Origin of the sequence: Hymenobacter lucidus (assembly GCF_020447265.1) — a bacterium.
Lineage (GTDB): Bacteria > Bacteroidota > Bacteroidia > Cytophagales > Hymenobacteraceae > Hymenobacter > Hymenobacter lucidus.
Window position 1 is genome coordinate 111,818 of sequence record NZ_JAJADR010000001.1, and the last position, 461,373, is coordinate 573,190.

Annotated in this window: 377 protein-coding genes, 4 tRNA genes and 2 riboswitches (2 of these 383 only partly in view); of the genes, 188 read left to right on the forward strand and 193 right to left on the reverse strand. The window is 60.4% G+C overall.

Annotated elements, in window-relative coordinates; all coding sequences use genetic code 11:
* Positions 1 to 36, forward strand: partial view of a ribose 5-phosphate isomerase B gene (gene rpiB / locus LGH74_RS00525; protein WP_226170328.1) — the end only. It extends 399 nt beyond the left edge of the window; only the last 36 of its 435 coding nucleotides appear in the window; its start codon lies off the left edge, out of view; it ends in the stop codon at positions 34 to 36.
* A 238-nt stretch (positions 37 to 274) separates the two neighbouring features.
* On the opposite strand, the gene LGH74_RS00530 is transcribed toward rpiB, so the two are convergent.
* A complete protein-coding gene (locus tag LGH74_RS00530; protein ID WP_226170330.1) occupies positions 275 to 1,687 on the reverse strand; it encodes a hypothetical protein in 1,413 nt (470 codons plus the stop codon).
* A gap of 227 nt (positions 1,688 to 1,914) precedes the next feature.
* On the opposite strand from LGH74_RS00530, the gene LGH74_RS00535 reads away from it, so the two are divergent.
* From LGH74_RS00535 to LGH74_RS00575, 10 genes are all read left to right on the forward strand, one after another.
* Positions 1,915 to 2,352: a ribosome-binding factor A gene (locus LGH74_RS00535; RefSeq protein ID WP_226170332.1), complete on the forward strand. Its 438-nt coding sequence runs from the start codon at positions 1,915 to 1,917 to the stop codon at positions 2,350 to 2,352.
* 129 nt (positions 2,353 to 2,481) lie between these two features.
* Complete coding sequence (locus tag LGH74_RS00540; protein WP_226170334.1) at positions 2,482 to 3,291, forward strand: class I SAM-dependent methyltransferase; 810 nt, start codon at positions 2,482 to 2,484, stop codon at positions 3,289 to 3,291.
* A 176-nt stretch (positions 3,292 to 3,467) separates the two neighbouring features.
* Complete coding sequence (locus LGH74_RS00545; protein ID WP_226170336.1) at positions 3,468 to 4,697, forward strand: ABC transporter permease; 1,230 nt, start codon at positions 3,468 to 3,470, stop codon at positions 4,695 to 4,697.
* A 178-nt stretch (positions 4,698 to 4,875) separates the two neighbouring features.
* Positions 4,876 to 7,845 (forward strand): DEAD/DEAH box helicase, encoded by a 2,970-nt coding sequence (locus LGH74_RS00550; protein ID WP_226170338.1) that lies wholly within the window; start codon positions 4,876 to 4,878, stop codon positions 7,843 to 7,845.
* 41 nt (positions 7,846 to 7,886) lie between these two features.
* Positions 7,887 to 8,012 carry a hypothetical protein gene (locus LGH74_RS24780; protein WP_262904519.1) on the forward strand — a complete coding sequence of 42 codons (126 nt, stop codon included), beginning with the start codon at positions 7,887 to 7,889 and terminating at the stop codon, positions 8,010 to 8,012.
* A gap of 66 nt (positions 8,013 to 8,078) precedes the next feature.
* A complete protein-coding gene (locus LGH74_RS00555; protein ID WP_226170340.1) occupies positions 8,079 to 8,603 on the forward strand; it encodes a hypothetical protein in 525 nt (174 codons plus the stop codon).
* A 417-nt stretch (positions 8,604 to 9,020) separates the two neighbouring features.
* A complete protein-coding gene (locus LGH74_RS00560) occupies positions 9,021 to 9,308 on the forward strand; it encodes a hypothetical protein (RefSeq protein ID WP_226170343.1) in 288 nt (95 codons plus the stop codon).
* Between the two features lie 365 nt (positions 9,309 to 9,673).
* Entirely contained in the window at positions 9,674 to 10,075 is a 402-nt protein-coding gene (locus LGH74_RS00565) for a nuclear transport factor 2 family protein (protein ID WP_226170346.1), read from the forward strand.
* Between the two features lie 220 nt (positions 10,076 to 10,295).
* Positions 10,296 to 10,577: a hypothetical protein gene (locus tag LGH74_RS00570; RefSeq protein ID WP_226170349.1), complete on the forward strand. Its 282-nt coding sequence runs from the start codon at positions 10,296 to 10,298 to the stop codon at positions 10,575 to 10,577.
* Between the two features lie 201 nt (positions 10,578 to 10,778).
* Positions 10,779 to 12,440, forward strand: a complete 1,662-nt coding sequence (locus LGH74_RS00575) for an MFS transporter (RefSeq protein WP_226170352.1) — start codon at positions 10,779 to 10,781, stop codon at positions 12,438 to 12,440.
* Positions 12,441 to 12,468: 28 nt separating this feature from the next.
* On the opposite strand, the gene LGH74_RS00580 is transcribed toward LGH74_RS00575, so the two are convergent.
* On the reverse strand, positions 12,469 to 13,023 hold the full coding sequence (locus tag LGH74_RS00580; RefSeq protein ID WP_226170353.1) for a GNAT family N-acetyltransferase: 555 nt from the start codon (positions 13,021 to 13,023) through the stop codon (positions 12,469 to 12,471).
* Positions 13,024 to 13,116: 93 nt separating this feature from the next.
* Positions 13,117 to 13,689, reverse strand: a complete 573-nt coding sequence (locus LGH74_RS00585) for a GNAT family N-acetyltransferase (protein WP_226170355.1) — start codon at positions 13,687 to 13,689, stop codon at positions 13,117 to 13,119.
* A gap of 177 nt (positions 13,690 to 13,866) precedes the next feature.
* Here LGH74_RS00585 and LGH74_RS00590 point away from each other — a divergent pair, with 177 nt between their 5' ends.
* Entirely contained in the window at positions 13,867 to 14,301 is a 435-nt protein-coding gene (locus LGH74_RS00590) for a hypothetical protein (RefSeq protein WP_226170357.1), read from the forward strand.
* Positions 14,302 to 14,313: 12 nt separating this feature from the next.
* Here LGH74_RS00590 and LGH74_RS00595 read toward each other — a convergent pair whose 3' ends face one another.
* The gene (locus LGH74_RS00595; RefSeq protein WP_226170359.1) at positions 14,314 to 15,303 is read right to left on the reverse strand and encodes a pectinesterase family protein; all 990 of its coding nucleotides are present in this window, start codon (positions 15,301 to 15,303) and stop codon (positions 14,314 to 14,316) included.
* A 233-nt stretch (positions 15,304 to 15,536) separates the two neighbouring features.
* On the opposite strand from LGH74_RS00595, the gene LGH74_RS00600 reads away from it, so the two are divergent.
* Positions 15,537 to 15,932 (forward strand): nuclear transport factor 2 family protein, encoded by a 396-nt coding sequence (locus tag LGH74_RS00600; RefSeq protein ID WP_226170361.1) that lies wholly within the window; start codon positions 15,537 to 15,539, stop codon positions 15,930 to 15,932.
* Positions 15,933 to 15,969: 37 nt separating this feature from the next.
* On the opposite strand, the gene LGH74_RS00605 is transcribed toward LGH74_RS00600, so the two are convergent.
* From LGH74_RS00605 to LGH74_RS00615, 3 genes are all read right to left on the reverse strand, one after another.
* A complete protein-coding gene (locus tag LGH74_RS00605; RefSeq protein ID WP_226170363.1) occupies positions 15,970 to 16,854 on the reverse strand; it encodes a DUF5694 domain-containing protein in 885 nt (294 codons plus the stop codon).
* Positions 16,855 to 16,979: 125 nt separating this feature from the next.
* Positions 16,980 to 17,525, reverse strand: a complete 546-nt coding sequence (locus LGH74_RS00610) for a glycosyl-4,4'-diaponeurosporenoate acyltransferase CrtO family protein (protein ID WP_226170366.1) — start codon at positions 17,523 to 17,525, stop codon at positions 16,980 to 16,982.
* Positions 17,526 to 17,563: 38 nt separating this feature from the next.
* A complete protein-coding gene (locus LGH74_RS00615) occupies positions 17,564 to 18,160 on the reverse strand; it encodes a hypothetical protein (protein WP_226170369.1) in 597 nt (198 codons plus the stop codon).
* Positions 18,161 to 18,545: 385 nt separating this feature from the next.
* Here LGH74_RS00615 and LGH74_RS00620 point away from each other — a divergent pair, with 385 nt between their 5' ends.
* Positions 18,546 to 18,989, forward strand: a complete 444-nt coding sequence (locus LGH74_RS00620; protein WP_226170372.1) for a hypothetical protein — start codon at positions 18,546 to 18,548, stop codon at positions 18,987 to 18,989.
* Positions 18,990 to 19,031: 42 nt separating this feature from the next.
* On the opposite strand, the gene LGH74_RS00625 is transcribed toward LGH74_RS00620, so the two are convergent.
* Together LGH74_RS00625 and LGH74_RS00630 are read right to left on the reverse strand one after the other, a co-directional pair.
* On the reverse strand, positions 19,032 to 19,895 hold the full coding sequence (locus LGH74_RS00625; RefSeq protein WP_226170374.1) for an alpha/beta hydrolase family protein: 864 nt from the start codon (positions 19,893 to 19,895) through the stop codon (positions 19,032 to 19,034).
* Between the two features lie 94 nt (positions 19,896 to 19,989).
* A complete protein-coding gene (locus tag LGH74_RS00630) occupies positions 19,990 to 20,253 on the reverse strand; it encodes a hypothetical protein (RefSeq protein WP_226170376.1) in 264 nt (87 codons plus the stop codon).
* A 212-nt stretch (positions 20,254 to 20,465) separates the two neighbouring features.
* Between LGH74_RS00630 and LGH74_RS00635 the strand changes: the two genes are divergently transcribed.
* Positions 20,466 to 21,392: a helix-turn-helix transcriptional regulator gene (locus tag LGH74_RS00635; protein WP_226170378.1), complete on the forward strand. Its 927-nt coding sequence runs from the start codon at positions 20,466 to 20,468 to the stop codon at positions 21,390 to 21,392.
* Between the two features lie 110 nt (positions 21,393 to 21,502).
* Positions 21,503 to 22,384 carry an SDR family oxidoreductase gene (locus tag LGH74_RS00640; protein ID WP_226170380.1) on the forward strand — a complete coding sequence of 294 codons (882 nt, stop codon included), beginning with the start codon at positions 21,503 to 21,505 and terminating at the stop codon, positions 22,382 to 22,384.
* Between the two features lie 194 nt (positions 22,385 to 22,578).
* Here the strand turns inward: LGH74_RS00640 and LGH74_RS00645 are convergent, their stop codons facing one another.
* The 4 genes from LGH74_RS00645 to LGH74_RS00660 all read right to left on the reverse strand — a co-directional run bounded on the left by LGH74_RS00645 (position 22,579) and on the right by LGH74_RS00660 (position 25,896).
* Entirely contained in the window at positions 22,579 to 23,193 is a 615-nt protein-coding gene (locus LGH74_RS00645) for a hypothetical protein (protein ID WP_226170382.1), read from the reverse strand.
* Positions 23,194 to 23,319: 126 nt separating this feature from the next.
* The gene (locus tag LGH74_RS00650) at positions 23,320 to 23,739 is read right to left on the reverse strand and encodes a ferritin (protein WP_226173706.1); all 420 of its coding nucleotides are present in this window, start codon (positions 23,737 to 23,739) and stop codon (positions 23,320 to 23,322) included.
* Positions 23,740 to 23,931: 192 nt separating this feature from the next.
* Positions 23,932 to 24,264, reverse strand: a complete 333-nt coding sequence (locus LGH74_RS00655; RefSeq protein WP_226170384.1) for a hypothetical protein — start codon at positions 24,262 to 24,264, stop codon at positions 23,932 to 23,934.
* An 87-nt stretch (positions 24,265 to 24,351) separates the two neighbouring features.
* Positions 24,352 to 25,896 (reverse strand): T9SS type A sorting domain-containing protein, encoded by a 1,545-nt coding sequence (locus LGH74_RS00660; RefSeq protein ID WP_226170386.1) that lies wholly within the window; start codon positions 25,894 to 25,896, stop codon positions 24,352 to 24,354.
* A 323-nt stretch (positions 25,897 to 26,219) separates the two neighbouring features.
* Here LGH74_RS00660 and LGH74_RS00665 point away from each other — a divergent pair, with 323 nt between their 5' ends.
* Positions 26,220 to 27,002 (forward strand): PKD domain-containing protein, encoded by a 783-nt coding sequence (locus LGH74_RS00665; RefSeq protein ID WP_226170388.1) that lies wholly within the window; start codon positions 26,220 to 26,222, stop codon positions 27,000 to 27,002.
* 233 nt (positions 27,003 to 27,235) lie between these two features.
* Here the strand turns inward: LGH74_RS00665 and LGH74_RS00670 are convergent, their stop codons facing one another.
* The 4 genes from LGH74_RS00670 to LGH74_RS00685 form a co-directional block, all read right to left on the reverse strand.
* A complete protein-coding gene (locus LGH74_RS00670) occupies positions 27,236 to 27,931 on the reverse strand; it encodes a hypothetical protein (RefSeq protein WP_226170390.1) in 696 nt (231 codons plus the stop codon).
* A 420-nt stretch (positions 27,932 to 28,351) separates the two neighbouring features.
* The gene (locus LGH74_RS00675; protein WP_226170393.1) at positions 28,352 to 29,950 is read right to left on the reverse strand and encodes a P-loop NTPase fold protein; all 1,599 of its coding nucleotides are present in this window, start codon (positions 29,948 to 29,950) and stop codon (positions 28,352 to 28,354) included.
* Positions 29,951 to 30,025: 75 nt separating this feature from the next.
* A complete protein-coding gene (locus LGH74_RS00680; RefSeq protein WP_226170396.1) occupies positions 30,026 to 32,404 on the reverse strand; it encodes a ribonucleoside-diphosphate reductase subunit alpha in 2,379 nt (792 codons plus the stop codon).
* Between the two features lie 429 nt (positions 32,405 to 32,833).
* Positions 32,834 to 33,793, reverse strand: a complete 960-nt coding sequence (locus tag LGH74_RS00685; RefSeq protein WP_226170398.1) for a ribonucleoside-diphosphate reductase small subunit — start codon at positions 33,791 to 33,793, stop codon at positions 32,834 to 32,836.
* Positions 33,794 to 34,284: 491 nt separating this feature from the next.
* On the opposite strand from LGH74_RS00685, the gene rplU reads away from it, so the two are divergent.
* Positions 34,285 to 34,590 carry a 50S ribosomal protein L21 gene (gene rplU, locus LGH74_RS00690; protein ID WP_226170400.1) on the forward strand — a complete coding sequence of 102 codons (306 nt, stop codon included), beginning with the start codon at positions 34,285 to 34,287 and terminating at the stop codon, positions 34,588 to 34,590.
* A 102-nt stretch (positions 34,591 to 34,692) separates the two neighbouring features.
* Positions 34,693 to 34,965 (forward strand): 50S ribosomal protein L27, encoded by a 273-nt coding sequence (rpmA, locus tag LGH74_RS00695; RefSeq protein WP_226170402.1) that lies wholly within the window; start codon positions 34,693 to 34,695, stop codon positions 34,963 to 34,965.
* Positions 34,966 to 35,134: 169 nt separating this feature from the next.
* On the opposite strand, the gene LGH74_RS00700 is transcribed toward rpmA, so the two are convergent.
* The 4 genes from LGH74_RS00700 to hemW all read right to left on the reverse strand — a co-directional run bounded on the left by LGH74_RS00700 (position 35,135) and on the right by hemW (position 38,325).
* On the reverse strand, positions 35,135 to 35,893 hold the full coding sequence (locus LGH74_RS00700; RefSeq protein ID WP_226170404.1) for a cyclase family protein: 759 nt from the start codon (positions 35,891 to 35,893) through the stop codon (positions 35,135 to 35,137).
* Between the two features lie 20 nt (positions 35,894 to 35,913).
* Complete coding sequence (locus LGH74_RS00705) at positions 35,914 to 36,588, reverse strand: alpha/beta fold hydrolase (RefSeq protein WP_226170406.1); 675 nt, start codon at positions 36,586 to 36,588, stop codon at positions 35,914 to 35,916.
* A 20-nt stretch (positions 36,589 to 36,608) separates the two neighbouring features.
* A complete protein-coding gene (locus LGH74_RS00710; RefSeq protein WP_226170408.1) occupies positions 36,609 to 37,028 on the reverse strand; it encodes a hypothetical protein in 420 nt (139 codons plus the stop codon).
* Positions 37,029 to 37,182: 154 nt separating this feature from the next.
* Positions 37,183 to 38,325, reverse strand: coding sequence for a radical SAM family heme chaperone HemW (hemW, locus tag LGH74_RS00715; RefSeq protein ID WP_226170410.1), 1,143 nt, complete (start codon positions 38,323 to 38,325; stop codon positions 37,183 to 37,185).
* A 149-nt stretch (positions 38,326 to 38,474) separates the two neighbouring features.
* Here hemW and LGH74_RS00720 point away from each other — a divergent pair, with 149 nt between their 5' ends.
* The gene (locus tag LGH74_RS00720) at positions 38,475 to 40,352 is read left to right on the forward strand and encodes a BamA/TamA family outer membrane protein (RefSeq protein ID WP_226170412.1); all 1,878 of its coding nucleotides are present in this window, start codon (positions 38,475 to 38,477) and stop codon (positions 40,350 to 40,352) included.
* Positions 40,353 to 40,558: 206 nt separating this feature from the next.
* Here LGH74_RS00720 and LGH74_RS00725 read toward each other — a convergent pair whose 3' ends face one another.
* Positions 40,559 to 41,722, reverse strand: coding sequence for an alpha/beta hydrolase (locus LGH74_RS00725; RefSeq protein WP_226170414.1), 1,164 nt, complete (start codon positions 41,720 to 41,722; stop codon positions 40,559 to 40,561).
* Positions 41,723 to 41,960: 238 nt separating this feature from the next.
* On the opposite strand from LGH74_RS00725, the gene LGH74_RS00730 reads away from it, so the two are divergent.
* The 9 genes from LGH74_RS00730 to LGH74_RS25030 all read left to right on the forward strand — a co-directional run bounded on the left by LGH74_RS00730 (position 41,961) and on the right by LGH74_RS25030 (position 50,802).
* A tRNA-Met gene (locus tag LGH74_RS00730) sits at positions 41,961 to 42,033 on the forward strand.
* 203 nt (positions 42,034 to 42,236) lie between these two features.
* The gene (locus LGH74_RS00735; protein ID WP_226170417.1) at positions 42,237 to 42,674 is read left to right on the forward strand and encodes a DUF983 domain-containing protein; all 438 of its coding nucleotides are present in this window, start codon (positions 42,237 to 42,239) and stop codon (positions 42,672 to 42,674) included.
* 92 nt (positions 42,675 to 42,766) lie between these two features.
* Positions 42,767 to 44,104 (forward strand): cytochrome ubiquinol oxidase subunit I, encoded by a 1,338-nt coding sequence (locus LGH74_RS00740; protein WP_226170419.1) that lies wholly within the window; start codon positions 42,767 to 42,769, stop codon positions 44,102 to 44,104.
* A 10-nt stretch (positions 44,105 to 44,114) separates the two neighbouring features.
* Positions 44,115 to 45,146 (forward strand): cytochrome d ubiquinol oxidase subunit II, encoded by a 1,032-nt coding sequence (locus LGH74_RS00745; protein ID WP_226170421.1) that lies wholly within the window; start codon positions 44,115 to 44,117, stop codon positions 45,144 to 45,146.
* Positions 45,147 to 45,278: 132 nt separating this feature from the next.
* Positions 45,279 to 46,151: an AraC family transcriptional regulator gene (locus tag LGH74_RS00750; protein WP_226170423.1), complete on the forward strand. Its 873-nt coding sequence runs from the start codon at positions 45,279 to 45,281 to the stop codon at positions 46,149 to 46,151.
* A gap of 62 nt (positions 46,152 to 46,213) precedes the next feature.
* Positions 46,214 to 46,777 (forward strand): biliverdin-producing heme oxygenase, encoded by a 564-nt coding sequence (locus LGH74_RS00755; protein WP_226170426.1) that lies wholly within the window; start codon positions 46,214 to 46,216, stop codon positions 46,775 to 46,777.
* Complete coding sequence (locus tag LGH74_RS00760; RefSeq protein WP_226170428.1) at positions 46,777 to 49,077, forward strand: ATP-binding protein; 2,301 nt, start codon at positions 46,777 to 46,779, stop codon at positions 49,075 to 49,077. Before LGH74_RS00755 ends, LGH74_RS00760 begins: the two co-directional genes overlap by 1 nt.
* Entirely contained in the window at positions 49,078 to 49,521 is a 444-nt protein-coding gene (locus LGH74_RS00765) for a response regulator (protein ID WP_226170430.1), read from the forward strand. It abuts the gene before it with no gap.
* A gap of 12 nt (positions 49,522 to 49,533) precedes the next feature.
* The gene (locus tag LGH74_RS25030) at positions 49,534 to 50,802 is read left to right on the forward strand and encodes a sensor histidine kinase (RefSeq protein ID WP_226170432.1); all 1,269 of its coding nucleotides are present in this window, start codon (positions 49,534 to 49,536) and stop codon (positions 50,800 to 50,802) included.
* A 542-nt stretch (positions 50,803 to 51,344) separates the two neighbouring features.
* Here the strand turns inward: LGH74_RS25030 and LGH74_RS00775 are convergent.
* Together LGH74_RS00775 and LGH74_RS00780 are read right to left on the reverse strand one after the other, a co-directional pair.
* Positions 51,345 to 52,916: an ABC transporter permease/substrate-binding protein gene (locus LGH74_RS00775; protein WP_226170435.1), complete on the reverse strand. Its 1,572-nt coding sequence runs from the start codon at positions 52,914 to 52,916 to the stop codon at positions 51,345 to 51,347.
* A complete protein-coding gene (locus LGH74_RS00780) occupies positions 52,904 to 53,869 on the reverse strand; it encodes an ABC transporter ATP-binding protein (protein ID WP_348532981.1) in 966 nt (321 codons plus the stop codon). The genes LGH74_RS00775 and LGH74_RS00780 overlap by 13 nt, the downstream gene beginning before the upstream one ends.
* Positions 53,870 to 53,924: 55 nt before the next feature.
* On the opposite strand from LGH74_RS00780, the gene LGH74_RS00785 reads away from it, so the two are divergent.
* Positions 53,925 to 54,458, forward strand: a complete 534-nt coding sequence (locus LGH74_RS00785) for a GNAT family N-acetyltransferase (protein WP_226170438.1) — start codon at positions 53,925 to 53,927, stop codon at positions 54,456 to 54,458.
* Between the two features lie 63 nt (positions 54,459 to 54,521).
* Here LGH74_RS00785 and LGH74_RS00790 read toward each other — a convergent pair whose 3' ends face one another.
* The 3 genes from LGH74_RS00790 to LGH74_RS00800 form a co-directional block, all read right to left on the reverse strand.
* Positions 54,522 to 56,612, reverse strand: coding sequence for a tetratricopeptide repeat-containing sensor histidine kinase (locus LGH74_RS00790; protein WP_226170442.1), 2,091 nt, complete (start codon positions 56,610 to 56,612; stop codon positions 54,522 to 54,524).
* A gap of 158 nt (positions 56,613 to 56,770) precedes the next feature.
* The gene (locus LGH74_RS00795) at positions 56,771 to 59,584 is read right to left on the reverse strand and encodes an outer membrane beta-barrel family protein (RefSeq protein ID WP_226170445.1); all 2,814 of its coding nucleotides are present in this window, start codon (positions 59,582 to 59,584) and stop codon (positions 56,771 to 56,773) included.
* Positions 59,584 to 60,366 carry a GLPGLI family protein gene (locus LGH74_RS00800; protein ID WP_226170448.1) on the reverse strand — a complete coding sequence of 261 codons (783 nt, stop codon included), beginning with the start codon at positions 60,364 to 60,366 and terminating at the stop codon, positions 59,584 to 59,586. The genes LGH74_RS00795 and LGH74_RS00800 overlap by 1 nt, the downstream gene beginning before the upstream one ends.
* A 142-nt stretch (positions 60,367 to 60,508) precedes the next feature.
* On the opposite strand from LGH74_RS00800, the gene LGH74_RS00805 reads away from it, so the two are divergent.
* From LGH74_RS00805 to LGH74_RS00820, 4 genes are all read left to right on the forward strand, one after another.
* A complete protein-coding gene (locus tag LGH74_RS00805; protein ID WP_226170450.1) occupies positions 60,509 to 61,960 on the forward strand; it encodes a sensor histidine kinase in 1,452 nt (483 codons plus the stop codon).
* 69 nt (positions 61,961 to 62,029) lie between these two features.
* Positions 62,030 to 62,707 (forward strand): response regulator transcription factor, encoded by a 678-nt coding sequence (locus LGH74_RS00810; protein ID WP_226170452.1) that lies wholly within the window; start codon positions 62,030 to 62,032, stop codon positions 62,705 to 62,707.
* Positions 62,708 to 63,118: 411 nt separating this feature from the next.
* The gene (locus tag LGH74_RS00815) at positions 63,119 to 63,760 is read left to right on the forward strand and encodes a carboxypeptidase-like regulatory domain-containing protein (RefSeq protein ID WP_226170454.1); all 642 of its coding nucleotides are present in this window, start codon (positions 63,119 to 63,121) and stop codon (positions 63,758 to 63,760) included.
* A 52-nt stretch (positions 63,761 to 63,812) separates the two neighbouring features.
* A complete protein-coding gene (locus LGH74_RS00820) occupies positions 63,813 to 67,163 on the forward strand; it encodes a T9SS type A sorting domain-containing protein (protein ID WP_226170456.1) in 3,351 nt (1,116 codons plus the stop codon).
* Positions 67,164 to 67,243: 80 nt separating this feature from the next.
* Here LGH74_RS00820 and LGH74_RS00825 read toward each other — a convergent pair whose 3' ends face one another.
* The gene (locus tag LGH74_RS00825; RefSeq protein ID WP_226170458.1) at positions 67,244 to 68,134 is read right to left on the reverse strand and encodes an alpha/beta hydrolase; all 891 of its coding nucleotides are present in this window, start codon (positions 68,132 to 68,134) and stop codon (positions 67,244 to 67,246) included.
* A 644-nt stretch (positions 68,135 to 68,778) separates the two neighbouring features.
* Between LGH74_RS00825 and LGH74_RS00830 the strand changes: the two genes are divergently transcribed.
* The 9 genes from LGH74_RS00830 to LGH74_RS00870 all read left to right on the forward strand — a co-directional run bounded on the left by LGH74_RS00830 (position 68,779) and on the right by LGH74_RS00870 (position 88,760).
* Positions 68,779 to 73,065 (forward strand): Ig-like domain-containing protein, encoded by a 4,287-nt coding sequence (locus LGH74_RS00830; protein ID WP_226170460.1) that lies wholly within the window; start codon positions 68,779 to 68,781, stop codon positions 73,063 to 73,065.
* Positions 73,066 to 73,217: 152 nt separating this feature from the next.
* Complete coding sequence (locus LGH74_RS00835; protein WP_226170462.1) at positions 73,218 to 75,092, forward strand: cellulase family glycosylhydrolase; 1,875 nt, start codon at positions 73,218 to 73,220, stop codon at positions 75,090 to 75,092.
* Positions 75,093 to 75,226: 134 nt separating this feature from the next.
* A complete protein-coding gene (locus LGH74_RS00840) occupies positions 75,227 to 77,254 on the forward strand; it encodes a 7TM diverse intracellular signaling domain-containing protein (protein WP_226170464.1) in 2,028 nt (675 codons plus the stop codon).
* Positions 77,255 to 77,654: 400 nt separating this feature from the next.
* Entirely contained in the window at positions 77,655 to 80,036 is a 2,382-nt protein-coding gene (locus LGH74_RS00845; RefSeq protein ID WP_226170467.1) for a glycoside hydrolase family 3 N-terminal domain-containing protein, read from the forward strand.
* Positions 80,037 to 80,113: 77 nt separating this feature from the next.
* Positions 80,114 to 83,290 carry a SusC/RagA family TonB-linked outer membrane protein gene (locus tag LGH74_RS00850; RefSeq protein WP_226170470.1) on the forward strand — a complete coding sequence of 1,059 codons (3,177 nt, stop codon included), beginning with the start codon at positions 80,114 to 80,116 and terminating at the stop codon, positions 83,288 to 83,290.
* A 21-nt stretch (positions 83,291 to 83,311) separates the two neighbouring features.
* Positions 83,312 to 84,790 carry a RagB/SusD family nutrient uptake outer membrane protein gene (locus tag LGH74_RS00855; protein ID WP_226170472.1) on the forward strand — a complete coding sequence of 493 codons (1,479 nt, stop codon included), beginning with the start codon at positions 83,312 to 83,314 and terminating at the stop codon, positions 84,788 to 84,790.
* Between the two features lie 73 nt (positions 84,791 to 84,863).
* Positions 84,864 to 86,120, forward strand: coding sequence for a PKD domain-containing protein (locus tag LGH74_RS00860; RefSeq protein ID WP_226170474.1), 1,257 nt, complete (start codon positions 84,864 to 84,866; stop codon positions 86,118 to 86,120).
* Positions 86,121 to 86,387: 267 nt separating this feature from the next.
* Entirely contained in the window at positions 86,388 to 87,278 is an 891-nt protein-coding gene (locus tag LGH74_RS00865) for a glycoside hydrolase family 16 protein (protein ID WP_226170476.1), read from the forward strand.
* A 195-nt stretch (positions 87,279 to 87,473) separates the two neighbouring features.
* Positions 87,474 to 88,760, forward strand: a complete 1,287-nt coding sequence (locus tag LGH74_RS00870; protein WP_226170478.1) for a sugar MFS transporter — start codon at positions 87,474 to 87,476, stop codon at positions 88,758 to 88,760.
* A gap of 76 nt (positions 88,761 to 88,836) precedes the next feature.
* Here the strand turns inward: LGH74_RS00870 and galK are convergent, their stop codons facing one another.
* Positions 88,837 to 89,988, reverse strand: coding sequence for a galactokinase (gene galK, locus LGH74_RS00875; protein ID WP_226170480.1), 1,152 nt, complete (start codon positions 89,986 to 89,988; stop codon positions 88,837 to 88,839).
* 712 nt (positions 89,989 to 90,700) lie between these two features.
* On the opposite strand from galK, the gene LGH74_RS00880 reads away from it, so the two are divergent.
* The gene (locus tag LGH74_RS00880; protein WP_226170482.1) at positions 90,701 to 92,230 is read left to right on the forward strand and encodes a family 43 glycosylhydrolase; all 1,530 of its coding nucleotides are present in this window, start codon (positions 90,701 to 90,703) and stop codon (positions 92,228 to 92,230) included.
* A gap of 75 nt (positions 92,231 to 92,305) precedes the next feature.
* Here LGH74_RS00880 and LGH74_RS00885 read toward each other — a convergent pair whose 3' ends face one another.
* Positions 92,306 to 94,810: a DUF5686 and carboxypeptidase-like regulatory domain-containing protein gene (locus LGH74_RS00885; protein WP_226170485.1), complete on the reverse strand. Its 2,505-nt coding sequence runs from the start codon at positions 94,808 to 94,810 to the stop codon at positions 92,306 to 92,308.
* A gap of 581 nt (positions 94,811 to 95,391) precedes the next feature.
* Here LGH74_RS00885 and LGH74_RS00890 point away from each other — a divergent pair.
* The 3 genes from LGH74_RS00890 to LGH74_RS00900 all read left to right on the forward strand — a co-directional run bounded on the left by LGH74_RS00890 (position 95,392) and on the right by LGH74_RS00900 (position 97,147).
* Positions 95,392 to 96,015 (forward strand): carboxypeptidase-like regulatory domain-containing protein, encoded by a 624-nt coding sequence (locus LGH74_RS00890; protein ID WP_226170487.1) that lies wholly within the window; start codon positions 95,392 to 95,394, stop codon positions 96,013 to 96,015.
* Between the two features lie 304 nt (positions 96,016 to 96,319).
* Positions 96,320 to 96,742 (forward strand): roadblock/LC7 domain-containing protein, encoded by a 423-nt coding sequence (locus tag LGH74_RS00895; RefSeq protein WP_226170490.1) that lies wholly within the window; start codon positions 96,320 to 96,322, stop codon positions 96,740 to 96,742.
* Positions 96,743 to 96,787: 45 nt separating this feature from the next.
* The gene (locus tag LGH74_RS00900) at positions 96,788 to 97,147 is read left to right on the forward strand and encodes a hypothetical protein (protein WP_226170493.1); all 360 of its coding nucleotides are present in this window, start codon (positions 96,788 to 96,790) and stop codon (positions 97,145 to 97,147) included.
* 87 nt (positions 97,148 to 97,234) lie between these two features.
* On the opposite strand, the gene LGH74_RS00905 is transcribed toward LGH74_RS00900, so the two are convergent.
* From LGH74_RS00905 to LGH74_RS00915, 3 genes are all read right to left on the reverse strand, one after another.
* A complete protein-coding gene (locus LGH74_RS00905; RefSeq protein WP_226170497.1) occupies positions 97,235 to 98,206 on the reverse strand; it encodes an NAD(P)/FAD-dependent oxidoreductase in 972 nt (323 codons plus the stop codon).
* Between the two features lie 136 nt (positions 98,207 to 98,342).
* The gene (locus tag LGH74_RS00910) at positions 98,343 to 102,380 is read right to left on the reverse strand and encodes a DUF6923 family protein (protein ID WP_226170500.1); all 4,038 of its coding nucleotides are present in this window, start codon (positions 102,378 to 102,380) and stop codon (positions 98,343 to 98,345) included.
* Positions 102,381 to 102,854: 474 nt separating this feature from the next.
* A complete protein-coding gene (locus tag LGH74_RS00915) occupies positions 102,855 to 105,593 on the reverse strand; it encodes a 4-alpha-glucanotransferase (protein WP_226170503.1) in 2,739 nt (912 codons plus the stop codon).
* A gap of 292 nt (positions 105,594 to 105,885) precedes the next feature.
* Here LGH74_RS00915 and LGH74_RS00920 point away from each other — a divergent pair, with 292 nt between their 5' ends.
* Complete coding sequence (locus LGH74_RS00920) at positions 105,886 to 111,117, forward strand: translocation/assembly module TamB domain-containing protein (RefSeq protein WP_226170505.1); 5,232 nt, start codon at positions 105,886 to 105,888, stop codon at positions 111,115 to 111,117.
* 38 nt (positions 111,118 to 111,155) lie between these two features.
* Positions 111,156 to 113,522 carry a translocation and assembly module lipoprotein TamL gene (gene tamL, locus LGH74_RS25035; RefSeq protein WP_226170508.1) on the forward strand — a complete coding sequence of 789 codons (2,367 nt, stop codon included), beginning with the start codon at positions 111,156 to 111,158 and terminating at the stop codon, positions 113,520 to 113,522.
* Here tamL and LGH74_RS00930 read toward each other — a convergent pair.
* From LGH74_RS00930 to fdhD, 5 genes are all read right to left on the reverse strand, one after another.
* The gene (locus tag LGH74_RS00930; protein ID WP_226170511.1) at positions 113,519 to 114,112 is read right to left on the reverse strand and encodes a hypothetical protein; all 594 of its coding nucleotides are present in this window, start codon (positions 114,110 to 114,112) and stop codon (positions 113,519 to 113,521) included. The genes tamL and LGH74_RS00930 overlap by 4 nt on opposite strands.
* Before the next feature lie 325 nt (positions 114,113 to 114,437).
* Complete coding sequence (locus tag LGH74_RS00935; RefSeq protein WP_226170514.1) at positions 114,438 to 117,428, reverse strand: PAS domain-containing sensor histidine kinase; 2,991 nt, start codon at positions 117,426 to 117,428, stop codon at positions 114,438 to 114,440.
* Between the two features lie 178 nt (positions 117,429 to 117,606).
* Positions 117,607 to 120,168 (reverse strand): FdhF/YdeP family oxidoreductase, encoded by a 2,562-nt coding sequence (locus tag LGH74_RS00940; RefSeq protein ID WP_226170517.1) that lies wholly within the window; start codon positions 120,166 to 120,168, stop codon positions 117,607 to 117,609.
* A 56-nt stretch (positions 120,169 to 120,224) separates the two neighbouring features.
* Positions 120,225 to 120,548 carry a DUF7009 family protein gene (locus LGH74_RS00945; protein WP_226170520.1) on the reverse strand — a complete coding sequence of 108 codons (324 nt, stop codon included), beginning with the start codon at positions 120,546 to 120,548 and terminating at the stop codon, positions 120,225 to 120,227.
* A 168-nt stretch (positions 120,549 to 120,716) separates the two neighbouring features.
* Complete coding sequence (gene fdhD, locus LGH74_RS00950; protein WP_226170522.1) at positions 120,717 to 121,586, reverse strand: formate dehydrogenase accessory sulfurtransferase FdhD; 870 nt, start codon at positions 121,584 to 121,586, stop codon at positions 120,717 to 120,719.
* A 200-nt stretch (positions 121,587 to 121,786) separates the two neighbouring features.
* Between fdhD and moeB the strand changes: the two genes are divergently transcribed.
* Both moeB and LGH74_RS00960 read left to right on the forward strand, forming a co-directional pair.
* A complete protein-coding gene (gene moeB / locus LGH74_RS00955) occupies positions 121,787 to 122,896 on the forward strand; it encodes a molybdopterin-synthase adenylyltransferase MoeB (protein ID WP_226170525.1) in 1,110 nt (369 codons plus the stop codon).
* Between the two features lie 101 nt (positions 122,897 to 122,997).
* Positions 122,998 to 124,179, forward strand: coding sequence for a putative sulfate/molybdate transporter (locus LGH74_RS00960; protein ID WP_226170527.1), 1,182 nt, complete (start codon positions 122,998 to 123,000; stop codon positions 124,177 to 124,179).
* Between the two features lie 237 nt (positions 124,180 to 124,416).
* On the opposite strand, the gene LGH74_RS00965 is transcribed toward LGH74_RS00960, so the two are convergent.
* The 5 genes from LGH74_RS00965 to moaA all read right to left on the reverse strand — a co-directional run bounded on the left by LGH74_RS00965 (position 124,417) and on the right by moaA (position 128,251).
* Positions 124,417 to 125,115, reverse strand: a complete 699-nt coding sequence (locus tag LGH74_RS00965; protein WP_262904520.1) for a ClpP family protease — start codon at positions 125,113 to 125,115, stop codon at positions 124,417 to 124,419.
* 88 nt (positions 125,116 to 125,203) lie between these two features.
* Positions 125,204 to 125,503, reverse strand: a complete 300-nt coding sequence (locus tag LGH74_RS00970; protein WP_226170529.1) for a hypothetical protein — start codon at positions 125,501 to 125,503, stop codon at positions 125,204 to 125,206.
* 4 nt (positions 125,504 to 125,507) lie between these two features.
* Positions 125,508 to 126,068: an RNA polymerase sigma factor gene (locus tag LGH74_RS00975; RefSeq protein ID WP_226170531.1), complete on the reverse strand. Its 561-nt coding sequence runs from the start codon at positions 126,066 to 126,068 to the stop codon at positions 125,508 to 125,510.
* 91 nt (positions 126,069 to 126,159) lie between these two features.
* Positions 126,160 to 126,966, reverse strand: a complete 807-nt coding sequence (locus tag LGH74_RS00980; RefSeq protein ID WP_226170533.1) for an alpha/beta hydrolase — start codon at positions 126,964 to 126,966, stop codon at positions 126,160 to 126,162.
* A gap of 277 nt (positions 126,967 to 127,243) precedes the next feature.
* Positions 127,244 to 128,251, reverse strand: coding sequence for a GTP 3',8-cyclase MoaA (moaA, locus tag LGH74_RS00985; protein WP_226170535.1), 1,008 nt, complete (start codon positions 128,249 to 128,251; stop codon positions 127,244 to 127,246).
* 135 nt (positions 128,252 to 128,386) lie between these two features.
* Between moaA and LGH74_RS00990 the strand changes: the two genes are divergently transcribed.
* A complete protein-coding gene (locus LGH74_RS00990; protein ID WP_226170537.1) occupies positions 128,387 to 128,629 on the forward strand; it encodes a MoaD/ThiS family protein in 243 nt (80 codons plus the stop codon).
* 17 nt (positions 128,630 to 128,646) lie between these two features.
* On the forward strand, positions 128,647 to 129,063 hold the full coding sequence (locus LGH74_RS00995; protein ID WP_226170540.1) for a molybdenum cofactor biosynthesis protein MoaE: 417 nt from the start codon (positions 128,647 to 128,649) through the stop codon (positions 129,061 to 129,063).
* A 163-nt stretch (positions 129,064 to 129,226) separates the two neighbouring features.
* Here the strand turns inward: LGH74_RS00995 and LGH74_RS01000 are convergent, their stop codons facing one another.
* Together LGH74_RS01000 and moaC are read right to left on the reverse strand one after the other, a co-directional pair.
* Positions 129,227 to 130,426 carry an NTP transferase domain-containing protein gene (locus tag LGH74_RS01000; protein WP_226170543.1) on the reverse strand — a complete coding sequence of 400 codons (1,200 nt, stop codon included), beginning with the start codon at positions 130,424 to 130,426 and terminating at the stop codon, positions 129,227 to 129,229.
* Complete coding sequence (gene moaC / locus LGH74_RS01005) at positions 130,416 to 130,907, reverse strand: cyclic pyranopterin monophosphate synthase MoaC (RefSeq protein ID WP_226170546.1); 492 nt, start codon at positions 130,905 to 130,907, stop codon at positions 130,416 to 130,418. Before moaC ends, LGH74_RS01000 begins: the two co-directional genes overlap by 11 nt.
* A gap of 193 nt (positions 130,908 to 131,100) precedes the next feature.
* Between moaC and LGH74_RS01010 the strand changes: the two genes are divergently transcribed.
* Complete coding sequence (locus LGH74_RS01010) at positions 131,101 to 132,318, forward strand: molybdopterin molybdotransferase MoeA (RefSeq protein ID WP_226170548.1); 1,218 nt, start codon at positions 131,101 to 131,103, stop codon at positions 132,316 to 132,318.
* 254 nt (positions 132,319 to 132,572) lie between these two features.
* Here LGH74_RS01010 and LGH74_RS01015 read toward each other — a convergent pair whose 3' ends face one another.
* The 7 genes from LGH74_RS01015 to metH all read right to left on the reverse strand — a co-directional run bounded on the left by LGH74_RS01015 (position 132,573) and on the right by metH (position 141,527).
* Complete coding sequence (locus LGH74_RS01015; protein ID WP_226170551.1) at positions 132,573 to 133,025, reverse strand: putative signal transducing protein; 453 nt, start codon at positions 133,023 to 133,025, stop codon at positions 132,573 to 132,575.
* 168 nt (positions 133,026 to 133,193) lie between these two features.
* Positions 133,194 to 134,714, reverse strand: coding sequence for an N-acetylmuramoyl-L-alanine amidase (locus tag LGH74_RS01020; protein WP_226170554.1), 1,521 nt, complete (start codon positions 134,712 to 134,714; stop codon positions 133,194 to 133,196).
* 57 nt (positions 134,715 to 134,771) lie between these two features.
* Complete coding sequence (locus tag LGH74_RS01025; protein ID WP_226170557.1) at positions 134,772 to 135,308, reverse strand: hypothetical protein; 537 nt, start codon at positions 135,306 to 135,308, stop codon at positions 134,772 to 134,774.
* A gap of 53 nt (positions 135,309 to 135,361) precedes the next feature.
* Entirely contained in the window at positions 135,362 to 135,943 is a 582-nt protein-coding gene (locus LGH74_RS01030) for an energy transducer TonB (protein ID WP_226170560.1), read from the reverse strand.
* Between the two features lie 251 nt (positions 135,944 to 136,194).
* Complete coding sequence (locus LGH74_RS01035; protein ID WP_226170563.1) at positions 136,195 to 136,671, reverse strand: tetratricopeptide repeat protein; 477 nt, start codon at positions 136,669 to 136,671, stop codon at positions 136,195 to 136,197.
* A gap of 99 nt (positions 136,672 to 136,770) precedes the next feature.
* Positions 136,771 to 137,727 carry a methylenetetrahydrofolate reductase [NAD(P)H] gene (gene metF, locus LGH74_RS01040; protein WP_226170566.1) on the reverse strand — a complete coding sequence of 319 codons (957 nt, stop codon included), beginning with the start codon at positions 137,725 to 137,727 and terminating at the stop codon, positions 136,771 to 136,773.
* An 83-nt stretch (positions 137,728 to 137,810) separates the two neighbouring features.
* A complete protein-coding gene (gene metH / locus LGH74_RS01045; protein WP_226170569.1) occupies positions 137,811 to 141,527 on the reverse strand; it encodes a methionine synthase in 3,717 nt (1,238 codons plus the stop codon).
* Between the two features lie 70 nt (positions 141,528 to 141,597).
* Positions 141,598 to 141,706, reverse strand: a riboswitch (SAM riboswitch).
* 115 nt (positions 141,707 to 141,821) lie between these two features.
* On the opposite strand from metH, the gene LGH74_RS01050 reads away from it, so the two are divergent.
* Positions 141,822 to 142,958, forward strand: coding sequence for a PA14 domain-containing protein (locus LGH74_RS01050; protein WP_226170572.1), 1,137 nt, complete (start codon positions 141,822 to 141,824; stop codon positions 142,956 to 142,958).
* 15 nt (positions 142,959 to 142,973) lie between these two features.
* Here LGH74_RS01050 and LGH74_RS01055 read toward each other — a convergent pair whose 3' ends face one another.
* Positions 142,974 to 143,315: a hypothetical protein gene (locus LGH74_RS01055; protein ID WP_226170574.1), complete on the reverse strand. Its 342-nt coding sequence runs from the start codon at positions 143,313 to 143,315 to the stop codon at positions 142,974 to 142,976.
* Positions 143,316 to 143,518: 203 nt separating this feature from the next.
* Between LGH74_RS01055 and LGH74_RS01060 the strand changes: the two genes are divergently transcribed.
* Complete coding sequence (locus tag LGH74_RS01060; RefSeq protein ID WP_226170577.1) at positions 143,519 to 144,640, forward strand: alkene reductase; 1,122 nt, start codon at positions 143,519 to 143,521, stop codon at positions 144,638 to 144,640.
* A 79-nt stretch (positions 144,641 to 144,719) separates the two neighbouring features.
* Here LGH74_RS01060 and LGH74_RS01065 read toward each other — a convergent pair whose 3' ends face one another.
* Positions 144,720 to 146,432 (reverse strand): hypothetical protein, encoded by a 1,713-nt coding sequence (locus LGH74_RS01065; protein WP_226170580.1) that lies wholly within the window; start codon positions 146,430 to 146,432, stop codon positions 144,720 to 144,722.
* 484 nt (positions 146,433 to 146,916) lie between these two features.
* Here LGH74_RS01065 and LGH74_RS01070 point away from each other — a divergent pair, with 484 nt between their 5' ends.
* Complete coding sequence (locus tag LGH74_RS01070) at positions 146,917 to 147,756, forward strand: SDR family oxidoreductase (RefSeq protein WP_226173709.1); 840 nt, start codon at positions 146,917 to 146,919, stop codon at positions 147,754 to 147,756.
* A 116-nt stretch (positions 147,757 to 147,872) separates the two neighbouring features.
* Here LGH74_RS01070 and uxuA read toward each other — a convergent pair whose 3' ends face one another.
* The 8 genes from uxuA to LGH74_RS01110 form a co-directional block, all read right to left on the reverse strand.
* Positions 147,873 to 149,045, reverse strand: a complete 1,173-nt coding sequence (gene uxuA / locus LGH74_RS01075; RefSeq protein ID WP_226170583.1) for a mannonate dehydratase — start codon at positions 149,043 to 149,045, stop codon at positions 147,873 to 147,875.
* Between the two features lie 125 nt (positions 149,046 to 149,170).
* Positions 149,171 to 150,049 (reverse strand): SDR family oxidoreductase, encoded by an 879-nt coding sequence (locus LGH74_RS01080; protein WP_226170586.1) that lies wholly within the window; start codon positions 150,047 to 150,049, stop codon positions 149,171 to 149,173.
* Positions 150,050 to 150,061: 12 nt separating this feature from the next.
* Positions 150,062 to 152,314 (reverse strand): glycoside hydrolase family 3 N-terminal domain-containing protein, encoded by a 2,253-nt coding sequence (locus LGH74_RS01085; RefSeq protein ID WP_226170589.1) that lies wholly within the window; start codon positions 152,312 to 152,314, stop codon positions 150,062 to 150,064.
* A gap of 356 nt (positions 152,315 to 152,670) precedes the next feature.
* A complete protein-coding gene (locus LGH74_RS01090) occupies positions 152,671 to 153,534 on the reverse strand; it encodes a sialate O-acetylesterase (RefSeq protein ID WP_226170591.1) in 864 nt (287 codons plus the stop codon).
* Positions 153,535 to 153,538: 4 nt separating this feature from the next.
* Positions 153,539 to 155,005 carry a hypothetical protein gene (locus tag LGH74_RS01095; RefSeq protein ID WP_226170594.1) on the reverse strand — a complete coding sequence of 489 codons (1,467 nt, stop codon included), beginning with the start codon at positions 155,003 to 155,005 and terminating at the stop codon, positions 153,539 to 153,541.
* Between the two features lie 67 nt (positions 155,006 to 155,072).
* A complete protein-coding gene (locus LGH74_RS01100; RefSeq protein WP_226170597.1) occupies positions 155,073 to 156,935 on the reverse strand; it encodes a glycoside hydrolase family 2 protein in 1,863 nt (620 codons plus the stop codon).
* 126 nt (positions 156,936 to 157,061) lie between these two features.
* Positions 157,062 to 158,579, reverse strand: coding sequence for a RagB/SusD family nutrient uptake outer membrane protein (locus LGH74_RS01105; protein WP_226170600.1), 1,518 nt, complete (start codon positions 158,577 to 158,579; stop codon positions 157,062 to 157,064).
* A 105-nt stretch (positions 158,580 to 158,684) separates the two neighbouring features.
* Positions 158,685 to 161,894 carry a SusC/RagA family TonB-linked outer membrane protein gene (locus LGH74_RS01110; RefSeq protein WP_226170603.1) on the reverse strand — a complete coding sequence of 1,070 codons (3,210 nt, stop codon included), beginning with the start codon at positions 161,892 to 161,894 and terminating at the stop codon, positions 158,685 to 158,687.
* A gap of 497 nt (positions 161,895 to 162,391) precedes the next feature.
* Here LGH74_RS01110 and LGH74_RS01115 point away from each other — a divergent pair, with 497 nt between their 5' ends.
* Positions 162,392 to 163,390 (forward strand): LacI family DNA-binding transcriptional regulator, encoded by a 999-nt coding sequence (locus tag LGH74_RS01115; protein WP_226170606.1) that lies wholly within the window; start codon positions 162,392 to 162,394, stop codon positions 163,388 to 163,390.
* A gap of 90 nt (positions 163,391 to 163,480) precedes the next feature.
* On the opposite strand, the gene LGH74_RS01120 is transcribed toward LGH74_RS01115, so the two are convergent.
* The 3 genes from LGH74_RS01120 to LGH74_RS01130 all read right to left on the reverse strand — a co-directional run bounded on the left by LGH74_RS01120 (position 163,481) and on the right by LGH74_RS01130 (position 174,659).
* Entirely contained in the window at positions 163,481 to 165,127 is a 1,647-nt protein-coding gene (locus LGH74_RS01120) for a T9SS type A sorting domain-containing protein (RefSeq protein WP_226170608.1), read from the reverse strand.
* A gap of 177 nt (positions 165,128 to 165,304) precedes the next feature.
* Entirely contained in the window at positions 165,305 to 170,197 is a 4,893-nt protein-coding gene (locus LGH74_RS01125) for a carbohydrate-binding protein (RefSeq protein WP_226170617.1), read from the reverse strand.
* Between the two features lie 463 nt (positions 170,198 to 170,660).
* Complete coding sequence (locus tag LGH74_RS01130; protein ID WP_226170620.1) at positions 170,661 to 174,659, reverse strand: T9SS type A sorting domain-containing protein; 3,999 nt, start codon at positions 174,657 to 174,659, stop codon at positions 170,661 to 170,663.
* Positions 174,660 to 174,932: 273 nt separating this feature from the next.
* On the opposite strand from LGH74_RS01130, the gene LGH74_RS01135 reads away from it, so the two are divergent.
* The 3 genes from LGH74_RS01135 (at position 174,933) to LGH74_RS01145 (ending at position 178,886) form a co-directional block, all read left to right on the forward strand.
* Complete coding sequence (locus LGH74_RS01135; RefSeq protein ID WP_226170623.1) at positions 174,933 to 175,559, forward strand: gluconate 2-dehydrogenase subunit 3 family protein; 627 nt, start codon at positions 174,933 to 174,935, stop codon at positions 175,557 to 175,559.
* 105 nt (positions 175,560 to 175,664) lie between these two features.
* Positions 175,665 to 177,341 (forward strand): GMC family oxidoreductase, encoded by a 1,677-nt coding sequence (locus LGH74_RS01140; RefSeq protein WP_226170626.1) that lies wholly within the window; start codon positions 175,665 to 175,667, stop codon positions 177,339 to 177,341.
* A 207-nt stretch (positions 177,342 to 177,548) separates the two neighbouring features.
* Entirely contained in the window at positions 177,549 to 178,886 is a 1,338-nt protein-coding gene (locus LGH74_RS01145; protein ID WP_226170629.1) for a family 1 glycosylhydrolase, read from the forward strand.
* Positions 178,887 to 179,145: 259 nt separating this feature from the next.
* On the opposite strand, the gene LGH74_RS01150 is transcribed toward LGH74_RS01145, so the two are convergent.
* The 5 genes from LGH74_RS01150 to LGH74_RS01170 form a co-directional block, all read right to left on the reverse strand.
* The gene (locus LGH74_RS01150) at positions 179,146 to 180,654 is read right to left on the reverse strand and encodes a catalase (protein WP_226170632.1); all 1,509 of its coding nucleotides are present in this window, start codon (positions 180,652 to 180,654) and stop codon (positions 179,146 to 179,148) included.
* Positions 180,655 to 180,855: 201 nt separating this feature from the next.
* Positions 180,856 to 181,803, reverse strand: a complete 948-nt coding sequence (locus LGH74_RS01155) for an SdiA-regulated domain-containing protein (RefSeq protein ID WP_226170635.1) — start codon at positions 181,801 to 181,803, stop codon at positions 180,856 to 180,858.
* A 48-nt stretch (positions 181,804 to 181,851) separates the two neighbouring features.
* Positions 181,852 to 182,160, reverse strand: a complete 309-nt coding sequence (locus LGH74_RS01160) for a hypothetical protein (protein WP_226170637.1) — start codon at positions 182,158 to 182,160, stop codon at positions 181,852 to 181,854.
* A 114-nt stretch (positions 182,161 to 182,274) separates the two neighbouring features.
* Positions 182,275 to 183,645, reverse strand: coding sequence for a sensor histidine kinase (locus LGH74_RS01165; RefSeq protein WP_226170638.1), 1,371 nt, complete (start codon positions 183,643 to 183,645; stop codon positions 182,275 to 182,277).
* 270 nt (positions 183,646 to 183,915) lie between these two features.
* Positions 183,916 to 184,593, reverse strand: a complete 678-nt coding sequence (locus LGH74_RS01170) for a response regulator transcription factor (protein ID WP_226170640.1) — start codon at positions 184,591 to 184,593, stop codon at positions 183,916 to 183,918.
* Between the two features lie 107 nt (positions 184,594 to 184,700).
* Between LGH74_RS01170 and LGH74_RS01175 the strand changes: the two genes are divergently transcribed.
* The 4 genes from LGH74_RS01175 to LGH74_RS01190 all read left to right on the forward strand — a co-directional run bounded on the left by LGH74_RS01175 (position 184,701) and on the right by LGH74_RS01190 (position 189,617).
* Positions 184,701 to 185,633 (forward strand): hydrogen peroxide-inducible genes activator, encoded by a 933-nt coding sequence (locus tag LGH74_RS01175; RefSeq protein WP_226170642.1) that lies wholly within the window; start codon positions 184,701 to 184,703, stop codon positions 185,631 to 185,633.
* Between the two features lie 60 nt (positions 185,634 to 185,693).
* Entirely contained in the window at positions 185,694 to 186,473 is a 780-nt protein-coding gene (locus tag LGH74_RS01180) for an alpha/beta fold hydrolase (RefSeq protein WP_226170644.1), read from the forward strand.
* 203 nt (positions 186,474 to 186,676) lie between these two features.
* Positions 186,677 to 188,686 carry a type I pullulanase gene (gene pulA / locus LGH74_RS01185; RefSeq protein WP_226170646.1) on the forward strand — a complete coding sequence of 670 codons (2,010 nt, stop codon included), beginning with the start codon at positions 186,677 to 186,679 and terminating at the stop codon, positions 188,684 to 188,686.
* Between the two features lie 94 nt (positions 188,687 to 188,780).
* Positions 188,781 to 189,617 (forward strand): MIP/aquaporin family protein, encoded by an 837-nt coding sequence (locus tag LGH74_RS01190; protein ID WP_226170648.1) that lies wholly within the window; start codon positions 188,781 to 188,783, stop codon positions 189,615 to 189,617.
* A gap of 268 nt (positions 189,618 to 189,885) precedes the next feature.
* Here LGH74_RS01190 and LGH74_RS01195 read toward each other — a convergent pair whose 3' ends face one another.
* On the reverse strand, positions 189,886 to 192,222 hold the full coding sequence (locus LGH74_RS01195; protein ID WP_226170651.1) for a patatin-like phospholipase family protein: 2,337 nt from the start codon (positions 192,220 to 192,222) through the stop codon (positions 189,886 to 189,888).
* A gap of 252 nt (positions 192,223 to 192,474) precedes the next feature.
* Here LGH74_RS01195 and LGH74_RS01200 point away from each other — a divergent pair, with 252 nt between their 5' ends.
* The 3 genes from LGH74_RS01200 (at position 192,475) to LGH74_RS01210 (ending at position 195,242) form a co-directional block, all read left to right on the forward strand.
* Positions 192,475 to 193,419, forward strand: coding sequence for a helix-turn-helix domain-containing protein (locus LGH74_RS01200; RefSeq protein WP_226170653.1), 945 nt, complete (start codon positions 192,475 to 192,477; stop codon positions 193,417 to 193,419).
* A gap of 99 nt (positions 193,420 to 193,518) precedes the next feature.
* The gene (locus tag LGH74_RS01205) at positions 193,519 to 194,256 is read left to right on the forward strand and encodes an SDR family oxidoreductase (protein ID WP_226170655.1); all 738 of its coding nucleotides are present in this window, start codon (positions 193,519 to 193,521) and stop codon (positions 194,254 to 194,256) included.
* A 113-nt stretch (positions 194,257 to 194,369) separates the two neighbouring features.
* Complete coding sequence (locus LGH74_RS01210) at positions 194,370 to 195,242, forward strand: aldo/keto reductase (protein ID WP_226170657.1); 873 nt, start codon at positions 194,370 to 194,372, stop codon at positions 195,240 to 195,242.
* A gap of 111 nt (positions 195,243 to 195,353) precedes the next feature.
* Here LGH74_RS01210 and LGH74_RS01215 read toward each other — a convergent pair whose 3' ends face one another.
* Entirely contained in the window at positions 195,354 to 195,746 is a 393-nt protein-coding gene (locus LGH74_RS01215) for a RidA family protein (protein ID WP_226170660.1), read from the reverse strand.
* Between the two features lie 69 nt (positions 195,747 to 195,815).
* The gene (locus tag LGH74_RS01220) at positions 195,816 to 196,790 is read right to left on the reverse strand and encodes a helix-turn-helix transcriptional regulator (RefSeq protein WP_226170662.1); all 975 of its coding nucleotides are present in this window, start codon (positions 196,788 to 196,790) and stop codon (positions 195,816 to 195,818) included.
* 349 nt (positions 196,791 to 197,139) lie between these two features.
* On the opposite strand from LGH74_RS01220, the gene LGH74_RS01225 reads away from it, so the two are divergent.
* On the forward strand, positions 197,140 to 197,430 hold the full coding sequence (locus tag LGH74_RS01225; protein WP_226170664.1) for a hypothetical protein: 291 nt from the start codon (positions 197,140 to 197,142) through the stop codon (positions 197,428 to 197,430).
* Positions 197,431 to 197,573: 143 nt separating this feature from the next.
* On the opposite strand, the gene LGH74_RS01230 is transcribed toward LGH74_RS01225, so the two are convergent.
* From LGH74_RS01230 to ruvX, 4 genes are all read right to left on the reverse strand, one after another.
* On the reverse strand, positions 197,574 to 197,945 hold the full coding sequence (locus tag LGH74_RS01230) for a DMT family protein (protein WP_226170667.1): 372 nt from the start codon (positions 197,943 to 197,945) through the stop codon (positions 197,574 to 197,576).
* An 89-nt stretch (positions 197,946 to 198,034) separates the two neighbouring features.
* The gene (locus LGH74_RS01235) at positions 198,035 to 199,012 is read right to left on the reverse strand and encodes a zinc dependent phospholipase C family protein (RefSeq protein ID WP_226170670.1); all 978 of its coding nucleotides are present in this window, start codon (positions 199,010 to 199,012) and stop codon (positions 198,035 to 198,037) included.
* Between the two features lie 270 nt (positions 199,013 to 199,282).
* Positions 199,283 to 199,891 carry a peptide deformylase gene (def, locus tag LGH74_RS01240; RefSeq protein WP_226170672.1) on the reverse strand — a complete coding sequence of 203 codons (609 nt, stop codon included), beginning with the start codon at positions 199,889 to 199,891 and terminating at the stop codon, positions 199,283 to 199,285.
* Positions 199,888 to 200,298, reverse strand: coding sequence for a Holliday junction resolvase RuvX (gene ruvX / locus LGH74_RS01245; protein ID WP_226170674.1), 411 nt, complete (start codon positions 200,296 to 200,298; stop codon positions 199,888 to 199,890). Before ruvX ends, def begins: the two co-directional genes overlap by 4 nt.
* A 411-nt stretch (positions 200,299 to 200,709) precedes the next feature.
* On the opposite strand from ruvX, the gene LGH74_RS01250 reads away from it, so the two are divergent.
* Positions 200,710 to 202,404 carry a S41 family peptidase gene (locus LGH74_RS01250; protein WP_226170676.1) on the forward strand — a complete coding sequence of 565 codons (1,695 nt, stop codon included), beginning with the start codon at positions 200,710 to 200,712 and terminating at the stop codon, positions 202,402 to 202,404.
* A gap of 181 nt (positions 202,405 to 202,585) precedes the next feature.
* Positions 202,586 to 203,062: a lipocalin-like domain-containing protein gene (locus LGH74_RS01255; protein WP_226170678.1), complete on the forward strand. Its 477-nt coding sequence runs from the start codon at positions 202,586 to 202,588 to the stop codon at positions 203,060 to 203,062.
* 114 nt (positions 203,063 to 203,176) lie between these two features.
* Here LGH74_RS01255 and LGH74_RS01260 read toward each other — a convergent pair whose 3' ends face one another.
* Positions 203,177 to 204,205 (reverse strand): transglutaminase-like domain-containing protein, encoded by a 1,029-nt coding sequence (locus LGH74_RS01260; protein WP_226170679.1) that lies wholly within the window; start codon positions 204,203 to 204,205, stop codon positions 203,177 to 203,179.
* Positions 204,206 to 204,492: 287 nt separating this feature from the next.
* Between LGH74_RS01260 and LGH74_RS01265 the strand changes: the two genes are divergently transcribed.
* Together LGH74_RS01265 and LGH74_RS01270 are read left to right on the forward strand one after the other, a co-directional pair.
* A complete protein-coding gene (locus LGH74_RS01265; RefSeq protein WP_226170681.1) occupies positions 204,493 to 205,701 on the forward strand; it encodes a homogentisate 1,2-dioxygenase in 1,209 nt (402 codons plus the stop codon).
* Between the two features lie 124 nt (positions 205,702 to 205,825).
* Positions 205,826 to 206,350, forward strand: a complete 525-nt coding sequence (locus LGH74_RS01270; RefSeq protein WP_226170683.1) for a hypothetical protein — start codon at positions 205,826 to 205,828, stop codon at positions 206,348 to 206,350.
* A gap of 96 nt (positions 206,351 to 206,446) precedes the next feature.
* Here the strand turns inward: LGH74_RS01270 and LGH74_RS01275 are convergent, their stop codons facing one another.
* The 5 genes from LGH74_RS01275 to LGH74_RS01295 all read right to left on the reverse strand — a co-directional run bounded on the left by LGH74_RS01275 (position 206,447) and on the right by LGH74_RS01295 (position 212,487).
* A complete protein-coding gene (locus tag LGH74_RS01275) occupies positions 206,447 to 208,006 on the reverse strand; it encodes a T9SS type A sorting domain-containing protein (protein ID WP_226170685.1) in 1,560 nt (519 codons plus the stop codon).
* Positions 208,007 to 208,205: 199 nt separating this feature from the next.
* On the reverse strand, positions 208,206 to 209,762 hold the full coding sequence (locus LGH74_RS01280; RefSeq protein WP_226170687.1) for a hydroxymethylglutaryl-CoA reductase: 1,557 nt from the start codon (positions 209,760 to 209,762) through the stop codon (positions 208,206 to 208,208).
* A 104-nt stretch (positions 209,763 to 209,866) separates the two neighbouring features.
* Positions 209,867 to 210,664, reverse strand: coding sequence for an energy transducer TonB (locus LGH74_RS01285; RefSeq protein ID WP_226170689.1), 798 nt, complete (start codon positions 210,662 to 210,664; stop codon positions 209,867 to 209,869).
* Between the two features lies 1 nt (position 210,665).
* A complete protein-coding gene (locus LGH74_RS01290) occupies positions 210,666 to 211,250 on the reverse strand; it encodes an energy transducer TonB (protein WP_226170691.1) in 585 nt (194 codons plus the stop codon).
* A gap of 436 nt (positions 211,251 to 211,686) precedes the next feature.
* On the reverse strand, positions 211,687 to 212,487 hold the full coding sequence (locus LGH74_RS01295; protein WP_226170695.1) for a WG repeat-containing protein: 801 nt from the start codon (positions 212,485 to 212,487) through the stop codon (positions 211,687 to 211,689).
* 211 nt (positions 212,488 to 212,698) lie between these two features.
* On the opposite strand from LGH74_RS01295, the gene LGH74_RS01300 reads away from it, so the two are divergent.
* Together LGH74_RS01300 and LGH74_RS01305 are read left to right on the forward strand one after the other, a co-directional pair.
* Positions 212,699 to 213,514 carry a phytanoyl-CoA dioxygenase family protein gene (locus LGH74_RS01300; protein ID WP_226170699.1) on the forward strand — a complete coding sequence of 272 codons (816 nt, stop codon included), beginning with the start codon at positions 212,699 to 212,701 and terminating at the stop codon, positions 213,512 to 213,514.
* Between the two features lie 117 nt (positions 213,515 to 213,631).
* The gene (locus LGH74_RS01305; RefSeq protein WP_226170702.1) at positions 213,632 to 214,417 is read left to right on the forward strand and encodes an SDR family NAD(P)-dependent oxidoreductase; all 786 of its coding nucleotides are present in this window, start codon (positions 213,632 to 213,634) and stop codon (positions 214,415 to 214,417) included.
* Here LGH74_RS01305 and LGH74_RS01310 read toward each other — a convergent pair.
* Positions 214,389 to 215,060 carry a phosphatase PAP2-related protein gene (locus LGH74_RS01310; protein WP_226170705.1) on the reverse strand — a complete coding sequence of 224 codons (672 nt, stop codon included), beginning with the start codon at positions 215,058 to 215,060 and terminating at the stop codon, positions 214,389 to 214,391. The two genes, LGH74_RS01305 and LGH74_RS01310, sit on opposite strands and share 29 nt — an antisense overlap.
* A gap of 132 nt (positions 215,061 to 215,192) precedes the next feature.
* Between LGH74_RS01310 and LGH74_RS01315 the strand changes: the two genes are divergently transcribed.
* Positions 215,193 to 216,500, forward strand: a complete 1,308-nt coding sequence (locus LGH74_RS01315; protein WP_226170708.1) for an amidohydrolase — start codon at positions 215,193 to 215,195, stop codon at positions 216,498 to 216,500.
* A gap of 6 nt (positions 216,501 to 216,506) precedes the next feature.
* Positions 216,507 to 217,373, forward strand: a complete 867-nt coding sequence (locus LGH74_RS01320; RefSeq protein ID WP_226170711.1) for an ATP-grasp domain-containing protein — start codon at positions 216,507 to 216,509, stop codon at positions 217,371 to 217,373.
* 183 nt (positions 217,374 to 217,556) lie between these two features.
* Here LGH74_RS01320 and LGH74_RS01325 read toward each other — a convergent pair whose 3' ends face one another.
* Positions 217,557 to 218,321, reverse strand: a complete 765-nt coding sequence (locus LGH74_RS01325; RefSeq protein ID WP_226170714.1) for an SDR family oxidoreductase — start codon at positions 218,319 to 218,321, stop codon at positions 217,557 to 217,559.
* A gap of 294 nt (positions 218,322 to 218,615) precedes the next feature.
* Here LGH74_RS01325 and LGH74_RS01330 point away from each other — a divergent pair, with 294 nt between their 5' ends.
* The gene (locus LGH74_RS01330; RefSeq protein ID WP_226170717.1) at positions 218,616 to 221,045 is read left to right on the forward strand and encodes a M4 family metallopeptidase; all 2,430 of its coding nucleotides are present in this window, start codon (positions 218,616 to 218,618) and stop codon (positions 221,043 to 221,045) included.
* Between the two features lie 73 nt (positions 221,046 to 221,118).
* Here the strand turns inward: LGH74_RS01330 and LGH74_RS01335 are convergent, their stop codons facing one another.
* Together LGH74_RS01335 and LGH74_RS01340 are read right to left on the reverse strand one after the other, a co-directional pair.
* Complete coding sequence (locus LGH74_RS01335; RefSeq protein ID WP_226170720.1) at positions 221,119 to 221,853, reverse strand: outer membrane beta-barrel protein; 735 nt, start codon at positions 221,851 to 221,853, stop codon at positions 221,119 to 221,121.
* 76 nt (positions 221,854 to 221,929) lie between these two features.
* Positions 221,930 to 222,649 carry a tetratricopeptide repeat protein gene (locus LGH74_RS01340; RefSeq protein ID WP_226170723.1) on the reverse strand — a complete coding sequence of 240 codons (720 nt, stop codon included), beginning with the start codon at positions 222,647 to 222,649 and terminating at the stop codon, positions 221,930 to 221,932.
* A 209-nt stretch (positions 222,650 to 222,858) separates the two neighbouring features.
* On the opposite strand from LGH74_RS01340, the gene LGH74_RS01345 reads away from it, so the two are divergent.
* Positions 222,859 to 223,776 (forward strand): alpha/beta hydrolase, encoded by a 918-nt coding sequence (locus tag LGH74_RS01345; RefSeq protein ID WP_226170726.1) that lies wholly within the window; start codon positions 222,859 to 222,861, stop codon positions 223,774 to 223,776.
* Here the strand turns inward: LGH74_RS01345 and LGH74_RS01350 are convergent.
* The 5 genes from LGH74_RS01350 to LGH74_RS01370 all read right to left on the reverse strand — a co-directional run bounded on the left by LGH74_RS01350 (position 223,773) and on the right by LGH74_RS01370 (position 228,845).
* The gene (locus LGH74_RS01350) at positions 223,773 to 224,282 is read right to left on the reverse strand and encodes a methylated-DNA--[protein]-cysteine S-methyltransferase (RefSeq protein ID WP_226170728.1); all 510 of its coding nucleotides are present in this window, start codon (positions 224,280 to 224,282) and stop codon (positions 223,773 to 223,775) included. The two genes, LGH74_RS01345 and LGH74_RS01350, sit on opposite strands and share 4 nt — an antisense overlap.
* 515 nt (positions 224,283 to 224,797) lie before the next feature.
* Positions 224,798 to 225,520, reverse strand: coding sequence for a phospholipase D-like domain-containing protein (locus tag LGH74_RS01355; RefSeq protein ID WP_226170731.1), 723 nt, complete (start codon positions 225,518 to 225,520; stop codon positions 224,798 to 224,800).
* 18 nt (positions 225,521 to 225,538) lie between these two features.
* Complete coding sequence (locus tag LGH74_RS01360) at positions 225,539 to 226,765, reverse strand: glycoside hydrolase family 1 protein (RefSeq protein WP_226170734.1); 1,227 nt, start codon at positions 226,763 to 226,765, stop codon at positions 225,539 to 225,541.
* A 112-nt stretch (positions 226,766 to 226,877) separates the two neighbouring features.
* On the reverse strand, positions 226,878 to 227,840 hold the full coding sequence (locus tag LGH74_RS01365; protein WP_226170738.1) for a cation diffusion facilitator family transporter: 963 nt from the start codon (positions 227,838 to 227,840) through the stop codon (positions 226,878 to 226,880).
* Between the two features lie 63 nt (positions 227,841 to 227,903).
* Positions 227,904 to 228,845 carry a cation diffusion facilitator family transporter gene (locus LGH74_RS01370; protein ID WP_226170741.1) on the reverse strand — a complete coding sequence of 314 codons (942 nt, stop codon included), beginning with the start codon at positions 228,843 to 228,845 and terminating at the stop codon, positions 227,904 to 227,906.
* Between the two features lie 100 nt (positions 228,846 to 228,945).
* On the opposite strand from LGH74_RS01370, the gene LGH74_RS01375 reads away from it, so the two are divergent.
* Together LGH74_RS01375 and LGH74_RS01380 are read left to right on the forward strand one after the other, a co-directional pair.
* Positions 228,946 to 230,322: an APC family permease gene (locus LGH74_RS01375; protein ID WP_226170744.1), complete on the forward strand. Its 1,377-nt coding sequence runs from the start codon at positions 228,946 to 228,948 to the stop codon at positions 230,320 to 230,322.
* A 38-nt stretch (positions 230,323 to 230,360) separates the two neighbouring features.
* Positions 230,361 to 230,942, forward strand: coding sequence for a hypothetical protein (locus LGH74_RS01380; RefSeq protein WP_226170747.1), 582 nt, complete (start codon positions 230,361 to 230,363; stop codon positions 230,940 to 230,942).
* Here the strand turns inward: LGH74_RS01380 and LGH74_RS01385 are convergent, their stop codons facing one another.
* The 10 genes from LGH74_RS01385 to LGH74_RS01430 form a co-directional block, all read right to left on the reverse strand.
* A complete protein-coding gene (locus tag LGH74_RS01385; protein ID WP_226170749.1) occupies positions 230,943 to 231,449 on the reverse strand; it encodes a GNAT family N-acetyltransferase in 507 nt (168 codons plus the stop codon). It lies immediately after the preceding gene.
* A gap of 178 nt (positions 231,450 to 231,627) precedes the next feature.
* Positions 231,628 to 233,469, reverse strand: coding sequence for a vWA domain-containing protein (locus LGH74_RS01390; RefSeq protein WP_226170751.1), 1,842 nt, complete (start codon positions 233,467 to 233,469; stop codon positions 231,628 to 231,630).
* Positions 233,470 to 233,575: 106 nt separating this feature from the next.
* Positions 233,576 to 234,544, reverse strand: a complete 969-nt coding sequence (locus LGH74_RS01395) for a DUF6745 domain-containing protein (RefSeq protein WP_226170753.1) — start codon at positions 234,542 to 234,544, stop codon at positions 233,576 to 233,578.
* Between the two features lie 7 nt (positions 234,545 to 234,551).
* A complete protein-coding gene (locus LGH74_RS01400) occupies positions 234,552 to 234,866 on the reverse strand; it encodes a hypothetical protein (RefSeq protein WP_226170755.1) in 315 nt (104 codons plus the stop codon).
* A gap of 359 nt (positions 234,867 to 235,225) precedes the next feature.
* Complete coding sequence (hemB, locus tag LGH74_RS01405; protein WP_226170759.1) at positions 235,226 to 236,218, reverse strand: porphobilinogen synthase; 993 nt, start codon at positions 236,216 to 236,218, stop codon at positions 235,226 to 235,228.
* 68 nt (positions 236,219 to 236,286) lie between these two features.
* Positions 236,287 to 236,736: a TMEM198/TM7SF3 family protein gene (locus LGH74_RS01410; RefSeq protein WP_226170761.1), complete on the reverse strand. Its 450-nt coding sequence runs from the start codon at positions 236,734 to 236,736 to the stop codon at positions 236,287 to 236,289.
* A 41-nt stretch (positions 236,737 to 236,777) separates the two neighbouring features.
* Positions 236,778 to 237,296, reverse strand: coding sequence for a hypothetical protein (locus LGH74_RS01415; RefSeq protein WP_226170764.1), 519 nt, complete (start codon positions 237,294 to 237,296; stop codon positions 236,778 to 236,780).
* Between the two features lie 65 nt (positions 237,297 to 237,361).
* Positions 237,362 to 238,618 carry an ornithine--oxo-acid transaminase gene (gene rocD, locus LGH74_RS01420; protein WP_226170767.1) on the reverse strand — a complete coding sequence of 419 codons (1,257 nt, stop codon included), beginning with the start codon at positions 238,616 to 238,618 and terminating at the stop codon, positions 237,362 to 237,364.
* A gap of 89 nt (positions 238,619 to 238,707) precedes the next feature.
* The gene (locus tag LGH74_RS01425; RefSeq protein ID WP_226170770.1) at positions 238,708 to 239,223 is read right to left on the reverse strand and encodes a DUF2314 domain-containing protein; all 516 of its coding nucleotides are present in this window, start codon (positions 239,221 to 239,223) and stop codon (positions 238,708 to 238,710) included.
* Between the two features lie 90 nt (positions 239,224 to 239,313).
* Positions 239,314 to 240,462, reverse strand: coding sequence for an acyltransferase family protein (locus tag LGH74_RS01430; RefSeq protein ID WP_226170772.1), 1,149 nt, complete (start codon positions 240,460 to 240,462; stop codon positions 239,314 to 239,316).
* A gap of 167 nt (positions 240,463 to 240,629) precedes the next feature.
* On the opposite strand from LGH74_RS01430, the gene LGH74_RS01435 reads away from it, so the two are divergent.
* The 9 genes from LGH74_RS01435 to rimO all read left to right on the forward strand — a co-directional run bounded on the left by LGH74_RS01435 (position 240,630) and on the right by rimO (position 247,741).
* Complete coding sequence (locus LGH74_RS01435; RefSeq protein WP_226173724.1) at positions 240,630 to 240,812, forward strand: C1orf53 family protein; 183 nt, start codon at positions 240,630 to 240,632, stop codon at positions 240,810 to 240,812.
* Between the two features lie 97 nt (positions 240,813 to 240,909).
* On the forward strand, positions 240,910 to 241,149 hold the full coding sequence (rpmB, locus tag LGH74_RS01440; protein ID WP_022825070.1) for a 50S ribosomal protein L28: 240 nt from the start codon (positions 240,910 to 240,912) through the stop codon (positions 241,147 to 241,149).
* Positions 241,150 to 241,242: 93 nt separating this feature from the next.
* Complete coding sequence (locus LGH74_RS01445) at positions 241,243 to 242,901, forward strand: aminopeptidase P family protein (RefSeq protein WP_226170774.1); 1,659 nt, start codon at positions 241,243 to 241,245, stop codon at positions 242,899 to 242,901.
* A 181-nt stretch (positions 242,902 to 243,082) separates the two neighbouring features.
* A complete protein-coding gene (rpmG, locus tag LGH74_RS01450) occupies positions 243,083 to 243,265 on the forward strand; it encodes a 50S ribosomal protein L33 (RefSeq protein ID WP_135498243.1) in 183 nt (60 codons plus the stop codon).
* A gap of 7 nt (positions 243,266 to 243,272) precedes the next feature.
* On the forward strand, positions 243,273 to 243,434 hold the full coding sequence (locus tag LGH74_RS01455; RefSeq protein WP_135395614.1) for a DUF4295 domain-containing protein: 162 nt from the start codon (positions 243,273 to 243,275) through the stop codon (positions 243,432 to 243,434).
* 202 nt (positions 243,435 to 243,636) lie between these two features.
* Entirely contained in the window at positions 243,637 to 244,617 is a 981-nt protein-coding gene (ftsY, locus tag LGH74_RS01460; RefSeq protein WP_226170784.1) for a signal recognition particle-docking protein FtsY, read from the forward strand.
* A gap of 258 nt (positions 244,618 to 244,875) precedes the next feature.
* Complete coding sequence (locus LGH74_RS01465) at positions 244,876 to 245,025, forward strand: hypothetical protein (protein ID WP_226170786.1); 150 nt, start codon at positions 244,876 to 244,878, stop codon at positions 245,023 to 245,025.
* Positions 245,026 to 245,127: 102 nt separating this feature from the next.
* Entirely contained in the window at positions 245,128 to 246,279 is a 1,152-nt protein-coding gene (locus LGH74_RS01470) for an acyltransferase family protein (protein WP_226170788.1), read from the forward strand.
* A 145-nt stretch (positions 246,280 to 246,424) separates the two neighbouring features.
* Positions 246,425 to 247,741 carry a 30S ribosomal protein S12 methylthiotransferase RimO gene (gene rimO, locus LGH74_RS01475; protein WP_226170790.1) on the forward strand — a complete coding sequence of 439 codons (1,317 nt, stop codon included), beginning with the start codon at positions 246,425 to 246,427 and terminating at the stop codon, positions 247,739 to 247,741.
* Positions 247,742 to 247,777: 36 nt separating this feature from the next.
* Here the strand turns inward: rimO and LGH74_RS01480 are convergent, their stop codons facing one another.
* Positions 247,778 to 247,993 carry a hypothetical protein gene (locus LGH74_RS01480; protein ID WP_226170795.1) on the reverse strand — a complete coding sequence of 72 codons (216 nt, stop codon included), beginning with the start codon at positions 247,991 to 247,993 and terminating at the stop codon, positions 247,778 to 247,780.
* Positions 247,994 to 248,130: 137 nt separating this feature from the next.
* Between LGH74_RS01480 and bshC the strand changes: the two genes are divergently transcribed.
* The 3 genes from bshC to LGH74_RS01495 all read left to right on the forward strand — a co-directional run bounded on the left by bshC (position 248,131) and on the right by LGH74_RS01495 (position 251,079).
* The gene (gene bshC / locus LGH74_RS01485; RefSeq protein ID WP_226170797.1) at positions 248,131 to 249,711 is read left to right on the forward strand and encodes a bacillithiol biosynthesis cysteine-adding enzyme BshC; all 1,581 of its coding nucleotides are present in this window, start codon (positions 248,131 to 248,133) and stop codon (positions 249,709 to 249,711) included.
* 193 nt (positions 249,712 to 249,904) lie between these two features.
* Positions 249,905 to 250,483, forward strand: a complete 579-nt coding sequence (locus LGH74_RS01490) for a 5-formyltetrahydrofolate cyclo-ligase (protein ID WP_226170799.1) — start codon at positions 249,905 to 249,907, stop codon at positions 250,481 to 250,483.
* A 77-nt stretch (positions 250,484 to 250,560) separates the two neighbouring features.
* Positions 250,561 to 251,079, forward strand: coding sequence for an ExbD/TolR family protein (locus LGH74_RS01495; protein ID WP_226170801.1), 519 nt, complete (start codon positions 250,561 to 250,563; stop codon positions 251,077 to 251,079).
* Positions 251,080 to 251,094: 15 nt separating this feature from the next.
* Here the strand turns inward: LGH74_RS01495 and LGH74_RS01500 are convergent, their stop codons facing one another.
* The 4 genes from LGH74_RS01500 to mnmC2 form a co-directional block, all read right to left on the reverse strand.
* Positions 251,095 to 251,631, reverse strand: coding sequence for a GDYXXLXY domain-containing protein (locus LGH74_RS01500; RefSeq protein ID WP_226170804.1), 537 nt, complete (start codon positions 251,629 to 251,631; stop codon positions 251,095 to 251,097).
* Complete coding sequence (locus LGH74_RS01505; RefSeq protein ID WP_226170806.1) at positions 251,631 to 252,872, reverse strand: DUF2157 domain-containing protein; 1,242 nt, start codon at positions 252,870 to 252,872, stop codon at positions 251,631 to 251,633. Before LGH74_RS01505 ends, LGH74_RS01500 begins: the two co-directional genes overlap by 1 nt.
* Positions 252,873 to 252,943: 71 nt before the next feature.
* A complete protein-coding gene (locus tag LGH74_RS01510; protein WP_226170808.1) occupies positions 252,944 to 253,840 on the reverse strand; it encodes an archaemetzincin in 897 nt (298 codons plus the stop codon).
* A gap of 48 nt (positions 253,841 to 253,888) precedes the next feature.
* Positions 253,889 to 254,590 carry a tRNA (5-methylaminomethyl-2-thiouridine)(34)-methyltransferase MnmC2 gene (gene mnmC2 / locus LGH74_RS01515; RefSeq protein ID WP_226170810.1) on the reverse strand — a complete coding sequence of 234 codons (702 nt, stop codon included), beginning with the start codon at positions 254,588 to 254,590 and terminating at the stop codon, positions 253,889 to 253,891.
* 19 nt (positions 254,591 to 254,609) lie between these two features.
* On the opposite strand from mnmC2, the gene LGH74_RS01520 reads away from it, so the two are divergent.
* Complete coding sequence (locus LGH74_RS01520) at positions 254,610 to 255,047, forward strand: thioesterase family protein (RefSeq protein ID WP_226170812.1); 438 nt, start codon at positions 254,610 to 254,612, stop codon at positions 255,045 to 255,047.
* A gap of 2 nt (positions 255,048 to 255,049) precedes the next feature.
* On the forward strand, positions 255,050 to 255,676 hold the full coding sequence (locus LGH74_RS01525) for a thiamine phosphate synthase (RefSeq protein WP_226170816.1): 627 nt from the start codon (positions 255,050 to 255,052) through the stop codon (positions 255,674 to 255,676).
* 17 nt (positions 255,677 to 255,693) lie between these two features.
* Here LGH74_RS01525 and thiH read toward each other — a convergent pair whose 3' ends face one another.
* The 6 genes from thiH to thiS all read right to left on the reverse strand — a co-directional run bounded on the left by thiH (position 255,694) and on the right by thiS (position 261,261).
* Entirely contained in the window at positions 255,694 to 256,818 is a 1,125-nt protein-coding gene (gene thiH / locus LGH74_RS01530; protein WP_226170818.1) for a 2-iminoacetate synthase ThiH, read from the reverse strand.
* Between the two features lie 80 nt (positions 256,819 to 256,898).
* The gene (locus tag LGH74_RS01535; RefSeq protein WP_226170820.1) at positions 256,899 to 257,672 is read right to left on the reverse strand and encodes a thiazole synthase; all 774 of its coding nucleotides are present in this window, start codon (positions 257,670 to 257,672) and stop codon (positions 256,899 to 256,901) included.
* Positions 257,673 to 257,682: 10 nt separating this feature from the next.
* Entirely contained in the window at positions 257,683 to 258,303 is a 621-nt protein-coding gene (locus LGH74_RS01540) for a thiamine phosphate synthase (RefSeq protein ID WP_226170822.1), read from the reverse strand.
* A complete protein-coding gene (gene thiD / locus LGH74_RS01545) occupies positions 258,290 to 259,063 on the reverse strand; it encodes a bifunctional hydroxymethylpyrimidine kinase/phosphomethylpyrimidine kinase (RefSeq protein WP_226170823.1) in 774 nt (257 codons plus the stop codon). Before thiD ends, LGH74_RS01540 begins: the two co-directional genes overlap by 14 nt.
* Positions 259,064 to 259,149: 86 nt before the next feature.
* On the reverse strand, positions 259,150 to 261,024 hold the full coding sequence (gene thiC / locus LGH74_RS01550; RefSeq protein WP_226170825.1) for a phosphomethylpyrimidine synthase ThiC: 1,875 nt from the start codon (positions 261,022 to 261,024) through the stop codon (positions 259,150 to 259,152).
* A gap of 33 nt (positions 261,025 to 261,057) precedes the next feature.
* On the reverse strand, positions 261,058 to 261,261 hold the full coding sequence (gene thiS / locus LGH74_RS01555) for a sulfur carrier protein ThiS (RefSeq protein WP_226170835.1): 204 nt from the start codon (positions 261,259 to 261,261) through the stop codon (positions 261,058 to 261,060).
* A gap of 80 nt (positions 261,262 to 261,341) precedes the next feature.
* Positions 261,342 to 261,437: riboswitch (TPP riboswitch) on the reverse strand.
* Positions 261,438 to 261,814: 377 nt separating this feature from the next.
* On the opposite strand from thiS, the gene rlmN reads away from it, so the two are divergent.
* On the forward strand, positions 261,815 to 262,882 hold the full coding sequence (gene rlmN / locus LGH74_RS01560; RefSeq protein ID WP_431357439.1) for a dual-specificity RNA methyltransferase RlmN: 1,068 nt from the start codon (positions 261,815 to 261,817) through the stop codon (positions 262,880 to 262,882).
* Positions 262,883 to 262,941: 59 nt separating this feature from the next.
* Here rlmN and LGH74_RS01565 read toward each other — a convergent pair whose 3' ends face one another.
* Positions 262,942 to 263,607, reverse strand: a complete 666-nt coding sequence (locus LGH74_RS01565; protein WP_226170851.1) for a spondin domain-containing protein — start codon at positions 263,605 to 263,607, stop codon at positions 262,942 to 262,944.
* A 132-nt stretch (positions 263,608 to 263,739) separates the two neighbouring features.
* Between LGH74_RS01565 and LGH74_RS01570 the strand changes: the two genes are divergently transcribed.
* Positions 263,740 to 264,102: an ankyrin repeat domain-containing protein gene (locus tag LGH74_RS01570; protein WP_226170853.1), complete on the forward strand. Its 363-nt coding sequence runs from the start codon at positions 263,740 to 263,742 to the stop codon at positions 264,100 to 264,102.
* Between the two features lie 89 nt (positions 264,103 to 264,191).
* Here LGH74_RS01570 and LGH74_RS01575 read toward each other — a convergent pair whose 3' ends face one another.
* Positions 264,192 to 265,160: a YihY/virulence factor BrkB family protein gene (locus LGH74_RS01575; protein ID WP_226170857.1), complete on the reverse strand. Its 969-nt coding sequence runs from the start codon at positions 265,158 to 265,160 to the stop codon at positions 264,192 to 264,194.
* 141 nt (positions 265,161 to 265,301) lie between these two features.
* Between LGH74_RS01575 and LGH74_RS01580 the strand changes: the two genes are divergently transcribed.
* Positions 265,302 to 266,138, forward strand: coding sequence for a hypothetical protein (locus tag LGH74_RS01580; protein ID WP_226170860.1), 837 nt, complete (start codon positions 265,302 to 265,304; stop codon positions 266,136 to 266,138).
* A 3-nt stretch (positions 266,139 to 266,141) separates the two neighbouring features.
* Here LGH74_RS01580 and LGH74_RS01585 read toward each other — a convergent pair whose 3' ends face one another.
* Positions 266,142 to 266,870, reverse strand: a complete 729-nt coding sequence (locus tag LGH74_RS01585; RefSeq protein ID WP_226170863.1) for a DUF3891 family protein — start codon at positions 266,868 to 266,870, stop codon at positions 266,142 to 266,144.
* Positions 266,871 to 267,079: 209 nt separating this feature from the next.
* On the opposite strand from LGH74_RS01585, the gene LGH74_RS01590 reads away from it, so the two are divergent.
* On the forward strand, positions 267,080 to 267,895 hold the full coding sequence (locus LGH74_RS01590) for a TerC family protein (protein WP_226170866.1): 816 nt from the start codon (positions 267,080 to 267,082) through the stop codon (positions 267,893 to 267,895).
* 180 nt (positions 267,896 to 268,075) lie between these two features.
* On the opposite strand, the gene LGH74_RS01595 is transcribed toward LGH74_RS01590, so the two are convergent.
* A complete protein-coding gene (locus LGH74_RS01595) occupies positions 268,076 to 269,050 on the reverse strand; it encodes an NAD-dependent epimerase/dehydratase family protein (RefSeq protein WP_226170869.1) in 975 nt (324 codons plus the stop codon).
* Between the two features lie 266 nt (positions 269,051 to 269,316).
* Here LGH74_RS01595 and LGH74_RS01600 point away from each other — a divergent pair, with 266 nt between their 5' ends.
* Together LGH74_RS01600 and kbl are read left to right on the forward strand one after the other, a co-directional pair.
* A complete protein-coding gene (locus tag LGH74_RS01600) occupies positions 269,317 to 270,372 on the forward strand; it encodes a patatin-like phospholipase family protein (RefSeq protein WP_226170871.1) in 1,056 nt (351 codons plus the stop codon).
* 164 nt (positions 270,373 to 270,536) lie between these two features.
* Positions 270,537 to 271,784, forward strand: a complete 1,248-nt coding sequence (gene kbl, locus LGH74_RS01605) for a glycine C-acetyltransferase (RefSeq protein WP_226170873.1) — start codon at positions 270,537 to 270,539, stop codon at positions 271,782 to 271,784.
* 160 nt (positions 271,785 to 271,944) lie between these two features.
* On the opposite strand, the gene LGH74_RS01610 is transcribed toward kbl, so the two are convergent.
* From LGH74_RS01610 to folP, 3 genes are all read right to left on the reverse strand, one after another.
* A complete protein-coding gene (locus LGH74_RS01610) occupies positions 271,945 to 272,304 on the reverse strand; it encodes a hypothetical protein (protein ID WP_226170875.1) in 360 nt (119 codons plus the stop codon).
* Positions 272,305 to 272,388: 84 nt separating this feature from the next.
* Positions 272,389 to 273,228: a diadenylate cyclase CdaA gene (gene cdaA, locus LGH74_RS01615; RefSeq protein WP_226170877.1), complete on the reverse strand. Its 840-nt coding sequence runs from the start codon at positions 273,226 to 273,228 to the stop codon at positions 272,389 to 272,391.
* Positions 273,225 to 274,013: a dihydropteroate synthase gene (gene folP / locus LGH74_RS01620; RefSeq protein WP_262904521.1), complete on the reverse strand. Its 789-nt coding sequence runs from the start codon at positions 274,011 to 274,013 to the stop codon at positions 273,225 to 273,227. Before folP ends, cdaA begins: the two co-directional genes overlap by 4 nt.
* 143 nt (positions 274,014 to 274,156) lie before the next feature.
* On the opposite strand from folP, the gene LGH74_RS01625 reads away from it, so the two are divergent.
* The 5 genes from LGH74_RS01625 (at position 274,157) to LGH74_RS01645 (ending at position 278,549) form a co-directional block, all read left to right on the forward strand.
* Positions 274,157 to 274,726, forward strand: coding sequence for a DUF1599 domain-containing protein (locus LGH74_RS01625; protein WP_226170881.1), 570 nt, complete (start codon positions 274,157 to 274,159; stop codon positions 274,724 to 274,726).
* Between the two features lie 15 nt (positions 274,727 to 274,741).
* Positions 274,742 to 275,851, forward strand: a complete 1,110-nt coding sequence (locus LGH74_RS01630; RefSeq protein WP_226170883.1) for a BT_3928 family protein — start codon at positions 274,742 to 274,744, stop codon at positions 275,849 to 275,851.
* 100 nt (positions 275,852 to 275,951) lie between these two features.
* Entirely contained in the window at positions 275,952 to 277,007 is a 1,056-nt protein-coding gene (locus LGH74_RS01635) for an ABC transporter permease (RefSeq protein WP_226170885.1), read from the forward strand.
* 259 nt (positions 277,008 to 277,266) lie between these two features.
* Positions 277,267 to 277,788 (forward strand): shikimate kinase, encoded by a 522-nt coding sequence (locus LGH74_RS01640; RefSeq protein ID WP_226170888.1) that lies wholly within the window; start codon positions 277,267 to 277,269, stop codon positions 277,786 to 277,788.
* Positions 277,789 to 277,868: 80 nt separating this feature from the next.
* Positions 277,869 to 278,549 carry a sterol desaturase family protein gene (locus LGH74_RS01645; RefSeq protein WP_226170890.1) on the forward strand — a complete coding sequence of 227 codons (681 nt, stop codon included), beginning with the start codon at positions 277,869 to 277,871 and terminating at the stop codon, positions 278,547 to 278,549.
* A 146-nt stretch (positions 278,550 to 278,695) separates the two neighbouring features.
* On the opposite strand, the gene LGH74_RS01650 is transcribed toward LGH74_RS01645, so the two are convergent.
* Both LGH74_RS01650 and LGH74_RS01655 read right to left on the reverse strand, forming a co-directional pair.
* Positions 278,696 to 278,866 carry a hypothetical protein gene (locus LGH74_RS01650; RefSeq protein WP_226170893.1) on the reverse strand — a complete coding sequence of 57 codons (171 nt, stop codon included), beginning with the start codon at positions 278,864 to 278,866 and terminating at the stop codon, positions 278,696 to 278,698.
* A gap of 215 nt (positions 278,867 to 279,081) precedes the next feature.
* On the reverse strand, positions 279,082 to 281,325 hold the full coding sequence (locus LGH74_RS01655; protein WP_226170896.1) for a beta-1,3-glucanase family protein: 2,244 nt from the start codon (positions 281,323 to 281,325) through the stop codon (positions 279,082 to 279,084).
* A 561-nt stretch (positions 281,326 to 281,886) separates the two neighbouring features.
* Between LGH74_RS01655 and LGH74_RS01660 the strand changes: the two genes are divergently transcribed.
* Complete coding sequence (locus tag LGH74_RS01660) at positions 281,887 to 283,689, forward strand: patatin-like phospholipase family protein (protein WP_226170898.1); 1,803 nt, start codon at positions 281,887 to 281,889, stop codon at positions 283,687 to 283,689.
* Between the two features lie 11 nt (positions 283,690 to 283,700).
* Here LGH74_RS01660 and chrA read toward each other — a convergent pair whose 3' ends face one another.
* From chrA to pheS, 7 genes are all read right to left on the reverse strand, one after another.
* Complete coding sequence (chrA, locus tag LGH74_RS01665; protein WP_226170900.1) at positions 283,701 to 285,020, reverse strand: chromate efflux transporter; 1,320 nt, start codon at positions 285,018 to 285,020, stop codon at positions 283,701 to 283,703.
* 120 nt (positions 285,021 to 285,140) lie between these two features.
* Entirely contained in the window at positions 285,141 to 285,986 is an 846-nt protein-coding gene (locus tag LGH74_RS01670; RefSeq protein ID WP_226170912.1) for a chromate resistance protein ChrB domain-containing protein, read from the reverse strand.
* An 88-nt stretch (positions 285,987 to 286,074) separates the two neighbouring features.
* Positions 286,075 to 286,995, reverse strand: coding sequence for a DUF5996 family protein (locus LGH74_RS01675; protein WP_226170915.1), 921 nt, complete (start codon positions 286,993 to 286,995; stop codon positions 286,075 to 286,077).
* 110 nt (positions 286,996 to 287,105) lie between these two features.
* Positions 287,106 to 287,978 (reverse strand): EamA family transporter, encoded by an 873-nt coding sequence (locus LGH74_RS01680; RefSeq protein WP_226170918.1) that lies wholly within the window; start codon positions 287,976 to 287,978, stop codon positions 287,106 to 287,108.
* 254 nt (positions 287,979 to 288,232) lie between these two features.
* A tRNA-Asn gene (locus LGH74_RS01685) sits at positions 288,233 to 288,309 on the reverse strand.
* Positions 288,310 to 288,405: 96 nt separating this feature from the next.
* Positions 288,406 to 288,846 carry a hypothetical protein gene (locus LGH74_RS01690; RefSeq protein WP_226170921.1) on the reverse strand — a complete coding sequence of 147 codons (441 nt, stop codon included), beginning with the start codon at positions 288,844 to 288,846 and terminating at the stop codon, positions 288,406 to 288,408.
* 131 nt (positions 288,847 to 288,977) lie between these two features.
* Entirely contained in the window at positions 288,978 to 290,021 is a 1,044-nt protein-coding gene (gene pheS / locus LGH74_RS01695; RefSeq protein ID WP_226170923.1) for a phenylalanine--tRNA ligase subunit alpha, read from the reverse strand.
* 212 nt (positions 290,022 to 290,233) lie between these two features.
* On the opposite strand from pheS, the gene LGH74_RS01700 reads away from it, so the two are divergent.
* The 3 genes from LGH74_RS01700 to LGH74_RS01710 all read left to right on the forward strand — a co-directional run bounded on the left by LGH74_RS01700 (position 290,234) and on the right by LGH74_RS01710 (position 291,902).
* A complete protein-coding gene (locus LGH74_RS01700) occupies positions 290,234 to 290,761 on the forward strand; it encodes a hypothetical protein (protein WP_226170925.1) in 528 nt (175 codons plus the stop codon).
* A 74-nt stretch (positions 290,762 to 290,835) separates the two neighbouring features.
* Positions 290,836 to 291,183: a hypothetical protein gene (locus LGH74_RS01705; protein WP_226170927.1), complete on the forward strand. Its 348-nt coding sequence runs from the start codon at positions 290,836 to 290,838 to the stop codon at positions 291,181 to 291,183.
* Positions 291,184 to 291,311: 128 nt separating this feature from the next.
* Positions 291,312 to 291,902, forward strand: a complete 591-nt coding sequence (locus tag LGH74_RS01710) for a hypothetical protein (RefSeq protein WP_226170929.1) — start codon at positions 291,312 to 291,314, stop codon at positions 291,900 to 291,902.
* Between the two features lie 87 nt (positions 291,903 to 291,989).
* Here the strand turns inward: LGH74_RS01710 and LGH74_RS01715 are convergent, their stop codons facing one another.
* Together LGH74_RS01715 and LGH74_RS01720 are read right to left on the reverse strand one after the other, a co-directional pair.
* Positions 291,990 to 293,270, reverse strand: coding sequence for a M16 family metallopeptidase (locus tag LGH74_RS01715; RefSeq protein WP_226170938.1), 1,281 nt, complete (start codon positions 293,268 to 293,270; stop codon positions 291,990 to 291,992).
* Between the two features lie 77 nt (positions 293,271 to 293,347).
* A complete protein-coding gene (locus LGH74_RS01720) occupies positions 293,348 to 296,014 on the reverse strand; it encodes a TonB-dependent receptor plug domain-containing protein (protein WP_226170941.1) in 2,667 nt (888 codons plus the stop codon).
* Positions 296,015 to 296,149: 135 nt separating this feature from the next.
* Here LGH74_RS01720 and LGH74_RS01725 point away from each other — a divergent pair, with 135 nt between their 5' ends.
* From LGH74_RS01725 to ytxJ, 4 genes are all read left to right on the forward strand, one after another.
* The gene (locus LGH74_RS01725) at positions 296,150 to 298,129 is read left to right on the forward strand and encodes an alpha-ketoacid dehydrogenase subunit alpha/beta (protein WP_226170944.1); all 1,980 of its coding nucleotides are present in this window, start codon (positions 296,150 to 296,152) and stop codon (positions 298,127 to 298,129) included.
* A 98-nt stretch (positions 298,130 to 298,227) separates the two neighbouring features.
* Positions 298,228 to 298,539: a hypothetical protein gene (locus tag LGH74_RS01730; RefSeq protein ID WP_226170946.1), complete on the forward strand. Its 312-nt coding sequence runs from the start codon at positions 298,228 to 298,230 to the stop codon at positions 298,537 to 298,539.
* 112 nt (positions 298,540 to 298,651) lie between these two features.
* A complete protein-coding gene (locus LGH74_RS01735) occupies positions 298,652 to 298,975 on the forward strand; it encodes a hypothetical protein (RefSeq protein WP_226170948.1) in 324 nt (107 codons plus the stop codon).
* A gap of 4 nt (positions 298,976 to 298,979) precedes the next feature.
* Positions 298,980 to 299,324: a bacillithiol system redox-active protein YtxJ gene (gene ytxJ, locus LGH74_RS01740; RefSeq protein WP_226170951.1), complete on the forward strand. Its 345-nt coding sequence runs from the start codon at positions 298,980 to 298,982 to the stop codon at positions 299,322 to 299,324.
* 100 nt (positions 299,325 to 299,424) lie between these two features.
* On the opposite strand, the gene LGH74_RS01745 is transcribed toward ytxJ, so the two are convergent.
* Entirely contained in the window at positions 299,425 to 299,832 is a 408-nt protein-coding gene (locus LGH74_RS01745; RefSeq protein WP_226170954.1) for an OsmC family protein, read from the reverse strand.
* Positions 299,833 to 299,853: 21 nt separating this feature from the next.
* Here LGH74_RS01745 and LGH74_RS01750 point away from each other — a divergent pair, with 21 nt between their 5' ends.
* Positions 299,854 to 300,723 (forward strand): hypothetical protein, encoded by an 870-nt coding sequence (locus tag LGH74_RS01750; RefSeq protein ID WP_226170957.1) that lies wholly within the window; start codon positions 299,854 to 299,856, stop codon positions 300,721 to 300,723.
* A 158-nt stretch (positions 300,724 to 300,881) separates the two neighbouring features.
* Positions 300,882 to 301,784, forward strand: coding sequence for a lipoyl synthase (gene lipA / locus LGH74_RS01755; RefSeq protein WP_431357440.1), 903 nt, complete (start codon positions 300,882 to 300,884; stop codon positions 301,782 to 301,784).
* A gap of 75 nt (positions 301,785 to 301,859) precedes the next feature.
* On the opposite strand, the gene LGH74_RS01760 is transcribed toward lipA, so the two are convergent.
* Positions 301,860 to 302,468 (reverse strand): DUF4136 domain-containing protein, encoded by a 609-nt coding sequence (locus LGH74_RS01760; protein WP_226170963.1) that lies wholly within the window; start codon positions 302,466 to 302,468, stop codon positions 301,860 to 301,862.
* Between the two features lie 209 nt (positions 302,469 to 302,677).
* Between LGH74_RS01760 and LGH74_RS01765 the strand changes: the two genes are divergently transcribed.
* On the forward strand, positions 302,678 to 302,974 hold the full coding sequence (locus LGH74_RS01765; protein ID WP_226170965.1) for a hypothetical protein: 297 nt from the start codon (positions 302,678 to 302,680) through the stop codon (positions 302,972 to 302,974).
* 141 nt (positions 302,975 to 303,115) lie between these two features.
* Here the strand turns inward: LGH74_RS01765 and gcvP are convergent, their stop codons facing one another.
* The gene (gene gcvP / locus LGH74_RS01770; protein WP_226170968.1) at positions 303,116 to 306,037 is read right to left on the reverse strand and encodes an aminomethyl-transferring glycine dehydrogenase; all 2,922 of its coding nucleotides are present in this window, start codon (positions 306,035 to 306,037) and stop codon (positions 303,116 to 303,118) included.
* A gap of 339 nt (positions 306,038 to 306,376) precedes the next feature.
* On the opposite strand from gcvP, the gene LGH74_RS01775 reads away from it, so the two are divergent.
* Complete coding sequence (locus tag LGH74_RS01775; protein WP_226170970.1) at positions 306,377 to 307,591, forward strand: NAD(P)-dependent oxidoreductase; 1,215 nt, start codon at positions 306,377 to 306,379, stop codon at positions 307,589 to 307,591.
* Between the two features lie 83 nt (positions 307,592 to 307,674).
* On the opposite strand, the gene LGH74_RS01780 is transcribed toward LGH74_RS01775, so the two are convergent.
* The 5 genes from LGH74_RS01780 to LGH74_RS01800 form a co-directional block, all read right to left on the reverse strand.
* Positions 307,675 to 308,511 carry a DUF1206 domain-containing protein gene (locus LGH74_RS01780; RefSeq protein ID WP_226170972.1) on the reverse strand — a complete coding sequence of 279 codons (837 nt, stop codon included), beginning with the start codon at positions 308,509 to 308,511 and terminating at the stop codon, positions 307,675 to 307,677.
* 74 nt (positions 308,512 to 308,585) lie between these two features.
* Entirely contained in the window at positions 308,586 to 309,158 is a 573-nt protein-coding gene (locus tag LGH74_RS01785) for a hypothetical protein (protein ID WP_226170974.1), read from the reverse strand.
* A 146-nt stretch (positions 309,159 to 309,304) separates the two neighbouring features.
* Positions 309,305 to 309,523, reverse strand: coding sequence for a CsbD family protein (locus LGH74_RS01790; RefSeq protein ID WP_226170976.1), 219 nt, complete (start codon positions 309,521 to 309,523; stop codon positions 309,305 to 309,307).
* Between the two features lie 136 nt (positions 309,524 to 309,659).
* Positions 309,660 to 310,250, reverse strand: coding sequence for a hypothetical protein (locus LGH74_RS01795; RefSeq protein WP_226170978.1), 591 nt, complete (start codon positions 310,248 to 310,250; stop codon positions 309,660 to 309,662).
* A gap of 42 nt (positions 310,251 to 310,292) precedes the next feature.
* Positions 310,293 to 311,036 (reverse strand): hypothetical protein, encoded by a 744-nt coding sequence (locus LGH74_RS01800; protein WP_226170981.1) that lies wholly within the window; start codon positions 311,034 to 311,036, stop codon positions 310,293 to 310,295.
* A 188-nt stretch (positions 311,037 to 311,224) separates the two neighbouring features.
* Between LGH74_RS01800 and LGH74_RS01805 the strand changes: the two genes are divergently transcribed.
* Entirely contained in the window at positions 311,225 to 312,757 is a 1,533-nt protein-coding gene (locus LGH74_RS01805) for a hypothetical protein (RefSeq protein WP_226170984.1), read from the forward strand.
* Positions 312,758 to 312,833: 76 nt separating this feature from the next.
* Here the strand turns inward: LGH74_RS01805 and LGH74_RS01810 are convergent, their stop codons facing one another.
* Positions 312,834 to 313,106, reverse strand: coding sequence for a hypothetical protein (locus LGH74_RS01810; RefSeq protein ID WP_226170986.1), 273 nt, complete (start codon positions 313,104 to 313,106; stop codon positions 312,834 to 312,836).
* Between the two features lie 147 nt (positions 313,107 to 313,253).
* Here LGH74_RS01810 and LGH74_RS01815 point away from each other — a divergent pair, with 147 nt between their 5' ends.
* Positions 313,254 to 313,721, forward strand: coding sequence for a DUF6799 domain-containing protein (locus LGH74_RS01815; RefSeq protein WP_226170988.1), 468 nt, complete (start codon positions 313,254 to 313,256; stop codon positions 313,719 to 313,721).
* Positions 313,722 to 313,734: 13 nt separating this feature from the next.
* Here the strand turns inward: LGH74_RS01815 and LGH74_RS01820 are convergent, their stop codons facing one another.
* A complete protein-coding gene (locus LGH74_RS01820) occupies positions 313,735 to 315,639 on the reverse strand; it encodes a WG repeat-containing protein (protein WP_226170990.1) in 1,905 nt (634 codons plus the stop codon).
* A 139-nt stretch (positions 315,640 to 315,778) separates the two neighbouring features.
* Here LGH74_RS01820 and LGH74_RS01825 point away from each other — a divergent pair, with 139 nt between their 5' ends.
* Positions 315,779 to 316,180, forward strand: a complete 402-nt coding sequence (locus tag LGH74_RS01825) for a hypothetical protein (RefSeq protein WP_226170992.1) — start codon at positions 315,779 to 315,781, stop codon at positions 316,178 to 316,180.
* Between the two features lie 151 nt (positions 316,181 to 316,331).
* Positions 316,332 to 317,351 carry a hypothetical protein gene (locus LGH74_RS01830; protein WP_226170994.1) on the forward strand — a complete coding sequence of 340 codons (1,020 nt, stop codon included), beginning with the start codon at positions 316,332 to 316,334 and terminating at the stop codon, positions 317,349 to 317,351.
* 46 nt (positions 317,352 to 317,397) lie between these two features.
* Here the strand turns inward: LGH74_RS01830 and LGH74_RS01835 are convergent, their stop codons facing one another.
* Positions 317,398 to 317,853, reverse strand: coding sequence for an RlpA-like double-psi beta-barrel domain-containing protein (locus LGH74_RS01835; RefSeq protein WP_226170996.1), 456 nt, complete (start codon positions 317,851 to 317,853; stop codon positions 317,398 to 317,400).
* A gap of 366 nt (positions 317,854 to 318,219) precedes the next feature.
* On the opposite strand from LGH74_RS01835, the gene LGH74_RS01840 reads away from it, so the two are divergent.
* The 4 genes from LGH74_RS01840 to proC all read left to right on the forward strand — a co-directional run bounded on the left by LGH74_RS01840 (position 318,220) and on the right by proC (position 325,243).
* Complete coding sequence (locus tag LGH74_RS01840; RefSeq protein ID WP_226170999.1) at positions 318,220 to 319,404, forward strand: major royal jelly family protein; 1,185 nt, start codon at positions 318,220 to 318,222, stop codon at positions 319,402 to 319,404.
* Positions 319,405 to 319,610: 206 nt separating this feature from the next.
* Entirely contained in the window at positions 319,611 to 322,460 is a 2,850-nt protein-coding gene (locus LGH74_RS01845) for a 2-oxoglutarate dehydrogenase E1 component (protein ID WP_226171002.1), read from the forward strand.
* A gap of 150 nt (positions 322,461 to 322,610) precedes the next feature.
* The gene (gene odhB / locus LGH74_RS01850; protein WP_226171005.1) at positions 322,611 to 324,287 is read left to right on the forward strand and encodes a 2-oxoglutarate dehydrogenase complex dihydrolipoyllysine-residue succinyltransferase; all 1,677 of its coding nucleotides are present in this window, start codon (positions 322,611 to 322,613) and stop codon (positions 324,285 to 324,287) included.
* Positions 324,288 to 324,424: 137 nt separating this feature from the next.
* On the forward strand, positions 324,425 to 325,243 hold the full coding sequence (gene proC, locus LGH74_RS01855; protein ID WP_226171021.1) for a pyrroline-5-carboxylate reductase: 819 nt from the start codon (positions 324,425 to 324,427) through the stop codon (positions 325,241 to 325,243).
* 207 nt (positions 325,244 to 325,450) lie between these two features.
* On the opposite strand, the gene LGH74_RS01860 is transcribed toward proC, so the two are convergent.
* Together LGH74_RS01860 and yedA are read right to left on the reverse strand one after the other, a co-directional pair.
* Entirely contained in the window at positions 325,451 to 325,840 is a 390-nt protein-coding gene (locus LGH74_RS01860; protein ID WP_226171024.1) for a group III truncated hemoglobin, read from the reverse strand.
* A gap of 168 nt (positions 325,841 to 326,008) precedes the next feature.
* Positions 326,009 to 326,953 carry a drug/metabolite exporter YedA gene (gene yedA / locus LGH74_RS01865; protein WP_226171027.1) on the reverse strand — a complete coding sequence of 315 codons (945 nt, stop codon included), beginning with the start codon at positions 326,951 to 326,953 and terminating at the stop codon, positions 326,009 to 326,011.
* Positions 326,954 to 327,161: 208 nt separating this feature from the next.
* Between yedA and LGH74_RS01870 the strand changes: the two genes are divergently transcribed.
* Both LGH74_RS01870 and LGH74_RS01875 read left to right on the forward strand, forming a co-directional pair.
* Positions 327,162 to 328,817, forward strand: a complete 1,656-nt coding sequence (locus LGH74_RS01870; protein WP_226171030.1) for a M1 family metallopeptidase — start codon at positions 327,162 to 327,164, stop codon at positions 328,815 to 328,817.
* A 66-nt stretch (positions 328,818 to 328,883) separates the two neighbouring features.
* Positions 328,884 to 330,413, forward strand: a complete 1,530-nt coding sequence (locus LGH74_RS01875) for a dienelactone hydrolase family protein (RefSeq protein WP_226171033.1) — start codon at positions 328,884 to 328,886, stop codon at positions 330,411 to 330,413.
* A gap of 261 nt (positions 330,414 to 330,674) precedes the next feature.
* Here the strand turns inward: LGH74_RS01875 and LGH74_RS01880 are convergent, their stop codons facing one another.
* Positions 330,675 to 330,959: a GIY-YIG nuclease family protein gene (locus LGH74_RS01880; protein ID WP_226171050.1), complete on the reverse strand. Its 285-nt coding sequence runs from the start codon at positions 330,957 to 330,959 to the stop codon at positions 330,675 to 330,677.
* 188 nt (positions 330,960 to 331,147) lie between these two features.
* Here LGH74_RS01880 and lpdA point away from each other — a divergent pair, with 188 nt between their 5' ends.
* Positions 331,148 to 332,554: a dihydrolipoyl dehydrogenase gene (gene lpdA / locus LGH74_RS01885; protein WP_226171053.1), complete on the forward strand. Its 1,407-nt coding sequence runs from the start codon at positions 331,148 to 331,150 to the stop codon at positions 332,552 to 332,554.
* 140 nt (positions 332,555 to 332,694) lie between these two features.
* On the opposite strand, the gene LGH74_RS01890 is transcribed toward lpdA, so the two are convergent.
* Both LGH74_RS01890 and LGH74_RS01895 read right to left on the reverse strand, forming a co-directional pair.
* Entirely contained in the window at positions 332,695 to 333,543 is an 849-nt protein-coding gene (locus tag LGH74_RS01890) for a DUF5694 domain-containing protein (RefSeq protein ID WP_226171056.1), read from the reverse strand.
* Positions 333,544 to 333,944: 401 nt separating this feature from the next.
* On the reverse strand, positions 333,945 to 334,907 hold the full coding sequence (locus LGH74_RS01895; RefSeq protein WP_226171059.1) for a hypothetical protein: 963 nt from the start codon (positions 334,905 to 334,907) through the stop codon (positions 333,945 to 333,947).
* Positions 334,908 to 335,445: 538 nt separating this feature from the next.
* On the opposite strand from LGH74_RS01895, the gene LGH74_RS01900 reads away from it, so the two are divergent.
* Entirely contained in the window at positions 335,446 to 336,138 is a 693-nt protein-coding gene (locus tag LGH74_RS01900; protein WP_226171062.1) for a hypothetical protein, read from the forward strand.
* 132 nt (positions 336,139 to 336,270) lie between these two features.
* Here LGH74_RS01900 and LGH74_RS01905 read toward each other — a convergent pair whose 3' ends face one another.
* Positions 336,271 to 336,933, reverse strand: a complete 663-nt coding sequence (locus tag LGH74_RS01905) for a hypothetical protein (RefSeq protein WP_226171065.1) — start codon at positions 336,931 to 336,933, stop codon at positions 336,271 to 336,273.
* Between the two features lie 215 nt (positions 336,934 to 337,148).
* Here LGH74_RS01905 and lepB point away from each other — a divergent pair, with 215 nt between their 5' ends.
* Positions 337,149 to 338,309 carry a signal peptidase I gene (gene lepB, locus LGH74_RS01910; RefSeq protein WP_226171068.1) on the forward strand — a complete coding sequence of 387 codons (1,161 nt, stop codon included), beginning with the start codon at positions 337,149 to 337,151 and terminating at the stop codon, positions 338,307 to 338,309.
* Between the two features lie 263 nt (positions 338,310 to 338,572).
* On the opposite strand, the gene LGH74_RS01915 is transcribed toward lepB, so the two are convergent.
* The 6 genes from LGH74_RS01915 to LGH74_RS01940 form a co-directional block, all read right to left on the reverse strand.
* The gene (locus LGH74_RS01915; protein ID WP_226171072.1) at positions 338,573 to 339,205 is read right to left on the reverse strand and encodes a hypothetical protein; all 633 of its coding nucleotides are present in this window, start codon (positions 339,203 to 339,205) and stop codon (positions 338,573 to 338,575) included.
* 230 nt (positions 339,206 to 339,435) lie between these two features.
* Entirely contained in the window at positions 339,436 to 340,008 is a 573-nt protein-coding gene (locus LGH74_RS01920) for a dihydrofolate reductase family protein (protein ID WP_226171075.1), read from the reverse strand.
* A gap of 105 nt (positions 340,009 to 340,113) precedes the next feature.
* Positions 340,114 to 340,536, reverse strand: a complete 423-nt coding sequence (locus tag LGH74_RS01925; RefSeq protein ID WP_226171078.1) for a hypothetical protein — start codon at positions 340,534 to 340,536, stop codon at positions 340,114 to 340,116.
* Between the two features lie 113 nt (positions 340,537 to 340,649).
* Positions 340,650 to 342,308 (reverse strand): FAD-binding dehydrogenase, encoded by a 1,659-nt coding sequence (locus LGH74_RS01930; protein WP_226171080.1) that lies wholly within the window; start codon positions 342,306 to 342,308, stop codon positions 340,650 to 340,652.
* Positions 342,309 to 342,416: 108 nt separating this feature from the next.
* Entirely contained in the window at positions 342,417 to 342,962 is a 546-nt protein-coding gene (locus LGH74_RS01935; protein WP_226171083.1) for a hypothetical protein, read from the reverse strand.
* Between the two features lie 81 nt (positions 342,963 to 343,043).
* The gene (locus LGH74_RS01940) at positions 343,044 to 343,610 is read right to left on the reverse strand and encodes a Crp/Fnr family transcriptional regulator (protein ID WP_226171085.1); all 567 of its coding nucleotides are present in this window, start codon (positions 343,608 to 343,610) and stop codon (positions 343,044 to 343,046) included.
* A 110-nt stretch (positions 343,611 to 343,720) separates the two neighbouring features.
* Here LGH74_RS01940 and LGH74_RS01945 point away from each other — a divergent pair, with 110 nt between their 5' ends.
* Together LGH74_RS01945 and LGH74_RS01950 are read left to right on the forward strand one after the other, a co-directional pair.
* Positions 343,721 to 344,308, forward strand: a complete 588-nt coding sequence (locus LGH74_RS01945; protein WP_226171088.1) for a YdeI/OmpD-associated family protein — start codon at positions 343,721 to 343,723, stop codon at positions 344,306 to 344,308.
* 157 nt (positions 344,309 to 344,465) lie between these two features.
* Complete coding sequence (locus LGH74_RS01950) at positions 344,466 to 345,125, forward strand: porin family protein (protein WP_226171092.1); 660 nt, start codon at positions 344,466 to 344,468, stop codon at positions 345,123 to 345,125.
* 24 nt (positions 345,126 to 345,149) lie between these two features.
* Here LGH74_RS01950 and LGH74_RS01955 read toward each other — a convergent pair whose 3' ends face one another.
* The 4 genes from LGH74_RS01955 to LGH74_RS01970 form a co-directional block, all read right to left on the reverse strand.
* On the reverse strand, positions 345,150 to 345,827 hold the full coding sequence (locus tag LGH74_RS01955) for a lysoplasmalogenase (protein WP_226171095.1): 678 nt from the start codon (positions 345,825 to 345,827) through the stop codon (positions 345,150 to 345,152).
* Between the two features lie 21 nt (positions 345,828 to 345,848).
* Positions 345,849 to 347,330, reverse strand: coding sequence for a TPM domain-containing protein (locus LGH74_RS01960; RefSeq protein WP_226171099.1), 1,482 nt, complete (start codon positions 347,328 to 347,330; stop codon positions 345,849 to 345,851).
* Positions 347,331 to 347,392: 62 nt separating this feature from the next.
* Entirely contained in the window at positions 347,393 to 348,427 is a 1,035-nt protein-coding gene (rlmF, locus tag LGH74_RS01965) for a 23S rRNA (adenine(1618)-N(6))-methyltransferase RlmF (protein WP_226171102.1), read from the reverse strand.
* Between the two features lie 393 nt (positions 348,428 to 348,820).
* Entirely contained in the window at positions 348,821 to 349,318 is a 498-nt protein-coding gene (locus LGH74_RS01970; RefSeq protein WP_226171105.1) for a cold-shock protein, read from the reverse strand.
* A 248-nt stretch (positions 349,319 to 349,566) separates the two neighbouring features.
* Between LGH74_RS01970 and LGH74_RS01975 the strand changes: the two genes are divergently transcribed.
* Positions 349,567 to 350,220, forward strand: coding sequence for a T-complex 10 C-terminal domain-containing protein (locus LGH74_RS01975; RefSeq protein WP_226171108.1), 654 nt, complete (start codon positions 349,567 to 349,569; stop codon positions 350,218 to 350,220).
* Positions 350,221 to 350,366: 146 nt separating this feature from the next.
* Positions 350,367 to 352,361, forward strand: a complete 1,995-nt coding sequence (locus LGH74_RS01980; RefSeq protein WP_226171111.1) for an amidohydrolase family protein — start codon at positions 350,367 to 350,369, stop codon at positions 352,359 to 352,361.
* Positions 352,362 to 352,370: 9 nt separating this feature from the next.
* On the opposite strand, the gene LGH74_RS01985 is transcribed toward LGH74_RS01980, so the two are convergent.
* Positions 352,371 to 353,711, reverse strand: coding sequence for an alpha/beta hydrolase family protein (locus LGH74_RS01985; protein ID WP_226171113.1), 1,341 nt, complete (start codon positions 353,709 to 353,711; stop codon positions 352,371 to 352,373).
* A 285-nt stretch (positions 353,712 to 353,996) separates the two neighbouring features.
* On the opposite strand from LGH74_RS01985, the gene LGH74_RS01990 reads away from it, so the two are divergent.
* The 3 genes from LGH74_RS01990 to LGH74_RS02000 all read left to right on the forward strand — a co-directional run bounded on the left by LGH74_RS01990 (position 353,997) and on the right by LGH74_RS02000 (position 358,313).
* Complete coding sequence (locus LGH74_RS01990) at positions 353,997 to 355,493, forward strand: pectate lyase family protein (RefSeq protein WP_226171116.1); 1,497 nt, start codon at positions 353,997 to 353,999, stop codon at positions 355,491 to 355,493.
* Between the two features lie 105 nt (positions 355,494 to 355,598).
* Positions 355,599 to 356,708, forward strand: coding sequence for a M23 family metallopeptidase (locus tag LGH74_RS01995; RefSeq protein ID WP_226171119.1), 1,110 nt, complete (start codon positions 355,599 to 355,601; stop codon positions 356,706 to 356,708).
* Positions 356,709 to 357,068: 360 nt separating this feature from the next.
* Positions 357,069 to 358,313, forward strand: a complete 1,245-nt coding sequence (locus LGH74_RS02000; RefSeq protein WP_226171122.1) for a tol-pal system protein YbgF — start codon at positions 357,069 to 357,071, stop codon at positions 358,311 to 358,313.
* Positions 358,314 to 358,338: 25 nt separating this feature from the next.
* Here LGH74_RS02000 and LGH74_RS02005 read toward each other — a convergent pair whose 3' ends face one another.
* Entirely contained in the window at positions 358,339 to 359,886 is a 1,548-nt protein-coding gene (locus LGH74_RS02005; RefSeq protein WP_226171125.1) for a DUF5723 family protein, read from the reverse strand.
* Between the two features lie 443 nt (positions 359,887 to 360,329).
* On the opposite strand from LGH74_RS02005, the gene LGH74_RS02010 reads away from it, so the two are divergent.
* From LGH74_RS02010 to LGH74_RS02025, 4 genes are all read left to right on the forward strand, one after another.
* A complete protein-coding gene (locus LGH74_RS02010; protein WP_226171128.1) occupies positions 360,330 to 361,193 on the forward strand; it encodes an SDR family oxidoreductase in 864 nt (287 codons plus the stop codon).
* A gap of 141 nt (positions 361,194 to 361,334) precedes the next feature.
* Positions 361,335 to 362,783, forward strand: a complete 1,449-nt coding sequence (locus tag LGH74_RS02015; RefSeq protein WP_226171131.1) for an aldehyde dehydrogenase family protein — start codon at positions 361,335 to 361,337, stop codon at positions 362,781 to 362,783.
* Between the two features lie 202 nt (positions 362,784 to 362,985).
* A complete protein-coding gene (locus tag LGH74_RS02020) occupies positions 362,986 to 365,028 on the forward strand; it encodes an FAD-dependent oxidoreductase (protein WP_226171134.1) in 2,043 nt (680 codons plus the stop codon).
* Between the two features lie 97 nt (positions 365,029 to 365,125).
* Complete coding sequence (locus LGH74_RS02025) at positions 365,126 to 365,545, forward strand: DUF4890 domain-containing protein (protein ID WP_226171136.1); 420 nt, start codon at positions 365,126 to 365,128, stop codon at positions 365,543 to 365,545.
* Between the two features lie 5 nt (positions 365,546 to 365,550).
* Here the strand turns inward: LGH74_RS02025 and LGH74_RS02030 are convergent, their stop codons facing one another.
* Positions 365,551 to 366,339 (reverse strand): SDR family oxidoreductase, encoded by a 789-nt coding sequence (locus tag LGH74_RS02030; protein ID WP_226171138.1) that lies wholly within the window; start codon positions 366,337 to 366,339, stop codon positions 365,551 to 365,553.
* A 267-nt stretch (positions 366,340 to 366,606) separates the two neighbouring features.
* Between LGH74_RS02030 and LGH74_RS02035 the strand changes: the two genes are divergently transcribed.
* From LGH74_RS02035 to LGH74_RS02070, 8 genes are all read left to right on the forward strand, one after another.
* Positions 366,607 to 367,275: an ABC transporter ATP-binding protein gene (locus LGH74_RS02035; RefSeq protein WP_226171140.1), complete on the forward strand. Its 669-nt coding sequence runs from the start codon at positions 366,607 to 366,609 to the stop codon at positions 367,273 to 367,275.
* 49 nt (positions 367,276 to 367,324) lie between these two features.
* A complete protein-coding gene (locus LGH74_RS02040) occupies positions 367,325 to 367,837 on the forward strand; it encodes a hypothetical protein (RefSeq protein WP_226171142.1) in 513 nt (170 codons plus the stop codon).
* Positions 367,838 to 367,942: 105 nt separating this feature from the next.
* A complete protein-coding gene (locus tag LGH74_RS02045; RefSeq protein WP_226171145.1) occupies positions 367,943 to 369,184 on the forward strand; it encodes an ABC transporter permease in 1,242 nt (413 codons plus the stop codon).
* Positions 369,185 to 369,223: 39 nt separating this feature from the next.
* Complete coding sequence (locus tag LGH74_RS02050; RefSeq protein WP_226171148.1) at positions 369,224 to 370,465, forward strand: ABC transporter permease; 1,242 nt, start codon at positions 369,224 to 369,226, stop codon at positions 370,463 to 370,465.
* Positions 370,466 to 370,574: 109 nt separating this feature from the next.
* Positions 370,575 to 371,810 (forward strand): efflux RND transporter periplasmic adaptor subunit, encoded by a 1,236-nt coding sequence (locus tag LGH74_RS02055; RefSeq protein ID WP_226171150.1) that lies wholly within the window; start codon positions 370,575 to 370,577, stop codon positions 371,808 to 371,810.
* Positions 371,811 to 371,894: 84 nt separating this feature from the next.
* Positions 371,895 to 372,995: a DUF3616 domain-containing protein gene (locus LGH74_RS02060; RefSeq protein ID WP_226171152.1), complete on the forward strand. Its 1,101-nt coding sequence runs from the start codon at positions 371,895 to 371,897 to the stop codon at positions 372,993 to 372,995.
* A 61-nt stretch (positions 372,996 to 373,056) separates the two neighbouring features.
* A complete protein-coding gene (locus tag LGH74_RS02065; protein WP_226171154.1) occupies positions 373,057 to 373,581 on the forward strand; it encodes an acyl-CoA thioesterase in 525 nt (174 codons plus the stop codon).
* A 97-nt stretch (positions 373,582 to 373,678) separates the two neighbouring features.
* Positions 373,679 to 374,251 carry a type 1 glutamine amidotransferase domain-containing protein gene (locus LGH74_RS02070; RefSeq protein WP_226171156.1) on the forward strand — a complete coding sequence of 191 codons (573 nt, stop codon included), beginning with the start codon at positions 373,679 to 373,681 and terminating at the stop codon, positions 374,249 to 374,251.
* 81 nt (positions 374,252 to 374,332) lie between these two features.
* Here LGH74_RS02070 and LGH74_RS02075 read toward each other — a convergent pair whose 3' ends face one another.
* The 3 genes from LGH74_RS02075 to LGH74_RS02085 all read right to left on the reverse strand — a co-directional run bounded on the left by LGH74_RS02075 (position 374,333) and on the right by LGH74_RS02085 (position 376,144).
* Entirely contained in the window at positions 374,333 to 374,809 is a 477-nt protein-coding gene (locus tag LGH74_RS02075; protein ID WP_226171159.1) for a GNAT family N-acetyltransferase, read from the reverse strand.
* A gap of 24 nt (positions 374,810 to 374,833) precedes the next feature.
* Positions 374,834 to 375,364, reverse strand: a complete 531-nt coding sequence (locus LGH74_RS02080; RefSeq protein ID WP_226171173.1) for a DUF6992 family protein — start codon at positions 375,362 to 375,364, stop codon at positions 374,834 to 374,836.
* Positions 375,365 to 375,439: 75 nt separating this feature from the next.
* Entirely contained in the window at positions 375,440 to 376,144 is a 705-nt protein-coding gene (locus LGH74_RS02085) for a porin family protein (RefSeq protein WP_226171176.1), read from the reverse strand.
* A gap of 203 nt (positions 376,145 to 376,347) precedes the next feature.
* Here LGH74_RS02085 and LGH74_RS02090 point away from each other — a divergent pair.
* Positions 376,348 to 376,425 (forward strand) — tRNA-Val (locus LGH74_RS02090).
* 211 nt (positions 376,426 to 376,636) lie between these two features.
* Here the strand turns inward: LGH74_RS02090 and LGH74_RS02095 are convergent.
* Complete coding sequence (locus LGH74_RS02095; protein ID WP_226171179.1) at positions 376,637 to 377,926, reverse strand: RICIN domain-containing protein; 1,290 nt, start codon at positions 377,924 to 377,926, stop codon at positions 376,637 to 376,639.
* 629 nt (positions 377,927 to 378,555) lie between these two features.
* On the opposite strand from LGH74_RS02095, the gene LGH74_RS02100 reads away from it, so the two are divergent.
* Positions 378,556 to 379,461, forward strand: coding sequence for a histone deacetylase family protein (locus LGH74_RS02100; protein ID WP_226171181.1), 906 nt, complete (start codon positions 378,556 to 378,558; stop codon positions 379,459 to 379,461).
* Between the two features lie 12 nt (positions 379,462 to 379,473).
* On the opposite strand, the gene LGH74_RS02105 is transcribed toward LGH74_RS02100, so the two are convergent.
* The 3 genes from LGH74_RS02105 to LGH74_RS02115 form a co-directional block, all read right to left on the reverse strand.
* Positions 379,474 to 380,175: a methyltransferase domain-containing protein gene (locus tag LGH74_RS02105; protein ID WP_226171184.1), complete on the reverse strand. Its 702-nt coding sequence runs from the start codon at positions 380,173 to 380,175 to the stop codon at positions 379,474 to 379,476.
* Positions 380,176 to 380,186: 11 nt separating this feature from the next.
* Positions 380,187 to 381,299: a type III polyketide synthase gene (locus LGH74_RS02110; protein WP_226171187.1), complete on the reverse strand. Its 1,113-nt coding sequence runs from the start codon at positions 381,297 to 381,299 to the stop codon at positions 380,187 to 380,189.
* A gap of 72 nt (positions 381,300 to 381,371) precedes the next feature.
* Complete coding sequence (locus LGH74_RS02115; protein ID WP_226171189.1) at positions 381,372 to 382,487, reverse strand: NAD(P)/FAD-dependent oxidoreductase; 1,116 nt, start codon at positions 382,485 to 382,487, stop codon at positions 381,372 to 381,374.
* A 175-nt stretch (positions 382,488 to 382,662) separates the two neighbouring features.
* Here LGH74_RS02115 and LGH74_RS02120 point away from each other — a divergent pair, with 175 nt between their 5' ends.
* Positions 382,663 to 383,037: a T9SS type A sorting domain-containing protein gene (locus tag LGH74_RS02120; RefSeq protein WP_226171192.1), complete on the forward strand. Its 375-nt coding sequence runs from the start codon at positions 382,663 to 382,665 to the stop codon at positions 383,035 to 383,037.
* Positions 383,038 to 383,165: 128 nt separating this feature from the next.
* Here LGH74_RS02120 and LGH74_RS24800 read toward each other — a convergent pair whose 3' ends face one another.
* The 5 genes from LGH74_RS24800 to LGH74_RS02135 all read right to left on the reverse strand — a co-directional run bounded on the left by LGH74_RS24800 (position 383,166) and on the right by LGH74_RS02135 (position 389,631).
* Entirely contained in the window at positions 383,166 to 383,288 is a 123-nt protein-coding gene (locus tag LGH74_RS24800; RefSeq protein WP_262904522.1) for a hypothetical protein, read from the reverse strand.
* Between the two features lie 20 nt (positions 383,289 to 383,308).
* Positions 383,309 to 383,434 carry a hypothetical protein gene (locus LGH74_RS24805; protein WP_262904523.1) on the reverse strand — a complete coding sequence of 42 codons (126 nt, stop codon included), beginning with the start codon at positions 383,432 to 383,434 and terminating at the stop codon, positions 383,309 to 383,311.
* Positions 383,435 to 383,559: 125 nt separating this feature from the next.
* Entirely contained in the window at positions 383,560 to 384,627 is a 1,068-nt protein-coding gene (locus LGH74_RS02125; RefSeq protein WP_226171195.1) for a flavin-containing monooxygenase, read from the reverse strand.
* Positions 384,628 to 384,676: 49 nt separating this feature from the next.
* The gene (locus tag LGH74_RS02130; protein WP_226171199.1) at positions 384,677 to 388,237 is read right to left on the reverse strand and encodes a PAS domain-containing hybrid sensor histidine kinase/response regulator; all 3,561 of its coding nucleotides are present in this window, start codon (positions 388,235 to 388,237) and stop codon (positions 384,677 to 384,679) included.
* A gap of 23 nt (positions 388,238 to 388,260) precedes the next feature.
* The gene (locus LGH74_RS02135) at positions 388,261 to 389,631 is read right to left on the reverse strand and encodes a sigma-54-dependent transcriptional regulator (protein WP_226171202.1); all 1,371 of its coding nucleotides are present in this window, start codon (positions 389,629 to 389,631) and stop codon (positions 388,261 to 388,263) included.
* Positions 389,632 to 389,969: 338 nt separating this feature from the next.
* On the opposite strand from LGH74_RS02135, the gene LGH74_RS02140 reads away from it, so the two are divergent.
* From LGH74_RS02140 to LGH74_RS02155, 4 genes are all read left to right on the forward strand, one after another.
* Positions 389,970 to 391,916, forward strand: coding sequence for a T9SS type A sorting domain-containing protein (locus tag LGH74_RS02140; protein WP_226171206.1), 1,947 nt, complete (start codon positions 389,970 to 389,972; stop codon positions 391,914 to 391,916).
* Between the two features lie 457 nt (positions 391,917 to 392,373).
* The gene (locus tag LGH74_RS02145; RefSeq protein ID WP_226171209.1) at positions 392,374 to 394,515 is read left to right on the forward strand and encodes a T9SS type A sorting domain-containing protein; all 2,142 of its coding nucleotides are present in this window, start codon (positions 392,374 to 392,376) and stop codon (positions 394,513 to 394,515) included.
* A gap of 481 nt (positions 394,516 to 394,996) precedes the next feature.
* Positions 394,997 to 395,881, forward strand: a complete 885-nt coding sequence (locus LGH74_RS02150) for a DNA/RNA non-specific endonuclease (RefSeq protein WP_226171212.1) — start codon at positions 394,997 to 394,999, stop codon at positions 395,879 to 395,881.
* 344 nt (positions 395,882 to 396,225) lie between these two features.
* Positions 396,226 to 397,944: a bifunctional lysophospholipid acyltransferase family protein/GNAT family N-acetyltransferase gene (locus LGH74_RS02155; RefSeq protein ID WP_226171215.1), complete on the forward strand. Its 1,719-nt coding sequence runs from the start codon at positions 396,226 to 396,228 to the stop codon at positions 397,942 to 397,944.
* Between the two features lie 85 nt (positions 397,945 to 398,029).
* Here the strand turns inward: LGH74_RS02155 and LGH74_RS02160 are convergent, their stop codons facing one another.
* Positions 398,030 to 398,602 carry a DUF4468 domain-containing protein gene (locus LGH74_RS02160; protein WP_226171218.1) on the reverse strand — a complete coding sequence of 191 codons (573 nt, stop codon included), beginning with the start codon at positions 398,600 to 398,602 and terminating at the stop codon, positions 398,030 to 398,032.
* An 892-nt stretch (positions 398,603 to 399,494) separates the two neighbouring features.
* Here LGH74_RS02160 and LGH74_RS02165 point away from each other — a divergent pair.
* From LGH74_RS02165 to LGH74_RS02220, 12 genes are all read left to right on the forward strand, one after another.
* Positions 399,495 to 400,340, forward strand: coding sequence for a dihydroorotate dehydrogenase (locus LGH74_RS02165; protein ID WP_226171220.1), 846 nt, complete (start codon positions 399,495 to 399,497; stop codon positions 400,338 to 400,340).
* 71 nt (positions 400,341 to 400,411) lie between these two features.
* Positions 400,412 to 401,173, forward strand: a complete 762-nt coding sequence (pyrF, locus tag LGH74_RS02170; RefSeq protein WP_226171230.1) for an orotidine-5'-phosphate decarboxylase — start codon at positions 400,412 to 400,414, stop codon at positions 401,171 to 401,173.
* A 219-nt stretch (positions 401,174 to 401,392) separates the two neighbouring features.
* Entirely contained in the window at positions 401,393 to 402,013 is a 621-nt protein-coding gene (gene pyrE / locus LGH74_RS02175; protein ID WP_226171233.1) for an orotate phosphoribosyltransferase, read from the forward strand.
* Between the two features lie 124 nt (positions 402,014 to 402,137).
* Complete coding sequence (locus LGH74_RS02180) at positions 402,138 to 405,179, forward strand: phosphoribosylformylglycinamidine synthase subunit PurL (RefSeq protein ID WP_226171236.1); 3,042 nt, start codon at positions 402,138 to 402,140, stop codon at positions 405,177 to 405,179.
* Between the two features lie 7 nt (positions 405,180 to 405,186).
* The gene (locus LGH74_RS02185) at positions 405,187 to 406,224 is read left to right on the forward strand and encodes a phosphoribosylformylglycinamidine synthase subunit PurQ (protein ID WP_226171239.1); all 1,038 of its coding nucleotides are present in this window, start codon (positions 405,187 to 405,189) and stop codon (positions 406,222 to 406,224) included.
* A 45-nt stretch (positions 406,225 to 406,269) separates the two neighbouring features.
* Positions 406,270 to 407,670: a phosphoribosylaminoimidazolesuccinocarboxamide synthase gene (locus tag LGH74_RS02190; protein WP_226171241.1), complete on the forward strand. Its 1,401-nt coding sequence runs from the start codon at positions 406,270 to 406,272 to the stop codon at positions 407,668 to 407,670.
* A 12-nt stretch (positions 407,671 to 407,682) separates the two neighbouring features.
* Entirely contained in the window at positions 407,683 to 408,066 is a 384-nt protein-coding gene (locus LGH74_RS02195) for a nuclear transport factor 2 family protein (protein ID WP_226171244.1), read from the forward strand.
* Positions 408,067 to 408,084: 18 nt separating this feature from the next.
* Positions 408,085 to 408,585, forward strand: a complete 501-nt coding sequence (locus tag LGH74_RS02200; protein ID WP_226171246.1) for a GNAT family N-acetyltransferase — start codon at positions 408,085 to 408,087, stop codon at positions 408,583 to 408,585.
* Complete coding sequence (purD, locus tag LGH74_RS02205; protein WP_226171248.1) at positions 408,578 to 409,864, forward strand: phosphoribosylamine--glycine ligase; 1,287 nt, start codon at positions 408,578 to 408,580, stop codon at positions 409,862 to 409,864. The genes LGH74_RS02200 and purD overlap by 8 nt, the downstream gene beginning before the upstream one ends.
* Entirely contained in the window at positions 409,848 to 410,525 is a 678-nt protein-coding gene (gene purN, locus LGH74_RS02210; RefSeq protein WP_226171251.1) for a phosphoribosylglycinamide formyltransferase, read from the forward strand. The genes purD and purN overlap by 17 nt, the downstream gene beginning before the upstream one ends.
* Before the next feature lie 15 nt (positions 410,526 to 410,540).
* Positions 410,541 to 412,052: an amidophosphoribosyltransferase gene (gene purF / locus LGH74_RS02215; RefSeq protein ID WP_226171254.1), complete on the forward strand. Its 1,512-nt coding sequence runs from the start codon at positions 410,541 to 410,543 to the stop codon at positions 412,050 to 412,052.
* Between the two features lie 67 nt (positions 412,053 to 412,119).
* Positions 412,120 to 413,235 (forward strand): AIR synthase-related protein, encoded by a 1,116-nt coding sequence (locus LGH74_RS02220; protein WP_226171257.1) that lies wholly within the window; start codon positions 412,120 to 412,122, stop codon positions 413,233 to 413,235.
* A 218-nt stretch (positions 413,236 to 413,453) separates the two neighbouring features.
* Here LGH74_RS02220 and LGH74_RS02225 read toward each other — a convergent pair whose 3' ends face one another.
* Positions 413,454 to 413,669, reverse strand: a complete 216-nt coding sequence (locus LGH74_RS02225; protein ID WP_226171266.1) for a heavy-metal-associated domain-containing protein — start codon at positions 413,667 to 413,669, stop codon at positions 413,454 to 413,456.
* Between the two features lie 183 nt (positions 413,670 to 413,852).
* Between LGH74_RS02225 and LGH74_RS02230 the strand changes: the two genes are divergently transcribed.
* Positions 413,853 to 414,383: a DUF4240 domain-containing protein gene (locus LGH74_RS02230; protein ID WP_226171269.1), complete on the forward strand. Its 531-nt coding sequence runs from the start codon at positions 413,853 to 413,855 to the stop codon at positions 414,381 to 414,383.
* A gap of 25 nt (positions 414,384 to 414,408) precedes the next feature.
* Positions 414,409 to 415,110, forward strand: a complete 702-nt coding sequence (locus tag LGH74_RS25040) for a DUF4240 domain-containing protein (protein ID WP_226171272.1) — start codon at positions 414,409 to 414,411, stop codon at positions 415,108 to 415,110.
* A gap of 7 nt (positions 415,111 to 415,117) precedes the next feature.
* Here the strand turns inward: LGH74_RS25040 and LGH74_RS02240 are convergent, their stop codons facing one another.
* On the reverse strand, positions 415,118 to 416,614 hold the full coding sequence (locus LGH74_RS02240; protein ID WP_226171274.1) for a nicotinate phosphoribosyltransferase: 1,497 nt from the start codon (positions 416,612 to 416,614) through the stop codon (positions 415,118 to 415,120).
* A gap of 631 nt (positions 416,615 to 417,245) precedes the next feature.
* Here LGH74_RS02240 and LGH74_RS02245 point away from each other — a divergent pair.
* The 4 genes from LGH74_RS02245 (at position 417,246) to LGH74_RS02260 (ending at position 423,454) form a co-directional block, all read left to right on the forward strand.
* Positions 417,246 to 420,131, forward strand: coding sequence for a DUF8693 domain-containing protein (locus LGH74_RS02245; protein ID WP_226171277.1), 2,886 nt, complete (start codon positions 417,246 to 417,248; stop codon positions 420,129 to 420,131).
* Between the two features lie 36 nt (positions 420,132 to 420,167).
* On the forward strand, positions 420,168 to 420,365 hold the full coding sequence (locus LGH74_RS02250) for a PID-CTERM protein-sorting domain-containing protein (RefSeq protein ID WP_226171280.1): 198 nt from the start codon (positions 420,168 to 420,170) through the stop codon (positions 420,363 to 420,365).
* A gap of 363 nt (positions 420,366 to 420,728) precedes the next feature.
* Positions 420,729 to 421,976, forward strand: coding sequence for an efflux RND transporter periplasmic adaptor subunit (locus LGH74_RS02255; RefSeq protein ID WP_226171290.1), 1,248 nt, complete (start codon positions 420,729 to 420,731; stop codon positions 421,974 to 421,976).
* 11 nt (positions 421,977 to 421,987) lie between these two features.
* On the forward strand, positions 421,988 to 423,454 hold the full coding sequence (locus tag LGH74_RS02260; protein ID WP_226171294.1) for a TolC family protein: 1,467 nt from the start codon (positions 421,988 to 421,990) through the stop codon (positions 423,452 to 423,454).
* Between the two features lie 190 nt (positions 423,455 to 423,644).
* Here LGH74_RS02260 and LGH74_RS02265 read toward each other — a convergent pair whose 3' ends face one another.
* The gene (locus LGH74_RS02265; protein WP_226171296.1) at positions 423,645 to 424,046 is read right to left on the reverse strand and encodes a YybH family protein; all 402 of its coding nucleotides are present in this window, start codon (positions 424,044 to 424,046) and stop codon (positions 423,645 to 423,647) included.
* Positions 424,047 to 424,337: 291 nt separating this feature from the next.
* Between LGH74_RS02265 and LGH74_RS02270 the strand changes: the two genes are divergently transcribed.
* The 9 genes from LGH74_RS02270 to LGH74_RS02310 all read left to right on the forward strand — a co-directional run bounded on the left by LGH74_RS02270 (position 424,338) and on the right by LGH74_RS02310 (position 433,984).
* Positions 424,338 to 425,486, forward strand: coding sequence for a hypothetical protein (locus tag LGH74_RS02270; protein WP_226171301.1), 1,149 nt, complete (start codon positions 424,338 to 424,340; stop codon positions 425,484 to 425,486).
* A 432-nt stretch (positions 425,487 to 425,918) separates the two neighbouring features.
* Complete coding sequence (locus LGH74_RS02275) at positions 425,919 to 426,587, forward strand: ABC transporter ATP-binding protein (protein ID WP_226173726.1); 669 nt, start codon at positions 425,919 to 425,921, stop codon at positions 426,585 to 426,587.
* A 49-nt stretch (positions 426,588 to 426,636) separates the two neighbouring features.
* The gene (locus LGH74_RS02280; RefSeq protein ID WP_226171303.1) at positions 426,637 to 427,224 is read left to right on the forward strand and encodes an RNA polymerase sigma factor; all 588 of its coding nucleotides are present in this window, start codon (positions 426,637 to 426,639) and stop codon (positions 427,222 to 427,224) included.
* Positions 427,214 to 428,467, forward strand: a complete 1,254-nt coding sequence (locus tag LGH74_RS02285) for an ABC transporter permease (RefSeq protein WP_226171314.1) — start codon at positions 427,214 to 427,216, stop codon at positions 428,465 to 428,467. Before LGH74_RS02280 ends, LGH74_RS02285 begins: the two co-directional genes overlap by 11 nt.
* A gap of 47 nt (positions 428,468 to 428,514) precedes the next feature.
* Complete coding sequence (locus tag LGH74_RS02290; protein ID WP_226171316.1) at positions 428,515 to 429,705, forward strand: ABC transporter permease; 1,191 nt, start codon at positions 428,515 to 428,517, stop codon at positions 429,703 to 429,705.
* 199 nt (positions 429,706 to 429,904) lie between these two features.
* Positions 429,905 to 431,287, forward strand: a complete 1,383-nt coding sequence (locus tag LGH74_RS02295; RefSeq protein ID WP_226171318.1) for a sigma-54-dependent transcriptional regulator — start codon at positions 429,905 to 429,907, stop codon at positions 431,285 to 431,287.
* Positions 431,288 to 431,395: 108 nt separating this feature from the next.
* Complete coding sequence (locus tag LGH74_RS02300) at positions 431,396 to 431,791, forward strand: endonuclease domain-containing protein (RefSeq protein ID WP_226171320.1); 396 nt, start codon at positions 431,396 to 431,398, stop codon at positions 431,789 to 431,791.
* A gap of 56 nt (positions 431,792 to 431,847) precedes the next feature.
* Positions 431,848 to 433,167, forward strand: coding sequence for a sensor histidine kinase (locus LGH74_RS02305; protein WP_226171322.1), 1,320 nt, complete (start codon positions 431,848 to 431,850; stop codon positions 433,165 to 433,167).
* Positions 433,168 to 433,309: 142 nt separating this feature from the next.
* Positions 433,310 to 433,984, forward strand: a complete 675-nt coding sequence (locus LGH74_RS02310; protein ID WP_226171324.1) for a DUF1345 domain-containing protein — start codon at positions 433,310 to 433,312, stop codon at positions 433,982 to 433,984.
* 33 nt (positions 433,985 to 434,017) lie between these two features.
* Here LGH74_RS02310 and LGH74_RS02315 read toward each other — a convergent pair whose 3' ends face one another.
* The 4 genes from LGH74_RS02315 to LGH74_RS02330 form a co-directional block, all read right to left on the reverse strand.
* Positions 434,018 to 434,368, reverse strand: a complete 351-nt coding sequence (locus LGH74_RS02315) for an STAS domain-containing protein (RefSeq protein WP_226171327.1) — start codon at positions 434,366 to 434,368, stop codon at positions 434,018 to 434,020.
* A gap of 165 nt (positions 434,369 to 434,533) precedes the next feature.
* Positions 434,534 to 436,096: an FAD-dependent oxidoreductase gene (locus LGH74_RS02320; RefSeq protein WP_226171329.1), complete on the reverse strand. Its 1,563-nt coding sequence runs from the start codon at positions 436,094 to 436,096 to the stop codon at positions 434,534 to 434,536.
* 44 nt (positions 436,097 to 436,140) lie between these two features.
* Positions 436,141 to 437,043 carry a cyanophycinase gene (locus tag LGH74_RS02325; protein ID WP_226171332.1) on the reverse strand — a complete coding sequence of 301 codons (903 nt, stop codon included), beginning with the start codon at positions 437,041 to 437,043 and terminating at the stop codon, positions 436,141 to 436,143.
* Between the two features lie 266 nt (positions 437,044 to 437,309).
* A complete protein-coding gene (locus LGH74_RS02330; RefSeq protein ID WP_226171335.1) occupies positions 437,310 to 437,960 on the reverse strand; it encodes a response regulator in 651 nt (216 codons plus the stop codon).
* A gap of 461 nt (positions 437,961 to 438,421) precedes the next feature.
* Between LGH74_RS02330 and LGH74_RS02335 the strand changes: the two genes are divergently transcribed.
* Complete coding sequence (locus tag LGH74_RS02335; RefSeq protein WP_226171338.1) at positions 438,422 to 439,072, forward strand: response regulator; 651 nt, start codon at positions 438,422 to 438,424, stop codon at positions 439,070 to 439,072.
* Positions 439,073 to 439,164: 92 nt separating this feature from the next.
* Here LGH74_RS02335 and LGH74_RS02340 read toward each other — a convergent pair whose 3' ends face one another.
* From LGH74_RS02340 to LGH74_RS02375, 8 genes are all read right to left on the reverse strand, one after another.
* On the reverse strand, positions 439,165 to 445,329 hold the full coding sequence (locus LGH74_RS02340; RefSeq protein WP_226171341.1) for a LamG-like jellyroll fold domain-containing protein: 6,165 nt from the start codon (positions 445,327 to 445,329) through the stop codon (positions 439,165 to 439,167).
* 30 nt (positions 445,330 to 445,359) lie between these two features.
* Complete coding sequence (locus LGH74_RS02345) at positions 445,360 to 446,340, reverse strand: methionyl-tRNA formyltransferase (RefSeq protein WP_226171344.1); 981 nt, start codon at positions 446,338 to 446,340, stop codon at positions 445,360 to 445,362.
* Positions 446,341 to 446,433: 93 nt separating this feature from the next.
* On the reverse strand, positions 446,434 to 446,967 hold the full coding sequence (locus LGH74_RS02350) for a phage tail protein (RefSeq protein ID WP_226171347.1): 534 nt from the start codon (positions 446,965 to 446,967) through the stop codon (positions 446,434 to 446,436).
* A gap of 48 nt (positions 446,968 to 447,015) precedes the next feature.
* On the reverse strand, positions 447,016 to 447,564 hold the full coding sequence (locus LGH74_RS02355) for a phage tail protein (RefSeq protein WP_226171364.1): 549 nt from the start codon (positions 447,562 to 447,564) through the stop codon (positions 447,016 to 447,018).
* A gap of 30 nt (positions 447,565 to 447,594) precedes the next feature.
* Positions 447,595 to 448,131: a phage tail protein gene (locus tag LGH74_RS02360; protein WP_226171366.1), complete on the reverse strand. Its 537-nt coding sequence runs from the start codon at positions 448,129 to 448,131 to the stop codon at positions 447,595 to 447,597.
* A gap of 508 nt (positions 448,132 to 448,639) precedes the next feature.
* A complete protein-coding gene (locus LGH74_RS02365; RefSeq protein WP_226171368.1) occupies positions 448,640 to 449,173 on the reverse strand; it encodes an RNA polymerase sigma factor in 534 nt (177 codons plus the stop codon).
* A gap of 430 nt (positions 449,174 to 449,603) precedes the next feature.
* Complete coding sequence (locus LGH74_RS25175; protein WP_226171370.1) at positions 449,604 to 449,972, reverse strand: T9SS type A sorting domain-containing protein; 369 nt, start codon at positions 449,970 to 449,972, stop codon at positions 449,604 to 449,606.
* Positions 449,940 to 450,014: transfer RNA gene (locus LGH74_RS02375), tRNA-Arg, on the reverse strand. Before LGH74_RS02375 ends, LGH74_RS25175 begins: the two co-directional genes overlap by 33 nt.
* Before the next feature lie 116 nt (positions 450,015 to 450,130).
* On the opposite strand from LGH74_RS02375, the gene LGH74_RS02380 reads away from it, so the two are divergent.
* Positions 450,131 to 451,333 (forward strand): DUF2652 domain-containing protein, encoded by a 1,203-nt coding sequence (locus LGH74_RS02380; RefSeq protein ID WP_226171372.1) that lies wholly within the window; start codon positions 450,131 to 450,133, stop codon positions 451,331 to 451,333.
* 128 nt (positions 451,334 to 451,461) lie between these two features.
* Here LGH74_RS02380 and LGH74_RS02385 read toward each other — a convergent pair whose 3' ends face one another.
* A complete protein-coding gene (locus LGH74_RS02385; RefSeq protein WP_226171374.1) occupies positions 451,462 to 452,688 on the reverse strand; it encodes a Pycsar system effector family protein in 1,227 nt (408 codons plus the stop codon).
* Positions 452,689 to 452,947: 259 nt separating this feature from the next.
* Here LGH74_RS02385 and LGH74_RS02390 point away from each other — a divergent pair, with 259 nt between their 5' ends.
* A complete protein-coding gene (locus LGH74_RS02390; protein WP_226171391.1) occupies positions 452,948 to 456,847 on the forward strand; it encodes a metallophosphoesterase in 3,900 nt (1,299 codons plus the stop codon).
* Positions 456,848 to 457,030: 183 nt separating this feature from the next.
* Complete coding sequence (locus LGH74_RS02395) at positions 457,031 to 458,146, forward strand: DUF6268 family outer membrane beta-barrel protein (protein WP_226171394.1); 1,116 nt, start codon at positions 457,031 to 457,033, stop codon at positions 458,144 to 458,146.
* Between the two features lie 84 nt (positions 458,147 to 458,230).
* On the opposite strand, the gene ppk1 is transcribed toward LGH74_RS02395, so the two are convergent.
* The 3 genes from ppk1 to LGH74_RS02410 all read right to left on the reverse strand — a co-directional run.
* Positions 458,231 to 460,333, reverse strand: a complete 2,103-nt coding sequence (gene ppk1, locus LGH74_RS02400) for a polyphosphate kinase 1 (RefSeq protein ID WP_226171397.1) — start codon at positions 460,331 to 460,333, stop codon at positions 458,231 to 458,233.
* A 90-nt stretch (positions 460,334 to 460,423) separates the two neighbouring features.
* Positions 460,424 to 460,921 carry a SixA phosphatase family protein gene (locus LGH74_RS02405; protein WP_226171400.1) on the reverse strand — a complete coding sequence of 166 codons (498 nt, stop codon included), beginning with the start codon at positions 460,919 to 460,921 and terminating at the stop codon, positions 460,424 to 460,426.
* 182 nt (positions 460,922 to 461,103) lie between these two features.
* On the reverse strand, positions 461,104 to 461,373 hold the end of the coding sequence (locus tag LGH74_RS02410; protein ID WP_226171404.1) for a GEVED domain-containing protein. The gene runs 1,359 nt beyond the window's last position; 270 of the gene's 1,629 nt are visible here — the last part of the coding sequence; its start codon lies beyond the right edge, outside the window; it ends in the stop codon at positions 461,104 to 461,106.

Here is a 461,373-nt window from a genome sequence, read left to right on the forward strand (position 1 = left end):
CGGCACCAAACCCGCGTCAGCAAGATTGACTGCTGAGCGGTGAAATAGTGAGTTGTCGTTCTGCGTACTTGTCATTGCGAGGAGGCACGACGAAGCCATCCGTCCTTTGCGCAGTACGACCTGACCTTTTACCAGAAAGCCCTTTCCCGTTAGTAACGAGAAAGGGCTTTTCAGTGGAGGAAGCTCGGCACATTTCAGCGGACGCATGGCTTCGCTCCTCGCAATGACACGAGTTTAGCACATTCAACCACATTAGCACCTGAGCACATTGTGCTTATTTCCGCTGATACACTTTCGGAATCCTGGTTAGCTCGTACCGGCTGAATACGGCGGGTACTTTGTACTGCAGCTCGGGCAGCAGACCGGCCTCGTCGATGATATACTCGGGGGGCAGCACGGCGAAATTGTGGGCGAGGCGAAATACGGCGCTGTACTCGTTCAGGTGGCCGAAGTCGACCTGGGCCAGGCGCCAGTCGAGGTAGGGCGTGGCCAGTCGGTTTTGCACGTAGGAGCGCCGGTCGGGGCCCAGCACCAGCAGGCGGTGGCCCTGCAGCGAGGCGTAGGTGGGGTTGGGCTGCACGGCGTAGTTGCGCTCATCCGGAATCTGAATGACGGTTGCCAGCCCCAGCGTGGTGCGGTAGCGCGTGACTATCACCGCCCCGATAATGAGCAGCAGCAGCATTTCCGGCACCCAGTTCCGGGATGCTTTCTGCCACAGATACAGGCAGAAATAGGTGATGGGCGGCAGCACCAGCACCAGCGTGCCGGGCGCCATACCCCGGCCCGCCGCCACCATGGCCACGGCCACCAGCAGCCACACCAACATCAGCTGCTGAAACTTCACCTGAAATACCAGCCCCAGCGACGTGGTAAAGGTTCGAAACAGCGCCAGCGCCAGCACGATGGCCGGCAGAATGAGCAGGCGCAGCTGCACAAACAGCGGCAGGCCGTCGGTGCCGGCTACCAGGCCAGTTAATACGGGCTTGAGGTGAAACTGGGCAAAGTTGGGCAGCGACTCGGTGTAGAGAAAGAACGTGCCGGCCGCCGCGTAGGGGAACAGAAACCCGCACACCAGCAGCAGAAAGCTCCGGAACGAGTTGGCCGCGAAGATGATAACGGCAAACAAGCCCACCAGCAGAAACAGCGCCAGCGGCAGGTAGCACAGCGCGGCCACCCCAATCAGAAACCCGGCCCGAAACAGGCGGCGGTTGTCGTAGCCTTCCCGCGAGGTGGGCAGCAGGGCACTCAGGGCAATAATGATAAAGGTGTGCCCCAGCAGCAGCGGCGACAAAGTGTCGAGGTCGGTGGTAAGGCTGGCCAGCAGCAGGTAGGTGAGGGCCGCCACAAAGCCTCGGTCGGGGTGCACGTCGGCGCGGTTCAGTACCAGGTTTAGGCGCAGCGCCTGGAAGAGCAGCAGCACCAGGGCCAGAATCCGGTAAAGCCATAGCGGCCGGCCCAGCGCCGTATCGAGGGCCCCAAACAGCAGGGCTGCCAGTGGAGCGGTGCTGTCGTACACGTCGCGGTAGAGCAGGGCACCTTCGTGCAGCCTTTCGCCAATGAGCAGCGCCCGTAGCTCGGCGGCCGTGAGCGGCAAACCCAACCAGAGCAGCGGCAGCCGCAGGGCCAGTACCAGCACCAGCAAGGCCACGAGACGGGTAGGGAGCGGACTTTTAAAGAAGCGAAGCAAAGTAAACGGTCGGGGTTTCGTGCGCAGCGAAAGAAGAGTACCGGCAAAGGTAACGCGCCGCCGGGCAAGCCGCGCCGCCTGTTCTCGGCTTTCGGCGGCTCCAGTGGCTGGTCGGTAGTATTGGCCCGGTTTGCGGCCCGAAAACCGGCTAGCTTCCGCGGCCAACTTGGCGGACGGTTAACTTCCTGAGTACCCAAGCCCCTAACTTCCTATCTTTGCTGATTCTTATGGAAAGTAAACGTCAGCAAAAGTTTGCCAGCCTCCTGCAGCAGGATCTGGCCGCCGTCTTTCAACGCGACTTGCCGCATCTGTTTCCGGGCTTGCCGCCGGGTATCAGCACGGTGCGCATCTCGCCCGACCTGGGTGTGGCCCGCATCTACCTGAGCAGCTTGCTGGCCAGCAATGGCAGCACTATGCTGGAGCAAGTGCGCGACAACAGCAAAATTATCCGCCAGGCTTTGGCCAAGCGCATCCGCAAACAGGTGCGCATCATTCCCGAGTTGGTCTTTTTCCTCGACGACAGCGCCGCCTACGCCGCCCACATGGATGCCGTGCTGGGCACCCTGGATATTCCAGCTACTACGCCCGAGGACGCCAACGACCCCAAAACCGAGGATAAAGGCCCCGCCGCCCGGCCCAAGCTGTTCGCCGACGAAGACGAATAAGTGAGATAGTGAAATGGTGAAATAGTGAGTTTGATGTTCGGCTGGCGCCAGACCAGATGCGCGGATTGAACTACTCACCGCTTCACCACTTCACAATTTCACTCTCTCACCATTTCACTATTTCACCTCTTGTACTACGACCCGATTAAAAAGTCTCTGGGCCAGGTTTTCAACCGTACCCCGTGGCTGCGCCGCCTGTTTTATGTGCTGCTCGATTTGCTGCTGCTCCGTACCTGGCACGTACACCGCGAGTTGCGCAAGTGGGCCGCCGGCCGGCAAGGCGAAAACCTGACCATTCTAGACGCCGGCTCGGGCTATGGGCAGTACACCTACTGGCTGTCGGGCCTGAGCAAGAAGTGGAGCATCCTGGCCGTGGATGTGAAAGACGAGCAGATTGCCGATTCCAACCAGTTCTTCCGCCAGATTGGGCGCACCAACGTGCAGTTTGCCGTCCAGGACCTGGTGCTCTACCAGGAGCCCAACTCGTTCGACCTGGCCTTGTCGGTAGACGTAATGGAGCACATTCTGGAAGATGTGGAAGTGTTCCGCAACATCCACGCCTCTCTCAAGGACGGCGGTATGCTGCTCATTTCTACTCCTTCTGACCAGGGCGGCTCCGATGTACACGCCGACGGCGAAACGAGCTTTATTGAGGAACACGTGCGCGACGGCTACAACATCCACGAGATTCAGCAGAAGCTGCGTACCGCTGGTTTCGAGCGGATCGAGGCCCGCTACAGCTACGGCGAGCCAGGCCAAGTGTCGTGGCGGCTCAGCATGAAATACCCCATTCTGATGCTGGGTATGTCGAAGTGGTTTTTCCTGCTGCTGCCCTTCTACTACCTCATCACCTTTCCGTTTTGCCTGCTCCTGAACTGGATTGACTCTACTTCCAGCCACGACTCGGGAACTGGCCTGATTGTGAAAGCCTGGAAATAACGCCCTGGCTGCCGGAAGTAAGCCGGCCAATGTTGAGCTGATTTGCTTTGGCCGCGCTATCTTGCCTGCTGCTTCGCAGCTCGAAGAAGTACAAAGGCGGCTTTCTGCGGCTTCTTTCGTACAAGTGCTTCGTGCTACCGCCCTCACTCCATCCCCAACCCTAAAAAGCGCCCTGCATGAACGTTTCTCTGCTCATCGCCCGGCGCTATTTCTCGTCCAAGAATAAGCGGAACATCATCAGCATTATCTCCAACATTTCGATGGTGGGGGTGGCCGTGGGCACCATGGCGCTGATTATCGTACTGTCGGTATTCAACGGGCTGGAGGATCTGGTGCGTACGCTCTACGGTAAGTCCGACCCCGATCTGCTCATTACGGCCGTAAAAGGCAAGTCCTTTGCAGTCGATGAGGCCCTGATGCGCCGCATCAGGGCCACGGTAGGTGTAGGCTTGCTTACTGAGGTTATCGAGGACAATGCCCTGCTCCAGTACCACGACCGGCAGATGGTGGTGAAAATGAAGGGTGTGAGCGAAAACTACTTTGCCCAGAGCGACATCGACTCGGCCATCGTGGAAGGCGACCATCGCCTGGTGCGCGCCGGCGAAAACTACGCCCTGCTCGGGGCCGGCGTGCAGCACGAGCTCAGCATTGCCCTCGACAACCGCTTTGCGCCCCTGCACCTGCTCTACCCGCGCAATACCGGCAAGAAAACGCTGTCGATGAACCCGGAAACGGCTTTTAGTCAGGAAACCATCATTGCCGGCGGCGTCTTTCTAATCGAGCAGCACATCGACGACAGCTACATCTTCGTGCCCATCGACTTTGCCCAGAAGCTGCTCAACTACGGCAACCGCCGCACGGCCCTAGAAGTGAAAGTAGGCGACACCCACAGCATCGACGACGTGAAAGTAGCCCTGCAGCGCGTGCTGGGCCCGGGCTTTCACATCTATAACTCCGACGAGCAGCACGTGAGCTTGCTCAAGGCTATTAAGGTTGAGAAGATGTTCGTCTTCATCACCTTCGCTTTCATCCTGCTGATTGCCTCGCTCAACATTTTCTTTTCCCTCTCCATGCTTGTGCTGGACAAAAAGAAGGATGTTGCAATTCTGATGGCTATGGGCGCTACGAGCCGTATGGTGCGCAATATTTTCCTGCTCGAAGGTGCCATTGTGGCCCAGGTAGGCGCTATTACGGGCCTCGTTATTGGCGTCACAATCTGCTGGCTGCAGCAAACGTTCCACATCGTCTCAATGGGTATGGCCACCAGCGTTGTCGACTCCTATCCGGTTAAAATGCAGTTATCGGATATTGTCCTAACCGGCATTGCTATTATCGTTATCACGATTACCGTCTCCATTCGGCCCGCGCTGAATGCTTCGCGCCTCGCTTTGCGGGATAACTTGTAACCCTTTCAGGGTCGAGATAGTAGTTCATATACTCGTAAGCCCTGTTGGGCTGGGTATTTATATACATATGTCTTATGATTTTCACTATTTCAATAATTAATTTTACTTTTCTCGAAAGTCACTGGTATTTAGTAATTGTCCTTAATTTCAATGCCTTATTCAGGCCTTTCGTCCGACTATGAAGGTTTCAACTTCACAGCCTTTTCAGATTGTCTATTCGTTACTTGAACACGAGTATCTAGGCTATCTATTTGAATCATACGTGGTTCAGCGCAACGCTCGTGGCCAGCTCACGCTGCAGCACCAAACGGTGTCAGCCAAAAACGCGCCGGAGTTTGCCGATGGCTTGGACGAAATTGACTTTGAGCTGATTGCCCTTACCGACCAGATTCAGCAGGACGTAGTTATAAAAGAGTTCTGGGCGAAGAAAACCACCCCTGCCGACTTCTTCTTCAAGATATACGACCCCGAAAAGGGCGACAAAGCCCTGCAGGACGGTATCTGCCGCTACGTGCAGGACCGCATGGGCCAGATTCTGGAGCGGCTGCAGGGCAAGCAGGTATTTATTATGGGCAAGGACGGGGAGCCCACCTGGCGCGAAATGGGGGTGGCCCCGGAGCCTGCGTCGGTGCTGTTTCACTTTCGCCGCAACGAAGACAGCACCCATTACTTTCCTACCATTCAGTACCAGGGCCAGAAGCTCGACTTCCAGTTCAAGAGCGCTGTTATGGTTTGCTTTCAGCCGGCCTGGATGCTGCTCAACGACGTGCTCTACAATTTCCGCAACGACGTAGACGGCAAAAAGCTGCAGCCCTTTCTGAACAAGAAGTTTATTGTGATTCCCCGGCAGGTCGAAGACAGCTACTTTCAGCGCTTCGTGGCCCCGTTGGTCGAGTCGTTTGACGTGCACGCCCGCGGCTTCGATATTCGCTCGGAACGCTACGTAGCCCGACCCCAGCTTACGTTTTCGGATGTGCCCGGCGCGGTAGTCGTGACGGAAGAGGAGCGGGGCCGGCCCACCGCTATGCGCCGCAACGGCAGCAGCGAATCGGGCGTGGCGGTACTAAATGCGCCGTCGGAGCACATTCATTTCGACCTCTCGTTCCGCTACGGCGACCATACCGTGCACAATAGCTACGACAAGCGGGTATGCGTAAAGCTGGAAAAGAACGAAGATTCCTACATTTTCCACCGCCTGATCCGTAACCTCGACCGGGAGCAGGAAATTATCCGGGAGCTAGCCGACCGGGCCCTGGAAGTGCGCAACGGCCGCGCCGTGCTGGAAAAAGCCACCGCCTTCCGCTGGCTGCACAGCCACGCCGAAGAGTTGGCCCGCATGGGCTTTACGGTGCAGCAGGGTACTTCTTCAAGCAAAGACTACTTCATCGGGGCCGTTACGGTGCAGGTGGGTATTACGGAAGGCAACGACTGGTTTGACGTGCACGGCACGGTCAGCTTCGGGGAGTTCGAAATTCCGTTCATCAAGCTGCGGCCCTACATTCTGGGTCGGCGGCACGAGTTCCGGCTGCCCAACGGCCAAATTGCCATTATCCCGGAAGAGTGGTTTACGCAGTATCTGGAGCTGTTTGCCTTCTCCGAGGAACACCACCACACGCTCACGCTACGCAAGCACCACCTGGCCCTGGTATCGGACCTGCAGAACGGCAACCTGGCTACCGTGACTATGTCGCGCAAGCTGGAGCGGCTGCGCGGCTTCGAGGCCGTGGAAGACCAACCTATGCCGGCCGGCTTCAAAGGCGAGCTGCGGCCCTACCAGAAAGCGGGTTACAACTGGCTGCACTTCGTGAAGGACTACCACTTCGGCGGCTGCTTGGCCGACGATATGGGCTTAGGCAAGACGGTGCAGACGCTGGCATTGCTACTGCAGCGCAAGGAAAGCGGCGAATCAATGGGTGCAGCTTCGCTCTTGGTAATGCCTACTTCGCTGGTGTACAACTGGCTGAGTGAGGCTACCAAGTTTACGCCCGGCCTGCGCATTCTAACATACACCGGCACTTACCGCGACAAAAACGTGGCTCAGTTTGCCGACTACGACGTGGTACTGACCAGCTACGGTATTGTGCGCCTCGATGCGGAGCTGTTGCGCTCCTACGGCTTCGACTACGTGATTCTGGATGAGTCGCAGGCTATTAAGAACCCCAGCTCCACGACTTCCCAAGCCGTGCGGGGGCTCCGCTCACGCCACCGCCTCATTCTGACCGGCACGCCGGTAGAAAACAGCACGATGGACCTTTGGTCGCAGATGTCGTTTATCAACCCCGGCTTGCTGGGCACCCAGACGTTTTTCCGCAAGGAATTCCTAAAGCCTATCGAGAAAGGCAAAGACGAGGTGCGCACCCGCAAGCTGCACGCCCTGATCAAGCCCTTTATTCTGCGCCGACATAAAGCCCAGGTAGCCAAAGAGCTACCGGCCAAGATTGAGCACCTGAGCTACTGCTCCATGACCGAAGAGCAGGCCCAGTGCTACGAGGAAACCAAGAGCTACTACCGCAATAAGATCCTCAAGAACATTGAGGAGCATGGCACGGCCGGCACGCAGTTTATGTTGCTGCAGGGCCTCACCAAGCTGCGTCAGATTGCCAACCACCCGCGCATGGCCCACGAGGACTACGAGCATGAGTCGGGCAAGCTGCGCGAGGTTATCCGCATGATTCGTAGCGTGGTGTCGGAAGGGCACAAGGTGTTGGTGTTTAGCCAATTCGTGAAGCACCTGGACATCGTGCGGGCCTCGCTTGATGAGAAACAGGTGGAATACGCCTACCTCGACGGCAACACCCGGGACCGGCACAAGGAAGTTATCCGCTTCCAGGAAACTGAAGAGCTGCGCGTGTTTCTCATTTCGCTGAAAGCCGGCGGCGTAGGCCTCAACCTCACCGCGGCCGACTACGTGTTTATTCTGGACCCGTGGTGGAACCCCGCCGTGGAAGCCCAGGCCATCGACCGGGCCCACCGCATCGGCCAGCAGCGCACGGTATTCACCTATAAGTTCATCAGCAAGAACACGGTAGAGGAGAAGATCCTGGCTTTGCAGAATAAGAAAATCCAGCTGGTAACCGACCTGATAACCACCGACGAGGCCATCATTAAGAGTCTGACCAAGGAGGATATTGAGGAACTGCTGGGGTAAGCTGGCAATCTGTTCCTCTCACTATTCCTGGCTCCTGGCGCTTGGCTTCAACGACTGTTTATCCTCTTGACTGCGGCAAGCACCGGATTCTCGACCTTGATGCGGACGAGTACGGCAACTTCATTGCCCTGTTGAGTAACCGGGAGGTGTGGACCAATGCCGGGTAGATACCGCTGCATCAGGAGTTTCGGGGAGCATTTATTCGGGAAATCGATGCGAATCGGTTTCTGGTGGTGGAAGATCGGCAGGGAGCCGGAAACAACGGGTATATTTTCGACACTACCGGCCGCCAACTCCTGACGTTTGATGCGGGCAGCTATGTTGCGGAGGTGCTGGTGCAGGCTGGGCAGATTGTTATTTCCTATTTCGACCAAGGCTTGGGCAGCAGTAAACCCAGCAACGACGGAATTGCCGTGTTCAACTTGGCCGGACAGCAGCTTTTCGGCATCAACTCCAGCGGAGCCGCCTCTATTATGGACTGCTATGCCCTGTGTACGCTGGGCAAAGACCGTATCCTCGCCTACACCTACACCAATTTTCCGCTGCTGGAACTGCGCCTTACCGATTACCGCATAGCGCAGCAGCCGACCCCGGCGGACTTTCGCGGCAGCCACGCGCTGACAACAATGCGTGGGGATGTTATTTTTCATGGCTCTTACGAAGACAATACCAGCTTCTTCTGGTGGAACCGCAAGGAAAAAGCTCAATTGCTTCGGTCATTTACCCATCGACGGATTGCGCGGTATCGGCAACGGTAAGTTCGTAACCTTCGACGCCAATAGCTTCACGATAGTGGATGCCCTGGCTATCCTGCACGGTGCATAGTGCCACCTCGAATCCATTTCTGCTCGGGCATTACCATTCCCTGCCGGCATCTGCTGATGGCAGAGCGGCTGTCAGTGGCTGTGGTGGACAGCGTAGGAGCAGAGCAAGGCGTAAGTAAGCAAATCCATGTCGGAACATACAAAACAGGCGGCACAAGGGTAAATTTTTAGTCGTTTGTATACTCCGAAAAGAACAATTTGTGTTTAACTTTGAATCTAAATATTTGTTAAGTTGAATTAGGACATTTTGGAATTATAGTCTTAATTTAGTGGTGTCAACGGTCTTATTTGTAGGACTTAGGCAATGTATTGGGATGGCCGAATAAAACCTTCAACATTTTAATCTTTGCTATGTACAAAATCGTACTCATTCTTCTCTGTGCCTTCATGACCCTGCTTGATCCGCAGGCCGCGCAGGCTACTTCCGCTGACACTTTCGCCGCTACGACGGAAGTAAACGATGCTGCCGCCGGCGCGCCGCGGCCGAACTACAAGGTGTACCGGGGCAATAGCCGGCACAAAGCCAAAAAGCTGGGGGTGTTCCGCCGCTGGAAGCTGCGCCGCAAAGCTATGCGCAAGCGCAAACTGCACAAGGTAACTCCCACCATTAAGGTCGAGAAGCCTACCCGTAACAAGTAGGCTGGTCCGAAGCGGAAGTTTGGCTTGGCCCGTACACTTCCACTTCGTCTGGGGTAAAGCGCCGGAATACTTTTTCGAAATCTGCTGCGGTCTGTGGGCTGCAACAAGTTTCGGAAAAGTGTTCCGGCGCTTTGGCGTTTTCCACCAGCGCGGAATTGTTGAGAACAATATGACACTGCGCCGAAACCGTCGGTTTGCCAAGCCCTGATGCGACTTGCTGACTGCCAAAGAAGTAGCTGGCGGCCGGAAATACGAAAGCTCAACAGTAGCGCGACACCAAGAAATAGGTCGGGCGCAGTAAGTAGCGGCAGAACCCCGCGCTTGTTCTATCTTGGGACTCCACTCTCTCCGTTTTCCACACTCCTATGTCCGAGCAGCTACAAATTATTACCACATTTCTGAGTCTGAGCGAATCGTTGGAGACGGGGGCTGAGGCGTATGCGCAGGTGTTGCACCAGGATGTGGAGCAGATTGAATACCCGAATTTGCTGAACAGGACCGTTCAGCGCCGCTCATTCATGGAAATTCTGGACAACATCCGGGCGGGCCGGGAGTTGCTGGTAAACCCTCATTTCGAGATGCACCGGGCGCATAGCTGCCCCGATGGTACCATTGTGGTGGAAGCACACTGGCACGCTACCTTAACCCATGACATTGGACCATTGGTACGCGGGCAGCAGCTGGCGGCGCAATTTTGTATGGTGTTTGAGTTGAAGGATAATAAAATAATTCAGCAGCGCACCTATAATTGTTTTGACCCCTTTTAGCGGGCTGGTGCGGGCCGGTGCTAGCCGGAGAAGTGAAAATTCTTTCAATCGATTGAATCCTGGTTGAACTTTTCCTCGTTTGATAAAAACACCATTTCCATACTGGTATAGTATTGGCTAGGGGAGGTGGAGGAATTCGCTCAACAAGGTATATGAACGGGCTGTAGCCGTAGTTCAGGTTGTTTGTGCGAAGCGTTACCATCACTTTCACTTCTTCGCTATGTACAAACAACTGCTCGTTCTGCTCCTGGCATTTCTGATTTTGCTGGAGCCCGCCTCGGCCGTGGCTGAGCCTATTATCAGCGCAGCTACCACCGAAGCCTCCGTAGAAGCCCGGCCTATTCCCCGGCCCAACTACAAACGCTACAAAGGCCGCAAAAAGCACCGGAAACCCGGCTTCTTTAAGCGCTGGAAAGCCCGCCGCAATGCCAAACGTAAGCTGCAGGCAAAACCTGCCCCGCGCAAAGGCGTCATCACGGTAGATCCGCCAACGCGCAACTAACCAAGGCCCAGGCAACGCTTCGCCTTCCTCGCAGCCGCATTTTCCCGCCGGGAAGATGCGGCTGACTTGTTTCTAGCCAGCCTCACCAGCGGACCATTTGCTATGAACTGACCAGCCCTGCTCGGACGACCCTAATGCAGTACCAAGATTTTTGCCGGGTTGCGCTGTTTACCTATTGATACCTCTTGCTACTTACGCCTTATGAGCACTTCTGCTGCTACCGCCCCGCCGACCACCGCAGGCACGCTCTGGACGCCGTTTACGTATTCCCTGTTTCGGGCCATCTGGCTGGCTTCCGTCGTGTCGAACATCGGTACCTGGATGCAGAACGTGGCCGGCGTGTGGCTGGTCACAATGCTGACGACCTCGGCTCTGGTGGTAGCCCTGATGCAGACGGCCACCAGCCTGCCGGCCTTTCTGCTGAGTATGCCCGCCGGGGCCATGGCCGACCTTATTGACCGGCGCCGCCTGCTGCTCTTTACCCAAGGCTTTATGGCCGTGGTGGCTTTTCTGCTGGGCACACTCACGCTCATGGACCAGATTTCAGCCTTGGGCGTGCTGGCGTTTACCTTTCTGCTGGGCATTGGGGGCGCTATTAATGCCCCGGTGTGGCAAACCGTGACGACGGAGCTCGTGCCCCGGCCGATTCTGCCCTTTGCCATTACCCTGAACGGAGTAAGCAACAACATCGCCCGAGCCGTCGGGCCGGCCGTGGGCGGCGTTATCATTGCCTATTACTCGCCGGGCTGGGTGTTCGTGCTGAACGGTCTGTCCTTTCTGGGCACCTTTGTGGTGGTATACTCCTGGCGGCGCAGCGAGGAAACCGCCAGCGGCCCGGCCGAGAACTTTACGGGCGCGCTGCGGGCTGGCCTGCGGTACGTACAGTATTCGCCGGCCATTTACGCGGTGTTGTTTCGCACGTTTGCCTTTGCCTTCGGTGCCAGCGCCATGTGGGGGCTGCTCTCGGTGGTGGTGGCGCGTAAGCTGGGGCTGAGCTCGGGTACCTACGGGGTGCTGCTTTCGTGGCTGGGGGCCGGGGCCGTTACGGGGGCGCTGCTCATGGGCCGCGCTGGCCACCTCCTAAACTTCAACCAGCGGGTACTGCTCGGGACGCTGGTTTTTGTGGGCACCAACCTGTGCTTGGGTCTGGTAACGGTGGTGTACTGGCTGTATCCGGTTATGTTCGTGTCGGGTATTGCCTGGCTGATGGTAATGACCAGCTTCAGCACCACCGTGCAGCTGCACGTGCCCAAGTGGGTGCAGGCCCGGGTGGTTAGTATGTATATGCTAGTGTTTCAGGCCGGCCTTTCGCTGGGCAGCATCGTGTGGGGCGAGCTAGCCGACCATACCAGCCTGGAAGTAGCCCTGCTGGCCACGGCGGGCTGGATGCTGCTGAGTATGTTGCTGGCTATTCCGTTTCCGATGCGCTCGGGCGAAGGCCTCGACCTGAGCCCGGCCGAGCACTGGCCCGACCCCACCGTGCAAGGCGGCCCCATCGACCCCGACGACGGTCCGGTGGTAGTGATGATAGAATATGAAGTAGCCGCCGCCGACCTGCAAGCTTTCCGGCAGGCCGCTGCCCGCCTCACGCGTCTGCGCCTGCGCGACGGTTCGTTGCGGGCGGGTGTATACACGGATGTGGCCAACCCCAGCCGGATTACCGAGTTTTTCTATGTAGCCACTTGGGGCGAGCATCAGCGGCAGCACCACCGCTTCACCCGCGAAGACCAGGCTGTAGAAGCGCAGGTGCGGCAGTTTCACACCGGCCCCGCTGGCCCACGCGTGACGCACTTTCTGGCTTTCCCAAAAATGCCCAACGTGGAAGCCCCCACGCCCTTAGAGACGCTGGATGGCCAGCAATAACCCACCCGGAGCCCCGGCGGTTCCGCTGCTACCGTTCCTTGGTCAGCAGGGTGTACACCGCCGTATCCAGAAACTGGCCCTGAAAATAGGAGCTCTCCCGAAAGTAGCCTTCCCGCACGAAGCCCTGCTTTTCCAGCAGCCGGATGGATGCAATATTTTCCGGGTCTACGTGGGCCTCCAGGCTGTGCAGGCGCAGCTGCTCGAAGCTATAGCGCACCACGGCGGCCAGGGCTTCAGCCATCAGGCCCTGCTTTTCATACTGCGGATGCAGGCCATAGCCTACTTCGGCCCGGTGGGCGGCCGGCTGCAGGTTCCACAGGCAGATGGTGCCCAGCAGCGCCTGGTCGGTTTTGGGGCTCAGGCCCCACATGATGCCCTCATTGTTGACCAGCAGCTGTTCCAGTAGGGCCAAGTGGCGGTGAGCCTGCTCAAGGGTGGGCTCTTTCTCCCGGTGAATGTAGCGCAGAAAGGCATCATCGGAGCGGAAAAACCGGATGGTTGGGGCATCGTCGGTGGTAAGGGGCCGGAGCGTGAGTCGTTCCGTTTGTAGTACCGGGAAAGGGGTAAGCTGGATGGAAAGCATCGGACAAATAATGACTGGTTTTTTCGGCCCGGCGCCGGTCGGGTTGCGAAGTGAATAACCACATTTGCCGCCAATAATCAGTTGAAGTGCGCCTTACCATAGCGGGCGGCCCTCGGCATCGGTGGGCACGGCGGGCACCACGGCCCGCTCGAAGCGCAGGAGGCCATCGGCCGCTAAGCCGGCCGGCTCAAACCCATTGTGCACCAATACCTGCTGCGAAGGCAGATTATCGGGCTGGGTGTGGGCGGCCAGCTGCTGAACCATGCCAGTTTGGGCCGCCTGGTGCAGCAGGCCCGCCACCAGCTCGGTGCCCAGGCCCTGCCCGCGCCAGTCGGCGGCAATGGAGTAGCCGATTTCGGCCTGGCCGGCCGCGTTAGGCGGGCCCAGAAAGCCGCCCGCACCCACCAGCGTGGTTGGGGTGGTGTCGGTAGCTTTTAGTAGAGCATACCAGCCGTACCAGCCCGCCGCCGTGCGGCCCCCGGCCGTGAGCTGCTCCAGGAAGTAGCGCATGGCCGCCAAGTCGTACTCGCCGGGCGGCCAGTCGGCGGGCATGGCAGCCCCGAGCAGGATGGGGAAGTAATGGGGTTTGTGCAGCTCGGCCGTAAGCAGGGCCCGGCTGGCGGCAATAAGCGTGAGGCGAGGCGTGTAGGTGATAAGCGGAATCATAGGCAGGCTATACGGCTTTCGAGCGGGAAGAGTAGCAAATATAGCCTGGCGGCCCAGCCTTGTCTTCAAGCTACTTGTGCCTGCTCGTAGTTGGTAGCTTTGCCCAACGAACATCTGCCAGCGCCGCCGGTTTGGCAAGAGAAGGTGGTTGCCTGTCGTTATTGCTGCCTTTGAGATATGAACTCTGAGCTTGCCGTTACCTTGTACTTTGAAAACGCGGCTGGTAGGCTGCTGGAAGACCCGGCGGGCTTTTTGCGGGCCCATTGGAGCACCCAGCCCCGGCAGCCGCAAGATACCCGCGCCCTGTTTACCCATATGCTGGCTGCCCTGCAGCGCCACGGCTGGAGCCGGATTCTGATCAACCAGGTCGGGATGCCGCCTTTTTCGCGGGATGAGCAGCAGTGGGTGGCCCAGCAATGGCTGCCGCGGGCCGTGCTGAAGGGCGGTTACCGGTACGGGGCCGTTGTGGTTTCGCCCGACGTGATGGTGCGCTTGGCCACGGCTTACATCACGACCAACATTCAGGGCTTGCCGCTTCTTTACCGCTCTTTCGAGCGGGTAGCCGAAGCCGAGGCCTGGCTACTACAGCAGCCAGGCACTTCGCAGCGCTAGGTCGATAACTGCTTAAGGTCGGCTGGTGGTTACAGCGGGCATGGTAGCTTCCTCAGCCGTAGGGTTCCAGCCGCGCAGGGCCGTTTCGTAGGTGTAGAATGCAGCCTGGTCGGCATTAAGCTGGCGCGACCAGCTGGTGCGGGCCTTAGGCTTCGCGCCCGGTCCCTTCGATTTGTATTCGGCAAAGAAGGCCTCCTGCTTGTTGTCTTCCTTGCCCCAATGGTCCCAGCCCTTGGGCTTGATGATGTTGCTCAGCTCGCAGTTGAGAAATACGGTTTTAGCGGCCGGTTTCCAGGGGCGGCCCAGGAAATAGGATTCCTCCGGCGCGTCGCCCACTACTTTGCAGCGCTGAAACACGTAGCCAAACCCAATGCTGTCGGGGGTGGAGGCGGCCGTCATGCAGGTGCCTTTGGGCTTGCAAAACAGGGTGCAGTCTTCAAACCAAGCTGTGGCGGCTCCCAGGATAAAATCGGTAGTGCCCTCGATGTAGCAGTTCTTGTAGAACTGGCGGCTGCCGTAGCCGTAGGTGTAGAGCGTGTCGCGGAAACCCAGGAAGCGGCAGTTCAGGAAACGGGCCTTGTCGCCGTATACCCACATGGCTGGGGCCTGGCCCGCTAGGCCCGCCGAGTTCTGAAACGTAATGTTTTCGGCCGTAAAGTTGTTGCCGAACACCCGGAAGCTGGCCGCTTCGGAAGTGCCCAATGGTTCACCGCTTTCGGTTTTGCGGCCGTTATAGTCGTCGTAAACGAGGATAGTCTGCTCTAAATCTTCCCCCAGCAGCTTCACGAAGTTCTGCTTCTTGGCCAGGTTCAGCTTCTCTTTATAGGTGCCCTTCTTAATGAGAATTGTGATGGGCACTTGGTTGTTTTTCGGCACCGCGTCCAGGGCTTCCTGCACGGTGCGGTAGGTGCCGCTGCCATCTTGGGCAACGGTTAGGGGCTTAGTTTGGGCAAAACCAATAATGGACGACAGTAGCAGCCAAATGAGTAGGAGCTTTTTCATGGATAATGGGGGGGCGGGTAGAGAAAATCATGGGGTTTGTGAAAAGTGTTGCGAGATAGGTAAGAGCGTGAGGATGCGCGGCGCGCAGAATCGGTAATGAGCAGGCAAAATATAAGAAAATGAAGTTGGGTCAAAATGCTTTTTTAGAAAGCAGCGCGCAGCGTGTCAAAACGGGCACCGGGCTATAGGTTCTTCCTTTATCTTGGGAGCATCATCCCTCTTCTACCACACCTATGCCCCTCGCTGTTATCAACACCTATTTCGCGCTGGTCGATGCTTTCGAAACCGATGCCGCCGCCTACGCCGCCGTGCTGCACCCCGAGGTAGTGCAGACGGAATACCCCAACACGATTTATAAAACCCTGCAGCACCGCACTTTTTCCGAAATTATCGACAACCTGCGCATCGCCCGGGAGTTGCTGCGCGACCCGCAATTCGACGTCACCCACACCCAGGTTTGTGCCGACGGGGTGGTGCTGGTAGAAGGACTCTGGCAGGCTACGGCCATCAATGACGTAGGGCCACTGCTGCGCGGGCAGCGGCTGGCGGCTCAGCTGTGCCTCATTTTCGAGTTCAAGGACGGTAAGATCTTCCGGCAGCGCCGCTACCCGTGCTACGAGTCGTTTTAGGAAAGTACATTACTGCCGCTTCCGCCCGGGCAGCCGTCTAATTCTGCTTCAGATACGCCGCCGCTTCCACTACCCGGAAGGCCGGATCGGTCTGGAAGATGCCTTGTAGCGAACCGACGTGGCGGGCCCCGAAAATAGCGAGAATGCGGGTGCTGGGCGTGGCCAGCTGCGTAGTCACGATGTTGGAATAGATTTTCAGGTCGCGGTTATAAAGCACCGATACGAATTCGGCCCCCACATAGTGCGGCTTAATGAAAGCGGCGTCTACCATGGGGTCAGGCTTCAGGGTGCCGTCGGTAACGCGGGCGGCCGTGCGGTATACCAGCGTGTGCAGCGTCTGGATGGTAGTGGGGCGGTTGATGAAGCCCACGTATTCACCCAGCGTCAGTTCGCCGCGCTTTAGCTTGTCCGTCACCGGGTTGAAGCCCGCCCGCATTTGGTCGGTAGCCTGCCGGTAGAGCTCGATGTTGGTACCCTCGTGCAAAATGCTCTGGGAGGTGCCGCCGGGTGCATTCACGCAGTAGATGCGCGGCAGCCCCAGCCGCTTGCCCAGCACAAATGCCAACTGATATACCTCCGAGCGGCCATCGGGCAGGCTGTCGAGCACCAGTTGGCCCTGGCGGTAGCGCTGGTAGAGGCTGTCGATGCGGCCCTGGCGCTCGGGCAGCTCCTCCACCATAATGGCATCGGGCCGGAAGCGCTGCACTTGGTCGTTGAGACGGGCCAGCTCGGCCTGCCGCCGGGGCGTGAGCACGTCGGTCAGCGGGTTCGAGCTTTTGTAGAGTTGGGCCAGATGGTCGCAGCCCAGCACCCAGATATCGGCGGGCCGGCCGGCGGCATTGGTAGTGCCGGTGGTAGCCGGGGCTTGCAGGGTAGCGCAGCCCGCCAAACCAGCCAGGGCTAATACGGAAAATCGGAACATAGAATATCTAAAGTAGGGAAGCGGCGAAAGTATGAAGCTGGCCCGGATTGGCGCCCGCCACAATAGGGATGCTGAAACTCATCCCAAGCGTTGCCTACCGAACCTCCTTGCCACGGGCTGCCAACTCACAAGTGCCGGTGTAGCCGCACCCGCAGATACTGCTGCAGCCATATCGGATACAGGTTATACCCTACGTTGGTAGCCAGAATAAGCAGTGCCCAGCCGGTGTAGCCCCGGGTGGCGGCATACAGGCTTATAAAGCCAAAGAACAGCAGCAGCGCCAGATGAAACCGTTCCTGGTGGTAGCTGGTGCCCACCAACGCCCGCACGGATGCCCGGCTATGCACGTGACGGTAGTGTGGGTAGCGCCGCCGCAGCAGGCGGTTTATGAGGCCGCCGTGCTGGGTGAGCTGATTGATGAGTGGCACGCCCAGCCGCCGGTACCGCGCGGGGCCGCTGCTCAGCTGCCAGTACCGAAACCACGCCACCGGCACGGCATACATTAGCAAACTGGCCGCCAGCAGCCCATACAGCCAGAGCCGCGCCACGTGCTGGTAGCAGAAAATGCTGACCGGCAGCAGGCCCGCCACCGACCAGAACACGTTGGGCACCGCGTTGCAGAAAGCCAGCAGCGCGGCGGAAGGAGCCGGATGTCGGGGCGGGTTGGGCATCGGCAGGAGTAGTGCAGTTGCCGGCTGACTCGCAGCGGCTACTTGCTGGTTTGCAGCGGCAGGTTGCTGAAGCGGCCCCTAATGATAACGTCGCAGTGGCGGGGATTGGGGGCTCCATATACTGCCATTGGGTCCTTCACATCAACCAGTGTCACGGTGTAGGTGCCGTCGAGCAGGAGCCGTTGGGTGTCAAACTTCGTAATCGTGAAGTCGCCAGCTACGGTGTGAAAGTTGCTGTTGTATTGATTGGAACCGCCCATCGTATTCGGTATTTCGAAAGAGTAGCTAACTTCCGTATCCAGGGCGTCAAAATTCTCCACCGTTTTGAGGGAATAAGTGCCTTCCAGGGCGGCGGGCATCGAGCCCCGTTCAAGGTTAAAAACCAAGCCTTCCTTACCGGCCCGGGGGTACACCCTCACGTCGAAATAAGGTCCATACTGCCAGGCTTCGCTCACCAGCACCTTAGTCTGGAAAGTAGTATCGCGCCGGGTGGGGCGGGCCTGGTCGTGGTACACGATGGAGCGCGTTAGGGTGGTTTCGGTGGAGGGTACAGTTTCCTCGTTGTCTTTGCTGCAGCCGGTGGCAAAGGCCAGCGCGCAGCTTAGCAGCAGGGATAGGGTAGCAGTGTATTTCATACAATGGATAAAAAAGGGTGTGGGCGGCCAGGCGAAAAATAGTGCCAGTTTAGTTGCCTTACGGCCCACCTGCGTGGTCTGGCCGCTGCCAAAGATATCAGGCATACCCACTTCGGTCACCAGCTTCCCGCTGCGGCCACCGGAATGGGCCGGGCATTGGTCCCGCCGAATGCTTTGCCCGGGACCGGACGCCCTGCCCGGTCCCGGACACTATTTGATTGTCGTTTTCGCTGAATATTGAATGTAAGTATTTGTAAAAGAAATGGTTAGTTAAGTGGCACGGCACTTGGTTACTTACTATCCGGGGCGGGCCGGCACTGTTCGGAAGCGCACAGCCGCCTGGTCCGGCCGCGTAGTTGTTCCACACTCTTTTTTGCTTACCGCTATGAAACTCTACCCTATTGTTGCCCGGCTGGCTTCGGCTGCTCCTTTTTTCTCCCGCTCCCTGGCCTTGGGCGCGGTGCTGTTCGGCCTCGCCGGCACCGGCCAACCAGCCCGCGCCCAACAAGCCTCGCCGGTGTCCGTCACCAGTCCCGATGCCGAAAGTATCCGGGTGCGCATCGACAACGTTGCTCAGCTGCCCGGCCGCGTGCAGGTGCTGAACCTGAGCAGCGGCCAGATGCTGTTCGACGAATCCTACACGGCTCCCGCATACGGCAAACGCTTCAGCTTCCGCAACTTGCCCGCCGGCCGTTATGCTCTGCTGCTGAAGGCAGCCGGCACCCAATACCGCTACGTGATGCAGGTGCAGGCCGGCCCAGTCGGCCCCGTCCTCACGCTGCGCACCATCCGGGTGCAGGGCGAGCAGCTGCTGACGGCGGCGCGCTAACAGTCCGGAAAGCACAATGTGAGGGCAGGGTTGGATAGTGACTCAGTGCCCCGTCACCAGCGCCCCGATTTCCCGGCGCACCGCCTCCGACAGGAATATTTCGTGGCCCTCTTTTGGCAGCTGCACCAGCTTGGCCGGGCTGCGGCGCTGCTGCAGCGCCTGCCAGTAGACGTAGCTGAAACGCGGCGGAGCCACTGAGTCAGCTGTTCCCACAACCAGGGTAATGGGCACGGTCACGTCGACGGTACCAACCAGCGCCTGGGGCGAGAGGCTGCGTACGGGGCGTTGCCAGATGGCCTTGCCGTCTTCGAGTTGATACATGTGCTGGCGCCAGCGCGGCACATCACAGGGGCAGGCAGCCAACAGCGCTGCGTCGATACGGTCGGGGTAACGGGCCAGCACGTTGGCCGTTAGTGCGGCCCCGCCCGAATGGCCGGCTACCACTACCCGGCCCGGGTGATAGCGCTGCCGCAGCTCTCGCAGGGCCGCCGCCACTGCGTCTACGTCTGCGGGCGTATAGTTGTCGCCGGTGGCTTCGCCGCGCTTCCCTGCCGACTGCTTGCCCCGGGCATCGGTATAGCCCGGCCGCAGCAAACCCACGGCTACTACGTTGGGGTAGGCCGTCGCTAGCTGCCGGGCCAATGTGTACTGATGTTCCGGCGGCCGAAAGGGGGCATCGCCGTGCAGCACCACCACCAGCGTAGGCCGGGCCGTGCGCTTGGCGCTAAAGAAAGCCTGCAGGTGGAGGCGCTGCTTTCCCTGGCCTACCCACTCCACCGTGTCGGGGATTAAGCCGGCTGCCCGTTCCGCCGCTTCGGCAGCAGCCCCGGGCTTGCCCTGGCAGCTACTGAGCAACGCCACGGTGCCGAGTAACAGTAGCGGGTAGTAGTTGGGTGAGGATGGCATAACACCGCGTTTGAATTCTGTGCGAAAAAGCCCGGCAATACTCTGGAAACGTGGTCAGTAGTCTTATATCAGGTCCCGACGGCACGGCGCTGGCTCATTCGGAGCGGTGCCGCAACCGACTAATACCGGCCGCCGACTGTACTACCAAGCTGTCCTTATCCAGCTTCAACATCTGCTGCCGGATGATAATGTGCTTACTGAAATGGATAAGTAGACTGTCCTGCTTGAGCTGGTAGCGCACCGGCTCCTGCATATGTCCGAGGAAGTATATTCTTCGGCTCTTAATCAGGAATAAGCCGTTTTCTTCCAGACTTTCGCCCCAGGCACCTTGCAGGAGCGTCAGAGTAGTAGGGGACATGTGCGACTTTGGCTTCTGGCCCCGCACCGGTGCCGCACCAAGTAAAACTAACGATAAGCAACCAAGATAGTGGAGTAGCATGCGAGGAAGATAGCAAAATATGGGGCCCAGTGTATATAGTACAACTGGCGTGGGTGTCATGCCGCGCATTTCGCGCCCCGCCGGGCATCTTCTGCCTAACGTGTTATATTTGGTTTTTACAACTGCCCGCTATGAAGTCCAAGTCCCTGGAAGCGTTTTACACCAAGTTTGCCGACTTGGCTGATGCCGCGCCGAATACGATGCCGTCAGCCGCACTCCGGGAAGTCGGTCATTTCAACATCTTCCGGGTGGCCGACCTGATGCGCAGCTACCCCAACAAGCTGCCGATGACGTTTGACCGCCAGGAGTACTACAAAATATGCCTGATCCGGGGGCATAGCCGGGTAGAGTATGCCGACAAAGTGGTGGAAATAGCGCACAATGCCCTGTGGGTGGCCACCTCGCGGGTGCCCTACCGCTGGGTACCCCATACCCTGGAGCAAACTGGCTATTTCTGCCTCTTCACCGAGGCGTTTCTGCTGCCCGCCAAGACCAGCGTAGCTGCGGAGGATCTGCCGATTTTTCAGCCCGCCGCGTGCCCGGTAGTAGAACTCACGGACGAGCAGTATGCTACTGTTGAAACCGTTTTTGAGAAGATGGCCCAGGAAATTGCTTCCGGCTATACTTACAAGTACGACTTGCTGCGCGCCCACCTCTGGGAGCTGATTCATATGGGACAAAAGCTGCAGCCCACGCCCGCCCCGCTGCCCGGCCACAATGCGTCGGCGCGGGTGGCGGCCCTGTTTGCCGAGCTGCTGGAGCGGCAGTTTCCCCTGGCCACGCCCCAGCAGCAGTTGCGCCTGCGCACGCCCAAGGACTATGCCGACCACCTCGCGGTGCACGTCAACCACCTCAACCGCGTGCTGAAGGAAACTACCGGCCATACCACCTCTGCCCTCATCGGCGACCGGGTAGCGCAGGAAGCCCGGATGCTGCTCCGGCAAACCAGCTGGACCGTCTCAGAAATTGCCGACAGCCTGGGCTTTTCCGATGTGGCCCACTTCTGCAACTTCTTCAAGCGCCAGACCTCCCTCACTCCCGGCGACTTCCGGGGCTGAGCCGCGTTGTTTGAATGATACAGTAGATGGTTTGACTCGCGCAGCTATAGTGCTCCTAGCCTGCCCCACCTTTGAGGAGTAGAAATAACCACTCTCTAAAGGATCAGCATATGCGTGTTTTCGTTACTGGCGCTACGGGCTTTATCGGCTCGGCCATCGTTCAGGAATTACTCGGCGCGGGCCATCAGGTGCTCGGCCTCGCCCGCTCCGAAGCCACGGCTCAGGCGCTGACTGCGGCCGGGGCCGAAGTGCACCGGGGCACCCTCGACGACCTCGACAGCCTGCGCCGCGGTGCCGCCACGGCCGATGGCGTCATCCACACGGCTTTCAACCACGACTTCTCCCAATATGAAGCCGCCGCCCAAACCGACCGGCACGCTATTGAGGCCTTGGGCGCGGCCCTAGCCGGCTCCGGCCGGCCGCTTCTCGTTACCTCGGGGCTGGCGGGCTTTGACTTAGGCCACTTGCCCACCGAAGACGATAGTCCGGCGGCCTCGTTCCGCTTGTCGGAGCCGGCGGCCCTGGCTCTGACGGCGCAGGGCGTGCGCCCGATAGTGATACGCCTGGCTGCCTCCGTGCACGACCAGGGCGACCAGGGCTTCGTGCCGACGCTCATCAACATTGCCCGTGAAAAAGGCGTAGCGGCTTACGTGGGTGAGGGGCTCAACCGCTGGCCCGCCGTGCACCGCCTCGATGCCGCCCACCTCTACCGCCTGGCTCTGGAGCAGGGCACGGCCGGGGCCCGCTACCACGGCGCGGCCGATGAAGGCATTGCCTTGCGCGATATTGCCGCCGTCATCGGCCGCCACCTCAATGTACCGGTTGTATCCAAAACCCTCGAAGAAGCTGCCGACCACTTCGGCTGGATGGCCCGTTTCGTGGGCCTCGACCTGGCCGCTTCCAGCGCCCTCACCCGGCAGCGCCTGGGCTGGCAGCCCACCCACCCCGGCCTGCTCGCCGACCTGGAGCAGGGGCACTATTTCGGGAAGTAAGCGGCCTGTTAAGCCTTAAGGATTGGATTACCGGACAACAAAAAGCCGCGCTGATACCAGACGCGGCTTTTTATTCTCTAGCCATGGCAACTCGCCTTCCAGAGCCCGAATTCCCACAGCTTGGCATCAACCGGTATGAAGGAAGTTGCTTTGAGCTGCTACTGATGTGGCAATGGGGCGTGGGCAACCAGTGCCTATTGATATACTTTTAGATTAGCGAACGTACCTACGACAACCACCGTGCATTCTTTCTGCAGTGCCTGGGGAAGTCCTGCTAGGGCCGCCGGGTCCGATACTTTTTGCTGAATTATATTGAATGAACCAGATATTAGCTGCGTCTTCGAATCGTATTGTGTAATAGTGACTATGCCACGGCTCAAACTACTGTAATTAGTATGGATGAGCGGGCGCAGACCATTTCCTACCGTATAGGTGCCGCCGGCGCTAACAGCCCCGTGCTTGAGAGGGTAGTCCCCAATCCAAGTCGAACTTAGAATTGACGACGGAATGGTAACATGAAGTTGCCCAGGTTCTGCTGGCATTGCCAGGGAAATTATCAGTCTGCTGTAAGTAGATGGAACATTTGGCCCAAGAGCGGAGCCCTGAATGTCTTGCGTTTCATAGCGGGTCCGCACCACCATTGCCGTGTCGCCATTTGGAGCCGGCTGTGGCAGGCCATAGTGCAGCTCACGTTGTAGACTGGTTTCAGCTACCGGGGCCGGGTCGTCTGAAGCGTTGTCGGATGAGTCGGAGCAAGCAGGAAGAGTAGCAGCCCCCGCAGCTAGTAGTAATGCGAAAATCGGTTTCATATATTAAGATAAAGGCGTTAACCAGGGTAGTTCCTACAATAATAGGAAAAGGCTGCTGGAGTTCCGGAAGACCCGCACCAGCCAGAGCCACCTAGATGATGTTCTTAAAAGTCGGGCTGCGCTCGGCTACGGGCGGCCGTTGGAGGTATCGGCGGCGGTGTTGCCGCGGAACAGCAGGATGTCCTTATCGAACATGTAGATGCCGCTTTTATCGTCGCCGAACAGCTCCAGCTTGTCGTTCAGGGTGCGGGCCAGGGCTTCTTCCTCCAGCTGTTCCGCTACGTACCACTGTAGGAAGTTGTGGGTGGCAAAGTCGCGCTCCTGTAGCGTGAGGCCCACCAGCTCGTTGATGCTCTCCGATACGGCTATTTCATGGCGCAGGAAATCGTCGAATACGCGCTTCAGCGACTGAAACGTAATAACCGGCTGGGGCAGGGCCGGCACCAGGGCAAAGCCGCCCCCCTCGTTCACGTAGCGAATGAGCTTGAGCATATGCACCCGCTCCTCGTCGCTCTGCTGGTAGAAAAAGTTGGTTACCCCATCCAGGCCCGGCTAAGTCTCGGCCCACGACGCCATGGCCAAATAGGCCTGCGACGACTGCGCCTCCATAAAAATCTGCTTGTTGAGGGCGTCTTGAACGAGTTGGGGCAGCATAGCGGGAATGGAATGGTGGAGTGAATGAGTAATGTACAGGCTTACGTCCACCAGCGGCACGCATTGCCGGCTTGCGCGAGCCAGCTACATCAGCAGGCTGGCGAGAGACGGAATTTGCCAGAAGGGCATATACTCCGGCCAGCCCAGCAGAAAGGAAAACAGCACGTGAATGAAGGGCGCCGACAGAAAGCTGAGCCCCACATATGCCGCGGTGCGGGCCCGACTCAGTTGCAGCACCAGTGGGGGCAGCAGCACCGTAATCAGCATCGGGATGGGGTAGTAGAGCCACCAGGGTAACCCCAGCAGGGCCCCGTACTTTCCGAACACCATGCCGAACACCACCACGACCAGGGCCAGCAGGGCAATAACCGGCTGCCGGGCCCGGAACTGCTCGGGGGGCAGCAGCAGCCGGAGCATCAGCCAGAAGACTACCAATTAGGCCAGAATCATGAAGGGGAAATGCCAGGCGGTGTTCATACCCAAAAAGACGATGGCGCCCGAAGGCTACTGTTTCACAAGTCGAATGCTTTGCTTCCTATCCGGGCCCGTCCGAAGCAGGTAGATACCAGTGGGCAGATCGGCCACGGAAATGGTAGCGCCCGTGCCCTGGAGTAGCAGCTTGCCCAGCACATCGTAGAGTTGGTAGGGCGCTGGGGCGGGTAGATGAAAAATGCTGCTGACCGGGTTGGGGTAGCCCGCGGCCAGTGCCGGTTGGGCGTCGTCGGTGCCCAGGGCCCGGCAGGCCGTCAGGATGGCCGGGGCGGTGCAGGTAGCGGCGTTGTTCGAGATGGAAGCGCTGCCCCCGCTGGCCAGGTACTGACAAATCCAGGGCTCGGTGCACGTTGCCAGTCGACGGTTGTTGATGATGCTCAGCTGGGTAAGTGCCGAGTAGCTGCTGTACCTAAAAGCTTCGTTCAGAGACGTTAAAGAGTCACTGTCGCCGATGGTTATTCGGCGGGGCGCATTCATATTTAGCCCCCCAAAGCCTCGCACGCGCCCCAGCTTCGGGTTGCTCGTGACTTGGATATAGTTCGTGGATTCCGCATCGTTGAACCCGGAAATAGTCCGTAGCGAGGCGTTGTAGCCAATATCCAGGCTGCCTATCCGGCTGCCGTCAAAACCCGAAATAGTCAGCAGCCGCTCGTTTGAATTAATGTAGGCAGCCGTGGCCCGAACGCCCGCAAAGCCGGAAATAGTAGTTAGTCGGGCGTGGGTGTTGATGCTCAGGTTGCCGTCTATTACCAGCGGGCCATTGAAGCCGGAAATACTGGCCATGGCCGAATCATTGCTGATGTTGAGCGACTTCACCCGGCGCAGGTTATTGAACCCGGCCAGCTCCCGCAAAGACTTGTTGTTATAAATCGAAAACTGATCCGTGGCGGTGAAGGAGGTGAAGCCCAGAATGTTCTCCAGGGCGCGGTTTTCGGCAATAACCAGCTCCGTCGCCGGAAACGTAGCATCCGGTACCAGCGTCGTCACATTGTTGAAGCCGGTGATGGAGCGCAGGGCCGGGCAGCTGGTGATAGACAGCACGGCCGTCGTTTGCAGCACGTTGAACCCCGATATACCAGCTAGCCTGTTGTTGCGGGTGATTTGGATGGTCTTGGAGTTGCGCAGCCGGAAGAAGCCGGATATACTCGTCAGGGACGGATTGTCGGATATGATGACGTAGGAACCCACCGACACCAGGCCCCGGAAGGCCGAAGAAGGCCCGGCATTGATAGACAACTCCGTCAGGCTGGTGGCAGTGGTAATATCCAGCTCGCCGCCGATGGTGGCAATGTTGTCCAAGCCCTGAATATTGGTCAGATCATTCAGAATCAGTACCACACTCCCGGTTACGGTGGTAATGTTCGAGAGGGGCGTCAGGTCGTAAATCCCGTCCGTTGAAGTCGGGGTGCCGCCCCGAATCGACAAGACGGAAACGGTAGTACAGCCAGTGGCGCCAAAGGCATTTACCTCCGCCTGGGTTGTGAGCGTCGCATTGCACTGGGCGCGGGCCCCAAAGGTGACGCCCACGAGCAAGGCCAGGAGTAACAGGTGTTTCATGCGCAAATCGGTGGGTGTTGGTGAGGGAGTTGGCCGAAGTAGGCCAGTGAAGCGGCAAAAGGCCCCGTACTGCTCCGCCAGCGCCGGCCACGACGCTCAGGCTGGGGGCAATAAAGGTAAAAGAAACGGCAACTCGCTGCCCGTATCAGGTGAAAATCAGCGCTTCACGGGGCCGTGAGAACGTGAAAAACCGGGCTCCCAAAACAGCCGTCCCCGTTGGAGAAACAACCTGTTTGCCCTACTTTGGCCCCGTATTCCACTGCCGGGGTAAGTGCCCGGTAGATTGAGTGTATCGTGTTCGTCATCGTTTTATCAGAAACTATATGAAAAAACTGCTCCTGAGTATGGCCCTACTGGGCTCTTTCACCGCTTGCCAGAAAGACGACGCGGCCCCGGCGGCCGTGCCGGGCTTTGCCTTTCGGGCTACTACCGCCGATGCCCTGACGATGGCCACGCACGACACCTGCTCCTTGTTCAACAAGTCGCAGCACGCGCAGTCGGTTGCCTGGGACTTCGGCAACGGCGTCACGTCGGAGGCCCCGCGCCCGGTGCTGTCCTACGACAAGCCCGGCACCTACACCGTTAAACTGACCACCACCAACCGGGAAGGCCTGAAAACCTCGGTATCCAAGACCGTGCAGGTGCTGGATCTGGTGGTGAAGCGCATCGTGCTCAACCGGACCTACTGGTCCTTGACGCCAATTCCGAACTTCAACTCCACCTGGCCCAAAACGGATGAGGCCGACGTGTACGTGCAGATTCAGCACCTAACCCCGGATAGCAGATTCTTGCCCGGCGGCATCGTGGAAAATGCGCCCGTGGTGTTTAAGAGCGCACCGCTGAAAAACGTGTTTCGGGACACCCGCACGCCGCTGGTCATTGAGGTGCCCGGCAAGGTGGTGCTCGACAAGCGTAAGTTCAGACTCAGCACGGACCGTTACGTGACTAGCCTGATGGCAACCAACGCCGACGGTACTTACTGTTTGATGGGCAGCTGGTTTAGCGGGAGCAGTGACATGGCGAGAATCGATGATTTCACCACCCGCCAGTACGTCTACAACGTGTCGCTGCTCAGCTACTTGGATATTGAGTGCCGCTACGAGTAGACAGCAGCGCCGTACTTGGTCGGCTGTCATCCTGCATCTGGCATACGCTTGCGAGGACCTCCCTCACCTGAGTGACAAGCAGTAGTAAACGCGAAAAGCCCTTTGCCGCACCGGTGGCAAAGGGCTTTTTACGTTAGGTACTAGTAGTAGTGGGGTAGGCGAGTAAGGTTCTTCGCAAGCGTACGCCAGATGCAGGATGACAGCTGAAAGATGACCGACGAAGCGGCAAGCCCCTAGTAGCTTTCCTTCTGAAACCCGAACTCCCGCAGCCTGGCCTCAAACGTATCCGGGAACTGGGCCTTGATGTGGTGAATGAGGGCGCGCAGGGTTTTGCGCACCTGCTCCTCGTCCTGGTCTTTGGTGCTCACCTTGCCGCTGCGCTGCCCGCTGGTTTCGGTGGTTTGGGCTACCAGCTCCCGGTACTCGGCTGCCAGGGGCTCCCAGTGGGCGGTGCCATACTTGTTCTTGTCGAACTTATGCGTCTTGAGGGCCGCCAGCAGCTTATCCAGCGCCTTCACCCGCTCGGCGCGGTTGCGGGGCAGTTGGTAGGTCTTGTTTGCTTTTTCAATTCCGAACTCGCCGTAGTACGCCGTCTTGTCGTCCTGGGCTTCGGTCAGGTAGGCTTTCACGTAGGCCAAGCTCTTATTAAACACCTTATCCAATGCCTTCAGGCGCTTGGATTGCGGGGTGCGGGCATCACCGGCGGCATCGGCCTCGTCGCGGCTGGCGGCGAAGGCGGCGGTCTGGGCGGCAAAGTCGGCTTTGGTGAGCCAGAGTAGTGCTGGCAGCTCCGAGTCTTGCCACGCTTTGGCGGCATTCGTCGCTACCTCCGCCAGGGCAATAGCATTGGTAGGTAATTGGCCGGCCCGTTTCACGGACTTGGCAGTTTTGGCCGGCGTAGCCGCCGACTCAGCAGGATTACTGGACATTGATAGAATGGTTAAAGTATATGATTCAGGAATATACCGTTCTGCCTATGCACTAGCAAGCGGCGGCCTCACTGCCCGAAAACAAATGTTTCAGAGCCGTGAGGCCACCTCACTCGACCAAACCAAAAAAATACCAGCAGTGAGGCCGCCTCACTGCCTTCCAACGATTGTTTTCGGGCAGTGAGGCGGCCTCAACGGGCAAAAACGAATGTTTCCAAGCTGTGAGGCTACCTCACTGCTTGGAAACGATTGGAGGGAAGGTGTGAGGAAGTTCTATCGGCAGTCGCTCGGCTATGCCGAGTGACCACTACGCTTTGAGCAGCTCTGCTGCGAACCCACCCGCTTCGTTGGCCTGACCGGCGCGGGACACTCGCGGCATAGCCCAGCGACTGTAGTGAGCCAGCCAGAATGGGAGTAGTTTTAATTACTCCTATTCTTCAAGTGCGTCTTTACTACTTGAAAACTTTGGTGTAACAATTCATAAAGTGAATGCCTCGTCAAAGAAGTAGGACTAGTGATTTTTGCTATATATCCATAATCTTCTTCTCGCCTTCTGTTAAATAAGTCTCCTTCTTTTTTTAGTATATAACTAAACTTTGTTATTGTTTTATCGCCATTGCGTAGTGAAAAATCTGTTCCAGGCTGAGGATCAAGCAAATCATATTCCCGTGGTAAGTTTCCCTCTCTGTATAAAATTATAGGTAGAAAAAAGCAAAAAAACCAGCATTCCAAATTGTGGTCTTGTTCCAGTGCTGATTCATTCTTTTGGTCTGTTTTATAATAATCCTTGCTTGATGACAAGGCTTTTTCAAGGGCGTCTGCTCCACCAAAAATCCAGGATAGTATTTCTAAAGTTATTATTCCGTATGAATCGATATTTGTAATAGGTTGCCTTTGGGGAATGCTGAAACTTTCAGCTTTTATATGATACGTTTTTCCATATAAGTAAGATAAACGTCTAATTCCAAGCTTTCCGGTTTTGACAAAATGATTGACTAGATATGGAAGGATGCCATAAAAATATTTCCCTTTTACGTATAAAGGAGATTCAGTTTTTATGGTATAGTCTAAAGAAGATAATCCTATTTCGTTCTCGTATTTTATTGAATCGAGAATCGTCTTTATACTGTTGCTTATATTGATATTGTTGTTGAAGTAAAATATCTCAGTGCTAAAAAATTTGTCTATATATCCATTGAAATCTACATTTAGTCCGTATCGTGAATAGAATATATTTTTTATGTTTTCTATGTCACAAACAAAAATGACTTTATCAAACCCAAACTTATTTTTTTGTTCGTTTCTATAATTAAGATGAGCACTAAAAATATTGAATAGTCTAAATGCATGTTCTGGATCAATTCTGTCCAAATCATCGATTACAAGAATACTAGTTTTTTTATTATTTATATCTGAGCAGTGCTCGATGAGTTTGTCGCTTATGTAATCAGTTATGAAATCCTCCTCAAATAAGTATGTATTCAAGATGTCTTTCACAAAGCCTTGAACCCGTTCATTTCCATTTAAGTCATTTGCAGTTGCTATGATTTGCGATATTTTTTTGTTGTTCATAGCTTTTTCATACAGGTCGCTTGCTAAGTCTACTGTATTGGCTAAGGTGTCTGTGTCATCATTTCTGTTTGTGATAGAGTGAAATTTTAGCAGTGTTTTTATGGCTAGGAAAAGGTGAGAGCTAATCCCTTCTTCTGCAATCATTCCTAGCTTAATACTTAGGCTTGCTTCTTCCTTGTAGAATTTCGTTCCCTTATTGGTGAACAAATCATATAATACATCAAACTTTATTAATTTAAATATATCCTCATTTGAAGATATTGAATAATTAACTGGTAGCACGCTAACCGAAAAATAGTTTTTATTTTCTGAGAAAAATTTATTTAGAAAATGCGTTTTACCAGTTCCAAAGCTTCCTGAGAATATCATTCGTTCATTTGCAGGATCTTGAATAAATGCTGAGAATCTAGATTCTTCACTTACAGTAGAAATATTAAAATGTTCCATACATGAATGCTGAAAAAAAGCGCTGATATGTATATACCAGCGCTTTTTCGTACGAATTGATTATCTAAAAATACCTTACGATCCACACGCCTCGCAGGCGTCCGGGTTATCCAGGGAGCAGGCCATGTCCGAGGCGTTCTGGGCCATGGCGTTCAGGGGCTCCAGGGTTTCGGCGGCTTGCTTCTGCACCGTGAACTTGATGGCGTCGGCGGCGGCTTTGGTGCGCAGGTAGTACATGCCGGTTTTCAGGCCTTTCTTCCAGCTGTGGAAGTGCATGCTGGTGAGCTTGCCGAAGTTCACGTTCATCACGTGCAGGTTCAGGCTCTGGCTCTGGCAGATGTAAGCGCCCCGGTCGGCCGACATGTCGATGATGCGGCGCTGCGAAATCTCCCACACCGTTTTGTACAGGTCCTTGATGTGCTGGGGAATGGTCGGAATGTCCTGCACCGAGCCGTTGGCGGCAATGATGTCGTTCTTCATCTGCTCGTTCCAGATGCCGAGCTTCACCAGGTCCTTGAGCAGGTGCTTGTTCACTACCATAAACTCGCCGCTGAGCACGCGCCTCACATAAATGTTGGACGTGTAAGGCTCAAACGACTCATTGTTGCCCAGAATCTGAGCGGTCGAAGCGGTAGGCATGGGGGCTACCAGCAACGAGTTGCGCACGCCGTGCTCTACCACCTGGGCGCGCAGCGTTTCCCAGTCCCAGCGGCCACTCTCGGGCTTCACGCCCCAGAGGTCGAACTGGAACTTGCCCTGGCTCAGGGGCGAGCCGGGGAAGGTTTCGTAGGCACCGTCCTTCTTGGCCAGGTCCATCGAAGCCGTCATGGCCGCGAAGTAGATGGTTTCGAAGATGTCCTTGTTCAGGCCCGAGGCTTCGTCGCTCTCGAAGGGCATGCGCAGGGCAATGAAGGTATCGGCCAGGCCCTGCACGCCAAGGCCGATGGGGCGGTGGCGCAGGTTCGAGCGTTCCGCTTCCACCACGGGGTAGTAGTTGATGTCGATAACCTTGTTCAGGTTCTTGGTAGCGTGGTAGGTTACCTCGTAGAGCTTCTGGTGGTCGAACACGAGGTGGCCGCCTTCTTCCTTCAGGAAGCGGGGCAGGGCCAGCGAAGCTAGGTTGCAGACGGCAATTTCGTTTTCGTCCGTGTACTCCATAATCTCGGTGCACAGGTTCGACGACTTAATCGTGCCCAGGTTCTGCTGGTTGGATTTGCTGTTGGCCGCGTCCTTGAAGAGCATGTAGGGCGTACCCGTCTCGGTCTGGCTTTCCAGGATGGCGAACCACAGGTCCTGCGCCTTCACGGTGCGGCGGCCACGGCCTTCCTTCTCGTACTTCATGTAGAGCTTCTCGAACTCGGGGCCCCAGGTGTCGCCGAGACCGGGGCACTCGTTGGGGCACATCAGGGTCCAGTCGCCGTTGGCTTCCACCCGCTTCATGAACAAGTCGGGCGTCCAGAGGGCGTAGAACAAGTCGCGGGCCCGGTTTTCTTCCTTGCCGTGGTTCTTTTTCAGATCCAGAAAGTCGAAGATATCGGCGTGCCAGGGCTCGATGTAGATGGCGAAGGCGCCTTTGCGCTTCCCACCGCCCTGGTCTACGTAGCGGGCCGTGTCGTTGAAGACCTTCAGCATCGGGATGATGCCGTTGCTCGTGCCATTGGTGCCCTTGATGTAGGAGCCCGTGGCGCGCACGTTATGAATGCTCAGGCCAATGCCGCCGGCGCTCTGCGAAATCTGGGCGCAGTTCTTCAGCGTGTCGTAGATGCCCGTGATGGAGTCGTCCTTCATCGTGAGCAGGAAGCACGAGGAAAGCTGGGGCTTGGGCGAGCCGGCGTTGAACAAGGTCGGCGTAGCGTGGGTAAACCAGCGCTCCGACATCAGGTTGTAGGTTTCGATGGCCGACTCCAGGTCGTCCTTGTGAATCCCGATGGCCACGCGCATCAGCATGTGCTGGGGCCGCTCCACCACTTTGCCGTCCATGCGCAGCAGGTAGCTCCGCTCCAGGGTTTTGAAGCCGAAGTAGTCGTAGCTGTAGTCGCGGTCATAGATAATGGCCGAGTCGAGGGTAGCGGCGTGGTTGTGGATGATTTCCCACACGTCCTTGGCAATCAGCGAGGCATTCTCGCCGGTCTTGGGGTCCTCGTAGGTATACAGCCGCTTCATAGTGCTGCTGAACGACTTGCTCGTCACCTTGTGCAGGTTGCTGACGGCAATACGGGCGGCCAGGATGGCGTAGTCGGGGTGCTTGGTGGTGAGCGAAGCGGCGGTTTCGGCAGCCAGGTTATCCAGCTCTACGGTCGTTACGCCGTCGTAAATGCCGTCAATTACCTTCTTGGCGACTTCAATCGGGGAAATAAAGTTCTGATTGAGCCCGTAGCAGAGCTTTTCGATGCGCGCCGTGACTTTGTCGAATTTCACGGATTCGCGGCGGCCGTCGCGTTTGAGTACCAGCATAAGCGAGGGAAGTTGTGTTGGGTTGTAGAAAGGAATACACCACGCCTTGAAAGGGCGGGGCACTACGTTCGAAAGAGGGTGAAACCGGAGCTGATCCGGTGTTCTTGAAGCGGAAGTTATCGGCTTCCGTTGGGTAGGACAAACCTAAAGTTTAGAAGTTTTCCACATATGGCTAAAACGGTACAGTTCAGGCCCTTTTTCGTAATGCGGACTGCTCTGTATCCCGCCCAGAATACCCAGTAAATTGGGTTGGGAATCTGCCGCGAATTTGATAGAGTGGGAGTGGGGCTGAGTTTAGTTCCCCTCCTTGCTTGATGCGAAACTGCATCTGAGCAGGGGAATCAGCTTCTTAGACTTCTTGTGGTTTAGCATAAAAGGAAAAAGCCTGCAACGAACGTCGCAGGCTTTTTCCTTTTGGCAGTCAAATGCTTAAAAGTCCTCGTCGAGCGAAAAGGCGTTTTCGGTCCGGTCGCTCATCACGCCGGCTTTCTGGTACTCGGCCACGCGCTTCTCGAAGAAGTTGGTTTTGCCCTGCAGCGAAATCATCTCCATGAAGTCGAAGGGGTTGGTAGCGTTGTAGATCTTGCTGTAGCCCAGGCTTTGCAAGAGGCGGTCGGCCACAAACTCGATGTACTGGGCCATGCTCTTGGCGTTCATGCCAATCAGGTTCACGGGCAGGGCATCAGTCACGAACTCCTGCTCAATCTGCACCGCGTCGCGGATGATGCTGTGCACGCGCTCCTCGGAGAGCTTGTTTTGCAGGTAGCTGTAGAGCAGGCAGGCGAAGTCGCAGTGCAGGCCTTCGTCGCGGGAAATCAGTTCGTTGGAAAACGTCAGGCCCGGCATCAGGCCGCGTTTCTTGAGCCAGAAGATGGAGCAGAACGAGCCCGAGAAGAAGATGCCTTCCACGGCGGCAAAGGCAATGATGCGCTCGGCAAAATCCTCGGAGTTGATCCACTTCAGGGCCCATTCACCCTTCTTTTTCACGCAGGGCACGGTTTCCAGCGCGTTGAAGAGCCGGTCCTTTTCCTGGGGGTTTTTGATGTAGGTATCAATCAGCAGGGAGTAGGTCTCCGAGTGAATGTTTTCCATCATGATCTGGAAGCCGTAGAAGCAGCGGGCTTCGGGCATCTGCACTTCCTGCATGAAGTTGACGGCCAGGTTTTCGTTCACGATGCCATCGGAGGCGGCGAAGAAAGCCAGTACGTGACTGATGAAGTGCTTCTCGTTATCGTTGAGGTTTTCCCAGTCTTTCTGGTCCTGGGAGAGGTCAATTTCTTCGGCGGTCCAGAAGGAGGCTTCGGCTTTCTTGTACATCTGCCACACATCATCGTTCTGGATGGGGAAGAGCACAAAGCGGTTGGGATTCTCGACGAGCAAAGGTTCCATAGCGGGGAAGTAAGGCGTGGAAAGGACTTCGGACAAAACCTGAAGAAAGCAGGAAGAACAGCTAGCCAACCCGGGGCGGAGCAGAAATGTTCGGCACTTTTTTCGGGCGGTGCGGCCGGGTCGAAGCATCAAATATAAACCCGACCCGTGGGAAGACCTTGCCGCGTTTACGTTTTTTGTCCGCTAATTTTTCTGTATGACTCCGGGTTTTCCACCGGTTGCCGCAAACTCAAAATGGGGCGAAAAGCGGGCAAAAGACCCGTTTTGGGAAAAGTTATCCACATTTTACCTGTGGACAATCCATCTTATCCACAAATTTGCTATGCGCATACCCGCTCAGGCGTTCCTTAAGGGTTGTTTACCCGGCTCATTGCCAGCGCGCAGCCTAGTGCCGAGCACCCGACTGAATGATGATTAGTGAGTTAGGTTTGGTTTTGTGAAATCGTACTTGTACTTTTGCCTTCCAATTTTCAGAAAACGCGAAGACGCCGATGTACGCAATTGTCAACATAGCCGGGAAGCAGACCAAGGTCGAAGCCAATAAATTTGTATACGCTCACCGACTGGCTGGCAACGTCGGCGACACAGTAGAGTTGGGCAAAGCCCTGCTCACCGATAGCGACGGTACCATCACCATTGGTTCGCCCCTGTTGGACGTAACTGTAACGGGCACCATCCTGTCGCACGTAAAAGGCGACAAGGTGCTGGTATTCAAGAAGAAGCGCCGTAAGGGCTACAAGAAGCTGAACGGTCACCGTCAGCAGTTCACCAAAGTAATGATCAACAGCATCGGCTAATTAGGGCTTAGTTGTTAGTGTCTGGTAGCTGGGGTATCCCAGATTCGTTCGGCTCTAACACGATTTCTAAGCACTGATAACCAAGCACTAAGTACTAATACAATGGCACACAAGAAAGGCGTAGGTAGCTCCAACAACGGCCGCGAATCTCATTCTAAGCGCTTGGGCGTGAAGATCTTCGGCGGTCAAGATATCATTGCTGGTAACATCATCGTGCGTCAGCGCGGTACCAAGCACCACCCCGGCCAGAACGTGGGTATCGGCAAGGACCACACGCTGTTCGCCATGGTAGACGGCACGGTACAGTTCCGCAAAGGCCGCAAGGACCGCTCGTTCGTGACGGTTGTTCCGGTTTCGGAAGTAGCTGCTGCCTAGCACCACAGATTTTTCGGATTAGCCGGATTTCACGAATTTCGTGAACGACTGACCTGCATCAGAAAAGCCACCCCAACCGGGTGGCTTTTCTGGTTTGTGGCTACCGCACTTTGGTAACGTGCCGCCGATGAAATCTGTGTAATCCACCTAATCCGGAGGAGTCTGTAGTTCAGGCAAGCTGGTATAATACTGGCTTGCTCGGGCTGGCGTCCAGCTCCAGGCTGGTTACTTGGAGGTTGAGCAGGTAGAGGCCGTCGGCTACTGTATCGGGTACGAAGATGAGCTCCGTGATGGTGCAGGAGGTTCGGGTGGCTGCCGGGTATTGCCAGAAGGCGTGGTGGGCCAGCAGTTCGCCGTTGTCCTCTTCCCGGTCCACGCTGGGTAGGTCGAGCAGCAGGTGCTGAATGTTCTGGGCCACAAGGTAGTGCGCCAGCGCGGGCTCCAGATAGGTGGGGTTGGTGCCCGAATACTGGCGGCGGCGCTTGGCATCGTCGTTGGGCAACGTGCGCAGCACCAAGGCTTCGGGTGCGGCTCCGGCGGCTTCCAGCAAGGGCTGCACATCGGCCAGCAATACCACCAAGTCGCCATTGGGCTGGGGGCGGGGCGCTACCGAAACCAGCTGAGCCACGAACAGGAAGCGGCGCAGGCAGCGGTTGAGCGTCGCGGCTGGTTCGGGGCTGATGTGGCCATAGCACTCGGTGTGGGTGCCGTTGCCGTGGGGCGTGACATGGACGCGCTGGTAGTTGGTGCTGCCGCCCAGCGCCACGCTGCCCACGAAACTGCCCACCCGGATAGTATCGAACTGCACCGGCTCGGCCCAGAAGCAGTTTACCTGGTCGGGGCCAGGGGCCAGCGGTAGGGAAATATCCAGCGGGGCGGCGGGGTCGAAGGAATAGGTGCGGCCCTGGTGGGAGTAGGTAGCAGGCATTTTCGAGGAGCAATCAATAGTTAAAGCGCCGGAGTAACGGGTAGGCTATTCAGGATCCGACCTATTTCCTCGGCCCGACTCAGAATCATAAAGTGGGTGCCGCCCGGAATCAAGTAGTCGACGGGGACGGAGCCGCGCGGCAGCACCCGGTCGTGGGTGCCGTGAATGCGCAGGGCTGGCCCGATGCCATGGCTATTCCAGTGCAGCAGCCGGTCGATGGCCCAGCGTGCATACGTGGGGTCGGTGTCGCGCAGAATCTGCTTGAAGAGCTGATAGTCATTACCACCCTTGACGCCGAAATACCACTGGCCGACCCGGGGAAAGAGATTAAGCAATTGCGGCGGTATCAGCTTGTAAATACCCGTAGCGCGGGCCAGGCGCAGGAGTGCGGGCAGCGCGGCGGCGCTGGGCACGCTCGAAATCAGCACGGGCCGCGCCCGGGGCCGCAGCCGTCCAATTTCCAGGGCTACAATTCCACCAAACGACACGCCGGCCACTAGGCAAGGCTGCTCCGATGGAATCCGTTCGGCTAGGCGGGCGGCGTAATGCGCCAGGGTTTCGTGAGGCTCGGGCAGCAGCCAGGACAATACGTGTGCTTCGCCGTCGAGTAGGGGAAGCAGGTCGCGGAACACCCGCTCATCAGCCCCGAGGCCAGGTAGCAGGTAGATAACACGGGTAGGTACAGTGTTGGACACAGGAACCGAATTATCTGCTGCTACGGCTCCAGGCGCATGAATACACCTTCGAGGTAGAAGATATTGTGGGGCATGCTGTCTTCGTCATCCTCGGGCTCGTCGGCGGGGTAGGTGCAGGAGAGCTTCATAGCCACGCCATCCAGGGGCACCGGCGGGGAGTCTTCCGTAGTGTATTCGAGCAGGCAGGGCCACTCGGTTACGGTAGCCAAGGACTCGGCCACCTGTTCCTGCAGGGCTTCGGCGCGGGGGCCGGCCAGGCGCAGCAACAAATCGAGGGACGGGAACTGCAGGCCCAGGTGGAAAAAGTGGATGTCGTCGTCGAAAAACGTAGTGGCCCACACCGTCACGTCGTCGGTGTTATCAAAGACAATGGCGGTAATCTGGACTTGCTCGACAAAAAAGTCGGTGTCATCCACGAGGGCATCAACGAGGCGTTTCATCTTCTGAACATACGCAAAAGCAGCGCGCGGATTACGCAAATCGGGCATATTTCACCGATTTTGGCCCGGCAATTGGCTTCAGATTCAGCAACCGGCTAGCAATAAAGTGGTTAGATAAAACCGGGGAAACGCGCTGCTGGCCGCTAAAGATGAGCTATTTCTCCGCCTCCAGGAACAGCTCCAGGGTAATCTGGTCGGCCAGCAGCTTGCCTTGGTTGGTGAGTACCAGGCGCGTGCCGTGCAGGGTGGCCCAGCCATTTTGTACCAGCTCACCCAGGTAGGCGGCCCGGTCGGTGCGCAGATCGGTGCCCAACTGGTACTGCAGATAGTCCAGGTCGCAGCCGTGAGCAGTGCGTAGCGAGGTCATCAGATACTCGTTGGCGCGGTCGGTCGGCGAGAGAGTTTCGATGGTAGCCGGCACCTCGTTGCGCTCCAGCACGGCCGTCACGTACTGCGGGTTGTTGGCCACGGCGTATTGGCGGCTGCGGCCGTCGAAGGAATGGGCGCTGGGCCCAAGGCCCAGGTAGGGCACCCCGCGCCAGTAGTTCGAGTTATGGCGCGACTCGCGGCCGGGGCGGCAGAAGTTGGAAATTTCGTACTGCTCGTAACCCTGATCAGGCAACGCCGCCAGCAGCATTTCAAACTGCCGGGCCACGAAGTCGTCGGGCGGCGCCAGGAAAGTGCCTTTGCGCAGCCGGCGGCCAAACACCGTATCGGGCTCGATGGTGAGGGCGTAGCAGGAAAGGTGGGGCACGTTCAGAGCAAAGGCCTGGGCCATATCCTGCTCCCAAAGGCTGTGGTCGGGGGCCGGCACGCCGTAAATCAGGTCTACGGAAATATTCTCGAAGCCTGCATCCTGGGCCGAGAGCACCGCCGTCGTCGATTCGGTGGCCGAGTGGGCGCGGTTCATCAGGCGCAGGTGGGGCTCGTGGAAGCTCTGCAAGCCGATGCTCAGCCGGTTGATGGGCGAGGCGGCCAGCTCCCGCAGCTTGGCGGGCGTGAGGTCGTCGGGGTTGGCCTCCAGGGTGATTTCCACGCCGGGCGCTACCGTGAAGTGCCGGTAAATGGCCTCAAACAGCGCGTCCAGCTCGGCGGCCGTCAGCAACGAGGGGGTGCCGCCGCCGAAGTAGATGGTTTCCAGTATCGGGGCCGGGCCGAGGTAGTCGCGCCGGATTTCCAGCTCCCGCACCAGAGCTTCCACCAGCTGGCCTTTCAGGCCCATCGAGGTGCTGAAGTGGAAGTCACAGTAGTGGCAGGCCTGCTTGCAGAAGGGAATATGGAGGTAGATGCCAGCCATGAAGAAGGGAAAAGCGCGCCCGGAGCCGAGCCGCGCAACGACAGAAAACAGCGCGGGCCCGGCAGTTCGTTCACTGCGGCCGGCGACTAACCGGCCCGACCCCGTATTTTCGGGAAATTAAAAGCGCGTTTTCGCGTTTGTGTTTCCAAATGTACGCCCGCGCCCTCGTTTTCCTGCTGCTCTGCGGCTGGCTCTTAGCCGGTGGGCCCGCCCGCGTATGCGCCCAAACCCCCACGCTGCCGGTACCCAACCAGCCCGCCCTCCAAACGCCGCCGCTGCCGCCCGCCAAGCCCGCTCCCGATACCACCGCCACGCGCCGGGCCCAGCGCACGGCCAGCCGCCGGTTTATCCGCTTCGACACCGAAGCCGCCGACCGGGCCCTGCTGCGCCGCTACCGCTACTCGGCTACCGTCCCCGATTCAGTGGCCGCTTTCCGGGAAGTGCGCGAGCTGGTGCTGGCCCTGCAGGCCGATTCGTACCTGACGGCCTCGGCCGACGGCCTGCGCTGGAGCCACGATACGCTACGGGTGCAGCTCTACGTGGGCGAGAAATTCCGGTGGGCCCGGTTGCGCAACGGCAACCTTGGCGACGCGCTGCTGACCCGGGCCGGTTACCGCGAAAGGTTTTTCACCGGCAAGCCCTTCGAGCCCAATGAGTGGACGAAGCTCCAGCAAGGCATTCTCGGCGAAGCCGAAAACCAGGGCTACCCATTTGCCACCGTGCGCCTCGACTCGCTGGAGCTGCGCGGGGCCGATATTGCCGGCCGCGTGCTGCTCGACCGGGGCCGGGCCGTGGTCTTCGACTCCATCCAGATTGTGGGCAAGACCAAAACCAAAAAGCGGTTTTTGACTAAGTACCTGCAGATTTTCCCCAACCAGCCCTACAGCCAGCAGCGCGTAGATGCCATCAGCCGGCTGCTGCGGCAGCTGCCCTACCTGCAGGTGAAAGCCGAGCCCGAGGTGCGCTTTGCCCAGGGCCGGGCCCGCATCTTTCTGCTGCTCGAAGACCGGCCCTCCAACCAGTTCGACGCCATTGTGGGGGTGCTGCCCAATTCGGCACCGGGGCCGGGCCAGAAGAAGCTGCAAATCACCGGCGACGTGACCATCAACCTGCGCAACCTCAGCGGGGGCGGCAAGCAGATTGGGCTGCAGTGGCGCAAGCTCGACGTGGCCTCCCAACTGCTCGATGCCCATTACGTGCATCCCAACTTCTTCGGCACGCCCCTGGAGCTGGGTGGCACCTTTAACCTCTACAAGCAGTCGAATTCGTTTCTGACGCTGCAGCCGCGCCTGCAGGTAACCTACCCCACGGTGCGAGCCGGGCGCATTTCGTTCTTCACCGAGCGGCGCAGCTCCCGCTTGTTGGCCGACACGGCCGGCACGCTAAAGACCCTGGACAAGCTCCCCGATAATATCGACTCCGAGTACACGTCCTACGGCCTCGACTACAACTGGAACAGCCTCGACGACCTGCTTTTTCCGCGCCGGGGCTTTCTGGCGGCCGGGCAGGCGGCGGTGGGCACCAAGCGCATCACCAAAAACTCCGACCTGAACGACACGCTCTATAACCGCGTACCCCTGCGCTCTACCCAGGTTACGCTGGGCGTACGGCTGGAACGCTACTTTCGTCTCGGACGCAACGGCGTGCTGCTCACGCGGCTGCGGGGCGAGGCGCTGGTGAATGAGCGGCTGTTTCTCAATGATATGTTTCGCATCGGCGGCCTGGCTACATTGCGGGGCTTCAACGAGTACGCCTTTTATGCCAACACCTACGGCGTGGGCACCGTCGAATTCCGGCAGTTTACCGGCGCCGACTCCTACGTGTTCCTCTTCGCCGACCAGGCCTACCTGCGCCGCGACCTGGCCACCGACAAAACCAGCGACGCGCCCACTGGCCTGGGCGCGGGCCTCAGCTTCCGGACCGGTGCCGGCCTGTTTCAGTTCGTGTACTCCGTTGGCCGCTCCGACAACCAGCAGATGTCGTTGAGCAACTCCAAGATTCACTTCGGCATCACCAGCCGCTTCTGATGGGTGCGTGACGTTGTTTGCCCTGTCGTCCTGAGCAGTGCGAAGGAGCTTTCGCGCCTACTCCACTGTAGTTTGTACCAACGCACAAAGCCCTTTACCATGCTGGTGGTAAAGGGCTTTGTGCATTTACTCAGGTTTCTTCACTAAGGTGAGGAAGGTCCTGCGCGCTGTTCAGAACAGCAGACCGGAAAGGCAGAGCTAGTGCTTTATTTCAAGGCGTTTTTCAGCTCGCCGGCGGCTAAGTCTTGGGCCTGTGTGGCTTCGGGCACTACGCCTCCCATGCCGAAGAACTCATGGGTCACGTTGTCGTAATTCTGGTATTTCACCGCAATGCCGGCGCCTTGCAGCTTATCGGCGTAAGCTTTGCCCTCACTCATCAATGGGTCGATGCCAGCCGTAATAACTGTAGCCGGAGCCAATCCTTTTACGTTCGGAGCCTTCACCAGCGAAATCAGAGGGCTGTTGCCATCGGCGGGCGTGCGTAGGTAGTGCTTGAAAAACCAGCCCATGAACGGCTTGCTCAATGGCTTGGCTTGGGCGTTTTTCTGGTACGAGGCCGTGTTCATACTGTAGTCGGCAATAGGGTATACCAGCAGCTGGTGTTTGGGCTGCTGTATGCCTTTGTCGCGGGCCATCATGCACACAGCCGCGGCTAGGTTGCCGCCAGCACTTTCACCAGCTACAGCCACGCGTTTGGGGTCACCTTTAATGGAAGCGGCATTCTTCAGCACCCACTGGTAGGCGGCAAAAGAATCGTTGTGAGCGGTTGGAAACTTGTTTTCCGGGGCTTGGCGGTAGGCCACCGATACAAAAATGGCATTGGTTTTCTCGGCCAGGGCCCGCACCGAGGGGTCGTAGGTATCAAGATTGGCAATAACCCAGCCGCCGCCATGGTAATACACTACTACCGGCAACGGACCCGTGGCACCTTTAGGAGTGTAAATGCGCGCCTTCACGCCCGGGGCCACTTCCTTACTCATCGTATCCAGCGGTGAAGCCGGCGTCTGAATGCCAAAATCCTTCATTACAGCCATAGTCGCATCGGTAGCCGAAGGCGCTTTGCGCACTTGCGCGGGCGTCATGGTTTCGGGCGGGGTAGGGCCCTGCAGACTAGCTAGCTTCTCAATAACGGTCAGCATTTCCGGGCCGATATTCGGAGCCCACGCAGGAGCGGGCCCCGCGGGCTTCACAGCCTTAGCGCCGGCAGTTGCGGGAGTAGTATCGGCCGTGGCTTCCGTAGCCGCCGTGCCTTGCGCCGATTGGTCGGTGGTTTTGGCATTGTCACACGAAGTGAGGCCAAGGCCAGCCAGAAACAGTGTGGTAGCCAGACCAGCCAACCGGGCTGGGATAAGTAAGGGTTGTGGTGTCATGGTGTGGTAAGAATGAATGAGGACGGAATGCGGAATACGTATCGTTGAGCTTGTGGTTGGATAATGTTGAGTTATTATGGTATCAAAAAGCTATATTGAATAAAGCCTATAGTAAGCCTATTCAGCAACATGGAAATTATTCCTGCTGATAGTCAGGTGGAAAGCGGCGTGAATAGGCTTATTTTAGGCCAGTATGGCGCATTTCCAAAAAACACTCTTACATTTGCATCACAAACAGTGCGGGGTGGAGCAGTTGGTAGCTCGTTGGGCTCATAACCCAAAGGTCACAGGTTCGAGTCCTGTCCCCGCTACCTAAAAGGGCGTTTCCAATACGGAGACGCCCTTTTTTTGTGCCTTTTCCGGTCGGCCAGCAACAGTCGTCATGCTTCTGCAAAGACGCGCCAAACCTTGGCGGAATCGTTGATTTGTGCGGTAGAAGCACGCTTTTGTGCCTTCTCCGGCGATAGGGTGGGTGGTACCTTTGAGCTGTTATCAGCATTTTGCTTGCAGCCTTATGAAACCGCTTGATTCTTCCACCTTGGCCCTGCTCGACCTGCGCTGCCCGCGCTGCCACCAAGGGCCGTTGTTTTCGTATCCAGCCTATAAGCTCACCAAATACGCCATGATGCCCGAGCGCTGCCCGGTGTGTAGCGTGGCCTACGAGCCCGAGCCGGGCTTTTACTGGGGCGCTATGTTTGTGAGCTACGCCTTTTCGGTGGCCTGGTTTGCCATTGGCGGCGTGGCGGCCTACTACCTGCTCGGCAATCCGGCGGTGTGGGTGTATGTGCTGCTGGTCACGGTGCTGGTGCTGCTCACGGCCCCGGCCACGCTCCGCTACTCCCGCGCCATTATGCTGTATCTGTTCGGCGGCATCAAATACGACCCCAACCTGCGGCAACTGGCCACTGCGCCTCCCCAACCAAGTAGGAGCAAGTCCCACGCCCACCTGTAATGCCAGCCCCGCCCGCAGAAATACTGCGGGCGGGGCTTACTTTTTCCGCCTGCCGACTACCTTGCCCGGGTATCAGGCCAAGCACCGGTAATATGAACGATTTCCTTGCCGCCCGCTCCCAGATGGCTTTGTCGCTGGGCTTTCACATCATCTTTTCCTGCATCGGCATGGTAATGCCGTTTTTTATGGCCGTGGCCCATTATTACTGGCTCCGGACCCACGACATCACCTACAAAAACGTGACGCGGGCCTGGAGCAAGGGCGTGGCCATCTTCTTTGCCACGGGCGCGGTGTCGGGCACCGTTTTGTCGTTTGAGCTGGGCCTGCTCTGGCCGAAGTTTATGGAGCACGCCGGGCCCATTTTCGGGATGCCGTTTTCATTGGAAGGCACGGCTTTCTTCATCGAGGCCATTGCCCTGGGCTTTTTCCTGTATGGTTGGGACCGGTTCAACCCTTGGTTTCACTGGTTTACGGGCGTGGTAGTGGGCGTGAGCGGGCTGGCCTCGGGCATCTTGGTGGTGGCGGCCAATGCCTGGATGAACAGCCCCGCCGGCTTCGACTATGTGAACGGCCAGTACCTGAACATCGACCCTATTGCGGCCATGTTCAACGATGCCTGGCTCTCGCAGGCCCTGCACATGACGCTGGCCGCCTTTGCCGCCACGGGCTTCGCAGTGGCCGGCGTGCACGCCCTGATGCTGCGTCGGGGCCGCAACGTGGCGTTTCATACCCGCGCCTTCCGGATTGCGGCGGCTTTCGGGGCCGTGGCCGCCCTGCTGCAGCCCCTGAGCGGCGACTTTTCGGCCAAGGACGTAGCTCGTCGGCAGCCGGCCAAGCTGGCGGCCATGGAAGCTCACTTTCACACCGAGAAACATGCGGCCCTGGTGCTGGGCGGCCTGCCCAATGAGGACAAGCAGCGGGTAGACTACGCCATCAAGATTCCGGGGATGCTCAGCTTTCTGGCCCACGGCAACTTTGAGCAGGAAGTAACCGGCCTCGACCGAATTGCGCCCCAAAACCGGCCGCCGGTAGTGGTGCCCCACATTGCCTTTCAGATAATGGTGGGCTTGGGTACGCTCATGATGGGCATTGCGGTGGTGTATTTCTGGGCCTTGTGGCGCAAAAAACAGTGGCTGCACAGCCGCTGGTTGCTAGGCTTGTTCGTGGCTGCCACCCCGGCCGGTTTTATTGCTGTGGAAGCCGGTTGGGCGGTAACTGAAGTGGGCCGCCAGCCCTGGATTATCAACGGGGTGATGCGCACGGCCGACGCGGTGACGCCTATGCCGGGTATTGCCTACTCGTTCTACCTGTTTACGGCGGTGTATCTGTCCTTGAGTCTGGTCGTTGTTTTCCTGCTCTACCGCCAGATCCGGATGGTGCCGGAGCTGTATGATGTGCCGGCCGGTGCGGCCGAAGCCGCTCACGCTTAGCTGCTGCCCTATGAACTACGTCGTTATTGCCTACCTCTACCTGGCCATTCTGCTCTACCTGCTGCTGGGCGGCGCCGACTTTGGCGCGGGCATCATCGAGTTGTTTACGTCCCGCAAAAACCGCCGCGTAACGCAGGAAACGCTGTATCAGGCCATCGGCCCGATCTGGGAAGCCAACCATATGTGGCTCATCATTGCTATTGTCATTCTGTTCGTGGGCTTTCCGCGCATCTACAGCACCATGTCGGTGAGTTTGCACATTCCGCTGCTGCTGCTGTTGCTGGGCATCATTGCCCGGGGCACGGCCTTCGTGTTTCGGCATTATGATGCGGTGCACGACCGGATGCAAACCGTGTACGCCACCATTTTCGTGTATTCGAGCCTGGTCACGCCGCTCTTTATCGGCATTCTGGCCGGCAGCGCCCTGGCCGGCTACGTCGACCCCGCCGCCCCCGACTTTCTGACGGCCTACGTGTGGAGCTGGCTGCACTGGTTTGCGGTAGCCGTGGGCGTGTTTACGGTGGCCCTGTGCGGTTACCTGGCCTCGGTGTATACTATCGGCGAAGCTACCACCGAAGCCGACCGGCTGCGTTTCATCCGCAAAACCCGCCTGCTGATTGTGGTGGCCTTTGCGGCCGGGGCTCTGGTGTTTGGGGCCGCCGCCTATGAAGGTCTGCCGTTGATCAGCTGGATTTTCGGCAACCCGGTGGGCCTCACGGCCATTGCCCTGGCTACCGTTTCGCTGGGCGTGCTGTGGTACGTGCTGGGGGGCAGCCGCACCTGGGTGCCGCGGGTGCTAGCCGGCTTTCAGGTCACGATGATTCTGTTGGCCGTGGGCTACGCGCACTTCCCCGACTTTATCCGGCTGCGCGGCGGGCAGCATTTGTCGCTGCTGGAGCAGTTGGCCCCGGCCAAAACCGTGGCGGCCTTGGGCTGGGCGCTGCTATTGGGCAGCGTGTTTATTCTGCCGGCCTTGGGGTATCTGTACTACAGCTTCCAGCACGCCTCGCGCCCGGCGGGCGAAGCGGCGGTAGAAGTATAGTGCGAAGTTCCACTTCGCGGGGAGTGCGTGTCGTGGCAACGATTATCGTTCAACGACTCGCGCAGGGGAATTTCGCGCTACACCCCGGCGCTACTACCGGGCAAAGGCCGCAGTGCGTAGCTTGCGGCCCGCATGAAAGCCCCCGCCTTACCCATTCTGGCCCTCGATGCCTTTGCCCGCCCCGGCAACAATCAGTGGTACTACATTCAGCCGCTGGAAGCCCACGTGGCGCAGTTTCCGCGCGTGAGTGAGCCCCACGCCCACGATTTTTACCTGCTGCTCTACGTCACCCACGGCCAGGGCACCCACACTATCGACCTGATTACCTACGAGCTGCGGCCGGGTAGCCTGTTTTTTCTGGCCCCGGGGCAGGCCCACGCCTGGTCGTTGTCCGAGGATGCGCGGGGCTTCATCCTGTTCTTCACCGCCGAGTTCTACCTGCAGCACTATCCGGCTCACCGCCTGGCCGAGTACCCGTTTTTCAACCCGGCCAACCAGCCCGTAATCTGCCTGCCAACTTCGGAAACGCAGATTTTGCCGCTGTTCGAAAGCATGTTTCAGGAGGAGCAGACGACCGCGCCCAACCGCGACGAAGTAGTGGCGGCCTACGTGTACCTAGCCCTGGAGCTGGCTGCCCGCGCCTACGCGCCGCCTGCCGAGGCTGCTCAGCTGCCGCCGCACGGCCTGGAGCAGGTGCGCGAATTCGGGCAGCTGCTCAACGCGCATTTTCGGGCCGAGAAAACCGTGCGCTACTACGCCAACAAGCTGGCCCTCACCGCCAACCACCTCAATGCCATTTGCCGCCGTATCCTCAATAAAACTGCCAGTGACTTGATCCATGAGCGGGTGGTGGCCGAGGCTAAGCGCCTGCTGACGCACTCGGCCCAATCGGTGGCGCAGGTGGCCGATGCCGTGGGCTTCGAGGATGCTTCCTACTTCACGCGCTACTTCAAAAAGTACGTGGGGCAGCCTCCGGAGGCCTTCCGGCAGAGCCATAAGCATTGAACTTTCCGGTCGGTCGATCCGCTTTTACTGCGGTATATTTACCTAGTAACTCGTCCGTACCCATGCCGCTTACCTCTTCCCGCCCGGCCATTCTGCAGCAGCTGCGCCTCGAAACCAGGCCCTACCACGACGCCCTGGAGCAAAACGAGTTCAACCAAGCCCTGGGGGCCGGCATCATCACCCCGGCCATTACGCACCACTTTCTGGCCAAGCTCTACGGTTTTCTGGTGCCCTACGAAGCCCGCCTGCGCCAGCACGGCTTCGGGCCCGAGTGGCAGCTGGAGCTCCGGCAGCGCGCCCACCTGATTCCCGCCGACCTGGGCGTGGGCGCCGCCGCGCTGCCCCTGTGCCCGGCCATGCCGCCGTTGGCCACCGAGGCCCAACTGCTGGGCGCGATGTACGTAATGGAGGGCTCCACGCTGGGCGGGCAGGTGCTGGCCCGGCAGTTGGCCAAGGCTGGTATCGAGGCCCGAAGCTACTTTTCTGGCAACGGTGAGCAAACCGGTCCGCTGTGGAAAAGCTTCTGCCAGCTGCTGAGCGAGGCGGCCACGGAAGAAAATCAAGCTGAAATCGTAGCGTCGGCCAGCCAGACGTTCCAAACCCTTTACGCCTGGATAAACGCCTGATGCGCTATACCGACGAAAGCCTGCTCGGGGCTGAAATTACGCTTACCAACTGTGACCGAGAGCCTATCCATATTCCCGGCCTGATTCAGCCTTATGGCTTCCTGCTGTGCCTCCACGAGCAAACCATGCGCGTGGTGCAGGCCAGTGAAAATACGCTGACGTTGCTGGGCATAGCGGCCGAAGAACTGGTGGGCGGTACCCTGGAGCGCCTGCTAAGCGCCGAGCGGCTGGCCGAAATCGAGCAGTTGCGGCCTTTGCTTACCGACCAGGCCCGGCTGCTGGGCTCCCGCCTCGATAAAGTGGCCGGGCAGCCGTTCTACAAGATCATTCTGCACCGCTACGACCAATTGCTGTGGCTGGAGTTTGAGCCCGTGGCTGAAAACGAGGCCCCGGCGCTGGATCTGCCGTTTCTCAACAATGCCCTGGGCCAGATGCTGGGCGCTACCCGCGTGCTGGAGTTTTGCCAGTACGCCGTGGAGCAGGTGCGCGCCCTCACCGGCTTCGATAGGGTGGCCATCTACCGTTTCGCGCCCGATGAGAGCGGCGAAGTCATTGCCGAGGCCCGGCACGCGGAGCTGGACCCCTGGCTGGGCATGCACTACCCGGCCACCGATATTCCAAAGCAGGCCCGGGCCATGTACCTCAAAAATTGGCTCCGCTTTATTCCCGATGCCCACTACGTGCCCGCCAAGCTGGTGCCGGTGCTCAACCCCAGCACCGGCCTGCCACCCGACATGACTTACTCGGTGCTGCGCAGCGTGTCGCCCATCCATTTGCAGTACCTGCACAACATGGGCTCGGCGGCTACCATGACGGTTTCCCTCATTCAGGATGGGCGGCTGTGGGGCATGATAACCTGCCACCACCGCCAGCCCAAGCTGGTAAGCTACGAGCTGCGCGACCTGTGCCAGTTTATCGGCAAGACGTTTTCGGCCCTGATTACGGCCAAGGAGCAGCACGATGCCCAGGAATATCAGCTGCATATTCGTCAGAACCAGGTGCGGCTGCTGGAGCGCGTCACCACCAACGACAACTTCGTGGAGGGCCTCTACCGCCACCAGCCCACCGTGCTCGACGTGTTTGCCTGTGGTGGGGCCGCCATTTGCTTCGATGGCGACATCATCCCGCTGGGCAATGCGCCCACTAAGCCCCAAATTCAGGAAATGCTGGACTGGCTGCAGGACCACGGCAAGCAGGATGTATTTTTCACCGATTCCTACATCCGCCTCAACCCGGCTGGGCTGGCCGTGCGGGGCACGGCCAGCGGCCTGCTGGCTATTTCCCTGGCCGAAGCCCCCGGCAACTATATCCTTTGGTTCCGGCCTGAGCAGGTGCAGACCGTGACCTGGGCCGGGCGGCACGAAAAGGCCGAAGTCATGGCCGATGGCCAGATTTTTCTCTCGCCCCGACAGTCGTTTGAGCAGTGGAAGCAGGTGGTGGAAAACACGGCCGTGCCCTGGCTGCCCGTGGAAATTGAGGCGGCTAAGGAAATTCGCCTGCACATTTCCGACGTCCGGCTCAAGGTTTTCAACGAGCTGCAGGCCCGCGCCACCAGCCTGAGCAAGCTCAATACCGAGCTAGAGCGCAGCAACGACGAGCTGGATTCGTTTGCCTACGTGGCCTCCCACGACTTGAAAGAGCCGTTGCGGGGCATTCACAACTACTCGCTGTTTTTGCTGGAAGACTACGCCGATAAGCTCGATGGCGAAGGCGTGCAGCGCCTCCAGACCCTGGTGCGCCTTAGCCAGCGCATGGAAAACCTGATTGAATCGTTGCTCCAGCTTTCCCGCGTGGGCCGCATGGATCTGGTCGTAGTGCCGGCCGACCTCAACGAGCTGCTGGCCGAAGTACTCGACTTGCTGCACCCCCGCCTCGAACAAACCCAGACCACCGTAACCGTGGCCGGCCCGCTGCCCACCGTGCGCTGCGACGTAGTCCGGATTCGGGAGGTGTTCAACAACCTGCTCACCAACGCTATGCGCTACAACGACAAACCGCAGAAAGCCGTAGAAATAGGCGTGGCGGGCCCGGACGTAGCAGGGCCGAAGGGAGTGGTAAACCAGACGGACTTTCATGTGTTCTACGTGCGCGACAACGGTATCGGCATCGATCCGCGGCACCACGAGAGCATCTTCAAGATCTTCAAGCGCCTGCACGCCCAGGAGAAGTACGGCGGCGGTACCGGCGCGGGTCTGGCCATCGTGAAGAAGATGGTGGAAAAGCACGGCGGTAGCCTGTGGATCGACTCAAGCCGGGGCCAGGGCGCGACCTTTTATTTCACTGTTTCTAAGCATTTGTAAGTGAGTAGTCTACTTAAACCCGTCCTTGTGGTGGACGACAGCGCCGAAGACTTTATGGCTTTGGACCGCGCCTTCCGCCGGCACGCCCTGAAGAACCCGGTGCTGCGCTGCGAAGACGGCGACCAGGCTCTGGACTACCTGCAGGGCTACGGCAAGCGGCCCGGCTGGCCTCAGATGCTGCCCGCCATTATCCTGCTCGACCTCAACATGCCCGGCACCGACGGCCGGGCCGTGCTCGACGTCATCAAGCATGACCCGCTGCTGTTGCCCATTCCGGTCATTATCTTCAGCACTTCTTCCAACATTCGCGACATTGAGGACTGCTACCATCTCGGGGCCAACAGCTACCTCACTAAGCCCATCGACTATGCCGCGCTGGAAGAAAAAGTCCGGCTCACGATGCGCTACTGGCTTGATGCCTCCGAACTGCCCGCCACGAACTAGGAAGCTTACCGCGTGAAAAAAATACTCCTCGTTGACGACAACGAGCATGACCGAATGCTGTACCGGCGCTACCTGGGCAAAAGCCTGGACCACGAGCGGCTGGAAATTCATGAAGCTTCCTCGGGCGAGGATGCGCTGGCCATGTTCATTGCCCAGCAGCCCGACTGCGTGCTGCTCGACTACAACCTGCTCGATACCGACGGCCTGGAAGTGCTGGCCGACCTGAAGCAGGCTGCCCCGCCCGACAGCCTCTGCGTGGTGATGATAACCGGTGGCGGCAACGAAACGCTGGCCGTACGCGCCCTCAACGGCGGTGCTATGGATTACCTGGTTAAACAACAGTTCGACCAGGAGTTGCTGTGCAAAACCGTGCGGCACGCCATTGAGAAAAACGAGTGGCGGCAGTACGTGGCCCGCTACCACGCCGAAATCAAGACCATCAACCAGCAGCTGCGCGAATCGGTGGAGGAGCTGACCGAGGCCCGCCAGCAGATCCGGCACAAAAATACGCTGCTGACCATGGCCAACCAGGAAGCCCAGGCCCGCAACGAGCAGCTGGATAGCGCCAACCAGCACCTGGCCCGCACCAATACCGACCTGGACAACTTCGTGTATGCCGCCTCTCACGACCTGCGTCAGCCCGTGGACAACCTGCGCGGCCTCTTCGACGAATTGCGCCGCTCGGCCACCATCACCGACCCCGATGCCGGGCAGCTCTGGCAGCTGGTCGATTCGTCGCTGAGCGTGCTGCTCACCACCATTACCGATCTGGCCACCGTGGTGCAGGTAGAGCGCAGCCCCGGCGTGGAGCCCACCGAACCCGTGGCCCTGGCCGACGTGGTAGCCGACGTGCTCCAGACGCTCCAGCCCCAGCTCCAAGCCGTCAATGCCGACGTGCAGCTGGATTTGGCCGCCCTGCCCACGCTGATTACCGTGAAAAGCAACCTGCGCACCATTCTGCTGAACCTGCTGGGCAACGCCGTAAAGTACCACCACTCGCAGCGCCGCCCCTGCATTCAGCTGAAAAGCCGCGTGGCCCAGGGCCAGGCCGTGCTGGAAGTGCGCGACAATGGCCTGGGCATGGATCTGGAACGCTACGGCAAAGAGCTGTTTCAGCTGTTTCGCCGCTTCCACCCGCAGGCTGGTACTGGCACCGGCGTGGGTTTGTTCCTCGTCAACAGGCTGGTGCAAAGCCAGGGAGGCCACATTGAGGTGGAAAGCCAGCCCGAAGCAGGCACCATGTTCCGCATCCATTTCGGACCGGGCAGCGCTGGGGCGTAGGGCAGCGCGGCCGGCTTTCGTCGGCTATTATTCGCTCTGTCATCCTGAACGTCGCGAAGCAGAGTCAAGAACCTTGCTCACCTCAGTAACAAGCGCAATTCAACGCGCAAAAGCCCTTTACTACTGACGTGGTAAAGGGCTTTGTTCTATCTAGGAACCGTTGAAAGGATCAGCGAGAAAAGCTCTGCGCTCTACTCCGTGCGCCCATTGCGCCAAATTATGGTCACAACTCCTGCAAACCGTTCAAACTCGGTTCAGGCGCTGGAAACAGCTCTTTTGACTGCTGTCATTGCTCGCGCTGAGGTTCCGTACGCTCGCGCCAAGGATTCGTATGCACTTGCTGACGTGTGGGAAGCTCGCGCTACTATGTAGGCCGCACCTGCCGAGGTGTAGCAGCCAGTTGCCGAAGTATTGGAGGCTCTTGCTGAGGTATCGAACAGCCTTGCCGGGGCTTCGAACCCGGCATTCGGTACGTTGGCAGGAGCTTTAGTGGGGCAGGGGGCAAGTCCGGCGCAGGGAGCAGGATAACAGAACCAATCCTCTCACTTGCTCAAATAGGTGCTGAGCTGGGAAATGGAGACAATACCGAGTTGTCGGGCCTGGCGCTGGCGCATGAGCAGGGCGTAAGTATTGTTGAAACCCAGCGGGGCCAGCCACTCCAGCCCGTAGCGCCGCCGGAACTGCTGGCGCACGTACTGCAGCACGGCCGGGGGCCGCCCGCCCAGTGAATCGAGGACGGCGGGGGAGGGCTGCAGCAGCACCTGCAGGCCCGTGCCGGTGTACTCGGGGTACATGTCGATGGCGCCGGTGCGCAGGGCTTCGAAACAGATGGTGGTGCCGCCCAGCCCGGTTTTGGTTTCCACGGCCAGCCCCGTATTGCCCCGGATGAGGGCCGCGTACATTTCGAGCAGGATGTACTGCTCGGCAAAAATCTTGGAGCCCAGCCGCACTACCGGCGCACCAGGAGCCAGGGGCCGCGCCGCGCGCCACAGGCCGCGCCGGCGCAGAAAGGCTTCGGCAATGGCGCGGGGTTCCTGGTGTAGGTAATCGGCGCGGTAGTTCAGGTTGGTCATCACCGAGTCGGAAATCTGGCCGGCCAGCTGGGCCAGCACCGGGGCCAGCTCGGGGTAGGCAGCCAGCACGGCGGGCCGCACCACCGGGGCCGCGTAGTAGGGCGGAAACACGCGCCGGTCGTCGCGGAGCACGCGCAGGTCGTAGGCCCGGATGCGCCCGTCGGTCGAGTAGCCGTCGATGAGGTCCACATCCTGGTGGCGGGCCGCCTCATACACCAGGGCCGGGGCCAGCACCACGCTGGGCAGCCGGCGCAGGTGGTAGGCGCTTTTCAGGCCCGGCAGCCCATCGGCCCGGCCCACAAACTCGGGGCTAAACCCGGCCAGCAGCTTGCCCGTGGCGCGGGGCAACAGGTAGAGCCCGCCCAGCAGCGGCAGCAGCACCAGCAGCGCGGCCCCCACCTGCACCAGGCGGCGGGTGCTCAGGCGTTGCAGGCCAGCCAGGGCCGCATCGAAGGCCAGGGCCAGCCCCGCCGCCGGCAGCGCCCCGGCCAGAATCATGGCGGGGTTGTTCAGGGCAATGCCGCCGAAGATGAACTCGCCCAGGCCGCCCGCCGCCACGTAGGCCGCCAGCGTAGCCACGCCCACGTTGATAACGGTGGCCGTGCGAATACCGGCAAACAGCACCGGCAATGCCAGCGGCAATTCCACCCGGCGCAGAATCTGCCCATCGGTGAGGCCCAGGCCCCGCGCCGCCTCTACTACGGCCGGACTCACGCCCTGCACGCCGGTGAGCGTGTTGCGGATAATGGGCAGCAGCGAATACAGAAACAGCGCGAAAATGGCCGGCTTGGGCCCAATGCCGAGCAGGGGAATCAGGAAGCCGAGCAGGGCAATACTGGGCACGGTTTGCAGCGCGCCGGCTACGCCCAGGATGGCCGGGGCCCAGCGCGGCCGGCGCGTGAGTAGCAGCCCCAACGGCACGCCCAGCACCACGGCTAGCAGCAGCGAAGCCGCCGTGAGGCCAATGTGCTGCAGGGTTTGCTCGCCCAGCTTGCCGGCCTGGGCTTGCCAGAAAACGAGTAGTTCGGTTAGCGTTTCCATGCGGCCTCCTCTCCTTGTAAAGCCTGCCCAAAAGCGGCCATCAGCTGGGCCAAATCGAAGGGAAAATGGTTGACCACGCCATTCGTCGTCAGTTGTTCCAATACTTCCTGCACGGAGGTTTCAGCTGAAAAACCGGGCTGCTCGTCCAAAGTAAAAGCGGGCAGAAACGGCTGCACGTCGGCCAGCGTGAAGGTGCGCAACTGCAACGCCAGCCGCTCGGCGGCGAAAAAGCGGCGCACGAAGTCGTTGGCGGGGCGCAGCAGCAGCTCGCGCGGGGTGCCCAGCTGCTGCACCTGCCCGGCGTCGAGCAGCAAAATCCGGTCGGCCAGCTCGAAGGCTTCCGTCACGTCGTGGGTCACGAGTACCACGGTTTTCTGGCGCAGCTCCTCCAGTTCCCGAAACTCGCGGCGGATGCTGGCCCGGGTTATCGGGTCGAGGGCGCCGAAGGGCTCATCCATCAGGATAATCGGCGGGTTGGCGGCCAGGGCCCGGGCCAGCCCCACGCGCTGCTGCTGCCCGCCTGAAAGCTGGTGCGGATACTGGCCGGCGTAGCGCGCGGGCGGCAAATGCAAGCGGGTGAGCAGGGCGGCGGTACGGTCGGCAATAGCCACTGGCGGGTGCCCCAGCAGGCGGGGAACTACCGCAATATTCTCGGCCACGGTGTAGTGCGGCAGCAATCCGACCTGCTGAATGACATAGCCAATGCCGCGCCGCAACTGCTCGGGCTGCTGCCGGCGCACATCCTCCCCGTTGATGTCGATAGTGCCCTCGTCGGGCTCCACGAGGCGGTTGAGCATTTTAAGCAGCGTGGTTTTGCCGCAGCCGCTGGGGCCCAGCAGCACCAAGGTTTCGCCGGCGGGCAGCACAAACGACACATCCCGCACCACCGCGTGGGAGCCGTAGCGCTTGTGCAGGTGCGCGGCGCGAATGGCCGGTACAACGGAATCGGTCATGCGGGAAGCAGGGGAAGGGTGCGGCTCAACAACCGCCAAGGTATACTTTTGTGTTATGAACCCGACCCCGCCTTCCGCCCTGACTACCACACCCGCTACCACCGCCGACATTCCCGCCTTGGTTTCGTTCGTGAACAGTGTGTACCGTGGCGACTCCTCGAAACAAGGTTGGACCACCGAAGCCGACCTGCTCGACGGCTCCCGCATCGATGCCGCTTCTCTGGCCGAGATGCTGCAGGCCCAAGGCGCGGTGCTGCTCATGGCCCGCACCGAAGCCGGCGAATTGGTGGGCTCGGTGTACCTGCAGCAGCAAGCCGAGACGATGTACCTGGGCATGCTGTCGGTCAATCCGACGCTGCAGGGCACGGGCATCGGCAAATATCTGCTGCACACGGCTACCGACTACGCCCGGCAGCAAGAGTGCCGCCGCCTGAAAATTACGGTTATATCGGTGCGGCACGAGTTGCTGGCCTGGTATGAGCGCCACGGCTACCGGCGCACCGGCGAGGAGCTGCCCTTCCACGAAAACCCCGCTTTCGGCACGCCCCGCCAGGCCCTGACGCTGCTGGTACTGGAAAAGCCGCTGTAAGTGGAATATGCCTTTTCAGGCAGCAGAACGGGGTATAAACGCCAGGTTGCGTCTCTACATTGTTCAGACCGTCGGGTCGGACATGGCCGGGGCGGGCCGCTCGGGCAGGGGCAGGGTAATGACAAACTCCGTGAATTCACCCAGCTCGGTTTCTACCGTGAGCGTGCCGCCGTGGCCCTTGGTGATGAGGTCGTAGCTCAGGGCCAAGCCCAGACCTGGGTCATCGGGAGTGGTGGGCGGCGTCCCAAACCGCTCGAACAGCCGCTCCAGTTGCCCGGCTGAGAGGCCCAACCCATTGTCGCGCACCCGGATTTCGACGTGGCCGGCGGCCGCGCGGGTGCTCACGGCCACCTGGGGTACGTAGCCTTCCTGACCGGCCCGCTTGCGCTGCTGCACGGCAAAGAAGGCATTAGTAAACAGACTGATGAGTACCCGGCCCAGGTCGTGGCGAATGATGGGCAGGTTGCCCACGGCCGGGTCGAGGTCGGGCAATAGGGCCGCGTAGAGGTTGCGGTTTTTGGCCCGCACGTCGTGGTACGTCAGGCGCAGGTAGTCTTCCACGAAGGCATTCACGTCGGTGCTCTGGCGGGGGCCGGGGCTGCTGCGCGAATATTCCAGCATGCCGCTCACGATGGAGGCGGCCCGCTGGCTGGAACGCACAATGTTGCTCTGGTACTGGCTCAGAATCTGAAGGTTGTCCCAAACGGTGCCGGGCTCCTCAATTTCCAGCTCCAGCCTGGCCAGCCCTTTGCGCAGGTCTTCTACCAAGTCGGCGCTGATGCCGGCAATATTGCGCATGTTGTTTACCGGAGTCTGAATTTCCTGGGCCACGCCGGCCATCAGCTCGCCCAGGGAGGCCATCTTTTCGCGCAGCACCAGCTGGCTCTGGGTCGTTTTGAGCTCGTGCAGCATCCGGCCCAGACTGTCGCGCTGGTTGGTTATTTCCTGCTTCTGCTGGGTTATTTCCTGGTTCAGGGCGCTCAGCTTGGCATTGGCCTGCTGCTGCTGCCGGCCGTGGCGCCACAGCAGCAGGGCCAGCAGCAGCAGACTGCCCAGTACGCCAAAGCCGATGTAGGTGCGGTTGCGGGCCTCGTACTGCCGGCGCTCGGCTTCCAGCTCGCGCAGGCGCTGCTGCTCGGCAAAGCCAATGGCATCGAGCTGCTTAATGCGTTGCGGATTATACAGGCTGTCTTCGGCCTGCTGCATAATGCGCATGTACTTGAGCGTACTGTCGGTTTGCTGCCGGTCCTGAAAAGCCCCGCTCAGCAGCTTGCTGGTGTGCATCACCCCAATCACGTAGGGCAAGCTCTGGCCCAGGCTCAGAGCCTTGCGGGCGTAGTACACGCTCGAATCGGTCTTGCGGCGGCTGTGGTAAAGCTCGGCCATATACTGGTAGGTGCGGCAGGCGCTGCGCCGGTCATTTTCAGGAAACGAGGCCTGTGCACTGCGGCGGTAGTAGTCGAGCGCCTGGTCGGTTTGGCCCTGGGAGGCGCGCAGCAGGCCCAGCTCGCGCAGCACGTAGGGCAGCGGGTTGCCCCAGCAGCTCTGGTGCACCGTGCCCGACTGCTGGGTCAGGGCATAGGCCCGGTTCAGGAAATACTCGGCCGAGTCGAGCTGGCGGCGGCCTTCGTAGCTGGCTCCCAGGTTGGTTAGCACGCTGATGAGCTGGGAATCGTCGCCGACTTTGTGGTCTTCATATAACGCCTTGGCTCGGAAAAAATACGACAGGGCCGGGCGGTAGTCTTCCAGGGCGTGGTAGAGTAGGCCCATCTGGTTGAGGGTGCGGGCCATGCCTTCGAAGTCGTGGCTGCTTTCGTGCAGCTGCAGGGCCTGCAGGTCGATGCGCAGGGCCTGGGGCAGGTTGCCCCGCTCACTCATCAGGATGCCCAGGCGCGAGAGGCAGCGGCCTTCGCCTTTGGGGTAGCCAATGCGGCGGGCCAACTGCAAACCCTGGCGGGCATACCACAGCACCGAGTCGAAGCGGGAGTAGCGGTAAGAGGCACTCAGGTCGGCCAGCAGCAGCACCCGGGTGGTATCGTGCGGGGCCCGGGCCAGCGCCGCCCGCAGCTTCGGCGTCTGCGGACTTTGGGCCTGCACCAGCCCCGCGAAGAGAAAGGAATAAAGGAGAAACAGTACGGGAAGTAGTTTCCGCATACGTAAAAGTAAGCAACAACTATTAGCAAAACAGTATATTACTTGGCTAATATGTTGTTTTGCCTTTATCGATAGGCTTTTAGCTTGCTAAACGGAAACATAATTCCACAAATTTCAGGGTTGGATCAGTGCCTTGGTCCTACTCTGCTGAGCTTCACCTATACCCCAAACTTGCGTAGGGTGTAGGTGAGGCTCAGCAGCACGTACCGCGTCAGCACGCGGCTGCGTACATCTTCCAAGTAGGTGTCCGTCACGTTGCGCACCACGCTGCGGTTCTGGTTGAGCAAGTCGTACACCTGCAGTTTCACTTCAGCCTGCTGGTTGGCCAAAAACTGCTTGGCCAGGCTGGCATTCCAGAGTCCCACGCGCTGGTTGTAGCCCGCCGCCCGGCCCGTGTTGTTGCTCAGCCACAGGTCCGTGGTCAGCACGAAGTGAGCGGGCAGCTGGTAGTAGGCATCGGCCGTGAGGGTTTGGGTGAAGTAGGCGGTATTCTGACCCGGCAGCAGCGAATAGCGGGCCTGCTGGTAGGTGACGTTGGCACTGAGGCCGAATTCGAGTTGGTCGTTGTAGCTCGAATTGACGCTCAGCCCCTGGCCCACGTTCCAGCTGTGGGCCACGTTCAGCTCGTCATTCACAAAGCTCAAGCCGTGAGTATAGTTGGAGTTGGTAGTCAGGTTCAGGTTGATTTTGTGCGTAGCCAGCCGCTGGCCTAGCGACAAAAAGCCATTCACCGAGCGGTAGCCGTTGGCATTCACCGGCCGGGTCGTTTGCACCCCGCCCGCGCTGAAGCTGGTGGCGGCCACGATACGGTCCTGCACCTGGGCCGCGTCGAGCAGCACGAATACGCTGCGGTTGTTGCGGGCATTGAACTGGCTGTAGGTAGTGAGCAAGGAATGGATGTATTCGGGGCGCAGGGCCGGGTTGCCCCGCTGCACCTGCAGCGGGTTGGTATTGTCGGCTACGGGCTGCAGCTGAGCGGCCGAGGGCACGTTCAAGCGGGTGCGGTAAGTGAGGCGTAGGGTGCGGTTCTGGCTACCGTTGTAGGTAAACAGGGCGTTGGGCAGCAGACGGGTAAAGCGCCGGTTAAAGGTGGTGTCAGCCGTCTGGTTGCGCACCCGCAGCCCGGCCTGCAAAGCATCAAGGCCCAGGCCGTAGGTGTAGCGCAGGCGGCGCGTTTGCAACGTCAGGCCGGCGCGCTGGGCCACGAAGCGGCTGTCGAACCGGTTGCTGAGCAGCGGGTTCAGCGCGTCGTAGCGGCCGGTGGCAGCGGTGAAGTCGCGCACGGTGCGGTCGGCCTGGTTTTGGGTGTGCGTCAGGTTGTAGTGCCCTTCCAGCTTGCGGCTCAATGACACGGGCTCGGTGTAAGATAGATTCAGCACGTTGGTTTGCCCGCCGGTGCTTTCGGTTAGCTGCTGGTTGAGTTCGGTACTGCGGGGCGGCTCGGTGGTCGTGAAAAAGGTATTGGTAGCCTGGTTGAGCGTCTGCTCGTTTTGGCCGTTGAGCACCGTATTCAGGTTGGCCGACAGTGTGCGGCCTTCCTTGGCGAACTTGCGCATTACCAACAGGTTATTGGCCCCGTTCAGAGTAGTGCTGCCGGTGGTATAGCGCAGCTGGCCCTGATTGAGCAGCGTCCCGCCCCGGCTAACCTGCTGCTCACTGGCCCGGCGCTGCTCGGGGCTTTGCCAGGCCGCAAATGGGGTTAGGCGCACCGTCGTGAGCGAGTCGAGCTTGTAGTCGAGGCGCAGGTTGAGGCGGTGGCTAGGAGTGGTTTCGCGGGCGTACAGGTGCTGGTCGGTGAGCAACGGAGCGGCCGTTTCGCCGGGTAGGGTGGGGGCCGTGGTGGCATTTTCGCGGCGGCTCTGCTGGTCGGTTACCTCGCTGCTGCGGCTGCCTAGGTAGCTGGTGGCTACTTCGGCGCGTTTGCCCCAGGCGTCGCGGTAGTTCAGCCCCACCGCCCCCGATTCGAGGATGTTGTTGGGCTGCTCGTTGTCGGAATCGGCACCGCTGCGGCTGCCCTGCCCACCCACGCGCACCCGGCCGCCGCTGCTGCCCGCCGGGCCGTTGGCGGGCGGCCCGGGCTGACTGGTGGCCGGCCCGCCGTTGCTGGAAAACCCCTGCTGGTTGATGTTATTGGCCATACCCAAGGCCGAAATCTGCCGGCCGTTGTTGAAGCGGTTCACGCCCAGCCGGGCCTGGTAGCGGCCGGCCGTGCCGGCGCCGGCGCTGTTGGTGCCGAAATAGCCGCGGCGCTTGTCGCGCTTGGTTACCAGGTTGATGGTGCGCTGCTGGGTGCCGTCGTCGATACCGGAAAAAGCGGCCTGGTCGCTCTGCTGGCTGAAAAGCTGCACCTGGTCGATGATGTCGGCAGGCAGGTTGCGAGTGGCCATCTTCGGGTCGTCGCCGAAAAAAGGCTTGCCATCCACCAGCACCCGGCTCACGGCCTGGCCCTGGGCCCGGATGTTGCCCGCCCGATCTACTTCCACGCCCGGCAGCTTCTTGAGCAGGGCTTCCACGGCTGCGTTGGGCTGGGTTTTGAAAGCCCGGGCACTAAAAGCCAGCGTATCGCCCGACAAGGAAACCGGCGCCCGTTCCTGCTGCACTACTACTTCGCCCAGCGTCTGACTCTGGGCCCGCAGCCGCAACGTGCCGAGCTGGGCCGTGGGGGCTGTTTCGGTGAGCTGCACCGGCACGAGGCGGCTTTTGTAGCCCAGAAACGTGACCAGCACCTGGTATCGGCCGGCCGCCACGTTGCGCAGCACAAACTGCCCGTCGCCGTCGGTGATGGTGAAGGTGAGGTAGGATGAGTCGCGGGCGGCCAGCAAGGATACGGATGCTTCGCGCAGCACCTTGCCGGTCAGCGAATCGACGGCCGCGCCGGAGATGCTGCCTTTGCCCGGGCTGGGTTTCTGGGCTTGGGCCACGCCGCTGAAAACCAGCAGGATGCCGAGCAGGAGGAGAGTCGAGCGTAGCATTACGGACGGCGGCTTTCTTCGCCTTCCAGCAGCTTGAGGCGGAAGTCGGCCCGGGCTTTTTCCTTCAGGTCCTTCAACTCCTCAGGCGTCACAGTCTGGGCTTGGCCGGCGGGGCGCACCTGGCTTTCGGGCACGGCTGTGAGAGCTACTTTGCTGGCTTTGAACTGCTCCCGGGGGTTTTCAAGGGCCAGCACTACGCCTTTTTCGGGCAGTAAGTCGGCCACCGGCGAGTAGGTGAAGGGCAGCTCGGTGGTGTACCAGATAGTATAAAACTGGCCTTTGAACGGCACGGTGGCTTTGCGGCAGGTATAGCCTGCAATTTTTTTAGTCTGGTCGGAATTTTGCCAGCCGGCAGCCTGGGCCAGGGGCTTGTCGGTGCGGTAGGTGGTCGTGGTTTCGCCCTTTTTGATGCTCAGTAGCGTGCTGAGCTTGTTTTCGGCTTGGCTTACGTACACCACTTCCTCGAAGGGCTTGCCCAGATTGGTCATCTGCGGGGCCGCGCCGGGGCCGCCCTCCACCACGGTGCGCATGGCCCCGTCCTGGCGCTCCTCCTTAGCGTAGCCGCCGGCAAAGCTCACCGTCAGCCCGAAGTTGCGCACGTCCGAAATATCGGTGGGGTAGTCGGGGCTGCCGGGCTTCACTTCTTGGCCATTCACCATCACCCGCATCTGGCCGGGGTTTACTTTCTGGGCCGCTTCGTATTGAATACGCCCGGAAACGGTTTGGGCCCGGGCAGCAAGTAGGGTGCCGCAGGCACTGAGCAGGAGTAGGAGCTTTTTCATAAGTGTCGAAGGGTTGAGTTGACGGCTCAAACCTCCCACATCGGCGTGTTAAGCACTGTTATAGAATGTTAAACAGTGTTAACGCACCACCAAAAGCCCTGCGAACCAGCTATTTTCGGCTTCTACTTTAGCCCTTTGCCCCATGAAACGGCGCATCCGCTCCATCTTCTGGCTCATGACGCTCTGCATTCTGGGCATCAACGGTTTTCAGGCGTACTGGCTCTACACCACCTACCAGCTTACCAACTCCCAGTTTGAGCGCACCGTGCGTGAGGCCCTGCTGGCCGTGCTTCAGCAGCAGCAGCTGCACTTCGCCCGCCAGCTGCTCGGCCCCCGGGCCGGCAAAAAGCCCGTGCGCGTCATCTTCCGCCAGTATGACACCGCCGGCCAAAGCCCCGACCAGCTCGAAGTCCTCACGCGCCAGCAAGTCACCAAAACCGATGGGGAGCTGCGCATGGTGAAGGTAGAGCGGCAGGTGAGCTTGCGGCCCAATGCCCACCGTGGCCGGGCCGCCGACACGCTGGCCCGCACCATTACCCGGCAGCTGCTGCGCGACTGGGCCCAGGAAAAGCCGGTAAATCTGGCGCAGCTCGGCCAGGCCTACCACGCCGAGCTGCGCCTGCGCGAGGCCGATGCACCCTTCGTGCTCGATACCCTGACGGCCCATCCCCGGCTGGCCGCTAATCAGGCCGACCTGTTGGCCAACAGGCCGTTGCGGGCCGGCTACGCCCTCCAGACGCCGCCGGTGCTGCTCAACCCCGTGCGTGACCAGTACGTGCAGGCCTCGTTTGCTGCCCCTACTTCCTGGGTGCTGCGCCGCATGGGCGGGCTGCTGGGCGGCTCGGTGTTGCTGCTTGGTCTCACCACAGGTTGCTTTGTGCTGATGCTGAGTACGATACTAAAGCAGAAGAAGCTGTCGGAAGTCAAGAACGACTTCATCAACAACATGACCCACGAGCTGAAAACGCCCCTGGCCACGGTGTCGGCGGCGGTGGAGGCGCTCCAGCACTTTGGGGCCCTGCACGACCCGGCCAAGACGGAAAAGTACCTGGCTATTTCCCGGCAGGAGTTGCAGCGCCTGTCGGAGCTGGTCGAAAAAGTGCTGCACATTGCCGTGGAAGAGCGCCAGACGCTGGAGCTGCACCCCGAACCGGTGCAGCCCGCCGAGCTGGTACAAGAGCTGGTAGCCCGCCACCAGCTAAAAGCCGCCAAACCTGTGCGGTTCGACGTGCGCCTGCCCGCCACCAGCACCGTGCGCTTCGACCGGCTCCACGTGGGCAACGTCATCAACAACCTCATCGACAACGCCATCAAGTACTCGCGCGAGCAGGTCACCATCGGTATCCAGGGCGGGCCGGATGGGCCGGGCTGGCGCCTCACCGTCACCGACGACGGTATCGGTATTCCTAAAACCTATCAGGAAGCCATTTTCGACCGGTTCTTTCGGGTGCCGACTGGCAACCTGCACAGTGTCAAAGGGTTTGGCCTGGGGCTCTATTACGTGCGGCAGGTGGTAGAGCGCCACGGCGGCCACATCGAAGTGCGCAGCACGCCCAATCAGGGCAGTGAGTTTTCCTTCTGGCTCCCCACTTAAAAGAACGAAACTCACCTCCTTCGCTAAAGAAAGCCCTCTGTTTTCCAACCCTACCCACTCTCGCCACTCATGCCCACAATTCTCCTGATTGAAGATGAAGCCGCGCTGGGCATGATTGTGAAAGACAGCCTGGAAATGCGGGGCTTTACGGTACAATACGCCGAGGATGGGGAAGAGGGCCTGCGCCTGTTCCGGGCCGCGCTGCCCGATATCGTGGTGGCCGACGTGATGATGCCCCGGCTCGATGGCTTCTCGCTAGCTGAGCGCATCCGGGCGGAAAACCAGACGGTGCCCATTATCTTCCTTACCGCCCGCTCCCAGACGGCCGACGTAGTGCGGGGCTTCGAGCTGGGCGGCAACGACTACCTGAAAAAGCCCTTCAGCATGGATGAGCTGATTGTGCGGATCAAGGCCCTGCTGGGCCGCCAGCCCGCCGCGCCGGAAGCACCCGCAGGCCCGCTGCCCATCGGCCGCTACCGTTTCGACTACCCCAAGCAGCGCCTCCACCTCGATAGCCACGCCGCCGACCTCTCCAACCGTGAAGCCGAACTGCTCAAGCGCCTCTACGACCAGCGCAACCAGGTGCTGGAACGCACCGTCGTGCTGCGGGAGCTCTGGGGCGACGATAGTTTCTTCAACGGCCGTAGCCTCGACGTGTTCATCACCCGCCTGCGCCGCCACGTGAAAGACGACCCGCAGGTGCAGATTATCAATATCCGCGGCATTGGCTACAAGCTGGTTGTCTGACCAGCGCTGCCGGCTGGCTTAGCGGTAGTGTGGTAGCTCTTTCGACATTTTTTGTCCGCCATTTGTGCCGCTGGGTGCCTGCGCAGGGCGTTGTTTGCACAAAGACTGGCCGAAGAAGCTAGCTATTGGTTTAGGTAATTGTAAATTTATTTTCAATTATAAATAATCCTGCTACCTTGCAGCATCATGCCGCCGGGCTCGGGATGAATACTATAGCTAAGCCCCAGTTTATACTACTAGTTACTATTGCCTTTACGTATCGATTAGAAATTATTGTAGCTATTATAGCTGCTCCATTAGAGCTGTTTAAAGAACTTGCTGATTTCTGATTAATTTTTCGGTCAAAGCTTCATGCTTTAGCTGGCTATTGCGCTATTTACTATCATTCGTTATTATAATTAATTATCGCTCTTGCCTTTCCCTTACTGGCGCTTACTTCCGCAGTCCGGCCTGCTATGGCTGGGGCTATTATGCGGCTGCGCATCTCCTCTTCCGCCACCTAAGCCGCTCCGGATAACGGGCCGGGTAGTTGACCGCCACACGGGGCTACCGCTGGCCGGCGCTACCGTGCACGTGTATGCGCAGAGTGGCAGCGGGCTGGCAGCGGGCGGCTACCAGGCAGCGGAGGAAACCTGGCTATCTGATCAGCAGGGCAACTTTTCCTTTGAGGCTCCGGTGGTGAAAGGAGTGCACTATGTGCTGCGCGCCAGCGCGCCGCCGGGCTACTATACGCTGTGGAGCGAAGCCCCGGCCGTTGGCCAGGATCAGCCGAACGCGGCCCTGCGCCTGCCGGTGCAGGCCCCGGCTTATGTGCGCATCCGGCTCCGCGACGACCCACCCCATACCCCAGCTCGCATTACAGTGTATGGCTACGCCAGCAACGTTGATGAATTTAAGAACTCGGATACGTTGACGTATCTACGGACTCTGGATGCCGGTGAAAAGCGCCGGATTAACTGGGAGATTCTCAATGAAAAAGGTGAGATAAAAACTGCGGGGCAGGATTTATTGCTAAGTCCCCTGGATACTCAGAATGTTATTATTCATTTTTAATATTTTACTTATTTCTACACTAGTACCTTAATTATTATTTATCAATTATTTTATGAAAAAACATTTATTAATTCTCGGGCTATTAGGCCTGTTTCTGCCCGCTTTTGGGCAAAGCGACGAGGAACTGCCGAGCAACATGGCCAAAGAGCTGCAGGTCAGCCTGAGTACGCTCGACCAGGCCCGCATCAAATCCGGCGTACTCTACGACCTAGCTTTGCCCGTAAGTGAGCCGGAAAAGTTTGCCGGCACCGGCGAAAAGCTCAACACCTACGCCAACTGGGAGCAGCAGTACGCGGAATACTACCAGGCCTCGCTCAACAAGGCCAGTCTGCCGTCGTTGGAGGAACTGCGAGGCCGCATCCGGGCCCGCATGGAACACGGGCAGGTGCCGCTGCTGGTGCTCAACTATCAGTACGACAAGCTGCTGCCCAACGCAGCCAACGAGAAGCTCATCACCATCGACTCGGTGAATGCCCAGGTATACGACGGCCCCGACCTGAGCCGCAGCCCCTACACCCAGGGCCGGGTGTTTGCCAGCGCCCTACCCGTCGAAACCTACAGCGGCAGCTACCAAGTGTACGTGGGCCCCGAGTTCTGCTTCGGCAACGTGCCCACCCAGGACGTGTGGCTCGATACCGGCGACGGGGCCGGCTGGCTGCAGCGCCCGATGGGCTCGACGGTAACGTCCCTTTGGAACACGGGCGAAGCTACAGGCCACACGGGCGTGCTCAGCGCCGACAACGTGGCCCAGCCCCAGCCCCAGCAGCAGGTGTGGGTGTATGCCGACGGTGCCTACGCCACCACGGCGGTGCAGCAGGCCCGCACGGCTTCTATAGCGCCCGATGTGGCCCTCGGCCTAGCCGCCTCGCGCTTGTGGGGCTCGTATCCCCGGGCCCGGGCTATGGGCTGGGTGAAATGGGGCGCTGGCAATACGAGCGGCAAATTCCGTAAACCCATGGTGTTTGTGGAAGGCATCGACTTCCGCGAGTTGCGCGCCGGCACGATGTGCTTCAACTATGCGCCGGGCTCTACGGGTCCCGTACCGCTCTCCACGTTTCAGAGTGCAAGTTGCCTGTTTGCGGGCAGCGGCGCGGGCATCTACCGCAACGGAGAAGCCGGCTGGAATGAAATGGTGGACTACAACGGCGAGTATAAGGCCCTCGAAAAGCTGCCCGCGCTACGGGCCCAGCTGGAGCAGCAGGGCTACGATGTAGTGTACCTCGATTTCACCGACGGTGCCGACCTGATTCAGAACAACTCGATGGTGCTCGTCGAGCTGCTCGACTACATTAACAACCCCGCCAACCGCACCGCCGACGCCCAGGAATCGGTGGTGATGGGGGCCAGCATGGGCGGCCAGGTGGCCCGCTTTGCCCTGGCCTGGATGGAACAGCAGAACATCTGCCACAACGCCAAGCTCTACGTGTCGATGGACTCGCCCCACCGCGGCGCCAACATTCCGCTGGGCCTGCAGTACATGGTCGACCGCCTGGCCGACGTCTGGATTGGGGCCGGCAGTGCCCGGGAAGCCAAATCGGATTTGCTGCGTCCGGCCAGCCGGCAGATGATGATTTACCACTTCGACGACGGCGCCGCCATGTCGTATCGCAACGAGTGGCAGGGCTGGCAGAACTCAGCGGGCAGCTACCCTTCCTTGCTGCGCCGCGTGGCCGTGGCCAACGGTAATGCCCAGGCCAGCTTCCAGCCCGGTTCGTGGCCCGGCATGGAGCTGCTGAGCATCAACCAAAGCAACTGGCAAACGCTGGCTACCGGGGACGCCTTTGCCTACGCCATGCCCGGTGCTTCGTCGCGGGGCAATCATAACGTGATTTTCCGTTACTCCAAGCAGTATAGCCTGAAATGGCACTACCGCCAGGTGAGCCCCAGTACCCCGGCCTACGACACCTCGCCGGGCTCGACGTACCGCACGGCCGGCAAGTTCCGGGACAAGAACTCCAGCCTCTTCAACGGCGGCCCCGACATTCACACGTTTATGCCCACCATCAGCGTTATCGACGCCTTTGTGGCCGGCCCCGTGGCAAGTCCCAACCTGAGCTACAACGTGGCCGCCAACATCGTGGCCAACCGGCCCGACCGCACCAAGTACGCCTTCGACGCTTACTTCGCGCCTTCCACCAGTGAGCCCCACGTGCAGATTACCAACGGCACGAGCTCGACCCAGACGCCCAACTCCTATTACAGTAACAACGTGAGCTGGATTATGAACGAGTTGGCGCAGTCGAACAACGGTCTGTCGTTAGCGGCCCCTCTGGTGGGCGCGGCCTACAACTACGGCAGCGCCTACCGCCGCCTGCTCAGCTCGGTGCGCGTTACCGATGGCGGCGAGCTGCACATCAACAATGGCACGCTGTTCACCAGCGGTGGCACTGCGACTACTCAGGGAATGCCTACGCCTGCCAACTTTGAAATCAGCAGCTCCAACTGCGGCACCCGCGTCACGCTCGATAACGGAGGCTCTATGTTTGTAGGCGGCGTGGCTCCCTACACGGCTACGCTCACGATGAACCGCAACTCGCTGATTGATCTGCAATCGACTAGCCTGCTGCAAATCAATGCCGGCTCGGTGCTGCGCATCAAGGCCGGTGCTACGCTGGTAGTGCGGGCCGGCAACCGGGTGCAGGTAGACGGCCAGCTGATTGTGGAGCCCGGCGGCTATATCTGCGTCGCCAATCCGGCCAACATTGTGGTGGGCACGGGCGGCGTATATACGGTGATGAGCGGAGCCAATACCTTTGCCAATCCGGCCCTGGGCCTGGGCAACTTGGCTTGCGGCTCGGTACCGGTTACCTGCAGCACGGCTACGGTGGCTATCAGCTCGGTTATTGTTTCCTCGACCCCATGCCAGGCGCAGTACCGCCTGACGGCTACCGGTACCAACCTCGGCAGCACCATCCGCTGGACCATCGACGGCTACCAGGACCCCGCCTTCGACGACAGCAACACGGCCACGGTATGGCTGGAGCAAGGCTACTCGACCGTTGCCTCTTCGGTGAGCATCAACAATGCCTGCGTAAGTGGCAACGTGGCTACGGCCAGCAAAACCGTGACGAAGCTATTCCCCAAGTGCGGCCAAATGCGGGAGGCGGAACAGCGCATCAGCCTCTACCCCAACCCATCGAACGACTACCTGCTCGTGACGTCGAAAGACCCGGCCCGCACCAGCGCCAGCCCCCAGAATGAAGCCCTGGACGGCCAGCCCCAGTACGATTTCCAGGCTTTCAGCGTGGAACTGTATGATGGCCGCGGCAAGCGGGTAAGCCAGCAGCAGACCCAGCAGGGCGAGCTACGCCTCGACACCTCCAAAATTCCGAACGGCTTGTACCACATCAAGGTAACTCAGGGTAAAGAGGTGCTGGAAGAGAATATCAGCATTCAGCACTAAAGCGGAGGAGTATCCCAACCGTGTAAAAAGGCCGGCAGGAATTTTCCTGCCGGCCTTTTGCGTGCTGCCTATGCTACTTATTATTGCGAAATTGTTACGGCATTGGCCTGCAGTATTTTCTGGAAAAACAGCACGTGGTAAGGCAACGCGTTCTGCCAGTACTCCCAGGTGTGGGCGCCGGGCCGTTCGGTATAGTCGTGTGGGGTGCGGTTGTAGAGCAGGCGGCGGTGCACCTCCCGGTTTATGTCAATCAGGAAATCGTCGACGCCGCAGTCGATGATGAGGGGCAGCCCGTTGCTGAAAAGCTTATCGGCCATGTGTACTACCGAGTTGGCTGTGTACACATCGGGCTTGGCGCTGCCCTCGGGCCCCAGAATCGGGTCGAACAGCGACTGGCGGTTTTTAGCCTCCTCGGGTGTCAGCTTGCGGTTGGTGATGGACAAGTCGAGGGCACCGCTCATGCTGCCGGCCGCCGCAAACAGCTCCGGATGTCGCCCCGATAGGTACAAAGCCCCGTGTCCGCCCATTGACAGGCCCGTAATGACGCGGCCCTTGCTGCTGCGCACCGTGCGGTAAGTGTCATCTATTCGCCCGATTACCTCCTTCGTAATATAGGTTTCAAACTGGCTGCCTTTGTTTACCGGGCTATCCAGGTAGAAGCTGAAGGTTTCGCCTTCGGGCATCACGATGATGAGGTTGTACTGATCGGCCAGCTTATGAATCAGCTGTGGGTCAGGTGTTTTGTTTAGCCAGTCGCCGAAGTGGCCGTAGGCGCCGTGTAGCAGATAGAGCACCGGGTAGCGGGCCTTTTTATTCTTGGTATAGGAAGCCGGCAGCGCCACAGCCGCCTTGTAGGTGCGCTGCATTGCCATACTTGGAATGGCCACGGTATCAACCCGGGCCCCAAAGGCAATAGCCGCCTGGCTCAGCAATAGCATACACAGCAATAGGCGTAGTCGATTCAGATTCATAGGAGGCGTGGTTGCTTAGTTCGTATGATTACGTGGTACGGTAAAACCAGCTTGGTGTATTGCCGTGTGCCGGGGTAAGAGTAAAGCCCAACGTTGCCGGTAGGCCAAGACGTCGACCTCCGAAAGTGTGCTGAAAGCTTGGCGCGGTACTATACCAAGCAACTCATTGGGTAAAAGTAGGTGCCGAAAAAATAATTGTACAAATGTTGGCTCAGCGGGCCTTTTTTCCATTGTTTTTTATCTGGGTGGCTGGCCGAAGAGAGAAGAGGGCTGGCAGAAGCAAAGGCCGCCTTTACGTGTGCTATAAGTGTATAGGTTACGTGTGATGCAAGTTTAAAAACCCTGTTTTCGGACAAGTGAGCGGGTTTTGAAGCTTGCATTTCCCAAACAACGGCTGAATATTTGATCCGCCGCAAACGTTTGTGGCGCTTTGTTGCGGGCTGCTGCTACTCTGGTGGTAGCCATTTTGCCGGCTGCTGCCGGCCTGCTTCGGTACTATTGCTTTTTGCATTTCTGCTCCGGCCTTACCAGCCACGCTTACTTCTCCGCTCCGCTTTCCTTCCGGTCTCATCCCACCTATTGCTGCTGCGGCACCCGTGTGCCCAGTGTCTCCGCTGATTCCCCACCAATCCAGCTCAAGCAATATGAGAACTCAGTTCTACGCACGTCGGGTGCGCCAGTATGTGCCCGCTTCTCAGGTCCGAGGTATCTGGCAGCTGCTGGCCGTGCTCGGCCTGCTGTTTGCGCCCACCACACTGTGGGCCCAGTGTACCCAGCTCGTATGGGCCGATGAGTTCAACACGCCCGGCGACTTGAGCAAGTGGCAGGTGTATGAGGGTGACGGCTGTAATGTGGGCAACTGCAACTTCGGCAATGCCGAGCTGCAGGCGTACCGGGCGGCCAACGCCACCGTAACCGGCGGCTACCTGAACATTGCCACCCGCTACGAAAACACGGTCGTAGATGGCCGTACTTACAACTACACTTCCGCCAAGCTCCAATCGAAAACGGCCAGCGGCGCGCTCCAAACCTTTAAGTACGGCCGCATTGAGGCCCGCATGAAACTGCCGTCGGCCCAGGGTATCTGGCCCGCCTTCTGGATGCTGGCTGACCCCGGCAATTGGCCCTACACGGGCGAGATTGACATCATGGAGGCCAAGCACAAGAACCCGAAATCGACGGCCGGCACCATTCACTACGACGCGGGCGGCTGGCACTTTACCGGCCGCGAATACAGCGGCACGGTTGACTTGTCGACTGACTTTCACGTGTATAGCATCGAGTGGGGGCCTGACCAGATCAAGTGGTTCGTCGACGGCATCCTGTTTCACACCGCCTCGCCCGCCACTACTGTGGGCAACGCCTGGCCGTTCAACACCAACAACTACTACCTGATTCTGAACACGGCCGTGGGCGGCCCCGGCACGCCTTTCACCGGCAACACGGCGCCCACCCCCGCCGACTACCCCACTACTACCCAGGTCGACTACGTGCGGGTGTACACCGGAGCTTCCAACTACGCCGTGTACGGCGACGCGCAGGTGTACCAGGGCGAACAGGGCAAAACCTACCGCCTCGACGCCATCAGCGGTGCTACCTACAGCTGGGCTGTGCCGTCCGGCGCTACCATCAGCAGCGGCCAGGGCACCACCTCCATTCAGGTGAACTGGGGCACCACCGGCGGCACCGTAATGGCCACCGTGACCGTGAACGGGTGCACTACTACCACGTATTCTAAAGCCGTGACGGTGAGTGCGCCGCTGCAGCTGGAGCGGGTGGTTGAAGACTACGAAGCCAACCGCCTGCTTACTTACGGCACCATGACCGGCGTGCTCACGCAGGCCGTGAACAACCCAGCCGCGGCGGCTCCGAACACCTCCACGAAGGTGGGCCGCTACGTGCGCAATGGATCCGAACTGTATGACGTGCTGTATGTGCGCGGCCTCACCATCGGCAATGCTTCCGACTACGCCGCCGGCCGCCGCAAAGTGTATCTGGATGTGTATTCGACGGCGCCAGTGGGCAGCAAGGTCACGATGCAGTTTGAAAACAGCCGTACCGTGCTGGCCACCAATTACCCCACGGGGCGGCAAAGCTCCTACGCGGCTACTACCAGCCGCCAGAACGCCTGGGAAACGCTGGAGTTTGATTTTGAGAAGATTATCGACGCGGGCACCAGCATCTACGACATCGACAACGTGGTATTCCTGTTCCAGCCGGGTATTGCCTCGGGCTCGACTTTCTACCTCGACAACCTGCTGGTGCGCAAAAAGCCCGACGTGCCGGTGGTGGCTACCGACATCCTGGAAAACTACGATGGCACCAGTCGCCTCACCTTCGATGCTACGCTCACCAACGGCACCTACACGCCCGCCTTTACCAACCCTGCGGCCGTAGCTCCCAACACCTCGGCCAAAGTGGCCAAGTATGTGCGCAACGCGGTGGAACAGTATGACGTGCTGTTCTTTACGGCCGGTACGCCGGGTAGCATCATTGAAGACGCCAGCCTGTTTAAGGACCAGACCAGCCAGATTCTGGTGGATGTGTACACCTCGGCGCCCGTCGGTACGCCGGTGGTACTGAACCTGCAGAACAAGTTGGCTGCGGCGGGCTCGTACCCGGCCGGCCGCAACAGCAGCTACGAGGCCCGTACTACCCGGCAAAACGGCTGGGAAACCTTGGCTTTCTCCTACACCTCTTCGCCCGACGCGGGCACGGCCAACGTGGCCATCGACCAGCTTGCCTTCCTGTTTGCCAATAATTCCCGGACCGGCGACACGTATTACGTCGACAACATTCGGGTGGCCAAAACCGTGGCTGCGCCCACCTACACGGCCGGGACGATGTTCGAAGACTACGAAGCCACTCACAACCTGACCTTCGTCAGCGCCGACGGCACCTACACGCCCACTGTGACGAACCCCGCCGCGGTGGCCCCGAATACCTCGGCCCGCGTGGGGCGCTACGCCCGCAATGCCACGGCTACCTACGACGTGCTGGCCTTCCGCAATACGCTGGTGAAAGACGGCGCGGCTTACAAAAAGGGCGACAAAGTCTTTGCCATTGACCTCTATACCACGGCTCCGGCCGGTACGGTCATTTCGTGCCAGCTGGAAAACATTGCCCAGTCGAACACCGGCAACTACCCCACCGGCCGCCACAGTGTGTATCAGGCCGTGGTGAAGCAAACCAACGCCTGGCACACGCTCACCTTCACCTTTGCCAGTGCTCCCGACGCTGGTACGCCCGATGCGGACGTGGACAAGATGGTGTTCCTGTTTGCGCCCAACTCCACGACGAGCCATGTGTACCATATCGACAACATCCGGAGCCTGGTAAAAAACGGCACGACGCCTACCAACGCCGCGCCCACCGTGAGCCTGACGGCCCCGGCCAACGGCGCCACCTTCACCGCCCCGGCCAGCCTGACCATCACGGCCAACGCGGCTGATTCTGATGGCACTGTGGCGAAAGTAGAGTTCTATAACGGTGCCACGCTGCTCGGCGCCGCTACTGCCGCGCCTTATAGCTACACTTGGACTGGTGTAGCGGCTGGTACCTACTCCCTCACGGCCAAAGCCACCGACAACGCCAACGCCACCACGACTTCGGCCGCTGTGAGCGTAACGGTGAATACGGCCAGCAACCCAGCTCCGACCGTCAGCATCACCTCCCCGGCCAATGGTGCCGCCTTTACGGCCCCGGCCAGTGTGACTATTACCGCCAATGCAGCCGATGTCAACGGCACGGTCAGCAAAGTTGAGTTTTACAACGGCACTACCAAGCTGGGCGAAGATCTGGCGGCTCCTTACAGCTTCAGCTGGACGAGTGTAGCCGCCGGTTCCTATTCCCTCACGGCCCGGGCCACCGACAACGGCGGAGCCGTAACGACCTCAGCCACCGTAAGCATCACCGTGAACGGAGCCCAGACCGGCACCAACCTGGCGCTGAACAAACCCACCACGACTTCTTCCACTGAAGCTCCCGAAATGGGTGGCGCCCTGGCCGTGGATGGCAATGCCGCCACCCGCTGGGCCAGCGCCTTTGCCGATCCGCAGTGGCTATATGTAGACCTGGGCGCGCGCTACAACGTGAGCCGGGTGAAGCTGAGCTGGGAAGCGGCCTACGGTAAAGACTACGTGGTGCAGGTTTCGGATAATGCCACCGCCTGGACGACCGTCAAAACCGTGACTGGCAACACCACCCTGACCAACGACCACACCGGCCTGAGCGGCGCGGGCCGTTACGTGCGCATCTACGGCACGGCCCGCGGTACTACCTACGGCTACTCGCTCTACGAGCTGGAAGTGTACGGCACCCCGGCCAGCACCGGCAGCACGGTGTGCGGCGGTACGGTGGCCAGCGGCGACTACCGCTACGAGGTAAGCACCACCAACGGCACCGTGAGCTGGAAATTCGTGCCCCTGACGCCTATTGCCGGCAGCACCATGGCTCTGATTTATGTGAAAGTAGGCACCGGCGGCTACGCGGGCTACCAGATGACGGCCTCGGGCTCCGACTTCGTGTTTGCCCAGGCCCAGGCCGCCGGCGCCAGCCTTTCTTTCTACTTCACCTACCGCGTAGGCAATACTCTGGCCGAACGCAACTCCAGCGCCACGCCGCACAGCTACACGGCCGGTAGCACCTGCACCGCAGCCCGGACCGCCTTATCCGCTACGGCCGCGCCCGGCAGCATCGTCGGAGCTGCTTACCCTAACCCGGTGCGTAACGTCCTGACAGTGGACTTGCGCGAGGCTTCGGCCCACACGCTCATCCTCACCGATATGCGCGGGGCCACCATCCGGACCGTAACAACCAAGGCTGGTACCACCACTACTGCTCTGGATGTGAGTGTGTTGCCCGGTGGCGTGTACCTGCTTACGGTACAAAGCGGGAGCGGGGTAGAAATCCGGAAAATCATTAAGAACTAAGCCCTACGCCTGGCACGATGCACAACCCGGTCAGCATGGCTTCACAATAGTAAATGGGAGAGGTGAAGACCCTGGGTGGGCCTTCACCGAAACGGGGCGGGATTTTCCCGTCCCGTTTCTATTTCCAGACTCTGACTCACACCTGACAATCCATGAAAAAGCTCGACTCTCAGCGCCGGCGCTACCCGCTGCGGCCTACTTTGTACTACTGCTTCCTGTGGCTGATTCTGTTGCTGCCAATACCTGGTAAAACCCAAAGCCTGACGATGCTGCGGGCCGAAGGCGGCAAAACGGTGGATGCCAACGGCAAGGAAATCGTGCTGCGCGGCTTCAACGTGGGCGGCTGGCTGCTACAGGAAAGCTACATTCTCAAAACCGACACCCTTGACTCCCAGGCTCGCATCCGGGCCGGGCTGCTGCGCACGATGCCTGAAAAGGAGCTGGAGGATTTCTACGCCCAGTACCGGGCCAAATTCGTCACCAAAGCCGATATCGACTTCGTGGCGGCCCAGGGCTTTAACTGCGTGCGGCTGCCTTTTCACTACGACCTGTTTCTGACCCGGGAACAGCGCCGGGCACGCAACCTAGCCAGCCGCAGCCCCCGCAACGTGGCTGCTTACGTGCAGACCCTCAGCCAGTGGTACGACCAGAATCAGCTCTTTACCGACGCCAAAAACCTCGACGGATTCCGCCTCATCGACGACGTGTTGAGTTGGTGCGCGGCCAATAAGATGTACGTCATCCTCGATTTGCACGCGGCCCCCGGCGGCCAGGGCTTCGACCGCAACATCAACGACAATTTTGTGCCCCTGGACCTGTGGAAGCGCAAAGATGCCAAGGGCCGCCTCATCTACCAGGATATCACGGTACGGCTGTGGGAAAAGTTGGCCGCCCGCTACCAAAAAGACCCGCGCGTGGCCATGTACGATTTCATCAACGAGCCGCATAAAGTCAATGCTGATAATGGCTTATCCAACGACAACGCCGAGATCAACGTCCTCTACAGTCGCCTCATCAACGCCGTGCGCGGACAGGGCGATAAGCACTTGCTGCTGCTGGAAGGCAACGGCTACGGCAACGAGTACACCAACCTGACGCCCGACAAGCTCCAGATACAAGACCGGAGCAACCTCGTCTACAACGCCCACCGCTACTGGTGCCCCAACGACCCCGCCGCTGCTGACTCGAACCCCAACCAGATCAACCTGCTGGCTAACCTGGCCGCTTTCCGCACCAAGTGGCAGGTGCCGGTGTGGGTGGGCGAAACCGGGGAAAACTCCAACGAGTGGTTTGCCGGAGCCGTGCAGGGGCTTAACAACCAAGGCATTGGCTGGTGTCACTGGAATCTGAAGCGGGTGGAAGGGGTAACCAGCCTGCTGCGCGTGCGTCACTACGGCAGCATCCTTACGCCCGAGGGCCGGGCCGCACTGCTGCGTAATGTCGAGTTCAAGCAGTGCATACCCAACCGCGACGTAATTGCCGCCCTCACCGGTCCGGCCACAGCCCGCACGCCCTTCGCACCACTTAGCATTCCCGGCACCATCCACGCCACCGACTACGACATGGGTCGCAACGGCATTGCCTACCACGACTCCTACGCCGAGCGAATCGACTACCGCAAAGAGGCTCCGACCAATAATGGCAGCGTCTACCGCAACGATGGTATTGACATTCAGATGAATACTGATAAGCCCTCTAATGGCTTCGCGGTGGGTGACATGGCCGCCGGCGAGTGGATTAATTACACCGTGACGGTGGCCAAAGCGGGAGCCTACACCTTGCAGGCCCGCGTAAAAAACGACTCGGCCACCCCGGCCCGTCTTCTGGTAAAGCTAGACGATGCGCCCATTGGCAGCCTTACCGTGAACCAGACCCAGGCCGCCGCGCCCTGGGTTACGGTGGCGGTTCCGATGGCTACTCTGCCGGCTGGCCGGCATACGCTTACTCTCTACGTCGAGCAGCCGGGTGCTAGTCTGAGCTGGCTGCAATTCAATTCTACCACCCCAACGACTCAGGGCGGGCAATAAAAACCGCTCGCAATGCCCGGAAGCGGAATACTGTCGGCAATTTTTGTGGCTTCTGTAGCGAGGAGCCGTCAGCCGCCTTCCGCTTTGGGGCGCTGTTGGCAGCCCTGCGTTCGTTTCCTTAAATTGGGAGCTACATGACGCCCTCCACCCGCAAATTCCCCCGTTTTCAGGCTGCTGGCTTTCTCCGCTGGCGTATATTAGGCTGCCTGTGCCTGTTTTTTCTGGCTTTCCAACCACCTGGCCGGGCCGCCCCGCACGAAGACACGCTCCGGATTCACGGCGGCATCAACGAACTCTACGTCGACCCCTCACGCTACGCCGTGCTCGAAGACCCCTCGGGCCAGCTCACGCTGCAGGATGTGCTGGGGGCGCGGTGGAGCAGCCGCTTCCAGTCCGGCGACGTAACCTCGGGCGGCAAGCAGGCCGGCAACATCGAAAACACCGAATCGGCCTACTGGCTGCGCATTAACGTGCGCACCGACGACTCCGACGAGCATCACTGGTACCTGGAGATGTTCGATTCGCACATCAATGACCTCACTTTTTATGGGGCCAATGCCGCCGGGCAGTATAGTGCAGTGCGCACCGGCGCCGATTTCCCCTTCGCTACCCGGCCCTACGCCTACAAAAACTTCCTGTTCAGCCTGCACCTGCAGCCGGGCGAAACGCACACGTACTATCTGCGGCTTAAATCCAGCTCCAAAACTAGCTTTTTGGGCCGCCTGCGCAATGAGGCCATGCTTTCCTCGCACTTTCAGAGTGAGTACGGCATGTTGGGCGGCTTCTACGGTGTGCTGCTGATTATGGTGGTGTACAACCTGCTCATCTTCTTCTTTATCGGCGAGCAAACCTACCTGCGCTACGTGGCTTACGTACTCAGCTGCAGCTTGTTATTCTTGTCGGAAGATGGCCTGGGCTTCGAATATATCTGGCCGAAGCTTCCCTGGCTCAACCAGATTGTCAATGCCGGCGCGCCCATTCTGCTGCTGCTTACCTTCGGCTATTACGCCCGCCACTTCCTCGATGCGCCCCAGCGCCTGCCCCGCTTCGACCCGCTGGTGCGGCTGGTGGTGCTATTTAGCGCCGGGCTGTTGCTACTCGATACCATCTTCATTCAGTCCGGCTTCAGCTTCTGGTTGTATTTGCTGCCCTACGGCATGCTCTACTACGCGGCTATTAAGGTATACCGGCAGGGGTTCAAGCCCGCCCGCATCTTTCTACTTGCCCAAGCTGGTATAGCGGTTAGCTTGTTGTTTTTGATTACCAGGAAGTTGGGTGTTGATTTTTTTAACAATGCCTTTACTGTCTACAGCATGAATGTGGCTTTCGTCTTCGAAGTGGCCGTGCTGTCGTATGCCCTGGGGGAGAAAATCAAGAGCATTAAGGACGCCACTATTCGGGCTCAGGAAAAGCTGGTGAAGCAGCTGCGTAAGAAGCACTTAGCCCAAGATCGGCTGGTGGAACAGCTCCACCAGAACCAGGAGTTGAAAGACCAGCTCAACTCGGAGCTGGAAGCCCAGGTAGCGCGCCGCACCGAGGAGCTGCGCCAGCAAAGCGAAACCATCGTGGCCCAGAACCGAGAGTTGTTGCAGGCCAACGGCTTGCTGGCGCTGCAGTCGGCTGCCATCGAAAAGCTCAATACCGACCTGCAGCGCGACCTGCAGGAGGCCCAGGCCGCCCGGGTGCTGTCTAAGGAAGTGGACTTTGGCGAGTTCAGCCAGATTTACCCCGACAAGGATGCCTGCCTGAGCTACCTAGCCGACCTGAAGTGGGCCAACGGCTACCGCTGCCGCAAGTGTGGACACGAAAAGTACTGTGACGCCCGCGAAGCCCATGCCCGTCGCTGCACCAAGTGTCGCTACGTCGAGTCGGCTACGGCTTATACCATGCTGCAGAAGTGTAAGTTCTCCATTATCAAAGCTTTCTACGCCGTCTTCCTGATTTACACCCACAAGGGTAACTACTCCTCCCAAGAATTGTCGCGGGTGCTGGAGTTGCGGCAGGGCACTTGCTGGAGCTTTAGCCAGAAGGTGCTGGAGGCTATGCGCCGCCGCCGCCAAGCCCCCGACTACGACGAAAACGAGGGCTGGACGCACGTTCTGCTCGACGCGACGACCACAACGGAAGATGCTCCTTCGTTGGCCGAAGCTGAACGGTCGTAGGGTGCTGCAAACGTTTGCGGCACAAATCTGAGCAGCACGCAAAAATATTTTTCGAAAAAGAGGCTTTAAAGCCTCTTTTTTCATTGTTTTTTAGCTGTAAGTCCAATTCTAAGGCAAAACCGGGCTGAATCGGCAATTAGCCTGAAATAGCTGTTGTAAGCGTGTGCAGTAAGTGTATAATCACGATGTGAAGTAGGTGAAAAAACGCTGAATAGGCTCAGTATGAGGGGTTTTTGCTATTGCATTTCCCGAACAAGTAAAGATATCTTTGGGTATTCCCCCCATCGAAATGACTACTTCCCACCTCCACTTGGCTGCTCCTGCTAGAGTCGCTAAGCGTCCTGCATTCTTTTCGCCGGCGGTGCCGGCCGGTATAGCTTACACGCTCCTACTCAGCGCGATGCTATGCGTCGCGGGCGGCTGCCAGCGCCCGGCCGTGCCTACTACCACTCTGGCCCCTACGTCGGCCACCAGCACTACTACGTCTGCGCCGGCTTCTGCGGCCGGCAGCGCCCTGCCCCCCGCTGTGGTGAGTGAGCGGGTAGCGGCGCTGCTGGCCCAGATGACGCTGGAGGAGAAAATAGGGCAGATGACCCAGCTCACGAATACGGTTATCAACACGACCGGCGTGCAGAAGGATATTGTGCTCGACTCAGCCAAGCTCGTGCCGCTCATTCGGCAGTTCCACGTCGGCTCCTTCCTGAACGGGGAGGCCGTACCGGCCACGCAGTGGATAAAGTACTCGGCCGCTTTGCAGCGTATTGCCATGCGTGAGTCGCGCCTGCACATTCCTATTATCTATGGCATCGACCATATGCACGGGGCCAGCTACGTAGCGGGCACGGCCATCTTTCCGCACAATCTGAACCTGGGGGCTTCCTTCAACCCCGAATTTGCCCGCCAGACGGCCCGCGCCACGGTGCTGGAGTCGGCCGACCTGGGGCACCACTGGGTATTTGCCCCCGTGCTCGATCTGGGCGTGAATACTTACTGGCCCCGCATCTACGAAACCTACGGCGAAGACCCATTGGTAGCCTCCGTAATGGGTACGGCTTTCGTGCGCGAGCTGCAGGAAAACAAGGAAATTGCTCCTTATAAGGTGGCCGCCTGCGGCAAGCACTTTTTGGGCTACTCCGACCCGCGCAACGGCTGGGACCGGACCAACGCCATGATTTCGGATCAGCGTATTCAGGAGTTTTTCCGTCCCTCGTTTCAGGCTGCCATGGATGCCGGCCTGCAAACCATCATGATCAACAGTGGCCTCATCAATGGCGAGCCGGTACATTCTTCCAAAGCCATCCTTACCGATCTGCTGCGCCGCCAGATGGGCTTTAAGGGTGTGGCCGTTACCGATTGGGAAGACATCATCCGGCTGGTGCGGGTACAGAAAACCGCCGCTAACGAGAAGGAGGCCACCTTTATGGCCATTGACGCCGGCGTGGATATGGCCATGACACCCTATACCACCAACTTCTGCCGTCTGGTGAAGGAGCTGGTTCTGGAAGGCCGCCTCAGCGAAGAGCGCATCAACCTCTCGGCCGGCCGGGTACTGCAGCTGAAGGTAGATCTGGGCTTGTTCGAAAACCCGATGCCACGCACCGACCGGCTCAAGCGCATCGGCGACCCAGCCCTGAAGCAGCTCACCGTAGACGCGGCCCGCGAATCGGTGGTGCTGCTGAAAAACGAGCGGAACACACTGCCCCTGGCGCCGGCCAAAGTCAAGCGTCTGCTCGTGGTAGGCCCGTCGGCCGACTCGCGTGCCAACCTGGCCGGGGGCTGGACGCTGGCCTGGCAGGGCCGCCCCGAGGGTGAGTACCCCAAGGAAATCCTGACCATTTATGCCGCCCTGAAAAAGGAATACCCCGGCGCGGTGGTCGAAACGATTCCGTACCGCGACGCGGCCGGCAAGCTGGCTCTGACCAGTATCGGCACCGCCGCCCGCAAGGCCGATGCGGTAGTGCTGGCCATTGGGGAGCGGCCCTATACCGAAGGGCTGGGCAACACCAGCGACCTGACTTTGCCCGACGACCAGCAGCAGTTGGTGCGCACGGCCCAGGCTGCTGGCAAGCCCACAGTGCTGGTCGTTATCGGCGGGCGGCCCAGCATCATCCGGGCAGTGGCCGAGAAGTCGCCGGCTATTCTCTGGGGCGGACTGCCGGGTTTCGGCGGCGGGCAGGCCATTGCCGAAATAATCAGCGGCAAGGTGAACCCCAGCGCCAAGCTCAGCTTTACTTATCCGCAGTTTGCCGGCCATATTTCGCCCTACCACCACGACAACAACGAAAACTCGCTCGACCTGAGCGACTTCGGTGCCGGCTTCGAGAATCGGGGCCCCAAGCTCAAAGCCGCTATGCTTACCGAGTACGGCGAGGGCCTGAGCTACACCACCTTCCGCTACAGCAACTTGCAACTCTCCGACTCGGTGCTGAGCGGCAGCGGCAAGGTGCGCGCCACGGTGCAGGTAACCAACACCGGCCGCCGGGCCGGCAAGGAAGCCGTGCTCTGGTTTCTGACCGACGAAGTAGGCCGTATTGCCCGGCCCGTGCGCCTGCTCAAGCACTTCGAAAAGCAGGAACTGGCCGCCGGCGCCAGCCGCGAGTTTAGCTTCGACATTGAGCCCCGCCAGCACCTGAGCTACCCCAATGCCCAGGGCCAGGCCCAGCTGGAAGACGGCTACTTTACCCTGCGCGTAGGCGACCAGACCAAGCGCTTCCGCTATGCTACACCCGCGGCGGCTACTACGCCGGCCACCGGCCAGAAGGGCTCCGGCTCCCAACCCTAGAATCATCGGCCCCGGCCGGCGCGTGTTCGGCAGGGGTGTTTTCCTTTTTAGCTCTCCACTTCCAAATTCCTACCCTCATGAATTCAAACCACTACCCGCATTTTCTGCGGCGGGCGTTGCTGCTGGCATCTCTGGGGTTGCCGGCACTAAGCGTGCCTGCCCTGGCTGGCTCGTTGGCCTTGCCGCTGCCCATTGCCGGGCGTCCCACGCTAGCCGATATCCAGGTATCGGGCCGTGTGACGCAAACTAGCGGTGAGCCCCTGCCCGGGGTAACCGTGCTGGTAAAAGGCACGAGTATCGGTACCTCCACCAACTCGGATGGTACCTTCACGCTGAGTGTGCCGGAAAACAGCACGCTGGTATTCAGCTACGTAGGCTACCTGCGCCAGGAAGTTGCCGTAACGGGTGGCAGCCTGAGCGTGACGCTCACGGAAGACCTGAAAGCCTTGAGTGAGGTGGTAGTAGTAGGCTACGGTACCCAGGAGCGCGCCAGCGTAACGGGCGCTGTATCGTCGGTGACGGCCCGCGAAATTGCCACCCAGCCCGTGGCCGATGCCACCCAGGCTCTGCAAGGCCGGGCAGCGGGCGTCACGGTTACCTCCAACGGCGGGGCCCCTGGCGGCGCGGCCGGTACATCCATTCGCGTGCGGGGCATCACCTCGACCGGCAACAACAATCCGCTGTACGTTATCGACGGTTTCCCATTGCCTGATGGGGGAGACAATCAGCTGAACGCTATTAGCCCCAACGACATTGAGACGATTGACATTCTGAAGGATGCTTCGGCCACGGCTATCTACGGGGTACGGGCGGCCAACGGCGTCGTGATTATTACCACCAAGCGCGGCAAGGCCGGCGTATCGAGCATCAACTTGGATGCCTACCGCGGCGTGCAGCAGGTGTGGCGCAAGCTGGACTTGCTCTCAGCTAAGGAATATGCCATTATCAACAACGAAAACCGCATTGCCGGGGGTGAGCGAATTGTGGTGGACCGGCTGCGCAACCCTGATGCGCTGGGTGAAGGCACCGACTGGCAGGACGAGGTGTTCCGCCGCGCCGCCATTCAGAACTACGCCCTCTCGGCTACCGGCGGCAGCGACAAAGCCCGCTTTGCCGTGTCGGGCAGCTACTTCCAGCAGGATGGCACGGTTATCGGCTCCCAATTTGAGCGCTATACGCTGCGTGCCAATGGCGACCTGCAGCTGAACAAAATGCTGAAGCTGGGTAGCAACATTTCCCTGACCCACCTGAAGGACCGGCAGATCAATTCCGGCGGCGGTACCGAAGGCTCGCGCAACAACGAGTACGGCACGATTCAGCACATGATCCGGATTCCGTCTATCATTCCGGTGTACCGCCCCGACGGCATGTACTACGAGCCCCGCGGGGCCCAGGACAACTTCGTGGAGGAAAACCCGCTGGCCGCCGCCACTATCAGCAACCAGAAGTTTGTGCGCAACCGCGCTCTGACGAGCTTCTTTGCCGAGCTGGAGCCGCTGAAAGGTCTGCGCTTCCGCACCAACGTGGGTGCCGACCTGATTTTTGACAACTACAACTCCTTCCGGCCCGGCGTGGCCGAGCTGAAAGTAGGCGACGAAACGTACTCTACGCGCTACTCCCAGGCTACGGCCGGTGGCTCGGCCACTTCAAATTACAATTCGAGCTTCCTGATTGAAAACACGCTGACTTACGACAAGCTGTTTGCTGGCAAGCACCAGGTAACCGTCTTGCTGGGCCAGTCGGGCCAGATTATCGACAAGCAGGATGTGGGCGCCTACCGCACGGGCTACCTGCGCAACGACCTGCAAACTATCAACTCGGGCCCGGTAAACACCCAGATTTCCAACTCCGGAACGTTGGCGCCCCGCCAGAAGCTGGCCAGCTTCTTCGGCCGTCTGAACTACGAGTTTGACGGCAAATACCTGTTCCAGGCCATCATGCGCTACGACGGCGTGAGCAACTTCGCCCCCGGTGAGAAGTTTGGCTTCTTCCCTGGCGTATCGGCCGGCTGGCGCATTTCGGAGGAGGAGTTTATGAAAGGCAACCGCACCATCAGCAGCCTGAAGCTGCGTGCGGGCTACGGTAAAGTAGGCAACCCCAACAACGCTGGCCGCTTTGCTTACCTGTTCACCGTCAACTCGGATATTCAGTACCCCTTCGGTCCCAACGGTACTACGCAGACGGGTGCGGCTCCAACCCGCTTGCCCAACTATGACCTGCGCTGGGAAACCAACAACCAGGGCAACATCGGGCTGGACTTCGGCTTCCTCGATAACCGCTTCGAGGCCACCGTGGACCTTTACAACCGTAGCTCGCCTAACCTGATTGCGCCCGTGCCGGTGTCGCTCGTGTCGGGTACGTATGAGGCCGTAAACCGGAACGCGGCTTCGGCCTACAACCGGGGCATCGACTTCTCCTTCACCTCGCGCAACCTGCGCGGCTCGGGCTCAGACCTGAACTGGACCACGACGCTGAACATTTCGGCCTACAAAACGAAACTTGAATCGTTGGGTGAAGGCAAGCCATATGATGGTTTGAGCGTGCTCAGCGGCGTAATCGTGCGCTACGACCAAAACCAGGCATTCGGGGCTTTCTACGGCCTGGTAGCCGACGGACTGTTTCAGACGCCGGAAGACGTGAAAAACCACGCGGTGCAAACTGCCGGCGACAACCCCGCCAAAAGCACGGCCGCCGGTGATATCCGCTTCAAGGACCTCAACAACGATGGCGTCATCAACGCCAGTGACCGGACGTACATCGGCAACCCCAACCCCGACTTTACTTACGGGGTGAACAATACGCTGACCTGGAAAGGCTTCGACCTGAACGTATTTGTGCAGGGCTCGCAGGGCAACGACATCTACAACCAGAACCGCTACATCCTGGAAAGCGCCCTGTATGGCAACAGCAACGGCAGCGCCCGGGTACTGGGCCGCTGGACCGGTGCCGGCACCAGCAACGACGTGCCCCGCGCCGTAGCCGGCGACCCCAACGGCAACCTGCGCGTGAGCAGCTACTACGTGGAAGACGGCTCCTACATGCGCATCAAAACCCTGACGCTGGGCTACAACCTGCCCGCCGGTCTGATGAGCCGCATTTCGGCCAAGCAGCTGCGCGTGTACGTGAGTGGTCAGAACCTGCTGACCCTGACCAAGTACAGCGGCTTCGACCCCGAAGTAGGCGCCCGGGGCGTCGACTTGGGCGTGTATCCTCAGTCGCGCGTGTTCCTGGCTGGCCTCAACATCGGCTTCTAATCTCCTAACCACCCTCAGACGATGTCAACCTTCACTAAATATTCCGGCGGTGCCCTGCTCCTGACCCTGGGCCTGCTCTCGGGCTGCGGTGAGAAGTTTCTGGAAGAAGCTCCTACCGACCAGGTAACCGACGCCAACTTTTATAAAACCACCACCGACGCCATTCAGGCCACCAACGCCATTTATAGCGAGCTGGGCAAGGCCGGCCAGTACAACTCTGCCCTGTGGGGTATCGGGGATATTGGCTCCGACCTCTCGACGACCGGCGGCGGCGGCGGCGGCGACGGTCTGGAACAGCAGCAGCTCGACAACTTCAACATTCCGACCACCAACACCCTAACTACCCGCCTGTGGGGCAGCTGCTTCGTAGGTATCGGCCGCGCCAATATCGTGCTGGAAAAGGTGCCCGGCATGAGCATCGACCCCGCCATTCAGAAGCGCTGCCTCGGCGAGGCCGAGTTTCTGCGGGCCAAATACTACTTCGACCTGGTACGGGCCTTCGGTGACGTACCCCTGCTGACCAAGCCGCCCAAAACAACGGCCGAGGTGAACATTGCCCGCACGCCGGCCGCCCAGGTATACGCCCAGATTGAGGAAGACCTGAAAGGCGCTATTGCCAAGCTGGATGCCTCCTACAGCGGCGACGACATCGGGCGGGCCACCAAGTGGTCGGCGGCAGCGCTGCTGGCCAAGGTGTATCTGACCGAGGGCAAAATGGCCGACGCGGCCACCCAAGCCCGCACCATCATCAGCTCCAGCGGCAAGGCCCTGTGGGACAACTACGGCGACAACTTCAAGGTAGCCAACGAGAACGGTAAGGAGTCGATGTTTGAAGTGCAATACATTGCGGGGCGCAACCAGTGGACCCAGGATGGCCTGGGCTGGAGCGGCAACGAGTTTATGGGCCCCCGTGGCCAGGGCGTAGTGCCCCAGGGCGGCTACGGCTTCAACATTCCCGAGCCCGACTTCGTGGCTGGCTACGAAGCCGGCGACACTCGCCGCGCAGTAACTATCTGGATGCCCGGCGACAAGTACCCCGACGGCCGCGTGCAGCCGGCTTCGCTACCCGGCTCGCCTAATGGCTACGGCGTGAAGAAGTGGTTTATCGGCAAGGTTAACACCAACATCTGGGACTCGGAGCTGAACATTCCGGTAATGCGCCTGGCCGAAGTATACCTGATTCTGGCCGAGGCCGTAGGGCCCAACACCGAAGGCCTGGACGCCATCAACCGGGTGCGCCGCCGCGCTTTTGCAGGAGCTGCCAACCACGACATTGCCGCTGGTATCAGCGCCGACGACTTCAAGCGGGCCGTGTGGAAGGAGCGCAAGTACGAACTGGCCTTCGAAATGGACCGGTGGTTTGACATGAAGCGTACCGGCGAGCTGCTTACTTCGCCCCAGCTGCGGGCCAAAGGCGTGAAGCCCTACAACGTGGTGCTGCCCATTCCGCAGTCGGAGCGCGACGTGAACCCCGGTCTGAGCCAGAATACGGGCTATTAATCAGCTGCGCGGCCGGCCCGCCTGCGGCCAGCCGCGCAGTGTGCTTCCCACCGATAACTTCCTCTGAATTCCCATGAAACATATATTCCGTTTGGCCGTGCTGGGGTTGCTGGCAGCTCCCGTGCTGCTAACCTCCTGCGAGAAAGACGCCAAAGACTATGAGCTGGAAGGCGCCGTGCCGCAGTCCAGCTTCACCTTCCAGGCCAATACGACCGAGTATCCGACGGTCGTGAGCTTCACCAGCACGGCCCAGGACGGCTTCGTGTACCAGTGGAACTTTGGCGACAACTCCATTGGGGCCGGCGACAAAGTGCAGCACACCTACGCCCGGCCCGGCAGCTACATGGTAGAGCTGATTACGGCCGGCAAGGGCGGCACTGGTATTTCGGCCAAGCAGACCGTCGTTATTCCCGATGCCTGCACCAACGCCACGTTCAGCAACCTGGTAGGTTGCGCAGCCGGTGGTATCAAAGTCTGGTCGTTGTCGAATGAGCCCGGCGCTATCATCAAGGAAAGTGCCAGCGGCAGCCAGATTTCGTCTTCCACTACCCTCGACCCGTGCCAGCTCGACGACCAGTTTTCGTTCAGTAACGGCTTTACGCTCAACTACGAAAGTGCGGGCAAAACCTACCAGAACGGCGCCTGCGGCAGCTCCCGCAACAACTCGGGCAACTTCGTGTTCCGGCCCAACAACGGTAGTCCGCAGATTGTGCTCAAGGGCAACAAGTCCTTCATTGGCCTGGCCGACTCGGTGGTGAACAAGACCTACGACATCCTGGAAGCCACGGCCAGCAAGCTGCGCCTGCGCGGTACCAACCCCGATGGCACCCGCACCATTGTGACGCTGATGCCCTACGATGCCACGGCCCCCTACAAGCAACTGCTGACCGGCGGCTCGTCGAAAACCTGGATGCTGGACAACGCCGCCGACGCGCCCATTACGGTAGGTACCGAAGCCAGCCCATTGGCCTACTTTGCCGGCGTGAAGCCCGGGGAGCTGCCCACCTGCCAGTCGGACGATGAGTACACCTTCTCGACCAACAACACGTTTAGCTACGACGCCAAGGCCGAAACCTTCTCGGCCGGGGCGGGCTACATCTGCAAGGCTCCCGAAACCGGCACCTCACCTTACGTCTTTGGGCCGGCGGCCGGGGCCGGTCTGGCTCAGTTCGTGCTTTCGCGGTCGGGGGCTTTCATTGGCGCTACCGACGCCTCACCCACGGAGCGGGTATACCGCATTCTGGAAATTACCGACAAAAAAATGACGATTCGGGCGGGCAGCGGCTCAGCCGGCGGTACCGTGTTTACCATCAAAATGGTGGCTAAGTAAAGTAACGGGGGAGTGTTTGTCAGGTGACTTTGGAATAAAAAGTCCGCCGACAACTCGGCGAAAAACAATGGCTCAGGGTTGGCTTGCAGCCGGCCCTGAGCTTGTTTTCCTTTCCCACGCCTGAGTTGGAGCCGCACCCCGAAAAGCCACCTGCCACCGATTCGCTGATGCCCAGGATCTGCGGGCTTGGTTGATAGTATATTGCTTCTCCTGAAACTGATTGCCAATAGCAGGGCCCTTTCGCACTGCTTGTTTTTACCTTAGTATATGAAGACCGAGTTCCAATTGGTGCGCCGAAGCCGACAGGTAGGCGTTAGTGCTTTGCTGGCTCTGAGCCTACTAAGCTGCACCGAAACGAAAACCAAGAACGTGCCCGGCCCGGTGAATCCGCCCATAACGGACCCGGCCGTTAATGAGCAGCCCAAGAATTACGACCAGTACACGACCCTGGTGTGGAGCGACGAGTTTGATGGTGGCTCCCTCGACCAAAACAAATGGGTGTACGAGCTGGGTGGTGGTGGCTGGGGCAACAACGAGCTGCAGGCCTACACCAACTCCAACCAAAACGTGTACCTGAGCAACGGCAACCTCTTCATTGAGGCCCGCCGCCAGCAGTCCGGCAACAATGCCTACACCTCGGGCCGCCTCATTACCAAGGGCAAGAAAACCTTCCAGTACGGCCGTATCGACGTGCGGGCCAAGCTGCCCAAAGGCAAGGGTATCTGGCCTGCCATCTGGATGCTAGGAGCCGATATTGACCAGAACAACTGGCCTAAGTGCGGTGAAATTGACATTATGGAACTGCGCGGCAGCCAGCCCCAGGAGTTTTTGTCTACTATGCATTTCGCCAACAGCAGCGGTAACCGTGAGTATGTAGGCAAGACCCAACCCCTGGGCTACGACATTACCGACGAATTCCACGTCTTCAGCATGGTGCGCAGCAAGGACATGATGCGCTTCTACCTGGACGGGGCCAGCCAACCCTACTACACCTTTACCCGCAGCGACGTCGGGCCCCACTCATACCCCTTCAACAACCCGTTCTTCGTGATTCTGAACGTGGCCGTGGGCGGCAACTTCGACGGCGACCCAACGGCCAATACGGTTTTCCCCCAACAGATGCAGGTCGATTACGTGCGCTACTTACAGTACAAGTAGGAACACTTAATGCCGCTGGCCGCGCCGTGCTCTGGGCATTCCGCATTACACTCTTCCGGCGAAATACCACGGCCGCTTGCTCATGCAGACAAGCCCCGTGGCGTAGAGGCTGGTTTCGCGAAGGTTAGGAGCGCGGGGCCGGCCTCTTTTCGCGCCGATTAGTACCTTTCTATTTCTCCCCTCATCTCCCTCCGTATGGCTCTCGTTGCTCCTTCTTCCGTCACTGCCCAGCCCGATACCGGGCAGGAGACGCCGCGCTACACCTCCGCCCTGGCTTCCCTGACGGTGTTGTTCTTCATGATGGGCTTCATTACCTGTCTGAACGACATTCTGATTCCCTACCTGAAGGGGCTCTTTACGCTCAGCTATGCCAAGGTCAACTTGGTGAATTTCTGCTTTTTCGGGGCCTACCTCGTGATGGGCGTGCCGGCCGGTATGCTGGTGAAGCGCCTGGGCTACAAGGGCGGCATGCTGGTGGGCTTTCTGGTGGCGGCCCTGGGCTGCTTCCTGTTTTTTCCGGCGGCTGAGAGTCGCACTTTCGGCCTGTTTCTGGGTGCGCTCTTCGTGCTGGCTACGGGCATCGTCACGCTACAGGTGGCCGGCAACCCCTACGTAGCCATTCTGGGTCCGGCGGCTACGGCCTCGTCGCGCCTCACGCTCACGCAGGCCTTCAACTCCCTGGCTACCACCATTGCGCCCATTCTCGGAGCCCGTCTCATTTTGTCGCACCTGCCCGACCTGACCAAGCTTTCGGCCCCGCAGGCCGCCGCCCTCGACGTAACCTCGGTACAGTATCTGTATCTGGGCATCGGGACCGTGCTGCTACTGATCAGTGGGTTGCTGCTGTTTCTCAAGCTGCCCACCATTGCTCATGCCCCGGCCCCGGCCGGCGACACCCAGCGCGCCTGGCACTACCGTCATCTGGTGCTCGGTCTGGTTGGTATTTTCGCCTACGTGGGTGCCGAGGTTGCCATTGGTTCCCATATCGTGAGCTACCTGAGCCAGAGCGAGGTGATGGGCATGCCGGCCCGCAGTGCCGGCGAGCAGGTGGCCTTCTACTGGGGAGCCGCCATGGTAGGCCGGTTTCTGGGCATTGGGGTGCTGCGCAAGCTCAATCCGGGCCGGGTGCTGGCCTTCAATGCTGTGGGCGCAGTGGTGCTGGTGCTCATTTCCATTAATACCAGCGGGGCCGTGGCTATGTGGAGTTTGCTGGCCGTGGGGTTGATGAACTCTATCATGTTTCCGGTCATCTTCACGCTGGCCGTGGCCGGGCTGGGCCGCCACACCGAAGACGCCTCGGGCCTGCTCTCGGCCGCCATTGTGGGCGGGGCCATCATTCCGCCGCTCTTCGGCCTCATTGCCGACAGCACCAGCGGTGGGGGCGGGGTACATGCGCTGCGCCTGGCTTTCATTCTGCCGGTACTCTGCTACTGCTACATCGTGTGGTACGGCCTGCGCGGCAGCCGCCCTAGCGTAGCGTAGCAACTGAGGAACAAACACAGAAAAAGCCGCCCGTCGAACCTATCGGCGGGCGGCTTTTCGATTATTACGGCCGGGGTTACCGGGCCAGACTCACGCCATGCACGATGGTGGCCTCGTAGGTTTCCAGCGCCAGGCCCAGCTGCTGCTGGTAACCCGCCTTCATGTGCTCCACGAAAGCGGCAACGTGCTCCTTGGCCACCAGATTGATGGTGCAACCCCCGAAGCCGCCGCCCATCATGCGGGCCCCGTACACACCGGGCTGGGTTTCGGCCAGTTTCACCAGTACGTCCAGCTCGGGGCAGCTCACTTCATAGTCGTCGCGCAGGCCGGCGTGGGAGGCGTACATCTGCCGGCCCACGGCGGCCAGGTCGCCGGCGGCTAAATGGCGGCAGGCAGCTACCACGCGCTGATTTTCCTGCACCACGTAGGCGCAGCGCCGGTACACCACCGGGCCCAGCTCGTCGCGGTGAGCCTCCAGCTGCTCCAGCGTCGCGTCGCGCAGGGTTTGAGTTTCCGGGTAATACTGGCGCAGAATGGCCACGCCCCGCTCGCACTCCTGGCGGCGGGTGTTGTATTCGGAGCTGGCCAGGGCATGCTTTACACCCGAGTTGCAGAGCACGATGTGGCAGGCCGTGGTATCGAAGGGAAAGTATTCGTAGTCCAGGGAGCGGCAGTCGAGGCGCACCACCTGCCCGTCGCGGCCGAATACGCTGGCAAACTGGTCCATGAGGCCGCACAGTACCTGGGCGTATTCGTGCTCGGCGGCCTGGCCCAGCTTGGCTATTTCCATCGGGGCCAGCCCGGCATTGAGCAGCGTATTGAGGGCAAACAGCATTCCGCACTCCACCGCCGCCGACGATGACAAGCCCGCGCCGGCCGGCACCGTGCCGCCAAACACGCAGTCGAAGCCCGGCACCGCCAAGCCCCGCTTCTGCAGCTGCGCCACCACGCCCAGCAGGTAATTGGCCCACTGCGTATCACTCGGCGCTACGGCATCAGTAGCCACATCCACCGCCTCGTTCAGGTCGTAAGCCCGCAACCGGATGGTGTTTTTTTGGTTGAGGGCCACGGCGAAGTACATTTCCTTGTCGATGGCCGCCGGCAGTACGTAGCCGCCGTTGTAGTCGGTGTGCTCACCAATCAGGTTGATGCGGCCGGGGGCCCGCACCAGCAGCGGCTCGGTGCCAAACTGCTGCCGGAAAGACGCGGCAATGTCGTGAAGTAGCATAAAGGCAAAGAAAAAGTAAGGATGGAGGGCCCGCCCGTAAGCGGGGCCGAATATGCTCAATATTTTACGCTGCCGCGTGCAGTTTGGCCGCTGCAGGTTCGTTATTTTCAGCAGGGGTAATTTCGCCCCGAAAAAGGTAATGTGCTGGCCTGTTGCACTTCATGCTAGCGCCCCGCATTCGTGAAATTCTTTATCGATTTCTGAGAATTATTGGTTAAGTCATATTTTGCGACAAATAAAATAGACTTAATACCTAAGAGTGGCCCGAATTGTGCTGCACTTCAATAGAGCCTCGCTACAGCCCGCTTTCTGAAAAATACCCTGAATAGAACCTGTTTTACGGCTTTGCTTGTTAGCGGTTTTTTTTCAGGCATCGTTTTGGATGCAGTCTTTACTCAGTGGTAGGCATTGCCAGGTTTATTAAAAAAATGCAGTTGTTTGTTTGTGGCCGAAAGTAAAACAGTATCTTTCGGTTTGCTGCGCTAAACAGGGTCCGGGAAATTCCCTTTTACCTACCGCTCTTCAGGAGCAGGCCCCTTACGTGCAGGCGAGTTGAATAGCGTATTGATACCGGCTTCCCGGCCGGCTTTGCCCCGAAAACCTTCTGTCCTCTTCCCCTCCAATCCCATCTATTGTGTCGTTCGACTTCGAAAGCGGACCTTCTTACGCGTTGGTCCCCCCGGTAGAGTATCCGTCTGACTGTAGTGCCGTCGTGGCTGCCGTCGATTCCGTCCCGACCGTGGCCCCGCCCGTGGAGGCAGTAGCGGCCCGCCACTACGCCAACATCGTGCTACCCGGCGACTTCCCCGACCCGACCATTGCCAAAATCGGTGATACGTACTGGGCCAGCGCCACGTCGGCTGAGTGGGGGCCCGTGTTTCCTTTGTTTAAATCCGATAACCTGGTCGACTGGGAACTGGTCAGCCACGTATTTCCGGGCCAGCTGCCCGAGTGGTGCGACGCCAACTTCTGGGCGCCGGAAATTTTCTATGAGGGTGGCAAAACCTTCGTGTACTACACCGCCCGGCAGAAAAACGGCCCGCTGTGCGTAGCCGTAGCCAGCGCCGACCAGCCCGAGGGGCCCTACACCGACCACGGCCCGCTGGTAGGCCAGCGTCTGGGCTCCATCGACGGCTTCCCGGTGCGCGATGAGCACGGCGACCTGTACCTGGTGTGGAAGGAAGACGGCAACAGCAAGAGCAAGCCCACGCCCATCTGGGCCCAGCGCATCAATGAAAAGCGCTTGGCCTTGGTAGGCAAGAAGGTGGAGCTATTCCGCAATACTGAGAAGTGGGAGGGCTGCCTGGTCGAAGGCTCGGCCATTGTGCGCCACCAGGGCTACTTCTACATGTTCTACGCCGGCAATGGCTGCTGCGGCAAGTGCTGCAACTACGCTACCGGAGTGGCCCGCGCCCAGAGCCTGCTCGGGCCTTGGGAGAAGTGCCCGCAGAACCCCATTCTCGACAAAAACAAAACCTGGAAGTGCCCCGGTCACGGTACGGTGGCCGAATATGAGGGCCGTTGGTTCCTGCTCCACCACGCGTATTATACCGACAGCCACGAGTTTGTGGGCCGCCAGGGCATTCTGAGCGAGTTTACCTGGAATGCGGAAGGCTGGCCCGAGTTTGAGGGCAAAAGCCCCCAGGCCGCGCCCCTGCGCAACCTGAATGTGCTCGACGTAACCGACCATTTCACGAGCCGGCAGCTGGCCGCTACCTGGCAGTGGCCAGTGGGCGAGCAGCCCGTCGTGGGCGTAAGCGACGGGCAGCTGCTGCTTACGGCCAACGCTGCCGGACTGGGTGCCATGGTGGCCCAGCGCACGTTTGCCGCTACCTACAAAGCCGTGGCCTGCCTCGATGTTGCCTCTTTGGAGCCTGGCACCCTTGCTGGTCTCGGCGCCATCGGCGACCATGCTAACACCCTGGTCCTAATGGCCGGCGACCAGAGCCTGCAGCTCTGGCACGTGAAAGGTGGCGTGCGGCAGTGCCTCACCAAAGTGGACTTGCCCGCCAACGACTGCCCAAAGCTGTGGCTGCGGCTGGAAGTGTGGGGCGGGCAGCGGTACCGGTTTAGCTATAGCTTCGAAGGGGTGCTCTGGCAGGCCATGCCCACCGAAAGCTTCGCCATCAACGGTACCTACCTGCCGCCCTGGGACCGGGGCATTCGGGTGGCGCTGCTCGCGAAGGGGCCGGCTTCCTCTACGGTGGCGTTCAATCAGTTTTCTCTGCGCAACAAGCGCTAGGCTTAGCAGTTTTCCCCCGGAAAAGCCCCGGCAACGAGTTGTTGCCGGGGCTTTTTTTGTGAGTATCAGTGCTGGCTAGAGCTTGAACTGCAGGCTGAGCTTGACACCGAAGTTGCGGGCTTCGGGGGCGTCGCGGTAGGTCAGGCGGTGCAGAAAGTCCACGCGGGCCACCTTGAAGATGTTTTCCACACCGTAGCCCACCTCGGCATACGGGCCGTGGTCGAGGGCCCGGAACGTGGGCAGTGGCTCGTTGTTGGAAGGGTGGCGGGGCGGCGACAAGTTGCGGTTGGCCTCACTGACGCCCCCAAATAGAATATTGCCGGTGGCCAGCAGCCGCCAGTTTAGCTTGCGCAGCAGGGGCACGCTATTCAGTAGCAAGCCTTCAAAGTGGTCTTCTACCCGCACCGAAGCATACCGGTCACTCACAAACTCAAAGTAGCGCATCAGGTTGAAGGCCGCGCCATTGTAGAACGGCGACTGGTTGCCGGTGTGCGTTTTCAAAATGGGGTAGGGCACCGTGCTCGGAATGTAGCCGGCCTCCACGCGGTAGTCGGCGCGGCCGAAGATACCGACCTGCACGCTTTGGGTGGTAACGAAATTGAATTTCTGGTACTTAAAGTCGCTGCCAAACAAATGGTTTGCCCCAACGGTGTAACGGAACACGAATACCGGCCAGCGCATCAGGCCAATGGCCCGCCGCCGGTTGTCGGTTTCCACCAGCACTTCGTCGTGGGCGTAGCGCGACTCCAGAATCAACTCCGAGAGGGTGATATTGGCGGCCGTGGGCGCCCCGGGCACGCGTTGCTCCGTGTTGTAGTAGGCAAAATCATAGAGCGGCGTAAAGCGCTGGTGGCGCAGCATGATCTTCTGGGTGAAGCCCCGCACGATGTCGGTCTGCAGCGAAAGGCCCGACACGTCGCGCATCAGCGGGCGGCTGCCCCGGATACGCCCGATGCGAGCCGCCGCGTCGAAAAGTGGGTTTTCCTGCCCAAACTCGTTGTCGAGCAACGCTACCTGGTCGATGTCGTGGCGGTATTCGGCGCCCAGCACCGTCCAGTGCTGCCGCTCGATAATACGGCTGATTCGGGTGCCGTACTTCAGGCGTCCGTCCCGAAACCCATAAGCCACGTAGCTGCGCACCAGCCAGTTACGGCTCAACTCCGGCGTTGTCCGGAACCCGAACCGCAGCCGGTGCCCCTCAATGTCGTTGAAGCCGTAAGTTGAAATAATCGGGCCCAGCTCGATGCGGCCCACGCGCTTGTAGCCGTTCACGAGCACGTCGGCCACGTCCAGCAACGACCGGACGCTGGGCAGCTCCCGCACCGAGTCGAGCACGGCCAGGGTGGTTTGGTCAGCCAGGCTGAGCGAATCGGGGCGGTGTTGGTCGAAATAGCCCTTGGGAATCTGGTTGGCATTAGCCGCCGTTTCCACCGGGTTGTCGTAGAAAGCCAGGTCCCGCTCGTGGTTGCGCTCAAAGTTGGAGTTTACTGTAGTAAACTGAGCCAACATGCCTACCTGCTCCTCACCAGGTTTCACCCCAATAACTACGCGGGTGCGCAACGGCAGGCCCGCGCCTTCCTCGGGCGAAGTCATTTCCTGGTAGATGCGCAGCTCACTGACGAAGTTAATGTTGGCTTCCGGGCTCTTAGTCAAATCCAGCTTGCGCAGCGCGTAAGTGTCGGCCGTAATCCAGATGGTGCCCGAAAACGCCAGATCCTGGGCACGGCGGGGTTTCACGGCCAGCTGATAGCACCAGTCTTTGCCCACAAACACGGAATCCTGCAGCTCGTAGTCGTAGGCCAGCTTCCAGCCGTCGGCAATGGGCGAAATGAAGTCTTTGCCCAGAATATTCTGCCAGTTCGGGTAGAAGTCGTAGTCCTGGAAGGAAGAGCCCATAATCTGGGACAGTACCGAGCCTTCCCGAGGCCCGAGGCCGCGCATCTGGCGTCGCCGGATTTCCTCCCGCTTCCGCACCGGGTGCGTCTGCACGTAAAAGCGCGAGAGAATTTCGGAGGCAAACACCGGCAATGACCGGGATTTACTGCTGGCCTGGCCCTTGCTCATACTGTCGGAAAGGGCCAGCATGTCGCGCATCACCTTGCGCTTGGCCAGGCGGTCGGGCAGGTCAGTGATGGTGGTTTGGATGCGGTTGTAGCTGTCGAACTCGAAAGCCTTCAGGTTGCGCTTGGCGTTCTGGGGCTTGTGAGCCTGTACGCGCCGCAAAATCACGTAGGCCGGGTTTTCGGTGGGCCTTACCACTACCTCACTTAGCGCCACGGCCCCGGAGCGCAAGGCAAAGTTGACGGTTTGCTGCTCCTGCCGGCCCACCGGCTTCTTTAGGGCCACAAAGCCCAGCGCAGAAGCGGCCAGCGTATCAATCGGCTGGGTAAGGGTAAGCTGGTAGCGGCCCTCGGCATCGGCGGTGATGCCGATGGTAGTACCGGGCACAAACAGCGAGGCAAACGGCACGGGCTGGTTGGTGGCCGCTTCCGTAATACGGCCCGAGAATACCATGCGCTGCGCCTGGGCAGGCAAGGCCCCGACCAGTAATAACAATAACAGCGCGTAAGTATGCTTCATAGACTACACAGCAACCGGATCAGGCAAGAGGTGAGAAACCGCAGCTTCGAAAGTTACATAATAAGGGGCAAGCAAAGAATACCAAAAATCCGATTAGGTCTTGAAAACCATTCATTTCTGCCGTTCCCAATTATGTCCTCCGCAAGTCTCCTTTAAGGTAGGGCCTTTGCCACTGACTTGAAGTATTACTATTTCTAAATCTTGGCATTCTGTTCAGCCAAGTGGCTAGTACTTAACAAGGCTCGCTCCATAATCAATCCAAATTGGATTAAAGCTGTTGAGCTTACTTTCATCTGCTATTGAAAAAGTAAGATTTTGTTTTGTATTCAGTCAAAAAAAGGACTTTAAACTTTTATCGTCCGCAAAAGGATGTTTATACATGGATTTGTAACCTTTAACGAATAACGTTGGTATTAGGATTATTCACAGTAGATATTGCCCTGCCGTTACCTGCTTTCACGGCAGCCGCCCTACCCTTTTCACACCTCTATCTTACAACAATGGCTTTAACCGCTTACCCGTTCCATCCTGCGACAGGAGAACTACTACCCACGTATCGAGACGCCTACCTGCGGGGAGATTTGTCCGGTAGTAATGCTGACTTAGTAGATGCTTACCTCAAGGCAAACTCGAATGCCGGCGACGAGGCGCTGAAACGCTTCTACGCGTTGCGTGCCAAGGGCCACGACGTGCGCCCCGTGGGCTGGCTGCAGCACCAGTTTCATTTGATGCGCACTGAGCCCGTGCGCTTCCGTCGGCGAGCTGGCTCTATTGTGCTGGTCGGCGCCCTGATCAGTGGGGCAGTATTGGCTGGCACTAGCCTGCCCGCCAAAGATGCCCGCATCGGCGTACCCGCTGCAACTTTGGTTTCGGCAGCCAGCGACGAAATGGCTTCGGTAGCCGCCGAAGCTGTTGCTGCCAAGAAAATGGCGGTGGTAAACGGCCGGATTCTGGACGAGAATGGTCGGCCGCTGGTAGGAGCTACGGTACTGGACAAAATCAGTGGCCGCGGTGTAACTACCAACGCCCAAGGAGCTTACTCGATGCTGGTGCCCGCCAACCAAACCTCCCGGCTGCAATTTGGCTACGGTGGCTACACCGAAGATGAAGTGCAGGTGAAAGGCCGTAGCGTGCAGAACGTAACCCTGCTGCCCCGTACCGATGCCGTGGCCAAGGTGAAAAAGCGCCACTGGTGGAATTTTTAAAGCAGGGGCTGCAAGCCCCTGCTACCAAGCACCCTGCCTGCTGATAAAGTGGAGCGACGCGGAAAAGCCGATAACAAAGATTTCTTCTGCCTGTATCAGCTACCGAAATAGGCTGCATTAAACTCTTTGGAATTCCGCACACGGAGTTCTGAAGAGTTTTCGGCCCTCTATCCACTAGTTGTTCCAGCGGCTATTGTCTGGCCGGCGGTGGCAACCAGTAAAGTAATACCCCTTGTAACGAAGTACCGGCCGTCGCTGGTAGCCGGCCCCGGCTGACAGCATCCGGTTCTTCCTTTTTCAGCCAATGAATATTCCGTTTTTCAATCGACTCCAATTAAAGAAAGTCACGGTAGGAGTAGCTGATGAAAGCGGGAAGCGCGCTCAGAAAGTACTGGAAGGCCTGTTGGCAGACATTCCGGACCTGCTGATGAGTTGCGTCGTCGACACGAGTTCGGGGAAAGTCCTGGCTTTTTATACCACCAACAGCGCCTACAACCCCAACCAGATCAGCTTGCGTCACGCCAAGCTGCTCCGGACGATGGATGAGGCCCTGACTACTAAAGCCTGGGTGGGCGGTCCGCTGACGGATGTTTCCGTCATTCTGGAAGATCAGCTGCATCACCTACGGCCCCTGAACGACGGTAAATGGTACTGTTTTCTGGCTGTGCGGATGGCCGATGCAAACCTGGGTATTGCCAAAGAAATCATGCGCCGTCACACGGCTTAATCTTACGTTTTCAACACACTTTTTACTTCACACGCTCATTTTACAATGGCAAGCCCCAAACAAACCGTTCAAAATATCCTGGCCGAATTGCCTACCCTGCTGGCAGTAGCCGTAGTAGAAACCGAAACCGGCATGCCGCTGGCTTCACATGCTAACATTGCTGATTTCGATATCGAGACGGCCGCTGCTTACAACACCGAAGTAGTAAAAGCCAAGCTCAAGGCTATCCAGGCCCTGAAACTGAACCAGACCGTGCAGGACATTCTGCTCACCCTGACCGATCAGCTACACCTGCTGAAGCTGTCGTCGGATGGCTCGATGTTCGTGTACCTGGCCGTCAACTCGCGTGACACCAACCTGGCCCAGGCCCGTCAGATCCTGAAAGCCAACTCCGGCCTGAACTAAGCTTAGCCTTCTGCATACAAGCAAAAAGCTCATTGGCACCTATGCCGATGAGCTTTTTGCTTTGGTACCTACCAACGGGCTGCCGGGTTACTTCGGGCACTCTTCCCGGGTCAAAGCTTCGTGGATGGCAATGGCAGCCAGCGTGCCTTCGGCGGCGGCCAGCACGGCTTTCTGCGGCCCCGGCGTAGTGTCGCCGGCCGCGTAGAGGCCGCTGATGCTGGTCTGGGAGTGTTTGTTGATCCAGACGGCGCCTTTGCTGGTGAGGCGGCAGCCCAGCAGCTCAGCTAGGTTGGTGCGCTGGTGTTGGTGCGGATGCACGAACAGCGCGTGGCGGGCCAGCTTCTCGCCATTTTCGAACACAATGTGGCGCAATTCCCCATTTGGCTTTCCTTCCAGATGGCTGATGGGCTCCTCATACAGCCGGATTTTTTGCTGGCGCAGCCGCCGCCGGGCATTGTTGGAGAGGTGGCCGGGGCCATCGGTGCACACCACTACATCGGTAGCCCAGCGGCTTACCAGCAGGGCCAGTCCCGTTACTATTTTACCGCGCCCGTACACGGCCAGGGGCTGGCCACGCACCTCCCAGCCGTGGCAGTAAGGGCAGTGCAGCACGCCCCGGCCCCACAAGTCACGCATGCCTTCTACCGGTGGCAGCTCGTCTTCTACGCCGGTAGCCAGTAGCACCTTGCGGGCCGTAACAGTAAACTGGCGCCCGGTTTCCCCTTCGGCCTGCAGCTCAAACTGCCCGGCCCCGGCCGATACCTGCGTTACGCGGGCCACTCGGGTTTCTACGGTGTCGTAGGGTTTGAGCTGCTGGTGGCCCAACTGCAATAGTTCTGCCGGCTTGATACCGTCGCGCGTGAAGAAACTCTGCACGCCGGGGGAAGGGGCATTGCGCGGTGGCCCCCCGTCGCAGATAAGCACCCGGCGCAAACACCGGCCCAGAGCCAGGGCCGCGCTCAGCCCCGCACTACCCGCCCCGATAATAACAACGTCGTAGTCGGTGGCGGGCTGGGCAGGGGCGCGGTGCCGGATGAGCGAAGCAGATGGGTGTGGCATGAGTGGAACGGGCTAGGGACTACTATACCTCAAAAAGCCCACTACGGTTAACAGATCAGCTCATTTGCCTGTAATAACGGACAACAAAAAAGCCTCTCCCGGTTGGGAGAGGCTTTTTTGATAGAGTTGGTCACGCTTAGTTTTTAACTATGCGCTTGGTCAGCTTCACGTTGTTGCCGCGGACAACCACTAGGTAAGAACCAGCCGTCAGCTCGCGCACGGCGAAAGGATGACGGATGCCACCAGCGTATGTTTCCGTGCTCAGGGTACGGCCCGTCATGTCTACAATCGACACTTGGTAGCTACCGGCGGGCAGCGCCGTCAGGTCAAGCTTGGTGTCGGCTACGACTGGGTTTGGATATACCCCGGCGTCAGCTGCTTTCTCACCGGTGAAGATCAGCGTGCGTACCGGGCCCTGGTTTACGGTGCCATCGGTATCAATCTGCTTCAGACGATAGTAGATCGTGCCCACGTTCTTGGCGCCAATGCCGGCATCGGTGAAGCTGTAGCTGTGTTCCTGCAGGCTGGTGCCAGCACCTTTTACCGTGGCAATCTGGGTGAAGGCCTGCTCGCCATAAGCACGCTCCACTACGAAGTGGTCGTTGTTTTTCTCCGAGGCGGTAGTCCAGGTCAGCTGGGCGTTCTGACCCACGGCGCGGGCTTCAAACGTAGTCAGCTCCACGGGCAGCGGGGCGTTGTTGGTTACGGTAATGATACCCGAGAACTCCGAAGTGTTACCCACATTCAGACCGTCGACGGTAGCTGGCACCGTGGCTGTAGCCGTGAGCTTGTTGGTTGTCAGGCTGGTGATTTGCGCAGCAGTAACCGGAATCGAGAAGGCGAAGCGGCTGGCGTTGGTTTCCGAGCCCTGGTTCAGGCCCATATTGCCTACTACACCGCTGTAGGTGCCAATGCGGCGGTCCACGTCGGCACTGGTGTTTTCGGTGGCGGTAGCAAAGTAGGTAGCTCCTTCACCGAAGTTGGTTGGATCGGCGCTGGCAATGAAAAACTCAATAACGGCGCCGGTACGGGAGTAGCCGGTTACCAGCAGGTTGGTGCCGCTGATGGTGGCCTGCGTAAACACCGGGAAGTTGAGTACCCCGTTGGCGCCAGTAGAGGCCGTTTTGCCATTGGCATTGAGCGAAACCCCATCCCCGTTGATAGTAGCGTCGGCCGAGAGGTCGATACCCAGGTTGCCGGTTACGCCGCTGCCGTTGTTGCCACTGGTATTGTTCTGGCTGAAACGGTTACCCGAAGTACCCGTCATGGCCATGATACCGTCGCCGGAGTTACCGGTGATGGTGTTGGCACTGATCAGGTTGTTGTTGCCCCGAGCAATGCTGATACCTGCGTCGCGCGTTTGCAAGGTGCTGGCACCATTGCCGGTAATGGTATTGCCGGAGATGGTGTTGCCATCATTTACTGCACTGCCAGCAGCCTGGAACTCGATGCCGTAGCCCGCGTTGCCGCTGATGGTGTTGCCGGTGATGGTGTTACCGGACGAGTTTGAAATCAGGATACCCGCGCCATCGAAGGCAAACGTAGAGGCGGTAGCAGTGCTGGCCTTACCCGTGCGGAGAATGTTGTTGGTTACGCTGATATCGGTAGCGCCATTGAGCAGCAGTACCGAAGCCACTGCGTTGTTGGCAGTCGTGACGTCCGTTACGATAGAACCAGCCGAACTAGCCAACACAAAGGTTACTGCCGAACCATCGGAAGCAAAGCCACCAGCAATATCGAGGCTACTGTTCTGGGCATTCGACAACGACAGCGAAGCGAAGCGGGTGTTGGCTCCGGTAGTGCTCAGGCCACCTACGCCCTTGGTCGTAGGCGGGTTGGCGCTGAAGTTCAGGGCAATTTCTGCCCCCGTGCTCGTGGCCGATACTGCGGCATCTTCGCCCGTCAGGCGCGACTGGAGCTTGCCGTCAATAGCCGTATTGTTATCGGTAATAGTCGGCAGCGTTGAGCCCGTCACGTTGAAGGTAAATACGCCAGTTGTGGCGTTGTAGGTAGTAGGGGCAGGCGTGCCGAGGCGCAGGCCGGGCAGGGCGGTACCCGTAGTGCGGCCGTCGCTCAGCATGAACACGGCATATTCCGTACCGGCCGTGAGCGTGCCACCGGCTAGGGGGCTGGTTTGGGCCAGGTTTTCGTTGGTCAGCGTGTTGCTGTTGGTAATGAACTGGCGCAACGAGCCCTGACCGGTATTGTTGGTATTTACTACCACATCGAAGTTGAAGCCGAAGTCGATGCCCACACGCGGGCCGGAAGCCGGCGTCAGCACTTTAGTAATGGTCTGGATTTCCTGGGTTGCATCAGCGCCTGAAAGGGGAAGCGTACCTGTTCCGCCGTTGCCATAGTCGGCTTCGTCGGGCTGCTCGCCGCCTACGCGGTCCGTTACTTCAGCCAGCGTAGCGGTGGTAGCATCGGTGCGGAAGGTTTGCACCGGCAGCAGGGCGCTGGTCGAACCAGGCCGGGTGCTGCGTACCGAGTTGTTGACAACACGGATACCGTAGGTCGTGTTGGCTGCCAGGTTGTTGGTGCCTGTAGTAGTAGTGAAGATGTAGTTACCGTTGGCGTCGGTGGTAGTAGCGTTCAGGTAAGTGTAGGTATCTACCCCACCAGCGCTAACCACGCTATACAACTCTACGCGGGCCGCAGTGCCCTGGCCGCTGCTATTTGGCTGGTTGCGGCCTGCGCCACCACCATAGTTAACATCTTCGAATACCGTACCCTGGATAGCAGCCGTGAGGCGCACCGGCGTAGGCGAAGGGGTATCACCGTTAGCCGTAAGCGGCAAACCACCCGAGTTGGTCGACTGATCCTGGGCCAGCAGGTTGCCGGGGGGGATGACAGTGCCGTTGCTCAGCTTAATATGACCCTGGTTGCCGGTGCCGCTGGTCGTTGAGGCGTAGGCCGAGTTGTTGAAAATCGTGTTTGGAATCGTGGGTGTACCACCGGCAAACGTCAGGCGGGCTGTGAACGTAATCAAGGCGCTCTGGCCGGCCGTTAGCGACTGGTTGCCACTGAGCAGGTCAGCATCGGTAGTTGCGCCATCAAAGGCCGCGTTAGCCGCCAGTGTAGGTACAGCGCCCGAGTTTATGCTGAAGTTGGTAACGGCCGGAGCCGTCTGGATGGTGTAGGGGGTCGCTCCGAACGTATTGTCCAGGAAGTCCGACACCTGCACATTCGTGATAGTAGTAGTGCCGGTGTTTTTTACCCGGATGGCGAAACTGATGTCGTAGTAAGTGCGGCGGTTGCCGCCGGTTTGACCGTTGTTGCTAACAGCCAAACCCGTAAACTCCTTCACCACGTCGATCCGCTCACTAGGGTTGATGCAGCTGGCGCCGTCGCTGTTGGGGGCCGCGTCTACGCTGCTAATCAGGGTGGAGGTTCCGTTCGTCAGGTTGATGGAGTAGATACCACCCGTGTTAGAGTACGAGTACAGGTTACCGGCAATGTCGAAGAAGTTCGAGCCCAGAATCTGGGTGGAAGTGCTGGCACTGGCAATGGGAGTTTGTACTGCCCGGGTTACATTCTGAGCATCCGTGACGATTTCGATGCTGAACAGGTTGTCCAGTTCACTCGAGCCGTAGAGCTTGTTGGTAGTGGGGCTGTAGGCAATATCGGTGTAGTCGGCCGTAGCGGCGGTGCCGTTAGGCTGTACCAGCGGCAGCTCATCGTGGCTGGTAAGTACGGTGCTGAAGTCAGAAAGCTTCAGGCGAAACAGGGTATTCAGAAACTGGCCCGCGCTGTTTCGGGTCGTCAGGTACATATTACCCTGCTTGTCGATGGAGCCCGAGTTGTATTGGGCCAGCGGCAGGTTAGTCTTGCCCAGGTCACGAATACCGCCCCGACCAATACGGTAGAGGTGAATACCGGTCGTGGCATTCAGAAACGTGGCGTTGTTGTCGGCCGGATAGGTAATAGCATACAGGTAGCTATCCTGGGGGTTGTAGCCCAGGGCATTAACTACCACTCCCAGATTACCGGTGTTGTTGGTGCCGCCAAACGTAAATACGCTGGTGGAGTATGCAGCCGTGGAACGGTCTACAACGTACAGTGCGGAGTAAGCTGTGGCTCCGGTTCCGATCTGGCGAATCTGGTAGAAAGTACCGTCGCAAGAGAAGGCTGTGCCTTCAGACTGGGCTTGTGCCTTTTGCGGAGAAAGTGCCAACAAGAATAACAGCACAGCTGTTAAGCGTAAGACTGTTGTCATAGGAAAGTTTATAAAAAGAGCAGAGAAAATTCTAAAAAGTGTTGGTTTCTGTTCAGACACACTAACCAGTATGCAAACTTACTCTGTACAACTTAATTACCTCTAGTTTTTCGCCGAACATTTGCAGCCGCTCGCTGAATTGCGCTGGTTTTTGTCTGAGCATTTCTGGATCATTCCCTGGTTGACAGTGAAGACGCTCTTTAAAGAATCCAACTGCCTGGAAAGAGCTAAGCTGAAGTGTAGGAAGCCGGGCATCTCAACTCATATTCTGTAACGGTACAATTTCTGCCTTACCGCTGCCGGTAAGATTGTCATTTACCGATACGATTTGGATTGCAGAGTGGATTGCCCACCCCTGACAGATAGGGAAAAGGCCAGAAAACTTGTCCGTTTCCTGGCCCTCTAGCCTGCCGCCGTAGCTCTACAAATGGGTTAATAGACCCGCTGCCGACCGCTACGGTTCAGCAGCAGTTGTACATCGTGGTTGAAGCCTACTTCCTGCACCAGGTCTTCCAGGTTCAGGTGCAGGCGGTACTTCCAGAAGTGGGTTGGGTTGCTGGGCACGTTGATCTGCTCGTCGAGTGGGTTGGCCCGGCGCAAGTCCGAGTCCATAGCCAGCAGGTCCTGAAGCGGGAATACGGCCCACATAGCGGGTGAGTGCAGGTGTTGCAGCGTTATTTCACGGGCTACCCACGGCTCGCAGTGGTAGGGTGCACCCTCGCCCCAGTGGCCCAGGGTATTTTCGAAGAAGCGTTGGGTGCGGGTCGGGTCTTCTTCCCACCAGCCGCGCACGGTGCTCATGTCGTGGGAGCCAGGGCTGACGACAGACAGGTACGGCGCTGCGCCGGGGTGGCCGAATTCTGTTTTGGGGTCGGAGGGCATGCGCTGGATGTTGAGGCCTAGAATGCCCAGCGCTTTCATCACGCCCGGCACCGACTCGGGCACCATGCCCAGGTCTTCGCCACAGATGAGCATATTGGTGGCGTAACGCACGGCGGGTAGCTTCACCATGCCCTGCTCACGCCAGAAGTCCTCATGGCGACGGTAGAAAAAGTCGTTGTAGAGGTCGTGGAGGCGGTGGCGGGTATGCTCATCCAGCTCCCGGAACGAGTAGGTTTTGGGCAGCGTGATGCGCGGGTGGTAGAAGTCGGCCTGCTCGGCGGGCACAAACAGCACCTCGTTCACCAGCTTATACAGGCCCGTGCGCAGCCACACGTAGTGGTCGTGGTTGCTGGGCTCGGCGGCAATTTTGTGCTCGAATACTTCCTCAATCTGCCGCTGGGTGCGCAGGTGCTGTTTCAGGTGGAAGATGCCGTGGCTGGCTTCGTCCAGAAACTCGTTTTTCACCGCTTCGGCCTGCTCCTTAAAGATATCGGTCAGGATGTGCCAGCGGATATAAGGCTCACACAGGCGGCTGTGGTCGAACCAGCCGATGCGCTGCTCGATTTCGTGGCGGTGCAGGGGCAGGGCCGGCGAGAAGTGCCCGAGCAGACCTTCTACTGAGTGGCCAGGCATTTCCCAGATGCGGAAAAAGCCCAGAATATGGTCGATGCGCAGCGCGTCGAAGTAGCGTGAAAGGTGACTCATGCGCTGCTTCCACCAGGCGTAGCCGTCTTCGGCCATCCCCTCCCAGTTGTAGGTCGGGAAGCGCCAGTTCTGGCCCGTGGTCGAGAAGTCGTCCGGCGGGGCCCCGGCCTGCTGGTCCATGTGGTAGAGTTCGGGCTGGGTCCAGGCATCGGCCGAGTGGCGGTAGATACCGATGGGTAGGTCGCCTTTCATCACCACGCCGCTCTGGCGGGCATATTCCACGGCTTCGAGCAGCTGCTTGTCGAGGTGGAACTGGGTGAAGAAGTGCAGGCCGAACTCGTCGAAATCCGCCTGGTCTTCACTGGTGAGCTGCTCCAGATTCTGAGGCGTCTGAAACTCGGCGGGCCACTTGCTGAAGTCGGCCGTGCCAAACCGGTCCCGCAGGGCCGAGAAGGCTGCGTAGGGTACCAGCCAGCTTTGCTGCTCGGCCCGGAACTTCTGGAACTCGGGGTCGGCCAAGAATTTGGCCTTCTCCTGCTTATATAGGGTCTTGATGAACTGCCACTTGGCGTTCATCACCGGCTCGTAGTCCACAAAGTCGCGCTGGTTAAACTCGTCGCGCAACTTCTCCAGCTCCTGGCGGTCAGCAGCTTCCTGGAACTCGGCAATATCGTCCAGGTTGAGGTACTGCGGGTGCAGGGCAAACACCGAAATGGCCGCGTAGGGGTACGAATCGACCCAGGTATGGGTGGCGGTGGTATCGTTGATGGGCAGAATCTGCACCATCTTCAGCCCGGTGCTGGCGGCCCAGTCGATGAGCAGCTTCAGGTCGGGAAACTCCCCTACGCCCAAGCCGCGGCGGCTGCGCAGCGCGAATACCGGCAAGGCTACGCCCGCCCCGCGCCAGTGGCCGGTGGGGTAGCGGAAATGTTCATCGGCCCGCACCCGCAACGTTTTGCGGTCGGCTGAGGGCGAAATAACCCGGTCGTCGCCCGCCTCCAGATGCAGTATTTTCTTTTCCCGTGGGTCCCAGATGCCGTATTTATACTGCGTGGTGCGCTCAGGGTGCTCCAGGGCTACGTCGGCCGTCCAGGTTGGGTAGTCGGCGTCGGAGAGGACGACGGCCTTGCGGGCGTCCCAGGCGCCGAGGGCTGGGTCGGAGCCGAGCACGCAGAGCTGGTGGTCAGAATCGACGCGGGGGGCAGCCAGCTGGAAGCGCACCACCGAATCGGCGAGGCGGGCGGCGGGCTGAGCAGCTTTGGTGGCGGGCCGGGCCGGGCGGCGCATCAGGGCCTTGGTGAAGGCGGCGGTGTGCAGCTCGTTTTCGGGCTGAGCGGCGGCGCGCCAGTAGTCTTCGAGCACAATACGGCCAAACTGGCGGCCGTCGTAGCTTACCTGCCGGTTTTCGCCCCACTCCCAATCCTGGTTGCCGGTACGCTCATCCAGCAGAATGTACTTGTACTCTACCGTGCCGGCCGCTTCGTCGGGCAAGCTGATTTCCTGGCTCCAGGTACCGGAAGCAGGGTGATAGTGCAGGTTCAGGGCCTGAGCCAGGTTCCAGGAGCCCAGGGCGGGCTCGGAGCCGCACACCACCAGCCGCTGGCCCCAGGCAGTGTGGAATGGCAGGGTAAAACGTAGAATCATGGGAGGGTGGAAATCGAATTGGAGGCGAAAGATAATAGAGTGAAAGGGGAAGTTTTTACCGGCCGGCCCGAATTGATTAGTTGCGTAGTTAATTGCGGTATTTCAGAATTCTGCGGCGCAATATAAATGTCTGTAAATTAGTTTTTTATCCCTTGGTCGGGCTCGGGTGTAGGCGTGGTCGATTTTTACTGATTTGCATTATCATGGAAACGCTATGTTTTAGCGCGAAACCCCAGATGCCCCGAACGGCTTTATGGCCGGGCCAGGCCAACCTGCGGCCTTGGTTTTGCGTTTGGACACGCGTACCTCTTACTCCCGTTGCGCCATTAACTCTCTACCTACCTACGCCCGCCGCGCCCTTTACACCGTTTTGGGGCTTGTGGCCTTTGTGCTGCTGCTGGTAATCGGGGCAGTCGTGGCTTTGCAGTTTCCGGCTACCCAGGACTTCGTGGCCCGCAAGGCCGAAGGCTACCTGCGCGACAAGCTCGGCACGGAAGTGCGGATTGGAAAATTCCGTACCGACTTCCGCAATGCCATTTCCTTTGATAATGTGTATCTGGAAGACCAGCAGCGCGATACATTGCTGTCCGTTGGTCATCTGGGCCTGAATCTGGACTTGTGGGCTTTGACCAAATCCCAGATCAACGTGAAGTCGTTGGAGCTGAATGACGGTACGCTGCACATCAAGCGTACCGAGCCCGACAGCGTGTCGAACTACGACTTTATCGTGGCGGCCTTTACTTCTGGTGACACCACAACCACCGCGCCAGCCGACTCGACGGGCGGCTTCAAATACAACATCGGCGACCTGCACCTGTCCAATATCTACCTCACTTACCAGGACCAGGTTGACGGCAACGACATTAAAACCAAAGTCGGCGACCTAGCCGTGACGATGGATGAGGTGGACGTGGATCAGTCGATTTACCGGATTAATACGGCCGCGCTGAAAAACACCAGCATCGGGATAGTGCAAACCAAGGTGCCGCCGGACACGCCTTCCGAGCCACTAACGACCGTGTTTGGCCTCAACAGCGCCGCGCTGAATAACGTGAGTCTGACGTACCGCAACAACGTGGCCGCGCAGTTTATCAGCACCCGCATCGGTGAGGCGCAAGCTACGGCCGACAACATCGATTTGATCAAGTCGCGCATCGATTTGAACACCCTCACACTGCGCAACACCTCGGTGGCCTACGCCCAGAACGAGAATGTGCCGGTAGAGCAGCGTGTAGTCAACCCGGCCGAAGCAGTGCGGGATTTAAATGAGTCGGTGGAAAAAGCTACCGGCGCGTCTACCAGCTGGGTCGTTACGCTCAAGAAGTCTGACATCAGCGGGGTAGACGTGGCCTTCGACAACTTCGACGAGCCCAAGCAGCGCACCCGCGTGCCGGCCATGGACTACAATCACCTCAAATTCACGGATCTGGTGCTGAATACGGAGAATCTGTTTTACTCCGAGAATAGCACCACGGGCCGTATTGTGAATCTGGCGGGCAAGGAGAAGAGTGGCTTCCAAGTGCAGAGCGCCACGGCTGATGTGATTTTCGACTCGGTGCAGACCCGGCTGGATAACCTGGATTTGATAACGCCCCACACCCGCATCCGCCAGACGCTGGCCATGCGCTACAAGAGCCTCGACGCGCTGGCCGACACCAAGCAGCTGCCCAATCTGGGCATCGAGGGCGACCTGCGCAACGTGCGCCTCGGCTTCCGCGACATCCTCTACCTGGCCCCCGACCTGGCCGGTACGCCGCCGTTCAATACCGGTGCGAATCAGTCGGTGCTAGTGAGCGGCAAAGTAACCGGGCGTGTGGGTGATATGCGCATTCAGAATCTGGACTTTGTGGGCTTCCGCAATACGGTGGTAAAGGCCAGCGGCCGAATCGTGGGCTTGCCCGAAACCGACCGGCGCCTGTACACCGATCTGAACATCAAGCAATTTTCAACCTCGGATGCGGATTTGAAAAGCCTGCTGCCGAAAGGCACGATTCCGGCCGAATACCGCCTGCCAGCCCGCATGACAGTGGCCGGCACGTTTAAAGGCCGACCCACGGCCCAGATTTTCGACGCCAACCTGCGCGCTACTACCAGCTTCGGCAACGCCACGGCCAAGGTGGATATGGGGGCGGGCCCGAAAGGGCAGGAGCCGATTACGGCCACCTTTGCCACCCAGGGCCTCGACGTAGGCAAGTTTCTGCGCGACCCGACCATTGGCAAAATTACGGCCAACGGCCGCCTGAACGCGCGCGGCCTCGACCCGGCCCAGATGCGCGGCAAGCTGGTGGCTAACGTGCAGAGCGCCCAGTACAACGGCTACAACTACCGCGGCATTACGGCTAACGTGGACATTGACCGGCAGATTTACAAAGTGGATGCCCGCAGCAAGGACGACCCCAACCTGAACCTGGACCTGCTGGCTACCGTGAATCTGCGCGACGCCAACAACCCGACTTACACCGTAGACCGCCTCAATTTGCGCGGGGCCAACCTCACCGCCCTGGGCTTCTACACCGGCGGCGACCTGCGCATCCAGGGCGACCTGCAGGCCAACATCAGCGGCTCGGACCTGAACTCACTGAACGGCACGTTCTCGGGCCGCCGCCTCGTAATTGTGAAAGACAACCAGCCCTTTGCCCTCGACTCGCTCAGTGGCCGAATTCTGCAGCGACCGGGCCGCACTGAGGTTGACTTTGCCTCTAACGTGCTGGATGCCACGCTACGCGGCAACACCCGCCTGGGCGACATTGCCCTGGAGCTACAGCGCCACATCGACCGATATTTCGACCTGCCCGGGGTGCGCTACACGGCCTCTAGCACGTACCGGCAGTTTACCTTCGATGCCAACCTGAAAGACCCGAAAATTGCCACTCAGCTGGTACCGGGCCTCAAGCAGATTTCGCCCTTCAAGCTGACCGGCAGCTACGACAGCCGCGCCGCCAACCTGACGTTGAACAGCCGCATTCCGCTGATTCGCTACGATGCCTACACCCTGGATTCGTTGCGGCTCAACGTGTCGTCGGATGCGCAGAAGCTGGACTACGCCGTGCGGCTGCGACAGGCTAGCCAGGACACTTCCTTGCGTCTGCCCAACCCCAGTCTGGTGGGCAGCATTGCCAACAATAAGATTGGTACCAACCTGCGCATTGCCGAGTCGGACAGTGCCCAGCTGCTGAATGTGGCCGGGGTGCTGCAGGTCTTCAACCAGGGAGATGCCTACGCCTTCAGCTTTGGGCCAAACCTAGTGCTGAACAATGAGAAATGGAACGTGGAGCCCAACAACGAGGTGCGCTACACCACGGCTACCGGCGCTATTCTGGCCCAGAACGTACGCCTGAGTCAGGGCAACCAGGTGCTGGCTTTGCAAACCCTGCCCGGTGCCCAATACCCGCTACAGGCTACCATTACCAACTTCGACCTGAACGGCCTGGCCAAAGCCGGCGGCATGCCCGACTCGATGGTGGCCGGCACGCTCAACGGGCAGGCCGTGGCCTTCAGCATCGGCAAGCCCAAGCAGGCCTTCACCGCCGATTTGGCTTTGACCAACTTCGCCTACAACAAGTCGTTGCTGGGCGACGTGACGCTGAAAGCCACCAACCCCACGCCTAACCGCTACGACGTGGACGCCCGCCTGACCAACGCCTCGGGTACCGATGTGCGGGCCGTGGGCTACTACCTGGCCACGCCGCCCGACCCGATTCAGTTTGCCATTACCGTTAACCGCCTCGACATTAAAACCGCGGAGCCGTTCTCGGCCGGCCAGCTGCGCGAATCGACGGGCGGACTGACCGGCAATCTGAACGTGACGGGCACGGCCAGCCGGCCGCTTATTCAGGGGGCTCTAACCACGACGGCCGATGCGGGCTTCACCGTGAGTCAGTTGGGTGCGCCCTACCGCGTGCCGAGCCAGACGGTGAACTTCGGGGCCCAGGGCCTCACTTTCGACAACTTCACGGTGATTGACTCGCTGGGCAACAAGGCCGTGGTGGCCGGCACGGTATTCACCCGCAACTACGTGGATGACTACCGCTTCAATCTGAATGTGACGACCGATAAATTTCTGGCCGTGCAAAGCTCCCAGCAGGATAACCCGCTGTTCTGGGGCAAGCTGGTGGTCGATTCGGATACCCGGATTTCGGGTAATATGACCCTGCCCGTGGTGCGTACCCGGGCCGTGGTAGCCGAGGGCTCCGACCTGAAAGTAGCGGTGCCAAACGACGAGGCTGGTCTGGTAAATGGCGAAGGCATCGTGCAGTTTATCGACAAAAGCGCGCCTATCGATACTATGCTGGCCCGGCAACTAGCCCTTGATTCGGTGAAAACCGCCCCCGGCTACGACATATCGGCCGTCGTAACCGTGAATGACAACACGCCCTTCACTATCATCATCGACCAGGCCAGTGGCGACAACCTGCAGGTGCGGGCCGCCGGCACGCTCCGCACCGCCATCGACCCCAGCGGCACCATCACGCTCAGCGGCCGCCTCGATGTGACGGAGGGCAAATACGCTTTGTCGCTCTACGACTTGGCTTCCCGCGAATTTGCCATTGGCCCCGGCAGCTCCATTGTCTGGACCGGGGACCCGTACAATGCCCAGCTCAACGTGGCCGCTATTTATAACGTGAAAGCGCCGCCAGCCGAGCTGCTGGCCGCCCAGGGCCTGGCCGACGAAACCCTGCAAGCCGTGGGCCGCAACCAGCTGCCGTTCCAGGTGTATCTGAACGTGACCGGGGAGCTGCTCAAGCCCACCATTGGTTTCGATATCAAGCTGCCCGAAAGCGCCCGGAGTGAGCTGCGCGGCCCCATTGAGGCCCGCCTAGCCCAGCTACGCCAGCCTAGCGAAACCACTGAGCTAAACAAGCAGGTATTCTCGTTGCTGGTGCTGAACCGGTTTATGTCGCAGGATCCGTTTAAGTCGAGCGGGGGCAACATTGTGGCCGACCAGCTGCGGGGCTCAGCCAGCCAAGTGCTTACCCAGCAGCTCAACAACCTGACGGGCAGCTACCTGTCGAACCTGGGCGTGGAGCTGGGTGTGAATTCCTATGCCGACTACTCTTCGGGCGCCGAGAAAACCCGCACCGACCTGAACGTGGCCGTGCGTCGCCAGCTGCTCAACAACCGCTTGACCGTGCGCCTCGGTACCGACGTGCCGTTGGGTGGTGGCAACCAGGCCTCAACCGGCCAAAACAGCGGCGGTGTGAGCAGCTTTGCCGGCGACGTGAGCGTGGAATACAACGTGCTGGCCAACGGCCGGATTCGCCTGCGGGCTTTCCGCAACAACGCCTACGGCGACATCGACGGCCAGTTTGTGCGCACTGGGGCCTCGCTCATCTTCCAACGCGACTACCGCGACCTGGCCGACCTTTTCAAGGGCATCGACGACGTGGTGAAGGAGGAAGTGAAGCAAGAGCGTCGCCAGCGCCGGCAGGAGAAGAAAGCTGCTCCCGACTCGACCCAGACGCCCGGCGCCGTAACGCGCCGCGACTCGGTACGGGCCCAGCCCCAAACCACCACCAGCCGCTAATTTTTCGTTTTTACGCCGTTTTCATCTAGTTCCGTTCTGTGTCAGTAGCTCGCCGTTCTTCCGTTGTTTCCGTTTCGTGGCCGCGCCTCCTGGCCGTGGCAGCCGGGCTGCTGGCCAGTGGCTGCTCGGGTACGAAATTCATTCCCGAAGGTGCGAAGCTTTACACCGGCGGTGCCGTAAAGGTGCAGTCCGACAGCCCGATTCCCAACGAGGCCGCGCTGAATACTGAGCTGACGGCCGTAATTGCTCCCAAGCCCAACGCCTCCATTCTGGGGCTGCGGCCCAAGCTGTATTTCTGGCACATGGGCGAGGGCAAAACCAAAGGCCTGGGCCATTGGCTGGCCAATAAGTATGGCGAGAAGCCCGTGCTCCTGAGCCAGGTAGACACCCAGAAGGTAAAAAGCCTGATGGTAAACCGCCTCAACAACAACGGCTACTTCAAGCCTACGGTAAGCAGCAAGGTGGAGGTGAAGGGCGCCACGGCCAAAGTCGATTACACCGCCAAGGTTGGCAAGCCCTACACCATTAAGGAAATTCACTTTCCGGAGCGCGACACGCTGGTTGACCGCGCCATTCGGGCCACCGAGTCGGCCTCGCTGCTCAAAGTGGGTGACCCGTACAACCTGCAGACCTTCATCAACGAGCGAGCCCGCATCGACGGGGTGCTCAAAAACCAGGGCTACTATTACTTCACGCCCGATTACCTGCTGTTCCAGGTCGACAGTACGCTCGACAACCAGGTAAACGTGTTTCTGAAGGTGAAAGGCACGATTCCGCCCCGTGCGGCCAAGCCCTACGTGCTCAACAATGTGACGCTGAACACCAGCTACAACCTCTCGGACACCACCCAGAACCAGAAGCCGGTTATCTATCAGAAGTACCGCTACTTCCCCGACGAGAAGGTATTCAAGGCCAGCGCCATTACCAACGCCACGTTCCTGTTTCCCGACAGCGTGTACCGCCGCCGCCGCTCCGACCAGACCCTGAGCCGCCTGATGAGCCTGGGCACGTTCAAGTTCGTGGATATGCGCTTTAGGCCCGCCCGCGCCAAGGCTGATTCGGCCGGCTATGGCTTCCTGAACTCCTTTATCCGGATGACCCAGGTGCCCAAGCAGTCGTTGCGGGCCGAGGTGCTGCTCGTGAGCAAGTCGAATGGCTTCACGGGGCCGGGTTTTCAGGTGCAGTACCGCAACCGCTCGGCGCTGCGCGGGGCCGAGCAACTGCTGGTAAACCTGACCGGAACCTTCGAAAACCAAACCCAGTCGAATACCAACACCATTGGCGTTACCAGCTATGAGATTGGGGTAGATGCCCAATTGGTAGTGCCGCGCCTACTCACGCCACCCTTCGACATCCAGCTGCGCAACTCCGACTTCCAACCGCGCACCAGCTTTGGGGCCGGCTACCGCTACGTGCAGCGGGTAGGCGCTTTTCAGGAAGATGTAGTGAGCCTGAACTACGGCTACACCTGGAAAACCAAGCTTACCAATGAGCAGGAGCTGCGCCCTATCGACCTGCAATATATCCGGTTGGGCACCACCAGTCCCGAGTTCGACCAATTGCTTGTTGACCGGCCGTTTCTGGCCAACAGTTTCCGCCAGCAGTTTATTCTGGGCAGCAGCTACCGCTATACCTACAACCAGCAGGCTCTGGAACAGCGCCGCAACCAGATTTACTTTAGCGGTGGCATCGAAGGCTCGGGCAACCTGGCTTACCTGGCCAGTAACCTGGCTGGCCGCGAAAAGACAACCAACCCAGCCGATAACAGCCAGGCATACACGTTTTTTAAGCAGGAATTCTCGCAGTACACCAAGGTTGACCTGGAGTTTCGCAACTACTTCCGGATTTCCCCCGACCCCACCAGCGGCAACAAGATTGCCACCCGCGTGCTTATTGGGGCTGGTATTCCCTACCTCAATTCTAAAGTGCTGCCTTACCTGAAACAGTACGGTATCGGTGGGCCCAACAGCGTGCGGGCTTTTGCCGCCCGGGGTGTGGGGCCAGGCTCTTACCGTCCCACTACCTCGCGCGAAACGTCCACGCAGTTCTACGACCAGGTAGGCGACGTGCGGCTCGAAGCCAACGCCGAATACCGCCAGGATCTGTTTCCTTACGTGAAAGGTGCCTTGTTTGTAGATGCTGGCAACATCTGGCTAGTAAACCCTGACGACAAGCGCCCCGGTGGCCAGTTTGACCCCAAAAGCTTTATGAAGCAACTCGCCGTGGGCGCCGGTGCCGGTATCCGCATCGATGTGCAGTTCTTCGTCATCCGTTTCGATATGGCTTACCCATTGCGCTACCCTTACGACACGGGCGAAGTACGGGACCCAGTAACCGGCGACAAGCTGGCCGACGCGGTAAAGTCGTCGCCCCGCCTCAATATTGCTATTGGCTATCCTTTCTAAGTAGCGTTGCCAGCGGCTAAGCGTTGGTGGAAAGCCAGAACTTCTTCCGGCTGAAAGTTGCCCAGCTCTAGTGTGCCGCCCCCGCTGAGTGGCTGTTGTATTGCAAGCACTTCGTGGTCGGCCAGTTGGCCGCCGCTTTGCCGGAAGGCCGTGTATACAGCATCATCCAGAAAGCCCGGCAGCTGATTCTCCGGGAGCCAGTCGCTGAGCAGGCTGGCAAAATCCAGGCCCTCGTACTTGGTGTAGGTGCCCTGCCACGGGTCGAGCAGGCCGATGGGCGCGTCGGTGCCTTCCTCGGTGGTGCTTTCGGCTACCAGCAACGCCCCGTAGGCATTGCGCCCAATAACGGTGCGCTCTACATCGGCAGCCATTATTCCGTTCCAGACTTCCAGTATTGGGTTTAGTTGGGGCAGCTCGGCGCCGAACAGGTACAGAAATCGGTTGCGGTACCAGCCCGCGCCTACCTCGTCGTACATCATCCGCCACAGGCTTTTGTCAAACTTATCGGCGAAGAAGTCACCGGGCGGCACCGCGGGTTCCGGGCGGCCGAAGTGGTGCGTGAAGACGGATATTTCGGAATCGGCAGACATAGCGGCAAGGTGTAGAAGGCAAAGCACAAGATTACGAAGAAAGGCTGCTTCCAGTGGTATGACTGCGCTCAAATCGTGGCCGTTATGGTTTCGCCTCAGCAAGGCAATAGAAGGTAAACTGGCGCTTTTACCCAAAGCAGCAGAAGCAAAAAGGCTGTGACGTAATGCACAGCCCTCTTTTATGGAGGTCACCAGAATTTATTTCACTTACCAGCTTCTGGGCGGCATTGCGCACCACTTACAGACTAGCCGCCAGCCCGCGCAGGTCCAGCGCGGGGCATCGTCTGTTCAATGATGTTGGCAGAATAATGCTGCTCTGCCAGGGCTAGCCGGGCAGCGAAACGGTGAAGGTGGCGCCCTCGTCGGGCTGGCTGTGCACCGTGATGGTGCCACCCGCATTTTCGACCAGGCGCTTCACCGTGTACAACCCCACGCCAGAGCCTTCGACGTGGGTGTGCAGGCGGCGAAACAGGCGGAAAAGCTTACCCTGTTGGTCGAGGCTCAACCCCAGGCCGTTGTCCTGCACGGTCAGCACCACGCGGGTGTCGGTGCGGTAGCAGCGCAGCTCCACGATGGGCAGCCGGTCGGCGGCACAGTACTTTACGGCATTGCTGAGTAGGTTATACACGATGCTGCGCAGGTTTTTGGGCGCAAACTGCACCCACAAGCCCGGCTCTACCACCACGGTCAGGCGGGCCTGGGCGGCAGCCAGTAACGGGTCCAGGTCAAGCCGCACATCTTCCACCAGCGCGGCCACGTCCACTATTTCGGGGCCGGTGGCATCGGAGTGCTGCAGCTGAGTAATGTTAGTCAGGTGCCCGATAGTTTGCTGAAAACGCGCTACCGAATCCCGCATCAGGTTCAAAATGTGCGGCACCATTGTGGTGCGCAAGGCTTCGGCGGGCAGTTGCTCCCGCAGAGCCGTTAGGAGCCCTTCGATATTGCTGATGGGGGCCTTCAGGTCGTGGGAAGCGGTATAGACGAAGGTGTCGAGGTCGGCGTTGGTGCGGGAAAGGCGGTTGTTGGTGTCGCTCAGTTCTTCGTTGGTGGCCTGCATTTCCTCGTTGATGGCCGCCAGCTCCTCATTCAGCGCCTGCACCCGCTCACTGGCCACCACCTGGTCCGTAATATCGGTGACGAGGGTATAAAAGCCCAGCACTTGCCCGTGCTGCACATCGGGAATGTAGTTGGTGTGAATGTGCTTCACAAACCCCTCGCGGTAGGGCATACGGGCCGTAAACTCCAGCTGCTCACCAGCCAGGGCCCGGTCCATGTAGCCTTGAGCAGCGGCGTAGGCCTTTTCGCCCACCACCTCGCGCACCGGACGGCCCAGCAGTTTCTCTGGTACCTGGCCGAACCAGCTTTCGTAGGCGCGGTTGGCAAACCGGTAGCGCCGCTCCCGGTCGAGGTAGCCGATGAGCACGGGCAGCGCATCGGTGAGCAGACGCAACTGCCCGGCGGTGGCTTCGCTGTGCTGGCGGGCCATTACCTGCCCGGTTACATCGAAGGCGAAGATGGACACGCCCACGATACGGTCATCTTCGCGGTAGGCCTGGTAAGTGAAGTTGAAATACACGGGGCGCGGCCGCCCATCGGGCCACGTTAGCTCGAAGGGTATTTCGGGGCTAGTGTGGGTTTTACCCGTCTGGTACACTTCATCGAGCAGGGCAATCAGGCCCTGGTCTACGGCTTCGGGCTGGGTTTCGGCCAGGGTGTGGCCACGCCGGGAGCGGCCGGGAAACAGCTGGTCGTAGGCCGGGTTGAAGTACTCAATGCGGTGGGCCGGCTCCCGAAGCAGAATAATGGCGGTGGGCGCCTGCTCGAATACCTGGTACAGATCTTCGCGCTCCTGCGCCCGGTGCTGGGCTGTGGCCAGCAGATGGGCCTGTAGCTGCTCTACCTGGCGGCGGGCCTGCACCTTCTCGGTTACATCCACGATAAAGGCCAGAATGCCCTGGATCTGCCGGTTTTCGTCGAAGAGCGGCTGATACACGAAATCCAGAAAGTGCTGCTTTGTCTGGCCCGCGTGGTCGTCGTGCAGCAGCACGGGCGTGTCGGCCCCCACAAACGGCACACCGGTGGCGTACACCTGGTCGAGCAGTTCGATAAAGCCCTGCTCTACTACTTCCGGCAGAACTTCCGCCGCCGTGAGCCCTAGCTGGGCCCGGCCCGTGGTCAGGGCCAGGTATTGGTCGTTGAAGAAGGAAAAATGGTGCTCGGGACCGGCCAGTGTGGCAATGGAGGCTGGTACCTGGCCCAGAATCTGGCGCAGCAGGCCCTGCTGCACCCGCAGTTGCTCGCGCTGGTGCTCGGCTTCCAGCAGAGCGGTTTGGGCTTCGTGGGTGCGCTGCGCCACCCGTGCTTCCAAGTCCTGGTTGAGGGCGGCCAGCTCGGCATTCGTATGGTCTAGGGCCGTGTTTAGGGCAGCCAGCTGCCGGGCGCTTTCTTCCACCGCCCGGCGGGCCTGTACCTGGGGTGTTACCTCGTAGGCAAACACTAGAATACCGTCGATGGCCCCGCGCAGGTCACGGCGGGCCTGGTAGATGAAGTTGTAGTAACGCTTCTCCAGCTCGGCCGGACTGGCATTGTCGTGGTCGAGCTGCACGAGCATCTCGGTGGCGTAAAACGTTTCGCCGGTGCGGTACACGCTGTCGAGCAGCTCGAAGATGGGCTGACCCCTGAGCTCAGGCATGGCTTCGGCAATAGGCTTGCCCAGCAAGGGCCGCTCACCTACCAAAGCCTGATACGGGCCATTTACAAACTGAAAGCGGTGCTCGGGCCCGTCGAAGATGCAGATCATGGCCGGGGCTTGCAGCAGCACGTTGTGCAGCTGGGCCCGCTGCAGCTCGGCCTCGGCCCGAGCCTGCTGCTCCCGCGCCTGGCTTACGCGCAGGGCTTCCTCCACGGCGGTGCGCGACTGGTCGTTGGTATCGGTGAAGCTGACGACCAGCAGCGGGCCGTGGCGCTGGGCTACGAGGTAGAAATAGCCGTCGAGGCCGTCGTGCTGGTAGTTGAACTGCTGGCGCGCCACCTCACCCGATAGGAAAGCAGCTTTGTAGAAGTCGAATATACCCATGGTCAGGGCAGCCGGGTACAGCGTCAGAAACGACTCGGCGGGCTGGGCCGGCAACTCCAGCATCTGCTGGGCGGCCGGGTTCAGGCGCACATATGCCAGGTCAATAATATCGGCTTCGGGCGCAGAAAACACCGGCCGAAACAGGATAACGCCCGACAGGGAAATCGTAAGCAGCACCTGTAGCAGCTCCTCGGAAGGAGCCACGTCGGCTGGCAGCACCGCACCCAAGGGAGTTGACATAGGACAAAAGTATACAGCAGTAGTAAGACCTCCACAAGGTACGACTTACGGCCCAGCGCCGCGCGGCCGAAGCGCAATTCGGAACGGGCCAGCCATGCTGAATGCAGGGGCGTGGCCACAAAAAACGGCGGGCGGCCACCAAGGCCGCCCGCCGCTCAGGCTGCAAACGAAGTCTGTTCTAAGCCAATTCCCGGGCCTGCACCCGCGTCTCCAGCTCCTTGCGGGTGGCGTTGGCGGTTTTGGTGGGCACCACCGTTACCACCACGTACTTCGAGGTGGGCGTGTTGCTGGTTTTGGCCACGCTGGCCACGGGCACCAACGGGTTGGCTTCGGGGAAGTAGGCCGCCACGTTGCCCCGGGGAATATCATAGGGCACGGCAATGAACTTCTCCACCGTGCGCGTGTCGCCCTTGAAATGGCTGGTAATGTCGATAAGGTCTTTGGCGTTGATGCTGCGGTCGGCCATGTCGCGGCGGTTCATAAATAGCACCCGCCGCTCGCCAAACACGCCCCGGTACCGGTCGTTGTAATCGTAGATGGTGGTGTTGAACTGGTCGTGGCTGCGCACGGTCATCAGCACCAGCTGGTCGGGCTCCAGGGTGTACTTCTCCAGCTCGGTGGTGCTGAAGTTGGCCTTCCCGTTCTTGGTCGTGAATTTCCGCTCCCGGGGGCCGTTGGGCAGGTAGAACCCGCCGGGCCGCCGCAGCTTCTCGTTGAAGTTCTCGAAGCCCGGAATAACCCGGCTGATATGGTCCCGGATAACGTCGTAGTTTTCCGTCATGGCCACCCAGTCGGCAATGTCGATTTTGCTGCCCAGCGTGGCAATGGCCACCCCGCAGAGAATGGCGACTTCGCTCATCATCTGGCCTGGCAGCGGCACCAGCACGCCCTTGTTCTGGCTTACTACGCCCATCGAATTCTCGCAGGAAGTCATCTGGTGGCCGCTTTTCTGCATGTCCACGTCGGCGTGGGTGAAGCAGGGCAGCAGCAGACTGGTTTCGCCGGTGGTCAGGTGGCCGCGGTTAAGCTTAGTACCCACAAACACGGTCAGCTTCTGCTTGCGCATGCCTTCGGCAATAACTTCGGTATCAGGGCCAGCCGCCAGCAGGTTGCCGCCCAGGCCGAAGTACACCTTGGTTTTACCCTTGTACATGGCCTTAATGGCTTCTACCGTATCAAGGCCGTGCTCGTAGGGCGGCTGGAAATTGAACTCCTTGCCCAGCGCGTCCTGAAACTCCTTGGTGGGCTGCTCCCACACGCCCATCGTCCGGTCGCCCTGCACGTTGGAGTGGCCCCGCACGGGGCAGGTGCCCGCGCCGGCCTTGCCGATGGCGCCCTTCATCAGGTGCAGATTCACGATTTCCTGGATGGTTTGCACGCCCTGGCGCTGCTGCGTGACGCCCATGGCCCAGCAGGTAATAATCTTCTGCTTGCGGGCCAGCATATTGGCCGCTTCCAGCAGCTGGGCCCGCGAAATGCCGCTGATTTCCTCGATGTCCTCCCAGCTCGTGTTGCGGATATTCTGCTCAAACGACTCGAAGCCGGTGGTATACTTATCAATAAACGGCCGGTCGACGACCAAACCTGGGTTCAGGTCTTCGGCCTCGAAGAGATGCTTCATAATACCGCGCAGCAGGGCCATGTCGCCATCCACGCGCACCTGCAGAAACAGGTCGGTTATCTGGGTTCCGTCGCCCATCAAAGCGCCCAGGGCTTTGAGTGGGTTCATAAAATCCTGGGGATTCTTGAAGGCTACCAGGCCAGCTTCCAGCAGCGGATTGATGGCAATGATTTTGGCTCCGTTGCGCTTGGCCTTCTGCAAAGCCGTGAGCATGCGCGGGTGGTTGGTGCCCGGGTTCTGGCCAATAATGAGGATTACTTCGGCCTCGTGAATGTCGTTGAGCGTTACCGAGCCTTTGCCCAAACCCAGCGTGGGGCTCAGGGCTGCGCCGCTGCTTTCGTGGCACATATTCGAGCAGTCGGGCAGGTTATTGGTGCCGAGCAGCTTGGCAAACAGCTGGAACAGAAACGCTGGCTCATTCGGCACCTTGCCCGAGGTGTAGAACAGCGCCTCGTTGGGCGAATCCAGGGCGTTGAGGTGGTCAGCAATGATTTTAAACGCCTCGGGCCACTCAATGGGCGAGTAGTGGTTGTCGCCGGGGCGCTTCACCAGCGGATGGGTAAGGCGGCCGGCGTTGTTCTGGTCCCGGTCGGTCATCTTCGACAGCTCGGCCAGGCTATAGCGGGCAAAAAACTCGGGGCCAGCGGCTTTGTCGTCGGCATCGGAAGCGGTGGCCTTGGCGCCGTTTTCGCAGAACTCGGCCACCGAGCGGTGGTCGTCGGGGTCGGGCCAGGCACAGCTGGAGCAGTCGAAGCCGTCTTTCTGGTTCATGCTCAGCAGCCCGCGCGTGCCCCGACTCAGGCCGCCTTCGCTCCAGCTAAACTCCATCGACTTGATGACGGCCGTAACGCCGGCGGCTACTTTCTGCTGTTCTTCCAGGCGCAGCCCGGTGAGGCCCTCGGGCGGCTGGGCCAGAATGGGGTGCTTGTACTTGGCATTCACTACGTCGGGGGCTTGGATGGTACTTTCGTCGCGCTCGGCCTGAGGGTCGGGGCGGTAGTGGTCGGGGGCCGGAGCGGTGCCCTGGCTGGGCCGCTCACCGCTTTTAGGGGCGTTTTCGGCTTTCTGCTCCTGGGGCTTGCCGGCCTGGCCGGGGTCTGACTTCGGGGACTCTTCCATGGTTGTGGGGTTCGGCAGCAGAGTGGGTTCGGAGGTAATACGGCGCGCGGGGCCCGTTAGTGGCGACAGTCCAGGTCCTTTTCAACCAGAATACGCAGCGCCTGGTTTTCGGCTACCGCCACCGAGGCCGAAAGCCCGTTCTGCTCAGTCGTTAGCCAGGCCGTAGCCGCCGCCGCCGGCACCAGCACCGTGAGGCTGCCTGCCGCGTAGCTGAATTGGAATTCCGCCGCGTCGACTTGTTCCAGGGCGTAAGTCAGCCGGTCGGTGGGCAGTGGCCCCAGCCGCACCACCGATTCGAGGCGGCCGGCGGCGGTAAACTGCGCTACTTCCGCTGCCGAGAGGCGCAGGCGCAGGGAGTTGTCTTCAATTCGAAGCTTCATTTCTGAGAGGTTTGGTAGGGACGTCATGGCGACCAGCGGGAGACATCTCGCGTGCCATGGTAAGTAGATTACTCCGGCAACCTCAGCCCGCGAGATTGGCTACGCCTTCCTTCGGTTCCTCGGCAAGCTCGGAATGACGTTCTTTTAAATGACGGGTTTTTATAAGCATCATACCCGAATACGCCACGCGCCGCAGTAAATATTGTAGCGCTGCTGGCGCACGAAGCCCAGCAGCGTCATGCCAAAGTCGTGGGCGGCGCGCACGGCCAGGCTGCTGGGGGCACCCACGGCGGCCAGCACCGGAATGCCCGCCACGGCCGCCTTTTGCACCAACTCAAACGAAGCCCGCCCGCTTACGAGCAGCACTACGTTGTGCAGCGGCAGCCACTCGTGCAGCAGCGCCGCCCCAATTACCTTGTCCAGCGCATTGTGCCGACCCACATCTTCGCGCAGCAGCAGCAGCTCGCCGGTGGGCGAAAACAGGGCCGCTGCGTGCAGGCCGCCGGTTTGCTCAAACAACGCCTGAGCCGCCCGCTGCCGCTCCGGTAGCTCGTGAATAATGGCCGCTTCCACGTACGGCCCGTCGGTGGGCAGCACCGGGCAGGAGGCGGCATGCACCGCGTCGATGCTGGTTTTGCCGCACACCCCGCAGCTGCTGCTGGTATAGAAATGCCGTTCCAGGCGGGGCAGGGCCACGGCTACGGTTTCGGCCAGCTCGGCCCGCACCACGTTTTCGCGCTCCTCGTCCTTGGTCACGTCGGGGCAGTAGCGGATGCCGGCCAGCGCGGCGCGGCTGTGAATGATGCCTTCGGTAAGCAGAAAGCCAGCGGCCAGCTCCATATCGTGGCCGGGTGTGCGCATGGTAATGGCCAGGGTGCGGTGCTCGCGCTGCCCGGCCGGCCCGTAGCCCAGCCGGATTTCCAGCGGCTCCTCGGCCGCCACCACGTCGGAGGCTTCGGTGGCCTGCGTGCCCGCCACGCGCTGTACCGTGCAGTAGTCGTAGCTGGTGGGGGGCAGAAAAACGGGCGGGGTGGGCATTGGTGGGTTGTTAATTGTTAACTGTTGGATGATAACACTGCCCCGCGGATACGTACTTGCCCCGGAATAGGAGAATAACTTTCGGTTTGCCCGTAAGTTTGGAAAGCAACCTCCGATATGCCGTATGCCAGGGCCAGATACTGCGGCCCTGCTACCGATGCTGTCATAAAATTCAACCATCAGCCTTCAACATTCCTGTAATGCTTACTCCCGACGAACGCCAACGCTACCAGCGCCATCTGCAGCTGCCCGAAATAGGGGAGGCCGGGCAGGAAAAGCTGAAAGCCGCCCGGGTGCTGGTAGTGGGTGCCGGCGGCCTGGGCTGCCCGGTGCTGCAATACCTGGCTGCCGCCGGCGTGGGCACCCTGGGCATTGCCGACGGCGACCAGGTGGAAATGAGCAACCTGCAGCGCCAGATTCTGTTTGGGCCGGCCGAGCTGGGCCAGAACAAAGCCGAAGCCGCCGCCCGCGCCGTGCAGCGCCTCAACCCGCTGGTGCAATGCGAAGTAACGCCCCGCCGCGTAGATGTGGCCGCCGTGCGCGAGCTGGTAGCCCGCTACGATGTGGTGGTGGATGGGTCCGACAACTTCCCGACCCGCTACTTGCTCAACGACGCCTGCGTGAGCCTGAACAAGCCCCTGATTTCGGGTGCCATCTACAAGTTCGAGGGCCAGGTTTCGGTATTCAACTACCAGGGCGGACCCACGTACCGGTGCTTGTTTCCGCAGCCGCCCTCGGCCGCCGAAGCACCCAACTGCTCGGTTATCGGGGTGCTGGGCGTGCTGCCGGGGCTGGTGGGCTGTGCCCAGGCTACGGAGGTACTCAAAGTCATTCTGAGCCTCGGCGACGTGCTCAGCGGCCGACTCTGGCTTTTCGACGCCCTCTCGTTTCAGACCCGTACACTACGCTTTGCCCGCCAGCCCGAGCGGGCCGCCATCAACCTCGATACCGCCGACGCGGCCGACTACGCCGAGCTGTGCCAGTCGGCCGTAGCGGCTATTTCGCCCCAGGAGCTACAGAAGCAGTTAACGTCCGAAGTGCCGCCGTTTCTGCTCGACGTGCGCGAGTTGTCCGAATACGAAGCGGGCCACCTGGCTGGCGCTTCCCTTATTCCGCTGAGCAGCCTGAGCCAGCACATCAACGAGTTGCCGCACCACCATCCCATCGTAGTGTATTGCCGCAGCGGCCGGCGCAGTGCCCTGGCCATTCAGGAGCTGCAGCAGCAGCACGGCTTCGATAACCTGCTGAACCTGAGTGGCGGTATCCAGTCCTGGGCCGAAAAGGTCGACCCGGCTATGCCCGTGGGGTAGAGGAAGTAGCGTGAGCTGGGTAGTTCGCGCATCGGAACGATAATCGTTCAGCCACGCGAACTACCCAGTTCGCGCTACAAGAAATTTTAGCTCGACTTGCTTTGCCTTCCGTTCACCTGCCTTCCAACATTCAACCCGCTACGCCTGCCCGCCGCATCCGCTTCGACCGGAACGAGCTGGCCGGGGCTTTCGGGGACTTGGGCACCGATCTGCCGCTGCTCATCGGCGTCATTGCGGCCTCCGGCGTCGATAGTGCCGGGCTGCTCATCGTGTTTGGGCTGCTCCAGATGTTTTCGGGCTTCTGGTACGGTATGCCCATGCCGGTGCAGCCACTCAAGGCCTTTGCCGCCCTGGTTATTGCCCAGAAAATTCCCGGCCGTATCATCTTCGGCGGCGGACTGGCTATTGGGGTAAGCATGCTGGTACTGTCCGTCACGGGCCTCATTGATGCCCTGGCCCGGCTCATTCCCAAGCCCGTGGTGCGCGGCATTCAGTTTGGGTTGGCGTTGCAGCTGGCTACGCTGGCTTTGAAAGAATACGTGCCCGCCGATGGCGCCCCCGGCTACGCCCTGGCCGCCGCCGCGTTTGTCGTCACGGTGCTGCTGCTCGGCAACCGCCGCTGGCCGGCCTCGCTGCTGGTTATCCTGCTGGGAATCGTTTACGCGCTGGTTTTCAAGCTTGACCTGGCTACCGCCCAAAAGGCCATTGGCCTGCACCTACCCAGCTGGCACGTACCGCAGCGCGCCGACATCCTCACCGGGGCCCTATTGCTGGCCCTGCCCCAGATTCCATTGTCGCTCGGCAACTCCATTCTGGCCACCCGCCAGGTCATTCACGACCACTACCCCGAAAAGCAGGTCACGGTGCGCCAGATCAGCTTTACTTACGGACTCATGAATGTAGTAGCGCCGTTTTTCGGGGGCTTTCCGGTATGCCACGGCTCGGGCGGTATGGTAGGGCACTACGCGTTTGGGGCCCGCACCGGCGGCTCGGTTATTCTCTACGGCGGCTTGTTCCTGGTGCTCGGCCTGTTTTTCAGCCAGGGCTTTGCCGACATCGTCCAGATTTTCCCCCTCCCCATTCTGGGCGTGCTGCTGCTCTTCGAAGCCCTCACCCTGGCCACGCTCCTGCGTGACCTGACCACGAGTAAAGCCGACCTGACGGTGGCCTTGCTCGTGGGCGTGCTGTGCAGCGGCCTGCCCTACGGCTATCTGGTGGGCCTGGTAGTGGGCACGGCCGTGTACTACGCCATGCGCCGCGGCTGGGTGGGCTTGGGGAAGTAAGCGGCGGGCTGCAATGCAGTAGTAGCGGAGCCTCAAAACAAATGTTTCCGAACTCTGCTACTGTTGCGGAGCCCGAAAACGAATATTTATAAGCTCTGGAACAGTTGCGGAGAACAAAAACGAATGTTTCCGAGCTCCGCACCAGTAGCACTGACTAAAAACGAATATTTCTGAGCGTTGCTACAATAGCTGAGCTCAAAAACATTCGTTTTTAGTCAGTGCTACTAGTAGGGCTACCTATTCCTTGCCGCGCTCCAGCACTTCGTCGATCAAGCCGTACTCCTTCGCCTCGTCGGCGCGCATCCAGTAGTCACGGTCCGAGTCGTCGTGGATCTGCTGGTAGGTCTTGCCGGTGCGGTCGGCGTAAATCTGGTAGAGCTCCTGGCGCAGCTTCACCACTTCCCGGGCCGTTATTTCAATATCGGCCGAGGGGCCCTGCACGCCGCCCGAGGGCTGGTGAATCATGACGCGGGCGTGGGGCAGGGCCGAGCGTTTGCCGATGGCCCCGCCGCAGAGCAGAAAGGCCCCCATCGAAGCGGCCAGGCCGGTGCAAATCGTGGCTACGTCGGGATTCACGTACTGCATCGTGTCGTACATGCCCAGGCCGGCGTACACTGAGCCACCGGGCGAGTTGATGTAGAGCAGGATGTCCTTCTTGGCATCGACGGACTCCAGAAACAGCAGCTGGGCGTTGATGATGTTGGCAATATTGTCGTCGACGGCCTGCCCCAGAAAGATAATCCGATCCATAATCAGGCGCGAAAACACGTCGATTTCGGCAAAGCGCGTGGGCCGCTCCTCAATGACGGAGCGCGTCATGCCCGTAACCTGGGGGTAAAACCGGCCTTCGAGCTGGTGCTGGTACCGGTCGATGTTGGATCCGGCAACGCCCTGGCCGTGCACGGCAAATTTTCGGAATTCCTGGGAGTTCAGCATTGTAAAAGAGGGGAAAGAAGGGACAAGAGAAGCCCGGCCGCCTTGCATACAAGGCAGAATAGGGAGTAAAAAGCTGGAAAAGGAAAGACTACTGGCTGGCTCTGGGCTGGCGACTAAATACCCGGCGCAGGTGATTGGTGGTCGTTTGCAGCCAGTCGCGCCGCCGGGTCTGCCGCTCGAATCGGCGGTGAATCAGCTCCAGCTCGTGGCGCAGCTGCCGGCGGCCGGCTTCGTGCAAAGCCTGATAGAGCTGCTGCTGGGTAGCGGCGTCGGCGGCCAGCTCGGCGTCGGTGAGGAGCTGCACGCGCCACTGCGCGGCTTCCGCCGCCGTGGGCCGGCCCAGCAGGTGGTGCTCGATGAGCTGCAGACGTTCGAGGGCGGGGCGCATGGCGTTAGTGGGCTACAGCGTGGGCCACGGCCGTGCGCACCGACTTGCGCAGGCGCTCCAGGCACTTAAACTTCTGCACCGTGGCCGAGCGGATGCTACCGTAGTTCAGGCGGCCGGCAATCTGCTCCAGGGGCTGCTGGAAGTAGTAGAAGGCCAGCAGCAGGTTCTGGCACCGCTCCCCGAGCTGGGCTACGTAGTCGAGCACCGGCAGAGAATCCCGTCCATCAGCAGCCGGCTCAGCTTCCTCGGCCATGTGCTGGGCGTGTTCCTCACTCAGGTCGGTGAGGGGCAGCTGGCTCCGGCGGTTCAGCTCCCGCCGCCAGAGGTTGCGCACAATGCCCAGCAGGTAGGTGCTCACCGACGACGAAAGCACGAAGCTTTCGGCCGCGGCTTTTTCGTAAAATACAATCAGCGCATCCTGAAATACGTCTTTGGCATCGGACGCCGAGCCGCCGTGCTGCTGCACGTAGCGACGCACCAGCGGGAAAGTGCGCTGGTAAATCCGGGTGAGGGTTGGTTCGCGCTGGGTAAGCAGCGCGTGCCGCAGAGAGGCCGAAGTTTCCATGAGTGCTGAGCCGGACGAGTGAGGAGGTTCTACTGGTTAATCAGCGTTTGGCGCAAGTATCACCCGGAACCGGTAAAAAAAAGTTGCTTCGCTACGGCCGGCCCAGAATTTCCTGGACTGCCCGCTGATAGTCGGGGTTGCTGGTCATGCCGTTGTGGCCCGCCCCGGCCAGCGTGATAAACTGGTCCTGGGGCTTTAGTAATGCTTTGAGTCGCAGGGTAGTTTGGTAGTCGATTACCTCATCATGCTCGCCGTGGAAGATAACAACGGGGCACTTCACCCGGGGCAGCACCGCATCGGTGCCCAAGGGGTAGCGCACGATAAAGCCCGGCACCCAGGGGTAATGCTGCCGGGCGGTAGCCCGCATACTGAAGTAGGGTGCCTGCAGCAGCAGCAGCCGGGGGTGCTGCTGGGCCGCCAGCCACGCCGCCGCGCCGGTGCCCAGGGAGTAGCCCAGAATGATGATCTGCTCCTCGGTAAACTGGGTCAGTAGCTGCCGGTAAGCCACCTGCACGTCGCTCAGAAACTGCTCCTGACTGCTGATACTGCCGCCGCTTTTGCCGTAGCCCCGGTAGTCGAGCATAAACACGCTGTAGCCGAGCCGGGTGTAGAGCGTGGCCGCGTCGCCCCAGCTGTCGAGGGCACCGGCATTGCCGTGCAGGTAGAAAATTATTCCGCGCGGGGCCGATGAGTCGGCGGGGAACAGCAGGCCGTGCAGGCGGGTGCCGTCGGGAGTGGTTATCCAGCGCTCCTCGGCTGGGTGGACGAAGCTGAAGCGGTAGTCGGCGGGCAGCTTGGTGGGTATAAATAAAAGGCGCTCCTGCTTGAAATACAGCACCACCAGCACCGCCACGTACAGCAGCGCCACAACCCCAACAATTCCGAACAAGACCTTCATAGCAGCTAAGGTTACGAAGTTTCCGCCGTTTCCGCCGTGGTTAAGCTGCCGTTTCTCTAGCTGTCCTTGCGAGGCGAAGCCCTTGCAATCCGTCCTCTGAAATGTGCCGAGTGTCCTAATGTGAAAAGCCCTTTCCTGCTTGTGAAGGAAAAGGCTTTCTGGTAAAAGGTCAGGTCGTACTGCGCAGAAGACGGATTGATGCCGCTTGATGCGCGGAATGACACGAGTTTGGCATTAGCACATTACCCACATTCCACCACATCAGTACATTAAAAAGCTATCCGCCAATCGTGCTCATCGACTCGAAGCTGAGCTGATGCACCGGGCGCTGCCGCTCGGCCTCGAAGCCGTTGGCGGCGCGGTGGCGGAAAGCGGCGGCCAAGGCAGCGGCTACTTCGGTATCGGAGGAGCCGCCGCGCAGCAGGGCCCGCACGTCGAGCACGCCCTGGTCGTAGAGGCAGGTTTTGAGGCCACCTTCGGCCGTGAGGCGCAGGCGGTTGCAGGTGCCGCAGAAGGTGCGCGAGTAGGCCGCAATAATGCCGATGCGGCCCTGGTGGCCGGCGGCGGTGTAGTGCGAAGCCGTGTCGCCGGGCTTGGTAGCAATGGGCGTGAGCTGACCCAGATGCTGCTCCAGATGCTCCCGGATGCGCAGGTGGCTCCACGGAATCTGGATGGCACCGTGGCTGCCGCCGTTGAAGGGCATTTCCTCGATAAAGCGCACGTCTACGGGCAGCTCGCGGGTTAGCTCGGCCAGGGGCACGAGGTCCTCGATGTTCTGCCCGTCCATTACCACGGCGTTTATCTTGACCTTGATACCGGCCGCCAGCAGGGCATAAAACGTGTCGAGCACCCGGGGCAGCTCGTCGCGGCGGGTGATGCGGGCAAACCGGGCACGGTCGAGCGTGTCGAGACTCAGGTTCACGGTGCGGATGCCCAGGCGGGCCAGCTCCGGAATGTGGGGTGCGGTGAGCACGCCGTTGGTAGTCAGGCTGATATCGTTGATGCCGGGAATCTCGCTGAGGCGGCTGATGAAGGGCACTAAGTCGCGGCGCACGAATGGCTCCCCGCCGGTGAGGCGTACTTTGCGCACGCCCAGGCCAGCCAGAATGCCCACTACCCGCTCCATTTCCTCGTAAGTCAGCAGCTCCTGCTTGGGCAAATACTGGATGCCTTCCTCGGGCATGCAGTAAAAGCAGCGCAAATTGCAGCGGTCCGTAACGGCCAGGCGCACGTATTCCAGCGGCCGGCCGTGGTTATCGAATAAAACAGGAGAAGCAACGGACATAAACAGCAGCGGAAAAAATAGCAACTACTGCCTCAACGCAGACAGCAGGTAAAGGATGCCGAACAAAAAACCGGCAATCGGCTTTTCTGTTCCGGCGCCGGCCGCGTATACTGCCTCCGGAGTACAGACAAACAAATGAAACTGAAAATTGCGCTTTTTGGCATTGCCAAAGAAATAGTCGGCAGCTCCTCGCTCGACCTCGACACACCCGACGCCCAATCGGTGGCCGGCCTGATAACCCAGCTGCGTACCCGCTACCCGGCCCTGAACGAGCTAACCAGCTTTGCCGTGGCCGTCAACAGCGACTACGCCGCCGACGACTACCAGCTGCAGGAGCGCGACGAAGTAGCCCTGATTCCGCCGGTGAGCGGGGGGTAAATTCTTAATCCTAGATAATGCACATACATCTTACCGACCAGCCCATCGACGTGGCCGCCGTGCTGGCGTCCGTGCAGGACGATGGGGCCGGGGCCGTCAACACGTTTATCGGCACCGTGCGCAACCAGAGCACTGGCCGCCGCGTGGTGCGTCTCGACTACGAAGCCTACGATGCCATGGCCATCAAGCAGATGCGGCGCGTGGCCGAGCAGGCCCAGGAAAAGTGGCCCATGCTGCGCCAGGTGGCCGTTACGCACCGCAAGGGCCGCCTCGAAATCGGCGACGTAGCCGTCGTCGTGGCCGTTTCCACGCCCCACCGCGCCGACTCCTTTGCCGCCTGCCAGTACATCATCGACACCATCAAGCAGGTAGTGCCCATCTGGAAAAAGGAAGAGTACGAAGACGGCTCCGTGTGGGTAGCCGCCCACCCGTAGGTCGGTTTTACAGCTAGAAAACCGGTTCCCCTCCTCAGATGAGGAGGGGCTAGGGGTGGTTGATACGCCAGAACGAGTTTTAGGCTAGAGCTAATTCTAAAAGTCGTTCGACCATTTCAATCACCCCTAGCCTCTCCTTGAAAAAAGGAGGGGAGCTGGTTTTCTAGCTTTTAGCACCCAGTTCCTGCCGCGCCGTGGCGGCTTCCTCGGGCGTATTCACATTGCGCAGCTCGCCTGGCGCAGGGGCGGCCAGCAGCTCGATGTCGGAGTTGATAAGCGCTTTGCGGGGGCAGGAGTAGCCCAGCCCCAGAAACCGTAGCAGCGTGCCGTAGCTGCGGGGCTCCCAAATGGTAATCAGGGGCTCGGGAAACTCATTTTCGGAGCTTTGGAAGGCGGTGGCAACTTTGGCAGCGTTGCGGTTCTGCACCAGGTGCTGCAGCGTGGCTTCCGACACAAACGGCAGGTCGCAGGCTACTACCAGCCAGGCCGCGTTGGGGTCGAGCTGGAAAGCGGAGAGGATGCCGCCCATCGGACCCAGCTCCAGAAACCGGTCGGGCAGGGGCTGCAGGCCGGCGGGCAGGTCGGCTACTTGGTCGGGGCGGCACGATACCAGCACATCGGTGCACACCGTAGCCAGCAGCCGGGCCGCGTACTCGCGCTGCTCCAGGCCGTGGTAGTTGAGGCGGCCCTTGTCGGTTTGCATCCGCTGGCTTTGGCCACCGGCCAGCACCAGGCCCCGCAGCGGCGGCCGGTGCAGCTGCCACCACTCCCCGATGAACTCCGCAATGGCCTGGGTATCGTCTAGGAGCAGAGTTGGAATCTGGCCCTTTTCGGCAAAGTGCGTGAGCAGGTACGCCGGCAGTTCCCGTACACCTTCCGGCAGCAGAATCAGTTGTACGTCGGTGAGCCGGTCGAGCTTCTTCTCCAGCGGTTTGGCCGGGTCCAGGATAATAATCTGCTGCTTGGCGCGGAAGTGGTTGCCGTTTACCAGCACCAGGCTCTGGTGAGTCAGCAGCTCCTTTTGCGAGAATCCGTTGAGCTCCCGGCGCTGGTCTACCCGGCGGAAGGTGATTTTATCGGTCAGCTCGGCACTGGCTCCGGCCTGCATGATGGGGCTGGCTCCGCCCGCGCCACCGTCGGCTGCATCGTCGCCGGCGGCGTGGTCGGCATCCACGTAGCCCACGCTCAGCGCGGGCGTCAGCAGGGGCAGCAGGCGCGTTACCAAGTCCTTTATTTTGCCGCAGGGTGCCCCCAGAATAGCCAGCTCGTGGCGGCCGAATTCGCCAATGGCAGGCCTTGCCAGGGCGGCGTGCTTGGTGCGGGGCTTACCGGCTAGGGTAGCAGAAGTTGGGTTAGTCGACATGATGAAAGTCGCTTTTGCCGCCGGTTTTGTCCAGCAGGCGGGTTTCCTGAATCACGATGTCGTGGGAGAGGGCCTTGCACATATCGTACACGGTGAGGGCCGCCACGGAAGCACCGGTGAGGGCCTCCATTTCCACGCCGGTTTTGCCCGTTACGGTGGCCGTGCAGATGATGTGAATGGCATCGGGCCCCACAATTTCAATCTGTACTTGGCAGTCGTCGAGGCCCAGCGGGTGGCAGAGCGGAATCAGGTCGGCCGTTTTCTTGGCGGCCATAATGCCGGCCAGAATAGCCGTCTGAAACACCGGTCCCTTGCGCGTGGGCAGGTCGCCGGATTGCACCTGCGCCAGTATTTCACGGCCCAGCACCACGCGGCTGCGGGCCCGGGCCACGCGGCGGGTCGGGGTTTTGGCCCCAACATCGACCATGGCGGGCTGGCCGGCGGCATTGATGTGAGTCAGGGAGCGGGAAGAATCAGACATGAGTAGAAGCGTATAGCTGGAAAGTCGAGAGGCGGGGCAAAAGTTGCCGGCATCCCGCTAACGTAACGAAAGCCTAAAGGTAGCGGCACCGGCCGGCAATGGGCCGTTGGCTACCTTGCGCGCCGGCTACATCCGTTCCGGCGTACTTTGCGTTGGTTTTCGCCGTGCCCTCCTAACGTATTTTCCCCGCAAGATGATTTCTGTCGAAGAAGCTACGCGCCGGGTGCTGGCTACCGCCCGGCCCCTGCCCGCCGAAACCGTGCCCCTGCTGCAGGCCCTGGGCCGCGTGCTGCTGGCGCCCCTCCACGCCGACCGCGACTTTCCCCCCTTCCACCGTGTGGCTATGGATGGCATTGCCCTGGCCTATGCGGCAGTAGCAGCCGGCCAGACCACCTTTCCCATTGCCGCCACCCAGCTGGCCGGTATGCCCCCGCAGCCGCTGACCGATGCCCAGATGGCCGTCGAAATAATGACTGGGGCCGCCCTGCCGCCCGGTACCGATACGGTAGTGCGCTACGAGGATCTGGCGTTTCACGAGGTGAATGGCCGCCGCGTGGCCGCCCTGCAGGTGCCGCCGCCGGCAGTGGGCCACAACGTGCACCACCAAGCTGCCGACCGGGCCGCCGGCGACCTGCTGCTGCCCGCCGGGGTACGGCTGAGTCCGGCCGAAATTGCGGTAGCCGCTACCATCGGGGCGGCTACGCTGCCAGTGGCCCGGCCGCTACGGGTGGCCGTGGTGAGTACCGGCGACGAGCTGGTAGCGCTGACCCAGACGCCGCTGCCCCACCAGATACGGCGCTCCAATGCTTACATGGTACAGGCCGCGCTGCAGGAAATTGGGGCCGAAAGTGAAGCCTTCCACTTTAACGACGACCAGCAGGCGCTGCGCCAGGGGTTGCCGCCGCTGCTTGGTTCGTTTGATGCGCTGGTGCTCAGTGGTGGCGTGTCGAAGGGTCAGGCCGATTTTCTGCCGTCTGTGTTGCAGGAGTTAGGCGTTACGCAGCTGTTTCACGAGGTGGCGCAACGGCCGGGTAAGCCGTTCTGGTTTGGCGAAAAACCGGGCGGGGCGGTGGTGTTTGCCTTGCCCGGCAATCCGGTTTCCACCTTCGTCAACTTCTACCAATACGTGCGGCCCTGGTTGCGCCTCTGCCAGCAGCCCCAGGCCTCGCTGCCCGAGCCCACAGCCCTGCTGGCCACCGATTTTACCTTTGCGCCCCGCATCAGTTATTTCCTGCCCGTGCGGCTGGAGCTGGCCCCCTACGGCCACCTGCTGGCCCACCCCCGGCACACCGGCGGCTCCGGCGACCTGGCCTCCCTGCTGCACTACGACGGCTTCCTGCGCCTGCCCCCCGACCAGGACGAGTTTAAAGCCGGCGACGCCTTCCCGCTAGTGCGGTTTCGGGAGTGGTGATTTTAATGTGCTTAGGTGCTAATGTATTGGAATGTGCTGATGCCCAACGTGTCATTACGAGCGAAGCAAAACAATCCGTCCTTTGCGCAGCACGTAATGACCTTTACCCAGAAAGTCCTTTATTCTAGCCGGAGTAAAGGGCTTTTCAGTTTAGAGGGCCCAGCACATTTCACAGGACGGATTGCCATGGCTGCGCCTCGCAATGACATATTTTCCGCATTCTTCGCATTCAACCACATTAGCATTTAAACACATTACACCACTGCTTCCGAGCGTTTGAACTCGTGCTGGCAGTGGAAGCAGTGGAAACGTTTGCCGCGCAAGGGGTAGCCCAGCAGCACCGAAAGCATCAGCATCGGGAAGCTGTAGGTGTTGCGGGTGGCGGGGCCGAAGGCTACGTCGGTGGAGTCGCAGCGGGGGCAGTGCACGATGTCGGGCTCAGGCGCGTCGTTGGGGTGACTCACGGCCATCGGCACGGTTTCGTAGCGCAATATTTCGAGGGCTGCTTCGGCGTCCTGCTGGCGCACGTGCAGCCGCACGCCGCCGCTGGCCGGGCCGTAGAGGCGGTTGAGCGACACCAGATTTTCGTTGGTCAGAAAGCAGGGAATCTGCTCGGCTTCCAGGCGGCTTTTGGCCATGTGGGCCGCAATGGGGTCGGCAAAGGACTCAAGCACCACGATGCGGTCCTCGGCGGGCTGGAAAGTCATGGGAAGCTGTTGCTGGTCAGAAAGTAAGTAACAAACAAAAGAGCATTCGGCGGCGTGCCGAATGCTCTTTTTATTCTGGCTGCATTCTGACCAGACCTAACGAGCAGCAGCTGGTGCGGCGGCCGGCCGGTTTCCGCTGCACTTTGGTACTAGTTTGGCCCGCACCGCTTAGTTGCCGGCCGGCTCCTGCAGCAGCCAACCGCGCGGTCCTTTGGCCCGGGTACTCTTCAGAAAGTCCTCTACACCGTCCTTGATACGCTCGGCAAGCTGCTGCTGAAAGGCGGGGTCGATGAGGCGCTTCTCGTCCTCGGGATTTGAGACGAAAGCCGTTTCAATCAGGGCGTTGGGGTATTCGGTGGGGCCGCTCAGGTTGAAGTTGAAGCTGCCCACGTTGCCGAAGCCCTTGAGGCCGGTTTTGCGCACCTGCTCATAAATAGCCAGGGCCAGCGGCCGAAACGCCACGTAGCGGTAGTAGGTGCTCGTGCCCTGTACCGAGGCCGAGCCCGAGGAGTTGACGTGGATGCTGAGCAGCAAGTCGGGGTTGAGCTGGCGCATACGCAGCACCCGGGAGCCATTCTCCACCGATACATCGGCTTCGCGGGTCATCAGTACTTTGGCCCCGGCTTTTTCCAGCTCCTGGCGCAGTTTCTGGGCAATGGCTAGCGTGAGTACCTTTTCCTGGCTGCCGCTGGCCGAAGTGGCGCCTATATTGTCGCCGCCGTGGCCGGCATCCAGCCCGATAACCAGGCCCTGCAGCCGCAGCTTGGCAGGAGGGCGCTTCACCCGGATGCGTAAAGTATTGCCTTTGTAATCAATGCTGTAGCCCCAGGCCTGGGCGTGGCGCAGCGGCAGCACCAGCCGCACGATATCGGGCTGGGGCTGCTCGTAATACACGTCGCCCAGCTCGCGCAGACCGTCGCGCTGGGTTATCCAGTTGGTGTTGGAAGTAGCCCCGAAAACATCAACTACGAGACGGGTGGGGTTAGTCAGCAGCTGGGAGCGGTAGGGCAGGCGGGCTTCCAGGGGCACCTGCACGTAATCGTAGAGCGAGTCGCCATACACGCTCCAGGAGCCGGTGAGGGAGGCGGGCACGAAACCGCCGGGTGGCAGCAGGCGCACCACGTCCTGCGGCACCCACGCTTGCTGGTTCTGAGCCAGGCGTACCCGGTACTGGCTGCCCACCAGGCCTGTTACGTGCAGTACCACCGCCGAATCGACGTAGCCCATCTTAGCCCCGCCCAGCCGGTCTTCACCCAGGCCGTAGTTCAGGTAGGCCAACGAGCCTTTGGTAAGGGCCAGCTGGGGCATATTGGGGCTGAGAAACCGCACCCGGCTTTTGCTGAAGGCCGAAGCCAATGCCACCGTGTCGTTGCGCATCACCTGAAACAGGATGGGCCGGTTCTGGAGCGTGTCGCCGGGCTGCACCACGTACATTCCCTGATAAATGCCGCGCTGCCCCTTGGTGAGCGTGGGGGCAAGCTCGGTCATAGGCAAGCCTTTGAGAAAGGTGACGCGCTGGCCGGGCCGGCCTTTGAGGCGCACTTGCAGCTGGTCGCCGGGCTGTAGCCACTGGTTGGTGGCCGGCACGGTTTCGGCGGTTTCAATCAGGGCCTGGGCGTGGGTGATGCCGGCAAAACCGAGCAAGCCAAAGAGCAGGGCGAGTCGGCCGATGGGGAAGGAAAAAGTCATGGGTAAACGCAAAAAAGCCCCGCATTTACGGGGCTTTAGAGAGGGGAAAATGCAGCGCTAGTCTTTTACGGCCTGGCCCAGGTCCTTCACGTCGCGGCTGGTTTCGTGGGTCGTAAACTCGGCCTGCAGCGCCCGAATGTGGATTTCGTCGCGGCCCTTCACGTCCAGTCGAATAGCTTTCAGCCGCTCGTTGAGGCGTTTGTAGATGCTGGTGGCGTAGTCCCAGTCGCGCTGGCTCCACTGCTTGCGCTGGGCACGCGTCTGGCGCAGCAGCTGCACGTAGGCCGGCTCGATGGTGGTAGGCGTGAGGGTTTCAATATCGGCATAGGTACCCAGCAGCTGCTTGGTAAAGGTGGCCGTGGTAGCGTTGTCGAGCGGCTGCCGGTTGCGGGCCCGCGACACGGAGTCGTAGCGGGCAGCGCGGCGGCCGGCCACGCGGAGCTTATCGGCGGTGCGGTCGGCCAGCGTATCAAGCTTGCGGGCTTCTTCGCGCACGATTTCCTGCCGCTCGCGCGGCGTAGTGTCGCAGCCCGACAGCAACAGGGTAGTGCCCAGCAAGGCAGTGGCAGCAAAGGGGAGGCGGAGTCGTGTCATGCTGCCAATGTACGTAAGTGGCGGCACGAAGATTAGCCCACTGTCTCTACGGGCTACTGCGCGGCGGTTTGCATCCGGAAGGTGAAGGGCAGCTCGTACACGACGGGCACGGCGCGGCCGTCCTTACGGGCCGGAATCCACTGGTTGGGAATACCCTTGCACACGCGCATAGCTTCCTCGTCGCAGCCGCCGCCCACGCTCAGCAGAATCTTATGGTCGGAGGCCCGGCCCAGCGTGTCGATGGCAAAGGAAATGAGCACTTTACCCTGCAGCTTGCGGTCCTGGGCCACGGTGGGGTATACGAGCTTGGTGGTGTAGTTGGCCAGGGCCGGGTCGCCGCCGATAAATAGCGGCGGCTGATCAACGCGGCTGCGCGTCCACTCGCCCGGCTTCAGCTCCGTGCTGTACATAATGTCTTCGACGGGCCGGAAAAAAACGAGCTTCTTGGTGGTGTGGTCGTATTTCTGCACCGTCACCTGCCGCCCGTCGCGGGTGTAGGCAAAGTATTCCCAAAGGCCAACCTTGTTGCCTTTCTCAATCATGCCGCTTTCAAACTCGGTTTTGCGCAGGCGTTGGGACCAACATACCGTTGGCAATGCGCAAGCCAACAGTACAACGAGTACAGTTTTTTTCATAGAACGGGTGGGAAAAACTGTTTCAACAGAATGTGCCGCAGCAAACCAGGGGGGAGGTGGTTTATACTGTTTGCTTGAATAGTTCTATTGAAAGCAAATGCTTAGTAGAGTAGGTTTCTGCTCAAAGAAGCGTTTAAAGGTTATTAATCAACTGAAAAGAGCAAAGTAGAGCCGAGCTTCAGCTTTTTTGTAAAAGGCAGAAGCTCAGTAAAGTTAAATATTAATATAGAACCGCGCAAGAATAAATTGTGCTACATATCCTCATCGAGCTGGTCGCGCAGCTCGTGCAGGCGGGCTTGCAGGCCCGGTAGGTGCGGGCATAGCCGCTCCAGCCGCCGCAGCACGCGCAGGGCTGCCCGGTAGTCGCCGAGTACCTGCAGAATGGTGGCCCAGCCCGACAGCGCCCCAAAATGCCGGGGCTCGCGCTGCAACGTCTGGGCAATATCGAGCAGGGAAGCCCGGTACTCGCCGCGCAGGTAGTAGGCCGTAGCCCGCTTGTTCCAGGCCTCGGCAAAGGCAGGCTTTTCTTCCAGCAGCGCCGTAAAAATGCTGATGGCCTGGGTGTAATCGTCGGCGGCCAGCGCCCGCAGGCCCATTTCGAGCTGCTTGTCGAGATGCCGCTCACCGGTAGCCAGCCAAAGCTGCCAGATACCATTCTGCAGCGCCGCTATTTCGGCGGGCGAAGTAGCCGCCCGCAGCCGGGCAAACAGATCATCCAGAGTGTCCAATAGTGAAATGGTGAAATAGTGAGTTTGATGTTCAACAGGTGCTACATGCGTCGGCGGCGCGCAACGAACGTCAGACTCACAAGTTCACTATTTCACCACTTAAAACAACTCGGCCGCCACCCGCCGGATCGATTCGGACTTGCCCATAGAGTAGTAGTGCAGGCAGGGCACGCCGTGGGCCATCAGCTCCTTGCTCTGGTTGATGCACCACTCGATGCCGATCTGGCGGGCGGCTTCGTTGTGGGGGGCCAGGTGTACGGCTTCGGCCAACTCCTCGGGAATGTTGAGGTAAAAGGAGCGGGGCAGCATCGTGAGCTGACTTTTGGTCGTCAGAGGTTTGAGGCCCGGAATGATGGGCACGGTGATGCCGGCCTCGCGGCAACGCTTCTCGAAGCTAAAATACTGCTCGTTGTCGAAAAACATCTGGGTCACGATGTACTCGGCTCCGCGGTCTACCTTGTGCTTGAGGTAGCGCAGGTCGGCGCCGTAGTTGGGGGCTTCGAAGTGCTTCTCGGGGTAGCCGGCCGTACCGATGCAGAAGTTGGTGGCCCAGGTATCGTCCTGCTCCTCATCGAGGTATTCGCCCTTGTTGAGGTTGGCCACCTGCCCAATCAGGTCGCAGGCGTAGGCGTGGCCGTCGGGCTCGGGCTTGAAGTAGCCCTCACTCTTGATCGGGTCGCCACGCAACGCCAGCACGTTGTCGATACCCAGAAAGTGCAGGTCAATCAGAGCGTTTTCGGTTTCCTCCTTCGAAAAGCCCCCGCAGATGAGGTGGGGCACGGTGTCCACGTCGAAGCGGTTTTTGATAGCCGCGCAGATGCCCACCGTACCGGGGCGACGGCGCACCGTCTTCTTTTCCAGCAGGCCGTTGGGGTGCTGGCGATACACGTATTCCTCCCGGTGGTAAGTCACGTCGATAAAAGGCGGCTTGAACTCCAGCAGGGGCTCAATGTTGGAAAACAGCGTGTGGATATTTTCGCCCTTCTTCGGCGGCAGCACTTCGAAGGAAAACAGCGTTTTGCCCGCGGCGCGGGACAGGTGTTCAGTTACTTTCATAGAGAACTCCAGCTAGTGGCTGAAGGGGAGTTGCAGTGATAATCTAAGCTCCTCTCCTCAGATGAGGAGGGAAATTTTCGTTCCTACAGCGCTGTGACGGGTACGGCCGTAGCGTCGTAGTTCAGGTTTGGCGACAACCACCGCTCCAGCTCGGCTACCGGCATGTTTTTGCGCCGGGCAATGTCCTCGACCTGGTCGCGCCCGATTTTGCCCAGACCAAAGTAGCGGGAGTCGGGGTGGGCGTAGTAGAGGCCACTAACTGAGGAGGCCGGGTACATGGCCAGGTTTTCGGTGAGCTGGATGCCGGTTTGCTGGTCGGCGTCGAGCAACTGGAACAGGGTGATTTTCTCGGTGTGGTCGGGGCAGCCGGGGTAGCCGGGCGCGGGCCGTACGCCGCGGTATTTCTCCTGAATCAGCTCTTCCTTGGTCAGCTTTTCGTCGGCTGAGTACCCCCAGAACTCCTCGCGCACCCGCTGGTGCAGCCGCTCGGCAAAGGCCTCGGCCAGGCGGTCGGCCAGGGCTTTGATCATGATGCTGGAGTAGTCATCGTGGTCGGCCTCAAACTGCTCGATGAGCTTCTCGATACCCAAGCCGGCCGTGACGGCAAAGCCGCCGATATAGTCGGCCCGGCCGGATTCTTTGGGGGCCAGGAAGTCGGAGAAGGCGAGGTTGGGAATGTTGGGGCCCTTTTCGCCCTGCTGGCGCAGCGTGAAGAACTCAGTCAGCAGCTCCTGGCGGTTATCATCGGCATACACCTCAATGGTATCGGCACCGACCGTGTTGGCGGGCCAGAAGCCCACCACGGCCCGGGCCGTGAGCAGGTCTTCGGCAATGACTTTCTGGAGCATAGCCTGAGCGTCGGCGAAGAGCTTGGTGGCGGCTTCGCCCAGGGTTTCGTCCTCCAGAATGCGCGGGTAGCGGCCTTTCAGCTCCCAGGTGTGGAAAAAGGGCGTCCAGTCGATGTACTCGGCCAGCTCGGCCAGCGGGTAGTTGTCGAGGACTTTGGTGCCCAGAAACGTCGGTTTGGTAATTGGCGCGGTGGTCCAGTCGGCATGGAAGCCGTTGGCCCGGGCCGCCTCGATGGGCAGGTAGTTTTTCTCGCGCTGCCGGCTGGCGTAGTCGGCGCGTAGGGTGCTGTACTCGTCGCGCACGGCTTGGGCGTAGGTGGCGGCGCTGGAGCCGAGCAGGCTGGCGGCCACGCCCACCGAGCGGGAGGCGTCGTGCACGTGCACGATGGGGCCGGAGTAGTTGGGCGCAATTTTCACCGCCGCGTGCAGGCGGGAGGTGGTAGCGCCGCCGATGAGCAGCGGGGTTTGGAGGCCGCGCTTTTCCATTTCCTGGGCCACGTACACCATTTCATCGAGTGAAGGCGTAATCAAACCGCTGAGGCCGATAACGTCGACTTCCTGCTTCACGGCCTCGTCCAGAATCCGCTCCAAGGGCACCATTACACCCAGATCCACAATGTCAAAGTTATTGCAGGCCAGCACCACACCCACGATGTTCTTGCCGATGTCGTGCACGTCGCCTTTCACGGTGGCCAGCAGGATTTTACCGGCCGTCTGCCGCTCCGAGCCTTGTTTATCAGCCAAGAGGTAGGGCTCCAGGTAGGCCACGGCCTTTTTCATCACCCGCGCCGACTTCACGACCTGGGGCAGAAACATCTTGCCGGCCCCGAACAGGTCACCCACTACGTTCATGCCGGCCATTAGCGGGCCTTCAATAACTTCCAAAGGCCGGCCCACCTGCTGCCGTACTTCCTCGGTGTCCTGGTCGATAAACTCAGTAATACCGCGCACCAGGGCATGCTGGAGCCGCTCGGCCACCGGCAGACTGCGCCAGGCGTCGGCCACCACTTCCACCTTGTCCTTCTGCTTGACGGTTTCGGCGAAGTCCACGAGGCGCTCGGTGGCATCGGCGCGGCGGTTGAGCAGCACGTCTTCCACGAGCTCCAGCAGGTCCTGCGGAATTTCGTCGTACACGCCGAGCTGGCCGGGGTTTACGATGCCCATGTCGAGACCGGCCCGGATGGCGTGGTAGAGGAAAGCCGAATGCATGGCCTCGCGCACTACGTCGTTGCCGCGGAACGAGAAGCTGATGTTGCTCACGCCGCCGCTGGTCAGGGCGCCGGGCAGGTTGGCTTTTATCCAGCGGACGGCCTCGATGAAGTCCAGCGCATAGTTGCGGTGCTCCTCCATGCCAGTGCCCACCGTGAGGATATTGGGGTCGAAAATGATGTCCTGGGCCGGGAAACCGACTTCGTTCACCAGAATATCGTAGCTGCGCTGGCAGATGGCAATGCGCTTCTCGAACGAATCGGCCTGGCCGTTCTCGTCAAAAGCCATGACCACCATGGCTGCCCCGTAGGCGCGCACGGTGCGGGCCCGCTCCCGGAACACGTCTTCGCCTTCCTTAAGCGAAATCGAGTTGACGATGCTCTTGCCCTGTACGCACTTGAGGCCGGCCTCGAGCACGCTCCACTTCGAGGAGTCAATCATGACCGGTACTCGGGAAATGTCGGGTTCGGAGGCAATCAGGTTCAGGAAGGTTGTCATGGCCTGCTCCGAGTCGAGCATGCCCTCGTCCATGTTCACGTCGAGCACCTGGGCGCCGCCCTCCACCTGCTCGCGGGCTACTTGCAGGGCCGCTTCGTAGGCACCGGTGCGGATGAGGCGGGCAAAAGCGCGGGAGCCGGTCACGTTACACCGCTCGCCCACGTTTACAAACAGCGAATCGGGGTAAATACCGAAGGGCTCTAAACCAGCCAAACGCGTAGCTTTTGGCACCTGCGGCAGCTGGCGGGGCTGGTATTTCTCGGCCAGCTTGGCCAGCTCGGCAATGTGCTGGGGCGTGGTGCCGCAGCAGCCGCCCGCCACCGTCACGATGCCGTCCTTGAGGTAATTTTCCACCACGGCCGCAAATTCCTGGGCCGACTCGTCGTAGCCGCCAAAGGCGTTGGGCAGACCAGCGTTGGGGTACGCCGAAATATGCACGTCGGCAATGCGGCTCAACTCCTTCACGTACACCTGGAGCTGGTCGGCCCCAAGGGCGCAGTTTAAACCCACGCTCAGCAAAGGCAAGTGGCTAATGGAGTTCCAGAAGGCTTCCACCGTTTGCCCGCTCAGGGTGCGGCCGGAAGCGTCGGTGATGGTGCCCGAAATCATGACCGGCACTACTTTGCCGCCCTCGTCGAAAAACTTCTGCACCGCATACAAAGCCGCCTTGGCGTTGAGTGTGTCGAAGATGGTTTCAATCAGCAGCGTATCGGAGCCGCCTTCCACCAGCCCGCGCACCTGCTCCAAATAGGCCGTGGCCAGCTCGTCGAAGGTCACGGCGCGGAAGCCGGGCCGGTTTACGTCGGGCGAGAGAGAGGCCGTGCGGTTGGTGGGCCCGATGGCGCCGGCCACGAAGCGCGGCTTGGCGGGGTTTTTCGCCGTAAACTCGTCGGCTACTTCTTTCGCAATGCGGGCCGATTCGTAGTTGAGCTCATACACCACGTGCTCCAGCCCGTAGTCGGCCTGGGCAATGGTGGTGCCGCTGAAGGTGTTAGTTTCCACCATATCGGCCCCGGCCGCGAAGTAGTCGGCGTGAATGCCGCGGATGATGTCGGGGCGAGTCAGGCTAAGCAGGTCGTTGTTGCCGCGCAGCGGCTTGGGGTGGTCGGCAAAGCGGGAGCCGCGAAAATCGGCTTCGTCCAGCGTGTGGCGCTGAATCATGGTGCCCATGGCCCCATCGAGCACGAGGATGCGCTGCTGCAGAATATCGTAAAGCGGGGAGTCGGGGCGCGGAGTCGGTTGCATGGCGGCTTCTCTTCGGATTGGCGGTTATAGCAAGCCTATCCAGAAAGAGCCGCGCGGGAGACGCGTCCTGTTCTTATCTTCTTCCAAAGCACCGCTTTGAAATGGGAGTTAGCACCTTGTTTTATTTCAGGTTGCTAAGACGTCGTCGGGCCCAATCCCTCGGTCTTTCTGGATAAGTAACAGAGCGAATATACAGCAGGAAAATCCGGAATCCAATTTTGCGCCCCGCAGTGCGTTAGGCAGACAGTGCGGACGCTTTGATACCGGGTACCCTATGCCCCCTCTCTTTCGGCTATGCTGCTACGACTACGAATTGCCTTTTTAGCGGCGTTACTGCTGCCGGTTCTGCTGCTCCGGGCTCAGCCCCTGCCCAAAACGCCCGGCGCCGGCCTGCGCGGGCAATACTACACCGGCCAGCGCTTCGAGGAACTGGCCCTGACTCGCGTCGACCCAACGATTGACTTCAACTGGACCCTGGGCCGGCCTGATCCTGACAAGACGACGCAACGCTTTTTGTCGCCCGGCCCCGGTGTGCCGGCCGAGTATTTCTCGGTGCGCTGGCTGGGCCACGTATATATTCCCGTTACGGGCCGCTACACGTTTCGCATCGTCAACGACGACGGCATGCGGGTGTGGCTAGGCGGTAAGAATATCCTCGATGCCTGGCGCGACCAGCCCGCCGAAGAATCGGGCGCTGAAATTCAGCTGATTGGGGGACGCTACTACCCGCTGCGGGTGGAGTATTACCAAGTGCGCTGGGATGCCCGCGCCCTGCTCACCTGGCAGCCGCCCACTGCCGCTGAGCCCCAGCCCATTCCTACGGTCTACCTTTACGCTGTCCTGCCGCCTTCGGCCCGGCCCATTGCTGCCGCAGCAGCGCCGCGGCCAGCACCACAGGCCGGCTCGGTTGCCCCGCGGCCGGCTCCGGTGGTAGCGGCAAAGCTGCCGGCTGTTTCCGCCCCGCCCCCGGCCCCCCGGCGGCCGCCCCGGCGCCGGAGCAGTTCTGCGTCGGCCCCGATTCCGGCGCCAATACCAGCAGTGCTGGCCGACAGTAGCGCCGAGGTCCCACCCGATTTCGCGGGGCTGAGCAAGGGCACTACAGTGACGCTGCCCAGCCTGTATTTCACCCAAAGCACGGCCACTTTGCTGCCTGCCTCGCGGCCCATGCTGAACTCTCTGACTCGTAAGCTGCAGGAGCAACCCGCGCTGCAGCTCGAAATTGCCGGCCACACCGATAACGTGGGTGAGCCGGCCAAAAACCTGCTTTTGTCGGAACAACGAGCAAAAGTGGTGCGCCGCTACTTGGTACAACAGGGCATCGACTCGGTGCGGCTCTCGGCCCGGGGCTACGGTGGCACCCGCCCGGTGGCCGACAACCGCGACCCGCAGCAGCGGCCCCGCAACCGCCGGGTGGAAATCGTGGTGCGTTAATTCAGTAGAGGTTTGCTACCGGCTTGCGGCTTGCGTCTCGTCGAGCTGAAAGCCGCTGGCGGTTTTCGCCACTTTGTACCGGCGGCCGGCGCACTGCAGGTAGTGAGTCTGCGCCGTTAGCGGTACAATGCTGCTGGGCTTCAGGAAAGCGCCCTTCCGGTAGGTGATAAACAACGTGTCACCGATTTGCTGTTGGCGGATAATCTTAGTTTGCATAGCAGAACTGGTCGAGGTCAGGCTAATCTGGCCATTGGTCTGCTGGTAAGCAAAGGCTGGGTCTGGGGTGTCAGGTGCTACTTTCGCAGACAAGCAGCCCGATACCAGCAGGACTACCGGATAGAGGAAGAACTTTTTCATTCTTGCGTAGCTGAAGATAGTCAGCTTAAAGCTAGTCGTAAAGCTCGTAATGAGCGGTCTGCAGCAGTTTATCAGACAAAAAACAACCGCTAGCGAAAGTACAGGCGAATGCCGGTGAAACAATTGTGTAGGTACATCAGTTAGTGGGCATCAAACAGCTTGGAACTACTCCGGGCTGCCCCAACCGGTACTACCTCTCAACCATGAGCCAAGCTTCCAATCTTCTCCTGACGCCCTTCACGATGGGCGCCCTCACGCTGCCCAACCGCGTCGTAATGGCCCCCATGACCCGCAGCCGGGCCGACAATGACGGCAACGTGCCCACCGATTCGACGGTGAAATATTACGAGCAGCGCGCCTCGGCGGGCCTCATTATCAGCGAAGGAACCCAGATTTCGGCCCAGGGTGTGGGCTACGTTTCCACGCCCGGCATTTATTCTGAAGCCCAGGTAGCGGGCTGGAAAAAAGTAACTGCCGCGGTACACGCCGCCGGGGGGCGCATTTTCGCGCAGCTCTGGCACGTAGGCAGCATCTCGCACCCCTCGTTTCACAACGGCGAGCTGCCGGTAGCTCCTTCGGCGGTGCAGCCCAAGGGCGTGCAAGCCTTTACGGGCAAGGGCATGGAAGAAATTCCGACGCCCCGCGCCCTGGAAACGGCCGAGGTGAAAGCCGTGGTGGAAGATTTCCGCAAAGCCGCCGCCAACGCTAAGGAAGCCGGCTTCGACGGCGTCGAAATTCACGGCGCCAACGGCTACCTCGTGGATCAGTTTATTCAGGACGGCACCAATAAGCGCACCGACGAGTACGGGGGCAGCGTAGAAAACCGCGCCCGGTTTGCCTTGGAAGTAGTGCAGGCTGCCGCCGACGTCTTCGGTGCCGACCGGGTGGGTATTCGCCTGGCTCCCACGGGTGCCATGGGCGGCATCACCGACTCGGACCGCGTGGGCACCTTCAGCTACGTAACCGAGCAACTCAACAAGCTGGGCCTGGCCTATCTGCACGTCATCGAGGCCCTGCCTGGCCACCCGATGGCCGCCGCACCCGGCGTGCCGGCCGTAGCCGCGCACCTGCGCAAGATCTTCACCGGCCCATTTATGCTGAACGGCGGCTACACCCAGGAAACGGCCGAAGCCGCGCTGGCCAACAACGAAGCCGACCTGATTTCGTTCGGTGTGCCCTTCATTGCCAACCCCGATTTGGTGGAGCGCTACGAGCAGGGCACAGCCTTTAACATGCCCGACCAGGCCACTTTCTACAGCGGCGGCGACAAAGGCTACATCGATTATCCCACGCTGGCGGAAGCACCGGTAGCTACCGAGCAATAGTCGAACAAGATTTCGTGAAAAGCCCTGCCGTGGAAAGTCCGCGGCAGGGCTTTTTTTGTGCTCTGCTAATGCCCAAAAGCTACTCGCCAGGAACAGTGGGAACCGTAGCCGGCCGTATTTTCAGGCGCAGAATGTGGGCTCCCAAGATGGGCAGGCGCAGCGTTTCCCGCGCCCCGTGCCGGCGCAGAAAAGCTGCTACGGCCGGGCTGGGTGGCGTGCCGGGGTTCAGGTCGAAGAGCATGAGGGCGGGCCGGCTGAGGCGCAGCGGCTGGTGGGCCAGCAGCGAGTCGGCGTCCAGAATGATGTGGCCAGCTAAGCGGGCCTCTATTTCCACCCGCTTGTTGTAGTAGTTGCGCCCAAACAGCACCGGCTGGCCGGGCCGCACGGTGCGCAACAGCTCGTCGAGCTGCCGGATTTCGGCTGGCTGTCCGGGCGCCCGGTCCATCGAAAAGGCTGGTTGCTGCCCTATCAGCTGCGCGGTGCGCCGGCCGCGGGTGGCCAGGGAAAGCAGCAGCGAAGCGCCCAGCACCGCCACCGCCGCCAAACGGACCACATCGGGCAAGCGGCGGGGCCGGGCCAGTACCAGCACGCCCAGCATGCCCGATACGCTCAGGAAAACTGGCAGCCAATAGCGCGTGTCGGCCACGTAAGTCCAGCTGCCGCCCGCAAACCAGCCCACCAGCGCGGCTGGGTAGCGCAACGACAGCGCCACCAGCAGCCCGCCGCCCAGCAGCGCGGTGCCCAGGTGCAGCAGGTGAAACAGCACGCGGCGCGTAGGCCACACCCGGCCCCGGCGGCGGGCCGCCCTCCACTCGCGCCCCAGCCCGACCAGCAGCACCGCCACCACCACCCCGGAAATCAGCAGTACGGCCCCGGCGCGCAGTATAGCGCCGTTTGGCAGGCGGCTGAAATCAAGCTCGTTGGAGAAAAAGCTGTGGTAAAGAAACGGGTCGAGCTGGAGCAGATGGTGCCAGTATAGCCCCCCGATGGCGCGGGCGGCCGGCTCGGTAGCAAGCTGGGTGTAGAACCGGGTGATGTAGTAGGCGTCGCCGGCCACGCGGGCCTGGTAGAACAGCAGGCCGCCTACCAAGCCACTTAGCAGCAGCAGCGCAGCCAGGGCCGGGCGGCGCTGCGCGGGCCGCCAGCGCCAGGCAAAGAACAGCAGCGCGAGCGGCAGAAAAAACGCCAGCGGGTAGTAGGCAAACCGAAACAGGCACGCCGCAAAGCCCAGTCCGCTCATGGCCAGCGCCGTTCCCAAGCCGGCGGAACGGCGCCGGTGGCCCGCCCGCCGCGTAAGCAGATTGAACAGCACCGCCAGCCCGCCCGAGTAGCAAGCCAGTGCCAGCAGGTCGGTGCCAAAGAGCAGATGAAACGGCGCGTTGCTCAAACCCCAGAACAGGAAAAAAGCCGCCGGCGCCCCCGGCACCAACGACGTGTGCAGCGGCCGAAGCAGAAACCACCAAGCGGCAAAAAGCCCCAGCAGGCCGGCCCAGTGCATAATCTGAGTAGCCAGCAGCACGTTGGAGCCCGTCATTTGCAGCAGGCCCGCGATTAGCCAGGCGTAGCCGGGCGGCCACAGGTTCAGGGGCTCGAAAATTGGCCTTGATAAATCCTGCCAGTTGGCCTGGGCCAAGCTGATACCATGCCCCCGCAGCAGATTCACGGCACTTTCCGTCTGGGTCTGCATGTCGCGCGTGAGCTGGGGCATGGCCAGCTCGTGGGCCCAGCGCAGCAGCACGGCCAGCCCAAAAGCCAGGCGGTTGAGCAAACGCCAGGGCAGCTTGAAAATCATAGAAGCGAAAATGCGGCGCGGCTGCGGTGGAGGTGAGGCCGAAGGTAGCAGCCAGCCGGGCATCAAGCCAAACACCCGCTCCCCGGAATACGACGGCGCGGGCAGAAGCCAGCAACCAAGGCCCATTACCCAAATGGACGCTCAACCAGGCGAGGTGTCACAAAAAAATAACCCGGAGAGAGGTTTGTGACAATGCTTCGTCACAACTTTTTCTGTCACAAGTTTTTTTATGACAGTACTTTTTGTGACAACGTCCTGTCACAAATTAGTTGTGGGGAAGGAAAAGGGTGACAACCTACGCCGCCAATAAAATCCGGGTAAAACCGGCCGGCCGCAGCTTTGCCCCAGAGTTTTGCGTAAGCGCAGGCACTACTCTTTCCGATTCGCTATGCCCGCCAAAAAAGCCCCTGCTACCGCCAAAGCCGCCGCGCCCGCCAAGAAACCCGCCGCGCCCAAACCCGAAAAGCGCCCAACGGCCAAGGATATGAAAGCCGAAAAGCTGCCCTACCCGGCCAAACAGGCCGATATGAAGCAGCAGCCCGACACCGATTTTGCCAACTACAAAGCCGCCGGCAAGCTGGAAGGGAAAATTGCCCTCATCACCGGCGCCGACTCGGGCATCGGGCGGGCCGTGGCCATTGCCTTTGCCCTGGAAGGGGCCGATGTGGCCGTGCTATACAACGAAAACGACGTGGACGCCGAGGAAACCAAGCGGCAGGTGGAAAAGCGTAAGCGCCGCTGCATTCTGCTCAAGCTCGACGTGCGCGACCCGGAACAGTGCCGCCAGGCCGTGCGCCGCACCCTGGCCGAGCTGGGTGGCCTCAATATTCTGGTCAACAACGCGGCCTTCCAGATGGCCCAGCAGAAATTCGAGGACATTCCCGAGGAGCAGATTCGCCGCACCTTCGATACCAACATTCTGGGCTACATCTGGATGGCGCAGTCGGCGCTGCCCCACTTGCAGGCCGGCGACTCCATCATCAACACGGGCAGCATCGTGGGCCTCACCGGCAACCCGCTGCTGATTGACTACACGGCCAGTAAATCGGCCATTCACGCCTTCACCAAAAGCCTGGCTACGCACCTGGGCGAGCGGAATATCCGGGTAAACTGCGTGGTGCCCGGCCCCGTCTGGACGCCCAACATTCCGGGCACCATGCCGGCCGAGGAAATCGAGAAGTTCGGCTACGAGGTAGCCCTGGCACGCCCCGGCCAGCCCGAGGAGCTGGCCCCGGCCTACGTGCTGCTGGCCTCCCAGGACGGCTCGTTCATGACCGGCAGCCTGGTACACGTCACCGGCGGCAAGCTTTCCAGCGACCAGTAAAGCTGTCTTTTTGAGCCATAAACACCGTAGCGCGAACTTTGTAGTTCGCGTCCCAGAACGAGCCAGATGGCGCGGGGACGCGAACTACAAAGTTCGCGCTACGGTGCTTTTATAAGCTACTTGCCCGCCAAGCTGCGGGTGATGCCCAGCTCCAGGCCGCGCAGCTCGGCCAAGCCGCGCAGGCGGCCGATGGCCGAGTAGCCGGGGTTGGTTTTCTTTTTCAGGTCGTCGAGCATCTGGTGGCCGTGGTCGGGGCGCATGGGCAGGCGCACCTGGCGGCGTTGCATCACCTGCACCAGCTCGCGCATCACGCCGTACATATCCACGTCGCCTTCGAGGTGGTTGGCTTCGTAAAAGTTGCCGGCTTCGTCGCGCTGGGTGCTACGCAGGTGAATGAAGTGAATCCGGTCGGCAAACTGGCGCACCATGGCGGGCAGGTCGTTGTCGGGCCGCACGCCGAAGGAGCCGGTGCAGAAGCAGAGCCCATTATGTAGCGAGGGCACAGCCTCGGCCAGGGCCTGCACGTCGGCGGCGGTGCTCACCACGCGCGGCAGCCCCAGAATCGGATACGGCGGGTCGTCGGGGTGAATGGCCAGGTTGATGCCCACTTCCTCGGCCACCGGCACGATTTCGCGCAGAAACAGCACCAAGTGCTCCCGCAGCTTAGTCGCGTCGATGCCCTGATACGCATCCAAGGCCTGCTGAAACTGCTCGAGCGTAAAGCTTTCCTCCGAGCCGGGCAGGCCGGCAATGATGTTGCGCTGCAACAGCTGCTTATCGTCGTCGCTCATACCCGCCAGCCGGGCTTCGGCTTGGGCCAGCTCCTGATCGGAATAGCCGGCCGCCGCCCCGGGGCGCTTCAGCACCAGCGCATCGAAGGCCACAAAAGCAGCTTTTTCGAAGCGCAGGGCTTTAGAGCCGTCTTCCACCTCGTAGGCCAGGTCGGTACGCGTCCAGTCGAGCACGGGCATGAAGTTGTAGGTCACGGTGAAGATGCCGCAGGCCGCCAGGTTGCGCAACGACTCCTGGTAGTTGGCAATGTGGCGGGCAAAGTCGCCGGTGCGGGTTTTGATCTGCTCGTGCACCGGCACGCTTTCTACCACGCTCCACACGAGGCCCGCGGCGGCTACTTCCGCCTGGCGCTTCTTGATTTCCGCCACGGTCCAGACCTGGCCGTTGGGTACGTGGTGCAGGGCCGTTACCACGTCGGTAGCGCCGGCCTGGCGGATATCGGACAAGCTTACCGGGTCGTTGGGGCCATACCAGCGCCAGCTTTGAATAATGGACATGCGTGAGGTTTTTTTAAGGCTTTAAGAAGCTTTTTGTCAGGGTTAAACTTAGCCGTCCGGCTGAGCTTTTGGAGCAGAGTAGTCGACAGGACGTTCTGTTTTGGCAACAACTAACAACGACAGCCCTACACGCCGCTGTAGGCGTTGAAGCCGCCGTCGACGATGATGGTTTCGCCGGTGACGAAGCGGGAGGCGTCGCTGAGCAGGTAGATGAGCGTGCCGGTCAGCTCCTCGGGCTCACCGAAGCGCTGGAAGGGCGTGGCGGCAATAAACTTGCGGGCCCGGTCGGTGTGGCCGCCGTCGGCGGCTACCAGCAGGCTGCGGTTTTGCTCGGTCAGAAATACGCCGGGGGCAATGGCATTGATGCGCATGCCGCCGCCGTAGCGCAGGCCCAGCTCCACGGCCATCCACTGGGTGTAGGCTTCCACGGCTTTCTTGGCCAGGGTGTAGCCCAGCACCCGCGTCAGGGGCCGCTGGGCCGTGAGCGACGATACGTTGATGATGGAGCCCTTGCCGTTGGCGGCCATTACGCGCCCGAATACGGTGGTCGGAATCACGGTGCCGAACAGATTCAGGTCGACGGCCTGGCGGGTGTGCTCGATGCTGAGGCCGAATAAATCCTGATCGGGGGCTACATTGGCGCCGGGCATATTGCCGCCGGCCGCGTTTACCAGCCCGTCGATGGTGCCCCAGGCGGCCAGTATTTCGTCGCAGGCCTGCTGCATCTGGGCCTGGTCGAGCACGTCGGCCAGCACGGCCATGGCCTGGCCGCCCCCGGCCCGGATGGCTTCTACGCGGCAGTTGGCCCGGCCGGCGTCGCGGCCCAGAATAGCCACTTTGGCCCCGGCCTCGGCCACAGCCAGCGAGAGGCTTTCACCAAGCACGCCAGTAGCTCCGGTGATGACAATGACTTTATTGCGGAGCGAAAACTGGTCGAGGGAAGAAGGGCGGCGCGTGGCAGCCGGCTGGGTGTCGGTGGGCAATACGGGCACGGAAGAAAGCATATGCACAGTCGATTAGGGGAGTAGCGTTAATTTACTTTCCAGGCGAATATCGTCGGAAGCGGCGCCCAGCATCAGCTGAAACTCGCCGGGCTCGGCGGCCCATTCCAGCCGGGAGTTGTAGAAAGCCAGCTTGTTTTGGTCGATGGTAAAGGTCACGGTTTGGGTTTCGCCGGGCTTGAGGTTGATTTTACGGAAGTCTTTCAGCTCCCGGAGCGGGCGGGACACCGAGGCCACCAAGTCGCGCAGATACAGCTGCACCACTTCTTCGCCGGCCACCTTGCCCGAGTTGGTCACGGTAAGCTGCACCTGCACCGTCTGGCCGGCCGTCATGGTGGGCTGGCTCAGCCGCAGGTTGTCGTACTTAAAAGTAGTGTAGCTCAGGCCGTGGCCAAAGGCGTAGCGCGGCGTGTTGGGCGCGTCGATGTAGGCCGAGCGGTAGCGAATGTTCTTGGGGTCGACGACGGGCCGGCCGGTGTTGTACTGCTGGTAGCTGAGCGGAATCTGGCCCACGGCCCGCGGGAAGGTGCTAGGCAGCTTACCACCCGGGTTGTAGTCGCCAAAGAGCACATCGGCCAGGGCGTGGCCGCCTTCCGAGCCGGGCCACCAGCCGTAGAGAATGGCGTCGGCCTGGTCGGCAATGGCGTTGAAAATCAGCGGCCGGCCGGCCAGCAGGATAACCACCACGGGCTTGCCGGTAACTTTCAGGGCCCGAAACAGCTCCTCCTGCACGCCGGGCAAGCCAATATCGGTGCGCGACTTGGCCTCGCCGCTCATGTCCCAGGTTTCGCCCACGGCTAGCACCACCACATCGGCGGCCTGGGCCGTTGCTACGGCCTGGGCGAAACCGGCGCGGGAGTCGCCCATTACGTCGCAGCCTTTGGCGTAGAGCACCTGGCTTTTCTTGCCGGCGCGCTGCACCAGTCCGTCATACACGGAGGTAATCTGGTTGGTATCGGCCAGCACTATCCAGCTGCCGGCCAGGTCGCGCTTAGCTTTGGCCAGCGGGCCGATGACGGCAATTTTGGGCGGGGCGGCCAGGGGCAGCGTGTTGTTGTCGTTCTTGAGCAGCACCACCGACTTGCGGGCAATGTCGCGGGCGGCCACGCGGTGTTTGGGGTCGTTGAGCACCTTCTTTTCCCGCTTCAGGTCCGAGAACTTGTAGGGGTCATCGAAGAGGCCCAGCTCGAACTTCTTGCGCAGAATGCGGCGCACGGCATCATCCACCAGCGCCACGTCGGCTTTGCCGTCCTGCACCGACTTAGCCAGCGTATTGCGGTAGGCGTCACTTTCCATGTCCATGTCGGAGCCGGCGGCCAGGGCTTTTTGCGCGGCGTCGGCCTTATCCCGGGCGTAGCCCCAGGGCACCATTTCGCCGATGGAGCCCCAGTCGCTCACCACGAAGCCCTGGTAGTTCCACTGGCCTTTCAGGATGTCGCGCTGCAGGTACTTGTTGCCGGTGGCGGGCACGCCGTTCAGGGTGTTGAAGGAATTCATGAAGGTGGCGGCCCCGGCATCTACGGCGGCTTTGAAGGGCGGCAGGTAAGTTTCCCAGAGCTGCTGCTCGCTCATATCCACGGTGTTGTAGTCGCGGCCGGCGGTGGCGGCCCCGTAAGCAGCAAAGTGCTTGGCGCAGGCCATAATGGCGTCGGTGCCGCCCAGCTTCTCGCCCTGGAAGCCCAGCACGCGGGCTTTGGCAATTTCGGAGCCCAGGTAGGTGTCTTCGCCGGCGCCTTCCATCACCCGACCCCAACGTGGGTCGCGGCCTACGTCTACCATCGGCGCAAACGTCCAGTGCTGACCGGCGGCGGCGGCTTCTCGGGCCGCTACGTGCGCCGATTCCCGGATGGCGGCCAAATCCCAGGAAGCGGCTTCGGCCAGCGGAATCGGGAAAACGGTCTGGTAGCCGTGAATGACGTCGAGGCCGAAGAGCAGCGGAATTTTAAGGCGCGACTTGAGGGCTTCGGCCTGAATGGCGCGGGTGTCGGCCACGCCCTTCACGTTCAGCATCGAGCCTACCTGCCCGGTGCGGATGCTGTTGAGCAGGTCGGTTTTGCGGTTGCTGGCCGGGCCAGTTACCTCGCGGCCGGAGTATTGGGTGAGCTGGCCGATTTTTTCCTCCAGCGTCATCTGGCCCAGCAGGGCAGTAATGCTCTGTTCAATATCGGCAGCCGACGCCGGGGCTTTAGGTTTTTGGGCCTGCGCGGCCGGGCTGGGAGCCAGCAGTAGGCTAAGCAAGAGGAAGGAAGCGGAAAGTGGTACGCGCATTCGGTTGAAGCTGAAAGTCGCCCGGGGGCGGGGTAAAACGAGGTGGAGCATACTGGCGGCTACCGGCCCGCGCTGGTCTGGTTGGGAGCCGTGGGCCACATTGTCTCACCTCAATGCGCGGCGTATTCCCTCCCAAAATCAGCGGCGTTTCCCATCCCACAATGTGGCCGGCAGCCGCCAGGTATACTCAATTCAACGGAGCCGTGTGCCCCGAATTTACTGTTGCTGGTCAGCGCAGGCCTGCCACGAGGCCGTCGTAGGTGGGCTTGCGCTGCTCGGTGTCGTCGATTTGTACTTCACTTTGGGAAAACCGCTTTCATAGGGAGAGTTTCGGGGAGGATAGTTACTGGCAAAAGCTACCGGACCAGGCGTTTGGGTTTGGGTTGAAGCCGCTGCATAGCTGCCGCGTAGCGCTGGCCCATCAGCCGAGCCGAAGCGGCATTGAAGTGGGTCTGGTCGCCGATGTGGGCCGTGCCCTCGGCCGAAACGTAGCCGTAGTGCCGTACCGAGCGGCCCAGCCGGGCCACGGTGGTATTGAGGCGGCGCGCGGCTTCGTTGGTGCGGGGCTGGCCGAGGCTGTCGGGCTTTACAATCTGAAAATCGGGGAGCTGGCCGGCCACGAACGGCACCTCGGGCAGTTGCAGATCCTGACGGAAGCGGGCAATGAGGGCGGTTAAGTGTTGGGCATAGGCGGCGCTGCCGGCCGGGTTGCTGTCGGCTTCGCCCTGGTGCCAGATGATACCGGCCAGGGTGCCGGCCTGCATGGCGGTTCGGGCCCGGCGAATGGCGTCGTCGTAGGGGTTGGTTTTGGTGGCCGGATAAAACGCGCCCGGCTGCCAGAAGCTAATAGCCGAGCCACCCACCGCGCACGGTATCAGGCCGATAACTACGCTGGTATCCTGGGCGGCCAGGGCCCGGCCAAAACTCAGGCCCGGCCCCACGCCGGCCACGCTCTTGTCGAAATGCACCGGGTCCTGGGCGGTTTCCCACTGCCCGGCCGCATTCAGGCGCAGTACCCGGCGGTTGGGTACGGTGTCCTGGGCCTCCACCACACCGCGCCCGGCCATGTTCGACTGTCCCACGAGCAGGTAGAGCCGAAATTCCTCCTTATGCGCCGGCGGCACGGCCAGTTCCCGCCGCTTCGGGCGCAGACTTTGCGCCCCGGCCGAATCGGTCAGCAGAGCAGCAACGCACAGTAGCAGGAGGAGGGCGCGGAGCATGGTGTTAGGGTTTGGGCTGGCGCTTGTCGAAGTAGTCGGCCAGCGGGTACATCTGCTGGTTTAGCTCGCGCATCTTGTCGAGCAGGGGCGTGTAGGGCGCAAGGTAGTTGTCTACAATGCCCTTGTTGGCGTTGGTGTTCGAGGGCTCGGCGCCTACGATGGTCGGGTCGTTGTCCTGGTACTTAAACCAGTGCCAGCCCACGCAATTCTTTGATTCGAGCAAGCCCAAGGTGAAATTCTGGTAGAACAGGCCCCGGTCGGCCTGGGTCTTCACCACCCAGCCCGCCCCGGCCGTGTTGGCCAGGCCCGGCGCGTCCTCGCCCTTCACGTACCACTCCGTCACGATAAAGGGCTTGCCGGCCGACTCTTCCCACTCGCGCACCCAGCGCGGCTCGGGCGTCCAGTTGTTGTAGTAGTTGATGCTCACCGCGTCGAGGTACTTGCCGGCCACCCGCATCAGCTCGGGGTAGTAGCGCTGGGCCCCGTGGAAGCGGCAGCCGAGGTACATGTGGTTGGGGTCGTACTTTTTCATGGCCTTGGCCACGATGCTGAAGTACCGCTCGGCGGCAAAGGCCAGAAAGTCCTGGCGGTGCTGGTCGGTAATGGTTTCGAGGGTGATATTCTGCTCGTCGGCCCACTTTTTGGCGGCCTGGTAGCCGGGCTCAGTGGTCGGCAGCTTGAGGTAGCCGTCGAGGTTTTTGCGCAGCAGCGGCATCTCGTTGTCGGAGAAGTAGCCGAACAGGTTCTTGTCTTTCCGGTACTGGGCCAGCTGCTTGGCGTGCTCTTCGGCAAACGCCTCAAAGCCGGGGTCAAACACGAAAATCACGTCGTTGGGGTAGCCTTTGTGGCCGGGCTGTACAAAGGTGCCGCCGCGCTTGTCGCCGTACTTGCTCATGAAATCCAGGTTCACGGTGTAGGCCAGCGGCTTGTCGGCCCGGGCGTTTTCCTCCCTGATTTCCTTCGTTGCCGACCACGCCCCGGCTCCGTTGAAGCCGTTTTCGATGAGGAATTTGCGGGTGCCCGCCATCCAGCCGGCCCGGTCGCCGAATTTGTCCTTGAGCGCCTTTTGGGTGCGCTCCGAGCGGCCGGGCTGCACGTCGTTGGGAGCGTTGTGCAGAAAGTAGTAGCCCTCGGGGTCCACGGCCCACCAGCGCCCGGCTATTTTCTCAACGTGAAAGTAGCCCGTGGCCTTGGTGCGCCGGTCGAGGCGGCCGCCGTACTTGCTCAGCTTCACCGTGGCCGGCGCGAAGCCCCGCAGCTGGGCAATGGTGCGCGTGGGGTAGCTTTTGTACTCCGAAAAGCCCGCCTTGCCGTCGGTGGTGGAGTTGTTGATGGTCTTTTTAGCCGCCACGCGCAGCGTGTACTCGGTGGTGTCGAGCTGCTGGGCGTGGGCGGCGGTGAGGGTGAGCAGGAGCAGGGCGGCCAGCACCCCACCCCCGGCCTCTCCCCTCCGGGAGAGGGGTGCGTTCAATGTATTTAGCATAAAGTCGTCTGGCACCCCTCTCCCGGAGGGGAGGGGCCGGGGGTGGGGTGAATTTCTATTTCCCGTCGTATTTCCGGGCCATCTGCCGGTAGTATTCCTGCAACACGTAAAAGGCTTTTTTCTTCGTGCCGGTGCTCGAAATCAGGCCTTTGCGGTTGAAACCGTTCTGGTACACCGGGTGCTGGCGGCGGGTGGCCCGGAAGTCGGCCAGAATCCAGGGCGTCATGCCGCGCAGGCCCGGAATGGTGCTCAGCATCTTGAGCTGGTTTACGTAGAGCGCCTCCTGGTATTCCTCGCTCCAGCGGGTTTCGGCGTCGCCGTGGTAGCCGGCCAGCGCATCGCCGCCAAACTCGCTGATCATCACCGGCTTGTTGTACTTGATGTCGAAGGTGTACTTGGTGATTTCGCTCGGCTTACCGCCCCAGTACCAGCCGGCGTACTCGTTGAAGCTGGTCAGATCCAGAAACTCGCCCAGCGGGTCGTCCACGTGAATCACGTTGTCGGGGGTGCGGTGCAGCTCCAGAGCGGCCGAAATCAGGCGGGTGTCGTCGAGGCTGCGAGCCTTCTGGGCCAGGCTGCTCATAAACTTCAGGCGGGGCGCCCCCAGCGGGGTTTCGTTGCCAATGCTCCACACTACGATGCTGGCCCGGTTTTTACCCATCGAAATCAGGTCCGAAAGCTGAGTTTCGGCGTTCTGGTAGGTAGCAGGGTTTTCCCAGGCAATGGTCCAGTACACGGGCACCTCGGCCCACACCAAGAGGCCCATTTCGTCGGCCAGCTTGAGCATGGTTTCGTTGTGGGGGTAGTGGGCCAGACGCACGTAGTTGCAGCCCAGCTCCTTGGCCCAGGTCAGCAGCATCCGCAAATCACCCTCACCCCGGGCCCGGCCCGGAATCAGCGGGTTTTCGTCGTGCATCGAGATGCCGCGCATATAGATGCTCTTGCCGTTGAGCAGAATGTCCTGCCCCTTGGTTTGAATGGTGCGGAAGCCGATTTTGTCCTGCACCGCGTCCGGGCCGCTGCTTAAACTTACCGCGTATAGCTTGGGGCTTTGCGGCGACCAAAGCTTCAGCTTTTTGGCCGGCAGCGCGAAGGTGGCGCGGCCATCGGCGTCGGTCTTCACGTTCTGTTTGAGGCCCGCCTCGCCGATGGTCAGCGTCACGGTCTGGCCAGCTTTGCTGTCGCCACCGAGCTGCACGTAGCCGGCCAGCTGGCTGGCGTCGTTGCGGGCCAGCTGCACCTTGTAGTCGGTTATAAACGTGGCGGGCGTTTCGGCAATAAACACGTCCCGCGTGATGCCGCCGTAGTTCCACCAGTCGGTGTTGATGGTGGGCACTTCTTCGGGGCGGCGGGTATTGTCGGCCTTCACCACCACAAAATTGTCGCCCGAGGCGCTGAGCTGGCTGGTCACGTCGTACTGAATCGGGGTGAAGCCGCCCTTGTGCATGCCCAGCTTCTTGCCGTTCAGATAAATGTGCGACTCGTAATTAATGGCCCCGAAGTACAGAAAGTACCGCTTGCCGGCCGCCGGCTTCAGCGTGAAGCTCTTCTTAAACCAGATGGTGCCTTCGTAATACAAAAGCTTGGGGTCCTGGGAATTCCAGTCGCCGGGAATCTGCATCGTGGCCGACTTGTCGAAGTCGTACTCAATCAGCTCGGGCTCTTGCGAGTTGCTGGGCTTCTGGTTGTCATAGTAGCCGCCCTTGCCGCTTTTCGACTGGTCGAAAGCCTCGCGGCGGTAGTCGTAAAAGCCGTTCTCGTAGGGGTCAATAATGTAGTTCCAGCTGCCGTTGAGGCTAAGCACGCGGCGAGCCGGGGCATTCTGAAGCAGGCTGGTCTGGGCCCGCAGCTGGCCGGCAAAGGTGCCGATAAGCAGCAGCGCCGCCGTCAGCAGCCGTAGGGAGATTCGGAAAGTCATTAAGGAAAGGAAAGAGTGAATTTGTGAAATTGAGAAGTTGTGAAATCGTGCGCTTGAGGCTCAATCCGCGCCAATGGCGCCAACAGAACGACAACTCACAATCTCACAACTTCACAACCTCACCACTTAGTTATAGCCCGGGTTCTGGGTCAGGATGGGGTTGGTCTGGATTTCCTGCACCGGGATGGGGAAGAGCAGGTCGTTCTGGTCGATGCGGACGGCGGAGTTGGCGCGGGTGAAGAAGGCATTCATCACCGGGATGGCACGGTCGGTGCGCACCAGGTCAAACCAGCGGTGCCCTTCAAAATTCAGCTCCAGGCGGCGTTCCAGCTCCAAGCGGTTGCGCAGGGTTTCGCGGGTGGTGCTGGCCGGCAAATCCACAGTGGCGTTGGGCGTGTTTACCGGCAGGTTGCGCGAGCGGCGAATCACCTGGTTGATGGCCGTCAGGGCCGGGGCGGAGGGGCCGGTGGCTTCGTTCACGGCTTCGGCATACATCAGCAGCAAATCGGCATGGCGCAGTACAATCCAGTCGTTTTCGGCATCAGTGGCGGCGGTGGGGTTGTCGATGTACTTGCGGGTGTAGTAGCCCAGCGTGGCGGCGGCTCCGGCGGGCAGCACGTAGGACGTAGTGGCGCGCACATCGGTAGTGCCGCTGGCCGTGAAGGCCGCAATCAGGTCGGTATCCACGGTGTTGAACTGCTGCCCGGTGAAGGCCGCGCCCAGCAAGGCCGTTGACTGGGCCGTGGTGTAGGCCGGCATAAACCAGGTAGTAAAGGCACTGCCCAAGCCCAGAGTGCCTTTGGTGTAGCGCGCCGCGAAGATGATTTCGCTGTTCATCTCGTTGCTGGTGGCAAACACGTTGGCGTAAGTAGCCTGCAGCGCGTAGGTGGTGCCCGTAGCCAGGGGCTGGAGCTTATCGGCGGCGGCCTGGTACTTTTTCTGGGTGAGCAGCACCTTGCCCAACAGCGTAGTGGCGGCGCCCTTGGTGGCTCGGCCCAAGTTGGCGCCGGTCTGGGCTACGGGCAGGTTCTTTTCGGCAAAGTCGAGGTCTTCCTCAATCTGAGTGTAGACCTCAGCCACGGGCCGGCGGCCAAATGGATAGGCCTCCGGAATGCTCTGAATTTCCTTGGTTACCAGCGGCACGTCGCCCCAGATGCGCACGGCGTTGAAATAGGCCAGCGCCCGAATGAAGCGCACCTCGCCGTAGTAGCGGTTGCGGGTGGCCTCGGTTAGTTTCACGCCCCCGGCCCGGCTCAGAATCAGGTTGCAGCGGGCAATACAGCGGTAGGTCGAGAGCCAGTAGCTCTGAATGTTGGGGTTGTCGGCGAAGAGCGAAAAGTCGTTGAACTCGTTGAGCCGCTCGCCCGAGGTAACAGTGTAGCTGTTGTCGGACGGAATTTCGCCGAAGATGAAGATGCCGCGAGGGCCGCCCGAGCGGCCGTACAAATCCTGCACCGAGGCATAGGCGGCCGTCACGCCATTGAAGATGCTCAGCGAGTCGGTGTAGCTTTCCGTGGTCGGGATGCGCGTGGGGTCGTCGAGCTCGATGAATTCCTTGGTGCACGAGCTGGTGCCCAGGGCGCCCAGACCAAGTACCGTGGCCATGCAGGCGCCGGTAACGATATTTTTGAAGTTGAAAGTCATGGTGGGAGGGGGAAGAGAGTTGTCAGTTGGTCGTTGTCAGTTGTCCGTTTGCTCTATTGGCTTCGATGGCCTGACAACGGACAACGACCAACTGACAACTCAGAATTAGAAACCAACCTGGAGGCCCAGCGTGAGGGTGCGGTTCATTGGGTACGATCCCTGGTCCACACCGTAAGTGGGGTTGGTCGTGTTGCCGTAGTTGTTGGCTTCGGGGTTGTAGCCCACGTACTTGGTGAAGGTGTACAGATTCTGCACCGAGGTGTAAATGGCCGCGCTCTGCAGGCCACCCTTCGCGGCCCAGCCCACGGGCAGGTTGTAGCGCAGCGTGATGTTGCGCACCCGCAGAAACGAGCCGTCCTGGATGAAGTAGGAGTTGAACTGGGTGCGTAGCGAGGTAGCCGAGGTGGCAAACGGGGTTTTGCCGTCGCCGGGGTTCTCGGGGCTGCGCCACCGGTCTACCAGCTGCACACGGCCGTTGGTCTGGCCCGGCGAGTTGAAGGTGTACCGGTCGCCGGCATAGAGTACGTCGTTGCCCTGCGAGCCCTGCAGCGTAATGGCCAGCGAGAGTTTCTTGTAGCCAAAGGTGTTTTGCAGGCCGTAGGTGAAGTCGGGGAAGGGGTTGCCGATAACGCCTACGTCGAGCGTGTTGATCTGGCCGTCGCCGTTCACGTCCTTGAATTTGAAGTCGCCGGGCTTCACGGCCAGGTTGCTGCCCGTCCACTTGGGGCTGTTGTCCACGTCGGCCTGGTTGAGGTAAATGCCCTCCTGCTGGTAGCCGTAGAACACGCCCAGCGGCTGGCCCGGCACCACCCGAATCGAGCTGGTGTAGCCAAACACGGCGTCGAAGGTAATCTGCTCATTAGCCCCAGCCAGGGCCAGCACTTGGTTGCGGTTCAGCGAGAGGTTGGCGGCGGTGCTCCAGGTGAAGTCGCCGTCCACGATGTTGGCCGTGTTGAGCTGAAACTCTAGGCCGCGGTTGCGCACTTCCCCCACGTTGGCCAACGCCCGCGCCGAGTAGCCCAGAATAGCCGGAATATTGCGGTTGAGCAGCAAATCGGTGGTGTTGCGCTGGTAGGCAGCCACCGTCAGGTAGATTCGGTCCCGGAACAAGCCCAGGTCGAAGCCGGCGTCCATCTGGGTGTTGGTTTCCCAGCCCAAGTTGCGCAGGGCCAGGCCGTTGGGCGAAAAGCCGTAGTTGCGGACGCCGGTGCCGGTGCCAAACACGTAGTTGGCCGCCGTCTGGTAGCTCTGGTAGTTGTAGTCGCCGATGTTGTTGTTGCCCGTCACGCCGAAAGAGGCGCGGAACTTCAGCTCCGAAATGGCCGGAATGGCTTTCACGAAGGTTTCTTCGCCGGCCCGCCAGGCCAAGGCTACTGAGGGGAAGGTGGCGTAGCGGTTGTCGGGGCCGAAGCGCGAGGAGCCGTCGGTGCGCAGGGCGGCCGTCAGGATGTAGCGCTCCTTGAAGGCGTAGTCGAGGCGGCCGAAGATGGACGTCAGGGCGTTGGCCGAGTACGAGGCCTGGCCAAACAGCTGGCCGGCGGCGGTGGCATACTCAATGTCGGGCGTGGTGTAGGTGCCGGTCTGGCCCAGCACGGTGCTGCCCTCGTTGGTGTTGCGCTGGGCCGAGTAGCCGGCCAGCAGGGTCACGTCGTGGTCGGCGCCGAAGCGGCGGTTGTAGGTAGCCGTATTTTCCCACACCCAGTTCAGGTTGGTGCTGTTGGCCTGCCGGGCGTCGATGTTGTTGAGAATCGGCGTCGAGAGGTTGGCTCCCGCGTTGTTCACGGTGCCCAGTGTGGCCGGCACGTAGATGGCGCGGCGGTTGTTGAGTAGCTCGGCCCCGAAGTTGGTGCGCAGGTTCAGCCCTTTAAGCACCTCAAAATCGAGGAAGGTGGAACCCAGAGCCCTCACCGAGCTGGTACGGTCCTTATACAAATCGATGGTAGCCACCGGGTTCAGCAGGTCGCCGGGCGTGGTTACGCCCGAGCCCGAGTTGCGGATGGCGCCGTAGTCGCCGTTGGCCAGCCGCACCGGAATGATGGGCGGCAGAATGAGGGCCGCCGTCACGATGGCCGTTTCGCCGCCCGGGCCGCCGCCCGAGATGTTGCCGCCGTTGTAGCTGCCCGAAATCGGCTTCACGTCGGTGCGCGAAAAGTTGGGGGCCAGGCTCAGGCCTATTTTCAGCTTTTTGCTGAGCTGGGCATCGTAATTGGCGCGCAGGGCAAACCGGTCGAAGCCGGTATTCTCAATCACGCCTTTCTGCTTAAAGTAGCTGCCCGAAATGTAGAAGCGCGACACGTTGGTGCCGCCCGAGGCCGAAAGCTGGTACTGCTGCTGGGAGCCGGTACCGAAAATTGCGTCCTGCCAGTCGGTGTCGGGCAGCTCGGGGGCGCCGGGCTGCAGGGTGGCCGGAATGGCGCGGGCGCCGTTGGTGAACGACTCGCGCAGGTACTCCAGGTACTGGTCGCGGTTCATGAGGTCCACCTTTTTGGCCACTTCTACCACGCCGGCGTTGGCCGTAAAGTTGAAGCGGGTTTTGCCGTCGTTGCGCCCCCGCTTGGTGGTCACAATCACGATGCCGTTGCCGCCGCGCGAGCCGTAAATGGCGCAGGCCGCCGCGTCCTTCAGAATCTGGATGCTGGCAATGTCGCCGGGCGGAATCTGGTTGTAGCTGTCGGCACTGTTGAGCGGATAGCCATCGACCACGTACAGGGGCGAGTTGCCGGCTGAAATCGAGCCCAGGCCCCGTACGCGGATTACGGCGCCCTGGCCCGGCTCACCGGAAGGCTCCGTAATCTGGGCACCGGCCACCAGGCCCACCAGGGCTTCGGAAGGCGACGACACCGGAATGAGCTCCACCTGCTTGGCCGAAATCGAGGAAATAGACGTGGCCAGCAGCTTTTTCTCCTGCACGCCGTAGCCCACCACCACCACTTCGCTCAGCGTCTTGTTGTCGGGCGCCAGGGCCACGTTCAGCGTTTCGCGGCCATTGAGCGGCACTTCCTGGGCCAAGTAGCCGATAAAGGAAAAAACCAGCGTGGCGTTGGCGTCGGCCGTTATTTTAAAGCGGCCGTCGGGGTCGGTCTGGGCGCCGTTGGAGGTGCCTTTCACCACCACGTTGACGCCCGGAATGCCGGCGCCTTTCTCATCCACGACGCGGCCCGTAATGGTACCGTCGGCCACGGTGGCGTGAATGGACACAGGCGTTGCAACGGTGGCAGCCACCACCTCGCCGCCGAGCCCAAGGCTAAGCACGGGCAGCAGCACCAGCGGCCGAGCCGCCCAGCGCAATGGATGATTGGGTAGAAAACGGGTCATAGATGTGGGAATTGTTGGTGGCAAAAACGGGTCGGAGCGCAGCGGCGGGGCCGCTGCCGGAATGCCGGGGCTGCCGCCCGCCGCAGCCCGTGGCACTGGCAAGGAATTCTACTATTGACTATGGGTGGCAACTCCGGCTTTGCGTGCCGGCAGCGGCCCGGAAGGGGGCGGTGGAAGAATAAGGCAAAGCCAGAGTTCAACTTTCTCCGGCCATTCTTTCCTCTGCTAAGTACCGGACATTTAGCAATGATTGCATCGGGTAAAGCCCGGTTTATCTACGCAAACGTTTGCAGTCAATTGCGAAATCGGGCTGGCTGGATGCTTGTTGGCCAGCCTCATCTGCCGGTCCCGGCCAAAGAATGCGCCAGCGAGGCATGCCCCGGTTTGGTACTCCGGCATTGCCCAAAATGCGTTAGCTTTACCAAGGCTGAGCTGACTCTTTTCCTCATCTTCCCCGAATTAAGCTCTACGAAAGCGTCTCAATGAATTCAGTTAATTTGAAGCGGCTTGCCCAGGAGCTGAACCTGTCGATTGCCACGGTTTCGCGCGCGCTGCAGGACAGCTACGAAGTGTCGGCCCACACCAAGGAGCGGGTGAAGGCGCTGGCGGCCGAGCTCAACTACGAGCCCAATGCTTACGCCAGCAGTCTGCGGCGCAACATCAGCAAAACCATCGGCGTCGTTATTCCCGAAGTCAACAACCACTTTTTCTCCCTGGCCATCAACGGCATCGAAGAAGTAGCCAGGCAGAGCGGCTACCACGTGCTCATCTACCTCACCCACGAAGACTACGACCGGGAAGTGGCCATTACGCAGTATCTCACCGGCGGCCGGGTCGATGGTATTCTGATGTCGGTAGCCAGTGAAACCCAGGAATTCGGGCACCTGCTGAAGCTACAGGCCACTAAGCCCGCCATCGTGTTCTTCGACCGGGTGTGCGACTCCATTGCCACGGCCCAGGTAACGACCAACGACTTTGAAAGCGGCTTCCAGGCCACCGAACACCTCATTCAGGCCGGCTGCCGCCACATTGCCCACCTGCTCGTGTCGGGCAACCTCTCGATTGGGCGCATGCGCATGCAGGGCTACCAGGCCGCCCTGCAGCAGTACGGGCTGCCCTTCGACGAAGCTCTGGTGCTCGACGGCAACGGCAACGACGAGCAGAATACGGCCCTCATTACCGCGCTGCTCACCGCCCGGCCCGAAGTGGACGGCATTTTCGCGTCGGTCGAGCGGTTGGCCATCAGCAGCTACCACGCCTGCAACGGCTTGGGCCGCGCCATTCCCGAGCAAGTCAAAATAATCAGCTTCTCCAACCTGGGCGTGGCTGCTCTGCTCGACCCAGCCCTGACGACCATCACCCAGCCTGCCTATGAAATCGGGCGGGAGGCCGCCAAAATCCTGCTGCGGGCCATCGAGAAGAAAAAGCCCATTCTGCCCACCCAAAGCTTGGTGCTGAAGTCGGAGCTGTTTGAGCGCCGCTCCACGGCCAAATAAGCCCGCCGTCTGCCCACGCAAACGGGCCACCGGCGCGCGGTTGCAGCCACGCTCCAATGACCCGTTGGGCAAAGCGGCTTCGCCCGGCCGCTACTCCTTCACCAGCTTCTGGCGCAGCACCCGGCCGTCGGCGGTAGTGGCCGTCAGCAGATACATGCCCCGGGCCAAACTGCTGATGTCGATGGGGGTCGTGGCTTCCGTTTGCCGTTGGAGCACGACTTGGCCCGCAAGGCTGCGCAAGGTGAGGCTGAGCGGGCCGGTGAGTCCATCGAGCGTAAAGCTGCGCGTGGCCGGGTTTGGGTAGATACTTACCAGCTCATGCTGGCCGGCGGTGGTGGCCATTACGGTAGCCGGGCGCTGCAGCACCGGGGCCGCGTCGTTGTCGTCGTAGTAGGTTTTCGACTCAAACGCGCCCGTGCTGGTGAGACGGTACAGAATGGTTTTGTGGGCCTCGATGGTACCGGTGCGCAGCTCCGCCGACACGCCGGCGTAGCCTTCCAGCTTGATGCGGGCCGAGGCCGAGCCGGCGTACTGGTTGGTGAGGGAGATGGTGTAGCTGCGGGCCGTGTTGGAGTTGTTCAGCAGCAGCACGGTGTAGCCGGTAGCGTCGCGCAGGCCCACGAATACCAGGTCGTCTTTGGAATAGGCGGGGTTGGTTTCCTGCTCGCCGGGCATGTAGTTGAGGCGCTGGTTTTCGCTCAGCATGGCAAAATGGTGCATGGTGGAGCGGCGCGTATTGTTGGTGTTGTAGAGCGAAAAGTCGCGCCCACCTTCCAGAATGCTCCAGGGCGTAACGCAAAAGGCTCTTTTCGCCAAGGCCAGCTTGGTCATGGTGGCTAGAAACTGCCCGGCCGTGAAGCCGCTCGGGGCCCACACGCTGCTGGCTTTGTCCTCGGTATTCACCTCCGTCACGGCCAGGCGCAGGTCGGTCCAGGTGTTGTCGATTCCGTCGCGCACGGTGTTCACGCCGTCGATGTAGCCCTGCACGGCATCAAAGCGGCCGGCCAGTTCCTGCTCGCGCCGGCCCTGACTGTCGTAGTAATGAAAGGAAAACGTGTCGAGCAGCGGAATCTTCCTCGTGCCCACGGTCACGTACTCGTCGCCCACGTCGTTGATAAACTTGGAGTAGTAGAGCGAAATGGGCAGGTCGTAGAAGTTGCGGAAGTCGCCGCCGATGATTTTACAGTTGTTGTCGGCCAGCTTCATCAGGCGGGCTATGGCCTTGAACCGGTCCCGGAAGGCGTAGAAGGAGAATCCGTCCACCGGCACGTTGTTGTTTACCCAGTCGGTCAGGTTCTGGCCAGTGCTGTCGGGCGTGGGGTCGGGCTCGTTGCCGATGGTGTAGTAGAGCACCCCGTTGGCCTTGAAGTAGTTTACCCAGGCCGTTACCTGGCTGTCGGTGAGGGTGATGGGCAGCTGCACCAGCGGTACGCCATTCAGGCTGTTTTTGACATACTGCACCGTCGGCAGCCAGTTTTCCTTCACGGCCCAGAAGGCATCCTTGTTGCGCCCATTGCCCCCGATGCGGTAGAAGTTGACTTTGGCCTGCTTCAGATTGGTGGTAATGGTGGCGTTGGGCTGACTGTACCAGTAGTTGATGCCGAAGAAATTGGCACTCACCGGCACGCCTTGCGCCGAGGCGCCCACCGAGGCCGCGCCCAGTACCAGCCCGGCCAGCCAAGGCCGTGCAACACGCGCCCGATTACGGGCCGCAGAAAGAGGAAACAGGTTTTTCATGAAGTGGGAATTTGGTAGGGAACGGAACAGAAAGCGCGCGGAAAACCCAGCCAGCTCGTCGGAAGCTGAAAAACGGGGCTGGTTGAGCAAAAGAAACAGGTCAGGAAAAAGCCCGCGTACCGGGCCGATAAACCCCGGCTGTTTTAGTCGGCGGCATCGGCCCGGTATGCGGGGCCGCTACTTCACGATGACCAGGCGGGTGGTGTGCACGGTGCCGTTGCTGAGCAGGCGGCAGGTGTAGAGGCCGGCGGGCAATGCGGTGCTGTTCAGGCGGACTTCATAGTCGCGGCCCGCTTCGGTCGGGCCCTGGTAGAGAGTAGCTACCACCTGGCCCAGGGCGTTGTGCACCAGCAACTGAGCCGTGGCCGGGGCGGCCGGCCGGAAACGCACCACCGTGTAGTCGGCGAAGGGGTTGGGGAAGGCTTCGACCAATGCGGGCCGGCTGGCTACTGCTGGCTGCGGGGTGGCCTGGCCCGGCACGGTGGCCGGGGAGCAGGCACCCAGCTGGTCGCCGTGCTGAGCGAGGTGAACCGCCACGGCATTCGGCGATACGCACAGCGCGTTGCCGTTGTGGCACAGTGCCACTTTATCGTTCTTATTGCCGCAGCGCACGTCGATTACCGTGATGGTAACCGTGACGCTGGCGACGCAGCCGAATTCGTTGGTAGCCAGTACGGTGAGCGTATAGGTGCCCGCCGCTGTGGGCGTGAATACCGGGCTGGCGCTGGCGGTGCTGCTCAGGCCGGTGGCCGGCGTCCAAGCGTAGGAAGTGTAGCCCGTCGCGGTGCCGTCAGTTGCCGTCAGCGTGAGGCTTTGCGCGCCGTAGCCGAGGGAAATAGTCTGCGGGTCGAGGCCGGTGGCGGTGTTGTCGGAGCGGCTCACGCTGATGTTCACGGCGGGCTTCACCCCGATGACGGTAACAACGGCCGGGGCCGAAGCCACGTTGCCGTTTATGTCCGTCACGGTCAGCAGCACAGCATTGTCGCCGATGGTGGCGCAGTCGAAGTTGGTTTTGTCGAGGGTCAAGGTGGCTACAGCGCAGTTGTCAGCCGAGCCGTTGTTTACCTGCTCCGCCGTTACCGTGGCCTGCCCATCCGAACCCAGCGTTACGCGCACGTTGCGGGTGCTTACGGTTGGGGCCAGCGTGTCTTCCACCACTACCTGCTGTGTGGCCGCGGCCGAGGTGCCGTCGGCAAAGGCGAAATTCCAGCTGATGACAAACGTGCCCTGAACGGAATATTCTACCGCATCAGTAGTCGTGGCCGTAACGGTGGTGCTGCAGTTGTCGGGGGCGGTGGGCGCGGTAGCCGTTACCGAGCAGGCGCCGGTCAGCGCGGGGAGCGTAATGGCCGGGCGGCTGCCGGTCTGAGCCTGGGCCGGCGCAGTGTAGCGCGAATACAGGCCAGTAGCTTTGGTGCGCACCTGGTAGTAGTAGCGCGTGCCGAAACGCAAGCACTGGTCGGTGTAGGTAGTGGCGTCGGCGTTGGTGGTAGCCAGCGGGGCGTAGGTGATGCCGTCGGTGGAGCGGGCTATTTCGAAGCCGGTTTCGTCCGCCGTGTTATCGGTCCAGCTCAGGGTAATAGCGGTGCCGGCGGCCGTGGCCGTAAGCTGGGCAGGCGGGGCCAGCACCGAGTCGCGCAGGCTCTGGATGTAGGCCGTGTTGCCCGGGCCGAAGCCGTAGCCCCAATTTAGCGTCGTACTCTTGCTCAGCGCGCCCTTGGCCCCGTTGTAGTCGGTTAGGTCCTGGGCGGGGCTCAGCGGGTAATGGAAAGTGCCGCCGCCCGCGTCGGTGCCATCGGGCGAGGTCATTTTGGCCCCCGTTACCGACAGATACAGAGCCGAGGGCACACCCGCGCTGCCGCCGCCTTTGGTAGCATACGTGTGAATGGCCCCCGCCACACCGGCCGCCGTGCCCGTCTTCACCATCACCATATCGTACTGCGTGATATTGAAGGAGGTACCAGTCGATAAATTGGTCAGGTACGTGGGGTTTTCCAGCAACAAGTCCAGCGTGAAATCCGAGGCATCAGCATCCTGCACGTAGCCCGCGGGCCCGGCTAGGCGGCGCAGCACGATGGTAGTACCTCTGCGCAGGTCACTCCAGAACGCCGTGTTGTTGAAGCGAAACTTGCCGCCGTTGTCGGCCGTGTTGTTGGTTTCAAAGTCCTTCACCACCAGGTTGCGCCCGTCGAGGTGGTCCTGAACTACGAGCAACTCCACGGCGTCGAGGTTGCCGTTGGCGTCGTTCGAGCCGTTGTAGATGCGGTTTACCACGATGCTCGGCGGCGTGAAGGCCTGATTGCGCAGGCTCTGGATGTAGCTGCTGTTGCCCGCCCCGAAGCCGTAGCCCCAGCTGCGACTGGCGCTGGTGCTACTGGCCGCGCTGGTGCCGTTGTAGTCAGTAGTGCCTTGGGCCGGGTTGAGCGGGTAGAGAAAAGCACCCGTAGCCAGGGCAGCATTGAAGACCAGTTTGGTCCCGGTAAGGCCGGTGTAGAGGGCACTGGCACTGCCATTGTTCGAAACGAGGGCGTGTACCGCGTTATCAATGCCGCTGGCCGCACCGGTTTTCAGCAGCACCATATCGGTATTGGTCAGGTTGAAATTCTGGCCAGCCCCCGATAAATCGGTCAGGTACGTGGAGTTTTCCAGCAGCATATCCACCGTGAAATCCGAGGCGTCCACGTCCGGGGTGTAGCCCGTGATGCCCGAGGTCAGGCGGCGCAGCACGATGGTGGTGCCAATGCGCAGATCCTTCCACAGGGCATTATCCCGGAACTGGATTTTGCCGCCGTTATCCAGCGTTAGGTTGGCTTCAAAGTCCTTCACGATCAAGCCGCGAATATCGAGGTGGTCTTGCGTCACGAGCAATTCCACCGCGTCGGTCGAGCCATCCGAAGTCGAGCTGCCGTTGTAGATGCGATTCACCACGATGCCCGTGAGGGGCTGCTCGGCAAATGTCAGCTTCGAGAAGTTGAAGCCCCCGCTTACGATGTCAAGCTTCAACGTGGCGTTGGGCGAAGCCTCCAGGTACACATTATTGATAACCAGATCCTGATAAGTCCCGAAGCTGCCCGTGGCGGGCACGGCCACCACACCGGTACGCTCCACATCGTTCACCAGCAGCCGCACCGAGCCCGTGGAAGTGGCGCCCGTCGATACCCGCACCCGCAGCTGGTAGAGGCCGGTGCGCAGCACGTTCACCGTGTATTTCAGCCACTCGCCGCTGGCCGTGTAGCCCACTTCACCCAGGCCTTCGCCGCTGTTGCTCGTGTCGACGCCTTCGTTGGGGCGGGGCGCTTTGGGGTCGGCGGTGGTGCCCCGGTTGGCCGTTTCCGTGTCGTGGTAAGCCACGTTTTCGCCGCCGTTATCGTATTCAATGGCCTTCACCACGCCCGGAATGGCGGGAATAGTGCCGGGGTAGGGCGTACGGATGCAGCTGCTGACGGGCAGGTAGTTCGCCTTGGTCGTTACAATGGTGGTGTCGGCATTCACCAGCGTCAGGGAAATGGTTTTGTTGCCGGCCGAGGCGTACGTCACCGCAATCGGGCCCCGGCCGGTGCTGGTGGCCGGCGTGGCGCCCGCGCCAAAATCCCAGCTGATTGACGAGGCTTCACCCAGCACCGTGGCCGTGAAGGTTACTGCTTCGGGGGCCACGCAGGTAAAGGTTTTATCCGCCGAAAACGACGCCAGCGTCACGCTCTGGTCGGGGCTGAGGTAGGTGGGCGGCAACGTCTGCTGGGCGTGCTGCAGCGAGTACACAATCTTCTTCGTTAGCGCGCCCTGGCTGTTGAAGAGCAAAACCAGCGTCGATTGGGCATAAATCCGGTCGTTGTAGGCCGCATTGATGCCGGCCGGCACGTTGATTTTCAACGGCGCCGTGCCGGGCACCGTAGCGGCGTCCAGCTGCACTGTGAAATCGTAATTCGTTATGTCGCTTTCGTTCAGCACCATCACGGCGGTGGTACCGTGGTCGGTGCTGCTGAGTACTTTCACGAGGGCCTGGTTGTCGGTGGCGTTGAGGTTGGTGCCGTGCAGGTTTTCCGCTACCAGCATCTCGTGCCAGTAAGCCGAGCGGGGCTTGACGGTAGCGGCCGTCGGGCCGTCGAGGTAGCCCAGGTCACCGGTGCCGCGCGCCCCGCTGCCCTCGTGGATGGACCACGGCTGCATCGACACGCCCTCGTACTTCATGCCCACGCCAAATACCTCGGCCCAGTACTGCCCGTTCAGAAAGGAATGCACACCCACGCCTTCCACCGTGTTGGCAGTGGGGTTGGCGTAGTCGATGTTGAATTCGGTGAGGGCCCAGCGCAGGGCGTTGGCGCCGGTGCGGTTGTGCAAGGCGTTGGCCTTGGCCATCAAACCCAGCAGGTTTGTCACGTTATTAGTCAGCGTCTGAGCGGCCCCCAGCACGGCGGTGCGGGTCTGGGTGCCATTGAAGGCGTAGCTGTGGAAGGAGATGACGTCGATGTAGTAGCGGCCGTTGGCATCGGTGCCGGTAATGTCGTTGGCGCCGCCCACCAGCGCGGGGAAGTAGCCATTGTACGAGGCGTTTTCGGGGCCCACGGTCAGAATAGTGGGGTCCACGGCTTTCATGGCTGAGGCAAAGGATTTGATGTAGGTGGCCACGCCCGCCACGCTCACCGGGTTAGGCTGCGCGGTGTTATTCAGGTCAGGCTCGTTGCCGATAATCCAGTACTTCACGTTGCGGCCCATCGTGAGGTTGACGTACTGCACTACCTGCGCTGCCTGCGCGGCCGTGAACCGGCCCCGTCCTTCCGATACCTGCACCATGGGCTCGGCCCCGATGCGCCGGATGGAGTCAATCAGGGCAATGTATTGCGCGTTGGTCACCAGGTTGGAGTTCGGGCCGTTACCGCCGATGCGAATCATGCGCACCTTCGAGCGTTGCACGATTGGCCAGAGCTGATCGAGCTGCCCGTTATACACGGTGCTGCCGTAGGCCTTGGGCAGCCAGGCATTCTGGCCCGCCAGATACGGCGAAATAGCCTGCCCGAAGCCGTCCGACAGCGTCAGGAGGCTAAGCAGAAAAACGGATAAAGCTTTTTTCATGCGGGGGAATTTTGGAAAGTGTAGAAGTGGAGCGGAACCTGAAGGTGGAAGCGCCAGCCCGAGCCGCGCCCAAAAAATCAGGGCAATACAATGGCCGTCGGCGCTGTGGGGCAGCATCGAAAGGCGGTAGGCGGAGCCCGAAATGGTGGCGTGGCCCCAAAGCAAAAGCAGGATGCGGGCAGCGCGGCCGGCCGGGGCAGCTGGGCTTAGCGTCAGCCAGGCGACGAAGCGCCGGGAGAAGCCGGGGCAGGCAGCTGCGGGTCAATAAAGGTTGAAAAAGCCCCCGGTAAATGACAGCAAGTCACCGGATTTATCTACGGAAACGTTTGCAGTGATTTTCGCCGGTTTGGAAGTTCGGCAAGCGGCCCGCCTGCTTTGCCTGGACCGTTGCCAAGCCCTATGAACGCAAAACGCGGCGCCTCCCTGCCGGGAAACGCCGCGTTGCGGTAGCTAAAAGGGCGGTTTACTCAATCACGATACGGCGGCCGGTGGTCTGGCCTTCGGTAGTGAGACGGAGCAGGTAAATGCCTTTGGCCAGACCTTCCAGCGCCAGCGGGTGGCGAGTGGCCGGGGCATCGTGGCGCACCTGCTGGTGCAGCACAGGGCGGCCCAGGGCATCAAGCAGGTCAGCCGAAATGGTGCGGGCCGGGCCTTCCACCAACAGCGTCAGCACGTCGTGGGCCGGGTTGGGGTAGCACGAAATGCTCAGGTCGCGCAAAGCCGAAACCGTAGCATCGGGACCCACAATGGTAAGGCGCACTGTGGTGGCCGGGCTCACGCAGGCATTCAGCGAATCGACCACATAGTAGGTGTAGAGGCCCTGGGCGGTACGGCCGGTGGCAAAGCTGGAGCCGGCAAACACCCGTTGCGTAAGAGCCGCGTCGGTGTACCACACGGCCGTGCCGAGCGTGGCCGGCGTGGCCGTCAGGTTGGGAATGGGCTGGCCCTGGATGCCGAACTGGTTGGGCGCGGCCGGAGCCGTGCGAGCTGCAGCAGTGAATTCAAACGCGCCGATGTCGGGCGTGGTGGCATTGCGCGGGTTGCCGGCAAAGTCGATGGTAACGCCGGCTACGGGGCGGGCTTTGCCGTCGAGGTTGCAGTTGGCGTTGGCCACGGGCCGCAGGTCGCCGGGCAGAATCTGGCTGAATACGGGGTTGGTAACCAGACTGCTGGCGTCCTGGGTCGTAATGGTGCGCAGGGCGGCCAGCGTAGCACGGTCGGCACCATTCAGATAAGCCAGGCTGGCCTTGTTGCCCTGAGCTGAATAGGCGTTGTTGTCAATCAGGGTAAACGGTGAGGCTGTGGCGGCCGAATACAGGGCGTAGGTTTTGCCGCCGGCCGGTGTGGCCGTCTGCCGGTTCACCAAAATGTTGTTCACCAGCGTTACGTCCGTCACGGTAGCGGCCGCGGTAACGGCCGCGGAAACCGGCGTATCACCTTCGTTGATGGTACCGGTGAGCAGGATGGAGTTGAAGCCCAGCTTGTAGCCGCCACCCGAGGTAAGGTAGATGCCCTGGGGCGTGAAGGCTACACCGTCGTCGCCCGCACTCAGCAGGTCGGTAATGACGTTGTTGACCACCGAGATATTGGCATTAGTGCCGGTAGCCGACAGCCGGATTCCCTGGGCTCCGTAGCTGTTGGTGCCGCCGGTGCCGGTGTGCACGATGTCCCGAATCAGGTTGTTGGCAATCAGGCCGTCGGTGGAAGTAGAGCCCACCACGATGCCGGCCACGGACGGGCTAACGGCCCGCGTGATGCCCACGACGTTGTTGTTGTTTACCGCGAAGCCCTGGGTAGCCGTTATAACGATGCCGCTGGTGCCGATTTTCTCGGTGGCCGTGCTACCGCCGATGGAGTTATTGGCGGCGGTGAAGTTGACGCAGTTGGCCTGGGCCTGAATGCCGGTGCCGGTACGCATGATGGTGCAGCCGCGCACGGTACCGTTGGTAGCACCGCTGAAAGCCACGCCGTAGGCCGCCGCGGCCGTGCCGCCGGTGATGCCCAAGCCGCGCAGGGTCACGTCGTTGCCCGTCACGAACACGCCGCCGCTGCTGGCCGCCGTGCCGTTATTGGTGAGCGTCAGGCTGCTGGTCGAGCTGGCGGTGGCGCCCTCAATCGTTACGTTGCTGGCATCAATAATCAGGATGGGCGCGGTGGCAGTGCTGGCGGCCGTGAGGGCCACGTTGCGGTTGGCCACCGGCCGCACGGTTACCGAGTTGGTGGTGCTCGAGCCGGTGTTAGCGTTGAAGGTAATCGGGAAGGTTTCGGTAGGGTAGGTAGCGTCCAGCAGCGTGAGTACCAGCGCGCCACCCAGCTCCTTGTTGTTCAGGTCAGTTACAGCAGCCGTCAGGGTGGGATAATCAGCGGTGGCAGCCGTACCCACGGTTTTGATGCCGCTCAGCAAAGCCAGCACGCGGTAAGCCGCCGGCTTGGTGGGCGCACTGGTAATGGCCGCCACCGAGGTAGCCGCGAAGCCCGCGCTGGGCACGGCACTCACGTTGGGCGTAGCGGCCAAATCCTGGGCCACCACGAAGTATTGAATCGAGTCGTTGGGGGCGGGGGCGGCCTGCAGCTTGCTCACGTCCAGCACGAAGCTGAAGGTTAAGGCCGCTCCGGCGGTGCCTTCCGTCCATTTCCAGCCGTTGCCGGTGGCGTTGTTGGGGGCCGTGAATACGCTGGCGTCAGTCTTCTTCTTGTAATAGAGGCGCGGGGCCAGGCCGGCGCTGACATTCACGCCGCGCGGGTCCGAAATGCTCACACCGCTCAACGTACGGTTGCCGAAGCTGGCCGTGTTGGGCAGAGGCTGATACGCAATGCTCGGTCCGGTTACGTCCACCACCTGGAACGTGCCTTCGTCGGCGCCCAGGTCGGGTGTGGCCACGGTGCGAGCCGCGTTGTCGATGTCCGTCGGCACTGGCAAGGGCGAACTGGCCAGGTTCAGGCCGCCGCTTTCGGCCTGGGTAGGGGAGCCCGGCAGCAGGTGCGGGTCGGTGAGCGGGTTCACGAAGGGCACGTTTTCCGTCACAGCACTCTGGTCGGCCGGGGCCACGCGGGCTTTGTACTGGGCCAGGGTCTGGTCGAGGCCGGGCGTGGTGGCCACGCCGTAGAAAATCGGCTTCTCGGGCGAGGGGGTGCCGGCGTACCACAGGTTGTTGTTGGAAGCGGCGGCAATGTTGGTCAGCGCGGCGGTGCTTTTGAAAAAGGCTGCCGCTACTCCGCCGCCCCCGCTGGGCAACGTCATCAGGTTCACGAAGATGTTGTTGCGCAAATCAACCGGCGGTGTGCCCGAAATGTAGAACGCGCCGCTTTTGTTGGCTGCCGCCGTGGGCGCGCCGGTCAGCACTACCGTGTTGTGGTAGCAGTAATTGGCAGTGCCACCCCGGAAGCTGAGGGCCCGCACCGAGGTGCCCGCCGTGCTGGCCAGCGCCCGGATGTCGTACACGAAGTTGTTGTAGACGTAGTTCGTGGTGCCGGCCGTAATATCCATACCCGAGGCAAAACCCGAGGTGCCGGTGGCGGCAATGTCGTAGGTGTAGTTGCGGTAGATGATGTGCGTCAGGCCGCTATTTACATAAATGCCCTGGGCGGCGGCCGTACTGGCCGTACCCGTCAGGGCGTGCACGCGGTTGTCGAAGATGTCAGCCGTGTTGTTGGTACCCGTCGAGTAGATGCCATACACGGCGCTGGTGCCCGTGAGGCCCGAAACCTCCGTGCCCGATACCTTCAGGGCCGTTTGGTCACGCAGGTAAATGCCGTACACGATGCCCGTGGGCACGTTGCCGGTGCCGGCCCCGATGGTCAGCACGCGGCTGGGCGCGCCGCCGGGTATCATCCCGATTTCGTTGCCGTTGTCGTAGAGCGTGGTGCCCGCGTCGAGGTTGTAGCCAAAGTAGCAGTCCTGCAGCGTGTTAGACAGGAAACGGTTCAGGTTGTTGTCGCCATCCTGCACAAATACCCCGGAGGTTTTGGTGGTATTGGCGCGGTTCAAATCCACGGTGCTGTTCTGCACCAGGTTGTTGGTAGCCCCGTTTTTCAGCCAGAAGCCAAACTCCAGCTGCTGCGCGGCCGTGGTATTAGCCGCCGCGTCCGTTATATCGATGCCGTCGAAAGTCACATAGTCGGCCCCGTCGAGGGTCAGGCCCGCGTCGGTGGCGCCGGTGCCGGTGCCCTGTAGTCGGGGGTTGGCGCCGGTGCCGTCTTTCTGAAATACGATGCGGCCCGCCGCCGTGCCGCTGGCCGTAATAGCCGGGGCAAGCTCGGCAAACACGCTGCCGCTCTTCACCTGAAACGTGACGCCGGCCGGGCCCGCGCCGCCGGTGTTCAGAGCCGCAATGGCTGCCCCGAAGGTGGCGTAGTTGTTGGCGCCCGAGCCGTTCGGGTCAATGGTTTTGGTGCCGGTGAGTTGGGCGGTAGCCGTGTGTGCCAAGCCCAGCAGCAGCAGAGGGTAGAGAAGGTGCTTCATACGCAATAGGAAGTGAGGAAATCGACTGGAAAAAATCCTGTTCAAGATAGATAAAATCGGGGTTTTCGGGCTTGGAGTATTTCGGTGGGAAGCCGGCCGGCTTGCCATTTCGTATGCTTCACCGGTTTATGCGAATCGGGCCCACAATGGGTTAAGCGGCTGATTATTTTGCGAATCGGCCGCACAAAACGGCCGCCGACCGGTTAATCAGCTGCCGCCAAGCTCCACAGCAATAACCTTGGGCCGCCTTAGCTCGTCAGTAGTGTTTCCTCTATGGCTTCTATTCCTGCTTCCGCCGACATGATTTCTTCGCCTTATCCGGCGGGCACGGTGCGCGCCCTGCTGGCCACCGACCAAGTGAGCCCGCCCACCCGCGCCGCCCTGGAAGCCCGGCTGCTGGCCCCCGCCTACGAGCCCCAGTTTTTCGATGCGGCCACCTACGAGCTGCTGCGCATGGTGGCGGCCCGCCTGTTTCCGCAGCCCGACCGCCCCGAGCCCATCGAGCTGGCCCCCGCCCTCGACCAGCGCCTACTCACGGGCGGCTCCGACGGCTGGCGCTACGACGTGCTGCCCCCCGACCGGGAGGCGTACCGGCTGGGGTTGGGCGGTATCCGGGAAAGTGGCCGGGTTATGTTCGGCGCTCCGTTTGAGCACCTCACCGACTTGCAGCAGGACGTGGTGCTGCAAGCGGTGCAGAATGAAACCGCGCCGGGCCCGATCTGGGAAACGCTCTCGGCCGGCCGCTTCTTCGAAGAGCTGCTGGCCGAGCTGACCGAAACCTACTACGCCCACCCGCTGGCCCAGGAGGAAATCGGCTATGCCGGCCTGGCCGACCTGCCCGGCTGGACTCACATCGGCCTCAACGAAAAAGAAGCCCGCGAACCGGAAGAAGCGAAATAGTGAGACGGTGAACTGGTGAGTTGTCGTTCCAACCGCGCAAACCGCGCAGACCGCGCCACCAGAACATTAAACGCACTATTTCACCATCTCACTATTCCACTTTTTATGCCCGAAGAAGAAACCCTGGAAGAAGGCGTTTTGAACCCAGTGAAGCCGGAAATTCAGGACCCACTGCTACAAAGCCTGCTGGCCGATACGCCGCTGGCGGAAACGCCCATTGTGCCCGCGCCCGCGCCGCTGGAAATTCCGCTGCCCGCCGAAACCGTAGACTGCATCGTTATCGGCACCGGGGCTGGCGGGGCGCCGCTGCTGGCCCGGCTGGCTATGGCTGGCCTGAAGGTGGTGGCGTTGGAAGCCGGCCCCTGGCACGACCCGAAAAAGGACTTTGCCACCGACGAAAAAGCCCAGGAGTTTCTGTTCTGGAACGACGAGCGGCTTTCCGCCGGCAAAGACCCGGTGGCTTTCGGCAAAAACAACTCCGGCACCGGCGTGGGCGGCTCCACGCTGCACTACACGGCCTACACCCCGCGCCCCCAACCCGCCGACCTGCACCTGCACCGCGACTTCGGCGTGGGCGTCGACTGGCCCTTCGGCTACGAAGAGCTGGAGCCGTATTTCGAGGAGCTGGAGCAGTTTCTGGGTATTTCCGGCCCTACTCCCTACCCCTGGGGTCCGAGCCGCCGCAAAGGCTACCCGCTGGCCCCACTGCCCCTCAACGGCGCGGCTCAGTTGATGCAGCGCGGCTGCGAAACGCTCGGCATCCGCACTTCACCGGCCGCCAACGCGGCGCTGTCGGCGCGCTACTACCAGGAAGGCGTGGGCTGGCGCGAGGCCTGCACCAACCGCGGCTTTTGCCAGGCCGGTTGCACCACCGGTGCCAAAGCCAGCATGGACGTCACGTTTCTGCCCCTGGCCGCCGCCCACGGCGCCGATATCCGGCCGGGCTGCTACGTCACGGAAATTGAGCGGGACGAGGCGGGCAAGGTTACCGGGGTGGTATACCAGCAAAACGGCCAGGAGCAGCGGCTGCGCTGCCGCCATTTATTTCTGTGCGCCGGTGCCATCGAAACGCCCCGGCTGCTGCTGCTCAACGAGCTGGCGCTGAGCAGCGGGCACGTGGGCCGCAACTTCATGTCGCACACGGCCATTCAGGTGTTCGGTACGTTTTCGGAGGCGGTGCGGCCCTTTAAAGGTATTCCCGGCGCTTTGATTTCCGAAGAAACCCACCGGGCCAAAGACGCGGATTTTGCTGGCGGCTATCTGCTGCAAAGCATTGGCATCATGCCCGTCACGTTTGCCGGGCAGGTGGCCCGGGGCCGGGGCTTCTGGGGTCCGCAGTTGCGTAGCTATATGCAGCAGTACAACCACGTAGCCGGTATCAACATTCTGGGCGACTGTCTGCCCCACGCCGACAACTTTCTGGAGCTGGCCGAGGAAAAAGACGCCCGCGGCTTTGCAAAGCCCCGGGTGCACTTCACCAACCACGACAACGAAATCCGGATGACCAACCACGCCGAAAAGCTGATGCGCCGCATCTGGGAAGCCGCCGGGGCCACCGACATCTGGGCCTTTCCCCGCTCGGCCCACATCATCGGCACGGCCCGCATGGGCCTCTCCGGCGATGATGCGGTGGTGGATACCAACGGCAAAGCCTTCGACGTGCCTAACCTCTACATCTGCGACAACTCAGTATTTCCCAGTGCCTTGGGCGTTAACCCCGCCCTAACCATTATGGCCCTGGCCCTGCGCACCGCCGACAAGTTTCTGGAAAACCAGAAGTAGACGCCAGAACGACAATTCCCCTCCTTTTTTCAAGGAGGGGTGCCCGAAGGGCGGGGTGGTTCAATCGTTGTTTAGCTGAACGATTACTGCGTGCTCAAACAATTTGCCACTCAAGGTTTTATCAAACTAAACAACATCAGCTAGCGAGGTCAACCACCCCCGACCCCTCCTTGTCTAAGGAGGGGAGCTTTGTTCAAGCGACATCACATGGCCAAAGACTTTTTAAAGCACATCAAAGCCCGGTTTGGGGAAGGCAACTACGCCGGCGACGAATACGGCGGGGCCGGGGGGCGCGACGGCAGCGGCCTACCCACCGGGGAGCCCGGCAACTTCATGTTTGCTACCGGCATCGAGTGTTCCTACCCCACCATCGACAATGGCAAAACCCGCCGCGACCTGCTGGCCGAGTGTGGCCACTACGACCGGTGGAAGGAAGACCTGGCGCTGGTAAAAGATATGGGCCTGAAGGTGTTGCGCTACGGCCTGCCCTACTACAGCATCCATCTGGGGCCCGGCAAGTACGACTGGGAATTTGCCGACCAGGCCATGGCCGAGATGCAGCGCCTGGGAATAACCCCGATTCTGGACCTGCTGCACTTCGGGGTGCCCGATTGGCTGGGCGACTTCCAGAACCCCGAGCTGCCCGTGTACTTTGCCGAATACGCCGAGGCCGTGGCCCGGCGTTACCCCTGGGTGCGCTACTATACGCCCGTCAACGAGATTTTCGTGACGGCCCGCATGAGCGCCAAGGACGGTATCTGGAACGAGCAACTTAAGTCGGATCAGGGCTTCGTGACGGCCATCAAGCACCTGACTGCGGCCAGCATCATGGCCAACCAGCAGATTGCCCAGGTGCGGCCCGACTGCATCATCGTGCAAAGCGAATCGGCCGAGTACATCCACGAGCTGCGCGCCAACCCCTGCGCCCGCATCAAGTTGGAAAACAAGCTGCGCTTTCTGGCCCTCGACCTGCTCTACGCCCACCACCCCGACGCCGACGTGCTCAACTACCTGTACGACAATGGTATGACCCGGGAGGAGTATGACTGGTTTATGGCCGGTGAGCCGCCGGGCTACCAGGTGATGGGCAACGACTACTACGGCCGCAACGAGCGAATCATTCTGCCCAACGGCGAGGAGTGTACCAGCATGGACGTGCTGGGCTGGTACAACATCACCCATGAATATTACCTGCGCTACCGCAAGCCGGTGATGCATACCGAAACCAACGTCTTCAACGCCCATGAAGCGCCCACCTGGCTCTGGAAGCAGTGGGTCAACATCCTGCGAATGCGCGAGGAAGGTATTCCCGTGCTGGGCTTCACCTGGTATTCCCTTATCGACCAGGTAGACTGGGATATAGGCCTGGCTCAGAAAGTGGGCAAGGTTAACGCCTGTGGCCTGTTTGATCTGGACCGCAACCCCCGTAAAGTATCCGAAGCCTACCGCCAGCTACTCCAGGAATATGGCCAAATAACCATTGTGCCCCACGGCGAGATGTTCCAGGTCACGAAGCAGCCGGCTACGCTGAAGGTGGAGGTGTAAGTACAGAAACGTGTCATTGCGAGGAACGAAGCAATCTGTCCTCTACGAAGTGACCAATATACTTTTACCAGAAAGCCCTTAATCGTTGCAACGATTAAGGGCTTTTCAGTTTAGAAGGATCCGCACATTTCAGAGGACGGATGGCTTCGTTATTCTTCCTCGCAAGGATACGCAGCAAACGCCGCATAAATCAAAGAGCCGGCCTCCTTGCGGGGGCCGGCTCTTTGTGCAGAAAAAGGCAGGTTGGGTACTTACTAAGCTAAACCGTAGCGGCGGCTATATGTTCCGTGGGCATTTCCACATCCACGCCCAGGCCTTTGGCAATGGCCATGCCCAAGCGGATATCGGCGCGGAACCAGTGGCAGAGCTGGCGCTGGGTGATGAGGTCTTTCTTGGGGCCTTCGATGCCGCTCATGGCACCCACCACGTTGCTGATCAGGTTGCGCTGCGCCTGAGCGTCGAGCAGGCGGAACAGGTTGCCGGCCTGGGTGTAGTGGTCGTCGTTGCCGGGGCCTTCGTTCCGGTCGTAGCGGGCCGCGAAGCCGTCCAGCGCCTGGGCGGGCTCACCCTGGGTTTTGTCTTCCACCGGACCGTCGAAAGAGTTGGGAAAGTAGTTGGGGCCGGGGCCGCCGTTGTCGCCGAGGGCCATGCGGCCGTCGCGCTGGTAGTTGCTGAAGCCGAAGGGGCAGGCATTTACCGGCAGGTGCTCATAGTTGGCGCCCAGGCGGTAGCGGTGGGCATCGGGGTAGCTCAGGATGCGGCCCTGCAGCATCTTATCGGGCGAGTAGCCGATGCCGTCTACCACGTGGGCGGGGGCAAATGCGGCCTGTTCCACGTGGGCATGGTAGTTTTCGGGAATGTGGTTGAGCTCCATCACGCCCACTTCCTGGAGCGGAAACTCGCCCTGGGGCCACACTTTGGTCAGGTCGAAGGGGTTCCAGCGGAAGTCGCGGGCCTGCTCCTCGGTCATGGTCTGGATAAACATCGTCCAGCGTGGGAAGTCGCCGTTGTCGATGGCGTCTACCAGGTCGTGCTGGGCGAAGTCGGCATCCTCAGCCTTCATCAGTCTGGCTTCCTCGTCAGAGAAATTTTTCACGCCCTGCTGAGTCCGGAAGTGAAATTTCACCCAGGTCCGCTCATTCGCGGCGTTAATCAGCGAGAAGGTGTGGGAGCCGTAGCCATGCATGTGCCGGTAGCCAAAGGGTGTGCCCCGGTCCGACATCAGAATCGTGACCTGGTGCAGGCTTTCGGGGTTCAGGCTCCAGTAGTCCCACATCATCGTAGGCGACTTGCGGTTGGAGCGCGCCTCCCGCTTCTGGGTGTGAATAAAGTCGGTGAATTTCAGCGGGTCTTTCACGAAGAAGACCGGCGTGTTGTTGCCCACCAAATCCCAGTTGCCGTCTTCGGTGTAGAATTTCAGGGCGAAGCCGCGGGGGTCGCGCTCCGTGTCGGCCGAGCCTTTCTCGCCGCCCACGGTGCTGAAGCGGGCAAACATCCGGCACTGGTTGCCGACCTGGCCGAAGAGCTTGGCCCGGGTCAGGTGGGTGATGTCGTGGGTGACGGTGAACTTGCCGTAGGCGCCGCTGCCCTTGGCGTGCACCACACGCTCGGGAATCCGCTCCCGGTTGAAGTGCGCCGACTTCTCGTGCAGGAAATAATCCTGGAGCAGCAGCGGCCCGCGGGCCCCGGCCGACTGGGAGTTCTGGTTATCAAAAATCGGGCGACCTGAAGCGGTAGTCAGCTTCTTCGGTTGAGTGGATTCTTCCATAGGAGTAGCAGAAAAAGGTTGGAGTTCAGAGCAGGCAGCCGGGTTTGGCGCTGGACAAAGGTTGAGCTTACTTCGCTATAATGAAAATTGATGTTATCGATATGCCTATAGCTTTACGTGATATTGAAAACAGCTCAGCCCTGCGCGAGTCCGCCGAAGCAGACCCGCGCAGGGCTGAGTACCGAAGGCGCTACGCGTAGCCTAAAGGCCTTGCGGACGAAACAGGTAAATAGTGGCCTGGCTGGATTTCTTACCCGCCTCGGTGGCCACGTACAGGTCGCCGCTGGGGGTAAAGGCCAAACCTTCGGCCTGGGGAAACAGGTCAACGGGCAGGGACTGGGCGGCCAGTAGCTGCCCGTTCTTATCGAGCTCCACAATGCCGTTCTGTTTGGCCGACAGCACGAATACGTGCCCGGTAACGGGGTGCACGGCTACGGCCGAAGGCGAAAATCCTTTGCCGGAACCCTTCTTCTTGCCTTTCTTCCCCGACTCGCCCGCTGAAGATTCCGCAACCGGGCTGGAGCCGCGAATGGCTTCCACGTCGAGCACATAAGCAGGCTTAGCTTCGGCTTTGAAGGTTTCGGGATTCAGACGGTAAATGGCGCGCTGCCCAAAGGAGAGGCCCGCGCCCGGCTCGTCTTTGCAGGCTACCAGCAAGGTTTTGGAGGCCGCGTCGTAGGTCAGGCCCTCGGTTTCATTGGCGAAGCTCAGGCCGGTTTCGTATTCCTGGGTTTGGCTGCCGCTATAGCGAAACAGCTTCCCGTCGCTGCGCATAATAAACCAGTCGGAGCCCACGCGGGCCACGTCTTCGTAGTCGCCGCTGCCGCCGAAGGGAATGACGCGGTCCACTTTCTGGGTGCTCAGGTTGAACTCGTAGAGGTTGCCGGTTTCGTCTTCAATGCCGGTAATGTGGGTGCTGCCGGCCAGGGCAATGCCCGACAGCTCGGCTAGCTCCGCCGGCATGGCGTAGGTAGCGGCGGGACGGGTGAAGTCGTAGGCCATAGCGGCAGTGGGAGCGGGCGGCGCAGTGCGCTGACTTACGGTCTGCACGGGTAGCGCAGCTTCAGCGGCGGTAGAATCAGCTGCGCCGGTGGCGGGAGAGCTGCACCCGGTGGGCAGCATCAGCAGAGAAAAAAGGAGGTTTTTCATAGGAAAAGCGGTAGGAACAGAGGACGGGAAATCGGTGGGGTGGTGAATTTACTGGCTGACAATACGGTGGGTTGCCGCGGAGGTACGGCCCTGGCACTCGGCTAGTTGGCGACGCGTCTGGCGCAGCTCCTCGCTGAGGGCCAGCCAGGACGTGTCGTCTTCCTCGTTATCATCGTCGTCGTCATCGTCAACCGCCGCGGTCCGGTGGCTGACGAGCCGGGCCGTGGCGGCGGGAGCCGGAGCGGGGTCGGTTGCAGAGTAGCTCGAAAACAGCCAGTACAGGTTGAGCCCCACCGACAGCACCAGCACCATAATCCAGGCCGGCAGCGGGGGAGAGGCATTCGTGAGAGGTTTCATAGGACAGAGTGCGTAAGTACTCTGCAAAGGACCGGCCCCGACATTAACCTCACCTGAGTCTCACATTAAAAGGAGATGAACGCGCCGGTTATTTCCGGCCGGGCAGGAGCGGGGCTACAGCGCCGGGAGCCGCACCGCGGCCCGCGTGCCCCGGCCCGGCTCCGAAGTGATGGTGAGCTGGCCGGCGTGCACCTGAATAATCTTGTGGGTAATGGCCAGGCCCAAGCCGTAGCCGGGTTTGTCGCGGCCATTCTCGCCCCGGTAGAGCGGCTCCAGCATACGGCTTACTTCCTGGGCCGACAGCCCCGGCCCGGTATCGGCTATGGTGAGCAGAATGGTGGGCCGCGCCTCGTAGCCCAGCGTCACCGATACGGCTTGGTCGGAGTATTTGCAGGCGTTGTCGAGCAGGTTCAGCACGGCCGTTTCGAGCAGCTGAGCGTTGCCAAGCACCCCGAATACGTCTTCTACCGACTCGGGCCAGGTGCCAAACTCGACCTGCACGGTGCGGCCGGGGTAGCGCGCCCGGCAGGTGGCCACGGCCTGCAGCACCACATCGTCGAGCGAGACGTGGGCGCGGCGGAAGGAGGTGTCGTCGGCTTTGGCCAGGACCAGCAGGCCGTTGGTGAGGTCAATGATTTTCTGAATTTCTTCCACCGCCGAGTCGATGCTGCGCTTGGCCGTGGGCAGCTCGGTATCGTAGGCCGAGGCGGTTTCCAGGGTGCCCAGCACGTTGGCCAGCGGGGTGCGCAGCTCGTGCGAGGCGTGGGCCACGAAACTTTTCTGGTTTTCAAAGGCCTGTTCGAGCCCGCTGAGCATCTGGTTGAAGGTCATGGCCAGCTGGGCAATTTCGTCGCGCCGGTTGCCCTCGTCTACCCGCCGCTTCAGGTTGGAGGCCGTGATGCCCTTCACCTCGGCCACCATGCGTTGCAGGGGCCGCAGCGAGCGGTCGGCAAACACCCAGGCAGCCCCGATGATGAGCAGCAGCGCCCCGAAGTTGCCCCAAAGCAGAATGGAAGTCAGCGTGTCGAACTCCTTGCCCCCGAACTGGTCGCGCCCGGCCACGAACACCAGGTAGCTCTGCTTGTGGTGGCGGTAGACAATGCCCAGCGTTTCGACCTTGCCCTCCCGGAAGCGGGCCGGCTTCTTGCGCGTTATGCGGTCGAAATACTCCGCGTCGCGCGCTGAGGCGGGCTCGTCTTCCTGCGCAAGGTGAAACACCAGCCGCCGCTGCGGGTCGTAGATGCTGATGCGCTCATTGTGCATCGTGAGCAGGTCCTTTTTGCGGAAGCTGCGCAGCACGTCGGGGTCCAGGTCGAGGCGGTGAATGAGCAGGTTGGCCGTCTGCTCGGCTTTGCCCTCCAGCCGGTGGTAGAAGCGCAATTCCCGCGCCTGGGCACTGTAGTAGTAGATAAACCCCGTCAGGCAGAGCTGAATGGCAATAACCAGGGCCATAAACCGCAGGATGAGCTTATTGCGAATCAGCATGGGGTTAATGTGCTAATGTGTTGAAATGTGCTTAGGTGCTAATGCGTTGGAATGTGCTAATTCGTCTGTCATTGCGAGCAACGCGAAGCAATCCGTCCTCTGAAATGTGCCGAGCTTCCTTCCTTGAAACGCCTTTTACCACGCAAGCAATGAAGGGCTTGGTGGGTACAGGGCATGACTACCTTCGCAGAGGACGGATTGCTTCGCGTTGCTCGCAATGACAGACGAATTAGCACATTCCCCACATTAGCACCTGAGCACATTAAAAAACTACCCTTCCCGCATGACGTAGCCCATGCCCACTACGGTGTGGATGAGCTTGGGCTCGTGGCCTTTGTCAAGCTTACGGCGCAGGTGGCTGATGTAGACGTCAATGACGTTGGTGCTCGTGTCGAAGTCCAGCTCCCAGACCCGCTCGGTGATGTCGACGCGGGAAATAATTTTGCCCCGGTTCAGCAGCAGGTATTCGAGCAGGGCGTATTCGCGGGCCGTGAGGTCGATGCGCTGCCCGCGGCGGGTTACGGTTTTGCTTTCCAGGTTCAGCTCCAGGTCGGCCATGCGCAGGGTGCGCTTCACGGCCGAGGCGTCGGCGTTGCGCTTGGTCAGGGCCCGGGCCCGCAGCAGCAGCTCCTGAAACTTGAAGGGCTTCACCAAGTAGTCATCGGCCCCGGCCTCGAAGCCCAGGGTTTTGTCTTCCAGACTGTCGAGGGCCGTGAGCATGAGCACCGGCACGTGGGCATTATCGGCCCGGATCAGCCCGCAGAGCGCGAAGCCGTTGATGTGGGGCAGGTTCACGTCGAGCACAATCAAATCGTAGCTGTTTTGCCGGAACAACGACAGGCCCATCTGCCCGTCGAAGGCCACGTCCAGCTCGTAGCCTTCGTTCTGAAAGCCTTTTTGAATAAATGAGGCCAGCTTAGGCTCATCCTCAACCAGAAGTAGTTTCATGCGGGCAGCGTAAGGGAGTAGCTGAGGTACGACAGGGCTGCCAGCTGGTTGTATCAGCAGAATCAATAGCCGGGCGGGTTGTTATAGTCAACGACTATATTTGCGCCATGACCGTGCAGCAGCTCGAATACCTTGTGGCCCTCGATACCCACCGCCAGTTTGTGCTGGCGGCCGAAAAGTGCTTTGTCACCCAGCCCACCCTCAGTATGCAGCTCCAGAAGCTGGAAGAGGAGCTGGGCGTGCTGCTCTTCGACCGTACCAGCAAGGGCATCCGGCCCACGGCGGTGGGGGCCAAGGTGGTGCAGCAAGCCCGGCAGGTGCTGCGCGAGGTGCAACAGCTGCACGAGGTAGTGCAGCTCGAAAAGGGAGACCTGGTGGGCGAGCTGCGCCTGGGCGTCATCCCCACGCTGGCGCCCTACTTGGTGCCGCTGTTTCTGGTGGAGCTGGCCGAGCGGTATCCGCAGCTGCGTCTGCACGTGGAGGAGTTGCAGTCGGCCGCTATTATCGAGCGGCTCAAAGACCACACGCTGGACGTGGGCCTGCTCGTAACGCCGCTCGACGACCGGGCCCTGCGCGAAATTCCGGTGTTGGAAGAGCCGTTTCTCGGCTACGTGGCCGCCGGGCACCCGCTCTATGCCAAAGCGCTTATCGAGCCGGCCGACCTGGATGCCGACGGCCTGTGGCTCTTGCAGCAGGGGCACTGCTTCCGCCACCAGGTGCTGAATCTGTGCAACCCGCCGGCCCCGGCCACGCCCCGGCCCTACACCTACGAAAGCGGCTCCATCGAAACCCTGAAGCAGCTGGTGAGCCGCACCAACGGCTACACACTGGTACCCGAGCTGTCGGTGCTGGACGAGGTAGATACCAACCCGATGGTGAAGCGCTTCGTGGCTCCCGAGCCGGTGCGGGAAGTGAGCTTGGTGGTGCACCACGGCTTTGTGCGGCTGCCGCTGCTGGCTACTCTGCGCGACGTAATCTTGGCCAAGCTGCCCGCCCGGCTGCAGGTGGGCCGGGCCGGGCAGAAAATCCGCTGGAAGTAGCGCGGAGCTTGCGCCAACCGGCAGTGCTTTGCGTAAGCAAGTAAAGCAACTGCCTCATTCATGCCACAACCCATTGATTTACCCGCCCTGGAAGCCGGTGCCGGGCCGCTCACCTTTGTTTTTCTGCATTACTGGGCCGGCAGCAGCCGGGAGTGGCAATTGGTACTGGACGAACTGGCCCCCGATTTCCACTGCCTGGCCCCCGACCTGCGCGGCTTTGGCCTGGCGCCGGCTCCGGCCAGCGGCTACACCGTAGAAGACTACGCCGCCGACGTGCTGGCCTTCATCGGGCGGCGCGGCCTGAGTAACTTCGTGCTGGTCGGCCATTCGATGAGCGCCAAAATAGCCATGTGGGTGGCTTCGGAACCGCCCGCCGGCCTGCGCGGCCTGGTGCTGGTGGCACCCTCGCCGCCCACCATCGAGCCCATGACCGATGCCGACCGCACCGCCTCGCTCAAAGCCTTCGGCCGTCCGGAAGCTGCCGCCGCCACCGCCGATAAAATTCTGGTGCAGCCGGTAGCGGAGGCGGTAAAAGCTGTGGTCATTGAAGACAACCTGCGCGCTGCCCACCTGGCCTGGGACGCGTGGATGCGCTACGGGAGCCGCGAGGATATTTTGGCCCGCATGTGCCTGGTGCAGGGGCCCTGCCTCATCATCACTGGCGGCGCCGACCCGATTATGTCTCCCTCAGTGCACGGCCTCGAAACGCTGCCTTACCTGCCGGAGGGCACGCCCCTGGAAATTATTAGCGGGGTGGGCCACCTGCCGCCGCTCGAAGCCCCGCAGGAAGTAGCCCGGCTGCTGCGGGAGTTTGTGGCAAAGCAGGGGTTGGTAGGATAGAAGCTGTCATTGCGAGGAGGTACGACGAAGCAACCCGTCCTCTGAAATGTGCTGAGCGTCCTTCACTGAAAAGCCCTTAATCGTTGTTGCGGTTGAGGGCTTCGTGGTAAAAGGCAGTGACTACCTGCACAGAGGACGGATTGCTTCACAAGCTCGCAATGACACAAACTCATTCCCGCCCGCTTTTCCGCAACTTTACTCCCATGAAGTTTCTGCCGTTTCTCAGCCTGCTCCTCGTGGTTTCTGCCTGCGCGGTATCGCCCAAAACGGGCGCTAAGCTCCCCGATTTTTCTGCGTATCCCACCTATACCGGCTCCGACCTGGGCCTGACTTTCGTGCGCGGCCAGGCCACGCTGCGGGTGTGGGCGCCCACGGCTGAAAATATGCAGTTGAAGCTGTATGCCGAAGGCACGGGCGGGGCGCCGGTGGCAGAGTACACCATGCAGAAGTCGACGGGCGGCACGTGGGTGTACCAGCTGCCGGCCCGGCCGCCAGGGCGGTTCTATGTGGTGCAGGCTACCATTGGAGGCAAACAGATGGCCGAAGTGCCCGACCCCTACGTGCACGCCGTAGGCCTGAACGGCCAGCGCGGCGCGTTGCTCGACCCCGCCACCGTGAGTCCGCCCGCCTGGCCCGACGACCGGCGGCCCGAGCTTAAGCAGGCTACCGACATCGTAATCGGTGAAGCCCACGTGCGCGACTTATCCATGCATCCGCAGTCGGGTATTACGCACAAAGGCAAGTTTCTGGGCCTCGCCGAAACCGGTACTACGGGCCCCAGCGGTGTAAGTACGGGCCTGCAGCACTTGCAGGAGCTGGGCATTACCCACCTGCACCTGCTGCCCACCAACGACTTTGCCTCCGTGGATGAAAGCCGGCTGGCCGAAAATCGCTACAATTGGGGCTACGACCCGCGGCACTATTCCGTGCCCGAAGGCAGCTACAGCACCGACCCGGCCGACCCCGCCAGCCGCATCCGAGAGCTGAAGCAGCTGGTACAAACCCTGCACCGCCGCGAGCTACGGCTCGTGCTCGACGTGGTGTACAACCACACCGCCGACGCCGCCCGCAGCTCCTTCGACCAGCTCGTGCCCGGCTACTACTACCGCCAGCGGCCCGACGGCACCTACTCCGACGCGGCGGCCTGCGGCAACGAAGTAGCCTCGGAACGAACCATGGTGCGCAAGCTCATCGTAGAATCGGTGGCGTACTGGGCCCGCGAATACCACGTCGACGGCTTCCGGTTCGATTTGATGGGCATCCTGGATTTGCGCACCATGCGGGCCGTGCGCGTAGCTTTGGATGAAATTGACCACAGCATTTTCGTGTATGGCGAAGGCTGGACGGCTGGCAGCAGCCCCGTGCCCGAAACCGAGCGGGCCGTGAAAGCCAACCTGCCGAAGCTGGACCGCGTGGCCGCTTTCGGCGACGAGCTGCGCGACGCGGTGAAAGGCCACTACGCCCGCCAAACCGAGGCCGGCTTTGCTAGCGGGCAGCCCGGCCTGGAGGAAAGCGTGAAGTTCGGCATCGTGGCCGCCACCCAACATCCTCAGCTCGACTACGCCAAGGTAAACTACTCGAAAGCGCCCTGGGCCAACGAGCCGGGCCAGGCCATCAACTACGTGGCCTGCCACGACGATAGGGTGCTCTGGGACAAGCTCACGGTGGCCAACCCCGGCGCCTCGGAAGCCGAGCTGCTACAGATGGATTTGCTCAGCAACACCATCGTCTTCACCAGCCAGGGCGTGCCGTTTTTGCCCGTCGGCGACGAGTTTTTGCGCACCAAGGGCGGCTCCCACAACTCCTACAACCTACCCGACAGCGTGAACCAGCTCGACTGGGCCCGTAAGGCGCGGTACCAAAGCGTATTTGAGTTTTACCGCAAGCTCATTGGCCTGCGCAAAACGCACCCCGCCTTCCGCCTGCCCACCCGGGAGCTGGTCGAGAAGCACCTGGCTTTTCTGCCCGCTATGCCCGCCAACACCATCGGCTACCAGCTGCTGGGCCACGCCGGCAACGACGACTGGGGCCGCATTACGGTGCTTTTCAACGGCAACCGCGCGGCCACTGCCGTACCCGTGCCGGCGGGAAGCTACACCGTGGTACTGCGGGGCCAGGAAATCAACCAGAAAGGGCTGGGCAACGTGACGGTGGCTGCGGGCCAGCCCTTGAGCCTGCCGGCTTCCGCAGCCCTGATTCTGGTGCAGCCGTAGCCCGGAGTTGGCGCAGGCTTCGCAACCGAAGGGCGGCTCAGCCGGTAAGTAAGGCCGGGCTGCCAGCCGGCGGCCTTGCTTTACCTCCCCAGGAATGACCTTTTTATCCGAAATGCGCCAGGCCTGGCGCCGGCACTGGCCGCACTATGCGGCCGAGGCAGCGGGCATCGGCTTCTTTATGGTCTGCGGCACGCTGCTCACTATCCTCTTTGAGCACCCGGCCTCCCCGGTGTACCAGGCCCTGGCCGGCCCCGATTTGCTGCGCCGCGCCGGTATCGGGCTGGGCATGGGGCTGGTTATCGTGGTGCTGGTCTACAATCCGTGGGGGAAGAGGTCGGGTGCCCACATCAACCCGGCCGTGACTATTGCCTTCTGGCAGTTGGGCAAAATCCGGCGGGCCGATGCGGTGTGGTACGTGCTGGCCCAGCTGGCCGGCGCCCTGCTGATCGGGCAGCTGCTCAAATGGGCTTTGGGGGCTTACTTCGCCCATCCGGCCGTGAACTACATGGTTACCGAGCCCAAGCGGCACGGGCAGATGGTGGCTTTTGGGGCCGAGTTCGTCATTTCCTTTATCCTGATGCTGGTGATGCTGTTGGCCCTGCACCACGAGCACCTGAAAAAGTCCACTGGCTGGCTGATTGGCGTGCTGCTCGTGCTCTATATCACCTTCGAAAGCCCCTTATCCAGCATGAGCCTGAATCCGGCCCGCACCCTGGGCAGTGCCGTGGCGGCCCACAGCTACGCCGGCATGTGGCTCTATTGGGTGGCGCCTATACTGGCTATGTTGCTGGCTACCGTCTTTTTCAATAAGGTCTACAAAGGCCAGACTACAGCCTGCGCTATCCTGGCCGGCTGCGACGCCGCCCCCAACAGCCCCCACGCCACCGAGCCACACGCCACGGAACCGCCGGTGTACCCAGTGGTGAAATAGTGAAATGGTGAGTTTGTGAGTTTGTCATTCGGCTAGCGCGAAAGACGAGGCTTTCCTGTCCTTGCGAGGAAGCACTACATTCCGCGTATTAAGCGGCGGCAATCCATCCTCTGAAATGTAGAAAGCTCCCTTGAGTGAAAAGCCCTTTCCCGTTGCATACGGAAAAGGGCTTTCTGGTAAAAGGTTGGGTCGTTCTGCGCAGAGGACGGATTGCTTCGTGCCTCGCAATGACACGGCTCGTTGAACGTCAACTTATTATTTCACCACATTAATCCAGCGCCCGGTCGCGGAAGAGGACGTAGCCGATGTGGGCAAAGACGCCGAATTTGTGGTCGTTGTCGTCGTAGTGAATGAACTGTAGCGCGGCCGGGCCCACGGGAGTTTGGTACACGAAGCCGGTCATGGCCGTGAGGTAGGGGCGGCTTACGGTCTTGCCGCGCCGGGCCAGCACAGTATTAACGGCCTGCCGCTCCCAGGGGCGCACCATTACGTGGGTGTATACTTCCGTGCGCCATTCCAGCTCACCCAAAATAGCCCTGGCGTAGCGCAGACCCACGGCGGCGTAGGCCGTGCCCCGGTAGCGGTCCAGAAACAGGGTGCGCGAATCGGGGAGGGGCAAAAAGGCCGGGGCCGAGGTGAGCGAGGCGCGGTAGGTGGCAAAGGGGCCCTGGGTGGTAGCCACGGCATCGAGTACGTAGCCCCAGGCATTTACGCGGCGGCCCACCGAGTCTACCTTGTTGAAGGTGAAATACTGCTCGATGTAGAGGCTGCTTTTCAGGAAATCCTGGGTTTGGGTGCGGCCTTGCAGCTCCCCGGCCGTGGTGCCGGGGGTGTACTTTTCCTGGGCCATTACGCCCCGCACACTAAAGTCGACGCGCTTGCCGCTAACGGCGTACTGGCGGCGGTTCAGCGAGTTGCGCTCGAAGCGGCCGGCCGCCGTCAGGCCGTCCAGGCGGTCCAGGTCGAGCACGGCGTTGCTGCTGATTTCGTCGGTGTTGGCATACTGGTCGCGGTTCGTAAACACGCCCCCGCTCAGGGTGTAGCGGCTGCGGTAGTTGGGGCTGAAGCCGATTTGCAGCTCGGTTTTGAAGTCGCGCTGGCCCAGCTGGGTATTCTGAGCCGTAGAGCCCAGCAGGCCGCCGGTATCCTGGTAATTGAAGTTGTTGAAGGTAACGGTGGGCTCGAAGTACAGCGGAATCCGGCCCGGAATACTGACCCGGAACGAGCCGCGCGTGCCGTTGTAGAAGCGCCCGATAGTGGCATCGGCCCGCACGGTGTAGAGGTAGCGGTTCAGGTAGCGGTAGGCCCCTCCGATGTAGAAGTTGTTCATCGAGCGGGTCGAGAGCATCACGCCCAGGTCGGCGGTGAGGTTGCTGTTCTGGCGGGCATCCACGTTCAGCACGTAGCCTTCGCGCTGCTGGTCGTAGCGGATGCGCGGGTATACGTTGTTGAAAAAGTCGTTGTTAACGAGCCGGTAATAGCCTTCCTCCACGTCGCCGGGCGAGTAGCTGCTGCCGTTCTTGTTGAAGAAGCGGCGCACAAACTCCTGCTGCTGCCGGGGCACGCCCTGCACGTCGATCTGCTTGAAATCGGGGCGGGGGGCCCGGTTCTGAAACGCCAGCCGCCGCTGCTGCAGCGCCAGGGTGTCTTCGCGCCGCGTAATGCGCTGCAGCGTCAGCTCCATTTTGCGGTCGGCGGCCTGCTCGCCCAGCTGCACCAGCTGCCGTACTTTGTTGAAGTCGGCGGCCGTAATGCCTTCCAGGTTGGGCTGAATGAAAATACCGTTTTTGCCCACCGAAAGCGTATCGGCCACGTTCGAGCCCAGAAACACCAGTGTACTGGTCAGCAGCTTATCGTCCTTGTCCTTGGGGTACTTGTTGAAGGCCACGTCGCCTACGTTCACCCCGATGATAATGTCGGGCTTGAACTCCTCGCGCATCACGCCGGTGGGAAAGTTATCCACCACGGCCCCGTCGAAGAGGTAGCGCCCATCCTGGCCCCGGATAGGCCGGAAAGCCAGCGGAAACGACATGGAGTTGCGCACGGCATCGGAGAGGGAGCCGCTGCGCTGCACCACTTTTTCGCGGGTAAATACCTCGGAGGCCACGGCCCGGTAGGGTACCAGCAGCTTGTTGAAATCGTAGCCGGAAATGGCGCCGGCCGGGGCCAGCATGGTGGCCAGCACGTAGTTCAGCGTCACGTCATTCACCAGCGGGGCCGATACCTTGGTTTTCAGCGTCGAGTCGACGGCCAGGCGCAGGTGCAGGGCGGCGGGGGTGGGGTCTACGTCGTAATAGTTATACACCTTGCCTTCCAGCGGCTTGCCCGATACCCAGGCCTGAAACTCGGGCTTGAGCACGATTTCCTCGATTTCCTTGGGCGAGTAGCCGGCTGCGTACAGGGCCCCCACGATGGCGCCCATGCTGGTGCCCACGATGTAGTCAATCGGAATTCGGTTTTTTTCGAGCTGCTTGAGCACACCCACGTGAGCCAGGCCCTTGGCGCCGCCGCCGCTGAGCACAAGGCCCACTTTCTGGGCCGAAACGGGAGAAATGGAAAGGGCTGATACCAGCAGGAGCAGGCACCAGCAGTAGACGTTACGCATAGGTTTGGGAGGGAGTAAACAGCTACGGTGGGCAGCGGCTTTCCCTACGCATTCAGCCGGTGGGAGTTGCCTCGCATATAGCCGAGTGCTTATATAATGCAGCTTCGGTCAAGCTGGACGGGTAGGCGCGCCGCTCAAGCGGCTGCAGTCCACGGCTCGGTGTAGAATCCTGAGCGCCACCGTCTGTTGCTCAGCAGGCCAGCCGAAACTGCCCAAGTGGCGGCTATGGGTTTGAATTGCTTAGCTTTGGCCATGGCCACACCATCCGTTTCTCCCCCGCTCCCACCCACGCCGGGTCCCGCCGACACCTCCCGGACTACGCTGCCGCCCGTTGTCGGGGCCGACAGCTTCAACGTGTATGCCCGCGAGCAGTTCATTGGCCGCAAGCTCACCTTTGGCCGGCGCGACTACTACAAAATTTCGCTGCTCACCGGCACCAGCCGCTACAACTACGCCACCCGGGGCGTGCTCATCGACCGGCCCGCGCTGGTTTTCTCCAACCCGCTGATTCCCTACTCCTGGGAGCAGGTGTCGGAACAGCAGGGCGGCTACATGTGCTTGTTTACCGAGGAGTTTCTCATCATCAACGACCGGGCCGCCAGCCTGCAGGAGTCGCCGCTGTTCCGGCTCGGCTCCGACCCGGTATATCTGGTGAATGAGGCCCAGTATGCCGACCTGAGCTACTTGTTCGTCAAGATGTTGCAGGAAATAAATTCGGGCTACGTGTACCAGCAGGAAGTGGTGCGCAACTACCTGAACCTGCTGATTCACGAGGCCCTGAAGCTGCAGCCCCAGGCCAACTACTACCTGCACCCCAACGGGGCCACGCGCATCGTGACGCTGTTTCAGGGGCTGCTGGAGCGGCAGTTTCCCATCGACTCGCCCGCCCACGGCCTGAAGCTGCGCACCCCCGGCGACTTTGCCCGCCAGCTTTCGGTACACGTCAACTACCTCAACCGGGTGGTGCGTGAGCTGACGGGCAAAACCACCTCCGCCCATATTGCCGAGCGCATCATTGCCGAGGCCAAGGCCCTGCTGCGGCATACCAATTGGAGCACCGCCGAAATAGCCTACGCCCTGGGCTTCGGCTACCCCACCTACTTCAACAACTTCTTCAAGAAGCAAACCGGCACCTCGCCGTCGGCCCTGCGTGCCCTGCTCGGCGAGGGCCCCGCGGGTAGCAGGCCGACCCTGTAGGTTTGAATTTCTTACACATCGGTTTGAATGTCGTTAGGGCCCCGCGGCGGGCCGGGGGACTTTTGTGCTGTTCTATCCAACGCACCAAAGCTCCTCCCCATGAAGTACGCTCTTATCACCGGTGCCAATAAAAGCATTGGCTTCGAAGCCGCCCGCCAGCTGCTCGGGCACAGCTACTACGTGTTCCTCGGCAGCCGCGACCTGACCCGGGGCCAGCAGGCCGTGGCCCAGCTGCACGCCGAAGGCCTCACCCAGGTGGAGGTCGTGCAGCTGGAAGTAACCGATAGCGCCTCGGTAAGCGCCGCCCGGCAGACTATTGGCCAGAAAACCGCCGTGCTGGATGTGCTCATCAACAATGCCGGCGTCAGCGGGGCCCTGCCCCAACCCGCCGCCATTACCGACGTGGCCGTTTTCAAAGAGGTGTACGATACCAACGTGTTTGGCGTGGTGCAGGTCACGCAGGCCTTCCTGGACCTGCTGGAGCAGTCGGCCGCGCCCCGCATCGTGAACGTGACGTCGGGCCTGGGCTCCCTCACCCTCCACACCGACCCCAGCTGGAAGTATTACCCCGTCAAGGTGGCTGCCTACAACTCGTCCAAGGCGGCCCTCAACATGTTCACCATCACGCTGGCCTATGAGCTGCGCGACAGGCCCTTCAAAGTCAACGCTGTGGACCCCGGCTACACCGCCACCGACTTCAACCACCACAGTGGCCCCGGCACCGTGCCCGACGCGGCAGCCCGCGTGGTAAAAGCGGCCCTGCTACCTGCGGACGGCCCCACAGGCCAGTTTTTCAGCGACGACAACGCCCCGGCAACCGGCATCAGCCCCTGGTAGTCCCGCTTCGGCTCAATTTGGACTGGTCAAGCAAAAACCACCACCCCGGTAAGGTATAGCCGGGCCATACACGTCTGGTCTTTCAGCATTCTACTCAACCACAACCAACCACAATGTCTACTACCATCACCATAGCTCCCAATTCAGCCCGGCCGCTTACCGTCAACCGCCTGGGCTACGGCACCATGCGCCTCACCGGCCCCGGCATCTGGGGGGAACCTGCCGACCGGCCCCAGGCCCTGGAAATCCTGAAAACGGCCGTAGCCAGCGGCGTCAATTTCATCGACACGGCCGATTACTACGGCGACGACGTGACTAACCGGCTGATTGCCGAGGCCCTGTACCCCTACGCCGACGACCTGGTTATCTGCACCAAAGTAGGCGGGGCCCGCAAGCCCGATAAAAGCTGGATACCCTTCAATACGCCCGAAAACGTGCGTACCAGCATCGACAACAACCTGCGTACCCTGCGCCAGGAGCAGATTCAGCTGGTGCACTTCCGGGTAATGCCGGGCGCCGCCGTGCCCTTCGCCGAGTCGATGGGCGCCATGTACGAATTGCAGCGCGAGGGCAAGATCCTGCACGTAGGCGTGAGCAACGTCAACCCCGAGGAACTGACCGCCGCCCTGCAGATGGGCCAAGTCGCCAGCGTGGAAAACATGTACGGCTACGCCCAGCGCACCACCCTCACCGACGGCCACGGCGAAACCCGGGGCGGCGAAGTATTGCCCCTGTGCGAGCAGCACGGCATTCCGCTGGTGCCCTTCTTCTCGCTGGTACACGGCCTGCCCAACGCCGGCAACAAGTTGACCGAAATGGCGCGTCAGCGCGGCGTATCCGAGGCTCAGCTCAACATTGCCTGGCTGCTGCACAAGTCGCCCATGCTCCTCCCGATTCCGGGCACGTCGTCGCTGGTTCACTTGCGCGAAAACCTGGCTGCCGCCGACATTAAGCTCAGCGCCGAGGATATGGCGTATCTGGGCTAAGTCATTAGGCCCGCTTTGCGGTAAAAACGAAAAGAGGCTGAAGCTCCCGGAGCTTCAGCCTCTTTTCGTTGCGACTCACTCCGCGCGGGTCATGCGGACAAGGCATCGGGGCTATTTTACTACCGTGGCTTCTACTTCCACGGTCAGGCCCGCAAACAGGCCCTGCACTTCCAGCAGCGTGGTGGCCTGCCTGATGCCGTGCCGGGCAATCCAGCTCTGGTAAACATCCACGCAGGTAGTGAAAAACTCCGTCGTCGAGGTGGTAAAGACATTCAGGCGCACGATGTCCGCGCAGTCGTAGCCCGACTCGGTAATGAGCTGCTCCAGATTCTGGAACACTTGGATAAGCTGGGTCCGCATGTCGGCGGTGCTGGGCTGACCATTTGCGTCGATGGCTACTTGCCCGGAGCAGTAGAGTGTGCCCTCGGCCTGCTTGATTTCCACGGCCTGAACGGAATTGGTTTGCTCGCCCCATTTCCAGGGGTCAATAGTGCGCTTTTGCATGTTTTTGCTTGTGGATAAACGTGTGTTTGTCGCTTGACTCCACAAACGTCGCGGCCAATACTGACAGCCTTATGTCAGCCTCTGGGGCGGGGTGCAAAAATAATTGTGGGCCCGCTGGGCCAGTTCCCGCAGGTGCTCGTGCAGGGCCGGCGGCTCCACCACGGTTACGGCCCCGGCGTAGGGCAGCAGCCAGGTGGCCAGGTAAGGCAATGAGCCCAGAAACAAGGTCATTTCCAGCTCGTCCGCCGGCAAGGGCTGCTCGTGAGCCCACCCGTACTGGTGCTTGGTGTCGTGCAGATGTTGCAAAGAGGCGGGCAGCATGGCCGCGGGCTGGAAGCGCAGCACCACTTTTTCCCGTTGCCGCCGGACGGCCTCGGCAGCCCAGTACTGCTGCAACGTAGCGAGGCGGGGCACAAAGACCTCCGGGCTGAGCGCAATCTGCTGAATCCGGTCGAGGCGGAAGTTGCGGAAAGCCTGCCGCAGCCGGCAATACGCCACCACGTGCCAGTGCTGGCTCAGATACAGGCCAATGGGCTCGATGGCGCGGGTAGAGGGCGCATCGTGGTCGGCGGCCTGGTAACGTAGGTGCACCACCTGCCGGGTGGCCACGGCCGCCACCAGCTGCTGGTAGGCCTGGGGGTGGTGGGCCTGGTTGCGGGGCTCCAGCACCTGAATGTGGGGCGCCAGGGTGGCTAGATGGTCACGGTCGGGGTGGCGCAGCACGGCCCGCACCTTGTCCATGGCGGTGGCGTTGAGGTGGGCCGTGGGCGCGTCGGTGAGGTGGGTGGCCAGCTTTTCGGCCGTGAGCAGGGCCGTGGCTTCGTCGCGGGTAAACATAACGGGCGGCAGCCGGTAGCCTTCCACCAAAGAGTAGCCCGCCCCGTACTCGGCCACGATGGGCACTCCGGCTTCTTCCAGGGTCCGCATGTCGCGGTAAACCGTGCGCAAACTCACGCCAAACTGCTCGGCCAGCGCCGGGCCGCTCACCACCCGTTTGGCCTGCAGCTGGATGAGCATAGCCGTGATGCGGTCAAATCGGTTCATACGAAAGGAAACAGGTCGAGAAGAGGAAACCAGAAAAGCCGCGCTGGTGGTAGGAGTGGGGCCGTGAGGAAGCCGCGGCCACGCCAGCCACGGGCCCGGTGCATCAGCTGCAACAGGCTGGCGCAACCCCGGAACGAAGATAGATTTTTCACTTGGCCTCGCTGCCTGATAGCCTGCTCCGTACTGAGCTCCATTGGTGTAATCGTGCAGCGGAGCTGGCTTTTCTTCGTCTGGCATCTTCCCTCCCGAAGCAGCACAAGAACCGGTGCTTTCCCGCATCTTTGGGCCGGTACTCGCAGTGCCACCGGGCGGTAGTAACCCCCACTTTCTTCCCCTTACCTGATTAACGATGCAAGACCCTATTCTAGACCTGGTGCGGCAAGCACATGCCCTGACGGAGTCCGGGGCGGTTGCGGCCAGCAACCCCACTACCCGCAAGCAGCTCGTGCTGGCCGATTTGTCGCTGCATCTGGTGCAGGCCGCGCTGCGCCAGTCGCCACCCGACCCCGCCGAGCTGAAGCGGTACCTGTTCAGCATCCTGACCGTGTGCGACGGGTTTGTGCCAGACCTCGACCTCAAGGCCATGGCCAATGTGGTGCTGCCGCTGCCCGCCGAACCCCTGCCTCACCCCGAGCAGTAGGACGCGTTTACCACCGCTGAAAAGTAAAATCTGAGCTGGCTCTTAGCGTTGCCTGCAACAAGTAGTGGGTAGGAACTGCGGGATTAGCGGCCTCACGTAGTTGCTCGGCTATGCCAAATGGCTGGCTGAGAATGCCAAAAGCCTCACCACTTCCGGAAAATGACGTACACCGCCGCTACCAGCAGCGCGAAGCCCAGCACGTGGTTCCAGGCCAGCTTGTCGGTTTTGAACACGTACACGGCGCAGAGCGTGAAGACCGTGAGCGACACCACTTCCTGAATCACCTTGAGCTGAAACAGGCTGAAGGGGCCGCCATTCTCCTGAAACCCGATGCGGTTGGCCGGCACCTGAAACACGTACTCGAAAAAGGCCAGCCCCCAGCTCACCAATATCACGCCCACCAGCCCCAGCCCCTGCAGCCACGAAATGCGCTTGAACTCCAGGTGCCCGTACCAGGCGAAGGTCATAAACAGGTTGGAAATAGTGAGCAGCAGGATGGTGTAGAGGGCTTTCATGGCGAAGTAAAGTACAGCAGAACCAGCCTGCATACGTGGGGCGGCCACCCGGGATGCAGCCCCGGGGCATTAGGGGCCACCTCCAAGCCTCAGTCCTCGTGGCCCGGTACCACGGCCTGGGCCGGGGCGTTGCGCAGCTCGGTGGCTTCCTTGGCCAGGCGCTGCTTCTCGGTTTCGGAGGGTGTGCGGGGCAGCTTGCCCAGGTCGGGCTGGCCGGCATCTACCCAGCAAGTATACCAGAAGCTGCTCACCAGCTTCACGGCCAACCGCAGCTGCCGCTCCACCTGTCCGTTGAGGCGCTGGTGGTACTCGTTGGTAAAGTCGCGGGAGTACACGCGCACGGTGGCGTTGCCGCGCTCCTCGAAGCCGAACTTCCGGTCTTCGGCAAACTGCGTGGTCAGTTCCCGCTCGAAGCGCAGCACCGAGTCGACGGCGGCATTGGAGCGGGCTACCACTTTCCAGATGGTTTCGGTCGGGTTCTTCAGATACACCGGCTGGCCCACGAAGAAGTCGTAGTTGGCACTCAGGATTTCGGGCAGTCGACTTTCCCAGAACCCGTGAATGCCGCGCTGCCCGGTGAGCTGCCCGTTGTAGTTGTGAGTGGTGTGCAGCGGCACGCAGGCATCGGCAATGTAGTGGCCCATATCGGCCGAGAGGCTCAGTATCCGGTCGGCGTCGCGCTTTTTGAAGGCGTCAGTGAGCTGGAATTTCATCCTAACCACGTGCCAGGGCACAATGCCGTGCTTCATCAAGGAGTCTTCGCCGTACTTGGCCACCGCGTCGGTCCAGTTGTGGGGCAGCTGGGTGAGGGCACTGTCGCCGTACACATCCACATCGAGAAAGTGGCGCGGCGCTTCGCCGGGCACCACCGAGCGGCGCGAGTCGGGCCGGGTGGCATTTTCGGTGAGGTAGTCGATGTTGCTCTTATAAAACCCCACCATTTCGGGTGGCAGCGTAAATACCGCCAGCCGGTTGATAAGCCGGTGCCCGAAAAAGCCCCACGCCTGAGGCCGTTGCGGCAGCAGACACAGCATCAGAAAAAGGGCCAGGGTAAGGGTTTTACGCATATAATCGGGAGAGGAATTCGTTGTTGGGAAAAGGCCGTCATGCTGAGCTTGCCGAAGCATCTCTCTCGCTTTGTTGAACAAGCGCCGGGAAATTACTGTGGCGGTAGAGATGCTTCGGCAAGCTCAGCATGACAATACCACTGCACGCGAGATTCCTCGGCTCCGCCTCGGAATGACGTTCTGATAGCCCAAGTAACAAAAAAACTCGCCGGCCCTGCGCGCTTTTTTGCGGCCGGACCGGCGAGGTGTGTTTTCCTGACTACAAGCGGCTTAGCGCCGGCCCTGGCCGGCGAAGCGCATGCGGTAGTCGGCACTTACGTCGCCCTTGCTGATGCGGGTGAGCTTGCCTTTGATAAGCTGCTTTTTAAAGCTGGAAAGATGGTCAGTAAACAGTACGCCTTCCAGGTGGTCGTACTCGTGCTGAATCACGCGGGCCGTCATGCCCGAAAACGTGTCTTCGCGCTGCACGCGCTGCTCGTCTTCGTAGCGAATCACGATGGTTTCGTGGCGAAATACGGTTTCGCGCACTCCCGGAATGCTCAGGCAGCCTTCCTCGAAGCCCCATTCCTCGCCGGTTTCACTGATCATCACGGGGTTGATGAAGGCCCGCTTAATAGGAGCCTCGGCTGGGTCGGCGTCGGTTTCTTCTTCGTCCTCATCGTCTTCGTCGCGGGCCACCATCGGGGCCGAGTCGATAACGAACAAACGCACGCCTTTGCCAATCTGGGGCGCGGCCAGGCCTACGCCGTTGGCGTGGTACATGGTGGCAAACATATCATCGACCAGCTGCTTCAACTCGGCGGCGGGAATATCGGCCGCAATGTCTTTGGCGCGGGTTTTCAGGACGGGGTCACCGAAAGCAACAATGGGGTAAATCATCGGGATTCAAGGAAAGATTGCAAAATCAGGGTGGCGCTTACCCTATCAACGGTGGCTTTGTCGCGGCGGTCCTTCTTGGAAAGGCCCCCAGCCAACATGGCCGCGTGGGCCATGCGCGAGGTGTAGCGCTCATCAATTTCGTGCAGGGGCAACTCGGGGAAGTCCTTGCGCAGCCGCCGCACCACGCCCACTACGGCGCTGGTCGAGTCGGTGGCTTCGTTGAGCAGCGTCTTGGGCATGCCAATTACCAGGGCCGAAAGGGGCTCCCGGGCATGCAGCGCTTTGATGTAGCTCAGCAGATCCTGGCTGTGAATCGTTTCGAGCGGCGTGGCAATAAGTTGGAGTGGGTCCGTAACGGCCAGTCCGACCCGCTTGTTGCCGTAGTCAATGGCAAGGATACGTCCCATGAGATGCGTGAAAAAAGAAGCGGCGGCCCGCACTGGTTGCGCCGCCGCACAAAGATACGACAGCCCGCAAGAAAGGTGGCATGTTTCCGATGCTGGCCGGCTCTACCGCTGACCCGCCACAACCTGTTGCCCAACCCGCTGCCGGCCCGTTTCGTCTAAAGATGACAGACTTTGAAAAATCATAGATTTATATTTGTCAGCCAGAGCTTTACAGTCTGGGCGCATTTGCAAGATTACGGGTAGTTCTGGTCTTTTATAGTTTTTAATTCATATAAAATTGTACTGTTATCGGAAAATCCGGATACAGCTATGTTGCCTTGTGGTTTCTTAGAAAAGTTTTAATAGTTTTGAAGGATCACCCCGTTTCAACAGCTTCTCGTATAGCCCGAACTTCTACACTCTCAGACGCTTATGACCGTTGAGTCAAACGATGCTCAGGCCCCCGGACCGGTACCTAATCCGGTTGCTGCTCCCCACAACACGCGCCGCCAGATCCGGCAGCCGCTGTTGCTGGCCGTGGTGCTAGCCTGTGGTATTTTGCTGGGAGCAAATCCGTTTCGGCCCTCCGACCAGAACCCTGACGGCACGGCCCGGGGCTATCTTAAGTTCAAAGAAATCCTGAGCTATGTCGACCGCGACTACGTCGATTCCGTCGACGCCGAAGCTCTGTCCGACTATGCCATCAGCCGCATGCTGGAGCGCCTCGACCCGCACTCGGTCTTTATTCCAGCTAAGCAACAGCAGCAGGCCTCGGCTTTCCTGCAGAGCGACTTCGATGGCGTGGGCGTAGAGTTCAACCTCTTCCGCGACACTGTTACCATCGTTTCGCCTCTGAGTGGCGGCCCCGCCGAGCAGGCCGGCCTGCAGCCCGGTGACCGTATTCTGGCCGTGAACGGCGAGCCGGTTTCGGGCGTGCACATCACCACCGAGCAGATGTTTGGTAAGCTGCGCGGCCCCCGCAGCAGCAAGGTGCAGCTGCTGGTGCAGCGCCGCCGCCAGGCCAAGCCGCTAAGCGTGCTGGTAACCCGCAACCGTATCCCGAACAGCTCGGTGGACGTGGCCTATATGATTGACAACGAAACCGGCTACATCAAAGTGAGTCGCTTCGCTAGCGGTACCTACGACGAGTTCAAGCAGGCGCTGGGCGACTTGCGCCGCCAGGGCCTCACCCGCCTCGTGCTCGATTTGCGCGGCAACCCCGGCGGCTACCTCGACCGCGCTACCAAGCTGGCCGACGAATTCATCGGCGGCACCAAGAAAATAGTGTATACCGACGGCAAAGGCGACGTGTACGACACCCAGACGTATTCGCGCGCCGTGGGCGAGTTTGAGGAAGGCCCGCTGGTAGTGCTGGTGGACGAAGGCAGCGCCTCGGCCGCCGAAGTAGTGGCCGGCGCCCTGCAGGACCACGACCGGGCCCTGGTAGTAGGCCGCCGTACCTTCGGTAAAGGCCTTGTGCAGCAACCCATTGCCCTCAACGATGGCTCGGAGCTGCGCCTCACCATTGCCCGCTACTATACGCCTTCGGGTCGCTCCATTCAGAAGTCGTACCGGGGTGGCTACGAGGCGTATGAGAAAGAGCTGGCGCAGCGCCAGAAGCACGGCGAGTATTTCCACGCCGACAGCATCCACTTCGCCGACTCGCTGCGCTACCGCACCGACAAGGGCCGCACCGTGTACGGCGGCGGCGGCATCATGCCCGACTTGTTCGTGCCCCGCGACACGTCGGCTTACTCGGCTTACTACACTCGCTTGCAGAGCCACAACCTGGTGCGGGAATTTGCCCTGAATTTCTATCAAGACCACAAAGACGAGTTGGAAGGCCTGCGCTTCGAGCAGTTCAACACCACTTTCCGCATCACCGATATTCAGCTGCAGGCCCTGGCTGCCCAGGCTGCCCACGACGGTGTGCCCGCCGATGCGGCCGGCCTGAAGCGCTGCACCCCGCTGCTGCGTGGGCAACTCAAGGCACTTATTGCCCGCAGCGCCTACGGCAAAACCGCCTACTATCAGGTGCTACGCGACCAGGATGCCGAGCTGCAGCAGGCCCTGCGCGCCCTGAGCGGCACCGGCGAAGCCTCTACCATGCTGGGGCTGCTGAAGTAACCGAAGCGAATCGACCTAATAAAATGCCGGGCGCTGCTTTTCGTGAGGAAGGCCGCGCCCGGCCTCGTTATGGAGTGATTATGAAGGAGTAAAATACCCAGAAGTGGGTATTGCTAACAGGCGCCGAGGTGTGGAATTTTGGTAAGCGCGGCCTCCCGTTTAAAGTGGCTGGGCCTTACTCATGCCATTGCCTACTTACCTGAAACATATCGGCTTACTGGTGCTGCTGGGCACGGGGCTGTTTGTGGCCTGGGAAAAGGTGGGGCTGCTGGCCGCCCCGGTGCGGCGCACCAGCCTGCTGGCAAACACGAGCTGGCGCTGGGTGAGCTGGACGGAAAAGACCGGCCGCCAGGCCAGCAAAGAACGAATATTGCCCTGTATGCAGGACGACGTTATCCGCTTCGAACAGGCCGATGAGCAGCACCGCTACTTCGAAAGCTCTGGCTCTCTGAACTGCGGTCGGCAGGAAAGCCACAACCTGCAGGGTCAGTGGCAGGTAAGCAATGACGGCCAGACCCTGACCATCACCGGGGGCAATACCACCTTCGAGAATAACTGGCAGATACAGGAGCTGACGGCCAGTCGCGTAAAGCTAGCGTATCGCACTACCACTTCCCAGGGGCCTTTTATAATGATAGTAACCTTTTTGAAACGATAAACAGGCACCAGAACTTTCTTCCCCAAGCTATGAAAACGAGAAGCGGGCTATCCGCTACTGGCTGCAACCAGTAGTGAATAGCCCGCTTTTTAGTGCTACAATTCGTCGGAAAGCCTACTTCTTAGCCTGTACTACGTCGTGGTAGCGGAACTGCTTGTCGACGGAGGCAAAGGGCTTGCCATCCACTTCGGCATAGGGGTAGATGAAATAGTTGAGCGTCTGGCCCTGCTGGCGCGGGGCCAGTGTCAGGTCGCGGCCCCGGGTGAACTCGACGCGGTTTTCGTCGTGGGCGCCGAAGAAGTAGTTGCGGCGGGCGGGGTCTTTGGCGGCCTCGGAGGCGTCGACGGGCACCCAGCCAGTGGCTTTGGTATAGAACTCGGCCCAGCAGTGGTAGCCTTTCACTTCGCCCTCGCCCCGCTCGGTAGGTAGCGGAAAGCCGATGCTGAAGCGGGCCGGAATGCCCACGGCGCGGCAATAGCCGATAAACACCGCGTGGAAGTCAGTGCAGTTGCCGCGGCGGGCGTCGCAGGCGTAGTAGATGTCGCCTCGGCCCCAGCCCTGCCCGGTCTTGTCGTACTTCACGGTGCTGACGACGTGGTTGTAGATGGCCTGGGCCTTTTCCAGGTCGGTTTTGGCGCCAGCCTTAGCTACAACTTCCTGCGCCCAGAGCCGGATTTTATCGTCGAGAGGCACGAGCTGGTCGGCCTGCAGCCAGCGCTGCATGTCGGGGTCGGTGGCTTCCTTTTCCTTTTTAGCCCCAGCTTCAGGCATCAGTACCGGGTTTTTGTGCTCGCGCCGGGTGGCGTTAAATTTCATCGTGACCGAGAAAGGCGCTGGCGCTGGGTTCAGCACCCGCAGGTGCAGCACTTTGTTGCCGTGGGCCGCCTCAAGCAGTTCGTAGGGATAGGGCGAACTGATGGTTAGGTCCTTAATATCCTGCGACTTATCGGAGTGCGGTACCGGAATCCAGAGGTCGGCGGCTTTGGCCTGGGCCGGCAAGTCTTTTACCGTGGCCGTGTACTCAAAGGCGAAGGTGCGGGCATGCACGGGAATAGCGTTGGTGGGCTTGCCGTTACCGGCCGACAGGGAGCCGGCCAGCAGCACCAGCGGAAGAACTTTAGACCACGAGGGAAAATGAAGCACTGGAAGTAAGCTAGAGGTAAAATGAGCTGGCGGAGAAACGGGGCCGCCAACGGTTTGGAACCAACTATCAGGATCAGATGATGGATAGCGGCTTACAAAGGTACGCCGGCCGCCGTAGCTGCTAAGACACCACGACTACGGAGAGAATTCATTTTCGGCAATGTTGTTTCAGATAACGTTAGCAATACCAGCCCAAACCATTGCGGCGCTATCTAGCGTTTGTCGGGTAGTTGTTACCTTCACCCACCGGAACCCCACCCGCTCTCCCACCCGCAAATTCCTTTTCTATGGCTTACTACCATCGTATTGGTCAGATTCCGCACAAGCGCCACACCCAGTTCCGCCAGCCCGACGGCACGCTCTATTCCGAGCAGCTCGTGGGCACGCTCGGGTTTCACGGCGTCTCGTCCTTGCTCTACCACATTCACCCACCTACCCAGATAAAAAAGGTGGGGGAGACGATTCCCTACGCGCCCAAGCTGCTGAAAGACCGGCCCCTGGAGCCCAGCCACCTGCGCACCCTGGGCCAAACCACCACCGGCGGCGACTACCTGCAGGCCCGCCAGACGCTCATCGGCAACGCCGACGTGACCATGAGCATCTGCAACCCCACGGAGCGGCGTATGGATTACTACTACAAGAACGCGCTGGCCGACGAGGTGATTTTCGTGCACGAAGGCAGCGGCGAGCTGTGGAGCCAGCTGGGCATCGTACGCTTCGTGGCCGGCGACTACGTCGTGATTCCGCGCACCATCATCCACCAGCTTCATTTCGACGAGGGGCCGGTGCGGCTGCTCATTATCGAGTCGTTTAGCCCCATCGAAACCTGCCGGCGCTACCGCAACCACTTCGGCCAGCTGCTTGAACACTCGCCCTACTGCGAGCGGGACATCCGGCCGCCCCACGAGCTCATTACCGGCGATGTGCGCGAATCTGGCGACTACCTCGTCAAAATCAAAAAGGAAGGCTACCTGCACCAGCTCACCTACGGCCACTCGCCATTCGACGTGGTAGGCTGGGATGGGTATTTCTACCCCTATGCCTTCAGCATCCACGATTTTGAACCCATTACGGGCCGTATCCACCAGCCGCCGCCCGTGCACCAGACCTTCGAGGCGCACAATTTCGTGATTTGCTCCTTCGTGCCCCGCCTGTTCGACTACCACCCCGACAGTATCCCGGCACCCTACAACCACTCCAACGTGGACTCCGACGAGGTGCTGTACTACGTGGCCGGCAACTTCATGTCGCGCAAGGGGGTGGATCTGGCCTCGTTTACGGTGCATCCCAGCGGCATTCCGCACGGGCCGCATCCGGGTACGGTGGAGGCCAGCATCGGCAAGAAGGAAACCCACGAGCTGGCCGTCATGGTCGACACGTTCCGGCCGCTCTACCTCACCGAAGCCGCCCTGCCCTACGTGGACAAGAACTACCCCATGAGCTGGAACCCGGACTTCAAGCACGAGCCGCCCCGGGCCGCCGATATGATGGACTAGAAAAGGTTATAGATAAACTGAAAAAGTCTATATTGATGTCAAGCAACGCCGGCACTAAACTCTTGGGGCCGGCGTTGTGCGTCTTCCAACCTTTTTCCATCACCTTCTGCACCAACTGACCAACATGAAAAAAATCCTCCTGCTGGCCCCGCTCTTTCTGCTGCTGGGCATAATGAGCTGTAAAAAGATCAATGAGTTGCTGACGTTCAACATCGATTACAGCCAGAATATCAAGATTCCGGCCAGCCCCGTGGTTACTGTGCCCGTCATTCTGCCGGTACCCGTAACGACTAACGCCGAGCAGACCTTCAAGAACAACAACACCAGCGCCGACTTGGTAAAGGATGTGACGCTCACCAAGTTCACGCTCACCATCACCGACCCGGCAGCTTCGAACTTCGACTTTCTCAACAGCATCAGCATCTCCATCGGCACCGACCAGAACGACATCGTGCCGCTGGCTTCGCTGGCCCAGGTGCCCAAGGGCGTAACGAGCATCGAGCTAACGCCCAGCGGCGCCAAACTCGACAAGTACCTGAAAGCTTCCAGCTACACGCTCCACACCCAGGCTACCGTGAACAGCACCATTGGCAAGGAAGTAACGGTGAAAGCCGACTCCCGCTTCAAAGTAACCGCCGACCCGCTGTAAGCCGACCGTTTGCTTTAGACCCAAATAGAAAAGGGCCGCTGGTTTCAGCGGCCCTTTTTGTTGGTAGCAATTCTGCAGAGGCAGCCCGGCAGACGGCTAGTGCAGTACCGTCACCTTGCGGTGCAAGCTGTTGTTGCCCACTTTCACCTCCAGCAAGTAGATGCCGGGGGCCAGATCCTGCACCGGAATGCTGAGCTGCTGATGTCCGGCCGGCAGGCTCTGGTGCAGGGCCGTGCGCACATGTTGGCCGGTGGCGGTACGCAGCTCCACGTCGGTAACGGCGGCCTTGGGCAGCTCCAGGGCCAGGTGCAGCGTGTGCGCCGCCGGGTTGGGGTAGGTCTGAAGCGTGAGGCCCGGCAGAGTGCCGGTGGCTTTCGAGGAGAGTACTGTCACGTCAATCAGGGCCGTCCAGGCGCTGGACTGGATGTTGTCCATGCGCGTCCAGACAGGACGCACCACGTTGTCGTGGGCTGTAATGTTGGTGTAGTCGCCGAAGAAGGCGCTTTGGTTGGGCGTAAACGGGCTTTGGCTAAGCCGGAAGTTCTGGAACGTTAGGCCGCCATCGGTGCTGCGGGCGCCGTACACGTCGGTGCGGGTATCGGTGTAGTTGCGCCGGTCGTAGAACACGAACCAGAGGTAGCCCGTTTTTTGGTCCACCGTCATCCAGGTGAAAAACTGGTGCCGGCCGGGCGGGTCGTTATTTACCCGCAATGGGGCATTCCAGGTCTGGCCGCCGTCGGTGCTGCGCACCAGCCACACGTCGGTGTCGGTGGGGCCGTTGCGCTGGTCGGTCCAGTTCACGTACACGTTGCCGCGGTGGGGCCCCGGGCTGGCGTCGCAGGCCGTTACGGGCAGGCCATTGGCCCGGTAAATGCCCGGCACGGCGTAGTCCCAGCCGCCGGGTTGGCTCACGATGGTGCGCTCTTTGGGCAGCCAGGTCTGGCCCGCGTCGAGGCTACGGTTGAACACGATACCGCGCGGTCCGGCCCAGGCAGTATAGATTTCTCCATTGGGACCCACGGTCGGCACGGCGCCTTCCACCGTTTCGTCCTCATCCACGGCGTCGCCGCCGTAGAAGCTGATGCGCTTGGGCGTGCTCCAGGTCTGGGCCTGGTCCGTCGATTTGGAGAACAGGATGCGGGTACTGTCGCGGGAGCTGAGGCTGCCGTAGGTGTCAAATTCGGTCCAGGTGGCGTAGAGGGCGTTGGTTTTGCGGTCTACGGCTACCCATTCCTTGTCCTGCTGCTTGGGCGGGTTCAGGCCAAAAAAGCTGCGGTAGCTGAAGGGTGAGGCGGCTTGCGGAGTGCGCTGCACCAGCATTCGGTCGATGAAAGGGAAGGCGCCGAACGTGCCGCCGGGGTTGGAAAGGTGGAAGTAGTAAAACGCACCCGTCGTATCGGCTACTACCACCGGGTCGCCCCACACGGAGTAGGGTGAGGTCAGGGTGCGCCACGTCCAGGTGCGGCCCCCGTCGAGGGAGCTGTACTGGTTGTTGAGGTTGGCCCCGGCAATTAGCTCCTGGGTGTTCTTGGGGTTGATGGCAATGCTCGTCTCGTTGGGCGAGTTCTGCACGCTGATGAGCACGTTGGGGTGCTGCGACTGGGCGCGCAGCCCGGCAGGCGTCAGCAGCAGGCTTAGCAGTAGAAGCTTCTTCATAACGGGCAATAGGGAGGCATGTAATGCAAGCTTAAAATACGTCTGTCATCCTGAGCTTGCAAAGGACCTTATCACGGCGGAGCGAGTGTCGTTCAACTCCCCTAAGGTCCTTCGCAAGCTCAGGATGACAGCTACTATTGCAACGACGCCACGTGAGATTCCTCGGCTGCGCCTCGGAATGACGTTCTATTCTGTCGCGCTACCTATTACGGCCGTATTGCTCGTGACTGCTCACCCAGTCCGACGACGAGATGGCCGAGCCCAGGCTTAGCTCGCCGGCCAGCACCACGCCGGCCACTATTTCAGCAAACTTATTGACCGTGCCCCGGCCCACGCAGCCCAGCATCCGCAGGCACTCGTTTTGGGTGGCCAGGCCCGTGCCGCCGCCGTGGGTAGCCACGATGAGCGAGGGAATGGTGATGCTCAGGTACAGGTCGCCTTCCTTGGTTACTTCCGAATACAGCACGCCCGCCGACGACTCGCTCACGTTGGCCACGTCTTGGCCGGTGGCAATGAACATGGCCGTAATGCCGTTGGCCGAGTGGGCGCCGTTGTTGTTGGCCCCGCTCAGAAAGGCCCCCACGTTGCTCACCTGCCCGTGGTAGGCCAGCTGCTCGGGCGTTACGCGCATGCGCTGCTGCAGCACGTCGCGCTGCACCACGGCCTCGGCCACCACGCGCTTGCCCCGGGTCCGCATCACGTTGATCTGCGAGGCTTTCTTGTCGGTGGCGAAGTTCGATTCGAGGTAGAAGTGGCGAATGGGCGCGCCCTTGTAGTTTTCCAGAATCCAGGAGCAGGCGGCAAAGGTGGCCCGACCCACCATGTTCTGGCCCGCCGCGTCGCCGGTGCTGTAGTTGAAGCGCAGGTAGGCAAACTTGTTGCTCAGGTAGGTATCGATGTACTGCAGCTTGGCAATGCGGGAGGTGCTTTCGGCTTCGGGCCGGATCTTGTCAATTTCCGCCTCAACCCACTTGCCGAAGTCCCGGGCCCCGCGGGCATCGTCGAACACGAACACCGGAGCCCGCTGCATGGCGTCGCCGATGACGGTGCATTTCACGCCCCCGCAGAGGTTGAGCACCTGAATGCCGCGGTTGTAGCTAGCTACCAAAGTGCCTTCGGTGGTGGCCATCGGAATGAGAAATTCGCCCTGGGCATGCTCGCCATTCACCAACAGCGGCCCGGCCAGCCCCACCGGAATCTGGGCCACGCCGGTGAAATGCTCACAGTTGCCCTGCAGCATGTGGGGGTCGAAGGAGTAATTCTTCAGGTGCTTGAACTCCTGGCCCGAAAACTCCTCGGCAAAGCGCTGTCGGGCCTGAATGGCAGCCTCGGAGTAGTCGTCCTGGTCCTGGCGCGGAATGCGGGTGCGGTTGTCGGGAATGTTGACGATGGCGTCCTCCACTTCCACGCTCAGGTCGCCGAATGGGTCGGCCGAGAACTGCACCTGCACCGTGTGGATGCCTTCCTTGAGGTGCTCAGTGGCCAAGTGAAACGTGGCGGCCTGGCCTACGGGCAGCTCAAAGCCCGCGCTGTCGGCGTTGAACACCGTGGCGGGCCGCATGTCGCCCTCGCCCAGGTCAATGGTAATCTGCTCGACGCCCAGGCGCACCCCGTCAATCTGCACGGCGTCGATGCGGGTGATGCGCACTGTGTCGAGGCGGTTCTTGATGCTGAAGGCCACGCCCTCGGGCGTGTTGTGCAGGCTGCCACGGGTGTAGAGCAGCTTGAGGAGCATGGGGCTGGGCGTAAAGATCATAAGGCGCGAAAGTGGGTTCGGTGGGGATATGGCGGGATTAATGTGCGAATTTTTCCCCGAACCGCCCGTGCCGCCCCCAAGAATAGCGGCTACTGCCCGGTGGCCTAGCGCTTGCCTTTCCGCTTTTCGGGCGCGGCATCCGGCTCCCGGCTGAAGGTGATTGGTAGCGTGTAAGCACAGTCTACCGGCAGGTTATTCTGAGTGCCCGGTTGCCAATTGCTCATCTGGCTGACCACGCGTAATGCTTCTGCATCCAATGCCGGGGCAACTCCTCGCACAACACGGGCATTGGTTACAGCTCCGGTTTTGGTAACCAAGAAGCTGACGAACACTTTGCCCGAAGCCATGACTCCGTCGGGGTAGCGCGTGTTTTGCCCAATATAGGTGAGTAAGCTGTTCATGCCGCCGGGGTACTGCGGCATCTGCTCCACACCCCCAAATACCATTCGCTCCTTGGGTTCCGGTAGGGCAGCTGCTGGTGCGAGTAGCGGTTTTGCGTCATCCGTAAGGGAAACCGGGCTAAGCTCCTCCGGCGTCTTGAGTTGCAACTCGGTAGCGGGCTTAAACCGGGTATTCAGCTCGGCCTTTTGCAGCTGCGCCCAGGCCTCGCCACTGCTCAGCCCCAGCCCGCATACCAGCACCAGCGCCACCACGAACCGCCGCAGCTTCGGCCGTAGCTGCACCTGCGCCGGAGCCAGCTGCGCCTCCCGGAACCGGCCGCACAGCCGCCCATCCGCCGAGGCAGCGCGGGCAGCTTCCAGGTCGGCTTGGGTGGCGGCGGTGAAGTCTACCACCGTCCGGTTGCAGCTCTGGCAGTGGCGGCCTTGCTCAGTAGGCGTCATCTGTTGCCAGCCTTCGTGGCAAGGGCTCAGGCGCACGTTCAGGATGGGCAGGTCGAGCATCTTACTTCTGGCTAAAGGTGACAGGAACTGTATAGTCGACGTCAATCGGCTGGTTGTTCTGCTCACCGGGTTTCCAGGATGGCATGTGGCTGACTACGCGCACCGCTTCCACATCCAGCGCCGGAGTAATTCCCTTCATAACCCTGGCGTTGCGGATAGCGCCGGTTTTGGTGACTGTAAAGCTGACGAACACTTTACCCGAAGACGTGTTGCCGGCCGAATACCGCAGGTTGCGCCTGAAATATGTTAACATAGCTTCATAGCCACCGGGAAACTCGGGCATCTTTTCCCCAAAGTAGCAGATGATCTTACCAGGTGGCAGCGCACCCATAGGAGCCAGCAAAGCCTCCTGATTAACAGTCAGACTAGTGGGGTTCAGGTCTTCCGCAGTTGTCCACGCTGCCCTGGCCAGCACCGCCTCATTTGTCTGTGCCCGGGCCTGCTGACTATTCAGCGCCAGAATGCCCATTATTACGACCACAAAAAGGTGCCATAATCGGGGATGCACCTGCTGGGCAGGCACCATCGGCTGCCCAGGTGCATAGCAGGCAGTCAGGCGGACATTCAGGATGGGCAGATTAAGCATAGCAGGATGAGCAGCGGTGGTAAGCCGGTAACGCGGCCATGGACTCTGCCAATATCCGGAAGATACATTTCTTTCCGAATGCCCGGACTGCCACTGCCGAAGTGGGTCGCCGCTCCGCCAGGAAAGCTGCCCGCCAAGTATCGGATGTACGATGCCGCCCCAAATACATTCTGCACTGGTGCAGATACCGTCCGGCGCTGGCTAGATGCGTCCTGCATCGGTGCAGGATGTATGTAGGCCATACTTTATAACGTCTGCACCGGTGCAGAGCGTATCTAGGGCATACTTCCCTATGCCTGCACCGATGCGGACACTATTGGGAGCCGGCTGGATACACCTCGCACCGGTGCAGGTGCTATCCAGCCGCTTCCTGAGGCTATTGCCACCGGTGACAATAGCCTTCAGGGTTCGTGGGCGGGCAGTGTGGCGCGGGCGGCTACTCGAAAAACTCCCGGCCGCGGGCGTCGATGTAGCCGGTGCGGCCGTCGGGGGTGGTTACGCGGGCCACGTCGGCTAGGAAGGGCTCGGCGGCGCTGTATTTGATGGGCACCAGCAGGCGGCCATCCTCGGCTAGGTACCCAAACCGGCCCTGCTGCTCCACAATGGCGTTGGCGAAGTTGTTGACTTCCACGGCCCGGATGGCGTCGTACTCCAGGGGCAGGGTCAGCTTGCCTTTGTTGTTGAGCACGCCCCATTTCGCGCCCTGGCGCACAAACAGCAGCCCGTTGTAGTTTTCCTGAATTTCGTCGTAGACAGGCGGCACCACGGCCTGGCCCACCGTGAAGCGGAAGCCGACCTTGCCGTTTTGCCGCGTCAGGTCGCCCTGGGTGAGAAAATCGGTTTCCGGCTCGGGCTCGGCGGGCGTGGTTACGCGCTGGCCGCTGCCGTCAATCTGGAACGTCTCCCCATTGAGTTCCACCGTGGCCCGGTCGCGCTGAAAAGTGCCGGCTTTGCTGAACTGCACGGGCGTGACGGGGTTGCCGCCGCCGTCGATGTAGCCGTAGAGCGTGCCGATGCGCACCCAGGCTATTTCCTGCACGAAGGGCCCGGCCTCGTCGTACTGCAGGGGCAGCACCAGGCGGCGGTTCTGGTCGGCGTAGCCCCACTTCTGGCCCTTATGAAAGGGAATGAGGCGGGCCGTGGTGGTCTGGACCGGGGAAGCTGCCGCCAGCAGCAGGGCCAGGGCCAGCCCGGGGGCGGCGCGGCAAACGAAGGAAGGGGAGAAGAAGCCAGGCATTGGCCCTAAGATACGGGCGCCAGACGAAAACCCGCCGCTGCTGCTTCACGTCTGCTTCACTCCGGGAGGCCGTATTTGCCGGCCAGCCGGCACCCGCGCGGCACCTCCCAACAAGCCCGCCGATTGGCTGTTTCACCTCCGGCCGCAGGTTGCGTGCTTCGTAGTCGTATCTTAGCGCGGCTGCCAACTATGTTTCTGCCGAGCTGTTTTTATGGCCTTACTATCAACCTATCCGCGTTTCACCCTGCAGCACAGCCTCACGGCCGAGCAGCGGGACTTCTTTCGTCAGTACGGTTTCCTGCATTTTCGCGGCTTCATCACGCCCGAGAAGGTGCAGGAAATTCTGCGGGCCACCGAGGCCGTGCAGCAAACCTGGCTGCAGGAAGGCGTCGAGAAAATCAATGGCGTGCCCATCAAGTACGGCCGCGACGTAGACGGCTCCCGCATTGTGCAGCGCTTTGCCTTTGCCTCCCAGCACAGCCCCGTGCTGCACGAGTTTTTGCAGGATGAGCGGTTCCGGGCCCTGTTTCCGCTACTGGAAGCGGCTAATGAGCGGGTGGGCGAAAACGAGAAGGACGGCCTGGTTATCAACCACTACGTGAACGTGCCGGGCTCGGAGTTCAGCCAGATGGGCTGGCATACCGACTCACTGCGCGACGTATTCTACGGCAAGCGCATCGGGCCCATGCTGAACGTGGGCGTGCACCTCGATGGCACCCCGGCCACCAACGGCGGCCTGCGCATTCTGCCCGGCACCCACCACCAGTCGCTGCGCGAAATGATTTTCCGCAAGAAGTACTTCAAGGACAATACCGCCGACCCCGAGGAGCTGGCCGTTGAAACCGAAGCCGGCGACCTGACCGTGCACGACGGCCGCATGTGGCACCGCGTGGCCCAGTCGCCGCTGGTAGGCGACGTGTCGCGCCGCCGCGTGATGTACGTGCCCATCATTGCCGGCAAGTACGCCCCCAAAAAGCCCGACAGCCCCACCCCATTCTACCTGCGCTTCCTGCACCTGGTGAAGTAGGGAAAGGTGAAGTGGTGATTTAGCGACTTAGTGAGTTGTCGTTCAAGTCGCGCAGCCTGCTCATCCCGAACATCAAACTCACTAACTCACTAATTCACTAAGTCGCTAAATCACCCTATGCCCTTCGCCCTCATTACCGGTGCTTCCCGCGGCATTGGCCGCGCCCTGGCCGCCGAGCTGGCCGGGCGCGGCTACCACCTGCTGCTCACGGCCCGCAGTGCCGACCAGCTCACGCAGGTAGCCACCGAACTGAGCCAGCGCCACGGCGTGCAGGCTCACACCCTAGCCCTCGACCTGGCTGAGCCCGGCGCAGCCACCACGCTGGCCGCCTGGGCCCAAGCACAAACCACCGAACTGGCCGTGTTGGTAAACAACGCGGGCTACGGGCTGTGGGGCCGGTTTGAGGACTTGCCGCTGGCCGCCCAGCAGAACATGCTCCAGCTCAACATGCTGCTGCCCGTGGAGCTGACCCACCAGCTGCTGCCCTTGCTCAAGGCGCAGCCCAAGGCCTACATTCTGAACATTGCCAGCACGGCCGCCTACCAGGCCGTGCCCACGCTCACGCTCTACGCGGCCAGCAAGGCGTTTCTGCTCACCTTCTCCCGCGGCCTGCGCTACGAGCTCCGCGACTCCCCCGTGTCCGTTACCTGCCTCAGCCCGGGCGCCACCACCACCGACTTTGCCGACCGCGCGGGTATGAGTGCCGGCCTGCAGGAAGTGGCCGCCAAGCTCTCCATGACGCCCGAGCAGGTGGCGCAGGCGGGCATCGTGGCCATGCTGGCCGGCGAGGCCGAAGTCATTCCCGGGGCCCTGAATAAGGTATCGGCCCGCCTCACGGGCTTCGTGCCCAAGTCGATAACCGAGAAAATAGCGGCTAATATCTACGAGAAGCACCTGAAGTAGCGCGCCCGGCCAGCCAGTAGCTGAGCGCGGCAAAGGCAGGTGCCGCCGCCACGTCGTAGCTGTAGTGGGCGTGCTGCACCAGCACCAGCCCGCCGATGAGCACCGCGCCCAGCCACAAGCCGCGCCGCAGCAGGCCGGGGCCCACCGCCAACGCCAGCAGGGCCACCGTGGCCGTGTGGCCCGAGAAGAAGAGGTCTTTGGTAATGGGCGTGGCCGAGGCGTAGAACAGCTTATCCACCAGTGGGTCTTGCAGCAGTACCAGGCCCAGGGGGGGCTCCAGGGGCAGCAGCCAGAGCGTGAGCAGGCGCAGCAGGTGCAGCAGCCCATAGGCCCACAACGCCCGCAGCAGCAGCGCCGGCCGGGGCACCAGGTACACCACAGCTACGGCCACACTCAGGTAGATGGCGCCGAAGGTAAGCCCCGAGACGTCGTGGGCGGGCAGCACGGCCAGCAGCGGGTCGGGCAGCACTACACCGGGGCGGGCCTGAATGAAGGCAAAGAAGCGCGGAATGACGGCCCCGAGCAGCAGCAGCGCGGCCAGAATGCCCAGGAGCCGCCCCCGGAAAGCCGGTTGCCGCCACAGCTGCGGCCAGGTGGGCGCGGGGGCTGGGGAGGAAGACGTAACGGCGGAAGAAGCAGCCATGGGCGGGGCGCAGGTAGTAGAAGAAAGCTCAAAAGTAGCCGCTGGGTAGCTTTTCCGACTTACTCTTTTAGCCTTCGGCAAATGCGCCGGGTAGTGTACCTTGCTGGCTTAACCGCCGCTTTTCCTTCTCGGATGAAACTACGTTACTTTTCTCTGGCCGCCGGGTTGCTGGCTGCCGCTCCCGTCGCCGCCCAAAACGCCGCCCTCAATGCCCGCATTGCCAAGCTGGCCGCCCAGGAAGAAGCCAAGGTAATAGCCTGGCGCCGCGACCTGCACGAGCACCCCGAGCTGGGCAACCAGGAAACCCGCACCGCCGGCATCATTGCCGCCCACCTCAAAAGCCTGGGCCTGGAAGTGCAGACCGGCGTGGCCCGCACCGGCGTAGTAGGCATTCTGAAGGGTGGCAAGCCCGGCCCGGTAGTAGCCCTGCGCGCCGACATGGACGCGCTGCCCGTAACGGAAAAGAACGAGCTGCCCTTCGCCAGCAAAGCCCGCTCGACCTACAACGGGCAGGAAGTGGGCGTGATGCACGCCTGTGGCCACGACACGCACGTGGCTATGCTCATGGGTGCGGCCGAGGTGTTGAGTCAGGTGAAAAAGGACTTGCCCGGCACGATTAAGTTTGTGTTTCAACCCGCCGAGGAAGGCTCGTTGCCGGGCCAGGAAGGTGGGGCCCGCCTCATGGTGAAGGAAGGCGTGCTCGATAATCCGAAAGTGGATGCCATGTTCGGCCTGCACATCAACGCCCAGACCGAAGTAGGCACGCTCCGTTACCGGCCCGGCGGCGAAATGGCGGCTTCCGACCTGTTTACCATCAAGGTGAAGGGTAAATCGGCCCACGGCGCCTACCCGTGGCTGAGCGTGGACCCGGTGGTAACGGCCGCCCAGATTGTGATGGGCCTGCAAACCATCGTCAGCCGCCAGACGCTGCTTACCGAAGACGCGGCCGTGGTTACCGTGGGCATGATTCACGGCGGGGTGCGCAACAACATCATTCCCGAGCAGGTGGAGCTGACCGGCACCATCCGCACGTTCAATAAGGACATGCAGCGCAAAATCTGGGAGGATATCCGCCGCACGGCTACCGGTATTGCCGCCAGCGCCGGGGCTACGGCCGAGGTTTCCATCGAGAACTACGCGCCCGTCACGTTCAACGACCTCAAGCTGACGGAAAAGATGCTGCCCTCGCTGCGTACCGCCGCCGGCGGGGCCGATAAAGTGGAGCTGCAAAAGGCTGTAACCGGGGCCGAGGATTTCGCCTTTTACCAGGAAAAAGTGCCCGGCCTGTTCGTCTTCGTGGGGGGCATGCCCAAGGGCACCGACCCGGCCACCACCGCGCCCCACCACACGCCCGGCTTCCGCATCGACGACAGCGGCCTGACGCTGGGCGTGCGGACCCTGGCCACTCTGGCCGCCGACTATCTGACCTCGAAAAAGTAAGCTTACATGAACATTGCCCTCGTTACCTGCGAAAGCCTCACCCAGTACGCCGCCCCCACCGTTGAAGATGAAGACTCGCTGCTCACGCGCTACCTGCGCGAGCAGGGCCACCAGGTAGCCCCCCGCGTGTGGACCAACCCCGCCGTTGACTGGGCCGGCTACGATAAAGTGGTAGTAAAGTCGCCCTGGGACTACTTCGACCGGGTGGCGGACTTCTACGCCTGGCTCGACCGGATGGATGCCACCGGCATCGAGTTGCTAAATACTTCGCGCATCATTCGGTGGAACGCCGACAAGAAATACCTGCGCGACATGGAGCAGGCCGGCGTGAAAATCGTGCCCACCCACTGGCTGCCGCAGGGCAGTGAAGTGGTCATCGACGAGCTGTTCGACATTCTGCAGAGCGAGCAGCTGGTGGTGAAGCCCGCCGTGAGTGGCGGGGCCAAAAACACGTTTACCCTCACCCGGCCCGAAACCGCCGAACGACTTCCGCAGCTCACCGAACTGGTGCGCCACGAAGACTTTCTGGTGCAGCCCTTCCAGCCCCAGATTCAGCTGGAAGGCGAATGGTCGTTGGTGTACCTGGGCGGCAAATACAGCCATTGCGTGCTGAAAACCCCCAAGTCGGGCGACTTCCGGGTGCAGCACTACCTGGGCGGCGGCATCGAAGCCCGCGAGGCGCCGGCCCATCTGCGTCACACCGCCGACGCCATTGTGGCCGAGTTTGCCCAGGACTGTCTCTACGCCCGCGTCGATGGCGTGGATGCCGCCGGCGAATTTCTGCTCATGGAACTGGAGCTGATTGAGCCTTTCCTCTACCTGGCCTCCAGCGAAGGTGCCCTGGCCCGCTACGAAGCCGCATTGCGGCAATAAACTAAGCGTGTCCTTGCGAGGCGCAGCCGTGGCAAACCGTCCTTTGAAATGTGCGGAGTGTCTTTGAGTGGAAAGCCCTTACGCCTGTTCAGGCGTAAGGGCTTTCTGGTAAAACGAGGTTTGTCACTGCGCAGAGGACGGATTGCTTCGCGTTGCTCGCAATGATTAGGTGGGGCAATCCGTCTAGAAACCATTCACGCTAAAGCCGCCATCCACGCTCAGGCACTGGCCGGTGATATAGCTGGCAGCAGGCAAGCACAGGAAGGCTACGGCCGCGCCCACCTCTTCCGGCTCGCCGATGCGTTGCAGCGGAGTGCGGTCCAGCACGCTTTGTAGGTAGTCGGGGTTGCCGAGCACACCGGCGGCCAGCGGCGTGCGGATGTACCAGGGCGCAATGCAGTTCACGCGGATAGAATCGGGGGCCCATTCCACGGCCAGGTTGCGGGTAAGCTGGATGATGGCGGCCTTGGTCATGCCGTATACCGAGCCGGTGCGCAGGTGAGTGAGGCCCGCCACCGACGACACATTCACGATGCAGCCCTGGGCCAGCTTCAGCAGCTCGTAGGCGCCCTGGCACATGCCAAACGTCGACTCCAGATTGGTTTCCATCACGTGGCGGTAATCTTCGGCACTGTACACGGCCGTCGACTTGCGAATATTGGTGCCCACGTTATTGACCAGAATATCGAGCCGAGGCCACTGCCGGCTGAACTCGTGCAGCAGGTTCTGCCGGTCGTCGGCGCGGCTTACGTCGGCCGTGAGGGCGTGGGCATCGAGGCCCTGAGCCTGCCAGGCGGCCACCTGGGCTTCCAAATCGGGGGCGTGGCGGGCTACGGCTACTACGGTAGCCCCGAAGCGTAGCAGCTCTTCGGCTACGGCGGCCCCAATGCCTTTGGAAGCGCCCGTGACTAGGGCAATACGGCCTTCCAGATTCCAGCGGTTGGTCATGGTGAGGTAGTGAAATTCAAGCGTGAAGGAATGTGAGGAATGTATAAAATTCTGGGGTGAAAGCTAACGAGCGTTTGTAAGCGCGGAGCTGAATTGCCGGATAAAATGAACGGCTGAGCATACAGCGGTATGTTTGGATAAGGGAATTGATATTTATAATATTGTTGCTTTGGTGATTGTTTTTATATAATATTTTCATTTAACAGTGTATTTGATTGAAGTATTTGTAAATTGCTTTTGTTCGGTACCCACCCCGACACTACGCCCTCCTTTCCACAACCAAACCAACCTTTCATGAACAAACATTACTCAGCAGTAGCTTTGCTACTGGCTAGCGGCCTCGTGTGCTCTACTGCCCAGGCCCAGGAAAAATCGGCTGTGCAGCAGAAAGTATTGTCCGACAAAGGCACGCCCGCCCTGGTAGCTTTCCGGGCCGAAGCGCCGGCTTACACGCTCAACGACGCGCGCAAGGCATTTGCCGAGCAGCTGCAACTGAGCACCAACGACCAGATGCTACGTAGCAAAACGGAGGTCGACCAGCTTGGTTTCGCCCACGAGCGGTACGAGCAGTACTACAAGGGTGTGAAGGTAGAGCATGCTTCCTATACGCTGCACGCCAAGCAAGGCGCAGTACAGAGCATGAGCGGCAGCTTCGAGCGGATTGAAACGCTGAACGTGACACCTTCCCTGACGGCTGAGTCGGCTTTGCGGTCGGCACTGCAGTTTGTGGGCGCCCGTAAGTACATGTGGCAGGATGCCGCGGAGGAAGCCGGCCTGAAACAGCAGGAGGAGAACCGCGCCGCTACCTACCTACCTAAGGGTGAGCTGGTGATTGTGAATAACCAGCGCGCCATCGGCACGGAGCGGCTGAACAAGCCCACGCTGGCCTGGAAATTTAACATCTATGCCCAGCAGCCACTTAGCCGCGCCTTCATTTATGTAGATGCCCACACTGGCGAGGTGGTGATGCAGGACAACATCATCAAGCACGCGGCGGCTACTGGCACCTTCGCTACCAAGTACTCGGGTACCCAGAGTAGCGCCACCGAAACAGCTACCGGCGGCTACCGCCTGCGCGAGCTGACCCGCGGCCTGGGCATTGAAACCTACAACTGCAAGAAAAGCAACAGCTACACTGCCGCCGTTGACTTCATTGATGCCGACAACAATTGGACGGAGTACAACAACGCCAACTTCGACAACGCCGCCCTCGACGCGCACTGGGGTGCCCAGAGCACCTACGACTACTTCAAGAATATTCACGCGCGCAACTCCTACAACAACGCCGGCGCGAAAATCAAGAGCTACGTACACTTCGACGACACGCCCGGCGGAGCTGGCTACGAAAATGCCTTCTGGGATGGCACGCGCATGACCTACGGCGACGGCGCCACCCGCTTCGACCCACTCACAGCCCTCGACGTAGCAGCCCACGAAATCGGCCACGCCGTGTGCTCCAGCACCGCCAACCTGACGTATTCCTACGAGTCGGGGGCGCTGAACGAAGGCTTCTCCGATATCTGGGGCGCCTGCGTGGAGTACTACAAGGATCCAACCAAGCAAACCTGGCTTATCGGCGAAGACATTGACAAAGTGCGGCCTTCGCTGCGCTCCATGAGCAACCCGAACGCCGAAAGTCAGCCCGACACCTACCAGGGCACGTACTGGTACGCCGGCAGCGGCGACAATGGCGGGGTCCACACCAACTCGGGCGTGCTCAACCACTGGTTCTACCGCCTGTCCGTTGGCGGCAGTGGCACCAACGACAAGGGCACGGCCTTCAGCGTGACGGGCATTGGTATTGATGCTGCCGCTAAAATTGCCTACCGCACCGAAAGCGTGTACCTGACGGCTTCGAGCAACTATGCTGCCGCCCGCACCTACTCCATTCAGTCGGCCAAGGACCTGTACGGTGCTGGTTCCGCTCAGGAAATTGCCGTTACCAATGCCTGGAGCGCCGTGGGCGTGGGTGCTGCCTACGGAGGCGGTACGCCGCCACCTACCGGCGTTACCTACTGCACCTCGAAGAGCAACAGCGTAGCCTACGAGTTCATCGACTACGTGGCCCTGGGCACCCTGACGCGTACTTCGGGCGCTGATGCCGGCTACTACAACGGTACTGCTCTGACGGCTCCTACACTGACTGGTGGTACTTCCCAGACGATCAGCTACAGCGCTGGTTTCGTGGGTACAGCCTATTCGGAGTACTTCAAAGTGTACATCGACTACAACCAGAACGGGCTCTTCACCGACGCCGGCGAGCTGGTAGTAAGCTCGGCCGCCAGCACCTCGGCCGCTACCCGCAGCTCCAGCTTCACGGTGCCGACTACAGCTAAGAATGGCAAGACCCGCATGCGCGTTGTGATGAGCGACGCTTCGGGTACTACCAGCTGCAACGCCTACAGCTACGGCGAAACCGAAGACTACAGCGTGACTATTGCTGGCGGTACGACCGTTGCCGGTATCAATGGCATTGCTGGTGGCAATGTGTCCAGCCAGTTTGAGGTCTATCCGAACCCGGCTGCTGACCGCCTCAATATTGCGCTGCCAAACAATGCCGCCGTGGTATCGGTGCAGATTATGGATGTGCGCGGTGCCATCATCAATAGTGCCCGCTACGAAGGCAATGGCCAACTCAATGTGGCCAGCCTAGCCAAAGGCATGTACACCCTGACCGTGAGTGATGGTCAGACTACGTACCGCCAGCGCTTCGTGAAGGAGTAGGTAGTCCTGCCCTTTCAGTAATGAAAAAGGCCCGTCATTGACGGGCCTTTTTTGTGTGGGTCAGTCGCTTAGGCTACTGCCAGGGCGAATATTCCAGCTTCAGCTCCAGCAGGCCAAAGCCGTCGTTGCGGGCGGCGTTGCCGCGCTGGCTGATGTCGTCGAGATGGTCGGTGGTGGTGAAGTAATAGGTGCCCTCGGCCGAAGCGTTCAGTTGGGGCGACAGGCGCACCGTTACTCCCAGGCCCACCGGGGCTATCAGCGCCGTGGCGGGATAATCATTGCGCTCGGTAGACAGAAATACGGTGCTCGGCACCGGCCGACCGTCGCCCATGTAGGCTTCGGGCGTGTAGAGCAGGAAGCCCGCCCCGGCTTTCACGTAGGGCTTGATGAGGGCTGCCGAACCGCGCGAATCGGCGAATTGGGATTCGTCGCGCACTAGCTCGTAGCGGAAGAAGCCAGTGAGAGCCGCGTTTTTACCCCGAAACGCGTAGCCACGCTCCGGCAGCTGGTCTTTGGCGCCCAGCTTAAACAGGGAAAGCTCCGTGCCGACCATTACCCGGGGCCGCACCATGTACAGCGCCCCGATACTGCCGCTGGGGCCGGGCAAGTTGTCGGCCACGCTTTCGGCCAGGTCGCCGTTGTAAAATCCGGCTCCTCCACCCAGCGTGAAGTAGATGGGGCCACGGTGGTAGGGGCGGGCCGAGTTGGTGAAATACCGACGACGGCGCTCCGGGCCCTGGGCATGAGCCGACTCAGCTAAAAGACAGAAAAGCAGCAGGCTGCCGAGGGAAATCAGACGAAAATTCACGGCCGGATAAGGTTGGTGAGCAGCGGAGATACGCAGGCCGGGGCCTGGCCGTTGCTGCCGCGCTTGCGCCGGGCGCCTATTTGAACACGCCCTGCGGGTCGGGCAGCTTGGCCGACAAGTCGCTGATGAGGTCGAAATCGAGGCTGCTCACGTTCACTGCCTGGCCTTTGTGCACGGCTTCCCAGGCCTTGGCGTAGTCTTCGCGCAGGTAATGCACCCGGGCCATCTGCTGCCAGGCATAGGCGTTGTTGGCGTCGGCGGTCAGGGCTTTTTCGAGGTGCTTCTGGGCCTGGTCAAGGTCCTTCTTCTTTTTGAGCTGCTGGTAGCGGATCAGGTAGCTGGTGCCCAGGTCGCTGAGGATGTTGGAGTGGTCGGGCGCAATGGCCAGGCCCTGGGTTAGCAGGCCAATGGACTCGTCGGGGGTGGCATTACGGCTCGTTACGATGCCCAAGCCCCGGTAGGCCTCGGCATTTTTGGGGTCGAGCAGCCAAGCCAGGTTGAAGCGGTAGAGGGCCGTGTCGGGCTTGTTTTCGGTGATGTACTCGTAGCCTTTGCCCGAGAAAAACCGGCTGGCCTCGGCCCGCGACGCGAAGCTACGGTCAATGTCGGCCAGGAAAGCCGCCCCCACTAGCTGCTGAGCTGCTTCCGGCGATACTCCGCCAAACAGCGGCTGCAGGCGGCTGGTGGCGCCCGCCGGTGCATCCGATTTTACCTTGACTTTGGTTTTGCGCTGGGCCTGGGCCGGGGCAGCCCCCAAGGCCAGGCCACAGATCAGCAGCAACAGATACTTTTTCATGGAGGGAAGAAAGCAGCAAAAAGAAAATAGAACGGAAAAAGCCCGGGCATCGTGCCGGGCTGGCCCAACAAATATAGCGCCGCAGCGGGCAACCCCGGCCAGCGCGGGCCGTTGGCAGCAGCAGCCCGCAATCCGGCCGGCCCTCTTCTCCGGTATATAAGTCGGCTGCCCTAAGACCCGGCCGCACCTTTCCGCTGAATTATTCCCGCATGACTTTATTCCGTGTTCTGATCCTGCCTGCTTTGCTGGTTTTCGTACTGCTGGCCTTGGTGGCCAACGAGTACGCCGAGGCCCAGCCCAGCCGTCGCACGGCCGGTATTGCCTACGTGCCCACTACTGAAGCTGGCTTCGATACCGAGCGACACCGCCTCGACGTGTACGCACCCCGTAAGCGCGGCGCGGCAGCGTACCCGGTGGTGGTCTTTATTCACGGCGGCAACTGGAACAGCGGCAACAAGAGCCTTTACTCCTTCATCGGGCGGCGGCTGGCCAAGCAGGGCGTGGTGGCGGTGGTCATCAACTACCGCCTGGCCCCGAACGTGCAGGTGCCTGCCATGGCCGACGACTGCGCCCGGGCCGTAGCCTGGACCTACCAGCACATTGCCGAGTACGGCGGCGACCCGCAACGCCTGTTTACGATGGGCCACTCTGCCGGGGGCGGGCTGGCCGCGCTGCTGGCCGCCGACAATCAGCTGTTCATGCGCCAAGGCTTGGCCGCCAACCCCGTGCGTGGTGCTATCCTCGACGACCCGGCCGGGCTGGATATGTATGACTACCTGAAGAAGATGAAATACGATGGCGACGCGCAGTACCTAGTGCCCTTCGGCAAAGACCCCGCCGGGTGGAAAGCCGTGTCGCCGATGTACTACGTGACGGCCGCAACGCCCCCGTTTTTGGTGTTCGTGGGGGGCAAAACGTACCCGTCCATCAGCAGCAGCAGTGAGAAATTCAGGCAGAAACTCACGCAATTGGGACGGGAGCCGCAATTCTCGGTGCTGGCCGGCAAAAAGCACGTGCCGATGGTGCTGCAGCTATATTGGAAGGATAACGTGATATACCAGGAGCTGCTGAAATTTGTGGGGGCCGGCACGGCGGTGGCTCCCGCTGCTACAGGCTTTCGGCGCTAGCCAAACAGCTGGGTCTGGGTGGCGGGCTGCTCGTGGGTCAGCAGCCACTTTTTGCGCGACAAACCGCCCGCGTAGCCCGTAAGCTGTCCGCCGGCCCCAATAATGCGGTGGCAGGGCCACACGATGGCCAGCGGATTCTGGCCGTTGGCCGCGCCCACGGCCCGCACCGCGCCGGGGTTGTCGAGTAGCCGGGCCAGGTCGAGGTAGGAAGCCGTGCGGCCGAAGCTTACTGTTTGCAGCTGCTGCCACACTTGCCGCTGAAACTCAGTGCCGCGTTCCACGGAATAGCGTAGGGAAAAGTCGCGCAGCTCGCGGCCAAAATAGGCCTGCAGTTGCCGATGCGGCTCACGCAGGCACTCGGCTACGGCCGCGAGGGGCGTAGCGGGCGGCGCCTGAGCTTCGTCCAGAAACGTAACGGCAGCCAGGCCCGCATCCGAGGCTTTCAGCTCCAGCATGCCGATGGGCGTGGGCAGGTAGGAGTAGGCAAAGGCGGACGGGAGTAGCATCAGGGCGGGATTGAGGAGCACCGGCAAGATAACGACTGGTCTGCTTCTAGTAGTCTTTCCGCCAGGCTTTGCCTCAATGGCTCTTTTGCCTGGAGCGCCACAAAGGGTTTACTGATAAAGAAGGGGCTTTGCGGTCTTGGTGAGGCGAAGACTACCAGTCGGCGACATTCGAATTTATTTTTTTTTGAATGTCGCCGGCTTGTCGGTGGTTGGTCGGCGACATTCAAAAAAAAATAAATTCGAATGTCGCCACGTCGTCAGCGCTTCGTTGTTCAGCAGCGCTTTGCTTCCACTGCCGCTGCACCGGGGCCGACCAAGATGGTGTCTACAGTATTGCCAAAAACCCAGCGAGGCGGCTCCAATCGTTGAACGACTGGTGCTGCCTCGCTGGGGCTACCATTCAATAGGCCGCAATGTGGGTTAATTACCATTGCACGCGAGATTCCTCGGCTCCGCTTCGTCTCTGCTTGATGCGCAGAATACTCGGAAAGACGTTCTTCCCCAACAACTAACCTCTACACGCCCTCAAACACGGCCATTGCGTCCCAGAGACGGTCAAACTCGGTGGTGTAGCGCTGCAGGGCCGTGGGGTCGTCGGTGATGAGCAGGTTTTCGAGGTTGTAGAGCGCCGCCGAGCGCGTCCAGTTGTAGCTGCCGGTGAGCACCAGCCGCCGGTCGGCAATGGCAAACTTGTGGTGCATGTGGTCGGTAGTCCGGTCGATGCGGGTGGCAATACCACTGGCGTGGAGCTGCTTGATATCCGAGCCTTTGTCGAAAAGCTTGTCGTTGTCGGTGAGCAGGCGAATGGCCACGCCCCGGCGGTAAGCGGCCAGCAGCGAGTCGGTAATCCGGTCATCGGAAATAGTAAACACGCACACGTCGAGCCGGTGGGCGGCCTGCCCGATAAACCGGCGGATGGCCTCCACGCACTCGGTGCCGGGGCTGAAATGCACGGTGGTGTGGGCCGGCTGGGGCGGGGCCAGAGGCAGCAGCAGGGCGCTGGCCGCTTCGAGCCATTCCACTACCGCTTTGTCCTCAAACGAGTTGAACCGCTCCCGGGCCATGGCAAACAGCTGGTGGCGCAGCGTGGCCAGCGCCTGCCCCTGCTGCCCGTGGGCGGCTAGCCGCTGCCGCAGCTCCCGCGCCTCCGCCGCCGACAAGGTAGAATCGGCAAAAGCCTGCTCGAAATGGCGCAGCAAGGCCGAAGTACCGGCCGAATCGGGAGCGGAAGAACTCATCGTAGACTGTTGGGTAGGCTAGGTTAAGGAAAGAGACAACGCTACATCCGACTCCGTAACCGTAGTAATCGGCTTGGGAATAGCGGCCGATACCATTTCCTGGGCTTCCAGAAGGGCATTGGCGTAGCCGTGGTCCAGCACGCGGGTCAGGCCGGGCTCGGGGGCTCTGGTGTCGGCATCCCAGAGGCCGGCACGGTGCCAGGGCGTGAGGTGGTCCCAGTCGGGCCGGTCGATGATGGGGTAGAGGCAGGCCCCGAACAGCGGCACGCCGGCTTGCAGCGCGGCGGCGCACTCCCGGCCAATCATCTGCATCCAGAGCGGCCGGTCGACGCCGGGGTGGCTGGTTTCGGTGAGCACCACGGGGCGGTGGTAGCGCTGCCAGGCCCGCTGCAGTAGAAAGCTCAGCGGCCGGAAACGCGGGTCATGGTCGTCGTTGGCCCAGGGCAGGGTGTGGCGCGGCTCCAGCTGCCACTGGTTGTCGTAGTAATAGTTGAAGCCTAGCAGATCGAGGTATTCCTCGCGCCCACCTAGGTCGGGGCAGAGGCGGCCGGCCAGCATATCCACGGCCTGAAACTGGTTGTTGTCGAACTCACTCACGCGCTGCCGGTGGCTGCGGGGCGAATTGGGCGCGGCTACGATATGAATTAGTGGCTCGGTGGTGAGGATGCGGATGCCGGGGTCGGCCTCGCGCAAAGCCGCCACGCCTTCGATGTAGGCGCGCATCAGGCCCCGCTTCACTTCCCAGCCCTGGCCCACGCAGTAGGGCGAGGTGCCGCGCACGTCGCCGCCCAGCCAACTCATAAAGCTCACCTCGTTGATGGGCGTCACAATCAGCACGTCGTCGGGCCGCTGCGAGCGGTAAAACTCCACAAAGGCGCGACAGAGGTGGGCAAAGCGCCGGGCAAACATGGGGTGCAGCGGCGTCAGGTCGTCGGGGTAGCCGAAGTGGCATAGGTCCCAAACCTGCTGAATGCCGTGGCGGCGGCCGGCATCGAGCAGCTCCTGCACGGTGCTCCAGTCGTATTGGTAGGCGGTTTTCTCCACTTGGCTCCAGCGGATTCCTTCCCGCACGGTCCCGATATTGAAAGGCTGCAGGTCCTGATAATCGGCGTCGATGCGCTGTAAATGGCCGGTTAGGGTCAGAAAATCAACGCGGTGACCGAAGGCGTTGAGCTGGTCGGTACACTCGTAGCCGCCCATCCAGAACGAGCGAAAAGGGTTGTCGTGCGTGGTAGCAAATGCCATAAGCGCGGGGTTTAGCGTGCAAAAAAAGGCGGTAGCCAGCCCCTTGCGAAGCTCGGCTACCGCCTAATGTACCCAAAAACCGCTGGATAGGTTGGGCTAAGAGGGCAGGAGACTAAATCTGCGGGCTTACCTGGTTGGTCGGCTGCTCGGTGTCACGGTGCTTGTCAGTCAGGCTTTTAGCCTCCACAAAGATGCGCTTAAACTCGGGGTGCGTAGTGCGCAGCACATCCTGCATAGCGGCAACGGCCACTTCCACTTCCACGGCCGAGAGGTGGTCGTGAAAGTCCACGTCGAGGGCCAGCACGACGTCGGCGGGGCCGAGGTACATTGTTAGCGGGGGTCGCACCTGCTCCACGCCGGGCTGCTTGCTCACGATGCTCATCACGCTGTCGATGGTAGCATCATCAACGCCGGTGCCCACCAGCAGGCTGCGCGTGCGGCCCACCAGAAACACGGCTACCAACATCAGCAGCAAGCCGATGGCTACCGAGGCGCCGCCATCGAAGTACGGATTATTCAGCGCGTGGCCGAAGTATACGCCCAGCAGCGCGATGATCAGGCCGACGAGGGCCGCCAGGTTTTCGAGCACTGAGGCAAACACTGCCGGGTCTTTGCTGGTGCGCAGCTGGCCCCAGAAGCCGCCCGCGCCGCCGGCTTGCGTCAGGGCCCGGGCCGCCAGCCAGAAAGCCCAGGCTTCAAACAGGATGGCCACGCCCAGCACGATGTAGTTCCAGCTGGCGTCGGTGAGCGGCTCGGGCTCCAGAATGTGCTTGATACCCTCGTAGAACGACATACCGCCACCGATGGCAAAAATGAGCACGGCCACGATAAGGCCCCAGAAATACTGCTCCTTGCTGCGTCCGAACGGGTGCCGCCGGTCGGCCGGCTTCTGACTCTGGGCAATGCCGTAAAGCAGCAGCACGCCGTTGCCACTGTCGACGAGGGAGTGGATACCCTCGGAAAGCATAGCCGACGAGCCAGTGAAGTAAGCCGCCACGAACTTGCTGATAGCAATGCCGACGTTGGCCGCAATGCCCCCGAAAAGGGCCGTTTTTGAAGAGTTAGGGTTTGCCATAAAAAGTAGTTGCAACGAGTCCGCCGGGCGGGATAGGGGCGAAGGTAGGCAGCCGGCGCGGTATTACGCCTGGGCCGGCACCTTTGGTACGGACTGGGCGGGCAAAGTTTTGGCTTCAATAAAGATGCGCTTAAACTCGGGGTGGTCGGCCCGCACAGCGTCCTGCAGCCGCACCACCGCCTGCTCGACCTGCGCCACGGTCAGCTCGCGCTTAAACTCTACGTCGAGGGCCAGCAGCGCGTCGGTGGGGCCCAGGTACATCGACAGTGGGTTGCGCACCTGCACCACGGCCGGGTCAGCGGCGGCTAGGGAGTTGAGGCTGGCCAGGGTGGGCGCATCCACGCCTTCACCTACCAGCAGGCCTTTGGCTTCCCGCAGCATAAACACGGCCATGCCTACCAGCAGCACGCCAATGGCCATGGAGGCCGCGCCATCGAGGTAGATGTTATCCAGCAGATGCCCAAAAAATACGCCAGCCAGGGCAATGACGAGGCCCAGCAACGCCGCCAGGTCTTCGAGCAGAATGGCGAATACCGCCGGGTCTTTGCTGGCCCGCAGCGCCTGCCAGAAGCCCGCAGTACCCCGCGTTTTCTGAAACTCCCGGAACGCCAAGAAGCAGGCAATGCACTCGAAACCCACCGATAGGCCCAGCACCCAGTAGTTCCAGGTAGGGTCGGTGAGGGGTGAAGGGTTCTGAATATGCTCCCAGCCTTTGTAGAGCGACATGCCGCCGCCCACCGCGAAGATGAGTACGGCCACAATAACGGTCCAGAAATACAGCTCCTTGCCGTAGCCAAAGGGATGCACGGCATCGGCGGGCTGCTCGGCACGTTTCAGACCCCACAGAATCAGTACGCCGTTGCCGCTGTCGACGAGGGAGTGAATGCCCTCGGAAAGCATGGCCGACGAGCCAGTGAAAAAGGCCGCCACGAATTTGGCAATGGCAATGGCTACATTGGCCCCAATGGCCCCGTACACAACCAGCTTAGAAGAGCTTCCGGCCATAAGATGAAGAAAAGATGAAGTACCGGTGGTACGCACCGCACCAAGCCGGGGTTGGAGCCGCCGCCTGAACAATCCGCTTTTATCCGACTTTTACGCCTCTATGACCCCAACTACTACCGACCCCACTACTGACGCTACCGCCGCCCCACTGCGCCGCCGCCTGGGCCTGCTGCAGGCCACCGCCCTGAATATGATTGACATGGTGGGCATCGGGCCCTTCGTGACGCTGCCGTTGGTAATGGGCTTTATGGGGCCGTATTTTCTGCTTGCCTGGTTGGTAGGCGCGGGCCTGGCCATCGTCGATGGGTTGATCTGGAGTGAGCTGGGCGCGGCCAATCCTGAGGCGGGCGGGAGCTACAAGTTTCTGAAGCTGGCCTACGGCGAGAAAAAGTGGGGCCGGCTCATGTCGTTTCTCTACGTGTGGCAAACCCTGGTGCAGGCTCCGCTGGTGGTGGCTTCGGGTGCCATCGGCTTTGCGCAGTATTTCGGCTACTTGGTGCCGCTTACCGAGTGGTGGCAGCCTAAGCTGGTGTCGGGCGTGGTGGTGCTGCTACTCATTGCCCTGCTCTACCGCCGCATTGAGGATATCGGCAAGCTGGGCGTGATGCTGTGGGTAGGCGTGCTAGGGCTCATGGGCTGGCTGATTTTTGGCGGCCTCACCCATGCCGAGCACACCGTGGCTTGGCTGCCCAGCGGCGGCTTTTCGGCGTTGCCGGGCATTCTGCTGTCGGGCGCCATGGGGCAGGCTGCCGTCAAGACGATTTATTCCTACTTGGGCTACTACAACGTGTGCCACCTGGGCGGCGAAATCAGCAACCCACAGCGGGTTATTCCGCGCAGCATCTTCCTGAGCATTCTGGGCATCATGGCGCTGTATCTGCTGCTCAACTGGAGCGTGGGCACCGTTATTCCGTGGCAGGAAGCGCAACACTCGGAGTTCATCGTTAGCACTTTCGTCGAGAAACTCTACGGGGCCGTGGCGGCACAGTGGGCTACCGCTCTGGTATTGTGGGTGGCCTTTGCGTCGCTGTTTGCGGTGCTGCTGGGCTACTCACGTATCCCGTACGCGGCAGCGGCCGACGGCGAGTTTCTGCCCATCTTCGCCAAAACCCACCCCACCAAGCACTTCCCCCACGTCTCGCTCCTGATTCTGGGCGGCGTGGGCTTCGTGTTTAGCTTGTTGTTTCGGCTGGGAGAGGTCATTACGGCTATTCTAGCCATGCGCATTCTGGTGCAGTTTGTAGGCCAGGCCGTGGGGCTGGTGTTGCTGCGGCGGCGCAACGGCACGGCCAGCCTGCCCTTCAAGATGCCGCTCTACCCGTTGCCGGTTATCATTGCCGTTACGGTGTGGCTGCTGGTTTTCTGGAGCACGGGGCCCACGTTTATGCTCTCGGGCCTTACCGTTATCAGCACCGGTATCATCGTGTTTCTACTCTGGAGCCGCCGGCGCGGGCAGTGGCCATTCGAGAAAAGCTAAGCCGTACTTTTACGGACTCTATCCTCGATGCTTAGCCCATGCTTCGTTTTCTGATTTTTGTCTTGGCCGGTGTATGGCTGTTTGTTACGCCGGGGCTGGCCCAAAAAACGGCTGCCTCCGACTCGGATTACTTGGACTGGAGTGCCACCCGGCGCATCACGGCCGCTGATTTTCAGCTGAAACTCCGGCCCAACAGCAACCTGCGGGGCAGCAATGCCATGTACCACTTCGGTATGGAAGGCCACATGTTTGAGCTGCTAGGCAAGACGGGCCACAACAGTATTCGCAACCAGCTGCTGCGTTCCGCTTCCTGGCTCGACACGACTAACCGAGCCGATGTCTCGCAGCAGATCCGCTTTCAGCAAACCCTGTTCGATATTCAGGAAATATACATTCGGCGGATGCGGCAGCAGGTTCGGGCCAATGCCACGAAAATTCTGCTCTTCGGCAAGCCGGATGTCAACGAGCTGATGACGGCGCAAATGAAGGAGTGCCAGCAGCGCCAGGTGAGCTGCACCGAAGAAACGAATTACGCCGCACTGCCGGAAAAGCAGGTTTCCTGGGAACAGCAGATCTTAGTGGAGCTACAGGAGCTGCAGGCCTTTGCCGCGAAAGAATAGCTAGTCCAGCCGCTTCTCGTAGCAGAAAAACCGCAGCCCAGGCCGGAACCCCAGCGTGATTTCGCCCGCGAAGCGGTAGCCCAGCTTGGGAAATAGCCGCTGCGTAGCCGCGTTTTCCGAGTTGGTATCCACCCTGAGCGACTTCAGCCCCCGCTGCCGGGCCAGCACCTCGGCCTGCTCCAGTAATGCTGCCGCCACGCCCCGGCCCTGCGCAGTGGGGTCCACGGCCAGGCGGTGCGTCACGATGGCCGTTTCGGTGGCGTCCCAATCGGCCTGAGCATATTCGGGGTCTTGGTCCTGGGTGAGGGCGGCCACGCCGGCCAGTTGCCCGTCCAGCTCGGCCACCCACAGCTGACTTTGGGCAATATCCTGGCTGAAAACCGCCTCGTTGGGGTAGTCGGTGGTCCATTGCTGGTTGCCGCTGGCTTGCATCAGCGGCACCACGCGGCGCACCAGCTCCAGGATGGCGGGAATATCGGCAAGAGTGGCGAGGCGAATAGACGGCATGGCAGAGGGGACGAAATAGGCTGGAAAGAGAAACTACGGCCGTGCGCTATAAGCAGCTGACCGCCTGGCAAATGCAGGCCGCAAGGAAGCAAAAAAGCCGTTCCCCAGCTCCTGGCTGCGAAACGGCTTTCTGTTTTTTTGACCGGCTACCAACGTCTCCGCTGCTGCCCGGCCCGGCCTACGTGGTTTGCACGAAGCGCTTGATGTCGCCGCTGGCAATGTAGGACTTGCCGTCGGGGGCCGTGTTTACCTGGTCAACGACGAACAGAATGCTTTCTTCCCGGATGCCGCGGGGAAAGCGCATGTTCCAGTCCGGGTCGAAACCGTCACTCACCACCCGGGCGCGCAGCTTGCCTTTGTCCTTCACGCACTGAATCAGGACACCGGTGCCGATGGTGTCGGTTTCTTCCAGATCGGCCAGCGTCGTGGGGGCTTTGGCCGGGCGGGAGCTGGCGGCGCGGCTGCCGCCCGAGCGGCTCGGCGAGAAGCCGGCCAGCGCATCCACTTCCCCGGGCCGCACCAGGCGGGTGATGTTGCCTTTGGCGCGGTAGAAAGTGCCGTCGAGGCTGCGCTCCAGCTCTTCCACAATGTAGTGCGCGCCTTCGGCCCGAATGGCCCGCGGGAACTGGATGTTCAGATCATCGTAGCCCGGCGAAACTACCCGCACCCGCAGCTTGCCGCCTTCCCGGAAACAGGTCAGCTCGACGCCGGTGCCGGCTTCCGTCACCACGGGCAGCGCGTGGGCCGCCTGGTCGACACTCACCCCACGGCCCGACAAGTCGACCCGCGCGCGGCGGCCCTGGAAGGCCTGGTCGCGCAGCTCCTTGCGGCTCTCGTTGTCGAGGTGGCGGCTGGCAATGCGCTGGGCGTAGTGGTTGATCTGATCAATTTCCTCGGCAATTTCGAAGTGCTCGTGCAGGCCCTTAGCCGTCAGATAAGCTACCAGTTGGTGCAGCAGCTCCTCCGCTTCCTGGTGCTTGCCGGCATCGGCTAGGTCTACGGCCCGCTCTTTGTCGCGGGCAATGCGCAGCCGGGCCAGGTCCATCGTCACGCCGCCGTCGGCGGCGTCGGCCACGGCCTCAATGCCGCCGGCCGTTACCTGCACCGTGTGCTCCCCGGCAATGGCTTCAATACTACCCTCCCGAATGGCATCGGCTCGGTAGGCAATGTGCAGCAGCTGGTGGCTGCCCGCGGCCAGGGCCGGCAGCCGGAATTGCAGGCCCAGCAGCTTGTCTTCGTTTTCGTGCACGTCGCCCAGGTGCAGCACCAGCCGGCCGCCATCCTGGGGTTCTACCCGGGCCAAGCTCAGCACGTCGGCTATTTCAGCCTGCCCAATGGGGGTGAGCGTCACGGTCAGGTTCTGGGCGGCAATGGCCTTGAGGCTGTCCAGCTCGATGCCAAACACGTCAGCCGCATCATCCAAGGACTGAATGAAGTAGAAGTTGCCCCCGGCGGCCCGGGCCATACCGATCAGCAAATCTTCCTCGAAGTGGCTGCCAAAGCCGAGAGTAGTAGTGGTAATTCCTTCCTCGGCCTTCTTGCCGGCCGTGGCCGTCAGGATGGCCGGGTTCGTAACGCCGTGGTTGGCCTGCCCGTCGGTGAGCAGCAGCACGCGGTTCACGTGCTGGTCGGTTTTGTGCTTGGCTACCAGCTCGCAGCCCCGCAGCCAGCCGCCGCTCAGGTTGGTAATACCACCGGCCCGCACGCTTTTCAGAATCTGTTTGATGGCCTCCTTATCGGTTACCAGCTGGGCGTCCAGCAGGGTATCCACCACGTCGTCATACACTACAACACTCAGTCGGTCGTCGGCCGTCAGGCGGTCCACGAAGTCGGCGGCGGCTTTCAGCGCGTGCTTGAGCGGGGCCCCGGCCATACTGCCGCTACGGTCAATGACGAGGGCCACGTTCAGGGGCCGCCGCTGCGGATTCGGTACGTCTTCCCGGAAGCTGAGCAGCAGGCTGGTCGTGTCGGCCGTGTTTTCGAGTAGTACCGGACTGGTTGGCTGTTGGGTGATTTGCATAAGCGAATGGTAAGGGGTTAAAGGGGGGATAAGACAAGGGTTTTCTACTTCCCGGCCGCAGTAAGCAGAGCTGGCGGGAAAAAATCAGGCGGAATGCAGTTTGAACTCAGGTTTCGATGAGGGGCCGGTAGTCGTGCTCATTCTCGAAGCCGGCCAGCCAGGCGGCGGCCCGGCGGCAGGTGCGCACGTGGGGCGGCACGCGCAGCACGTAGCTGTGGGCCGTGGAGGGGCATTTCACCCGCAGCGCTACTATCGGCTCATCGTCTTCGAGTGGAATGCTAATCAGCTGCCGCTCCCCGCCCGTGTCCCGGTCCCGGTCGATGATCAGGCCACCGACTTCCTCAATAAACCGGTCGAGGCCGAAGCGTTCCAGCAGTATCCGCCGCCGCGTCACGTTGCGCACATTCAGGATTTCGCCGGCTTTCAAATCTTCGGGCCGGAAGGCCGTGCGCTCATCCACGGTGGTGCCCTGCCAGCGGATATTGACCTTCAGGCCGCTGGGCAGCGCGGTGAGGCCACTGCCGGCCACTTCTACCCAGTGCGTGAGGTGGGCGGTGGCGGGCAGCGCCAGCAGCTGCGGACAGTTGGCCACGTCCAGGCTGCGGGCGGTGAGGCGCTCGGGCAGCCGCCGCAGGTGCCGGTTGCCGCTTAGGTTCACCGATTCGCGCACCAGCCAGTCGCCAGTCAGCTCCCGGATGCCGGTGCGGGCGGCCTGCACGCTGGTGGCCCGTAGCCGTTCGGGCAGCAGCTCCAGATTGGGGCAGTCGTTTACTTCCAGGTGCGTGCATTCCAGAAACGTGGGCAGCTCCCGCAGCCGCGGCTCATGGCTCAGGCGCAGCGCTCCGCTCACAATCAGCTCGTCGGGCATGCGGCCCGACAGCACCAGCCGCCGCGCCTCTTCCGGCGTGGCCCGCACCGGACCAGTTTGGGGAGGCAACGCATAAGGCCGGGGGCTGGCCGCCGGCGGAGCAGGGGCGGATAGCTGATAGGCAGAAGGCGCTGGCTCAGCCGCTTGGGCAGCCTCGGGAGCGGCGGGCCGGCGCAGATGGCGGCCCCGGGCGTTGATGGTAAACATCAGCAGGCTAGTCGACTACGGTGCGGATGGCCGAGGGCGTATACTCGCGCTGTTGCCACACCCGGTACACGCCTACGGGCAGCGCAATGGGCCGGTGCTCCTCGTGCACCAGCGTGGCCGATGGAGCCGACACGAGCAGGTACAAGTCTTTGCCATAGGCATACATACTAGCGGCCCCGGTTTCCCGAATGCGGTGGGAGTGGCCGGTATGCTCGCCGTGGGCCAGCACTACGCCGGGGCGCGGTACGGCGCCGGCCGGTAGCGCGGCTACGGCCGCAATAAGGACATCACCGTGACGATACAAAGAGCTGGGCTGAGTCATGATGCTTTGCTAAAATGGGAAGAATTGCTTTAAAATCTTGCTTACACGATATTACGGTGTTTGTGGATAAAAGGCAACGAAAAGCCTGATTTTTATACTAAAAAATTTAGTACATAGTTTTTGGAGTGGAGACCAAAAAAGTAGCTGAATCAATGCAGGGTACTTTTAACAGGAGCTTATCTGACTAACTGAACAGGGCATTCTTGCGGTGCGAAAACTAGCTCGACGAGCCGGCACGGTTGGCGCAAAAAAGAAAATCCTGGCCGGACAACCCACGCTTGGTGGAGTCCGGCCAGGATTTACTCAGGCCCTGCATCGGCCTGGTTGCTACTAAGAATAGCCGTTGATGACTATGAGTTTTAGCCGCGACGCAGCACGGCGGCAGCTTCCTTGGCGAAGTAGGTCAGGATGGCGTCGGCGCCGGCCCGCTTGATGCTCAGCAGCACTTCCATCATCGTCTTCTCGCCATCAACCCAGCCATTCTGGGCAGCAGCTTTTATCATGGCGTACTCACCCGACACGTTGTAAGCCGTGACGGGCAGGTTGGTGTTGGCTTTCACGGCATGAATCACGTCGAGGTAGCTCAGGGCAGGCTTTATCATCACCATGTCGGCACCTTCCTGCTCATCAAGGGCCAGCTCGCGCAGGGCTTCGCGCTTGTTGGCGGGGTTCATCTGGTAGCTTTTCTTGTCGCCTTTTTTCGGGGCCGAGTCCAGCGCGTCGCGGAAGGGGCCGTAGAAAGCCGACGCGTACTTCGCCGTGTAGCTCATGATGCTCACGTGGCTAAAGGCATTTCGGTCGAGTACGTCCCGAATCCAGGCCACGCGGCCGTCCATCATGTCGGAAGGGCCGATGATGTCGGCGCCGGCGCGGGCCTGAGCCAGGGCCATCTGACCCAGCACTTCCAGGCTGGCATCGTTGAGAATCTCGCCCGACTCGGGGTCCACGATACCGTCGTGGCCGTCGCTGGAGTAGGGGTCCATGGCCACGTCGGTCATGATGACCACATCGGGAAACTGCCGCTTGATGTCGGCCACGGTTTTGAGGTACAGGCCTTCGGGGTTGGCCGATTCCTTGGCCAGCCGGTCTTTCAGGGCGTCGTTGATGCCGGGAAACGGGGCAAAAGCCTTGATGCCCAGCTCCACGGCCTGCCCAATTTCGTCGATGAGGCGGTCGGCGGTGAAACGGTGAATGCCCGGCATCGAGCTTACTTCGATGGTTTTATTCTGGCCCTCAATCAGGAAAACCGGGTAGATGAAGTCGTTGGTGGTCAGGTTGGTTTCCTGCACCATGTTGCGAATAACTTCAGACTTGCGGTTGCGCCGAGGGCGGTGAGTTGGGAGGATGGCCATTGATACGTTTGGAAAGAGGTAACCGGGCAAAACAACGCCGGCAAAGATAAGGTTGCGCGCCTGGGCGCTTAGGGCAAGTTGCCGTCGATGATAAAGCTGCCCCAGAAAGCCAGCAGCAGGCCGACAACCGACCCGAGGGCAAAGATGCCAAACCCGGCCCAGCTGCCCACCACCAGCCCCGCCACGATGCCCGCCACAAATACGCCGGTGCCCAGAATCTGCAGGAAGCTGCCTTTAGCGGAAAGCAGCTGCCGGGGTGCTGTTACGTGCTGCACAACCGTCTTCGGGCTGCCAACTGCTTTTACCACCTTGGCGCATTGGGACTTGGTTTTGCCAGCGCTTTGTACCTCGGTACGCTGCTGAATTAGTGTCAGCGGCCGGGTTGCGGCAGACTGGCGCACCACTACGGGCGGGCCAGGTCGTTTTGTTGGGGCGGTATCCAGCCGGGCCAGCAGTCGGGGCGCGGGCTGGAATTGAAAAGCTGTCTGCTCACTGCGGCAGCCCGTTAATAGGGGCAAAAGCACTAAGCAAAAGGCCAGATACGTTTTCATCCCAACAGCTACATATTAAAAAACTCCTGGAAGATTTCGAGCCACGCGTGCTTGCCGCCCACCCCCAGCACCAGAAAGTAATAGCCCAGAATAACCACCGCCGCGCCCACGCCCAGCCCCAGCCAGCCGCCCAGCAGCAGGCCCGCCACCACGCCGCCCGCAATCAGCAAAGAGCCCAGCACAATGTGGAAAACGTCGTGGCGACTAGCTGCCTGAAGAGGCTGCTTTTTCGCCTTGCGAAGCTGGCTGCTTTGTGCTTCGCGCTTCAGTTGTGGCCGTAAAATACGCACTGGATTAGCGCGCTGCACAGCCACTGACCGGGTTGCGGCGGGCTGCTGGGTACTTGCCGAAGCTGGAATTTCTGCCGGGGCTTTTGCCGGAGCCGGCGCTGGCTGCGCAGCTACTGGCGCGGCGGCTATAGCTACGACTGGGCCGGGGCGAAAGTCAAAGGCAGCTTTTTCGCTGCGGCAGCCCAGCAGCAGCGTCATCGATAAAACTAGCAGGCGGCCGGTGGAAAATACGTTCATAGGCAAAAAATAAGCGGACCGCCAAGATAGGGCGGTCCGCTCGGGTTTCGGGTAAAGCGGCGGGCTTAGAAAGCCAGAATCACCGCCTCGATAATGTCGCAGGCCTCGTGCATCTGCTCCTCGGTAATGACCAGGGGCGGGGCAAAGCGGATAATGTCGCCGTGGGTGGGCTTGGCCAGCAGGCCGCGCTCCATGAGGCTCACGCACACGTCCCAGGCGGTGCGGCCATCGGCGTGGGGCTTAATCACGACGGCGTTGAGCAGACCTTTGCCCCGCACCAGCTCCACCACTTCGGGCCGTTTGGCCATCACGCGGCGCATCCGCTCCCGGAATACTTCGCCCTGGGCCTTCGAGTTGCTGATCAGGTGCTCGTCGTGGAGCACGTCGAGGGCGGCGCGCAGTACCACGCAAGCCAGCGGGTTGCCGCCAAACGTGGATCCGTGCTGCCCGGGCTGAATGGTGAGCATAATCGTATCCGAGGCCAGCACCGCCGATACCGGCATGGTGCCGCCCGACAAGGCCTTGCCCAGAATCAGAATATCAGCGTGTACGGCTTCGTAACACACGGCCAGCAGCTCACCGGTGCGGCCCAGTCCGGTCTGGATTTCGTCGGCAATGAAGAGCACATTGTGGGCCTTGCACAGGGCATGGGCCTTGGCCAGGTAGCCATCGGCCGGTACCATCACGCCGGCCTCGCCCTGAATGGGCTCCACCAGAAAGCCGCAGACGTGCGGGTCCTGCAGGGCTTCTTCCAGCGCTGCCAAGTCATCGTAGGGCACCACTTGGTAGCCGGGCATGTAGGGCCCGAAGCCGCCTGTGCTGTCGGCGTCGGTGCTGAAGGAGATGATGCCGGTGGTGCGGCCGTGGAAGTTGTGCTCGGCCACCAGAATGCGGGCCTGGTTGGGGGCAATACCTTTTTCCTGGTAGCCCCACTTGCGGGCCAGCTTCAGGGCGGTTTCCACGGCTTCGGCGCCTGAGTTCATCAGCAGGGCTTTGTCGTAGCCAAACAACTCACAGAGCTGCTTTTCGGCTGGCCCGAGCTGGTCGTTGAAGAAGGCGCGCGAAGTCAGGGTCAGCTTCTGGGCCTGCTCTACCATAGCGCCCACGATGCGCGGGTGGCAATGGCCCTGGTTGACGGCCGAGTAAGCCGACAAAAAGTCGAAATACTGCTTGCCGTCCACGTCCCACACATGTACGCCTTCGCCCCGGCTCAGCACTACGGGCAGTGGGTGGTAGTTGTGAGCGCCATAACGGTCTTCCAGGGCCATCAGCTCCTGGCTGCGGCTGGTAGTATCGGCGGGGTGGGGGTGGGTAGGCTGCATAGTGGGAGGGGTTAAGCAGGAAAGCAGATTCAACTCCTTCAAAACTACGCAAAAGACCCAAAAGACTGCGCCTCGGCCCTCCCGAATGACTACTCGCCCAGCCGGTCGAGCCGATCCTGAATATCGAGAAACTTGCCCACGTAGTTGCCTTCCTCCGAGCCGTCGGCCCGCGCCAGCGTCCAGTCGTAGACGGCGCTGGTCGTGAATTCCAGCGTCTGGCCCTGCTGGTACTGGCGCACGGTCTGCAGCGTGTTGGCAATGGTGCCCTGCACGTAGGTATCTTCCCACTGCGTGACCTGCACGAAAACCTGCTCGAAGGTGCCGTCGGCATCCACCACGCGGGTGGTCAGGTAAAACGTTTCCCCTGGCTTCAGGCCCGTTTGAAACCTTTTTTTGGCTTGGGGCAAGGTTTTCAACGCTTCCTTCATCGGTTTGGCAATCAGCTGGTCGAACAGCGCCATCGACTGAGCCGCGCCTACCGAGCCGGCCGCTTCGGCCGAAACTACCGCCACTGGCCGGTCGGCGGCTGGCTGCTGCCCACGGGCTTCCAGCGCCACTACAGTCAGCGGAAGCAGCAAAAGACCAAAGGCACGGTGCAAGTACATAAGCAAAGGAGATGTTTCGGCCCGGAAAGCTATTCTAAAATACGAAAAAGCCGCCTTGTCCGCCAGTTTACGCCAGGCTTTCCCGGCGCTTTAGCCCGCCGTGGCGGTGGTAGCTACTGGCGCGGGCCGGTCTTTTTCCAGCGCCCCAATCAGCCGCTTGCCCAGCGCCATACCCGGCTTCTCGATGAGGTGATAGGTGACGGTAGCCACCAGCACATCCAGCGCCAGCAGCGTCAGGTAGCGCACTGCGTAGTTGAGCAGCCCCGTGCCCAGACCCGGTTGGGGCAGCAGGTCGGTGAGGTGAAACTGCTGCATGGCGTGCAGCACGGCAAAGTGCGTCAGATACATGCTGTAGCTGATTTTGCCCGCATAAATGGTAAACGAATTCACCAGGAGCCGCACCGGATACAGCGACAACGCATATGTAAGCAGCACGAAAGCCACCCCAATGCAGAGGTAGTTGGGCACTAGGTCGGCAAAGACGAAGCGGGCCAGCAGCAGCCCCACCGTGAGCAATAGCAGCCAGGCCCGGGTCGGGTCGGGACCCAAAGTAGGGCCAGCTGGGGCACGCAGCAGGAAAAATAGCACGATGCCCATGGCAAACACCGGCAGCTGGGTCGGAAAAGCCAGAAAGATAAAGTCGGTCCAGAGCTGGGCTTCCGGAATGAGCGGGTGGCGGCCCATCCAGAGCACGAAAGCCACGGCTACTAGTGTCGTTATAACCGTTAGTGTCAGGGCCCGCTTCAGCGAGTCAGCATAAAGAAACAATAGAGGCAGAATCAGGTAAAAGCTCATTTCCACCGCAATAGACCAGCCGCCCGGCACGATGCTGTTGATCCAGCGCGGGTTCCAGCCGTTGCTAAAGGTGGCCGTGGCCAGCACCTGCGCCGCCGTCACCCCCGGGGCGTTGCCCAGCCAGGTGCGTGGCCCCCAGCCATCCTGCCACAGGTAGTAGAGAATGGCGCAGTAAAAGAGCGGGGCAATCCGGAAAAACCGCCGCAGAAAGAAGTTGAGCGTGGGGTGCCGTTCTTGCGAAGCCCGGCTGCCCATTGATAAAAACAGGGTGAGGGCACTGAGCACGTAAAACAGCTGTACCCCGCGCGCGCCCTGCTGCACGGCCGCGGCAAACAGTGGATGGTCGGGCGTGTTAGTGCCAAACAGGGCGCAATGCACCAGCAGCACGGCCAGCACGGCCACGCCCCGCAAGGCATCGATGTAGTCGTATTTCTTGGTTTCCATAGGTCAGGGAGTCAGGTCGGCCGCCAGTTCGATGAAACATGGAGCTAAAATAAGAACAACATTTTATAAAATAAATATAATTTATAAGTAGAATGTTTATGCCTCTATTGGCTGCATGGCTGCCGTCAGACGGTGGTTTTGCGCTATTGCCCGTAACTTGCCCGCCAATGGCACTCAAACCGCAACCCCTGCAGCCGGGCGACTATTATCTGACTCCGGAAGGTTTTATGGTCTTTACTGAGCAGTATCATTTGCGCCGCGGATTCTGCTGCAAAAGTGGCTGCCGGCACTGTCCGTGGGGTTTTGCCAACGGCAAACCTGCCCCGCCCAAGCCTCCGACTATTGGCTAACCGCTTATTTTTCAGCGCGCCGGTTTGTTACTGTCGTACAAATACCGATATTTGCGTCCCTTTTTCCAGCATTGAAACCACTAAGTCCCTCGATATCATGGCACGAGTTTGTGATCTGACCGGCAAGCGTACCCGCGTAGGCAACAACGTTTCGCACGCCAACAACAAAACCAAGCGCAAGTTCTACCCGAACCTGCAGAAAAAGCGCTTCTACATTCCAGAAGAAGACTCTTGGGTAACGCTGAAAGTTGCGACCAGCACCATCCGCACCATCAACAAGAACGGCATCATGTCGGTCCTGAAGAAGGCAAAAGAGCAGGGCTTCATCGTTTACTAGTTTTTTCGGAAGCCCCGGGTAGTATCTTACGGCGAAACCAGCTGAATTTTTCCGCACGCAACGTGCCGGGCCATTCAGCGTCCTTTCTGCCGTATGCGCTACTCTCTTCTGTCTAAAACAACCCGGGTACTCCTTGCCGTCGTCCTGACGGCTTCCTTGGCTGGCCATTCGCCGGAAGTCCGCGCCCAGCGCCCGACTTCCTCCGACCGTCCCACCGATTTTCTGGACCCCGCCTTTCACCGGCAACGGAGAGAGCTGCTGCGCCAAGCGCTGCCGGCTCGCTCCGTTGCCGTTTTGTTTGCGGCCCCCGTCCGCAACCGCGCCAACGATGTGGATTTTATCTACCATCAGGCTCCGGACTTTTACTACCTGACGGGCTATACCGAGCCCCACGCGGTGCTGCTGCTCTTCAAAGAGCCCCAGACCATCGGCGGGCAGAGCGGCATCACGGAGGCGCTGTTTACCCAGCCCCGCGACCCGCAGCGCGAGTCCTGGACCGGCCGCCGCCTGGGCGCTGATGGGGCCAAAGAGCAGCTTAAGCTGCAATACACGGCCGATAATAAGTCGTTTGCCGAAGCTGGCATCAAGTGGGCCGACTTTGGCCAGATTCTTTTCACGGACTTGCCGGCCGACGTACGCGACGATGCCCGCGACCCAGCCGATTTGTTCAACTTGGTAGCCGACTTCCGCCGCCAGGCCGGCGTACCTACCGACTACAACCCGCTGGTGGCTGAGCTGCGCGGCCTGATTCAGCGCTACGGGGCGGCGAATTCGGCCAACCTGCTGCCTTACGTTGAAAGCCAGAGCAAGGCCCAGCCCGCTGTGGCGGCCGATGCCTACATCCAGGCGTACCGCCAGGCCAAAACCGACGCCGACCGCCAGAAAGCCATTGCCAACAAGCCCGCCCCAGCCCGCTACGACGCGGCCACACTGGTCGAAGTGCTAAGCGGCCTGCGGGAAATAAAAACGCCCGAGGAGTTGAAGCTGCTACGCCGCGCCGTCCAGATTTCGACCACCGGCCAGCAGGAGGTAATGAAGGCACTGAAGCCCGATATGTCGGAAAACGAGGTGCAGGGCCTGCACGAGTACGTGTACCGCCGCTACGGGGCCGAGTTTGAAGGTTACCCCAGCATTGTGGGCGCCGGCGCCAACGGCTGTATTCTGCACTACGAAACCAACGACAAGCCCCGCCTCGGCAACGACCTGATTCTGATGGACTGCGGAGCCGAATACCACGGCTACACCGCCGACGTGACGCGCACGGCTCCGCCCAGCGGCAAGTTTTCCCCCGCCCAGCGCCAGATCTACGAGCTGGTGCTGGCGGCTCAGGATGCGGCCTTCAAGGAGTGCAAGCCGGGCAGCGAGTTTCAGGCCCCGCACAAAGCCGCCCTGCAGGTTATTACCGATGGGCTCATCAAGCTGGGCCTGATTAAGGATGCTACCGAGGTGCGCAAATATTTCCCCCACGGCACCTCGCACTACCTGGGCCTCGACGTGCATGACCGTGGCACCTACCAGCCGCTGCAGCCGGGCGTGGTTATCACCGTGGAGCCGGGTATCTACATTCCCGCCAACAGCCCCTGCGACCCGAAGTGGTGGAACATCGGCGTACGAATCGAAGATGACATCCTGATTACCAAGAACGGCTACGAGAATCTGTCGGCCGGCGCCCCGCGCACGGTGGCGGAGATAGAAACCCTGATGGCTAAACCCAGCGCGCTGGATAATTTTAAGCTGCCGAATCTAAAGTAATTGTAGCCGGGACAACGCTGAAATTGTTTCCAAAGCACCAGTTATTCAGAAACAATCATTCCATGCAGTTCGGATTATTCCGAAATAATTTCGGAAAATGTAGGCTACATCGGGCTGACCGTTTGGCAATTCCGAAAAGACTTGTACCTTTGCAGTCCTTAATCCAAAACCCCAAGTCGAGATGGCTAAGAAAGGAAACCGGGTGCAGGTAATCCTGGAGTGCACCGAGCACAAGAACTCGGGTATGCCGGGCACCTCGCGCTACATTACCACCAAGAATCGTAAGAACACGCCTGAGCGTGTTGAGTTGAAGAAGTTCAACTCCGTGCTCAAGAAAATGACCGTCCACAAGGAAATCAAGTAATTGAGCGATGGCTAAGAAAGTAGTAGCAACCCTGAAAGTAGCAGGCGGCAAAGACTGGGCAAAGGTCATCCGCGCTGTAAAGTCCCCTAAGACCGGCGCGTATACCTTCCGTGAGGAAATGGTACCCGTCGACAAAGTGCAGGAGTACATTGCCTCCGGCACGAAGTAATTCGACGCCTCCGGGCGTAGTGAATGAAGTGAAGAAGTCCCGCCGCCGTGGGACTTTTTTGCGTATTAGGGTTTTTTAAATCTGGTGCTGAGTGCTCAGTCGGTAGTGCTTGGTACGGAAGCGCGCAGAAAGAGCGAACTTGCATCGGTTTCGTAGCTTTTGCGCGGCGAAGCACCAACAACTAAGCACTAAGCACCACTAAATGGGACTTTTCGATTTCTTTAAGAAAGACAAGGAGAGCAAAGAGCAGCAGGAGTCGCTGGATAAAGGGCTGGAAAAGTCGAAAACCAGCTTTTTCGACCAGCTCAGCAAGGCCGTAGTTGGCAAGGCCACGGTAGACGAAGCCGTGCTCGACGATCTGGAAAGCGTGCTGGTCCATGCCGACGTAGGCATCGAAACTACGGTGAAGGTCATTGACCGCATCGAGAAGCGCGTGGCCCGCGACAAATATGTGAGTACCAGCGAGCTGGACCGCATCCTGCGGGAGGAAATTGCCGGCCTGCTCGACGGCAACAGCGGCGCCACCGGCTCCCGCGCCATTCTGGACCGTGCCGACAGCCCCGGCCATCCGTTCGTTATCATGGTAGTGGGCGTAAATGGCGTGGGTAAAACCACGACCATCGGCAAGCTGGCTCACCGCTTCCACTCAGCTGGCAAGAAAGTCGTGCTCGGCGCCGCTGACACTTTCCGGGCCGCCGCCGTCGATCAACTCATCATTTGGGGGCAGCGCGTGGGCGTGCCGGTTATTTCGCATGGCATGAACACCGACCCGGCTTCCGTAGCTTATGATGCGGTGCAGAAAGGCGTGGAAATGGGGGCTGACGTGGTCATTATCGATACGGCCGGCCGCCTGCACAACAAGGTGAACCTGATGAACGAGCTCAGCAAGATTAAGCGCGTGATGCAGAAGGTGCTGCCAGATGCGCCGCATGAGGTACTGCTGGTGCTCGATGGCAGCACAGGCCAGAATGCCTTTTTGCAGGCCAAGGAATTCACCAAAGCCACCGAAGTAACGGCCCTGGCTATTACCAAGCTCGACGGCACGGCCAAGGGCGGCGTGGTAATTGGCATCTCCGACCAGTTCAACATTCCGGTGCGCTACATCGGCGTAGGCGAGAAAATGACGGATCTGCAGCTGTTTGATCGGCATACTTACGTTAACTCGCTGTTTTCGAAGAAGTAAGCTAACTAACTGCCGAAAGAAAAGCGCCACCGCCTCCCGCGGTGGCGCTTTTGCGTTATTTTGCTCCGACTCACTATTTCATTTCCGCACGATGGGCTTTCGGGACGTATTCGACAAACTGCGGGGCGCGACTCCGCCACCACCTTCCACCGGCATCCGCGAGGTGCTGTTCGGCGACCTGCCCGCGGCACAGTGGCCCGCCACCGATTCAGACCTGCGCGAGGTAGAGCCCCGGGTAAGGGACTGGCGCGCATCAATATGCTCACGCCCAGCGGACTGCACTTCGGGCAGGCTCCCTTCGACGCGCTGTGGCAGGATGCGCTGGGCGGGCCCGTGATGGCCGCCGCCTTGCATCTGATGCAGGCCCTCACGGCCAAGCACCAGCCACTGACCGGCGCGCAGCCCTAAAAGCCGGGTGCTAGGGCCAACGTCCTGCATTGCTTACAGTAGGTGGCGCGGTAGCCAGCCTCACCAGACAACGGATTGGCTGCTGCCAGCATCTGCCAGAGTATGCAGACCGTTTCCACTCTCGACCTTCCGGCCGCCGAAGCTACCCCGGCCCGCCTGCACCCATTTCTGAGCCAGAAGCTGCGGTTCTGGTCGTTGGTGGCCATGGTGCTGCTGGTATACGTGCACGGCTACAATCTGCACCCGCGCTATTTGCAGCCTTGGACGCCCGTGGACGAGCCGCTGTCGGTGGGGGCGTGGGTGCAGTACTTGCTGGCTAACGGACTGCTGCGCTTCCGCATCCCGATTCTGTTTGCCATTTCCGGCTACCTGTTTGCCTTTCATGACACGAGGGCGCCGCACAAAGTCCGGGTGAAACGGCGGGTGCTGACGTTGCTGGTGCCCTACCTGCTGTGGAGTGCCTTCGGGCTGGGCCTGACGTGGGCCATGGAGCAGTACGGGCCCACCCGGCAGCTGGTGCTGGATGCTTCGCTGAGCATTTTTGGCCCGGAAAACCCCTTCGTGAGCGGCTACAGCCCCGGGGAGCTGCTGCTACGCTGGTTACTTTTCCCGATACCGTTTCAACTATGGTTTCTGCGCGGCTTGCTGGTGTATAATCTCGCCTATCCGTGGCTGCGAAAGGCCGTCTTGCAGGCGCCGAAGGTGTATTTTCCTGTTGCCGGGTTGCTGTGGCTGCTTGATATCAGCGTGCCGCCGCTGTTGGAGGGCACCGGGCTGGTGTTCTTTGCCCTGGGCGTGTGGCTGCAAAAGCGCAATGTAAACCTGCTGACTCCGCCCCAGTGGCTGCGGCCGGGCCTGCTGGCGGTGGTATGGCTAGCGTTGCTGGCGGGCAAAACCTCCCTGGCTTTTGCCTCCGAGCATCCGCCGTTCATCCCGATGCTGCTGCTGCACAAAACGGCCGAGGCGTTGGGCATCCTCGTCATGTGGTTTGGTACTGATGCGCTGGTGCGAGTGGCCATGCGGCAGGCGTGGTTTGTGTGGCTCACGGGCTTTTCCTTCATGATCTATGCGCTGCACGTACCGCTGGTAAATTATGCCACCGAAGCCGCTCTGCACCAGTGGCCGGATCAGCAGCTGCTGGTGTACCTGCTGCTGCCCCTGGCCGTGGTGGTGCTGGCCGTGCTGCTGGGCGCGGTGCTGCGCCGGCTGCTGCCTGCCCTGTACAGCGTGCTGACGGGCGGGCGGGGCTTGTGAGGCACGCCGCTGAGTAAAGGAACGTTCGGAGTAGGAAAAGGCGTTGGCTCCTGCGTACCTTTGCGGTCCAAAATTCGTCGTGGGCAGAAACCGGCAACTTTCTCACTTCTAAGAAATTGCCTGACTACCCGCTTATTCCATTCGCATGAAAGTAAGAAGCCAGCTGGCCAATAAAGTCAACGTCATTACCCTCGGGTGCTCCAAAAACATCGTCGATTCGGAGGTGCTGATGGGGCAGCTGCAGGCCAATAATTTCCAGGTAACCCACGAGGCCGAGCAGAACGACGCCAACATCGTGATTATCAACACCTGCGGCTTTATCGACAATGCCAAGCAGGAAAGCATCGACACGATTCTGCGCTATGCCGACGAAAAGGAAGCCGGCCGCCTCGATAAGCTCTACGTGACGGGCTGCCTCTCGCAGCGCTACAAAGACGAGCTGGAAGTGGAAATTCCGCAGGTGGATGCCTATTTCGGCACTCTGGAGCTGCCCCAGCTGATGAAAACCCTGGAGGCCAACTACATGCACGAGCTGGTGGGCGAGCGGCTCATTACCACTCCCCGCCACTACGCCTACTTCAAGATTGCCGAAGGCTGCAACCGGCCCTGCTCGTTCTGCGCCATTCCGTTGATGCGCGGCAAGCACGTCGACCGGCCCATTGAGGACTTGGTGAAGGAAGCCAAACGCTTGGCCAGCATGGGCACCAAGGAGCTGATTCTCATTGCCCAGGACTTGACCTACTACGGCCTGGAAGCCTACGGCGAGCGGAAGCTGGCCGACCTGCTGCGCAACCTCTCCGACGTGAACGGCATTGACTGGATCCGGCTGCAGTACGCTTATCCGTCGCAGTTTCCGCTGGATGCCCTGGACGTAATGGCCGAGCGCGAAAACATCTGCAAATACCTGGATATGCCTTTGCAGCACATTTCGGACCCCATGCTCAAGTCGATGCGCCGGGGTATTTCAAAGCGCCGCACCATCGAGCTGGTGGATACCATCCGGCAGCGGGTGCCCGGCATTGCGCTGCGTACTACCCTTATTGCCGGCCATCCTGGCGAAACCCAGCAGGATTTCGAGGAGCTCTACGACTTCGTGGAAAAAACCAAGTTTGAGCGCCTAGGCATCTTTACTTACTCGCACGAGGAAAACACCCACTCCCACACCCTGGCCGACGACGTGCCTGCCGAAGTAAAGCAAAGCCGCGCCGACCAGATTATGGAGCTGCAGCAGGGTATTTCGATGGACCTGAACGAGCAGAAAGTAGGCAACACCTACAAAGTGCTCTTCGACCGCAAGGAAAGCGGCTATTACGTGGGCCGCACCGAGTTCGACTCGCCCGAAGTCGACAACGAAGTGCTGGTGCCGGCCACGCCCGATACCTACGTGTCGCTGGGCGGCTTTGCCAACGTGAAAATCAACGACGTATCGGACTTCGACCTGTACGGCGAGCTGGTAAAATAGCTTGGACCAAAACTGATAACGAAAAAAGCCACCTGCTCAGGTGGCTTTTTTTCGTTTGGACCGGCGCCGGCGGTGTCCTTTGGTCCAGTACAGCACCAGGCCGATAACGGGCTGAGTGAGTACGGTATGAAACCAGCGGCGCTTTTCCCAGCGGCCCGGGAAGTAGCCTCGTTGAATATAAAGCAGGGTATACACCCAGGGCAAGGGCACCACGATGAGCAGCCACAGGCCCAGGAGCTGAAACAGATTCATGCGGACGCGGTTTGACTCCTATTCAGGACGAACGTAGAGCCTGTGCAACAGCAAAACCGCCCGGCGGGTGCGCCACCGACTGCCGCTTTGCTGTAATTTTTTTGCGGACCTTGCGCCGCCAATAGTCCCCTTCGTTTATGCCTCTGCATCATCTCAGCTACGCCGCCACGGGTGCCTTCTCGTCCTTTATTGCCGATTATATCCAGCAGAATCCCGCGCTGCGGCCCTATTATCACCGCTTCCCGACGCTGACGGAATTTGAGGGGCAGATAGCCGAAAAGCAGGCCGCCTACGCGCCCGAGGCCCGGCAGCGGCTGGTGGCCGCGCTGCGGGAGCAGTACGCTGGCTTGGGCGAAACGCACCCGGCCGTGGCCGCCAACCTGGAGCTGCTGGGCAAGGAGACAACCTTCACCGTCACGACCGGCCACCAGCTGAACCTGCTGACCGGGCCGCTGTATTTCATCTACAAGATCGTGACGACCATTAAGCTGAGCCAGCAGCTGAAGGCCCGCTATCCGCAGTACGATTTCGTGCCCGTGTACTGGATGGCGACGGAAGACCACGATTTTGCCGAAATCAACCACTTTCACCTCTTTGGCAAAAAGCACGAGTGGCAGAACGAGCAGGTGGGCGGGCCGGTGGGCCGCATGCTGCTGGCTGGCCTGCAGGAGCAGGTGCTCGACCAGCTGCCGGCCGACGTGCCAGCCGCTTTTCGGGAGGCTTACGAGGCCGGCGGCACGCTCACCGAAGCCACCCGCCGCCTGACCCACGCCTTGTTTGGCGAGTTTGGCCTGGTGAGCATCGACGGCGACAGTGCGGCGCTGAAGCAGGCCTTGGTGCCGGTGCTGGAGCGCGAAATCCGGGAGCAGGCTTCTAACAAAGCCGTGCAGGCCACCAATGCCCAGCTGGAAGCCGCTGGCTACAAGCCCCAGATTTACTCCCGGCCCCTCAACTTGTTCTTCCTGACCAATGAGGGCAAGCGGGAGCGAATCGAGCTGGAGGGCAACTGTTACGCGGTGCGCAACACCAGCCTTTGTTACAGCCAGGACGAGCTGTTGGAGCTGGCCCGCACCCAGCCCGAGTGCTTCAGCCCGAACGTGGTGCTGCGGCCGTTGTATCAGGAAATGCTGCTGCCCAACCTTTGCTACATCGGCGGCGGGGCCGAAGTGGCCTACTGGTTTCAGCTCCGGCAGGTATTCATCGACAACCAGGTGCCGTTCCCGATGCTGCTGCTGCGCAACTCGGCCCTGTATCTGGGCAAGGCCAACGCCGGCAAGCTGCGCAAGCTGGGCCTCACGCCCACCGACGTTTTCCGGCCGCTGCCCGAGCTCAAAAAGCAGGTGGGCGCCACGCTGGGCCAGGAAGAAGTGAGCTTGAGCGAGCAGCAGCAGGCCATTGCCGCCACCTTTCAGCAGATAACTGACCTGGCCCAGCGCCTCGACCCGACGCTGGTAAAAACCGTGGCCGCCGAAGCCCAGAAAGTAGCCGGCGGACTGGCCGGCCTCGAAAAGCGCCTCAGCAAAGCCGCCGAAGCCAAGCACGATACGGCCTACTCGCAGCTCACGGCCGTAAAGGAAAAGCTCTTTCCGGGCGGCGACCTGCAGGAGCGCGTCGACAACGTGCTGTCCATTCTGATCAACAACCCCGAGTTTATTCCGCAGCTCCTGGAGGCGTTCGAGCCGCTGGCCCTGGAGCTTACGGTAGTGGAAGAGGCTTGATTCTAGATAATATAGGCCTGCAGTTTAGCCGCCGCCTTCGATACTTTCGGGGGCGGCGGCGGTGTTTTATATTGCACGGCTTTCTATCCATTTCTGCCCGCTACGTTTTTCCTGTCTGGTTACCAGATGCTAAGCGCGGCGCCCGGCAGCGCTAACCGGCCCGTGTATTGCCCGCCGCCTTTTTCGACCACGTATGCTGAAAAGTGAATTGCGGCGGCAGATGCTGTCCTGGCGGCAGGCTCTGTCGGAGCTGGAGCTGGCCACGCGCAGCCAGCAGGTGGCGGCCCGGCTGTTCAAGGAAACCTACCTGACCCAGCTGCGGGCCATTCACGTGTTTCTGCCCATTCAGCGGCAGCGCGAACTGGATACCTGGGGCATCATTCGCCGCTTCTGGCGCGAGTTTCCGGAGGTGCATATGGTGGTGCCCGTGATGCAGGAAGACGGCCGCTCGCTGCGCCATTACCTGCTCACGCCCGACACCGAGCTGGTGGAAAACGCCTGGAACGTGCCCGAGCCGCTGAATGCCGCCGAGGTAGCGCCCCAGGAGCTGGATGCCGTGCTGATTCCGCTGCTGGCCTTCGATGAAGCCGGCAACCGCGTGGGCTACGGCAAGGGCTTCTACGACCGGTTTCTGCAACAGTGCCGCCCCGATGTGCTGCTCATTGGCCTCTCCCTGGAAGACCCCGTGGCGCGCATCGCCGATGCCTGGGAGGGCGACGTGCGCCTGCACGCCTGCGTAACGCCCGGCCGGGTGTGGCGCTTCGAAAAGTAAGCCCGGCCGGAGCCGGCCACAACAAAGCACTTCTGCGGCGCGTTGCCTGAAAGTCAGTTCTTTTTACCTTGCTTGCTATGGCTACTTCCCAACCCGCTGCCAACACCAGTCTCCGGTCGAGCCGGCGCAATTTTCGCCGCATCCTGCACCCGGATATGACGCCGATGGTGGGCCTGGGCTTCCTGCTGGTCACCTTCTTCCTGCTCGCCGCTGATTTCAAAAAGCCGACGGTGCTGGACCTGATGATGCCGGTTAGTAGAACGCATTGTGACCCGCCTATCGACCGGAGCTCCTCGGCTACAACCCTGGTTCTTGGAAAGAGTGATAAAGTATTATACTACAATGGGATGCTAAGAAATGGCAGTACGCCTGATGTGCAGGTTATGGATTTTTCATCTACAAGCTTGCGGCATCTGTTACTGAAGTTGAAACAGGAGCACCCCAATTATATAGTCCTGATTAAGCCTTCAGACAAGGCTAAGTATCGGAACATAGTGGATGCGCTAGACGAAATGAACATCACCGGGCAGACCCAATACGCTTTGGTGGACATGCAGCAAGGCGACTATGACTTGCTGAAGCGGAACGGCTTGTAGCCGAAGCTGTCGTTGTTATTGCGGCACTTCTTCCACCTGCGCAATGCGGGCCTGGCCCCAGGGCGCTACGCTCACCCGCACCAGCAGGGCGCGCCGGATGCCGGCTTTCTGTAGTGCCTGCCCCGCATCTTCGGGCACATAGTACCGCTCCAGGTTGTAGCGCAGCCGGATGCCGTGCCGCCAGCTGTCGGTGACCCAGCCGCGCAGGATTGCCTGGTCGGCGGTGGCGGCTGGCTCGGTGGCATATACGCCGGTGGCTTCGTAGGCGCGGCCGGCGGGCTGGAGCAGCACGTACACCGGCTGGCCTTTCTGCGGGGCGTCCGGCCCGTGCCACAGCTGCGGCGTTACCTGGCTGATGGTGTAGGTCAGGCGCACATAATCGCCGAAAAGCAGGTCGCGCGGGTCGACGGGGGTGGTACGCAGCACGATGGTGCGGCCCAGCGCGGTAGTGGCGTAGCCCGCGCCGGCCACGGCCAGAATAAACAGCGCCTGCACGGCCACGGCCAAAGTCACGAGCCGCTGGCGGGAGAAGAAAGTGCTGGTCGGGTTCATTAGGCGTGGGATTGAACGTCGGGCTGAGCGTCGGGTTGCTTGGCGGCCAACGACTGCGCATTCTTGCGCCGCAGGTACCAGCTCAGACTCAACAGCAAAGCCCCGCCGAGCAGGAAAAACAGCGACTTATCCATGAAGGCCCACGTCAGCTTGAAGTAAGCCACCATCGTGGTCAGGATAAACAGCACCGTGCCCAGCGTGACGCGGTCGGCGTTGTTTTCCTGGTGGGCGCGCCACAGCACCGAGCCCGAATAGGCATACAGCACCACCAGCGTGGCAATGGCCAGGGCCAAACCACCGTGCAGGTAAAAGCCCGGCAGCAGCAGCAGCCAGTCGGTGGCGCTGCTCAGGCGGCCCCGCTTATACTTGCCCGCCAACGACAGCGCCAGCACTAGCAGCAGGGCGCTGATATAGGCCAGAAACGGCGGCCGTAGCATACCGGCGTAGGTATCGGCCTCGCCATAGAGGGCCAGTCCCAGCGTAAACAGGAAGGCGGCAACCAGCGGCGGGGCCTGCAACGAGCGGCCCGCCGGGCGGTCAGCCTGCCAGTCGCCGGCGGCGTAGATGAGCATAGCCGGAATAAAGAACCAGGTGATTTTGGCGTGCAGATGCCCAATGAGCAAGCCCGCCTGCCAGAGTAGGCCGGTAGCCAGCACGGTAGCCAGCAACCCATCGGGCCGCCGCCACCAGTAGTAGCCCAGTCCCCACACGGTGAGGGCCGCCGTGAAGTAGCTGAAGCCCCCGAGCTGCCCGGTACTGTAGCCCTGCACGATGCCCCCGATGGCGGCCGTGAGAATAAACAGGAAGCGGCTGTGGTAGAGGTAAGTAAGGGCGGTGCCGGCCAGGGCCCAGGCCAGCAGCCCGGTAGCATCGTAGCCGATGAGCTGGTACATGTGGCCGGTGAGAATGATGCCGGCGCCGAACAGAATCAGACCCAGGCCCACCAGGCCGATGCCGAGCGAATCGTTGCGGCGGCGCAGGAAATATTCGCCCCCGGCGTAGGCCCCGCTCATGCTGCCCAGCAGCAGCAGCAGCCGGAGCCACTCGGGCAGGCCCTGCCAGTTGGCGGCCACCAGACTCAGGGCGCTAAGCCCCACCAGCAGGCTGCCCAGCAGCGGCAACAGCCCCACCACGCGGCCTTCATCGGGGTAGAGGGCCAAGAGCTGCTGCTGCTGCTCCGGCGTGATGATACCCTGCGCCACCCACTTCGGGCCTTCCGTCTCCAGTAGTTTCCGACTCATAATTGCAGTCAACTTACGCAGAAAGGGGACAAAAGGCGCTGCCAGACGGAAATAGCAGGCCTACGCGGCAGTTAGTGGCTTGGCAATTTCCTCAGGTCCCGGCCGGCCAGCAGATAGTCGCGCCGGAGTTGGTGCTTGCCAAAGAAAGCCGCTAGGTCCTGGAGCCGACGGGTATTGTCGTACTGAAAATTCCAGTGAAGCTTCATCTGACACTCCGAGCACAGGCGGTTGGGCGTGGCATCGGTTTCGGACAGACTATTGGTACCATTCATCACGCAGTGGGCGTAGGTGCAGTGGTGCAGGGAAAACATGTGCCCGATTTCGTGCGACGAAATGGCAATCAGCCGGGCCAGACTGCGGGCGTAATTTTTGGTCGTAAGAGTCTGGTCCTGCAATCGGTAGATGGACGTGACGCCGACCCGGTCGGGGTACGAGGCCAGCCCGAACACGTAATTCCATTCGGGCTTCGGGTACAGATCTTTGGCACTGATGGCCATGAGTGCCAGGCCGGCACTGGGCCGGTGGGCTTTCAGATAATTGTCGAGTAGGTAGGGTGCTAGTAGCTGTTCGTGGCCGCCCTGCCGGCGCCGGGCCGTGGGCGGCACCAGCGTATCGGCTACCGTGGGCAGGAGCACCACCGGCTGTTGGTAAAAAATACGCAGGTACTCCCGGGTAGCCGCCAATGCCTGGCGCTGCAGGACCGAAAACCGGCCCACGGGCTGCAGGTAGATGGTATGCACCACCGAACCGGGGCGGACGGGGTGGAGCTGCTGGTAAGCGGCCACGTTCTGTCCGGGTTCCTGGTGCTCGTACAGCCACTCGCCGGGCTGTGGCTTTTTCAGCGGCACGTCGTTTTCCCGGATTGCCTGGAAATAAATATCCGCCTGCCGCAGGGCCGGGTCAGCAGTCGAACTGCTGCCGCTGCAGCAGAGCAGAACGAGCAACGCGAGAAAGTGGGTAGCCGTCATCAGACAGGAGAAGTATTACCGGTAAACGGCTTACGGCAGAGGGATATTTCAGCTGCTTTTGCGGGCCCGAGTCATTTCGCGCTTGCCAGGCGGGCCGGGCAGCTTTTCCACTAGCCAGCCGGCCGCTTTCAAGCTGCGCCGGAAGCTGCCTTTGGCGCAGTAGCTCACCAGCGTGCCGCCCGGCGCGGTGGCCTGGTAAAGCTGCTCAAACACGGATTCGGTCCACATATCGGGTTGCTTCTCAGGGGCAAAGGCGTCGAAATACACCACGTCGTAGTGCGCGGCGGGCAGGATGGTTTCCTGCAGGGCCCCATGCAGTTTGCGCAGCAGGAAGCGCGGCGCTACGAGCACAGTCGTGTTCCAGGCGGCGGCGTGCAGCTGCTCGTGGTAAGCCAGCAGCTCGGGGTTCAGCACGTAGCGCTCCACACCCAGGGCCTGAATAACGGCGGGCGGCAGCGGATATTTTTCGAGCGTGTCGTATTCGATAACGGCGTGGGTGCTCAAGCTGCGCTGCAGCGTCAGCAGGGCGTTCAGGCCGGTGCCAAAGCCGATTTCCAGCACCCGCACCGGCGTTGCCCCGTCGGCCAGCCGGGGCTCCAGACCCGCGCCAAGGTATACGTGCTGGGCTTCCTGCAGTGCGCCGTGGGTGGAGTGGTAGTGCTCATCCAGCGCGGGCACGTAGAGGGTACTCGAACCGTCTTCTGTGGTGCGAACCTCTACTTTTACGCCGCCTTCGGTTTCGTGTATCATCCTTATTTCCCTTGTAACAATGGCCCGTGTAAAAGTAGTGTTGCCCGCCGCATATTCGCTCAGCATCCAGCTACCCGTCCGCATCACCGACCTCAACTACGGTGCCCACCTCGGCAACGATGCCCTGCTCAGCATCCTGCACGAGGCCCGGGTGCAGTTTCTGCGGCACCTGGGGCTAGCCGAAGTCGATGCCGAAACCAAGCTGGGCGTTATCATGGCCGACGTGGCCATCGAGTATAAGGGCGAGGCTTTCTACGGCGACGTGCTGCACATTCAGCTGGCGGCCACCGAGCTAAGCAAGTACGGTTTCGACGTGGTATACTGGGTGAAAAACCAGGTCGGCAAGGAAATAGCCCGCGCTAAAACCGGCATGCTGCTCTTCGACTACAACACCCGCAAGCTGCGCTCCATGGACGCGCCCATGGCCGCGCGCCTCACCCCCGAAGCCCACGAATAACGATGTTTCAACTGCTACTTATTTCCTCGCCCTGGTTTTTGCCCGAGGAGCACCACGTCCTGACTCAGCTGTTCGATGCGGGCCTTACTTGCCTGCACCTGCGCAAGCCCGGCGCCTCGCGGGCCGAGGTAGAGGCCTACCTGCAAGCAGTGCCGGCGAAGTTTCACGGCCGCATTATGCTGCACCAGCACCACGAGCTGGCCCGCGACTACGCCCTGCTAGGCTTGCACCTGCCCGCCGCCACGCGGGACAACTGGCGCGGCACCCCAGTACCCGGGCAGTGCCTGTCTACCTCGTTTCACAGCCTGAACGAAGTGGAAAGGCACCGGCGGCGCTACCACCACGTCTTTCTGAGCCCCATTTTCAACAGCATCAGCAAAGTGGGCTACTCGGCTGCTTTCCCGCCCCAGGAGCTGCAAGTGGCCCTGAGCCGCTGGGCGGCCCGCCCCACGTTCCGGCCGCAGGTAATAGCCCTGGGCGGCATTGATGCCGCCACCCTGGGCCAGGCCCGGCAGCTGGGCTTTGCGGGTGCCGCCGTGCTCGGGGCCCTCTGGCAGCACCCCGACCCGGTGGCGGTGTTCCGGGAGCTGCAGCAGGTGGCCGCGCAACTCGTAGCACCAGCCGTGTAGCTCGGGCTGCTGCCGGGTTAGTGGCGGGCCAGGGTGGTTAAGGTCGGGTCCCAGTCTTTCCAGACCGGCTCGTAGCCCTGGCGGCGCAGCATATCGGCAATTTCCCGGGGACTGCGCTCATCCGAAATTTCAAACTGTTCCAGCGACTCCGGGGCCACGGCGTAGCCGCCGGGGTTGGTTTTGGAGCCCGCGCTGATGCTGGTGATGCCCAGGCGGATGATGTTGTCGCGGAAGGTGGGGCTTTCCCGGGTCGAAATGGACAGCTCCACTTCCTCGTTGAGCAGGCGGTAGGCACAGATCAGCTGCACCAGCTCCCGGTCACTCATTTCCACCTTGGGCGGCAGCAGGCCCTGGGCCGGGCGCAGGCGCGGAAAGGACAGGCTGTAGCGGGTTTGCCAGTAGGTTTTTTCGAGGTAGCCCAGGTGCAGGGCCGTGTAGAAGCTGTCGGTGCGCCAGTCTTCCAGCCCGAAGAGCACGCCCAGGCCCATCTTGTGAATGCCGGCCCGGCCCAGGCGGTCGGGCGTGTCGAGGCGGTAGTGGAAGTTCGACTTCTTGCCCTTGGGGTGGTGCTGGCGGTAGTCGGCCTGGTGGTAGGTTTCCTGGTACACCAGCACCGTGTTCAGCCCCTGAGGAATCAGCTGCTCGTAGTCCGGCTGGTCGAGGGGCTGCACCTCCATGGAAATGTGGGAGAAGTGGGGCCGCAGGGTGTGCAGGGCTTTTTCCAGGTAGTCCACGCCCACGGTCTGGTTGGCCTCACCGGTTACCAGCAGCACATGGTCGTAGCCCCACTCCTTAAGTACGGCCGCTTCCTGCAGCATTTCCACGCTGCTCAGCGTGCGCCGCCGGATTTTATTATCCAGGCTGAAGCCGCAGTAGGTGCAGATATTCTGGCACTCGTTGCTTAGGTAGAGCGGTACGTAGAGCTGCACCGTATTGCCGAACCGCCGGCGGGTGAGCTGCTCGCTGAGACGGGCCATGTGCTCCAGATAGGGCACGGCGGCCGGAGAAATAAGGGCTTTGAAGTCTTCCAGGGTGCGTTTGGGCGCGGCCAAAGCCCGCTCCACATCCGCCGCCGTTTTGGAATAGATGCCGGCTTTGACGTCGTCCCAGGCGTGGGCTTCGAAAATAGGGCGGAAGCTCATACTCGTATCAGAAGAAAATAATTGTCGGTCATGTCTCGCGCTGCTCGGCATGACGTCCTTACCAAGCGTTTGGGCTTCTACTAATCCAGAAAGGCCGTGAGCGGGGAGCTGGCTACGGCGTGCGGTACCGGCGCGGCCAATCTGGCTTCGTAGGCCAGCCGGCCGGCTTCCACGGCCATACGGAAGGCGTGGGCCATAGCTACGGGCTGGCCTGCCACGGCAATGGCAGTATTGACCAGTACCGCATCGGCCCCCATTTCCAGGGCCGCCGCCGCGTGCGACGGGGCCCCGATACCGGCATCGACCACCACCGGCACTCGGCTCTGGCCGATGATGATTTCCAGAAATTCCCGGGTCAGCAGGCCTTTGTTGGAGCCGATGGGCGCGCCCAGCGGCATGACGGCGGCTACGCCCACTTCTTCAAGCCGCTTGCACAGCACCGGGTCGGCGTGGATGTAGGGCAGCACCACGAAGCCCAGCTTCACCAGCTCCTCGGCGGCTTTCAGGGTTTCGACCGGGTCGGGCAGCAGGTACTTGGGGTCGGGGTGAATTTCAAGCTTAAGCCAGTTGGTTTCCAGGGCTTCGCGGGCCAGCTGGGCAGCAAACACGGCTTCCTTAGCGGTGCGTACCCCGGACGTGTTGGGCAAGAGACTGAACTGCGCGTGGCCGAGGTGGCGCAGCAGGTCGTCGTCGGCCGAAGTCACATCCACGCGCTTTAGAGCCACGGTCACCAGCTCCGAGCCGGAGGCCAGCAGGGCTTCTTCCATGAGCTGCGCCGAGCTGAACTTGCCGGTGCCGGTAAATAGCCGGGACGAAAACGTGCGGCTGGCTATAACCAAGGGTTGCGTTGTCATGGGCAAATGCTTAGCGGGAAAGCTCTAATAACTGGTCCGTAAACCCGGCCGCTGCTCGGGTAATGTCACTAGCCTGGGCTATGGCCCCCGATACGGCTACTCCGTGCAGGCCAAGGACTTGCAGCGTGGCCACGTCGGCCAGCGTGATGCCGCCAATGCCAATGATGGGCAGGTGCAGCCCGGCCGCCCGGTACTGCTCTACAATAGCCACGTAGCCCGCCAAGCCCAGAATCGGGTTCAGGTTCTGTTTGGTAGTGGTAAAGCGGAACGGCCCGAGCCCGATGTAGTCGACGCCAGCGCGGTGCAGCTGCTCGATGTCGGCAAAGGTGTTGGCCGTGCCGCCGATGATGGTAGCCGGGCCCAGCAGAATCCGGGCGTCCAGCGGGTTCAGGTCCTGCTTGCCCAGGTGCACCCCATCCGCCCCGATTTCCCGGGCCAGCGCGGCGTTGTCGTTGATGATGAGTGTGGCCTGGTAGCGGCGGCAGATAAGCTGGGTTTCCAGGGCTAAGCGGCGCCATTCTTCAGCCAGAGCGTTTTTCACGCGCAGCTGTACCCAGCGCACCCCGCCGCGGCAGGCCTGCTCGGCATGGTCGGGCCGGTCGGTAATGAAGTGGAGGTTACTGATCTGCATACGGCGGAGAATAGCGAAAAGAGTGGTAGCCCAGCAGCGTGTCGTTGCTGGCCAGAAAAGAAGTGGTATAGCGTTTGGCCCGCTGGCAGGCCGCGGGCAAGGGCTGCCCCAGGGCCAGCTGCGCCAGGATGGCGGCCGACAGCACGCAGCCGCTGCCGTGCTTTTCGCCCTGGGGAAGTCGGGTTTGGGCAAAATGATACTGGGTGTTATCGGCGAAAAGAATATCCACCGATTCGGCCTCGTCGCCGTGCCCGCCCTTGAGCAGTACCGGGCAGAATTCGGCCAGACATTCGGCTCCTTCTTCCGCCGAAGCCGCCGGCCACAGGTGCCGCATCTCGGGCAGATTGGGCGTAATGAGCGTCAGCTCGGCCGCTATGGCCTGCACCAGCCCGGGGGCGGGCTGCCGGTGAAACTCGTAGCCGGCCGAAGCTTTCAACACCGGGTCCCAGACGATACTGGCGGCCGGCCGCTGCTGCCGCAGCCACCGCAGCAGCTCCAGCAACTGCGGCAAACTCTCGAACAACCCGATCTTGATGTAGTCGACCGAAAAACGGGCTAGCAGCAGGCTGATCTGGTCACGGATATCGGCCAGCGGCACCCAGCTCACCCGCTCGAAAGCCACGTCGTTCTGCACCGTCAGGGCCGAGCACACGCCCAGCCCGTACACGCCGTGGGCCTCCAGCGTCTTGCAGTCGGCCAGCAGGCCGGCCCCGGCGCTGGGGTCGAAGCCGGCAATACTCAGGGCGTAGGGACGGGCCATTAGTTTAGAGCGGAGAAGTTATAACTGGGAGCTTAGAAGGTGGCCTGTAAACTCAGAATAGAACCAATGCTAAGCTCTATCAAAGGCTACAGGTAGATTTCGCTGCCCTTATTCACAAACTCCCGCGACTTCTCGGCCATGCCCGAAGCCAACACCTGGGCGTCCGTCAGGTCCTGGGTGGCGGCGTAGTCGCGCACTTCCTGGGTGATTTTCATCGAGCAGAAGTGGGGGCCGCACATCGAGCAAAAGTGGGCCACTTTGGCGCCTTCGGCCGGCAGGGTTTCGTCGTGATACTCGCGCGCAGTGTCGGGGTCCAGGCTCAGGTTGAACTGGTCTTCCCAGCGGAACTCGAAGCGGGCCTTGCTCAGGGCGTTGTCGCGGTACTGGGCACCCGGGTGGCCCTTGGCCAAGTCGGCGGCGTGGGCGGCTATTTTGTAGGCAATGACCCCGTCTTTCACGTCCTGCTTGTCGGGCAAGCCCAGGTGCTCCTTGGGCGTCACGTAGCAGAGCATGGCCGTGCCAAACCAGCCAATCATGGCCGCCCCAATGGCCGAGGTGATATGGTCGTAGCCGGGCGCAATATCGGTCGTGAGCGGCCCCAGGGTGTAGAATGGGGCCTCGTGGCACTCCTTGAGCTGCTTGTCCATGTTCTCCTTGATCAGGTGCATGGGCACGTGGCCGGGGCCTTCAATCATGACTTGCACGTCGTGGGCCCAGGCAATCTTGGTCAGCTCGCCCAGGGTTTCGAGCTCGGCAAACTGGGCCTCGTCGTTGGCATCGGCAATGGAGCCGGGTCGCAGTCCGTCGCCCAGGGAAAAGGCCACGTCGTAGGCCTGCATGATCTGGCAGATTTCCTCGAAATGGGTGTAAAGGAAGCTTTCCTGGTGGTGAGCCAAACACCACTTGGCCATAATCGAGCCCCCGCGCGACACAATACCGGTCACGCGCCTGGCTGTCATCGGAATGTAGCGCAGCAGCACCCCGGCGTGAATCGTGAAGTAGTCGACGCCCTGCTCGGCCTGCTCAATCAGCGTGTCGCGAAACAGCTCCCAGGTCAGATCCTCGGCCTTGCCGTTCACTTTTTCCAGGGCCTGGTAAATCGGAACCGTGCCCACCGGCACCGGGCAGTTGCGGATAATCCACTCCCGCGTCTCATGGATGTTTTTGCCGGTGCTGAGGTCCATCAGCGTGTCGCCGCCCCAGCGGCAGCTCCACACGGCCTTGTCCACCTCTTCCTCGATGCTGGACGTGACGGCCGAGTTGCCGATGTTGGTGTTGATTTTCACCAAGAAGTTGCGCCCGATAATCATGGGCTCGGCCTCGGGGTGGTTGATGTTGGAGGGAATCACGGCCCGGCCGGCGGCTACTTCCTGGCGCACAAATTCCGGCGTAATGTAGCCCTGGGGCGTGTTGGCCCCGAAGCTGTGCCCGCGGTGCTGCACCCGCAGCGGGTCGCCTTCCGCCAATTGGTCGATGCGCTGGTTTTCCCGGATGGCAATGTATTCCATTTCGGGTGTGATAATGCCCTGCTTGGCGTAGTGCATCTGGCTCACGTTCTGCCCCGGCTTGGCCCGGTACGGCCGGCGGATGTGCTCGAAGCGCAACGCATCCAGCGAGGCATCGGCGGCCCGCTGCTGCCCGTATTCCGACGAGGTGCCGGGCAGCTGCTCCACGTCGCCGCGGCCCAGAATCCACTCCTCGCGCAGGCGGGGCAGGCCTTTTTTCAGGTCGATAGCCACGTTGGGGTCGGTGTAGGGGCCGCTGGTGTCGTACACGGTTACCGGCAGGTTTTGCTCGGTGGGGCTGACGAAGTCGAACTTGCGCTGGGTGTCACTGAGCACGATTTCGCGCATGGCCACCTGAATGTCGTGCAGCGTACCGGGCACGTAGATCTTGCGCGAGCCGGTCAGGGGCTGGCGCTCCACCAGCGTCTGCTGGGGGGCTTGGTCTTTTTTCTTCATCGGAAAGGAAGTGGAAACGGAACGTGGCGCGGCCTACCCGCCTTGGGTGGCGCGAATAATCGTAATCCGGTCGTGGGCCCGCAGCTCGTGGGCGGGCCAGTCGGGGCGGGGCACCACCACGTCGTTCACGGCCACGGCAATGCCGCGCAGGTGCAAAAGCTGCAGCTGGTCGAGCATGGCGGTAAGCGTAGGGGAAGCCGGGGCCTCGCAGGGTTTATCATTGACGAATAGCGTCATGCAACAAGCTGTTTAGCAGGTTGATGGAAGTCAGACAATAAACAGTAGGAGGCGCACGCCACGGGCCGGAAGAGACGGGTCCCGTTTCAGTCACTTTTCCCTTCGCCAGCATTACCTGGATCAGGTTCAAAGGGTATTTCTCAGTCCCGCGTAGCAGAACACCCCTAAAGTTTATGCCGGCAAGGTAAGGGAAAATGTGAGATTGTGATGTTGCGGGGCCGGCCTTGTTTCTCCATGTTCTTGCGAGGCGAGGCCGAAGCAATCCATCCTCTGAAATGAGCGAAGTTGCCTTTAGTGAAAAGCCCTTTACTCCAGTTGAAATAGAGAGCTTTCTGGGGAAAGGCCGTGACTACCTGCGCAGAGGACCGATTGCTTCGCGTTGCTCGCAAGGACACAAGCCATTGGCGTTAGCCGCACATCAACTCACCATTTCACTATCTCGCAATTTCACCACTTGCCTCCCGGCACTTTTTTCAGCTTCAGCCGGTTAGGCAATGTTCTACTATCAGAGGTACCCATGTTCGGGCTTCGGTATTGTATCTTTGCCGCTATGATGATTGACCTGCCTGTTGTTTCGAAGCGCGACATTCGCAAACTCACCCCCGACGAGCTCAAAGCCTTTATGGTGGAGCACGGCGAAAAACCGTTCCGCGCCAAGCAGGTGCTGGAGTGGCTCTGGAAAAACACGGCCGGCTCGTTTGAGGAGATGAACAACATCAGCCTGGCGACTCGCGAGCTGCTGGCCAAGCACTTCGTCATCAACGGCGTAGCGGTTCAGAATCAGCAGCTCAGCAACGACGGCACCATCAAGTCGGCCTTCCGGCTTTATGATGGCAATATCGTGGAAGGCGTGCTCATCCCGCACGACACCCGCATGACGGCCTGCATCAGCTCGCAGGTGGGCTGCTCGCTCACGTGCAAGTTTTGCGCCACGGGCTACATGGAGCGCAAGCGCAACCTCGACGCGGCCGAAATCTACGACCAAGTGGTGCGCATCAAGGAGCAGTGCGAAGCCGAGTACGGTACGCCGCTTACCAACATCGTGTACATGGGCATGGGCGAGCCGCTGCTCAACTACGCCAACGTGGTGAAAAGCGTGGAGCGCATCACCGCCCCCGACGGCCTGAACATGGCTCCGCGCCGCATCACCATCAGCACCGCCGGCATTGCCAAGATGATCAAGAAGCTGGCCGACGACGGGGTGAAGGCTAACTTGGCCCTTTCGCTGCACGCACCCAACGATACGAAGCGCAACGAAATCATGCCCATCAACGAGGCCAACTCCCTGGCCGCGCTGAAGGAAGCGCTGCAGTATTACCACCAAGTAACGGGCCGCAAAGTAACCTACGAGTACATCGTATTCGATGGCTTCAACGACACGCTGGAGGATGCCGCCGAGCTGTACGTCATCAGCAAGTGGCTGCCCTGCAAGGTGAATTTGATTGAGTACAACCCCATCGAAAACGCCAGCTACCAGAACGCCGAAGCCGACAAAATCACGGCCTTCCACAAGTACCTGGCTGACCGGGGCGTGCAAACCAACATACGCCGCTCGCGGGGCAAAGACATCGACGCAGCCTGCGGGCAGCTGGCGGTGAAGGAAAAGTCGGAAGTAGCGTAAGCTGCCGAAGTCAGAAAAGCCCGGGCCTCAGGAGTAACTCCTGAGGCCCGGGGCTTTTTTTATTTGATTCGTTCCAGCCGGAAATACCCGACGGGTGCTGGCTGAGGAAATACGCCCCGAACGAGCTGAATGGGGCTGGTAGGCTGGTCGGGAGAGGTATAGTCGGGGCCACTGTCGGTGCCGGCATCGTAGAACGTGGCCGGCACCCGCATTTCCTCATACCACTTATCACCTTCCAAAAGGGACCTGCTGTAGAGGCCGGCAAACCAGTCGGGGCTAGGCGCTATCATCGTCACAACGGTGAGGGCCGGATGCGCGAGGCTCAGGCGGATGGTGTCGGAGAGGGAGCCAGGCGAGGCTGTAGCCGTGCGCCCGTCGAGCAGCCGGAAGGCTTTGCCCTGGCTGATGAGCGTATTGATTTCTGTGCGCAGCACCGTGTTGTTGCCCCGCTCGGCCATGTCCTGGATGCCGGGGCTGGCCGGGTACCCATCCTGAAACAGGCGCCGCTCCAGGTCTACGTGGTGCGAAGCGCCCATGAGGGGCGAAAAGTGGGCTCCGGTCGGGTAGCGTCCTGGGTGAGTGGCCTCGCTCCAGGTAGCTTCAAACGTGACGCGGTACAGGGCCGTCGAGTCGGGAGTTGGCCGATACCACTTGCCATCCTCCCCTTCCTTCTTGCAGGCGGCCAGCCCAATGGTAAGAAGGATAAGCCTGCTCCACTGCCTCATGTTCACGTTGTTTGGTCCGGTAAGTTGTAAGAACAACGTAAAAGTATAGGTCTGTAGTCTGTTGAATAGAATTAGGGCAAGAGTGTAGAGCAGGCTTGCTACCCTTCCGAAGTATTATACCTTGTACAGACTATGAAATATCCACTCCATGAGCAGGTAATACAGAGTGACTTGGACGGGGTCATGAAATTTATTGCGCAGAGGGCACCGCTCGACGAACTGGATGAGTTAGGACACTCGCCCTTACACTGGGCCGTATTTGGCGGCTACACCGATATTGTTCGGGCACTATTACAAGCCGGAGCCTGCCCGAATGTAATTTCTACTGATGGTGTCACCCCGAAATGGCATGCTGAGGACTTTGGCCTGGAAGATATCATCGAATTACTAACTGTCTATGGAGGCAAGGTGCAGACAGATAGCAACTTCAACCGGGCTGCATTCTCTGTCTTTTTAGGAGCTATCGGAAAAAACTTACCCGAGGAGGAGGTGTAATTACCTAGTGCAGCTAAGACGCGCTATAGCGTCCTTTTCCTCACTCCCCAAAGAGTAGTCTGCTGACCACCCGAAAATACCCCGACCAGCTAGGCCCGGAAGCGGCCCGTGGAGCGGGGCCGGCCGGTGCTGATTTCCTCCTTGGTTTCGCCCTCGGGCACTTCGCGGGTTTCGATACGCACGGCGTGGGCCTTGGGCTGCACTTTCTGGCCGTAGGCATCGGCAAACTCCTGGGTAAACTCGGCCCCGAAGAAGATGATGAGCGAGGAGTAGTTGACCCACAGCAGCAGCACGATGGCCGAGCCCGCCGCCCCGAAGGCCGAGCCGGGATTCGACTGCGCAATGTAAAAGGCAATCAGATATTTGCCCACTAAAAACAGCAGGGCCGTAATAACGGCGCCCACGCCTACGTCGCGCCACCGGATGATGGCGTCGGGCAGGAAACGGTAGATGAGCGCAAACAGCAGGGAGGTAATAAACAACGACAGCACAAAGTCCACGATGTGAATCACGATGACGGCTACTTCTGGGAACCAGGCCTGCAGCTGGTCGGTGAAGACGCTGAGTAGGGCGCTGATAACGAAGGATATAAGCAGCAGCAGAGCCACGCTCAGGATAAGACCAAAGGACAGAAACCGGTCGTGGATGAACTGCCAGATGCCGTTGCGGGGCTTCACCTTTAGGTTCCAGATGTCGTTGATGCTTTCCTGGAGCGTCACGAAGAAGGTGGTAGCGGCAAAAATTAGGGTGCCGATGCCGATGATGGAGGCCACGCCGGTTTTTTGCTGCTTGGTAAACTCGGCAATGGAATCCTGCAGAAACTTGGCCGAGTCGGCCCCCAGAAAGCCGCGCATCTGCCCGTAGATCTGACCCGTAACGGCCTCGGCCCCATACACGGAACTGGCTACCGTGATGACGATAATGAGCAGGGGCGGCAGCGAGAAAATGGTGTAGTACGACAGGGCCGCCGCGTGGCGGAACGAGTTGTTGACCATGAACTCACTGGCCGTGGTTTTGAGAATGTTGACGATGTCGGCAAAACGGTAGTGCGTGGCCATAAAGCGGAAAGCTGGAAGGATAAGTACCGGGTAGTACGGGACCCGGCGCGCGGCGTTTGGTTGAGCTGGCCAAAACCTGCGCTCCTGCGTACTGTTGCTAGCCGTAGCGGGGCGCCAAAGCTCCGCCGCCGTTCCCGCGCTATGACCTTCTCCCGCCTTCTTCCCAACCTGCTGCCCGGTGCCAGCCTGGCGCTACTACTCAGCGGCCCCAGCGGCTGCGCACCCACCAAAAGCCTGCCCGCCGGCTCGGCGGCGGCCACTGCCGCTGTAGTGGCCTACCCCACCGCTCCGGGCTTCGACGCGGCCGGCTCCGACGCCCGCGCCCTGGCCTGGGCCGATACCGTGATGCAGCAGATGGGCGGCTACCAGGCCTGGCAGCAGACGCGCCTACTCGGCTGGGACTTTCTGGACGGCTCCTATCAGCTCTGGGACAAGCAAACCGGCGACTTTCGCTGGCAGAAGGACACACTGGTGGCCGTCTATAATCTCACCACCAAGCAGGGCCATACCTACAGTAAGGGCCAGGATATTTCCGGCACCGAGAAAGGCAAAAAGCTGCTCGACCGGATGTACCCTATCTGGGTGAACAACTCCTGGTGGCTGCTGATGCCCTTCAAGCTCAAAGACTCGGGCGTAACGCTAACATACAAAGGCCCGGGCCAGCTCATGGATGGCACGCCGGCCGAGGTGCTGAACATGACCTTCAAAAACGTGGGCGTAACGCCCGACAACAAGTACGAGGTCTACATCAGCCCCACAACCAAGCTGGTGGAAGAGTGGGCCTATTTCCCCAAAGCCACTGATGCCCAGCCCGCCTTTCGCCGCCGCTGGACCGAATACCGGCAGTATGGCCCTCTAAAGTTGGCTGCCGACCGCACCGATGGCAAAGACGGCCGCCGCCTCAACCATATTACGGCCCGCACCACGGTGCCCGCCGGCACGATGCAGAACCCGGCCCCCATTGCCCGGCTGGAGTAAGCTTTATTGGGCAAAGTCCCAGCGCAGCGTAGCCAGCGGGGCCTCCCGAATAGCAGTGCTCAGCTCGTCGTCATCCTTGAATTGTAGCTGGCTGAGAAGGCACGCTTCTACACTCACGCTGAACTCGGGAGCGGCAAAGGGCCAGGGCGTCACCCGCACCGGGCCGGCCGGCGTGGGGCGGGTCACTTCGTAGCGCTGCCCATCAGGCCCAGTACTGATTTCGAGGTGACGGCCCATTTCCGGTAGCTCCTCGCGGCACAGAATCAAACTGAGCCGGTCGCACCACTGCATCAGGGCGTAGGCCTGTTGGGCTTCGGGTTTCGTGACTTTCAGGGCCCGGCGCCACTGCTGCTGGCTGGCTTTCTGCTCGTCCAGAAACGTGTCGATGTACTGCTGTTGGCCGCGCAGGCTTTCGTACAGAAAGCTCAGGTGCATGCTGGTGAGCAGGCTGCGCCACTGGCCCTGGAAGCGGGCGGCCCGCAACACGCCGGTGGCCTGCTCCAGCGAAAATTCCTTCATCGTGAAGTTGGCCGGGGCTCCGGCGGGCGTTAGGCCATAGTGACCGTCCCAGCGCTCCTGCTCGTCGTCGTGCTGGGCAATGGCGGCCAGCAGGCCCACCCACCGGTCGGCCGGGCCGAAGGACGGCCACTGCCAGGCCAGCTGGGCGGCCAGCAGCGCGTGGGCCTGCTGATAAATGATTTGCCAGCCCTCGGGCGTCAGGTTTACAATCATATGAAATAGCAGCTGCGGAAAAAGCAAAGCTGCTTCTCTTACGCCCGAAACCCCGCTTGGTTAGCCCGCTGGCAAGGCCGGATACCTGCCTCGGCCGGCCGAAAATTTTACCTTGCGCAACTTTAACGCCCAGCTGTAGGCTTACACCAATAACCAGGCGGTGCCCGGAGTGCGTATTAGCGTAGCCAGTAGTACTTTTTCCTCTTTCTATGAATCCACACCTGCAGCAAATCCTTGATAACCCGCTCGCCGCCGCGGCTATTGTCGGCAACCTGGTCATCATCGAGAGCCTGCTGTCGGTGGATAACGCGGCGGTGCTGGCCACCATGGTCGGCGACCTGCCCAAGGAGCAGCGCCAGAAGGCCCTGCGCTACGGCATCATTGGGGCCTACGTGTTTCGGGGGCTCTGCATCCTGTTTGCTTCTTACCTCATCGAGTTCTGGTTTCTCAAGCCCCTGGGCGGGTTATACCTAGTGTATCTGGCCTACAGCCAGTTCAAGCCCAAGCGCTCTTCCTCCGATGACGACGGCGACGAAATTGACAAGGAAAAAAGCTGGCTCTATAAGCGTACGTTGGGTTTATTCGGCAAGTTCTGGGCCACCGTAGCTCTCATCGAGCTCATGGATCTGGCCTTTAGCATCGACAACGTGTTTGCCGTCGTGGCCTTTACCGACAACCTGATTCTGATCTGCCTGGGCGTCTTTATCGGCATTCTGGCTATGCGCCTGGTGGCCCAGGCCTTCGTGCTACTCATGGCCAAGTACCCGTTTCTGGAAACCGCCGCCTTCCTCGTCATCGGCATTCTGGGCCTCAAGCTGATGCTCTCCCTGTTCGAGCATTACCAGCCTAATCACCCGTTCAGCACCTTCCTGGGCAGCCACGCCGCCGACGTGGGTCTCACGCTCATCACCGTGGGCATGTTTGCCGTGCCCCTGCTCACGTCCTGGCTCTTCAACGTGCCACGCCACGCCAACATTCCCAAAATCCCCAAGCGCAAGCCCGATACGAAGCAGAAGGTGGGGTAGAAACAAAATTGTCTGTCATTCTGAGCCAGCGAAAAACCTTACTCGCCTGAATGATAAACTTCCTTCAACACGAAAAAGCCCTTTACCACTGACGCGGTAAAGGGCTTTTGTACGTTGGCACAACACTTATTACATAGGTGAGGCAAGTCCTTCGCAAGCTCAGGATGACAGACGGGAAATTTACACCGACAGCGCTACTTGCTGCTTGAGGTGCACCAGCATGTCGTCGGTCATTTTGTCGAGGTCGAAGTCGGGCTGCCAGTTCCAGTCCTGGCGGGCGCGGCTGTCGTCGATGCTGGCGGGCCAGGAGTCGGCAATCTGCTGGCGGGAGTCGGGCTGGTAGGTCACCTGGAAATCGGGCAGGTGGCGCTGAATGCTGGCCGTAATTTCCTTGGGCGAGAAGCTCATGGCGCCCAAGTTGTAGCTGCTCCGAATGTCAATCTGCTCGGCCGGGGCGTGCATCAAATCCAGGGTGGCCTTCAGCGCGTCGGGCATGTACATCATCGGCAGGTAGGTGTCTTCGGAGAGGAAGCACTCGTAGTGCTGGCCGGCCACGGCTTTGTGGTAGATGTCCACGGCGTAGTCGGTGGTGCCGCCGCCGGGCAGGCTCTTGTAGCCGATCAGGCCGGGGTAGCGCAGGCTGCGCACATCCAGGCCGTGTTTGCGGAAGTACCACTCGCACCACTGCTCCCCGGCCAGCTTGCTGATGCCGTACACCGTGTTGGGGTTCATGATGGTAAGCTGGGGCGTGTTGTCGCGGGGCGTGTCGGGCCCGAATACGGCAATGGATGAGGGCCAATACACTTTCTGCACGCCCAAATCCACGGAGGCGTCGAGCACGTGAAACAGGCCATCCATGTTCAGCTGCCAGCCGAACTTGGGGTTCTTCTCGGCCGTGGCCGACAGTAGCGCCGCCAGGTGATACACCTGCTTGGGCTTGTACTGGCGCATCACTTCCTCCAGGCGGTTTTTATCCAGCACATCCAGTAGCTCAAACGGGCCGGCCTGCGCGGTTTCCGCGTCTTTGGGGGCGCGCACGTCGGCGGCTACCACGTTGGAAGCCCCGTAGCGCTGGCGCAGCTCGTGGGTAAGTTCGAGGCCAAGCTGGCCGCCGGCACCGATAACGAGGATGGTGTCGCTGGGAGTTGATTGCATGAGCAGGGGTAAGGGGAAGTGTGGGTGGGGTAGGAGCCGCAAAGATACCGCCCGGCGCGGTTTATCGGTGCCGGTGGCAAACACTGCCTTGGTACGTAATCGGGCCGCGCGGCGGCTGAACTGGGTGCAGTAGCGGGTTTTGGCTATTTTTAATTTCCGGACTGCGCCCGAACCCGTCCTGCGGCTTGTATTTTCGGCTGTCCTCCTTCGCGCTGCTCCGCCTGGCCGTCCTAGTTGGGCGAACTGACTATCACCAAGTATCCTCTATGCCCCGAGTTCTGCTCCTTCTGCTGCTCCTGTGCGCCGCGCTGGCCACCCCCGCTCGGGCCCAGATCAAAGCGTCCGTGGTATACCGCAACCTCGTGATGGAAGGTGGCGGCATCCGGGGCATTGCCTACGGCGGGGCCCTGGCGGAGCTGGAAAAGCAGGGCGTGCTGGCTGGTATCCGGCGCGTGGGCGGCACCTCGGCCGGCGCTATTCAGGCCGCGCTACTGGCCGTAGGCTACTCACCAGCCGAAATTATTGCTGTCGTCAATGAGATGCCGGTGCAGCGCCTCAACGACGGCCGCCTGATGTTCTTCGGCGGCAGCACCCGCCTGCTCAAGCAGTACGGCTGGTACCGCGGCGACCAGTTTACCTCATTTATGAGCGAGTTGGTAGCCCGCAAAACCGGCTCCCCCGACCTCACTCTGGCCCAGCTTCACGACTTAGCCTCTCAAGGCAAAGCGCGCGACCTGTATACTACCGGCACCAACCTCACGCGCCAGTGCGTGCAGGTATTCAGTTACGAAACCCACCCCGAGATGCGCGTAGCCGATGCCGTGCGCATCTCGATGAGCATCCCACTCTACTTCCGAGCCGTGCTGCTCGATGCCCAGGGCTACGTAGTGCGGCAGCCCGCCAAAGACCAGGCGGTGGAAGTACTGGTGGATGGGGGCCTGCTGGCCAACTACCCAGTAGATTTGTTCGACAAGCCCCAATATCTGCCCGCCAGTACGGCGGCCAGCCCGGCGGCCGTAAATCCTGAAACGCTGGGCCTGCGCCTCGACCGGGCCGAGCAGATTGCCTACGACACGCTGGCCAACGGCCGTCAGCAGCTCGCGCCCTACACCATCAACAGCTTCGGCAGCTACGTGGGCGCGCTCTACAACGTGGCCCTGGAAAACCTGAACCCCGCCCGTCCCGCCGACTGGCCCCGCACCGTCAGCATCAGCACCGCCGGCTTCAACCCCAAAATCAAGCGTATATCAGCCGCCCAAAAGCAGCAACTCATGGACAGCGGCCGGCTGGGCGTGCAGCAATTCCTGAGCCGGCAGTTGTAACAGCACCCCAATCCCTTCCCACAGGAGAGGGGGCTTTAGTTCTAACTAAATCCAGAGCCCCTCTCCCGGAGGATTCCGCGTATCAAGCGGGGAAGGGTGGGGTGGGGTTCGTACCTTTGCCATATCCCACTCACTAAGTCACTAAATCACTAAGTCACCTCACCATGTACACCACCCTTCAGCCCGATCTGCAGCAGCAGCTCCAGGAAATCAAAGACAACGGCCTCTTCAAGAAGGAGCGGGTGATTACCTCCGCCCAGGGTGCCGAAATCACGACGGATGAAGCGGGCGAGGTGCTCAACTTCTGCGCCAACAACTACCTGGGCCTTTCCTCGCACCCCGAGGTCATCAAGGCTGCCAAGGAGGCCATCGATACCCACGGCTACGGCATGTCGTCGGTGCGCTTTATCTGCGGCACTCAGGATATTCACAAGGAGCTGGAAGCCAAGCTGGCCGAGTTTCTGGGCACTGAGGACACCATTCTCTACGCCGCCGCCTTCGACGCCAACGGCGGCGTGTTCGAGCCTTTGTTCAACGAGCAGGACGCTATTATCAGCGACGCCCTGAACCACGCCAGCATCATCGACGGCGTGCGTCTGTGCAAGGCCCAGCGCTACCGCTATGCCCACAACGACATGGCCGACCTCGAAGCCCAGCTCCAGGACGCCGTAGCCAAGGGCACCCGCCACCGTATTATCGTGACGGACGGCTCGTTCTCGATGGATGGCACCATCGCCCAGCTCGATAAAATCTGCGACCTAGCCGACAAGTATGAGGCGCTGGTCATGATTGACGAGTGCCACAGTATGGGCTTTTTGGGCAAAACTGGCCGGGGCACCCACGAATACCGCAACGTGCTGGGCCGCGTCGATATCATCACCGGCACGCTGGGCAAAGCCCTCGGCGGGGCCATGGGCGGCTTCACCTCGGGCCGCAAAGAAATTATCGAGATGCTGCGCCAGCGTAGCCGGCCATATCTGTTCAGCAATACCCTCGCGCCGGCCATCGTGGGCGCCAGCATCCGGGTATTGGAGCTGCTCACCGAAAGCACCCAGCTGCGCGACCAGCTCGAAGAGAACACCAAGTACTTCCGCGAGAAGATGACTGCCGCCGGCTTCGACATCAAGCCCGGCGAGCATCCCATCGTGCCCGTTATGCTCTACGACGCGCGCCTGGCCCAGGAATTTGCCGCCAAAATGCTCGACAAGGGCATCTACGTAGTAGGTTTCTATTTCCCGGTAGTGCCCAAGGGCCAGGCCCGCATCCGGGTGCAGCTCTCGGCCGCCCACACCCGCGCCCACCTTGATAAGGCCATCCAGGCGTTTATCGAAGTAGGCCAGGAGCTGGGCACGCTCAAGGACCGCAGTGCCGCCCAGCCCGAAGCCGGGCAAGTGGTGACGAACACGCCGTAACTGCTACAGCGGCCTTACATGATCTGTAAGCCGTTGCAAAGCAGAAATAAACGTCTGTAAAAGATCCAGCTCATAAGGCCCGTCAGCCTCAAACAAGCAAAAACGCCTCCACTTCGCAGTGGAGGCGTTTTTGTTGAGGGCCGGCAAATAAGCCCACCTCTTAACTAGCTCGGAAGCCGGTAGCCTGCCGGATACTGCGCTCTTGGCCAGTGGCGGGGTCGGGGTAGGTATGGTCGCTGACCTCAACCGATAGTTTTTTGCCAATGAGCTGCTTGGTGTCGAGGTCTTTGTCGCCTTCGGGCTTGATGCCCACAGCCGAGTAAAGCGAAAGGATGATGGGCTTGCCCGCCGCCGAGTTGTAGAAGCGCTGGGTCACAAAGCCATCCTCACTTTCCATGCGGGCGGCAAAAAAGGGCACGTTCTGGTGCTCACTGGTGCCTTCCTCAATGTCGGTTATCTCGACCGTGTGACGGCCGTCGGGCAAAAAGCCTTTCTCCTGGTTATCAACTTGAATCTTCATGGCCTGCTTATTTTTTTAGCACGTAATGCTAATAATAACGGCAAAGCAGGCCCCGGGGTTTTTCCTGGCTGGATTATTTTTGCCTTACGCCGCTACTTCGGCCGCCGCCGAGGCCGAGGCGCTGGCGGGCCGGGGGGCGGCGTCGAAGAGAAACTCGTTGAGGCGGGCGCGCAGGTCGGAGGAGGAGAGGTTGCGGAATACCTCCCCCCCGCGCACCAACGAAATCTGTCCGGTTTCTTCGCTCACTACCAGCACTACCGAGTCGGTTACTTCCGTCAGGCCGATGGCGGCGCGGTGGCGCAGGCCCATAGATGCGGGCACGTCGGGGTTCTCACTCACGGGCAGGATGCAGCGGGCGGCCTTGATGCGGTTGTTGCTGATAATCACGGCCCCGTCGTGCAGGGGCGAGGTCTTGTTGAAAATCGACATGAGCAGGCGCTTGCTCACGGCCGCGTCGATCAGGTCGCCGGAGTCGCCGTAGAATTTCAGGTCCGACACCATCTGGAAGGCAATCAGGGCCCCAGTGTTTTTGCCGGCCAGGCTCTTGGCCGCTTCCACGAAGGGCGTGATGCTCATACGCTCGGAAGGCGCTTCGCGCCGCCACGGAAACACCCGCATCCTATCGAAAGCCGTGGCCTTACCGATGGTGAGCAAAAAGCGCCGGATTTCCTGCTGAAACAGAATAATGCTGGCCAGCACGCCCACGCTCATAAACTGCCCCAGGATGCTGGTCAGCAGCTCCATACCAGCGGCCTTCACCACCAGATAGAGCAGATAGATGGACATCAGGCCCAGAAAAATCTTCAGCGCCACGCTTCCCGTCAGCAGCTTGTAGAGCTGATAGAACAGCACCGTAACCAGCAGCACGTCCACGACGTCTATCCAGCCAATGCGCAGGAAGCCGATGCTGAAGGAGCCTATCACGGGGAAAAGGGACTGAAAGTGTTGGACACGAGCCGGATGGTTTGCATTGCCTCCGGTACATCGTGTACGCGCAGCAGAGTCGCGCCGTTGAGCAGCGCAATGGTATTCAGGGCTACCGTGCCGCTAAGGGCAGCGTCGGGCGTGAGGCCCAGAGGCTTGTATACCATAGCTTTGCGCGACAACCCGGCCAGGATGGGCAAGCCCAGAAGTTGCAGTTCTCGCAGACGGCTCAGCAGCTCGTGGTTCTGAGTGGCCGTCTTGGCAAAGCCAAAGCCGGGGTCCAGAATGATATCCGTAACGCCGGCGGCACGCAGCTGCGCTACTTTGTCGCGGAAGTAGCGCACCAGCTCCAGCACGAGGCCGTCGGGGTAGTGGGTAAGCTGCTTCATGGTTTGGGGGGTGCCGCGCATGTGCATCAGCACGTAGGGCACCTGCAGCTGGCCGGCAGTGGCAAACATGGCCGCGTCCAGCTCGCCGCCGCTGATGTCGTTGATGATACTGGCCCCGGCGGCTACGGCCGCGCAGGCCACGCCGCTGCGGAAAGTGTCGATGGACAAAAAGGCCTCGGGAAACGCGCGGTGCAGGGCCTCCACAGCGGGCAGTACGCGCTGTTTTTCCTCGTCTTCACTGATATGCTCGGCCCCGGGACGGGAAGAGTAGCCGCCCACGTCGAGGATGCTGGCGCCGGCCGTCAGCATGGCTTCGGCGCGGTGCAGCAGGTCGGTATTATCGGCTACGCGGCTGCCGGCGAAGAACGAATCGGGGGTCAGGTTCAGGATGCCCATGACCTGCGGCGAGGCCAGATTCAGGACGCGGCCACCCGGGCAACGCAGCGTTTGCCTCGGAGAAAAACACGTATCTTTCGCGGCCTGGGCAGACATGAGCGGAGAGGCTAAAAACCGGGATTCTTAAAAGTAGGCTGAAAATTTTGAGTAACCAAACCCAGCACGAGTACGACCAGGTCATCGGGCAATGCCGCACCTTGTTCCTGGCCAAGACCCACGACTACGGCACCGCGTGGCGCATTATGCGCCTGCCCTCGGTCACCGACCAGATCTACATCAAGGCCCAGCGCATCCGTTCCATTCAGGAAAAGGGCGTGCAGCTGGTGGCCGACGGTGTGGACGAGGAGTTCGTGGCCATCATCAACTATTGCATCATTGCTTTGATGCAGCTGCGCCTGCCCGCCGACGCCCCCCTGGACCTGGTGCCGGCCGATGTAGAAGCTGCTTACGACGAGGAAGTGGCCGAAAACCGCCGGCTGCTGTTTGCCAAGAACCACGACTACGGCGAGGCCTGGCGGCAGATGCGGGTAGAAAGCATCACCGATATCATCCTGATGAAGCTGCACCGTACCAAGCAGATTGAAGACCTGGCCGGGCACACGCGCGTGTCGGAAGGCGTGGATGCCAACTACCGGGATATGCTCAACTATGCCGTATTTGCCTTGATAAAGCGTGGCGCGGTATCGGCCGCGTCCGAACCTGATTCAGAATAAGGAGTTTAAAGCCCTATGAGACTTATTACCCGAATCTGCTGGCTGCTGCTGGGCGCGTTGTTTATCTTTTCCGGGCTGGTGAAGCTCAACGACCCCATCGGCACGGCCTACAAGCTGGAAGAGTACTTTGAGGTTTTTGCCGCGTCGGTGCCCAGCCTGGCCGGCTTCTTTCTGTGGTTTAAGGACAGTGCCCGCCTGCTGTCGTTGCTGCTCAGCTCCCTGGAAGTAATTCTGGGCGTGGCTTTGCTGCTGCGCTGGCACCTGCGCAAAACCCTATGGGTGCTGCTGGTGCTGCTGGTGTTCTTCACCTTCCTCACGTTCTACTCGGCGGCCTTCAACAAGGTAACTGACTGCGGCTGCTTCGGCGACTTTATCAAGCTCACGCCCTGGACCTCGTTCAGCAAGGACGTATTTCTGCTGGTACTCTGGGCGGTGGTGTTCTTCAATCAGCGCTACCTGCGCCGGGTGTTTGCCCGCGGTATGCTGGGCATTATGTATATCACGCTGGCTTCGGCCGTGGCCATTGGCATCGGGGTGCGGGCGTTGGGCCACCTGCCTTACTTCGATTTCCTGCCCTACAAGGTCGGCAATGACATCGGTAAGCTCATGAAGTCTTCGGAGCCATTGCGCTACAAGTACATTATGGAGCGCGGCGGCGCAACCCAGGAGTTCACCGAATACCCCACTGACACCACCTGGAAATACAAGCAGATGGTGGCCCTGAACCCCGAAGCCGGCCCTAAAATCACCGACTTCAAAGTTTGGAACGATCAGGGCGACTACACCCAGGAGCTGCTGAAAGGCAACCGGCTGGTGCTCATCATCCAGAACACCGACCATGCCGACCGGGACCGGTTCGAAATGATTAACGCCCTGATGCAGTCGGCCGACTCGTCGCAGAAGAAGATTACGCCCATCGTCATCACCAGCAGCAGCCCGGCCGAATTTGACGCCTTCCGCCACGAGGTAAACCTGTCGGGTCCGTTCTACTACGCCGATGCCACGGTGCTCAAATCCATGATTCGCTCAAACCCGGGCTTTATGCTGCTCAAGGACGGCGTGGTAAAAGGCAAGTTCCACTACCACGACATTCCCAGCCGCGCCAAGCTGGAGGAACTGCTGTAGGCTTAGTTGTCAGTTGCTAGTTGTCAGTTGTTAGTTCGTTCGTGCTGACATCTGTTCCTAACAACTGACAACTAACAACAATCAACTAACACCCAAGCCCATGCTTTCTTTTGTGCTGCGCCGGCTGGCGCAAGGGGTGCTGGTACTGGCCGGCGTAGCCCTCACCGTGTTCTTCCTGTTTACAGTGCTGCCCGGTGACCCGGTGGCGCTGCTGGCCGGCCAACGCTCGGATGTGGCTACCCGCGCCGCCATTGCCGCCGACCTGGGCCTCGACCAGCCCGTGCCGGTGCAGCTGGTGGGCTACCTCAACGACGTGTCGCCGCTGGGCCTGCACCCGCGCGACTCGGCTGGCGTGGCCCGCTACGGCGGCGTAGCGCTGCTGCCGCTGGGGGGCAAGGCGCTGGTGCTGAAAGTGCCCTACCTGCGCCGCTCGTTTCAAAGCAATAAAGACGTGCTGAGCATTCTGCTCGACCATTTTACCGGCACGCTGTGGCTGGCCCTGGCGGCCATGCTGCTGGCGGCGGTGCTGGGTATCGGCTTCGGCATTGTGGCGGCCCTCAAGCCCCATTCCTGGCTCGACCGGGCCCTGATTACGACTTCGGTGCTGGGTATTTCGGTGCCGTCGTTCGTGGCCGGCATCCTCATTGCCATGACGTTCGGCTTCTACTGGAGCCACTGGACCGGCCTGAACCTGACCGGGCAGCTCTACGAAACCGACCCCTTTACGGGCCGCCACTTGGTGCTGCGCAACCTGCTGCTGCCGGCTTTCGCGCTGGGTATCCGGCCGCTGGCCGTTATTACCCAACTCACCCGCAGCTCCATGCTCGACGTGCTCAGCCAGGACTACATCCGCACTGCCCGGGCCAAGGGCCTGTCGGAATACAACGTAGTAATGGGCCATGCGCTAAAAAACGCGCTGAACCCGGTTATTACGGCCGTATCGGGTTGGCTGGCCTCACTCATGGCGGGGGCTTTCTTCATCGAGTACATCTTCAACTGGAAAGGCCTGGGCACCGTAACGCTGCGGGCCGTCGAAAACCTGGATTTTCCGGTTGTTATGGGCGCCACTATCTTCATTGCCTTCCTCTTCGTGGTCGTCAATATCGTGGTCGATGTGCTCTACGCCGTGCTGGACCCACGGGTAAAGCTGGGGTAATGGTTTTGCAAGGGAGAAATAAGGTGGAATGTGAGAAAAAATGTGTCCTTGCGAGGCGAAGCCGAAGCAATCCGTCCTCTACGCAGGGCTGAGTGCCCTTTTACTTGAAAGCCCTTTCCCGACTAGCAACGAGAAAAAGAGCGTATCGCAGAAGGACGGGCCGCACATTGTAGAGGATCAATTGCTTGGCGCTGTTCGCAAGGACAGAATCTCTTTAGCACCTTACTCATATCCCACTCCATTGCCCACACTAAAAAAGATGCGCCTTTATCTGATTGGCATGCCGGGAGCGGGCAAAACGACGCTGGGCCGTGCGCTGGCGGTGGCATACGGCCTGCCCTTCCGCGACTTGGACGAGGAAATCGTGCGGCGGGAGGGACGCAACATTGCCGATATTTTCGCGGCCGAAGGAGAAGCGTATTTTCGGGAGCGGGAAGCCGCCGTGCTGCGCGAAGTGGTGCGGGAACTACCCGGCGTGGTGTTGGCTACCGGCGGCGGCACGCCCTGCTTCCACCAGAACCTGGAGGTACTGCTCGAAACCGGCTACACGCTCTACCTCGAAATGCCCGTGAGCGAGCTGGTACGCCGGCTGGAGCGCGGGGCCGCCAGCCGGCCGCTGCTGGCCCAGGCCGCCGACCCCGGCGTACTGGAAGCCCGTTTGTACGAAACCTTAGCGGCCCGGCAACAGTTTTATAGCCGCGCGCCGCTGCGCTGCATCGGAACGGCCTGCTCCGTAGGCGCGGTGCAACGGCTGCTGAGCCGCTACCAGGCTAGTGGCTAAGTTGAGCATTTCTGCGTATTCGGCGCAGTGTTTGTGCGGCCTTGCGTACTTTTGCCTTTTATTACCAGCTGTTCATGCATATGAATTCCGCTTCCTCTCCCTCCACACTTGATACGGCCCCTTCGCCGGTAAAAACACCTGACCAGATTAAGCCCAAGCACAAAGGGTCGGCGCAGCTGTTCAAGAACCCCGTGCTGGAGCGCCTCACGCACACGCACATTGCCCTGCCGGTATCCATTTTCCTGATTACGGCAGCCGGGAGCCTGTACTACGGCCTCACCCACGGCTTTATCAACGGCATATCGGCCTTCGGACTGTTTCTGCTAGGCTGGTTTATGTTCACATTCGTGGAGTATGCCATGCACCGCTACCTCTACCACATTCCGGCTACTACGCCCAAGCGGGCCAAGTTTCAGTATACCATGCACGGTGTGCACCACGAGTACCCCAAGGACAAGACCCGTTTGGCCATGCCGCCCATCGTGACGGTATTCGTGGCCTCGCTGCTGTTTTTTATCTTCAAGCTTATCTTCGGCAGCTACGTTTTCGGCATTCTGGCGGGCTTCACCTTTGGCTATGCGCTCTACCTGTTCGTGCACTACGCCATTCATGCCTACTCACCGCCCAAGAACTTCCTCAAAGTATGGTGGACGCACCACGCCCAGCACCACTATCGGCAGGACGAAATTGCCTTCGGAGTTTCCTCCACGCTCTGGGACCATATCATCGGTACCATGCCGAGCAAAAAGCCCAGTGAGTAATTGCCGCCATCTCTTCACAAAGCCTGATCCAACCTTGGGTCAGGCTTTTTTGTAGCTATTGAGTAGGTGCCGCGCCGCGCACGAGGCAGTAAAAAGGCGCTTCCGTCATGACGGAAGCGCCTTTTTCGGTTGAAAGACAGCCGCGGTTAGCCGCGCATCTTACGAATCAGGAAGCCAATGAGTACTACTACCAGGAACACGCCGATAAGGGCCGTCCAGGCGCCGGCTTTGAATATATCACCGGCCAGCTCGCAGCTGCTGAGCGAAAAGGTGAGCAGAATCAGGCACAGAGGCAGCAACAGACGATAGTTTTTCATGGCGAGGCGAGGAGAAGTGGGAGACGAAGGCCCGTGTAAGGCCTGATGTTGTTAAATACTCACCCACCTCTGAAAAGGTTGAGCCGGCCATACCTCGGGGCTGCGCTAATGGGTATTTACTATTGCCCGGCGCAGCGTAAAGTATACTCAGTGTAAAAACAAAGGCGACCTGCGCAGGTCGCCTTTGTGGTGGAAATGGAATGGTGAGTTCCGCGTTATTTCACGAAGCGGCGCAGGATCTGCTGCTGGTCTTTGGTCACTACCGACAGCGTGTAGCTGCCCGCCGGCAGCCGGGTCACGTCGATGCTGCCGTTTTCCAGCCGGCCGCTTTGCACAGTCCGGCCGCTGATATCGAGCAGGCGGTAGCTGCTGCCGGCCAGCTCCGCTGCTGAGCGGATGTGCAGCCGGTTGGCCACCGGGTTGGGGTACAGCTCCAGAGCTTCCGAGCTGCTCAGGGCCGAAGTAGCCGGCGCGGTGTTGGTGCGGGCTGCCGTGCCCACTTTGCTGATGCGCACCCAGTTGAGGTTCCAGCCACCAGTTTGGGCGTAGATGCCGAAGTTGTAGGTACCCGCGTTGATGGTCACGGTGCGCGACACGGTAGTCCAGGTTTGCCAGCCGCCGGTGGCCGGAATGGCCGTGTTGCCCAACTGGGTGGTGCCGGCATTCAAATCCGACGAAATAGTGCCGCCGCTGCCCCCGCTGGCGACGCGGTATTCGATGAGGTAGGAGCCCGAGGTCGGGAAGTTGATGCCGTTCCAGACGAGGTAGTCGCCGGCATCCACGTAGCCTATGTTCTGACCGCCGCCCGCGTCGGTAGTGGCTTCCGCCGTCATGCCGTTGTTCACGTTGGCCGCCTCGGCTTCCAACTGCCGGCTAAAGCTGCTGCTGGCCACCCGTACCCGTAGGGAAGTGGCTTTGTCGTTCCAGTTGCCAGTGCCCAGGGCGTTGCCCACCAGGCAGCTGTTGCCGGCGCTACCCACCGTGAGGCTGGCCCCGCCGAAGTTGTCGTTTTCGTAGAGCACTACCTCGTAGCCGCTGTTTACTCGCAACGACGACACGTCATCATTCAGAATGCCTCGGCTCTGCATTGCTGCTAAGTTGTAGTCGCCGGCGGGCAGGGCCACGGCGGTACCAGTGTAGTTGCAGTCTTTATACACGGTGGCTACGCCGGTGGCGGGCGGCGGGGTGCTGCCCGCGTAGCCGCCAAAGGTGGCAATGACCTTGGTGGGCTGGGCCGCGTGCAGCGTCGCCGACTGGTCCGCCACGTCGTCGTAGGCAAAGCCGTAGCTGAGCTGGTCGACGCTGATACCGGGCAAGTGCCAGAAGCGGGCGTAGTAGTTGGCCGGCGCGGCCTGGTAGAATTTGCTCACGTCGTACCAGTTTTGCTGGCCGGGGTTAGTCGTGGTGGTGTTTACGACGTGGCGGTTGATGGCGGCCGTCAGCTGGGCCTGCACCACTAGGTCACAGTCGCCGTCGCCCACGCGGTTGTCGAGCACGCCCTTGCCCTCGAAGGCTTCCTGGGTGGTGGGCTTGCGTACTACCACGCCCGTGCGGCCCGCATAGGCCCCCGACTGGCCCACCACCGTGAGCCGGCCGCCAGCAATGCGGCCCTTGAAGACGCCCGCGTTACCGCCGTAGAAAATCAGGTCTTCGTTGGTGTACTTGTTCCAGATGGCGTCGATATAAGAGCCCAGGTAGTTGGCCTGCGGGCCGGGCGTGGTGCCATTGGTGCCGTCGTAAAACGCCGCCGACTTCGACGGAAAGGTGATTTCACCAGTGGTGTTGTTTACTATGCTCTGAAACTCGGCCGGCACGTTGGCTTTGTAGGCAGCTACGATGTCGGCGTGGTTTTTTAGCTCGCCGGTGCGCTTCTGGTAGCCAGCGCCAAACAGCTCCAGACCCATTGGGTACTTATAGGAATCGACGCGGGTGGTGTTGCCGAAGAAACCGTACTGGTTGTTGGTCAGCTCCACCATTTCGTACAGAATGCCCCGGTTGGGGTCGTTGGGGTTCTGGGCATTGGGCGCCGCGTAGCCCGACGGCGCACCCGAGGCCCCGAAAAAGTAGAAGTACAGTTGCTGGCCTTTGGCAATGAATACCCGGCAGCCGGCAATGTAGGGCAGCGTGAAGGTCTTGTTTGGAATGCTGCTCAAGCGAGTAAAGCAGGCGGCGTACTTGGAGTTCTGGCCCGGGCCGGTGTTGCCGTTATATGTCGGCCCCGTCACGGTATTGTACGACGCACTCATGGGCAGCACCTGGCTATTGGCGGCATTGATCCAGACGTGGTTGCCGGCCGGGTCGATGCCCACAATGGCTACGTACAGCTCCGAATCGGCGAAAGGGGAGGTGTTGGCAATGGTAAATGGAATGCTGCCCTGGGCCCGGCCGACCAGGGGCAGCAGCAAAAGGCACAGGCCGGTGAGCAGGCGGAGCAACCGGAAAAGAGTAGGGGTTTTCATAGTAGTGGAGTTATGTGGGAATTGGGTTGGTAAGGGCGCGGGAAGCCGCACTTCCAGGGTTCGGGAAGTAGCAGGAACGGAGTGGTAGTCAGGAAATAGGTGGCCGACAGGAGCGGCCGGCAGGTGTTTTTCGAGGGGCGGAGCCTGGCTGACCGGCTGCCGGGAGAGGGCCGGGGCCGGTGGTGTATTTTAAATATAATAGGCCTTTATGACGAAATGCAAGCCCGTTAAACAGGCGTTTTCTGTCGTTGCCGCCACTCCAAACGCTTACTTCGCACCTGGCAGATTGCTACCACACACGCAACGGCTGGACGACCGGCGAAAAATGAATCGTTAGCAATGTTTCACTAAAAATACCGATTCATTTAAAAGACAATAAAAAATATTGCCAATAGACCTGCGTTTTTATGAAAAATACCAAATTTTGATTTAGCAGCCAGTAGGCTGCCGCCACAAGAAGCCCGGAGGCACCAGTTGGGAGCTACCGCAGGCGCACGACTGTATTATTCGGGGAAAGATTCTAGATTGTCGGGCCTCAGTTCCAGCGCAACACCATTCGCCATGACTTATCCGCCACCCGGCTCCGGCCTAGAAGCGCCCCTGGCCGCCGAGCCGGAAACAGTGCCGCAAACCACACCCGATTATGTTTTCGACCGAATTGCGCTCAGCTTGTCCGGCGGCGGGTTTCGGGCGGCGGCCTACGGCCTCGGCACGCTCAACTGCCTGTACCTGCTGGGCTTGCTAGATAATGTGCAGATGCTGTCTACGGCCTCGGGTGGCACTCTTACGGGCGCGTTTTATGCTCTGCGGCGCAAGCGGGGCGAGGCCTTCGGGCCGATTTACGAGGCGTGCTACAACTGGCTGGCGCAGGATGCTATTCTGCCCGACGCCATGCGGGCCTGGCAGCAGGCCATTGCCACCGGCAAAGCCGACTTCAAGCTCATCCGGGCCTTTGCCGACGTGTACGACGGCAGCCTGTACGGCCAAGCCCGTTTCGGTGCGTTCTGGCAGCGGGAGGAGCCGGGCCAGCCACCCTTTCACCTGCAGAGCATCATTTTTGGCGCTACCGAACTGTATTCCGGCCTCACGTTCCGCTTTCAGTACGCTGCCTATATGCCCAGGAAGGGCTATGGCAAACGGTACTTCATACGTAGCTACTACATCGGCAATGGCAACGTGTACTTGAGTGCGGCCGATGCCCGCCGGCTGCGGCTAGCCGATATCGTGGCGGCTTCCTCGTGCTTTCCCGTCGGCTTCGAGCCCCTCATCCTGCCCGACGACTTTTTCCCGGGAGCTGATCCGCTGCCCAAGGTCCGGGGCCGCAACCGGCAGGGCGTGCCCCAGCAGCTGGCCCTTATTGATGGCGGCGTATACGACAACCAGGGTATGGAAAGCCTGCTGGTGGCCAACCGGCGCAACCGGGACTACCGCCGCTCCCCCGATTCGGCGACGCACAAGCTTACCGATGCGCAAAAAGCCCTGCTATTGCCTTCCACGCTACTACTGCTGGCCGATGTAGACGAGGCCCCGGTGAATATGTACACGGCCCCGCCAGTGCCCGCTCCTCCCGACAAGTCACCGTCGCTGCAGGTACTGGACCGGTACTCGCGCTGGGCCCTGGCGGTGCTAGGAGTAGTGCTGGCCGGGGCGCTTCTGTTGGAGGCTAACGGCCGGGGCGGGTTCGTAGCCGGGCTCGTATTTGGAGTAGCCGGGGTAGGTCTGGGAGTGGTGTTGGCCGTGCGACGCCTCGGGTACTGGCTGCTGAAAAAGTTCAGGGTGAAGGCTCCGGATATATTTCGGGAGGCCATGCCGCCGCTGCGCCACCTCTCGCTGCGCCAGTGGGCCTACCTGCTGCGCGTGCGGCTGCAAACGGCCTACGTGCTGCTCTACTCGGTATTTATGCGCCGGATACGTAGTCAGAACTACGGCCTGCTGTACCGCTCCGACGAAAACGACGACGGATTTTCGCCCGCCATGCTGCCCAGCATTATTGGTGGCCTGATGGTAGACTACCGGCGGCCCCACACCCCCGACCCTGGCCGGCCCTCGGTGCGCGATGAGCTGGAAACCGTGTACGAGACCATTCAGAATGCCAGCCAGATGGCTACTACCCTGTGGTGGCAAAAGGAAAAGCACCGGCTGCCCGCCATTGTGGCCAGTGCCACCATCACGCTGTGCTACCGATTGTTGCGCCGTTTCGAAGACAAGCCGCCGGCCGGCCCGCGGGGGCGGGAGGTGCAGCGCCGGGCCCGGCTGCTCTGGCAGGCCTGCGTCATCACCAAGGGGCAGGTAGTATTGACGCCGGACTTGCTGAGCCGGCTACGGGAGCCCGACTGCACCGCCGAAAAGCTGCTGCGGCCCTGAACTACTGCCACTCAAAAAGCAGCCGGGCTCAGCAGGTAGTACAGCCCGCCCGCCAGCCCACTGATGCCAATCCAGAGGATCATGTTCACCTTTAGCCGGTAGAGTGCCACCAGCGAAAGTAGCACCCACACCACGCTGGGCCAATGTAGCGCCTGCGGGTGCAGCCGGCCCCCGGCAAAGAGCACCGCCTGCCCCAAATACACCGCCAGATTCAGCACCACGCCTACTACGGCGGCCGTAATGATACTTAGCACGGCTTGCAGCTGCCGGTTGTGCTGGGTGTGCTCGATGAGGGGCGCCCCAACCAGGATGAAGACGAAGCAGGGTAGAAACGTATAGTAAGTCGTCGTCAGCAAGCCCAGCGTGCCCAGGGCCAGTGAGCCGCCAAAGTGCGTATAGCCACCCATGAAACCCACAAAGGCCAGCACCATAATAAGCGGGCCGGGCGTGGTTTCGCCCAGGGCAAGGCCGTCGAGCATCTGGCCCTGCGTGAGCCACTGCAGCTTTTCGACGCTCACCTGCGCCACGTAGGGCAGCACGGCATAGGCCCCGCCAAAGGTAACCAGGGCGGCCTGCGTGAAAAAGACGGTGAGAGTACGCCAGAACCCAAAGTCAGGAGTGGTGAGGGCCAGTACCGCCAGCGGCAGCACCCAGAGGCCCAGTGCGGCGCCCAGTTGCCGCAGCAGCCGCGGCCAGGAAAAGCCGGTGCCCAGCACTACGGAGTGAGTTGTCAGGAAATAGCCTTCTTCGGCCTGCAGGGCCCGGGCCTGAGTGGTGGCGGTGGCGGCCGGGGCCGGAAAAAACCGTTGAGCCAGCAGTGCCACCACGGCCGCCCCAATAATGAGCAGCGGAAACGGCACGTTGAACCAGAAGATACCAACAAAGCTGGCTGCCGCCACTGCGTAGTGCAAGGGGCTCAGCAGTGACTTTTGGCCAATCTTTACCATAGCCAGCAGAATAATGGCTACCACGGCCGGCTTCAGCCCCAGAAACACGCCCTGCAAAGCTGGTAGCGTGCCGACCGTGACGTAGAGCAGGCTCAGCACCAGTAGAATAAGCACTGATGGCAGCACAAACAGAATACCCGCCGCCAGTCCGCCCCGCGTGCCGTGCAGCAACCACCCAATGTAGGTGGCCAGCTGCTGGGCTTCCGGGCCCGGCAGCAGCATGCAATAGTTGAGTGCGTGCAGAAACTTGGCGTCGGAAATCCAGCGCTTTTCTTCTACCAGCACGGTGTGCATAATGGCAATCTGCCCGGCGGGGCCACCAAAGCTGATAAAGCCCAGCTTCAGCCAGAAACGCAGCGCCTCGGCAAAAGTGGGCTTGGTCATGGGGGTAAGGGTTTGATGCATACGTAACAGCGCAGATGGCCGCGGTGGCCGTTTATTACTGCAATGCTACCAGTGCCGGCCCCGAGAAGATAGAACGAAATTTTCCCCTTAGTAGAATCTTTACTGCCGGCGGCGGTTTTTGCGGTAAGCGGCCGGGCTTTGGCCAGTATGCTGCCTGAAAATGCGGGTGAAGTGGCTCTGGTCGGAAAAACCCGTCAGGTACGCAATTTCGGCCAGCGGATAGCTGGTCGTATCCAGTAGCTGCAGCGCTTTGTCGATGCGCAGCTTGCGGATATACTCCCCGAAGGAGAGGTTATCGAAATAGCGGGCAAATTCGCGGGACAGGTACGTGGGGTTGACTTGCAGCGTATCGGCCGCATCGGTTAGCCGCAGGCTCAGATTGGTATCCAGGTGGTCCTGAATCAGCTCGCGCAGCTGGCCTGCCCAGGCCGGGGGCAGACTGCTCTGGTGTTTTCCGCGCTCCAGATAGGCCCTGTATACTCGCGCCAGCAGCTGCTCCTCGGGTTGCTGGGTGTGGGGCTGCCCCTGCAAGTGTTGGGCCCAGCTATAAAGCGCGTCGTAGAGTACGAAGCCCTGTTGCAGTAACTGCTGGTCGTCGTGGATGTTGTGGGCCAGTCCGGCCGATATGGCCCAGAGTCCGGCCGCCTGCTGGGCCAGCGCATGGTTATCGGTATCCGCACCGCGCACGATGGGCGCCAATGCGTGTAGGGCGGGGGCAGTCAGGCGGTACTTCTTCAGAAAGTAATCGAAGGTGCAGTCGGTGCCGTAGTGGGTAAATTCTACCCCCGGCACATCGAAAGGAATGGCGCCGGTGGCCGCAGCGGTGGGCAGCACCTCTTCGGCCGGCACGTACAGGATGTGCGCCGCCGGGTCGATGAAACGCCGAATCAGCCAGGGGCAGGCTAGGTGGTCAATCTTGGGCCGTTCTCGCGTAATCCACTGCATAGCTGCACGATGATGGTAAGCTCGGTTCGAAGAGAGTAAACAGCATTTTTGCTCCGACTTTCTCTAATCCAGCAGGTTTTGAATTCCGCTACGGACGTTCCAGTCTCGCTCGGTCCCAGTGGGCGGCGTGGGCGGCGGCTTCGTAAGTGGTTTGCAAAAATGCTAAAACGGCCTGCCGGGGGCTGGCCGCAGTGCGGGCTGCCTCATAGGGCAAAAAGAATTCACCCATTTCGGCGCTGAAAAAGGCTTCGGCCGGCTGAACAGCGGCTTGCGCCAACTCCGGAATTCCTGGGTAAGCATAGCTGTAGAAGGCCGCTTCCTGCCCATTGCCCCCGGGCCACCAGCCAGCGGCAATCTGCTCGGCCGAATACGATTCGCGCGTCACCCAGTCGGCCAGGTGGGGCATGCCGCCGGGGTGGGGTGGGGCGGGCCGCCCCGAAAAGCGGGTGACGGCCAGGTCGAAGGAGCCCCAGAAAAAATGTACCGGGCTACACTTGCCCGTAAAGCGCCCCCGAAACTCGTTCAGCAGCAAATCGGCCTGCAGCAGCACGTCCCAGAACTGGCTCACGGCTGCTGCGTCGTAGGCGTGGTGGTGCTGGTTTTCGGCGAAAGGCGTCACGTCTTCTACTTCCACCGGCACACCCCATATTCTGACGGTAATGCCCGCCTCGCGCAGCAGGGCCCGGTAATGCTGGTAAAAATCAGCCACGGAGCGGGGCCGTAACTCCATTTCCAGGCTGCGGCCGGCGCTGGTGTGCACCCGCAGCTTGTGCTGGCGAAAATCGAATACTACCTCACAAGAACCCGCCGAATAAGGCATCGGGCCGGTAGAAAGCCCGCGGGGCGTAACATACAGCGGTACCTGCCACCAGTGGTTGAGCATAGGGCTGAGCGCCAGTCGGGTTTTGCCCACGATTTGCGTCCACATATGCAGGGTCTGGCGGGTGTCGGTCCAGGAGTCGGCGGGCAGCGCCGGCCACGCGGCCGCAGAATCAGTTGAGTGTTTCATAGAGGTGAGGCTATAGCCGTGCTGGCTTGCGGCTGGCTGCGGGAAGTCACCAAATATATAGAAACCCAATCAGCCTCCGGGGAATGTTGTTTGATGGCTTAGCTGCCTGGCTATTCGCCGTGCAGCGCGGGTTGGGGCTTGGCACTGGTAAGCGTTGCCCCCGCGCTGGCCAGTACAATAAAGCTCACGGCCAGCCATTGGGCCAGCGTGAGCTGCTCGTGCAGCAACAGCCAGCCCGACACGGCCGCCGCCACAGGTTCCAGGCTCATCAAAATGCTGAAGGTGCGAGTTGGCATCGTTTTCAGGGCCTGCATTTCCAGGGAGAAAGGCAGCACGCTGGAAAACAGTGCCAGCCCCGCGCCCAGCAGCACCAAGTGGGGCGTGAGGTGCAGCAGGCTGCCGCTGGCTACCCCAAATGGCAGTACCGGCAGCGCCGCAAACAGCATGCCCACGGCCACGGCTAGCGGCCCGGGCAGTACCGCCGCCGTGCGCTGCCCCAGCACAATATAAATAGCCCAGCAGGCTCCCGCAGCCAGGGCAAAGGCCATGCCCAGCAAGTCGATGCCCTGGCCGCTCCAGGGTGTAATTAGGGCAATGCCCGCCCCGGCCAGCCCTACCCAAACCACGTCGACCCAGCGCCGAGAGCCTGCCAGGGCCAGCACCAGGGGCCCCACGAATTCCAGCGTCACGGCCAGGCCAAGAGGTATGCGGGCCAGGGCGCAGTAAAACAGGAAGTTCATAGCACCCAGGGCCAAGCCGTAGGGCACCACAGCCCGCCACTGCGCGGGCTGCAACTGCGCCAGCCGGGGGCGCACTACCAGTAGCAGCAGCAAGGCCGACAAGCCGATGCGGATACTCGTAGTACCCGCCGCTCCCAGCACTGGAAACAACCCTTTGGCAATGGCCGCACCTCCCTGCACACTAATAATGGAGAGTATCACGGCCGGCACGGGCGGCAATAGAAATCGGGAGGGCTTTGCCATTATAAAGAATAAATGAGGCTGTACAGAGTTAGCAGCCTGCTACAAGCCGGCATTCGGCTGCGTCCAGATATGAATATCCGGTAAAAGCACTTGGAAATGGCTGCCAGCTGATAAGTAGACCGTTGGAAAGTCTATTTGTGGCCACCTTGCGCAGGAGAACTGTTTGCCCGTTTGTAGCAACAGGTTGCCGCTGGATCGGCAACAAAGCAAAAGCCCGATAACAGACTGGCTTAAAGTCTATTACCGGGCTTCTATGGCGCTCCCTCCTGGGCTCGAACCAGGGACCCTCTGATTAACAGTCAGATGCTCTAACCGGCTGAGCTAAGGAAGCGGTTATGGCGACGTTTATCTGTCGTTGCGGGTGCAATATTAGTGCATGGGTTCATTTCCTGCAAGCATTGCCCCGAAAATAATCGTAATAAATTCTCTAGTTTGTGATTGTCAGGGTATTGCCCGACAAGGAAGTGGCGTAACGGCGCAGGGGTAAGTTGGCCGGCCCGCCCTGAACCTGCCCCTGGAAGTTGAACTGCGACTTGCAGCAGGGGTCATAGATCTGCACAAAGGGCGTGAATTTGACCCGGGCACAGGTATCGGCGGAGTTGTAGGTGCATGTGCGCTCGAAAGCCAGGTAGGTGCTGGCGTTCTGGCGCACCACAATTAGGCCTCGCACGCCTCCGGCATGATATACGGCTCCGTTGTCGAAGCGCAGGGCACTGTTTTGCTGGTCGGTGAGGTAGAGCACCTCGTTGAAAGAGGTGAGCGGAATCTGGGGCTGGGCCTCGGAGCCGGCACCGCAACCGGTGAGAAGTAGTTGGGCAGAAAACGCCAGTGCGGCTACGGAAGCACGGAAATGGCCGGATGAGAACATAAAGTCAGCTTATATAGATGGGAATGCCCTTGCCGGCAGCCTGAGCAAGCAACAGCCTTGGAACGTGGCCGCCAGTGCTTCCCGTTCCAAGGCTGTTTCGGCTCGTGCTACAACGACTGCCGCGCCATTACTTATTGTACGCCCTCAAACTGGCGCAAGAAGCGCAGGTCGTTTTCGGTGAACAGGCGCAAGTCCTTGATCTGGTACTTAAGCATGGTGATTCGCTCGATGCCCATACCCCAGGCGTAGCCCGAGTACCGCTCCGCATCAATGCCGGACTGCTCCAGCACATTGGGGTCAACCATGCCGCAGCCTCCTATTTCGACCCAGCCGCTTTGCTTGCAGATATTGCAGCCCGCGCCCTTGCAGATCAGGCAGGTGATGTCAATTTCGGCGCTTGGCTCAGTGAAGGGGAAGAAGGAGGGCCGGAACCGGATTTGAATATCCTGGCCGAACATTTCCTGCACGAAGTAATACACCGTCTGCTTCAGATCGGCAAAGCTCACGCCCTCGTCGATGAAAATGCCTTCGACTTGGTGAAACATCATGTGGGCACGGGCCGAAATGGCTTCGTTGCGGTATACGCGGCCGGGCATGATGCTGCGAATCGGGGGCTGCTGACTTTCCATTACGCGCACCTGTACGGTGCTGGTGTGGGTGCGCAGCAGCGCGTCGTGGGTGGGGTCGGCTGGGTTGCGGGTTATGAAGAAAGTATCCTGCATATCCCGGGCCGGGTGGTTTTCGGGGAAGTTCAGGGCCGTAAAGTTGTGCCAGTCATCCTCGATTTCCGGCCCTTCGGCTACGTTGAAGCCGATGCGGGAGAAGATGCGCACCATTTCCTCGCGCACCAGGCTCAGCGGGTGGCGCGTGCCCAGGGCGTTGGGCACCACTGGCAGGGTGTAGTCGAAAGTAGGGTCGGCAGGCGAGTTTTGGGCGGCGGCTTCCTGCTCCTGCTGGCGCTGGGCAAACCGGTCGAGGGCCAGCTGCTTAAGCTGATTGAGCTCCTGACCCACGGCCCGGCGCTGCTCCTGCGGTACGGTCTTGAGAAGGTCAAATAAATCGGCCAGCTGCCCCTTGCGCCCGGTGAAGGCAATGCGGAACTGCTCCAGCTGTTCGGGAGCGGAAAGGTCGTAAGCTTCGATTTCGGCGCGGAGGCGGTTGATTTGATCCTGCATAGTAGCGCAAAGGTACGTTTCCGCCGCATTTATTATACGTGAATCACCTACAGACGCGCTGGTGCCAACCGGCCGCCGCCAAAGTTGGCACGAATGCTGCAAAACACCTCTTATAAGCGGCACAGCAGGCTGAACGCGGGGCGCCACCCGTTCGAGTTATATGCCGAAGGCTTCGCGCCTGGTCTATTTTTCACTTCGTCTTCCTGAATTGTATGAACCGTTTCCTGTCTTCGGCTTTCTTCCTGTTTGCAATTAGTGCCGCTTCGGCCCAGGCCCAATCCCAGAACACCTCCATCGGCTCGGCTACCGACTGGTCGCAGCCCGAACTCGACCCTTGGACGATGGGCTCCCCGCTGGCGTCCGCCGAGAAAACGGCCGTTGTTACCGCCGAGCCCGATAGCTACAACACGGGCTGGAGCAGCGCCCCCGGCATTAGCCTGAGCCTGCACAACAAGCCCAGCACCGACTGGTGGGGCCGCCCCATCAAGAAGAAGGCCCAGAACAACCTGACCACGGCCCCGGTGGCCCAGGCTGCCGTGCTGGATGAAGTGAGCGAGGACCCAATGATGCACTCCTCGGGCGTGATGATTGCCCCCGGGATAAATACTGCCCCGTACCGGGGCACCAGCACTGATTACTGGGGCCGCCCTGTGCGCAAAGCCAAGCGTGAGGATGCTAAAGTAGCTGCCAAAATCGCCAAGGCTTCCTCGGTAGCTACTACGGCTACTTCGGGCGAGTAAAATAGCTTCGCCGAAATACGGAGGGTACCGTATGAAGAACCAGAGAGTGTGTTTCACCTTACTTCTGGTTTCTCATGCGGTACCCTCGACTTTTACTCTGGTTTTTGGGCCTGACACTGCTGTGGCCACTGGCAACGGCTCAGGCCCAGACCAAGCGCGCCAGCGGCTACCATAGGTCGGCGGCGCCGGCCCGCTCCCGGGCGGTGGCCCGCACTACAGCATCGCGCCGCTACTCCGATGAGGACCGGCAACGGCTGGCCCCGGGCATGCGCATCAATATGCCCACGCCGCCCAGCACCGATTACATGGGTCGCCCGATTAAGAAAAAGGTAGCTAAGCCAGCTTCCACCAACTCTACCATGTCGGCGGCCAAAGAGGCGCCGGCCCCTGCTGCTCCGGCTGCAACCCGTAAGCGGCGGTGAGAAAAATATTGCATCTGGTCCAATTGTTAAGGCCAGAGTAGATATTTTTGTGTCTTCAGGCACAAATCCTGCTTTTTCAGCGTAGTAGGGGAAGACTTCCTTTTGCTACTCATACTTTTTTCCTCGCTATGCTACGTCCCGTTTTTTCGTGCCTTTTGTTGGTTGCCGTGTTGAGCACCTCGAACGCACTAGCCCAGCAAAGCCGCTCAAAATCGGCTAAGAAGCCGGCCGCTGCGGCCCCGGCCGTTGAGCCACAACCCGAGCCCGTAGCCGCGCCGGCTGCTGAACCCGCCGCCACTGGTTTTGCTGCCCCGACCGCTGCTGCCGATGTTGCTCCGCAGTCCAACGGCTTTGCTATTGCGCCCGGCTTCACGGCGGCTCCATCGCACCGCGTCCGGATGGACTACCGGGGCCGGCCCTTGGCTCCCTACGTTAAGCGCAACGTGAGCGTGAACACCAATACTGCTCCGGCCCCGATGGTGGAAGCTACGGCTCCCGCTCCCGCAGCGCCTGCCGTAACAACTACTGAAGTAGCGGCTCCCGTAGCAGCTCCGGCCAGCAAGTCGGCCTCGGCTTCGGCTTCCAAAAAGGTAAGCGCCGCGGGTGCTGCAGCAGCCACTGCTGCTCCAGCTCCGGCCGCCAAGAAAGCCACACCCGCCAAAAAGGCTCCGGCCAAGAAAGCCGACGACGGCTGGGGTTCTTCCGGCAGCGGCTGGTAGGCTTCCCGGGAACCCAACGGCTATAACTCCAAAACAAAGGCCCCTCCGAATTTCGGAGGGGCCTTTGTTTTGGACTGATGCTGCCAGCTATTCCGTGGCGGCAGCGGCTACGGTTTCCGAAGCAGCAACCTCGGGCTGAGCGCGGTAATAGAGTGTGCTGGCATTTTCGGGGCGCAAAATGTCCTGGGCCATAGCCAGTACACCTTCGGCCGTTACGGCCTGCACTTTGGTACTTTCCTGATTTACAAGGTTGGCGTCGCCCATGAGCTTGGAGTAGGCCAGACTCATGGCACGGTTCAGCAGCTCGATTTCCTCGAAGACGATGCTGGTTTCGGCCTGGTTTTTTACCTTTTCCAGCTCCTCAGCTGGTACCAGATCCTGCCGCAATTGGGCCACTACTGCTTCCACGGCCGCATCGGCGGCTTCCAGCGTAACGCCGGCATTGAGGCGGCCACTGATAACGAGCAGGCCGGGCTCCAAGGAGCCGGTGCAGGAAGCAGAAATGGAGTTGAACAGCGGCTGGTCCTTTACCAGGCCCTGGTACAGGCGCGACGACTTGCCCCGGCCCAGCACGTCGCTGAGCAGGTCGGCGGTGTGGTAGCCGGCCTCGGCACGGCCGGGCATGTGGTACACGCGGTAGTAGGCATTGGCCGGCACGTCGGCCGTTACGTCGAGGTGGCGGGCGGCGGTTTGGCGGGGCTCGGCGGGCAACTGCCGCTCGTAGGGGGTGCCACCCGGAATGGGCTCAAACCACTTTTCGGCCAAGCGGCGAGCATCGGCCACCGTTACGGCCCCGGCTACTACCAGAATGGCGTTGGCGGGGGCGTAGTGCTTGGCAAAAAAGGCCCGCACGTCGTCCATTACGGCGTTTTCGATGTGGCTTACTTCCTTGCCGATGGTGGGCCACTGGTAGGGATGTGTCTGGTAGGCCAGGGGGCGCAGCTTCAGCCACACGTCGCCGTAGGGCTGGTTGAGGTAGTTCTGCTTGAACTCCTCGACTACTACTTTACGCTGCACTTCGAGGCCATTCTCGGAGAAAGCCAAGCCCAGCATCCGGTCCGATTCGAGCCAGAAGCCGGTTTCGATGTTAGCCGCTGGCAGCGTGAGATAGTAATTGGTGATGTCGGGGGAGGTAAAGGCATTGTTTTCGCCGCCCACGTACTGCAGCGGCTCGTCATAGCTCGGAATATTCACCGAGCCCGAGAACATGAGGTGTTCAAAGAGGTGGGCAAAGCCGGTGTGCTCCACGTCTTCGTCGCGCGAGCCCACGTTGTAAAGCACGTTGAGCACGGCAATGGGCGTGGTATGGTCTTCGTGCACGATGCAGCGCAGACCGTTGGCAAGGGTAAATTCTTCGAAGTGAATCATAGGGCAAGATAGTAGGAAGCCGGAAGAGTAGTAACTCTCAACCGGCGGCGCAGGTTCGGGGTTGAGACCGGCCGGGGTTAAAATTGCCCCCGTACACCCAGCTGCCACACGCGGGCCACGGGGTACACGGTAGCATCCTGGCCGGCGTAATAGGGGGCCGCGCCGCCGCTGCTCACGTTGGGGTCGAAGCCGCGGTAGGGGCCGGTAACGAACAGGTTCTGGCCGCCCACCCACACACTAGCCTGACGCTTGCCCGTATTCACAACTTCAAAGCTGAGCGTGAGTTGGGAAAGGCGCAGATGGCTGCCGCTTTCCAGCTCGGCACGGCTGGTCGTGTCGTACGGGCCCCGGTTGGTGCCGGCGCTGGGCACCAGGGTGTTCTGGTTGGTGGGCGTCCAGTAGCTCAAGGCGCGTGTGGTGCTGTTGCGGGTGGCAGCCGGGGAATCGAGCATCAGCAGGGGCGAGTTCAGGAGCTGGTAGCCAAACAGGCCATCGAATTGCGCTACCAGTTGCAGGCGCTTGAAACGCAGCTGTTGGGTGAGGTTGAGTGAGTAGCGCGGCAGGCCCTGGCCGTCGTAATAGTTATCCAGATAGGTGATTTGGCCATCGTGGTTCACGTCGCGGAAGCGGCGCTGGCCGGCGCTGGGCGTGCCCGCCGGGTAGGTGCCGTTCTGGTCGGCCACGTAGAAGCGGCCCATGGGCTGGCCCTCTTGCAGGTTGCCCGGAATACGGCCGCTGAATGGCCGGCTTACATCAATGGTTTCGACGATGGTATGCGTGGAGGCGGCGGCCAGCTGGGTGTTGCCCGTCAGCGGGCCGGCCTGCCAGCGGCTGCTGGCCGTCAGCTCCAGGCCCCGGTTGCGCAGCGTAATATCGGGGGAAGCGTAGAGGGTGCCATAGCCGGTATTGGTGGTGACGGTGAAGGGAAAAACCGCCTGGGCGTGGGCCGTGCGCCGCTGGTAGGCGGCCACTTCGAGGGTAAGGCGGCCGTGGAGCAGCCCCGCCCGCAGGCCGGCATCGTGGTGAGTAGTGCGGTCGGGGGTGAAAAAGGAGCTGGTTTTGCCCGAGCCAACCCACAGCGTAAGATCGGTCAGGCTTTCGGCGGCGGCCAGAAAATTCTCCTTGTGCAGGTGCCAGCTCAGCTCGGCCCCCGGCAGCCACACCTTTTTATCATCGGCCGCTTTGCCGGAGGCAAACTCCGTGCGCATGGAGGCCTGCACCTCGTAGCGGCCAGCAAACGTGTAGCCCACCACCGCCGACGGGCTATGGATAGCCAGCCGCTTTTCTTCCAGCCGGAAGTAGTAGTTGCGCATGCGGCTGTACTCACGGTGGTTCAGCTCCTTCTGGTCTTGCTGGCGCAGGTAGTTGAGGGCCACCCCGACGGCGTGCCGGGCCCCGAAGGTGTGCTGATAGCGCAGGGCGGCATCTACCACCCAGTTGCGGGTAGTGGTGGTGGAAGTGGCGCTTTCGACCAGGTGTTGCCCGGTCGTGTTGTAATCTTTGGGGGCATAGGTTAGCGCCTCTCCCTCCAGCTGCTCGCGGCTGCCGCGCGCACTCAGGCTCAGGTCGTTGCTGAACTGGTAGGTGGCGCTGAGCTGGGTAAGCCGCCGCCGCGTGCGGGCCGTGCCCGAATTCTCGTCTAAGTTGCGGCGCGGTGTGGGTTGGTACTGGAGATTATAAGGGTCGCGGGCGGGCAGGGCCGGAATGCCGAACAGAAAGCCCTGCACCAGGCTGCCGGCGTCAAATTCGGCTCCGGCGTGGTGCTGGTCGGCCTGGCTGGCACTGGCCCGCAGGCCCACGCTGAGCTTGCGGGTAAGCTGCTGGTCGAGGTTGAGGCGCAGGCTATAGCGGCGCAGGCCTGACTTCACGATGACGCCCGCCTGGTCGAGGTAGTCGGCGGCGACGTAGTAGCGCGTCTTGTTGACCAGGCCGTCCAGGCTCAGGTTGTGGCTTTGGATACCGGCTGGCCGAAACAGCTCGTCCTGCCAGTCGATGGTGCCCAGATTTCCGAGGTCGGCGGCCGAATAAGGCGCGGCCCGGCCCGCCGAAGTGGAAACGTAGTTGACCAGATCGGCATACTGACGGGCGCTGAGCAAATCGTAGCGCTGGCGCACCTGCTGCACGCCGCCCCAGCCGCTGTAGCGCACCCGCACACAAGGCTGATCTTCAAAGTGCAGGTCGTTGGCGGTCTTGGTGGTAATGAGGATAACGCCGTTGGAGCCCTGCATGCCGTAGCGGGCTGTGGCGGCAGCTCCGCGCAGCACCGTTATCTGGGCTACATCCTCCATGGGCATATCCAGCAGCGGGTTGGCGTTGGGCGTGTGCGGGGTGGGCGTGTTCAGGCTCCAGGTCGCGGTAGGCGAGTTGACCGTAAAAAAGCTTTCCATCCCCGACCATTTTTCCGGCGTCGCGTCGGTATTGTACACCGGCACACCATCTACCACGTACAGCGGCTGGCTGTTGCCGGTCAGGTTGGTGGCCCCCCGGATGCGCACCGTGGCCCAGGCCCCCGGTGCCCCGGAAAAGGGCGTGACCTGCACCCCGGCCACCCGGCTCAGTAGGGGTTGGATGGTGGTAAAGGCGGGTAAACTTGTCCGCTCCCAGATAACGGGGTCGAGAATAAGGCCTGGACGAGCAGCTGGCAGGCTGTCGGGCGCAGTGGTGGTTTGGTCGGTTTGCTGGACTTGGGCCTGAGCGGCGGAAGAGGTCAGCAGGAAAATGCTGAGCGGTAAAAATCGGGTCATATATAGGATAGGGAGGGAAAACGGGCCCCGAAGATAGATGCCGCCGGCCGTCGGATTTCACATTCGCAGATCAACAATCTTCCTTTCGCCCAAACCTGTACTTTTGCCCCGCTTACCACCCACCCTTCCTCCCGTATGAACTTCGACCGGAAAGATTACTCCAACGACGTACTGCTTCACCTCTATCAGGGCCTGCTCAAGCCGCGCATGATTGAGGAAAAAATGCTCATTCTGCTGCGGCAGGGCAAAGTCAGCAAGTGGTTTTCGGGCATCGGGCAGGAAGCCATTTCGGTGGGCAGCACCCTGGCCCTCAACCCCGACGAGTACATTCTGCCCCTGCACCGCAACCTGGGCGTATTCACGGGCCGCAATATCCCCCTCGACCGTCTCTTTGCGCAGTGGCAGGGCAAAACCACCGGCTACACCAAGGGCCGCGACCGGAGCTTCCACTTCGGCACCAACGAGCACCACATCGTGGGCATGATTTCGCACCTGGGCCCGCAGCTGGCCGTGGCCGGCGGCATTGCCCTGGCTGATGTGCTGGACGACAAGCCCGCCGTAACCGTAACCTACAGCGGCGACGGCGGCGCCTCAGAGGGCGACTTCCACGAGGCCCTGAACGTGGCCGCCGTGTGGCAGCTGCCGGTTATCTTCATCATCGAGAACAACGGCTATGGCTTGAGCACGCCTTCGCGGGAGCAGTTTCGCTTCAACTACTTTATCGACAAAGGCCCAGCCTATGGCATGGAGGCGGTGCAGGTAGACGGCAACAACGTGCTGGAAGTATACGACACGGTGAAGCGCCTGGCCGAGGATATGCGCCAAAACCCGCGCCCCGTGCTGCTGGAGGCCCTTACCTTCCGGATGCGCGGCCACGAAGAAGCCTCGGGTACCAAGTACGTGCCCCAGGAGCTGTTTGAGGAATGGGCCCAGAAAGACCCGGTGGAGAACTACGAGAAATGGCTGCTGGCCGAGGGCATTCTGGACGAGGAAGCCCGCATGCGCTTCCGCGAAACCATCAAGCGCGAAATTGAGGAAGGCCTGCGCGTGGCCGATGCCGTGCCCATGCCCACGGCCAACCTGGAAGAGGAAGTAGCCGATATGTACCGCCCCTTCGAGGCCCCGGTGCAGGACCCGCCCGCCGACAGCCCGAGCACCGATAAGCGCTACGTCGATGCCATCAGCGACGCACTGCGCCAGAGTATGGAGCGCTACCCCGAGCTGGTGCTCATGGGCCAGGACATTGCCGACTACGGCGGAGTTTTTAAGGTGACGGAGGGCTTCGTGGGGCAGTTTGGCAAAGGTCGGGTGCGCAACACGCCGCTCTGCGAATCAGCCATTGTGGGTGCGGGGCTGGGGCTGAGCATCAAGAAGAAAAAAGCCATGGTAGAAATGCAGTTCGCCGATTTCGTGACCTGCGGCTTCAACCAGATTGTGAATAACCTGGCCAAAACCCACTACCGCTGGGGCCAGAATGCCGACGTGGTGGTGCGCATGCCCACCGGCGCGGGCTCGGCGGCCGGCCCGTTTCACAGCCAAAGTAACGAGGCCTGGTTTACCCACACGCCGGGCCTGAAAGTGGTGTTTCCGAGCAACCCGCACGATGCCAAAGGCCTGCTCAACGCGGCCATCGAAGATCCCAACCCGGTTATCTACTTCGAGCACAAGATGCTCTACCGCAGCATCAGCGGGCCGGTGCCCGATGCCTACTACACCACGCCCATTGGCAAGGCGGCCCTGGCCCGCGAAGGCGCGGAGCTGAGCATCATCACCTACGGCATGGGCGTGCACTGGGCCACTCAGCTGGCCGACGAGCTGAGCCTGGACTGCGACATTCTGGATTTGCGCACTTTGCTGCCCTGGGATGAGGAAGCGGTGCGGACTACGGTGCTCAAGACTGGCCGCATCATTCTTTTCCACGAAGACACGCTCACGGGCGGCATCGGGGGCGAAATTGCGGCCTGGATTGCCGAGCATTGCTTCGAGCACCTCGACGGGCCCGTGCAGCGCGTAGCCTCCCTGGATACGGCTATTCCCTTCGCCCCGTCGCTGGAAAAACAGTTTCTGCCGGTGCAGCGCCTGCGCGAGCGGGTCGAGAAGCTGCTGGCCTACTAATCTTTCATCCCGGATTTCGCGCCTGAAACCAGCGGAGTCCGGGATGCTATTTATCTTGCAGGCTGATTGATACGCCTCGGCCTGACTCCTGCTGCCTTATGACTGTTTTTACCTTGCGTAGTCTGCGCCGAGTGCTGGGGCTGGTACTCATGTGCTTCCTGATGTCGGTATCCTGCCATCCGTACCGGATTCCGAACCCGAAAGGACCGCCGCAGCCCAAAGTACACAAGGCCAAAACTGCCGATACCGAAGCGGCCGACGGCCGCAGTACCGACGTGACTACCGAGGCTAAGCCCATCAAGAACAGCTACGACAAAAACGGTATTCTCAAAAAGCCCAAGTACAACAGCCGGCGGCTGAAGAAAAAAGTGGGTCAGCGCAAATTCCTGGGCATCACCCTGCCATTTTAACTTTTCTAAGCAGCAGAGTCCGCGCCTTTTGCGTATAGAATAGTCCGCTTGGTTTTAAACCTGCCGGCATTATTCTGGTCTGCTGTAGCACGTATTCTTTTCCCCGATTCTTATGCGTAAAGTCTGGATACTGGCCGGGTTGCTACTTGGTATGAGTACGGCGGCTCTGGCCCAAACCGAGTACATGGCTCCGGGCATCCGCCGGGCCGAAAACCGCCGTGCCCTGCGCGACGCCCGCAAGTTCAAGGCTGAGTATAAGGACTCGCACCTGGCCGTGAGCAAAGAGGCGCTACAGGCTGGCGGTACCGGCCGGCCGCAGCAACCTAAAGATGGCCGCGAGAGTTATAAGTTTGATAACGCCGGCTCACCCCGGGTTCGCGAACCGGCCCACGTAGGGCTGGGGCTGCGCAAGAAAAAGAAAGCGACGAAAGAATAATCCTATGAGTACTCCCTGGCAACCCCTCACCGAATCTGAGCAGCTCACTGACATCGTGCGCGAGTCGCACGAGCACCCGGTGCTTATCTTCAAGCACAGCACGAGCTGCTCCATTAGCGCCGCCGCCAAAAGCAAGCTGGAGCGCCAATGGCCCGAAGCCAACCTGGCCGATACCAAAATCTATTACCTCGACCTGCTGCGCTTCCGGCCCATCTCGGCCGAAATAGCCACCAAGTTCGGCATCCGCCACGAGTCACCGCAACTGCTCCTGATTCAGGATGGCGAGTGCAGTTTCGACGCCTCCCACATGGGTATCCGCCTCAGCGACGTGCAGGCAAAAGTGCAATAGCGAAATTGCGAAGTGGTGAAATTGTGAATTCAATGTTTCGCTGGCACAGCTTGCGCAAATCGGATACCAACCTCACAATTTCACCACTTCACAATCTCACTTATTCGCCGTAGGCGAACTGAACCTCCTGCCGGATTTCCGGGTTCAGACTTAGAGCTACCGGGCAGGTGCGGGCGGCGTTTTCGAGCAGCGTCCGGTCTTTTGCCGACAGTGCCGCCGGGAGCCGGAAGTTTACGTCAATCTGAATGATGCGCCGGGGTTCCGCGGCCATATGTTTGGTTACCTCGAAGCTCACGCCAGTCAGGTCGAGCTGGTGCCGTTCGGCCACGATGCCCATAATGGTCATCATGCAGGTGCCCAAGGCCGCACATACCAGGTCGGTGGGGGAAAAAGACTCTCCCCGGCCGTGGTTATCGACGGGCGCGTCGGTGAAGATAGTGGTGCCAGAAGCAGTGTGAACGGATTCAGTGCGTAGATTACCGGAATATTGGGCGGTAGCGGTGCTCATAGTCAGAAAGTTGGCAAGACAATGCTCACAAATTTACGTACTTTAGACGGTATGGCCCCGCAGCGGGCCTTTTCGCGGTTTATTCCCACCTCCTTAGCTCCTCCGGCCCCCGTGCGCAACTTCTACACTTTCGGTTTTTGTCTGCTGGCCCTGCTCGGAGCAACATCCCGGGTGCAGGCCCAAAGCTCCGACGAGCCTTCTTATCAGAAGGAATTCACCTACGGTATCAACTTCAACACCCGCGGTGGCCTTATTGGGGGCGTCGCGGTGCGCTCCACCCGGGTGCTGGACGAGAAATGGTCCCGCTTCTGGGGAGTAGAGGGCGTAGAGGTGAAGCATCCTAAGGAGCAGCGCGCCTTGAACGGTAACACGGGCGGCTCGTTTGTGTACGGCAAGTCGAACTACCTCTTCGTTATCCGGCCTTCCTACGGGATGCAGCGGGTGGTATTCCGTAAAGCACCCGAATCGGGGGTGCAGGTGAATGCCCTCTTAGGCGCAGGTCCCTCCATCGGCCTGCTGATGCCTTACTACATCTATTACGATTACACAGTGCGCGAAAACCGCCCTGGAGCCCCGGTGCAGGAAGATATTCGCAGTGAGCAATACGATCCGGAAGTTAACTCCATCCGGGACCGTATCCTGGACCGGGCCCCGCTTTTCTCGGGAGCCAGTGACACCAAAGTCAAATTTGGGGCACATATCCGGGGGGCGCTCAGCTTCGAGTATGGCCGCTACCGGGATGCCGTGGCTGGTATCGAAACCGGTTTCCTGTTCGAGCTCTATCCTAAGGAGCTAACTATTCTGCGGGCTCAGAATATCAACGACGGCACGCTAAACACCAACTTCTACCCGTCGGTATATCTGACGCTCTATATCGGCCACCGCAGCTAACCGGCGCGGCTCCGTATTTTTTCGGACTAAAAAGGACTTTTCGGGCGCTCGGGTGTTTATAACCTGACGACCGAGAAGTCCTTCGTTTTTTAGCCATCTGCTTTAGGTGGTACTCATAACTGACAACTGACTGCTACCTTTGTAGTATGGATGACCTGCTGCTGACGTTACCTATCATTCAAGCCCAACCGGCCGCTCCGGCTGTGCCCGCCAAGCCCCGCAAGCCCGACTGGCTGCGTGTGAAGCTGCCGGTAGGCCCCGAATATGCTAAAGTCCGCCGCTTGGTGGATGAGCATAAGCTGCACACCATCTGTGAGAGCGGCAACTGCCCCAATATGGGCGAGTGCTGGGGCGCCGGCACTGCCACGTTCATGATTCTGGGCAACATTTGCACGCGCTCCTGCTCGTTTTGCGCCGTGGCCACGGGCCGCCCCAACGAGTATGATACCGACGAACCCCGCCGCGTGGCCGAAGCCATTCAGCTGATGGGTGTGAAGCACGCCGTAATTACCAGCGTAAACCGCGACGAGCTGAAGGACCGGGGCGCCAGCATCTGGTACGAAACGGTGGTCGGCATTAAGCAGTTGAGCCCCATTACTACCATCGAAACCCTGATTCCGGACGTGAAAGCCAACTGGGCCGCGCTGGATACCATGATTGCCGGCGGCCAGGAAGTGGTGTCGCACAACATGGAAACCGTAGGCAGCCTTTACCGCCTCGTGCGGCCCCAGGCCAAGTACGACCGGAGCCTGGAGCAGATCCGGCGTACCAAGGAAGCAGGGAAGCGTACCAAGTCGGGCATCATGCTGGGCTTGGGCGAAACCAAAGAGGAAATGTATCAGGCTATGGACGACTTGGCAGCCAACGGCCTTGACATTCTGACTTTGGGCCAGTATCTGCAGCCTACCAAGCGCCATATCGAGGTAGCCGAATTCATTCACCCCGACCTGTTTGCGCACTACCGTGAGGAAGGCTTGCGCCGGGGCCTGAAGTACGTCGAATCGGGTCCATTGGTGCGCAGCAGCTACCACGCCGAGCGCCACGTGAACGTGCCAATTTAAGCTGTCCGATTTCACATAAAAAAAGCGCGACTCCCTGCAAAGGGAGCCGCGCTTTTTGGTAAATGGGCGGTGCGACTAGCGGGCAGCCTGACCGTTGCGGCTGTCGGTGGGCGGATAACTGCCCAGCACGCTGCCTACAATGCGGTATACTTCAGGCTCCGAAATGGTCTGGTTTTCGACCTGGGCCTCGCCCATGCCGCGCCACGCCAGCTCTTTGCGCTTGGCATCCACGAAGTCGATGATGACGGTGCCTTCTTTGTACTGCGACACCGTGTTCATGCCCCGGCCGTAGCCGTAGCCATATCCGTAGTAGCCGTAGCCGAAGGGCGAATAGGGGCTGCTGTTGATGCGCTGCTTGTCTTCTACTTTAGCGCTGTAAGCCACGTACACGTCCGGGTTGGATTCTACCTGGGTCAGGCCCTTACGGGTCATTTCGGTTTCCACGGCCGTGCGCATGCGCTTGTCGAGGAAGGATTCGTAGCCCCGGGCCGGGCCGTCCTGCGTGTCGGGGCGCTGCTGCGGATACCAGGCCCAAGTTTTGTAAGCGCGGAAATTAACGGAGTGGTCGAAGTCGGATGTGACGCCGACGTGCGAGGTAGCGCAGCTGGTAGCGCCCAGCAGCAAAGAAACGCCCACGGCAGCCATAGCCACCGGACGAATGAGGAAGCGGGATATGCGGTTCATAGTCGGTTGAATCAGATAGGTGAGAAAGGCTCCGGGCAGCGGTAAAAGATACAGAAAAACGTTGCTTTTCGGGGCTGCTGATTTAACGTTGCCAGCCCTGCCAACGTTCCCAAATAGTAGGATAGCAGCCTGTTCCGGAAAGAAAATTTTATTGGAAAATTCCTTTTAACCTTGAAATAGCCCTACCTTAACCATCCTAACGACACCTTATGAACAAACGTATACTTCACGTCTTGGTACTCGGCGCACTGACCTCCTGTAGTGCGGCCAGCGAGTCTTCTTCCTCTTCCCGCGCCAACCGCGCTCCGGTGGCCTACAATACCGTCGTAGAATGCACGCTCTATGATGGCATGAACAAAGAATCGGCCCAGCTCACGGTCGTTTCCTCCGGCATGGAAGTGCAGGTAATGGACACCGTCGACGCGTACTTTGTGAAAGCCAAGGTTACCAAGGATGGCAAGCCGCTAACTGGCTACATGTACCGCACCTGCTTTCCACAGCGCTAGGCTGTTAGAGCTCAGAGTAAAAACTTAGAAGCGTGGCTGCCGTCTGGCAGTTTTGGCAAGAAAAACACAAAAGGCCGATTCATTGCGAATCGGCCTTTTGTGTTTTTAAGCGCGGGGGTTCTAGACGCTCACTTCTCAGGTCTAATACGACGGACCTTTGTCAGTTTCCACCAGCTTCTCCTCAGCGTCGGCATACTCTTCCAACGGAGTGCAGGAGCAGATCAGGTTCCGGTCGCCGTAGGCCGAGTCGATGCGGCTAACGGTGGGCCAGAACTTGGCGGCGCGCACGTATTCCAGCGGGTACACGGCCTGCTCACGGGTGTAGGGGCGCGTCCACTCGTGGGTAAGCACTGTGGCAGCCGTGTGAGGTGCGTGCTTCAGCACATTGTCCTTGGCATCGGCCTTTCCCGATTCCACGTCGGCAATTTCCTTCCGGATCGAAATCATGGCGTCGCAGAAGCGGTCCAGTTCCTCCTTGCTTTCCGACTCGGTCGGCTCAATCATCAGCGTGCCGGCCACGGGGAAAGATACCGTAGGAGCGTGGAAACCGTAGTCCATCAGGCGCTTGGCAATGTCCTCTACCTCAATGCCGGCCTTTTTGAAGTGGCGGCATTCCAGAATCATTTCGTGGGCACAGCGGCCGTTGGCGCCGGTATAGAGCACGGGGTAGTGCTCTTCGAGGCGGGCCTTGATGTAGTTGGCGTTCAGAATAGCCGTTTCGGTGGCTGCTTTCAGGCCTTCGCCACCCATCATCGAAATGTAGGCGTACGAAATGGGCAGAATGCTGGCCGAGCCCCAGGGCGCCGACGAAACGGCGCCGGTAGCTTTTTCATGGCCCACTTCCACCACCGCGTGGCTGGGCAGGTAGGGCGCCAAATCAGCCACTACGCCGATGGGCCCCACGCCGGGTCCGCCGCCGCCGTGCGGGATGCAGAATGTTTTGTGCAGGTTCAGGTGGCACACGTCGGCGCCGATGGTAGCGGGCGAAGTCAGGCCCACTTGGGCATTCATGTTGGCACCGTCCATGTACACGCGGCCGCCGTACTGGTGAATAGTGGCGCAGATGTCGATGATGGTTTCCTCGTACACGCCGTGGGTGCTGGGGTAGGTTACCATCAGGCACGAGAGGTTGTCGGCGTGCTGGGCGGCTTTGGCCTTGAGGTCTTCCACGTCGATGTTGCCGTCCTCAGTGCTTTTCACTACTACCACCTGCATGCCGGCCATAACGGCCGAGGCGGGGTTGGTGCCGTGGGCCGAGGCCGGAATCAGAGCAATGTTGCGGTGGCCCTGGCCGTTGCCTTCGTGGTAAGCCCGGATGACGAGCAGACCGGCGTACTCACCCTGGGCACCTGAGTTGGGCTGCAGGCTGACGGCGGCAAAGCGCGTGACTTCGCAGAGCCAGGCTTCCAGGTCTTCGAAAATCTGCTGGTAGCCCTGGGCCTGCTCCCGGGGAGCAAAAGGGTGGAGGCCACCGATTTCGGGCCAGGTCACCGGAATCATTTCGGCGGTGGCATTGAGCTTCATCGTGCACGAGCCCAGCGGAATCATGGAGTGAGCCAAGCTCAAATCCTTGTTTTCCAGCTGCTTCATGTAGCGCAGCATCTCGTGCTCGGAGTGGTGCGTGTTGAAGATGGGGTGCGTCAGATACTCCGAGGTGCGCACCAGATTCTTGGGCCAGGTCAGCTCTACTTCCTCCGGAATTTCCACGGCCTCCGTAGCCGGCTTGCCCAGCACTTTGGCAAACACGGCCACGATGAAGGCTACATCAGCTGCTTCGGTGTTCTGGTGCAGCGAAATGCCCACGCTCGACTCGCCGAAGTAGCGGAAGTTGATGCCAGCGGCTTCGGCTTCACGCTTCACGGCCTGCTTCAGCTCGGCGCTTTCCAGCTGGATGTTGAGCGTGTCGAAGTAGAACTCATTGGCCTGCTCCAGGCCCAGGGCCTTCAGCTCCTTTTCCAGCAGCTGGGTCAGGGCATGGATGTTGGACGCAAACTGGCGGATGCGCTGCGGACCGTGGTAGACGGCGTACATACCAGCCAGCACGCTCAAGAGCACCTGGGCGGTGCAGATGTTGGAGGTAGCTTTTTCGCGGCGGATGTGCTGCTCACGGGTTTGCAGGGCCATGCGGTATGCCTTGTTGCCGGCCGCGTCGATGCTCTGGCCGATGATACGACCGGGAATGACGCGCTTAAAGGCGTCTTTGGTAGCCAAGAAGCCGGCATGAGGGCCGCCATAGCCCATCGGCACGCCAAAGCGCTGGGAGTTGCCCACACAGGCGTCGGCGCCCAGCTCACCGGGAGGCGTGAGCAGCGTGAGGGCCATCAAATCGGCGGCTACGGTTACGAAAACGCCGTGGTCGTGGGCCTTGCTGATGAAGTCTTTGTAGTCGAAAATCTGGCCGTCGGCGGCGGGGTACTGTAGCAAAGCGCCAAACAGCGAGTCGTCGTTCAGGTTTACCGTGCGGTGGTCACCTACTACCAGCTCGATGCCGAGCGGTGTGGCGCGGGTACGCACTAGGTCGATGGTCTGGGGCAAAACCAGGTCGGAGACGAAGTAGCGGGTGGCGCTTTTCTTCTTAGTCTGGCTGTGGAACATGTGCATCGTCTCGGCGGCCGCGGTGCCTTCGTCGAGCAGGGAGGCATTGGCAATTTCGAGGCCGGTGAGGTCAATTACCATCGTCTGGTAATTGATGAGGGCTTCGAGGCGGCCCTGGGCAATTTCGGCCTGGTAGGGCGTATAGGCCGTGTACCAGCCCGGATTCTCCAGGATGTTGCGCTGAATTACGCCCGGCAGCTGGGTGTCGTGGTAGCCTAGGCCGATGTAGTTTTTGAACAGCTTGTTCTTGCCGGCAATGCCTTTGAATTTCGCCAAAAAAGCCCGCTCCGTGAGGGCAGCGGGCAGGTTCAACTCGCGCTTGAGCCGGATGGCGGCGGGCACTGTTTCGTCGATGAGCTGCTCGACCGAGTCTACCCCGATGGTGCGGAGCATTGCGGCCACGGCTTCGGTATCCGGACCGTTGTGACGGTCGATAAATACGTCGGCGGGCTTGGTTTTCAGAATCATAAAGGGAATGGATGAGGGTGGCAAGGGAGCAGGCCCGGCAACGAGCCCAAGCAAAGGTAGCGCGAAAAGCTTTTATGGGTAAGCTCCGAAACCGGCAAAAGTTTCGGCTTTTTGCGGGGCGTAAAAGCAGCTACCAGCTACAGGGTAATTGTGCTGTTTGCGCCAGCTTTAACAAAAAATAGCACTGAAAAGAGCCGGCACCCGCGCGGTTTACAATGGGTTTATGAAAAAACAGCACAAACGCCACGGCACCTGAGAATTTGGCTGGTAGGGGACGCATACTTCCCCCAAAAAACTAGCTTTGCCCTTCCCAACCCGTTCCCACCCACTCCTAAACGTATGCCTCCCATTACTATCGGCCTCATTCGCGAAGGCAAAACTATTCCCGATAAGCGCGTGCCGCTCACGCCCAAAAAATGCGTGGAAGCCCAAAGCACCTTTGCCGGCCTTACCGTGGTGGTACAGGAAAGCCCCGTCCGTAGCTACTCCGACCAGGAATACCGCGACTTGGGTATCGAGGTCAGTGCCGATATGAGCCGGTGCGACATCCTGATGGGCGTGAAGGAAGTGCCCGTAGCCCAGCTGATTCCCAATAAAACCTACCTGTTTTTCTCCCACACCGTGAAAAAGCAACCGGCCAACCGGGAGCTGCTGCGGGCTATTCTGCAGAAGAACATTACCCTGATTGACTACGAGATGCTTACCAACGCCGACGGGGAGCGAATAGTGGCCTTTGGGCGCTACGCCGGCATCGTGGGGGCCTACAACGGGCTGCTGACCTACGGCCGCAAGCACGACCTCTACAAGCTCAAGCCAGCCTACCAGTGCGTGGACATGGATGATATGCAGGAAGAATTTTTTAAGGTCAAGAAGCTGCCGCCCATCAAGATTGCCGTAACCGGCTCGGGCCGCGTAGCCCAGGGCGCTTTGGAGGTGCTCGACCGAATGGGAATTCGGCGGGTGAGCGTGTACGACTACCTCTACCTCGATTTTGCCGAGCCCGTATACACCCAGCTCCGCAGCTCCGACTACAACGCCCGCCTTGATGGCCGGGTGTGGGATACGCCCGATTTTCACCGCAACCCGCAGCTCTACCAGAGCACGTTCGACAAGTACCTGCCCGTTACCGACCTGCTGATTGCCTGCGCCTACTGGCACCCGGCGGCCCCGCTGCTCTTCACCGAGGAGCAAACCCGGCAACCCAACTTTCGCATCAACACCATTGCCGACGTAACCTGCGACGTGAACGGGTCCATTCCCTGTACCAAGCGCAGCACCAGCATTCAGGACCCGCTGTTCGACTACAACCCCCAGACCGGCGGCCTGGAGGAGCCCTGCTCCCGGGAGGGCAACATCACGGTAATGGCCGTAGACAACCTTCCTTGCGAGCTGCCCCGCAATGCCTCCCGCGACTTCGGCCGCCAACTGCTCGACAACGTGTTTCCCCACCTGCTCAGCGACGATGCCGACGAAGTCATCGAGCGGGCTACCATCACCCGCAACGGCCAGCTTACGGAGCGCTACCAATATCTAAGCGACTACGTGGCCGATTAGCTTCGCCTTGGCCCCATGGAGTGTTACAAGAAAGGCCCGCTGTTGAGCAGCGGGCCTTTTTTGTAACTGGCAGAAAGAAATTTCTATACTCCGTTAAGTACAGGATATTTAGCCTGTACGACCATATATACGCCGTAAGCTACCAAGCCCAGGGCAACTACACCTAACACGCCCGGACCCATAGAGCCCAGTAGGTCGAAGGCGCCTTCGGTGTCGTTTACTTCTCCGGCGTTGGAGTGGCGGGCAGCCTGCACGAAAAAGTAGCCGATAATAGCCATTACGATGCCACGGGCCGTGTAGCCGATCTGACCAGTGCGGTACACAATCTGTTGCTGCTCGGCGGGCAGGCTGCTGGCATTCACGTGCTTGGCAAACTTGCCCGAATATGCCCGCCATATCTGGTAGATACCCGTGCCGATGATGATCAGCCCAATGGCGCCCACCAGCCAGGGCCCATACGACTGCTCCAGCAGTGTGGCCACCATTGACTGCTTGGTGTCACCGCCGCCACCAGCACTACTGACACTGGTGTTTTGCCAGGCTGCCTTGCCCGCATAGAAGGCCAAGGCCACGTAGAACAACCCACTGGCGGCGTAGCCAATGCGCCGGGCAATGCCTTTGGCGCCATTGCCTTTGCTCTCAGTGTCGCGCAGGGCTTGGGTAAAGCGCCAGATAACGTAGCCCGCCAGGCCGAAGGCAATTAGTCCCAGCAGCAGCCGGCCCATTGGCAAATCCTGAATTGCTTGCACGGCCTGCTGCTTGTCGGCGGTTTTGCCGCCTTGCATGCCGGTAGCGGCCAATAGGGCCAGGATGCCCATCGTGAGGTATACTACTCCTTTGGCCGCAAAGCCAAAGCGGGCCAGCGTACGGATGCCCTGGGAGGGCGAAGCATTAGGAAGAACGGAAGAAATCGAGGTCATAGTAGTAGGGAGCAGAAACCAGTGAGGCTACTGCTTACGATCCTGCTACGGTTTAGGTGCATCCGCCCTGCTTTTTACAGGTGCTGGCTGTGCCGGCCCAGTATACCGCTGGGATGAAAGCAAAGCGCGCCGCGCTGGCGGAGTGCCTGATTCTCGGGTAGGTCGAGCGTAAAAACCGGCTTGCCCTGGGCCGATGGACTTTGCAGCAGCCGGTCCAGGATGCCACCGGGAGTGACGTAGGGCACGAAGAACTGATCGGCCAGGTCGGCAATGAGCAGGTTGCGGATATCAGCCGTTTCCTGGGTTACAGTTTTTACGTCGGGCTCGAAAAGCGTGATGAACAGCAGGTTGCCGGCTTCTATTTCCCGGCCGTACTCCATTCGGATGTTGTGCTGGATACCGCGCCCAAGGGCATAAATAACCGGTTGCTGCGGACCCTGCAACAGGTAGCGAAACACGGTTTGCTCCAGCATCGAGTGAAAGCCCGACAAAATGCACTGACCCTCAGCCCGCTGCTCCAGTGCCCATAGATAGGTGGGCTGCTCGATGCTGGCTGGGTAGTTGCGGGAGCAGAAAAAGGCGGTTTTGGGCAGCTGCAGCAACTCCGCGTTGCCAAGCTTGCGTATTTCTTCCGGGGCAATCGACATACTGAACCGCAGTAGTACCAACCCGCTCTAACGGATTAGTGCTGATTGTAATTGTGAAATTACTATATATAATCGGCAATACCCAAAAAAGCCCCGTACCAACTAATGAGTGTTGATACGAGGCTTTTGAATAGTGTTGCTGTAGTCTACAAGTGGCGGTTAAACCAGCTTTTCAGGTCATCAATGGCGTGCCCCGTCTTTTCTTGCAGGCGGCCAAACCATTCGTCCTGCTTGCCTTCCTGGTAGTCTAGGTCGTCATCGGTGAGGCTACCCCATTCCTGCTTGGCTTTGCCCTTGATTTCGTTCCAGTTGCCGCGGGCCCGCAGTTCGGTTTTGTCGTCGATGTTATTGTTATTCAAGTCCATGGTTGTGGGTTTTGGTAGAAAGAACAGTCACTTGTCATACGCAACCTCAACCATGGAGTTGGAATTATTTCAATAAATTATTAATCATATAGGAGGTAAACGCCCCTGTATTCCGGCCCGAAAATCGGCAACCTGTTTAGTTGAATACAGACACTAGAATAATGGCAGTAGCCACCAAAACGGTACCCAAGCCCGTGCCGAACCCGGCGGCGGCTTTGCCCAGCTTCTGCCGCTGCGCCTGCCGACGGTAACCGCTCATGTAGTCAGGGTTTTGCAGCAGTGCCCGGTCGGAGGTGATGATATTGACCGGGCTGGGGCGGCTGGCAGCAATAACAGTTCCGACGACTAGCCCAACGGGCGCATACGCCACCGTAGCGCCGAAAGTGCCCCAGAAAGCGCCGGGCGCCCGGAAGTTTTTCCGGGCATCCAGCATGCCCATGCTACGGGCATCGGCGCCGGAAAGGCTGGGAGCCGCCGGGGCGTGCTGAATTACTTCCTTCGTGCCATTGGCGTACCGAATCAGGAAAACCTGACTGGCGGCTACGTGTAGCGTATCGGAGGCAACGGTATCGACCGGTAAGTAGCTGATATCCGCCGGCGTGATGACGAGTACCCGGGCATTGACTTCACGGCCATCAATGTGCAGAATTACGTCGTGCGGGGCCTGGGCACGGGCCGCACCCGGGAGCAGACAGATGGACAACAGCAACAGGTAGAGAAAGCGCATGGCAGAGTAGAAAGGTAGAATGAATAAATAAATGGTAGTGACCTAGTTGCGACGCGAATTAAAGCCAAGCAGCAAGCTAAGTCGCGCCCCGCCATTGCCGGGTACTACCGCAAAATTCACTGGGAAGTTGACTCCGTGGGAGCGGAAGCTGGTGCCCACAGCCAGGGCTACGCCGGCGCTAACCGGTGTCAGGTTAGGACCCAGGCCAAACTCGAAGCCCTTCGGCCCCCGGATGCCAATCAGTGCGTTCAGGCTGGGAATAAACTTGTTCTGCTCCAGGCCGGCTATCAGCGGTACTATTTCTACCAAGCCCGAGGTGCCATTGGGCAGCCGGAAAACCCGGGTTTCAAATTGCCAGCCAAACTGCGTCAGAAAAGGCTTTACGCCATATTCGCGGTCGGCCTTGGTCGCCACGCCGCCCGTAAGCACCGTGAAGCCAATGCGGGGCCCGCCTAGGTGCACGTCGTTGTAAGCCGATTCTTCGTCGCCGGGTACCAGCGGGCCGGGCGGCAGCGCGGCCGGTACTTTGCCACTGGGCAGGGTGCCCGATGCGGGCCCAAATACCTCCTTGGTCCCGTTGGCGTAGCGAATCATGAAGACGTCGGTTTTGCGCACGATAATCAGCGGGCCGTCCTGGTAATCGAAGCGCTTGTAGTGAATTTCAGTAGGGGTTATTTCCAGAACTTTCACTTGCAGCTCTTCCCCGTTTTGTTTGGTAAGGGTATCTTGGGCATAACTAGTGAGGGCCAGCAGGCAACAGGTAAGCAGGAGTAGAAGACGGCGCATTGCGGTGTGGAGTAGAGTGAAATTTTGTATCCGAAAGATGCAGCATTGACGCGGGCTGCTGCTAGCCAACTTTCTGAGCGGCAGGACTTTTTATTAGTAGCAACGAATGGGGTATATGCCTGATTATTAGATAATTTGCGGCCAGGTATTTAGACTTTCAAGAATTCTCCGCACCTTGAGTCACGACCATGGATGACTTACGGACTACTCTCGCCACTTTCTCCGCCGAAGACCGCAAGGATTTCGGCCGTTTCATTCAGCGCCAGCGCAAAAAGCAGAAGGGCCGCATGGATTCGCGCCTGTATGAGCTGCTGCTGCACCAAAAGGAATATAGCACCGAAGAGCTGGTAGCGCGCCTCTACCCCGAGGAGCCCAATACGGTGGCCTACTATGCCCTGCGCAAGCGGCTGATGCGCCATATTACCGATTTTCTGCTGCTACGCCAGCGCCAGCAAGACCCCACAGCGGCTTCCTCAGTGCGCGGACAGCTCACGCTGGCTCAGTACCTGTTTGAGGCCGGGGTGCCCCGCATGGCTTGGCTCACGCTACGCAAAGCCGAAAAGCTGGCCCAGACCAACGAGCAGTACGAGCTGCTCAACACTATCTATAACCTGCAAATAGCCCAGGCCGATAGTGAGTATGCCGACGACCTGAGCGAAATTATCCGCCGCCGCAACCTCAACAAGAAAGCCGCCGACGAGGAGGAGCGGGCCGGTATTGCCCACAGCCTCATCCGGCAGCGCCTGCGCGAGGCCCGGCAGCGGGGCCGGGCCGGCGAGTCGTTCGACGGCATTATGCAGGAAGTGCTGCGCGAGTACGATTTGCAGGAAGCCTTTGCCCGGCGGCCCTCGTTGCTCTACCGGCTTATGGCCATTGCCCGTAGCGCCATGCTGGCCCGCCGCGACTTTGCTTCCTTTACGCCCTTCGTTATCCGGTGCTACAAGCTCATGGAAAAGCGTCACGGCTTTGCCCAAGCTCACCGCTACTACCAGCTCAGCCTGCTCTACATGATTGCGCACGGCCTCTACCGTACGCGCCGCTTCCCCGAGTCTATTGCGTACCTAGAGCAGCTGCGTGCGGCCCTGTATGCCGGCCCACGCGGCCATTACGCCGATTTTGTGCCCAAGTACACCTTTCTGCTGGCGGCCAACTATGCCTTTCTGCGGCGCAACACCGAGAGTATTCAACTGCTGGAAGAGGTGCTCAAGGGGCGCGACGTGGTGCTCAACACCCGCGACCAGCTCACGGCCCGCCTAGGCCTGGGCTTCCACTATTTTGCCGAGGGCAAGTTTGCCAAAACCAACCAGGTACTTATCGGCATCGGCCGCTCCGACCGGTGGTGCGAGCAGCAGATGGGCCTGGAGTGGGTCTTCAACAAAAGCCTGGGCGAAATGCTGGTGCAGCTGGAAATGGGTAACTCCGACCTGGCGCTGAACCGGCTGCGGGCCATTGAGCGCGCCCTGCGCGAGCGGCTCGGCGACGAGGGCGGCGACTATCACTACGTGCTAAGCTACCTGGGGCTAGTGCGCGAAATCATCGACGATCCGGCGGCCCCCACCACGCCCGGCTTCCGGCAGCGCATGGAAGCCTTGCCCGACTTTTTACCTCTGGAGCGGGAAGATCTGCACGCCATGAGCTTCTACGCCTGGCTAAAGTCGCGTACCGTGTCGCGGCCCTACTACGACGTGCTGCTGGAGCTGTCGGCTACGGCTCCGGTATAAGGTAGTAGCCCACAAAAAGCACCGGGCCCGTGCTGTAGCAGCACGGGCCCGGTGGAAGAAAGGCAGTGGGGAGAAACTACTTGGTTTCCTCTACCAGCTTGTCGGCTTCTTTGTTGACTACAACGGCCGTGTCGCCTTTTTCGGGAGCCATATCGGCTTTCACCTCTTCGGCGGCGTTGTTGGTAGCCTCGGCAGCGCCATTGGCGGCCTCCTGAGTGTTATTGGCAGCGTCGGTAGCGGCGCTTTCAGCAGTTGCTTCTGCGTTGTCCTGCGTTTTCTCGGAGCACGAAGTGGTAGCAAACAGGGCGAAAGAAGCGGCAACGAACAGGGCTTTGAACGACATTTTCATGGCTAAGATGGAATGAATTAGAGTTTTAGGTTGGCTTTTATACGATGCTTCGTCAAAAGTAACCCGCCGGCGGGGCAGAAATTACCCGAAAACCCGGGCCGGCTATTAGTCGTAGCGCAAGCTCTTCACCTTTATATTCCCGTAGTTTTGTTGGTTCCGGCTTTTGTTTTTCGCGCCTTGCTGCTGTGCAGCCTGGCAATGGCCGTGCCCGCGCTGGGGCAAAGCGCGGCGGCTAACGACGGATTTTTGCGCCGGGATGGTACTATGTACGTCATCCGTAACGGTGTGAAGCGCCCCATGACCCGCGACGCGCACCTACCCAACGGCCGCATCATCACCCGCGACGGTTTCGTAGTAGCGCGCGACGGGCACCGCACCGAGCTGGCCGAAGGCAAAGGCTGCGACCTGGCGGGTAGCAGCGTAGCCGTAGCTACCGGCGCGGGCGGGCAACTGGTGCTGGCTGCCGCGCCCCGTTCCCAGGCCGCCGGGGCAGTTCTGGCACTGCCGGCCGGTATGCATCTGCGTCAGCTATTCGGTCCCGGCAAGCAACGGGGCTGGGGCCACTACAAGAAAGGAAAGCACGGCAAAGGCAAGAAGCGCAAGCACGACGACTAGCTCGCTGGCCGCTCTACTCTATCGGGTCACCATCTCGGTCGATAGTAAAAGTGCGGCCGTTTTGCGTCACCTGGGCCCGGCCGTCCACGAAATCGGTAGCATTGGTGTAGCGGCCGAATGGCTTGGTAATGGGTTCGGCGTCAGTCAGGTAGTTTTTGCTGATGAAGGTGTACCCATCGGTCAGCCGCACACGAGCCAGGCCGTCGTGGAAGGAGTAGGCTTCCCGAAACAGCGCTGGGGTTTTAGCTGGCGCTTCGGGGCCGGTGATATAAAACCAGCCCCGGTAGTCGAGCACAGCCGCGTAGCCTTCCGCAAAGTCCAGGGCGTTGTAGTAATAGTGGTCGAATTCCTGCCCATCTTCGTCGATGAAGGTATAGGTGTCGCCGACCCGCACGCGGGCGTAACTGCCGCTGTAGGGGTTCAGCGCATCGTAAGTGGGCGGCAGTATTTCCTGGCCCGCCTCATCGATAAAGCCAAACGCGCCGCCTTGCTCCACCACTGCCCGGTCGTCGTGAAAGTCGCCGATGGCCGAATAGCGGGCCGGCACCACTGTGTCGCCATCGGCTTCCAGCAGGCCCCATTTGCCATTCTGCTCGAAGCGGGTGGGCGGCCCGGCCATCAGGGACCTCACACCGCCCACGACCAGTGCCACGGCCAACACGCCGGTGCCCAAGGCTGCCAGGCGCGGCAACCGGCGCCGCCACGCCCGCAGCTGCCGGAAGCCGGACCGAGCCACCGGGCGCTGCAGCACCAGCGCCGTAGTGGTGGCCGTGCCAGCGGGCGGCGTTTCCAACGGCGCTGTTCTTGTTTCCGTCGGTGCGCCGGCCGCAGTTTGCTGGAGGCGCTGCATCAACTCCTCCAGCTGCTGAATCTTGGCATCCAACTCCCGGTTACGTGCTTCCGATTCGGCCCGCGACGCGGCAATAGCGGCATCCAAGGCTTCTTTTTCGCGACTTTCTACGGCGAGGCGCTCTTGCAGCACAGTGGCTTCGGGAGCCACCGGTGGGGCGGCGGCCAGCTGCTGGCGTAGCTGCGCAATACTTTTCTCCCGCTCGGCCTCACGGGTTTCCATAGCCCGGATCTGGGCGGCCAGCTCGGCCTGCATGGTGGCCTGCCGCTGTTCCAGCTCCCGCTTTTCCTGGTTGCGGGCGGCCAGCGCGGTTTCGGCGTAGCCATACGGGGCGCTGTCGAGGTCATCTACGTCTTCGGCCCCCAGCCACCGCCAGAGCTGGGCTGCCTTCTGCTGGAAAAAACCGTTGGCGGTACCAACAGTAGGATTCGGCCCGACCGGCTCCGGTTCGGGCTCGTCAGCTTCAGTTGGTACTTCGGGCGCGGGCAGGTTGGCGGTCAGATCCGTGAAGAGGTGCTGCAGGTCAGCTTCGCTCAGGTCTATTTCGGGCGTGGCCAGCTGGGCCAGGCGCCGCGTAAAACGGCTGGGGTCGGCCAGCAGCTGAAAGGTGTTGGCGGCGGGTACGGCGCTCATCCGCTCCTCTACTTCCGGCCCAAATGCCACCGGCTCGCCAAACAACAGCAGCCCGGTGATGAAATTTAGATTGGCCTGTCCGGCCGCCAGGTGGCTGGTCAGCAACCGACTCAGCGCGGCTTTCTGCTGGATAAACTGCTGAAACGGATTGTCGGCGTCGGCGGTGCCAATGAGGGGGCGGCCGTCGAGCTGCCAGGCCGCATGGGCAAAGTCGCGGATGGTGAGCCGGCCGCCCCGGGGCTCAAGCAGCAGCACCGTAATCAGGTGGGGGCGCAGCACCACCGCGTCCAGCACCTCTTCATCCGACATCCGCCAATTGGCCAATAGCAGGGTAGGAGGGCCGGCTATTTCGGCGCTTAAAGCGGCCCGAACTGCCTCAAATTGCTCCTGTCGGGCAGTATCGGTGAAGGGCGACAGAACGGAAACCTGGAGCATACGGGAGAAAGTGGTATATTATGGTTGAGCTGGCAGATACGGGCGGTGTGTACGTAAGCAGGCGGGCTTTGGAGACTTAACTTTTCTTGAAGTAAGGCAGTATAGCAACTAACTTCTTTCGATTTTTTCCGCCCCAATCATGGACTCAACCGCGCCCACGCCCCAAAACAATCCAGCTCCTACCGTACCGCTGGACGTAACCGACCAGCAAAATACTGCGCTGCTCGATGATACCCTTTCCCTGCTTAACAACGGCGTGCCGGAAAAAGCCGACCAGCGCGGCCTGGGCGAGATAGAGCGGTGGGAAGAGGTGCTGCGGGCCTCAGAGCGGCCCGGTCTGGCCAAGATAATCCAAGAGCTAGCCACCCTGCGTGAGCAGCTCGGGACTCCTGATACCGCCGCCCACGACATTGCCGAAACGCTGGCCACGCTCGGGGCCGAGACGGTGAAGGTAGCCGACGAAACCTCCGACGACTACAGCGCCCCGCTTACGCACCTGGGCAAGCTGCTCATCAAAATGGGTTCTTCGCTTTCCCGCTAGTTCAGGATTGCTCCCCAACCAAAAGCCTCCGCCAAACACTGGCGGAGGCTTTTGGTTTTAAGGCACGCTGCCGGGGCATCGGCCGGTGTTGGTGCCGAATTCTGACCTCGGGCGGCGTACTTTTGCGCCTTCATTTCCTTTTGTGCCGCTTATGCCTGCTACCCCGCCCGACCTCACGCTCTACGACCCATTCACGGGCATGCGCTTTGCCCAGCACTGCTTCCTGTGTGGCACGCCTACGCCCCAAGCCTCCGATTCGGTCTTGGTGTTCGACCAGTGGCTGCTGAGCCGCTACCAGCTGGCCGGGCTGCAGATCAAATTGCTCGATCAGAGCGTGCTGGCCTACAAAGACTTGCGAATGCCGTGCTGCCCAACTTGCAAGCACAACCATGTGGAGCCGCTGGAGCACACGGTAGCGGCGGCCGTGCAGGCCGGCCCTACCGCCTTGAGGACTCTCGACGAGAAAACCCTGTTTCTGTGGCTGGGTAAGATGTTCTACGGTGTAATGCTGCTTGAGCTGCTCAACGAACTGGACCCACTGGCCAAACCGTTGTACCCATTGGCCGAGAACACCCAGCTACTCCGCAAGCTGCAGTGTTTTTTCGAAGTATTTCAAGCCCTCCGCATTCCTATCGAGTACGAGGATTTCACGCCGGCCTCGATTTTCATCCTGGAAACGGCTGCGCCGGAAGACACGATGCCCTTCGAATACGACGATGACCTGAGCACCATGACCTTCAGCATTAAGCTGGACGAAACGGTGCTGGTGAGCTGTCTGATCGACAATGGCCTACTGCGGCAGGCCATGGGCCGCGTGTACCGCGACGCACAACGGCCACTGCACCCGATTCAGGTAGCCGAGTTCAAAGCTCGCGTGTACTACGGCGCTTACCTGCTGAATGTGGTGCCCGACTACTACCCGCGCCCCGTGCAGCCCGGCGACACGCACTTGGTATTCGACACGCTGATTGACGATGTGACACGCGAAATCTTCAACCCGTGGGAAAATTCGGGCTACGCACAGTCGTTGCAGGAAATGTGGAAGCGTTGGCAGATTCCGGTTACGGAAATTATGCGCGACCCGCAGCAGCCGCTGAGCTATTTGTACGATGCTGATGGTCAGCCCCGGACGATGGAAACGTGGGCAGGAATAGCTGGTCAGCCTACGTAGGGCAAAGGAAAATAAAACTGCTGTTACGAGTTGGAAAGGGTGAAATCTAGCTGGCGTGCCACTCAGGCTCGATCTTGCTGATTTTCACGTTTTTCCACATCTCGTTGAGGTGTTCTGACTTGGCCGCCAGAATATCCATGCAGTGACGGTGCCGACGGTTCATTGTGTCGTGAATGATGTAGTTGCCGTCGAGCTTGGGTGAAATACCGGTCACCCGAACTGAGTCGCCGAATTCAAAGTCGCCGCCCCAACGCTTCAGCAGGTCGCGGGAAAGGGCCATCCACCGCATTTTGCTGGAATGCCGGCGGGGAATCCGGGAGTTGTCGGCCGTAACGAAGGGCTCGGAATCGGTTTGCCGGGCATCGGCTTCGTATATCGTAGCCGTAACGGTATAGGTGGGTAGGCGGCGGGGTAAGCGCTTAACTACCAGCGGAGCAGAAACGAAAGCCACCGTGCGTGGGCTCAGATGGGCAACGGTAGAAGGGAGGGCTGCGGAGAACATAGGCCGCGCGGGAAACAGCAGAGTAAGTAGGACTAGCGCAATAGACATGACGTTTGGGTTCGTGGACTCTTCTTCAGACCCGAAGAGTATGGGTTGCCCCGGTGAGGGGCGGGCAAGATGGGGTTAACTCCCTAGCGGGGTAAAAAGTTGCTGCCAGGGCAAATGAGTTGCGGAGGGGGATGATAAAGATAGACGAAAATTATAATAAATATTACTAAAGACATAATTATGCTGGCATTTGGATACATTGTTGGCAAAAAGCTGCCGTCGCCCGGGAGAAATCAGGAACCCGCCGGAAATGGAGTCGTAAGAAAAAGGCGCAGCTTCTACCCGCGTCGCTCTTTCTACTCTACCAAAACGCCTGCTATGTTTACCTCCATCTCCCGCTCGGCGGCCCCGCATCTACCCGCCTGCAGCTTGGCGCTGCTACTCACTACACTGGCCGCCTGCTCGTCGCCCGACAAGCCCCGGGACGCCGCCGCTACCACTGATTCGGACGCTGCTGCTACGGAAGCGCCGGCCAATTCTCCGCTGCAGGTAGTGGCTGAGTTTCGGGAGCCCCAGATTGTGGGCGTGGCCGTGCTGCCCGACGGCCGCGTGTTCGGCGACTTTCCCCGCTGGGACAATAACCCGGTAGCGCCTATTGCTGAAATCGGTACCGACGGCTCTGTGAAGCCCTACCCCGATGCCAACTGGTGCACCTGGAATGAAACAGTGAAAAACGAGCCGCAGAAGCACTGGATATGCCCCCAGAGCGTGCACGCCGATAAAACCGGTATGCTCTGGGTGCTCGACCCAGCCTCGCCCGGCCTGAAAGGCACCGTACCCGGCGGCCCCAAGCTGGTCAAAATTGACCCCAAGACAAATGCGGTGGTGCAAAACATTAGCATCCCGGAAAGTGTGGCCCCGCGCAAGTCTTACCTCAACGACGTGCGCATCGACACCCAGAACAGCTACGCCTACATCACCGAATCGGGAGTGGGTAGCTTGGTGGTCGTGGATCTGAAATCGGGTAAAGCGCGCCGGCTGCTGGCCACACACCCGTCGATGATGGGCGACACGACGCTCAATATCAAAGCTGATGGTCACGAAATGATTGACGCCACCGGCAAAAGGGCCCGTTTCAGCGCCGACGGCATTGCTCTGAGCCAGGATCTGCAGTACCTCTATTGGAAACCTCTGACCAGCTACAAGCTCTACCGGATCAAAACGGAGGCCCTCCGCAACCCGGCCTTGGTGGATGCGCAACTGGCTGCGCAAATCGAGGATCTGGGCAAAGTGCCCGCCTGCGACGGTATGGAAATCGACGCGACCGGCAACTTGTATATGACCACCTTCGAAGACCATTCTATCAAGCGGCGTACCCCCGATGGCAAAATTGAGCCCGTAGTGCAGGACGCCCGCCTGCAGTGGCCCGACACGTTTGCCTTCACGGCTGACGGCACGATGTACGTGACGGCTTCGGCCATTCACAAAACCCCGACCTGGAACAAAGGTGTGGGCAAGCAGGATCAACCATACCGTATTTTTAAAATGGCCTTGCCTAAATAGCTTGCAAGCTCAGGTGCAAGGCTTTCCGAATCTACAGGAAAGCTTTGCGCCTTATTTTGAATAGATTGGACGGCACCTAAACAAGAAAAGAATGGTTGCAAAAATAAGCTTTTGAAAAAGAGGCATATTCGTGTAACCGAATTTAGGTTTTCGCCTTACCGCAGCGCGTAATACATTTACGCCACTTCACTTAGCTCCTCGCCCACATGGACGCTTACTCCTATATCGCCAACGCCCACGGCGACTACATCGACCAGCTCTATAAAGCCTATCAGGCCGACCCTGAGTCGGTAGACTTCGGCTGGCGCAAATTCTTCGAAGGTTTCGACTTCTCGCAGCAGTACGCTGGCGAGGGCGAAACCCAGGTCGTTGGTTCGGGTGTGCTCAGCACCTTGGCCTCTACCGATAGCGCCGGCCAGATCCGGGCCGTCGATACTGTGTCGGCCGACAAGGAAACGCAGGTCAGCAACCTGATTCACGCCTACCGCAGCCGCGGCCACCTGCGCGCCAAGACCAATCCGGTACGGGAACGGAAAGACCGCAAGGCCCGCCTCGATATTGCTGATTTTGGCCTTGGCGAGGCTGATCTGGATACCACATTCAAGAATGGGGAAGCTATTGGCCTGGGTACCGGCGCCAAGTTGCGCGACATTATTGCCGCCCTGGACAAGATTTATACCCGCAGCATTGGCTTCGAGTATATGTATATCCGCGACCCGCAGGTTCTGGACTGGTTCCGGGCCAAGGTGGAGAAAGATTCGTTGGCCTTCAACCCCGGCGTGGAGTACAAAAAGCGCATTCTTAAGAAGCTCAACGAGGCCGTAGTCTTTGAGAACTTCCTGCACACCAAATTTCTGGGACAGAAGCGCTTCTCACTGGAAGGCGGCGAAACCACCATTCCGGCTCTCGACGCCATCATCAACAAGGCCTCCGAGTTGGGTGTGCACGAGGTGATGATTGGCATGGCCCACCGCGGCCGCCTGAACGTGCTGGCCAACATAATGGGCAAGACCTACGAGCAGATATTCTCGGAATTTGAGGGCACGGCCGTACCGGATTTGACGATGGGCGACGGCGACGTGAAATACCACATGGGCTACAGCTCGGAGGTAGAAACCGAAGCCGGTCAGAAAGTAAACCTGAAGCTGGCGCCCAACCCCTCGCACCTCGAAGCGGTAAACCCCGTGGTAGAAGGCTTCGTGCGGGCCAAGATTGAACACCAGTACGGCAATGACTACCACCAGATTCTGCCCATCCTGATTCACGGCGACGCGGCGCTAGCCGGCCAGGGCATCGGCTACGAGCTGACGCAGATGTCGCAGCTGGAAGGTTATAAAACCGGCGGCACCATTCACTTCGTGATTAACAACCAGGTTGGTTTCACCACCGACTTTGAGGATGCCCGCTCGTCTATCTACAGCACCGATCTGGCCAAGATTATCGATGCGCCGGTGCTGCACGTGAATGGCGACGACCCTGAGGCCGTGGTATTTGCCGTGCGCCTGGCTACCGAGTACCGCCAGCAGTTCCACGCCGATATCTTCATTGATATGGTGTGCTACCGCCGACACGGCCACAACGAGTCGGATGAGCCCAAGTTTACCCAGCCCACGCTCTACAACATCATCAGCAAGCACCAAAACCCGCGCGAAGTGTACAACGCGACGCTGGTGCAGCGCGGCGACGTAGATGCTGAGCTGGCCGCCCAGATGGACAAGGAGTTCCGTGAAACTCTGCAGGCCCGCCTGGATATGGTGAAGCAGAAGCCGCTGCCGTATAATTATCAGGCCCTAGAAAATGAGTGGCGCAGCCTGCGCCGCTCCAAGCCCGAGGACTTCGACCAGTCGCCCGAAACTGGTATTAGCGAGGAAGTGGTAGCCAAAGTAGGCAAGGCCCTGACCACGCTGCCCGAAGGCTTCCGCCCGCTCAAGCAGATTGAAAAGCTGATTGAGGAGCGCAAAAAGATGTTCTTCGATACCCGCGTGCTGAACTGGGCCGCCGGTGAGTTGCTGGCCTACGGCTCGTTGCTGACCGAAAAGCACATCGTGCGCGTCAGCGGGCAGGATGTACAGCGTGGTACCTTCTCGCACCGCCACGCGGTGCTGCACGACGCCGAAACCTCGGCGCCCTACAACTCGCTCAACTACATTGGCGAAGGCCAGGAGAAGCTGAGCATCTACAATTCGCTCTTGAGCGAGTACGCGGTGCTGGGCTTTGAATTCGGCTACGCCATGGCCAACCCTACGGCCCTGGTTATCTGGGAAGCTCAGTTCGGCGACTTCGCCAATGGCGCCCAGACCATGATTGACCAGTTCATTGTATCGTCGGAAAGCAAGTGGCAGCGTATGAACGGCGTGGTGCTACAACTGCCCCACGGCTACGAAGGCCAGGGCCCGGAGCACTCCAACGCCCGTCCCGAGCGGTTTTTGCAGCTGGCAGCCGAGCATAACATCATTGTGGCCAACATGACCACGCCGGCCAACTTCTTCCACGCCCTGCGCCGGCAGCTAACCTGGAGTTTCCGCAAGCCCTTGGTAGTGATGTCGCCCAAGTCGATGCTGCGTCACCCGTTGTGCGTCTCGCCGGTGGAGGAGTTTACTTCCGGCTCGTTCCGCGAGGTGCTCGGCGACACGTATGCCGACGCCAAAAAGGTGAAGCGCGTGCTGCTGTGCTCAGGCAAAGTCTATTTCGACTTGTTGGAAGAGCAGCGCACTTCGAGCCGCACCGACGTGGCCATCGTGCGCCTGGAGCAGCTGCACCCCTTCCCTAAAAAGCAGCTCGACGCTGAGTTGGCCAAATACCCCAAAGCCAAGCTGTACTGGGTGCAGGAAGAGCCGGAAAACATGGGCTACTGGAACTACCTGCTGCGCTTTATGCGCCGCGAGTTGGAAGACGTGGTAGCCCGCAAGCCTTCGGCCTCGCCCGCTACCGGCTACAATAAGGTGCACGTAAAGGAGCAGAAGGAGCTGATTGGCCGTGCCTTCGACAAGCCCAAGGAAGCGGTGGCCGATGCCAACATCAAAGGCACCGTGGAAGTCGCCAAGAAAGCCGACTAACCGTAGCGCAAACTGGCCGCCGCTGCTTAGCTTGCAGGGCGGCCAGCTTGCCAATACCACGCACGGCGCGGCCATTACAGCTGCCCGGTGCGGCGCGAGGCCAGTGCTTTGCGCGACACTCTCACCCGAAACCCTTCTAACTCCCTCCCTATGGGTCTGGAAATTAAAATTCCCGCTGTCGGCGAGTCTATCACCGAGGTTACTATTGCTAAATGGCTGAAACAGGACGGCGACACGGTAAAGCGTGACGAAGTTATTGCCGAGCTCGAATCGGACAAAGCCACGTTTGAACTGCCCGCCGAAACCGACGGTGTGCTCAAAATCCAGGTGGCCGAGGGCGAAACTATCGGCATCGGAACCGTTATTGCCAGCATCAACGGTGACAGTTCTGCTGCTCCGGCTGCACAGCCACAAGCCGCCGCACCGGCCGCTGCCCCCGCGGCTCCGGCCGCCGACCCGATAAGCAAAGGCGAAGAAAACCCTAAAGCCAGTGACCAGGCCGGCTACGGTGGTAAGCCGGAAGGTGGTGCGGCTGCTCCCGTCGCCGAATCTGCGGCCCCGGCCGCTTCGGCCGGTGGTGCTACCGTCGAAATGAAGATTCCGTCGGTAGGCGAGTCCATTACGGAAGTAACCGTGGCTAAGTGGCTGAAGCCCGACGGGGCACAGGTAGAGCGCGACGAAGTTATTGCCGAGCTCGAATCAGATAAGGCTACGTTTGAGCTGCCTGCCGAAGGCGCCGGCACGCTGCGCCACGCCGTGAAGGAAGGCGAAACTATCGGTATCGGAACCGTTATTGCCCGCATCGAAGGTGGTAGCGGCGCTGCTGCTCCAGCTCCGGCCGCTGCTCCCGCCGCCACCCAGGCTGCCCCCGCTGCTACTGCTCCGGCTTCGGCCAGCACTTCCAGCTATGCTACCGGTACGCCTTCACCGGCGGCTGGTAAGATTCTGGGTGAGAAAGGTATTGCCGCTGGTGATGTGCAGGGTTCGGGCCGGGATGGACGCATTACCAAGGAAGACGCCCTGAACGCTCAGGCTCGTCCGGCTGCCCCAGCCGCACCGGCTGCTGCACCAGCTTCGGCTGCCCCGGCTGCCAAACTCGCTGCCGCCGCGCCAGCCACCAGTGGTAACCGCAACCAGCGCAAGGAGCGCATGAGCAACCTGCGCAAGACCGTTGCCCGCCGCCTGGTGTCGGTGAAAAACGAGACGGCCATGCTCACCACCTTCAACGAGGTGAACATGCAGCCTATCATGGACCTGCGCAACAAGTTCAAGGACAAGTTCAAGGAGAAAAACGGGGTGGGCCTGGGCTTCATGTCTTTCTTCACCAAGGCCGTGTGCGTGGCCCTGAAAGAGTGGCCCGCCGTGAATGCCCAGATCGACGGGGACAGCATCGTATACAACGATTTCTGTGACATCAGCATCGCCGTTTCAGCCCCGAAAGGCTTGGTGGTGCCCATCATTCGCAACGCGGAAGAGCTGTCATTCGAAGGCATCGAGAAGGAAGTAGTGCGGCTGGCTACGCTGGCCCGCGACAACAAGCTCACCATCGAGCAGATGACCGGCGGCACGTTCACCATCACCAATGGGGGCGTATTTGGCTCCATGATGAGCACCCCGATTATCAACGCGCCACAGTCGGCCATTCTCGGGATGCACAACATCATTCAGCGCCCCGTGGCCGAAAACGGTCAGGTCGTGATTCGCCCGATGATGTACTTGGCCCTGAGCTACGACCACCGCATTATCGACGGCCGCGAGTCGGTGTCGTTCCTGGTGCGCGTGAAAGAATTGCTCGAAGACCCGACGCGCCTGCTGCTGGGCGTGTAATTGGTAGTACCTATTAACCTTGTAAAAGGGCGGCCCAGACTTCTGAGCCGCCCTTTTTTGTGCCCATTCGGTTTCAACCTAAACAAAATCAAGTAGTTTGCATCAACTGCCCTTAAGGCAGCTAACCCGTAGAAATAATGGAAGACACGACTACGAAGATTGCCATTCTGGGCAGCGGCAACATCGGCATTGCCCTGGCCAAAGGGCTGGTAAAGGCCAGCATGGCCACGCCCGATGCCATTACTCTAACCCGCCGCAACGCTGCCGCACTGGCACCCCTGGCCCAGGCCGGCTACCACACCACTACCGACAACCTGGCCGCCGTAGACCAGGCCGACATTATTGTGCTGGCCGTGCTGCCCCAGCAGCTCAATAAGTTGCTGGAAAGCATTAAAAGCGCCATTAACCCCGACAAGCACCTGCTGATTTCGGTGATTTCCGGGGTGAGTTGCCAGGACATTCGCACCCAGGCCGGGGCGGCCGTGCGCGTGGTGCGGGCCATGCCCAACACGGCTATCGGCATCGGCCAGTCGATGACCTGCATTGCCAGCGACCAGGAAGTGGAGAATGATATTGCGTTGGTAGAAAAGCTGTTCGACACCGTGGGTATGACCGTGCGCATCAACGAGGAGCTGATGACTTCGGCCACAGCTTTGTGCGCCTGCGGGGTAGCCTTCTTTCTGCGCGCCATCCGGGCAGCTTCGCAAGGCGGCACCGAAATCGGCTTTCATGCTCACGATGCGCTGAAAATGGCGGCCCAAACGGCCAAAGGCGCTGCTGACTTGCTGTTGCAACTGGCCTCGCACCCCGAGCAGGAAATTGATAAAGTTACCTCGCCGAAGGGCTGCACCATTGCCGGCCTCAATGAAATGGAACACCACGGCTTCAGTTCAGCCATGATTAAGGGCATTAAGCTCTCGGCCGACAAGGCCGGCAAACTCTACAAGGACGAATAGAGGCCTGCTTGCCTTCGGGTTCCATCCGGCTTTATCAGCCAAAAAAAGCCCCGTACTGGTGAAGTACGGGGCTTTTTTCAGGACTGTCGCTTCAAAACTGTGTGGAAGGGCGAAGCACAGCGGGGTGGTGAATGAAAGGAGTAATGCGGGTCGTGGAAAGGAAAGGGTGGGAAAGGAGTAGTGCGGGTGGGAGTTATCTAGGGTCGTCTAATCGACGGGCAATTCGCGGGTACGGGTCAGGCTGAGGCGGGTGGCCATCTGGCGGGCCAGCTTTTTGGCTTCTTCGGCTTTGGAGCCGGCAAAGCACTCTTCCACGGCCGAAGAAAATAGCGTAACCCAGTGCTCAATGTGCGGGCCGCTGGTGGGCATGGCCAGCTGCTCGGGCAGTGGCTCACCTTCCTGAGCCCCCTGGCCCAGCAGGGTGCTGCTCCAGTAGCGGTATTGGGTGGTGAGGTAGTGGGGCCAGTGGATGCGGGCTGCTGCGCCGAAGCGTGCTCCCAATAAGGTGTCATTGGTGGCTTTGTGGCACAGCGTGTCAACAAGCGTCTTGATGTCGCCTTCGGTTCTGATGTCGGGGAGAATAGCAGATGGTTTCATGAGCAGCGGCTAAGCGAGTGGAGTACCAGATACGCAGCGAATTTACGCAGGTTTCATCAATTTCGCTCTATGTGGTATGTATATTTGTATAAAAAGTATGAATTATGGTGTGGAAAATCGTTTGCACAGGCTGTAGAGTCAATTTATTTATTTTTTGACGTGCTGTATTTAGCGGTCAAGCTTGCTTGGTTCAATCGGCTCAGCCTTCTGCCGGCCGCCCAACACTACAAGCACCACAGCCGCTACAATAAGCGCCGCCCCGCCCAGCATGCCGATGGTGAGCTGCTCGCCGGCAAAGGCCCAGCCCAGCAGCACAGCTACCACCGGGTTGACGAAGGCATACGTGCCAGCTAGGGCGGGCTCTACGGCCCGCAGCAGCCAGATGTAAGCCGAAAAAGCCACGATGGACCCAAGCGTAACCAGGTACGCATAGGCCAGCCACGACTTGGTCGTAACGGCCGCCAGCTCGAAGTCGGCCGCTTCGCCCCGCACCAGGCCGATGATAAGCATAGCCAGGCCGCCGCAGATCATCTGCATGCCGCCGGCCAGGAAAGGGGAGGAGGCCGCCTGCTTTTTCTTGGAGTACAATGAGCCAATGGCCCACACCAGCGCCGCTACCAGCACCAGCGTAATGCCGGTGGCCTCGTGGCCCGGAATAGCCACATGACTTGCGCCCGGGGTACGGGCCAGCAGATACACCCCCACCAGCCCCAGCACCAGGCCCAGTGCCACCCAGGGCGTGGGCCGGGCCGCCACGCCGCTGGCCCAGCCCAGCAGGGCCAGAAACATGGGCACCGTAGCCACCAGCAGCGACGCCATGCCCGAGGGAACGTACTGCTCGCCGAGCGTGACGCCACCGTTGCCGAACGTGAGCAGGCAGATACCGATGATGACGGCCGTAGCCCAGCCCTGCCGCGTGGGTGCTGCTTCGCCCCGCAGCCGCATGAACGTATAGAGAATGAGACCCGCCAGCAGGTAGCGCGAGCCGGCCATAAGCAGGGGCGGAATACTGTCGATGGCAAACCGGATGCCCAGGTAGGTAGAACCCCAGATAATGTAGACGATGGCAAAGGCACCCAGGATGGCGGCGCGGGAGGGAGTGGCAGTTGGCATAAGCAAAGAATTGTAGCCGTAAACCTACGGGAAACTGCGCCGGACGGCCACCCGAAACTTGCGGTAGCCTACCTTCGCCGGGCCAACCCTGGCCGTAGTGCGAACTACACCCAAAGGTCAGCGCAGCTAAAGTTCGGGCTACGGCCCGGGCTGCTGGCAACTTCCGGCTCGCGTCGGAGTCTGTTATACCGCTCAATCTTCCGTTTCTATGCTTCGTACCTTACTCTTCCTGGCTGCATTTCTCGGCCTGAGTCAGACTGCCTCGGCCCAGCTGCTGCAGGCCAAGCTCGGCGCTTCCCGCGCCGATTCTTTGCGCGGCACTCTCACGCCGCTGCGCACCTGCTACGATATCAACTACTACCACCTCGACGTGACGCTCAACATTGAGAACCGCTCCCTCAGCGGCTCCAACCTGTTCCGCTTCACGGCCACTCAGGATTTCACGCGTCTGCAGTTCGATTTGTTTGCCAACCTGACGGTGGAGAAAGTGGTGCACAAAGACCAGAATCTGCCCTTCACCCGCGAGGCCAATGCCGTGTTCGTCACTTTTGCCCAGCCGATCCGCAAAGGCAGCCGTGACGAATTCACCGTCTTTTATTCCGGCAAGCCCCGGGTGGCCGAGCGCGCGCCCTGGGACGGCGGCCTGGTATTCACCAAAGACGCTAACGGCAAGCCCTGGGTAGCCACGGCCTGCCAGGGCCTGGGCGCCAGCGTGTGGTGGCCCACCAAAGACCACCAGGCCGACGAAGTGGACTCGATGCTCATCAGCGTGACGGTGCCGCAGGGGCTCAAGGATGTGTCGAACGGGCGGCTGCGCAAAACCACCAAGCTCAAAGGCGGAGCCACGCGCTTCGACTGGGCCGTGCGCAACCCCATCAACAACTACGACGTGGCCCTGAACGTGGGCGACTACACCAGCTTCGTGGACAGCTACACCGGCGAAAAGGGCAAGCTGACGCTGGAATACTGGGTGCTGCAGGAAAACCTGGCCAAGGCCAAAACGCACTTCGCGGCCAATGTGAAGCCCATGCTCAAGTCCTTGGAGCACTGGTTTGGGCCCTACCCGTTTTATGAGGACGGCTACAAGCTGGTGGATGCGCCCCACCTGGGCATGGAGCACCAGAGCGCCGTGGCCTACGGCAACAAGTACCAGAACGGCTATCTGGGCCAGGACCGCTCGGCCACCGGCTGGGGCATGAAGTGGGACTTTATCATCATCCACGAAAGTGGCCACGAGTGGTTTGGCAACAACATTACCAGCAAGGACATTGCCGATATGTGGATCCACGAGGCCTTCACGACGTACTCCGAGGCCCTGTTCACCGAAAGCCAGTTTGGCAAAGCCGCCGCCCAGCAGTACATCCACGGGCAGCGGCGCAACATCCAGAACGACGGGGCCATCATCGGGCCCTACGGCGTGAATCAGGAAGGCTCGGGGGATATGTACGACAAGGGCAGCAACCTGCTCAACATGGTGCGCATCATCATCAATGACGACGAGAAGTGGCGCCAGATTCTGCGGGGTCTGGGCAAGCACTTCTACCACCAGACCGTGACGACCGACCAAATTATCGGCTACATCAACCAGCACAGCGGCAAAAACCTGACGAAGGTGTTCGACCAGTATCTGCGCCACCCCAGCATCCCGACCCTGGAAATTCGCCAGGAGGAAGGCCAGCTGCTGGTGCGCTGGGTAGCTAATGTGCCCGACTTCGACATGCCGGTTCGGGTGCGCGTGAAGGGTGGACAGTACGGCTTCATCCAGCCCGGCACCCGCTTTCAGCCCGTGGAAATACCCGGCGCGACGAAAGACAACCTCGAAGTCGACACGTTCAACTATTACATCGGGGTATTAGTGGATTAGGATATACGGGTAGTGGCGGGGCGAATGAAGTGGTATCATTGCCCCGCATTTCATTTGTATTCCTGCATGGTAAGAGCTACTCTATTTGTTATTCTGTGCTTCTGCACGTCTATTGCCCAGGCGGCGTCCGGTTTTGCCGACCTTCGGCAAGGCTCCCACGGCGTGGGCTTCCGCGTGGTGCAGCAATACGATTATGCGCGGGCTTACAAAGGCCGCACCGATGCCGTAACGGGAAAACCAACGACCGGCGAGCTGGCCCGCCCCATCCAAACCCTGGTGTGGTACCCGGCCCCGAAAGGCGGTACTCCCCTGCGGTATGCCGATTACCTGCGCACCGAAGCCACCGACGAAAACTTCACCCGCACCGATGCGGAAGCCGCTGCCTTCCTGGCCGACAAGCTGCAGTGGGCCGCCGCTCAAGTAGGCCCGAAACAAGCTCAGCAGCTCTTTGATCAGCGCATGTGGGCCGTGCGCAATGCCCCGGCCGCGGCGGGCAAGTTTCCGGTGGTGATTTATGCCGCCGGCGGCGGCGGCACGGCCCACGAAGCCGCCGACCTGTGCGAATACCTCGCCAGCCACGGCTACGTAGTGCTGGCCAGCCGCAGCCTGGGCACGCGTACCAAGGACATGAACTTCGATGCCGAAGGGCTGGACACGCAGGCTCGTGATATCCAATTCCTGCTCTCATACGCCCACACCCTGCCCCAGGCGGATATGGCCCATGTGGCCGCCGCCGGCTGGAGCTGGGGCGGCCTGGCCAATGCCCTGGCGGCCACGCAAGACACGCGTATTGGCGCCATCGTCAGCTTTGATGGTACCAAAGCCCAGGAGGACACCAAGCCCGTATCCCGCGTGCGTCTGACCGTACCGTGGCTGTACGTGCAGCGCCGCTCCGAATCGGTGCGCGAGCTTAGTGCCAAAGGGATGGAAACGACGGGGATTCTGCTGAACGAAGCCAAGTACTCGGACCTCTACCACGTGGTCATGAACCCGATGGAGCACAGCGACTTTTCCACCATCGGGCTGCGCTTTGCTGCCCCGGCGCACTTCACGGAGTATTCCCGGGCCGAAGTGGAAGCGGCCTACCACTGGACCGGCCGCTACACCCTCGAGTTTCTCAACGCCCAGCTGAAAGGCGACGCCACCGGCCAGCAGTTCCTGGGCCGCACGCCCACCCAGAACGGCGTACCGGCCCATATGGCTCGCCTCTACCACCTGCCCGCCCGAACTGGCCCCTTGCCCACGCAGGCCGGCTTCGCGGCGGCCCTGGCCCGGGACGGCTTCGGCCAGGCCCTGGAAATCTACCGACAAATGCAGCAGCAGGAGCCCACGTTTGTGTTGTCGGAAGGCACGCTGAATACCTGGGGCTATCAGCTCCTGCGCGAGGCCCACGACCTGCCCGCCGCCCGAGCCATCTTCGCCCTTGGCACGGAGCTCTATCCCAACGACGCCAACCTGTTTGACAGCCTGGCCGAAGCCGACGAGAAAAACCAGGACGTTCAAGCGGCCATTACCCACTACCGCCGCTCCCTGCAGCTAAACCCCGCCAACCAAAACGCCCGGCAGCGCCTCCAGGCTCTCGGCCCTCCGAGGTAGCTAATTTCTCGTGTCATTGCGAGCAACGCGAAGCAATCCGTCCTCCACGCAGCACGCCCCGCCCTTTCCCCAGAAAGCTCTTTTTTTCCGTGTCATTGCGAGGCCGAAGGCCGTGGCAATCCGTCCTCTGACATGTGCTGAGTGCCCTGAAGTGAAAAGCCCTTTACCACCTAGCGCGGTAAAGGGCTTTTCACTTCAGGGCACTCAGCACATGTCAGAGGACAGATTGCTTCGTCGTACCTCCTCGCAATGACAAGGCTTTTAGCCCAGCGTGTCAAACCGGTCTTTCCATTCCGGATTGAAAGACTGTATCAGGTCCAGCTTCTTTTGCCTTGACCCGGCCTTAAGTTGTTTCTCCTGGTCTATAGCGGCTTTTACTTCTGTGAACTGCTCCCAGTACACCAGCTTGTGCACGTTGCACTTCTTCGTAAAGCCGGGGTGTAAACCGGTTTTATGCTCGTGCACGCGCCGCTGTAGGTCGTTCGTAACGCCAATGTAGAGCACCGCGTGGTTGGCGTTGGTCAGGATGTAGACATAGTAGTGCATAGCTTGTTACTATAAAGGGCTTGGTGGGTAAAGAATGTGTCATACTTCGCAGAGGACGGATTGCTTCGCTTTGCTCGCAATGACACGGGTTTGCTGAACACATCCGAACAAAACTCACTAAATCACCAATTCACTAAAGCCCCGTTCGTACCTTCGCCCCAGTTGATTCTCACCGAATTCACCTTAGCATGACCCAATACGACGTTACCGTCATCGGCTCCGGCCCCGGCGGCTATGTAGCGGCCATCCGCTGCGCCCAGCTCGGCTTCAAAACGGCCCTCATCGAGAAATACCCCACCCTGGGCGGCACCTGCCTCAACGTGGGCTGCATCCCGAGCAAGGCCTTGCTCGACTCGACCGAGCACTACCACAATGCCGCCCACACCTTCAAGGAGCACGGCATTGAGCTGAGCGATTTGCAAATCAACATGAACCAGCTCATCGACCGTAAAAACGGGGTGGTGAAGGCCAATACCGACGGTATCCAGTTCTTGATGAAGAAGAACAAGATTGAGGTGCTGCGCGGCGTGGGCTCGTTCGTCGATAAAAACCACATCAGCATCACGCCCACCGAGGGCGGCGAGGCTCAGCAGATTGAAACCAAGCACGTCATCATTGCCACGGGCTCCAAGCCCACGGTGCTGCCTTTCATTGCCCAGGACAAGGAGCGCATCATCACCTCCACCGAGGCCCTGAATATCCGCGAGGTGCCCAAGCACATGATTGTCATCGGCGGCGGCGTTATCGGTCTGGAAATGGCTTCCGTGTATGCCCGCCTCGGCGCGAAAGTGTCGGTGGTGGAGTTCATGGATTCGCTCATCCCGACCATGGACCGCGGCCTGGGCAAAGAGCTTAAGCGCATCCTGGGTAAAATCGGCATCGAGTTTTTCCTCAGCCACAAGGTAACCGGCGCTACCCGTGAGGGCGACGCCGTGACCGTAACCGCCACCAACCCGAAAGGCGAGGAAGTGAAGTTTGAGGGCGACTACTGTCTGGTGGCCGTGGGCCGCGTGCCCTACACCGCCGGCCTCAATCTGGAAGCCGCTGGCATCGAAATGGAAGAGCGGGGCCGTATCAAGGTCGATGAGCACCTGCAGACTTCCGTGCCCGGCATCTACGCCATCGGCGACGTGATTCGCGGCGCCATGCTGGCCCACAAGGCCGAGGAAGAAGGCGTGTACGTGGCCGAAACCCTGGCGGGCCAGAAGCCTCACATCAACTACCTGCTGATTCCGGGCGTGGTGTATACCTGGCCCGAAGTGGCCGGCGTAGGCTACACCGAAGAGCAGCTCAAGGAGCAGGGTAAGGCCTACAAAACCGGCTCCTTCCCCTTCCGCGCCTCGGGCCGCGCCCGCGCCTCCATGGACCTCGACGGCTTCGTGAAAGTGCTGGCCGACAAGGAAACCGACGAAATCCTGGGCGTCCACATGATCGGGCCGCGCATCGCCGACCTCATTGCCGAAGCCGTAACGGCCATGGAGTTCCGCGCCTCGGCCGAGGACGTGGCCCGCATGAGCCACGCCCACCCCACCTACGCCGAAGCCATGAAGGAAGCCTGCCTCGCCGCCACCGAGAACCGGGCGATTCACATGTAATTCTCATTCTCAGCCGCAAGGCAGCAACGCAACAGCGGCTGTAGCTCCTAGGAGTTACAGCCGCTGTTGTTTTGGTGGCTGGCCCGGTAAGTAAGCGGAAAACGGCAAACTCGCAGGTTGCCCGGCTCAACTCCGCACGGCTACTTTACCACGTCCTTCAGCTCCTTGAGCCGGAAGCGGGAGTCATATTGGGCAAACTCGCGCATCATGGCCGTGTGGGCCGCGCCCGCCAGCACCAGCACGCGCTGGTCGGTGGGCTCCACGGTTTTCTGCACCACCGAGTACATGTACAGGTTACGCCGGTACCACTCCGACACCAACCAAGGCCCGGCAAAGCTCTCAATACTGCCGGCCTTGTTGAACAGGTCGAGGTAGGCGCCTTTGTTCTCGTTTATGCTGCTGGGTGTGTTGAAATCGAGCAGGAGCTGCGTGAGGGTAAAGGTGCTGAGTTTACGGTTCTGGTCGGCTTCTACTTTGTTGAATGTTTCCCCAAGGCGCTGGATCAGGACATCCTGGTGGGCTTGCTGCATGGCCTTTTGCACGCTGTCGTAGGGGAACGTGGCTTTGAGGTAATCGAAGGCGTACACGCGCGACAGGCCCGCTTTCTTGGCGGTGCGGAAGGCCAGCTGGACAATTTCGTTTTTCAGGTAGAAGTCGCGCTGGCTGGGCTTGGCGTATTTGGCCTGAATGGCCTGCTCGTACTGGCTGCCCAAGTAGAGCTGGTAAAGCGCGTCTAGCTCGGCCTGCTTGCTCCAGTCCCACTCCACAAATACCTTATCGGGGTGCCATTGGCTGAGGCGGCCAGTCATCGTCTCCAACTCGGCCTGAGCCTTGGGCGCCAGCACATCAAATGATTTCGTCTTCACGATATCAGCACCGGGGTTGTGGAAGTGGAACGTGCCCAGCAGCAGCAGCTCGGCGGGCTTGGTTTGGGCAGTGGCTCCCAGGGCTAGGAGGAGGTTGCTGAGCAGAAACAGAAATGCTTTCATGGGCTTGTCTTGGAGATGGCTGCAAGGTAGGGCCACCTCGGCAGATGCTTGATTAGCCGAAGGCCACATAATGATGTAGTCGAGGCGCTATTCAGAGGCACGCTTGACGGCTACTAGTGTCGCTTTATCAAGCAAGAATAGTTTGGCCGCGCACGGTATCCTCTTTGACGCGCCTCGACCGACCTCATTGCCGGTACTGGGGCTTGCATAAGCCACACCCACCCCACCTACGCCGAAGCCATGAAGCAAGCATGTTTGGCGGCTACTGAGAACCGGGCTATTCATATATAATTCCAAGCCACAAGGCAGCAACACAAAAGCGGCCGGAGCTACCAGGCGCCTCGGCCGCTTTTGCGTTTTATTTTGGTTTGTGTCAATACTTCTTGAGTTTTAGTACATACCTAATTACCGTTAGTCGGAATATCTTGTTCCTGGCAATAGGCGGTGATATCGGCATCTGATTTAAAGTATGTGTCGCAAAACTCCTGAAGTTCTTTTTCGCTGGATTTGATGTATCTGTCATCTGCTTTCAATATTTTATCGATTTTGTCTATAAAATTATTGAAATCTGTATTAATATGGCATAACTTATCGATGGTTTTAAAATCGAGGCCCTTGAATCTGGATTGATGTATAACCTTGCTTTCATAAGGGTTAGCCTTAAGTTCTATCACTCCTATTCCAAATGATTGATTAAGTCTACTTATCTCGTCACTTAAATTGTTATTAATTTCAAAGGCAACTAGATAACCAAAATTAGCCCAACTTGAATTTGAAACAGCTTGAAAATATGCCTGTTTTAAGTCATAGTCGTTGTGTATTTCTCGCTTTAGCTCGTATGATGTAATCTTGAACGAGTCAGCAACGCTAGTTGACTTAATAAAGCTTTGACTGGTCTTCGTATGTAAGTTGGTAAACTCAACCCCTACCATATCCGGATGAATCCATTTTTGATTGCTATCCTTGCTATTGGCTGATTGTTCATGATAGATTGTCTTGGATGACACATCTACACTTTTCAGGTAAGTACTAAATAGCTTATGTAAGCTTCTCTCTTTATATAATGTTTTCTTTAGAGGCAGGACTTGTGTAGGCTGAGTTTCAGTACCCGCCACAGGAAAAATAGTTGCTTCATTTTTACTTAAGTAGTAGCTGAAGTTTCCCTTTCCTGTACTTACCCTTTTTACACGCGAATCCCCATTTCGAATAAAATCACCTAGTAAAGCTGAGACAGTGGAAGATGGTGTTTTGGATTGCCCAAAGTCATAATAATTGTTAAGTACTACATGGTTGCACACATCATTATGTGTAACAAGGTTGCCCATTTCTTCTAAACTTTGTAAAACAGCTTCTTTGAGGGTCATATCGTAGCAAGTGTGAGATTTTGTTTCTTAGTAAAGATGCAATTATAGATTCAAAAGATCGTCTTTAATTACTACTAACCCTACCGTCGCTTGGCTTTGCCGAGTAACGCCTCCGCTCTAGCAGTTCTACTACACGCGGCTGCGGATGATGGGGGTAGCTCTTCGGGCGGATTTGCGGCGGAACTGTTCAGATGTAGAACTCACTCGATGTAGCCGAGCGGGGGCGGCCATAAGTGGCCGTTTTACAAAGTATTTCATCCGACTCTCTGTAGGAAGTTGCCTCTACCGCAGTACGGCGAAGCAACTTCCTACCGAATATGCTCTTCCACAACTACAACAAGCCAACTTCCTATAGGAAGTTACTTCTACCGCAGTACTTAGGAGCAGATTAGATAGGAAGTGGTCCTTACGCAGCTACGTACGAGCAACTTCCTATAGGAAGTGCTGCAAAAAAAGTGCGGCGGGCGCGGTGGTAAAAGGGTGGAGCTTACCAGAGAAATACTACCTTATGCCATTCATTAACTACTACTTACCTATCATGTCAGATTCATTATTACCGGCCGGGCCGAACACTCCCAACCCCATTCGTCGCCGCAGCCAGCTGCCCGATTCGGAAGTAGCGCTGGCCGCCCTAGCTACCACCGTGGCCAAGGCCTGGCAGGCATCCGAGCTGCCCGAGTTGCTGTGGCTCACCAAGGCCGACCTGGCCGCGCAGGCCGAGGCCTTTGCCCGGCACCGCGACGCGGCCGATGCGGCCGGCGATGCCCGCACCCCACAGTCGAAACGGCTCAAAGCCCTCGACCAACTACTGAATGCAGGTTTGCGCTACGTGAAAGGCTACTTGGCCGAAGCGCATGACGACGAAACGGCCTATTACGGCGAGTTTGGTATCGAGAAGGCCCACCAAAAGTATGGGTTGCCCGTGGGGCGCCCCGAGCGGGTAAAAGCCGTAACCAAGCTGCTGGCCGCCCTCAAGTCCCACGGCTTCGACAAGAAGAAATACGGCACCGCCCACTGGCAACCCTTACTCACGGAGTACCAGCAGCTAGTGGAGCAAACCACCGAGACTACCGGGCAGCGCAGCGGCAAGGTGAGCAGCAAAAGTCAGGGCAAAAAGCAGGTGCGCAAAGCTCTCCAGGCCCTGATTCACCACCTCAAGGCCAACTACCCCGACACCTTCGAGGCCCAGCTGCGGGCCTTTGGCTTCCAGAAGGAAAGCTACGGCGGGTAGCGCGGCTGCGGGCCGTGCGTGTTATGTGTCTATTCCCAATACCACCAGCGGCCGGAGCTACGAGAGCTTCGGCCGCTGGTGGTATTGGGGCCGGTAGTAGCCCGGGCCGTGGTGCGGCGGTGCTGGGTCCGGCTAGTATTCGAGCACGTCGTCAATCTTATAGCCTTGGGCGGTATTGATGACTTTGATGTCGCCCTTGCCGTCGGTGTTGGTGCCCAGGTCGTGAATGACGACCTCGAACAGGAAGGCGTTGAAGGACCGGCTTTCCTTGAGCTTGCACTGGCTCACCTGGGCTTTGCCGTAGCCCTCGGGGGCAAACAAAAAGCCGCCCTGCTTCACGTACCGGGTGTTGTAGCGGGCGGCCCACTTTCGCTCGAATGCCTGCCGGGCTTTGGCTGCCAGCGCGCCTTCGTCCTCGGTGTATACCAGAAAGATTGCGTCATCCTTGTAGTTCAGGTACTGCGCCGTGTAGATGCCGTCCGGGTTTTCGGATTCGCTGTTTTGCTGCTCCTTGACCTTATCGGCGAAGTTTTCCTCGATGCTGGCCACCAGCCACTGCCGGGCCCGGGTCGAATCACCGGCTATGACCACGGGGGGCGGCGGCAGGGGCTGGGCCAGGGCCCGCATCGTAACCGATTCGGAGTCCGACTTGGATTCGGTTTCCGGGTCGGGGGCAGAAACCTGCTCGGTTGGGGCCACGACGGGGGGCGAGGAGCTGGCTGGCTGGTTGGCCGGCTGGGTTTGGCAAGCAGTGAGGACCACGGCCGCGGTCCAGAATACAAGCGTAGATTTCATCAACAAAGCAGTTGGGGAAGAGGAATACAGAGCTACTAGCCTAGTTGGGCAGCCGGCAAAACCAGCAGCCAACAAACCGGCGTTAGGGCCCAAGTATAGGAAATTAAAGATGCCTGTGCGGCTTGCTAGGCCTGCCAAAAACCAGCTGGGTCAGGCAACGCCGAGGCCGGAAAGCGCATCTGCCCCACCACACCTCCACTTTTAGCCTGGTTTCTATGAGCTTCTTCCGATTCTGGCGCCGGGGCGCACCTTCGCCGCCACTGCCCAAGAGTGCCGCGCGCGAGTGGCGCGACGCCCTGGTGTTTGCCATTCTGGTAGCCACATTTATCCGCTGGTCGGCGGTGGAGGCGTACACCATTCCCACGCCCAGTATGGAAAGCTCCCTGCTGGTGGGCGACTACCTTTTCGTAAGCCGGCTGCACTATGGTCCCATCACGCCCCGCACGCCGTTGCAAGTGCCCCTCACGCACCAGACGCTCTGGGGTACCGGCGTGAAAAGCTACTCCGAGGCCATTCAGCTACCCCAGTTCCGATTTCCGGGCTTCTCCGAGGTGAAGCGCAACGATGTGGTCGTGTTTCACGTGCCCCACGAGCAGCAGCGCCCCGCCGATATGCGCACCCACCTCATCAAACGCTGCGTGGCCGTGGCCGGCGACACGGTAGCCATTCGCCACGGGCAGGTGTTTCTCAACGGGCAGCCCGGCCCGGTGGCGGGCCGCTTGCAGAATACCTATTTCCTGCAAGTAGATGCCCCCAACGATGCCATCCGGCAGGACCTGCGCGCCCACGGCGTAGTCGACTACAACGAGCCCGATGGCCAGCCCCGCGCCACCACCGACCCCGCCACGGGCCAGGCCGGCTTCCTTATCAGCTGCCCGGCTGCCACCGCCAGCTACCTCCGCCGCCAGCCCTACGCCCGCAGCCTCACCGTGCCCCAATACCAAGCTTCGCTGTTTCCCGACGTAGCCGACTTCCACAACCCCGCTGCCGCGCTTAGCAGCCAGCCCCGGGCTTGGCAGATTGACGATTACGGCCCGCTGCCCGTGCCCCGCCGGGGCCAGACCATTGCCCTGACGCCCGCCAACGCGGCGGCCTACTACACCATCGTGGCCCAGTACGAGCCCAATGAGGGCATCAGCTGGCAGCAGGGCATGATTTACCAGCACGGCCGGCCGCTCACGAGCTATACCATCCGGCAGAACTACTACTTCATGATGGGCGACAACCGCCACAACTCCGAGGACTCCCGCTTCTGGGGCTTCGTGCCCGAAGACCACATCGTGGGCAAAGCCGTCTTCGTCTGGTGGTCGGTAGACCCCTACGCCGACCTGCTGCACAAAATCCGCTGGAACCGGCTGTTTCACCCTATCAGCTAAGGTAGAGCGTTGCAAGCTGAACGTCATTCCGAGCCCCACGAGGAATCTCGCGTGCTGACGTTGCTTATCCCGTTATCCTGAGCTTTGCCAAGGACCTCCCTCGCCTGAGTGACACGCCTTATTCAACGCAAAAAGCCCTTTCCTGCTCGTGTGGGAAAGGGCTTTTTGCGTTAGTAAAAGTGGCCATGGAGCAGGGGGGCAAAGTCCTTCGTCGCCGCTTGATGCGCGGAATACTCAGCCCGACAGTTCGTATTGCCGCAAGCCTAGAGCTTCTGCAGCTCGTCGTACTTCAGGGCTTTGGCGGCGGCTTTCACGGCTTCCATGTCAGGCTGCTCGGTGCCCGATACCGACACCATGAACCGGTCGTTGACGGCTACCGTGACGCTGGCCTGGCGGTCTTTCTTGCCGTAGCGCTCAAAGGCCTTGAGGCCCGCAATGCCCAGGTCGGAGCTGGTGATGAGCTGCTCGTCGTCTTCCATTTCCATGGCCATGCCCGTTACGGCGGCCGAAGCGGTAAAGAGCTCCGAGGAAGCGTTGTAGTCGGTGAGGGTAACGGTGATGGTCTTGTTGTCTTGGTGGAATTCGCGCGTGGCCTGGGAGTAGTTCATGCCGGGCATCTTGATGGTCTGGCCCGAGGGCGCGTCGGCGGTGGCAAAGCCGGGCACGGCTTCCGGCAGGTATTCCTGCAGCTTTTTGTAGGGCAAAGCCAGCGTGTCGCCGTTCTTCTCCCGCTCGGCCCGGTGCGACTTGGCTTCTTCCATAGCCTCGCCCATCTTTTCGGCATTCTTGCTCAGCTTCGACAGGGCCGAGTACGTGTTTTTGGCTTCCTGGGCCTGTTCGCAGCCCGCCAGCAGCAGGACAGTAGCCAGAAGCAACGGGGAAGAGCGGTAGAGCATAGGGAAAGGAATAGAAAGAGAGAGTGAATGAAAGGGGTAAATATATAGGATAAAATATATTGAAGTCTGGCCGCTTGGTGCCACCAGCCCGCCACTACGCAGCAGCGGCCGAAGCTCCCGGAGCTTCGGCCGCTGCTGCGTTGCTGTAAAATAAAATTGGGCAGTTGCGGAGCCAGTTGGCGCTACGGCTCATCACTCTAGCCCCCGAGGCGCACCAGTGGCACTATTTCTTAGCCGCGCTTGGGCTCGTAGTGCAGCACCGTCACCCCGCACTCGAAGCCGGTAGCTTTTACCAGCGTCAGGTGCTGGGTGTTGTCCAGGCTTTGGAAAACGGGCAGCCCCCGGCCAATGGCGGCGGGGTTGATGAAGAGGTGGTACTCGTCAATCAGGTTGGCCTTGATGAGGGCCGACACGAATGTGGCCCCGCCGTAGGCAATGATATCCTGGCCGGGCTGCTCTTTGAGCCGCGTTATTTCGGCCACCAGGTCGCCTTTAGCCAGCACGGTATTGTCCCACGCGGCCTGCTCCAGGGTTTGGGTAAACACCACTTTGGGCGTGTCGGTGAACTTCTGGCCGGCCGCTACTTCTGGGTTGTCGGGCGTGGCGGCTACGGCGGCCCAGTGCGGAATAAAGCCCTGGGCCAGCTTGCGGCCCAGCACGATGCAGTCGACGGGCTCGGTGAGGTCGGCTACGTAGCTTTTCAGGGCCTCGTCCCAGCTGAAGGTCATCCAGTCCATTTCGCCGTTGGGGCCGGCCATGTAGCCGTCGACGGTCATCTGGACCTGTAGCTTTAGTTTTCTCATGGTAGGTAGTAGTTAGCTAGCGTCCCAAAGGTACCGGCCCGGCGCCCCGATGGCGGCGGGTGAATCCGACAACCATACGGGGCATTTGCGACAATCGTGTGGGCTTCAATTCACCTCGATGGTGAAGATGGTGCTGAGCTTGAACACGTCGCGCGAGGGTTGGTGCTCGGTATAGCTGACCACCACCAAGTGTGTGGTTTGGCACTGGTTGCAGCGCAGGTAGTAGGCGTACATACCGGAGAAATGGTACCCTTTTATTTCATTTACGCCTTCGATGCCGCCATACGCGGCGGCCGCCTTATCCAGCACCGGGCCCGTGTTGCCATCCAGGTAGTGACCGTCACTTACCGTAATCTTGACGGCCGGATTGGTGCAGGCCGAGCAATGAAAGGAAAGCTGGGTTTTATCGGGACTGTCGCCGCCGCTGGAAAGCCAGTTGTCGTAGTACTCGGGGCTGCGAAAAACGAGGGACGTAATGGTAAAGCTCTGCGGGACGCGTAGCTGTTCGTAGCGGTTCTGATCGGGCATACAGGCAGATTAGCAAGGTGAAGTACCGCCGAAAGCTACGGCAAAACTGAACTACTGGCGGCGCGCAGTAGGTAGCAGGCCGCTGCCTGACGACAACGGGTCCTGCGGTGCGCTTACCCCACGGCCTGGGCGGCGGCGCGGCCGGCAATGCGGCCCGAGAAAAGGCAGCCGCCCAGAAACGTGCCTTCCAGAGCCCGGTAGCCGTGCATGCCGCCCCCGCCGAAACCCGCTACTTCGCCCGCCGCGTAGAGGCCGGGTATCGGTTGGCCATCGGCGCCCAGCACCCGGCTCGACAGGTCGGTTTCGAGGCCGCCGAGGCTTTTGCGGGTCAGCACGTGCAGGCGCACGGCAATGAGCGGGCCTTTGGTGGGGTCGAGGAGGCGGTGCGGGGGCGCGGTCCGGATGAGTTTGTCGCCGAGGTAGTGGCGGGCCCCGCGGATAGCCGTAATCTGGCCGTCCTTGCTGAAGGGGTTGTTGAGCTGCGAGTCGCGGGCCCGCACTTCCTGCTCCACCTGGGCGTAGTCGAGCAGCGGCGCGCCGGTCAGCTCGTTCATGGCTTGCACGAGGTCGGGCAGGTTGTCGCGCACGATAAAGTCGGCCCCGTGCTGCTTGAAGGCTTCCACTGGGGCCGGGGCTCCTTTGCCAAAGGCGCGGCCTAGTGTCTGACGCCAGCTTTTGTTGGTCAGGTCGGGGTTTTGCTCGGAGCCCGACAGCGCAAACTCGTGGCGGATAATCTTCTGGGTCAGGATAAACCAGCTGTAGTCGTGGCCCGTCTGGCGCAGGTGGTGTAGCGTGCCCAGCGTATCGAAGCCGGGGTAGAGCGGCCCTGGCAGGCGCTGGCCGCGGGCATCGAGCCAGAGCGACGACGGGCCGGGCAAGATCCGGATGCCGTGCCGGGCCCAGATGGGGTTCCAGTTTTCGACGCCCTCGGTGTAGTGCCACATCCGGTCCTGGTTGATGAGCCGGCCGCCGGCCGCTTCGCTGATGCCCAGCATCAGGCCGTCGACGTGTTCGGGCACGCCCGAAAGCATGTGCGCGGGCGGCTGGCCGAGGCGGGCGGGCCAGTGCCGACGCACTAACTCGTGGTTGGCCCCCATGCCACCCGCCGTCACGATAACCGCTTGGGCCCGCAAGGCAAATTCGCCCACCACCAGCCGAGAGCTTTTCTCGCCCCGGGGCGCCGAGCTGGGCTCCAGTATTTCCCCACTGGCCCCCACCACTACGCCGCCGGCCAGGGTCAGCTCGGTTACGCGGTGGCGGAACTTGAGGGTAATCAGGCCCTTTTTCACGGCTTCCCGCACGCGGTGGGCAAACGGGGCTACTACGCCGGTACCCGTGCCCCAGGTCACGTGGAAGCGTGGCACCGAGTTGCCGGGGCCGCGGGCGCCGTAGCCGCCCCGCTCGGCCCAGCCCACCACCGGAAAGAACCGCACGCCCTGTTGGTGTAGCCAGCTGCGCTTTTCACCGGCGGCCCAGCCCACGTAGGCCTCGGCCCAGCGCCGGGGCCAGGCATCCTCGGGCCGGTCGAAGTCGGCGTTGCCCAGCCAGTCCTGCAACGCCAGCTCGTAGGAGTCGTGGATGCCGAGGCGGCGCTGCTCGGGCGAATCGACCAGGAACAGGCCCCCAAACGACCAGAAGGCCTGGCCGCCCATATTCTGTTCGGGTTCCTGGTCGAGCAGCAGCACCCGCTTGCCGGCGTCGGCCAGCTCGGCCGCTGCTACCAGGCCCGCCAGGCCCGCGCCAATAACCACTATATCAGCCTCGGTTTGCATAAGCATTTCGTTGAAAACCCGCTGCCGAAGCCTGACGCGCCACAGTAGCAGGGGAGGGTTGGATGGGAATATCTTACCCGGCGAAGATATCCAATCCGCTGGCTACTGCTACTCTGGCTTGGGGTAGGCCTTAATCTGGTAGGTACGCTGGTCTTTCCAGCGCCGGACGATGCTGAAATACAGCGTGTCATTGTGCTCACTAGGCGCGGCTGGTTCCCCGGTGTACTGGTGATACGCCAGCGCCAGAGGCTGCTTGTCCCACCGGGAGGCCGCCAGATCGAGGCCGTGGCCTTCGTTACCGGGTACCAGCATTGCCTCGGCCGTCGAATCGGCATCGGGGGTGAGGCGGCGGCCCTGGTAGTTGAGCACAAAGCGCGGCTCGCCCAGCTTGGTTATCTGCTCGAAAAAGATGAACCGGTGGGAGGTGCGGGTGCGCTCTTCCACCCAGCAGTCGGTAAAACTAGCTTCGTAATTCTCGAAGCGCAGCGTGGCGGGTTCCACTACGTATTCGCGGAGCAGCAGGCCCTGTTGGCGGGCATCGGCCGTTGAGGCGCAGTTCCATTGGCCGGAGTAACTGTCGCGCACGGTTACATCAAGGTACAGGTAGCCCAGAATGAAACTCAGCAGCAGGCCAGGCAGAATGATCTTGTACATAGGGAGCGGGAAAAAGGACGTCCCAAAGGTGCCTGGCAAGTCCTGCCCTTTTCATGACAAATATCATTTTCGGCCCCGCCCTCAGCTGTGCTTGTTGCGCAGGCGGCTCAGGGTTTCGGGGGCCATGCCCAGGTGGGAGGCAATGTGGTGCAGAGCCACCCGCTGAAACACGGTGGGAAAGTCGCGCAGCAGCAGCTCGTACCGCTCGGCGGCGGTACGAGCGCGCAGGTTTTGGGCGCGCTGCTCGCTCAGCACGTAGTATTTCTCCAGCAGACGGCGGCCAATGAAGTTGAACTCGGGAAAGTCGCGGTAAAAGCCCTGGAGTTGGTCGTAGGTGATGGAATGCACCACGGCCGGCTCCAGCAGCTCCAGGTATTCCTGGGAAGGCTGCTGGGTAAGAAAGCTCAGGATGGAAATAACGAAATCCCCGGCCGGCATAAACCAGGACGATATTTCGCGGCCGTGCAGCAGCGTGTAGCCCCGCACCAGGCCGGTTTCCAGAAAGTATACCCGCCGCGCCACCTGCCCGGGCTGCAGCAGCCGGTGGTGGGCCGGCAGCTGCTCGCGGGTGGTAGCCGCCAACAGGGCGGCCGTCAGGGCCGGACTCAGCGGCTGCAGGGTGTTCAGGAAAGCAAGAAAGCTGGACATGGCAGGCGCGGAAACGAAGCGCAAATATGCGGACTGGAAGCGGGTTTGCAGTCAGAACAAGCCAGCGGCCGGCCGCGGCACCTTTTCCGATTTTCTCAGTTATTTGCCTCATGGCCCGTCCCGATTCCTACCTGCAGTTTCATCCCGCAACCCGCGCCGAGTGGCGGCAGTGGCTGGCGGCCCACCACGCCGAAAGTCCCGGGGTGTGGCTGGTATATTTCAAGAAGGAAACCGGCCAGGGGCGCGTCAGCTACGCCGAGTCGGTGGAGGAGGCGCTCTGCTTCGGCTGGATCGACTCGCTGCCGCGCCGCCTCGATGCCGACCGCACCATGCTGCTCTTTACACCCCGCAAGCCCCGCAGCGGCTGGAGCAAGGTAAACAAGCAGCGCCTGCTGGCGCTGGAAGCCGCCGGCCTGCTGGAGCCCGCCGGCCGGGCCGCCATCGAAAAAGCCAAGCAGAATGGGGCCTGGGAAAGCCTCGACGCAGCCGAAGCTGGCCTAGTGCCCAATGACCTGGCCGAGGCGCTGGCTGCCAACGCAGAAGCGGCCCGCCGATTTGCCGGCTTCAGCCCGAGTGCGCGCAAGCAGCTGCTCTCGTGGGTGCTGGGGGCTAAGCGGCCCGAAACCCGCGCCATTCGCATCGTCGAAACCGTGCGGATGGCGGCCCTGGGCAAGCGGGCCAATTTCGACCAACCGTAGCACAGCTTGAGCGGCGGCTTATGGCTTTCCAGAACGGTATTCATCTGGTAAAAGACTGTCCTGTTAGGGGCCGTAATGCAACTTCCGGCCCCGGGGCGGGCTCTGCTACACAGGAGCCGGGCATTGCCGGCCCTTTGTACTATATATTCCCCTCTTTATGAAACGGATTCTGTTACTCTCGGGCGGCCTGCTGCTGGCCAGCGCGGCCCAGGCCCAGCTGGGGTTGCGGGTGGGCGCCAACGTGACCAGCCTTACCACTCGCCCCGACCAGCCCAATGTTGCCGAAAAAGCTACCGGGCGCGTGGGCTACCAGCTGGGCATGTTCTACGAGCAGAAGCTCAGCAGCCGGTTGTCGCTGGTGCCCGAGGTGCAGCTCAGCCGCCAGAATACCAGCCTCGACATCTCCGACTACACCATCTCCGACGGGGGCTACCAGGCCCAGTACCGCCTGGGCCTCACGTATCTGCAGCTACCCATTCTGCTGCGGGCTACGTTCGGTAAGTTTTTCGTGGAGGCCGGCCCGCAGGTGGGCTACCTGCTCGATGCCCACCGCACCGGCACCGTGGATATGAGCACTATTGCCGGCCTCCAGCACTTCACCGTCGACGACCGTTCACTCAAAGGCTACGAGCGGTTTGATGTGGGGGCCAGTGCCGGACTAGGCGTGAAGCTGCCGGCTGGCTTCGTGCTGGGCGTGCGCGGCTACACCGGTTTCCGCTCCCTTACGCCCAAAGAAAACAGCATTACCCGCCTGCGGGCCATGAAAGGTCAGACGGTGCAGGCCTCGGTAAGCTACCCGTTGAAAGCTTGGCGCTAAAAGCCAGCGCGGCGCACCGGTGGCTTACGCGGGCATTGCCCCAGGCGGCTGGTGCGCCAGTAGGCCCTTCACGATGCAGAGCTGGGCCGTGCTGTAGGTGAGCATAATCCAGAAGCCGGCGGCGGGCAGGGGCGCCAGAAACTTGTTGAGGGCCAGCACCGAGTCGGATACCATAAACAGGCCCGCGCCAGCCGTAACCCAGGCAAAGCTGGCCGGCGTGGTGCGCCCGTAGCGGAACAGGGCCCCGAGCACCATCAATACCAGCACGGCGGCATATCCCAGCACCGGCAGCCGCAGCGGCCCCAGGTGGTCGTATAGCGCCGTAAGCAGGGCCACGCCGGCCCCAATGATAGGCAGCGCCAACAACGCTCGGCGGCCCGCCGGCAGCCCCGGCCCCGCCCACTGGTGCCCCCGGTAGGCTCCGATGTAGCTGCCGTGGGCCGAGAGAAAAGCCAACAGGCCCCCGATGAAAAACAGCGCGTTGCCGTCCTGAAACAGCAGTAGCACGTCGCCCAGCCACGACAGCGCCAGGGCCGCCAGCACCAGCGCGGCCGGGCGCGGGGCGGCCCGGCGGTAGTAGCAGCCCAGAGCCAGCACGATGAGGGGCTTGCAGATGAGGTGCAGCGGTCCGAAATCGGTGAGCATGGCCAGCAGCTCGCCAGCTACAGCCAGCCCAAACAGCACCAGAAAAAGCTTTTTCATAAACGAAAGTACAGCGGAAAGCTACCAGCTGCTGCCCGCTCCGCCGCCACCGGAGCTGCCCCCGCTGCTGGAGGAAAAACCGGACGACGAGGAAGAGGAGCCCGACGAAGAGCTGCCGGACGACGAAGACAGGCGGGCCGTAGTGTATTTCTCCTTTTTGGTATGCAGGCAAAAGGCGCAGTACCACACGTGCCAGCCCCAGCCGCCGTGGGAAGTAGTGGCGGCCTCCATTTCCTCGTCGGGCTGGGGCTGGGCGGTGCGGTGGTGGCACTGCTCACAGGCTTCCACGTCGGTGCCGAGGTTGGCGTATTCGAGCGTGAAGCGGTGCTGGCAGGCCGCGCAGTGCCACACGTCGTAGTCGACGGACTCTACCTGCTCTTCGGCGAACTGGCCGGGCTGCAAAGCCGCGTCGTCCTGGGTTTCGTCGAGGCGGTGCATGGGCTGGGTGCAGGCCGGGCAGGCGTAGGCAGCCTCGCGCAGGGCCGCCATGCGCCGCTGGTGCCAGGGCCAGTAGAAGGCCAGCCCCAGCGGAAACAGAAAGCGCAGAAAGCCCAGCCCGTGGTGCGCCGTGTTGAGAAACGTGTAGCGGGCGTGGCGACTCTGGCCGGCGTAGCGGGTGCCCAGCAGCTGGTTTATCAGCAGCAGATAGCCGTGCAGGTAAAGCAGCGGCCAGCCGTAGCTCAGGGCCATCAGCAGCCGCGGCGACACCGGCAGGTCGAAGTACACGGTGGCGGCCAGCACCCCCAGAATCAGTAGCAGGCCCCCAAACAGCACGGTGTGGTAGGCTTTGGCAGTGCCCGTCCGAAACCATAGCACCAGTACTAGCACCACCAGGAACAACACGGCGGCTATTACGCCGAATGCCTCCGAGTCGCTCCAGGCCTTGGGGTCGGTGGATTCAACGGCGAAGTCACCTTCTTCAGCCAACGCCATAGCCGGGGTTTCGGCCAGAGCGGCAGCAGAGTCGGCGGGCAGCTCGAAGTGGCCGGTACTGAGCTGGCGGATGAGGGCGGCCACACCCTGACGGATGGCGGCATCGTAGCGGCCCTGGCGTAGCTCGGGCACCATATAGCGCTGCTGAATGCGGAAGCAGATGACGTCGGGCAGGTCGGCTTCCAGTCCGTAGCCGGTTTCAAACTCCACCCTATGCTGATCCTCGACCAGCAAGAGCAGCAAACCGTTGTTCTTCTCCTTATCCCCGATTTTCCAGCGGTTAAACAGCGCCGTAGCAGCCGTTTTGGGCACTTCCTGCCCGATACTGCGCGTAAGCACCACGTCGATATGCGCCCGGCCGGCCTGGTCGAGAGGGCGCAGTACGGCGTTCAAATCCTGCACCGTGGCTGGTTGCAGCAGGTGGTCGGGGTCACTGACGTAGCTTTGTCCCAGCGTCTTCGGGTCGGGAATAGTAGTCAGATAGGAGTTCTGGGCCACGGCCGGAGCGCTAGTCCAGAACCAAGCCAGCAGCACCAGCACCCGGATCAGCAAACAACGTGAGAGGAGCATAGGGCGCGGAGCTACGAGGGCCGGAAAAGAGGATTGACCGGCCAAAGAAAGCAATACCCCGCTTATTCGGCTGCCGGCTCTATTGCCGGCGCCGCGGCCGCGCCTTTGGCCGGGTGGCCGCCGGGCTGACTGGCCGCCCACCGACGCTGCCGCCACTGCTGCTGCTGCTCGGCATCCTGAAACGTCCAGGCCACGATGCGGCTTACTTTCTGGCCCTGGCTCATGCCAATGGTGCGCACATCGACGGCACCCAGTTTCTGCAGGGTTTTGTAGAGGCCCGGCAGGGTTTCCTTTTTCGAGATGAGCGTGCTAAACCACAGGCAGTTGTGGCGCTGCATGAGGCTTTCGTTGGCCATGCGCCAGGTAAAGGTGGCCTCGCCGCCCTCGTACCACAGCTCGTGCGACTGGCCCCCGAAATTGGGCCCCGCGGCGCTACTACCAGTAGTGCCCAGGTTTTGGCTTTTGCGGCGGGTAGCGGCTTCGGCTTCGGCTTCCGAAGCGTGAAACGGCGGGTTGCACATGGTCAGGTCGAATAGCTCACTGCCCCGCACGATGCCGCTGAAAATATCGGTGGAAGTGGCTTGCAGGCGGCATTCGACGGTGCCGGCCAGACCGGGGTTGCTGGCCGCAATCTGCTTAGCCACGCGCACGGCCACGGGGTCTACGTCGGAGCCCACGAAACGCCAGCCATACTCGCGGTGGCCGATGATGGGGTAAATGCAGTTGGCGCCCGTGCCCACGTCGAGTACCCGTACCCGCTTGCCGGTCGGCACCACGCCGTCGTTCATTTCCGCCAGCAAGTCGGCCAGGTAGTGAATGTAGTCGGCGCGGCCGGGAATGGGCGGGGCGAGGTAGCCGGCTGGAATGTCCCAGTTCTGAATACCGTAGAAATGCTTGAGCAGCGCCTTGTTCAGGGCTTTCACCGCCTCGGGACTGGCAAAGTCGATAGAGTCGTCGCCGTGCTCATTGGGAGCTACGAACTTAGCCAGCTCGGGTGCGGTGCGCAGCAGAGCCGGGAAGTCGTAGCGGCCCCGGTGGCGGTTGCGCGGGTGCAGGCCTTCTTTTTCGGCGGCGGTATCCTTGGGCGGTTGGTTCATGAGCAGCAGGGGCAGGGTAAGCGGAGGGAAATGAGCAGCAATAGCGCCCGCAAAGCTACAGATACTTTAGGGGGCAGGTTGAGGCGTGGTTTCAGCTGTTGTTGTGTTGTTTACGCTGTCATCCTGAAGGCAGCGAAGCGGAACGAAGGACGTTTCTCACCTGACTCACCAAGTTATTGCCAACGTGCCAAAGCTCTTCACTACGTTAGCAGCAAAGGACTTTGGCACGTTGAATCATGTTTATCACTCAGACGAGGAATGTCCGTCACTGCGTTCTGCATGACAGATATAACAAGACGACAGAACAAACAACGACTTACTGTTAAACGCGAAGAGGCTGAAGCTCGGGGAGCTTCAGCCTCTTCAAGCCGGCAGAGCGGCTGCGGATGCTAATTACTGAGCGGCTGGGGCAGCCGGGGCCTCGGGAGTAGGCTTCACAGCCATTTTCACCGATACGGCGGTCGGGCCTTTCTGGCCCATTTCCACCTCAAACGTTACCCGGTCATTCTCCTTGATAGGATTGAGCAGGCCGTTGGCGTGCACGAATACGCTTTCCTGGGTTTCCTGATCCTTGATGAAGCCGTAGCCCTTCGATTCATTGAAGAAAGCCACGATGCCCTTGCGGATCGGGTCGGGCTGCTCCATGTCTTCCTGCTTGGAAATGGCAATGCGGATATCCTCCACCTTGATTTCCACTTTCTTCTTGTTCGGATCGGGCGGGGTGGAGGAGATGTTGCCAAACTCATCCACATAGGCCATCATTTCGTCCAGGCTCTGGCCCTTCTTGGCCCCCGCCTGACGCTCTTCCTTGCGGTCAGCCTTATCGTTTTTCTTCTTTAAGCGTTTTTTCTCGTTTTCCTTTTTGCCAAAGGATGCTTGGGATTTCCCCATGGTGTATCTTATTTAGTTGGTGGCGGTGCTGCTTCTTCGGGTGAAGATAAGCACTATGGCCGGACAGACGACGAATATACTATAGTACAGATATATATTCACGAAAGTTCAGCCTTATTCGTACAACTACGGGCCGCGGTAAAAAAAGTACGCGGCCCCCTGGAACGAACCTGCAACCAACCTCCACCGTACAGGGCCAACGGCTGATTTATTAAGCCGCCGCTATTCTCTCACCCATTGCTCTGAACATGAAAAATACGCTGCTCGCCCTCTCCTGCATGGCTGCCATTACCCTCGGCTCGTCGTGCAACCGCGACAAAGCCGCCGCCGTGGACGCGGCCACTACTCCCGCCGCCGATACGGCCGTGGTAGTTGATAACGACGCCCTCTACCAGGAAGAAGGCTACCGGACGGCCGATATGGTAACCAACGACTTGGGTATCACCGATACGGCTCAGGTGCGGCAGGTGCGCCGCGTGTACTACACCCGGGCCAAGCGCCTGGGCGAGGTGAAAACGCGCTACATCAACGACACGACCGGCCAGTACGCCGCCATACGCGAGGTAGATACCAGCACGGATAACGACATCAAAACCGTGTTCAACGACGAGGCCCGCTACAACACCTACCAGAGCAACCGCCCCCGCTACTACGGCTACAGCGACGACGGCGGCACGGTAGTAACCACCACTGAAACTACGACCAGCACCGCGGCCCGCCCGGCCCGCCGGGGCCCGCGCGTAGTGGAGTACGAAAAGAAGAAAAACGGCGAAACCAAGATTGAGTATTCGAACGGCAAAACCGTGAAAATCGACAAGGACGGCGACACGAAAGTGGAGTACCCCAACGGCACCAAAGTGAAGCGCGACGCCGACGACGGCCAGGTAAAAGTGAAAAACTAAGCTGCCGCTCCTGCTCTTTGCGGAAAGGCCCTTACAGATTTGTAAGGGCCTTTTTTTGTGGAGTATAGCCAGCGCAATGCTTCATTTATAGGAACTTGGTAATATTACCACGCTTGTCTTTCATCGTGCTATTTGCTTACCGAGCTATGTCCATCAAACCATATCTACTCCTAGCCGCACTGAGCTGGCCTTTTTGCCCCGCGTTGGCCCAGGCCCAACCGCCACCCGCCTCGGCCGACAGTGGTACCTTTCTGCTGCATAAGTTCGAGCAGCGCATTGGCAAGGAAACCTACCGCGTGACGCGCACCGCCCAGCAGCTGACCTACCACGTCGACTTCAAGTTCGTGGATCGGGGCTCACCGGTGCCGCTACGGGCCCGCCTCCGCGTGACGCCCACCTACGAGCCGCTAAGCCTGGTGGTGAGGGGTAAAACCTCCCGCATGTCGGGCATCAACGACTCCATTGAGCTGCGGGGCGGGCAGGCCTACATTCGGGTTGATGACAAGGTGACCACCCAGCCGGTAGCCCCGCTGAGCTTTCCGGTGGCGGGCTACTCGCCGGGCACCGGGCAGATGCTGCTGCTGCGCTACTGGCAGCAGCACGGCCGGCCCGCCAGCATAGCCACTTTGCCCGCCGGTAGCGTGCAAATCAGCCGCGACGGGCAGGATACGCTCCGGTTTCAAAACCAGCCGCTGGTGCTGGAGCGCTACGTCATTAAGGGCCTGGTGTGGGGCAATGAGCTGCTCTGGACCGACCAGCAGGGCCGCCTGTTCTGCGTGATTACCAACGATGCCGAGGGGGATAAGCTGGAAATGATGTGGCAGCCCTACGAAAGTCTGCTGCCCGAGCTCATCGGCCGGGCCGCCACGCACGGCATGCGGCTGTTTACGGCCGAGGCGGGCACCAAAGTCCGGCCCAAAGCTGCCGTGCTGGCCATTACGGGCGGGGCGGTGCTGGATGTGGTAAACGGTAAGCTGCTGCCCAACTCGGTGGTAGTGGTTGAGAACGGGAAGATTACCAAAATCGGGGCGGTGGGTAAGGTGAAGGTGCCGCGCGGGGCCGAAGTCATTCAGGCGGCCGGCCAAACTGTGGTGCCGGGGCTCTGGGATATGCACGCCCACTTTCAGCAGGCCGAGTGGGGCCCCGCCTACCTGGCCGCCGGCGTCACTACCGTGCGCGACTGTGGCAACGAGTTCAGCTACATCAACGCCATTCAGCAGGCCATCGACAGCAACCAGGGCGTGGGGCCGCGCATTCTCAAGGCTGGTATTATTGATGGCGACGGAAAACGCCCGCTGGGCATTGTGCGGGCCAACACGCCGGCCGAAGCCGCGCAGGTGGTGCAGCACTACAAGGCCAACGGCTTCGCCCAAATCAAGCTCTATAGCTCCCTGAAGCCCGAAGTCGTGCAGGCCATCTGCGCCGAGGCGCACCGGCTGGGACTGACCGTCACGGGCCACATTCCCGACGGCATGACCATTTACCAGGGCGTAGCGGCCGGTATGGACCAGGTAAATCACCTGCCTTACGTGGGCGCGGTGCTGAAGCGCAACCCGGACCGTTCCTACGACCTGCGCGACACGGCCAGCCTGCGGGCCTTCCGGTTTCTGAAGGCCCACCGCACGGTTATCGACCCTACGCTGGGCGTGTACGAAATCATGGGCCGCTCTACCGCCGACGACATTACGACCCTGGAGCCCGCCTTTGCCAAGCTGCCCCAGCCCCTGCAGGCCCTGTTCGTCAGCATGGGCGGCGACCCGAAGGATGCGGCGCAGTTTAAGCCGCAGTTTATGAGCATGATACAGCTAGTGAAAGTGCTCTACGACAACGGCATTACCATCGTGGCCGGCACCGATATGGGGTTTCCCGGCACCAGTATCGACCGGGAGCTGGAGCTCTACGTGCAGGCTGGCCTCACGCCGCTGCAGGCCCTGCAAACGGCCACCATTACCCCGGCCCGCGTGATGAGCCGGGACAAGCAGAGCGGTTCCATCGAAGTAGGCAAGCAGGCCGATTTACTCATCGTGGACGGCAACCCGCTGGAGCAGATTCAGGCGTTGCGGCGGGTGCAGCTGGTGGTGAAGGACGGCCAGACCTACGACCCTGCCCGGCTGCGCGCCCTGGCCGGCTTCCAGCAGTAGCGTCTTGGCTTAGGCCTTTTGCTGCTCGGCGAGCCAGCCCAGAATGACGCGCATAAACTCGAAGTTCTTTTCCGGTGCGGGCGCTTCGGCCAGCTGCATGCTTTCCTGGGGCGTGCGGGCTTTGGTAAAGAAGTGGTCTACGTTGGGCAGCTTCACAAACCGGGCCTGGCCGGGGTGCTCTTTCGTGACGATGTCGAGAATGAGCTGGTGGTCTTCGTCATAGGAAATAAAGTCGGCCTCGCCGCGCAGGGCCAGCACCCGGGTGTTCAGGCTTTTCCAGGCGGCGGCCAGGTTGGCGGCTTCCCACTGCTGCATGTAGCGGTAGCTCTGCGGAAAGTCAATCAGCTCCCGGGCCTGCGGATACCGGGCCAGCACCTGGGCGGGTGTCTGCTTTTCGGTGAGCAGCAGGTGCAGTGCGGCAGCCAGCACTTTCTGGCGGCTGCTAATCGAGTCGAACGGCAGCTCACGCAGTTCGCTCTGGCGGCGGGCGTTCTGCAGCTGGTACTCGATAAAGTTGCGGCTGGCCGTGCCGTATACCACAATGCCCTTCACCGGCTCGCCCTGGGCCACGAGCGGGGCCATGATGCCGCCAATGCTGAAGCCGGTGATAAAGATGTTCTGCTGATCGACAAAAGGCAGCTGCCGGATGGCGGCCAGCCCCGCCTTGTAGCCGCCGGCCTCGGCCTGGAAGTCCGACTCGGGGCAGGGCGTGCCCTGGCTGTCGCCCATGCCGGTTTTGTCGACGCGCATGGTGGCGTAGCCGTGGCGCGACAACGAGTCGATGATGCGGTTGGTGACGTCGGCGCGGTTGAGCGGGTTGTCGACCGAAAAGCAACCTACGCCCTGAATGAAAAGCACCATCGGTACCTGGGCCCGGGCCGGGTTTTTGGGCCGGGTAATGATGGTGCGCAGCTGATTGGTGCCATAGCGCACGGAGGAATACTGGGCCTCGTAAAATGGGCTGCTATCCTTGGGAAAGGCCATAAACGTGACCTGCTTGCGTATTTTCCGGCCGTTGCGCAGCACCACGAACGGGGCTTTGTCGCCGACCCGGTACTGCCGGAGCTGCCCGACAAACTCCCCGACGTTGGACCCCACCGGAGTAGCGCCCATTTTCAGTACCACATCGTTGGGCAGCAGGCCCGCCGCCTGCGCCGACGACTGCGGCCGCACACCCCGCACCAACACGCCATTCTTGTCGGGCAGCTGGTAGCGCCGCTGAATACTGTCGGTGATGCCCTGCAACTCGATGCCGACAAACACGCGGCGGGGCAGCTCCTGGGCTCTGGCGCAGCCGGGGCGCAGCAGGGCGGCGAGGAAAAGCACGGATAGAAGTAGGCGGGTGTTCATAAGTGCAGAGAGTAGAAGCGAAGGAGGTAATGGGCTGCTATACATGGCAAAAGAAGAATATAGCGCCGCCCGGTTGCACCGACTCCCCCTTTCATGTGAGGCCAATGACGTGCCCGGGCCGCTGGCAACGTTGCCGACATCGTTTGCATAAAGAAATACCGGCCGTTGCTGCCGCCGGCCCCGGCAATTCGGTAATATCAGGTTGCGGTAGTCGCGTGGGCCGGTCGGTACCGCTTCCACGGCCTGCTCGGCCGCAGTTTCGCTTCCTCAGCCCTCCCGATGGTTATGCCCTTTTCTGTTCTGCAAGCCCGTCTACGCGGCGGCTCCCTGTTGCCCAACGCCGCCGCGCTGGCCGGGGTACTGCTGCTGGCCTTTCCGGGGCCGGTGGCGGCTCAACAACTGGCTTTTCCCGGGGCCGAAGGTGCGGGCCGCTTCACTACCGGCGGCCGGGGCACGGCTGCCGCGCCCACTACGGTATTTGAAGTAACGAACCTGAATGACGATAAGCAGCCGGGCAGCTTACGCTACGCCCTGAGTGCGCCAGCTGCGGCCCGCACGGTCGTTTTTCGGGTATCGGGCACCATTCATCTGGCCGCGCCGCTGATTATCGACCAAGCCAATACCACCGTGGCGGGCCAGAGTGCGCCCGGCGACGGAATCTGCCTGGCCGACTACCCCGTGAGCATTAAGGCCAGCAACGTCATCGTGCGCTTCGTGCGCTTCCGGATGGGCGACAAAAACCAGAACCAGGGCTTTGTAGACGGGGCCGGCGGCGACGATGCCTTCGGGGGCGGCATGCGGCAGAAGCATATCATCATCGACCACTGCTCGATGAGCTGGAGTACCGACGAGGTGCTGTCGGTGTACGAGTGCGACAGTACAACGCTGCAGTGGAATCTGATGAGCGAGCCGCTCAACTACTCCTACCACTTCGAGAAGGGCGACAAAGACTTTGAGCACCACGGCTACGGCGGCATCTGGGGCGGCCTGCACGCTACCATGCACCACAACCTGTTTGCCCACTGCAACTCCCGCACGCCGCGCTTTAACGGCAGCCGCTACACCCACGCGCCGGGCTACGAAAACGCCGATTTCCGCAACAACGTCATCTACAACTGGGGCGAAAACAACGTGTACGGCGGCGAGGGCGGCAATTACAATATCGTAAACAACTACTACAAGCCCGGCCCCAGCACCAAGCCCAGCGTGCGTGGCCGGGTGCTGAACCCCTACAAGCTGGAAGCCAAACAGCTGCCCTACGGCAAGTATTTCCTGACCGGCAACGTGGTGGAAGGCAACCCCGCCGTAAGCCGCCACAACTGGCGGGGCGTAGACATGAACGGCGGCACCCGCGCCGACACCGCGCTGGCCCGGGTAGAAACGCCCTTCGTGCTGGGCCCCGTAGCCACCCAGGCTGCCCCTGCCGCCTACGAAGCCGTGCTGCGGGGCGCCGGCGCCGTCCGGCCCACTCGCGACACGCTCGACGCGCGCATCGTGCGGGACGTGCGCAGCGGCACCGGCCGCCTCATCGACGTGCAGGGCGGCTACCCCCACGGCACGCCCTACGCGGTTACCCAAAAAGCCTGGCCGGTGCTGAAAACTGCCCCCGCCCCGGCCGACGCCGACCACGACGGCATGCCCGACGCCTGGGAAGCCCGGCAGAAGCTGAACCCCAAAGACGCCGCCGACCGCAGCAAAACCGGCCCCGGCGGCTACACCATGCTCGAAACCTACCTCAACAGTCTGGCCCCAATGCCGGAAACCGCCAAAGCCGGAAAGTAGTGGGTCGGGTTAGTTGATATAGGGAATTTACTATAAAACACGGCGGTTCAGGCAACGCTTGGCGCGGCGGCTTCATCTGCCGGAAAGAACCCACCTTTCCCGCCCATGCTTTCTGCCTTATTCCTGACCTGCCGCCTGGCCGCCGCGCTGCTGCCTGCCGCTGCTAACTCCACTGCGGCCGCGCCCGGCGCCGTCACCATCACCGTAGCGCCTAGCCGCGTGCTGCTCGAAGAGCGGGCCGGCTCCCACCTCAACTTCGATTTTGCGGTGCAGGCCGGCCCCGATTCCCTGTGGCTCTCGAAGGTGGAAGTGTCGGTGTACGACCGGAGCGGGGCGCTGGTGCTGCGCAAATTCGTGGACAACAACGGCTTTAGTCCGTCCGTCAGCAGCTTGTCGCACCGCGTGTTTGCCCCGGGCCAGGTGGCGCTGGTCTTCAACCCGTTTCACACCTTCGCGCCCGACGTGGAAGTGGCCCGGCTGGCCTACACCTTCGAGTTTCAGGATGCCAAACGCAAAGCCGTGACCCAGGCTCTGGACGTGACGCCGGAGCGCTACCAGCCCCGGGCCGCGCTGAAAATCCCAATTACGGGCCGCCTGCTGATCTGGGACGGGCACGACGAAAACGCCCACCACCGCCGCCTCGATTTTCACCACCCGGTGGCCCAGCAGGTCGGTATCCGGTCCAACTTCATGCGCTACGCCCACGACTTCGTGGTGGTGAACGACAAAGGCGAAACCCACGGCGGCGACGGGAAGAAAAATACCGATTACCCCGGCTTCGACCAGCCCGTACACGCCCCGGCGGCCGGCCGCGTAGTGGCCGCCTACAGCGCCCAGTCCGACAACGACAACGGCCAGGACTACTTCAACCCCGGCGACATGGTGGGCAAAGACCCGCTGCTGCTCTACGGCAACTACCTCGTGCTCGACCACGGCAACGGCGAGTTCAGCCTACTGGGTCACCTGCGCCAGAACAGCCTCGTAGTGAAAGTAGGGGATGAGGTGCGCCCCGACCAGGTGCTGGCCCGCATCGGCTCGTCGGGCAGCTCCTACTTTCCGCACCTGCACTACGAGCTGCGCACCGGCGCGGCCATGAACGTGGAAGGCCTGCCGGCTTACTTCACCAAGTTCCGGCTGGTGCGCGGTAGCCGCAGCCGCACCGTGCCCAGCGGCACCGTAGACAGCGGCGACATAGTGGTGCAGGAGCGGAAGTAGTCATTCGCGCTCTTAGGGAAAAGGCCGTCATGCTGTTGCTGCACGACGGCCTTTTCTGCGTAGGCCTTACTAGGTGCCAGCGCTAAGCCCGCCGCCGAAATATTCGCGGCGGTATATAGCTGCTGCGAGCTGGTCAGCCGTAAGAAGCGGCAGAACTCCCGGGCTTTGGCAGCTGTTGCGCTACCAGGGCTGGGAACAGTTGGGAATAAAGCCGTTATTTGATCGGCGGCGCATTACTCGCTTATCCCAGTGTTGCCATCTGCTTAGAGCTGCTTCCTGTTGCGGCCGAGCCTCCAGTAGCGGGGCAGGGGCGGGTAGGGGCACGAGCCGGGAAATCCGGTTGAATAGATTACAGAACGTATGCGGAAATTATTGTTGGTAATGCTGGTCGTGTGCGCCCCCGCCTGGGCTTGGGCCCAACGCGTGGATACCACCAAAAGTCCCCGGCCCATCCGCAAAATTGAGTTGGAAAACGTGGACATCGAGCCGGCCGCCCGCGACGGGAAAGGATGGCTGATGCTCGACAAGGACATCCAGCTGGAGTTGGAAGGCGCCATCCACAACCTCTACAACTTCAAGTATGACAAGGCCGAAAAGCAATTCCGCTCGTTGCGCCGGCGCTACCCCGAGCACCCGCTGCCCTACCTGCTCATGGGCCTGAGCCAGTGGTGGAAAATACTGCCCACCAACCTGCAGGCCAAGCAGTACGACAAGCTGCTGTTTGCATACATGGATACCACCGTGCAGAAAGCCCAGGTGCTCTACGACCAGGACAGCAAAAACTACGAGGCCTGCTTTTTCCTCTCGGCCGCCTACGGCTTCGATGCCCACCTCAACGCCGAGCGCAAAAACTGGACGGCCGCCACGCTCAGCAGCCGCAAAGCCCTGCGCTACCTCGACGAAAGCAAGGAAGCCAACGGCCTGAGCCCCGAGTTTTTGTTTGGCCAGGCGCTGTTCAACTACTACGCCGTCTGGATTGCGGAAAACTACCCGTTGCTGCGACCCGTGCTGCTGCTGTTCCCAAAGGGCAACCGCGCCCTGGGGTTGCAGCAGCTACGCAACGTGGCCGCCAACGGCTTCTACACCGGCATCGAGGCCAAGTATTACCTAATGCGCATCATGTATACCGAGGAAAACAACCTCGACGGGGCCCTGCCCACGGCGCGCTACCTGGCCAACAACTTTCCCGATAACGCCTACTTCCAACGCTTCTACGCCCTGCTCTGCTACCACCAAGGCGACATGATAGAGTGCGAGCGGGTGAGCCGCGAAATTCTGGATAAGATAAACCGCGGCTACCCCGGCTACGAAGGCATCGGGGGGCGCTACGCCACCTATTTCCTGGGCTCCATCGTGCAGAACAGCTACAAGGACATCACCAAGGCCAAAGACTACTTCCAGCGCTGCGTGGTGTTTTCGGAAAGTACCGGCGACGTGAGCAGCGGCTTTTACCTCTCGGCCAACCTGAACCTGGGCCGCATGGCCGACGACGAGAAGGATACCAAAGCTGCCCGCCGCTACTTCACCACCGTCGCCGATAAGGCCGAGCGAAAGTCGCCGCCCTACCGCGAGGCCAAGCTCTACCTCAAAACCCACAAAAAGTAAAGGCCGCCCACCGGGCGGCCTTTGGTTATTTCTGCGGAGCAGCTTCTTTCGTCTTTACCTTCACTTTCTTAACCTTGGGCTCCTTCGTATCGGAGCTGTCTTTCAGCCGGGAAGGGCCGTGCTTCCTTTTCTTGCCGCCGTTGGCCAGGGAAAAGGCCAGCTCAGCGTAGCCATTGAAGCCGTAGGGGCTGCTCGAATCGAAGTACGCCGACAAATCGTTGGAGCCAACTACCAGCGGCCCTACGCGCACCATCAGGCCGTAGGCGAAGTTGTTGTAGTTGTTCATCATCGTCAGGGGCGCGGCCACTTCCAGCCACTTGCTCTCGATGCGCGGAGTGAGAGAGAAAAACGAGAAGTTGCGCATGCCCACCGCGTATTTGCCGCGCAGGCTCTGGCTCACGGCCGCGTTGGCATAAATCCACTTGTAGAGGTGGTAGTCCACGTCCACGTTCAGGGCCGTGGGCGTGCCGGCCACGAATTCGTTTTCCCGCACCTGCTTCTGGGTGCGCAGAATCTTGTTGAGCCGTGCCTCGTAGTTGTCCAGGTCAATACCCTCCAGGTCGGCTTCGCTCACGCCCGAGTTCTTGGTTTTGATGTTGTTGAAGGCCGTGGCGTTTTCCTTGTACTTGATGTAGCCGATGTCGGTAATCGAGGCCGATATGCGGTAGAGGTACTTATTGCGCGAGTAGTCGAGCCGGTCTACCCCCCTCTTGTCGATGTAGCGGTACTGGCCCATATTGGGCCGGTACTCATACACGGCCCCGATATCGAGGCCCCAGCCGCCACCCGGGCCACCGCCGGTCAGCCACTTCAGGGCCTGGTTGGCGTCGATGTTGTCGAAAGCATCGGGGTTGGAATAGCCAAAAGCAGCGTCCAGACTGTTGATGCGCACAATTGTGTCGCCGGTAGCAGCGGTTTTGTCGATAATCTGGTAGTCGGCGCTTTTGCTTTGCAGGTAACCCGAGCCGAAGCCGATGAAGCGCTTGGCCGTGACGCCCGCCTTCAGAAAATGCAGGCTTTTGTCGATAACCACGCGGCCATAGGTCAGGTCGTACTCCGAAAAGGCATTCAGGTTCATGTTGAACGTGTTGTCGGCCGAGCGCCCTTTGGTCTTGAACTCGTCTACGGCGTTCTGAATCAGGTTTTCCGACACCGCGTTGCCCTGCATAGCCGTCCGCACCCGGGTGCTGAAAGCCACGCTCTGGGTGGGGCTGATGCGCAGCATGACGCCCGGTCCGGCCACGTTCAGGCCCGCGCTGAACATCTTGGGCTTATCGCTCGGACTGCGGGTCAGAAACTCCTTGCCCAAATCCAGGTCGGCGCCGGAGTTCTGGGGGCTCCAGGCCCCGGTGTAGCGGTAGGCCGTGTTGGTGGCGTGCACATCGAAGCCCACGAGCCGCAGCTGGAAGAAATAGCGGTTGTCGACGATGGAGGCCGGGTTCCAGTGGGCACCGGTGAGGCCTGAGTAGTTGCCGCGCGCGCTGTTGAAGAGCTGCTGGGCGCTCAGGCTGCCCGGCACCAGGGCGAGCAGCAGTCCGCCCAGGCGGAAATGACGCGTGTAATTGTGTTGCATATAGGTTCGGGGCAAGAGTGAGAAAGAGGCGCGGAGGAATAAAATAATTATACTTCTGAGCAGTCGGCCAAGTACGCTGTACCAGCAAGCCGGCAGCCGGCTGGCACAGGTATTAGATGACTGGCTGTAAGGGTATTATATCCTATTCAAGGTCAGGGGTACTGTAGCAGGATTTCACTTATAGTCAATTGGATATTGAATAAGGTAAAAGAGCTGTGCCGGTGAGAGTTATGGCGTTAGGTAAAGTTTCCGGGCAAAATTATACCGGTCCGACTTCGTCCGCAATACCTACTTGTGGGTATTGTGCAGCTGCCGGCCGGGGGTTATGAGGACTGGAAAAGCCCAACTGTATAGCCCTCAAATCCTAACCTGGGCTATAACCTGCCGGCGGGAGCTGCGTTTTTTCAGGCTTACCGACTATTCATTCCAATCATTCCAAGGCTATGGAAACCAAACCAACAACATTGCCCCCGCAGCAGCAGGATCAGCAGCCGGGCCTCGAAACCGAAATGACGCCCCAGCCCGAATACATCCGCCCCGGTTACCGGGGCAGCGGCAAGCTGGAAGGCAAAGTGGCCCTCATTACGGGCGGCGACAGTGGCATTGGCCGCTCGGTGGCCGTGCATTTTGCCCGCGAAGGTGCCGATGTGGCTATCACCTACCTGCCCAGCGAAGAGCAGGATGCCTACGACACGCGCCAGCTGGTAGAACAGGAGGGCCGGCGCTGCCTCACCCTGCCCGGCGACCTGCGCGAGGCGGATTTCTGCCAGCAGATTGTGGAGCGCACGGTGCAGGAGCTGGGCGGCCTCAACGTGCTGGTCAACAACGCGGCTGAGCAGTTCGTCAGCCAGGACGTGGCCGAAATCACCGACCAGCAGTGGATGGACACGTTCCAGGTCAACTTCTTTTCCTTTGTGCGCGTCACCCGGGCCGCCTTGGCTCACTTGCAGGAAGGCGACGCCATTATCAATACTTCCTCCATCAACGCCTACCGTGGCAACCAGCAGCTGGTCGACTATACCTCGACCAAAGGGGCCATTACGGCCTACACCCGCTCTATTGCCCAGCAGCTGGCCGAGAAGAAAATCCGGGTCAACTCCGTGGCGCCCGGCCCCATCTGGACGCCCTTGATTCCGGCCAGCTTCCCGCCCGAGAAAGTAGCTTCATTCGGCAAAGACACCACCATGAAGCGCCCCGGCCAGCCCTCCGAAGTAGGTCCGTGCTACGTGTTCCTGGCCTCCGACGACGCTTCCTACATCACTGGGCAGGCTCTGCACCCCAACGGCGGCGAAGTGCTCAATACCTGAGCCTACCGCCATGCTAAACCAACAGCGGCCGGAGCCCTATTTGCTCCGGCCGCTGTTGGTTTACAGCATAGGAAGTGGAGAGGCCAAAGGTTGCCCGCTCAATTACGTATCTTGGCTTTCCTGACCTCCTTCCCCCGCATCATGACCACTACCCAAACGGCGCCGCCTACTTTGGCTGCCTCTGCTTTCTCCCCGTCGGCTTTGTTTGCCCGGCAGCAGCTGCGGGCCCCGGTGCTGCGGCGCGAGGCAGCCGAGGAGCGGGCCGACCGGCTGCGCAAGCTCAGCCAGTGGATCGAGCAGAACCGCGTGGCCATTCAGCAGGCCCTCTACGCCGATTTTCGCAAGCCCGCCGCCGAAACCGACGTCACCGAAATCTGGTCGTCGCAGGGCGAAATCAAGCATACGCTCAAAAACCTGAAGCAGTGGATGCGCCCCCGCCGGGTAAGCACGCCACTGTCTTTGGTCGGCACCACCTCGTGGGTGCAGTATGAGCCCAAGGGCGTATGCCTGATTATTGCGCCCTGGAACTACCCGTTCTACCTGGCCATCGACCCGCTGGTATCGGCCCTGGCGGCTGGCAATTGCTGCATTATCAAGCCCTCGGAGATGACGCCGGCCGTGGCCGCGCTGCTCAGCCGCATGGCCCACGAGCTGTTCGACCCCGCCGAAGTAGCTGTGGTAGAAGGCGACCGGGCCGTGGCCACGGCCCTGCTGCAACTGCCCTTCAACCACATCTTCTTCACCGGTAGCCCGGCCATTGGTAAGGTAGTGATGCGCGCTGCCGCCGAGCACCTCACCAGCGTGACGCTGGAACTGGGCGGCAAGTCGCCGGTGGTGGTCGATGCCACGGCCAACCTGCGCGACGCGGCCGAGAAAATCGTGTGGGGCAAGTACATCAACGCCGGCCAAACGTGCGTGGCGCCCGACTACGTGTTGGTGCAAAGCAGCGTGCAGGAGCAGTTTGTGCAGGAAGTGCGCCAAGCCGTAACCCGGTTTTACGACCCTAAGGGTGAGGGTGTTATCAATTCCAAGTCCTTCGCCCGCATCGTGAATAAGCATCATTTTGAGCGGCTTTCCGGTCTGCTCGAAGACGCCCAGCGTGACGGGGCGCAGGTGGCTTTGGGCGGCATCGTGGATAGCAGCCAGTGCTTTATCGAGCCCACCCTGCTGCTGGAAGCCGGCCCTGATAGTCGGGTAATGCAGGAGGAAATATTCGGTCCGCTGCTGCCCATTCAGCCCTTTACCACCCTAATGGAAGCCGCCGACTTCGTGAATGCTCGGCCCAAGCCTTTGGCTTTGTACCTGTTTACCCAGAGCGGCGAAAACCAGCGCTACCTGCTCCAGAATGTGTCGGCGGGCGGCTGCTGTATCAACGAAACCATTCTGCACTTGGCCCACCCCGAGCTGCCGTTTGGGGGCGTTGGCAACAGCGGCATGGGCAAGGCGCACGGCCACTACGGTTTCTTGGCTTTTTCCAACGAAAAAGCGGTGCTCAAGCAGCGCACCGGCCGCACCGGCATCAAGTTCATGTATCCGCCCTACACCGATAAGGTCCAGAAAATGATAGACTGGCTGCTGCGGCTGTTTTAAAGAGTAGCCTATGTATATCGAAGCAGGAGCGCCCGCAAAGGCGCTCTTTTTTTGCTCTGGCGTTGACAGCGCCGCAAAAGAGCTGACGCGCCGCCGCGAAAAAGTATGCGGCAAGCATACTATCTGAGAGAAAATGCCGATATTTTCAGGCGGCCGCGCCTCCACACCCGTCGGCCGAATCCCGCCCGCTTTTCCGCTCTGTATGATTCTCTCCGCTGCTCACCACCCGACCCTCCGGGCGCTGGCCGATACGTTTATTCCGGGCCTGCCCGGCCGCCCCGCAGCCGCCGAGTTCTGGGCGCGTTCAGGTGCGGAAGGAATTGATTTGCAGCAGATAAATGAAGTGATAAGTGCGCAGCCGTTGGGCGCGCAGCAGGAATTTGAGAAGCTGCTGGGGTTGCTGGCCAACCCCATGTTGGGCCTCACCTGGTTTGGGCCGCTGAAGCCTTTCGCGCGCCTCGACGCCGACCAGCGCCAGCAGATGCTGCGCAGCTGGGCCCAAAGCAACCTGCCGCAGCTGCGCAAAGGCTTTCATGCCCTGCGCAAGCTGATGGTGTTTCTGTACTACGGCTCCTCCTCGGCCGAGCAGGGCAACGGCGCCTGGCCGCATATCGGGTACCCCGGCCCGCTGCCTGAAGACGTGGTGGATACACCCAAGCCTATCCGGACGCTGCAGCCTACCACCGATACCACCTACGACTGCGACGTGCTGGTAATCGGCAGCGGCGCCGGCGGGGGCGTCATTGCGGGCGAAATGGCAGCGGCCGGCCACGACGTGCTGATAATTGAAAAAGGCCCCTACTGCCACGGCTGCGACTTTACCCAGCGCGAAGTGGATATGATGGGTAAGCTCTATGACGCCAAAGGTACCCTGGCTACTCAGGACGGGGGCGTGGCCCTGCTGGCGGGCAGCTGCCTGGGCGGCGGCACTACCGTCAACTGGGCCGGCTCCTTCCGCACCCCCGATTACGTGCTGGAGGAATGGGCCCGGGAGCACCAGGTGCCGCATTTTACGTCCCAGCAGTTTAAGTACAGCCTCGACGCCGTGGCTCAGGCCCTGAGCGTAAATACTGACTACCAGCGCCACAACGGTCAGAACCAGGCGCTCTGGGACGGCTCCACAAAGCTGGGCCAGGAGGTAAAGCTCATTCCCCGCAACGAAAAAGGCCTTTCCGACTCGGAGCAGCACTTTCAGGGGTTGGGCTACAGCACCATGGGCGACCGGTACGGCATCAAGCAGGGCACCCTGAATACTTACCTTCTGCAGGCGTTTCAGCACGGGGCACGCATCCTGGCCGATACCTACGTGGAGCGCGTGACCGTGCACGCTGGCATGGCCACCGGCGCGGAAGCGGTGCATACCACGGCCGAGGGCCGACCGGTGCGTATTACGGTGCGGGCCAAGCGCGTGATAGTAGCCGGCGGCGCGGTGCAGACGCCGGCGCTGCTGCTGCGTAGTGGCCTGCGGCATCCCCATATCGGGCAGCATCTGCATCTGCACCCCACCGTAGCCGTTTCGGGGGTGTATCCGCACCGCATGGACCCCTGGCACGGCCCGAGCATGTCGGTGGTAAACGACGCGTTTACCCGGCTGAACGGTACCAACTTCGGCGCCAAAATCGAGACGCCCCCGGCCCACGCGGGCCTGATGGCTATGGTGCTGCCCTGGCTGAGCGGCGAGCAGCACAAGCAGATGATGCTGGAAGCGGCGCACCTGGGCAGCTTCATTGTGCTGACCCGGGACCGGGATGGTGGCCGCGTCAGTGTTGATAAAGATGGTACCCCGCTCGTCGACTACGTGCTCAGCGACTTCGACCGGGCTAGTATGCTGGCCGGCGTGCGGGCGGCGGCCGACATTCACGTGGCCGCCGGGGCCCGCAAGGTGTACCTGCCCCACGGCACGCTGCCCACGCTGCTAGCCGAGAGCGGCGTGGTGCTGAACCCCGAGCTGCTCGACAAACTGCCCCACCTGGGTTGGAAACCCAACCAGTTCAGCCTCTACAGCGCCCACCAGATGAGCACCTGCCGCATGGGCGGCACCGAAGCTACTCACCCGGTGGGGCCCAACGGCGAAACCTACGAGGTGCGCAACCTGTTCGTGGCCGATGGCTCCGCTTTTCCGGCCTGTAGCGGCGTAAACCCTATGCTTACCATCATGGCCTTGGCTCACTACACTGCCCAGGAAATGAAAGCCAGCAGCCCCACTGTGTCGATGGCCAGTAGCCGCACGGTTTCAGCTGGTTAGGAAACCTCGTTACAGAGCTCGAAGTGGCATTTTGGACCGGGCATAACCGTGCGGCCCAGTTTTCGCGTATGCAAGCCGGATTCATTCACTTCTCCCTATGTTGTTCTCCCGTTCCCTGCTTGTTCTCGGCCTGCTTGGCACCGTTACGTTTGGTTGTGCCCGGCGGCAAAAGGCAGATATTCCGGAAGCCAAGTCGGTGACGGTAGCCCCGCCGCCCGCGGCCATGCCTAAAGCCGCCGCCCGCGACCTGACCGACGTGATGACTGATGAGCTGAAGCTACTGCCCGACCAGCAAACCAAGGTGCGGGCCATTCTGAGCGGCACGGTAAAGAAGGTGAATGATGCCCGCCAGCAGAATGCCGGCAACCAGACGGCCCTGCAAACCGAGCTGAGAAAGATAAATGCCGAGTCGGAAGGCGAGCTGAAGGCTGTGCTGACGCCTACGCAGTACAAGGATTACCAAGCCAAAAAGCGCCAGATTCAGGCCCAGATGCAGGCCCGCCGCTCTACCAAGTAGTCACTCTACCGCACCTGCGCCTTGCGCAGCACCCGGCTGAACAGGCCGGGAACCCACCTTTTGAGGTAAATCCCCAGCGTTTCGCGCCCCCCGATATAGACTTCCTGCTTGCGGCAGGCAATGGCGCGTACGGCCGCCCGGGCTAGCTTTTCGGGTGCCATTCCCCTCTCAGTAGCCGCGTCCATGGTGCGCTGCGGGCTACCGTCGGCCGTGAGGGCATTGATGGAAACCCCCGTGCGAATGAAGCCTGGGCAAATAATGGTGACACCCACGCCCGTCGACCAGATTTCGGCCCGCAAGGAATCGAAAAAGCCGTGCAGCGCGTGCTTGGAAGCCGAGTAGGCACTGCGGTAGGGCGTACCGAACTTCCCCACCAGGCTGCTGACCACTACCACCTGCCCTGAGCCCTGCGCAATAAGGTGGGGCAGCACTTCCTTGGTCAGCGCCACGGTGCCGAAGTAATTCACTTCCATCAGTTGCCGGTGCACGTCGAGGCTGGTTTCCAGCGCCAAGGAGCGTTGACTGATGCCGCCATTATTAACCAGAATGTCAATGCGGCCGAAGTGGGCCAGCACCTGGGCCGTGCAGGCAGCAAAGGTGGTGCCGTCGGCTAAGTCGAGCGGGACAACCAGGATTTCTGCTGGAGCGCAGGCGGCGGCCACGCGCTGCAGCTCAGCCACATTGCGACCAGAAAGTACTAGCCGGGCGCCGGCGCGGGCAAACTCCCGGGCCAGCGCCTCGCCAATACCGGCGGAAGCGCCCGTAATCCAGACAACATGTTGGGCAAAGGACATGACAGGTAAAAATAAGATTACGGAAGTTGGTACAAGATAGGAGTAAGACAAGGCCTGACTGTACTTTTCTGTAATTGACTTTTGCTATATTTCACAACCCTCAGGCAACCTTTCGCCCGGTGCTGCTATCTATCGGCACGTTGCTGCCTGCTGTGGGTAGCTGTCTGAAAAAATAACCGGCCTGCTTTTGCTTTTCAGATCGGTTCTTGGTAATTTGTATTGCATGCTACTATGCAAAGCAAGTTACGCGTCTTTTCGCTCCGCCTTATGATTCAGCTACGCAATATCCGGAAGACGTACGAAGTGGGGGCCAACCGGCTGGAGGTACTCAAGGGCATCGATATGCACATCCGGCCGGGCGAGCTGGTGAGCATTATGGGTTCGTCGGGCTCGGGCAAAAGCACGCTGCTCAACATCCTGGGCATCCTCGACGACTTTGACCAGGGCGACTACACCCTGGCTGGCACCCGCATCGATAGGAGCCTTTCGCAGACCCGGGCCGCGCAGTACCGCAATCAGTTCCTGGGCTTCGTGTTTCAGTCGTTCAACCTGCTGAACTTCAAAAATGCGCTGGAAAACGTGGCCCTGCCGCTGTATTACCAGAAAATAGGTCGGCGCGAGCGGAACCGGCTGGCCCTGGAATACCTCGACCGGGTGGGCCTGGCCGACCGTGCCGACCACCTGCCCAGCGAGTTGAGCGGCGGGCAAAAACAGCGCGTGGCCATTGCCCGGGCCCTCATCAGTCAGCCCAAGTTGATACTGGCCGATGAGCCCACCGGCGCCCTCGACACCCAGACCACGCAGGAGGTGATGGACATTTTCAAGGCCGTGAACAGGGAAGGCATGACGGTCGTCATCGTGACCCACGAAAATGATATTGCCGACCAGACTCAGCGCCTGATTCGCATTCGGGACGGGCTGATTGTGAAGGAGTAAGCGGTGAGGTAGTGAAATAGTGAGTTTTTCGTTCTGACCTGTTCCAACTATGAAAACAATCCTTTTGGCCGGCGTCGTTTTAAGTATCTGTGGAGCGGCAATGCCCGCGCAGGCGCAGACATCGGCGGCGGAGCAGCAGGCGCTGATGAAGCAGCTCGACCAGTTGATGCAGAACCCTCAAAAGCCCAAGCAGGATGTGCACCTGGCTTTGAAGGGCTGCCACGCCGAGCAGATTATCCGGGACCGGGACGCCGACGTGCAGATGTCGAAGGCCCTGGCCGTGAGCTACGGCGGCAGCAACTCGGGCTGGGCCGTGCGCATGGACGACGGCTTCTTTGAGCTGAAAATGAGCTTTGACTGGGCCGCCGTAACCACGCTGAGCTACGCGCCCGACAAGGGCGACGATGATGAGCCCCCGCACTACCAAATCAAAATTGCGAAGCGCAAGAAAGGCAGTTCCACCACTTTCGAGTTGCCGCTCTACACCAGCAACGAGGCCACGGTAAAAGACGTGGTGCGCCGCCTCGAAAAGCTGCGCCAAAGCTGCGGAGGAGTCAATTAAGGATTGGTCATTCTGCCTGGTGAAGCAGTGCATCCGGCATTTTGCCAGCACACTCCCCGCATTAGCACCTGAGCACATTACACCACATTAGCACATTAAAGCCTCATGTTTGACCTCGATAAATGGCAGGAAATCCTCGGGACGATGCGCCGCAACAAGCTGCGCACGTTTCTGACGGCCTTCGGGGTGTTCTGGGGCATATTTATGCTGGTGCTGCTGCTGGGTGCGGGCAAGGGAATTGAAAACGGCATCTGGAAGGAGTTTGGCGGCGGGGCCATGAACAGCCTGTTTGTGAGTGCCGGTAAAACGTCGTTGCCTTGGAAAGGGCTGCAGCCAGGCCGGGAGCTGAAGTTTACCAACGACGATCTGGAAGCCATCCGGCAGCAGGTGGATGGCGTGGAGCTGCTGGCCTCGCGCAACCGACTGTTCGGCGAATACACCATTGTGAACAAAACCAAAAACGGCTCCTACCAGGTATTCGGGGCCAATTCGGAGTTCTTTCAGCTCAACGGTGAGGAGCTGACCCAGGGCCGGCTGCTAAGCCCTTTGGATGGCGTGGAGCGGCGCAAGGTGATGATAATGGGGGAGAAGGTGCGCAAGGTGCTGTTCGGCGACGCGCCGGCCATCGGGCAGTACGTGCAAGTGAAGGGCGTCTTTTTCAAGGTCGTGGGCATCTTTACCACCACCCAGAACAACGGCCGCAACGAGGAGCGCGCCTTCGTGCCCTTCACCACGTTCCAGACCACGTTCAACCAGTACAACCAGGTGCAGCGCATCGGCATCAGCAGCGTCAAGGGCACGCCCGTGAAGCAGCTCGAAGACCAGGTGCGGGTGCTGCTGGCCCGCCGCCACCAGTTCGACCCGGCCGACAAGCAGGCACTGGAGCTTGATAATAACGAGGAGGAAGTGCAGCGGTTTGAGGGCCTTTTTCGCGGTATTAAGTTGTTTGTGAGCGTAATCGGGGTGCTGACGCTGGTGGCCGGGGTGGTGGGCGTGAGCAACATTATGCTCATCATCGTGCAAGAACGGACCCGGGAAATCGGGGTGCGCAAGGCGCTGGGGGCCACGCCCTGGAGCATCATCAGTATGATCGTGCAGGAGTCGGTGGTCATCACCAGCTTCTCGGGCTATATGGGGCTGCTGCTGGGCGTGGCCCTGCTCGACGCGGTGCGCTACATGCTGGAAAAAGCCGGCGGCACTACGTCCTACTTCGACCACCCGGAAGTGAACCTGGGCGTGGCTTTAAGTGCGACGCTGCTGCTGGTCGTTTCCGGGGCCATAGCCGGGCTGATTCCGGCCATGAAAGCGGCTAACGTGAAACCCATTGAAGCCTTACGGGCCGAATGATGACCGGCGAGAAAACCACTTCTGCTTACCCCAATACCCATGTTTGACCTCGATAAATGGCAGGAAATCCTCGGTACGGTGCGGCGGCACAAGCTGCGCACGGGGCTCACCGCGTTTGGTGTGTTCTGGGGCATCTTTATGCTAGTAGTACTGCTGGGCGCGGGTAAAGGCTTCCGCAATGGGGTCGAAAACGAGTTTGACGTGGCCAAAAACGCCGTCTTCGTTTGGACCCAGCGCACCAGCGTGCCTTACGCCGGGCTGAAAGTGGGGCGCTTCATCCAATTTACCAACGACGACGTGGCGGCCCTGCTGCGGGAAGTGCCCGAGGCGGCCGTGGTGCTGCCCCGCAGCTCCCTCGACGGCGCTTTCACGGTGCAGTACGGGGCCAAAAGCTCAGCCTTCTCGGTGAACGGCGAGTACCCCGGCTACCCGGCCGTAAAGGCGCTGCACCTCACCTCGGGCCGCTTCATCAACGACATTGACATAACGGAACGGCGCAAAATAGCCGTCATCGGCGACCGGGTGGCCGAGGTGCTGTTCGGCACCACCAATCCGCTGGGAAAGGAAATCCGCATCAAGGGTATCTTCTTCCGCGTGGTGGGTTTGTTCAAGGCCGAGGGCAAGCCCGAAAACGCCCAGGAAGAAGCCCAGACCATCATGATTCCGCTCACGGCCCTGCAGGTGACGTTCAACCAGGTAAACAAGGTGGGCTACTTCGCCTTCATTCCCAAGCCCGGCACGCCGGCGGCGGTGGTCGAAACCAAGGTGAAGCAGCTGCTGGCCCGGCAGCACAAAGTGGCCCCCACTGACGACCGGGCATTCGGCTCGGCCAACGTGGAGGAGGAATACGCGCGGGTGCAGGGGCTGTTTCTGGGTATTTCGGGCTTCAGCTGGCTGGTGAGCATCGGGACCATTCTGGCCGGTATCATCGGGGTGAGCAACATCATGCTCATCGTGGTGAAGGAGCGCACCAAGGAAATCGGGATTCGCAAGGCGCTGGGAGCCACGCCCTGGAGCATCATCAGCCTTATTGTACAGGAAAGCATCGTCATTACAGCCGCCGCCGGCCTGCTCGGGCTGCTGTTTGGCACGGCCCTGATGGCGGGCATCAATTCGTTGATTGCGGGCCAGAAAGTGGGCTTTTTTGCCAACCCGCAGGTCGATATTGGCGTGGCTTTCACGGCCGTGGTGCTGCTGGTAGTGGCCGGCGGCGTGGCCGGGCTGGTCCCGGCTGCCATTGCCGCCCGCGTGCAGCCGGTCGTTGCGCTTAAAGACGAATAAGCGGTGAAATAGTGACTTAGTGAGCTGTCGTCCGGTTCACGCCGAAAGAATCTAAAACGCACTCAGTCGCTAACTCACTAAATCACCATTTCACTAACTCACATTGGCTATGAACAACCACCAAGCACTACCCGAAGAAGCCGTCGAACTAGCGCCTGCCGATGTTCTGACGCGCCCTCACCACGACCAATCCTACGCGCCCTATCAGCCGCCCAAACCGCCGTTTATTACCATGAAACGAATTTTCCTCGGCCTTCTCGTGCTGCTGCTGCTGGCCGGGTTTGGCTGGCTGGCCAACTACTTCTGGAAGCAGGCCCATACCGACCCGGTTACCTACAAAACCGAAACGCCCTTCCTGACCGACATTGTGAAGAAAACCGTGGCTACGGGCAGTATCGTGCCCCGCCGCGAGGTCCAGATCAAGCCCCAGGTGTCGGGCATCGTGGAGGAGCTCTACGTGGAAGCCGGGCAGCCCATCAAGGAAGGCCAGCTCATTGCCCGCATCCGAACGGTGGCCAACGCCGGCAACGTCAACAACGCCCAGAACAGCATTCAGGCGGCCCGCGTAGCCCTCGAAACTTCCCAGATTGAGCTGGACCGCCAACGGCCGCTGTTTGAGCAGAAGGTTATTGCCGAGCAGGAATTCAACCGCCTGCTGGCCGACGTGCGAGCCAAAAAGCAGGCCCTGAACGCGGCCGAAAACGACTTGCAGATTGCCCAGCGCGGCGCTTCCCGCAACACCGGCGGCGCCTCCAACACGGTGCGCTCCACCATTACGGGCCTGCTGCTGGATGTACCCGTCAAGGTCGGCTCGTCGGTGGTAGAGCGCAACAACTTCAATGAGGGCACCACCATTGCCGCTATTGCCGACATGAAAAGCCTCGTGTTTGAGGGCAAAGTAGATGAAAGTGAAGTGGGCAAAGTGCGCGAAGGCATGGACCTAAACCTGACCGTGGGCGCGCTGGAAGGCGAAAATTTCCCGGCAACCCTCGAATACATTGCCCCCAAGGGCATCACGGAGGAAGGCGCCATCAAGTTTCAGGTGCGGGCCAACGTGCGCCTCAAGCCGGGGCAGTTTCTGCGGGCCGGCTACTCGGCCAACGGCGACATCGTGCTGGGCCGCCGCACGCAGGTACTGGCCATCCGGGAGAGTCTGCTGCAGTTCGGTAAAATCAACAAGGACAGCGTGTTTGTAGAGGTAGAAACCGCCCCGCAGAAGTTTCAGAAGCGCCTGCTGAAAACCGGCCTCTCCGACGGCATCAACGTGGAAGTGGTATCGGGCCTGGCCAAAACAGACAAGATAAAAGTGCTGGGCCCACCCGCCGACGGCGAGAAAAAGGACTAGCCAGTGCCCACCCAAGCCCAACGGCCCAACCCTGCGCGGATTGGGCCGTTTGCGTTTCTACCTCTTACCTAATCTGCTTTTGCCGTGCGTCCTCAGCCCTACCTCCTGCATTTCAACCCCAAGCTTAGCCTCAATGCCGCCGGCAAGCACGTGCGCGATGGCCTGTCTACGGTACTCCGCACGGGCGAAAACCTGTGGCTGAGCTGCGATGAGCGTACCAGCATCGAGCGGCTGCGCCGCACCGGTCCGCACGAGTACGGTCAGCATGCGTGTTTTCAGCTCACCGATCTGCTCGATTTGCCCGCCGGTCCGGAAAGTGAAATCGATATCGAAGGCCTGGCCGAAGCTGACCACTACCTCTGGGTGATTGGCTCGCACAGCCTCAAGCGCAAGCAGCCCGACCACGAGCACGAAGATGTAGCTAAGCAAATCGGGAAGCTGGCCAAGGTAGAAGCCGACCCCAACCGCTACCTGCTGGCCCGCATTCCGCTGGTGCTCAACGAAAAAACCGGCGACTACGAACTGCACAAAACGGCCCCGCACCCTACCAAAGCCGACGAAACCCTGCAGGCGGCCCAGCTCCACGGTAGCACCGAAACCAACGAACTGCTGGATTTGCTGATGGATGACCCGCACCTGAAGCCCTTCATGAAGCTGCCCGGCAAAGACAACGGCTTCGATATCGAAGGCCTGGCCGCCACGCCCGACGGCCGCCTGTTCGTGGGCCTGCGCGGGCCGGTGCTGCGCGGCTGGGCCGTGGTGCTGGAGCTGCTGCCCCGCCTCGACAAGCACGGCCGCTTGCGCCTCGATAAAATAGGGGGGGAGCAGCAGTACTACAAAAAGCACTTCCTGGACCTGGGCGGCATGGGCCTGCGCGAAATGCGCCAGCAGGGCGACGACCTCTACCTGCTGGCCGGCCCCACCATGGACCTCGACGGCACCATTGCCGTGTACTGCTGGCCCAACGCGCTGAGTCAGCCCCAGGACAGCCTCATCGGGCCCGACAAAATCCGCCGCCTTTTCGACGTGCCCCACGGCCACGGTCCCACCGCCGGCCAGGACCGCGCCGAGGGCATGGGCATGCTCGATGAAAACCACCTGATTTTCGTGTTCGACAGCCCCAGCGACGCCCGCAAGCCCGCCGCCCACCAGGTGCGGGCTGATGCTTTCCGACTGGCAAAGTAGCCGTAGCGGTGCTGATTTGAGCCATTTGCGCGTACTTTGCCACCCACACACTACCACTGTTATGGCCGCTCCTTTGCTCCGCACCCCCGAAACCACGCACCGCATCCACTTCCAGGACTGCGACATGCTGGGCCACCTCAACAACGCCCGTTACCTCGACTATTTCCTCAACGCCCGCGAGGAGCACACTACCCGGCACTACGACATGAACCTGGGCCACCTGGCCAAGGTGGAAGGCGCGGGCTGGGTCATTACCAAGCACCACATTGCCTACCTGCGGCCCGCCAACCACGGCGAAATCGTGCGCATCAAAACTCAGCTTATTCACTACGACAACTCCAATCTGGTGGTGGAAATGCTGATGCTCAGCGAAGATGGCAACCGGCTGAAGGCGGTGCTGTGGTCGGAAATGGCCTTCGTGCGCGTAGCCACTGCCTCCCGCACCGACCACACCGACGAGCTGATGGACCTACTCGACCAACTCGACGTGGAGGATGTGAGCTACGACCCCGACGGCTTCGATGAGCGGGTGAAGCGCTTACGCAAGCAGCTCAAGCGCGACCGGGCTGGCGCCGACGACGAGTAACCAAGCGCCACTATATCCGTACTGTAAAAGCCGGTTCTGCCTAGCGCAGACCGGCTTTTTCGTTCTATTATACTACCCAACCTCAACACCCATTCCCATGAGCATCTTTGGCAGTGATAAACTAAAAGGAAAGAAAATAGCCATTGTCGCCACCGACGGCTTCGAGCAGTCGGAGCTGGAAGAACCCAAAAAGTACCTGGAAGGCGAAGGCGCCGAAACCCACGTCATTTCCCTGAAAAGCGGCTCCATCAAGGGCTGGGACCAGAAAGACTGGGGCAATAAGGTGTCGGTTGATAAAACCATCGACGAAGTAAGCGTGGCCGACTACGACGCGCTGGTGCTGCCCGGCGGCCAGATGAACCCCGACGTGCTGCGAACCGAAAAGAAGGTAGTAGCCTTTGCCGCCGAGTTTATGCGCTCGGGCAAAGTGGTAGCCGCCATCTGCCACGGCCCCTGGACGCTGATTGAAACCGGCTTACTGCGCGGCCACAACGTAACGAGCTGGCCCAGCCTGAAAACAGACCTTACCAACGCCGGGGCTCAGTGGCAGGACAGTGAGGTAGTCGTCGACAAAGGCCTCATCACCAGCCGCAACCCCAGCGACCTGCCGGCTTTCAACAAGAAAATTGTGGAGGAAATCCTGGAAGGCAAGCACGCACCCCGCTCGTAAGCAGCGGCGCTGCACCGCATAAGAAAGCCCCGGCCAGATCTGGCCGGGGCTTTTTTTGTAGCCTCAAATAAGTAGAAGCAACTACAAGTCGATGGCCATCCGGATGTCGCCGCGCTTGTACATGACGGTGCCCAGCGGAATTTCCACAAAGCCCAGCTTGCGGTATACGTGCAGGGCGGGCAGCAGAATCCGGTTGGAAACCAGCTCGACCCGCGCCACGCCCATCGTCCGGGCCCGGTTCAGAATAGCCTGGCAAAGAGCGAAACCAATGCCGCGGCCCTGCACCTGGTCGGTAACGGCCATTTTGGCCAGCTTCCAGCTGCCATCGGAAGCATGAAGCAACGCCCCGGAGCCTACGATGGCCCCTTGGTAGCGGGCCAGCAGGATAAAGCCGCCGGGGTCGAGAATGTGGGTTTGCGGGTCGCCGAGGGTTTCGTGGTCGGCAGGTTCCAGCTCAAAGTAGCGCGTAATCCACTCGTGGTTGAGGCGGCGTAAGTCATCCTGGTAATGCGGTGCGTAGTCGATGATTTCGAGGTCGGCAGAAGCAGTTGTATCCATGCTCCAAAGATGGGTAAATGCTCGTTACGGCTGCACCAGGGCCAGCAGCTGGGCGGCGTAGCGGTGGTACACTAGGTAAAAACCGGCATCGAACAGCAGTAGAAACCCGCCCTGCAGCCACAGGGAACGGCCAAAGCCCAGCAGGCGTTCCGGCCGTTGCTCGGTGGCTTGGCCCCGGGCCCGCAGCCAGCTGCCGGTAGCCAGATAAGCCACGTCGAGGCCTAGGTTGAGCAGCAGAATCTTCTCAAAATCGAACTGGGCCGAAAGGCTGGCCGCCAGCGTGAGGCCAGCTACGTGGTTGGGCTGGGCCCGCAGGATGCCCACCACGGCCAACACGGCATTCACGCAGTTCCAGCCCACGTTCATCTGGTGGAAGTAGTGGCTCTCGGAGCGCCGATCGGGGCGGGCCACCAGGTAGCCACTCACCAGCAGATTGAGCAAGGCCCAGGTGGCTAGCACCGCCATGCCGTGCTCGGCCAGCAGCTCCCGGGCCTGATTTATTGCCGGTAAACCGGCTGTCGGCAGCACGGCGCAGAATAAGGAGGGGAGTAACATGGCGAAGAGGAAAAATAGGTCACAAAAAAAGGAAGCCCCGGAAGGCTTCCTTTCTAAAACTAGTAATGGTTGGGCTTACTGGGTAAAGCCGATGCCCAGGTACACTTGAAACACGCTGTTTTTGATGTCGGTCAGGGCATTGGCACCCGACGTGGCCAGCTGGTCCTTGATGATTTCGTTGAAACCGGCGGTGTAGCGGGCGCCCACGCGGGCCGGGCCTACCCGGGCCTCAGCCCCGGCCGACAGGCCATAGTCGAGGCTGGTGTAGCTGTAGCCGTAGATGTTACCTTCGTTGGCAATCTTCCGCTCCTTGCCGTCTTCCGTAACCTTGGTCAGCAGCGAAACCTGCGGGCCGGCGTGGATGCTCACGTTGTCCAGAATGTTGAACACCAGCAGCACGGGCAGCTGCAGGTAGTCGAGCCGACGGTCTTTTACCGTTGTGGCCGTGCCACCTGTGGGCGTGTTAGTAGAGGTGCCCTGGAAGCCCTGCCGGCTGTAGAGCAGCTCGGGCTGAATGGAGAGGCGGTTGCTGAAGCCATACTGGCCGTAGACGCCGGCGTGGAAGGTCTTCGAGTTGGAACTGTTGGCAAAGTTCTTTTTGCTGTCGCCATACACGTCGGCCAGGTTGAAGCCGCCCTTGATACCGAAGCCGGTATTGCGGGAATCGGACGTGCCAGCATCGTAGTCGGTAGAAGAGCGGACGCCGACGGGGCCAGTGGTTTGGGCAAAAGAAGAAACGCCGGCCAGGGAAAGCGCGAGGAGTAAGGTCAGTTTTTTCATGGGAGCAGTAACGGTCAGGTGGAGTACGGCGGCCGGCGCCTTGGGAAAATCCAGGCCGGCATGTGTATGCGACTATACTAGCCCCCGGAAAGAAGGTTACGCCGGAAGGGTTTTACCGCGAAAAAAATATTGCCCGACTAAGTAGGATGAATGCCCGGAGCCCGTATCTTTGGCGCTTTCCGGCCGCCGCCAGAGTGTTTGATGGGATATTAGCTCAGTTGGTTCAGAGCACTACCTCGACAAGGTAGGGGTCACTGGTTCGAGCCCAGTATGTCCCACCACAGCACACTATAGTGCAAGGATAACTGCCCCACCAGGCAGTTATCCTCGTTTTAGGGCTTACTTAAGAAGACGGTTTTGTTGCAGCCAATGTCTCTGACAAATGCTCCTATAGTGTCACCGGCTTGAAGCGCAGAGCATGAAAAAGCCCCGGCCATATGGCCGGGGCTTTTTCATGCTCTGCGCAGCATTATAAGGATGCTGACAGCAAGTTTATTGCTTGATAAACTTCTGATGGTATACCTGCTCTCCGTCGCTCACGGTAAGGATATAAATGCCAGCAGCAACTTGGGAGATATCTACTGTGTTATTTCCGCTAACCACTGCGCCAGTCACTACACTGCCACGTATATCGGTTACAGTTACCGCTTTGGCTTTTGCCTCTTTGGCTAGAGCAAACGTCAGCAGGGAGCTAGCGGGGTTTGGCGACAAAGACAGGGCCTGATTGGCTGCTTGCTGCGCGGTAGTGGCCAGCACACCCGTACCACGGTTATCACTTACCCGCGTTATTGTCCAGCGCTGGGGGGCAGTGGCGACATCAGGCCACTGGTTGGCGCGGGCACCATTGGCTTGGTTGGCCGGCGAGCCACCACCAATTTCTAGAACTTGCCCACTCCGGCGGTTAGTGATGATACCATTGGTGAAATCAATAGCCCAGTGCTGATTGTCGGTGTTGCGGTAAGGCCACTGGTTAGCTTTCTGTCCCTGGGTGTAGGTGTCGCCAACTTCGCCGCCAATTTCCAGCGCCTGGCCGGAATAGCGGTTTCTGATGCTGTAAAAGTTCGGCGACGCGGCAAATGAAATAATCCACTGCTCGGCGGCATTGCCCGCATAGGTCCATTGGTTTACCGGGGCCCCTTCATCTACCCGGGAAGCCAGTACTTCCAGAAATTTCTTGCTACCGTTATTCATGATTGTATACACGCCAGCATGCCCTTCTGGCCCCGCTGTAGTAATAGCCCAGCGCTGCGAATAATTGGGGCCAGACCGCCGTGGAGCCTGATAAATGGCTTTCCCAGTAGTGGTGCCATCATAATCCGGAGTAGCATCTATCGACAGGAGCATGCCCGTGCGACGGTTGGCTATTTCCACAACTTGGACTGAGCCTCCATTATCAGCAACAATGTTAAGATCCCACTCCTGGTTGGGGGTGCCCACATAGCCCCACTGGTTTGCCCGGGCACCGCTTTGCCACGTTTGGGCCAGCTCACCGCCAATTTCCAGCACTTGGTTGCTGTTGCGGTTTACCAGCGTGTATGCTCCGCTGCTTACTTGGCGTATATACCATTCTTGGTTGGCAGTACCCAGGTAAGGCCACATGTTGGCTTTGGTGCCCGGCAGGTTAGGCATAGTTCCACCGCCCCCAATTTCCATAATACCACCGGCATTCTGGTTTGCCAGCTTGTAAACTACGTTCGGATTAAATGTTTGAGCAATGCTCTGAAAAGAAGCAAACACGCAGCCCGCAAGGAGTAACATGCATGATAAATAGTTGTTTTTCATTAGATTGACCTCAAATTGTTAAAAGTGGATTGAGGTGCAAAAGTATCCGTGTTGCTTTGCCGTTTGCAAGGACGAAATGAGGGTATATGTGACTGGTTTTTAAATTCTATTTTATTGAATTGTACACTAAAATAATGCCGATTGAATAATGGCAATAGACAGTATTCATTTGGATATCAAAGATATATTCAATGATATCAAGCATCAAAATAGTTGTTGAAATGCACCAGAAAAGCTTCATTTGGCTTGTGCTGCTCCGCAGTTCGTAGAAAAAGTTTCTTGGCCTACGAGTTCTACGCTACTCCACCGGTAATTATAATTATTGCAGCTAAAACCAATAAATATTATAAACAATAACGATTTTATTTCGAAAATGGATAGCATTAATACAAGTGAATTTAATGCTATTATCTTGTAACGATTAGTGTATGCATTGGTGGTCTTTGCACTAATTGTGTTCCAATGTTGTGTAAGTATTAGTTATAAGATTTGCTGTATTCTGATTAGGTTACAATTTGAATACTTACGTTAGTGGTTTAACTGAATTATAAGGCGTGGCTGGTTTTGCCCTATCTACTTACCACCTGTTTGGGTGCAGTTGCCTCCTTCTCTTCGCTTTACCCCCTAGTATGTTCTTTGTTGCCTGGCACCCGCTCTACGCCCATCCGCTGCCCGAAACCCACCGGTTTCCGATGCTGAAATATGAGCTGCTGCCCGAGCAGCTGCTGCGGGAAGGCATTGTGACGGAAGCCAGCTTTTTTACGCCTGAACCACCCGCGGCAGCCGAGATTCTGCGCACCCACACTGCTGATTACTACCAACGGCTGGTAGCCGGGCAGCTTACGCGGCAGGAGGAGCGAGCCACGGGCTTTCCGTGGTCGGAGCAGCTTATTCAGCGCGAAGTCACAATTCTGGGCGGCACCATCGAATGTGCGCGCCGGGCGCTGCAGCACGGCATTGCCCTGAACATTGCTGGCGGCACGCACCACGCCTTTGCTGATCGGGGTGAAGGTTTTTGCTTGCTCAACGACCAGGCCGCGGCCGCCAACTACCTGCTGGCCCACGCGCCCGGCATCCGCAAAATCCTCATCGTGGACCTCGACGTGCACCAGGGCAATGGCACAGCAGCGCTATTCCAGCACGAGCCGTGGGTCTTCACCTTCAGTATGCACGGGGCCCGCAACTACCCGCACCGCAAGGAGCAGTCGGACCTGGATGTGCCGCTGGCCGACGGCACCGACGATGCCACGTACCTGCGGCTGCTGGCCGATGCGCTGCCCCGCCTACTGGATGAGGTGCAGCCCGATTTCGTGTTTTACCTGGCCGGCGTCGATGTGCTGGCCACGGATAAGCTGGGTCACCTGAGTCTCACGCGGGAAGGCTGCCGCCGCCGCGACGAGCTGGTGCTGCGCCTCTGTCAGCAGTACCAGCTGCCGGTAGTAGTATGTATGGGCGGCGGCTATTCCCCGCGTATTGCCGATATCGTGGAAGCCCACGCCAACACATTTCGGCTGGCGGCCGAGCTGTATGGCTAAAGTCGTTTTATTCTAGAAAATAACCTGCCAGCGGAAGGCCCAGCACCAGCGCAACGAGTACTTTTCGATGCCCGCCGCCCGCAGAATAGCCTGCCACTCGCAGCGCGTGAAGGCCCGGGCCACCGACAGCGGCGCGTCGTGCTGCACCAGGTGGGAGCCGCCTAGCAGCCGTGTGAGCCACTTGATGCTGTAGTAGGCCAGCGGCTGCCGGTGCAAATCGTTGATGATGACACCCACGCGGGCCTGCTCCTTCAGCTGGCGCAGCAGTAGGGCCAGGGCTTCGCTGGAGAAATGGTGGCAAAACAGGCTGCAGGTGATAATATCGAAGTGCTGCTGCCGAAATTCCGGGGAGAAGATATCCTGCTGCGCGAAGCTGATTTCCGGAAAACCGGCGGCTTTTGCGGCGGCGTAGTCAATCATAAATGCGTTGGCATCGACCCCCACCAGCTCGGCTGGTATACCTTTTTTGCGGGTCCAGCGGGCAATGTGGCGCAGGGTGTCGCCGCCGCCGCTGCCCAGGTCGGCCAGGCGCAGGGTGCGGCCCTCAGGGAAGCGGGGCCGCAGCCGCTGTAGCCCATCGAGCACCACCTGATAGCCGCCCAGCCAGGTGTTGATGGTTTCCAGCTCGTCGAGGTTTTGGCGGAGCGCGTCGGAGGCCAAGGTCAGGTCGTCCATCAGCTCTTCCTCAGTGGCGCGGCGGCTCAAATCAGGCATGGCCCCGGTGGTTAGGCAAGATGAACCTGCAAGAGCATAGCCTCCAGCGTGAGGCCCGGCCCGAAGGCAAAGCTGAGCACCGGCGCCCCGGCTTCGGCCGGGGTGAGGCTAGCCAGCAATTCGCGCAGCACAAACAGCACCGTGGCCGACGACATGTTGCCGTAGTCGCGCAGTACCTGGTAGGCAAAGCGGTTGTCGTGCTTGCTCATACCCAGCTCCTGCTCAATGGTTTCCAGGATTTTGCGGCCGCCGGGGTGAATGGCAAAGGCGTGAATATCCTGGAGCTTGACGGGCAGCTTGCGCAACAGCCCTTCGGTAAGCTGCCGGATGCCTTTCTGGATCATGCGGGGCACGTAGGACGACAGCGTCATTTCAAAGCCGAAGTCGTTGATGTGCCACGCCATATCGGCGCGGCCATCGGGCTCCAGCTCACAATGAAACGCCTCCAGGCTAAGGCTGTAGCCGCTTTGGGTCGGCTGAGCCTGCACCAGGGCCGCCGCCGAGCCGTCGCCAAACAGGGCGTTGGATACCAGATGATCTTCTTCCTTGTTCTTCTGAAAGTGAATGGTACACAGCTCCGTACACACCAGCAGCACCTTGGCCTTAGGGTCGGCCAAGCAAAAGGCCTGGGCCAGCTTCAGGGCATTGAACGCCGCGTAGCAGCCCATGAAATTGACGCAGGTACGCCGGATGCTGGAGCTGAGGCCCAGCTTTTCCACCAGCTCAATATCTAGTCCCGGCGCGTACATGCCGGTGCAGCTCACGGTAATCAGGTGGGTAATATCGGCCAGCTGCACCTCCGGGAGCTGTTGCAGGCAGTTCTGCACCGCCTCCACCGAAAGCGGCAGCGCGTATTGGCGGTAAGCCCCCATACGCTGACCCACGGTAGGGAAAGGCTCCAGGTCGGGCGTGTTCGGGAAGAAGTCGAAATCACCATTGGCCCGGCCGTAGTCAGCCAGTACCGAGTGGCGCTGGGCAATGCCGGTTACCCGGTAGAGGGCGCGCAGCTTGCGGGTATCGTCGGCGTCGAGCTGCAGGCCCTCAGCCATGAAGGTGGCAATTTGCGGCTGCGGAATACGATGGGGCGGGGTAGCAGTGCCGATGGCACAGAGGTAGCTCGTCATTGAGGGCAGTATACGGAATTGCCGTTGGTTTGGCGTAGGCAGGCAACAAACAAATCGGCGCGTAGTTCAGCTTTAAAAGGCGCTGCCGTGGGTGCGGCGCATTAGGGCCCGTACGCCGGCCGGCCAGTGCCGCATGCCGCCGACCACTGCCTCACTCAGCAGAGGCCGGCCAAACAAGCGCTGCACCGCCCGCCCCACCCACAGGCGCGGTCCGAAGTGCTGTTGCCAGTCTTGGGCGTAGGCGGCCTCCAGAGCCGGACGGGAATAATGGCCCCGCAGGTATCGGTCGATGTGAAACGCGGCCCGCTCGGCCCCGTGAATGGCCATGGCCATGCCGTTGCCGCAGAGCGGCGTAATGAGGCCCGCCGCGTCGCCGCACATCAGCACGTGGCTTTCCACCGGAGTTTTGGGCGCGAAGGATATTTCATTGATAACCTCGGGCTGGTCGTAGAGAAACTCCGCGTCGCGCAGCACGGCCCGCAGAAACGGATTTTGGGCCAGTACATGCTCCTGCATGGCCCCAATGGTGCCGTGGGCCTTCAGATTCTGGCGGGTGGTGAGGTAGCAAAAGCAGTACTTGTCGTCCTCAATGGCCGAGAGCCCCGCGTAGCCGTCGGCGAAATTGTGGAGTGCAATGGTGTCGCGGGGGAAGTCGAGGCGCAGGTGGTATTTCACACCTAAGTAAGGCGAGCGTTGCTGAAAAAACGTGCGCTGCAGTTGCCGGTCCAGGTTAGCGCGCTTGCCGTAGGCGCCCAGCACCACGCGGGCCGCCAGTTGCCGCCCATCGGCTAGGGCTACGTGGTGCTGGTCGGTGGCGGCATCGAATTCCACGTTGGTTACCGTGGCCAGCTGATGGAAGACCACGCCCCGGGCTTCGGCCAGCTGAAACAGGAAATAATCCAGTGCGTAGCGACTTACGCCAAAGCCCCCAAGGTCGAGCGGGGCGGTGAGGGTGCGGCCGGCCGGCGAGCTGAGCAGGAAGCGCGAAATAACGGCAGGCTGCAACGGGGCGGGGTCGGCACCGAGGCGGCGCAGGTAAGGCAGCACTTCGTTGGATACGTACTCGCCACACACTTTATGGAAGGGGTAGCGCTTGCGCTCCACCACGGCTACCGCGTAGCCGCGCTGGCGTAAATCGAGGGCGGCCGTGAGGCCGCCTAAACCGCCGCCGATAATGAGAACGTCCAACTTAATTTGGGTGCTAACAGAGTGGAAAACAGAGAAAAGGCAAATCTTTTATCAACGCGTAGTTATATTTCATAACTCTAATGAATATTCCGTATTATCTTTGCGAACATAATTGAGTGCCGGCCGTTAATCTATTCATTATTTGGCTTGCGCTTGTCCCACCCTACAGTACGCTATGATGCAACGCTTACGCTTCTTTTGTCTACTCCTGGTACTCGGCTTCGGTTTCGTTCGTAGCTCGGTGCCTACCGCCCTGGCTCAGCCTGCCGGCCGGACTTCCTCTGCCGCTCCGGTGCGCGGTGATGAAAAATCATTTCTGGTATACCCCAACCCCAGCAACGGAATCGTCCACATTGCCATCAATGGCTTTGAGGGTCGCCGCCTGGAATTGCGCATTCTCAACGTCATCGGTACCGTTATTTACCGCGAGGCTATTACGGAGCTGAACGGTCCTAAAACTCTGGATTTGAGCAAATTCGCCAGCGGCCTGTACTACGTAAAGCTGGAAGGTGAAAACGCCAGCGAAATGCGCAAGCTGGTTATTCGCTAAGCTTCTGCTTGTTTATAGCAAAGAAAAAGCAGCCCGAATACGGCTGCTTTTTTCGTTTCTAGGAGCTGGAAGCGAATGTGCAGAACAGTCATATCGACCAGCGGGCGACACTTCCTGTGTCATGGTAATCAACGGCATTGCAACATCAGCACGCGAGATTCCTCGGCAAGCTTGGAATGACGTTCCTTTTCCAACAACGCAAGCCCAAATCCTCCAATGAAAAAGGCCTCCCGATAGGAGGCCTTTTTCATTTAGCCGGAAAACCAGCTGCTTATCGGTCGTTGCGGGCCCGCACGCGGACTGGAACGGGCTTGAGCAGTTCTTTCAGATTGTCGAAAGCATTCAGGGCCAGAAGTGCGGTGGCTACCGCCAGCCCGCTGAAAATGAGCAAAGACATAAAAAGAGTATTAAGGTCAAAACGAATTACAACCCGCAACGGCAATCGGCAACTTCTATTGTTGATGACCTGCAAGTGGTTACTTCTATGCTAACCAGAAAAGCGGCCGTTGAGTTTCGACATAATTATGTCCTTTTCAGCAGCTGCTCTACCACGTAGCGGGCATCGGCGCCTACGCCGCCCATCAAAGCCGAGCTGCGCGTATTCAGCCACGGCAGCCCCAAAAACGCCAGACCCGGTGCGGCCGTAATGCCCCGGTAGTGCTCGGGATGACCGTTGTCGTTGAATATCGGGACCTCAATCCACCCAAAATCGGGCCCGTAGCCGGTGGCCCACACCACGGCCTCCAGGGGCGGAGTAACAGCACTGACGCCCCGCAGCCGGGTGCCGGCTTCCACACCCAGAGCCCGGTCGATAAAATGTACGTTGGGCCGCTGGCGCACCCGGGCCAGGTCGGCACTGACTACCGACTCGGGGTTGGTGGCCATATACTGGCCCAAGCGGGTGTGACGCGGTATTTTCAGCAGGCCCGTCGACTTGAGAAAAAGCCACATGGCGGTGTGGTTGGGCAGGGCCGGGGTTTTCTCCCCGAAAGCCAAATACACCGGCCGGCCGGTAGCAGCCAGGTCGGCGGCAATCTGCAGGGCCGAGTTGCCGCTGCCCACCACGGCCACCGGCCCTTGGCCTGTCAGCTGAACGGCACGGCGGTAATCGTTGCTGTGCAGCTGCACTACCGGAGCGGTTAACTCGGTGGCAAAGCTTGGGCGGCGGGGCGCATTGAAAGCCCCCGTGCACACGATAACGCAACGCGTCTGGTAGCGCCGCCCCGTTGCCGTGCTCACCTGGTAGCCAGGCTGGCCGGCGGCCGGCGCTACTCGCGTTACGCGCTGCCCCAACTGCACCGGAAATCCGAAGTGGGCCACGTACTGGCGCAAGTAGTCAGCGGCTTCGTCTTTGGTAGGGTAGCGCCTCTTGCTGCCGGGCCACGGAAAGCCGGGCAGGCTGCTGGCCCAGGCCGGCGAAAAAAGCCGCAGACTGTCGTAGCGCGTGGCCCACACGTCTCCCACGGCGGTACGCTCATCCAGCACGACGAATTGCTGGTGGTGGCGCTGCAAATAATAGGCGGCCGCCAATCCGGCTTGTCCGGCCCCAATTACCACGGCGTCGAGAGTAGGAACGGGAGAATCGGGCATAATAAGGAGGAATTTTCGGAGGGCGAGGGCCGGCAAAGATACAGTGGGCTTAGCCGGGAAACTCCTGCCGCAGCCGGGCAATAACCTGCTCCGTAACGGTGCGCACCTGCTCCACCAGCGCCCTTATTTCCGGCAATTCGGGGCCGGGGTGCTGGGTCACGGTTTCGAGGCGGCGCACGGCCTGGGTTAGCTGCTCAATCCGGAGGCCGCCGAAAGAGCTTTTCAGGTGGTGGGCTGTGGCACTCAGGGCCGGCCAGTTCTGCTGCTCCAGCGCCTGCTCCAGCTCGTCGATAATGGGCGGCGTGGTCTGGATGAATACCTGCACCAGCCGGCCCACAAATTCCTCATTGCCATGGGTCAGGCCCCGGATTCCGCTCAGACTATATAAAGCAGCTTCCTCGGCGACTACGGGCGCGGCCGGCAGGGGGCGGGCGGGTGGAGTTGGCGGCAGTACACGGGCTAGCATTCGAAACAAATCTTCCTCCCGAAACGGCTTCGAAACGTATCCATCGAGGCCCGCTGCCCGGTACCGCTCAGCCTCGCCGCGCAGGGCGTGGGCCGTGAGGGCAATAATGGGCGTAGCAGCGCGCTGGGGGTCGGGGTGCTCCCGTAGCAGGCGGGTAGTGGCAATTCCATCGAGGCCGGGCATCTGAATATCCATCAGTACGGCGTCGTAGGTTTGCTTTTGAAACAGCAGCAGCGCTTCCCGGCCGTTGCCGGCAATATCGACCTGGCAGCCCCAGCCGCGCAACTGCGCTTCCACTAGAAACTGGTTTACGGCGTTGTCTTCGGCCAGCAAAATCCGGCGCGGGCCCAGGCTGCGGTAGTCGGGCTGAGCGGCCGGTGGCGCTGGCGCCGACAGGGTGAGGGCCTCGGCCCGCTCGAAGGGCAGCGTGCAGCGAAACGTGCTGCCCTCGTGCAGCCGGCTTTCGACCGTGATGCTGCCACCAAGCAGCTCAACCAAGCCACGCGAAATGCTCAGTCCCAGCCCCGAGCCACCGTATTCGCGGGCCGTGCTGGCCGTAGCCTGGGTAAACGACTCAAAGACCTGCTCCAGCTGGTGGGCCGGAATGCCGATGCCGGTATCGAGTACGGCAAACTGAAATACGGGTGGCTCTTCGGGCTGACTAAGGCGCCGGCAGGTGAGCAGCACATGGCCCTGGTCGGTGAACTTTACTGCGTTGCTGAGCAGATTCAGCAGGATTTGCCGCAGCCGGTACGGGTCGCCGATAACTAGGGTGGAAACGTCGGCGGGCGGCAGCTCCAGTTCCAAGGCAATGTGTTTTTCGGCTGCCTTGGGCAGCAGCAGCTGGCGGCAGGCCACCAGCACTTCGCGCAGGTCGAAGGCTGTGGTTTCGAGCCGGATTTTACCCGCGCCCAACTGAGCCATGGCCAGAATGTCGTTGATAATAACCAGCAGTTGCTCGGCCGAATGACGAATATGGTCCAGGTACTGGCTTTGCCGGTCGTTGAGGGGAGTTTTGTGCAGCAGTTCGGCCAAGCCCAGAATCCCGTTCATGGGCGTGCGGATTTCGTGGCTCATGTTGGCCAGAAATTCCTGCTTGACCTGGGCATTTTCCTCGGCGGCTTCCTTGGCTAGGCGCAGCGCGTGCTGGGTTTCCTTCAGGGCCGTAATATTGCTGTCGACGCCCAGCACCCGGATGGTGCCATCGGCCAGCAGGAAAGGCCGCTTGATGCTGTAAAACCACACTACTTCCCCATTGGGCCGGGTGAAGGTTTCTTCCAGCACCCGTTCCTGCCGGGCCGCAATTACCTGCCGGTCGGCACGCAGGTAACGAGCCGCATCGGCCGGGGAAATGGGCAGGCGGGCCATGTTGGTCAGCATTATTTCCTCCACGGTGCGCCCATACAGGTCGGCCGTAGCCTGGTTGGCCAGCAAATAGTTGCCGTCCCCGTCTTTGAGGTAAACTAGGTGTGGGGTGGTGTCGATAACCTGGCGAAACAGGTGGTTTTGCTCCACCAGACTGCGGTTGGCCGCCCGCCTCTGCTCTTCCGCTGCTTTCCAGTGGGTGAGGTCCTCGGCCGCGCCCACCACCTGGCGCACGGCGCCGTTGGCATCCCGCTCGAAGGGCGTATTGTTTAGGCGCAGCCACCGCGTGCTGCCGTCCCGATGCTGCATGTACAGCTCTACGGAGCGGATTTCGCCGTCGGCACACCGTTCCAGCTGGTCGATATGGTCTTGCAGTACCATTTGCTGATCGGGGGCCGCCAGTTGTAGCAGTAGGCTGTGCCCCATCGACTGCAGCTCGGCCTCGGTGTAGCCCAGCACCGTTTCGCTGTATTGGTTGCAGTACACGTTGTGGCCCTGCTGAATGTCGAAAATGTAAATCATGTTCGGCACTGTGCTGGCCACTCGCTCAATAAATAGCTGACTATGAAGGAGCTTGGCCTCGGTGCAGCGGCGGGCCGTGATGTCTTCGGCGCTGGACACCATTTGCCGCACGCGGCCGTCGGGGTAGCGTAAAAAGGGCGTGCTGTTGATTTTCATCCAGCGCCAGCTGCCGTCCCGGTGCCGCACTTGGTACTCCGACTCGCGCGTCTGCCCGTCGGCCGTCTGGGCCAGCTCGGGGGCGTGCTGCTGCAAAAGGCGCAGGTCGGTGGGCTGCAGCAAGGTGGGTAGCAGCCTCGGGCCCAAAGCCACCATTTCCACGTCGGTGTAGCCCAGCAGCGGCAGGCTCTGCGAATTGCAGTACAGCAGCCGGTTTTCTTCCAGGTCCATTACAAACACCAGATTGGGAATCGTGTCGGTAATGCGGCGGGCCAGCAGCTGGCTGTGCTGCAGCTGCTGCTCGGCCTGGTGGCGGGCCGTAATATCGGTCAGATACACATTCACGGCTTCTTCCTGGGGCAGGGGCGCAATGGTCCACAGGTAGCGGGTGTTGGCTAGGCTGTGCTCGTATACGCGGGGTTGGCGGGCGGCTAGGGCGGCCCGTATTTCCTGGCGCAAAAATCCGCAGCAGCCGGCCTCCAGCGGACTTTCCAGAGCCGCCAGCACCGACTGGGCAGCCGAGTTGGCATACCGCGCCTGGCCCTCATGAGTGAAGCAGATGATGGGATTCGGACACTCCTCCGCCAGCCTCGAAAGCTCCTGAATATGCTGTTGGGCGCGTTGCTGGTAGGTTACATCCTCGTAGCTCCACAGGTGCAGCACCGTTTCGCCCTGCTGCTGTACCGGCAGATAATCGACCTGCAGAATAATTCCGTTGGCCAGTTCCTGCAGCATTCCTTTCACCTGCGTTTTGCCCTCCACGGCCGCCGTCATCTGGGCGTTGGTCCAGGCCAGGTTCACGAACTGGTGCCGGGCCTGAGCCAGTACCTGCTGCCCCGGCTGCCCGAGGTAGGTCTGGGGCGCGTCGGGCAGGTCCAGCATCTGGCACAGGCGATGGTTGAGAGTCACCACTCCGTGCTGATTTTCGATCAGCAGCCCCGTACTAATAGTTTGCAGCAGGGCGGCGGTTTGCTTGGCCGTGGCGGCTTTCTGTTGTTCTACCAGGGTGCGTAGCGCCTGCAGCTCCACGTGGGCCGCCGCGTGCTGACGCTGCGCCTGCTGCAGTCGTCGTCGTAGCTGCCGGTAAGCCAATGAAGTCATAGCGCGTCGTCCTACGGTTCAGATTAAGGAAGCAGAATCTGCTTGTTCTGAAGCATACGATAAATAGTAGACTTCCCGATTTGCAGCTTTGCTGCGACTTCCACAATATTTCCGTTGTAGGTGTTTAAGTAGCGCTGCACGATGGCCGCCGTTTGGCCCCGCAGCGACTCATCGTCACCGGGGACTATCAGCGGCGCGGTGCCGGGCCGCTCGCCCCGCAGCGAAAGGTCCTGGGGTTGGATAATGTCGCTTTCGGCCAGCACGGCGGCCAGCTCCACCACAGCTTTCAACTCCCGCACGTTGCCGGGAAAATGGTACTGCAACAGCAAATTCTGGGCGGCGTGTGAGAGAGTGCACGCCGCCATACTGTTCTGCCGGCAGAAATCCTCCAGAAAGGAATTGGCCAGCAGCAGAATGTCGTGGCCCCGGTCGCGCAGGGGCGGCAGCACGATGGGCAGCCCCAGCAGCCGGTAGTAGAGGTCTTCGCGAAACCGCCCTTCCTTCACTTCCTGGTTCAGGTCGCGGTGGGTGGCTACCATTAGGCGGGCGTCGAAGGCAATAGGGGCATTGCTGCCCACGCGCACCACTTCCCGCTCCTGTAGCACGCGCAGCAGCTTAGCTTGCAGGCTCAAGTCGAGCTCCGAAATCTCATCCAGAAACAGTGTGCCTTTATTAGCTTCCTCAAACCGGCCAACGCGGCGGCTGATGGCCCCGGTGAAGGCCCCTTTTTCGTGACCAAACAACTCACTTTCCAGCAGTTCACTCGGAATAGCAGCCACGTTGACGGCCACAAAAGGCCCGCTGCTGCGGTCTGAGCGAAAGTGAATAGCTTTGGCTACCAACTCCTTGCCCGTGCCGGTTTCGCCGCTTATCGACACCGATATGTTGGCGCGGCCGGCTTTGTCGATGAGGGCGAACAGCTGCTTGATCTGCTGACTTTCGCCCAGAATGGCGCGCTGCGGGTCATATTTTTTGCCGATTTGCTCACGCAGCCGCTCGTTTTCACGGCGCAGCAGCAGTTGCTTGCGCAGGTTGCCCACCGAGTTCCAAAGGCGGTCCAGGGTTTCCTCGTCTTTCACCAGGTAGTCGTAGGCGCCCTGGTGGAGCAGCCCGATGGCCGTGCGCACATCTTCCTGGCCCGAAATAACAATAACGGCCACTTCCGGCAGCCGCTCCTTGATGAGCTTCAACGCTTGGTCGCCCTGCCCATCGGGCAGCGAGTAGTCGAGAGTAATCAGGTCGGGCTTGTCGCCCAGGTTGTCAAGGCAGGCCTGCACGGTGGTGAAGCGCCTGATATGGTGGTCAGGATTTTGGGCCAGGCGATATTCCAAAAGCTCGCCGTACCAGGCGTTGTCCTCAACGATAAAAATATGGACTAAAGTAGAAGCGGGCATAGGCAGATTATACTAAGTAGAAAGGAGTTGAGTAAGCGCAACTGTACCATAATGAGAAAAGGCAGCTAGCGCGGAAATATTCAATTCTTTTCGAACGGGCTGGGCAAGTGACGTACAAAAAAAGGCTCTAAAACGCGAGTATAGGCCTAAAAACGGGCTTTCCCAAAAATTCTCAAAATGGGAAGTACAATCTATTAATGGGAAGATATTATTCGGTGTTAATATTGGTAATTATTTGACTTCTAATGAATTGTGCAATTGGTCATTGGTTGGCAAAAGCCTTGCAAAAAGACTGGTATCGGGCCTGTTGGTAAGGCCCCTTTACTTTTCTCTTTTTCATGGTACACTCTTTACGCTTCCCATTTCGTACTCTTGGTGCCTGCCTGGGGCTGCTGCTGGCTGGTCAGGCAGCGTCGGCTCAGAACGGTCCTTCCTATTACTCTGCTTTCGATGAGCCGGTTGTGTCGCGCGACTACCAGGTGGGTGCTACCGATACCGGTTTGTGCCTGGGCTGCGTGGTAGCCAACCCCGACCGTGCCGCCGATGCTAACCTGAACAACTACGCCATCCTGCAAAACACGCTAGGCGTGGCCGGTGGCGGCGTCTCACTCACCCTGCGCCTCAATGGGGCCGGGCTCAACAACTACCGCGCGGGCGTAGTAGTCAGCACGGGCAGCTTGCTGAATGCCACCGTGCTATCCACCATTACGCTACGCACCTCGCTGAATGGAATTCCGCAGCAGGAAGTACAGGGCACCGATGCGCTGGTCAGCACCCGCCTGCTGTCGGATAGCCGCTACGGCATCGAGTTCGTGGCTACCAAAGCTTTTGATAAGGTGGAAATAGTAGTGGGCGGCGTCCTCAACGCAATTAATACTGTGCGGGTGCTGTACGCCTACGGCGTGCCCGCTGCAGCCCAGCTCGACCGGGCCGTGGGGTACTTGTCGCGCAGCGCGCAGCCAGCTAGCGGCGACTACGTGGTAACGTCCGGCAGCAATGGGCCCATTGCCTTGTGCCTGGGCAGCGGGGTGCAGAACCCGGAAAATACGGTGGATACCGACTTGGAGAATTACGCCACGCTGAATACGGTGGCCGGCGTAAACGGCTGCTCGACGGCCCTGAAGGTGAAGCTCGACGGCACGGCCCTGGCCGGGTATCAGGCGGGCTTTGTGGTGGGCAACGGCAGCCTGCTTGACCTGAACGTGCTGGATGGTATTCAGCTGACTACCTACCTCAATGGCGCGGTGCAGGAAAGCCGGCAGGGTGCCGATTTGCTACAACTCACGCTGCTGGCCGACAACCGCTACTACGTAAGTTTCCGCTCGACCCAGTCGTTTAACCAGGTGGAGCTCAAGCTCGGGGCTTTGGCCAGTGTGCTGAATACGGTGCGCGCCTACTATGGCTTCGGGATTGAGGCGGCGGCTTTCCGCGACGTGACGCCGGTTTTGTCCAACTTCGCCGCGCCTCAGCGGGGCACCGAATACCAGGAATCAGCCAGCGGCCTGCTGTGCCTGGGCTGCGGCTCAAGTAACACCGCCAAAGCCGCCGACAACGTGTTTGCGCCCGGCAACTATGCGTCCGTGCGGTTTCCGGTGTTGGCCCTAGGCTCCTATAAGCTCAAGCTGCGCCTGAACGGCGCGGGCAAAGCCGGCAACCGCGCCGGGGTAGTACTGCGTACCAGCACGGACTTGCTCAGAACGACCCTGCTTCAGAACATTCGCCTTACTACCTACGCCGGCAGCACAGGCAGCCAGCTGGTGGAAACGGCCTCGGGCAGCAGCCTGCTGGATCTGGGCCTCATCAGTGACAACCGCCGGGAAATAGCCTTTCTCACCAAGCAGGACTTCGACTGGGTGGAAGTAGAAATAACGGGCGGCGTTGGCTTATTCTCCGATGCTCGCATCTACTACGCGTTTGCCGAAGACCCCAATCCTTCGTTCCCGGCAGTTGTAGGCCCGCCCATCACTGATGGCGGCGGCGAGTCGGAAGCCCGTACTTCCCGCACTGGCAGCAATGGGTTGAGTGCCTCGGGCGTAGGTCTGGAAGTATATCCAAACCCAGCGGGCGGCAACCAAAAGGTAGAAGTCAATCTGCCTGTATTGCCTGCGGCTGGCTCGGCCATCAAGATTTACAGCATCCTGGGGCAGCAGCTACAGAGCGTAGCACTCACAGGTCGCACGGCTATTCTGCCCCTCACCGGTCTGGGCGCTGGCCTCTACAGCATTGTGTTGGTAGATGCCAAAGGCAGCCGGGTTGCCAGTCAGCGTCTCGTTGTAACCCAATAGAGGAGTATGAACCCCAGAAAAGGCCGCGTCACAATCAGTGGCGCGGCCTTTTCTTTTACAGCCATATAGTCATCATTTTTTAGCAAGTGTGCTTGGCGCAGCTGAGTTAAAGCTTTCTGTGTTTCAAAATGGGAAATGCTGGCTGTAGACTCGTCATGCCATACTGAAAGAGGCAGCGAGAATGAATTGCAAGGGTGGTGGCCATAAAAACCAGCTACGGAACTGAGAACCAGAAGGCTTGGCTTTCTTTAAATAGGAAGACCATTCTAAGAATGAGAGAATATTAATTTGGCTTAATTAAATCAAGTAATTGATAATCAAGATCATGACGGTACAAGCCGAGCTTGGCCATAAGCTTGCCAGTGCGTGAGGTATCAGCCCATCTGTGCGGCTGCTTACTACGCACCTAATGAACAGGCTATTACACTTCCGACTACTAAGCCTTTGCCTGGCAGGAATGCTGCAAGGGCCCGTAGCGCTGGCTCAAACCGAGTCGGCCTACTATTCCTCGTTTGCAGAGCCCGCCACGCCGGCCGACTACCGCACTAGTTCCACCGGCTCGAGTATCTGCGTGGGCTGTGGGGTGGTGAACCCCGAGCGGGCCGCCGACGCCGACCTGGACAACTACGCTACCATTCAGAACACGCTGGGCGTGCTGGGCGGCGGGGTGAATTTGGCGCTGCGCCTTTCCGGCACCGCCCCGGCCACCTACCGCGCTGGGGTGGTGCTCAGCAGCGGCAATGCCCTCAACGCCGGCACGCTGGCCACCCTCACGCTGCGTACCTACCTAAACGGAAGCCAGCAGCAGGAAGTGCGGGCCAATGATGCCCTGGTAAGCAGTACATTGCTCTCAGATAGCCGCACCCGCCTCGAATTTGTGAGTGCCAAGCCTTTCGACCGGGTTGAAATAGCCGTGGGCGGTTTGCTCAATGCCGTCAATACCGTGCGGGTGCTGTATGCCTACGGCGTGGCCACCAACACTCAGTTTACCACGGCGCTGGGCTACCTCTCGCGCGGGGCCGAGCCCAGCAGCAACGACTATAAGGTAACGACTGGCAGCGGGCCGGTAGCAGTTTGCGTTGGTACCGGCGTGGCCAACCCCACCAACGCTGTGGATGGCGGCCTGAACAACTACGCCACCCTAACCACGGTGGCGGGCGTGGGCTGCTCAGCCGCGTTGCAGGTAAAGCTCGAAGGGCAGGCCCCGGCTGGCTATCAGGCAGGATTCGTGGTGGGCAATGGCGGGGTGCTGGATCTGAATGCCCTGAATTCGCTCCAGGTAACGACCTACCTGAATGGCGTGGCGCAGGAAACGCGCATCGGTGCCGAGCTGCTGGAGCTGACGCTGCTGCCCGATAACCGCTACCAGGTCAGCTTCAAGTCGGGGCTGCCCTTCGACCGGGTCGAAATCAAGCAAAGCGCCCTGGTTAGTGCCCTCAATACGCTGCAGGTATATTACGGCTTCGGCATCGAGCCCCGCGCTTTCGAAGATGATACCCCGGTTTTGTCGGACTTCACTACGCCCCAGCGCGGTACCGAGTACCAGGAAGCCGCCAATGGGCTGGCCTGCGTGGGCTGCAGCGCCACCAACCAGGCCAAGGCCGCCGATAACGTCTTTGCCGAGTCAGATTACGCCGAGGTGCGCTTTCCAGCCTTGGCCGTGGGTACTTATAAGCTCAAGCTGCGGCTGAACGGTACCGGCCAAGCCGGCAACCGGGCCGGCATTGTGCTGCGCACCAACAACACCCTGCTCAGCACTACGCTGCTGCAGAATATCCGCATCAATACCTACGGTGGTACCAACGGCAGCCGCTTGCTCGAAAGCTCCAGTGCCGCCAGTCTGCTCGACCTGGGCCTGGTGGGCGACAACCGCCACGAGGTTGGCTTCCTGACCACCCAGGATTTTGAGTGGGTGGAAGTGGAAATAACCGGCGGGGTGGGCCTGTTCTCCGCTGCCCAGATCTACTACGCCTTTGCCGACGACCCCAACCCCGATTTCCCGGCCGAAGTAGCGCCGCCAGCCAACCCGTTGCCCGTGGAGCTGCGCGCTTTCCAGGGCCGCATGGCCGATAATGGTGTGGAGCTAACCTGGCAAACAGCCTCGGAACGGCAAAACAAGCAGTTCATAATCGAGCGGTCGGCAGGAGCCGATGCGGCTTTCCTGGCCATCGGGCAGGTAGCTGGAGCTGGCAACAGCAGCACCGGCGCGGCCTACCGTTTCCGCGACGAAGCCGCTGGCCGCCAGGGCAAGGCCGTGCTTTACTACCGCCTGCGTCAGGTAGATATAGATGGTAAAGAGCAACTCTCGCCGGTAGTGGTCATTACCTGGAAAAACCAGGCGGCTACGATTATGCAGCTTTATCCAAACCCGGCCGCTGAAACGCAGACGGTGCGGGTGCAGTTGGAAGCGGTGCCCACGCAAGGCTCGGTAGTAGAAGTGTATGGCAACCTGGGCAACAAGCTCTGGAGCGCCCCAGCTACCGACCAATCCTTGACGCTTTCGACGGCGGGCCTGAGCAAGGGACTCTACCACGTGGTGCTGCTGGATGCCGCTGGCCGGCGTGTTGCCAGCCAACGGTTGCTCGTGCTGGGCCGGTAAGGAGCCATTGAGTGGTGAGATGTCCGATGTGCAGAATCGGTAGAATATACTATTGTAAAAAGCCCCGCTACCAATAGTAGCGGGGCTTTTTTCGTTCGACGGTTCTGGAAAAAGTATAGTTCTGTCTTTGTAACGGCATTGGCCGCTAAAGTCGGCTGACAGCCTGAAGTAGTTCGATGCAGCTGTTTGTAAACAGGATATATTCAGGATAGAGTATGTGCAAAATTATGGTATTGGTCAATAAAGAGTGTGAGCGTATATCCTGCATTAAGATGCTTGTTGGGGCTTTATGTTGAAATTTATGCAATAAAAAGGTTGGTAAGGTAACAGACTCTCAGAACTGGACTTGTCGCAGAGAATATAAATGGTAATATTTCGGTAACATATTTACCTTTTAGTCCCGGCATCTTTGCGCCCGGATTCCGCTCCCGCTGCTCTCTTGTTTTCCTCTCTTTTTTCACCAAACCAAAACCTCTTTCGAATGAAGCGTACCCTCTACCGCTTACTCAGCTTTGGCCTGCTCGGCACCTTGGCTGTTTCGTGTTCCAAAGACGAAACCGTAAAGCCCAGTGACCCCACGGCTGTTTCACAGAGTTTTGATGCCACCCGGGACAGTCATCTGACAATGGGCAACCCCAGCGGCGCCGTGACGGATGCCACCAACTACCCCAACAATTACCTGATGAGCAAGTCGCAGTACGTGCTTTCCTACAGCCGCGACAAAGGCAAGCCCAACTGGGTGAGCTGGCACCTGAGCAGCGCCTGGGTAGGCAGCACGCCGCGCCAGGATAATTTTGCCGCCGATGCCACCTTGCCCTCCGGCTGGTTCCGGGCTACCAATACCAGCTACACCGGCTCGGGCTTCGACCGGGGCCACAACTGCCCTTCGGCCGACCGCACGGGCTCGGTAGCCGACAACTCGGCCACATTCCTGATGACCAATATGATGCCCCAGGCCGCCAATAACAACCAGAAGGCCTGGGCCAACCTCGAAAACTACTGCCGCACGCTCATCAACGCCGGCAACGAACTCTACATCATCTGCGGCTCCTACGGCACCGGTGGCACCGGCGTAAACGGCTACGCTACCACCATTGCCAGTGGCAAAATTACGGTGCCAGCCCGCTGCTGGAAGGTTATCGTAGTGCTGCCCGAAGGCTCGTCCGACGCCAGCCGCGTAACCACCAGCACCCGCGTTATTGCCATCAACACCCCCAACGACCAGAGCGTAGGCACCACTTGGGGCACCTACCGCACCACGGTTGATGCCATTGAGTCGGCTACGGGCTACAACATTCTGTCGGCCGTTTCCTCAACGGTGCAGGCTACCATCGAGTCGCGCGTAGACACCGGCCCGACGAGCTGATATTACCTGAATAATTAACTCCCAAAAGGCTCTGATTACCGCTTGGTAGTCAGGGCCTTTTCGTTATATTGGAGCAGTGATATGCTCATCTAATAATATTTTGTCATGCCGCTTTCCTTACCAACCTATCCGTTACCCGGCCGTAACCTTCGACTAAGGTGAAATAAGTGAAAGGTGATGAATACCGGAAAGCCGCGCTGCAACGCGGCTTTCCGCATTTTAGTCGGTAATAGGTTTGCTCTTAACGCATTGATAACGCGCCGGTAATACTCAATCAATACGGTAGAGAGAGATTTGTAGAGCCCCGCTGCCCGGCCGTTCCGGGAATTTGGGTCTTGCTGCCGATGGATTCTCTGCTAAATGCCAGCTTTTCGTTTCCGGCCTTCGTGGGCCGCCGCTCCCAGGAGCTGCTGCGCCCGGTGCTGCACCAGCTGGCCCACGGCCGGGAGCTGCAGCGGCTCTATGAGCAAAGCGCGCATCTGCGGGGGCGGGAGTTTATCGGCAGCCTGCTGCGTAGTCTCAATATTACCATCGACTACGATGCCCGGGAGTTGCAGCAGCTAGCCCAGGCGGGTAGCTTCCTGGCCGTCGGCAACCACCCTTGCGGCCTGCTCGACGGGCTGGTGCTGCTCTACGTAATGACAGCCGTGCGGCCCGACTTTCAGTTGGTGGCCAACGAAGCCCTGGCGCCGCTGCTGCCCCAGCTGGGCAACCACCTAATTCTGGTGAGCCCTGAGCGCGCCCAGGCCGGCCACAACGTGCCGGGCGTGCGGCGCCTGCTAACGTATCTGCACAACGAGGTGTCCATTGGTTTGTTTCCGGCCGGCGAAGTAGCCAGCCGGCCCCGGCCCTTCCAGCCCACCACCGAAGCCGACTGGCACCCCACGGCGGGCCGGCTGCTGAGCGTAGCCCGGGTGCCGGTAGTGCCCTTCTGGCTGAGCGGCCACAACAGCCAATCGTTCAGCCTGCTGGGGTTGCTGCACCCCAAGCTGCGCACGTTCCGGTTGCCGGCCGAGCTGCTTAACAAGCGGAACCACACCATTCGGGTGCGCATCGGGCGGCCCATTGCACCGCCCGAGCTGGCTTCGTTGGCGCCGACCGAGCGACTGGCCTACGTGCGGGCCCGGGTTTTTGCGCTGGGCACCAGTCCGGCGGCTACGGCTATAGCCCCCGCCCCACCGGTAGTGGCCGAAACCGATGCTGCGCTGATTGAAGCCGATATTGCGGCCCTGCGCCCAGCGCGGTGTCTGGTGCGGGCTGGTAGCTGGGAGGTGTACATGGCCAGCAAGGCCGAGCTGCCGCACGTGCTGCGCGAACTAGGCCGTCTGCGGGAACTGACGTTCCGGGCGGAAGGAGAGGGTACCCAACAGCCGCTCGACCTGGATAAATACGACGAGTATTACCGCCACCTGTTTCTCTACGACCGTGCGGCCCGCCGGCTGGTGGGCGCCTACCGCATCGGGCGGGGGCGGGCCATTCTGCGGCAGCACGGCCGGCGGGGCTTTTACCTGCACTCCCTGTTCCGGATGAAAAAGACGTTGGAGCCGTTCCTGGCCGAGTCGCTGGAACTGGGGCGCTCCTTTGTGCGGGCTGAGTACCAGAAGCAGCCCCGGCCGCTGGCGCTGCTCTGGAAAGGTATTGCCGAGTACCTGAGCCGCCACCCCGAATACCGCTACCTCATCGGGCCCGTGAGTATCAGTAATCGGTTTTCGAGCGTGTCGCGGGCCGTAATGGTCGATTTTCTGACGGCCCATTATTTCCACCCCGAGCTGGCGGCACTGGTGCAGCCGCGCAAACAGTTTCGCTACCGCCCGCTCGATGTTCGGGAGTTACCCGCCACGCTGCAAACCGGCCTGAACACCGTGCCCGATCTGCACCGGCTTATTGCCACGTTCGAGCCGGGCGGGGCGGGCATTCCGGTGCTGTTGCGGCAGTATTTAAAGCAAAATGCCCGGCTGCTCGGTTTCAACCTCGACCCCAGCTTTTCGAATACTCTGGACGGCTTCATCGTGCTTGATGCGCGGGAACTGCCCGAGCGCACACTGCACTTGCTGGAGCGTTAAAGCTACTGAGCGTATGGGCTCAGGCATTAAAAAAGGCTTCCACGGGGAGTGAAAGCCTTTTTTAATGCCTGTAGCAGATCTATTCCTAATTATTGGCCGGCAGGCCCACGATGCTTTCCTCAGCGGCGGGCATCGTATTCATGTAAGAGCGGAAATTCATAGCGGCTTCGCTGGCCAAGGCGTTGGCTTGGGCCGTTACGCGCCGGTCGTTGAAGGTCTTGCCGTTGCCTTTCTCAGCGGCGAGCTGCGCGATATAGTCGCTGAGCATCACTGTTTCCTCTGGTTTCTTGGGGTCCGGAGTGAGGCGGAAAGAGCCGATGCTGTACTCATAGCCCTTATCGGTAGCTCGGAACACAAAGTCGAAGCGGATGACCAGCTCCAGTTCCTTGCCTGCCGTTGTCACGGGCTTCACCTTGCCGGTACCCGTTGCCCGTACCAAGCCCGCCGCCGCATCCGACTTGGCGCCGGTTTTGGGGCCGTAGGGGAAATGGTTTTCCATCCAGTCGAGGGCGCGCTTGTAGAGTACTTCTTTACCGGCGTCTTCAGCCAATACACTCTCAGTGTAGCTCACGGAAGCTGTGGAACCATCTTGGGCATGGGCCTGCGGAGCCAGAGCTACCAGGCAGGACAACAACAAGCCAAACAGTACTTTTTTCATGATCATGGCGAAGACAACGGGTTGGTACAAATATAACGGAAGCAAAAGGGTTAGGTGGGAGTGGGTTGGATTATTCAGGGCTTAGTAGTAGTATGTTAAGATAAGTCAAAGTGAGTTAAGATGTTTGCCTCCGACGAAAGTTTTCGTTAGAAAATCTAGGAGTCCTTTTAAGCCAGTTGTAATACCTGTTGTTCCGGTAAAATGACAGACTAGTACTCATGTGAGGTAAATTGTATTATATCGACTAAAGATGTTGATATGTTTAAAGCTGGTATTTGAATTTTGTTAAGACATTGCAAAGATACATAACCAATGTAAAAACAGCATTTGATTTTTTTGTTACGCGTTAAAAAATTGAAGGACAAAGATTTATGTAGCCTATATAAATAAGTGTAGCCACTAGTATTCAGCAGTGGTAAACGGGATGCGTAACATTTTGGTAACATAAACTTAATGTTACCAAAAGTCGCAGGTTGATAACAATTAGTACTTTTGCGACGTGCTTCACCCCAATCAACAGCATTTGATGGAGCGCGGGACTTTCCACGAGAACGTTCTGCGAGATGACCATAAGGTCGTTTCCCCGTTGGTTTTTTCTGTTTTTCTGGCATTTACCCCGTTCACCGCTCCGGTTTCCGAAGCGGTTTTTTTATGTCCTGGCGGCTCGGCCGCTAGGGTAGTGGCTGCCTCGTCCGCGTGCATTTTCTAATTCTTCTCAACCCATTTCGTGGTGACGTGAGCGGCCCACTGTAAAATATAACCTGCCGTCCTGAGCTGGCGGAGGAAGTTCTGAGAAGGGCGCGGTAGGTTTTTGGTGAAAAAAGAGGCTGCCGTCCCTCGCTCAGACTCCTTCGTCAGTTCTGGATGGCATCCGTGTTTAAATGAGCGAATCATGCAACTAGGGACTCTCACTCTGCAAAACCCAATCTGTCTGGCTGCCGCCCCCTGGCAGCTGGAGGGAACCGGCTACGAGCGGCTCGGCGCCATCTTCACCCGTACCGTAACCATGGAGCCCCGGCCCGGGCTGTATGAGGAAGGCATCTGGCAGGTGAACGAGCAAACGTTGCTCAACGCCACCAACATGCGTACCGAAAGCGCCGAAATTCTGGTGCAGGAGCATTTGCCCCACCTGCTTAGCCACGGCGTGCCAGTGTTTGTGAGCATCACGGCGCCCGGCATTCCGGGCTTCCGCAAAATTGCCCGCTTTCTGGCCCGCGAATTCGGGAGCCAGATTGCCGGCGTCGAAGTCTACATTGCCCAGCCCGACACCGAAAAAGGCGCCGAGCTAAATGCCAAGTTTGTGCGCGACGCCACCCAGGCCGTGCGCAATGAGCTGGGGTCCGAGGCGGCTATTATCGTGAAGCTGCCACCGTGGCCCGAGCACATCCGCGGTTTGGCCCTGGGCGCCCAGGAAGGTGGCGCTACGGCCTTGGCGGCTACCAACCTGCTCAAGGCCCTGCACCTGCCCGACGATGCCACGGCTGCCCCCGTAGCCGGTGGTATTTCGGGCGAGGCGCTGCGGCCCGTGGCGCTGCGCTGCGTGTGGGAGCTGTCCCACGACTCCCGTATTACACTGCCGATTTTTGGCACCGGCGGCGTATTTACCCAGGCCCACGTCACCGATTTCCTGCGCTGCGGAGCCAGCGCCGTGCAGGTAGCCAGCGGCGAATGGCTGGAGCCGGGTCTTTCGGCCCGGCTGGCAGCCGAGTGCGGACATTTGGTGCCGGCTAATATGTAATCTATTGGTCTATCCGTTCGGTTTTCCGTCTACCCAACTTTAGTTTTCCGCTTTTTACTACCCACCCAACCATGGAAAAGCTGATTCAACGCACCCAAGCCGCGCATTCCTTGCTCTGCGTGGGCCTCGACCCCACCGGTGACGACCAACAGGTAGCGCGCCGCCTGGCCGAAGTCATCGACCAGACCAGCCCGTATGCGGCGGCCTTCAAGCCCAATCTGGCTTTTTTCCTGAGTCGGGAAGATGGGGTGAAGTTGCTGCGCGAAACCGTGCAGCGTATTCCGGAAAGCATTCCGGTGATTCTGGACGGCAAGTTTGGCGACATTGCCAACACTGCTGACCACTACGCCCGCTTTGCCTACGACGTAATCGGGGCCGACGCCGTGACAGTGAACCCCTACATGGGCGACGACGCCATTGTGCCCTTTGCCCGGCCCGGCAAGATGGTGTTTGTGCTGGCCAAAACCTCGAACAAGCCTGCCCACTCTCTGCAGGACGTGGCCCTCACCCGCGGCGGCTACCTCAGTGACTGCGCCGCCCAGGTAGCCCGCAAGCTCGACGAGCAGCACGGCGGCATCGGGCTGGTAGTAGGTGCTACCAATGCCGAAGCCGTGGCCCGGATGCGCAGCTTGAGCCCCGAGCAGTGGTTCCTGGTGCCCGGCGTGGGTGCCCAGGGTGGTGATTTGGAAGCCACATTGCGGGCCGGTCTACGGCCAGATAGCGCCGGACTCCTTATCAATACGTCGCGCGCCTTGTGGCAGGCGGCTGATGCCGGCGCGGCGGCGCGGGAGCTGGTGGAGCAGATCAACCAGTTTCGGCCAGTGCTGGCCTGATAAAATTGAACGTCATTCCGAGCCTGTGAGGAATCTGGGGTGCTGACGTTGCAATGCCATTTGAGTATCACTGCACGCGAGATGTCTCGCTCTGCTCGACATGACGTTCTGCTTTTCAACCACGGCTGCGGTAGAGATGCTTCGGCAAGTGGACAACAGATCAAGCAGGACGTTCCTATAAGTCAAAACCTTCCTTTCGACCTCACCCCTTTATACACAGTGTCACTTCCGACCTCCACCCAAACCACTACTTCCCAAACCCTGGAGCAGCAGCTCATGCAGGAAGATGCGCTGCTGCGCGGGCACTTCCGCCTGTCCTCGGGTCTGCATTCCGATACGTACGTGCAGTGCGCCCGGTTTCTGCGCCGCCCCGATCTGGCCGCCCCGGCGGCTGCCACGCTGGCCGAACAGATTCGGGAAGCTGGCTTGCAGCCCGATGTGGTAGTGGGGCCGGCTATGGGCGGCGTAGTTATCGGCTACGAGCTGGCGCGGCAGCTGGGCGTGCCTGGCATCTTCACCGAGCGCGACGATACCGGGCAGATGACGCTGCGGCGGGGCTTTACCATTGAGCCGGGGCAGAAAATTATCATTGCCGAAGATGTGGTGACTACCGGCAAGAGCACCAACGAGGTAGCCCGGCTGCTGACGGGGTTGGGAGCAAAAGTTTTGGGCGTGGCGAGTTTAATTGACCGCACGGGTGGGGAAGCCTCACTTTCTTTTCCGAACTTTGCCCTGCTGCCGGTCACGGCGGCTACCTACGCACCCGATGAGTGCCCGCTGTGTCGGGCAGGTATTCCGGTGGTAAAACCGGGCAGTCGGCCCGATAAAGCGTTTTCTTAAACCTACTGCGGCGCAAACGGCGCTCCGGCAAGGCATTTTCGGCGTACCCTGCGCGGGTATGCTTCCTCACGGCGGTGATTTTACTGCGCGTGGGAAACCCGAAAAATAGACAAACCTCCCTCTTTTGGACTCTACCCAAAGAACCATTCAGCTTCTGCTCAAGCCCGGCCAACACGACGGCGAGGGCCAACGCGTAGCCGAAGCTGCCTCCCGCCACCTGGGCCTCACTACCGGCCGGGTGCAAAGCACCGCCCTCTACACGGTGCGCTACCCGGTGACGGACACGCAATTGCGCGACTTCGCCACCCACTGCCTCCAGGACCCGGTGCTGCACGATGTGGCCCTCGACGAGTTCCGCCACGACTCCCTCTATAAAAGCTACATTCTGGTGGCTAAGCTGCCCGGCGTGACGGACGACGAAGGCATATCGGCCCAGAACGCCCTCGGCGACTTTCTCAACGAGCCGCTCGACACCCACACCCAGCATATCTTCTCGAAACGGCTCTACTTCCTGGAGCACGAATTGCCGGAGAGTAGTCTGCGCCAACTGGCTCAGGACCTGCTCGGCAACAAGATGATTAACCGCTTCGAAACCGGCCCCATAGCCCAGATTCGCGACTACACGCCGCGGCCGGGTGGTGGGGCCGAATCCATTACGGACCTTGTGCCGCTGGTGAGCCTCTCGGATGAGGAGCTGGTGAAGCTCTCCAAAGACAACCTCTACGCCCTGAACCTGGAGGAAATGCGCGCCGTGCGCGACCATTACACCAGCATCCGGGCCGAGCGGGAGGCTGATGGGCTGCCCCTGGACCCGACCGACTGCGAGCTGGAAATCATTGCCCAGACGTGGTCGGAGCACTGCAAGCACAAGGAGTTTTCGGCTCTTATTAAGTACAAGGATGCCGACACGGGCGAGGAATTTGAAGTGGATTCCCTGTTCAAAACCTACATCAAAGATGCCACCTCGGAAGTAGACCGGCAGCTGCGCGCCAATGGCAACGACTGGCTCATCAAGGTGTTCAGCGACAATGCCGGGGCCGTGCGCATCAACCCCGAGTCGCTGTTTGTGTGGAAGGTCGAAACCCACAACTCGCCCTCGGCCATTGACCCCTACGGCGGGGCCATTACCGGTATTCTGGGCAACAACCGCGACCCGCTGGCTACTGGCATCGGCGGTGCGCGGCTCTTGTTTAATACCAACGTGCTCTGCTTCGGCAACCCCGAGTTCAACGGCACATTGCTGAGCAACCAACTGCACCCGCGCCGCATTTTCGAAGGTGTGCGCAAGGGCATCGAGGATGGCGGCAACAAGTCGGGCGTGCCGACGGTGAACGGGGCCATTGTATTCGATGACCGGTACGCCGGCAAGCCGCTGGTGTACTGCGGCACCGGCGCCGTGATGCCCATGCAGCTGGCCGGCCTCGATTCCTGGGAAAAGAAAATCGACGCCCAGGACCGCATCATCATGGCTGGCGGCCGGGTGGGCAAAGACGGTATCCACGGCGCGACGTTCAGCAGCATCGAGCTGGATGAAACCTCGCCCGCCACGGCCGTGCAGATTGGCTCGCCCATCACCCAGAAGCTGGCCATGGATTTCCTGATCCTGGCCACCCGTCGCGGCCTCATCAAGTGCAGCACCGACAACGGCGCGGGCGGTTTGTCGTCCAGCATTGGTGAGTTGGCCACGATTAGCGGTGGTGCGGTGGTAGAGCTGGAGAAAGTGCCACTGAAATACCCTGGCCTTCGCCCCTGGGAAATCTTTGTTTCGGAGTCGCAGGAGCGGTTTTCGTTGGCTGTAGAGCCTGCCAAGCTTGATGAGCTGCTGGCGCTGGGCCGGGAAATGGAAGTGGAGCTGACCGACATCGGCTACTTCACCGCCGACGGCACCCTCGACGTGCGCTTCGATGGTGCACCGGTAGCCCGGCTCAACATGGAATTCCTGCACAACGGCGTGCCGCGCAAAGTGCTGGAGGCCGAGTGGCAGAAGCCCCCGGCACAAGAGCCTACGTTATCCGCCGACCTCGACTACACCGACGTGCTGAGCCGTTTGCTAGGCTCCCTCAATATCTGCTCCCGCGAGTCAGTCATCCGGCAGTACGACCACGAGGTGAAGGGCCGCACGATTATCAAGCCGTTGATGGGCGCTACCGGACAGGCCCCGCAGGATGCGGCCGTGGTGCGCTTCAACTTTGAATCGTGGGAAGGCGTGGCCGTGAGCAATGGCATTCTGCCCCGCTTCGGGGATTTGGACGCCTACCACATGTCGGCCGGGGCCTTTGACGAGGCCGTGCGCCAGATTGTGGCGGTGGGAGGGAAGCTGCCCAACCTGAGCTACGGCGACGGTAATTTCTGGTCGGTAAACGACAACTTCTGCGTGCCCGACTCGGTGTACGATGCCGTGAGTAACCCCGACGGCAAGCTGAAGCTGGCCAAACTGGTGCGCATGTGCCAAGCCCTGCGCGACGCCACGGCGGCCTACTGCATCCCGCTCACGAGCGGCAAGGACTCGATGAAGAACGACTTCAAGGCCGATGGCGTGAAGATTTCGGTACCGCCGACGGTGCTGTATTCGATGACGGCCAAAATCGAGGACGTGCGCCGCACTATTACCTCCGACTTCAAGCAAGAAGGCGACCTGATTTACCTGCTCGGCGAAACCTACGACGAGCTGGGCGGCTCGGAGTTCTACCAGCTCTTCGGTGAGCTGGGGGCCAACGTGCCCAAAGTGCGTTTTGCAGAAGCTAAGGCCCTGTACACGCTCATGGGTGAGGCCAATGACCAGGGCCTGATTCAATCCTGCCACGACTTGTCGGATGGCGGGCTGGCCGTAGCCCTGGCCGAAGCTACGTTCGGCTACGGCTTCGGGGCCGATGTTGACCTCGACGCCGGCGCCAACCCAACGGGTGCTTTGTCGACGCCGGCGTTGTTGTTCAGCGAGTCGCACTCCCGCTTTGTGGTAACGGTGGCGCCCGAAGATGAGGATGCCTTTGAGCAGCATTTTGGCGGCCGGGCGTACTACCTCGGCGTGGTTACCAACGACGGGCAGCTACGGGTACAGCAGCAGGAGCAAGTGCTGATTTCGGCCAGCACCGCTGCTCTGCGCCACGCGTGGACCAACGGCCCCGTGAACAGAATTATCGGCTTCGGCCAGCACGCAGAAGCCTAACAGTCAGATGGAAGAGAAACCAAATCTGCCGGATTTGAACACGCCGCCCCGGCCCCAGCACGAAGACCCTGGCTACGAAGTTGTGGACCGGGAAGGCAACATCAAGCTGCCCGGCTACAAGAGCGTAGACGGGGGCCACGAAAGCACCGAGCCGCTGCAAAGCAGTGCAAGTGAGCAGACGAAACCAGTCCAGGCCCTGATTCTGACCGGCTTCGGTATCAACTGCGAGGAGGAATTTGCCGCGGCCTACCGCCTGGCCGGGGCCGAAGCCACCATCGTGCACCTCAACCAGGTGCTGCACGGCCACGTCAGCATCCACGACTTCGACATCCTGAACTTTCCCGGCGGCTTTAGCTTCGGCGACGATTTGGGCTCGGGCGTGGTGCTGGCCAACAAGCTGCGCTACCGCAAAAATGCCGCGGGCCGCACCTTGCTTGATGATATCAAGGAGTTCGTGGCTCACGGCAAGTTCGTGATGGGCATCTGCAACGGCTTCCAGGTGCTGGTGAAGCTGGGCCTGCTGCCCGACCTGAGCGGCACCGTGACGCCGGAAGTGACGCTGACGCACAACGCCTCGGGCCGCTACGAAGACCGGTGGGTGCGCCTGAAGGTCAACCCCGAATCCAATTCGCCTTTCCTCAAGGGCATCGACACGCTGGAAGTGCCCGTGCGCCACGGCGAAGGCCGCCTGATCATTAAAGGCGAAGAAATTCTGGCCGAAATCGAAAACCGTGGCCTGAACTGCCTGGCCTACACCGACTTCGACGGCTCGCCCACCGACGTGTACCCGCACAACCCCAACGGGGCCGACCTGAACTGCGCCGGCCTGACCGACACGACCGGGCAGGTATTCGGCCTGATGCCCCACCCCGAGGCGTTTCTCTCGCTCTACAACCACCCCGACTGGGCCCGGCGCAAGCGCCAAAACCCGAATCTGAGTGAGGAAGGCGACGGGCTTAAACTGTTCCGCAATATCGTGGAACACGTGCAGAGTCAGCGCCCAGCCGCCGTAGCCCAACCCGCAACCAGCCAGTTTTCATCCTAAGATACCACCGCAATCCGCCGGCCCGGCCGGTGACTACTCCATTCTATGAACACGCTCAACCACTTCGCTACTCCCCAGCTCGAACTCCTGCACCGCGGCAAAGTCCGCGACTCGTACCGCGCCCCTTCCGGCGAGCGGCTCATCGTTGTTACCGACCGTCTGTCGGCCTTCGACTCGGTGCTGGAAACGCCCGTGGCCCACAAAGGCGCGGTGCTCAACGGGCTGGCAGCTTTCTGGTTCGATAAAACCCAGCACATCATTCCCAACCACGTTATCAGCCTGCTCGACCCCAACGTGACGCTGGCCAAAGAAGCTGAGCCGATTCGGGTGGAAATGATTGTGCGCAACTACATTACCGGCTCGATGCTGCGCGGCTACCAGAAAGGCCAGCGCACCTTCTCGGGCGTAACCGTGACGGATGGCCTGGTGAAGCACCAGCAGTTTCCCGAGCCCATCGTGACGCCGACCACCAAAGAGGAGTCGGACCGCGAAATCACACCGGAAAACCTGGTGTCGGAAGGCTGGGTAGCCGCTGACCTGTACGAGAAGATGCGGGTGAAGTCGCTGGAGCTGTTCAACTTCGCCTCGGCGTGGATGGCTGAGCGTGGCATTATCCTGGTTGATACCAAGTACGAGTTTGGCCTGCTGGATGGGGAGCTGATTCTGATTGACGAAATCCACACACCCGACTCGTCGCGGTTCTGGAGCGCCGAGGATTACGCCAAGAACCCCGAGGCCGTGGAGCAGATGGACAAGGAGTACGTGCGCCAGTGGCTGATTGCCAACAAGCAGGATGGCCAGTACCCCCGCGCCCTCACGCCCGAAGTTTCCCAGGAAGCCAGCCGCCGCTACCTCGACATCTACGAGCGTATCACCGGCGCCCCGCTGCCCACCGGCAACGAAACCACCACCGGCGGCGACGTGCGGACCCGCCTCGTGGGTAACCTCGTGCGGGCTGGCATCATGAAGGACGCCTGGGTAAACATCGTGATGGGCTCACCCGCCGATAAGGAGCACTGCCAGAAAATCCGCTCGTTCTTCGAGGGCTACAATATCTTCACCCAGTTGCGCGTGACTTCGGCCCACAAGAACGGCGAGGAAATTACGGGTATGGCCGAGGTGTGGAACAACTCGGTAGAGCCCGGCGTCATCATTGCCGTGGCTGGCCTCTCCAACGGCCTCGGTGGAGCCCTGGCCGCCAACGTGAACGTGCCCGTGATTAGCTGCCCACCGTGGAAGGATTTCGCCGAGCTGGCCGTAAACCTGAACTCGTCGGTGATTATGCCCTCGGCCACACCCAACCTCACGGTAGTACGCCCCGACAACGCCGCCCAGGCGGCAGTGCGGGCCCTGAACCTGCCCCGCCTGCGCGAGCAGCTGAGCCGCGAAATCAAGCAAACCAAAGCCAAGCTACGCGCCGCCGACGCCGAGCTGCGGGTACTGTAACCAACCAAATCAATGGACGCTGCTCAGCAAAAGCAACTCGTGGAAAGCTACATCGAAGCCTACAACGGCTTCGATGTAGCCGGCATGCTCCGGCAGTTGCACGAGCAGGTTGTATTCTGCAACATTACCAACGGCGAAGTCGACCTGACCCTGACGGGCAAGGACAGCTTCCGCCAGCAGGCCGAGCAGGCGCTGCAGTACTTCTCGCAACGGGAGCAGCGCGTCACGGATTGGCAAATAGCCGACAACCGCGTGGAAGTGCTGCTCGACTACTCGGCCGTGGCCGCTATGGACTTTCCCAATGGCCTGAAAGCCGGTGACCCGCTGCACTTGCAGGGCAAGTCGGTTTTCGAGTTTGCCAACGGGCTAATAGCTTCCATCACCGATATTAGCTAAGCTGCATTCTTCTGCCTAATGCTAACTGCCGCCACCTTACAGCTCGAAGTTTCCTCGCCCCAGGCGGCGGGAGCACAGCCTTTGCTCGACGCCTTGTCGGAGCAGCTGGGCACGCGCTTCGGCAGCGACGGGCGGGCTTCGTTTACGGAGTGGCTGGACGACGACCCGCGCTACGTTTTCGTGCTGGCCCGGCAGGGCGACGGCGAGGCGGTGGGCTGCGGCGCGGTGCGGCCGTTGAGCGGTGGAGTAGGGGAGGTGAAGCGCATGTTTGCTAAGTATTCCCGCCAGGGCATCGGTGAAGCGGTTTTGCAGCAGCTTGAGGCCGAAGCTGCCAAAGCCGGCTACACTGAGCTGTGGCTCGAAACCCGGGTGGCCAATACCGAAGCCTGCCGCTTTTACCTAAAAAACGGCTACCAACTCCGCGCCAACTATGGCCAGTACATTGGCCGCGAAAATTCCGCCTGCTTCGGCAAGCATTTAATCCTTACTGACGCAGCCGAATTACCATTTCATGACTAGTTCTTCCCACAAAACCATAGTACTCCTCGGCGGCGGGGCCCGTGAACATGCCATGGCCTGGAAGCTGACCCGCGACGGGGCCACCGTGCACGTACTGCCTGGCAACGCCGGCATCCCCAACAGCCACCCCGACATCAGCGCCACCGACTTCCCCGCCATTCAAAGCTTCTGCCAGACGCACGGCGTAAAGCTGATTGTGGTAGGTCCCGAGGCGCCGCTGGCCGCCGGCGTAGTCGATTACTTTGCCGGCTCCGATATCCGGGTGTTTGGTCCTTCGCGGGCCGGGGCGGTGCTGGAAAGCTCGAAAGTGTGGAGCAAGGACTTCATGCGGCGGCACGGCGTGGCTACAGCTATGTCGTGGCAATACCGCAGTGACAAGCTCGACCAGGCCCGCGCCAAAGCCACCGAGCTGGACGGGCAGGTGGTGGTGAAATACGACGGGCTGGCCGCCGGCAAGGGCGTGTACGTGTGCTCGTCGGTAGCCGAAGCCCAGGCCGCGCTAGATGATTTGCAGCAGCAGCACAGCGGCTGGTTTAGCTTCCTGCTCGAAGAAAAACTGACCGGCCCGGAAATCAGCATCATCGGCATTACCGATGGCAACCGGGTGCGGCTGCTGGCTTCGTCGCAGGACCACAAGCAGCTGCTGGCCGGCGACCAGGGGCCCAATACCGGCGGCATGGGTGCCTACACGCCCGTCACCTTCGCCGAAGACAACGTTATGGCCGCCATCCGCACCAGCATCGTGGACCCCACGCTGCGCGGCCTGCAGGGGGAGCAGTTCGACTTCCGGGGCTTCCTTTACTTCGGCATTATGCTCACGTCCCAGGGCCCCAAGCTGCTCGAATACAACGTGCGCCTCGGCGACCCGGAAGCTGAGGTGCTGCTGCCCGCCATGGAAAGCAGCCTGCTCGAACTTATCGAGGCGGCCTTGGACGGTAAGCTGCAACAAACCGTGGTGCGCCACCGGCCCGGCTTCTACGTGGGCGTGGTGCTGGCCTCGGGCGGCTACCCCGCCGCCGACTTTCCCACCGGCTTTCCCATCACCGGCCTCGACGAGCTGCACCCCAGCATTCTGGCTTTCCACGGAGCTACCAGGCAGCAGGATGGGCAGCTGGTAACCAGCGGTGGTCGGGTGCTGGTGCTGGTAGGCCACGCCCTGGAACTGGAAGACGCCGTGGCCCACGTGTACCGCGAAGCCGCGCGGGTGAAGTTTCAGGATGTGTATCTGCGTACCGATATCGGCCAGCGGCCGGCCCCCGTTCTTGAAGGCACCTGGTAACCAACATTTTTCCAAAGCGCGCCTGGCCATTCTGCTGTCGGGCCGAGGCTCCAACATGGTAGCCCTGGTGCAGGCCGTACAAGGCGGGGTACTGCAGGAACTGGCCGAGGTGGCCGTGGTGTTCAGCAACAAGCCCGATGCGCCCGGTCTGGAAACGGCCGCCGCTCTGGGCTGCGCCACGGCCAGCCTTGGCAGCCAGGGCCGCAAGCGCCAGGAGTTTGACGCCGACGTGGTGGAAGTTCTGAACCGCTACCGGCCCGACTATATCGTGTTGGCCGGCTACATGCGCATTCTGTCGCCCACGTTTATTCGCGCCTTTGCCGGGCGCATCCTCAACATTCACCCCGCCGACACCCACCAGCACCAGGGCCTGCACGCCTACGAATGGGCCTTCGACAACCAGCTGCCGGAAACCAAAATTACCGTGCACTTGGTGGATGAGGGCCTCGATACCGGCCCCGTGCTGGCCCAGCAGCCCGTGGATTTGCGTGGCGCCGCTACCCTGCAGGAAGTAGAGCGTCGCGGCCTGGCCGTGGAGCACCAGCTGTACGCAGCCACATTGGCCGGCCTGATTCAGGGCAAGCTAACTGTACCCGACGCTGCTTTGGCAGCACCCGATTCACCCACCACCCCGGAAGCTGGCCTAGCGGCTGGCAACTGACTTTTTGAAACTGCCATGTGCGGAATAGTAGGTTTTTACGGTCCTGATGATGTTGCCCACGACATCGTGTTTGGCCTTACCGCGTTGCAGCACCGCGGGCAGGACGCGGCCGGTATTGCCACCTTCGACGACAACTTTCACCTCTGCAAGGGCAACGGCCTGATTTCCGACGTCTTCAAGCCCAAGCAACTTAAGAAGCTCAAGGGCAACATCGGCATCGGCCACGCCCGCTACACCACCCAGGGCTCCGGCGACTCCGAGCTGGCCCAGCCCTTCACCACGAGCTACCCTTTCGGCCTCTCGATGGTGCACAACGGCAACGTTATCAACTTCCGCCAGGTGGCCAAGCGCCTGCACGAGAAGTACCACGTGCTGCCCAAAACCAGCAACGACCTGGAGCTGATTATGTACACCTTCGCCTCGGAGCTGCGCCTCAAAGACCTCGACCGGATTTCGGTGGTCGACATCTTCGACGCCGTGGAAACCACCCAGGAGCTGGTGAAGGGCGCGTATGCCACCATCACCATCATTGCCGGCTACGGCCTGCTGGCCTTCAACGACCCGCTGGGCATCCGGCCGCTGGTGCTGGGCCGCCGCGACACCGAGCGGGGTCCCATCTACGCCTTTGCCTCCGAAAGCACCTGCTTCGATTACCTGGGCTTTGAGTTTATCGAGAACGTAGGGCCGGGGCAAGCCGTGTTTATCGACAAGGATTTCAAGGTGCACTACAAGAACCAGCAGCAGCTGCCCAAGGCGTTCTGCGTGTTCGAGCATATCTACTTCGCCCGCGAAGACTCCAACATCCACGGGCGGCTGGTGGCCCGGGAGCGGGTGCGGCTGGGCAAAATGCTGGCCCGCCGGGTTATCGAGTCGGGTATTCAGCCCGATATGGTGATTGACGTGCCTTCGTCGGGCTACTTTTCGGCTTCCGGGCTGGCCGAGGCCATTGGCGTGCCCTACCGCCGGGCGCTGGTCAAAAACAACCACATGGGCCGCTCCTTCATTGTGAGCAGCCAAGCTGGCCGCGAGGACATCGTCAAGAAAAAGCTCAACCCGATCCGCGAGTTTGTGGAAGGCAAGAAGGTGGCCGTCGTCGACGACAGTATCGTGCGCGGCACCACTTCCCGGCGCATCGTGCAGATTCTGCGGGAGGCCGGCGCGGCCGAGGTCTACTTCATTTCCAGCGCCCCGCCCATCGTGAGTCCCTGCATCTACGGCATCGATATGGCCATGAGCACCGACCTGATTGCGGCCAACCACACCGAGGAGGAAATCTGCCGGTTTATCGGGGCCGACCGGGTTATCTACCAGTCCATCGAAGATCTGGAGGAGCTCTTTGCCGAGGAGCGCGGCCACGGCGGCAGCTGCTTCGCCTGCTTCACGGGCAAGTACCCCACCGGCGACGTAACCAAATACCTGGGCCACATCCAGGAGGAGCGCGCCAGCCACCGCGACAAAGCCAAGAAAAACCGCGGCGAAGTCATTCCCTCCGTCAGCGCCAAAGCCCCCGAGCCGACCGAGCACTAACCCCAATTGCTTGTTATCCAGAGTCGAGTTCCGGATAACAGACGCTTACTACAACTTGCCCTCTGCCATGAGCCAGACTTCAGCCGAAACCAACCTCAAACAAACCGCCGGCTACTCCATCGAAGAAGGCAATGCCGCCTCCAAAAATGCGTACCACTGGGCGCAGAAAACCTTCTCGACCCGGGCCGGCAAGCCCGGCGAGCCGGCGCAGGACCTGGCCGGGGGCTTCTCCAACGAAATCCGCTTCGGGGCCGAGCGGCTGGGCATCGGCTCCGATGGTATCGGCACCAAGATTGAAGTGGCCGAGCGTACCGACCGCTACGACACGCTGGGCTACGACCTGATTGCTATGGTGGCCGACGACCTGATAGTGGCCGGCTTCATCCCGACCAACCTGTCGAACATCATTGATGTGAATACGCTCAACTACGAGGTGGTGGACGAGCTGATGCGCGGCCTGCACGACGCGGCGCAGTTCAGCCAGATTGCCGTGACGGGCGGCGAAATTGCTGAGCTCGGCAACCGCATCGGCGGCTACCCCGGGGCCCGCATGAACTTCAACTGGTGCTCGACGGCCGTGGGCGTGCTGCACCCCAGTCTGGAGCGGCCTTTGAGTGGGGCCAACGTGCGGGCCGGGCAGGCGGTAGTGGCGCTTCGCTCACCTTCGTTCCGCTCTAATGGCTACTCCCTGGCCCGCCGTGCCCTCACCAAGGCCTTCGGCGAAGCCTGGCACACGGCGCCCTACACCGGCCCCGATGCCGCCGAGATGGGCAATACCTGGGGCGACGTAATGCTGGCGCCTTCGCTGATCTTCGCGCCCGGCGTGGGCGCGGTGCTCGATGCGGGCCTGCCGCTGCACGCGGCCGCCCACATCACCGGCGGCGGCATTGCCGACAACTTCAAGCGCGTGCTCAAAACCGGCGTGGGGGCCAAGCTGACCAACCTGTTTGAGCCTCTGCCCGCCATGCAGCAGCTGGCCGAGCTGGCCGGCATTACGCCCACGGAAGCCTACCTCTACTGGAATATGGGCAACGGCATGCTGCTCGTAACCGACGAAGCCCAGGCCGAAGCCGTAGCCGAAAATCTGCGCGGCAACGGCTACCAGGCACAGGTAGCGGGCCGCATCACCACCGAGCCGGGCGTGCGGCTGACGGTGGCTGCGGGTGAGCTGAGCTACGAGTAGAAGCTGCTGTGGCGAGGCGGCTCGAATAAACGTGTCCTTGCGAGGAGGCACGACATTCCGCGCATCAAGCGGCGTCAATCCGTCCTCTGCTAGTGACAAACGCCCTTCTACCAGAAAGCCCTTTATTCCCGGCGGAGTAAAGGGCTTTTCACTTTAGGAAGCGCGGCACATTTCAGAGGACGGATTGCTTCGCGTACCTCGCAATGACACAAAGCTGCTTAGGCGGCCAGGGGCTCAATATCGAACCCGGCCTGGGCTACCGACTTCATGATCAGCTCGGGGATGGGGTTAGCGCCTTCCACGGTGAGGATTTTGTCGGGGTTGCTGGTATCTACGCTCCACTTTTCGACGCTGGCTTCGGCGTCGAGGAAGGGCGTGACGGCGCGCAGGCAGTTGGCGCAGTTGATGCTGGTTTTGAATTTCAGGATTGACATGGCAAGTAGTTGGTTAGGCCGCCGCTGACGTAGCGGCGGGATAGGGTGCTGGTATAACAACGAATGCTGCGCAAAAGTAGCGGTGGGAGCAGAGCCGGATGGTACAGGCTTTGGCCGGCGGTGTGCAGAGTTTTGCCGTATTTCGCCGCTCCAAACCACTTACGTCGCGTACGACTTCCCGCAATGGATACGAAGGAATTTTGGCAGCTCATAGAGGCCACCAAGCAAGCCGCCGCTGGCAACCAGGCGCGGCAGGAGCAGCTACTTATTGCCCGGCTGGCCGAGCAGGAGCCCGATTCCATTATCGACTTCGAGTGTCTGATGCGGCAGTACGTCATCGAGGCGGATGATTTCCGGATCATGGCCGCCCAGAAAATCATCGACGGCTACGTGTCCGACGACCCTTACCTGTACTTCCGCTGCTGGCTGGTGGCGCAGGGCGAGGCTGTGTTTCGCGCCGCTCTGCAGCAGGCCGACAGCCTGGCCCAGGTAGTGGAGGAGCCCTACCAGGACTTTGAGCAGCTGCTCTACGTGGCTACCATTGCCTTCTCGGAGCGCACCGGCAAGACGGCAGAGGATGACACCTTCCCCCGGGCCCTGGCCGCCGCCCGCGGCCTCGACTACGGCTCGGGCTCCGTCACGAAGGGCGAAGACTGGACCGATAATCAGTTGCCCAAGCTGCTGCCGCGGCTCTGGAAGAAGTTCGGCGGGTGAGAAATATTCTTATAAAAATGCATTTGTGAAACAGTATTTCATCAATCAGGAAGGTGAGTCCAACAAGTTTTGGACTATCGAAATTGACAATACAGCCTACACTACAACCTTTGGCAAGATTGGAACTCAAGGTAGAGAAGCCCACAAAGAATTTGCTACTGCGGTAGCATGCGCTGCGGAGGCTGCCAAGCTGATCCGGGAAAAGCAGCGCAAAGGTTATCGGGCAGTACAGGCAAATGAATCGATTCCAGAGAAAATGCCAGTTCCGTATCGGCCCATGAGTGAGGGTTTGTTTTGGGAGATACTAGACTTGTTTAACTGGAAGAAAACCGGTGATGATGACGCAGTAATGCTGCCGGCCGAGAAACGGTTGGCGACTTTACCAGTAGAAGACATCTTTGCATTTGAGGATATACTGACCGAGAAGCTTTACCAACTGGATGGCGAACAGTACGCTGCGGCCTGCTATCCGGGCGAGGATACCAACCATATATCAGGCGACGCTTTTCTATACGACAGATGCAGCGTACTGGTCAATGGGCCAGTGTTTTATGAATCTGTAGTAAATGACCCCTCCAAATGGCCGGTAGGAATGGAGTTCGAAAGCTTACTAAACTTAGCAGCCCAAGCCTACACGCGTAAAACCAAAGAAGAAGACTTCCCGCACCTAACAGCGCTTTCCTACGAAACCAGAAGCAATATGGCCGGTTGGCCCAGCTTGATGTAAGCTACCCCTACGCCGGCCGCTGGGGCCGTTTCTCCAGAATCAGGTTGGTGCGGAAGGTGTTCAGGCTTTCCTCCAGGCCCACGGGGTACACGTGCGGGTTGAGGAAGCGCCGGATGCTGGGGTCGAGGCTGGCTACTTCGCGCTGGGCGTGGGCGCGGCTCTGCTGCAGCGTGGGCAGCGCGGCCACCAGCTCGCCGGTCCGGAACACGGGCTCCAGCAATTCCCGGAACTGGGTGCTGCGGATGGGCCGGCGGCGCGTAGGATCCACGGGGTCCACGATGGTCAGGTCCTGGGGCAGGGGCTCGGCCGAGTTGTAGAGCATATCGGCGCGGGGCTGGCCCTTCTCGGTTTCGTAGCGCCGCACCTGCAGGATACCCGGAATGCTGGTTTTGGCCAGTTGCTCCGATATTTTCACCGTGTATTCCCAGCCCGAGTCGTCGGCTTTGCGCAGGGCAGCCAGCTTATACACGCCGCCCAGGGCCGGCTGGTCGTAGGCCGTGACGAGCTTGGTGCCAATGCCCCAGGTGTCGATGCGGGCCCCTTGCTGCTTGAGGCTGGTAATGAGGTTTTCGTCGAGGTCATTGCTGGCCACGATGCGCGTATTGGGGAAGCCGGCCTCGTTGAGCAAGGCCCGGGCCTCGCGGCTGAGGTAGGCTAAGTCGCCTGAGTCGAGGCGGATGCCGCCCAGCTCGTGGCCCTTTTCGCGCATGCGCCGCGCCACGCTGATGGCTCGCCGCACGCCTTCCAGCGTGTCGTAGGTATCGACGAGAAACACCGAGTCGTCGGGAAAGGCGGCGGCATAGGCTTCAAAAGCTTCTTCTTCGTTGCCGAACGACATCACCCAGCTGTGGGCGTGGGTGCCGCGCACCGGAATGCCAAACTGTTGCCCGGCCAGCACGTTGGACGTACCATCGACGCCGCCCAGATAGGCAGCGCGGCTGGCGCCCAGGCCGCCGTCGAAGCCCTGGGCCCGGCGTAGACCGAACTCAAACACCTGGTCGTCGCCGGCTACTTCCCGGATGCGGGCCGCCTTAGTGGCAATCAGCGTCTGGAAGTTGACGAGCGTGAGCAGGGCCGTTTCCAGCAGCTGGGCCTGCAGCAGCGGCCCTTTGATGCGCATAAGCGGCTCGTTGGCAAACACCACGGTGCCCTCGGCAATGGCATCTACGTCGCAGGTAAACTTAAGCTCTCCGAGATAGGTCAGGAACTCCGCCGGAAACAGCGGTCCGCCCTTAGCCCCGCGCAGGCTGGCGAGGTAGGTCAGGTCTTCGGGCGAAAAGCGCAGGTTGTTTAGCCAGTCGGCGGCATAGGCCAGGCCGGCGCACACGGCATAGCCGCCGCCGAAAGGTGGCTTGCGGAAATACAGGTGAAAAACGGCTTCCCGATCCTGCATGCCCTGTTTCCAGTAGCCGTAGCTCATCGTGAGCTGATAGAGGTCGGTGACAAGGCTGAGCGTAGACGAATAAAGGCTGGAGAGGGGGGCGTTTTCCGGGGCGCTGGGCATAGCAGAAGGTAAAAGTTGGGCAAGAGGGCAGAAACTCACCGCTATAGTACGGCTCCGGCGCCACAGTAGCCGCCGGGCCGCGGGCAACAGCCGGGAGCCGGGCACAAAGGTTGAAGAAAATGAGCAAAGTGAGCCGCCGCACCTGTCGCCGCCGCCTCAAAGCAGCAGCCGGAAGTTAGCATGAGCTATCAACTGACTGGAAAACAGATTATTGCTGCTGAAAAATATTGCTTTTTTTGCCTTGCCAGGGTTACCACTGTCGACTACCTTTCTGACCAGTTGCAAGAGTCCATCCAGCCTGGATTAAAGTGATATTTGCCTAAAAATTTACCGCGCAAACAAGCTTAATTGCCCCAAGCGCATAAGTCTTAAATATTTCTATACTATTGGGTGATTGACTTTCAGTAATAACCTAATATTATTGTATTAAGGTTTGAAAAATTCAATTTCGAGATATTCGAACTGCACTGCCTTTATAGTCTTTTACCTATTAGTTTTCCCCACACCCTAGCACATGAGAAACTTTCTACCAGCTCTAACACTGGCTTTGCTGGTCGTGCCGGCTACAGAGTCCGTGTTTGCGCAGCAAGCCCCTGTTCGCCAACGTATTCCCGGGCAGTACTACCCTGATATGGGTCCTCGCTCACAAGGCCGGCCCAGTGCCGCCTCTACCTCCGGCGGGCAGCTGGACCAGGCCCGCATTACGGCTCCCTGGACGACGATGGCCAGCATGAGTCTGGCGCGGGGCCAGCACGCAGCAGCTACTGTGGGCGGCAAAATATACGTGTGGGCCGGCTACCTCGGTCCACAGGGTGGTAACATCACCTCTCTCTACAATACCCTCGAAATCTATAATCCGGCTACCAACAGCTGGAGCGCGGGCGCCGCTTACCCACAGGAAGCGCGGGGAATGTGCGCCACGGTGGGCACCGACGGCCTTATCTACAGCTTCAGCGGCGTGAATATCGGTGGCCACACCAGCGGCAGCTACCGCTACAATCCCAACACCAACGTGTGGGCTCCTATTGCCTCCATTCCTGCGGCGCAATGGCTGGCCGCTGCCGCAACGGGTGCCGATGGCAGAATCTACGTATTCGGCGGCTTCAACGCATCGTCGGTGCTGGATGATTCGCAAACCCAGATTTATACCCCCGCTACCAATACCTGGACCACCGGTGCCAGTATGCCGGTGGGGCGGCACGGCCACGCTGCGGTGAAAGATGCCAATGGCATTATGCACATCATTGGTGGCAATGGTTCTAGCACGTCCGGTGCATCGGCCATTACTTCGCACGTAGCCTACAACCCGACTACTAATACCTGGACAACGCTGGCGCCGCTGCCGGTGGGCGTAAACCAGGCCGGTGCTGCGCTCGGAGCCGATGGCAACATTTACGTTGTTGGGGGCAAAGACAACTACATCAACAACAACCCCAACTACTTCAGCACGGTGTATGTGTACAATCCCGGTACCAACACCTGGAGCACGGGCACCAGCCTGCCAATTCAGTTAAGCGAAACCAAGTCCCTGACGCTGGGTACCGACATTTACACCGTAGGTGGGGCCAATGGCAGCATGCAGGCCGTAACCTACCGCACCTCGGTAGCCAACACCTACACCTGGACGGGCGCTACTTCCACTGCCTGGAACGTGGGCTCCAACTGGTCGGGAGGCGTGGTGCCCACGGCCGCCGACAATGCCACTATTCCCGCTGGCCTGTCGCGCTATCCGGTGGTGAGCACTACAACCGCCACGGCTGGCCTAGTAACGGTAAACGGCGGTGCCACGCTCAGCATTGCCGACGGCGGCACGCTGACGGTAACGGGTAATTTGGTCAACAACGGCACGTTCAACGCGGCCGGTAATGCTACTGTGGCCCTGTCGGGTGCCGTGGCTCAAACGGTAGGCGGGAGCAGCACCACGCAGTTCCGCAACCTGACGGTGGGCACTTCGGGCGCCTCGCTAGGTGGCCGCGTGGAAATTCAGCGCCTGCTGACGCTCAACGGCAACCTAACCACTACCGGCCAGCAGTTCCTGATTCTGTCGAACAACGTGGGCACCGGCATGGTAGTCAACAACGGCGGCGTGGTTAGTGGCTCGGCCATTGTGCAGCGCTACATCGATGTGGCCAGCAACACGGGTTTCGGCTACCGGCACTTTGCGCCGGCCGTCAGCGGAGGCACGCTCAACACGTTGAACGTCTTCCCAATTCTGCCCGGAGCCCAGAACCCCGGGCCAATCCAGACCAACACGAACTATAACTCTGCTGCCGAGCCGAGTTTGGTTACGCCTTTCCCCACTGTTTTCTCTTACGAGCAGAACCGCGTGGGCAACGTGGCTGGTCCTATCGGCTTCAACCAAGGTTGGAGCTCGCCGAGCGCAAACGCAACCCTGAACCCTGCCTTCGGCCTGACTATCAACGAGCCGGCCGGTAACTTCTTTGAGCTGACGGGCACAAACCTTACTACGGGTAATGTCACCAGAACTGGTCTGACCTACCGTATAGCTGGCGAATCGGGCTGGCAGCTGATTGGCAACCCCTATCCGTCGCCCATCGACTGGAACCGCGTAGGCCTCAACAATGTGGACGCCGCTGCTTACGTATACCGCTCCACGGGCCAGTATGATGGTGGCTACACGGCTTATGTCAATGGCGTGGGTACCAACATTATACCAATGGGTCAGGCATTTTTTGTGCGTGTAAGCGCGGTTGGCGCCTCGGGTACTGTCGCCTTCACCAATGCCTCGCGCGAAACCACCTTTACTGATCCTACCTACGCCCGGCCCGCCAAAACCGAGACGCGCCCCCTGCTCCAGCTCACGCTGCAGCGCCAGGGCACTACCGACGCAGCCGGTCAGGATGACTTTTACGTGTATGAGGAAGCCGGGGCCAGCTTGGGCTTCGACAAGGACTTTGACGCCCTGAAAGTGCAGTTCAACGGTGGCGACCAGCCCACCATCTACCAGCAGGCAGGCTCCGACTATCTGGCTATTCAGGGCTTGCCCGCCGGCAATAGCCCGCGTAGCGTAACCTTGAGCGTGAATGCTGCCGTGGCTGGTACGTACACGTTTGCTCCCACGCAGCTGCTGAACTTTGCCGCTACCGAGCCCGTGTGGCTGGAAGACAAGCTGACCGGCACCTGGCACAACCTACAGCAGGGTGCTTACAGCGTGCAGCTTGGCCAGGGCCTGAGCACCTCACGCTTTGTGCTGCACCTGCACGAAGCCCGGCCTTTGTCGAGCGGTAAAAACAACACCTGGGCTGGCGAGCTGCAACTCTACCCCAACCCTGCCTCGAAGGCTCCGGTAACGGTAGCGGCCAGCGGCGTAGCCGGCACCACCGCCGAACTGACGCTGGTAAACAGTGTAGGCCAGCGCGTATGGCAGCACACGGCGGCAGTAGCCGGCCGGGAGCTGCGTACTACGGTGCCGGTAGCCGGCTTGGCGGCGGGCGTCTACACGCTGCAGGTGCGCAGCGCTGCGGGTATCCTGACCCGCAAGCTGGTGCTGCAATAAAATAACTCATCAGAGAAAAGACTAGAACTCAATAGTATGATCAAGCTGCTAATTCGCTCCGCTACTTTCTGCGCACTGTTTGTGGGTATGAGCCACTTACCCACACTGGCGCAGGGCCCCGGCAATGGCGGACCTAAGCCTGGGGCTACGGCCGTCCCGATTGATGGGGGCGCCAGCCTGCTGCTGGCCGGTGGTGTGGCCCTGGGCCTGCGCCGGTTGCGCCGCAAAGGCTAACTGACCCTGTAAGGCGCACGGTTGGCCGACGGCTCGTAACGCCCGCCTCCTTGCTGCACTTACCTGTTTACCGGCCCGCCGCCCGCTGTGCTCTGCACGGCGGGCGGCGTTTTTTTATGCCATTATCGGCGTGGCATCTCACTGCTGGCGGTGGTGCCTGAACCAGTGGTTTGAATCAATAGAGCCGTGAACCAGTATCGAACATTGGGCTTTCCGGTTCCGAACAGCCTGTCCATTTTCGGACATAGTTCCCGATGAGTAATTGCTGTATTTTATACTGCAAAAAACTATATATCAATAACTTATGCGAATGGCATAGCTCTTGGCTACTAGTACAGGAAACCACCACCTTCCTGCACGAAAATGGACAGAGCCATTTCTTCCGCCACCCATACTCGCCGCCAGCGCCGCCGCTGGTTTACTGCTGCCGCCGTGCTCGGGCTGGTCGTAGCCGGCTTGCTTGCCTTTCGCTCGGTGCTGCAGCCCAGCATCAGCCGCGACCAGATCCTGACGGCCACCGTTGAAACCGGGGATGTGGAAGCTTCCCTCACCGCTTCGGGCCTGATTATTCCCGGGCACGAGGCCGTTATTACCAGCCCTATCCAGAGCACCATTCGGCGGGTTGCCTTGCAGGTAGGAGAGAAGGTGCAACCCGGCCAGACCATCGTGGAGCTGGACCGGGAGCTGACCAGCACGGCCCTGGCCAAGCTGCAGGACGAGCAGCAGCAGAACCGCAACAAGAACGGCCAGCTCCAGCTCACCCTCGAAAAGGCCCTCAACGATCTGGAGTCGCAGGAAAAGGTGCAGCAGGTGAAAGTCCGCAGCCTGCAGTCGACCTTACGCGACGAGCAGTACTTGCTCAAGATTGGCGGCGGCACGGCCGAGAGCGTACGGCAGGCCGAGCTGAACCTGAAAGTGGCCCAGCTGGAATTGCAGCGCCTCAACGAGCAAATCCGGAACCAGCGCGCCGCCAACGCCGCCGACGTGCGCGAGCTGGGCTTCACGATGCAGATTCAGGACCGCAGCATTACGGAGCTGGCCGGAAAGCTGGCCCAGGCCAATATCAGCAGCCAGCAGCCCGGCGTGCTTACCTGGGTGAATGAGGACATCGGCAGCACCGTAAACCAGGGCGACGCGCTGGCCCGTGTGGCCGACCTGAGCAGCTTCCGGGTGCGGGCCACCATTTCCGACGCCTACGCCGATGCCTTGCACCTGGGCGACGCGGTAGTGGTGCGCGTGAACAATACCGACCTGCGCGGCACCATCACAACGGTAAGCCCGGCCGTGGACAAAGGCGTGGTGACTTTTTACGCCAAACTGGCCGAAGACCACCACCCAGTGCTACGCTCCAACCTGCGCGCTGACCTGTTTGTCGTCACCAAAGCCCACCACGGGGTAGTGCGGGTCAAAAACGGGCCCTTTTACCAAGGGGGTAAGGAGCAGGCTGTGTTCGTGGTGAAAGATGGTAAGGCCGAGCAGCGCACCGTGCGCTTCGGCGACAGCAACTTCGACTACGTGCAGGTGCTCAGCGGCCTGCAGCCCGGCGACGAAATAGTGCTCAGCGAGCTAAAACAGTACGCCGATACCCCTTCCCTCGTCATCAAGAAGTAAGAAACCGCGCTATGAAAACGACTGTTTCTCTCCGCAAATTTCTGCTGGGTGGTCTGCTAGGGCTGAGTTTGCCTGCTCTTGCCCAAAACAAAACGACCCTAAGCCTGCCGCAGGTAATTGAGCTGGCGCTGGCCCAGTCGGCCATTGCCCGACAGGCCGTGACTACCCGCGAAACCAGCTATTGGCAATACCGCACCTATCAGTCGAACTACCGGCCGCAGCTGGCCGTGCAGGGTATGGTGCCTAACTACACTCAGGAAATCAGACTGGTGGAGCAGCCCGATGGCACCCGCAGCTTCCGGCCCGTGCGCAACAACAATGCTAATGTGGGCCTGACACTGTCGCAGAACCTGGGCGCCACCGGTGGGCAAGTATATGTCAGCTCCACGCTGCAGCGCGTGGACAACTACAACAGCAAGGAGCGCACCTACAGCAGCCAGCCCTTCGGCATCGGCATCACCCAGCCCATCGGGCGCTACAACAGCCTGCGTTGGGCCCGCAAAATAGAGCCGCTGCGCTACGAGGAATCGGGACGGCAGTACGTGGAAGAGCGCGAAACCATTGCCCAGCGCATCACGGAGCTGTATTTCGACGTGCTGCTGCAGCAGGTGAATGCCGACGTGGCCCGCCAGAACGTGACGGCCAACGAGGAACTGCTACGCTTGGGCAAGGAGCGGTTTCAGCTGGGCCGCCTTTCTCAAAGCGACCTGCTGCTGCTGGAGCTGAACCTACTCAACTCGCGCAAAGCCCTCGGCCAGGCTCGCCTCGATGCCCAGAATGCCGCCGTGAGCCTGCAGAGCTACACCGGTCAGCCCACGGAGGCCCTACTGCTGACCATTCCCGAAGCTACGGCCCGCCTCACCGTGGATACCAACCAGGCCCTAACCCAGGCGCGCCAGAACCGCCGCGAAACCGTGGCTTTTCGCCGCCGTCTGCTCGAAGCCGAAAGCGCCGTGGCCCAGGCCAAAGGCACCACCGGCCTGCAGGCCACGCTGCTGGGCAGTCTGGGTTACGTGAACAGCGCCCCCGATTTCTGGGTGGCCTACAACGGCCTGCAAAACCAGCAGCAGCTAAGCCTAGCCTTTTCGATGCCGATAGTGGACTGGGGCCGGCAGAAATCCATTATCAAAACCGCCGAGCTGAACCGCCAGCAGGTGCAGCAGAACGTGGCCCAGGAGCAGAACACCTTCGAGCAAAGCGTCATCACGCAGGCCGCCCAGCTCAGCAGCCTGCGCGAGCAGCTGGAGCTGTCGGCCCAGGCCGATTCGTTGGCCCAGCGCCGCTACGACATTGCCCGCGCCACTTACCAAGTGGGCCGCATCAGCCTGACGGATCTGAACATTGCGCTGGCCGAGAAAGACCAGTCGCGGCGGGCCTACATTGCCGCGCTACGTGCCTGCTGGGTGGCCCACTACCGCCTGCGCGCCCTCACTCTCTACGATTTTGAGCGGCAGGAATCGTTGCTGGCGGTGAAGTAGGAGGGGGTGAGTTTTCGTCCTGTCCTTGCGAGCAGCGCGAAGCAATCCGTCCTCTGAAGTGTGCTGAGCAGCCTTTAATGAAAAGCCCTTTCCTGCTGATGTAGGAAAGGGCTTTCTGGTAAAAGGTCATTACGTACTGCGCAGAGGACGGATTGCTTCGCGCTGCTCGCAAGGACGGGCCGCTCAACGCTTACGCCGCGTTTTGGGCGGGCAGGTTGGTGTTCCAGATATCCTGGTGCAGCTTCCAGTGGCCCTGCTGCTCTTTCCACACTACCAGGTATTTGCCCTGGTCTATCTGCTGATGATTGCCATCAAAAAGGGTGTAGGTGCCCAGCTCAATGGCTGTGTCTTCCAGCTCCTCGATGTCGCGGGTTTTGAGCGCTACCTGTTTCACGCCCATTTGCATGGCGCCCTGCCAGAAGGCCTCAATGCCGGCCGCACCTTCGATGGGCTCCATGCCGGTGGGCAGTAGCACGCCGGCATTGGTGTAGAGGCTGGCAATGGCGGCGGCATCACCCCGCTCGAAGCTAGCTTCAAATGAGTCGTTGGCCCGCCGGATTTCGTCGCGGACGCTGGTAGCAGTAGTGGGCATAGTGGTGGGGTTTGGTTGGGAAGTGCTTGGTACTTATAAGGTAAGGATAATTGGGAGGAATAAAAACCACCGCTTCGGCCCCAACAGCCGCTCTATACCGGTAGGTGCATGGCTGTTTTGGTGCCTTTCATCAGGGATAGCACGTTGGATAATTGTTTTTAGGTATAATTCTAATTTATATTTATAATTTATTTATATTCAATAAGCACTTCCGCCGCTTACACATCTTGTTGCTGGCAAGCTCAACCACTCCTAGGGCCTGCGTTTTTCCACCCTCATAATCCACACCTTATGAAACACAATGTATTAGGCGCACTGGCTATTGCCTCATTGCTGGTGGCAAGCTGCCAGAAAACGGACCTCGCACCCGCCAGCAAGCCAAGTGGGACAAATCTAGCGGTGAGTAGCCCGGTGGTAGCCCCCGGCTGCGACGTCATCGACTTCGAGCAGTACGGCGGCTTCACCGGCTTCGGCGGGCTGCTGACCACGGTGAACAGCCACAACAACGTGGGCCCGATTGCCATGACGAGCTACAACGCCAACTACCCCAGCCAGCCGGTAGCGGCCATTGTGTTCGAGTCGTCGAGCACCACGCCTCCCGGCCCCGGCAGCTCGTCGTATGGCGGTTTCGACCCATTCCTGGGCACGGCCGAAGACCTTGACCTGGGCACACCAAATGCTGCCTACGGTGGCTACGGGCAGGGCGCTGGCGGGGTACTGACCAATAAAGTAGCCCTGGGCAACATCCTCGTTATTCAGGATTTTATCTGGGGGCAGCCCAACGACGATGACGGCCGCGGCTACGTTACTTTCGACTTCAGCGCCGTGGGTCCTGTCACGGCTACCAGTCTGACTATCATTGACGCCGAAACGCTGGCGCCGCCCGCTGGAGAGTCGGAGGGGGGCAGCGTGGAGCTGTGGACGGCCGCGCCTTCGTCGGGCGGCACCCTGCTTTCGACCGTGCCATTTGTGAATACCGGCTCCAATGGTGTGGCTACCCTGAACCTGGGCAGTACCCCGGGCGTGGGCTTCATCAAGGTAAATATCAACGGCTCTATTGGCATCGACAACCTGGCCTTTTGCCGCAGCCAGTGCACCTACACCCAGGGCTACTGGAAAAACCACCCGGAAAGTTGGCCGGTGAACAGCCTGCAAATTGGTACAACCACCTACGATAAAGCCCAGCTGCTCACCATTCTGGGTACGCCCGTGAAAGGCAACGGCCTGATTTCGCTGGCGCACCAGCTTATTGCTGCCAAGCTGAACGTGGCCAACGGCAGCAGCCCCACCGCCCTCGGCACCGCCATTGCGCAGGCCGACGCCAAGATTGGCGGGCTCAACTTGTTCACCGGCTCTCTGAAGCCCGCCGATACCAGCGCCCTGACCACGACCCTCGACAACTATAACAACGGCATAACCGGGCCGGGCCACTGCAACTAGCTCTCTGCCTCTGTAGGCGGCACCCACAACGGTTTCGCCAGTTCTCCTCCACTGCAAAGCCGGGCCCATGGTCCGGCTTTTTGCTTGTGTGGCGGGCCATGGGCCGGATTGGGCAGGTGTCGTTCAAAACCGCACAGCCCGACTTCCGGAACCGAACACCGTGTCCGTTTTTGGACAATATTTCCAAGGCTCTATTTTCGGAAATATAATGTAAATAATTGATAATAAGAACTTTAAAAAGTTGGCACAGCGCTTGGCTACCTATAACAGAACCTGCTGACTTCCGGCGCAAAAACGGACACGGACAGCGGGCCTTATCTGCCAGGAAGTTCCTTCGACCCTCTAACTGCTCTACCCATGACCTCCACTACCGCGCAAAGCTCATCAGTTGCCTCGGCCGAAATCGGGGTGGCTACGGCCCCCGCCACGGCCATGATTCGCCTGGCCGACATCGAGAAGGTGTACCAAACCAAAACCATCGAAACCGTAGCGCTGAACCGCGTGAACCTGACCATCAACAAGGGCGAGTTCGTGTCCATCATGGGGCCTTCGGGCTGCGGCAAATCCACGCTGCTCAGCATTATGGGTTTGCTCGATGAGCCGTCGTCGGGATTGGTCGAAATTGCGGGCCGCCCCGTCACATCCTACTCCGACAAGGAGCTGGCCGGCCTGCGCAACCAGAAAATCGGGTTCGTGTTCCAGAGCTACCACCTGATAAATGACCTCTCGGTGCTCGACAACGTGGAGCTGCCGCTGCTCTACCGCAGCAGCGTAAGCGGCAAGGAGCGGCGGCAGCGCGCCCACGCCGCCCTCGACAAAGTAGGCCTGAGTGCCCGCACCAACCACTTCCCCAGCCAGCTTTCGGGCGGGCAGCGCCAGCGCGTGGCCATTGCCCGGGCCCTGGCCGGCAACCCCGAGCTGATTCTGGCCGATGAGCCCACCGGCAACCTCGACTCGGTGATGGGCGAGGAAATTATGGACCTGCTGCTGGGCCTCAACCGCAACGACGGCGTGACCATCGTGATGGTAACCCACGACGAGCAGCAGGCCCAGAAAACGGAGCGCGTCATCCGCTTCTTCGACGGCAGCCAGGTTAGCTGATTCATCCGGCGCAACTCAGAATTTTTCCCGCATTCTTTTCCTCCGCATCATGGCTACTCTGCTTTCTCCCTTGTCTCAGCTTTCGGAAACCGACCTTGTGGCCGAGTGCCGCCGGGGCAACCCCCGGGCCCAGAAAGTGCTGTATGAGCGCCTGGCCCCGGCTATGCTGGCCGTGTGCCTGCGCTACCTGCGTCAGACCGAAGACGCCGAAGAAGCCCTGGTGCTGGGGTTCGTGAAGGTGTTTCGGGCCCTGGAACAGTACCGCAGTGAGGGCAGCTTTCGGGGCTGGGTGCGCCGCATCATGATCAACGAGGCGCTGGGCCAGCTGCGCCGCAAGCAGCCGATGCACGTCGACATCGACGAGTGCCACGATGGGGTAGCCTTTATGGCCGCCACCGCCGAAAGCAACCTGGATACGGCCGATTTGCTGCGCCTGATTCAGGAGCTGCCCGCCGGCTACCGCACCGTGTTCAATCTCTACGCCGTGGAAGGCTACAACCACCCCGAAATAGCCGCCCTGCTCGGTATTTCGGAAGGCACGTCCAAGTCGCAGCTCAGCAAGGCCCGGGCCGCGCTGCAGCGCCAGCTGGCCGTGCTCCACCATTCCTCTTTTCAAGCCCAGTCTTATGCTGCTTAGCTACCTCAAAATCGCCTGGAAGGTGCTCCTGCGCCGCAAGTTCTTCACCTTCATCAGCCTCTTCGGCATCAGCTTTACGCTCATGGTGCTGCTGGTAGTGGTGGCTATGTTCGACCACACCGTGGGTGCCCACGCGCCTGAAACGCGCCTGAACCGGATGCTGTTTTCCAACTTTCTGCACATCAAGTACAAGGATGGCGGCAACCAGAACACGCCCCCCAGCTACTATCTGCTCGATAAGTACGTGCGCACCCTGCGCACTCCGGAGAAAGTGGCCATCTATTCCAACTTCCACGCTACGCCCAGCTACGTGGGCAACAGCCGCCTCGACCTCGACGTGAAATACACCGACGAGGCCTTTTGGCAGGTGCTCGACTTCACGTTTCAGGATGGCAAACCCTTCGGCGAGGCCGATGTGAAGGCCGCTGCCCGGGTGGCCATCATCAACCGCACCACGGCCCGCAAATATTTCGGCACCGAAAAGGGCGTAGTGGGCCAGATGATTGAAATCAACCAGACGAAGTTTCGGGTAATGGGCGTGGTCAACGACGTGCCGGTAATGCGCGTTAGTTCCTACGCCGACGTGTGGCTGCCCATTACAACGAGCCCCGACGACCTGCGCCGGGTGAAGCTCGATGGCGACTACTCAGCCATCATTCTGGCCAAAACCCCGGGCGACATACCCGCCGTGCAGGCCGAATTCGACCAGGTGATAAAGCGCGTGCCCATGCCCGACCCCAAAGCCATGGACCACATCGACCTGCACGCCGACCAGCTGCTGGCTTCCTACTCGCGCCAGATCATGAGTCCGCTCACCGATTACGGCTCCGATGGCACGGCTATCCTCTTCGCTATTCTGTCGGGCATTGCGCTGCTCTTTATGCTGCTGCCGGCCCTGAATCTGGTCAACATTAACGTGAGCCGCATCATGGAGCGCTCCTCCGAAATCGGGGTGCGCAAGGCCTTTGGGGCCACCGGCGGCACGCTCATCGGGCAGTTTCTGGTCGAGAATATCTTCCTGACCACCATCGGCGGCCTGCTGGGTCTGCTCATGGCCTACGTGGCCCTGCAGCTCATCGGCGGGGCCCAGATTCTGGCCTACGCCCACTTCGAGCTGAACTGGCGCATCTTCCTCTGGGCCCTGCTCGTGACGCTGTTTTTCGGCGTGCTATCGGGCGTGTATCCCGCCTTCAAAATGTCGCGCCTGCAGCCGGTGCAGGCTCTGAAAGGCGGCAGCAAGTAAGCAGTAAGGCGGAGCTCAGATCTGACATAATACATAAGCCAACACCCATGATACGCCACATATTCACCCTAATCTGGAACCGGAAACGGTCCAACTTTTTGCTCATCGCCGAAATTCTGCTCTCGTTTTTCGTGCTCTTTGTGGTGAGCGTGCTGCTGGTGAGCAACTACTACAACTACCGCCAGCCCATGGGCTTTGAGTCGGCCAACGTGTGGGAGTTCGATGTGACGCCCAACCAGGACACCACCGACCGCAAAGGCACCCTGCGTCTGCTGATACAGGAGCTACAGGCCACGCCCGGCGTGGTGGCCGTGACGCACACTAGCCACAACACGCCCTTTTCGTTCAGCAACATGAACACCGACCAGTACCACTACAAAGACAAGCAGGCCCCGCTCACCGAGCGCTACGACGCCGATGACGATATGATGCGGGTGCTCAAGTTCAATCTGGTAGCCGGCCGCTGGTTCGACCGCCGCGACGACGGCGTGGCCCACCAGCCGGTGGTCGTCAACCAGAAGTTTGCCGAGGCAATGTTCGGCGAGGAGTCGCCGGTGGGCAAAATCCTGACTGATCCGAAGCAGCCCGACACCTGGCAGGTGGTGGGCGTGATAGATGCCTACCGCTCCGGCAGCGACTTTGCCGCCAACGAGCCGGCCATCTTTCACCGGCGCGTGCTGCAGTCGACCAAAATTGACTCGCGCGAATACCCCATGCTGCTGGTGCGCGTGGCCGAGGGCAGTGGCGCGGTGCTGGAGCAGCAGCTGGTCAAGAAAATCAACCGCGTAACCAAGGGCTGGAACGCCAACGTGAATACGCTGGAAGAAAACCGCCACGACAAGATGAAGTTCATGCTCACCCCGCTGGTGGCCTTGGGTTTGGTGGCGCTGTTCCTCATTATCAACGTGGCTCTGGGCCTGTTTGGGGTGCTGTGGTTCAACATCAACCAGCGCAAATCCGAAATTGGGCTGCGCCGGGCGCTGGGTGCCACCGGCAACGGCATCAGCGGGCAGTTTCTGGGCGAAATGCTGGTTGTGACGACGCTAGGCGTTATTGGCGGGCTCGCCCTAGCGGTGCAGTTCCCGCTGCTGGGCGTGTTTGGGCTGGCTCCGCAGGTATATGGCGCGGCCATGGTGCTGGCTACGGTGCTCATCTTCGTGCTCACAGCCATTTGTGCCCTGCAGCCCAGCCGCATTGCTGCCGCCATTCAGCCGGCCGTGTCGCTGCGGGAAGAGTAGGGCCATGCTCCGGGTGTAAAAGAATTTTTTTTTGATTTTTAACACCCAGGGCGCCCCCGCGGGTATGGGTGTAAAGAAAATATTTTTTCATTTTTTACACCCAGCTTCCTGCCCCGGCCGCTGCCTGGTTAGCCCTGGTTTATTTTATCCGCTGCCACCGCTCTTTTCTCTCTAGCTTTTCCGTCCTTCGCAGCCACCTATGATTCTGATAATTGACGATGATCTGGCCGTCCGGGCTTCCCTGGGGCTGCTGCTGAAGCAGGCGGGCTACCCCACCAAGGGCGTGGCTACCCCGGAAGATGCTCTGCAGGTGGTGCGTGCCACGCCGCCGGCCCTCATTCTCATGGACATGAACTACTCGCTGGATACCTCCGGCAATGATGGTTTGCAGCTGCTGGGCCAGGTAAAAGCAGTAGCGCCCCAGGTTCCCGTCATCCTGATAACCGGTTGGGGCTCTATCACGCTGGCCGTGGAAGGTATCAAGGCCGGGGCCGCCGAGTTCGTGACCAAGCCCTGGAACAACGACTCCCTGCTCCAGACTATCCGCACCATTTTGAGCCTGCAGGAGCGCCCTGCTGCGGCCGGCGCAGTGCTGAGTCGCCGCGACCTGGACCGGCAGTTCAATTTTCGCAACATCATCGGGGCCGACGCCCAGCTGTTGCACGTATTGCGCAACGTAGGGCAGGTGGCCGCCACCGATGCCTCCGTACTAATAGAAGGGGAGAGCGGTACGGGCAAGGAACTCATTGCCGAGGCCATTCACCACAACAGTCACCGCCGCGACAAGCCCTTCGTGAAGGTAAATCTGGGCGGTATTTCGGCCTCCTTGTTCGAAAGTGAGATGTTTGGGCACCGCCGCGGGGCCTTTACCGACGCCAAGACCGACCGGGTGGGCCGCTTTGAGTTGGCCAATAAGGGCACCATCTTTCTCGACGAAATCGGGGAGCTGGATATGGGCAGCCAAGTGAAGCTGCTGCGCGTACTGCAGGACCGCACCTACGAAGTACTCGGCGACAGCCGGGCCCGCAGCCTCGATATCCGGGTAATTTGTGCCACCAACCGCAACCTGGCCGAGATGGTGCGCGAGGGACGCTTCCGGGAAGACCTTTACTACCGCATCAACCTGATAACCGTGCGCCTGCCCGCTCTGCGCGAGCGGCCCGACGACATTCCGCTGCTGGTAAACCACTTCGTGAACAACCTGCGTACCACCTACAACCGCCCTTCCCTGAAAGTAGGTACCAAGGCTCTACACTGGCTCCACGAGCTGCCGCTGGCGGGCAACATCCGGGAGCTAAAAAACCTGGTGGAGCGCGCCGTGCTCGTCTCGGGCAAGGATGAACTGGGCCCCGAGGATTTTCAGGCCCAGTTTACTAAGGCCCCTGTAAAAGCTGCCGCCCCCGGCGAGCTGCCGCCCGTGGGCTCGATGACGCTGGAAGAAGTAGAGGTGCAGATGATCCGCAAGTCGATGGAGTTTTATGCCGGTAACGTAAGCCGCGTGGCCAAAGCCCTGGGCCTGAGCCGCGGTGCACTCTACCGCCGCCTGGAGAAGTACGACATTCCCTTCGACGCGGAGAAGTAGGATTAGTGCTAAGAAGCTACAAAGCTAGTTCCCCTCCTTTTTTCAAGGAGGGGCTAGGGGTGGTTCAATCGTTGAACGACTATCTTGAACCGAATACACCTATCCGCTATGTCCGACTCCATCTACAACCACCCGCACCAGAAAGCCAGTCGCCAGGAACTCCGCAACCACCTTACCGAAGCGGAAGCAACCCTCTGGCGGGCCTTGCAGCGCAGTCAATTGGCCGGGCGCAAGTTCCGCCGCCAGCACGGCATTGGGGCGTACATCGTTGACTTCTACTGCCCGGCCGAGAAGCTGGTGGTAGAGCTGGATGGCGCGGGACATTTCACGGTGAGCGGCGAGGCCAACGATGTGGAGCGCACGGCTTACCTGAATGGGGTAGGGTTGCGGGTGTTGCGGTTCGAGAATAAGCTGGTGTTGGAACAGTTGGATGGGGTTGTGGCCGGTATTGAAGCGGCATTTAAATCGAGGTCGGATGCTGTAGCTCTAGCCAACCACCCCTAGCCCCTCCTTGAAAAAAGGAGGGGAACTAGTTTTGTATCTCTCGTTTCTTCCCATCCATGACCTTACGCGTCAAGTTTCTGCTCTTCGTTGTCATCATTCACGGCGTGCTCATTGCCCTGGCCGCGCAGGTCATGCGCTCCAACGCCGTGCTGTTCGTGGCTACGGAAGTGGTGCTGGTCATTTCCATTGTGCTCACCGTGCAGCTCTACCGGGGCTTCGTGCGGCCGTTTCAACTGATTGCGGCGGGCACGGAGGCCATTCGGGCCAAGGATTTCTCCATGAAGTTTGTGCCCGTGGGCCAGCGCGAAATGGACCAGCTCATCGACGTCTACAACCACATGATTGACGAGCTGCGGCAGGAACGTGTGACCCAGCACGAGAAAAGCTACCTGCTGGAGCGCCTCATTCAGGCCTCGCCGGCCGGTATCCTGCTCCTCGATTTCGACGGCCGCATCGAGGCCGCCAACCCCGCCGCCGAGCGGTGCCTGCACCTGCCCCAGGCCCAGCTGCTGCGGCAACTGCCCGCCGAACTGCCCGGCGAGTGGGGCCTGACCCTGAGCAGCCTGCAGGCCGGCCAGCCCCAGGTGGTACAGCTCTCGGGCATTCAGACGTACCGGGCCCATTGCTCCCACTTCCTCGACCGGGGCTTCACCCGCAACTTCATCATGCTCGAAGAGCTGACCCAGGACCTGATCCGGCAGGAAAAGCAGGCCTACGAGAAGTTGATCCGGATGATGTCGCACGAAATCAACAACTCCATCGGAGCCATCAACTCCATCCTGCAGAGCTTCAGCTACTACACCGAGCAGCTGCGCCCCGACGACCGGACCGACTTCTCGGAGGCGCTAGAGGTGTCTATCAACCGCAATACGCACCTGGCCAACTTCATTGCCAACTTCGCCAACCTAGTGCGGCTGCCGGCCCCCACGCGCCGCCCCTGCGACGTGCACGATTTGGTGCGCTCCATTCACCGCCTCATGCTGGTGCAGAGCGAAAAGCGCCGCATTGCCTGGCATTGGCACTTAGCCCCCGAGCCGCTGTGGGTGGAGCTGGATTGCCAGCAGATCGAGCAAGCCGTACTCAACATCGTGAAAAACGCCCTGGAATCCATCGGCGAAGATGGCAACCTGACCATCAGCACCAGCCTTGATCCGCCCATGCTGCGCATCGAAGACGACGGGGTGGGCATCGCGCCCGAGGTGCAGCGCCGGCTGTTTACACCCTTCTTTAGCACCAAGCGCGACGGGCAGGGCATCGGCCTCACCATGATTCGCGACATCCTGCTCCAGCACGATTTCACCTTCAGCCTCGAAACCACGCCGGCTAGCACCACGGCCTTCACCATCTGGCTGGGGAGGAATGCAGTAAAAGTGTGAAATTGTCGTTCTGCCACAAAAAAAGCCGCCCCACCCGGAGCGGCTTTTAGTGAACTCAGGACCGGCTGAATTCTTAGTGGCTGCGGCGGGCTAGCGGTGAAACCCCAGCTTTATTGCGCACTTTTGATGACTGCTCAGCTCTATGCCGTCATCCATTTTTCGTCTTGTTCACCGTATCGGCCGGCTTGGGGCCGGACCGCGTCTGCTCATTGCGCTGGGGCTGGGTGGGGCGGTGTGGGTTATGCCGGGTTTCGACGACCCGGCCGCGGCCCGCGTAGTAGCCGCCTGGGATGCTTTCGGGCTTTCGTCGCTGCTGCTGATCTGGGCCGCCATTACGACGGCCGATGTGGACCATATTCGCCAGACGGCGCGGCAGGAAGATGCCAGTCGCACACTTTCCTTCGTCTTTCTGGTAGTGGCGGCGCTGGGAAGCCTGCTGGCCGTGCTGCTGCTGCTAAGCTCGGTACATGACGGCAGCCGCTCCGCAATGCATCTGCACGTGGGACTGGCCATAGCAGCGGTGGTAGTGGCGTGGCTGTTGGTACACACCGTTTTTACGCTCCGCTACGCCCACATCTACTACGATGCCACAACCGACGGCGGCAGCGGCGGCCTGGAGTTTCCCGGTGCCGGCCAGCCCGACTACCTCGACTTTGCCTACTTTTCCTTCGTGGTGGGCATGACGGCCCAAACGGCCGACGTGAGCATCAGCGGCCGGCTGCTGCGACGTCTGGCATTGCTCCACGGTATTCTGTCGTTTGGCTTCAATACGGCGGTAGTGGCGCTCAGCATCAGCGGCCTAGCGGGTGTGTTGTAAGCAGAAGCTACGCCTATGAGGTCAGGGCGCCACTCAGCGCAGAATAGGCTGGGGGCCGTTATAGGCCTCAGCAGGCTGCAGGGATATGAGCGTTGCCAGCCCCGTAGACTCCAACTGCTGTCGTAGCTGGGGCTGCAGGCCACAGAGCGTGAGCTTAACCCCAGCTTGCTGCAGAAACGGGAGGTAGCGTAGCAAGGTCTGCTGGGCCCGAAAGTCGAGCTGCGTCAGCTCCTGGCAGAGAATCCAAAGCTGGGTCACACGTTTTTGCAGAGCTTCCCGCAGCAGGTTAATGAGTTGCTGAGCGCCTTGCTCCCCTTCACAGTTGCCCCGCAGACTGACGACGAACACAGTGGGCTGCGACAGTTTGAAAATATCCAGGCCCATTACCATGGTAGTTTGACATCCGGCGTTGGCTCAGCCTTTTTCACTGGGCGAGCCGACGAACAAGACAAAGATACCAGGGCTTAATAGGCCAGAATAGGCGGTAAATACCGTTTTGCAGGACCGGGTTTATACGGAAATACTGCCGCGCCGCCCGGGCCCACGGGCTTAGCCCGCTGGTTCCTGCATGGGGGCCAGGTCGGTGTTGGCCGGGCCGATGAGCAGCTTGCCCAGCGCGTCGAAGCGGGAGCCGTGGCAGGGACAGTCCCAGCTGTTTTCCAGTCCGTTCCAATGCACCACGCAGCCCAGGTGGGGGCAAATGGCCGAGCATTTATGCGTCTGGCCCTGTTCGTCGCGGTACACGGCCACCTTCGTGATTCCGTCGCGCAGCACGGCCCCGCTACCGGGCTTGATGTCGGCTTCCGTCGATACGTCGCCGCCGGTCAGCAGCTCGGTGTACTCCAGGGCCACGTTTACGTTTTCGCGCACAAACTCGTAGGCCGCGGCCGGTTTCAGCGTCACGCGGCCGGGGTCGTAGAGCTCGGCCCAGGGGTTGGGCCGGCCCTTGATGAGGTCGGTAATAAGCATGGCCCCGAGCGTGGCGTGCGTCATGCCGTGGCCCGAGTCGCCGGTGATGATGTACACGTTTCCTTTATCCAGTGGGTTCACCCCGGCATAGCCCAGGCTGTCGGCAGGCTCCTGCACCTGCCCCGACCAGCGGTAGTCCACGCTCTGAATCATGGGGAAATGTTCCCGCGTCCATTCTTCCAGGCAGCGGAGGCTTTCCTCGGGGCTGCCCTGGCCTACCTTATGATCTTCGCCGCCTACTATCAGCAAGTCGTAGGTGGGCGTGCCACCGCGCGGACCTTCCTTTACCTCCTGCAGCCGGATATAGTGGTAGGGGTCGGGCGTATCCCAGTACAGGGCCAGCGTCACGGAGCCTTTCGGCACTCGCGCCCCGATGACGTAGGTGCGGTAAGAGGCCTGCTTGGTGTGCATCACCACCCGGTCGTTCACGGGCGTGTTGGTGGCCATTACTACGGCTTTAGCCGATACGACAGCGCCGGTAGCGGCCGTTACGGCGGCTTCGGCCCCACCTTTCACCTCGGTTACGTGCGTGCGGGTGAAAATCTGGCCTTTTCGCCGCACAATGGCTTCGGTCAGGCCGTGCAGGTATTTGAGAATGTGAAACTGGCCCTGATTGGGAAATACCAGGCATTCGCCGGTCTGGAAGCCCTTGGTGGGCGAGTTGGGCAGGCGCTGTACCCCAGTAAGGCCAGCGCGGTGGGCGGCAGCCAGCTCGTCGTCCAGCTCTTTGGGCTTACCATCTTTGGGCAGAAACAGGTAGCCGTCGAGGCGGGTGAAGTCGCAGTCGATTTTCTCCTCCAGCACTATTTTCTCAATCTGGTCGATGGCGCTGCCGTGACTCTCGGCGGCCAGCTGGGACCCTTTTTCGCCAAATAAATGCTCCAGGCGCGTGTAGCGGTCATCGAGGGCGTTGGAGAGGTGGGCCGTGGTGCGGCCGGTTTCACCGCTGCCCAGCTCACCACTTTCCAGCACTATTACTTTTTTGCCTTCACGCAGCAGCAAGTAGGCCGTGGTGAGGCCAGCAATACCGCCGCCCACGACGACCACATCGGTTTGGGTGTTTTTGGTGAGAGGGCCAAACGTGGGCAGCGCCGGACCTGTGCCCAGCCAGGAAGATTGCGTAGAAGCGGAAGAGCGTTGCATAAAAACCGGTTTTTAGGGGGGAGGTAAACAGCAGTCGGGCTGGGCTACAAGTGCAATTCGGGTGGGTTGGGCAACTCGTATTGTTCACCAGCGCCTAGCAGATGCAGGCGCAGGTCGCGAATGGAGAAGGGAGTTTCCGGAGGAATGTCGTAGATGTTGGTAGAGGTGCCGCTGTTGCTTTCGAGCACGGTAACCAGCCCGCTGCCAATAACCTCGATACGAAAACCTTCCCGCACAACGACGGCGGTATCTTCCTCAATGCCGAGGCCCAGGCAGGTAGGATTGGTAGCAATAATCTGGGCCATGCGGGCAATGCGGCCCCGGGCAATGAAGTGCGTATCGATGGCCACGTCGTGCATAAACTGCAGGCCGGTGGTAATGGCAATTTCGCCCTTGCGCATGCCCGCGTCGTTGCGACCCTCATAGATCATGGGCGTGGAAAGGGCGGTGGCCCCGGCGCTGGTGCCGCCAATGACAATTGGCTCGTAGGTGTAGCGCTCCTTGAGCAGTTGTAGCAGCTCGGTGCCACCCAGAATGGCCGTCAGGCGCAGCTGGTCGCCGCCCGTAAACCAGAAGCCAGCCGCTTCACCCGCCAGTTTCAGGGTTTCTTCATGGTTAGCATCAGCTCTTTCCTGGATGTTGAGCGTACGCACATTGTTCAGGCCCAGCCGGTGAAATACCTCGTGGTAGTCGCGGGCGGCCTCATCGGGCTCGGAGGAAGCCGTGGGAACGACCAGCACTAATGGGTCGTTGCCGTTCAACTCATCCGCGAAGCGTTTGAGGATTCCTTCGGTAACGAAATTCAGGTTTTTATCCTGGTTAGAGCCTTTTTCGGGCGCTTCTCCCTTGTTTTCATGGCCCCCCACTATAATCAGAGTGCCCTGTGGGGGTGGGCAGGTCGGACGGTTGCTGGAGGAGGGTGAGGCTTTTTTCTTGCGGGTGGGCATACACAGTTGTTAAAAACACACTGTGTTATCATCCGAGAAAAACTGCTGCCAGGTTGCACTCCATAGTCGGCCCAACTGCTGTAGCTATGCCGTCGCCCCGAGTAGTTAGTGCAGTGGCATTCGCGTTACTGCTTACAGATTAGCTGGTTACCTCGGTTAGCATAAACTTGTCTGGTGCCTGCCAAAACTGGCGGGATTAGTACGGGTTAAAGAATAAGTAGTAATGCTTTAAAATTAAGTATTGACCCGGGCCATAACGCGGCCCCTTACTTTACCAACCCCTGATTTACGGCAAACTTGATGAGGGCGGCGGTATTTTTGGCCTGGGTTTTCTCGATGATATTTTGGCGGTGGGTTTCGATGGTACGCTTGCTAGTGAAGAGCTTGTCGGCAATTTCGGCATTGGTGAGCCCCTCGGCAATAAGCTGCAACACTTCCAGCTCCCGCCCCGACAGCTCGGAATGCCGCTCACTGGTTTCTTCCCATTGTTTCTCGGTACCTATTGTGAGCTTGCGCAGCAGCTCCAAGCCAATTTCGGTGCACAGAAATGGGTGCCCCACGGCCACCGTCCGGATGGCATGAATGATTTCGCTGATGGCTGCATTCTTTAACACATAGCCTGCCGCGCCAGCATCGAGGGCCTGGGCCACGTACCGCTCGTGCTCCAGCATCGACAGCACGAGCAGCCGCACCAGCGGGTATTGGGTGCGCACCAAGGGCAGCGTGGCAAAGCCATCCAGGTCGGGCATGGTGAGGTCGAGCACCACTACGTCGGCCGGCGTATCGGCCAGCAGCTCCAGCAACTGGTGGCCATTGGCCGCTTCGCCTACTACTTCGAAGTCGGCCTCGGCCGCCAATAAGGCCCGGATACCTTCCCGTAGAATGGTATGGTCGTCGGCTAGAATAATGCGCATCATACGGGTGGGTAACTAGTGGAAAAAGCAGATAGGACCTGATCTAGAAGAAACAGCCAGGGCGTTAAAACGCTTTTTGCCAGGGTGTTTCTAAGTAGTAAGTAATCAAAACCGTGCCGGGTTAAAGCCAGGAAACCGTTCTGGAATAATGCCCTCAGTCTATGCAGAAGGCAACTCTTATCCGTATTAATACGCAAGATGAGATGCAAACAGATAGGAAGCCAGAGCGGCTTTTGAATAAATACTGCTTTTGCCAGACTGCTGCCCAACCGCCGCCCCTAAAGCGTAATATTGTCGTACACTCTATTGGGGTACACGGAAGGCTGCACGAGGTGAGGATGGGAGCAGGTAAGGTGCCGGTTTCCTGCGCCGCTGCTGGCAGTCTGAAAACGAACGGTGGCGGAAAGCTCCTTTTATTAGTGCTTTTACGCAAAGGCTGAAGTATAGCTAACGACAAGCTTGTTATGATCCGGATCATTCTAACCGACGACCATGCCATCATCCGTGACGGTATTCGCTCCCTGTTGCGCGACGAGCCAGGCCTGCAAGTAGTGGGAGAAGCCGGCAATGGGGAAGAGCTGCTGGCCCTGCTGCCGACCATGCCGGCCGATGTGGTTCTGTTGGATCTGAACATGCCCGGCATGGATGGCTTTGCCACACTGGCTGCCCTGCGCGAACAGCATCCACAAGTACGGGTGCTCGTGCTTTCCATGCTGGAGCACGAGCGGTACGTGGCCCAGGCCCTCGATGCCGGTGCCCTCGGCTATGCCTTAAAGAATACGGGCCGCAGCGAGTTGGTGTACGCCTTGCACACGGTGGCCGCCGACCAGCCTTTTCTGTGCACGGCCATTGGGCTGAGTTTACTGCGCAAGGTTCAGATTCCGGACCAGGTAACTCCCGATGGGGTCAAAGTCAGCGGGGGGCTGTCGAAGCGGGAGCTGGAAGTGCTGCAGCTTATTGCCGAGGGGCTCACCAATGCCGAAATTGCCGACAAGCTCTTCACCAGCAAGCGTACCATCGAAACTCACCGCCAAAATATCATCGAGAAAACCCAGGCCAAAAATACCGCCGCCCTCATTAAGTTTGCCGTCAGTAGCGGCCTGCTGCCGGAGTAAAGCTGGTTGTGTTCCGCAAAAGACATAAAAAAAGCCCCCTGAAACTCAGGGGGCTTTTTTCGTGGAATATGAAGGGGTGCGTTTGCCAACGGCTATTCGCGCACCAGCTTCCGGATGACTTGGTGCTTGCCCTGTTGGAGCTTCAGCAGGTACACCCCGGTGGGCAGCTCGGTAGCCGATACCGGCAGCGTGCTAACCCCGGCGGGCAGCTCCACGTTGGTTGCCTGGCTCACCACGCGGCCCAGCATATCGGTGAGCTGCCAGCTGGCTGGGCCAGCGGCACCCGTACGTACCTGTAGCGTGAGGGCCTCAGCAGGGTGCGAGGGGTTAGGGTAAAGCTGAGCCTGGAGGCCTTCTGCCATGATTACCTGCACCTTGCGAACGGGAGAGAAAGTGCTGCTGCCATCAGTATCTACCTGGCGTAGGCGGTAATAAACCTGCCCGGCCGCGTAGCGGCCCACGTTCAGGTCAGTGGTCTGGTAGCTGGTGGCATTGGCAGTAGTGCCACGGCCGGCCACACGGCCAATCTGTTTGAACACGCGGCCGTCGATGCTGCTTTCCACCTCAAACCGGTCGTTGTTGGTTTCCGAAGCCGTAGCCCAGCGCAGCAGCACATCGTCGCCCTGGCGCTCAGCCGTAAACTCCGTCAGCTCCACGGGCAGCGGCGAGGTGCCGAAGGTGCCGATAACGGTCTGGCTAAACGAGGTAACCGGGAAAGTCACCGTACCGGCCGCCGCATTGGCCGCCGTAGCCGAAATCGGTGCTTCGAAGGCTCCATCGGCGTTGCTGTCACGCTTGAACAGCTTCAGGTTCGACGGCGTGGCCGCGTCAGCCGCACTGATGTCGGTAGGACTGAGCGTGTACGTCACATTAGCCGAGGTAAAGGCGCCGCCCAGGTACTTATCCACAATCCAGTAGGCTGGCGTGTAGGTCGTGTTCAGACCAGTAGCCGCGGGCTGGCTGCCCAGTGGCTTACCATCGAGGCGGAACACGACCGTTTCCGAACTACCCGTCACGCCCGTAAAGGCCATGCTCACGTTGGTGCCCGAGAAAGTGTAGGTCGTGTTGGCTGATACCACCTGCAGGTTGAACGTGCCGGAACTCACCGGAGCGGTGCTAGTCACGCGCGTGGCGCCCGTCAGCGTGCCCACCGCATTGGCAATGACGTCGAGAGTCGTGGTGCCCGCGTCGTTGAACTGCATATACGATACCAGGCTCAATTCCGTGCCGATGAGAGTGAGGTGGCGCATACGGCGCAACTCAATCTGGCCCAGGGCCCGGTTCCACTGGCTAACCTCGTCGATGTCGCCGGGGAAGTTGCCCGTAGCTGAGGCGGCGATGTTGCCGATGAAGTTGACGCGGGTGGCGGCCGGAGTGCCACTGGCACTGACGCTGCCTACATTCTCCCCGTCGAGGTAAATCGTCAGCGTGGCGCCGGTGTAGGTCACGGCCACGTAGTGCCACTCATCGGCCGAAACGGTATTGGGGCTGGTTTGCACGCTGAAGGCGGCCGTGCTGTTGCCGAAGCCCGCCCCCAGGCGGCCGTTACCGGTCACGTAGATATAGGGAGCGGCGGAGTTGCCGGTGCCGTTGCCCAGCACGTAGTACGTCAGGCTGGTGGTGCCAATGGCGGGCTTAATCCAGGCCACCTGCGAGTAGGCGCCGTTCGTGCCGGTGTTCAGCAGCGGCGCTGGGTTGGTGCTGGTGCTGAAATCGACGTAGCCCGGGGTGGCATCGCCGGTAAAGCGCAGCGCGGTGCCCGCCACGCGGGTGCTCCGCACGATCTGGCGGTTGCCGGCTGGGGCCGGGTTGCTGGGGTTGCGCGTGCTCGGGAACGAGCCGTCGAACAGGGTGAAGCTCGGGGCCGTGGCGTCCAGCACGTTGCCGTTCGTCGCGCCAGTCGCTACATCGTACACCAGCCAGAAGTAGTTCGTGCCGTTGACCAGCTGCCGGGTGCCCCCAATGGTGAAGGTGCCGTTGGGGTTGGCCGTGGCGCTGCCAAACTGGTTGGTAGCAGCGAAGGTGGAACTGGTGCCGGTGTAGTACACACGGGCCGCCGAAATGTCGGCCGGGGTGGTGCTGCCGGTGGTGGTGAACGTAAACGAGGTGGCGCTAATCGGCGCATCCGGCCCGCCGCCAATGACGATGGCGACCTGCAGAATGGCCTGGTTGGTGCTGCCTGCCACCACGCGCGCCGTGCTGGCCTGCGCGGCCGAGCTGCTGCTATAGGTAGCGGGTACCTGCACCGTGAACGTGTTGGTGGGGCTAGGGGCACTCACCAGCTGGCCGGGGAGCTGGGCTGTGGCGTACACCGTGTGGATGCCGCTGGTCAGGGCCGGCAGGCCGGAGAAGGTCCGGATCCAGGTGCCGCTCGAGTTGGGGGTGACGGCCGTGCCCACCTGGACCCCGTCGATGTATACCCGTACCGTACTGCCGACCACGGCCGAGCCGAGGGAAGTGGGGGTGCTGTTGGTCGTGACGCCGTTGGAGGGGATGGTCACCACCGGGGTTGGCGTAGTGGGCTGGATGTAGGTGACGCTATACGAGTTGCTGGCCGCGTTCAGGGTATTGTTGGCGTCCTGGGCTACGCCGGCGGCCAGGCTCACCGTGGTGGCCGTGCCGAACGTGGTGGGCGTCACCGTGAAGGAGTACGAGCTGAAGCTGCCGCTGAAGCTGCCGCTGGTAATCGTGCCGTTGGTCACCGTCACGTCTGTGTCCACGAAGCTGGTGCCCACGCTTTGCGAGAAATCCACCGCGAAGGGAATCGGGGTGGTGTTGGTCGTGCCACCCGTGGCAGCGGCCGGGCTGCTCACGGTAGCCGTCAGGGCCGGAGCCGTCACGCTGAACGCGGCCGAGGTGAAGGAGTCGTAGGAGTTGGCGGAGCCCGGCTGAATGGCACCGATAAATACGTCGTTGATTCCGTCGTTGAGGAACACGTTCAGGAGCTGGTCGCTCGGGCCGTTGTTGCCGCGCTGCCGGGCCTGGAAGTTCACTTGGTAGCTGCCCGTGGGTACGGCCAGGTTTTGCGTAAGGCTGCTGTTGGCGCCCCCGTTTTGCAGGAAGGCCACCGCCGTGCCATCTGCCGCCGTCGAGCTGAAGTTGGTAGTGCCGTTGCGCGAAACGCCGGTCTGGCTGCCAAGCGTCCAGGGACTAGCCCCGGCGGGAGAGCCGTACAGGAAGCTGCCGGCCGCGGCCGACACGTTGTTGCCTTCGAAGCTGCCGTTCTGCACGCCGCCCGCCACGGCTGTGGTCGTGCCGTTCTGTACTACTTGCACTTGGTCCACGAAGGCCGTCACGTCACCGAAGCTGCCGCTGACCGAGCCGGTTCCCCGCAGGGTGAGTAGCGGTGCCGCCCCAAAATTCTTGACAATGGTGTACTGCTCGCCGCTGGTGTAGGGTACGTTGGTCACCGTGGGCGTGATGCCGGTACCGTTGACCACGTTCAAGGTCAGCGTGCCGTTGCCAGTGCCCGTATTCACCGTCACCGTATACGTCGTGCCCGAGCCCGAGGCACTGGACAAGCTGGCACCGGTGGTGCTCGTCACCGAGAAGTTGTTGAGGGTCAAGCCCGTCACGCTATTCGCGAAAACTACCTGGTAGCGTACCTGGGCTGTAGCCGTGGGCGAAGGCATCAGGCGCGTCACCGAGGCTACCGTGGTGTTGGGCTGGTTGTAGGTAATGCTGTACGAGGCAGGGGCGGCAGTATTGAAGTTGCTGGCCGCGTCCTGGGCCACGTTGGCGGGAACGGTTACCGTGGTAGCCGTGCCGGCCGTGGTCGGCGTCACGGTGAAGGTGTAAATCGTGCCGGGGCTGGTGCCGTTGACGACGCCACCCGTAATCGAGCCGTTGGTCACCGTCACGTCGCCGGCCACGAAGCCCGTCACGTTTTCGGAGAAGGTCACCGTAAACGGAATGGGCGAGGTCGTGGTGGTGCTGCCGGAGACGCCCACCGAGCTGCTGATGGCCACCGAGGGGCGCGTCTTGTCGATGTCGTACGTCTCACCGCCGTTGAAGGGCAAACCGCTTACTCCGGGCGAAATGCCGGTAGCGTTGAGCATACTCAGCTTAATGGTGCCGTCTCCGGCGCCGGTATTCACCGTAACCGTGTAGGTGGTGCCCGAGCCCGATACACTCGACACGCTGCCGAAGGTGGTGAAGCTGCCGGTAAACGTTAAGCCGAAGTTGTTGACGGAAACGCCCGTTACGGGGGTGGCAAACGTTACTGTGAACCGCACGCTGGCGCTATTATTCGGGTTAGCGTCAGTCCGCACGATGGATACCACTGTGGTTGGGGTTGTAAACGTCTGCACGTTGCCGTAGCCGGTGCCGGCCGAGTTGGTGGCGTAGGCCCGCACGTAATAGGTAGTGCCGGCCGTCAGGCCCGCAACGGTTTCCGAGAAGCTACTTGTGGTGGCGGGGTTGATATCCTGCGTAACGCCCGTACCGCCGATGGTCGGTGTCGTGTTGGAGGTGCTGTACACCACGCCCCGCTCTGTCAGCGCCGCGCCGCCGTCTGCCGTTATGTCGCCACCGAGTACGGCGCTGCTGCCCGTCACGGAGGTCGGCGTTTTGGTCGTTAGCGTCGGGGCTTGCACACCCGTCACCCGGATATTGTCGAAGGCCAGTTCCTCGTCGGCGTCGGAGCGCAGCTCCAGTCGGAAGTCCAGGCTGGCCGCGGCGGCCGCCGCGGGGAGGTTGAATACTACATCTTGTAGCGTGGTGCTGAGCGATACGCCGGCTCCGTTGGTGAGAGCCCCGCCGGTACCGCCGCCCACGAAGGAACCGAACTCCACCCAGCTTCCGCCGTCGGCACGGTAATACAGCTTGAAATAGTCAGTGGCCTCCCAGGCTGAAGCTTTGCCCAGCGCAATGGTGAAGCGCAGGTTGCTGTAGCCGGCGGCATTTACCGGAGCCAGCTGCAAGGTGCTGGTGGGCGTTGTTGGGTTGGGCGTGGTGTTGGTGCCCTCACCGTACCAGAAGCCGCCGCTTACGCCGGTAAAGGTGGTTACACTGCCGGCGGCCGGGTTGGTCGTCGCGCGGAAAAAGCCTGTTGTAGTGCTGGCGCTCTGGAAGCCGTTGCCGAAATACCGGGTGCCCTCCCCGTCAGCGTCGAAGTTCTCGGTGTAGTTCAGCGCCGCTGGGGCATTGAGCGTGAGCGTGATGGCAACGTTGCGCGAGGGGTTATTGCTGAGCGCGGTGCCGTTGTAGGCCTGAAACTCCACCTGCCGCGTAACCCCATTGAGGGTAGTCGTGTTGGTGCTGGAGTACGTTATCGAGCGCAGAGCCGCCTGGTATGTGGCCTGGGTGGCTGTGCCCGACATCGTCAAAATGCCGTTGCCGGTGTTATACGAGCCGGAAATGCCGTTCTGATTGATAAAGTTTAGGAAGTCCTGGGCCTGGAAATTGACGATTTTGACCGTCGCGCCCGTAAGCGTGGTAGCGGAGTTGTCGGAGTAGGTAACCAGCAGGGAATTGGTAAGCTGCACGGGGGTGCCGGGGCGCTCAATGTAGCTCACAGCAGTACTGCCCAGGTTGCTCAGCACCGGCTTGGCCGCCACTTCCAGGGTGCCCGTCACCCGGATGTTGTCGAAGGCCAGCTCCGGCTGCCGGCTATCCACCACCACGCGCACGCGCAGGGTGGTGCCGGTAGCGGGAATGTTGACGGTGACATCCTGAAACTGGTCACTCAGCTGAACGCCCGTAGCATCCGGAATGCTGTCCAGCGGCGAGCTGATATCCTGCTGAAATACGCCGCCGCCACTGTTGTTGTTGCCCAGCAGCAAACCTGCCGTAACAAACGCGCCACCGTCGAAAGAATACTGAATTCTGATCTTATCAGTGTTTCTCACGGCATTGGAAGCGGCACCGGTGAAACCCGCGCCGCGCGGGGCCGCGAAGGCTACCTTGACAACGATGTCCTTATAGTTCTGAGCATTGATTTCTCTGAGCAACACGTACCGGGAGGAGCGGCCGTAGGCAAACCCTGCCTGGCCCCGCGTATTTTCTGTCACCCAGAAACCAGTTCCCTGCTGGTTGCCCAGCGCCACTGCCCGAAATGAGGGGTAGCTGCTACCCTGGGCGACGGTTGCCCGTAGGAAATACTCGGGAAGGCCGTTGACAGTAGTAGAAAATGAGTTGGAAGTGTAGCTAATGTTCTCACCATCTGTTTCGAAAGTCTCCGCAACGGGCATTTGCTGCTGGGCCCGGGCTCCGAAGGTGGCAAGAATCAGTAAAAACGAAAGTATTTTTTGTTTCATATAACCTAGAAGAACTAGTGAAAATCAAAGTTACTGACTTATTGTCGGTAGTAATGCCTGTGTCTGAATCATTTCGGAAAAATCTCCCAGCACCTCGCCAGGTTGAATGCCCAGACCTATCAACTGCATGCCACTGAAATAGCCCTCGTCGAGGGCCACCATGTCGAGGCGCAGAGCTTCGCCCATTCCGCAGGCCACCCACAGGCCGGCGGTAGCATCGGCGTGAAGTACGGTGCCGGGCGGCACCGGGCCGGTGGCGGCTGCCGGGTGGGGCGTCACGCCCAGTAGTCGGAGCGGCTGCCCGCGCAACGTGGTCAGGGCGCCGCGGTTCCAGGGGTTGGCCGCCCGCACCAGCCGGTCGATGGCCGGTGAGGAGTCGGTCCAGCGCACGCACACGTCGGCCAGGGTGGCGCGGGGCCAGTAGTGCGCCTTGGCATCCTCCTGGGGCTGGGGCACCAGCGCGGGGGCTTCGCCACGTAGGCTGGCCAGCAGCCGCAGAGCCACCGGAGCGGCCTGGGCGGCTAGCCGGGCGCGGTGCAGGCCGTGCGTGTCGGCCGGCCCAATGGGCACCGGCTCGGCCAGCAGCACCGGCCCAGTATCAAAATCGGCGCTCATGCGGTGTACCGTCACGGCACCGGCTGCTTCACCGTTGCGGATTTGCCAGAACAGCGGCTCGGGGCCGCGGTAGCCGGGCAGGGCGGCGAAGTGAAAATTGAGAAAACCGTGCGCGGGCAGCTCCAGCACGGCCGCCGGAATGCGCCAGGGGAAGGTAAACACCAGCACGGCCGCGGGAGCCAGCGGCGTTAGCCACTCCGTGAGGGCGGCGGCCATGCCGGAGCGCTGCAGGCGCACTACGGGCAGGCCCAGAGCGGTGGCCGTCTGCACTAGCTGCTCGGCTTCGTCGGTTTGGGGTAGCAGCGGCACTGCTACGCTCGCCACGGCGCCCTGGGCGGCCAGGGCTTGCAGGGCAGGCAGGCCCAGCACACTACTGATAATGATGGCTAGTTGCATAAGGTAGGGTCCGTAAGCAACTCGCGCTGATAACCAGGTAAATAAACTTGGTTACCAGCGCGGTTGCATTCGGGTTCAGATAGGTCAGATCAATTAGCCGCGCGAAGGATAATAGCCCTGGGTGGCAATGGCGTAGTTCATCACCGCCATCGGCTGGCGGTTCTCGTGCGGCTGGCTGCCGCCCACAGACGACAGCGTGCTTGGCAGGCTGCTGGTAGCCAGAGTAATATTGGGCTTGCCCGCAGCAAACTGGGTGACGGTGCCGGGCGCTGGGTACGACTGGCTTACTTGGGGGTATTCAGCGGCGGCAGCAGTTTTGATGGTACCCGTAAACGTGTGGTCATGCTTCGGCATCTCACCCATAGCAAGCGTTACGGTTTCCGTACCGCCTCTCTGGCCCGTAGCATAGGCAGACTGCCCCGGTACCTGACCCGAGCCCAGCGCCACGCGGCCGCGCAGATCAGGCAGGGCAAAGGTGGTCTGACCATCGCCGCCGTAGGTGGTGCCCAGCACGGAGAACAGGGCCTGGTTGGCCGAAATAGAAAGCAACTGGCCCTGGCAGAACAGCCAGCCCTTGGGGGCGAAAAGGAAACCCATCATGCGGATTTCACCGATAAATGCGTCCATATAGAGAGGTATTGAAGAAAATGAAAAAGAGAAGACTGCTACCGGGGGCTAAGGCTGCGATGGCCAGATGCCAGCGGTGGCAATGATGTAGTTGATGGCCGTTACTGGCTGGATGTTCGTGTGCGGCTTAGAGCCGCCGGCCGGCGTTACCTGCCCCGTGAGGGCGCCCGCGCCGAGCTCGACGGGCGTGTCGCCCAGCGCGGTGTTATAAGCAGACTCGCCCCGGTCGCTGAAGTAGGCACCGTTGGGGTTGGTCTGGCCGGTAGCGGTGTCGCCCGCAATGGCGTTGAAGGTGCCATTGAATGGGTGGGCGTGCACCGGGATCTGCGCTAAGGTCAGCGTTACGTTTTCCGTACCCATTACCTGCCCGATGGTGTAGCCAGACAGCCCGGGACCCTGGCCCTGACCAACCGCCACACGGCTAGCCATATTGGGCAGGGCAAAGGTGGTCTGACCATCACCGCCGTAGGTGGTGCCCAGCAGCGTGAATAGGGCTTCGTTATCTGAAATTTGGAGTAGCTGGCCCTGGCAGAACAGCCAATTGACTGGGGCGAAGTTGCCGCCGAAAATGCGAATTTCTCCGAGGTATTGTTCCATGAGTAGAATGCGAAGAAGGAAGAGAAAGGACTAAGGACGCTGCGGGAAAATGCCCTGCGTGGCGATGATATAGTTAATGGTCAGGTAAGGCTGCATGTTGTTGTGGGGCTGTGAGCCGCCCAGCGTGGCACCCGAGCCCTGTACCGAGCCCGCCGCCATAGCCGTATCGGCACCCGCCGTTTCCCCGTACTGGGCCTTGCTGGCGTCGCTGAGGAAAGCCTGACTAGGCGAGCTGACATTCGGATCGGTAGGATTCACCTTCACGTTGCCCAGCATGTGCGTGTGCAGCGGCATCTGGGCAATATCCAGCGCCACGGTGGTCTGCCCGACCTTGGTGCCCACGGGGTAAGAACTCAGGCCCGCGCCGGTGCCGGCATTTACTATGGCGCGGCCACGCAGATCCGGCAGGGCAAAGGTGTTCTGACCATCGCCGCCGAACTGCGTGCCAAGCACGGAGAAAAGGGCGGTGTTCGTGCGGATTTGCAGCAGCGAGCCGTCGCAGATTGCCCAGTTCCTCGGAGCGAAGTTGAATCCGACAGCGCGGATTTCTCCCAGAATAGGTTCCATAATTGAGGTTGTTGAAAAAGAGGGAAGTGGATAGAAAAAGCCTTACAGGCAGGAAATACAAAGCTAGCTGGCTGCCTAGTGGCACTCAGAGCGGCATTCGCTACAAATAGATACAGTAGTGGCAATAGGGGCAGCAGGGGCGGAGTGTCACGAAATGGCTAACCCTACGAGCCCAGCAGTGCTGCCTAGAACTCCTGAATCAGCCACTCAACGACGTCCTCGATTAGCAGCTTACGGCTGTCTTCACGAAGAAAGGGCAGCCCAATAATTGCTAACGAGGCCCTAAATGTGCTAAAATAGAATGATTAAAAACAATTCTGTTTAGCTATTATTTCTGCTTTAAGCGCATAGCAACCTTGAATATATTCTATATGTAGCCAGAAAAAGCCCGTCAGCTAAGCAGAACAGTAGATAATTATAAGGTGCCAGACCCAGTTGCGGCCCGCAGAAAAGAGCGAGCCTCTTACGTAGCGGCGGCCTACGTCGGGCAGCCAGACTTCGAAAAAAACTAGCGGGCGGCCTTGGCCAAGGCGTGCATAGCGGCCCGGGCGCGGGTTTTAACGGTGCCCAGCGGCAGCTGCAACTCATCGGCTACCTCAGCCTGAGTAAAACCGCCAAAATAGAGCAGGTCAATAATCTTACGGTCGTTGGGCTTCAGGGCCATTACCAGGTCGCGCAAGCCCACGTGCTCGGGCTGAAAGCCGGAAGCAGCCAGCTGGTAGCAGGCCGCGCTATTTTCCAAGGGCTGGGTTTTCTGGCCTTCGTGGTAGTGCCGGGTACGGATGTGGTCAATGGCCGCGTTGCGGCAGACGTTCAAAACCCACGTGAAAAGGCGGCCGCGCTTGGCATCATAGGAGGCAAAGGAATACCAGATCTTCACCATGCTTTCCTGAAGCGCATCTTCCGCCTGGTCTTCATTGCGTACAATGCGCAGAATGACGTTATACAGGATACGGCCGTATTTGTCGTAAAACAGGGTCATGGCCGCCTCATCCCGGGCGTAGAGCCGCTGCACCAATACATCTTCACTAATGGGTAGCATTAAAGCAATACAACTAGGTTTATGTAGGGAATGCCCGGCAGTGTGATGTCGGTGGCGGGAAAGAGCCTTTTGACGGTTGGTGAGCTACGCTCGGTATGGCCGGTAGCAACTCTACAGGCAGTGGTATCTCAGTATACTGTATTCGTACTAGTTAGTTGTTGAGCTGTTCGACCAGTCGTTGTACGTCTTTTTTTGCGCGGTTAACCAGCTAATCGGCTCTTTAAAAAAGGCCAGCGCTTCTCTTATTGGGTAGAAATCAGTGCACAAGTGAGGTGCCTCAGAAAGCAGGGAGTTAAACCAGAAAGCCCATATCCTGCTGAGCGGATACGAGCTTTGGGGTAACAGATAAAAAGAATAACTGGCAGATTCATTGTGCGCTACAACAGCGCCTCCGCCAAAGTGCGTAGAGCCCTGGCCCTATGTCAGGGCTTTACTGCAGAACGACGCGTTTGACGAGCGTGGTGCTGCCTCTCTGCAGGCGGAGTATGTAAACGCCGGTGGCCAGTCCCGCAGTTTGCACTTCAAAGCGGTTACTACTGGCTGGCAGAGCTGCTTGCTGGCGAAGCACGGCCTGTCCCAGGGCGTTGAAGAGCGTAGCCTGTACGTCGCTTACATACAGCCACCTTCCTTCCCGGGCAGCACCGATACTCTGGCAATTGGTCGGCAGCAGGAGCTGTAGATAAAAGTGGGCGAAAAGGGCTGGCGAAGAGCCGCAGCCGGACCTGCAACAAAGAAAAATCCCACTTCCGGAGCAGAAGTGGGATTGTGGTAGCCGCGACGGGAATCGAACCCATATCAAGCGTTTAGGAAACGCCTATTCTATCCGTTGAACTACGCAGCCAGGTAACGTAGCTTTACGACAAAGGTAACGGGAAAGCAATGCACTGCCCAAACCTGCTTCGCGACGGCCTGCGTATAGGCTGCTAACCTCACTACTGCGTTATTCCTGGTTTTTGTATGGGCTTACTGGATGAAATGCGGGCCGCCCGGCGGGCCGCCGGCCGCCGGCCCGCCGCCGCTGCGGTTACGGCCGCCGATGATGGCATGGTACCCGCCCTGCTGTTCATTCCCGACATCAGCGGCTTCACACGATTCATTCAGGAGTCGGGCAGCGCACTGGCCCCGCAACTCATTGCCGACCTGCTGGAAATCCTGATTGAGGCCAACACGCTGAATATGGAAGTCAGTGAAATTCAGGGCGACGCCATTCTGTTTTACCGGCTCGGGCCGCCGCCCACGGTGCAGGAAGTCGTGACGCAGTGCCGGCGCATCTTCCTCGACTTTCAGAACTACGTTCGACTGGTGGAGCGCGACCTGGACTCGGAGCTGAGTGCTGCCCTGCGCGCCCACGATTTGACCATCAAGATCATCGTGCATTTCGGGCAGGTGAGCGTGGCCCAAATCCGGCAGTTTACTAAGCTCATGGGGCGCGACGTCATCGTGGTGCATCGGCTGCTGAAAAACAACGTGACCGGCAACGAGTACATCCTGCTTTCCGACGGCTACCTGCACACCCAGCCGGCCGCCGAGGTGGCCCGCAGCTTCACCTGGACGCGCCTGCTGCGCGGCACCTGCCTCTACGACTACCTGGGCGAAATCTGCTACCGCTACGCCTACCTCTCGCCCCTGCGCGAGCTGCTACAGGATACAGCCCCGGGCGAAAACGGGGCTCCGCGCCGCGTGGAAGGCAATGCCCTGAAGGTGATGCGCACCGTGCGCGTGCCGGCTACCTACGCCCTGCGCGTGCTGAGCAACTTCCGGCTGCGGGCCCACTGGATGCCCGGCGTGAGCGAAGTAGCCTACGACCTGACCAAGGCCGGCCGGCTGGGCACCAGCTACAAGGTGAAGCTCAACCGCGGGCAGATTGACTTCCAGACCGTGCAACGCTTCGAGGATACCGACCGGATTGAGTACGTCGAGAAAATTTCGCTGTTCCGGCTGTTTCCCAACTCGTTTCTCTTCTGCTTTATCGAAGCCGTGGATGCGGACTCCTGCCTGGTGACGTTGGAATTCCGCTATGGCTACATTGCCAGCCCCCGCCCCCTGATTCGCTTTGGCCAGCGCCAGCGCATGCGCCGGTTTATGGGCGAGTCGCTGGCCCGGCTGGTGCGGCTCTGTGAGCGGATGAAGCGCCGGCAACAGGAGAGTGGCAAGGGGTGAGGCTATTGGAAAAAGAACTTCATTCCGAGCTTATTGAAGAATGACGGTCTTACGGCAATGTTCTGCTAAAAATCAAAAAGGCCCGCTGGTAGCACCGGCGGGCCTTTTTGATAGATAGAAACCTAATACTACGACTTGTAGAGCAGCACGATACCAAACGACAGCACCGTGAGAATGAGGCCCACCATGAATATGGTGTAGCTGATGCGCAGCAGCCGGTACTTGCGGGCCAGCACCTCGCCCAGGTAGTAAATGTCCGTCACCATGTTGGTGTAAAGGTTGTCCTTGTTGCGCATCAGGCCCGTCATGCCGCTCTGGAAATCGTCGAGGCTGAGCTTGGTGAAGTTGCCGAAGAAAAGCAGGTTTACGCGGCGGTTGGTGGCTACCTGCGGGCTTTTCTTGAGCCACTTGAAGCTCGTCACGTCGGGCTGGGCCGAGAGAATGGCCGATACCACCGAGCCCAGGGCCGTAGCCAGCAGAATGCCCATGGGCACCGTCAGGATGGGGTTGCGGGTGAAAGCCGGCCCGATGGCCGTGGTTTTGGCCCCGAGGTAGGTAATGATGACCGACATAATCACCGCGTTGAGGCTAATCATCATACTGGCCTTTTTATCGGCCATGTCGGAGAGCTTGATGTGGTTGCTGTAAGTGGTCCGGAACATCGTTTCGACGCCCCGCTTGCCCTCGGCAAAATTGCCCTGCTCTTCCTGCTCGCGCTTTTTCTTCTTCTTCTCGGTTTTCTTGAGCAGCTTGCGTTGGTCCTTGATGTTTTCCTTGAACTGCTCTTTGTAGCGGTCCTTGGCCGCATCGGTCAGAAACTTGGACGAGAGCAGAAAGTCGAGCTGGGTTTCGGCCCACTCCACGCTGTCGTAGCTTTTGCCCAGCACCGTTTCCCACTCGGCCCGCAGCAGTTCGCCGTTGGCAAAAAACTCTTCCCGGCCCATGCTGCTCATATCGGCATCTACCAGCAGCTGCTGCAGCTCGGTCTTGGCCGATTCGTCGCGGTGCGTGGCCCGGATGGTGTCCTTAATAACGCTGATCCGGTCGGCGGGGTAGCCCTGGCTTTGCAGCCACTGCCCGGCCAGTTCCATGCTGCGGTACTCATGGCCGTCGTAGACCTCGGTATAGCCCGCGTCGTGAAACCAGGCGGCCAGCACCAGCGCCTCCAGGTCTTCGGCGCTCAGCTCGCTGGCTTCGCCCAGGGCCTTGGCTTCCTTCACGGTGGCCGCCGTGTGCTTAAGGGAGTGGTAAACGAGGGATTTGGGCAATTTTTCCTCGAAGAAAGCCGTAATGTAAGCCTTGGCTTTCTTTAGTATTTCGGCTTTAGCCGGTTTAAGAGTCTCAGTGGTTTCCATGCGGGGGAAGTAGAATAGAGCCGGTCAGCGGTAGGCGGCCAGCTCCCAACTGGCTTAGAACGCGAATTGCAGAGCGAAGTTTTTGCCGGCCGCCAGCCCAACCGTGGCGCTATAGATTGCGTAGGGCAGCCCACAGCCGGTCAACACCCGGTGCGCGGGGCCGTATGCAGTAGTTTACGGCTTTTTTCGGGTAGTATCGCCCTTGCCCGTCGCCTCTTTCCACATCTGCCGCGCCGCTTTTACGTTCATTTGCTTCTATATGAGAAGACCTTTCCTGCTCAGCTGCCTGCTGCTCCTGCTCAGTGGCCTGCCTGCTGCCGTTGCCCAAAAGACCCAAACTGCTCACCCTACCCGGCCCAACTATAACCACGGCGGCGAAAACTGGGAAAGCAAAACCCCGCCCGACAGCAGCCGCATCCGCTATTCCATTTTCCTGATCGGCGACGTGGGCAAGCCCGTCAAGAAAGCCGACGGCGGCGAACCGTCGCTGAATTTTCTGCACCAGCAGATCGTGAAGGCTGGCTCAAAAAGCACCACCATCTTCCTCGGCGACAACGTGTACGAGTACGGCATGCCCCGCGAGGGCGCCTACGACCGGAAGGAGTCCGAGGAGCGCATGATCGGGCAGCTCGAGAGCCTGCGCGGCTACGACGGCGAGAAGTACATGATTCCCGGCAACCACGACTGGAAGCAGGGCCTCACCGGCGCCGTAGATCAGGTGAACCGCCAGCAGGCCTTCGTGGAAAACTATCTGACCAGCGACTCGGCCGCCTTTCCCTTTACCGGCGACTTTTTCATTCCGCGCGACGCCTGTCCCGGCCCGTTCGAGGTGCGTTTGCAGGACGATATTCTGATGATTGCCATCAACTCGCAGTGGTTTCTGCAAACCAGCGGCGAGCGGCCCTACGGCGGCAACAGCGGCTGCGGCGTGGCCAACGAAACTGACTTCTTCACCCAGATTGAGGACATCATTCAGCGCAACCAGAACCGCAATATCATGGTTATTGCGCACCACCCGCTGTTTTCGGATGGTATTCATGGTGGCTACTTCACCCTGGCCGACCACTTCTTCCCGCTGTCCATTGTGTATAAGTACGCGTTTCTGCCGCTGCCTATTATTGGCTCGGTGTATCCGTTTGCCCGCAAATACGGCGGGGTAAGCCAGGACATTGCCCACCCCATGTACCAGGCCTACAAGAAGGGCCTGATGGAGATTTTCGACAAGTACCCCAACATCATCTACGCCGCCGGCCACGAGCACAACCTGCAGTATTTCAAGGTGGGCGCTACGCACGAAATCGTGAGCGGCTCGGGCTGCAAAACCCAGCACGTACGCTCCGGTAAAAGCGGCGACGCCATCTTCTCCGACAAGGAAAAAGGCTGGTCGCGCGTGAACTACTATGACAACGGCGAGGTCTGGACCGAGTTCTGGATTCCGAACGACAAGGGCGAATCGGGCCGGCTGGTGTTTCGCACCCCGCTCTACGCCAAGGAAACCAAGGAAGTCGCCGTCATTCAGGAAGTGAAGAACGTGAAGCGGCCCAATTACCGCGACAGTAGCATCACGCTGGCCGTAAATAAGGACTACAACGAGCGGGGCAAATTCCACCGCTTCCTCTTCGGCGAGCATTACCGCAAGGAGTGGGCCACACCCGTGACCTTTCCGGTGCTGGATATGGCCACCGAGCGCGGCGGTCTGGAACCCTACAAAATCGGGGGCGGCAAGCAGACAGCCTCGCTGAAGGTGCGCAACGAGGAAGGCCGCAACTACACCCTGCGCGGCCTCAACAAGGACCCCGCCGCCGTGCTGCCCGAGGCCCTGCGCGAAGGCGCCGCCAAGGATATTCTGCAGGACCAGATTTCGGCCCAACACCCGTTTGGCGCGTTTCCGGTGGCGGTGCTGGGCACCACGGCCGGCATTCTGCACACCAATCCGCAGCCGGTGTTCATTCCCCAGGACCCCTTGCTGGGCCAGTACTACGAGCGGTTTTCGAACACGCCGGCCATGATTGAGGAAGACGCCAAGGACGACCAGAGCAACGTGGCTTCCCTGGGCAACGCCGAAAACCTGGTGGGCACCGACAAGGTGATGGAGCGCCTCATCGACGACAACGACAACCGCGTCAACGAAAAAGCCTTTGCCCGCTCTCGCCTCTTCGATATGTGGATCGGCGACTGGGACCGGCACGAAGACCAGTGGCGCTGGGCTGAAACCAAGGACAAGGACGGGGACCGGAAGTTTACGGCCGTACCCGAAGACCGCGACATTGCCTTCTTCAAGGGCGACGGGCTGCTGCCTTACCTGGCCTCGCGCAAGTGGGCCATCCGCAACTTTCAGAACTTCGGCTACGACTACGCCGACTACAAAGGCCTCAACCTGACGGCCTTGGCCAACGACCGGGTATTCCTGGCCTCGGTAACCAAGGAAGACTGGGTGAAAACGGCCGAGAAGATGAAGGCCGACCTGACCGACGCCGAAATCGAAAAGGCCTTCAAAACCCAGTGGCCCCAAGAAATATACGACCTGCACGGGGCCGAAATCGTGGCTAAGCTGAAGAGTCGCCGCGACTTGCTGCCGAAGCTGGCCGCCGACTACTACGCCACGCTCAACAACCTGGTGGAAGTGAAGGGCAGCTCGAAGCGCGAGAAGTTTGAGGTAGAGCGCCTGGCCGATGAGAAAACCCGCGTGAAGGTGACCAAGATCAACAAGGAAGGTCAGCTGACCAAAACCCTGTTCGATAAGACCTTCGACAAGGAAACCAAGGAAATCCGCCTCTACGGCTTCTCCGGCAACGACATCTACAACGTGTCCGGCAGCTCAAAAGGCGGCTCGGTGGTGCGCATCATCGGCGGCACCGACCGGGACTCGATTACCGACAACTCCCGCGTGGGTGGCCTGCGCCACAAAACTCAGATTTACGACGCCGACACCGGCAACGTCATCAACGCCGGCAAGGAAGCCCGGCTGCGCCTGGAGCCCGGCATCGACGTAAGCCAGTACGATACCCACCCCCGCACCGACCGCAAAGACTATAGTCTGAACTATTTCGGCCCGTCTCTGTACTTCGGCTACAACATCGACGACCGGCTCTTCATCGGTGGCGGCGCTACCTACCGCACCTACGCGTTTCGGCGCACGCCCTACGCTACTGAGCAGACGCTGGCGGCCAACTACTCGCCCTCCCAGAAAGCCTACAATGTGCGCTATCTGGGGCACTTTGTGGATATGTTTGGTAAGTACGACCTGCGCGTGAATGCTCAACTCTACGGCCCGCAGCTGCTCTACAATTACTTCGGTGAGGGCAACAACTCGGTGAACATTCTGACCGAGGACGATGATGACGACCGGGTGCGCAACCGCGACATCAACGACACCTACCGGGTGCGCTTCTCCCGCCTTTACATTTCGCCGGTGCTGGAGCAAGATGTATTCAGCTTCCTGAAAGTGGGCATCGGTCCGCAGTACGACCAGTTCCATGTAGAGCGCAACCCCATTGGTAGCCAGATTGATGCTGGCCTTGACGAAAATAGAAACGGCAAACCGGGCACGGCCGCCGTGGGCATTCGTTCCTCCGATTTTGGTATGAACCGCTACCTCGGCGGCCGAGCCTACCTGAACATCGACGCGGCCAGCTCGCCCAAGAATCCGCGTATCGGCCTGCGCTGGTATAACGAGGTGCAGCAGAACTACCAGCTGAATGCCGAGCAGCTCAATTTTGGCCGCATTACCTCCGAATTCCGCTTTTACCTGAGCCCCAACTTCCCGTTCCAGCTCACCTGGGCCGGCCGCATCGGGGCCGCCCGCAACTGGGGCGACTACCGCTTCTATCAGGCTAACACGTTGGGCGGCACCACCAACCTGCGCGGCTACCGCCGCACGCGCTACGCGGGCCGCAGCACCGTGTATGCCAACGCCGAAGCCCGTTTGCAACTCTTCAGCTTCAACGCCTACCTGGTGCCCGGCAAGTTCGGTATTCTGGGTCTGGCCGATGCTGGCCGCGTGTTTTCGCAGTACGATACCCGCTCAGGCCTCGATGCCTTCCATACCGGCTTCGGTGGCGGCGTGTGGGTCGATGTGCTGAAGCAGGCCGTTATTAATGCTACCTATTCGGTGGGGGAGGAGCGGCTGGTTTTCGTTGGTTTCGACTTCCTGTTTTAGCCTAACCCACTTCGTATGCAGCGCCCCGAGCAGCTTGCCCCGGCAGGTTTGTTCGGGGCGTTTTCGCAGCCGGTTTTTTCGGGCACATTGTTGCGGTTTTTCACCCATCCTTTTTCGCTTAGTCACGTTTAGAACCGGGTATTCGGCTCCGGCCGAAAGCTCCTCGCGCTTTTACCGCCCTTCATGAAGACTCGCTACCATCTGCCGGTTTCGGCTGCGCTACGTCGCTGCCTGCTGCTTACCGGCCTAAGCGGCGCGGCCCTCACTGCCCACGGGCAGGTGACGCCCACTCCCCGCGTATTTCCGCGCCCTGCTCCTGTTGCCACCGATACCGCCGCCGCCGACCAGGTAGGCCGCAGCCAGGAATTCGCCACGCCTTCGGTAGTTGGACAGGGCCCCAGCAAAGGGCTTGTTTTCCATTACGAGCGGGTGCCGCGGTTCAATGTTTCGTCCGACGCGCAGAAGGTAGGCCTCAAAGATTTCAACACACAGGCCACCAAGAACGCCCGCCTGATGATTAAGGGCTACATTCCGATGCTCAATAATCCGCACCTCAAGCTGATTCTGGGCATCAATTATGAGCGGGAAGAGTTCCAGTTTCAGGACCGGCCTACCGGCTACGAGCTCTACGACAACATCGAAGACAAAGGTCTCAAAACTCTGGGTGCGCAGCTGGCCGTTATTCGGCCCGTGAATGAAACCAACTGGTACATTTTCCGGGTGAAGGGCGAGCTGAGCGGCGACTACACGTCCTCCGAGCTGAACGTGTCGGACTACCTGCGGGTATCGTCGGAGTTCCTGTACGGCTGGAAGCGCAGTCCCACCTTTTCGTGGGGCGTGGGCGTGCAGCTGGGCTACACCTTCGGCCGCTTCAGCCCGTATCCGGCTTTACTCTACAACCGCACTTTCAACCCGCGCTGGGGTGTGGAGGCCCTGTTTCCGGCCCGCGTCACGGTCCGCTACAATGCCTCGCCTAAGTCGCTGTTCTTCGCCGGCTACTCCGTCGATGGCCTTAATTACATCGTGAAGCTGCGCACTCCGCTACGCTACGAAGGCGCCACCCTCAACTCGCTGGAACTGCGTGAAACCGAAGTGAAGGGCCGGCTGCGCTGGGAGCGGGAAATCTATGACTTCCTCTGGTTTGGCCTGGAAGGCGGCTACCGCTACAACTATGCCTTCGATGCCTTCGACCGCACCAACAACAACCGTATCAAAATTATCGACAGCAAGCTGGCCAATGCTCCCTACGCCAGCGTCGAGCTATTTATCGTGCCGCCGCGCAAGTTTCTGAAAAAGTAGCTGCCAGGGGTACAGCCACTCGCAAAAAAGCCAGCTTTTCCGGAAGGGAAGCTGGCTTTTTTCGTGTGCTTGCTCGGCAGGTCTTTAGTTTTTGGCCGGGGCTTTTTTCCGCCGGTTGCTCAGCTTGCGCAGGTACTCGTAGGTTTCAAACTGGGCCCGGATGGGCTTGGCATTCGGGTCGTCCTGGCCGATAAAGTTGTTGTGATAATCGCGCGACTTTACATTGTCCTGGCGCTGCAAATCCAACAGGTGGCGTACCTCGGCCCGTAGCTCGTCGTTGAGAATCGGGAAGGCCACTTCCACGCGGCGGTCCAGGTTGCGGGCCATCCAGTCGGAGGAGGCCACGTACACTTTCTCGTGGCCGTTGTTGCCGAATACGTACACCCGGGCGTGCTCCAGGTACCGGTCTACCATGCCGCGCTGCTGGATGTTGGTGCTTTGCCCTGCCAGCTGCGGTATCAGGCACGAAATGCCCCGGATGAGCAGCTCGATTTTCACGCCGGCCTCACTGGCCTCGTAAAGCTTATGAATCATCCGGTCGTCCTGTAGCGCGTTCAGCTTTAGAATGATATACGCATCCTTGCCCGCCTTAGCGTGCTTGATTTCCTTGTCAATCAGCGCGTTCAGCTTGTCGCGCAGTTCAAAGGGAGCCACCAGCAAATGCTCGAAGCCGGTTTTGGGCTGCCGGTCGTGGAAGTAGCGGAACACCTCGGCGGCCTCCCGCGTCAGGCGCGGGTCGGCCGTAAACAGGCCATGGTCGGCGTAGATGCGGCTGGTAACCTCGTTGAAGTTGCCGGTGCTGAAGTAGGCATAGAGGCGGTTCTGGTCTTCTTCGGTACGCGTAATGAGCAGCAGCTTGCTATGCACCTTCAGCTCTGGAATGCCGAAAATAACGTTGGCCCCGGCCTTTTGCAGCTTCTCGGCCCAGTACATATTCGACTCCTCATCAAAGCGGGCTTTCAGCTCCACGACCACCGTTACCTGCTTGCCGTTTTTCACTGCCTTCAGCAAGGCTTTGGCCACTTCGCTCTTGGTCGAAACCCGGTAGAGCGTGATGCTGATGCTAGTAACCTGCGCATCGGCCCCGGCCTCGGAAATAAGGCGCGTCACGTAGTCGAACGATTGGTAGGGCAGGTGCAGCAGATGGTCACGCTCGGCAATGGCGGCCAGCATTTTGCCCGCCGTACGCGGTAGCGTAGGGTGGGGCAAAGGCGGCTGCTCCTGGTACTGCAGCTCGGGCAGGCCCAGGTCGGGGAAGCCAAAAAAGTCGCGGAAGTTGTGGTAGCGGCTCCCTTCCACCAACTCTTCCTTACCGATGCCGGTTTTCTGCATCACGGCTTTCAGCACGGTCTTGGGCATGGCAGGGTCGTAGAGGAGGCGGGCCGGGTAGCCGGTTTCGCGCTTCTGCAGGCTGCTCTTGATTTTGGCCATCATGTTGCCCGACACCTCTTCCTGAATGTCGAGCTCCGCGTCGCGCGAAATCTTGATGGCGTGTACCTCCACGTGCTGGTACTTCGGGAACAGCTCGGCGGCGCAGCAGCGTATTACGTCGTCCAGGAACATTACGTAACGCTCTTCACCCTCAGCGGGCAGCTCCACAAAACGGCCACCGTGGCGCTTGGTCGGCAGCTCAATAACGAGCACCCGCTCATCCTCCAGGTGTTTTTTCTCCTTCACCGGCTTGCTCAGCAGCAGAGTCAGGTACACTGTCTGGTCCTTCAGAAACAGGTGGTGCAGGTTATCGTCCAGAATGGCGGGCGAAAGTAAGTCCTGCACTTTGTCGCGGAAGTACTGATGCACCCACTCACGCTGGGTTTCGCTCAGGTCATGCTCAGATACGAGGTGAATGTGCTGGCGGCGCAGCTCGGGCAGAATCCCGTTGCGAAACGTCTCGCCGAATTCCTGCTGCTGCCGGCCTACTTCGGCCAGCAGGTTTTTGAGCTGTTCGCCGGGGTCTTCGCCCAGCTTAGCGCGGGTTTTCTTCTTGAGCTTTACCAGCCGCCGGAGCGTGGCTACCCGCACCTTGAAGTATTCGTCGAGGTTGGAGGAGAAAATGGCCAGAAACTTTAGACGCTCCAGCAGTGGCACGTCCGGGTTCTGGGCTTCCTGCAGCACGCGGCCGTTGAAGGTAAGCCAGCTCAGTTCGCGGTTCAGCAGAACCGGCGCGGTTTTCTTGGGTGATTCCATATAGGCGGGGCAAAGGCAACAGGCAAAGCCGGGCACCCGGAGCGAAGTGCTTCGTTGTTTCCGGCCCGTTCCAGGTTATGCAGGGCAAGGCTACTCGGGCTGGTTGCGCGGGTAGTCGTAGAAGTAAAATTCGGCGTTGGAGCGGTCCACCTCGGCCCAGTTGGCGCAGCTGAACTTCACGCACACGATGGCTGCCGTGGGCAGATCATTCAGCGGGCTGGGCGAAATGACGTTAGCAAAATCGGTAATAGTCGGGTTGTGGCCCACCAGCAGCACCGAGTCGGCCGGGTCGGGCAGCTGCCGCACTACCTCTACCAGGTCGGGCACTTCGGCGCGGTAGATGCGCTCCAGCACCTGAATCTGGTCGTGCGGATAGCTCAGCTCCTTGGCTACCAGCGCCGCCGTGCTCAGGGCCCGTACGGCCGGTGAGCTAAGCAGCAGGTCGAGCTTAATGTCGCGCTTGGCCAGGGCCTGGCCCATGCGCGGGGCATCGGTGCGGCCCCGGTCGTTGAGGGGTCTTTCCTGGTCGCTCAGATCATCGAAATTCCAGCTCGATTTGGCGTGGCGCATCAGGTACAGGGTTTTCATACGGAGCGGTTCAGAAGGTGGGCAGGCCTCTTTACTGTTGGCCTTCACAAATGGTTATGAAGAATAAACTACGCACTTAGCCCGGCCGAAAACAAACAAGGCCCGCCGGAATGGGCGGGCCTTGTAAACCAGGGCCGGGAAGCAGCAGCACGTAAGGTTTAGCTACTGCTCCGGCTACCGGATTATTGCTTCACGAAGCGCTGGTGCATTACTTGCTGGCCATCGGCAATGGTCAGCATATAGACGCCCTTCGCCAGTTCCGACACGTTCAGTTGACCATTGTCGAAGCGAACCTGCTTCATTTCGGCACCACGTACGTCGTACACTTTTACCGATACGGCAGCCGCGTCGCGGTCGGCAGGCACGGTTACGTTCAGCACGTTGGTAGCTGGGTTCGGATACACCGAGTACTCGGTAGCGCTGCCCAGGCGGGCCGTTGAGGTGGCGCGGGC

Coding starts and splice junctions, on each gene's coding strand:
- lpdA (WP_226171053.1), top strand. CDS start 331,148: ATGACCCAATACGACGTTACCGTCATCGGCTCCGGCCCCGGCGGCTAT.
- LGH74_RS01340 (WP_226170723.1), bottom strand. CDS start 222,649: ATGAAAAAGTATCTGTTGCTGCTGATCTGTGGCCTGGCCTTGGGGGCT.
- LGH74_RS02020 (WP_226171134.1), top strand. CDS start 362,986: ATGATTCTCTCCGCTGCTCACCACCCGACCCTCCGGGCGCTGGCCGAT.
- LGH74_RS01120 (WP_226170608.1), bottom strand. CDS start 165,127: ATGAAAAACCTGTTTCCTCTTTCTGCGGCCCGTAATCGGGCGCGTGTT.
- rlmF (WP_226171102.1), bottom strand. CDS start 348,427: ATGAACCAACCGCCCAAGGATACCGCCGCCGAAAAAGAAGGCCTGCAC.
- LGH74_RS01785 (WP_226170974.1), bottom strand. CDS start 309,158: ATGTCGATTGCCCCGGAAGAAATACGCAAGCTTGGCAACGCGGAGTTG.
- LGH74_RS02285 (WP_226171314.1), top strand. CDS start 427,214: ATGCTGCTTAGCTACCTCAAAATCGCCTGGAAGGTGCTCCTGCGCCGC.
- LGH74_RS01635 (WP_226170885.1), top strand. CDS start 275,952: ATGCTTTCTTTTGTGCTGCGCCGGCTGGCGCAAGGGGTGCTGGTACTG.
- LGH74_RS01940 (WP_226171085.1), bottom strand. CDS start 343,610: ATGTCCAGCTTTCTTGCTTTCCTGAACACCCTGCAGCCGCTGAGTCCG.
- LGH74_RS01065 (WP_226170580.1), bottom strand. CDS start 146,432: ATGATTTTCAAGCTGCCCTGGCGTTTGCTCAACCGCCTGGCTTTTGGG.
- LGH74_RS00615 (WP_226170369.1), bottom strand. CDS start 18,160: ATGAAATACACTGCTACCCTATCCCTGCTGCTAAGCTGCGCGCTGGCC.
- LGH74_RS00660 (WP_226170386.1), bottom strand. CDS start 25,896: ATGAAACACCTGTTACTCCTGGCCTTGCTCGTGGGCGTCACCTTTGGG.
- LGH74_RS01845 (WP_226171002.1), top strand. CDS start 319,611: ATGGACGCTTACTCCTATATCGCCAACGCCCACGGCGACTACATCGAC.
- LGH74_RS01275 (WP_226170685.1), bottom strand. CDS start 208,006: ATGAAGAAGCTTCTACTGCTAAGCCTGCTGCTGACGCCTGCCGGGCTG.
- LGH74_RS02380 (WP_226171372.1), top strand. CDS start 450,131: ATGGGCTTACTGGATGAAATGCGGGCCGCCCGGCGGGCCGCCGGCCGC.
- LGH74_RS00600 (WP_226170361.1), top strand. CDS start 15,537: ATGCCCCTCGCTGTTATCAACACCTATTTCGCGCTGGTCGATGCTTTC.
- LGH74_RS00975 (WP_226170531.1), bottom strand. CDS start 126,068: ATGGAAACTTCGGCCTCTCTGCGGCACGCGCTGCTTACCCAGCGCGAA.
- LGH74_RS02320 (WP_226171329.1), bottom strand. CDS start 436,096: ATGCAACGCTCTTCCGCTTCTACGCAATCTTCCTGGCTGGGCACAGGT.
- LGH74_RS01470 (WP_226170788.1), top strand. CDS start 245,128: ATGCAGACCGTTTCCACTCTCGACCTTCCGGCCGCCGAAGCTACCCCG.
- LGH74_RS01360 (WP_226170734.1), bottom strand. CDS start 226,765: ATGGCATTTGCTACCACGCACGACAACCCTTTTCGCTCGTTCTGGATG.
- LGH74_RS01445 (WP_226170774.1), top strand. CDS start 241,243: ATGCGCTACTCTCTTCTGTCTAAAACAACCCGGGTACTCCTTGCCGTC.
- LGH74_RS00970 (WP_226170529.1), bottom strand. CDS start 125,503: ATGCGCCCCGCCCTCGAACGTCTGCAGCTCATCGAGCACCACCTGCTG.
- LGH74_RS01820 (WP_226170990.1), bottom strand. CDS start 315,639: ATGCTCCAGGTTTCCGTTCTGTCGCCCTTCACCGATACTGCCCGACAG.
- LGH74_RS01990 (WP_226171116.1), top strand. CDS start 353,997: ATGCCCTTTTCTGTTCTGCAAGCCCGTCTACGCGGCGGCTCCCTGTTG.
- LGH74_RS01490 (WP_226170799.1), top strand. CDS start 249,905: ATGCTGAAAAGTGAATTGCGGCGGCAGATGCTGTCCTGGCGGCAGGCT.
- LGH74_RS01480 (WP_226170795.1), bottom strand. CDS start 247,993: ATGAATCTGTTTCAGCTCCTGGGCCTGTGGCTGCTCATCGTGGTGCCC.
- LGH74_RS01630 (WP_226170883.1), top strand. CDS start 274,742: ATGAGACTTATTACCCGAATCTGCTGGCTGCTGCTGGGCGCGTTGTTT.
- LGH74_RS02185 (WP_226171239.1), top strand. CDS start 405,187: ATGGAAGAGAAACCAAATCTGCCGGATTTGAACACGCCGCCCCGGCCC.
- LGH74_RS01725 (WP_226170944.1), top strand. CDS start 296,150: ATGAACTTCGACCGGAAAGATTACTCCAACGACGTACTGCTTCACCTC.
- LGH74_RS00990 (WP_226170537.1), top strand. CDS start 128,387: ATGAAACTGAAAATTGCGCTTTTTGGCATTGCCAAAGAAATAGTCGGC.
- LGH74_RS00620 (WP_226170372.1), top strand. CDS start 18,546: ATGAAACTCTACCCTATTGTTGCCCGGCTGGCTTCGGCTGCTCCTTTT.
- LGH74_RS01860 (WP_226171024.1), bottom strand. CDS start 325,840: ATGAAACCATCTGCTATTCTCCCCGACATCAGAACCGAAGGCGACATC.
- LGH74_RS00565 (WP_226170346.1), top strand. CDS start 9,674: ATGTCCGAGCAGCTACAAATTATTACCACATTTCTGAGTCTGAGCGAA.
- LGH74_RS01600 (WP_226170871.1), top strand. CDS start 269,317: ATGCCCCGAGTTCTGCTCCTTCTGCTGCTCCTGTGCGCCGCGCTGGCC.
- LGH74_RS01310 (WP_226170705.1), bottom strand. CDS start 215,060: ATGGCTGCTTCTTCCGCCGTTACGTCTTCCTCCCCAGCCCCCGCGCCC.
- LGH74_RS01180 (WP_226170644.1), top strand. CDS start 185,694: ATGCCACAACCCATTGATTTACCCGCCCTGGAAGCCGGTGCCGGGCCG.
- LGH74_RS02095 (WP_226171179.1), bottom strand. CDS start 377,926: ATGAAAAACAACTATTTATCATGCATGTTACTCCTTGCGGGCTGCGTG.
- LGH74_RS02190 (WP_226171241.1), top strand. CDS start 406,270: ATGAACACGCTCAACCACTTCGCTACTCCCCAGCTCGAACTCCTGCAC.
- LGH74_RS01215 (WP_226170660.1), bottom strand. CDS start 195,746: ATGCAAAAGCGCACTATTGACCCCTGGAAATGGGGCGAGCAAACCAAT.
- LGH74_RS02195 (WP_226171244.1), top strand. CDS start 407,683: ATGGACGCTGCTCAGCAAAAGCAACTCGTGGAAAGCTACATCGAAGCC.
- LGH74_RS00740 (WP_226170419.1), top strand. CDS start 42,767: ATGAACGATTTCCTTGCCGCCCGCTCCCAGATGGCTTTGTCGCTGGGC.
- LGH74_RS01355 (WP_226170731.1), bottom strand. CDS start 225,520: ATGAGTTCTTCCGCTCCCGATTCGGCCGGTACTTCGGCCTTGCTGCGC.
- LGH74_RS01875 (WP_226171033.1), top strand. CDS start 328,884: ATGGTAAGAGCTACTCTATTTGTTATTCTGTGCTTCTGCACGTCTATT.
- LGH74_RS00865 (WP_226170476.1), top strand. CDS start 86,388: ATGAAGACCGAGTTCCAATTGGTGCGCCGAAGCCGACAGGTAGGCGTT.
- LGH74_RS02155 (WP_226171215.1), top strand. CDS start 396,226: ATGGATTCTCTGCTAAATGCCAGCTTTTCGTTTCCGGCCTTCGTGGGC.
- ppk1 (WP_226171397.1), bottom strand. CDS start 460,333: ATGGAATCACCCAAGAAAACCGCGCCGGTTCTGCTGAACCGCGAACTG.
- LGH74_RS01080 (WP_226170586.1), bottom strand. CDS start 150,049: ATGCTTTCTTCCGTGCCCGTATTGCCCACCGACACCCAGCCGGCTGCC.
- LGH74_RS01905 (WP_226171065.1), bottom strand. CDS start 336,933: ATGAAATCTACGCTTGTATTCTGGACCGCGGCCGTGGTCCTCACTGCT.
- LGH74_RS00935 (WP_226170514.1), bottom strand. CDS start 117,428: ATGTCAACTCCCTTGGGTGCGGTGCTGCCAGCCGACGTGGCTCCTTCC.
- LGH74_RS01895 (WP_226171059.1), bottom strand. CDS start 334,907: ATGACCCTCAAAGAAGCTGTTTTACAAAGTTTAGAAGAAATGGGCAAC.
- LGH74_RS02270 (WP_226171301.1), top strand. CDS start 424,338: ATGAAACACAATGTATTAGGCGCACTGGCTATTGCCTCATTGCTGGTG.
- LGH74_RS01710 (WP_226170929.1), top strand. CDS start 291,312: ATGCTACGTCCCGTTTTTTCGTGCCTTTTGTTGGTTGCCGTGTTGAGC.
- LGH74_RS00550 (WP_226170338.1), top strand. CDS start 4,876: ATGAAGGTTTCAACTTCACAGCCTTTTCAGATTGTCTATTCGTTACTT.
- hemW (WP_226170410.1), bottom strand. CDS start 38,325: ATGGCTGGCATCTACCTCCATATTCCCTTCTGCAAGCAGGCCTGCCAC.
- LGH74_RS01585 (WP_226170863.1), bottom strand. CDS start 266,870: ATGATTGTAAACCTGACGCCCGAGGGCTGGCAAATCATTTATCAGCAG.
- LGH74_RS01535 (WP_226170820.1), bottom strand. CDS start 257,672: ATGACAACGCAACCCTTGGTTATAGCCAGCCGCACGTTTTCGTCCCGG.
- LGH74_RS00670 (WP_226170390.1), bottom strand. CDS start 27,931: ATGTCCAGTAATCCTGCTGAGTCGGCGGCTACGCCGGCCAAAACTGCC.
- LGH74_RS01225 (WP_226170664.1), top strand. CDS start 197,140: ATGCAAGACCCTATTCTAGACCTGGTGCGGCAAGCACATGCCCTGACG.
- LGH74_RS01890 (WP_226171056.1), bottom strand. CDS start 333,543: ATGAAAGCATTTCTGTTTCTGCTCAGCAACCTCCTCCTAGCCCTGGGA.
- LGH74_RS01610 (WP_226170875.1), bottom strand. CDS start 272,304: ATGAAGATTCAAGTTGATAACCAGGAGAAAGGCTTTTTGCCCGACGGC.
- LGH74_RS01020 (WP_226170554.1), bottom strand. CDS start 134,714: ATGACTTTTTCCTTCCCCATCGGCCGACTCGCCCTGCTCTTTGGCTTG.
- LGH74_RS00630 (WP_226170376.1), bottom strand. CDS start 20,253: ATGTCCCCTACTACTCTGACGCTCCTGCAAGGTGCCTGGGGCGAAAGT.
- LGH74_RS02130 (WP_226171199.1), bottom strand. CDS start 388,237: ATGACTTCATTGGCTTACCGGCAGCTACGACGACGACTGCAGCAGGCG.
- LGH74_RS01975 (WP_226171108.1), top strand. CDS start 349,567: ATGAAAAATACGCTGCTCGCCCTCTCCTGCATGGCTGCCATTACCCTC.
- LGH74_RS01350 (WP_226170728.1), bottom strand. CDS start 224,282: ATGCTACTCCCGTCCGCCTTTGCCTACTCCTACCTGCCCACGCCCATC.
- LGH74_RS02140 (WP_226171206.1), top strand. CDS start 389,970: ATGGTACACTCTTTACGCTTCCCATTTCGTACTCTTGGTGCCTGCCTG.
- LGH74_RS00810 (WP_226170452.1), top strand. CDS start 62,030: ATGCCCACAATTCTCCTGATTGAAGATGAAGCCGCGCTGGGCATGATT.
- LGH74_RS01495 (WP_226170801.1), top strand. CDS start 250,561: ATGGCTACTTCCCAACCCGCTGCCAACACCAGTCTCCGGTCGAGCCGG.
- LGH74_RS02145 (WP_226171209.1), top strand. CDS start 392,374: ATGCTGCAAGGGCCCGTAGCGCTGGCTCAAACCGAGTCGGCCTACTAT.
- LGH74_RS01500 (WP_226170804.1), bottom strand. CDS start 251,631: ATGAACCCGACCAGCACTTTCTTCTCCCGCCAGCGGCTCGTGACTTTG.
- rpmB (WP_022825070.1), top strand. CDS start 240,910: ATGGCACGAGTTTGTGATCTGACCGGCAAGCGTACCCGCGTAGGCAAC.
- LGH74_RS00745 (WP_226170421.1), top strand. CDS start 44,115: ATGAACTACGTCGTTATTGCCTACCTCTACCTGGCCATTCTGCTCTAC.
- LGH74_RS01900 (WP_226171062.1), top strand. CDS start 335,446: ATGTCAGATTCATTATTACCGGCCGGGCCGAACACTCCCAACCCCATT.
- LGH74_RS02365 (WP_226171368.1), bottom strand. CDS start 449,173: ATGCTACCCATTAGTGAAGATGTATTGGTGCAGCGGCTCTACGCCCGG.
- rpmG (WP_135498243.1), top strand. CDS start 243,083: ATGGCTAAGAAAGGAAACCGGGTGCAGGTAATCCTGGAGTGCACCGAG.
- ruvX (WP_226170674.1), bottom strand. CDS start 200,298: ATGGGACGTATCCTTGCCATTGACTACGGCAACAAGCGGGTCGGACTG.
- LGH74_RS02390 (WP_226171391.1), top strand. CDS start 452,948: ATGAGAAGACCTTTCCTGCTCAGCTGCCTGCTGCTCCTGCTCAGTGGC.
- LGH74_RS01255 (WP_226170678.1), top strand. CDS start 202,586: ATGCCATTGCCTACTTACCTGAAACATATCGGCTTACTGGTGCTGCTG.
- LGH74_RS01810 (WP_226170986.1), bottom strand. CDS start 313,106: ATGAAAATGTCGTTCAAAGCCCTGTTCGTTGCCGCTTCTTTCGCCCTG.
- LGH74_RS01425 (WP_226170770.1), bottom strand. CDS start 239,223: ATGTACTTGCACCGTGCCTTTGGTCTTTTGCTGCTTCCGCTGACTGTA.
- LGH74_RS00595 (WP_226170359.1), bottom strand. CDS start 15,303: ATGAAAAAGCTCCTACTCATTTGGCTGCTACTGTCGTCCATTATTGGT.
- LGH74_RS00675 (WP_226170393.1), bottom strand. CDS start 29,950: ATGGAACATTTTAATATTTCTACTGTAAGTGAAGAATCTAGATTCTCA.
- LGH74_RS01435 (WP_226173724.1), top strand. CDS start 240,630: ATGGCACTCAAACCGCAACCCCTGCAGCCGGGCGACTATTATCTGACT.
- LGH74_RS01250 (WP_226170676.1), top strand. CDS start 200,710: ATGACCGTTGAGTCAAACGATGCTCAGGCCCCCGGACCGGTACCTAAT.
- LGH74_RS01060 (WP_226170577.1), top strand. CDS start 143,519: ATGAGCCAAGCTTCCAATCTTCTCCTGACGCCCTTCACGATGGGCGCC.
- LGH74_RS01370 (WP_226170741.1), bottom strand. CDS start 228,845: ATGGCCGGAAGCTCTTCTAAGCTGGTTGTGTACGGGGCCATTGGGGCC.
- LGH74_RS01150 (WP_226170632.1), bottom strand. CDS start 180,654: ATGGAAGAATCCACTCAACCGAAGAAGCTGACTACCGCTTCAGGTCGC.
- LGH74_RS01660 (WP_226170898.1), top strand. CDS start 281,887: ATGACTTATCCGCCACCCGGCTCCGGCCTAGAAGCGCCCCTGGCCGCC.
- metF (WP_226170566.1), bottom strand. CDS start 137,727: ATGAAAGTAACTGAACACCTGTCCCGCGCCGCGGGCAAAACGCTGTTT.
- mnmC2 (WP_226170810.1), bottom strand. CDS start 254,590: ATGATACACGAAACCGAAGGCGGCGTAAAAGTAGAGGTTCGCACCACA.
- rocD (WP_226170767.1), bottom strand. CDS start 238,618: ATGCAGCCTACCCACCCCCACCCCGCCGATACTACCAGCCGCAGCCAG.
- LGH74_RS01570 (WP_226170853.1), top strand. CDS start 263,740: ATGAAATATCCACTCCATGAGCAGGTAATACAGAGTGACTTGGACGGG.
- LGH74_RS02245 (WP_226171277.1), top strand. CDS start 417,246: ATGGGTCCTCGCTCACAAGGCCGGCCCAGTGCCGCCTCTACCTCCGGC.
- bshC (WP_226170797.1), top strand. CDS start 248,131: ATGCCTCTGCATCATCTCAGCTACGCCGCCACGGGTGCCTTCTCGTCC.
- LGH74_RS02325 (WP_226171332.1), bottom strand. CDS start 437,043: ATGCCCACCCGCAAGAAAAAAGCCTCACCCTCCTCCAGCAACCGTCCG.
- thiD (WP_226170823.1), bottom strand. CDS start 259,063: ATGGCCCGTCCCTACGCCCTGAGTATTGCCGGCTTCGACCCCAGCGCC.
- rimO (WP_226170790.1), top strand. CDS start 246,425: ATGAAAGTAAGAAGCCAGCTGGCCAATAAAGTCAACGTCATTACCCTC.
- LGH74_RS02330 (WP_226171335.1), bottom strand. CDS start 437,960: ATGATGCGCATTATTCTAGCCGACGACCATACCATTCTACGGGAAGGT.
- LGH74_RS00825 (WP_226170458.1), bottom strand. CDS start 68,134: ATGAATCTGAATCGACTACGCCTATTGCTGTGTATGCTATTGCTGAGC.
- def (WP_226170672.1), bottom strand. CDS start 199,891: ATGATTTACCCCATTGTTGCTTTCGGTGACCCCGTCCTGAAAACCCGC.
- LGH74_RS01125 (WP_226170617.1), bottom strand. CDS start 170,197: ATGAAAAAAGCTTTATCCGTTTTTCTGCTTAGCCTCCTGACGCTGTCG.
- LGH74_RS01390 (WP_226170751.1), bottom strand. CDS start 233,469: ATGCAAATCACCCAACAGCCAACCAGTCCGGTACTACTCGAAAACACG.
- LGH74_RS00755 (WP_226170426.1), top strand. CDS start 46,214: ATGCCGCTTACCTCTTCCCGCCCGGCCATTCTGCAGCAGCTGCGCCTC.
- LGH74_RS00680 (WP_226170396.1), bottom strand. CDS start 32,404: ATGCTGGTACTCAAACGCGACGGCCGCCGCGAATCCGTGAAATTCGAC.
- LGH74_RS00820 (WP_226170456.1), top strand. CDS start 63,813: ATGAAAAAACATTTATTAATTCTCGGGCTATTAGGCCTGTTTCTGCCC.
- pulA (WP_226170646.1), top strand. CDS start 186,677: ATGAAGTTTCTGCCGTTTCTCAGCCTGCTCCTCGTGGTTTCTGCCTGC.
- LGH74_RS00605 (WP_226170363.1), bottom strand. CDS start 16,854: ATGTTCCGATTTTCCGTATTAGCCCTGGCTGGTTTGGCGGGCTGCGCT.
- uxuA (WP_226170583.1), bottom strand. CDS start 149,045: ATGTCCATTATTCAAAGCTGGCGCTGGTATGGCCCCAACGACCCGGTA.
- LGH74_RS01580 (WP_226170860.1), top strand. CDS start 265,302: ATGACCTTCTCCCGCCTTCTTCCCAACCTGCTGCCCGGTGCCAGCCTG.
- LGH74_RS01505 (WP_226170806.1), bottom strand. CDS start 252,872: ATGAGTCGGAAACTACTGGAGACGGAAGGCCCGAAGTGGGTGGCGCAG.
- LGH74_RS00725 (WP_226170414.1), bottom strand. CDS start 41,722: ATGACACCACAACCCTTACTTATCCCAGCCCGGTTGGCTGGTCTGGCT.
- LGH74_RS00750 (WP_226170423.1), top strand. CDS start 45,279: ATGAAAGCCCCCGCCTTACCCATTCTGGCCCTCGATGCCTTTGCCCGC.
- LGH74_RS00870 (WP_226170478.1), top strand. CDS start 87,474: ATGGCTCTCGTTGCTCCTTCTTCCGTCACTGCCCAGCCCGATACCGGG.
- LGH74_RS00805 (WP_226170450.1), top strand. CDS start 60,509: ATGAAACGGCGCATCCGCTCCATCTTCTGGCTCATGACGCTCTGCATT.
- LGH74_RS01170 (WP_226170640.1), bottom strand. CDS start 184,593: ATGAAACTACTTCTGGTTGAGGATGAGCCTAAGCTGGCCTCATTTATT.
- LGH74_RS01030 (WP_226170560.1), bottom strand. CDS start 135,943: ATGAAAAAAACTGTACTCGTTGTACTGTTGGCTTGCGCATTGCCAACG.
- LGH74_RS01210 (WP_226170657.1), top strand. CDS start 194,370: ATGTCTACTACCATCACCATAGCTCCCAATTCAGCCCGGCCGCTTACC.
- metH (WP_226170569.1), bottom strand. CDS start 141,527: ATGCAACCGACTCCGCGCCCCGACTCCCCGCTTTACGATATTCTGCAG.
- LGH74_RS01540 (WP_226170822.1), bottom strand. CDS start 258,303: ATGCAGATCAGTAACCTCCACTTCATTACCGACCGGCCCGACCATGCC.
- LGH74_RS02080 (WP_226171173.1), bottom strand. CDS start 375,364: ATGTTACTCCCCTCCTTATTCTGCGCCGTGCTGCCGACAGCCGGTTTA.
- LGH74_RS01945 (WP_226171088.1), top strand. CDS start 343,721: ATGGCCCGTCCCGATTCCTACCTGCAGTTTCATCCCGCAACCCGCGCC.
- LGH74_RS01745 (WP_226170954.1), bottom strand. CDS start 299,832: ATGAGCACCGCTACCGCCCAATATTCCGGTAATCTACGCACTGAATCC.
- LGH74_RS01765 (WP_226170965.1), top strand. CDS start 302,678: ATGAACAAACGTATACTTCACGTCTTGGTACTCGGCGCACTGACCTCC.
- LGH74_RS02135 (WP_226171202.1), bottom strand. CDS start 389,631: ATGCCCGCTTCTACTTTAGTCCATATTTTTATCGTTGAGGACAACGCC.
- LGH74_RS01145 (WP_226170629.1), top strand. CDS start 177,549: ATGGCCAAAGACTTTTTAAAGCACATCAAAGCCCGGTTTGGGGAAGGC.
- LGH74_RS01980 (WP_226171111.1), top strand. CDS start 350,367: ATGTCCATCAAACCATATCTACTCCTAGCCGCACTGAGCTGGCCTTTT.
- LGH74_RS01375 (WP_226170744.1), top strand. CDS start 228,946: ATGACCCCAACTACTACCGACCCCACTACTGACGCTACCGCCGCCCCA.
- LGH74_RS02030 (WP_226171138.1), bottom strand. CDS start 366,339: ATGTCCTTTGCCCAACATGTTGTCTGGATTACGGGCGCTTCCGCCGGT.
- LGH74_RS02265 (WP_226171296.1), bottom strand. CDS start 424,046: ATGCCCACTACTGCTACCAGCGTCCGCGACGAAATCCGGCGGGCCAAC.
- LGH74_RS01840 (WP_226170999.1), top strand. CDS start 318,220: ATGTTTACCTCCATCTCCCGCTCGGCGGCCCCGCATCTACCCGCCTGC.
- LGH74_RS00900 (WP_226170493.1), top strand. CDS start 96,788: ATGGCAAGCCCCAAACAAACCGTTCAAAATATCCTGGCCGAATTGCCT.
- LGH74_RS02255 (WP_226171290.1), top strand. CDS start 420,729: ATGGACAGAGCCATTTCTTCCGCCACCCATACTCGCCGCCAGCGCCGC.
- proC (WP_226171021.1), top strand. CDS start 324,425: ATGGAAGACACGACTACGAAGATTGCCATTCTGGGCAGCGGCAACATC.
- LGH74_RS02010 (WP_226171128.1), top strand. CDS start 360,330: ATGGAAACCAAACCAACAACATTGCCCCCGCAGCAGCAGGATCAGCAG.
- LGH74_RS02350 (WP_226171347.1), bottom strand. CDS start 446,967: ATGGACGCATTTATCGGTGAAATCCGCATGATGGGTTTCCTTTTCGCC.
- LGH74_RS00885 (WP_226170485.1), bottom strand. CDS start 94,810: ATGAAGCATACTTACGCGCTGTTATTGTTATTACTGGTCGGGGCCTTG.
- moaA (WP_226170535.1), bottom strand. CDS start 128,251: ATGTCCGTTGCTTCTCCTGTTTTATTCGATAACCACGGCCGGCCGCTG.
- LGH74_RS00795 (WP_226170445.1), bottom strand. CDS start 59,584: ATGCTACGCTCGACTCTCCTCCTGCTCGGCATCCTGCTGGTTTTCAGC.
- LGH74_RS01915 (WP_226171072.1), bottom strand. CDS start 339,205: ATGCTCTACCGCTCTTCCCCGTTGCTTCTGGCTACTGTCCTGCTGCTG.
- LGH74_RS02305 (WP_226171322.1), top strand. CDS start 431,848: ATGACCTTACGCGTCAAGTTTCTGCTCTTCGTTGTCATCATTCACGGC.
- LGH74_RS02315 (WP_226171327.1), bottom strand. CDS start 434,368: ATGGGCCTGGATATTTTCAAACTGTCGCAGCCCACTGTGTTCGTCGTC.
- LGH74_RS02150 (WP_226171212.1), top strand. CDS start 394,997: ATGAAGCGTACCCTCTACCGCTTACTCAGCTTTGGCCTGCTCGGCACC.
- LGH74_RS01590 (WP_226170866.1), top strand. CDS start 267,080: ATGAATCCACACCTGCAGCAAATCCTTGATAACCCGCTCGCCGCCGCG.
- folP (WP_262904521.1), bottom strand. CDS start 274,013: ATGGGCATCCTGAACCTGACCCCCGATTCGTTCTTCGCCGGCAGCCGC.
- LGH74_RS01675 (WP_226170915.1), bottom strand. CDS start 286,995: ATGAAACACTCAACTGATTCTGCGGCCGCGTGGCCGGCGCTGCCCGCC.
- LGH74_RS01265 (WP_226170681.1), top strand. CDS start 204,493: ATGGCTTACTACCATCGTATTGGTCAGATTCCGCACAAGCGCCACACC.
- LGH74_RS01650 (WP_226170893.1), bottom strand. CDS start 278,866: ATGAAAAACTATCGTCTGTTGCTGCCTCTGTGCCTGATTCTGCTCACC.
- LGH74_RS00800 (WP_226170448.1), bottom strand. CDS start 60,366: ATGAAAAAGCTCCTACTCCTGCTCAGTGCCTGCGGCACCCTACTTGCT.
- LGH74_RS00665 (WP_226170388.1), top strand. CDS start 26,220: ATGAAAAAACTGCTCCTGAGTATGGCCCTACTGGGCTCTTTCACCGCT.
- LGH74_RS00790 (WP_226170442.1), bottom strand. CDS start 56,612: ATGCGGAAACTACTTCCCGTACTGTTTCTCCTTTATTCCTTTCTCTTC.
- LGH74_RS01085 (WP_226170589.1), bottom strand. CDS start 152,314: ATGCGCGTACCACTTTCCGCTTCCTTCCTCTTGCTTAGCCTACTGCTG.
- LGH74_RS01305 (WP_226170702.1), top strand. CDS start 213,632: ATGCCCTTCGCCCTCATTACCGGTGCTTCCCGCGGCATTGGCCGCGCC.
- LGH74_RS01325 (WP_226170714.1), bottom strand. CDS start 218,321: ATGACCAACCGCTGGAATCTGGAAGGCCGTATTGCCCTAGTCACGGGC.
- LGH74_RS01830 (WP_226170994.1), top strand. CDS start 316,332: ATGCCTGCTACCCCGCCCGACCTCACGCTCTACGACCCATTCACGGGC.
- LGH74_RS01100 (WP_226170597.1), bottom strand. CDS start 156,935: ATGACTTTCCGAATCTCCCTACGGCTGCTGACGGCGGCGCTGCTGCTT.
- LGH74_RS00980 (WP_226170533.1), bottom strand. CDS start 126,966: ATGAAGGTCTTGTTCGGAATTGTTGGGGTTGTGGCGCTGCTGTACGTG.
- thiS (WP_226170835.1), bottom strand. CDS start 261,261: ATGACGCTATTCGTCAATGATAAACCCTGCGAGGCCCCGGCTTCCCCT.
- LGH74_RS01055 (WP_226170574.1), bottom strand. CDS start 143,315: ATGAAAAAGTTCTTCCTCTATCCGGTAGTCCTGCTGGTATCGGGCTGC.
- LGH74_RS01595 (WP_226170869.1), bottom strand. CDS start 269,050: ATGCAATCAACTCCCAGCGACACCATCCTCGTTATCGGTGCCGGCGGC.
- LGH74_RS01690 (WP_226170921.1), bottom strand. CDS start 288,846: ATGTTCTCATCCGGCCATTTCCGTGCTTCCGTAGCCGCACTGGCGTTT.
- fdhD (WP_226170522.1), bottom strand. CDS start 121,586: ATGCCCACCCCGCCCGTTTTTCTGCCCCCCACCAGCTACGACTACTGC.
- LGH74_RS00855 (WP_226170472.1), top strand. CDS start 83,312: ATGTCAACCTTCACTAAATATTCCGGCGGTGCCCTGCTCCTGACCCTG.
- LGH74_RS01465 (WP_226170786.1), top strand. CDS start 244,876: ATGCTCACGCCCAGCGGACTGCACTTCGGGCAGGCTCCCTTCGACGCG.
- LGH74_RS02075 (WP_226171159.1), bottom strand. CDS start 374,809: ATGGATACAACTGCTTCTGCCGACCTCGAAATCATCGACTACGCACCG.
- thiH (WP_226170818.1), bottom strand. CDS start 256,818: ATGAGCTTCCGCCCTATTTTCGAAGCCCACGCCTGGGACGACGTCAAA.
- LGH74_RS01835 (WP_226170996.1), bottom strand. CDS start 317,853: ATGTTCTCCGCAGCCCTCCCTTCTACCGTTGCCCATCTGAGCCCACGC.
- LGH74_RS01160 (WP_226170637.1), bottom strand. CDS start 182,160: ATGAAACCTCTCACGAATGCCTCTCCCCCGCTGCCGGCCTGGATTATG.
- pyrF (WP_226171230.1), top strand. CDS start 400,412: ATGGAAAAGCTGATTCAACGCACCCAAGCCGCGCATTCCTTGCTCTGC.
- LGH74_RS02035 (WP_226171140.1), top strand. CDS start 366,607: ATGATTCAGCTACGCAATATCCGGAAGACGTACGAAGTGGGGGCCAAC.
- LGH74_RS01175 (WP_226170642.1), top strand. CDS start 184,701: ATGACCGTGCAGCAGCTCGAATACCTTGTGGCCCTCGATACCCACCGC.
- LGH74_RS01520 (WP_226170812.1), top strand. CDS start 254,610: ATGGCCCGTGTAAAAGTAGTGTTGCCCGCCGCATATTCGCTCAGCATC.
- rplU (WP_226170400.1), top strand. CDS start 34,285: ATGTACGCAATTGTCAACATAGCCGGGAAGCAGACCAAGGTCGAAGCC.
- LGH74_RS01320 (WP_226170711.1), top strand. CDS start 216,507: ATGAACATTGCCCTCGTTACCTGCGAAAGCCTCACCCAGTACGCCGCC.
- LGH74_RS01025 (WP_226170557.1), bottom strand. CDS start 135,308: ATGACACGACTCCGCCTCCCCTTTGCTGCCACTGCCTTGCTGGGCACT.
- lepB (WP_226171068.1), top strand. CDS start 337,149: ATGAGCTTCTTCCGATTCTGGCGCCGGGGCGCACCTTCGCCGCCACTG.
- LGH74_RS02225 (WP_226171266.1), bottom strand. CDS start 413,669: ATGTCAATCCTGAAATTCAAAACCAGCATCAACTGCGCCAACTGCCTG.
- LGH74_RS01655 (WP_226170896.1), bottom strand. CDS start 281,325: ATGAAAACCCCTACTCTTTTCCGGTTGCTCCGCCTGCTCACCGGCCTG.
- LGH74_RS24805 (WP_262904523.1), bottom strand. CDS start 383,434: ATGTCTTTGCTCATTTTCAGCGGGCTGGCGGTAGCCACCGCACTTCTG.
- LGH74_RS02165 (WP_226171220.1), top strand. CDS start 399,495: ATGCAACTAGGGACTCTCACTCTGCAAAACCCAATCTGTCTGGCTGCC.
- LGH74_RS00940 (WP_226170517.1), bottom strand. CDS start 120,168: ATGGAAGAGTCCCCGAAGTCAGACCCCGGCCAGGCCGGCAAGCCCCAG.
- LGH74_RS00640 (WP_226170380.1), top strand. CDS start 21,503: ATGCGTGTTTTCGTTACTGGCGCTACGGGCTTTATCGGCTCGGCCATC.
- LGH74_RS01880 (WP_226171050.1), bottom strand. CDS start 330,959: ATGCACTACTATGTCTACATCCTGACCAACGCCAACCACGCGGTGCTC.
- LGH74_RS01110 (WP_226170603.1), bottom strand. CDS start 161,894: ATGACCCGTTTTCTACCCAATCATCCATTGCGCTGGGCGGCTCGGCCG.
- LGH74_RS01000 (WP_226170543.1), bottom strand. CDS start 130,426: ATGTCGACTAACCCAACTTCTGCTACCCTAGCCGGTAAGCCCCGCACC.
- LGH74_RS00580 (WP_226170353.1), bottom strand. CDS start 13,023: ATGCTTTCCATCCAGCTTACCCCTTTCCCGGTACTACAAACGGAACGA.
- yedA (WP_226171027.1), bottom strand. CDS start 326,953: ATGCCAACTGCCACTCCCTCCCGCGCCGCCATCCTGGGTGCCTTTGCC.
- LGH74_RS02310 (WP_226171324.1), top strand. CDS start 433,310: ATGCCGTCATCCATTTTTCGTCTTGTTCACCGTATCGGCCGGCTTGGG.
- LGH74_RS01330 (WP_226170717.1), top strand. CDS start 218,616: ATGAACAAACATTACTCAGCAGTAGCTTTGCTACTGGCTAGCGGCCTC.
- LGH74_RS00735 (WP_226170417.1), top strand. CDS start 42,237: ATGAAACCGCTTGATTCTTCCACCTTGGCCCTGCTCGACCTGCGCTGC.
- LGH74_RS00710 (WP_226170408.1), bottom strand. CDS start 37,028: ATGAAACGCCTCGTTGATGCCCTCGTGGATGACACCGACTTTTTTGTC.
- LGH74_RS01415 (WP_226170764.1), bottom strand. CDS start 237,296: ATGAACGTATTTTCCACCGGCCGCCTGCTAGTTTTATCGATGACGCTG.
- LGH74_RS02105 (WP_226171184.1), bottom strand. CDS start 380,175: ATGCCTGATTTGAGCCGCCGCGCCACTGAGGAAGAGCTGATGGACGAC.
- LGH74_RS00785 (WP_226170438.1), top strand. CDS start 53,925: ATGAACCCGACCCCGCCTTCCGCCCTGACTACCACACCCGCTACCACC.
- LGH74_RS02405 (WP_226171400.1), bottom strand. CDS start 460,921: ATGAAAACCCTGTACCTGATGCGCCACGCCAAATCGAGCTGGAATTTC.
- LGH74_RS00830 (WP_226170460.1), top strand. CDS start 68,779: ATGAGAACTCAGTTCTACGCACGTCGGGTGCGCCAGTATGTGCCCGCT.
- rlmN (WP_431357439.1), top strand. CDS start 261,815: ATGATTGACCTGCCTGTTGTTTCGAAGCGCGACATTCGCAAACTCACC.
- LGH74_RS01565 (WP_226170851.1), bottom strand. CDS start 263,607: ATGAGGCAGTGGAGCAGGCTTATCCTTCTTACCATTGGGCTGGCCGCC.
- hemB (WP_226170759.1), bottom strand. CDS start 236,218: ATGGCCATCCTCCCAACTCACCGCCCTCGGCGCAACCGCAAGTCTGAA.
- LGH74_RS02295 (WP_226171318.1), top strand. CDS start 429,905: ATGATTCTGATAATTGACGATGATCTGGCCGTCCGGGCTTCCCTGGGG.
- LGH74_RS01130 (WP_226170620.1), bottom strand. CDS start 174,659: ATGAAGCACCTTCTCTACCCTCTGCTGCTGCTGGGCTTGGCACACACG.
- LGH74_RS01190 (WP_226170648.1), top strand. CDS start 188,781: ATGACCTTTTTATCCGAAATGCGCCAGGCCTGGCGCCGGCACTGGCCG.
- LGH74_RS00575 (WP_226170352.1), top strand. CDS start 10,779: ATGAGCACTTCTGCTGCTACCGCCCCGCCGACCACCGCAGGCACGCTC.
- LGH74_RS02045 (WP_226171145.1), top strand. CDS start 367,943: ATGTTTGACCTCGATAAATGGCAGGAAATCCTCGGGACGATGCGCCGC.
- LGH74_RS02125 (WP_226171195.1), bottom strand. CDS start 384,627: ATGCCCGATTCTCCCGTTCCTACTCTCGACGCCGTGGTAATTGGGGCC.
- LGH74_RS01960 (WP_226171099.1), bottom strand. CDS start 347,330: ATGCTCCTCTCACGTTGTTTGCTGATCCGGGTGCTGGTGCTGCTGGCT.
- LGH74_RS01925 (WP_226171078.1), bottom strand. CDS start 340,536: ATGCCCGATCAGAACCGCTACGAACAGCTACGCGTCCCGCAGAGCTTT.
- LGH74_RS01295 (WP_226170695.1), bottom strand. CDS start 212,487: ATGCCTGGCTTCTTCTCCCCTTCCTTCGTTTGCCGCGCCGCCCCCGGG.
- LGH74_RS00655 (WP_226170384.1), bottom strand. CDS start 24,264: ATGCTCCGGCTGCTGCTGCCCCCCGAGCAGTTCCGGGCCCGGCAGCCG.
- LGH74_RS02230 (WP_226171269.1), top strand. CDS start 413,853: ATGGATACGAAGGAATTTTGGCAGCTCATAGAGGCCACCAAGCAAGCC.
- LGH74_RS01205 (WP_226170655.1), top strand. CDS start 193,519: ATGAAGTACGCTCTTATCACCGGTGCCAATAAAAGCATTGGCTTCGAA.
- LGH74_RS02360 (WP_226171366.1), bottom strand. CDS start 448,131: ATGGAACCTATTCTGGGAGAAATCCGCGCTGTCGGATTCAACTTCGCT.
- LGH74_RS02275 (WP_226173726.1), top strand. CDS start 425,919: ATGATTCGCCTGGCCGACATCGAGAAGGTGTACCAAACCAAAACCATC.
- LGH74_RS01700 (WP_226170925.1), top strand. CDS start 290,234: ATGAACCGTTTCCTGTCTTCGGCTTTCTTCCTGTTTGCAATTAGTGCC.
- LGH74_RS01430 (WP_226170772.1), bottom strand. CDS start 240,462: ATGGAAACCAAGAAATACGACTACATCGATGCCTTGCGGGGCGTGGCC.
- LGH74_RS02160 (WP_226171218.1), bottom strand. CDS start 398,602: ATGAAAAAAGTACTGTTTGGCTTGTTGTTGTCCTGCCTGGTAGCTCTG.
- LGH74_RS00840 (WP_226170464.1), top strand. CDS start 75,227: ATGACGCCCTCCACCCGCAAATTCCCCCGTTTTCAGGCTGCTGGCTTT.
- LGH74_RS00850 (WP_226170470.1), top strand. CDS start 80,114: ATGAATTCAAACCACTACCCGCATTTTCTGCGGCGGGCGTTGCTGCTG.
- LGH74_RS01760 (WP_226170963.1), bottom strand. CDS start 302,468: ATGAACCGCATATCCCGCTTCCTCATTCGTCCGGTGGCTATGGCTGCC.
- moeB (WP_226170525.1), top strand. CDS start 121,787: ATGCTTACTCCCGACGAACGCCAACGCTACCAGCGCCATCTGCAGCTG.
- LGH74_RS01455 (WP_135395614.1), top strand. CDS start 243,273: ATGGCTAAGAAAGTAGTAGCAACCCTGAAAGTAGCAGGCGGCAAAGAC.
- LGH74_RS01345 (WP_226170726.1), top strand. CDS start 222,859: ATGACTTTATTCCGTGTTCTGATCCTGCCTGCTTTGCTGGTTTTCGTA.
- LGH74_RS01365 (WP_226170738.1), bottom strand. CDS start 227,840: ATGGCAAACCCTAACTCTTCAAAAACGGCCCTTTTCGGGGGCATTGCG.
- LGH74_RS00590 (WP_226170357.1), top strand. CDS start 13,867: ATGAACTCTGAGCTTGCCGTTACCTTGTACTTTGAAAACGCGGCTGGT.
- kbl (WP_226170873.1), top strand. CDS start 270,537: ATGTACACCACCCTTCAGCCCGATCTGCAGCAGCAGCTCCAGGAAATC.
- LGH74_RS01735 (WP_226170948.1), top strand. CDS start 298,652: ATGCGTAAAGTCTGGATACTGGCCGGGTTGCTACTTGGTATGAGTACG.
- LGH74_RS01300 (WP_226170699.1), top strand. CDS start 212,699: ATGGCCTTACTATCAACCTATCCGCGTTTCACCCTGCAGCACAGCCTC.
- LGH74_RS02085 (WP_226171176.1), bottom strand. CDS start 376,144: ATGAAAAAACTGACCTTACTCCTCGCGCTTTCCCTGGCCGGCGTTTCT.
- LGH74_RS01720 (WP_226170941.1), bottom strand. CDS start 296,014: ATGACCCGATTTTTACCGCTCAGCATTTTCCTGCTGACCTCTTCCGCC.
- LGH74_RS01920 (WP_226171075.1), bottom strand. CDS start 340,008: ATGAGAAAACTAAAGCTACAGGTCCAGATGACCGTCGACGGCTACATG.
- LGH74_RS00625 (WP_226170374.1), bottom strand. CDS start 19,895: ATGCCATCCTCACCCAACTACTACCCGCTACTGTTACTCGGCACCGTG.
- LGH74_RS02000 (WP_226171122.1), top strand. CDS start 357,069: ATGCGGAAATTATTGTTGGTAATGCTGGTCGTGTGCGCCCCCGCCTGG.
- LGH74_RS00610 (WP_226170366.1), bottom strand. CDS start 17,525: ATGCCCAACCCGCCCCGACATCCGGCTCCTTCCGCCGCGCTGCTGGCT.
- LGH74_RS01510 (WP_226170808.1), bottom strand. CDS start 253,840: ATGACGGCTACCCACTTTCTCGCGTTGCTCGTTCTGCTCTGCTGCAGC.
- LGH74_RS01155 (WP_226170635.1), bottom strand. CDS start 181,803: ATGAAAAACCTCCTTTTTTCTCTGCTGATGCTGCCCACCGGGTGCAGC.
- LGH74_RS01645 (WP_226170890.1), top strand. CDS start 277,869: ATGAATTCCGCTTCCTCTCCCTCCACACTTGATACGGCCCCTTCGCCG.
- LGH74_RS01235 (WP_226170670.1), bottom strand. CDS start 199,012: ATGCGTAAAACCCTTACCCTGGCCCTTTTTCTGATGCTGTGTCTGCTG.
- LGH74_RS00560 (WP_226170343.1), top strand. CDS start 9,021: ATGTACAAAATCGTACTCATTCTTCTCTGTGCCTTCATGACCCTGCTT.
- LGH74_RS02250 (WP_226171280.1), top strand. CDS start 420,168: ATGATCAAGCTGCTAATTCGCTCCGCTACTTTCTGCGCACTGTTTGTG.
- LGH74_RS01950 (WP_226171092.1), top strand. CDS start 344,466: ATGAAACGGATTCTGTTACTCTCGGGCGGCCTGCTGCTGGCCAGCGCG.
- gcvP (WP_226170968.1), bottom strand. CDS start 306,037: ATGATTCTGAAAACCAAGCCCGCCGACGTATTTATCGACCGTCACAAC.
- LGH74_RS00835 (WP_226170462.1), top strand. CDS start 73,218: ATGAAAAAGCTCGACTCTCAGCGCCGGCGCTACCCGCTGCGGCCTACT.
- LGH74_RS02025 (WP_226171136.1), top strand. CDS start 365,126: ATGTTGTTCTCCCGTTCCCTGCTTGTTCTCGGCCTGCTTGGCACCGTT.
- LGH74_RS00635 (WP_226170378.1), top strand. CDS start 20,466: ATGAAGTCCAAGTCCCTGGAAGCGTTTTACACCAAGTTTGCCGACTTG.
- purF (WP_226171254.1), top strand. CDS start 410,541: ATGTGCGGAATAGTAGGTTTTTACGGTCCTGATGATGTTGCCCACGAC.
- LGH74_RS01280 (WP_226170687.1), bottom strand. CDS start 209,762: ATGATCTTTACGCCCAGCCCCATGCTCCTCAAGCTGCTCTACACCCGT.
- LGH74_RS01715 (WP_226170938.1), bottom strand. CDS start 293,270: ATGATTCACTTCGAAGAATTTACCCTTGCCAACGGTCTGCGCTGCATC.
- LGH74_RS00905 (WP_226170497.1), bottom strand. CDS start 98,206: ATGCCACACCCATCTGCTTCGCTCATCCGGCACCGCGCCCCTGCCCAG.
- LGH74_RS01220 (WP_226170662.1), bottom strand. CDS start 196,790: ATGAACCGATTTGACCGCATCACGGCTATGCTCATCCAGCTGCAGGCC.
- LGH74_RS02300 (WP_226171320.1), top strand. CDS start 431,396: ATGTCCGACTCCATCTACAACCACCCGCACCAGAAAGCCAGTCGCCAG.
- LGH74_RS02290 (WP_226171316.1), top strand. CDS start 428,515: ATGATACGCCACATATTCACCCTAATCTGGAACCGGAAACGGTCCAAC.
- LGH74_RS01090 (WP_226170591.1), bottom strand. CDS start 153,534: ATGCTCCGCGCCCTCCTCCTGCTACTGTGCGTTGCTGCTCTGCTGACC.
- LGH74_RS01680 (WP_226170918.1), bottom strand. CDS start 287,978: ATGGCAAAGCCCTCCCGATTTCTATTGCCGCCCGTGCCGGCCGTGATA.
- LGH74_RS00645 (WP_226170382.1), bottom strand. CDS start 23,193: ATGAAACCGATTTTCGCATTACTACTAGCTGCGGGGGCTGCTACTCTT.
- LGH74_RS01575 (WP_226170857.1), bottom strand. CDS start 265,160: ATGGCCACGCACTACCGTTTTGCCGACATCGTCAACATTCTCAAAACC.
- LGH74_RS01165 (WP_226170638.1), bottom strand. CDS start 183,645: ATGCTGATTCGCAATAAGCTCATCCTGCGGTTTATGGCCCTGGTTATT.
- purD (WP_226171248.1), top strand. CDS start 408,578: ATGACTAGTTCTTCCCACAAAACCATAGTACTCCTCGGCGGCGGGGCC.
- LGH74_RS02200 (WP_226171246.1), top strand. CDS start 408,085: ATGCTAACTGCCGCCACCTTACAGCTCGAAGTTTCCTCGCCCCAGGCG.
- rpmA (WP_226170402.1), top strand. CDS start 34,693: ATGGCACACAAGAAAGGCGTAGGTAGCTCCAACAACGGCCGCGAATCT.
- LGH74_RS00585 (WP_226170355.1), bottom strand. CDS start 13,689: ATGATTCCGCTTATCACCTACACGCCTCGCCTCACGCTTATTGCCGCC.
- LGH74_RS02345 (WP_226171344.1), bottom strand. CDS start 446,340: ATGCAACTAGCCATCATTATCAGTAGTGTGCTGGGCCTGCCTGCCCTG.
- LGH74_RS00780 (WP_348532981.1), bottom strand. CDS start 53,869: ATGACCGATTCCGTTGTACCGGCCATTCGCGCCGCGCACCTGCACAAG.
- LGH74_RS01070 (WP_226173709.1), top strand. CDS start 146,917: ATGAAAGCCGAAAAGCTGCCCTACCCGGCCAAACAGGCCGATATGAAG.
- LGH74_RS02065 (WP_226171154.1), top strand. CDS start 373,057: ATGGCCGCTCCTTTGCTCCGCACCCCCGAAACCACGCACCGCATCCAC.
- LGH74_RS01805 (WP_226170984.1), top strand. CDS start 311,225: ATGGATGACTTACGGACTACTCTCGCCACTTTCTCCGCCGAAGACCGC.
- LGH74_RS01800 (WP_226170981.1), bottom strand. CDS start 311,036: ATGCGCCGTCTTCTACTCCTGCTTACCTGTTGCCTGCTGGCCCTCACT.
- LGH74_RS01385 (WP_226170749.1), bottom strand. CDS start 231,449: ATGCCGTCTATTCGCCTCGCCACTCTTGCCGATATTCCCGCCATCCTG.
- LGH74_RS02055 (WP_226171150.1), top strand. CDS start 370,575: ATGAACAACCACCAAGCACTACCCGAAGAAGCCGTCGAACTAGCGCCT.
- LGH74_RS01825 (WP_226170992.1), top strand. CDS start 315,779: ATGGACTCAACCGCGCCCACGCCCCAAAACAATCCAGCTCCTACCGTA.
- LGH74_RS01930 (WP_226171080.1), bottom strand. CDS start 342,308: ATGCAAACCGAGGCTGATATAGTGGTTATTGGCGCGGGCCTGGCGGGC.
- LGH74_RS01670 (WP_226170912.1), bottom strand. CDS start 285,986: ATGCAGTGGATTACGCGAGAACGGCCCAAGATTGACCACCTAGCCTGC.
- LGH74_RS01270 (WP_226170683.1), top strand. CDS start 205,826: ATGAAAAAAATCCTCCTGCTGGCCCCGCTCTTTCTGCTGCTGGGCATA.
- LGH74_RS01015 (WP_226170551.1), bottom strand. CDS start 133,025: ATGACTTTCCAGCCCGCCGAGGACCGCATCGTGGTGCTTGAGTCCTTT.
- chrA (WP_226170900.1), bottom strand. CDS start 285,020: ATGACCAAGCCCACTTTTGCCGAGGCGCTGCGTTTCTGGCTGAAGCTG.
- LGH74_RS01935 (WP_226171083.1), bottom strand. CDS start 342,962: ATGTACAAGATCATTCTGCCTGGCCTGCTGCTGAGTTTCATTCTGGGC.
- moaC (WP_226170546.1), bottom strand. CDS start 130,907: ATGTCTGATTCTTCCCGCTCCCTGACTCACATCAATGCCGCCGGCCAG.
- LGH74_RS01750 (WP_226170957.1), top strand. CDS start 299,854: ATGCTCACAAATTTACGTACTTTAGACGGTATGGCCCCGCAGCGGGCC.
- LGH74_RS02260 (WP_226171294.1), top strand. CDS start 421,988: ATGAAAACGACTGTTTCTCTCCGCAAATTTCTGCTGGGTGGTCTGCTA.
- LGH74_RS01195 (WP_226170651.1), bottom strand. CDS start 192,222: ATGCGTAACGTCTACTGCTGGTGCCTGCTCCTGCTGGTATCAGCCCTT.
- LGH74_RS01985 (WP_226171113.1), bottom strand. CDS start 353,711: ATGAACACCCGCCTACTTCTATCCGTGCTTTTCCTCGCCGCCCTGCTG.
- LGH74_RS01315 (WP_226170708.1), top strand. CDS start 215,193: ATGAAACTACGTTACTTTTCTCTGGCCGCCGGGTTGCTGGCTGCCGCT.
- LGH74_RS00930 (WP_226170511.1), bottom strand. CDS start 114,112: ATGTCTGCCGATTCCGAAATATCCGTCTTCACGCACCACTTCGGCCGC.
- LGH74_RS01705 (WP_226170927.1), top strand. CDS start 290,836: ATGCGGTACCCTCGACTTTTACTCTGGTTTTTGGGCCTGACACTGCTG.
- odhB (WP_226171005.1), top strand. CDS start 322,611: ATGGGTCTGGAAATTAAAATTCCCGCTGTCGGCGAGTCTATCACCGAG.
- LGH74_RS00915 (WP_226170503.1), bottom strand. CDS start 105,593: ATGATTCTACGTTTTACCCTGCCATTCCACACTGCCTGGGGCCAGCGG.
- LGH74_RS00845 (WP_226170467.1), top strand. CDS start 77,655: ATGCTATGCGTCGCGGGCGGCTGCCAGCGCCCGGCCGTGCCTACTACC.
- LGH74_RS02335 (WP_226171338.1), top strand. CDS start 438,422: ATGATCCGGATCATTCTAACCGACGACCATGCCATCATCCGTGACGGT.
- LGH74_RS01400 (WP_226170755.1), bottom strand. CDS start 234,866: ATGACTCAGCCCAGCTCTTTGTATCGTCACGGTGATGTCCTTATTGCG.
- LGH74_RS02070 (WP_226171156.1), top strand. CDS start 373,679: ATGAGCATCTTTGGCAGTGATAAACTAAAAGGAAAGAAAATAGCCATT.
- LGH74_RS02040 (WP_226171142.1), top strand. CDS start 367,325: ATGAAAACAATCCTTTTGGCCGGCGTCGTTTTAAGTATCTGTGGAGCG.
- LGH74_RS02355 (WP_226171364.1), bottom strand. CDS start 447,564: ATGGAACAATACCTCGGAGAAATTCGCATTTTCGGCGGCAACTTCGCC.
- LGH74_RS01525 (WP_226170816.1), top strand. CDS start 255,050: ATGTTTCAACTGCTACTTATTTCCTCGCCCTGGTTTTTGCCCGAGGAG.
- LGH74_RS01775 (WP_226170970.1), top strand. CDS start 306,377: ATGCCTCCCATTACTATCGGCCTCATTCGCGAAGGCAAAACTATTCCC.
- LGH74_RS01970 (WP_226171105.1), bottom strand. CDS start 349,318: ATGGGGAAATCCCAAGCATCCTTTGGCAAAAAGGAAAACGAGAAAAAA.
- LGH74_RS01730 (WP_226170946.1), top strand. CDS start 298,228: ATGACTGTTTTTACCTTGCGTAGTCTGCGCCGAGTGCTGGGGCTGGTA.
- LGH74_RS00995 (WP_226170540.1), top strand. CDS start 128,647: ATGCACATACATCTTACCGACCAGCCCATCGACGTGGCCGCCGTGCTG.
- ytxJ (WP_226170951.1), top strand. CDS start 298,980: ATGAGTACTCCCTGGCAACCCCTCACCGAATCTGAGCAGCTCACTGAC.
- LGH74_RS02385 (WP_226171374.1), bottom strand. CDS start 452,688: ATGGAAACCACTGAGACTCTTAAACCGGCTAAAGCCGAAATACTAAAG.
- LGH74_RS00535 (WP_226170332.1), top strand. CDS start 1,915: ATGGAAAGTAAACGTCAGCAAAAGTTTGCCAGCCTCCTGCAGCAGGAT.
- LGH74_RS02340 (WP_226171341.1), bottom strand. CDS start 445,329: ATGAAACAAAAAATACTTTCGTTTTTACTGATTCTTGCCACCTTCGGA.
- LGH74_RS01790 (WP_226170976.1), bottom strand. CDS start 309,523: ATGGACTTGAATAACAATAACATCGACGACAAAACCGAACTGCGGGCC.
- LGH74_RS01200 (WP_226170653.1), top strand. CDS start 192,475: ATGGCCACACCATCCGTTTCTCCCCCGCTCCCACCCACGCCGGGTCCC.
- LGH74_RS01290 (WP_226170691.1), bottom strand. CDS start 211,250: ATGCTTAATCTGCCCATCCTGAATGTCCGCCTGACTGCCTGCTATGCA.
- LGH74_RS01995 (WP_226171119.1), top strand. CDS start 355,599: ATGCTTTCTGCCTTATTCCTGACCTGCCGCCTGGCCGCCGCGCTGCTG.
- LGH74_RS00965 (WP_262904520.1), bottom strand. CDS start 125,115: ATGCTGAACTCCCAGGAATTCCGAAAATTTGCCGTGCACGGCCAGGGC.
- LGH74_RS01050 (WP_226170572.1), top strand. CDS start 141,822: ATGCTGCTACGACTACGAATTGCCTTTTTAGCGGCGTTACTGCTGCCG.
- LGH74_RS01140 (WP_226170626.1), top strand. CDS start 175,665: ATGCCCGAAGAAGAAACCCTGGAAGAAGGCGTTTTGAACCCAGTGAAG.
- thiC (WP_226170825.1), bottom strand. CDS start 261,024: ATGAAGAAAAAAGACCAAGCCCCCCAGCAGACGCTGGTGGAGCGCCAG.
- LGH74_RS00570 (WP_226170349.1), top strand. CDS start 10,296: ATGTACAAACAACTGCTCGTTCTGCTCCTGGCATTTCTGATTTTGCTG.
- LGH74_RS01285 (WP_226170689.1), bottom strand. CDS start 210,664: ATGCTCGACCTGCCCATCCTGAACGTGCGCCTGAGCCCTTGCCACGAA.
- LGH74_RS02220 (WP_226171257.1), top strand. CDS start 412,120: ATGAGCCAGACTTCAGCCGAAACCAACCTCAAACAAACCGCCGGCTAC.
- LGH74_RS02280 (WP_226171303.1), top strand. CDS start 426,637: ATGGCTACTCTGCTTTCTCCCTTGTCTCAGCTTTCGGAAACCGACCTT.
- LGH74_RS01105 (WP_226170600.1), bottom strand. CDS start 158,579: ATGACTTTCAACTTCAAAAATATCGTTACCGGCGCCTGCATGGCCACG.
- LGH74_RS02120 (WP_226171192.1), top strand. CDS start 382,663: ATGATGCAACGCTTACGCTTCTTTTGTCTACTCCTGGTACTCGGCTTC.
- LGH74_RS01230 (WP_226170667.1), bottom strand. CDS start 197,945: ATGAAAGCCCTCTACACCATCCTGCTGCTCACTATTTCCAACCTGTTT.
- LGH74_RS00685 (WP_226170398.1), bottom strand. CDS start 33,793: ATGGAACCTTTGCTCGTCGAGAATCCCAACCGCTTTGTGCTCTTCCCC.
- LGH74_RS01640 (WP_226170888.1), top strand. CDS start 277,267: ATGCGCCTTTATCTGATTGGCATGCCGGGAGCGGGCAAAACGACGCTG.
- LGH74_RS01380 (WP_226170747.1), top strand. CDS start 230,361: ATGCTTCGTTTTCTGATTTTTGTCTTGGCCGGTGTATGGCTGTTTGTT.
- LGH74_RS01795 (WP_226170978.1), bottom strand. CDS start 310,250: ATGCGCTTTCTCTACCTGTTGCTGTTGTCCATCTGTCTGCTCCCGGGT.
- LGH74_RS01395 (WP_226170753.1), bottom strand. CDS start 234,544: ATGTTTACCATCAACGCCCGGGGCCGCCATCTGCGCCGGCCCGCCGCT.
- LGH74_RS24800 (WP_262904522.1), bottom strand. CDS start 383,288: ATGAAAAAGGCCTCCTATCGGGAGGCCTTTTTCATTGGAGGATTTGGG.
- LGH74_RS01780 (WP_226170972.1), bottom strand. CDS start 308,511: ATGACCTCGATTTCTTCCGTTCTTCCTAATGCTTCGCCCTCCCAGGGC.
- LGH74_RS01010 (WP_226170548.1), top strand. CDS start 131,101: ATGATTTCTGTCGAAGAAGCTACGCGCCGGGTGCTGGCTACCGCCCGG.
- LGH74_RS00700 (WP_226170404.1), bottom strand. CDS start 35,893: ATGCCTGCTACCTACTCCCACCAGGGCCGCACCTATTCCTTCGACCCC.
- LGH74_RS00760 (WP_226170428.1), top strand. CDS start 46,777: ATGCGCTATACCGACGAAAGCCTGCTCGGGGCTGAAATTACGCTTACC.
- LGH74_RS00895 (WP_226170490.1), top strand. CDS start 96,320: ATGAATATTCCGTTTTTCAATCGACTCCAATTAAAGAAAGTCACGGTA.
- LGH74_RS02005 (WP_226171125.1), bottom strand. CDS start 359,886: ATGCAACACAATTACACGCGTCATTTCCGCCTGGGCGGACTGCTGCTC.
- LGH74_RS02240 (WP_226171274.1), bottom strand. CDS start 416,614: ATGCCCAGCGCCCCGGAAAACGCCCCCCTCTCCAGCCTTTATTCGTCT.
- galK (WP_226170480.1), bottom strand. CDS start 89,988: ATGCTACTTCACGACATTGCCGCGTCTTTCCGGCAGCAGTTTGGCACC.
- LGH74_RS02100 (WP_226171181.1), top strand. CDS start 378,556: ATGTTCTTTGTTGCCTGGCACCCGCTCTACGCCCATCCGCTGCCCGAA.
- LGH74_RS02050 (WP_226171148.1), top strand. CDS start 369,224: ATGTTTGACCTCGATAAATGGCAGGAAATCCTCGGTACGGTGCGGCGG.
- pheS (WP_226170923.1), bottom strand. CDS start 290,021: ATGCAGGATCAAATCAACCGCCTCCGCGCCGAAATCGAAGCTTACGAC.
- LGH74_RS00945 (WP_226170520.1), bottom strand. CDS start 120,548: ATGAAGCTTCGAATTGAAGACAACTCCCTGCGCCTGCGCCTCTCGGCA.
- LGH74_RS02110 (WP_226171187.1), bottom strand. CDS start 381,299: ATGACGAGCTACCTCTGTGCCATCGGCACTGCTACCCCGCCCCATCGT.
- LGH74_RS00720 (WP_226170412.1), top strand. CDS start 38,475: ATGTACGCCCGCGCCCTCGTTTTCCTGCTGCTCTGCGGCTGGCTCTTA.
- LGH74_RS02395 (WP_226171394.1), top strand. CDS start 457,031: ATGAAGACTCGCTACCATCTGCCGGTTTCGGCTGCGCTACGTCGCTGC.
- LGH74_RS00860 (WP_226170474.1), top strand. CDS start 84,864: ATGAAACATATATTCCGTTTGGCCGTGCTGGGGTTGCTGGCAGCTCCC.
- LGH74_RS01870 (WP_226171030.1), top strand. CDS start 327,162: ATGCTTCGTACCTTACTCTTCCTGGCTGCATTTCTCGGCCTGAGTCAG.
- ftsY (WP_226170784.1), top strand. CDS start 243,637: ATGGGACTTTTCGATTTCTTTAAGAAAGACAAGGAGAGCAAAGAGCAG.
- LGH74_RS00775 (WP_226170435.1), bottom strand. CDS start 52,916: ATGGAAACGCTAACCGAACTACTCGTTTTCTGGCAAGCCCAGGCCGGC.
- LGH74_RS01955 (WP_226171095.1), bottom strand. CDS start 345,827: ATGAAAAAGCTTTTTCTGGTGCTGTTTGGGCTGGCTGTAGCTGGCGAG.
- LGH74_RS02015 (WP_226171131.1), top strand. CDS start 361,335: ATGACCACTACCCAAACGGCGCCGCCTACTTTGGCTGCCTCTGCTTTC.
- LGH74_RS00545 (WP_226170336.1), top strand. CDS start 3,468: ATGAACGTTTCTCTGCTCATCGCCCGGCGCTATTTCTCGTCCAAGAAT.
- LGH74_RS01135 (WP_226170623.1), top strand. CDS start 174,933: ATGGCTTCTATTCCTGCTTCCGCCGACATGATTTCTTCGCCTTATCCG.